The 456,041-nt window shown below is 37.0% G+C and carries 444 protein-coding genes, 1 tRNA gene, 12 pseudogenes and 6 riboswitches (1 of these 463 only partly in view); of the genes and pseudogenes, 356 read left to right on the top strand and 101 right to left on the bottom strand.

What is annotated here, in order from left to right; genetic code table 11:
* The first annotated feature begins 342 nt into the window (after positions 1 to 342).
* From ABC371_RS24590 to ABC371_RS24580, 3 genes are all read left to right on the top strand, one after another.
* A complete protein-coding gene (locus ABC371_RS24590; RefSeq protein WP_412899228.1) occupies positions 343 to 2,232 on the top strand; it encodes an FUSC family protein in 1,890 nt (629 codons plus the stop codon).
* Positions 2,233 to 2,429: 197 nt separating this feature from the next.
* Positions 2,430 to 4,406, top strand: coding sequence for a glycoside hydrolase family 3 protein (locus tag ABC371_RS24585; RefSeq protein WP_412899227.1), 1,977 nt, complete (start codon positions 2,430 to 2,432; stop codon positions 4,404 to 4,406).
* Between the two features lie 161 nt (positions 4,407 to 4,567).
* Complete coding sequence (locus tag ABC371_RS24580; RefSeq protein ID WP_412899226.1) at positions 4,568 to 5,212, top strand: GNAT family N-acetyltransferase; 645 nt, start codon at positions 4,568 to 4,570, stop codon at positions 5,210 to 5,212.
* Positions 5,213 to 5,684: 472 nt separating this feature from the next.
* Here ABC371_RS24580 and ABC371_RS24575 read toward each other — a convergent pair whose 3' ends face one another.
* On the bottom strand, positions 5,685 to 6,599 hold the full coding sequence (locus ABC371_RS24575) for a MurR/RpiR family transcriptional regulator (RefSeq protein WP_412899225.1): 915 nt from the start codon (positions 6,597 to 6,599) through the stop codon (positions 5,685 to 5,687).
* A gap of 207 nt (positions 6,600 to 6,806) precedes the next feature.
* Between ABC371_RS24575 and ABC371_RS24570 the strand changes: the two genes are divergently transcribed.
* From ABC371_RS24570 to ABC371_RS24555, 4 genes are all read left to right on the top strand, one after another.
* A complete protein-coding gene (locus ABC371_RS24570) occupies positions 6,807 to 7,883 on the top strand; it encodes an ornithine cyclodeaminase family protein (RefSeq protein WP_412899224.1) in 1,077 nt (358 codons plus the stop codon).
* 51 nt (positions 7,884 to 7,934) lie between these two features.
* The gene (gene pruA / locus ABC371_RS24565) at positions 7,935 to 9,482 is read left to right on the top strand and encodes an L-glutamate gamma-semialdehyde dehydrogenase (RefSeq protein WP_412899223.1); all 1,548 of its coding nucleotides are present in this window, start codon (positions 7,935 to 7,937) and stop codon (positions 9,480 to 9,482) included.
* 31 nt (positions 9,483 to 9,513) lie between these two features.
* Positions 9,514 to 10,704 carry an aromatic ring-hydroxylating oxygenase subunit alpha gene (locus tag ABC371_RS24560; RefSeq protein WP_412899222.1) on the top strand — a complete coding sequence of 397 codons (1,191 nt, stop codon included), beginning with the start codon at positions 9,514 to 9,516 and terminating at the stop codon, positions 10,702 to 10,704.
* 277 nt (positions 10,705 to 10,981) lie between these two features.
* Positions 10,982 to 12,505, top strand: a complete 1,524-nt coding sequence (locus ABC371_RS24555; RefSeq protein WP_412899221.1) for a BCCT family transporter — start codon at positions 10,982 to 10,984, stop codon at positions 12,503 to 12,505.
* A gap of 370 nt (positions 12,506 to 12,875) precedes the next feature.
* On the opposite strand, the gene ABC371_RS24550 is transcribed toward ABC371_RS24555, so the two are convergent.
* Positions 12,876 to 14,645 carry a sigma-54-dependent Fis family transcriptional regulator gene (locus tag ABC371_RS24550; RefSeq protein WP_412899220.1) on the bottom strand — a complete coding sequence of 590 codons (1,770 nt, stop codon included), beginning with the start codon at positions 14,643 to 14,645 and terminating at the stop codon, positions 12,876 to 12,878.
* A gap of 269 nt (positions 14,646 to 14,914) precedes the next feature.
* Between ABC371_RS24550 and fdhA the strand changes: the two genes are divergently transcribed.
* The 3 genes from fdhA (at position 14,915) to ABC371_RS24535 (ending at position 17,539) form a co-directional block, all read left to right on the top strand.
* Positions 14,915 to 16,129, top strand: a complete 1,215-nt coding sequence (gene fdhA / locus ABC371_RS24545) for a formaldehyde dehydrogenase, glutathione-independent (RefSeq protein WP_412899219.1) — start codon at positions 14,915 to 14,917, stop codon at positions 16,127 to 16,129.
* 12 nt (positions 16,130 to 16,141) lie between these two features.
* The gene (locus ABC371_RS24540; protein ID WP_412899218.1) at positions 16,142 to 16,906 is read left to right on the top strand and encodes an MIP/aquaporin family protein; all 765 of its coding nucleotides are present in this window, start codon (positions 16,142 to 16,144) and stop codon (positions 16,904 to 16,906) included.
* 405 nt (positions 16,907 to 17,311) lie between these two features.
* Entirely contained in the window at positions 17,312 to 17,539 is a 228-nt protein-coding gene (locus tag ABC371_RS24535) for an RpnC/YadD family protein (RefSeq protein WP_412899217.1), read from the top strand.
* 292 nt (positions 17,540 to 17,831) lie between these two features.
* Here ABC371_RS24535 and ABC371_RS24530 read toward each other — a convergent pair whose 3' ends face one another.
* Positions 17,832 to 18,674 carry an aldo/keto reductase gene (locus ABC371_RS24530; RefSeq protein WP_412899216.1) on the bottom strand — a complete coding sequence of 281 codons (843 nt, stop codon included), beginning with the start codon at positions 18,672 to 18,674 and terminating at the stop codon, positions 17,832 to 17,834.
* Between the two features lie 210 nt (positions 18,675 to 18,884).
* Positions 18,885 to 19,109 (bottom strand): hypothetical protein, encoded by a 225-nt coding sequence (locus ABC371_RS24525; protein ID WP_412899215.1) that lies wholly within the window; start codon positions 19,107 to 19,109, stop codon positions 18,885 to 18,887.
* Positions 19,110 to 19,471: 362 nt separating this feature from the next.
* On the opposite strand from ABC371_RS24525, the gene ABC371_RS24520 reads away from it, so the two are divergent.
* From ABC371_RS24520 to ABC371_RS24480, 9 genes and pseudogenes are all read left to right on the top strand, one after another.
* A complete protein-coding gene (locus ABC371_RS24520) occupies positions 19,472 to 20,956 on the top strand; it encodes an amidase family protein (protein ID WP_412899214.1) in 1,485 nt (494 codons plus the stop codon).
* Positions 20,957 to 21,505: 549 nt separating this feature from the next.
* The gene (locus ABC371_RS24515) at positions 21,506 to 22,702 is read left to right on the top strand and encodes an MFS transporter (protein WP_412899213.1); all 1,197 of its coding nucleotides are present in this window, start codon (positions 21,506 to 21,508) and stop codon (positions 22,700 to 22,702) included.
* A gap of 229 nt (positions 22,703 to 22,931) precedes the next feature.
* Positions 22,932 to 23,537 carry a YdcF family protein gene (locus ABC371_RS24510; RefSeq protein WP_412899212.1) on the top strand — a complete coding sequence of 202 codons (606 nt, stop codon included), beginning with the start codon at positions 22,932 to 22,934 and terminating at the stop codon, positions 23,535 to 23,537.
* A gap of 348 nt (positions 23,538 to 23,885) precedes the next feature.
* A complete protein-coding gene (locus tag ABC371_RS24505) occupies positions 23,886 to 25,178 on the top strand; it encodes a DEAD/DEAH box helicase (protein WP_412899211.1) in 1,293 nt (430 codons plus the stop codon).
* 89 nt (positions 25,179 to 25,267) lie between these two features.
* Positions 25,268 to 25,879: a branched-chain amino acid aminotransferase gene (locus tag ABC371_RS24500; RefSeq protein ID WP_412899210.1), complete on the top strand. Its 612-nt coding sequence runs from the start codon at positions 25,268 to 25,270 to the stop codon at positions 25,877 to 25,879.
* A gap of 70 nt (positions 25,880 to 25,949) precedes the next feature.
* A pseudogene (locus ABC371_RS24495) lies at positions 25,950 to 26,320 on the top strand (nucleotide excision repair endonuclease).
* 322 nt (positions 26,321 to 26,642) lie between these two features.
* Positions 26,643 to 27,335, top strand: coding sequence for a hypothetical protein (locus ABC371_RS24490; RefSeq protein ID WP_412899209.1), 693 nt, complete (start codon positions 26,643 to 26,645; stop codon positions 27,333 to 27,335).
* Positions 27,336 to 27,599: 264 nt separating this feature from the next.
* Complete coding sequence (locus ABC371_RS24485; protein WP_412899208.1) at positions 27,600 to 28,085, top strand: GyrI-like domain-containing protein; 486 nt, start codon at positions 27,600 to 27,602, stop codon at positions 28,083 to 28,085.
* Between the two features lie 76 nt (positions 28,086 to 28,161).
* On the top strand, positions 28,162 to 28,782 hold the full coding sequence (locus ABC371_RS24480) for a hypothetical protein (protein ID WP_412899207.1): 621 nt from the start codon (positions 28,162 to 28,164) through the stop codon (positions 28,780 to 28,782).
* Positions 28,783 to 28,929: 147 nt separating this feature from the next.
* Here ABC371_RS24480 and ABC371_RS24475 read toward each other — a convergent pair whose 3' ends face one another.
* Positions 28,930 to 29,262, bottom strand: a complete 333-nt coding sequence (locus ABC371_RS24475; protein WP_412899206.1) for a hypothetical protein — start codon at positions 29,260 to 29,262, stop codon at positions 28,930 to 28,932.
* Between the two features lie 99 nt (positions 29,263 to 29,361).
* Positions 29,362 to 29,464: riboswitch (SAM riboswitch) on the bottom strand.
* A 619-nt stretch (positions 29,465 to 30,083) separates the two neighbouring features.
* On the opposite strand from ABC371_RS24475, the gene ABC371_RS24470 reads away from it, so the two are divergent.
* The 3 genes from ABC371_RS24470 (at position 30,084) to ABC371_RS24460 (ending at position 32,849) form a co-directional block, all read left to right on the top strand.
* Positions 30,084 to 31,937, top strand: coding sequence for a DUF2075 domain-containing protein (locus ABC371_RS24470; RefSeq protein ID WP_412899205.1), 1,854 nt, complete (start codon positions 30,084 to 30,086; stop codon positions 31,935 to 31,937).
* A 60-nt stretch (positions 31,938 to 31,997) separates the two neighbouring features.
* On the top strand, positions 31,998 to 32,231 hold the full coding sequence (locus ABC371_RS24465; RefSeq protein WP_412899439.1) for a DNA/RNA helicase domain-containing protein: 234 nt from the start codon (positions 31,998 to 32,000) through the stop codon (positions 32,229 to 32,231).
* Between the two features lie 300 nt (positions 32,232 to 32,531).
* Positions 32,532 to 32,849 carry a nucleotide pyrophosphohydrolase gene (locus tag ABC371_RS24460; RefSeq protein WP_412899438.1) on the top strand — a complete coding sequence of 106 codons (318 nt, stop codon included), beginning with the start codon at positions 32,532 to 32,534 and terminating at the stop codon, positions 32,847 to 32,849.
* A 1,112-nt stretch (positions 32,850 to 33,961) separates the two neighbouring features.
* Here ABC371_RS24460 and ABC371_RS24455 read toward each other — a convergent pair.
* On the bottom strand, positions 33,962 to 35,785 hold the full coding sequence (locus ABC371_RS24455; protein WP_412899204.1) for a hypothetical protein: 1,824 nt from the start codon (positions 35,783 to 35,785) through the stop codon (positions 33,962 to 33,964).
* Positions 35,782 to 36,360 carry a hypothetical protein gene (locus ABC371_RS24450; RefSeq protein WP_412899203.1) on the bottom strand — a complete coding sequence of 193 codons (579 nt, stop codon included), beginning with the start codon at positions 36,358 to 36,360 and terminating at the stop codon, positions 35,782 to 35,784. Before ABC371_RS24450 ends, ABC371_RS24455 begins: the two co-directional genes overlap by 4 nt.
* A gap of 246 nt (positions 36,361 to 36,606) precedes the next feature.
* Between ABC371_RS24450 and ABC371_RS24445 the strand changes: the two genes are divergently transcribed.
* The 16 genes and pseudogenes from ABC371_RS24445 (at position 36,607) to ABC371_RS24370 (ending at position 52,713) form a co-directional block, all read left to right on the top strand.
* On the top strand, positions 36,607 to 37,689 hold the full coding sequence (locus tag ABC371_RS24445; RefSeq protein ID WP_412899202.1) for a DNA sulfur modification protein DndB: 1,083 nt from the start codon (positions 36,607 to 36,609) through the stop codon (positions 37,687 to 37,689).
* A 773-nt stretch (positions 37,690 to 38,462) separates the two neighbouring features.
* The gene (locus tag ABC371_RS24440) at positions 38,463 to 38,867 is read left to right on the top strand and encodes an OmpL47-type beta-barrel domain-containing protein (protein WP_412899437.1); all 405 of its coding nucleotides are present in this window, start codon (positions 38,463 to 38,465) and stop codon (positions 38,865 to 38,867) included.
* Between the two features lie 99 nt (positions 38,868 to 38,966).
* A complete protein-coding gene (locus ABC371_RS24435; RefSeq protein ID WP_412899201.1) occupies positions 38,967 to 39,374 on the top strand; it encodes an LPXTG cell wall anchor domain-containing protein in 408 nt (135 codons plus the stop codon).
* Positions 39,375 to 39,734: 360 nt separating this feature from the next.
* Positions 39,735 to 40,433, top strand: a complete 699-nt coding sequence (locus tag ABC371_RS24430) for a hypothetical protein (protein WP_412899200.1) — start codon at positions 39,735 to 39,737, stop codon at positions 40,431 to 40,433.
* Positions 40,434 to 40,632: 199 nt separating this feature from the next.
* A complete protein-coding gene (locus tag ABC371_RS24425) occupies positions 40,633 to 44,088 on the top strand; it encodes a DEAD/DEAH box helicase (protein WP_412899199.1) in 3,456 nt (1,151 codons plus the stop codon).
* 368 nt (positions 44,089 to 44,456) lie between these two features.
* Positions 44,457 to 45,032, top strand: coding sequence for a TetR/AcrR family transcriptional regulator (locus ABC371_RS24420; RefSeq protein ID WP_412899198.1), 576 nt, complete (start codon positions 44,457 to 44,459; stop codon positions 45,030 to 45,032).
* Positions 45,033 to 45,057: 25 nt separating this feature from the next.
* A complete protein-coding gene (locus ABC371_RS24415; protein WP_412899197.1) occupies positions 45,058 to 46,986 on the top strand; it encodes a serine hydrolase domain-containing protein in 1,929 nt (642 codons plus the stop codon).
* A gap of 205 nt (positions 46,987 to 47,191) precedes the next feature.
* Positions 47,192 to 47,503, top strand: coding sequence for a hypothetical protein (locus ABC371_RS24410; RefSeq protein ID WP_412899196.1), 312 nt, complete (start codon positions 47,192 to 47,194; stop codon positions 47,501 to 47,503).
* Positions 47,500 to 48,750, top strand: coding sequence for a pre-toxin TG domain-containing protein (locus ABC371_RS24405; RefSeq protein WP_412899195.1), 1,251 nt, complete (start codon positions 47,500 to 47,502; stop codon positions 48,748 to 48,750). The genes ABC371_RS24410 and ABC371_RS24405 overlap by 4 nt, the downstream gene beginning before the upstream one ends.
* Positions 48,751 to 48,763: 13 nt before the next feature.
* The gene (locus tag ABC371_RS24400) at positions 48,764 to 49,195 is read left to right on the top strand and encodes a YrhA family protein (protein ID WP_412899194.1); all 432 of its coding nucleotides are present in this window, start codon (positions 48,764 to 48,766) and stop codon (positions 49,193 to 49,195) included.
* A gap of 401 nt (positions 49,196 to 49,596) precedes the next feature.
* Positions 49,597 to 50,068, top strand: a pseudogene (locus tag ABC371_RS24395) (antitoxin YezG family protein).
* Positions 50,069 to 50,092: 24 nt separating this feature from the next.
* Positions 50,093 to 50,522: pseudogene (locus tag ABC371_RS24390) on the top strand (DUF4274 domain-containing protein).
* 273 nt (positions 50,523 to 50,795) lie between these two features.
* The gene (locus ABC371_RS24385; RefSeq protein WP_412899193.1) at positions 50,796 to 51,263 is read left to right on the top strand and encodes a DUF600 domain-containing protein; all 468 of its coding nucleotides are present in this window, start codon (positions 50,796 to 50,798) and stop codon (positions 51,261 to 51,263) included.
* Between the two features lie 118 nt (positions 51,264 to 51,381).
* A complete protein-coding gene (locus ABC371_RS24380; protein WP_412899436.1) occupies positions 51,382 to 51,510 on the top strand; it encodes an HNH/ENDO VII family nuclease in 129 nt (42 codons plus the stop codon).
* Between the two features lie 15 nt (positions 51,511 to 51,525).
* Positions 51,526 to 51,975, top strand: a complete 450-nt coding sequence (locus ABC371_RS24375) for an SMI1/KNR4 family protein (protein WP_412899192.1) — start codon at positions 51,526 to 51,528, stop codon at positions 51,973 to 51,975.
* A gap of 231 nt (positions 51,976 to 52,206) precedes the next feature.
* On the top strand, positions 52,207 to 52,713 hold the full coding sequence (locus tag ABC371_RS24370) for a type 1 glutamine amidotransferase domain-containing protein (protein WP_412899191.1): 507 nt from the start codon (positions 52,207 to 52,209) through the stop codon (positions 52,711 to 52,713).
* A 51-nt stretch (positions 52,714 to 52,764) separates the two neighbouring features.
* Here ABC371_RS24370 and ABC371_RS24365 read toward each other — a convergent pair whose 3' ends face one another.
* From ABC371_RS24365 to ABC371_RS24335, 7 genes are all read right to left on the bottom strand, one after another.
* Entirely contained in the window at positions 52,765 to 52,989 is a 225-nt protein-coding gene (locus ABC371_RS24365) for a hypothetical protein (protein WP_412899190.1), read from the bottom strand.
* Between the two features lie 227 nt (positions 52,990 to 53,216).
* Complete coding sequence (locus tag ABC371_RS24360) at positions 53,217 to 53,789, bottom strand: DUF2812 domain-containing protein (protein ID WP_412899189.1); 573 nt, start codon at positions 53,787 to 53,789, stop codon at positions 53,217 to 53,219.
* Positions 53,776 to 54,093, bottom strand: coding sequence for a PadR family transcriptional regulator (locus ABC371_RS24355; RefSeq protein WP_412899188.1), 318 nt, complete (start codon positions 54,091 to 54,093; stop codon positions 53,776 to 53,778). Before ABC371_RS24355 ends, ABC371_RS24360 begins: the two co-directional genes overlap by 14 nt.
* Positions 54,094 to 54,553: 460 nt before the next feature.
* Positions 54,554 to 55,672: a C40 family peptidase gene (locus ABC371_RS24350; protein WP_412899187.1), complete on the bottom strand. Its 1,119-nt coding sequence runs from the start codon at positions 55,670 to 55,672 to the stop codon at positions 54,554 to 54,556.
* A gap of 217 nt (positions 55,673 to 55,889) precedes the next feature.
* A complete protein-coding gene (locus tag ABC371_RS24345) occupies positions 55,890 to 56,093 on the bottom strand; it encodes a hypothetical protein (protein WP_412899186.1) in 204 nt (67 codons plus the stop codon).
* A 205-nt stretch (positions 56,094 to 56,298) separates the two neighbouring features.
* Positions 56,299 to 56,763 carry a phage tail protein gene (locus ABC371_RS24340; RefSeq protein ID WP_412899185.1) on the bottom strand — a complete coding sequence of 155 codons (465 nt, stop codon included), beginning with the start codon at positions 56,761 to 56,763 and terminating at the stop codon, positions 56,299 to 56,301.
* 14 nt (positions 56,764 to 56,777) lie between these two features.
* Positions 56,778 to 57,257, bottom strand: coding sequence for a GyrI-like domain-containing protein (locus ABC371_RS24335; RefSeq protein ID WP_412899184.1), 480 nt, complete (start codon positions 57,255 to 57,257; stop codon positions 56,778 to 56,780).
* 109 nt (positions 57,258 to 57,366) lie between these two features.
* On the opposite strand from ABC371_RS24335, the gene ABC371_RS24330 reads away from it, so the two are divergent.
* The 4 genes from ABC371_RS24330 (at position 57,367) to ABC371_RS24315 (ending at position 60,793) form a co-directional block, all read left to right on the top strand.
* The gene (locus tag ABC371_RS24330; protein WP_412899183.1) at positions 57,367 to 58,320 is read left to right on the top strand and encodes a helix-turn-helix transcriptional regulator; all 954 of its coding nucleotides are present in this window, start codon (positions 57,367 to 57,369) and stop codon (positions 58,318 to 58,320) included.
* A 168-nt stretch (positions 58,321 to 58,488) separates the two neighbouring features.
* Positions 58,489 to 59,064 carry a Crp/Fnr family transcriptional regulator gene (locus tag ABC371_RS24325; RefSeq protein ID WP_412899182.1) on the top strand — a complete coding sequence of 192 codons (576 nt, stop codon included), beginning with the start codon at positions 58,489 to 58,491 and terminating at the stop codon, positions 59,062 to 59,064.
* 77 nt (positions 59,065 to 59,141) lie between these two features.
* On the top strand, positions 59,142 to 60,110 hold the full coding sequence (locus ABC371_RS24320; RefSeq protein ID WP_412899181.1) for an NAD(P)-dependent alcohol dehydrogenase: 969 nt from the start codon (positions 59,142 to 59,144) through the stop codon (positions 60,108 to 60,110).
* Positions 60,111 to 60,322: 212 nt separating this feature from the next.
* A complete protein-coding gene (locus tag ABC371_RS24315; protein WP_412899180.1) occupies positions 60,323 to 60,793 on the top strand; it encodes a CcdC protein domain-containing protein in 471 nt (156 codons plus the stop codon).
* A gap of 291 nt (positions 60,794 to 61,084) precedes the next feature.
* Here ABC371_RS24315 and ABC371_RS24310 read toward each other — a convergent pair whose 3' ends face one another.
* From ABC371_RS24310 to ABC371_RS24300, 3 genes are all read right to left on the bottom strand, one after another.
* On the bottom strand, positions 61,085 to 61,450 hold the full coding sequence (locus ABC371_RS24310) for a hypothetical protein (RefSeq protein WP_412899179.1): 366 nt from the start codon (positions 61,448 to 61,450) through the stop codon (positions 61,085 to 61,087).
* A 143-nt stretch (positions 61,451 to 61,593) separates the two neighbouring features.
* Positions 61,594 to 61,911 carry a hypothetical protein gene (locus ABC371_RS24305; RefSeq protein WP_412899178.1) on the bottom strand — a complete coding sequence of 106 codons (318 nt, stop codon included), beginning with the start codon at positions 61,909 to 61,911 and terminating at the stop codon, positions 61,594 to 61,596.
* A complete protein-coding gene (locus tag ABC371_RS24300) occupies positions 61,908 to 62,114 on the bottom strand; it encodes a helix-turn-helix transcriptional regulator (RefSeq protein WP_412899177.1) in 207 nt (68 codons plus the stop codon). The genes ABC371_RS24305 and ABC371_RS24300 overlap by 4 nt, the downstream gene beginning before the upstream one ends.
* Positions 62,115 to 62,470: 356 nt before the next feature.
* On the opposite strand from ABC371_RS24300, the gene ABC371_RS24295 reads away from it, so the two are divergent.
* Together ABC371_RS24295 and ABC371_RS24290 are read left to right on the top strand one after the other, a co-directional pair.
* Positions 62,471 to 63,736, top strand: a complete 1,266-nt coding sequence (locus ABC371_RS24295; RefSeq protein WP_412899176.1) for an APC family permease — start codon at positions 62,471 to 62,473, stop codon at positions 63,734 to 63,736.
* Positions 63,737 to 63,836: 100 nt separating this feature from the next.
* Positions 63,837 to 64,415 carry a bifunctional transcriptional activator/DNA repair enzyme AdaA gene (locus tag ABC371_RS24290; RefSeq protein WP_412899175.1) on the top strand — a complete coding sequence of 193 codons (579 nt, stop codon included), beginning with the start codon at positions 63,837 to 63,839 and terminating at the stop codon, positions 64,413 to 64,415.
* 203 nt (positions 64,416 to 64,618) lie between these two features.
* On the opposite strand, the gene ABC371_RS24285 is transcribed toward ABC371_RS24290, so the two are convergent.
* Positions 64,619 to 65,485 (bottom strand): LysR family transcriptional regulator, encoded by an 867-nt coding sequence (locus tag ABC371_RS24285; RefSeq protein WP_412899174.1) that lies wholly within the window; start codon positions 65,483 to 65,485, stop codon positions 64,619 to 64,621.
* Positions 65,486 to 65,631: 146 nt separating this feature from the next.
* Between ABC371_RS24285 and ABC371_RS24280 the strand changes: the two genes are divergently transcribed.
* Both ABC371_RS24280 and ABC371_RS24275 read left to right on the top strand, forming a co-directional pair.
* Positions 65,632 to 66,924: an aconitase X gene (locus ABC371_RS24280; RefSeq protein ID WP_412899173.1), complete on the top strand. Its 1,293-nt coding sequence runs from the start codon at positions 65,632 to 65,634 to the stop codon at positions 66,922 to 66,924.
* A gap of 16 nt (positions 66,925 to 66,940) precedes the next feature.
* Entirely contained in the window at positions 66,941 to 67,402 is a 462-nt protein-coding gene (locus ABC371_RS24275) for an aconitase X swivel domain-containing protein (RefSeq protein WP_412899172.1), read from the top strand.
* A 122-nt stretch (positions 67,403 to 67,524) separates the two neighbouring features.
* Here the strand turns inward: ABC371_RS24275 and ABC371_RS24270 are convergent, their stop codons facing one another.
* The gene (locus ABC371_RS24270; protein WP_412899171.1) at positions 67,525 to 67,866 is read right to left on the bottom strand and encodes a hypothetical protein; all 342 of its coding nucleotides are present in this window, start codon (positions 67,864 to 67,866) and stop codon (positions 67,525 to 67,527) included.
* A 626-nt stretch (positions 67,867 to 68,492) separates the two neighbouring features.
* Between ABC371_RS24270 and ABC371_RS24265 the strand changes: the two genes are divergently transcribed.
* The 3 genes from ABC371_RS24265 to ABC371_RS24255 all read left to right on the top strand — a co-directional run bounded on the left by ABC371_RS24265 (position 68,493) and on the right by ABC371_RS24255 (position 69,881).
* Positions 68,493 to 68,681: a hypothetical protein gene (locus ABC371_RS24265; protein WP_412899170.1), complete on the top strand. Its 189-nt coding sequence runs from the start codon at positions 68,493 to 68,495 to the stop codon at positions 68,679 to 68,681.
* An 830-nt stretch (positions 68,682 to 69,511) separates the two neighbouring features.
* On the top strand, positions 69,512 to 69,703 hold the full coding sequence (locus tag ABC371_RS24260) for a spore coat protein D (protein ID WP_412899435.1): 192 nt from the start codon (positions 69,512 to 69,514) through the stop codon (positions 69,701 to 69,703).
* A 76-nt stretch (positions 69,704 to 69,779) separates the two neighbouring features.
* A complete protein-coding gene (locus ABC371_RS24255; RefSeq protein WP_412899169.1) occupies positions 69,780 to 69,881 on the top strand; it encodes a YjcZ family sporulation protein in 102 nt (33 codons plus the stop codon).
* 663 nt (positions 69,882 to 70,544) lie between these two features.
* Here the strand turns inward: ABC371_RS24255 and ABC371_RS24250 are convergent.
* The 3 genes from ABC371_RS24250 to ABC371_RS24240 all read right to left on the bottom strand — a co-directional run bounded on the left by ABC371_RS24250 (position 70,545) and on the right by ABC371_RS24240 (position 71,826).
* A complete protein-coding gene (locus ABC371_RS24250; RefSeq protein ID WP_412899168.1) occupies positions 70,545 to 70,781 on the bottom strand; it encodes a hypothetical protein in 237 nt (78 codons plus the stop codon).
* A 200-nt stretch (positions 70,782 to 70,981) separates the two neighbouring features.
* Positions 70,982 to 71,341: a hypothetical protein gene (locus tag ABC371_RS24245; protein WP_412899167.1), complete on the bottom strand. Its 360-nt coding sequence runs from the start codon at positions 71,339 to 71,341 to the stop codon at positions 70,982 to 70,984.
* A 23-nt stretch (positions 71,342 to 71,364) separates the two neighbouring features.
* Entirely contained in the window at positions 71,365 to 71,826 is a 462-nt protein-coding gene (locus ABC371_RS24240; RefSeq protein ID WP_412899166.1) for a hypothetical protein, read from the bottom strand.
* Positions 71,827 to 72,024: 198 nt separating this feature from the next.
* Between ABC371_RS24240 and ABC371_RS24235 the strand changes: the two genes are divergently transcribed.
* From ABC371_RS24235 to ABC371_RS24220, 4 genes are all read left to right on the top strand, one after another.
* Positions 72,025 to 72,330: a hypothetical protein gene (locus ABC371_RS24235; protein ID WP_412899165.1), complete on the top strand. Its 306-nt coding sequence runs from the start codon at positions 72,025 to 72,027 to the stop codon at positions 72,328 to 72,330.
* Between the two features lie 190 nt (positions 72,331 to 72,520).
* A complete protein-coding gene (locus ABC371_RS24230) occupies positions 72,521 to 73,051 on the top strand; it encodes an RNA polymerase sigma factor (protein ID WP_412899164.1) in 531 nt (176 codons plus the stop codon).
* Positions 73,011 to 73,931, top strand: a complete 921-nt coding sequence (locus ABC371_RS24225) for a DUF4367 domain-containing protein (protein WP_412899163.1) — start codon at positions 73,011 to 73,013, stop codon at positions 73,929 to 73,931. Before ABC371_RS24230 ends, ABC371_RS24225 begins: the two co-directional genes overlap by 41 nt.
* Positions 73,932 to 74,114: 183 nt before the next feature.
* Positions 74,115 to 74,987, top strand: coding sequence for an AraC family transcriptional regulator (locus ABC371_RS24220; protein ID WP_412899162.1), 873 nt, complete (start codon positions 74,115 to 74,117; stop codon positions 74,985 to 74,987).
* A 231-nt stretch (positions 74,988 to 75,218) separates the two neighbouring features.
* On the opposite strand, the gene ABC371_RS24215 is transcribed toward ABC371_RS24220, so the two are convergent.
* The gene (locus ABC371_RS24215; RefSeq protein WP_412899161.1) at positions 75,219 to 76,226 is read right to left on the bottom strand and encodes a DUF2268 domain-containing putative Zn-dependent protease; all 1,008 of its coding nucleotides are present in this window, start codon (positions 76,224 to 76,226) and stop codon (positions 75,219 to 75,221) included.
* A gap of 310 nt (positions 76,227 to 76,536) precedes the next feature.
* On the opposite strand from ABC371_RS24215, the gene ABC371_RS24210 reads away from it, so the two are divergent.
* From ABC371_RS24210 to ABC371_RS24155, 12 genes are all read left to right on the top strand, one after another.
* Positions 76,537 to 77,343, top strand: coding sequence for an aldo/keto reductase (locus ABC371_RS24210; RefSeq protein WP_412899160.1), 807 nt, complete (start codon positions 76,537 to 76,539; stop codon positions 77,341 to 77,343).
* A 183-nt stretch (positions 77,344 to 77,526) separates the two neighbouring features.
* Positions 77,527 to 77,715 carry a hypothetical protein gene (locus tag ABC371_RS24205; RefSeq protein ID WP_412899159.1) on the top strand — a complete coding sequence of 63 codons (189 nt, stop codon included), beginning with the start codon at positions 77,527 to 77,529 and terminating at the stop codon, positions 77,713 to 77,715.
* A gap of 56 nt (positions 77,716 to 77,771) precedes the next feature.
* Positions 77,772 to 78,032: a hypothetical protein gene (locus tag ABC371_RS24200; RefSeq protein ID WP_412899158.1), complete on the top strand. Its 261-nt coding sequence runs from the start codon at positions 77,772 to 77,774 to the stop codon at positions 78,030 to 78,032.
* A 1,089-nt stretch (positions 78,033 to 79,121) separates the two neighbouring features.
* On the top strand, positions 79,122 to 79,802 hold the full coding sequence (locus tag ABC371_RS24195) for a hypothetical protein (protein WP_412899157.1): 681 nt from the start codon (positions 79,122 to 79,124) through the stop codon (positions 79,800 to 79,802).
* A gap of 1,087 nt (positions 79,803 to 80,889) precedes the next feature.
* Positions 80,890 to 81,123, top strand: coding sequence for a DUF3953 domain-containing protein (locus ABC371_RS24190; protein WP_412899156.1), 234 nt, complete (start codon positions 80,890 to 80,892; stop codon positions 81,121 to 81,123).
* A gap of 361 nt (positions 81,124 to 81,484) precedes the next feature.
* Complete coding sequence (locus ABC371_RS24185; protein ID WP_412899155.1) at positions 81,485 to 81,694, top strand: hypothetical protein; 210 nt, start codon at positions 81,485 to 81,487, stop codon at positions 81,692 to 81,694.
* Between the two features lie 732 nt (positions 81,695 to 82,426).
* The gene (locus ABC371_RS24180; RefSeq protein WP_412899154.1) at positions 82,427 to 83,113 is read left to right on the top strand and encodes a YfjL-like protein; all 687 of its coding nucleotides are present in this window, start codon (positions 82,427 to 82,429) and stop codon (positions 83,111 to 83,113) included.
* Between the two features lie 454 nt (positions 83,114 to 83,567).
* The gene (locus tag ABC371_RS24175; protein WP_335422195.1) at positions 83,568 to 83,720 is read left to right on the top strand and encodes a hypothetical protein; all 153 of its coding nucleotides are present in this window, start codon (positions 83,568 to 83,570) and stop codon (positions 83,718 to 83,720) included.
* Between the two features lie 220 nt (positions 83,721 to 83,940).
* Positions 83,941 to 84,672 (top strand): dienelactone hydrolase family protein, encoded by a 732-nt coding sequence (locus tag ABC371_RS24170; RefSeq protein WP_412899153.1) that lies wholly within the window; start codon positions 83,941 to 83,943, stop codon positions 84,670 to 84,672.
* Between the two features lie 154 nt (positions 84,673 to 84,826).
* Positions 84,827 to 85,471: a hypothetical protein gene (locus ABC371_RS24165; RefSeq protein WP_412899152.1), complete on the top strand. Its 645-nt coding sequence runs from the start codon at positions 84,827 to 84,829 to the stop codon at positions 85,469 to 85,471.
* Between the two features lie 246 nt (positions 85,472 to 85,717).
* Positions 85,718 to 86,197, top strand: a complete 480-nt coding sequence (locus ABC371_RS24160) for a DUF2975 domain-containing protein (protein WP_412899151.1) — start codon at positions 85,718 to 85,720, stop codon at positions 86,195 to 86,197.
* Positions 86,198 to 86,207: 10 nt separating this feature from the next.
* Complete coding sequence (locus ABC371_RS24155) at positions 86,208 to 86,426, top strand: helix-turn-helix domain-containing protein (protein WP_412899150.1); 219 nt, start codon at positions 86,208 to 86,210, stop codon at positions 86,424 to 86,426.
* Positions 86,427 to 86,826: 400 nt separating this feature from the next.
* Here ABC371_RS24155 and ABC371_RS24150 read toward each other — a convergent pair whose 3' ends face one another.
* A complete protein-coding gene (locus ABC371_RS24150; protein ID WP_412899149.1) occupies positions 86,827 to 87,825 on the bottom strand; it encodes a DUF2268 domain-containing putative Zn-dependent protease in 999 nt (332 codons plus the stop codon).
* 318 nt (positions 87,826 to 88,143) lie between these two features.
* Between ABC371_RS24150 and ABC371_RS24145 the strand changes: the two genes are divergently transcribed.
* The 15 genes and pseudogenes from ABC371_RS24145 to ABC371_RS24075 all read left to right on the top strand — a co-directional run bounded on the left by ABC371_RS24145 (position 88,144) and on the right by ABC371_RS24075 (position 97,211).
* A complete protein-coding gene (locus tag ABC371_RS24145; RefSeq protein WP_412899148.1) occupies positions 88,144 to 88,611 on the top strand; it encodes a UPF0158 family protein in 468 nt (155 codons plus the stop codon).
* Between the two features lie 289 nt (positions 88,612 to 88,900).
* Complete coding sequence (locus ABC371_RS24140) at positions 88,901 to 89,386, top strand: GNAT family N-acetyltransferase (protein ID WP_412899147.1); 486 nt, start codon at positions 88,901 to 88,903, stop codon at positions 89,384 to 89,386.
* Between the two features lie 144 nt (positions 89,387 to 89,530).
* Positions 89,531 to 89,815, top strand: a complete 285-nt coding sequence (locus ABC371_RS24135; protein WP_412899146.1) for a hypothetical protein — start codon at positions 89,531 to 89,533, stop codon at positions 89,813 to 89,815.
* A 326-nt stretch (positions 89,816 to 90,141) separates the two neighbouring features.
* A complete protein-coding gene (locus tag ABC371_RS24130; protein ID WP_412899145.1) occupies positions 90,142 to 90,336 on the top strand; it encodes a nucleic acid-binding protein in 195 nt (64 codons plus the stop codon).
* A gap of 169 nt (positions 90,337 to 90,505) precedes the next feature.
* Complete coding sequence (locus ABC371_RS24125; protein ID WP_412899144.1) at positions 90,506 to 90,697, top strand: hypothetical protein; 192 nt, start codon at positions 90,506 to 90,508, stop codon at positions 90,695 to 90,697.
* 463 nt (positions 90,698 to 91,160) lie between these two features.
* Positions 91,161 to 91,604: a sensor histidine kinase gene (locus ABC371_RS24120; protein ID WP_412899143.1), complete on the top strand. Its 444-nt coding sequence runs from the start codon at positions 91,161 to 91,163 to the stop codon at positions 91,602 to 91,604.
* Between the two features lie 414 nt (positions 91,605 to 92,018).
* A complete protein-coding gene (locus ABC371_RS24115) occupies positions 92,019 to 92,576 on the top strand; it encodes a DUF5412 family protein (protein ID WP_412899142.1) in 558 nt (185 codons plus the stop codon).
* A gap of 269 nt (positions 92,577 to 92,845) precedes the next feature.
* A complete protein-coding gene (locus ABC371_RS24110; RefSeq protein WP_412899141.1) occupies positions 92,846 to 93,052 on the top strand; it encodes a hypothetical protein in 207 nt (68 codons plus the stop codon).
* A 411-nt stretch (positions 93,053 to 93,463) separates the two neighbouring features.
* A pseudogene (locus tag ABC371_RS24105) lies at positions 93,464 to 93,871 on the top strand (ABC transporter permease); the annotation flags it as partial.
* Positions 93,872 to 94,102: 231 nt separating this feature from the next.
* Positions 94,103 to 94,798: a DUF1361 domain-containing protein gene (locus ABC371_RS24100; RefSeq protein ID WP_412899140.1), complete on the top strand. Its 696-nt coding sequence runs from the start codon at positions 94,103 to 94,105 to the stop codon at positions 94,796 to 94,798.
* 227 nt (positions 94,799 to 95,025) lie between these two features.
* Positions 95,026 to 95,370, top strand: a complete 345-nt coding sequence (locus ABC371_RS24095) for a PadR family transcriptional regulator (RefSeq protein WP_412899139.1) — start codon at positions 95,026 to 95,028, stop codon at positions 95,368 to 95,370.
* Entirely contained in the window at positions 95,367 to 95,708 is a 342-nt protein-coding gene (locus ABC371_RS24090) for a DUF1048 domain-containing protein (protein WP_412899138.1), read from the top strand. The genes ABC371_RS24095 and ABC371_RS24090 overlap by 4 nt, the downstream gene beginning before the upstream one ends.
* Before the next feature lie 255 nt (positions 95,709 to 95,963).
* Entirely contained in the window at positions 95,964 to 96,167 is a 204-nt protein-coding gene (locus ABC371_RS24085; protein ID WP_412899137.1) for a hypothetical protein, read from the top strand.
* A gap of 181 nt (positions 96,168 to 96,348) precedes the next feature.
* The gene (locus ABC371_RS24080) at positions 96,349 to 96,891 is read left to right on the top strand and encodes a SurA N-terminal domain-containing protein (protein WP_412899136.1); all 543 of its coding nucleotides are present in this window, start codon (positions 96,349 to 96,351) and stop codon (positions 96,889 to 96,891) included.
* 89 nt (positions 96,892 to 96,980) lie between these two features.
* A complete protein-coding gene (locus ABC371_RS24075) occupies positions 96,981 to 97,211 on the top strand; it encodes a hypothetical protein (RefSeq protein ID WP_412899135.1) in 231 nt (76 codons plus the stop codon).
* A 91-nt stretch (positions 97,212 to 97,302) separates the two neighbouring features.
* On the opposite strand, the gene ABC371_RS24070 is transcribed toward ABC371_RS24075, so the two are convergent.
* Positions 97,303 to 97,638, bottom strand: coding sequence for a L,D-transpeptidase (locus ABC371_RS24070; protein WP_412899134.1), 336 nt, complete (start codon positions 97,636 to 97,638; stop codon positions 97,303 to 97,305).
* Positions 97,639 to 97,782: 144 nt separating this feature from the next.
* Between ABC371_RS24070 and ABC371_RS24065 the strand changes: the two genes are divergently transcribed.
* The 8 genes from ABC371_RS24065 to ABC371_RS24030 all read left to right on the top strand — a co-directional run bounded on the left by ABC371_RS24065 (position 97,783) and on the right by ABC371_RS24030 (position 103,870).
* Positions 97,783 to 97,977, top strand: a complete 195-nt coding sequence (locus tag ABC371_RS24065; protein WP_412899133.1) for a helix-turn-helix transcriptional regulator — start codon at positions 97,783 to 97,785, stop codon at positions 97,975 to 97,977.
* A gap of 2 nt (positions 97,978 to 97,979) precedes the next feature.
* On the top strand, positions 97,980 to 98,435 hold the full coding sequence (locus tag ABC371_RS24060) for a DUF3278 domain-containing protein (RefSeq protein WP_412899132.1): 456 nt from the start codon (positions 97,980 to 97,982) through the stop codon (positions 98,433 to 98,435).
* A gap of 559 nt (positions 98,436 to 98,994) precedes the next feature.
* Complete coding sequence (locus tag ABC371_RS24055) at positions 98,995 to 100,242, top strand: DUF4153 domain-containing protein (RefSeq protein WP_412899131.1); 1,248 nt, start codon at positions 98,995 to 98,997, stop codon at positions 100,240 to 100,242.
* 258 nt (positions 100,243 to 100,500) lie between these two features.
* Positions 100,501 to 100,956: an SRPBCC family protein gene (locus ABC371_RS24050; protein ID WP_412899130.1), complete on the top strand. Its 456-nt coding sequence runs from the start codon at positions 100,501 to 100,503 to the stop codon at positions 100,954 to 100,956.
* 136 nt (positions 100,957 to 101,092) lie between these two features.
* The gene (locus ABC371_RS24045) at positions 101,093 to 101,302 is read left to right on the top strand and encodes a hypothetical protein (RefSeq protein ID WP_412899129.1); all 210 of its coding nucleotides are present in this window, start codon (positions 101,093 to 101,095) and stop codon (positions 101,300 to 101,302) included.
* 266 nt (positions 101,303 to 101,568) lie between these two features.
* Positions 101,569 to 102,534: a quinone oxidoreductase family protein gene (locus ABC371_RS24040; protein ID WP_412899128.1), complete on the top strand. Its 966-nt coding sequence runs from the start codon at positions 101,569 to 101,571 to the stop codon at positions 102,532 to 102,534.
* A gap of 250 nt (positions 102,535 to 102,784) precedes the next feature.
* Positions 102,785 to 103,291 (top strand): NUDIX hydrolase, encoded by a 507-nt coding sequence (locus ABC371_RS24035; RefSeq protein WP_412899127.1) that lies wholly within the window; start codon positions 102,785 to 102,787, stop codon positions 103,289 to 103,291.
* Between the two features lie 147 nt (positions 103,292 to 103,438).
* Positions 103,439 to 103,870 (top strand): GNAT family N-acetyltransferase, encoded by a 432-nt coding sequence (locus ABC371_RS24030; RefSeq protein WP_412899126.1) that lies wholly within the window; start codon positions 103,439 to 103,441, stop codon positions 103,868 to 103,870.
* A gap of 255 nt (positions 103,871 to 104,125) precedes the next feature.
* Here the strand turns inward: ABC371_RS24030 and ABC371_RS24025 are convergent, their stop codons facing one another.
* A complete protein-coding gene (locus ABC371_RS24025) occupies positions 104,126 to 105,115 on the bottom strand; it encodes a YpdA family putative bacillithiol disulfide reductase (RefSeq protein WP_412899125.1) in 990 nt (329 codons plus the stop codon).
* A gap of 365 nt (positions 105,116 to 105,480) precedes the next feature.
* On the opposite strand from ABC371_RS24025, the gene ABC371_RS24020 reads away from it, so the two are divergent.
* The 6 genes from ABC371_RS24020 to ABC371_RS23995 all read left to right on the top strand — a co-directional run bounded on the left by ABC371_RS24020 (position 105,481) and on the right by ABC371_RS23995 (position 110,416).
* On the top strand, positions 105,481 to 105,942 hold the full coding sequence (locus ABC371_RS24020) for a hypothetical protein (RefSeq protein WP_412899124.1): 462 nt from the start codon (positions 105,481 to 105,483) through the stop codon (positions 105,940 to 105,942).
* A 182-nt stretch (positions 105,943 to 106,124) separates the two neighbouring features.
* On the top strand, positions 106,125 to 106,592 hold the full coding sequence (locus ABC371_RS24015) for a VOC family protein (RefSeq protein ID WP_412899123.1): 468 nt from the start codon (positions 106,125 to 106,127) through the stop codon (positions 106,590 to 106,592).
* Positions 106,593 to 106,943: 351 nt separating this feature from the next.
* The gene (locus ABC371_RS24010; RefSeq protein WP_412899122.1) at positions 106,944 to 107,267 is read left to right on the top strand and encodes an ABC transporter permease; all 324 of its coding nucleotides are present in this window, start codon (positions 106,944 to 106,946) and stop codon (positions 107,265 to 107,267) included.
* Between the two features lie 160 nt (positions 107,268 to 107,427).
* The gene (locus tag ABC371_RS24005) at positions 107,428 to 108,156 is read left to right on the top strand and encodes an MOSC domain-containing protein (RefSeq protein ID WP_412899121.1); all 729 of its coding nucleotides are present in this window, start codon (positions 107,428 to 107,430) and stop codon (positions 108,154 to 108,156) included.
* A 262-nt stretch (positions 108,157 to 108,418) separates the two neighbouring features.
* On the top strand, positions 108,419 to 109,621 hold the full coding sequence (locus ABC371_RS24000; RefSeq protein WP_412899120.1) for a macrolide family glycosyltransferase: 1,203 nt from the start codon (positions 108,419 to 108,421) through the stop codon (positions 109,619 to 109,621).
* Between the two features lie 183 nt (positions 109,622 to 109,804).
* Complete coding sequence (locus tag ABC371_RS23995) at positions 109,805 to 110,416, top strand: DJ-1/PfpI family protein (protein WP_412899119.1); 612 nt, start codon at positions 109,805 to 109,807, stop codon at positions 110,414 to 110,416.
* 430 nt (positions 110,417 to 110,846) lie between these two features.
* Here ABC371_RS23995 and ABC371_RS23990 read toward each other — a convergent pair whose 3' ends face one another.
* The gene (locus ABC371_RS23990) at positions 110,847 to 111,047 is read right to left on the bottom strand and encodes a hypothetical protein (RefSeq protein ID WP_412899118.1); all 201 of its coding nucleotides are present in this window, start codon (positions 111,045 to 111,047) and stop codon (positions 110,847 to 110,849) included.
* A gap of 562 nt (positions 111,048 to 111,609) precedes the next feature.
* On the opposite strand from ABC371_RS23990, the gene ABC371_RS23985 reads away from it, so the two are divergent.
* The 5 genes from ABC371_RS23985 (at position 111,610) to ABC371_RS23965 (ending at position 113,925) form a co-directional block, all read left to right on the top strand.
* On the top strand, positions 111,610 to 112,137 hold the full coding sequence (locus ABC371_RS23985; RefSeq protein ID WP_412899117.1) for a hypothetical protein: 528 nt from the start codon (positions 111,610 to 111,612) through the stop codon (positions 112,135 to 112,137).
* A gap of 293 nt (positions 112,138 to 112,430) precedes the next feature.
* Positions 112,431 to 112,694 (top strand): hypothetical protein, encoded by a 264-nt coding sequence (locus ABC371_RS23980; protein WP_412899116.1) that lies wholly within the window; start codon positions 112,431 to 112,433, stop codon positions 112,692 to 112,694.
* Positions 112,695 to 112,766: 72 nt separating this feature from the next.
* The gene (locus ABC371_RS23975) at positions 112,767 to 112,958 is read left to right on the top strand and encodes a hypothetical protein (RefSeq protein ID WP_412899115.1); all 192 of its coding nucleotides are present in this window, start codon (positions 112,767 to 112,769) and stop codon (positions 112,956 to 112,958) included.
* 189 nt (positions 112,959 to 113,147) lie between these two features.
* Positions 113,148 to 113,585, top strand: coding sequence for a VOC family protein (locus ABC371_RS23970; RefSeq protein ID WP_412899114.1), 438 nt, complete (start codon positions 113,148 to 113,150; stop codon positions 113,583 to 113,585).
* Between the two features lie 160 nt (positions 113,586 to 113,745).
* Positions 113,746 to 113,925, top strand: coding sequence for a hypothetical protein (locus ABC371_RS23965; RefSeq protein WP_412899113.1), 180 nt, complete (start codon positions 113,746 to 113,748; stop codon positions 113,923 to 113,925).
* Between the two features lie 126 nt (positions 113,926 to 114,051).
* Here ABC371_RS23965 and ABC371_RS23960 read toward each other — a convergent pair whose 3' ends face one another.
* Both ABC371_RS23960 and ABC371_RS23955 read right to left on the bottom strand, forming a co-directional pair.
* Positions 114,052 to 114,489, bottom strand: coding sequence for a MaoC family dehydratase (locus ABC371_RS23960; protein WP_412899112.1), 438 nt, complete (start codon positions 114,487 to 114,489; stop codon positions 114,052 to 114,054).
* 49 nt (positions 114,490 to 114,538) lie between these two features.
* The gene (locus ABC371_RS23955) at positions 114,539 to 115,813 is read right to left on the bottom strand and encodes an MFS transporter (protein WP_412899111.1); all 1,275 of its coding nucleotides are present in this window, start codon (positions 115,811 to 115,813) and stop codon (positions 114,539 to 114,541) included.
* Positions 115,814 to 115,953: 140 nt separating this feature from the next.
* Here ABC371_RS23955 and ABC371_RS23950 point away from each other — a divergent pair, with 140 nt between their 5' ends.
* The 5 genes and pseudogenes from ABC371_RS23950 to ABC371_RS23930 all read left to right on the top strand — a co-directional run bounded on the left by ABC371_RS23950 (position 115,954) and on the right by ABC371_RS23930 (position 121,755).
* Positions 115,954 to 116,868 (top strand): LysR family transcriptional regulator, encoded by a 915-nt coding sequence (locus ABC371_RS23950; RefSeq protein WP_412899110.1) that lies wholly within the window; start codon positions 115,954 to 115,956, stop codon positions 116,866 to 116,868.
* Positions 116,869 to 117,333: 465 nt separating this feature from the next.
* The gene (locus ABC371_RS23945) at positions 117,334 to 117,603 is read left to right on the top strand and encodes a CD3324 family protein (RefSeq protein WP_412899109.1); all 270 of its coding nucleotides are present in this window, start codon (positions 117,334 to 117,336) and stop codon (positions 117,601 to 117,603) included.
* A gap of 126 nt (positions 117,604 to 117,729) precedes the next feature.
* Positions 117,730 to 118,392: a FusB/FusC family EF-G-binding protein gene (locus ABC371_RS23940; protein ID WP_412899108.1), complete on the top strand. Its 663-nt coding sequence runs from the start codon at positions 117,730 to 117,732 to the stop codon at positions 118,390 to 118,392.
* 47 nt (positions 118,393 to 118,439) lie between these two features.
* Positions 118,440 to 119,351, top strand: a pseudogene (locus tag ABC371_RS23935) (NAD(P)H-quinone oxidoreductase); the annotation flags it as partial.
* A 583-nt stretch (positions 119,352 to 119,934) separates the two neighbouring features.
* Complete coding sequence (locus ABC371_RS23930; RefSeq protein ID WP_412899107.1) at positions 119,935 to 121,755, top strand: IS1182 family transposase; 1,821 nt, start codon at positions 119,935 to 119,937, stop codon at positions 121,753 to 121,755.
* Between the two features lie 170 nt (positions 121,756 to 121,925).
* Here ABC371_RS23930 and ABC371_RS23925 read toward each other — a convergent pair whose 3' ends face one another.
* Positions 121,926 to 122,816, bottom strand: a complete 891-nt coding sequence (locus tag ABC371_RS23925) for a LysR family transcriptional regulator (protein ID WP_412899106.1) — start codon at positions 122,814 to 122,816, stop codon at positions 121,926 to 121,928.
* 133 nt (positions 122,817 to 122,949) lie between these two features.
* On the opposite strand from ABC371_RS23925, the gene ABC371_RS23920 reads away from it, so the two are divergent.
* From ABC371_RS23920 to ABC371_RS23840, 17 genes and pseudogenes are all read left to right on the top strand, one after another.
* Complete coding sequence (locus ABC371_RS23920) at positions 122,950 to 123,417, top strand: lipocalin-like domain-containing protein (RefSeq protein ID WP_412899105.1); 468 nt, start codon at positions 122,950 to 122,952, stop codon at positions 123,415 to 123,417.
* Between the two features lie 61 nt (positions 123,418 to 123,478).
* A complete protein-coding gene (locus tag ABC371_RS23915; protein WP_412899104.1) occupies positions 123,479 to 124,231 on the top strand; it encodes a 3-hydroxybutyrate dehydrogenase in 753 nt (250 codons plus the stop codon).
* 576 nt (positions 124,232 to 124,807) lie between these two features.
* Positions 124,808 to 125,203, top strand: coding sequence for a hypothetical protein (locus ABC371_RS23910; protein WP_412899103.1), 396 nt, complete (start codon positions 124,808 to 124,810; stop codon positions 125,201 to 125,203).
* Between the two features lie 342 nt (positions 125,204 to 125,545).
* On the top strand, positions 125,546 to 126,760 hold the full coding sequence (locus ABC371_RS23905; protein WP_412899102.1) for an MFS transporter: 1,215 nt from the start codon (positions 125,546 to 125,548) through the stop codon (positions 126,758 to 126,760).
* A gap of 1 nt (position 126,761) precedes the next feature.
* Positions 126,762 to 127,322, top strand: a complete 561-nt coding sequence (locus ABC371_RS23900; protein ID WP_412899101.1) for a TetR/AcrR family transcriptional regulator — start codon at positions 126,762 to 126,764, stop codon at positions 127,320 to 127,322.
* Between the two features lie 677 nt (positions 127,323 to 127,999).
* Positions 128,000 to 128,101: riboswitch (purine riboswitch) on the top strand.
* A gap of 239 nt (positions 128,102 to 128,340) precedes the next feature.
* A complete protein-coding gene (locus ABC371_RS23895; RefSeq protein WP_412899100.1) occupies positions 128,341 to 129,273 on the top strand; it encodes a nucleoside hydrolase in 933 nt (310 codons plus the stop codon).
* Positions 129,274 to 129,289: 16 nt separating this feature from the next.
* Positions 129,290 to 129,601: pseudogene (locus ABC371_RS23890) on the top strand (nucleoside hydrolase); the annotation flags it as partial.
* Positions 129,602 to 129,840: 239 nt separating this feature from the next.
* Complete coding sequence (locus ABC371_RS23885) at positions 129,841 to 130,149, top strand: hypothetical protein (protein ID WP_412899099.1); 309 nt, start codon at positions 129,841 to 129,843, stop codon at positions 130,147 to 130,149.
* A 148-nt stretch (positions 130,150 to 130,297) separates the two neighbouring features.
* Positions 130,298 to 130,420 carry a hypothetical protein gene (locus tag ABC371_RS23880; protein WP_412899098.1) on the top strand — a complete coding sequence of 41 codons (123 nt, stop codon included), beginning with the start codon at positions 130,298 to 130,300 and terminating at the stop codon, positions 130,418 to 130,420.
* Positions 130,421 to 130,528: 108 nt separating this feature from the next.
* The gene (locus ABC371_RS23875) at positions 130,529 to 130,900 is read left to right on the top strand and encodes a DUF4181 domain-containing protein (RefSeq protein ID WP_412899097.1); all 372 of its coding nucleotides are present in this window, start codon (positions 130,529 to 130,531) and stop codon (positions 130,898 to 130,900) included.
* 307 nt (positions 130,901 to 131,207) lie between these two features.
* Positions 131,208 to 131,696 (top strand): hypothetical protein, encoded by a 489-nt coding sequence (locus ABC371_RS23870; RefSeq protein WP_412899096.1) that lies wholly within the window; start codon positions 131,208 to 131,210, stop codon positions 131,694 to 131,696.
* 154 nt (positions 131,697 to 131,850) lie between these two features.
* Complete coding sequence (locus tag ABC371_RS23865; protein WP_412899095.1) at positions 131,851 to 132,162, top strand: hypothetical protein; 312 nt, start codon at positions 131,851 to 131,853, stop codon at positions 132,160 to 132,162.
* A gap of 113 nt (positions 132,163 to 132,275) precedes the next feature.
* Positions 132,276 to 132,692, top strand: coding sequence for an HIT family protein (locus ABC371_RS23860; protein WP_412899094.1), 417 nt, complete (start codon positions 132,276 to 132,278; stop codon positions 132,690 to 132,692).
* A 198-nt stretch (positions 132,693 to 132,890) separates the two neighbouring features.
* The gene (locus ABC371_RS23855; RefSeq protein ID WP_412899093.1) at positions 132,891 to 133,394 is read left to right on the top strand and encodes a DinB family protein; all 504 of its coding nucleotides are present in this window, start codon (positions 132,891 to 132,893) and stop codon (positions 133,392 to 133,394) included.
* A gap of 165 nt (positions 133,395 to 133,559) precedes the next feature.
* Positions 133,560 to 133,931, top strand: a complete 372-nt coding sequence (locus tag ABC371_RS23850; protein ID WP_412899092.1) for a DUF5412 family protein — start codon at positions 133,560 to 133,562, stop codon at positions 133,929 to 133,931.
* A gap of 117 nt (positions 133,932 to 134,048) precedes the next feature.
* The gene (locus tag ABC371_RS23845; protein ID WP_412899091.1) at positions 134,049 to 134,570 is read left to right on the top strand and encodes a hypothetical protein; all 522 of its coding nucleotides are present in this window, start codon (positions 134,049 to 134,051) and stop codon (positions 134,568 to 134,570) included.
* Between the two features lie 170 nt (positions 134,571 to 134,740).
* Positions 134,741 to 134,944, top strand: coding sequence for a transcription initiation factor TFIIIB (locus ABC371_RS23840; RefSeq protein WP_412899090.1), 204 nt, complete (start codon positions 134,741 to 134,743; stop codon positions 134,942 to 134,944).
* A 715-nt stretch (positions 134,945 to 135,659) separates the two neighbouring features.
* Here the strand turns inward: ABC371_RS23840 and ABC371_RS23835 are convergent.
* Positions 135,660 to 136,502 carry a MurR/RpiR family transcriptional regulator gene (locus ABC371_RS23835; RefSeq protein WP_412899089.1) on the bottom strand — a complete coding sequence of 281 codons (843 nt, stop codon included), beginning with the start codon at positions 136,500 to 136,502 and terminating at the stop codon, positions 135,660 to 135,662.
* A 157-nt stretch (positions 136,503 to 136,659) separates the two neighbouring features.
* Here ABC371_RS23835 and ABC371_RS23830 point away from each other — a divergent pair, with 157 nt between their 5' ends.
* From ABC371_RS23830 to ABC371_RS23680, 31 genes are all read left to right on the top strand, one after another.
* Positions 136,660 to 137,535 (top strand): DUF8171 family membrane protein, encoded by an 876-nt coding sequence (locus tag ABC371_RS23830; RefSeq protein WP_412899088.1) that lies wholly within the window; start codon positions 136,660 to 136,662, stop codon positions 137,533 to 137,535.
* Positions 137,525 to 139,234 carry an ABC transporter ATP-binding protein gene (locus ABC371_RS23825; RefSeq protein WP_412899087.1) on the top strand — a complete coding sequence of 570 codons (1,710 nt, stop codon included), beginning with the start codon at positions 137,525 to 137,527 and terminating at the stop codon, positions 139,232 to 139,234. Before ABC371_RS23830 ends, ABC371_RS23825 begins: the two co-directional genes overlap by 11 nt.
* On the top strand, positions 139,221 to 140,039 hold the full coding sequence (locus tag ABC371_RS23820) for an energy-coupling factor transporter transmembrane component T family protein (protein WP_412899086.1): 819 nt from the start codon (positions 139,221 to 139,223) through the stop codon (positions 140,037 to 140,039). Before ABC371_RS23825 ends, ABC371_RS23820 begins: the two co-directional genes overlap by 14 nt.
* Positions 140,040 to 140,044: 5 nt before the next feature.
* Complete coding sequence (locus ABC371_RS23815; RefSeq protein WP_412899085.1) at positions 140,045 to 140,821, top strand: PHP-associated domain-containing protein; 777 nt, start codon at positions 140,045 to 140,047, stop codon at positions 140,819 to 140,821.
* Between the two features lie 349 nt (positions 140,822 to 141,170).
* Complete coding sequence (gene gucD / locus ABC371_RS23810; RefSeq protein WP_412899084.1) at positions 141,171 to 142,637, top strand: alpha-ketoglutaric semialdehyde dehydrogenase GucD; 1,467 nt, start codon at positions 141,171 to 141,173, stop codon at positions 142,635 to 142,637.
* Positions 142,638 to 142,731: 94 nt separating this feature from the next.
* Positions 142,732 to 143,682: a U32 family peptidase gene (locus ABC371_RS23805; protein WP_412899083.1), complete on the top strand. Its 951-nt coding sequence runs from the start codon at positions 142,732 to 142,734 to the stop codon at positions 143,680 to 143,682.
* Between the two features lie 32 nt (positions 143,683 to 143,714).
* Positions 143,715 to 144,626: a fumarylacetoacetate hydrolase family protein gene (locus ABC371_RS23800; RefSeq protein ID WP_412899082.1), complete on the top strand. Its 912-nt coding sequence runs from the start codon at positions 143,715 to 143,717 to the stop codon at positions 144,624 to 144,626.
* Between the two features lie 146 nt (positions 144,627 to 144,772).
* The gene (locus ABC371_RS23795; RefSeq protein WP_412899081.1) at positions 144,773 to 145,903 is read left to right on the top strand and encodes a 2-keto-3-deoxygluconate permease; all 1,131 of its coding nucleotides are present in this window, start codon (positions 144,773 to 144,775) and stop codon (positions 145,901 to 145,903) included.
* A gap of 42 nt (positions 145,904 to 145,945) precedes the next feature.
* Positions 145,946 to 147,070, top strand: a complete 1,125-nt coding sequence (locus ABC371_RS23790) for a UxaA family hydrolase (protein ID WP_412899080.1) — start codon at positions 145,946 to 145,948, stop codon at positions 147,068 to 147,070.
* Positions 147,071 to 147,087: 17 nt separating this feature from the next.
* Positions 147,088 to 147,402 (top strand): UxaA family hydrolase, encoded by a 315-nt coding sequence (locus ABC371_RS23785; RefSeq protein ID WP_412899079.1) that lies wholly within the window; start codon positions 147,088 to 147,090, stop codon positions 147,400 to 147,402.
* Positions 147,399 to 148,556, top strand: coding sequence for a UxaA family hydrolase (locus tag ABC371_RS23780; RefSeq protein WP_412899078.1), 1,158 nt, complete (start codon positions 147,399 to 147,401; stop codon positions 148,554 to 148,556). The genes ABC371_RS23785 and ABC371_RS23780 overlap by 4 nt, the downstream gene beginning before the upstream one ends.
* 142 nt (positions 148,557 to 148,698) lie before the next feature.
* Positions 148,699 to 149,367, top strand: a complete 669-nt coding sequence (locus ABC371_RS23775) for a bifunctional 4-hydroxy-2-oxoglutarate aldolase/2-dehydro-3-deoxy-phosphogluconate aldolase (RefSeq protein WP_412899077.1) — start codon at positions 148,699 to 148,701, stop codon at positions 149,365 to 149,367.
* Positions 149,368 to 149,613: 246 nt separating this feature from the next.
* Positions 149,614 to 150,648: a TRAP transporter substrate-binding protein gene (locus ABC371_RS23770; RefSeq protein WP_412899076.1), complete on the top strand. Its 1,035-nt coding sequence runs from the start codon at positions 149,614 to 149,616 to the stop codon at positions 150,646 to 150,648.
* Positions 150,649 to 150,663: 15 nt separating this feature from the next.
* Positions 150,664 to 151,182, top strand: a complete 519-nt coding sequence (locus tag ABC371_RS23765) for a TRAP transporter small permease (RefSeq protein ID WP_412899075.1) — start codon at positions 150,664 to 150,666, stop codon at positions 151,180 to 151,182.
* Positions 151,183 to 151,227: 45 nt separating this feature from the next.
* The gene (locus ABC371_RS23760) at positions 151,228 to 152,502 is read left to right on the top strand and encodes a TRAP transporter large permease (protein ID WP_412899074.1); all 1,275 of its coding nucleotides are present in this window, start codon (positions 151,228 to 151,230) and stop codon (positions 152,500 to 152,502) included.
* 19 nt (positions 152,503 to 152,521) lie between these two features.
* On the top strand, positions 152,522 to 153,559 hold the full coding sequence (locus ABC371_RS23755; protein ID WP_412899073.1) for a C-terminal binding protein: 1,038 nt from the start codon (positions 152,522 to 152,524) through the stop codon (positions 153,557 to 153,559).
* A gap of 13 nt (positions 153,560 to 153,572) precedes the next feature.
* Positions 153,573 to 154,622 carry a TRAP transporter substrate-binding protein gene (locus ABC371_RS23750; RefSeq protein WP_412899072.1) on the top strand — a complete coding sequence of 350 codons (1,050 nt, stop codon included), beginning with the start codon at positions 153,573 to 153,575 and terminating at the stop codon, positions 154,620 to 154,622.
* A gap of 28 nt (positions 154,623 to 154,650) precedes the next feature.
* Positions 154,651 to 155,919: a nickel pincer cofactor-dependent isomerase, group 22 gene (locus tag ABC371_RS23745; protein WP_412899071.1), complete on the top strand. Its 1,269-nt coding sequence runs from the start codon at positions 154,651 to 154,653 to the stop codon at positions 155,917 to 155,919.
* A gap of 74 nt (positions 155,920 to 155,993) precedes the next feature.
* Positions 155,994 to 157,142, top strand: a complete 1,149-nt coding sequence (gene dgoD, locus ABC371_RS23740; protein ID WP_412899434.1) for a galactonate dehydratase — start codon at positions 155,994 to 155,996, stop codon at positions 157,140 to 157,142.
* 16 nt (positions 157,143 to 157,158) lie between these two features.
* Positions 157,159 to 159,366, top strand: coding sequence for a dihydroxy-acid dehydratase domain-containing protein (locus ABC371_RS23735; protein WP_412899070.1), 2,208 nt, complete (start codon positions 157,159 to 157,161; stop codon positions 159,364 to 159,366).
* A 29-nt stretch (positions 159,367 to 159,395) separates the two neighbouring features.
* The gene (locus ABC371_RS23730) at positions 159,396 to 160,340 is read left to right on the top strand and encodes a sugar kinase (RefSeq protein ID WP_412899069.1); all 945 of its coding nucleotides are present in this window, start codon (positions 159,396 to 159,398) and stop codon (positions 160,338 to 160,340) included.
* 79 nt (positions 160,341 to 160,419) lie between these two features.
* On the top strand, positions 160,420 to 161,193 hold the full coding sequence (locus tag ABC371_RS23725) for an IclR family transcriptional regulator (protein ID WP_412899068.1): 774 nt from the start codon (positions 160,420 to 160,422) through the stop codon (positions 161,191 to 161,193).
* Between the two features lie 132 nt (positions 161,194 to 161,325).
* On the top strand, positions 161,326 to 162,225 hold the full coding sequence (locus ABC371_RS23720; protein ID WP_412899067.1) for a fumarylacetoacetate hydrolase family protein: 900 nt from the start codon (positions 161,326 to 161,328) through the stop codon (positions 162,223 to 162,225).
* A gap of 76 nt (positions 162,226 to 162,301) precedes the next feature.
* A complete protein-coding gene (locus ABC371_RS23715) occupies positions 162,302 to 163,210 on the top strand; it encodes a dihydrodipicolinate synthase family protein (protein ID WP_412899066.1) in 909 nt (302 codons plus the stop codon).
* A 253-nt stretch (positions 163,211 to 163,463) separates the two neighbouring features.
* Positions 163,464 to 163,616: riboswitch (cyclic di-AMP (ydaO/yuaA leader) on the top strand.
* Between the two features lie 118 nt (positions 163,617 to 163,734).
* A complete protein-coding gene (locus ABC371_RS23710) occupies positions 163,735 to 165,006 on the top strand; it encodes a cation:dicarboxylate symporter family transporter (protein WP_412899065.1) in 1,272 nt (423 codons plus the stop codon).
* 142 nt (positions 165,007 to 165,148) lie between these two features.
* Positions 165,149 to 165,394: a spore germination protein gene (locus ABC371_RS23705; RefSeq protein WP_412899064.1), complete on the top strand. Its 246-nt coding sequence runs from the start codon at positions 165,149 to 165,151 to the stop codon at positions 165,392 to 165,394.
* Between the two features lie 82 nt (positions 165,395 to 165,476).
* Positions 165,477 to 165,719, top strand: coding sequence for a spore germination protein (locus ABC371_RS23700; protein WP_116353807.1), 243 nt, complete (start codon positions 165,477 to 165,479; stop codon positions 165,717 to 165,719).
* 23 nt (positions 165,720 to 165,742) lie between these two features.
* Positions 165,743 to 166,252 (top strand): Hsp20/alpha crystallin family protein, encoded by a 510-nt coding sequence (locus tag ABC371_RS23695; protein WP_412899063.1) that lies wholly within the window; start codon positions 165,743 to 165,745, stop codon positions 166,250 to 166,252.
* A gap of 150 nt (positions 166,253 to 166,402) precedes the next feature.
* Complete coding sequence (locus tag ABC371_RS23690) at positions 166,403 to 166,876, top strand: Hsp20/alpha crystallin family protein (RefSeq protein ID WP_412899062.1); 474 nt, start codon at positions 166,403 to 166,405, stop codon at positions 166,874 to 166,876.
* A 48-nt stretch (positions 166,877 to 166,924) separates the two neighbouring features.
* The gene (locus tag ABC371_RS23685) at positions 166,925 to 167,680 is read left to right on the top strand and encodes a hypothetical protein (protein ID WP_412899061.1); all 756 of its coding nucleotides are present in this window, start codon (positions 166,925 to 166,927) and stop codon (positions 167,678 to 167,680) included.
* Positions 167,681 to 168,192: 512 nt separating this feature from the next.
* A complete protein-coding gene (locus tag ABC371_RS23680; RefSeq protein ID WP_412895298.1) occupies positions 168,193 to 169,392 on the top strand; it encodes an IS256 family transposase in 1,200 nt (399 codons plus the stop codon).
* A 250-nt stretch (positions 169,393 to 169,642) separates the two neighbouring features.
* On the opposite strand, the pseudogene ABC371_RS23675 reads toward ABC371_RS23680, so the two are convergent.
* Positions 169,643 to 169,825: pseudogene (locus ABC371_RS23675) on the bottom strand (hypothetical protein); the annotation flags it as partial.
* A 100-nt stretch (positions 169,826 to 169,925) separates the two neighbouring features.
* The gene (locus ABC371_RS23670) at positions 169,926 to 170,342 is read right to left on the bottom strand and encodes an HIT family protein (protein ID WP_412899060.1); all 417 of its coding nucleotides are present in this window, start codon (positions 170,340 to 170,342) and stop codon (positions 169,926 to 169,928) included.
* 216 nt (positions 170,343 to 170,558) lie between these two features.
* Here ABC371_RS23670 and ABC371_RS23665 point away from each other — a divergent pair, with 216 nt between their 5' ends.
* The 11 genes from ABC371_RS23665 to ABC371_RS23615 all read left to right on the top strand — a co-directional run bounded on the left by ABC371_RS23665 (position 170,559) and on the right by ABC371_RS23615 (position 182,342).
* Positions 170,559 to 171,713 carry a hypothetical protein gene (locus ABC371_RS23665; protein WP_412899059.1) on the top strand — a complete coding sequence of 385 codons (1,155 nt, stop codon included), beginning with the start codon at positions 170,559 to 170,561 and terminating at the stop codon, positions 171,711 to 171,713.
* Positions 171,714 to 172,394: 681 nt separating this feature from the next.
* Entirely contained in the window at positions 172,395 to 173,336 is a 942-nt protein-coding gene (locus ABC371_RS23660) for a carbohydrate ABC transporter permease (protein WP_412899058.1), read from the top strand.
* Positions 173,336 to 174,163, top strand: a complete 828-nt coding sequence (locus ABC371_RS23655) for a carbohydrate ABC transporter permease (RefSeq protein WP_412899057.1) — start codon at positions 173,336 to 173,338, stop codon at positions 174,161 to 174,163. Before ABC371_RS23660 ends, ABC371_RS23655 begins: the two co-directional genes overlap by 1 nt.
* A 57-nt stretch (positions 174,164 to 174,220) precedes the next feature.
* On the top strand, positions 174,221 to 175,507 hold the full coding sequence (locus ABC371_RS23650; protein ID WP_412899056.1) for an ABC transporter substrate-binding protein: 1,287 nt from the start codon (positions 174,221 to 174,223) through the stop codon (positions 175,505 to 175,507).
* 115 nt (positions 175,508 to 175,622) lie between these two features.
* Entirely contained in the window at positions 175,623 to 177,434 is a 1,812-nt protein-coding gene (locus ABC371_RS23645; protein ID WP_412899055.1) for a sensor histidine kinase, read from the top strand.
* On the top strand, positions 177,415 to 178,164 hold the full coding sequence (locus ABC371_RS23640) for a response regulator transcription factor (RefSeq protein WP_412899054.1): 750 nt from the start codon (positions 177,415 to 177,417) through the stop codon (positions 178,162 to 178,164). The genes ABC371_RS23645 and ABC371_RS23640 overlap by 20 nt, the downstream gene beginning before the upstream one ends.
* A gap of 20 nt (positions 178,165 to 178,184) precedes the next feature.
* Complete coding sequence (locus ABC371_RS23635) at positions 178,185 to 178,910, top strand: ThuA domain-containing protein (protein ID WP_412899053.1); 726 nt, start codon at positions 178,185 to 178,187, stop codon at positions 178,908 to 178,910.
* Positions 178,911 to 178,933: 23 nt separating this feature from the next.
* A complete protein-coding gene (locus ABC371_RS23630; RefSeq protein ID WP_412899052.1) occupies positions 178,934 to 179,962 on the top strand; it encodes a Gfo/Idh/MocA family protein in 1,029 nt (342 codons plus the stop codon).
* Positions 179,963 to 179,972: 10 nt separating this feature from the next.
* Entirely contained in the window at positions 179,973 to 181,010 is a 1,038-nt protein-coding gene (locus ABC371_RS23625) for a Gfo/Idh/MocA family protein (RefSeq protein ID WP_412899051.1), read from the top strand.
* A 17-nt stretch (positions 181,011 to 181,027) separates the two neighbouring features.
* Positions 181,028 to 181,996: a sugar phosphate isomerase/epimerase family protein gene (locus tag ABC371_RS23620; RefSeq protein ID WP_412899050.1), complete on the top strand. Its 969-nt coding sequence runs from the start codon at positions 181,028 to 181,030 to the stop codon at positions 181,994 to 181,996.
* Between the two features lie 172 nt (positions 181,997 to 182,168).
* The gene (locus tag ABC371_RS23615) at positions 182,169 to 182,342 is read left to right on the top strand and encodes a sigma factor-like helix-turn-helix DNA-binding protein (protein ID WP_412899433.1); all 174 of its coding nucleotides are present in this window, start codon (positions 182,169 to 182,171) and stop codon (positions 182,340 to 182,342) included.
* Positions 182,343 to 182,716: 374 nt separating this feature from the next.
* Here ABC371_RS23615 and ABC371_RS24740 read toward each other — a convergent pair whose 3' ends face one another.
* Complete coding sequence (locus ABC371_RS24740) at positions 182,717 to 183,061, bottom strand: hypothetical protein (protein WP_488192746.1); 345 nt, start codon at positions 183,059 to 183,061, stop codon at positions 182,717 to 182,719.
* On the opposite strand from ABC371_RS24740, the pseudogene ABC371_RS23610 reads away from it, so the two are divergent.
* From ABC371_RS23610 to ABC371_RS23590, 5 genes and pseudogenes are all read left to right on the top strand, one after another.
* Positions 183,026 to 183,163: pseudogene (locus tag ABC371_RS23610) on the top strand (sugar phosphate isomerase/epimerase); the annotation flags it as partial. The gene ABC371_RS24740 and the pseudogene ABC371_RS23610 sit on opposite strands and share 36 nt — an antisense overlap.
* Before the next feature lie 185 nt (positions 183,164 to 183,348).
* Positions 183,349 to 184,422 (top strand): Wadjet anti-phage system protein JetD domain-containing protein, encoded by a 1,074-nt coding sequence (locus tag ABC371_RS23605; protein ID WP_412899049.1) that lies wholly within the window; start codon positions 183,349 to 183,351, stop codon positions 184,420 to 184,422.
* Positions 184,413 to 185,924: a hypothetical protein gene (locus ABC371_RS23600; RefSeq protein ID WP_412899048.1), complete on the top strand. Its 1,512-nt coding sequence runs from the start codon at positions 184,413 to 184,415 to the stop codon at positions 185,922 to 185,924. Before ABC371_RS23605 ends, ABC371_RS23600 begins: the two co-directional genes overlap by 10 nt.
* Positions 185,925 to 186,671 (top strand): DUF6063 family protein, encoded by a 747-nt coding sequence (locus ABC371_RS23595; protein ID WP_412899047.1) that lies wholly within the window; start codon positions 185,925 to 185,927, stop codon positions 186,669 to 186,671.
* Positions 186,649 to 191,094 carry a hypothetical protein gene (locus ABC371_RS23590; protein WP_412899046.1) on the top strand — a complete coding sequence of 1,482 codons (4,446 nt, stop codon included), beginning with the start codon at positions 186,649 to 186,651 and terminating at the stop codon, positions 191,092 to 191,094. The genes ABC371_RS23595 and ABC371_RS23590 overlap by 23 nt, the downstream gene beginning before the upstream one ends.
* Positions 191,095 to 191,205: 111 nt before the next feature.
* Here ABC371_RS23590 and ABC371_RS23585 read toward each other — a convergent pair whose 3' ends face one another.
* Positions 191,206 to 192,090 (bottom strand): LysR family transcriptional regulator, encoded by an 885-nt coding sequence (locus ABC371_RS23585; RefSeq protein ID WP_412899045.1) that lies wholly within the window; start codon positions 192,088 to 192,090, stop codon positions 191,206 to 191,208.
* A 135-nt stretch (positions 192,091 to 192,225) separates the two neighbouring features.
* On the opposite strand from ABC371_RS23585, the gene ABC371_RS23580 reads away from it, so the two are divergent.
* Positions 192,226 to 193,197, top strand: coding sequence for a DMT family transporter (locus ABC371_RS23580; RefSeq protein WP_412899044.1), 972 nt, complete (start codon positions 192,226 to 192,228; stop codon positions 193,195 to 193,197).
* A 122-nt stretch (positions 193,198 to 193,319) separates the two neighbouring features.
* Here the strand turns inward: ABC371_RS23580 and ABC371_RS23575 are convergent, their stop codons facing one another.
* Complete coding sequence (locus tag ABC371_RS23575) at positions 193,320 to 195,017, bottom strand: M3 family oligoendopeptidase (RefSeq protein WP_412899043.1); 1,698 nt, start codon at positions 195,015 to 195,017, stop codon at positions 193,320 to 193,322.
* Positions 195,018 to 195,521: 504 nt separating this feature from the next.
* Here ABC371_RS23575 and ABC371_RS23570 point away from each other — a divergent pair.
* From ABC371_RS23570 to ABC371_RS23555, 4 genes are all read left to right on the top strand, one after another.
* Positions 195,522 to 196,226, top strand: a complete 705-nt coding sequence (locus ABC371_RS23570) for a hypothetical protein (protein WP_412899042.1) — start codon at positions 195,522 to 195,524, stop codon at positions 196,224 to 196,226.
* A 135-nt stretch (positions 196,227 to 196,361) separates the two neighbouring features.
* Positions 196,362 to 196,700 carry a hypothetical protein gene (locus ABC371_RS23565; protein ID WP_412899041.1) on the top strand — a complete coding sequence of 113 codons (339 nt, stop codon included), beginning with the start codon at positions 196,362 to 196,364 and terminating at the stop codon, positions 196,698 to 196,700.
* A gap of 73 nt (positions 196,701 to 196,773) precedes the next feature.
* On the top strand, positions 196,774 to 197,208 hold the full coding sequence (locus tag ABC371_RS23560; protein ID WP_412899040.1) for a hypothetical protein: 435 nt from the start codon (positions 196,774 to 196,776) through the stop codon (positions 197,206 to 197,208).
* A 125-nt stretch (positions 197,209 to 197,333) separates the two neighbouring features.
* Positions 197,334 to 197,864, top strand: coding sequence for a hypothetical protein (locus ABC371_RS23555; RefSeq protein ID WP_412899039.1), 531 nt, complete (start codon positions 197,334 to 197,336; stop codon positions 197,862 to 197,864).
* A 59-nt stretch (positions 197,865 to 197,923) separates the two neighbouring features.
* Here the strand turns inward: ABC371_RS23555 and ABC371_RS23550 are convergent, their stop codons facing one another.
* Together ABC371_RS23550 and ABC371_RS23545 are read right to left on the bottom strand one after the other, a co-directional pair.
* Positions 197,924 to 198,679: a DUF4367 domain-containing protein gene (locus ABC371_RS23550; RefSeq protein WP_412899038.1), complete on the bottom strand. Its 756-nt coding sequence runs from the start codon at positions 198,677 to 198,679 to the stop codon at positions 197,924 to 197,926.
* Positions 198,676 to 199,245 carry an RNA polymerase sigma factor gene (locus ABC371_RS23545; protein WP_412899037.1) on the bottom strand — a complete coding sequence of 190 codons (570 nt, stop codon included), beginning with the start codon at positions 199,243 to 199,245 and terminating at the stop codon, positions 198,676 to 198,678. The genes ABC371_RS23550 and ABC371_RS23545 overlap by 4 nt, the downstream gene beginning before the upstream one ends.
* A 302-nt stretch (positions 199,246 to 199,547) precedes the next feature.
* On the opposite strand from ABC371_RS23545, the gene ABC371_RS23540 reads away from it, so the two are divergent.
* From ABC371_RS23540 to ABC371_RS23530, 3 genes are all read left to right on the top strand, one after another.
* Positions 199,548 to 199,832, top strand: coding sequence for a hypothetical protein (locus ABC371_RS23540; RefSeq protein WP_412899036.1), 285 nt, complete (start codon positions 199,548 to 199,550; stop codon positions 199,830 to 199,832).
* 56 nt (positions 199,833 to 199,888) lie between these two features.
* Complete coding sequence (locus ABC371_RS23535) at positions 199,889 to 200,311, top strand: VOC family protein (protein ID WP_412899035.1); 423 nt, start codon at positions 199,889 to 199,891, stop codon at positions 200,309 to 200,311.
* 138 nt (positions 200,312 to 200,449) lie between these two features.
* Positions 200,450 to 200,638, top strand: a complete 189-nt coding sequence (locus tag ABC371_RS23530) for a hypothetical protein (RefSeq protein ID WP_412899034.1) — start codon at positions 200,450 to 200,452, stop codon at positions 200,636 to 200,638.
* A 145-nt stretch (positions 200,639 to 200,783) separates the two neighbouring features.
* Here the strand turns inward: ABC371_RS23530 and ABC371_RS23525 are convergent, their stop codons facing one another.
* Complete coding sequence (locus tag ABC371_RS23525; RefSeq protein ID WP_412899033.1) at positions 200,784 to 202,505, bottom strand: multicopper oxidase family protein; 1,722 nt, start codon at positions 202,503 to 202,505, stop codon at positions 200,784 to 200,786.
* A 405-nt stretch (positions 202,506 to 202,910) separates the two neighbouring features.
* On the opposite strand from ABC371_RS23525, the gene ABC371_RS23520 reads away from it, so the two are divergent.
* A complete protein-coding gene (locus tag ABC371_RS23520) occupies positions 202,911 to 203,777 on the top strand; it encodes a YitT family protein (protein WP_412899432.1) in 867 nt (288 codons plus the stop codon).
* Between the two features lie 147 nt (positions 203,778 to 203,924).
* Here the strand turns inward: ABC371_RS23520 and ABC371_RS23515 are convergent, their stop codons facing one another.
* On the bottom strand, positions 203,925 to 204,605 hold the full coding sequence (locus tag ABC371_RS23515) for a phosphoribosylaminoimidazolesuccinocarboxamide synthase (protein ID WP_412899032.1): 681 nt from the start codon (positions 204,603 to 204,605) through the stop codon (positions 203,925 to 203,927).
* A 231-nt stretch (positions 204,606 to 204,836) separates the two neighbouring features.
* Here ABC371_RS23515 and ABC371_RS23510 point away from each other — a divergent pair, with 231 nt between their 5' ends.
* Positions 204,837 to 206,561: a sulfate adenylyltransferase gene (locus ABC371_RS23510; protein ID WP_412899031.1), complete on the top strand. Its 1,725-nt coding sequence runs from the start codon at positions 204,837 to 204,839 to the stop codon at positions 206,559 to 206,561.
* A gap of 41 nt (positions 206,562 to 206,602) precedes the next feature.
* Here ABC371_RS23510 and ABC371_RS23505 read toward each other — a convergent pair whose 3' ends face one another.
* Both ABC371_RS23505 and ABC371_RS23500 read right to left on the bottom strand, forming a co-directional pair.
* Entirely contained in the window at positions 206,603 to 207,583 is a 981-nt protein-coding gene (locus ABC371_RS23505) for a diaminopimelate dehydrogenase (RefSeq protein ID WP_412899030.1), read from the bottom strand.
* 226 nt (positions 207,584 to 207,809) lie between these two features.
* Positions 207,810 to 208,547: an IclR family transcriptional regulator gene (locus ABC371_RS23500; protein ID WP_412899029.1), complete on the bottom strand. Its 738-nt coding sequence runs from the start codon at positions 208,545 to 208,547 to the stop codon at positions 207,810 to 207,812.
* Positions 208,548 to 208,793: 246 nt separating this feature from the next.
* On the opposite strand from ABC371_RS23500, the gene ABC371_RS23495 reads away from it, so the two are divergent.
* The 21 genes and pseudogenes from ABC371_RS23495 to ABC371_RS23395 all read left to right on the top strand — a co-directional run bounded on the left by ABC371_RS23495 (position 208,794) and on the right by ABC371_RS23395 (position 230,194).
* On the top strand, positions 208,794 to 209,738 hold the full coding sequence (locus ABC371_RS23495) for a fumarylacetoacetate hydrolase family protein (RefSeq protein ID WP_412899028.1): 945 nt from the start codon (positions 208,794 to 208,796) through the stop codon (positions 209,736 to 209,738).
* 4 nt (positions 209,739 to 209,742) lie between these two features.
* Complete coding sequence (locus ABC371_RS23490; RefSeq protein ID WP_412899027.1) at positions 209,743 to 210,240, top strand: DinB family protein; 498 nt, start codon at positions 209,743 to 209,745, stop codon at positions 210,238 to 210,240.
* A 24-nt stretch (positions 210,241 to 210,264) separates the two neighbouring features.
* Positions 210,265 to 211,377: a cupin domain-containing protein gene (locus ABC371_RS23485; protein ID WP_412899026.1), complete on the top strand. Its 1,113-nt coding sequence runs from the start codon at positions 210,265 to 210,267 to the stop codon at positions 211,375 to 211,377.
* A 67-nt stretch (positions 211,378 to 211,444) separates the two neighbouring features.
* A complete protein-coding gene (locus ABC371_RS23480) occupies positions 211,445 to 212,656 on the top strand; it encodes an FAD-dependent monooxygenase (protein WP_412899025.1) in 1,212 nt (403 codons plus the stop codon).
* A gap of 283 nt (positions 212,657 to 212,939) precedes the next feature.
* A complete protein-coding gene (locus tag ABC371_RS23475) occupies positions 212,940 to 213,752 on the top strand; it encodes a TrmB family transcriptional regulator (RefSeq protein WP_412899024.1) in 813 nt (270 codons plus the stop codon).
* 54 nt (positions 213,753 to 213,806) lie between these two features.
* Positions 213,807 to 214,661 (top strand): fumarylacetoacetate hydrolase family protein, encoded by an 855-nt coding sequence (locus ABC371_RS23470; RefSeq protein WP_412899023.1) that lies wholly within the window; start codon positions 213,807 to 213,809, stop codon positions 214,659 to 214,661.
* A gap of 265 nt (positions 214,662 to 214,926) precedes the next feature.
* Positions 214,927 to 216,471, top strand: coding sequence for a Na+/H+ antiporter NhaC family protein (locus ABC371_RS23465; RefSeq protein WP_412899022.1), 1,545 nt, complete (start codon positions 214,927 to 214,929; stop codon positions 216,469 to 216,471).
* Positions 216,472 to 216,619: 148 nt separating this feature from the next.
* The gene (gene dat, locus ABC371_RS23460; RefSeq protein WP_412899021.1) at positions 216,620 to 217,471 is read left to right on the top strand and encodes a D-amino-acid transaminase; all 852 of its coding nucleotides are present in this window, start codon (positions 216,620 to 216,622) and stop codon (positions 217,469 to 217,471) included.
* A gap of 101 nt (positions 217,472 to 217,572) precedes the next feature.
* Entirely contained in the window at positions 217,573 to 219,036 is a 1,464-nt protein-coding gene (locus tag ABC371_RS23455) for a Na+/H+ antiporter NhaC family protein (protein ID WP_412899020.1), read from the top strand.
* 163 nt (positions 219,037 to 219,199) lie between these two features.
* Entirely contained in the window at positions 219,200 to 219,463 is a 264-nt protein-coding gene (locus ABC371_RS23450; RefSeq protein WP_309535497.1) for a (2Fe-2S)-binding protein, read from the top strand.
* Positions 219,460 to 219,765, top strand: a pseudogene (locus tag ABC371_RS23445) ((2Fe-2S)-binding protein); the annotation flags it as partial. The gene ABC371_RS23450 and the pseudogene ABC371_RS23445, both read left to right, overlap by 4 nt.
* A gap of 94 nt (positions 219,766 to 219,859) precedes the next feature.
* On the top strand, positions 219,860 to 221,074 hold the full coding sequence (locus ABC371_RS23440; RefSeq protein ID WP_412899019.1) for an NAD(P)/FAD-dependent oxidoreductase: 1,215 nt from the start codon (positions 219,860 to 219,862) through the stop codon (positions 221,072 to 221,074).
* 54 nt (positions 221,075 to 221,128) lie between these two features.
* Positions 221,129 to 222,301: an NAD(P)/FAD-dependent oxidoreductase gene (locus ABC371_RS23435; protein ID WP_412899018.1), complete on the top strand. Its 1,173-nt coding sequence runs from the start codon at positions 221,129 to 221,131 to the stop codon at positions 222,299 to 222,301.
* Positions 222,302 to 222,518: 217 nt separating this feature from the next.
* Positions 222,519 to 223,235: a GntR family transcriptional regulator gene (locus tag ABC371_RS23430; RefSeq protein ID WP_412899017.1), complete on the top strand. Its 717-nt coding sequence runs from the start codon at positions 222,519 to 222,521 to the stop codon at positions 223,233 to 223,235.
* A 265-nt stretch (positions 223,236 to 223,500) separates the two neighbouring features.
* Complete coding sequence (locus ABC371_RS23425) at positions 223,501 to 224,541, top strand: ABC transporter substrate-binding protein (protein WP_488192753.1); 1,041 nt, start codon at positions 223,501 to 223,503, stop codon at positions 224,539 to 224,541.
* A 14-nt stretch (positions 224,542 to 224,555) separates the two neighbouring features.
* A complete protein-coding gene (locus ABC371_RS23420; protein ID WP_412899015.1) occupies positions 224,556 to 225,611 on the top strand; it encodes an ABC transporter ATP-binding protein in 1,056 nt (351 codons plus the stop codon).
* A 13-nt stretch (positions 225,612 to 225,624) separates the two neighbouring features.
* Complete coding sequence (locus tag ABC371_RS23415) at positions 225,625 to 226,545, top strand: ABC transporter permease (protein ID WP_412899014.1); 921 nt, start codon at positions 225,625 to 225,627, stop codon at positions 226,543 to 226,545.
* Positions 226,542 to 227,342, top strand: coding sequence for an ABC transporter permease (locus ABC371_RS23410; RefSeq protein WP_412899013.1), 801 nt, complete (start codon positions 226,542 to 226,544; stop codon positions 227,340 to 227,342). Before ABC371_RS23415 ends, ABC371_RS23410 begins: the two co-directional genes overlap by 4 nt.
* 63 nt (positions 227,343 to 227,405) lie before the next feature.
* Entirely contained in the window at positions 227,406 to 227,741 is a 336-nt protein-coding gene (locus ABC371_RS23405; protein WP_412899012.1) for a DUF1904 family protein, read from the top strand.
* Between the two features lie 63 nt (positions 227,742 to 227,804).
* Entirely contained in the window at positions 227,805 to 229,010 is a 1,206-nt protein-coding gene (locus ABC371_RS23400; protein WP_412899011.1) for an aminotransferase-like domain-containing protein, read from the top strand.
* Between the two features lie 56 nt (positions 229,011 to 229,066).
* Positions 229,067 to 230,194 carry an NAD(P)/FAD-dependent oxidoreductase gene (locus ABC371_RS23395; protein ID WP_412899010.1) on the top strand — a complete coding sequence of 376 codons (1,128 nt, stop codon included), beginning with the start codon at positions 229,067 to 229,069 and terminating at the stop codon, positions 230,192 to 230,194.
* Between the two features lie 158 nt (positions 230,195 to 230,352).
* Here the strand turns inward: ABC371_RS23395 and ABC371_RS23390 are convergent, their stop codons facing one another.
* Positions 230,353 to 231,597 carry an MFS transporter gene (locus ABC371_RS23390; protein WP_412899009.1) on the bottom strand — a complete coding sequence of 415 codons (1,245 nt, stop codon included), beginning with the start codon at positions 231,595 to 231,597 and terminating at the stop codon, positions 230,353 to 230,355.
* A gap of 725 nt (positions 231,598 to 232,322) precedes the next feature.
* On the opposite strand from ABC371_RS23390, the gene ABC371_RS23385 reads away from it, so the two are divergent.
* The 18 genes and pseudogenes from ABC371_RS23385 (at position 232,323) to ABC371_RS23300 (ending at position 251,344) form a co-directional block, all read left to right on the top strand.
* A complete protein-coding gene (locus tag ABC371_RS23385) occupies positions 232,323 to 233,357 on the top strand; it encodes a phosphotriesterase family protein (protein ID WP_412899008.1) in 1,035 nt (344 codons plus the stop codon).
* A 21-nt stretch (positions 233,358 to 233,378) separates the two neighbouring features.
* Positions 233,379 to 234,338, top strand: a complete 960-nt coding sequence (locus ABC371_RS23380) for a phosphotriesterase family protein (protein ID WP_412899007.1) — start codon at positions 233,379 to 233,381, stop codon at positions 234,336 to 234,338.
* 99 nt (positions 234,339 to 234,437) lie between these two features.
* On the top strand, positions 234,438 to 235,601 hold the full coding sequence (locus ABC371_RS23375) for a thiolase domain-containing protein (protein WP_412899006.1): 1,164 nt from the start codon (positions 234,438 to 234,440) through the stop codon (positions 235,599 to 235,601).
* Positions 235,602 to 236,012, top strand: a complete 411-nt coding sequence (locus ABC371_RS23370; protein WP_412899005.1) for a Zn-ribbon domain-containing OB-fold protein — start codon at positions 235,602 to 235,604, stop codon at positions 236,010 to 236,012.
* Positions 236,013 to 236,072: 60 nt separating this feature from the next.
* Entirely contained in the window at positions 236,073 to 237,770 is a 1,698-nt protein-coding gene (locus ABC371_RS23365; protein ID WP_412899004.1) for a CocE/NonD family hydrolase, read from the top strand.
* A gap of 25 nt (positions 237,771 to 237,795) precedes the next feature.
* A complete protein-coding gene (locus tag ABC371_RS23360; RefSeq protein WP_412899003.1) occupies positions 237,796 to 238,734 on the top strand; it encodes an MBL fold metallo-hydrolase in 939 nt (312 codons plus the stop codon).
* Positions 238,735 to 238,754: 20 nt separating this feature from the next.
* Positions 238,755 to 239,447: a CoA transferase subunit A gene (locus ABC371_RS23355; protein ID WP_412899431.1), complete on the top strand. Its 693-nt coding sequence runs from the start codon at positions 238,755 to 238,757 to the stop codon at positions 239,445 to 239,447.
* Entirely contained in the window at positions 239,440 to 240,132 is a 693-nt protein-coding gene (locus tag ABC371_RS23350) for a 3-oxoacid CoA-transferase subunit B (protein ID WP_412899002.1), read from the top strand. The genes ABC371_RS23355 and ABC371_RS23350 overlap by 8 nt, the downstream gene beginning before the upstream one ends.
* Positions 240,129 to 240,878: a GntR family transcriptional regulator gene (locus tag ABC371_RS23345; RefSeq protein ID WP_412899001.1), complete on the top strand. Its 750-nt coding sequence runs from the start codon at positions 240,129 to 240,131 to the stop codon at positions 240,876 to 240,878. Before ABC371_RS23350 ends, ABC371_RS23345 begins: the two co-directional genes overlap by 4 nt.
* A 255-nt stretch (positions 240,879 to 241,133) precedes the next feature.
* A complete protein-coding gene (locus tag ABC371_RS23340; RefSeq protein ID WP_412899000.1) occupies positions 241,134 to 242,234 on the top strand; it encodes an FAD-dependent oxidoreductase in 1,101 nt (366 codons plus the stop codon).
* Positions 242,235 to 242,318: 84 nt separating this feature from the next.
* Positions 242,319 to 243,251, top strand: a complete 933-nt coding sequence (locus tag ABC371_RS23335) for an alpha/beta hydrolase (protein WP_412898999.1) — start codon at positions 242,319 to 242,321, stop codon at positions 243,249 to 243,251.
* Between the two features lie 117 nt (positions 243,252 to 243,368).
* Positions 243,369 to 244,721 (top strand): MATE family efflux transporter, encoded by a 1,353-nt coding sequence (locus tag ABC371_RS23330; protein WP_412898998.1) that lies wholly within the window; start codon positions 243,369 to 243,371, stop codon positions 244,719 to 244,721.
* Between the two features lie 246 nt (positions 244,722 to 244,967).
* Positions 244,968 to 245,897 (top strand): pyrroloquinoline quinone biosynthesis protein PqqB, encoded by a 930-nt coding sequence (gene pqqB, locus ABC371_RS23325; protein ID WP_412898997.1) that lies wholly within the window; start codon positions 244,968 to 244,970, stop codon positions 245,895 to 245,897.
* Positions 245,898 to 245,899: 2 nt separating this feature from the next.
* The gene (gene pqqC / locus ABC371_RS23320; protein ID WP_412898996.1) at positions 245,900 to 246,628 is read left to right on the top strand and encodes a pyrroloquinoline-quinone synthase PqqC; all 729 of its coding nucleotides are present in this window, start codon (positions 245,900 to 245,902) and stop codon (positions 246,626 to 246,628) included.
* Between the two features lie 24 nt (positions 246,629 to 246,652).
* Entirely contained in the window at positions 246,653 to 246,955 is a 303-nt protein-coding gene (pqqD, locus tag ABC371_RS23315) for a pyrroloquinoline quinone biosynthesis peptide chaperone PqqD (RefSeq protein WP_412898995.1), read from the top strand.
* On the top strand, positions 246,933 to 248,042 hold the full coding sequence (gene pqqE / locus ABC371_RS23310; protein WP_412898994.1) for a pyrroloquinoline quinone biosynthesis protein PqqE: 1,110 nt from the start codon (positions 246,933 to 246,935) through the stop codon (positions 248,040 to 248,042). The genes pqqD and pqqE overlap by 23 nt, the downstream gene beginning before the upstream one ends.
* 789 nt (positions 248,043 to 248,831) lie before the next feature.
* The gene (locus tag ABC371_RS23305; protein WP_412898993.1) at positions 248,832 to 250,079 is read left to right on the top strand and encodes an MFS transporter; all 1,248 of its coding nucleotides are present in this window, start codon (positions 248,832 to 248,834) and stop codon (positions 250,077 to 250,079) included.
* A gap of 101 nt (positions 250,080 to 250,180) precedes the next feature.
* Positions 250,181 to 251,344: pseudogene (locus ABC371_RS23300) on the top strand (IS3 family transposase).
* Positions 251,345 to 251,398: 54 nt separating this feature from the next.
* On the opposite strand, the gene ABC371_RS23295 reads toward ABC371_RS23300, so the two are convergent.
* Together ABC371_RS23295 and ABC371_RS23290 are read right to left on the bottom strand one after the other, a co-directional pair.
* A complete protein-coding gene (locus tag ABC371_RS23295; protein WP_412898992.1) occupies positions 251,399 to 252,490 on the bottom strand; it encodes a DUF1648 domain-containing protein in 1,092 nt (363 codons plus the stop codon).
* A gap of 2 nt (positions 252,491 to 252,492) precedes the next feature.
* Positions 252,493 to 252,885: a GntR family transcriptional regulator gene (locus tag ABC371_RS23290; RefSeq protein ID WP_412898991.1), complete on the bottom strand. Its 393-nt coding sequence runs from the start codon at positions 252,883 to 252,885 to the stop codon at positions 252,493 to 252,495.
* 109 nt (positions 252,886 to 252,994) lie between these two features.
* A riboswitch (purine riboswitch) is annotated at positions 252,995 to 253,096 on the top strand.
* Between the two features lie 109 nt (positions 253,097 to 253,205).
* On the opposite strand from ABC371_RS23290, the gene ABC371_RS23285 reads away from it, so the two are divergent.
* From ABC371_RS23285 to ABC371_RS23250, 8 genes are all read left to right on the top strand, one after another.
* Positions 253,206 to 254,498: an NCS2 family permease gene (locus ABC371_RS23285; protein ID WP_412898990.1), complete on the top strand. Its 1,293-nt coding sequence runs from the start codon at positions 253,206 to 253,208 to the stop codon at positions 254,496 to 254,498.
* Positions 254,499 to 254,629: 131 nt separating this feature from the next.
* Positions 254,630 to 255,319 (top strand): response regulator transcription factor, encoded by a 690-nt coding sequence (locus ABC371_RS23280; RefSeq protein WP_412898989.1) that lies wholly within the window; start codon positions 254,630 to 254,632, stop codon positions 255,317 to 255,319.
* A gap of 1 nt (position 255,320) precedes the next feature.
* Positions 255,321 to 256,325, top strand: coding sequence for a sensor histidine kinase (locus ABC371_RS23275; protein WP_412898988.1), 1,005 nt, complete (start codon positions 255,321 to 255,323; stop codon positions 256,323 to 256,325).
* A gap of 108 nt (positions 256,326 to 256,433) precedes the next feature.
* Complete coding sequence (locus ABC371_RS23270) at positions 256,434 to 257,117, top strand: ABC transporter ATP-binding protein (protein ID WP_412898987.1); 684 nt, start codon at positions 256,434 to 256,436, stop codon at positions 257,115 to 257,117.
* A complete protein-coding gene (locus tag ABC371_RS23265) occupies positions 257,114 to 259,705 on the top strand; it encodes an FtsX-like permease family protein (RefSeq protein ID WP_412898986.1) in 2,592 nt (863 codons plus the stop codon). The genes ABC371_RS23270 and ABC371_RS23265 overlap by 4 nt, the downstream gene beginning before the upstream one ends.
* Positions 259,706 to 260,059: 354 nt before the next feature.
* A complete protein-coding gene (locus ABC371_RS23260) occupies positions 260,060 to 261,355 on the top strand; it encodes a mechanosensitive ion channel family protein (protein WP_412898985.1) in 1,296 nt (431 codons plus the stop codon).
* 312 nt (positions 261,356 to 261,667) lie between these two features.
* A complete protein-coding gene (locus ABC371_RS23255) occupies positions 261,668 to 262,846 on the top strand; it encodes a M20 metallopeptidase family protein (RefSeq protein ID WP_412898984.1) in 1,179 nt (392 codons plus the stop codon).
* A gap of 21 nt (positions 262,847 to 262,867) precedes the next feature.
* Complete coding sequence (locus ABC371_RS23250) at positions 262,868 to 264,394, top strand: AbgT family transporter (RefSeq protein ID WP_412898983.1); 1,527 nt, start codon at positions 262,868 to 262,870, stop codon at positions 264,392 to 264,394.
* Positions 264,395 to 264,486: 92 nt separating this feature from the next.
* Here the strand turns inward: ABC371_RS23250 and ABC371_RS23245 are convergent, their stop codons facing one another.
* Positions 264,487 to 264,993 carry a DUF3189 family protein gene (locus tag ABC371_RS23245; RefSeq protein WP_412898982.1) on the bottom strand — a complete coding sequence of 169 codons (507 nt, stop codon included), beginning with the start codon at positions 264,991 to 264,993 and terminating at the stop codon, positions 264,487 to 264,489.
* Positions 264,994 to 265,214: 221 nt separating this feature from the next.
* On the opposite strand from ABC371_RS23245, the gene ABC371_RS23240 reads away from it, so the two are divergent.
* From ABC371_RS23240 to ABC371_RS23225, 4 genes and pseudogenes are all read left to right on the top strand, one after another.
* The gene (locus tag ABC371_RS23240) at positions 265,215 to 266,093 is read left to right on the top strand and encodes a DMT family transporter (RefSeq protein WP_412898981.1); all 879 of its coding nucleotides are present in this window, start codon (positions 265,215 to 265,217) and stop codon (positions 266,091 to 266,093) included.
* Positions 266,094 to 266,214: 121 nt separating this feature from the next.
* Positions 266,215 to 266,316: riboswitch (SAM riboswitch) on the top strand.
* Between the two features lie 111 nt (positions 266,317 to 266,427).
* Positions 266,428 to 267,531, top strand: coding sequence for a 5-methyltetrahydropteroyltriglutamate--homocysteine S-methyltransferase (locus ABC371_RS23235; RefSeq protein WP_412898980.1), 1,104 nt, complete (start codon positions 266,428 to 266,430; stop codon positions 267,529 to 267,531).
* Positions 267,532 to 267,659: 128 nt separating this feature from the next.
* Positions 267,660 to 268,424 (top strand): SDR family NAD(P)-dependent oxidoreductase, encoded by a 765-nt coding sequence (locus ABC371_RS23230; RefSeq protein ID WP_412898979.1) that lies wholly within the window; start codon positions 267,660 to 267,662, stop codon positions 268,422 to 268,424.
* A 41-nt stretch (positions 268,425 to 268,465) separates the two neighbouring features.
* A pseudogene (locus ABC371_RS23225) lies at positions 268,466 to 269,781 on the top strand (Na+/H+ antiporter NhaC family protein).
* Between the two features lie 64 nt (positions 269,782 to 269,845).
* Here the strand turns inward: ABC371_RS23225 and clpP are convergent.
* Positions 269,846 to 270,448, bottom strand: coding sequence for an ATP-dependent Clp endopeptidase proteolytic subunit ClpP (clpP, locus tag ABC371_RS23220; protein ID WP_412898978.1), 603 nt, complete (start codon positions 270,446 to 270,448; stop codon positions 269,846 to 269,848).
* 4 nt (positions 270,449 to 270,452) lie between these two features.
* Positions 270,453 to 271,163 (bottom strand): sigma-70 family RNA polymerase sigma factor, encoded by a 711-nt coding sequence (locus ABC371_RS23215; RefSeq protein ID WP_412898977.1) that lies wholly within the window; start codon positions 271,161 to 271,163, stop codon positions 270,453 to 270,455.
* 326 nt (positions 271,164 to 271,489) lie between these two features.
* Here ABC371_RS23215 and ABC371_RS23210 point away from each other — a divergent pair, with 326 nt between their 5' ends.
* The 12 genes from ABC371_RS23210 (at position 271,490) to ABC371_RS23155 (ending at position 284,946) form a co-directional block, all read left to right on the top strand.
* The gene (locus ABC371_RS23210) at positions 271,490 to 272,347 is read left to right on the top strand and encodes a 3-hydroxyacyl-CoA dehydrogenase family protein (protein ID WP_412898976.1); all 858 of its coding nucleotides are present in this window, start codon (positions 271,490 to 271,492) and stop codon (positions 272,345 to 272,347) included.
* Positions 272,348 to 272,374: 27 nt separating this feature from the next.
* Entirely contained in the window at positions 272,375 to 273,151 is a 777-nt protein-coding gene (locus ABC371_RS23205; RefSeq protein WP_412898975.1) for an enoyl-CoA hydratase/isomerase family protein, read from the top strand.
* Positions 273,152 to 273,162: 11 nt separating this feature from the next.
* Positions 273,163 to 274,341 (top strand): acetyl-CoA C-acetyltransferase, encoded by a 1,179-nt coding sequence (locus ABC371_RS23200; protein WP_412898974.1) that lies wholly within the window; start codon positions 273,163 to 273,165, stop codon positions 274,339 to 274,341.
* Between the two features lie 63 nt (positions 274,342 to 274,404).
* The gene (locus ABC371_RS23195) at positions 274,405 to 275,988 is read left to right on the top strand and encodes an AMP-binding protein (protein WP_412898973.1); all 1,584 of its coding nucleotides are present in this window, start codon (positions 274,405 to 274,407) and stop codon (positions 275,986 to 275,988) included.
* A complete protein-coding gene (locus tag ABC371_RS23190; protein ID WP_412898972.1) occupies positions 275,985 to 277,172 on the top strand; it encodes an ABC transporter substrate-binding protein in 1,188 nt (395 codons plus the stop codon). The genes ABC371_RS23195 and ABC371_RS23190 overlap by 4 nt, the downstream gene beginning before the upstream one ends.
* Before the next feature lie 79 nt (positions 277,173 to 277,251).
* Entirely contained in the window at positions 277,252 to 278,124 is an 873-nt protein-coding gene (locus tag ABC371_RS23185) for a branched-chain amino acid ABC transporter permease (protein WP_412898971.1), read from the top strand.
* A gap of 12 nt (positions 278,125 to 278,136) precedes the next feature.
* Positions 278,137 to 279,171 carry a branched-chain amino acid ABC transporter permease gene (locus ABC371_RS23180; RefSeq protein WP_412898970.1) on the top strand — a complete coding sequence of 345 codons (1,035 nt, stop codon included), beginning with the start codon at positions 278,137 to 278,139 and terminating at the stop codon, positions 279,169 to 279,171.
* The gene (locus tag ABC371_RS23175; RefSeq protein ID WP_412898969.1) at positions 279,146 to 279,916 is read left to right on the top strand and encodes an ABC transporter ATP-binding protein; all 771 of its coding nucleotides are present in this window, start codon (positions 279,146 to 279,148) and stop codon (positions 279,914 to 279,916) included. Before ABC371_RS23180 ends, ABC371_RS23175 begins: the two co-directional genes overlap by 26 nt.
* Positions 279,913 to 280,644 (top strand): ABC transporter ATP-binding protein, encoded by a 732-nt coding sequence (locus tag ABC371_RS23170; RefSeq protein ID WP_412898968.1) that lies wholly within the window; start codon positions 279,913 to 279,915, stop codon positions 280,642 to 280,644. Before ABC371_RS23175 ends, ABC371_RS23170 begins: the two co-directional genes overlap by 4 nt.
* 13 nt (positions 280,645 to 280,657) lie before the next feature.
* Positions 280,658 to 281,782, top strand: a complete 1,125-nt coding sequence (locus ABC371_RS23165; protein WP_412898967.1) for an acyl-CoA dehydrogenase family protein — start codon at positions 280,658 to 280,660, stop codon at positions 281,780 to 281,782.
* 84 nt (positions 281,783 to 281,866) lie between these two features.
* A complete protein-coding gene (locus ABC371_RS23160) occupies positions 281,867 to 284,065 on the top strand; it encodes a helix-turn-helix domain-containing protein (protein WP_412898966.1) in 2,199 nt (732 codons plus the stop codon).
* Positions 284,066 to 284,208: 143 nt separating this feature from the next.
* Complete coding sequence (locus ABC371_RS23155; protein ID WP_412898965.1) at positions 284,209 to 284,946, top strand: pirin family protein; 738 nt, start codon at positions 284,209 to 284,211, stop codon at positions 284,944 to 284,946.
* Positions 284,947 to 285,021: 75 nt separating this feature from the next.
* Here ABC371_RS23155 and ABC371_RS23150 read toward each other — a convergent pair whose 3' ends face one another.
* Complete coding sequence (locus ABC371_RS23150) at positions 285,022 to 285,945, bottom strand: DsbA family protein (RefSeq protein ID WP_412898964.1); 924 nt, start codon at positions 285,943 to 285,945, stop codon at positions 285,022 to 285,024.
* Positions 285,946 to 286,132: 187 nt separating this feature from the next.
* On the opposite strand from ABC371_RS23150, the gene ABC371_RS23145 reads away from it, so the two are divergent.
* The 11 genes from ABC371_RS23145 to guaD all read left to right on the top strand — a co-directional run bounded on the left by ABC371_RS23145 (position 286,133) and on the right by guaD (position 300,828).
* Complete coding sequence (locus ABC371_RS23145) at positions 286,133 to 286,699, top strand: TetR/AcrR family transcriptional regulator (protein ID WP_412898963.1); 567 nt, start codon at positions 286,133 to 286,135, stop codon at positions 286,697 to 286,699.
* A gap of 80 nt (positions 286,700 to 286,779) precedes the next feature.
* Positions 286,780 to 287,004: a DUF378 domain-containing protein gene (locus ABC371_RS23140; protein ID WP_412898962.1), complete on the top strand. Its 225-nt coding sequence runs from the start codon at positions 286,780 to 286,782 to the stop codon at positions 287,002 to 287,004.
* A gap of 133 nt (positions 287,005 to 287,137) precedes the next feature.
* Positions 287,138 to 288,193: a C45 family autoproteolytic acyltransferase/hydrolase gene (locus ABC371_RS23135; RefSeq protein WP_412898961.1), complete on the top strand. Its 1,056-nt coding sequence runs from the start codon at positions 287,138 to 287,140 to the stop codon at positions 288,191 to 288,193.
* Positions 288,194 to 288,350: 157 nt separating this feature from the next.
* The gene (locus tag ABC371_RS23130; RefSeq protein ID WP_412898960.1) at positions 288,351 to 290,147 is read left to right on the top strand and encodes a helix-turn-helix domain-containing protein; all 1,797 of its coding nucleotides are present in this window, start codon (positions 288,351 to 288,353) and stop codon (positions 290,145 to 290,147) included.
* Between the two features lie 177 nt (positions 290,148 to 290,324).
* Complete coding sequence (locus tag ABC371_RS23125) at positions 290,325 to 291,644, top strand: phenylacetate--CoA ligase family protein (protein WP_412898959.1); 1,320 nt, start codon at positions 290,325 to 290,327, stop codon at positions 291,642 to 291,644.
* Positions 291,645 to 291,670: 26 nt separating this feature from the next.
* Positions 291,671 to 293,704, top strand: coding sequence for a hydantoinase/oxoprolinase family protein (locus tag ABC371_RS23120; RefSeq protein ID WP_412898958.1), 2,034 nt, complete (start codon positions 291,671 to 291,673; stop codon positions 293,702 to 293,704).
* A gap of 2 nt (positions 293,705 to 293,706) precedes the next feature.
* Positions 293,707 to 294,069 carry an acetone carboxylase subunit gamma gene (locus ABC371_RS23115; RefSeq protein ID WP_412898957.1) on the top strand — a complete coding sequence of 121 codons (363 nt, stop codon included), beginning with the start codon at positions 293,707 to 293,709 and terminating at the stop codon, positions 294,067 to 294,069.
* Positions 294,070 to 294,083: 14 nt separating this feature from the next.
* Complete coding sequence (locus ABC371_RS23110; protein WP_412898956.1) at positions 294,084 to 296,249, top strand: hydantoinase/oxoprolinase family protein; 2,166 nt, start codon at positions 294,084 to 294,086, stop codon at positions 296,247 to 296,249.
* Positions 296,246 to 298,297, top strand: a complete 2,052-nt coding sequence (locus tag ABC371_RS23105) for a hydantoinase B/oxoprolinase family protein (RefSeq protein ID WP_412898955.1) — start codon at positions 296,246 to 296,248, stop codon at positions 298,295 to 298,297. The genes ABC371_RS23110 and ABC371_RS23105 overlap by 4 nt, the downstream gene beginning before the upstream one ends.
* A 24-nt stretch (positions 298,298 to 298,321) precedes the next feature.
* Positions 298,322 to 299,263 (top strand): uroporphyrinogen decarboxylase family protein, encoded by a 942-nt coding sequence (locus ABC371_RS23100; protein ID WP_412898954.1) that lies wholly within the window; start codon positions 298,322 to 298,324, stop codon positions 299,261 to 299,263.
* 149 nt (positions 299,264 to 299,412) lie between these two features.
* A complete protein-coding gene (gene guaD, locus ABC371_RS23095) occupies positions 299,413 to 300,828 on the top strand; it encodes a guanine deaminase (protein WP_412898953.1) in 1,416 nt (471 codons plus the stop codon).
* Positions 300,829 to 300,836: 8 nt separating this feature from the next.
* On the opposite strand, the gene ABC371_RS23090 is transcribed toward guaD, so the two are convergent.
* On the bottom strand, positions 300,837 to 301,763 hold the full coding sequence (locus ABC371_RS23090) for an IS3 family transposase (protein WP_412899293.1): 927 nt from the start codon (positions 301,761 to 301,763) through the stop codon (positions 300,837 to 300,839).
* Complete coding sequence (locus ABC371_RS23085) at positions 301,664 to 302,209, bottom strand: helix-turn-helix domain-containing protein (protein ID WP_412896176.1); 546 nt, start codon at positions 302,207 to 302,209, stop codon at positions 301,664 to 301,666. The genes ABC371_RS23090 and ABC371_RS23085 overlap by 100 nt, the downstream gene beginning before the upstream one ends.
* 197 nt (positions 302,210 to 302,406) lie before the next feature.
* On the opposite strand from ABC371_RS23085, the gene ABC371_RS23080 reads away from it, so the two are divergent.
* The 11 genes from ABC371_RS23080 (at position 302,407) to ABC371_RS23030 (ending at position 313,361) form a co-directional block, all read left to right on the top strand.
* A complete protein-coding gene (locus ABC371_RS23080) occupies positions 302,407 to 302,955 on the top strand; it encodes an NADPH-dependent FMN reductase (protein ID WP_412898952.1) in 549 nt (182 codons plus the stop codon).
* A gap of 91 nt (positions 302,956 to 303,046) precedes the next feature.
* Complete coding sequence (locus ABC371_RS23075; RefSeq protein WP_412898951.1) at positions 303,047 to 304,042, top strand: LLM class flavin-dependent oxidoreductase; 996 nt, start codon at positions 303,047 to 303,049, stop codon at positions 304,040 to 304,042.
* A 185-nt stretch (positions 304,043 to 304,227) separates the two neighbouring features.
* Positions 304,228 to 305,199 carry a C-terminal binding protein gene (locus ABC371_RS23070; RefSeq protein WP_412898950.1) on the top strand — a complete coding sequence of 324 codons (972 nt, stop codon included), beginning with the start codon at positions 304,228 to 304,230 and terminating at the stop codon, positions 305,197 to 305,199.
* Between the two features lie 198 nt (positions 305,200 to 305,397).
* Positions 305,398 to 306,396, top strand: a complete 999-nt coding sequence (locus ABC371_RS23065) for a LacI family DNA-binding transcriptional regulator (RefSeq protein ID WP_412898949.1) — start codon at positions 305,398 to 305,400, stop codon at positions 306,394 to 306,396.
* A 139-nt stretch (positions 306,397 to 306,535) separates the two neighbouring features.
* The gene (locus ABC371_RS23060; protein ID WP_412898948.1) at positions 306,536 to 307,543 is read left to right on the top strand and encodes a TRAP transporter substrate-binding protein; all 1,008 of its coding nucleotides are present in this window, start codon (positions 306,536 to 306,538) and stop codon (positions 307,541 to 307,543) included.
* A gap of 150 nt (positions 307,544 to 307,693) precedes the next feature.
* Positions 307,694 to 308,191, top strand: a complete 498-nt coding sequence (locus ABC371_RS23055; RefSeq protein WP_412898947.1) for a TRAP transporter small permease — start codon at positions 307,694 to 307,696, stop codon at positions 308,189 to 308,191.
* Positions 308,188 to 309,462 (top strand): TRAP transporter large permease, encoded by a 1,275-nt coding sequence (locus ABC371_RS23050; RefSeq protein ID WP_412898946.1) that lies wholly within the window; start codon positions 308,188 to 308,190, stop codon positions 309,460 to 309,462. Before ABC371_RS23055 ends, ABC371_RS23050 begins: the two co-directional genes overlap by 4 nt.
* Positions 309,463 to 309,476: 14 nt before the next feature.
* Positions 309,477 to 310,496, top strand: a complete 1,020-nt coding sequence (locus tag ABC371_RS23045; RefSeq protein ID WP_412898945.1) for a zinc-binding alcohol dehydrogenase family protein — start codon at positions 309,477 to 309,479, stop codon at positions 310,494 to 310,496.
* A 139-nt stretch (positions 310,497 to 310,635) separates the two neighbouring features.
* The gene (gene uxuA / locus ABC371_RS23040) at positions 310,636 to 311,706 is read left to right on the top strand and encodes a mannonate dehydratase (protein WP_412898944.1); all 1,071 of its coding nucleotides are present in this window, start codon (positions 310,636 to 310,638) and stop codon (positions 311,704 to 311,706) included.
* A 2-nt stretch (positions 311,707 to 311,708) separates the two neighbouring features.
* Positions 311,709 to 312,545: an SDR family oxidoreductase gene (locus ABC371_RS23035; RefSeq protein ID WP_412898943.1), complete on the top strand. Its 837-nt coding sequence runs from the start codon at positions 311,709 to 311,711 to the stop codon at positions 312,543 to 312,545.
* 378 nt (positions 312,546 to 312,923) lie between these two features.
* Positions 312,924 to 313,361 carry a DUF2383 domain-containing protein gene (locus ABC371_RS23030; protein WP_412898942.1) on the top strand — a complete coding sequence of 146 codons (438 nt, stop codon included), beginning with the start codon at positions 312,924 to 312,926 and terminating at the stop codon, positions 313,359 to 313,361.
* Between the two features lie 72 nt (positions 313,362 to 313,433).
* Here ABC371_RS23030 and ABC371_RS23025 read toward each other — a convergent pair whose 3' ends face one another.
* The 4 genes from ABC371_RS23025 to ABC371_RS23010 all read right to left on the bottom strand — a co-directional run bounded on the left by ABC371_RS23025 (position 313,434) and on the right by ABC371_RS23010 (position 315,316).
* Positions 313,434 to 313,799, bottom strand: coding sequence for a carboxymuconolactone decarboxylase family protein (locus tag ABC371_RS23025; protein ID WP_412898941.1), 366 nt, complete (start codon positions 313,797 to 313,799; stop codon positions 313,434 to 313,436).
* Positions 313,800 to 313,819: 20 nt separating this feature from the next.
* Positions 313,820 to 313,954 carry a hypothetical protein gene (locus ABC371_RS23020; protein ID WP_412898940.1) on the bottom strand — a complete coding sequence of 45 codons (135 nt, stop codon included), beginning with the start codon at positions 313,952 to 313,954 and terminating at the stop codon, positions 313,820 to 313,822.
* Between the two features lie 91 nt (positions 313,955 to 314,045).
* Entirely contained in the window at positions 314,046 to 315,071 is a 1,026-nt protein-coding gene (gene splB / locus ABC371_RS23015) for a spore photoproduct lyase (protein WP_412898939.1), read from the bottom strand.
* The gene (locus ABC371_RS23010; RefSeq protein ID WP_116351404.1) at positions 315,068 to 315,316 is read right to left on the bottom strand and encodes a transcriptional regulator SplA domain-containing protein; all 249 of its coding nucleotides are present in this window, start codon (positions 315,314 to 315,316) and stop codon (positions 315,068 to 315,070) included. The genes splB and ABC371_RS23010 overlap by 4 nt, the downstream gene beginning before the upstream one ends.
* A gap of 173 nt (positions 315,317 to 315,489) precedes the next feature.
* On the opposite strand from ABC371_RS23010, the gene ABC371_RS23005 reads away from it, so the two are divergent.
* Positions 315,490 to 315,915, top strand: coding sequence for a YugN family protein (locus ABC371_RS23005; protein ID WP_116351403.1), 426 nt, complete (start codon positions 315,490 to 315,492; stop codon positions 315,913 to 315,915).
* Positions 315,916 to 315,978: 63 nt separating this feature from the next.
* On the opposite strand, the gene uvsE (ABC371_RS23000) is transcribed toward ABC371_RS23005, so the two are convergent.
* Positions 315,979 to 316,944 (bottom strand): UV DNA damage repair endonuclease UvsE, encoded by a 966-nt coding sequence (gene uvsE, locus ABC371_RS23000; protein ID WP_412898938.1) that lies wholly within the window; start codon positions 316,942 to 316,944, stop codon positions 315,979 to 315,981.
* 51 nt (positions 316,945 to 316,995) lie between these two features.
* On the bottom strand, positions 316,996 to 317,949 hold the full coding sequence (gene uvsE / locus ABC371_RS22995) for a UV DNA damage repair endonuclease UvsE (RefSeq protein ID WP_412898937.1): 954 nt from the start codon (positions 317,947 to 317,949) through the stop codon (positions 316,996 to 316,998).
* 192 nt (positions 317,950 to 318,141) lie between these two features.
* Between uvsE (ABC371_RS22995) and ABC371_RS22990 the strand changes: the two genes are divergently transcribed.
* Complete coding sequence (locus ABC371_RS22990) at positions 318,142 to 318,972, top strand: hypothetical protein (protein ID WP_412898936.1); 831 nt, start codon at positions 318,142 to 318,144, stop codon at positions 318,970 to 318,972.
* Positions 318,973 to 319,130: 158 nt separating this feature from the next.
* On the opposite strand, the gene ABC371_RS22985 is transcribed toward ABC371_RS22990, so the two are convergent.
* Positions 319,131 to 320,162 (bottom strand): YeiH family protein, encoded by a 1,032-nt coding sequence (locus tag ABC371_RS22985; RefSeq protein WP_412898935.1) that lies wholly within the window; start codon positions 320,160 to 320,162, stop codon positions 319,131 to 319,133.
* A 112-nt stretch (positions 320,163 to 320,274) separates the two neighbouring features.
* On the opposite strand from ABC371_RS22985, the pseudogene ABC371_RS22980 reads away from it, so the two are divergent.
* The 4 genes and pseudogenes from ABC371_RS22980 (at position 320,275) to aac(6') (ending at position 323,531) form a co-directional block, all read left to right on the top strand.
* Positions 320,275 to 321,197: pseudogene (locus ABC371_RS22980) on the top strand (selenium metabolism-associated LysR family transcriptional regulator).
* A gap of 140 nt (positions 321,198 to 321,337) precedes the next feature.
* Positions 321,338 to 322,348, top strand: a complete 1,011-nt coding sequence (locus ABC371_RS22975; RefSeq protein WP_412898934.1) for a macro domain-containing protein — start codon at positions 321,338 to 321,340, stop codon at positions 322,346 to 322,348.
* An 85-nt stretch (positions 322,349 to 322,433) separates the two neighbouring features.
* Positions 322,434 to 323,072, top strand: coding sequence for a vWA domain-containing protein (locus tag ABC371_RS22970; protein WP_412898933.1), 639 nt, complete (start codon positions 322,434 to 322,436; stop codon positions 323,070 to 323,072).
* A gap of 15 nt (positions 323,073 to 323,087) precedes the next feature.
* Positions 323,088 to 323,531 carry an aminoglycoside 6'-N-acetyltransferase gene (gene aac(6'), locus ABC371_RS22965; RefSeq protein WP_412898932.1) on the top strand — a complete coding sequence of 148 codons (444 nt, stop codon included), beginning with the start codon at positions 323,088 to 323,090 and terminating at the stop codon, positions 323,529 to 323,531.
* A 49-nt stretch (positions 323,532 to 323,580) separates the two neighbouring features.
* Here the strand turns inward: aac(6') and ABC371_RS22960 are convergent, their stop codons facing one another.
* Entirely contained in the window at positions 323,581 to 324,033 is a 453-nt protein-coding gene (locus ABC371_RS22960) for a nucleoside deaminase (RefSeq protein ID WP_412898931.1), read from the bottom strand.
* Between the two features lie 39 nt (positions 324,034 to 324,072).
* Entirely contained in the window at positions 324,073 to 324,903 is an 831-nt protein-coding gene (locus tag ABC371_RS22955) for a hypothetical protein (protein WP_412898930.1), read from the bottom strand.
* 165 nt (positions 324,904 to 325,068) lie between these two features.
* Between ABC371_RS22955 and ABC371_RS22950 the strand changes: the two genes are divergently transcribed.
* A complete protein-coding gene (locus ABC371_RS22950) occupies positions 325,069 to 325,605 on the top strand; it encodes a DUF6241 domain-containing protein (RefSeq protein ID WP_412898929.1) in 537 nt (178 codons plus the stop codon).
* 11 nt (positions 325,606 to 325,616) lie between these two features.
* On the opposite strand, the gene ABC371_RS22945 is transcribed toward ABC371_RS22950, so the two are convergent.
* Both ABC371_RS22945 and ABC371_RS22940 read right to left on the bottom strand, forming a co-directional pair.
* On the bottom strand, positions 325,617 to 325,961 hold the full coding sequence (locus ABC371_RS22945; protein WP_412898928.1) for an ArsR/SmtB family transcription factor: 345 nt from the start codon (positions 325,959 to 325,961) through the stop codon (positions 325,617 to 325,619).
* Between the two features lie 21 nt (positions 325,962 to 325,982).
* Positions 325,983 to 327,740 (bottom strand): SulP family inorganic anion transporter, encoded by a 1,758-nt coding sequence (locus tag ABC371_RS22940; RefSeq protein ID WP_412898927.1) that lies wholly within the window; start codon positions 327,738 to 327,740, stop codon positions 325,983 to 325,985.
* A 365-nt stretch (positions 327,741 to 328,105) separates the two neighbouring features.
* On the opposite strand from ABC371_RS22940, the gene ABC371_RS22935 reads away from it, so the two are divergent.
* Positions 328,106 to 328,179, top strand: a tRNA-Gly gene (locus ABC371_RS22935).
* Positions 328,180 to 328,250: 71 nt separating this feature from the next.
* On the opposite strand, the gene ABC371_RS22930 is transcribed toward ABC371_RS22935, so the two are convergent.
* The gene (locus ABC371_RS22930; protein ID WP_412899430.1) at positions 328,251 to 328,916 is read right to left on the bottom strand and encodes a B3/B4 domain-containing protein; all 666 of its coding nucleotides are present in this window, start codon (positions 328,914 to 328,916) and stop codon (positions 328,251 to 328,253) included.
* Positions 328,917 to 329,016: 100 nt separating this feature from the next.
* On the opposite strand from ABC371_RS22930, the gene queG reads away from it, so the two are divergent.
* The 12 genes from queG (at position 329,017) to ABC371_RS22870 (ending at position 342,878) form a co-directional block, all read left to right on the top strand.
* Positions 329,017 to 330,150 (top strand): tRNA epoxyqueuosine(34) reductase QueG, encoded by a 1,134-nt coding sequence (gene queG / locus ABC371_RS22925; protein ID WP_412898926.1) that lies wholly within the window; start codon positions 329,017 to 329,019, stop codon positions 330,148 to 330,150.
* A gap of 235 nt (positions 330,151 to 330,385) precedes the next feature.
* Complete coding sequence (locus ABC371_RS22920) at positions 330,386 to 331,270, top strand: amidase domain-containing protein (RefSeq protein WP_412898925.1); 885 nt, start codon at positions 330,386 to 330,388, stop codon at positions 331,268 to 331,270.
* A 40-nt stretch (positions 331,271 to 331,310) separates the two neighbouring features.
* Complete coding sequence (gene trmL / locus ABC371_RS22915) at positions 331,311 to 331,784, top strand: tRNA (uridine(34)/cytosine(34)/5-carboxymethylaminomethyluridine(34)-2'-O)-methyltransferase TrmL (RefSeq protein WP_412898924.1); 474 nt, start codon at positions 331,311 to 331,313, stop codon at positions 331,782 to 331,784.
* A 505-nt stretch (positions 331,785 to 332,289) separates the two neighbouring features.
* Positions 332,290 to 334,185 (top strand): PrkA family serine protein kinase, encoded by a 1,896-nt coding sequence (locus tag ABC371_RS22910; protein WP_412898923.1) that lies wholly within the window; start codon positions 332,290 to 332,292, stop codon positions 334,183 to 334,185.
* Positions 334,186 to 334,556: 371 nt separating this feature from the next.
* A complete protein-coding gene (gene yhbH, locus ABC371_RS22905) occupies positions 334,557 to 335,738 on the top strand; it encodes a sporulation protein YhbH (RefSeq protein WP_412898922.1) in 1,182 nt (393 codons plus the stop codon).
* A 293-nt stretch (positions 335,739 to 336,031) separates the two neighbouring features.
* Positions 336,032 to 336,841 (top strand): adenosylmethionine decarboxylase, encoded by an 810-nt coding sequence (gene speD, locus ABC371_RS22900; protein WP_412899429.1) that lies wholly within the window; start codon positions 336,032 to 336,034, stop codon positions 336,839 to 336,841.
* Positions 336,842 to 337,097: 256 nt separating this feature from the next.
* The gene (locus tag ABC371_RS22895; RefSeq protein WP_412898921.1) at positions 337,098 to 337,235 is read left to right on the top strand and encodes an FbpB family small basic protein; all 138 of its coding nucleotides are present in this window, start codon (positions 337,098 to 337,100) and stop codon (positions 337,233 to 337,235) included.
* A 70-nt stretch (positions 337,236 to 337,305) separates the two neighbouring features.
* Positions 337,306 to 338,013, top strand: coding sequence for a TerC family protein (locus tag ABC371_RS22890; protein WP_412898920.1), 708 nt, complete (start codon positions 337,306 to 337,308; stop codon positions 338,011 to 338,013).
* Positions 338,014 to 338,165: 152 nt separating this feature from the next.
* On the top strand, positions 338,166 to 338,747 hold the full coding sequence (locus ABC371_RS22885; RefSeq protein ID WP_412898919.1) for a TetR/AcrR family transcriptional regulator: 582 nt from the start codon (positions 338,166 to 338,168) through the stop codon (positions 338,745 to 338,747).
* Between the two features lie 81 nt (positions 338,748 to 338,828).
* Positions 338,829 to 339,764 (top strand): SDR family NAD(P)-dependent oxidoreductase, encoded by a 936-nt coding sequence (locus ABC371_RS22880; RefSeq protein ID WP_412898918.1) that lies wholly within the window; start codon positions 338,829 to 338,831, stop codon positions 339,762 to 339,764.
* A 180-nt stretch (positions 339,765 to 339,944) separates the two neighbouring features.
* On the top strand, positions 339,945 to 342,269 hold the full coding sequence (helD, locus tag ABC371_RS22875; protein WP_412898917.1) for an RNA polymerase recycling motor HelD: 2,325 nt from the start codon (positions 339,945 to 339,947) through the stop codon (positions 342,267 to 342,269).
* Positions 342,270 to 342,320: 51 nt separating this feature from the next.
* On the top strand, positions 342,321 to 342,878 hold the full coding sequence (locus tag ABC371_RS22870) for a DNA-3-methyladenine glycosylase I (protein WP_412898916.1): 558 nt from the start codon (positions 342,321 to 342,323) through the stop codon (positions 342,876 to 342,878).
* A gap of 37 nt (positions 342,879 to 342,915) precedes the next feature.
* Here the strand turns inward: ABC371_RS22870 and ABC371_RS22865 are convergent, their stop codons facing one another.
* Complete coding sequence (locus ABC371_RS22865; protein ID WP_412898915.1) at positions 342,916 to 343,053, bottom strand: hypothetical protein; 138 nt, start codon at positions 343,051 to 343,053, stop codon at positions 342,916 to 342,918.
* Positions 343,054 to 343,170: 117 nt separating this feature from the next.
* On the opposite strand from ABC371_RS22865, the gene proC reads away from it, so the two are divergent.
* From proC to ABC371_RS22850, 3 genes are all read left to right on the top strand, one after another.
* The gene (gene proC / locus ABC371_RS22860; protein ID WP_412898914.1) at positions 343,171 to 343,995 is read left to right on the top strand and encodes a pyrroline-5-carboxylate reductase; all 825 of its coding nucleotides are present in this window, start codon (positions 343,171 to 343,173) and stop codon (positions 343,993 to 343,995) included.
* Between the two features lie 366 nt (positions 343,996 to 344,361).
* A complete protein-coding gene (locus tag ABC371_RS22855; protein WP_412898913.1) occupies positions 344,362 to 345,288 on the top strand; it encodes a VanW family protein in 927 nt (308 codons plus the stop codon).
* A gap of 81 nt (positions 345,289 to 345,369) precedes the next feature.
* The gene (locus tag ABC371_RS22850; protein WP_412898912.1) at positions 345,370 to 346,287 is read left to right on the top strand and encodes a ketopantoate reductase family protein; all 918 of its coding nucleotides are present in this window, start codon (positions 345,370 to 345,372) and stop codon (positions 346,285 to 346,287) included.
* A gap of 140 nt (positions 346,288 to 346,427) precedes the next feature.
* Here the strand turns inward: ABC371_RS22850 and ABC371_RS22845 are convergent, their stop codons facing one another.
* The gene (locus ABC371_RS22845) at positions 346,428 to 346,868 is read right to left on the bottom strand and encodes an OsmC family protein (protein WP_412898911.1); all 441 of its coding nucleotides are present in this window, start codon (positions 346,866 to 346,868) and stop codon (positions 346,428 to 346,430) included.
* 156 nt (positions 346,869 to 347,024) lie between these two features.
* On the opposite strand from ABC371_RS22845, the gene ABC371_RS22840 reads away from it, so the two are divergent.
* A complete protein-coding gene (locus ABC371_RS22840; protein WP_412898910.1) occupies positions 347,025 to 347,990 on the top strand; it encodes an alpha/beta hydrolase in 966 nt (321 codons plus the stop codon).
* Between the two features lie 47 nt (positions 347,991 to 348,037).
* Here the strand turns inward: ABC371_RS22840 and ABC371_RS22835 are convergent, their stop codons facing one another.
* The 4 genes from ABC371_RS22835 to ABC371_RS22820 form a co-directional block, all read right to left on the bottom strand.
* Complete coding sequence (locus tag ABC371_RS22835) at positions 348,038 to 348,136, bottom strand: YjcZ family sporulation protein (protein ID WP_412898909.1); 99 nt, start codon at positions 348,134 to 348,136, stop codon at positions 348,038 to 348,040.
* A gap of 129 nt (positions 348,137 to 348,265) precedes the next feature.
* A complete protein-coding gene (gene pepV, locus ABC371_RS22830) occupies positions 348,266 to 349,672 on the bottom strand; it encodes a dipeptidase PepV (protein ID WP_412899428.1) in 1,407 nt (468 codons plus the stop codon).
* 79 nt (positions 349,673 to 349,751) lie between these two features.
* The gene (locus tag ABC371_RS22825; RefSeq protein WP_412898908.1) at positions 349,752 to 350,624 is read right to left on the bottom strand and encodes a sulfite exporter TauE/SafE family protein; all 873 of its coding nucleotides are present in this window, start codon (positions 350,622 to 350,624) and stop codon (positions 349,752 to 349,754) included.
* A gap of 90 nt (positions 350,625 to 350,714) precedes the next feature.
* On the bottom strand, positions 350,715 to 351,626 hold the full coding sequence (locus ABC371_RS22820; RefSeq protein ID WP_412898907.1) for an RluA family pseudouridine synthase: 912 nt from the start codon (positions 351,624 to 351,626) through the stop codon (positions 350,715 to 350,717).
* 493 nt (positions 351,627 to 352,119) lie between these two features.
* Between ABC371_RS22820 and ABC371_RS22815 the strand changes: the two genes are divergently transcribed.
* A complete protein-coding gene (locus ABC371_RS22815) occupies positions 352,120 to 352,521 on the top strand; it encodes a DUF5365 family protein (protein WP_412898906.1) in 402 nt (133 codons plus the stop codon).
* 68 nt (positions 352,522 to 352,589) lie between these two features.
* On the opposite strand, the gene ABC371_RS22810 is transcribed toward ABC371_RS22815, so the two are convergent.
* Together ABC371_RS22810 and ABC371_RS22805 are read right to left on the bottom strand one after the other, a co-directional pair.
* Positions 352,590 to 353,069, bottom strand: a complete 480-nt coding sequence (locus ABC371_RS22810; RefSeq protein WP_412898905.1) for a thioredoxin family protein — start codon at positions 353,067 to 353,069, stop codon at positions 352,590 to 352,592.
* A 2-nt stretch (positions 353,070 to 353,071) separates the two neighbouring features.
* On the bottom strand, positions 353,072 to 353,512 hold the full coding sequence (locus ABC371_RS22805; protein ID WP_412898904.1) for a disulfide oxidoreductase: 441 nt from the start codon (positions 353,510 to 353,512) through the stop codon (positions 353,072 to 353,074).
* 187 nt (positions 353,513 to 353,699) lie between these two features.
* On the opposite strand from ABC371_RS22805, the gene ABC371_RS22800 reads away from it, so the two are divergent.
* The 12 genes from ABC371_RS22800 to ABC371_RS22745 all read left to right on the top strand — a co-directional run bounded on the left by ABC371_RS22800 (position 353,700) and on the right by ABC371_RS22745 (position 366,817).
* The gene (locus tag ABC371_RS22800) at positions 353,700 to 354,359 is read left to right on the top strand and encodes an HAD family hydrolase (RefSeq protein WP_412898903.1); all 660 of its coding nucleotides are present in this window, start codon (positions 353,700 to 353,702) and stop codon (positions 354,357 to 354,359) included.
* A 457-nt stretch (positions 354,360 to 354,816) separates the two neighbouring features.
* Complete coding sequence (locus ABC371_RS22795; protein ID WP_412898902.1) at positions 354,817 to 356,058, top strand: ABC transporter substrate-binding protein; 1,242 nt, start codon at positions 354,817 to 354,819, stop codon at positions 356,056 to 356,058.
* 95 nt (positions 356,059 to 356,153) lie between these two features.
* Positions 356,154 to 357,083, top strand: a complete 930-nt coding sequence (locus ABC371_RS22790; protein WP_412899427.1) for a carbohydrate ABC transporter permease — start codon at positions 356,154 to 356,156, stop codon at positions 357,081 to 357,083.
* Between the two features lie 79 nt (positions 357,084 to 357,162).
* The gene (locus ABC371_RS22785) at positions 357,163 to 357,921 is read left to right on the top strand and encodes a carbohydrate ABC transporter permease (protein WP_412899426.1); all 759 of its coding nucleotides are present in this window, start codon (positions 357,163 to 357,165) and stop codon (positions 357,919 to 357,921) included.
* A 15-nt stretch (positions 357,922 to 357,936) separates the two neighbouring features.
* Positions 357,937 to 359,196, top strand: a complete 1,260-nt coding sequence (locus ABC371_RS22780) for a Gfo/Idh/MocA family protein (protein WP_412898901.1) — start codon at positions 357,937 to 357,939, stop codon at positions 359,194 to 359,196.
* Positions 359,197 to 359,253: 57 nt separating this feature from the next.
* On the top strand, positions 359,254 to 359,985 hold the full coding sequence (locus tag ABC371_RS22775; protein ID WP_412898900.1) for a GntR family transcriptional regulator: 732 nt from the start codon (positions 359,254 to 359,256) through the stop codon (positions 359,983 to 359,985).
* 107 nt (positions 359,986 to 360,092) lie between these two features.
* On the top strand, positions 360,093 to 360,971 hold the full coding sequence (locus ABC371_RS22770; RefSeq protein ID WP_412898899.1) for an ROK family protein: 879 nt from the start codon (positions 360,093 to 360,095) through the stop codon (positions 360,969 to 360,971).
* A gap of 174 nt (positions 360,972 to 361,145) precedes the next feature.
* The gene (locus ABC371_RS22765; RefSeq protein WP_412898898.1) at positions 361,146 to 362,294 is read left to right on the top strand and encodes an SIS domain-containing protein; all 1,149 of its coding nucleotides are present in this window, start codon (positions 361,146 to 361,148) and stop codon (positions 362,292 to 362,294) included.
* Between the two features lie 22 nt (positions 362,295 to 362,316).
* Positions 362,317 to 363,462 (top strand): N-acetylglucosamine-6-phosphate deacetylase, encoded by a 1,146-nt coding sequence (nagA, locus tag ABC371_RS22760; RefSeq protein WP_412898897.1) that lies wholly within the window; start codon positions 362,317 to 362,319, stop codon positions 363,460 to 363,462.
* A 59-nt stretch (positions 363,463 to 363,521) separates the two neighbouring features.
* Positions 363,522 to 364,397: a tagatose-bisphosphate aldolase subunit GatY gene (locus tag ABC371_RS22755; protein WP_412898896.1), complete on the top strand. Its 876-nt coding sequence runs from the start codon at positions 363,522 to 363,524 to the stop codon at positions 364,395 to 364,397.
* A gap of 97 nt (positions 364,398 to 364,494) precedes the next feature.
* On the top strand, positions 364,495 to 365,445 hold the full coding sequence (pfkB, locus tag ABC371_RS22750) for a 1-phosphofructokinase (protein ID WP_412898895.1): 951 nt from the start codon (positions 364,495 to 364,497) through the stop codon (positions 365,443 to 365,445).
* A 112-nt stretch (positions 365,446 to 365,557) separates the two neighbouring features.
* Complete coding sequence (locus ABC371_RS22745; RefSeq protein WP_412898894.1) at positions 365,558 to 366,817, top strand: anaerobic sulfatase maturase; 1,260 nt, start codon at positions 365,558 to 365,560, stop codon at positions 366,815 to 366,817.
* A gap of 245 nt (positions 366,818 to 367,062) precedes the next feature.
* Here ABC371_RS22745 and ABC371_RS22740 read toward each other — a convergent pair whose 3' ends face one another.
* Positions 367,063 to 367,698 (bottom strand): YesL family protein, encoded by a 636-nt coding sequence (locus tag ABC371_RS22740; protein WP_412898893.1) that lies wholly within the window; start codon positions 367,696 to 367,698, stop codon positions 367,063 to 367,065.
* Positions 367,699 to 367,870: 172 nt separating this feature from the next.
* Here ABC371_RS22740 and ABC371_RS22735 point away from each other — a divergent pair, with 172 nt between their 5' ends.
* The 8 genes from ABC371_RS22735 to ABC371_RS22700 all read left to right on the top strand — a co-directional run bounded on the left by ABC371_RS22735 (position 367,871) and on the right by ABC371_RS22700 (position 378,749).
* Complete coding sequence (locus ABC371_RS22735; protein WP_412898892.1) at positions 367,871 to 368,833, top strand: carbohydrate ABC transporter permease; 963 nt, start codon at positions 367,871 to 367,873, stop codon at positions 368,831 to 368,833.
* 27 nt (positions 368,834 to 368,860) lie between these two features.
* Entirely contained in the window at positions 368,861 to 369,706 is an 846-nt protein-coding gene (locus ABC371_RS22730) for a carbohydrate ABC transporter permease (RefSeq protein WP_412898891.1), read from the top strand.
* A gap of 35 nt (positions 369,707 to 369,741) precedes the next feature.
* The gene (locus ABC371_RS22725; protein ID WP_412898890.1) at positions 369,742 to 371,070 is read left to right on the top strand and encodes an ABC transporter substrate-binding protein; all 1,329 of its coding nucleotides are present in this window, start codon (positions 369,742 to 369,744) and stop codon (positions 371,068 to 371,070) included.
* Positions 371,071 to 371,164: 94 nt separating this feature from the next.
* On the top strand, positions 371,165 to 372,658 hold the full coding sequence (locus tag ABC371_RS22720; RefSeq protein WP_412898889.1) for a sulfatase-like hydrolase/transferase: 1,494 nt from the start codon (positions 371,165 to 371,167) through the stop codon (positions 372,656 to 372,658).
* A 211-nt stretch (positions 372,659 to 372,869) separates the two neighbouring features.
* Positions 372,870 to 374,684, top strand: a complete 1,815-nt coding sequence (locus ABC371_RS22715) for a sensor histidine kinase (protein ID WP_412898888.1) — start codon at positions 372,870 to 372,872, stop codon at positions 374,682 to 374,684.
* Positions 374,677 to 376,266, top strand: a complete 1,590-nt coding sequence (locus tag ABC371_RS22710) for a response regulator transcription factor (RefSeq protein WP_412898887.1) — start codon at positions 374,677 to 374,679, stop codon at positions 376,264 to 376,266. Before ABC371_RS22715 ends, ABC371_RS22710 begins: the two co-directional genes overlap by 8 nt.
* 778 nt (positions 376,267 to 377,044) lie before the next feature.
* On the top strand, positions 377,045 to 377,152 hold the full coding sequence (locus ABC371_RS22705) for a substrate-binding domain-containing protein (RefSeq protein WP_412899425.1): 108 nt from the start codon (positions 377,045 to 377,047) through the stop codon (positions 377,150 to 377,152).
* Between the two features lie 634 nt (positions 377,153 to 377,786).
* Positions 377,787 to 378,749, top strand: coding sequence for a formylglycine-generating enzyme family protein (locus ABC371_RS22700; protein ID WP_412898886.1), 963 nt, complete (start codon positions 377,787 to 377,789; stop codon positions 378,747 to 378,749).
* 63 nt (positions 378,750 to 378,812) lie between these two features.
* Here ABC371_RS22700 and ABC371_RS22695 read toward each other — a convergent pair whose 3' ends face one another.
* Positions 378,813 to 379,058 carry an HPr family phosphocarrier protein gene (locus ABC371_RS22695; protein WP_412898885.1) on the bottom strand — a complete coding sequence of 82 codons (246 nt, stop codon included), beginning with the start codon at positions 379,056 to 379,058 and terminating at the stop codon, positions 378,813 to 378,815.
* A 158-nt stretch (positions 379,059 to 379,216) separates the two neighbouring features.
* Between ABC371_RS22695 and glpK the strand changes: the two genes are divergently transcribed.
* The 3 genes from glpK to ABC371_RS22680 all read left to right on the top strand — a co-directional run bounded on the left by glpK (position 379,217) and on the right by ABC371_RS22680 (position 385,391).
* Positions 379,217 to 380,707: a glycerol kinase GlpK gene (glpK, locus tag ABC371_RS22690; protein WP_412898884.1), complete on the top strand. Its 1,491-nt coding sequence runs from the start codon at positions 379,217 to 379,219 to the stop codon at positions 380,705 to 380,707.
* Positions 380,708 to 380,835: 128 nt separating this feature from the next.
* Positions 380,836 to 382,509, top strand: a complete 1,674-nt coding sequence (locus tag ABC371_RS22685; protein ID WP_412898883.1) for a glycerol-3-phosphate dehydrogenase/oxidase — start codon at positions 380,836 to 380,838, stop codon at positions 382,507 to 382,509.
* A gap of 1,151 nt (positions 382,510 to 383,660) precedes the next feature.
* On the top strand, positions 383,661 to 385,391 hold the full coding sequence (locus tag ABC371_RS22680) for a phospho-sugar mutase (RefSeq protein WP_412898882.1): 1,731 nt from the start codon (positions 383,661 to 383,663) through the stop codon (positions 385,389 to 385,391).
* A 55-nt stretch (positions 385,392 to 385,446) separates the two neighbouring features.
* On the opposite strand, the gene ABC371_RS22675 is transcribed toward ABC371_RS22680, so the two are convergent.
* Positions 385,447 to 385,686: a YhdB family protein gene (locus ABC371_RS22675; protein ID WP_116351360.1), complete on the bottom strand. Its 240-nt coding sequence runs from the start codon at positions 385,684 to 385,686 to the stop codon at positions 385,447 to 385,449.
* Between the two features lie 199 nt (positions 385,687 to 385,885).
* Between ABC371_RS22675 and ABC371_RS22670 the strand changes: the two genes are divergently transcribed.
* From ABC371_RS22670 to ABC371_RS22650, 5 genes are all read left to right on the top strand, one after another.
* Positions 385,886 to 386,242, top strand: coding sequence for a DUF3889 domain-containing protein (locus ABC371_RS22670; protein WP_412898881.1), 357 nt, complete (start codon positions 385,886 to 385,888; stop codon positions 386,240 to 386,242).
* Positions 386,243 to 386,365: 123 nt separating this feature from the next.
* Positions 386,366 to 387,778 (top strand): SpoVR family protein, encoded by a 1,413-nt coding sequence (locus ABC371_RS22665; RefSeq protein WP_412898880.1) that lies wholly within the window; start codon positions 386,366 to 386,368, stop codon positions 387,776 to 387,778.
* A gap of 123 nt (positions 387,779 to 387,901) precedes the next feature.
* Entirely contained in the window at positions 387,902 to 388,258 is a 357-nt protein-coding gene (locus ABC371_RS22660) for a putative zinc-binding protein (RefSeq protein ID WP_412898879.1), read from the top strand.
* Between the two features lie 115 nt (positions 388,259 to 388,373).
* Positions 388,374 to 388,793: a universal stress protein gene (locus ABC371_RS22655; RefSeq protein ID WP_412898878.1), complete on the top strand. Its 420-nt coding sequence runs from the start codon at positions 388,374 to 388,376 to the stop codon at positions 388,791 to 388,793.
* Between the two features lie 273 nt (positions 388,794 to 389,066).
* The gene (locus tag ABC371_RS22650) at positions 389,067 to 390,545 is read left to right on the top strand and encodes a SulP family inorganic anion transporter (protein WP_412898877.1); all 1,479 of its coding nucleotides are present in this window, start codon (positions 389,067 to 389,069) and stop codon (positions 390,543 to 390,545) included.
* 83 nt (positions 390,546 to 390,628) lie between these two features.
* Here the strand turns inward: ABC371_RS22650 and ABC371_RS22645 are convergent, their stop codons facing one another.
* From ABC371_RS22645 to ABC371_RS22635, 3 genes are all read right to left on the bottom strand, one after another.
* Positions 390,629 to 391,096: a hypothetical protein gene (locus tag ABC371_RS22645; RefSeq protein ID WP_412898876.1), complete on the bottom strand. Its 468-nt coding sequence runs from the start codon at positions 391,094 to 391,096 to the stop codon at positions 390,629 to 390,631.
* A 110-nt stretch (positions 391,097 to 391,206) separates the two neighbouring features.
* The gene (locus ABC371_RS22640; protein WP_412898875.1) at positions 391,207 to 391,836 is read right to left on the bottom strand and encodes a hypothetical protein; all 630 of its coding nucleotides are present in this window, start codon (positions 391,834 to 391,836) and stop codon (positions 391,207 to 391,209) included.
* A gap of 100 nt (positions 391,837 to 391,936) precedes the next feature.
* A complete protein-coding gene (locus tag ABC371_RS22635; RefSeq protein WP_412898874.1) occupies positions 391,937 to 392,758 on the bottom strand; it encodes an EcsC family protein in 822 nt (273 codons plus the stop codon).
* 482 nt (positions 392,759 to 393,240) lie between these two features.
* On the opposite strand from ABC371_RS22635, the gene crcB (ABC371_RS22630) reads away from it, so the two are divergent.
* On the top strand, positions 393,241 to 393,624 hold the full coding sequence (gene crcB, locus ABC371_RS22630; RefSeq protein WP_412898873.1) for a fluoride efflux transporter CrcB: 384 nt from the start codon (positions 393,241 to 393,243) through the stop codon (positions 393,622 to 393,624).
* Positions 393,624 to 393,980 (top strand): fluoride efflux transporter CrcB, encoded by a 357-nt coding sequence (crcB, locus tag ABC371_RS22625; protein WP_412898872.1) that lies wholly within the window; start codon positions 393,624 to 393,626, stop codon positions 393,978 to 393,980. Before crcB (ABC371_RS22630) ends, crcB (ABC371_RS22625) begins: the two co-directional genes overlap by 1 nt.
* A gap of 43 nt (positions 393,981 to 394,023) precedes the next feature.
* On the opposite strand, the gene ABC371_RS22620 is transcribed toward crcB (ABC371_RS22625), so the two are convergent.
* The 3 genes from ABC371_RS22620 to ABC371_RS22610 all read right to left on the bottom strand — a co-directional run bounded on the left by ABC371_RS22620 (position 394,024) and on the right by ABC371_RS22610 (position 396,360).
* Positions 394,024 to 394,587, bottom strand: a complete 564-nt coding sequence (locus ABC371_RS22620) for an FAD-dependent oxidoreductase (protein WP_412898871.1) — start codon at positions 394,585 to 394,587, stop codon at positions 394,024 to 394,026.
* A gap of 112 nt (positions 394,588 to 394,699) precedes the next feature.
* Positions 394,700 to 395,923: an MFS transporter gene (locus ABC371_RS22615; RefSeq protein WP_412898870.1), complete on the bottom strand. Its 1,224-nt coding sequence runs from the start codon at positions 395,921 to 395,923 to the stop codon at positions 394,700 to 394,702.
* A 17-nt stretch (positions 395,924 to 395,940) separates the two neighbouring features.
* Complete coding sequence (locus ABC371_RS22610; RefSeq protein ID WP_412898869.1) at positions 395,941 to 396,360, bottom strand: MarR family winged helix-turn-helix transcriptional regulator; 420 nt, start codon at positions 396,358 to 396,360, stop codon at positions 395,941 to 395,943.
* Between the two features lie 168 nt (positions 396,361 to 396,528).
* Between ABC371_RS22610 and ABC371_RS22605 the strand changes: the two genes are divergently transcribed.
* On the top strand, positions 396,529 to 397,275 hold the full coding sequence (locus ABC371_RS22605) for a GTP cyclohydrolase II (RefSeq protein WP_412898868.1): 747 nt from the start codon (positions 396,529 to 396,531) through the stop codon (positions 397,273 to 397,275).
* 36 nt (positions 397,276 to 397,311) lie between these two features.
* On the opposite strand, the gene ABC371_RS22600 is transcribed toward ABC371_RS22605, so the two are convergent.
* From ABC371_RS22600 to ABC371_RS22585, 4 genes are all read right to left on the bottom strand, one after another.
* Positions 397,312 to 397,680: an ion channel gene (locus tag ABC371_RS22600; protein WP_412898867.1), complete on the bottom strand. Its 369-nt coding sequence runs from the start codon at positions 397,678 to 397,680 to the stop codon at positions 397,312 to 397,314.
* A gap of 133 nt (positions 397,681 to 397,813) precedes the next feature.
* Positions 397,814 to 398,896 (bottom strand): hypothetical protein, encoded by a 1,083-nt coding sequence (locus tag ABC371_RS22595; RefSeq protein WP_412898866.1) that lies wholly within the window; start codon positions 398,894 to 398,896, stop codon positions 397,814 to 397,816.
* Between the two features lie 72 nt (positions 398,897 to 398,968).
* Entirely contained in the window at positions 398,969 to 399,967 is a 999-nt protein-coding gene (locus ABC371_RS22590; RefSeq protein WP_412898865.1) for an inorganic phosphate transporter, read from the bottom strand.
* A 17-nt stretch (positions 399,968 to 399,984) separates the two neighbouring features.
* Complete coding sequence (locus tag ABC371_RS22585) at positions 399,985 to 400,605, bottom strand: DUF47 domain-containing protein (RefSeq protein ID WP_412898864.1); 621 nt, start codon at positions 400,603 to 400,605, stop codon at positions 399,985 to 399,987.
* Positions 400,606 to 400,863: 258 nt separating this feature from the next.
* Here ABC371_RS22585 and ABC371_RS22580 point away from each other — a divergent pair, with 258 nt between their 5' ends.
* From ABC371_RS22580 to ABC371_RS22515, 14 genes are all read left to right on the top strand, one after another.
* Positions 400,864 to 401,610: a hypothetical protein gene (locus tag ABC371_RS22580; RefSeq protein ID WP_412898863.1), complete on the top strand. Its 747-nt coding sequence runs from the start codon at positions 400,864 to 400,866 to the stop codon at positions 401,608 to 401,610.
* Positions 401,603 to 402,676 (top strand): DUF3419 family protein, encoded by a 1,074-nt coding sequence (locus ABC371_RS22575; RefSeq protein WP_412898862.1) that lies wholly within the window; start codon positions 401,603 to 401,605, stop codon positions 402,674 to 402,676. Before ABC371_RS22580 ends, ABC371_RS22575 begins: the two co-directional genes overlap by 8 nt.
* Positions 402,673 to 403,692, top strand: coding sequence for a GNAT family N-acetyltransferase (locus ABC371_RS22570; RefSeq protein ID WP_412898861.1), 1,020 nt, complete (start codon positions 402,673 to 402,675; stop codon positions 403,690 to 403,692). The genes ABC371_RS22575 and ABC371_RS22570 overlap by 4 nt, the downstream gene beginning before the upstream one ends.
* 12 nt (positions 403,693 to 403,704) lie before the next feature.
* Positions 403,705 to 404,382, top strand: a complete 678-nt coding sequence (locus tag ABC371_RS22565) for an iron-containing redox enzyme family protein (RefSeq protein WP_412898860.1) — start codon at positions 403,705 to 403,707, stop codon at positions 404,380 to 404,382.
* A gap of 152 nt (positions 404,383 to 404,534) precedes the next feature.
* Positions 404,535 to 405,971 carry a 4-hydroxyphenylacetate 3-monooxygenase, oxygenase component gene (gene hpaB, locus ABC371_RS22560; protein WP_412898859.1) on the top strand — a complete coding sequence of 479 codons (1,437 nt, stop codon included), beginning with the start codon at positions 404,535 to 404,537 and terminating at the stop codon, positions 405,969 to 405,971.
* 138 nt (positions 405,972 to 406,109) lie between these two features.
* Entirely contained in the window at positions 406,110 to 408,146 is a 2,037-nt protein-coding gene (locus ABC371_RS22555; protein WP_412898858.1) for a transglycosylase domain-containing protein, read from the top strand.
* A 235-nt stretch (positions 408,147 to 408,381) separates the two neighbouring features.
* Positions 408,382 to 408,927: an NfeD family protein gene (locus tag ABC371_RS22550; RefSeq protein WP_412898857.1), complete on the top strand. Its 546-nt coding sequence runs from the start codon at positions 408,382 to 408,384 to the stop codon at positions 408,925 to 408,927.
* Complete coding sequence (gene floT / locus ABC371_RS22545) at positions 408,924 to 410,459, top strand: flotillin lipid rafts scaffold protein FloT (RefSeq protein WP_412898856.1); 1,536 nt, start codon at positions 408,924 to 408,926, stop codon at positions 410,457 to 410,459. The genes ABC371_RS22550 and floT overlap by 4 nt, the downstream gene beginning before the upstream one ends.
* A 165-nt stretch (positions 410,460 to 410,624) precedes the next feature.
* On the top strand, positions 410,625 to 411,188 hold the full coding sequence (sigY, locus tag ABC371_RS22540; protein ID WP_412898855.1) for an RNA polymerase sigma factor SigY: 564 nt from the start codon (positions 410,625 to 410,627) through the stop codon (positions 411,186 to 411,188).
* Positions 411,142 to 411,492: a YxlC family protein gene (locus tag ABC371_RS22535; protein WP_412898854.1), complete on the top strand. Its 351-nt coding sequence runs from the start codon at positions 411,142 to 411,144 to the stop codon at positions 411,490 to 411,492. Before sigY ends, ABC371_RS22535 begins: the two co-directional genes overlap by 47 nt.
* A complete protein-coding gene (locus ABC371_RS22530) occupies positions 411,489 to 411,692 on the top strand; it encodes a sigmaY antisigma factor component (protein WP_412898853.1) in 204 nt (67 codons plus the stop codon). Before ABC371_RS22535 ends, ABC371_RS22530 begins: the two co-directional genes overlap by 4 nt.
* Positions 411,689 to 411,898: a hypothetical protein gene (locus ABC371_RS22525; RefSeq protein WP_412898852.1), complete on the top strand. Its 210-nt coding sequence runs from the start codon at positions 411,689 to 411,691 to the stop codon at positions 411,896 to 411,898. Before ABC371_RS22530 ends, ABC371_RS22525 begins: the two co-directional genes overlap by 4 nt.
* Positions 411,879 to 412,193, top strand: a complete 315-nt coding sequence (locus tag ABC371_RS22520; RefSeq protein WP_412898851.1) for a YbjQ family protein — start codon at positions 411,879 to 411,881, stop codon at positions 412,191 to 412,193. Before ABC371_RS22525 ends, ABC371_RS22520 begins: the two co-directional genes overlap by 20 nt.
* 107 nt (positions 412,194 to 412,300) lie before the next feature.
* Positions 412,301 to 413,320 (top strand): thiazole biosynthesis adenylyltransferase ThiF, encoded by a 1,020-nt coding sequence (locus ABC371_RS22515; protein WP_412898850.1) that lies wholly within the window; start codon positions 412,301 to 412,303, stop codon positions 413,318 to 413,320.
* A gap of 268 nt (positions 413,321 to 413,588) precedes the next feature.
* Here ABC371_RS22515 and ABC371_RS22510 read toward each other — a convergent pair whose 3' ends face one another.
* Positions 413,589 to 413,972 (bottom strand): globin domain-containing protein, encoded by a 384-nt coding sequence (locus tag ABC371_RS22510; RefSeq protein WP_412899424.1) that lies wholly within the window; start codon positions 413,970 to 413,972, stop codon positions 413,589 to 413,591.
* Between the two features lie 216 nt (positions 413,973 to 414,188).
* Here ABC371_RS22510 and ABC371_RS22505 point away from each other — a divergent pair, with 216 nt between their 5' ends.
* Positions 414,189 to 415,454, top strand: a complete 1,266-nt coding sequence (locus ABC371_RS22505) for a hemolysin family protein (protein WP_412898849.1) — start codon at positions 414,189 to 414,191, stop codon at positions 415,452 to 415,454.
* A gap of 70 nt (positions 415,455 to 415,524) precedes the next feature.
* Here ABC371_RS22505 and ABC371_RS22500 read toward each other — a convergent pair whose 3' ends face one another.
* From ABC371_RS22500 to ABC371_RS22490, 3 genes are all read right to left on the bottom strand, one after another.
* A complete protein-coding gene (locus ABC371_RS22500) occupies positions 415,525 to 415,914 on the bottom strand; it encodes a hypothetical protein (protein ID WP_412898848.1) in 390 nt (129 codons plus the stop codon).
* Between the two features lie 31 nt (positions 415,915 to 415,945).
* Entirely contained in the window at positions 415,946 to 416,167 is a 222-nt protein-coding gene (locus ABC371_RS22495) for a YozQ family protein (protein ID WP_412898847.1), read from the bottom strand.
* Positions 416,168 to 416,309: 142 nt separating this feature from the next.
* The gene (locus ABC371_RS22490) at positions 416,310 to 416,510 is read right to left on the bottom strand and encodes an alpha/beta-type small acid-soluble spore protein (RefSeq protein WP_412898846.1); all 201 of its coding nucleotides are present in this window, start codon (positions 416,508 to 416,510) and stop codon (positions 416,310 to 416,312) included.
* A gap of 285 nt (positions 416,511 to 416,795) precedes the next feature.
* Between ABC371_RS22490 and ABC371_RS22485 the strand changes: the two genes are divergently transcribed.
* Positions 416,796 to 417,038, top strand: a complete 243-nt coding sequence (locus ABC371_RS22485) for a hypothetical protein (protein ID WP_412898845.1) — start codon at positions 416,796 to 416,798, stop codon at positions 417,036 to 417,038.
* Between the two features lie 137 nt (positions 417,039 to 417,175).
* Here ABC371_RS22485 and ABC371_RS22480 read toward each other — a convergent pair whose 3' ends face one another.
* The 8 genes from ABC371_RS22480 to ABC371_RS22445 form a co-directional block, all read right to left on the bottom strand.
* Positions 417,176 to 418,273: an ABC transporter ATP-binding protein gene (locus ABC371_RS22480; RefSeq protein ID WP_412898844.1), complete on the bottom strand. Its 1,098-nt coding sequence runs from the start codon at positions 418,271 to 418,273 to the stop codon at positions 417,176 to 417,178.
* A gap of 117 nt (positions 418,274 to 418,390) precedes the next feature.
* Positions 418,391 to 419,290, bottom strand: a complete 900-nt coding sequence (locus tag ABC371_RS22475) for a PucR family transcriptional regulator (protein ID WP_412898843.1) — start codon at positions 419,288 to 419,290, stop codon at positions 418,391 to 418,393.
* An 83-nt stretch (positions 419,291 to 419,373) separates the two neighbouring features.
* Positions 419,374 to 419,559, bottom strand: coding sequence for a hypothetical protein (locus ABC371_RS22470; RefSeq protein ID WP_412898842.1), 186 nt, complete (start codon positions 419,557 to 419,559; stop codon positions 419,374 to 419,376).
* 52 nt (positions 419,560 to 419,611) lie between these two features.
* The gene (locus tag ABC371_RS22465; protein ID WP_412898841.1) at positions 419,612 to 419,821 is read right to left on the bottom strand and encodes a YheE family protein; all 210 of its coding nucleotides are present in this window, start codon (positions 419,819 to 419,821) and stop codon (positions 419,612 to 419,614) included.
* Positions 419,822 to 419,959: 138 nt separating this feature from the next.
* On the bottom strand, positions 419,960 to 421,144 hold the full coding sequence (locus tag ABC371_RS22460; RefSeq protein WP_412898840.1) for a YheC/YheD family endospore coat-associated protein: 1,185 nt from the start codon (positions 421,142 to 421,144) through the stop codon (positions 419,960 to 419,962).
* Positions 421,141 to 422,499 (bottom strand): YheC/YheD family endospore coat-associated protein, encoded by a 1,359-nt coding sequence (locus ABC371_RS22455; protein WP_412898839.1) that lies wholly within the window; start codon positions 422,497 to 422,499, stop codon positions 421,141 to 421,143. Before ABC371_RS22455 ends, ABC371_RS22460 begins: the two co-directional genes overlap by 4 nt.
* An 85-nt stretch (positions 422,500 to 422,584) precedes the next feature.
* Positions 422,585 to 423,655, bottom strand: a complete 1,071-nt coding sequence (locus ABC371_RS22450; protein ID WP_412898838.1) for a YheC/YheD family endospore coat-associated protein — start codon at positions 423,653 to 423,655, stop codon at positions 422,585 to 422,587.
* Positions 423,656 to 423,671: 16 nt separating this feature from the next.
* Positions 423,672 to 425,045, bottom strand: a complete 1,374-nt coding sequence (locus ABC371_RS22445; protein ID WP_412898837.1) for a YheC/YheD family endospore coat-associated protein — start codon at positions 425,043 to 425,045, stop codon at positions 423,672 to 423,674.
* Between the two features lie 171 nt (positions 425,046 to 425,216).
* Between ABC371_RS22445 and ABC371_RS22440 the strand changes: the two genes are divergently transcribed.
* The 7 genes from ABC371_RS22440 (at position 425,217) to ABC371_RS22410 (ending at position 433,528) form a co-directional block, all read left to right on the top strand.
* A complete protein-coding gene (locus ABC371_RS22440) occupies positions 425,217 to 426,350 on the top strand; it encodes a DUF445 domain-containing protein (RefSeq protein ID WP_412898836.1) in 1,134 nt (377 codons plus the stop codon).
* A gap of 146 nt (positions 426,351 to 426,496) precedes the next feature.
* The gene (locus ABC371_RS22435; RefSeq protein ID WP_412898835.1) at positions 426,497 to 426,850 is read left to right on the top strand and encodes a YlbF/YmcA family competence regulator; all 354 of its coding nucleotides are present in this window, start codon (positions 426,497 to 426,499) and stop codon (positions 426,848 to 426,850) included.
* Positions 426,851 to 426,988: 138 nt separating this feature from the next.
* Positions 426,989 to 427,852 (top strand): Cof-type HAD-IIB family hydrolase, encoded by an 864-nt coding sequence (locus ABC371_RS22430; RefSeq protein WP_412898834.1) that lies wholly within the window; start codon positions 426,989 to 426,991, stop codon positions 427,850 to 427,852.
* Positions 427,853 to 428,114: 262 nt separating this feature from the next.
* Positions 428,115 to 429,629 carry a coproporphyrinogen III oxidase gene (locus tag ABC371_RS22425; protein WP_412898833.1) on the top strand — a complete coding sequence of 505 codons (1,515 nt, stop codon included), beginning with the start codon at positions 428,115 to 428,117 and terminating at the stop codon, positions 429,627 to 429,629.
* Between the two features lie 208 nt (positions 429,630 to 429,837).
* Positions 429,838 to 430,977: an acyl-CoA dehydrogenase family protein gene (locus ABC371_RS22420; protein ID WP_412898832.1), complete on the top strand. Its 1,140-nt coding sequence runs from the start codon at positions 429,838 to 429,840 to the stop codon at positions 430,975 to 430,977.
* Positions 430,978 to 431,010: 33 nt separating this feature from the next.
* The gene (locus ABC371_RS22415) at positions 431,011 to 432,630 is read left to right on the top strand and encodes a long-chain fatty acid--CoA ligase (protein ID WP_412899423.1); all 1,620 of its coding nucleotides are present in this window, start codon (positions 431,011 to 431,013) and stop codon (positions 432,628 to 432,630) included.
* A gap of 109 nt (positions 432,631 to 432,739) precedes the next feature.
* Positions 432,740 to 433,528, top strand: a complete 789-nt coding sequence (locus ABC371_RS22410; RefSeq protein WP_412898831.1) for an enoyl-CoA hydratase — start codon at positions 432,740 to 432,742, stop codon at positions 433,526 to 433,528.
* Positions 433,529 to 433,597: 69 nt separating this feature from the next.
* Here ABC371_RS22410 and ABC371_RS22405 read toward each other — a convergent pair whose 3' ends face one another.
* Entirely contained in the window at positions 433,598 to 433,780 is a 183-nt protein-coding gene (locus ABC371_RS22405) for a YhzD family protein (RefSeq protein ID WP_412898830.1), read from the bottom strand.
* A 155-nt stretch (positions 433,781 to 433,935) separates the two neighbouring features.
* Here ABC371_RS22405 and ABC371_RS22400 point away from each other — a divergent pair, with 155 nt between their 5' ends.
* The 9 genes from ABC371_RS22400 to ABC371_RS22360 all read left to right on the top strand — a co-directional run bounded on the left by ABC371_RS22400 (position 433,936) and on the right by ABC371_RS22360 (position 448,673).
* Complete coding sequence (locus ABC371_RS22400; protein WP_412898829.1) at positions 433,936 to 434,835, top strand: ABC transporter ATP-binding protein; 900 nt, start codon at positions 433,936 to 433,938, stop codon at positions 434,833 to 434,835.
* Positions 434,828 to 436,081 carry an ABC transporter permease gene (locus ABC371_RS22395; RefSeq protein ID WP_412898828.1) on the top strand — a complete coding sequence of 418 codons (1,254 nt, stop codon included), beginning with the start codon at positions 434,828 to 434,830 and terminating at the stop codon, positions 436,079 to 436,081. The genes ABC371_RS22400 and ABC371_RS22395 overlap by 8 nt, the downstream gene beginning before the upstream one ends.
* Before the next feature lie 147 nt (positions 436,082 to 436,228).
* Positions 436,229 to 437,461, top strand: coding sequence for a metallophosphoesterase family protein (locus ABC371_RS22390; RefSeq protein ID WP_412898827.1), 1,233 nt, complete (start codon positions 436,229 to 436,231; stop codon positions 437,459 to 437,461).
* 4 nt (positions 437,462 to 437,465) lie between these two features.
* Positions 437,466 to 440,483 (top strand): AAA family ATPase, encoded by a 3,018-nt coding sequence (locus ABC371_RS22385; protein WP_412898826.1) that lies wholly within the window; start codon positions 437,466 to 437,468, stop codon positions 440,481 to 440,483.
* A 67-nt stretch (positions 440,484 to 440,550) separates the two neighbouring features.
* On the top strand, positions 440,551 to 441,402 hold the full coding sequence (locus tag ABC371_RS22380; protein WP_412898825.1) for an HD domain-containing protein: 852 nt from the start codon (positions 440,551 to 440,553) through the stop codon (positions 441,400 to 441,402).
* A 44-nt stretch (positions 441,403 to 441,446) separates the two neighbouring features.
* Complete coding sequence (locus ABC371_RS22375) at positions 441,447 to 442,820, top strand: site-specific integrase (protein ID WP_412898824.1); 1,374 nt, start codon at positions 441,447 to 441,449, stop codon at positions 442,818 to 442,820.
* A 1-nt stretch (position 442,821) separates the two neighbouring features.
* Positions 442,822 to 446,199 carry a hypothetical protein gene (locus ABC371_RS22370; protein ID WP_412898823.1) on the top strand — a complete coding sequence of 1,126 codons (3,378 nt, stop codon included), beginning with the start codon at positions 442,822 to 442,824 and terminating at the stop codon, positions 446,197 to 446,199.
* A gap of 15 nt (positions 446,200 to 446,214) precedes the next feature.
* Positions 446,215 to 448,023, top strand: a complete 1,809-nt coding sequence (locus ABC371_RS22365; protein WP_412898822.1) for a hypothetical protein — start codon at positions 446,215 to 446,217, stop codon at positions 448,021 to 448,023.
* On the top strand, positions 447,969 to 448,673 hold the full coding sequence (locus ABC371_RS22360; RefSeq protein WP_412898821.1) for a hypothetical protein: 705 nt from the start codon (positions 447,969 to 447,971) through the stop codon (positions 448,671 to 448,673). Before ABC371_RS22365 ends, ABC371_RS22360 begins: the two co-directional genes overlap by 55 nt.
* A 438-nt stretch (positions 448,674 to 449,111) precedes the next feature.
* On the opposite strand, the gene ABC371_RS22355 is transcribed toward ABC371_RS22360, so the two are convergent.
* From ABC371_RS22355 to ABC371_RS22340, 4 genes are all read right to left on the bottom strand, one after another.
* Positions 449,112 to 449,312, bottom strand: coding sequence for a helix-turn-helix transcriptional regulator (locus tag ABC371_RS22355; RefSeq protein WP_412898820.1), 201 nt, complete (start codon positions 449,310 to 449,312; stop codon positions 449,112 to 449,114).
* Between the two features lie 70 nt (positions 449,313 to 449,382).
* Positions 449,383 to 449,928 carry a PilZ domain-containing protein gene (locus tag ABC371_RS22350; RefSeq protein ID WP_412898819.1) on the bottom strand — a complete coding sequence of 182 codons (546 nt, stop codon included), beginning with the start codon at positions 449,926 to 449,928 and terminating at the stop codon, positions 449,383 to 449,385.
* 14 nt (positions 449,929 to 449,942) lie between these two features.
* Positions 449,943 to 450,653, bottom strand: a complete 711-nt coding sequence (locus tag ABC371_RS22345; RefSeq protein ID WP_412898818.1) for an EAL domain-containing protein — start codon at positions 450,651 to 450,653, stop codon at positions 449,943 to 449,945.
* A gap of 90 nt (positions 450,654 to 450,743) precedes the next feature.
* A riboswitch (cyclic di-GMP riboswitch) is annotated at positions 450,744 to 450,829 on the bottom strand.
* 1,115 nt (positions 450,830 to 451,944) lie between these two features.
* Positions 451,945 to 453,174, bottom strand: a complete 1,230-nt coding sequence (locus ABC371_RS22340) for an HD domain-containing protein (protein WP_412898817.1) — start codon at positions 453,172 to 453,174, stop codon at positions 451,945 to 451,947.
* Positions 453,175 to 453,602: 428 nt separating this feature from the next.
* Between ABC371_RS22340 and ABC371_RS22335 the strand changes: the two genes are divergently transcribed.
* The 5 genes from ABC371_RS22335 to ABC371_RS22315 form a co-directional block, all read left to right on the top strand.
* On the top strand, positions 453,603 to 454,112 hold the full coding sequence (locus ABC371_RS22335; protein WP_412898816.1) for an RNA polymerase sigma factor: 510 nt from the start codon (positions 453,603 to 453,605) through the stop codon (positions 454,110 to 454,112).
* Positions 454,102 to 454,503: a zf-HC2 domain-containing protein gene (locus tag ABC371_RS22330; RefSeq protein ID WP_412898815.1), complete on the top strand. Its 402-nt coding sequence runs from the start codon at positions 454,102 to 454,104 to the stop codon at positions 454,501 to 454,503. Before ABC371_RS22335 ends, ABC371_RS22330 begins: the two co-directional genes overlap by 11 nt.
* Entirely contained in the window at positions 454,496 to 454,810 is a 315-nt protein-coding gene (locus ABC371_RS22325) for a hypothetical protein (protein ID WP_412898814.1), read from the top strand. The genes ABC371_RS22330 and ABC371_RS22325 overlap by 8 nt, the downstream gene beginning before the upstream one ends.
* A 109-nt stretch (positions 454,811 to 454,919) precedes the next feature.
* A complete protein-coding gene (locus ABC371_RS22320) occupies positions 454,920 to 455,330 on the top strand; it encodes a hypothetical protein (protein ID WP_412898813.1) in 411 nt (136 codons plus the stop codon).
* Between the two features lie 282 nt (positions 455,331 to 455,612).
* Positions 455,613 to 456,041 carry the 5' portion of a lysozyme inhibitor LprI family protein gene (locus ABC371_RS22315; RefSeq protein ID WP_412898812.1) on the top strand. Its footprint extends 225 nt past the window's final position, so 429 of the gene's 654 nt are visible here — the first part of the coding sequence; the start codon lies at positions 455,613 to 455,615; its stop codon lies off the right edge, out of view.

The following is a 456,041-nucleotide window of genomic DNA, read 5'->3' as shown; positions in this document are numbered from 1 at the left end:
ACCCCGACCACCGGTATCATTTAGTTAAAATTTAGTTACGATTAATAACACAAACACCCGAAAATGTTGATTTTTCAACGTTCTCGGGTGTTTTTTGTATATCGCTATAAAATAGGATAAGAAACATCTGGCCTCCCATACTTCTCTGGCAAAGCGACATTAATAAATGTTACTTCCACTGTTAAGATCAAGCGTCTTTAGCATGATAAAAGCTTTATCCGACTATGGACTGGTGCCGAATTTCAGAATTTTTAGGTGGCCAAAAGAGAATAATGATAGAAAATGATAGTGTAAAGAAGGTTTATGATGAATCCCAAACAATCAAAAGGGTTAGCCCCTTCTATGATTAAGCAAGCACTTCAAGTAAATAAGAAACCCTTTCCTTGGTTAAAAGCATTTAGGGCGGGGTTAGCGGCTGCCTTGCCAGTTATAATAGGGTTAGCCCTTGGTAATTTGCAATATGGATTAATCGCTGGTCTGGGTGGCTTTACCTATTTGTATGTGTTTAATATTCCATATGCACAGCGAGCAAAGAAAATCTTTTCGGTCGTTCTCGGATTGACGTTTGTTACCTATTTGGGAACGATTAGTGCACCATATCCGCTAGCAGTTGCTATTCTGATGGGAATCATTGCAGCAGTAGTCATTTTCGTGTTCGGCGCCTTAAAAATAGCCGGCCCTTCCGCCATCTTTTTTGTATTAGTTTTTGCGATGACATCGGGAATGCCGATTAATCCAGATGAAGCATTTTTACGAGCTGGATTAGTCTTTCTTAGTGGTTGTTTATCATGGATGATTGCCATGACCGGGTGGTTTTTTAACCCTCATGGTCCGGAATCTAGTGTTGTAACTAGAGTTTATTTGCAATTAGCGGAACTGTTGGATTCTGTTGGAACTACTAAATTCAATGAAGCTACGCATAAAGTGATGGAGGTACTAAACGACTCCGAAGAGACTCTTTCAGCAAGTTATATTTCATGGCGGACCACTGACATGTTTAATCGATTGTATCTATTAAATATGTATGCAAATGAGTTGTTTATTTCAGTTGTGGAAAATTTCTCAAATGCATATGAGCCATTACCAAAAGAGCTAGGGCAATCTACTCGAATGCTTGCACATTCCTTAAACAAACGTGAAAAGCAAGAAAAGCCAAGAATATTACAGCCCGAGAAGTTAGAAGCACAGGTAAGCGAGCTGTTCACTACCATTTATAATGCAGATGCAATCCTTAATGAACCCATTAGTAAGATTAAAAAATCGATTCAATTTCATAGACCCTCTCTAAAAACGATTGTTTTGGGGGCGTTTGATAAAAATTCAATCGTATTTATTTCATCAGTACGACTTGGAGTAATTACGGCTATCGCTGCGATCATCGCCTATCAATTTGGATTTGAACGATCCTACTGGGTGCCGTTATCTTGCTTAGCGGTGATGTCGGGTGCAACAATTGTCGCAACCTTTCATCGTGCAATTCAACGATTTTTTGGTACAGTAATTGGAATTGTCATTGCAGGGTTTATTTTATCCTTTCATCCATCTGGTTTTGTAATTGCATTGTTTATATTAGTATTAACATTTATTACCGAGTTGTTTATCGTGAAAAATTATGGATTAGCAGCCCTTTTCTTTACGCCAAATGCACTGTTAATGGCTGAAACCACAAGTAACCAGTTGTTTAGTTTTTCCTATTTTGCACAGGCGAGATTTATTGACATTATCATCGGGAGTGCGATTGGTTTATTAGGGGTTTATCTCGTGGGTAGAAAATCTGCTTCGAGCCGAATTCCACATTTGCTGAGCAAAACACTTCGAAGTCAAGCACAGTTTTTAATGGTGCTTTTTTCAGATCAGGGTGAAGGATTTCATGCAAGACAGAGTAGAGAAAGATTGAAAATGAGAATAAATTTAAGTAATTTGCAAACCTTGTATACCACCGCATTAGGTGAGATTCCCTCTAATCGTATGGCGTTAGAATATTACTGGCCGATTCTTTTTTCAATAAGGCATTTAGGATACCTATTAGAAAATTGTTCAAAAGAATCTAATCGTCTGATCCTTTCCGATGAAAAATTAGCACAAATTTTATTTGTATTTGAAACAATGGCAAATGCTGCAGCACGAAATGTCTTGCCAAAACAGAAAGAAATCCCTGAAATAGAGGGCTATCCTAGTATACATAAGGAAATCCAATTTCTACAAAAAGAACTAGGTAGAACGCGTGGGTAAGGTAGGTTAGGGGCAGTGCTTTCTCCAGCTTTACCCATGTTTATCGAAATTGCGTTGAAACATGCAAGAGACTGGTCATGTGCAGGCAAATGATTGGCTTTCAACTTACATAAAGTACTCCTTAACAGTTGGATATTCTTCTCCCAAAGAAGGGATATTAATGAAGAATTATATCAACTTTAAATGGAGTGAAGAAGATGGATTTCCATTACATAAGGAAGGTAGTTTTATGTTCAATGGCGTTTGCGTTGGTAGTACCAATTGGGCTATTAGAGGTACAGGCCCAAAAAAACGTGCATGTTGAAACAAGAACAAAAGCGATCTTAAAAATGGAAGGAAAACGATTTAGAGATTTAAATGATAATGGAAAGCTTGACCCGTACGAAAATTGGGAGTTGTCTACCGAAAAACGGGTGGAGGATTTATTGTCTCAAATGACATTAGAAGAAAAAGTTGGGATACTTACGATTAATGAATTTCCAAAAAATAAAGATGGTACGTTAGTGTTACCCAATAAATTTCTTGACCAGCATACCCGTTATTTTATTTATAGGGAAATGCCGAGTGCAAATGTTATTGCAAACCATACAAACCAATTACAAGTAGCGGCGGAAGGCTCAAGACTAGGAATTCCTGCTGTAGTCATTTCTAATCCAAGAAATCATCCTTTAACGATCCCTGTAATTGAAGAGCCAGGACAGTTTTCTCATTGGCCTGATACTTTAGGGTTAGCGGCCTCACGTGATTCGGGTATGGTAAGAAGGTTTGGTGAGATAGCTGCGAAAGAGTGGAGAGCTGCAGGAATTCATAAGATGTACGGCTATTCAGCCGATGTCGCAACAGACCCATTATGGGCAAGAAATCAAGAAACGTTCGGGGAGCATCCAGAACTTGTATCAGGTATGGTTTACAATGTGATTAAAGGTTTTCAAGGTGATGTATTAAGTGAAAACAGTGTATCATTAACAACGAGACATTTCCCAGGTGGGGGAGATCGTGCAGAGGGAAGGGATCCTCATTTTAAAGAAGGACAATATAATATATATCCAACCCCTGGTAGCTTGTTAAAGTATCATATACCACCTTTTAAGGCAGCAATAGAAGCAGAGACAACCTCTATTATGCCTTATTATGCATACCCAAGTAACAAAAGTGCAGAACAAGGATTACCACCATTTAGTGCAAATCAACAGTTTGAAGAGGTTGCTTTTGCACTAAATGAACAATTCATTAATGGCTATTTGAGAGATGAATTGAATTTCTTAGGTTATGTTAATTCGGATACAAGTGCGGTGATTGATCGAGCGTGGGGTGCACAGAATTTATCGTTAGAACAGCGCTTTGCAAAAGCAATTAATGCAGGAACCAATATTTTTTCAGGGGTACCCAATCCAAAACCGATTTTAAATGCTGTAAATCAGGGCTTAGTGAAGGAAGCGCAAATTAATAGTTCAGTCACTTATGTCCTAACGGAAATGATGAAATTAGGGCTTTTTGAAAATCCATATGTGGATCCAGAACAGGCTTTAACTATTGCCAATAATCCAGAATCCCAAAAGGTTGCAGATGATGCGCATCGCAGATCGGCTGTACTCATGCGGAATGATAGAAATCTACTGCCATTAAAGGATGAGACTATATCCAATGTGAGACTATACGTTGAAATGTTCCCTGGAGGAGAAAACGGGCAAGAAACAGAGAAATTAAAGCAAAAAATAAGAAATCACGATAAATCTATTACGATCGTGGATAATATAAAAGATGCGACGCATGCCTTTGTTTGGGTCAAACCATTTCAAGACTTGTTTGCAAATAAACCTTCTGTAGTGATTGGTCCCGAAACGGGTGTAGAGCAAGTAAATCGAATCGTAGAAATTCAACAGACAGTTCCTACTGTAACAGTCATTAACTTTTCCAATCCATGGCTAATAAACAGGATTGAACCAAATGCAGCTGCCATAATAGGAACGTTTGGTACAAAAACAGAGGCAGTCGTAGAACTGATTCGTGGAAAATTTAATCCTGTAGGAAGACTTCCTATTACCATCCCTGCTAGTCAAGAAGCAGTGAATAAGGAAGCAGGTGATGTACCTGGATATGATGAGGATCCATCTTATACGTATCAGGATAAAGCAGGAAATAGGTATCAATATAATTTTGGACTTACTTATTGAGTGAAATGAATGGTAACAAATCCCACTAGCATTGGTAGATGTAGTGGGATTTTCTTTGTAAGAACACGACAAAATAACACCACTCTATTCATTTATGAAATTTGTATGGTATGCTAATTTAAAAGTTTACACAACGATGACTACGAACAGAGGGAATTCAATTGAAAAATAGAGCAATAATAAATAAACGAAATGTAGATAACAGTTTTGCGGAGGAATTGAAGATTAGAGGATCTGTGAAGAAGGATGCTAATAAAGTAGCTGAACTTATTCATATCGCCATTCACGATATTGCGGAGCAACTGACTGGTCAAACGAAGAAAGAAAAGATTCGTAAAACGCTGTCTCAATATTTTTGTGAAGAGAATAATCGTCTTAGCTATCAAAATATCATTATTGCCGATATTTTGGGAGAAGTAGCGGGGATTCTCATTATTTACCCAGGAGAAGATGCTCCTCGTTTGGACGAGCCTATCTTGAAACGATTAAAAAAGAAGAGTAGGAATGAGAAGATTTTTTTAGATAAAGAAGCCGACGAAGGGGATTATTATGTAGACACCATCTGTGTGGATGACCGGTTTCGAGGCTATGGAATCGGAACATTGCTCCTAAAAGAATCTGAGAAAATCGCATTAGAAAAGGGGTATTCAAGGGTTTCTTTAAATGTTGCACATGATAATCCAATTGCAAAGAAACTATACAAACGAATGGGCTATAAGGAACAAAAAGTCATCCAAATTAATCAACATCCCTATGATTATATGGTGAAGATTCTTAGAGATGAAGAATACATGCATTTTGCTTAGATAAAACTAGTTAAATAAAATGCCTTTTTCATCTCCTTTGTGTTGGATCTTATGATTAACCATCATATCAATCAGCGGGGTCGTACTAAAGAATACTAATAGTAGTGCCTGACCTACTGTGAAGGTTACAAATCCCTAATAATTCTTCAAATAAATCGCAAGAATGCTTTATTTTATATTTTTGCGTTATTTAATTTGTAGTTTTGTTGCAGGAAATCCTTGTATAAAGGTTCACTCTCGAGAACAATTGAATATTTTTTAAATAATATTCTGATTATGGAATTACTACATGTATTTATCCATCCAAGATATTAAAAAACGTAATCCACTGACTAGCATTTTACACGTATAAAAGCAGATAAAAAGGTATAAATCTCTTTAATTTTGAGATATTATACCTTTTTTGCTTTAGGGAACAAAGCTGAGTCTATGAAACTACACTATCAAAATGATAGATGGTCATTAACATTTATTATCTTTTTTTAGTGTCTTCGTCAAATGAAAAAGGAAGCGTGATTTTCTTTTTTTCCAGTATTTCGCTAAGTCGTTTCAAATTTGATATGGAACTGTTAGAATTTTTTCTGCCAATTTGGATAATGAGTGTTTCTAAAATGGTAAGTGTAGGTATGACAGAATATTGTTTTTTGCTAGCCTGCGTGCATAATGTTGCGGCAGAATAGGAAGCAGCAGGTGAAGAGAGGTGATCTGTAATAAGGATTACAGGGTGCCCCTCCTTATGGCAAAATTCTGCAGCTTCTACGCCAAGAGTTGTAAAGGGTGCGTTATCAATAAGTAATAAAACATCTCCTTTCTTGAAACGGATCAATCGGTCATATAAAAATTCAGTATCATGACTTAATTGTGACATTTTGGGATAAAACTCCTCTAACAAATAGCCGAAATACATCGCTAACGCTTTATTAGAACGAGCACCTAGAATATTCACCCGTTCCGCATTTAACATAATGCTGACTGCCTCATCAAAATTTGTAAGTAACGATGGCTTTAAAGTTTGATCTAAAATATCTTTAACCTCTGTAAATGTATCAATTAATATGTGTTCCCCTACTCCATTGTCTGTAAAGGACTCCTGTAAATGCCACCAGGCAGAGGGATTTAATTTCACAGATGCATCCAAAATTTCCTTTTTTAAATCCAAATAACTTTCATATCCCAAATTATTAATAAATCGCATAACCGTTGTGGTACCAACATTGGCATTTTTGGCTAATTCTGAGACGGTTAATAAACCAATTAATTGATGGTTTTCAATTAAGTAGTCACACAATTGGGCTTGTTTCTTAGGTAGGGTGCTTCTTAAATCAAGCAGACCTTGAAGCAGTTTATCGTAATTTTGAATTTCTGCTTTTAAATTCTCCTTGTTCATTGAATAGCTGAACTTCCTTTCTGTGTTTTTTCTTTCAATATTTAGTAAATTCTCCTTATTACTATCTTAAATGAACCTAACGCTATACAAAAGAGGAATATTTTTGATTATTTAAATAAATATGGTTGATTTTATTCCTTATATACACTATTATAATATTTGAAATAGAAAGAAAAATTAAATAATTTAAATTTGGAGGCTGAAATCATGTTAAATCAAGAAACTATTTTAGCTAATGAAAACGAAGTGTCTAGTAAGGAAGTTGTTGTAAGGTGGCTGTCCCAGGAAGAGTGTATTCAAGGTGGCGCTACAGATATGGAAATGATTTTGGAATATGTGGAAAAGGTGAATTTATGGCTTGCTGAGGGTAAAGTCGTGGAACCGGAACTACTCCACTTATTATGGGAAGAAGGTCAGTATTCCGGTAAACGTATTGGAGTTCATGCGGCGCTCATCCGTTCTGAAGAAATGCATGTTGCAGCTGTAAAGGGGATTCCAAGTAACCCAATGAATCCAGTTAGATACCAGACTCCTCGATCAAACGGAATGATCATTCTTTATAACGAGGATACAGGTTATCCGTTTGCAGTAATGGACGATACAATTGTAAGCGCATTACGAACAGGTGCATCGAGTGCATTAGGTGCTAAATATTGTGCTCGACCAGATTCTGAAATTTTAGGCTTAGTTGGCTGTGGTGTTATTCAAAATGCTCATATTGAAGCTACAAGTAAGGTCATGAAAAAAATAAAAACAGTGCGGTTATTCGATATGAATAAGGATAGAGCTCAAAGTTTTGCAGATAAATGGAAGCACTTGGGATATCGATTTGAAATCTGTAACGATGTGGAAGAGGCAGTTGCTCAGTCCGATATTGTTTATACGGCAACGAACGTTAACCTAGGCAATGAATATATCCCTAAAGAATGGATTAAGAAAGGATCATTCCATTCTGGAGTTTCTATGTGGGACCATAAGGATGAAGCGATTCTAGAAGGATTTAATAAATACTGTATGGATTACAAACTTCGTCTTAAGGATGATAAATATCCACTATCCGAATTAACAAAGTCTAAGAAACTAGATTCTAATCAAATTATTGAATTGGGTCAGGTCATTAAAGGAAATGCAATTGTCAGGGAAAATGATGACGACAGTGTGTTCTTCGTAACATTAGGAATTTGCGCAACGGATACGGCGAATAGTTACCGAATTTATCAAAACGCAAAAGAGAAGGAAATAGGAACCTTGGTAAAACTTTGGTCGAACCCAGCCATGTTCTAAGGCTGACTATCCAACAGGATTAAAATTCACATGTAATAGGAGGGTAGGAAGATGACAATAGCTCCTTTCAGGAATGAAAAAGAAATAAATTGGAAGTTGCCAGAGAATAGAGAAGAACTGATGCAGGAATTAACAAGGGTGACGGAGGAGTTCTCCAAACAGTATCCTTTGATTATCGATGGGGAAGAGATTCATACCGAGGATAAAATCGCCTCTATCAACCCGAGTCAACACGATCAAATACTAGGATATATGAGTCAAGCAAACCAAGAACACATTCAGGAGGCTATTACAGGAGCTTGTAAAGCGTTTAAAAGTTGGGGGAAAACCTCATCTAGAGAACGAGCATTATACCTGTTGAAAGCCGCAAATGTGTTTAGACGCAGAAAGACAGAGTTCATGGCATGGCTTATATATGAGTCCGGTAAGAATATCGTTGAAGCCGAGGGAGATGTAAATGAAGCGATTGACTTTTTAGAAATATATGCTCGTCATGCAATTGATTTGGGGAATCAAAAGGAGCTTATTTCTATTCCAAAGGTTGAAAATCGCATGCTGTACATCCCACTCGGAGTTGGGGTAGTTATTCCACCATGGAATTTCCCGCTAGCTATTCTTACAGGGTTAACTACATCAGCAATTGTAACAGGGAATACGGTGTTGGTAAAGCCAGCTGGAGTTACTCCAATGATTGCTGCGAAATTCATGGAAGTAATGAAGGAAATCGATCTCCCGGCAGGAGTAATTAATTTCGTGCCGGGAGCTTCGAGGGAAATAGGCGATTTCATGGTAGGGCATAAAGATATAAATTTCATATCCTTTACAGGTTCCAAAGAGGCCGGGGTGCACATTGATGAAGTGGCCCATCGCAGGATACCAAAACAGCGATGGATTAAAAGGGTTATATCGGAAATGGGCGGAAAAGATGGCATAGTTGTGGATGAAACAGCAGATATTGATTTAGCTGCTGATGGAATTGTGACGTCGGCCTTTGGCTTTCAAGGTCAAAAATGTTCCGCAGGATCAAGAGCGATCATCCATGAGGCAATCTACGATGAACTGGTTAAAAAGATTATTGATCGGGTAAAAGAACTAACAGTCGGCCCTGCTATTGAGAATCCAGATTTGGGACCAGTGATTGATGAGAATGCTTTTAATCAAATCAATGAATATATTGAAATTGGTAAACAGGAGGCTACCCTTGCTATCGGGGGTTCTTCAGATAAAAGTATAGGTTATTTTATTCAACCAACTGTTTTTATAGATGCACATCCACATTCACGAATTATGCAAGAAGAAATTTTTGGACCGGTATTAGCTATTAGTAAGGTTTCTGATTATAAAGAAGGCATTGAGGTTTATAACGATACTGAATACGGGCTAACGGGTTCATTCTATTCAAAGAAACGCGATCGGATTGAATATGCATCATTAAACATGGAGTGTGGAAATCTGTTCATTAACGGAAAATGCACGGGGGCAATTGTAGGTGTACAGCCATTTGGAGGGTACTATATGTCTGGAACGGGTTCTAAAACAGGCACAGTAGACTTCTTGATGAATTTTGTCCAAGCGAAAACCATTTCTGAAAATTTATAAACCTAGTTGTTTATCAAAAGGAGGTATTGAAATGACAGTTAAAACAACAATTGAAGGCGGATGGCCAGCCGACGCAAAATTTGAGCCAACATTTAAAAGTTATGAGTATTTTGATAACGCTTACTTTCAAAAAGAATTAGAAAATATCTGGTTTAAGACATGGTTATGTGCAGGACATGTGAGTGAGATCCCGAATGTTGGTGATTATTTTACGGTTGATATTGCAAAGGAAAATTTAATTGTCATGCGTGCAAAAGATGGTTCCATCCAAACGTACTATAATGTCTGTCGTCATCGAGGATCCAGATTATGTGAGGAACAAACGGGAAATTTCAAAAAGGGGTATGTGGTTTGTCCATATCACAGTTGGGTTTATGACGGACAAACCGGAAATTTAGTAGGGACCCCGAATATTCCAGCTAGGGATTGCAGTTTCGACAAGAGTGAATATCCACTTGTTAAGGCCAAAACAGAAGTATGGGATGGACTAATTTGGATAAACCTTGACGAAAATGCGCCTTCTTTGAAAGTTAGTTTTGCGTTGCCAGAATCATGGTCATTATATGAAAAGTGGGGCATGAAGAATTTAAAAATTGGGGCACAAAAGACCTATCAAGTAGATGCAAATTGGAAGTTAATTATGGAAAATGCATCAGAGTGTTACCATTGCGGTCCTATCCACCCTGGCTTAAGCACGTGTACTCCACCTGGTTCACCAAGGCAATATATTGATGAAAATATCCCAGGTAGTGAGGTTTTAAAACATGTCGGGGGAATGAAAGTAAGAGATGACTTCCAGAGAGCAAACTTAGATGGAAAGGCATACCGCCCTAACTTTCCAGGGCTAGATAACGAGGATGCTAGAGTTCTATATTATGTTCATTTTTACCCACATTCGTATATATGCTTAGCCTCAGATTATGTATTTATTGCGGCTATGTTCCCGATAAGTACGGATAAGTCGATTGTGAAAGGATTTTGGCTGTTCGAACCCGAAGTGTTGGAAGAAGAAAATCCAGCGATTCAAGATGCTATTGATATTTGGGCAATTACGTGTGAAGAAGATTGGAAAGCGTGTGAATGGGCTCATGCGGGTAATCAATCAAAGATCTATAAAGACGGAGGGGTTTTAACACCAATAGATTGGCGTGTTGCCAACTTTAAAAAATACGTTCAGGAAAAAGTGAAGGAAGCTCCAAATCCACAACTAGACCTACCATAATTTGAGTACACAATAAGGAACGGTTTCAATGACTAAGCAGCCGTTCCTTTCCTTTTTTGAAAGTGCCTCTCGTTCTGAAGTCAACAAAAGTAAACCCACTCATTAATTCAAAAAACGGATGTTTTGTATGGAAGTACAAACAGGTACTTTATTTAACAAAATAGCACATTATGAAAAAAGAACAATCTGTGTGAAGTCTTTAAAAATGAATCGTTCAAGATCAAAAGCTGCAGAAATCATGTTTTGCACATTTTAAAAGAAAAAAGGAGGATGAGTTTTGTTTAAAAATAAGGTTTTTATGGTTGCGCTACTGTTAAGTTTAGCATTTATCGTGGTAGGTACAATGTTTAAAGATGGATTGATGAATACCGCCACAAGTATTTTGAACTTCATTATTACTTATTTTGGGTGGTTTTATCTATCAACTGGTTCTCTATTTGTAATTGTGTGTTTGTATTTAATGTTTTCAAAGTACGGGAAAATAAAGCTTGGAGACCCTACAGATCAACCTGCGTATGGCACAAAGACATGGTTAGCAATGTTGTTTAGTACGGGAATGGGTGTAGGCTTAGTATTTTGGAGTATTGCTGAACCTGTAATGCATTACATGAACAACCCATTCACTGAGCCAGGTTCTGATGAATCTGCAGAATTCGCCTTGCAAAATACGTTCTTTCACTGGGGTATTCATCCTTGGGCAATATTCGGGCTCGTGGGATTAGGCATGGCTTACTTTCAATTCCGGAAAAAACTGCCTGCCTTAGTTAGTTCAATTTTCTATCCTATTTTAGGAGATAGAATATATGGTCCGATCGGGAAGACAATTGATACGTATTCCATTTTTGTTACGACTTTAGGTGTTGCAAGTACCCTGGGCTTAAGCTCTCTACAAATTGCGGGTGGTTTTAATGTTGTATGGGGGATTCCCAATACATTAACCTTACAGATTACAATCATTAGTTTTGCAACCATCATTTTTGTCATTTCTTCTATTACAGGAATTAACCGAGGAATTAAAATATTATCAAACATTAATATGGTTATTGCCGTGGGACTCATGCTTATGCTCCTTTTAATAGGACCCATGACAACCATTTTAAGTCTGTTTGTTAGTACAACGGCTAGTTATCTAAATGATATGATCAGTTTGAGTTTTAGATTGACCCCATTTAGCGAAGATAAACAAAGTTGGATTACGAATTGGCCGGTGTTTTATTGGGCTTGGTGGACAACTTGGGCTCCGTTTGTAGGCGCTTTTATCGCAAGAATCTCAAAGGGACGTACGATTCGAGAATACGTGCTGGGAGTGTTAATTGTTCCGTCTTTCGTTTCCTTTGTTTGGTTTTCCGTTTTAGGAGGTTCAGCGCTTCATCTCATTCATGATTTAGGGATTACTGCATTAGGAGAGAGTGTAAATGCTGATATCACTTCCGCCTTATTTCAGTTCTTTGAATACTTACCGCTTTCCACTCTATTAAGTGTTATTACGATGGCGTTAATCATCATCTTCTTTATAACATCTTCGGATTCTGCAACATTTGTGTTAGGAATGCTAAGCGATAAAGGTAATCTAAATCCTCCAAATAAATTAAAGGTCCTTTGGGGCGTAATCATTGCAGGCTCAGCAATCGTGTTTCTTTTAAATGGAGGTCTAGATGCAGTGAAAACTTTCTCAATTGTTGCTGCTGCTCCATTTACTTTGTTAATGATATTCATGTCCTATTCTATTTATAAGTCTGTGAAGGGAGAAATGAATGAGACGACTATTCAGACGACCCAAAAGGATAAAAGTGTATCTTGAACCATGTAGGTAAGGACCATAAGGGTTACAGATAATTAGATTAAAAGGCTAGTGAAATAAAACCTATAATTAAAACGGAAAGCGTTTACAATAAAGGTGGCTAGTCGATCGAAATGATGCACCTTACTAACATATATGGGAAGGAACTTTTTAACTTATTTACAGTAAGTCGCATGTATGAACTGAGAGAAGAAGATACTCTCTAAGGAAGAAAGAAAACAAATTGAATCGTAATCGTTGCTTGAGAAGTGTTCTATAGAAGAAAATAAAGTGGGTATACATCAAAAAGTGGGGAGTCCTTCATCCCCACTTTGTTTGTGTTGTATCATCTCCAAGCTACCCGCATCCTGAAAATCTATTAGAAACCTACCTACCTCTCCAATTTATATTTTTTTATTTTTAGATATAGTGTATTTCGACTGATTTGTAGGATGTTAGCGGCTTTCGTAATATTCCAGTCTACAGAATGTAAAGTATGTAAGATCGCCATTTTTTCAGTGTTCGTCAATGAAAGGGAAGTGTTTACTTCTGAACTTCCACGAGTAGGGTGACGCTCAAATTCATCTTCAAAATGTAAATCCTCACCGTGAATTATGTTATCTTCTGCAAAAAACGAGGCCTGCATAAGAACACTTTTTAGCTCCCGTACATTACCTGGCCAGTGATAGGAGATGAGTTTTTGCTTCGCATCCTCCGATAAAGTAATAGAGGGCGTATCTAGCTTGGTTATTAAATGTTCGGCTAGCTCGATAATGTCAGTTCGATTTCGTAGAGGAGGCAGTGTAATAAAAATCCCTCTCAACCGATAGTATAAATCCTCTCTAAATCTTCCTGCTTGTACTTCCTCGCGCAAATTTTTATTGGTTGCAGCGATAACTCTCGTATCAATGACTTTAACGGAATCTCCGCCAATTCGGGTTACCGTTTTTTCTTGTAATACGCGAAGTAAGGCGGCTTGTGCCTTCAAGGACATGTCGCCAATTTCATCTAAGAAGATCGTCCCGCCGTCAGCAAGTTCAAATTTGCCAGGAGCTCCTTCCCGCCTTGCACCTGTAAAAGCACCCCGTTCGTAACCAAATAATTCACTCTCAATCAAACTATCAGGGATGGCACTGCAATTAACTGCAACAAATGGTTTCATTTTCCGTGTTCCTGATGTATGTAAAGATTGTGCGATTAATTCCTTGCCCGTTCCGCTTTCTCCATAAATGATGATCGGGTACTCAGATAAGGCAGCTTTTTTAACAATTTTCCTTACTTTTTCTATTTTTGCACAGGAACCAATAATATCAGAGATGGTATAAAGCTTTTTGTCCTGGGAGGATTTAGTGCTATTTCTATGAAAGGAAACAACAGACCGAAAAACTTTATTTGAATAATCGTCTACGATATTGACCGAAGAGCCAGCTTTCATATGAAACTCCTGTCCAATACAATCATCGCCTAATAGTTGCTGGGCGGGTTTGTTTGCGCGAATAATTCTTCTTTCATGATTGAGTGTAAGATGTGGAGTTGAGCATACATTCGCTGTAATTTCCAATTCTTTTAAGGCCAGTAGCTTTTCTCGGTTGACATGGTCCATGAGCAATCGGTTTTGCACAGCTTCGACAATCATACTCGCTAAAGAAACCATCGAAGGATGAAATAACTCTTTCCTCGCACTTATATTAACTGCTCCGATAAATTGGCCACTTGGAGAAAAGATGGGGCTTGCCGCACAGGTGAGAAAGTGATTCTTCACATGGAAATGGTGTTCTGCGTGGGTGATGATGTTTTTTTTCTCATAAATGGCAAGTCCAATGGCATTTGTCCCTTTTACTTCCTCTGACCAATTTGAGCCAATCGAAAAATAGTCAATGGATTCATCGATATCGAGATTCCCTATTTTATGAATGATTGTCCCGTTACCGTCAGCGATTACTGTCACAATTCCACTTGAATGAATGGTAGGATAAAGCTTTTCTAAAATGGCAGTCGTATGGTTGATCAAATTCTCATTCTCTGTTAGAACCTCTTGTAATTTCTTGCCCGTAAATTTGATATCCTTAATTGGACCGGTGGGTGAAAGTCCAAACCTTTGACATCGTTTCCAAGAAAGATCAATAATGTTCCTTTGATTGAAAAGATCGACGGATGACATGAATATACCTATCCCCCTTAAATACTTTCCTTGCCCATTTATGTGCGAAAATCATATTTTACATCTATTATACTATTATTCCATTATTTTGAAAGTGATGAATATTTTGTCCGGTGTGTACTAAAATAGGACACAAGCTGTTCAAGTTCTGAGCAGCATTTTTATTAGCAATACTTAAAAAGTTCCATTTTAAAAGGAATTATGATTGGCACGATACTTGCAAGTATATAAGTTGTCTGACTCATATTCTTTTAATGGAGGGGAAAAAGATGGTAGGAAACAGAGCGGTAGCGTATATGGGACCTGGTAGAGTAGAGGTAATGGATATTGGTTATCCAGATTTAGTGTTAAGAGATGGACCTGGAGTAAATCCTCTAAACGTAGGACGCAAATGTGAACACGGGGTTATTTTGAAGGTAGTTACAACCAATATTTGTGGAAGTGACCAGCATATGGTAAGAGGGAGAACAACAGCTCCTGAAGGACTAGTGCTAGGGCATGAAATAACGGGAGAAGTCATTGAAGTTGGCGGTGATGTGGAATTTATTAAAAAAGGTGACCTAGTGTCGGTCCCATTTAATATTGCGTGTGGACGATGCCGGAGCTGTAAAGAGCAAAACACACATATTTGTGAAAATGTAAATCCTGATCGTCCTGGTTCAGCCTATGGGTATGTAGACATGGGTGGATGGGTAGGAGGTCAGTCTGAATATGTGATGGTACCTTATGCTGACTTCCAATTATTGAAATTTCCTGATAAAGATCAAGCGATGGAAAAAATTAAAGATTTAACGATGCTCTCTGACATTTTTCCAACAGGTTATCATGGGGCAGTGAGCGCAGGAGTTAAACCAGGCTCTACAGTTTATATTGCTGGAGCAGGTCCTGTTGGGCTAGCAGCTGCACATTCGGCACAACTTTTAGGGGCTTCTGTCGTGATTGTTGGAGACTTAAATGAAGAAAGACTTGCCCAAGCAAGAAGCTTTGGCTGTGAAACCGTAAATCTACGTAAACATCCTGATTTGGGAGAACAAATTGACCAAATTTTAGGTGTTTCTGAAGTTGACTGTGCGGTCGATTGCGTAGGATTTGAAGCATCTGCTCATGGTGCGAATGCGGTAGAAGCACCAGCAACTGTATTAAATTCAATAATGCAAGTCACACGTGCTGGGGGACGCCTTGGTATTCCAGGTCTTTATGTAACCGGAGATCCAGGTGGAGTTGATGAAGATGCGAAAATTGGTACATTGAGAGTTCGTCTAGGATTAGGATGGGCAAAAGCGCATACGTTCGTAACCGGACAAACACCAGTCATGAGATACCACCGTGACTTAATGCAAGCGATTTTAAGTGGAAGAGCACAGATTGCAAAAGCGGTTAATGCAACCGTTATTTCTTTAGAAGAAGCGCCACAGGGATATGCGGAATTTGATAAAGGTGCTTCAAGAAAATATGTAATTGACCCTCATGGACTTGTGAAGTAATGGTGGCTGCTGATGGAGACACCCAGCCTGTTCAAACGGTGTTTTGCTGAAGGGATCGGAACGGCTTTATTAGTACTTATTGGTCCTGGAACAGCTGCATTTAATGGAATTATTACAGCGAATAACAACGAGTCTACAACATTAGCAGATATTGGAGTTATTAGTTTTGCCTTTGCCATTGTTGTGATGGCAATGATTTATTCCATTGGTAGATTAACGGGTTGCCACATTAACCCAGCTGTTACAATCGCATTAGCCTCGACTGGTCATTTTCCATGGAAAGAAGTAGGACCATATCTCCTTGCACAATGTGTGGGTGGTACCATTGGGGCGTTTGGCATTGTAACGGTTTTAGGCATGGACGGAGTACTGTTAGGTAATTTAGGGGCTACTGTACTTGCACCAACTACTGGGTATTTTCAGGGAATTGTTATCGAAGCCATTGCAGCGTTTATTCTGATGTTCGTCATTATGGGAGTTGCCGTAGACTCCAAGGCTCCAAAGGATTGGGGAGGACTGGTTATAGGTTTAACAGTTGGAGGGATTATCATGATGACTGCCGGTGCTACGGGAGCCTCCTTTAATCCTGCACGAACCTTCGGACCTTATCTTGTAGATAGTCTGTTAGGTGGCAATATCAGCTGGATCCAATTCCCTGTTTATGTCATTGGTCCAGTCATTGGTGCCATTGCAGCTGCGGTCGTTTATACGTATATGACCAGTTCGAAAAAGCTACCGTTATCAAATGAAACTTCTCAACATGAAGTAGTTAAATAGAGTGATATAAAGGTGATAGTCTCTGCCGTAACCCAATGGGGAGGCGACTATCACCTTTTTTGGTTTTTATGGAGGTTAATATGAAGGAATATTGGAAGTGTCATTCAAAAACATGAATGTCTATTTCTTGAGCACGACTTTGATGGAGATGAAATTTTTAGTAAAATAAAGGAAAGTGTAATTAAAAATGAAGCATTTTCAAACATTGAAAAATTACAAATAATTCTATTACCAATGATGAAAACGAGAACGTCCACAAGCTCAATAAGAGCATATGAACTTACACATACTCTACAGAAATATCATGATGAAGACATAGCATTTTATTTGATTGGAGCAATGGTTGCGGTCAATTATAACAGAATTGAAGATCTAGAAAAGAAAAGAATATTGGAGGTGCTGGAAATGGCAAAGCCATTCGAAGAACTTTATAAAAAATTTGAGGATCGAGGATTTGAAAAAGGGATCGAAAAAGGAATTGAAAAAGGAAGACAAGTAGGGAAGCAAGAAGGAAAAAAGGAAGAAAAGATTGCAATTGCAAAGAAACTCTTAATAAAAGGTTTGGATCCTGAAGCAGTTGTGGATATAACAGGATTATCACTCCGCGAAATTGAAGAACTTCGTAAATCTTAATTCGGAGTATTGTGTCAAAGCACCAGTTTGTCTAATAAAAAGTAACATCACGGTATGTAATGAGGGTCAGGCTTCCGTTAATAGCCAGGTAACTATCAACGGAAGCCTGACTCCTAAATTTACTTGGAAAAGCTATAACAGCCAAAGTTTTGGAACAAGGCAGCTTTTCAAATGGAAAGCTATCTCGACGCCAATGACCTTTACTTAACTCCAACTATGGCACACCCTCCGTCAAAGTTAGGTGAAATCGATCAAACTTTTAGTAGCCTGCAACATGTGCTAGGTAATCGAATTAAAATTCCTCATAAACTGCAGGATCCTGATTGGCAATCCTTCCATCTGGCTGGCTTAATGCTGAAATCATAGCCATTTCTGCATCGTCTAGTGAGAAGTCAAAAATAGAAAGGTTTTCTACCTGGCGAACTGGTGATGCTGATTTAGGAATGGAAATCGCTCCAAGCTGATAATGCCAACGTAAAACGATTTGTGGAATCGTCTTCTTATGATGTGCAGCGATCGTTCGAAGTGTATCGTTCTCTAGGTCTTTAATTCCACGAGTGAATGGGCTCCAAGATTCTGTCGCAATATTTTTTTCTTCATGATATTTTCTTTGTTCAGCTTGGTTAAAGAACGGATGTAACTCAATTTGGTTAATGCTTGGTTTGACACCGGTCTCTTTTTCCAAACGATCTAAGTGTTCAGGTAAGAAATTACAAACCCCGATTGAACGAATAAGTCCCCATTTTTTAGCATCAATCAAAGCTTGCCAAGCTTCTACATATGTATCTTTGCTAGGGTTTGGCCAATGAATGAGGTATAGATCATAATAATCAAGATTCGCTCGATAAAGAGATTCTTGAATAGTTGCCTTTGCTTTGTCGTAATTGTGATAGCGACCAGGGAGTTTGGAAGTAATGAGTAATTCTTGTCTCGGTACAGAACTACGGCGAATTGCTTCTCCTACCGCTCCTTCGTTTTCGTAATTATAAGCTGAGTCAATCAGACGATAGCCATTATGAATCGCACTGACGATGGCATTTACTCCATCATTTCCTTTAAGCGGGTATGTACCAAAACCAATCACAGGAATATGTAAGCCATCATTTAACGTAACCTCAGGAATTCTAATTTCCATAAAACAACACTCCCCTCCATTAATATCGCAATAATATCACAATCTTGAAAATTACTCTATTTTGGAGGTTTGTAATAGAGGGAGGTGTCCACTATTATTGTTTCATTCGATCCCTTCTCCTAAAAACGCCGGAACCGTTCCCGCGTTTTAGGAGAAGAAGCTGTTAGTAAAGGATTTCTCAGTATAACAGCTTCCTAGATAACTAAATTATTAAAAAAACTTTAAAAGCCCTCCCATTTGTCTTAGCATATTAATTCCGGTTGTAACCTTTCCTACGTGTCCCATAACCGTTTGTAATCCTTGAAGTCTAGAAGCTGGTGCCTGTTGATTTTGAGTTGTAAAAAAAGAACGAGGCTGCCTTCTAATTCCATTTGGAGGTCCAAATCTTCCTGGAGGGAATGGTCTCCTTCCTGAGTTTGGAGGATAAAATGGCATATTTAATCACCTCCTGTTAGTTTCTCATCTCCAGTAACCTTCCTCACTAACATATGACAAGTATCTTTGAATTGATTAGACATTAAGATAAGTTGTCTACAAATAATACATATACCTACCATAACAATTAGCTATGTCCTTCAGCTCAACCATAAGAAAAGAGCCGAAATGATGCAGGTTGTTAACCACCACTTGCGTATTTTGGCTCTTTTTTACATACATAAAAGATTTCGTAAAAAAGTAGTTATTAAAATGATAGAATAATAGGTAAATAGTGGGAACTTGGTTGTGTTGGAACTAAATTTTGGGACTTCTGTGAGAAGAATATAAAACGTTTGCAAAACAAAAGGGGGCGATGGTTGGTGTTTGATTACAAGCAATATGACGGGTTGGGGTTAGCCGAGTTAATTCAAAAGAAAGAAGTGAAGGTAGAAGAAGTACGGGAGGCGGCGATTCGTGAAATTGAAAAGAAAAATGGTGTGCTTAATGCCGTTATTGATACATTTTACGATGATCTAAAGGAAGTTCCTCACGCCGAATCAACAGGAATTTTTGCGGGTGTTCCTTTCTTAACGAAAAGTATTAATCAGGAAGTAAATGGTCGTCCACTAGGAAGTGGTTCGAAACTCCTGAAAGAAATTCTTGCCGATCATGATAGTGAGTTTGTTCGTCAAATTCGGAATACGGGTGTCACGATTTTAGGACAGACGAATGTTCCAGAGTTTGCGTTAATGGGAATAACGGAGCCTGCATATTATGGACCTTCAAGGAATCCGTGGAATACGGATTATACACCAGGTGGTTCAAGTGGAGGATCAGCAGCAGCAGTCGCATCGGGAATGGTTCCAATTGCAGGTGCAAATGATGGCGGCGGTTCGATTCGGATTCCTGGTGCCTTTTGTGGATTATTTGGTTTAAAACCTACTCGTGGTCGCACACCAGTTGGTCCTGATAGAGGTCGGGTATGGCAGGGCGCATCAGTCGATCATATTTTAAGTCGCTCTGTTAGGGATAGTGCAGCCATGCTAGACCAGTATCAAATGGACCGGGCCAATGCGTTTATGGCGCCGCCTTTTAATGGGTCTTATTTAGAGGCATCGATGACGCCTATAACAACTCCGCTAAAAATAGCATTTGCAACAGAGTCTCCCTTAGGCACCACTGTTGATCAGGAGTGTAAGGAGGCCGTACATAAAACGATAAAGCTACTAGAAGAGATGGGACATACCGTTGTTGAAAAAGCAGCGCCAGTAGACGGTAAAAGATTAGCGAATAGCTATTTCATGTTGTATTTTGCAGAAGTGGCTACAACCTTGACTGCACTTGAAGATGTGATTGGACGGAAGGTCACATTTAACGATGTAGAGCCAGCAACTTGGATGCTGAATTTACTTGGAAAAGCTGTGTCTACAGAAGAGTTTTTAGCAAGCCTGAAGTTTTGGGACCAGGCGGCTCTCCAAATGGATAGCTTCCACGATGACTATGACCTTTACCTAACACCAACTACTGCCTACCCTCCATCAAGGATAGGTGAACTCGATCAAACACCTTTTGAAAAAGGACTGATCAAAATTGTAGGAGGTCTAAGGTTAGGAAGAATCTTGAAAAAGTCAGGCTTTGTTGAACAATTGGCAAACAAAAGCCTCGAGAGAACACCATTTACCCAGCTTGCAAACTTAACCGGCCAACCCGCAATGACTCTACCTATGCATCTTACAAAGGATGGTCTCCCATGTGGTGTTCAAGTTATGGCAAGGCGTGGCCGTGAAGACCTTCTGTTTCAGCTTGCAGGTGAACTTGAAAAGACAGATTCTTGGGTTCTGGTGAAAGAGTATCCTGGTTTTTAAAAAATGGTCTTTCGTCAGTACACTATTTGTTACGACAACAGGGGCTGCCCTCAGTTTTCAAGACAAACCAGAAAAAGCCATTACAATTCCTTCTTGTAATAGCTTCTGTTACAGTTGGTGGTTTTGGGGTATTTTAGTAGATTCCACCGTACGGAGGATTCACGGCCTATACTTTTATTACTCAAAGTAAAAACTCCTTTGTAGAAGACTTGTTTGTTTAGGGAACAAAACAAGGTCAACAACTTCTACAATAGGAGTTTTTTTCTTGTGTATAAATACTTTCTTTTGAAAATATGGAATTACTTTAAAGGTGTGCAAGGCCAGTGGGTCAGGCCCATTTTAAATAAATTCGAAAATCTTCGGGGCGTCACTGTGACAGAACTTTAAAACTATTCCTAATTTAGTTTTTCATATATACTTATTTTAAAAGGTTTATTAGAGGCAGATAGTAGTCAATTATGTCAATATGAGTAATTAAAAAAGGAGAAAGAAGTCTGATACCATTATTGCATCTATCATGAACATATCGCAGATTCGGAGGCAGGAAGGTTGAAACAATCAAAACTATGGACGAAAGACTTTATCATTATGTTTTTCACGTCCTTTTTCATTGCATTAGTCTATTTCTTATTAGTAACAACCATGGCTGTTTATGCCATTCAACAATTTAATGCTTCAGAAAGTATGGCTGGTCTTGCTGCTAGTATCTTTGTCATTGGAGCTGTCCTTTCTCGGGTTTTTACGGGGAGGTATCTCGATACAATTGGTCGAAAAAAAGTACTATTAGTAGGGGTTCTTTTGTTTTTTGTACCAACTCTGCTCTATTTTAACATCACCAATATGTATCTATTACTGTTGGTTCGCTTCATTCATGGAGTGGCATTCGGAATATCTACAACAGCTTTAGCCACTATCGTAATCGATATTATCCCAAAGGAACGCCGTGGGGAAGGAATTGGTTACTTTTTCTTGAACCATACATTAGCCACATCAATTGGCCCATTCCTTGGCCTATTTATTAACCAACACGCAGGCTTTACTATGATTTTTATCGTATGTACCCTTATGTCAATTGTTAGCTTAGTCATCCCATTATTTTTAAGGATCCCACGGTCAGTGATGACCGAGGAACAGCGTAATTCCTTGAAGGGGTTTAAACTTTCAAATTTCTTTGAAAAAAAGGCCGTCCCAATGTCATTAATGATTGCAATTATGGGATTTGTTTATTCAGGAATCTTGACTTTTATGACTCCTTATGCAACTGAAATCAACTTACTAGAAGCAGCAAGTTTCTTCTTTCTAGTCTATTCAATCGTTCTTTTGATCTCAAGGCCACTCACTGGTAAATTACTAGATAAAAAAGGAGATAACTTAGTTGTATATCCATCCATCATTTCATACGCTCTGGGTTTATTGATTCTTAGTCAATCGAACAATGGCTTCACCTTTCTCGTATCAAGTGTGTTTATTGCACTTGGATTTGGAACGATGCAATCTTGCTTTCAAGCCATTGCCATTAAAGAATCGCCCAAGCACCGAGTTGGACTCGCAACATCTACTTTTCTGATTTTTTGTGATTTTGGGGTTGGCATTGGCCCATTCTTATTAGGTGCCATTATTCCAATGTTAGGCTTTCGTGGATTGTATTTAACATTAGCCATTGTCATGTTTTTGTGTATCTTTTTATATTTTTCTCTGCATGGGAATAAAGCGGCCCATCAAAAAACGTATACAAAGGCTAGTTAGTAAAACACGGGGACTGTTCCGCTATTCCTCTACCTAATTCTGGTGCCTGACCCCCAGCGCGGTATTGCTTTACCGTGTTGGGGGTCAGGCCCTTTTTATGTGATACTTAAAAATTGAAATAGTCTATTTAATGGGATTGCTTTTTTTGATACATCTGTACATACTGCCAAACTTCCAAAATGTGGTATATTTTAGATAGCATAAATATGTAAAGGGGGGAAACATTTAAATGTATCTGTCTGAGTTAGAAGTTGAAAAACTCTCAGATGCCCAACTGACCAAGCTTTTATTTTCGGATATTGAAGATGATTTCGCGAACGGAGATTGTATATTGGTGGCAGGTAGCAGTAAAGCCGTTAAATATCGTGTACCAAAAGCAGTAGAATTATATAAGCAAGGCAGAGCCAGTAAATTATTGTTTTCAGGTGGTGTGAAGTGGAAGGGAAGTGATTACTCAGAAGCAGTTTCGATGAAAAAAGAAGCCATAGTGTTAGGTGTTTCCGAAAAAGATATACTTATAGAGGATCAGTCATTGCACACACTAGAAAATGTATTAGCCTCTCTATTCGTATTAAACAGAGAATTTCACCTATATAGGATAAAACGAATTTTGGTAGTAACGACATCTTACCATATGAAACGATTACATCTGACATTACAAACATATATGCCTAGTTGGATCACCTACACGTTATGTCCTGCTGATGATACTTTCACCAGTAAGGATAACTGGTTTTTAACCGAATTAGGAAGAAAACGTGTTCGAGATGAGTCTGCAAAACTAATAAAATACGTTAAACAAGGTGCATTGCGTGACATGAAAGTAGATTTGTAAAATCGCACACATAAAAGGTATAGAATAGAAGCAAGGGGAACTTTAATAATTGGAAGTTCCCTTTATTATGAGGAAATACAACAAACTTTATAAGTACAGCGAAAAAGATTATGCATAAGTAGGGAAAAGAAAAGCATTGAGCTAGAGCAGGCAATATTTGAAAAGTTTAGTGCTATTTATGGTGGGTCAAGGTACCTGTCCCTCTGAGCCATCGACAAAATTCGAGGCGTCACTGTGACAATAATAAATATTCCAATTCACTCTGTAAATACTAACCAATATGCTATAGTAGATAAGCCTTTGAACAAACAAACGGACATTAATATACGAAAAGAGAAGTGATTGGCCTTGCGAGATTTTTTACAACTCGGTATTCGAAAAGAGATTAACCATACATTAAAGTCATTAGGTATCGTGGAACCAACTCCCATACAAGAACGGACGATACCATCCGTACTTGAGGGGAAGGATGTGATTGCAAAAGCACAAACTGGAACAGGAAAGACGTTGGCTTTTGTTCTTCCCATTCTTGAAAAGATTGATGTACATAATTCGAATGTTCAAGCCCTAATTTTAACGCCAACAAGAGAATTGGCTCAGCAAATTACAAAAGAGATTAAGAAAATGAAGGAGAACCTAGAAGGTGTCAATGTGTTAGCTGTATATGGTGGTCAGGATGTTGAGCATCAATTAAAAAAGTTAAAAGGAGCTCAACATATTGTCGTTGCAACGCCTGGTCGGTTATTAGATCATATTCGCCGTGGAACAATTGATCTTTCAACGATTCAGATGCTTGTGATTGATGAAGCTGACCAAATGTTACTTATGGGATTTCTTCCAGAGGTAGATGACATCATTCAAGAAACATTCCCTTCTAGACAAACTATGCTGTTCTCTGCAACAATGCCGAAAGAAATTCAATCTCTTGCCAAAAAATATATGGTAGAGCCAGAGTTCATAGAAGTGAAAGCAAAAAAAGTCACGGTTGAAGAAATTAAACAAGTTGTGATTGAAACGACGGACCGGAGAAAACAAGCCACTTTATTGCATTTAATAGAAGAGCATCGCCCCTTTTTAGCGATTATCTTCTGTCGAACGAAAATACGAGCTAAAAAGCTTCATGATGCATTGGTTGCCAACGGGTATGAATCAGATGAACTGCATGGTGATTTACCACAGTCCAAACGTGAAAAAGCGATGAAACGATTTCGTGAAGCGAAAACGCAGTTTTTAGTTGCAACAGACGTTGCTGCACGGGGACTTGATGTAGAAGGGATAACACATGTCTATAACTATGATATTCCACAAGATGTTGAAAGCTATGTTCACCGGATTGGACGAACTGGCCGTGCAGGTGGCGATGGGGTTGCCATTACGTTAGTGGCACCTAAGGATCTGGAGTTCCTCCGAATGATTGAAAAAGGGATTCATCAAAAATTCGAAATTCAAGTGATTAAAGGAGTAAGTATCCCTGATAAGGAGGACTATCAGAAAGAAAGAAACGAGCAAATTAAAAAAACAAAGCGCCCTGAAGGTAATCGAAAAGACAGTAGCAATGGGTCTTCAAAGAGAAAACCGAATGATAGTCAAACAAAAAGAAATTCAAGCACTTCACCAAAAGGTAGAAGACGTTCTCGCTAAAGAGTAAATAATACATAATGGACTTCCTTACCTCTGGAATGACGCTTTAGTCTACCGGGGGAAGGCACCAAATTCAGGAGGCTACACCCATGTTACATAAACAATTGAAACAATACATTTCATCAGAGTTGGTGAGTAAAGAGCAACAAATCGCATTATATCAAGAGGAAAAAGAGTACATTGAAAAATATAAATTGATCTCAGATGACGTTACATTATTAGAAAAAGATCCGACTACACGTTTCCTTGAAGCATACATAGAAAGATGTGATAAAGAAACAGAAGAAACACTCTCTAAAGAATCATTCTCATTTTTAGAACACCCGATTGACTACCTTCAAAAACACAAGAATGAATTTCTATACTTTGAATCAAGTTGGTTGGAACTAATCGGAGTTGATGCAATTGCGTTTGAAGTGAATGATGTATTTGGAACATACGACGTCATGGTAGGATTGAAGCTGCAGAAAAAGTTTGAGGCCACTCTTAAAGAAAACCTAAGAAAAGATTTACTTGGAGATGAAGCAAAATTTGAATTGATGTTTAATCAAAATGATGGCTTATGGGACTTGAATTTCGCTTTGAATTACGTGAATGGGTTCAAAGAGGAGATGTCATTAGAGGAAGCATATCGGCTAATTTATCGATTCTTATTTAAATTGGTAGAGAGAACGGAAGAAAGAAGCATGGACGTAAGTTAACTGTTAAATCGCATTTCCATCCTATATATGATACCATTTACCTCTATACAGAAAAGGGACGTGATTGAACGTGATAAAAATTACCATACCTACTCCAGATCTTACGATTACAGAACGGAAACAAATTCCGAAAGAAAATGAACCAGTAATCAAGGATATTTACGGATTTATTGATTTCCATCTAATACCAAGAGATAAAGGTGGCATTTTCTTATTCTTTAATAAAAATGATGAGCTTCTTTTTGTTGGAAAAGCGCGAAACTGCGTCAAAGAATAAAAAAACATTTTGAAGATACGGTTTCTCCGATTAAAATGCACAGAGACGAAGTGCATAAAATTGATATTTGCATTGTAGAAGACCCAATGGAACGAGAAATTTATGAAACTTACATCATAAATAAACTCCGATCCAAATATAACGTTGATAAAGTCTTTTATTAAAAATATAGGTGCCAGTCCCCAGTGCGGTAGTCATTTACCGTTCGGGGGTCTGGTCCTTTTTTTTTAGGTATAAAAATATTAAAAATTCGACAATCTTCGGGTGGCCACTGTGACGGAACACGGAACTTTGACGCTTTTAAAAAAAATTAGGCGTTTTTCTCAATTTGGACGAAATGCTCACATCAGTACAATCCCCTTTTTCTTCCTTTTCATAAGTTAGTAATAAAGAAGAAAGGATGGATGTATGATAATGGGAAAGAAATGCAGTTGTAACTGTAACTGTAATTGCAATAACTTATGTAGTTGTTGTGATTGCATGATAATGTCATCAAAACCCGGACGGAAAGGTCCCCCTGGTGAAAGAGGACCAACGGGTCCACAAGGCCCCCAAGGGATTCAGGGTCCAACAGGTCCAACAGGCGATCGAGGTGCTACTGGACCACAAGGCGAACCCGGTCCACCAGGTATTCCTCCATTAATTAATTCTGATACTCCATGTCAGTGTTCTTCCATATTTACAATTAATCAGGAAATCACACTTGAATTTAGAACTTTCGGTGATGATGTGCCTCAGATTCAAAATCAAGTAGGGAGATTAACGTTTGCAGGTAATCTTTGCCCAAGTTGTACGAATGTGGGTAATAATTTTTCACTCATTTTTACAGACTCTGATTCTTCGGATGGCATAGCAAGCTTCTCCTTTATTCCTCTTTCTATAGAGGTAGTCCAATGTATAGAAAACTTCGTTGTTAGCGATAGGATACCAAGTACAACCTATCAACAAATAAGTGCATTTGGATTATACACCCCAACCATTGGATCACCTAGGTATGCTACATTTTTTCTTGTTTTCCTAGAAAACAACACCCCAGATGAACCCGACTTAATGTTCTTTTCTATAGAAACAATTATTGTTGGAACAACACTTCGAATAAATTCAGTAGGTGATCCAAATTGGGAGGGAGCAATTCCTATACCAGATAGTAGCTTATCTATAAATATGTGCTCAGAATAAAACAGAAAATATGTATTCTGGGGCCTGATCATCAACGCAGTAATGCTTTATGCGTTGGGGGTTAGGTCCTTTTTAATAGGTATAAAAAGAGGAACAGAGGGACGGTTTCAACGTTTCGCATTGAAACGCCGGAACTGCCCCCTCGTTTTACAATGTGTATTGGGTTATGGAAGATGATAAAATGAATATTAGAAGCGCTACCAAAGTTAATAAAACCTGTAAACTAGGAATCTACGACACTTTTATTGAGAAGGAGGAAATAAAGTGAGCTATGAAATTATCACATTACCTGGCTATCGGGCAGTGGGATTAAAGTGGGAAGGGACATTCTCTGAGATTGTACCGAATTTAAAAAACGTGATTGGGCAAATGGAAGAACGTGCCATTGAGTTAGATGACAAGCTGAACCCTCATGTTCAATTAGGTCTATCTTATCATGTAATTGAAAATGGTTTCGCGCATTATGCAGTATATGAAGTAAGTGATAGTCAGGAAATTCCTGATGGGATGATTGAAATAAAGGTTCCTCAATTGACTTATGTGAAAACAACACATCACAAAGGAGAGGATATACAAAAGACCTATACGGATCTACATGAATGGCTATTTGATAGTGATTATTCTGCATATAGGGAAACAGGTGTAGTTTACTATGATCCATATATGCCAATAAAACATGAACATTATCCATTGGATCGCGACCCTAGTGATCCGCACTTTGATATTTTTATACCGATTGTTAAAAAGTAAATCGACCCAACGTTCACCATGAAACGCGGTAACAGTCCCTCGTTTTTCCAAGACCTTTTCAGAGGAGAGTGAGATTGTGAAAGACAAAGAGATCATCGACGTCTTTGAACAGGCAGAAATAAATTTACTCGTAGAGCTGCGAATGGGAAATGGTTTCCAAGAAAAAGAATATGAAAAGTTAGTGAAGGCACTCACTGTCTGTGCAGATGAATGGGAGAGTCGTGCAAGTATACCGGGAGAAGTCGTCCATACTTTAGTTGGACTATACGATGAACTGTACAACTTTTCATTCATATATGGTGATGAAGAATCAGTCCGCATTAAGAAAGCAGCCGAAAATACCAAAAAGCTGATTCAAAGATGTACGAAAGATAAGGGGGAAATAGAACCCGAAAAAGCCAGAGTGATTGCCAAGGTAATTGAGAAAATCAACGAAAACGGAAATTTTTTTAAAAAACTTCAAAATGGCAAGGGACTGGATGAACAACAATTTGAAAGAATCTATCAGGAATTATATGAAATTATCGATGAGGTTTATTCGTGGGAGGAAATTCCAAAAGTTTTGGTAAATATTTTGATTGATTTTCGTGAATTAGATTTGTTTGTCGGTCAATATCAAGATGAGTTCAAACAACCAGAAGAGGCAAATAAAATATATGATGCGTATGAACGTATTTTTAGTTTAATTACCGGTTGAACCAGAGAGAGAGGAGAAACATAACAATTTGATATACAAATAGCTACATATGAGACCAGTGACACTATGTACAATGATGAGAGCCTGCCCTCTAGTGCATTAAAGCATTAATGTGCATGAGGTCAGGCCATAAATTCCCTAAATATCTTACCTTTCCATAAATACATATCCTAAATAATTTCCAGAACCTCGTATGATCTGAAGACCTTGTTGCTCTAAATCCCTCCAAATTTTTCTATCTAGGGCATACGGACCTCTTTGTTGAAGGGTTGTTAACTCTGTTTCAGTGATTGTAAGTTGGTAAGAGTCTAGTTTACCTAAAACAAACAATACATAGTTCTCGAGCCTCACGACAATCACTTTACCATCTGGATCCCATTCCTGCAGCTCTTGTTCAATGCAAGTCGCAACATGAATCAAAAATTTCTCTTCCTCCATATTTTTTGACATCATTCCTCTTAAAAATCCTGAAGTATTCATCTTTCTTCCTCCTAAACTTTAAAATCAATAAGGTACAAGAAGAAAACAATGAAAAAGGCTCTTCATTGCATATGAACACAACAAAGAGCCCTAAGCCGATCGTCATCATTCAAAGCAGTGCTTTGCTGGTTGGAGCACCTTACCAATTGGCAGGTTGCTGTGAAGTCATTGAGCCAGGACTCTAGTTCACTCTTGATAACCTTATTGAATTATATATAGTATAACTGCAACCATTATGTATCGTCAAATGAATAACTGTGATGTTCCATTAATATATATAAGATTTTCCACCATTAAGTTTAGGAACAAGGCAACTATCCAAATGGAAAGCTTTCACGATGACTTTGACCTTTACTTTACGCTAATTAAGGCACACCCTCCATCAGGGACACGTGAAATCAATCAAAGTATTGGTAGCCTGCAAAATGTGCTAGGAAATCTAATTAAAATTCCTCATAAATCGCAGGATCCTGATTGGCAATCCTCCCATCCAGGAGGTTTTGGGATATAGAAGTTGAGTTAAGGATGAGAGTGTTTTCTTAATGTAGTTCAACCGATTACCATTATTTTTAGGAGAAAATGAGTTAATTTAATAGCACTCACTAATGTTGAATTCTGGTGACTGTCCCCCAAGTGTGTCATGCTTTGCTGCACTTGGGGCTGGTCTTATTTCTTTAGATTAGATCGGTATTAAACAAGACCTTATTCAAGAAACTACACTTTAAAAGGTATTAAATGCTAAAATGATATGTAGATTACACTATTTTACATTTAAATGTTTTTAAAAATATAGAGTTCATTAAAAGTGAGGCATTATTGTAGTGATTATCTATAACGAAACGTCTAACAACTTTATCAACCATATCTATGAGAACAAAATTGGATACGTACTAAAAAAGAACTTATATAAGCGAATGAACAAGGTGGTCTCCGATAGCGAGCTTCGTTCATGGGAGAATTCTCTTCCACAGATGGCAAGAGTTATTAGGGATGCAGAACTAAAAGAGGATACTCATGTCTTACTAGAGTACAAGCTCCCATCTACTCAAAAGCGAATTGATTTTATAATCACTGGTCAGGATAAAAAAGGAAAGAAAAATGCAATGATAATTGAATTAAAGCAGTGGCAGAAGGCTAAAGTAGCTGAGGGAAATGGAATCGTAACAACTTTTCTTGGAGGAAGGGAACGTGAAACGGTCCATCCATCATATCAAGCTACTTCGTATAAGCGGTTTCTGCTTAATTTTAATGAATCACTGTACACTGATACTTCAATTCAGCTTTCTTCATGTGCATATTTGCATAATTATATTCAGAATCCAACTTACGAACCATTACTTGATCCAAGATACACGATGTATTTAAAAGAGTCTCCACTGTTTTTTCAGTTTAGTGATAGGGAATTAGCTAAAAGAATTAGAGAAACGGTTGCGGAAGGTAATGGTGCTGGGATTGCAGAAGCTATAGAGCATGGGAGGATTCGTCCTTCTAAAAAGCTCGTAGATACTGTGGGGTCACTAATAGAAGGAAATGAGGAATTTATTCTTTTAGATGAACAAAAGGTTGCATTCGAAAAAGTGGTTAGCATGTATAACAGGTTAAACAAATCAGAAGGTCAAAAGCATGCGATTATAATAAAAGGTGGACCTGGGACAGGGAAGTCAGTTATTGGACTCAACTTAATGAGTTATCTGTTAAAAACTAGAGCGTATGCTGAGTACATAACACCAAACCAATCTTTCCGTGAAATTCTTCGAAAGAAGTTAGTAGGTTCATCAGGTCATGTAGAGGTAAGAGATTTATTCAAAGGGTCGGCCGCCTATGTTCAAACACCTAAAGATTATTTTGACGTACTAATATGTGACGAGGCACACCGATTAAAGCAACAAGGGCACATGCAGAAGAAAATTGAAGGTGAAAACCAAGCAACACAAATTATTCGCTCCTCAAAGGTAAGTGTCTTTTTTGTTGATGATCAACAAATTATCTCTAAAAAGGATATTGGCAGTGCGAAACTAATAGAAGAAGAGGCCGCAAAGCTAGGTGCTGAAATTCATACAGTGGAACTAGAGTCCCAATACCGTTGCTCAGGATCTGGAAACTACATCGCATGGTTAGATAGTCTATTAGGGTATACAAATGAAAAAGTTGAACTTGAAGGTGAATTTGACTTTAAGGTTGTCTCAAACCCACATGACCTAACAAAAGAAATTGTAGAGAAACGAGGAGGAAGACTCCTTGCCGGTTATGCATGGGAGTGGAACACAAAAGGAAATCATAGAGAACTACCAAAAGATGTATATATTGAAGAACATGACTTTGCATTACCATGGAACGATCCAAAACGTATTGATTGGGCAATACATCCGGAGTGTGCTTACCAAATAGGCTGCATCCATACTGTTCAGGGGCTTGAAATGGATTATGTCGGAGTAGTTATTGGAAAAGATCTTGGATATGATCCAGGAACATCTTCACTTATTGTAAATAGAGATGAATTTAAGGACAAAGGTGCAAGACCAGCCAAGCCAAAGAAAGGACAACCAGACCCTCTATTTGACCTTGTAAGGAATACATATAAAACACTAATGACTAGAGGGATGAAGGGGTGTTATGTATACTGCTGTGATGAGGAGTTGGGAAGGTATATGAAGAGTTGTAGTAATAATATATAAAAATAATTTTGAGCTATAGAATGAAAAGCGGGTTTCTTTGGTAAGGAAGAATTCTCGTACCTGTTACTTTTTACAGATGCTCTTAGAGGTAAGGATGAATTTGATGATCCTGAGTATATTAAAGAAAAAATCATACTAAACTCGATTAATGTTTTATTAAAAAGAGGAATAAAGGGTCTATATATATTTGCAAGTAATCCGAATCTTAGAGCACGTTTATTAAAATTATATTGTAGCCTCGGACAAAATTATGGAAATATGAAGGTTGCAGAGGAAAAAGGGAATTATCATTAAAAAGTCCTTTTATTAAAACAGTTTTGAGAAAGCAAAGAAGGAGCGTTGATTTTGGAGTATTTGGATTCATTTAATATTGGAGATAGTAAGAGACTAGATAAAATAATGAAAGAACTAAAAGAAAACTATCCTGAAATCAATTGGCAAACACAATGGCACGACTATGAAGATATTAAAGGCAATCCAACTAGTTATATTTCATTGATTGTTCCTTCTTCCCAATATGAGGAAGCTGAACAAATTTATCAGGATTTAAAGGATGAAGGATTTGATTTTGAAACATCAGTCTTTGACCAATTAATTGAAGAAATTGTAGACTTCCGGGATGAAAGAGATTGGCAGAAATTCCACAATCCAAAGGATCTAGCTATATCACTTTCGTTAGAAGCAAGCGAGTTATTAGAAAACTTTCAATGGAAAACAAGCGAAGAAGCCGAAGAAGATAAAATGGATAATATTATCGATGAATTGGCAGATGTGGTTATTTATGCTTTATTAATGTCTAATGAGCTAGAAATAAATCTAGAACAGGCAATTAAAGAAAAGGTACGTAAAAACAAACAAAAATATCCGGTTGATAAGTCTTTTGGATCAAGTAAGAAATATATGGATTTATAAGGTTGAGTTACTATTTTTCATACTATGAAGTGAGCAATTATATATATTGTTGTATTTTTTTGATAAAAGGGCACGATTCCTAGTGCAATACGATACTGCTTTAGCACACTAGGGACTGGCTAAAAATATTAATTCGACCCCGACCACAGATATCTTTAGGTAAAATTGAGTTAAATTAAGAATAGATAGAACACCTACAAAATGTTTATTTCACCATTTGTAGGTGTTTTTTGTTTTGCGTAGAAAAGGATGAAAAAGGTTGGTTTTGAACTCATTTTACACATTTTTTATACAAGAGAATACCTTTGATTGACTTCGAAGTAACCATTCTATAATTTCATAGGCGGCTTATAATGCACAGTAGACCAGACCATTACTGTGCAACAAATCTTAAATTTAAAATTACTTTGTGAAAATATTTTTTATCAAGCAGGTTAACACGATAATAATAGAATTTGTAATGTAGAAAGAAAGGACTTTAATAGTTTTAAAAGTAAAGTACAATTAACAATAAATAGTATTGTTAATTAATTAAATTTTTAATTAATACTGAGTGAAAGGTTGCCTTCCCTTCAGTGCTTTAATGCAGAAGGGGATAGGCACCTTTTCTTTTTAAAGTATTGTTTTTCAAATTACACCTACTTTTTTTAAAGTAAAAATGATTATTGACGGTATTGGTGGATTGGATTAATTACTATAAATAGTGAAACTCATTAAGGTAAGGTGTGTTATGGAAAAAATTATCTTACTAGGAGGTACAAAAAGTGAAAAATCTTAATGTAGTATTAGTTGATGAAAGTGGAGAAGAATACGAAAGAGAATGTGGAGTACGAGCGGATGGAACTCCCATATGATGAGGACGCCGTTTATTATTTGACCACTGATAAATTTCTGGTTCATATAAAGGGAAAAGTTTGAGTGGGTAGGACGGAAAGGATATATGCTATTGATTCAGAGGATGCATCATTTGTCAATAGATGAGCAGGAGAGAGTGCTACTAGATGATATTGATGAACGGTTGAAGGAAGTGCCATATATACGATTATAGGGTTGAAGCTTTAGTGCAAACGAATAAGCACGTGCGAAATGCGCACGTGCATTCTTAATGATCATTACTCAGACGTAATCGAATTCAACATGTTCAATGTTGGAATAATAAACGGAGCATAAACGTCACAGACTTTTTCAGCATCTTCTACAGTGGAAAACCCCTTAGGATTGTCATCCTCTTCTTTTACTAGGGAATATGCAGCAAGTCCCAACATCGTCATTCCGTAGATAAACTTATTTTTAGTTAGCTCTTTATGGCTTTGACGAGCAGAAGTCACCTCTGATTTTAATACTTTGTTATCAGCATTGAACACGAAATTCAACGAGTCAGCAGTATCAATAATTTTAAGTACACTGTTCGCGCTAAAATCGTATTGATCCCATTTTTCCTTTGTTACAGTGGACATATTAGGGAGCTTTAGTTTACTTTTCGTAGTGTTTCCTGTCCCGCCAGTAGAGCCAGTATCATTACCGCCTTGACCGCCGCCACCGCCACTATTACCTCCAGACGAAGCGAACGGCTTAACAACGGTAACTTCAAATTCATTGCTAAAAATCTCGTCTACATCGTCACTTTTTACATCGAATCTACACCGTACTACATCATTTTCCTTATAGATACTAGGTAGATTGAATGATAGTGACGCTTTACCGTTCTTAAGGTTTAGGGAGCTGTCTAATGAAACAAGTTGCGATTGATTCTGTATGATAAATAATTGACTTTTCCAATCTGAACCATCTCGGCTAAAAATGTCATTGTTGGCATCCGTTTCGAATTTAATGCGAGATTTCTTTCCTTCTTGATTGTTTGCTTCCAATACATACCCATCTTGTTGACCATAAAATCGAAAGAAGGTTGGAATTTCTTTTCCGATGAATGTCTCGGAGCCATTGCTTCCTCCGTCATCATTGCCAGATCCTTTTTTCTCACCACTAGGAACATCAATTCCGAAGTCTAATAGCTGGTTTAAAACTTCTGTGTTCTTTACAACCTTCTTTAAAGCGTCTGCCAATGGCTTATTATCAGCCATGCTATTTTTAATCAATTCTTGAACGCGGGACTCATTTAATTTTCTAAGGCTTTCATCATATGCGAGAAAATCTTCCAGCTTTTTCTTTACATCTTCAGCAAATGGTGAGTCAACTAAACGGTCGCGACTGTTCATAAACAACTTCTCAATAGCGGCATTTGAGAGATGAGAGCAATCAACGATGGTTAATGTATCATCTTTGATTTCGTTAAGATTGAGCCGCTTACGTGCATAAATCGTCTTATCAAGCATTGCATGTGTCTGACCATTTAACGAAAAAATAACACCTGTGCCTCGTAAGAATTTAGAAAGCGATTTACGTTTAAATACATACGTGGAGCAGTTAAGAGTCTCTCCTTCTACCGTCATTGTACTGTGAGTAGGGAAACCGTCTTCTACATCTTTTTTACGAGAATCAGAAAAGTAGTTTAATAGTCCATCAGCATATACATTTTTTGAACCTTGTGCTTTAAAATTACGGAATTCACAAAAACGAACAGGTAATGTCATCTTCGGTAACCGCATCTTAATCGCATGGCCTAATCCGTTGTCTAAGAGAATACTAGTTTTATGGGAACCCACTTCATAATCAAATAATTTAATAAATGTTCCATACTCAACTTCCGTACCACATAAGGTTGTAGAATTTGGCATAATCGGAAATGTATCTGCGTCAAATCCTAAGACTAATCCTTTCTTCGGATATTTGTCCGCATCAATAGGAGCTAAATATTCGACGACTGAACTCCGCATTTCTCCAGTAGGGGGTCTACGTCTGACAACAGTAAAGGCCCATTGATTATCACGGGGATGTGTAGAATTGACGACAGCTGGATTTTTACGAGTAATGATCACTTGTAAATCGGTAAACTTTGCTCACCGCTTCCGCCCATGTTATGCTTGCCTTGAACAATCGGAATTCGAATTTTGTTACTTTTAGCTAATGATAGAATCGTATCTGGTAAACTATCAGGTGTTTGTCCTTCACCACGATCTGCAATAGTAACATTGGGATTATCGGGATTCTTTCCACCTGTTAATGAAATGGCGACTAATCGCGACATATCATCTTGGATTCTTTTTTCTTCAGTAGCTGTGCTAGTAGATTTTTGAATGTGTGCCATTATGTTTGCTTTCGTCTTAGCCGGGTCATAAATTTTGTATAAGTCAATTCCCATTTCTTTTGCAATGTTCATTATGATTGCATCAAATGCATTGACGATTTTTTCCACAATAGAGGAAACGGGATGGCTTTGCTGATTCCCAATGCTAGCATAGTTATTTTCGTTGTCACCTAAGTATCTCCACACGCTGTTATCATCCCAGTAGCCTTTCTTTGTAAGAAATGAAATAATTTCTTTACTTTTCTCAATATTACAAACTACTTTTACCTCATTCAATAAAAGACCCTTATTTACTGTTGTAATCATGAATATACCCCCTGTTTTTTTGTGAGCGGCTCACCTTTTTATAACATTAAACAACACATTGGAACATTTGTCAAACATTTTTTAAAAAACAAATAAAAAAAGTTGAAATATACCTAGCGGCTGAAATAAATGTTATTACCATTGTATTTGGGCGGCTGATTTATTATGAATGAAAAATGCAATTATATATTGTAATTGCTCAATAATAATGATAAATTTAGTTTATAACTAAGTAGAGGTGGTCAAATGTCAATAATGAATTCAATAAAAATCTCGTTTAAAGGGTCAAAAGGAAATCAATTTGGCAGAGATACTTATGTAACGATGATTCCTTTCAATAAGCTTGAAAGTTTCTTTAAGGTTTTTCCAGAAGTTCAACGTAGACTGAATAAACCACGTGTGAAATCCATTGCAAAGTATATTTTAGATGGTCTTGATAAAAAAAGAATGACCTTTTTAAGTGCTATTACAGTCACTTGTAAGGATGAAATTGATTATAACGAAGAAGAATCTACAATTGATGTAGATATTAGTACAGTTTTTTCGATTAATGATGGACAACATCGATCTGAGGCTATTAAGTTAGCCATTGCTACATTAAAAGAGAACATAGAAAACACAAGCAACCATAATGAAAGAGAAAAGCTTATAGAAAAGCTAAATAATTTAGAAAATATGACTATTCCAGTAGTGATTTTTACTGGAATTGACCAAAAAGGTGAGCAACAACTGTTCCATGATTTAAACCTACTAGCAGGAAAACCAAACAAGTCCATTGCCTTAAATTTTGATTCGAGTGATCAATATAATAAATTAGCAAAAGATTTAGCTAAAAATAACGAGCAATTGCTACGTTTAGGGGTTGAAACTCAAAAAACTCAAATACGTGGAAATAATAAACAAATTATGGTTCTCTCTACATTAAGAAACATGTTATGCTACATCATCACTGGTGCAAATAAGGATAAAGAGGGCTTATTAAACATCGAAACGTATAATGATTACTACAATACACTTGATGAAATCATTAATTTGCTTTTCGAAGTGTTACCAGAAGATGCAACCAATCGTGAAGAGTATCTTATAGGTACAGCCGCTACGATTCAAGGGGTTGGAAAGTACCTAAATGAAGTGATTTATAAACAAAATAGCATTGACTGGCAAAGTGAAATTAAAAAGTTAGGCACAATTAATTGGTCTCATAGCAGTCCAATATGGGAAGGCTATGGAGGAAGCTACATTCCAGAGAAGAAAAAGTTTGTCTTTACTGGTACAAGTGCAGGAATTAATGGCGTATATGAAGCACTAAAAAAAGAATTGGGTAAGTAACGAAATATCGAGTGGCTCGTAAACTTTTGAGCCGCTCGATGTTTTTTGGTTATGTTTAAATTATTGAGCCTCCTATAATAGTGGAACGCTATTTTGCAGTGTGACATCAGTTTTAGCACCATTTACACTTCAATAGTGGAGGAGTAACCCAAGTCTTATAATAACCGTAACCAATTTCAACTATGTGATAACACTATTTCGTACTTTAATTCTATATAAGAAGTTCCTTCATGTATTATTTTCAGTACGGATTCTCTTAGTTATCAAAACGACTATCGGTAATATAGGCTAGTTATCACTTATACCATCAAACAGCTAATCTATGTCAATAATAGTGACTTAGTTGTTTATTGGGAAAAGGATGATTTAGCAACAGAATTTTATCTTTATCAATTCATCAATGGGGATGAACAATCATAAGAAAAAAGACAGTAAATAACTATGAAGTTAGGTTAATGAAGGTGGAGTTTTTGTATTTAAAATCAGAACCTATTCGGATTGATTTGGCTTATCTCCAAAAGCATTTACTGTTACTTTAGATTCCGTTGAGCTAGTTTTACATGCGATGGAATTATCGTAAAAGTGGTTTAACGGACAGAAGGCTATTCTTGGTTGGAACAATGTTTGTTATGCTGATTCTTATGGTCTTTATGAAATTGTAGATGGAAAAGAAGAATTTGAACTATCTACAAGAGGGAATGAGTTACATTTGATGAACTATAAATAAGACTTCATCAATTTGTGGTTAGAGCTGTAAATGATACGACTGGAATCTGAGAGCTCGAATACGATTTCCTTCGACGTACTTTACTATATTAGAACTCCGACAACAACTGCTTCATGGACAAATTAAAGATGTAGCAGTTGAGTTTAATGCCAATGATGATAAGAGTGGAGTGGACAAAACATTTTATACACTTGGTAATGATGAAAATACCAAAACGTTCGAAGGAAATACGTTTACCGCTACTGAGGAAGGTATTCTAAATTATTCTTTTTACAGTGTTGATACTCAATGTGGAGAAGGTAATAAAGAGCCTGTGCAAAATGTTCAATTGAAAATTAATGGGGTAGAAAAGCCTGAAGACGAAGAAGTAGAGCAACTTCTAGACTTTATAGAACACGAACCTGTGAAAATGGAAGAGTTAGCTAACCTTGAAAAGTCATCCACTTCCTGAGTGGGTTTTAGCTAAAAAGAAAAGAACAACTGCCTCAAGTTGAAAAATTCCTAAATGAATTACAAGAAATTACAGGTGTTGAAGTGGCTACTTCCTTAAATGAAGGAACCTGTTACTTTTGAGGAGTTAATGGCTAAGGACAAGATAACTCCCGATGTAGTCATTAAGATTTCTGAACCTGATTGCGAAATGTTAGCTGATATAATACTGTCAGCTAAAGAATCAGCTAAAGAGACTCCGGTAGATGAGAAACCAACTGAACATTCTTCAAATGATCAACCAAGCCAAGCAGGATCAGAAGATAGTGTTGGTGTAGTTCGTGATGAGGAAACCACTGTAAAGCTTCAAAATAATGCATACATTTCAAAGACCGTAGATGGTGCAAAATTGCCAAACACAGCATCAAAAATGCCAATAAACATTTTATTAGGTTTTGTTATGATGTTGGTTGGTGCTTTGATTTTTATTAGAACTACAAAGAAATCTATATCAAGCCATTTAAAGTAGAAGGTCGGTCAGTAAATTGAAAAAATGGACGCTTCTAACTTTAGCGTTACTCCTAATAAGTGGCGGTGCTTACTTGGTAGTAGGAAATGTTTATGATTAATTCGCTAGGTATCACCAGTTGTAATTGTTGAGGTAGATTGAGTAACAGTTTCCTTTGTAAGTACAAACACTCCATTCTTAAAGAGATTAGCATATAAAAGGCATCGAATGAAATTTTAATTATTTCTTGATGCCTTTTTCTATTTTAAAGAAGTGTTGTATTTATTCGATAATACATTCATTTATCTATCTGAAACTTCTAATGTGGAAAAATAATGATATAATGGCATAAAGTATATAGTGGATTTTTCTGGAAGGGGGATGAAAAGATCAATGCCCAATATAAGTGAAATAACATTAAATAAAAAAATTGAAAACGCTGTTAAGGAATCTATAGAACATCTAAAGAAGATAATGAATTATGAGACATTTGAAGCAACTACACACAAAGCAATAATTGTTACTGGCTGGGACAGTGACAAAGATTGCTTAAAGGCAGTAGCGAAATACTTAGTGGGTTTAAGGGCTACAGCTTTGGATGTGGCTTTGAATATCTGTTCTGTATTATTTGATGACACGCCAGATGGGAAATTAGATATTCTAAATAGTGTATACGAAATTGTAGGTGAAACAAACGATAGTTTAAAGGATATACAGATACGAGACGAGAGAAATCCTTGGATAGCCGAAGGTCTATGGCATCTTTGTATGTTTTTATCTAAAGATCTAAAAGAGTGCCATCCCAGTGGTGAGATTATTGCTCTTGGCCCGGTTCACGTAAAAGCAAAGGATCATGGTCTGGACGGATTAGTTATATACGAAAAGGCTGATAATATAGGTTTGAGTTTAATAGAATCAAAAGCTTATAAGGATGATCCAAACAGGGCGATTAATAAAGCATTAGGTTTTTTTAAAGAAATTGATAGCGAGAAACACTCTACAAGGATAAGACAAGATATAAGTAATATACGAAGAAGCTTGCCTCTAGAGATACAAGATAAAGTTGTCGGAACATTTTGAAAAAGAGAACGTACTTATATTCCTAATCCTCATTATGATAGTTCTACAGCCATGGATTGGACGAACGAACGGAAATCTTTCGAAAGTTTATTAATTGGAAGAGATAATATCATAATTATGCCAAATATTATTTCTAATTTTGATTCGTTTTTCAATGAAATTTCAAATGAGATGAGAGATTTTGCAAGGAGCTTATAAAATGTATAACAAATATACACAAGAATTAATAGATAATATCCCTGAATTAGAGGAGTTTAACTCTGTTGCATGTCGCAGAGTTTTGACAAAAGCTTATGTATTTATAACACAATTCAAATTAGGGATTCAAACAAAGGATAATATTACCGACGAATTATTAGAAACTAAAAATATTTTAAGGAAACTGGCTGATACAATGGAAAGTATAGCCGTTTTTGATCGAATAAATGGATTAGAAGTACCAGAAGAAGTTGAAATAGCTTGTTCCTTTGTAGCTGCAGAAGCGTTATCATTACTAAATACTCTTGTAACTTTAGAGAAAGTTAGTGATTCGGAAGATAACGAAAAGGATTTTTTTGTTAATTATATAAATTACACTGCTTTTGAAGCCTCATTCTTATATATGATTTCTGGTTTTGATATTAACGCCAAAGCAATGATAGATTCATTAGAAAATATATCAATAGTTTCTATGGAAAATGAAGAGCTTGATTACATAAAGAGTTCCAAATTACTATACTACACTTTAAAAAAATTCATAAATGGTTATCTAGCTTTAGATGAATTTATTCCAATCAACATATCAAAAATCACATTTACGGAGAAGTATAGTGAATTAAATGAGAAAATAAGGGCTAATTTTTATTTGCTATTAACGACCGCCCTTAATAAATATATCTCTTGGCTAAAAGGTGACAATCAGGAAGACTTAACAAATAGTTTACACATTTTAAATAAAGTAAGAAATGCTTCTTCAGTAGAGATTAATAGGGATAATCTGTTCTACTCGGATATTTATCATTTTAGCTCACTTTTAATAGCTGCTATACAAAAGACACAACAGAGATCCTTAGTGAATACAGTGCCTTATCCAACAAGCGAAAACACAGACTATAGGAATGAATTTCATAATTATCTTAAGAGTAGGGCAAAAGGAACAGTGGACAAACCTGGAAGACCTTTTTTATGGCAATCAGCTTTAAATTACGTTAAACAGTGTTTACCTGGACCTAATAAAGATTGTGTAATTACCATGCCTACTGGTAGTGGAAAGAGTTTTATTGCTGAGTTAGCAATAGCGCAAGCGCTAAGTAGGGGGTGGGTTCTATATCTAGCTCCGACTAATGCACTGGTTCATCAAATCCGAAGAGATTTAAAAGCAGTTTTATCAGGATTTGAAGACGTCAATATTCGTTCTTTTGTTGGTGGTGAGGAGTATACAACTTTAGGTGAAGAAGTTGTTGAATTTCAAGAAAAGTTTATAGCTGTAATGACACCAGAAAAATGTTCACTAGCTTTAAGACTTTATCCAGAGCAATTTCAGGATTGTTCATTGTGCATATTTGATGAGTGTCATCTAATAAATGATTCTGGTAGGGGAGCTAATGCAGATATTTTGCTAACTAGGTTAATAGATTTGGCAGAGGAAATAAAGTTTTTATTAATGTCTGCGATGATAAGTAACGGTGATGACCTTTCAAATTGGCTAAAGAAAGTACATGATAATGGTGCGGTTTGTGAATCAATAAAGTGGCGTCCTACTCGGACATTAAGAACTATTGCAGGTCTAAATCGACAAGATATTTTAGATAAAATAGGGGGAGTTCAGCAGCAGGCAAATAAATTAACCGGAAGAAGGAAGAATTTATATTTTGATTGTTCTTTATTATCAATTTCCGGACTTTCCGGGCCTTGGACGTTAGATGGTGAAGCTGATTATAAAATTAATCAATTACCAATAACATTTCAAGTTAAGGTGACAAAAGGAGATCCAACACCGCATTTTGAAAGTTGGAAAAATACTGTTTCACGCAAAATATCTGAGGAATTTACAAGACATGGGTTACCGTCAATTAATTTTATACTTACTAGTAAACACCACGCTTTTAGCAGTGCTGGGAAAGTAGAAACAACTATAGCAGACGCGCCATCAAATATTGACAATTTACCAGAGTTGGTAAAATCTTATTTAATGATATCAGATAAAGAACTTGGCTTATCCACAGTACTTTGGGGACACTTAACTGATGGAATAGCTGTACATAGTAGCGCTATGTTACAAGTTGAGCAAGCTGCTTCTGAATATATGTTTTTAAATGGTCATGCTAAACTAATGTTTGCTACTGGAACACTAGCACAAGGGCTAAATTTACCTGCGGTAGCAGTTATAGTTGCTGGAACGAGTTTAGGGGATCCAAGGGATACTGACAATATATATGGTCTTGCTTCTGACAGAGAGAAGACGACAATTTTAAATGCTTTTGGAAGAGCAGGTAGACCTGGATTTGGAAATCAAGGAATTGCAATACTAGTTCCTGATAATCCACCAGTTATTAGTGTAGATAATAAAAGACCATTTATGGTAAATGGTGCACAAATTATGTCTGAATCAGATGCATCTGTAGAAGTGCATAGCCCAATTGAGAGGTTTTTAGATAACTTAATTGATGACGATTTTGATTGGGAATATTCATCAAAGGAAGAATTAACACTTACTTCATTGTTAGTTGAACTAGATATTGAAAATAATATAGATGACACACTAGGAAATACTTTTGGTGCGTTTAATAAATCTAATGTTTTAACAAAGGAAAAACTTAAAATTGCTCGCGACAGAATATTAAAGGTTAAAGAGGATTTCATAGCTGGCCCTGATGTACCGGATTGGTTAAACTTAGCAACGATGAAGGCAGGTACTGATTTATTTAGGTGTAAGGCTATGTGGGAAGCCTATAATAGTATTGGATTAATTCAACCTAAAGTATCAACTAATAAGGGAATACTGGATTGGTTATCAGTTTTAATTAAAGTAATGTCTCACATGCATCCAAGATTTATTAGCTTCCTACCTTCCGATGATATTAAAACAGAAACAGTTTTAACAAAAATGAGAGATTATATTAGTGGAAAGAGAGTTTTGGAAAAAGAGGAGTTTGAATCTACTTTAGAATGGGCATCTCTTTGGGGAGAACTAGAGGAACTTCTTAGGTTTTATATGACTGGCAAAAGCTACAAGCAAATTTCAGAAAAATTACTGGGAGTAGAAGTAAATAATAATGGGAGGAGTAGTGGCTCAAACCCAATTCCAACAATTTTTAAATTTATAAAGGAAGTGGTAGAATCTATCGCTATGGATGCAGGATGCTTTTTAGCAATAAATGAACTGGGTGTTTTTGCAGATGATGACAGTGGTGAGTTGCCTGAAGCGCTTAAAGGACTTCCATTAGCTATACGAAATGGTTGTGACAGTTTAAATACTCTTTCATGGTTTAGATTTGGTTACAGACAAAGAATATGTTCACATTATTTAAATGAAGTTTTTCCAGTACCTGATGAGGCAAAGGATGATAAAGAAAGAGCAAATTGGGTTAGAAGTAAAAGAAGACAGCTTTTGTCCACTCCAACAGAGGATCCCATGCTCGATTGTATTAGACATATATTATTACAAGAATCATAACTTTATATTTTGTATTGTATTAATTATATTTGTTAAAGTATTTTTGTTAGACTTCAAAAAAATAATTTATAACCTATTATACAAATTTTACACAATGCATATACAAAAGCTTGTAGAATAAATACTTTAAGGTCATTTTCGACCCCGACCACTAGTATAAAACTAAGGCTAAATCATTAAATATCATTATCTAAGAACCGAGACAAGGCCTAACCCTTGTCTCTTTTTGCACTATAAATAGGATATCCCTAACCCCTTTTTCTGAATTTTTCAGAAAAGGGGTTTACTATTTCCAAAATTATCATATAATCAATGATATATAACACATGTTTTATATCGTGCGATTTATAACGGGAAAGGAACGAACTATGGCACCAAAGAAAAAATTTTCTAAAGAACAAATAATTGACGCTACATTTGAAATCGCAAAGAAAGAGGGGATGTCCAATATTACAATTCGAAAAGTGGCGGAGTATTTGGGGAGCTCAATCGCGCCTATCTATGTCAATTTCAATACTATTGATGAGCTAACCGAAGCCGTCATGCAAAAAATCATTGAATTAAGTTATCAGCTGTTAGCGGAAGAGAATTCTGGGAAGCCCTTCCACGACATCGGAGTGGCTAGCCTCCGCTTTGCAAGAGAATATCCAGTTCTATTTCAGGATTTTGTCATGAATCAAAACAAATATACCCAAAACTATGACCAAAATATGGGGCAGGGGTTAATTGAGCAAATGAAAGGTGATGAAGATCTGGAAGGATTTTCGGATGAAGAGCTAATGGCCATTTTATTGAAGATGCGAATCATTACAACAGGTCTTTCTGTCATGGTTGCGAGTGGAATGCTTCCGGAAGAGTTTAACGAGGACATGGGAGTTGAGCTTTTAGATAGTATGGCTACCGATGTGATTACAACTGCTTATTTAAAAAAGAAAGAGACATAATCCAAAACAAGGGGGATATACCGGCTTGAAAATAATCAAGACATCCATTATTGCTTGTATGCTTTTGGTTTTCGTGTTGATTGACAGTCGTTTGTCTTTTGCAGAAAGTGCTACTGACTTATCAGATATTGAAACGTTTATGGATAAGTTTTTACAGAAAAAAGTGGACGAAGAACATATTCCGAATATGGCTGTTACGGTTGTAGCTGATGGGGAAGTCGTTTTTGAAAAAGGCTATGGTTTGGCCGATATCGAGGAGCAAGTAAAGGTAGATCCAAAAACCACGATGTTTCGAATCGGTTCCGTATCCAAGCTCTTCACGTGGACGGCAATCATGCAGCTTGTTGAGCAAGGACAACTTGATTTGAACACGGATATTAATCAATACTTAGATTTTGAAATCCCAGCAAGACTTGCAGTGGGACCGAATAAAGAACAACCAAAGCCAATTACTCTCATAGATTTAATGACGCATACACCTGGATTTGAGGATTATTCGAGTGCCATCTTTAGGCTGACCGCTGAAGAGATGCCTCCACTTGATCGATATGTACGTGAATACCGGCCAGAACGTGTTTTTCCTGCCGGTGAAGTGCTCGCCTATTCGAATTATGGTACGGCCTTAGCGGGGTATATTGTCGAACAGGTTTCGGGTACGCCTTATTCCGAATATGTAGAAGAGAATATTTTTAAGCCGCTTGGAATTAACCACAGTACGTTTCAACAACCGTTACCAACGGAACTTTCTACGAATCTAGCACAGGCCTACAGATATATCGATGGGGAATATAAAGAAGGCAGTTTCGAGTTTGTACCTGGACCTGCAGGGGGAATGAGTACCACGGCAAAAGATATGGCAAAGTTTATGCAAGCCTATCTTGCAGGTGGAAGTTTCAATGGAAAAAGGATTCTAGAAGAGGATACCGTTCAGCACATGTTCCAGCAACAATTTACCCATCATGACCAGTTAGATGGGATGGCTTTAGGGTTTATCGAAAAGACAATGAATGGCAAACGAATTCTCTTTCATGGTGGAAGTACTGCACTTTTTGATACGGGACTGTACTTATTACCACAAGAAAATATCGGTCTATTTATCTCGTATAGTGGAAATAACTTTCGTACGCATACAGAGCTTTTCGAGGCATTCATGGATCATTATTTTCCGTCAGACAAGAGTGTTACCGTCACGTCTATGAGCGGAGAGAGTTCACCCCAATATGTCGGTGAATATCATCAAAATCGGAAAAGCTTTACGAATGAGGATAAGATTAGCAGTCTAATAATAGGAATGATCCAAGTACAATTAGATGATACTGGAGATTTAGTAGTGACCCACAACGGAGAAACCAATCGATTTGTTGAAAACGAACCTGGTGTTTACAAGAATACGAGAGAAGGACCCTCGATTGATGCGTATGGTGAATTTCGAACAATCATCTTTCAAACAGATCCCCATGGGAAAATAATGCTTACAACTGATGGTCCAATGTCTTATTCGAAAGCGCCTTGGTATGCGTCGAGCGGCTTTACCTTTTTATCACTGATCCTAATTATCTTACTTTTTGTTGGAAGTCTTCTTTATTGGGGTATCAAAGCACTGATACGAAGAAAAAGGAAAAAATCTCAACCTAAGTTAGTGGTTTGGGGCAAGAGATTGACCATTGCGGCGGGACTTCTCCTGTTTTTTTTAGTGGCTGGAGTTGCGATATCTGGGGGAGTCGATCCCACCTACCAACTACCAAAAGAAGCCTTAGGGATTGTACCTGCTTGGAGCCCAATTTTAAATGTTATTCCTTTTCTTTTAACAATCTTGGCAATTGCCATGCTCATCTTCACGGTTCTCCTTTGGCGTGGAAGATATTGGCGCATCATTAGCCTTCTGCATTATTCCTTGTTAAGTCTTATGATGATGCATCTGATTTGGATTCTTTGGTATTGGAATTTGTATTAGAGTGGCATGGGGCTGGGTTTACCGTAATAGAAGACGGGATGCCTGTCCCCAGGGTTTCGAAAGATATTTAACTATTCTAACTGCCGAAAAATAGCCCTTTAGACCTTTGGTTTGTACCTCTGCGTTTGTGACTTTTGAATCATTAAAAATAACCTCCTAATTGGTAAAATTTACATGATATATATTTTTCCAAGAGGAGAGGAATATGGAGCTTATAGACGAAATCGAAAGAAAGGTGCAGCGTCGAAAATATTTAATGATGGTGGATATTTTAGAAGGGTATCGGTCCAATATTCACCAGGCATTGAGCAGAATGGGCAATAGTAAGCAGATTTACCGGTCTGCACATGGTCGTTATGCGTACCATTGGAAGGGGCAGACAAGGGATGCATACGAGGAAATTTCAGCGGAAATAAATAATACCGGGAATAAAATAAATCATCAAGGCGAGCTGTTGATCAAAGAAATCAACAAAGAGATTCGGAGATTACTAGCTAAAGCGGAGGCCTTGCGATGAGTGATATCAAGGTCAAAGCCGATGAACTAGAGGATTTTGCTTCCCAAATTGGAAAAGCGGAGCGGGAATGTAACGATGCATTAGATGCGATTAATTGGCATTTTTCTTCACTGCTTGCGAATTTCCCAGGAGTGGTACCAGGTTCAATACATAACTTAGAGGCGGATTTAAAGTATTCGATTAAAAAATACAAAAGCAAGCTCGATGATGCCCAACGATTAATTAAGATGACCGCTGCCAGTATGAAAAACGATGAACAAAAGATGTCAGGTAAAGTAGGCGAGTTTTTGCTCGAACTCGTTGGCTGGTATGACATTCAACGTGTATTTAGCGAGTATGATCCTATTACGGGTGAGAAGCTTTCAGCAGGAGATCGTGTCCTGGCTGTAGGATTTCTGGCTTTAACATTTGTCCCACCTGCAAAGGCAGTTGGTGTTGGAGGAAAAGCTGCGGTAACAGGCGTTAAAACGGATCTTCCTTCCCTTGCTAAAACACCAGAAGCATTCATGAAAATTCGAAACATCTTAGACCCAAAAAAGGTTCAACAAGCATTTCGCTCGGTATATAATGAAGTGGTAAAAGGTCCAATAGCCGCAACAAAAGTCTGGTTTGATAAAATCAAGAAAGGTATTGGAGACATTCCAATCCCACAAATCAGACAAGAGGCATTTGCAGGAGTAGGAGTTGTCAACAAAACCGTAAGAGATGCCTTCGGAGACGCCAAGGATTTTATCCAGCGAATTAAGAGTTCGCAGGTGGATGAGGTGGAGGTTAAGGGTGTTACTACGGTTACTGGTAAAGGTGCTGAACACGTGGGTAAATTGAAAGGTAATGAAGTTCCATTAAAGAACATCTTTGAAAAAGAAGTAACCTATATCAAACGTGATCGAGAAGAGTTTAAACAATTGAGAAATAAATTTAATAGTTCTGTTAGAAAAAACTTTCTACAAGAGATTGTAAGTGATGAGAAAAAATTAAAACAATTAATAAATGCAGGTTTGACGGAAATAGATATTAATAATCTAAAAAAAGGATTAGTTCCAGATGGCTATCAGGTTCACCATAAACTACCTTTAGACGATGGAGGAACAAATGATTTCAAAAATTTGATACTAATCAAAAACGATCCCTACCACAAAGCTCTTACTAATTCGCAAAAGGAATTAACTAAAGGACTTAAGGTTGGGGATTCAATTCAGATAAATTGGCCAATCCCAGAAGGATTTATTTATCCTGTAACTAAATAAAAGAGGTGTGAACATGGACTTAGAATTACTAGCTGAAATTGAGAATATTAAAAACCAAGATGGAAAGTCAATTATGCTACCTGCGAGTAACGAATATATTCAATTATTAAAAGAGTGGATATCAAAAAATATACGTGAAAATCTATGGATACCTGAGTATGAAGAATTATTAAAAAAAGTAAATGGTTTTGAATTTAACGGACTAGTTATTTACAATGCTCGACCAGATGATGATAACAATGGTTTTATTGGAGCAAACGAAATTTGGAGAGATAATGACTGGGAAAACAATTATTTGTTTTTTGGAGATTCGAACATTTCTTGGTATTGCTTGGATATAGACAATCACGTTTTCCTTGAACTAGATAAACCAAGTGGGGAGCAAATGGAGAAATATAGTAGTTTTGTAGAAATGATTAATGAAGCATTGAAAAGTGTATTGTAAAATCATTGGGAGAGAAGGAATTAATCATTATTTTTAAAAGTATCTGTCCGGATGTGATACAAACTAATAAGGGTCATTACTTTTAGTATAAGTCTTAATAACCATTACTTGAAGTTATTAAAGCTCAATGGTTTAAGTATAATTTCTATTATGAAATGGTTAAAAGTTGACTATAAAACACTTGACTGCCTATAGGCATCAGGTGTTTTGCTTTTTGTGGGAAATTTAAACTTTGGAAAAATGAATGATGTTTTACTGAATATCGTTGTACCATGATGAAGTGGTGTTGTAATACTTGGATATTGTGATACTCCCAGAAACTTTTACTATTAAATATAAAATTGCTGATGATGAATGGGAATTTAGAAGATTTGATAATGTACCTGGAGGGAGAAAGTTAGATGAATGAAGAACGGTTAGATAGATTATACCAACAGATAGCTGAGGTTGTTGTTGAAACTATTCCAGAAGAATGGTCTAAGGTCTATTTATACGGTGAAGTTGTTGAAGGATCTCAGACTGCTTATTTTTATTATTATCCTGAGGGTAGTGATAAACCTAAATACAGTCACGAGATAACTGAACTATTTACAGTAAGTGAACTTGAGTACTCAGAAAAATGGAACCGATTAGTTGATTTTATTCAAGACCTTTGGAGAGTGTTTAAAGATAATGGTCAAGAGCCTTGGACAAATTTTATTATGATTTTTGAAAAAAGTGGAAAGTTTAATATTGATTTTAATTATGAAGATCTTTCTAATATAGATCTTCATGAAAGAAAAACCATTTGGAAGTATAAGCATCTTGGCATTATACCCTAAAAGTAATTCTGGGAAAAAGCATTTAGAGAAATATCTCGCTACTCTAGAATAATTGGTAAGTTGAAGGTAAGTTCTAATGCTAAAGGAAGAAATAATATTACTTGAACAGTTACTTTATAATAATGATGAAAACTATATAATTAGTCAGTTAAAGAATATAAATAACTCTTTAACGCTTCACTACTTTGCTGCAAATTATAATTGGAATAGTGGATTTGATGTACCAACAGCTATTTTAGAAAATGAGGCTTGTGATTTCGGAACAGGTCTACTAATGTTTCATTACGCAGACGGATATCGTATGTTAGAAAAACCGGATGAATTTTCAAGTTCTTCCTTAGAGGACTGGAAAGCTTTTTTGGGTAAGATTTATAATAAACTTATAAACATAGAATTTAAATCTAAGAATATCTCCTTTGATCCTGAATTAACAAGAATTCAAAGATTTAAATTGAAAAAGAGTAATCCCCATTCCTGAGTACCTCATTACTAAATCGCCTGGATAAATGGCGGATATTCCTAGAATATAATATGTAATTGATTAAAACCTTGATTAGCTATATGCTTTTCAAGGTTTTTAGTAATTAAAAACTATTGGAAACATGGAGCTTTTAGACTAAAATGCAAGGAAAATCCAACGAAGAAAATATCTTTGATGGCTGATAAGGAGAACTACAAGATTTATTTTTAGAATTGATAGAAGAAAGAGATAGTAACAATTAAATTGGATTAGATGGCCGTGTGAGATTCATAAGTATAGAGAACTAGGGGTGAATTATGTGAAGGTATTTGAGGATTATTTTTCAGAAATACAAGCAGACATGGTGGCTATTTGTTTAGAGTATGTCGATAATAAAGCAGATGAAATCTTTATTTATTGTTCATATGAACCCGAAATGTATGTTTTTGATTTTTTCTACAGAATTAACGGAGTGATTGTCCATAAACATCAACTAAATGAGGCTACAAAAGAATTAGACAGTCAACACAATCAAGTTTATGATGTTTCGAGAGAAAGACAGAGAACTGCACTAAGAATGGGTAATCAAAATTTAAAGCTTATCCATAAAACATGTGAAGAGTTTAATAAAGACATGCCTACAGAAATGAAGTTATATTACAATGTAAAACAAAATAGTTTAAAAGGAAAGTATAGATTTGATTTAATTTATACGAATGATGACGAACTATTACCTGATGATATTTTTGATTTATGGTTCGAAGAAGTGAAAACAACTAATTTGTAGAATCAGACCTTGTTTGGCTATATGCCTTTCAAGGTTTTTAAATGCTTTAAACATTTTAATATTACATCAGCCAATATTTGAATCACATATTTCAGGGTAAAGTAGAAGTCCTTCTGAAATAGCCAGACATCCTACTATTAATGGTGGAAGCTTTAGAAACGACTCTGTGTTAAAAAAACAATACGATAACTTCAGGAGTAAATATTGGAGATGGAGAGCTAAGCAAGTAGAAAAAAGTGAATTGTAAAAGGAGGAACCTTGAATGGATAAAGAGGAATTAATAAATTTTATAAATGAACATAAGGAATCAGATGACTTTACAGGTGGAGTAGATGAAAGTCAAATCAATCTTGTCCAAAATGAGCTAGGGGTGGAATTACCAGAAAGTTTTAAGTGGTTTTTAACTACCTATGGTTCAGGTGGCTTATTTGGAGTTGGTATTTTAGGAGTGGCTAAGTCTAATAGCGCTCCTGTTGTTGTTAATACAAAGAGATATAGAGATTTAGGATTGGAAAAGGATTTAGTAGTTATCGAAAATGCTGGAGAATATGTTTATTGTCTTTATTCAAGCAAAATGGAGAATAATGAATGTCCAGTAATAGCTTGGAATAGACCAGATGGACTTGATGACTTCAACACAGCAAAGAATTTTTATGAGTTTTTATCACAAAGGTTATTGGATGCACAAGAAGCTTGGGAAGAAGATTTTTAAGATGGATAAATAGAAAGAACTTATTAAGATTAAAGCAAAAACTCTTGATGGTTTTACCGTAATGTTAAAACACATATGACATTCGCAAATTATCGGTTCGTACCTTTTTTATGATAAAGAATATACATGCACATGACCCAAAATGGATCAGTTGAGCATCACTTTGTTTGAACTAACCCCATGAATCCATTACTATATAATTGTATTCAAATTACATAGGAGGGGATTTAGATGGCAAATGTATGCTTTTTACTGGCAAATGGCTATGAAGATTCAGAAATGAAGAACCCTTATGATGCAATGAATGAAGCGGGGCACAAAACCGTTATTGTGGGAATTGAAAAAGGTGCTGAGCTTAAAGGAAAGAAAGGAACGGTATCATATACGTCTGAACTATCCATTAGTGAAGTAAAAGCTGATGATTATGATGCGGTGATTATTCCTGGCGGCGGAGCTCCAGAGGCACTTCGCGTCAATGATGAAGTCGTTCAATTTGTAAAGCAAGCAAATGAACAAGGTAAAGTGATTGCAGGTATTTGTCATGGCCCACAAGTAATGATGAGTGCAGATATCCTAAAAGGGGTAAAGGCCACTTCTTATATTGGAATCCGAGATGATTTGAAGAACGCTGGATCAACCTATTTAGACCAAGAGGTAGTGGTTGATGGAAATATTATCACATCTCGTACACCTAAGGACGAGCCAGCATTTATTAAAGAAATTTTAAATAAATTATAAGTTCGAGGTCTCTTCAAGTTTTTGAAGAGGCTTTTTATATTCGGTGCAGACCTATTCGTGGTTTTGATTCTGGTTTCCTTTCCCGTTGTTTTTCTTTCTCATATAGAGCACGTAAATCGCATTACCAGCCACCACTACTGCAAAAACGATCAAATAGCCTATCGCAAATGTTAAGTTCAGTTCCCGTTGGACGACAAAGATGGCAATAAAAGTCCCAAGAAGTGCCTGTAGCGTCATAACACTTACTTTCCACTCGGAATGTACAAGTTTTTTCAAATTTTTTATACTCCCTTCAATTATATTAGATTAAACTGTATGTCATCCCAAAAAGTGAGTTTTTCCACTGTCGTTTCTCTTTAGTGCAATACGTTCCTTTCCTAATTTTACCATAGAATACTCAAGAAAATGTTAACAGCAGTGTAATTTCTATTGTGAAATCCACTGCTGTCATAGTTTTTTAAATGTGAGTACCTCAAAAGAGTACGGCTTATAATTACAACGCATTATTTTTCTTTTAACATTGAATACTTTCGATAAGCTTTATAGTAACTGCTAGCAAAAATAACAACCAGAAGTACGGGAGACAACTTCAAAAGGGCAAATGGAGTTTCAAATAAAAATGCCTTCCAAAATAATGAACCCTCCATACTCCAAAGACCTTCATGAAATAATTCTGAATCCTTATCAGTCATAAAAGAAAAGACTAAAGACAGCATAATCGCCCCCAACCAAAATGAATAACCCATTAATCTTTTATAATAATTACTCCTTGATTGGCGATCCGAGAAGATTTCATTTTGATCATCAGCTTCTTTTTGCCAATATCGAATACCACTAAACCACGGGCCATTTATATAAATCCATCCGAAGTCTTCATAGATACCTTTGTAATCTTCGAGCTTTTTCTTTGATAAATAATCTTGATAATCCAGTCGGATCACATATCTTTTGTCTGTTTTTTCGAAAGTGTATATTCCCAATCCACTAATATTTGTGCAACGATAGCCTTTTTGTAATTGCTCGTTCAGCCATTGCTCCTCTTTTTCAATATAAAAAAATATCTTAAATTTCTTCATTCGATTCACTTCCTTCGTAGAGGGATAAAATATGCCTTAACCGGTCTTGTTCGATTTTCAAAATGGTTCTTCCTTCTGCAGTTATCATATAAACTTTTCTCCGACCTGACTCTCCAACAGGTTCAATCCAGCCATGCTTATTTAAGTTTTCAATCGCACCGTATAATGTACCAGCTGCTAAAATAACAGTACCGTTACTTATCTGTTCTATCTTCTGCATGACGGCATAACCATGGAGTGGCTCACGTAGAGCTAATAAAATATAATGCATGGTTTCTGACAACGGTAATAATTTATGTTTCATCTCTTCACCTTCTATTCAGTTCGACTATATAGTTCAACTTAATAATAAGATAATACAGTTCAACTGAATAGTCAACAACATTTTTCAAAGATAGCCAAGGAACTTAAAGTGAAAAACTTGATAACAAGGGGAAAATTAATTAAAAAAGGTCGCTTTCCTTACGTAAGGGAAAGCGACCTTTGGTGTAGTCTTATTCAATTAAATGGCCTGATTGTGGAAGATGATCTTTTTGAACAAAAAAAGAACCTTGATAGGTCCTGATAAAAGCATTATCATTTCTTTTTATTTTTCCCCAATAGAGCTGTTGCAATTGCTCCAAAAAAGTTACCTAACGCATCAAGCATTTGTAAATCAACTCCTTCGTTTACCATATATTACCACAAGTCTAGAAGAAGTCAATATGAGAAATTAAAAAGGAAGCCAATCCCAAAGGACTAACTTCCTTACCCATTACAATCTATTAATAAAATCTCTTAAACCCTTCAAAATGCTTTTTCCAATAAGAGTCATTTACATTCGAAACGATAACGCCATTATCTGAAGCATGCACGAATTCATTGTTTCCTAGGTAAATCCCAACATGAGAAATGCCAGGTTTATAGGTTCCTTGGAAGAAAACTAAGTCACCTACACTTGGTGTATTTACATAGTAGGAGCGCATATGGTAGCCTTCGCTTGAATAGCGATTGGTGTTTAAACCAGCTTCCTTATATGCGTAATATATGAATCCACTACAGTCAAAGCCATTAGGTGAAGATCCACCCCATGCGTAGCCTGCTCCTAGTTGGCTTTTCGCTACTTGAATCAACTGATCGACATTATAGCTAATCTCTTTTGGTGGGGTTTCCACTTTTGGAGCTTCTACCTTAGCGCCATCACCAATATTTAGCTTTTGACCAATATAGATCATATCTGATTTCAAGTTGTTCCAGCTTCTAAGGTTAGCAACTGTCACTTTATATTCTAGTGCAATTCGTGACAAGGTGTCGCCTGACTTTACTGTATACACAGTAGCCGATTGAACCTGTTCTTTTTGAGGCTTCTCCGTTTTTTCAGGAGTGGTGTTAACTGGTTGTTCTGTTTTCGGAGGTGTCGTATTGGTTGGCTTCTCCGTTGTTGTAGGTTGACTTACAACAAACACATTTCCTGGGAAGATCAGAGTCGAATTCAAGTTATTCCACTTCATTAAGTCAGTAAGTGAAATCTTATGTTTGACTGCAATTCCACTTAGTGTATCACCAGATTTTACCGTGTATGTAGTTGCCTTTGCTGGACTAGGACTTGGACTCGTATTTTGGTTTTCTTTTACATTCGTCGTTGGCGGATTGTTGCTTGGTGTATTGTTTGTAGCATTTATTTCTGTTTGTAGGACTTGATTTGGAAAAATCAGATCACTTGTTAACTTGTTTAAGGACTTCAATTGTGTAACAGTAATATTATGCTTTTGAGCAATCTTCCACAGTGAATCACCAGTCTGAACTTTGTATGTACTTGCTGCTTCAGTTTCACCCGCACCATATAGTGAAGCGGCAATGAATGCAGCCGTGGTCACGGACATATATATTTTTTTATTACCCAACTTTTGAACCTCCTCACAAAACTATCATTCTACTAAATCATTATACATTAGAATTGTCTAGGTTTGTAGATTAATGTGGAAATAGAGGAATAGATATCCATTATTTTAAAGCTACCGTCACCTGGTAGTGTCGAATCGATAAAAATATGTAAAAAATAGCTTGCCGTAAACTTAATTACAGCAAGCCATTGTTAATGAATGAATATATGCCAATCTATTAATAACCGTATTCCCAGTCAATGGTTTCCTCATACCATACGACTTTATCAAAGGGATCAAAGTGGATTTCTTTGTCATTAATGGTACATTGTATATTTTTAGAATCTCCGAGACTTATTAGATCTTCATACACATCATGTTCAACGTTTTCTAATACTGTAACAGAGTGATCCTTATTAATTAATAATGCTGTACCTTTCATTACCTTTGCACCTTCCTTGGAAGATATATTTTTAACTCAATTACAGTATATCTCCATTCGGCATTTTAAAGGTATATTTGTGAAAGGGTTCACAAATCCTTCATAATTATGTTTGAAAACTTGTAACAAACTAAATATTAGTTGTAGAGCTTCCAGCAAAAAACAGCACCCTCAACATGAAAGAGAGGTGCTGCATCAACTAACTTTAATATTCACCTTTAATGACAAAGTACGAGCCTCGAATCGTTCCAGCTAGTTTAGACTTTTGTCTGGCAAACTTAAACTTTCCTTCTAATTCCTTTGGAACTTCCATCCCCTCAGAAAGCTTAAAACCAACGGCACGCTTCTTAGGATCATCAATCGTATACAACACGTTGACCCCAAGACCATCTTCATAGAAGACATAGGTCCAATCGATATTTTCCACTTGAAAACGAGAAGTTTCTAAAGGTTTGGCCGCAAACTCAATGTCACGTTCTTCTTTCAACACCCGGTTCACATAGTCAAGAGTCTCCTGGCTTTCGCTAGCTGGTACAACGGTAAATACATGCTTATATTTGTTCATAAAGTAACGGGCTTCATGTGCTCGTAAACCAGCAAGTGCATCTGCTACAGGTGAAGACTCCAAACCCACTGTAGATACATTTTTAAAATCGACGATATAAGACAAGTTCATCACTCCACTTATTTCTTAACAACAGGAATCCACATTTCACCAAATACGTTGCCGTCGCGCTGACCCATCTCGACCGTCGTATTTGGCCCACCGACATAGGCATAATCGGTTGCTTCTGCCAAAGCTTGACCAAAGGCAATCCCAGTAAGTGTTTGACTTAACTCTTCAGACGTTTTCGCTTCACCTTTGACAACTACATATGGACCCTTTGGAAACTGGATGACTCTAGTTGCTTCAGGTAATGTTTCCTCTGTCATAACGCCAGCATAATGCATCATCTTGTTATTCACCGCTTCGTTTACCGCAAAAATGTAGTCATTTGTGGCGAGGGCTTTTAAAGCATCGAGTCTTCCATCTTGTGTAACAGCTTGCCAAAAATCTGCCTTTTCCTTGTTGATGCCAGCAAAGTCTCTGTAGTCGCTCTTGAGCTCCGTTCCAATCCCTAAAACGATAAAACTGTCTTTTTCTTCAATTGTATAATCTGCCATCTTCAAAACCTTCCTTTTCTAAAAGTAATTCAAATGATTTATCTTTTCACTTGATATGTTTATAATAGCCTTAAACCATGTCAAAAAATGATACTGTTTAGGAGTCGCGATGAAAAAAGTTGAACGAATTAATATCATCATGCGGTATATCAACAACCGCTCCCATTTTACCATTTCTGAAATCATGAGAGAATTTAACATCTCTCGTTCCACAGCCATTCGGGATATCAGAGAAATTGAGGCGATGGGGATGCCGCTTGTCGCTGAAGTAGGCAGGGATGGCGGCTATTTTGTCATGCATAACTCTGTCCTGCCCGAGGTTCGCTTTACCAATGATGAAGTGAAAGCTCTTTTTATCGCCTTTATGGCGACAAGAAATCAACAACTTCCCTATCTGAAGAGCCGTCAGTCTCTAGCTGAAAAATTACTAGGCCTCATCTCAGAAAGCCAGCAAGAAGACCTTATTTTGTTAAATCAAATTCTCCTATTTGAAGGAACCAACCCGAATAATCCTGACCTACTTGATCTATCCGACCTTCCACATCCGATGTTAGAAAAACTCATCCAAATCCTTCTTTTGGATAGATATTTAGCGATTTCCATCGAAAAGGAGAACGTGATGATTTATCTCTTGCACCTTTATCGTGAAAAAAGCGTGTGGCTCATTGAAGGATTTGATCTAAAGGAAGAGAAGAGAAAGATCATTCCTGTCGACCATCTCACAAATGTAAAACCATACACTCCCGAAGAAAGAGTAAGTGAGAAGAAAATTTTAGACAAACTAAGGACACAGGAAGAGGACATTAACTTTGTCCTTGAGCTAGGTCCAATGGCGATTGCCCAGCTCAAAAAATACCATCCTTTAAAATTTTCGATTTCCTTTACGGATCCTTATCAAACGACAGCCGTTCTTAAGGCTCATATCAATGTACAGCATACAGATGAATTAACCGAATTAACCAATTGGCTCCTTTTCCTGGGTGAAGATATCAAGGTCAGAGAAATGCCAAAAGAAGTCTTAGCGCGTTTACAAGAGAGACTTTCCCTATTTTACCCAAAATGAGTGTCAGATAAAATCTAAATGTTTTTGAGATGGGTCAGCTGCGAGCTACTCCTATTTTGGAGATGCTCTAGATTTTCCCGGTTAGCTCTTATAAATAAGGAATGTTGTGAATACATTGTAATGGTACTATTGTCATGAAGAGACCATAAAATGAACAGGAGGCAAGTCATGAAAGAGATCCTCGTGAAATATATGGATACATATACATCTCTAAGTGAAGCCGAGCAACAAGCTGTGCTTGACGCTATCATTATAGAGAAGTTTGAAAAGGGGACTACTCTCATCAAACAGGGAGATTCTCCATCAAAGAATTGTTATTTTGTATTGAAGGGCTGTGTCCGACAATATTATCTGGATTCTGATGGAAAAGAGGTTACGACTCATTTTTATACCGAAGATCAAGCGATTTTATTGTTTAATGTAGAAGACCCAGATCAAGAATCCACCTACACATTAACCTGTCAAGAAGACTGTGTATTGGTTGTAGGAGACCTAGAGTCTGAACAAGAAATGTATAAGCAATATACAGAGCTTGAAACCATGACCAGAAGGATGATGGAAAAATACCTTACTCAAATTCAAAATGAACATGCACTATTTATTCGTTCTTCCCCAGAAGACCGCTATAAAATGATTATCCAAAATCGACCAGATCTCCTCACACGTGTACCTCAACATCAATTGGCAAGCTACCTCGGGATGACACCAGAGTCATTAAGTCGAATTAAAAAACGAATTCAATAAACATCTTAACTTAAGTCAATGCCGCATCCACATTTTACGATTACAATCATTGAAAAAGGGGTAAAAGGAGGACGGAGATGAAAGCGATTATCTCTGAAAAATATGGATCACCCGATACACTGAAACTACGTGAGGTCGCGACACCCACACCTAAGGGAAATCAAGTGCTAGTAAGGGTTCATGCATCATCAATCAATTATAGTAATCTTGTTTTATTAAGAGGGAAACCACTGCCAGTCCGATTGGCATTTGGACTAAGGAAACCGAAATACCTGATTCCTGGCGGGGACATGGCTGGGATCGTAGAGGCGATAGGTGAGAATGTGACCCAATTTCAAGTGGGGGATGAAGTGTACGGAGACATATCAAGCAGCGGCTGGGGAACGTTTGCGGAATATGTAGCCGTTGATGAAAAGGCATTGGCTTTAAAGCCTAGTAATCTCTTATTTACCGAAGCAGCGGCCGTTCCCATGGCAGCCATGACTGCTTTACAAGCAATCAGAGACAAGGGTAAGGTAAGGGCTGGACAGGAAGTACTGCTTCATGGTGCGTCGGGTGGTGTTGGGACATTTGCGGTTCAAATTGCCAAAGCATATGGTGCTCAAACGACGGCCGTGGTGAGTACGAGAAACGTAGACATTGCAAAGTCTCTTAGTTCCGACCATGTGATTGATTACAAAAAAGAAGACATTAAGAACCTTGATAAGACCTATGATGTGATTCTCGGAGTGAATGGATCACAACCTATTTCTACTTATAAAAGATTGCTAAAAGAGAATGGTGTATTCATTCATGTAGGTGGCGCGGAAAGCCAAATGTATCAATCTATGATAATAGGATCCTGGTACTCGATGACTGGAAAAAAGAAATTCATTCCCTTTTTACAAAGGCCGAAGCAAGAAGATTTAGTAGTGATGAAAAAGCTGATTGAAGAGGGAAAGGTAAAGCCTGTTATTGATAGAAGTTATTCCTTACGTGACGTACCAAAAGCATTTGAGTATTTTGAAGAAGGACATTCACAGGGGAAGGTTGTTATCACAATCTAGTAAAAAAAATGTACAAAGGGGCATAGATCCAAACAGGAATTATGCCCATATTCATAGAATATTTAAACATGAAAATCAATAGAGGAAAATCTGGTTGATGGGAGTGTGAAAATAAAACTTCCTTTATGATGTCCTGTAAATTTACCCAAGTTATTTTCAATTATCAGTTTGTATGTTCGATTGAAGTATAAGGGATGGAGTGAACGCTACACATGCAATATGGAATGTTCGCAGTTTTGCTTGTTATTTTTGGATTGATACTTTGGAGGCGAACAAGAGCGATGGTCCGCCCGATTAAAGGTTCTGGCTTGCGAATTTTGCTACCGCTGCTCTATATGTCACCAGCTTTTTCAGTGGTTATACAACCTTCTGTTCACATGACACCAATAGAAATTGTCGTTTCTGTGATATTTGGCATTATTTTATCTATACCATTGATTTATACAACCGGTTACGAGATTCGAGAGGATGGGAAGATATATGCAAAAAAGAGCATTGGTTTTGTGATTGCGTTAATCTTAGTATTTGTTACTCGACGATTATCTGATTACTTTTTACCAGGCATTGATGCCCTAACGTTAAATGCGTTATCTATTATATCTCTGTTTGTATATGTTGGATTATGGAGAATCATCAGTTTTATGAAATTCAAAAAGGTATATAACTCACAAGTAGCCATGTAAGTCTTCGGAGTATTATAATTTACATTTTGATCACTGAGCTGTATTGGACAGCTCTTTTTTAATCTTGCCTCAGTTAAAGTTTAATGTTGATATGTATTAAAAAATTAGAACTTTCGATTATCTGGAAGTTCTAATTCTTAGTATAGTCTTCTTCAATGTAGTGTAGTGCTTTGTGAAAATTGTTGAACATGAACTAAAAAAAATTCTTCTTTTAATTAAAAAAGAAGGAATTTTTGACGATTTAGTAGACTTAAGGTATAAGTATTTTCTTCAAGTAACGCACCCTATAGTTTAAGAACCTTTTTTCTTTTCTTTACTCTTTGATGATATTCCAATTAACATCAAAAAAGTGCCTGATATTTGAATATAATATAAGTTTGGGTTTTTAATAATACCCATTGGATAAAATATGCCTAAAATAATCAGAATCAATCCGAGTCTTGATATTATTTCACCAATTGTATTTTTATTAAATTTCTCTATACCAATAAAAGCACTAATAAAGATTAAGAATACACCTATTAAATAAAATACACAAAAAATTATAACGGAAATATTTACGATAAAAATACTAAAAAAACTAATAATTAAACCTAATATAGCTAATTTAGTTCTTCTCGATAAACGACTAATAAATTTTCTTTTTTCTTTAAACAAATTCCCCACCTCACTAAATATTTCACTATGAGATTCCAATTCCCTAATTGAATTAATCTTTCCACGATAGTTAAATAAGTTCAACAAAATAAGCGATAATCCTTCTTGGACTATCGCACCCGTTAGTGGAAATAGAAAAAATATTAAGCACTCATTTTTTTGTTATTTATTACTAAGTAAATAAAGTAGCTCACAACCAAAATAATTAAATAGAAAAGTTCTGGAAAAACAAAGTTAATCTCAGACAAACGTTCATCTTGCAAATTAAATAAATCAAAAAGGAAATTTGTTAATAAGAATAGAAATATGGTAGCCCAGCTTTGAACGATGGATTTTTGTTTTATTAATTTTTTCCGTTCATCATCATTCGGACCCAATATGAATTCCTTACTCCCAGTAAAATACCCAATGATAATTATAAATATAAGGGGAACTATTACGAGCGTAATAATAAAATTCATTCTTTATCCTCCCTCCCTCCGAAAAATAATTCATCCACTGTAACATCTAAATTCCTTGCTAAATCAAAAGCTAATTGTAAAGTAGGGTCATATTTGTTGTTCTCAATAGCGTTAATTGTTTGCCTACTCACATTACATAATTCCGCTAATTTTCCTTGGGACAGAGTATTTTTTTCTCTGTACTCCTTAATTCTATTTTCCATCCAATATGCCTCCACATTTACAATGTGTAAAAAACTTTTTACACCCTAATGATAAAATAAGACAAAGGAGCTGTCAAATACTTTTTACATCTCTTTGTCTTATTCGTCTTTTTTACACTATTTGCTTCTTTTACTAAACTGCCCCGTTTGTTTAATAAGGTATTTAACAAACAAGGCCGTAAATCCTGCTGGATCAACGCACCCAATAGTTGAATAGTTATCCCAATGATTCTCGAGAAACTATTTGCCAATGGAAATAACAATTAATAAATTAACAATAGGAAATTAGAACGCAAGAAAAGAGAAGAAATTAACATCCTCGAAGTGTAATGTTTTAACTAATGGAGGAGATATTTGTGGAAAAACGTTCTATTGGTTTATATGAAGGTATAGCATTGTATATTGCTGCAATACTGGGATCAGGTGTTCTTTTTATTTCATCGGTTACAGCTTCTATTGCAGGACCTGCATCCATATTGTCTTGGATAATTGTAATTCTTGCTAATCTTCCACTTGCCTACACATTTGCTTGTCTAGCGCGGGAATATCCAGATGCCGGAGGTGCTGCAACTTTTGTACGGAAATCATTTGGATTTCATTCCGGAAATATAGTAGGTTGGTTTTACTTTGTCACTGCTGCAGTTGGACAATCGATTGTATCTTTAACAGGTGCATTTTACATTAGCCAAGCGTTTGGACTTTCTGACTTAGCAAGAACTTTAATTGCGTTCACCATTTTAGTTATTGCAGGTGTTGCCAATTATAAAGGAATTAAGGTCAGTGGTAACTTTGCACTAATCATAAGTGGCTGTTTACTATTACTGCTTACACTTACCATTATAATTTCAATACCGAGTATCGATTTGGAGAATTTTACACCCTTTGTTTCTAAAGGATGGTACTCAGTTGGAACAGCAATAACAGCAATATTTTGGGCGTTTTTTGGCTGGGAAGCTATTTGTAATCTTGCTAATCACTTTAAAAATCCCTATAAAAACATTGTTAATAGTACCATTATCAGCGTAATAATTATTGGGATATTATTTTTAGCACTAAGTTTTGTAACAATCGGAACCGGGACATACGGAAGTATAGAGAGTGATCTTTCACCAATTGGTGCTATAATGGGAGAAACACTAGGAGTAGGTGCACAAAATGTGACTGCAATATTGGCATTTTTCATATGTATAGGAACTTCTAATGCGTTTGTAGCAAGCCTAACGCAACTCGGATACTCTTTGAGTAGAGACGGTGCATTTCCAAAGCAATTATCACATATACATCCAACTAAGCAAATCCCAAGACGTATGGTTATTTTTGTAATTGGTTTTGCAGGTATCGGAGTTATTATTACAGAATACTTTGCAAAGACATTTAATGACATTTTATTTATTCCGACTTCGTTAGGAGTGTTAGTGTATATTTTTTCTATGGCCGCTGGTGTTAAACTTTTTAAAAATAAAACTTTACCCTGGTGGTCCTCTTTATTATCACTAATCTTTTGTATCCTTGTATTACCATTTTTTCAATTATATATTTTTGTCCCTATAATCGTTACTGCTTTATATGTTAGCTATATGACATTTCAAAAAAGGTTTCTATCTTTGAAGAAAGCTAGCTAGTCAATGAAAATTAGAGTTAACATAATTGTTTATTGAAGAGATGTAAAACCTACCTGGTATTAGCTGATAGAAACTTTATCATTTGGAGAGAGTTTAATCCATGAAATCAAATAATCTATTTTCATTCGAGGTAAAGTGGAAAGCAATAGTCAATTGTGACAAAAGATATGATGGTAAGTTTTTTTATGCCGTAAAGACAACTGGTATTTTTTGTCGACCATCTTGTAAATCCAAAACCCCGAACTATAATAATATATGTTTTTTTAAAAATGCTATGGAAGCTATACAACAAGGATTTCGACCATGTAAAAGATGTCGACCTGATCTTTTTATTGACATATATGATCCTCAACAAGAAATAGTCGAGAAAACAAAATTATGTTTAGAAAAGCACTATCAAGAGAGAATCACCTTAAACAATCTTGCTGTAAGAATAGGTGTAAGTCCCTATCATTTGAGTAGAATCTTCAAAGAAAACTTAAAAATCACGCCACACAAATACCTTGAAAACATAAGAATTCATAAAGCCAAGAGTTTGTTATTGAGTACTGAACACAACATCACGGAGATATGCTTTCGGGTAGGGTACAATAATCTTTCTATTTTCTACAAACACTTTAAAAAAATATGTGGCTGCTCACCTCACCAATTTAGAATTAACAATAAGAAGATAAATTAAGAGTATCATGTAGATATTTATATAAAGGAACAAATACTTTTGCTAGAAGAAAGTTATAGAATAAGGTAAGAGAGAAAAAAACTTACTCTCCAAATAAATCATTCTGGAGAGTTTTTTTATTGTTTTAAAGCACCCTATAGTTGAATAAGGACTCAACTCGTTATCAAAACTCTCAAGGAGGTGTCACAAAATTTTATGACAAGTTATTTATTTCTATAATACGTCCGGACAAACTCCTTAAACTCCTCTACGTTTTGTGAAAGAAATTTTTCTTTAGCCCATGATAATCCGACAGTAAATTTAGCCTTTGGATCGGAAATTTTTACATAGCTCAATCCATATTTCTCGCATAAGGTAATCGGAATTAACCCTACACATTTGTGGAGCTGAAACATTTCAATTAGTAAGTCATAGTCCACTTCAAAAAGGACTTTTGGATTGAAGCCTGCAGTTTCATACAGCTGATTTACAGTGTTCTTGTACTCATCATATCCTGCTAATGATATGAAAAATTCCGTAGATACTTCCTTTAGGTCGATAACTTTTCTGCTGGCAAGATGATGATGTTCAGGAATAACTAATACAATATCTTCTTCCATTAGGATACAGCTTTCTATCGCTTCATCTTTAATTGGTGGCCCCGCAATACCTAAATCAATTTCTCCTTTTTTTAGTTGGATACTAATAGATTCCCTTGTTCCAAGAGATTGCTGTATTGAAGCATCAGGATGTAGATTGAAATATTCCATCAACATGCCTGAAAGGAAACGGGGGTTAGAAATCGAAATGATGATTTTTTCATGCGCAATATCTTCCCTATTCTGTATCTCTCTTTTAGCATTTTCAATTTCAGCAAAAATTGTATCTACGTGTCTAAGTAGAATCCTTCCTGATTCGTTCAGTTGAATATTTCTCCCTTTACGATCAAATAATCGAGTTCCCATTTCGTCTTCCAATCGCTTAATCATCAGACTTAATGAGGGTTGCGCTATATTTAATTTTTTGGCTGCTTTAGAAATGTGTTCCATATATGCTACTGTCTGAAAATATTTCAATTGGAGTAGTTCCATCTTATTTGATTCACACCTTATATTTATTTAAAACTATATATTTATAGTTAATTATATATTAGATTGTATAGATTGTCAGGAGTACAATTGAATTCAGGAAGTCCTTTTTTTATCAAGTATTTACTAATATAGAGGGGAAGATAAGTATGAATAATTACAAGATGCAACTAACGCAAGAAGAAAAAGATATTCTTGATGGCAAACAAGGAGAAGTCATGCAAAAGGTTCTTAAATCCATTGTTCTTTTTGGAGAAGCATTTGGAGCAAAGCGTTTAGTTCCAATCGATGGTCCTATTCACGTTGTTACTTCCTTCGGGATGACAGGCTTTGACGCGGTATTCAACATGATGGATGAATTAATTGGTGCGGGTTTAAAAACAAAAGAACCTTTCACTGTTGACCCAAGACCGGTTGACTTTGAAAATATTGAAACTACAGAAGCCTCGAAAAAAGTTTCTTTAGATTTATATCAACACCAAGAACAATATGAAGAACAGTTGCAAAAATTAGGGCTGAAAGATAAAGATGCTTTCTCTTGCGCTGCTTATATGAAAGAAGTCGGAAATGTTCCTGAAAGAGGACAAGTTCTTTCTTGGGCAGAGTCTTCAGCCGTTGTATTTGCCAACTCGGTTATTGGTGCAAAATCAAATCGTAATTCAGGAATAATCGAATTACTATGCGGTATTTTAGGAAAAACTCCTGAGTTCGGTTTTTTAACAGAAGAAGGAAGAAAAGCTAAATGGTTAGTCGAAGTAAAAACGTCAAAAACTCCAAATCCGATGCTTCTTGGAAGTGCTATTGGCATGAAGGTAGTTGAAGATACTCCTTATATTACTGGTCTTGATAAATTATTAGGTAACGAGCTTAATAACACAATGAAAGACTTTTTGAAGGATATGGGTGCTGCCACTGCTTCCAATGGCGCTGTTGGACTCTACCACATTGAAAACGTGACTCCTGAAGCGGTTGATCAAGGAAGAGATCTATTAGTAGAAGGATATCAAACATATGTAATTGATGATGAAGAACTAAATAAAGTAATGGCTTCTTATCCAGTATTATGGGATGACATGAGCGCTGAACCTGCTTTTTGCTTTATCGGATGCCCTCACCTTTCATTAAATCAAATCTATACTTGGAACGACAATATCGACCTAACTTTGAAGAAAGCTGGTAAAGAGAAAGTATCCATTAGAACTATTTTAAGTGCAGCACCAGATGTCATTTCCAAATTCAAAGAAGACGAAAAAGCGTATGAAACGCTTATTAACAACGGGGTTAGCCTTTCATTTACTTGTCCGGTAATGTATATGAACAACCCAGAAAACTCCAAAAACCCGATCATTACGAATTCAAATAAGATGAGAACTTATTCAACAGCACGTTTCTTCTTGGATCAAGAAGTCTTGAATATCATCGTGAACGGTAAAAATTATTAAGGAGGAAGAAGAGAACATGAAAACTTTTACAGGAAGAGTAGTACTTGGAGGTAATTTAACAGGGGAGACTGTGGTAACTCGCCAAGGATTTAATACATTAGCAACGTTTTTTAGAGGATTAACGACTGGAAGTTCAATATGTAACGACCAAAACAACCCAGATTTATATAAGAAAGAAATAGGCGGAAAAATCGTTTGCTTACCTAAAACAATCGGTTCTACTACAGGAGGCATGATTCTCCAATGTGCAGCAGATGTTGGTATCGCCCCTGCAGCAATGCTTTACGCAGATCATATTGACTCTATTTCAGCTGCAGGAATCATCCTTGCAGAAGTATGGAACGGCAAAAAGATTGTAGCCATCGACCAGCTTGGTGACGAATTTTTGGAAGCAGTTCAAGAAGGTCAACAAATTGAAATTAAAGATGACGGGACAGTAATTGTTCTGGGATTTGAAGTGGAAGGACAAGCTCAATAAAATGCCTTTGCAAATCGTTTAGCTGATTTAGCTGAAAGCATAAGTTACAAAATCAAGCCTATTTTCTCAGAAGCTGTAGAGAAAATAGGCTTTTTTGTGTTTATTAAATTCAAAAAGTATTTTTAGAGATAGAAATTAAATTTTATATAAAGATGAGGAGAAACATCTCCCAAATTTATATCTATTACTTGTTCTCTTCTTATAGAGTAAAGTAAATTATACTGTTTTTCCTCTGTAAGTTCCTCCAACTCTTTCTCAGAATTAGGAATGGTATTAAAAGGAAAAACAAACCACTTTTTTGTATCAATGTTTATCCATAATAAATCAGGTTCATGATTTGAATAGTGCACAAAGTAAAGAAATGTTGTTGGAGAACTTAAACCAAATTTAATCCCATCGAATTGGCTTCCAATAAACATTTGTCGGAGTGCATTCACAGCAAATTGTCTATCTTCCAATTTCATAAAAACTACCTCTCTTAGAAGAAATTTTATATATATTTTAACGTTAATAGTAGTATCCTTATTGAACTAAACTGCCTCGTTAGTTCAATAATTTCAACAAAAAGGTACGTAATCCTTTTTGGATCAACGCACCCGTTACTTGAATAAGGAAATAAAGTTTATATACTTACAGGTACTGAATAAACAAATAATATTCCCAAAACAATTCCTATAATATATTTGGAGAAATGTTTAATTGTATCGCTTTCAAAAGTCTTAATTAACAAGTAAAAAAACGATTACCACGCCTATTCACCAAGCTTATAACACAAATCATTCTTACTAAATCCAGTGCTATTCGACTAAGAGAGAACCCTTCAGGGCGTTACCCCATCATTTGATTCTTCGGTATAATCCTTCAGTTCCAAAGGACTGTCTAGCCTTTACCTGAGTAATGTGACCATCCTCAATTTAAACTAGAAACATTTCGCACAGCTAACTTGCTCCATTAGTTCAACAATGAAAGTGTTTTTACTTCATAATTTATTCGAACTGTGAATTAATAAAATTCATTTTATGATTCAAATTCCAAAATTTATATGTTAACATTTTTATAGTTTAAGTTTACATATAAAGGAGGGCATAATATGAATCTTAACTGGCGAATTTTTCTACCCGTAGTTACTGCTCTTTTATTTGTAACCCTTGTCTTTATGAATTTCTTGGGTTATTGGACAGCTAACCCAGAAATTCAAATTCTTTTTTTCTTTATTATGGTAGTAACGGTCTTAAATGCGGGAACTCAAATCGGGAAAAATCTCAAAGAAAAGAGCTGATTGGAATTTTCCAATTGGCTTTTTTTAATGCGCTTTTTTGTTCAAAAACCTTTAGTTGACACAAACCCTTATAAATCAACATTTGTTTGCACTTATATATATTCATAGATTCAACTGCTACATATATTAATATTTACGGACTAAAGAAAAATTTGTCTATTAAAAGTAAAATCAGCATTAATAGTCCCATTATTACTAAGTTTGCCACAATACTTTTCAACAAAATATATTTGTCAAACCATTTTTTCTTATTGATAATAAACACCCTCCACTAAATAAACCTAAAGTTTGTATTACCAATATTTATTTAGAAAAACACTCATAATTAAGAGCACTTTTTCTGCAATCTGTATTCCTCAATTAATTTTTATTCCTCCGTATATATCGCAATTTCTTTCGACAACTTGTAAGAATTACTTACTAGTTCGTTTTTTCGAACTGCGCATCAATTTTTTTGAAAAAATCAATATTTGTCCGAGTCACTTGGTCATTTTCCGAATATACTATTATTGCTATCAGGACGCCATGATAGCATCTTTGTAGGGGATTTTACCTTGGAAAAGTATGATCTCCTACTCAATACCTCCTTTTTAGAGAATCCATTACCTTGGAAAAATAGTGGATTCCCACATTAATCACCGTGAAAATCCTCACATAAAGATTCCTTTAGACTATTACATTTGATGTAGTGGTCTTTTTTTTCGAAATTTGTATCTTGATTTTCTAATTACTAATTAAAAAAACTAATTTTAAAGTAAACTAATGAATTTGTCCGTTTCAATATGTATAAATTAATCATCTTATAAAAGGAAAAGGAGGTGTAATTGAAAATGTTTCGTCCAAGACCAATTGTTTGTCCTCCGAAATATCATGTTCGAAATCAATTTGTTAAACGAGTCCATCCAATCATCCACCCAATCGTCAATGTTAATCGAATAAATGTAATCGATGTCCCAAGACATATTATTAAACCAATTCGAAGAACCGAAGTTGTACACCATAGAAGAAGGTTTTTCTGTTAAAATTCCACGCTTGACCATGTCGAATCACACTTTTGATTCATAGTCTAAATTAATATAAGAAGAAGGAGGTGTTTCTATGAGCGGCGGATACGGTATGGGTGCAGGATTTGCATTAATTGTTGTACTTTTCATTCTGCTAGTCATTATTGGCACTGCATATGTGGGTGGTGGATACTAATCCCTCCTAATCTGTAACATTGGAATTAAACTTCTATCGAAAAGAAGCGTATTGTTGCGCTTCTTTTCTTATCTACGTTACTTTTTGTACTATTCCACTAATGTTCGTTTCAACAACCATTATTGTTGAATAATATGTTAGTGCAGTCACTGCAACATGATCATTATGAGATTCTAGCCAAATCTCACGATCAGCACCTCATTCATTAGGGCTATGCCTTAGGGGATAGTCCTTATATTTCGCTTTTTTCTTCTACTTCGACATAAAAGGAAAGTTTTTTCTTCTCCAACTATCATGCCCCATTAGTACGATAACTTCTCCAAAATGGTGTTACACTATTTGTACATTTAATCTAAATTTCAAATCAGTACATATGTAGCAAGATTTAGTAATAATTGAAAACAAAACAGATAAAACCCCTCACATATTTTGTAACGGGTTTACTTGTGAGGTGCAAACCGTTAAATCACATACCTAATCACACAGCAAATAACATAAATTGCACAACACAAATCACAGAATTTTTCACAGTCAAAAAGGCTTAGAGTTTTTTTTAACTCTAAGCCTTTTTTATATTAACTTATTTCGCTAAAGCTACCCGGTAGTATAAGAAGAGACTGCCAATGTTAAGCAATCACGCCCTATAATTTAGCTAATGTATTCTTACTTTTGAGGCATGGTGAATACCACAGAAATGCCGTTGCTTTCTTCGATCTTCATAAATATCTCGTTAAGGATTTCTAATGCTCTTTCATTCGATTCGTACTTCCCCAAAACCTTACTATCCAAAAGCCCATTACCAATAAAGCCTTCTATTTTTTTCCCGTTTACAGTAACTTCTTTTACATTTAACAAACTTTGTTTATTTTGTGTAGTAATCCACAGCATGGAAAAACTCATCCCCTTTGTTCAAATTTTTATCATTAATTTGTACCACAATCTGAACCGTTTTGTTGAACAAAATCTAAACAATTATCTGCCTGTATTTTACCATAAAAATAATTAACCTTCTTGCACTAAACTGCACCGTTAGTTCAATAACTTCAACAAAAAGGTGCATTACTCCTTCTTGGATCAACGCACCCGTTAGCTTAATAGACTTAATAAGATTTTATCTTCTTATCAAGTTTATCCCTTAATTTTTCAAAGTTTTTTACTGCATCTGGTAATGATAATTGCTTTGCTAATGTAGTTCCTTTTTGGATAGAATTTCTAGCCTTTTCATATAAATTTGCCTTTATTTGAGCATCTGCAAGTGTATACCAATAGAACCACGCATCTAATTTTGATATTTTATTGTCATAAAACTTTTCAATTGTAGGGTAGTAACTAGAGTATAATTCTTCATCTAGAACTAATTTTTCTCCATTCCATTTTAGAACATCAACAAAATAAGTGTCTGCAATGTATCTTTGCCAAACGGCTACACCAACTTTTTTATTACTTAATAGTTCCATCATATGATACGGAACTTCTGCTATCTTTATAAAGAATTATTATTCCATTTAAAAATCTCTATCTTATTTCCTATTGAATCACCAATTGTGACACCAAACAGATACTCTTTAATACCATCACCAGTAATATCAGCAAGACCAGAATAATCTAATCCTACCCCCTGTGTTTGGGTCTCCCAAGTCTTTTCCCATCTTTCATTTTCTTTTCTTAATACTATTACGCCAAATTGTGAAGGATTTGGTTGTTCTTTTGCTTTTATTTCAAAAGTAATAATAATCTCTTCTTGTCCATCTTGGTTTAAGTCATAAAACTGAACTGGTTTATTTGTTTTAGGTTCTTCTGGACTTACCAGTGTTGAGTTTGGTGGTAAAAACTCATTGATAATTTCTGTTAGTCCTTTAATAGGTTTTTCTTCAGCGTGAGGAAAAATTGGTGAAAAATTTAAAATGACTGAAGCAAATATGGTAATGAAAATAACTTTTTTCATCAATAATCTCCTTTATTTAGCGAATATTAGAGATTATTGTTCCCTGATGTTACCCTGAATATCTGTAACCCTTGTTCTGGGATGATTGCGAATGTTACATTTAAACTATTTATAAATGAGGAGACATTTGTTATAATTAGTGTAATATTACACTAATGAATAATGAATTACCTTATGGTTACTCTGGAGGAGTCGGCAGTGAATAAAGGTCATATTGTTATATGGATTTTAATGATAATTGCTACGGTATTAGGCATATACGGACAATCTTTAGCCTATTTTTTAGAAAACATAATCAATACCGATAATGTTGTATATTACTTAACTGCCATTACGGTTCTTAGTATCCTCATTTATTTAGTTACCCCTTTATTAGCATATTTGATGATCAAGTTTGAAAAGATTGATGATAGATTTATTCTTTTATACATATTAATTTTCGGTATGATAGGGATATTTGTATCCCTATGGTCAGTATTTGTCTGTGTGATGTGGTGGGGCTAATTTTTCTTACCTCTAATCTACCCCTTTCCGTGTTTACCATATTTTCCAATACGAAGTAAGCTATAATGAGGTTAAAGTTGGCTGCGAAATGATGGCAGCCTTTTTTATTTTAAAATATTGGAACCTTTCCTAAATAGAATACATCTTACTTGCGAAAGTCAAAAACAACAAATGATAGGGAGGGGAATTCTTGAATAAGAAGGAAGTTCTAGAAGTATGGATAGATGAGTATACGCATCGTCTTATTAGACTTGCCTATTCATACGTTAAAGATTGGCAAAAAGCAGAAGACCAAGTACAAGAAGCATTTATTAAAGCATTTAATTCAATGGACCAATTAAAGAATAAAGAAGATCCTTTTCCTTGGCTTGCAAGAATTGTTATTAATGAGTGTAAGAATTCATTTAGAAAATCGTGGCGAGAAGTCATATCAAACTTTATACCTGAAAGAAAACTAGAAAGCAGTGAAGAATCATATCTCCGAAGTGTTCGAGAAGAAGATGTTCATAACGCTGTCTATCATCTTCCGAAGCATTATAGTTTGCCTATTACACTCTTCTATTTTGAAGATTTGTCTATTCAACAAATATCACAAATCTTAAATCTTAAAAGTGGGACAGTTAAATCAAGACTTGCCCGTGGTCGTGAATTATTAAGTAAGAAAATTGAGGAGGATGGATATGGAGGAAAGAGAATTAAGGTCAGCAAAAACGTTCATTAAACATAAAGTAGATATTGAAAAGTTCAAAAAAGACACATTTGAGAAATTAGATAGAAATAATCATTACCAACAAACGGAAATAGAAAAAAAGAGAAAGGAAAGATATCAGAAGTGGATAATTGCTTCAGTGGCTTCAGTAATGATTATTGGTGCAACTTTCACTTTCGGTGGTACATACATTGCTGATGCTGCTGAAACATTAATCAACCAATTATTTGGTTCGAGAGAAAAATTAATGCAAGCTTATCCTGATGAGAGTAAAGCAGAGGTTGATTACTTTGAAGAAACCTTAGCAATAGCAAAAGAGAATTTAACAGAAGAAGAGTTCAACCATTTTAGTCAATTATTAAATGAACAGACCGAGATATTTAGTACGGTAGAAAAAGAAAATAGAGAATACCCTAATGAGGAAGAAGAAAAGAGATTAGACAAAATTCAAGCATCAATGCGAACGTACGAAGCTAAATTTATTCCAATACAAGCTCAACAACTGGCAAGTTTTCCTTTTACTAAACCAACATATATACCTGAAGGATATAAACAAGATTACGAAAACTACAATCTTGAAAATGTAGGAGAAGAACCAGTTGTTTCTTTAAATTATACTAATGGAACGTCTTTGTTTTGGACAAACCAGGAGAAAATAAATCAAAAAGATGTCATGGAAGAAATGTTAGAGACTGGTCCTTATGAAAAATCCGATACTTATACTTTAAATGGACTTCAGTTTGATTTTGTTTCCCCTAAAGATGGTGGAGCTAGTTTCAGCGCTGGTATGAGAGTTGCTGTGCCAGAAAAAGGTTACAAAATCGTTATATTTGCAGAAGCGTTGTCAAAAGAAGAAATGGAAAAAATATTGCTTTCTATGGTAGGAAAGTAATGGACTTTTCAATGAGAGGATATTCCTCGATCTGTTGCCTGACTCTCAATGCGGTAAAGTATTACCGTATCGGGGGTCAGGCACCATTATTGAAAGAAAGCATTAAACCGACAAATTGGTGCACATAAAGTCGGATGGACACAATCAACTCCTGGTATTCTATTGATGAAAGGAGGTCAAACAATGGATTTGCTTAAGAGTATGAATGATGCAATAAGGTATATCGAGGATAACCTTACGAACGAAATAGACTTCAAAGTGGTGGCGAGAATCGCACGTTGTTCTGAATATCATTTTAAAAGAATGTTTTCTTTTCTTGCAGGTATTACATTATCAGAATACATCCGCCGTAGACGACTTAGCATGGCAGCATTTGAGCTTACGAACAGTCATATAAAAATAATTGATGTTGCGATTAAATATGGGTACAGCTCACCGGACTCGTTTAATAGAGCTTTTCAAAATCTACATGGTGTTACACCATCAGAAGCAAGAAACACTGGACAGCCATTAAAAGCCCATCCACTAATGACCTTTCAATTATCAATTAGAGGTGGAGATGAAATGAATTACAGAATCGAACATAAAGAAGCATTTAACATAGTTGGTATCATGAAAAGAGTTCCGATTATTTTTGAAGGAGAAAACCCGGAAATTGCAGCAATGTGGAAATCGTTGACTATGGATAAAATAGCTCAATTAACAAAACTCTCTAATGTTGAGCCGAAAGGGATGATTCAAGCATCTACAAATTTTTCTGAAGGACGTATGGAAGAAAAAGGAGAGCTTGATCAGTATATTGGCGTAGCAACAACACAAGATTGCCCTGACAACTTTTCGAAACTTGAAGTTCCTGCGTTAACATGGGCGATATTTGAATCAACGGGGCCTTTTCCAGGTGCGCTACAGGAAACGTGGGGAAGGATTTATTCAGAATGGTTTCCATCTTCCAATTATCAGGTTACAGAAGGCCCTGAAATTTTGTCGATAAAAACCAAAGAATTAACTTCACCATCTGTGACAAGCGAAATCTGGATTCCAGTTATGAAAAATTAAATGTACATTTTAGATCACTGAGCTGTATATGGCAGCTCTTTTTTTTATTCGCAACAGATAGGATGATTGTGAATGTTTCCACTTAAACAGCATTAATGCTTATTCTTCTTCAAGTAAAGGGTAGGATAGTAGAAGAAGAAAAAAATAGCTTTATAATTAAGTAGACATAAAATGCAAAACAAAAAAGCAAAGGAAGAAATTCTTTTCCTTTGCAAGAATCTAAATAAACTTTTATTTTGAAATCCTATCTCCATATTTACTATTTGATAAAATCTCCTTCGCAGATAATAGTGTCCAGTCATGAACCGAGACGGAAGGGTTATTTTCCAAAAAGGAATTCATGATTTGGTATCCAATTTTGTAGTTGGTCCAAGTGGGGATTCCTTTGTTTGGATTTCCATTATGATAATCGTGATATAATGATCGGTCAAGGTCAATTGACCATAAATCTTCTTCCAAATCCTCCCATACCTCTTTTTCTTTTTGGGCTGAAAGTGGTTCAATCCACGGTATATTAATATCGGGGTAAAGACTTTTGGCAAAAGTGTCAGCTTTACCTTCAAGAATTATTGAATCTAATAAAGTGTTATTCCAGTTTACATTTCCGCTCTCCTTATAAATAGTATGATGATATTCATGCGCAACAGCATACTCCAAAAAATCCTCTTTAAATGAAGATGGTTCAATCTGTATTAAGATTACATCCTTACTGACTGCTATCCCAGCAGTGCCACCCATTAGATTGATACCATACATGTCATCCGGATTAGGAGGAAATAAATAAACAGTCTTATTCTCGCCTGGAAGGGTATTAGATGATTTAATCAAGGCTTGTTCTATTATTTTATTTATTTCATCTTGATTATTAATTAGAGAATATACAAATTCCTCCAAAGTTTTAATGTCTTTAGGAGTTGCAAAAGCCCAATGGTCCTTTATCCAAAACCCCTCTCCTTTACCTAAAGTATCTAATTGAAATGGTTCGACAACTTTTTGATAGTAATGTTCTTCCATCTTCTCGTGTTGATCAATTTCTGAAACGCTTTCTATGTAATCTAATATTTGACTATAAAAGGGTATAATTCTAAATTCCTGATTGCCATTCTTCACAATGAAGGGGTTCTTAATATTTAGATCTTTAGGTGATTCAACTTCAATTGTTTTATTAGAACAACCGATAAGTAATACAACAATAACGGAAAATATGAAAAAAGGAATTAGTCTTTTAATTTTAATCACCAACCTATTTTAAAACCTATTTTTAGTATACTCTAAATTTTCCTTTTCTTCCAATTATTTTACAAGTAGATTATTATTTTATCACCTACTTACATGCCTGTTACTTTTAACTCATTAGACCACCTTTACTGAAGAAAAGTGTAGACGGGTGGATAAAATTAGCCCATCACTGCATAATTTTTTTAAATTTTAACCTTTCCTGTTTACGTATCGGGGGTCAGGCACCTTTATTTATGAATATTTCTATAATTTGTTATAATGTACTTTGTTAGTAAAGTAATTAGAGTGTGCAGAGGGAGTGCTTAAAAATATGGAATACATAACACTTAATAATGGGCTAAAAATGCCAATCGTTGGTACAGGCACAAATACTTATGGAAAAGAAAATAACGATTATAACGGGGCGTTAACAAATGAAATTCCTGAACTAATATCAGCACTTGAGTTGGGTTACCGTTCAATAGACGCAGCCATCATTTATCGAAACGAAGAACTTGTCGGAAGAGTTTTAGCAGAAAGCACAGTGCCTCGAGAAGAGTTATTCATTACGACAAAAGTTCCAGGCAACGAAGAATATATTTCTTCAAAGGAAGCTACTCGAGCAGCTATCGATAACAGTCTAAAAAACTTCCAAACAGACTATCTAGACCTGCTACTTATTCACTTCCCTATCGAAGACAAAGTGCAACTTAAAAACACTTGGGAAGTCTTTGAAGAATATTACCAAGCGGGCAAAATAAAAGCAATCGGCGTTTCAAACTTTGGAAAAAATCATCTAGATGAATTGAAAGAATTTGCTAAAGTGAAGCCAGCCGTTAATCAAATACAAGTTAACTTAAAAGAACCTAACAAAGATCTCCTTGCCGTATTAAAAGACGAGGGCATTACACCTGTTGCATGGGGACCTATGAAAGCCGAAGCCCAACAAAAAGAAGTTTTGGATGAAATTGGTAAACTTTATAAAAAATCTGGCGCACAAGTCTTATTAAAATACCAAATTCAACGCGGTGTAATCGTTATTCCTAAATCTCACAACCGTGAAAATCAAGCATCTAATGTAGATCTTTTCGATTTCGTATTATCTGCAGAAGATATAGAAAAAATTGAAAGTTTATAATTGCTTAGTCCTTAATCCTAGTGATATTAATAATATCGCTAGGATTTTGATTTCTTCAAAACAATGAGAATGGAGTAGTAACGTTTTTTATTGAACTAAAGAAGCAGTTTAGTGGAATAAGGATGAAACTTTTAATGCTTATTATCGTAAATTAAGCAGTAGCGAATAAAGGGGGAAGAGGGGATGAATTTATTAGATACAATTGAAAAATGGTTATTATACATTGGTATTGTAACTTGTTGCTTAGGACTTATTTTTATATTAGGTTTTTCTGAACATATTGTTTTTAAATATGCATCTGGATTAGGTCTTATGATGATTTCCATTAGTGTAATATTAAGTGCCTTCTCTAAAAAACAAGGAGATAACTAGTAGTGCTTTAACCTTGTAAAATTAATGTTATTTAACTAAGGGCGGGAGGGAATAGTTTGAGTGAAGATAAAAAGGTTTCGTACATAAGTATGTTCTTTGGTGGAGTTGGAACAATTTTAGTTTTATTGGGAGCAGCTAGTCTTTTTAAAAATGGTGATTTGAAAGGGTTTTATCTTGTGATTTTTGGTTTTATACTATCTATTGGTTACATAAATTATTTAGAATCAAAAGCAGGTGTTAGTAGAAGAGTAACTTGGATTAGAGCTTTGCTTTCTATGATTGTCTTTTTTATTCTATCTTATTTTTTATATTATTAATTCTCTTATTAAAGTTAACGGGTTCGGTTTAGAGGGAGAAAATCACAAATAACATGGTTTTTAAAGGTGGAATTAGCATACTAATTAGCACCTTTTTTAGTACGCTAATTAGCAAGCTTTAATAATTTTTGTACACATGTTAAAAGGCGTGTTAAAACATCTGCTAATTGTTTTGTTTTTTTGTGCACGAAGATCTAAAGTGTATCCGAACCTAAGAAGGGGAAATGCCTTTTCTTATTGAAGTATAAAAACAAAAAAGTTCAATAAGCTATTAAAAGAACTTCTATTTTTTATGGAAGTTCTTTTTTCTGTATAGATTGATACTATTACAGCAATTTTTTTAGACAAATATATACAAAAGGTATAACAACTAAATTTGGTGACTGGTTTCTACTGATAAGAGCGGTATTTTATCGCTAGGAATCGCCATTCACTGTGAACAGAATTTATACTAAAGGTAGTTAAATGAGGCTGGGAGCGTGAGGAAATGGTGCGTTTGTTCAAAAGGAAAAGTGATAAGAGAAAACCAGTTTAAAAGTGCCACTGGATACTGTTTATGATAGGGTAAAAAGTCTCGAGCAAAACGCAAATGGTATGTCAGTAGATATGTTAACGATAGAAATTGAATTGCTAAGACGACAATTATGTTCAGTAGGGTGAGCGGCCGAGTATCCTCCGAGAGGAGGTAAGGCCCAAGTGAATACAGCAGACATAGCAAACGTCATTCTAGGATTCGGCATCTTCGTCTTAACACTAGTTAACGGGACGTAGGTGTTACAGCACCTGCGTCTTTGTTTTATTCTACCTTTTTGTAATATAAATATGTGTGAGAATCAAGAAATGAAAATAACTGCTAGTTTTTTACATGGACTTGAATTTCCATATTATTGCCAATAAGGTAAGAAATGCTAGGCCAATACTCAGCTTAACATGAAATCCGAGTCTCTTTCTTCAGGAAAAAGGGAGCAGAAATTGGTGGATTTTCCACCCTAAAAAACACCTGTTTTCCTAATATGAATCTGGAATTATATGGATTATAATTGTTAATAGATTCATATTTTTCCAAAAAATACAAAAGGAGATGATTTCGTGTCAAAGAAGTTAGCAGTATTGGTTTTGAGTTTCGCCTTATTGTTCACAGGGGTAGTAACCCCTAGCATTGCATCAGCAAATGGAGGTAATGCCAATAATAGTTATGCACTTACCGAAGTAGACGAAAACGTAAAAGCTATTGCCGATCCGTATATTGTTGCAAAAAACAATAAATTTACTATTGTCAATGAGAAGGAATTAAAGGCCGTTGTGTCGAAAGAAGAATACAAGGCTATTGATAATCAATTAAAAACAGTAAATGCTATGGTTCGTGATTTAGCAAAAGAAAGCAAAGTGGAAACAACGGATAGTAAAACTATTGTCGTAACCTCAGCAATAGAAGGGGACGAAGTAATAGTTGACGATTCTTCTGAATTTGAATTTTCTACTATGGCTCAATCATGGACAAATATTAAGAAATATGCAGGTCAAAATAAAATAATTTTTAACTGGTCTGATATAGACATATGGTTAGCTAAATGGGTAGTTGGTTCAATTTTAGTAGGAACTGTTACAGCTGGTGCGGCGCTTCTCGTTAAAGTATTTCCAGCACTATCTTATTCAGTTGCAGTTGCAGTTGCAACAGGCGTTTCAGTTTACCTTGCCGGAGAATTCGCTAGACCTGCGTATCTTAACTATACCTACGGTGGAAGGTTACTAATGGCTACCTGGCTTTAAAACCATCTAGGAAAGGAACGTGAATATGAAATCATCAACTTGGAAAGTCCCGATAATTACATCAATAGTAGTAACCATTATTGCAGTCCTATTCACTATATTTATGGAACATAGTATACTAAGAGCTGTTTTAGTAGCATTGACTGTTTTCGTAGTATCTACTGTTATTCATAAGATCTTTGGAACTCAAAGCAAAGACAAACAATGACCATATTTCCGTTCCTAACAGGATAATCAAGAAGCGAAAGTTCATCATATAATAAATGGAGCTGGGAAGGGTAAGTCACCAGCCCCTGAAGTTTGGATCGAGGAATTGCTCCTCGATCTTTTTTGTTTTTATCGTTAGACATATTTCTTCAAATTGTTTCTTTAAGGAAAGTTTGTTGCAATATATGCTTAAAACGATACAGGTGAATTTCACGAAGTAATATTAACTTACGATTAATGCACAGTTCGATTAATTGCTGATTTTAAGAAAAAAAGCGAAATATAGGAGGACTAATTTTGAGTTTAGATATTTGGTTAACTGAAAAAAGTCGAAACACAAGTTGTAAGTAAAAATATTACTCACAATCTTTCAAGGATGTGGAAAGAAGCTGAGCGCCCTTATTCGCTCTGAAATAAGCCGATCTACTTTGTCTGTGTTTATATTCCTGGGTTCAATAAACTTCATTTACATTATAAGCTCCTTCAAATCCTTGTTGTAAAAGCAGTATAACCACTTATCTGAATTTTTAACATAGGAATTAGCATACCAATTAGCAAGGGTACAAAAATTATTGTACGCTTGCTAAAGGGCGTGCTAAATAGGGTGTTAATTTGAATTTTAAAATCTCGATTTTGCCAAATAAACGTTGTTATATCAACGAAAAAAAGGTGCGAATTAGCGTGCTAATTCCACCTCCAAAAGCCATGTTATTTGTGATTTTCTCCCTTTCAACCGAACCCGTTATTATTAAAGTAACGGGTGCGTTGATCTAAGAAGGATTAACCACCTTTTTTGTTGAATTCCTTATTGAACAAACGGGGTAGGATAGTTTAACAATCAATTAGGATTATGTGTAACTTGGTTAAAGGGGGCTTCAAATTGTTAAAGTTTTTGCAAATTATTTTATCAATAATAGTTATTTCACTTGCAGGATATGGTTTGTTTACTAAGGATTTTAAGTTTCAACAATATATGATGTTGTTTTTAGGTTTAACAATGTTGGTAATGGGATTAAGACTCTTTCAAAAGGGAGACAAGTTCTACGGCTGGCTAAGTATTGTTGTATTTATATTTATTTTATTTGTATCAATCCAAAGTTTCTTATTGAACTAACGGTGCAGATATATACAGTATGATTTTAGACCGTATTTAACGTAAGTAATGAAACAAAAACGGCTATTTTCTAACATTGTTTACGGTGTTATATTCAGTAAGTAATTATAGTTATCAACGTAAACAACGACAGGACTTTACTTGGAGGGGTGGGTATGATAGGCTGGTTTGCCTGATGAAACACCTGCTTCAGCCTTTCAAGACCAATCATACCCACAGAGGCTCCAAGTCAAGTCCTTAACCACTATTTCATTGTTTACATATAAACAATGATAAAAGGTGCAACAGATCAATGTTATGAAATTGATACTGTATATAAGGGGCAGGTTAGTTTAATTATGTTTTTGAAAGGATGTGTCTTATGAAAAATAAGGATAACAGCAAACGTAATATTATTCAGTGGATTGCATTTGTAATAGTAATACTTGTTCCTATTACAAGAGTCGTGTTAGAGTTATCAGGCTTATCTCAGGATTTATCTTTAAGCACACTTAATGCCATAACTTGGACAGGGTTTACGATAGGTATTATTTTAATTTTGGTTTCTTACTTATTTCCAAAAAAGAAATGAACTCGCACTACGAATTTCAACTAACGAAGGCAGAATAGTTTAACAATGTTTTGGATATTTATGGTAAAGTTTTATTAAACTATGGGAGGTATATTTATGAACTTATTTTTCTTATTCAATATGTTTAAAAATATTATTTCTACCTTTTTTCAAAATGGGATTTGGGTAATCGGTTTTTTTTACTTGTTAATTAAGACTTTTGAAAGCGATAAACTTAAACATTTCTCCAAATATATTATAGGAATTGTTTTAGGAATATTATTTGTTTATTCAGTATTAGTAAGTAGATAAATTTTATTTCCTTATTCAAGTAACGGGCAGGTTACTTCAATAAGGTATTGTACCGCAATAAACTTTTAGAAAATTCCTATTATACGTTATTTTGCTTACACTAAATGGTATTATTAAAGGAGTGGAAAGAAAAGGATGAGTAAATGGGAAGTTGGAAGAATCCTACTCTTTTAATATCTGGAATGTTAACCCACAAGAACTAGAAGATTATATAGATATATTCGAAGATTTTAATATAAAACCTAAAGATGCAGGAATAAGTGACTACCATAATATTCTTTATGGATACATGAAAGCTGTTTTACAGGGGAGTAAAATTAATTTGTAAAACCAAAAAATAACACTATTTACCTAGAGGATTCGGATATTGGGGAGAAAACAGTAAATAACAGTGTAATTAGAGACACGATTCACATATGAACGACAAGGAGGGGATTTAGGATGAAAAAAATTATCATACTAGTTGTTTTGTTATTAATAGTAGCTTTTGTATTTTACCTATATGCTTCTTTCTACGGGCTTCCATGGAAAAAAACACAAGTTTCGAACGAACTAAAACAGTATGTTGAAGAAAAATACGACATTGAGGTTGCCATTGAAGAATCTTATTTTAATTTTAAATTTGATCATTACGGAACAATTTTCAAACTAAGAGATGATAAAGAATTTTCATTTAGCGCTGAGAAACGACGCGATAATGCAATACATGATTACTATCCAGAAGCAGTTTGGGAAAAAGAAGTAAAAGAGGACCTAACCCCATTAATAGATAGTTCTTTTGATTCTCTTTCTGTTGATCGTTATGGTGTATATCCTGTATACGGCATAGGAAACCTAGAAGATATACAAAAAGACGTACCGAGTTACAAAGATGTTCAAACAGGCATCAATAGTGTTATTCATTTCAAAGAGGAACATTCTAGCAAAACTGAAGAAGCACTGATTAAAGAAATTTTTTCTTTCATTCAAAAAGTAAACGAGAAAGGGATTAGAAATATCGAATTAACGTTTGATTTAAAAGAACAAGAAGAAGAAAAACCCAAAACATTTTACATTACAATTCCAAGTGATAAATTATACACCATTAAGACGGAAGATGATGTAAAAAAATATATTAAAGAATTTTAAAAATGAAAATAACAATAACGAAGAAGAACTAAGTACTTCATTCAAAAAAGTTTAGTAGATGAAAATAGAGTTATTCAGTTTTTTAACTACTGATGTAATAGTTGAAGATCAGAGCTGTCATAAGGGCAGCTGTTTTTTTGTTGTACTACCATGAAAATAAGCTTCTCTAACCTCGAAAAAAGACAATACCAAAGAGAACCCGTCTCATCTGTTTTAAAAAAATTGAGAGAGCTGTAAATCATTGCTATGGATTGGTTGACTGGATTAAGGTCAGTATCAGTATTGACACTTCCTAACCATTTTCATTCTCTGTGGTGAATCGCTGATCTTTGCGATTCATGGATGGCTAACGGGGCAGTTTAGTTCAATAAAATATTTCAGTTTCATCCAATAAAAGGGTAACCAATGTTAATATTAAAGTAGATATTGATAATACCTAATAGGAGGAATTTTAATGGTTGTCGGCTTAATTGTATTGGGAATTATTCTATTGATTTTAGGATTTTTAACACCTATTGCTTCGGGAACAACTATATTGATTTCTGTAATTTTATTTGTTTTAGCACTAGTGCTCTCATTTAAAAAAAGAAGGGTATCAAATAACTGATTATTAAGCTAACGGGTGCTTTCCTTAAAGAAGGAGAAGCATCCTTTTTTGTAGAAGTTATTATACTAACGGGGCAGAATAGTTTAACAAAAATAATACACACAATTAAATATTTGTATGATATTTATAAAATATAAACATATTTAAAGGGGGAAGATGTTGTTTTTGATTGATAAATAAATAGCTTCTGTATTTAATTCATAAAGAACGGTGATGTTAAATGCAAGAAACAGTAATGAAAAAGATAGATTTAGGTCATTTTAAGTTTAATTTGTATGAATCTACATCACATTCTGAAGGTAAGCCAAAAGTTCTTTTTTATCATGGCTGGGGAATGAATGTAGATCATTATCATGATGTTGGTAAGGAAATTGCAAAAGGTGGATATACGACCATCATTCCAGAACTTATTTATCATGATACAAGGACTCCGTTAAAAAATCCCTTTAATTATAAGAATATGCAAAACTATTTTTGGAAGACGATTTTTTATAGTATAGATGAATTTGATCAATTTATTGATACTGTAGGAATTCAAAATGACAAAATAATTCTCGTCGGAAGCTCAATGGGCGGTTTTATTGCCAGTGGAATTTTTTCTAAGAATATATATTTAAAAGGTCTGGCAAATATCAATGGCTCTGGTTCGTTTCTATTAACGGAAAAAATATTTAGACAGAAAGATGGGCGACAAAAAGTAACGAAAGATGAGGAACTAGTATTTGTGAAGTATGACCCGATTGGAAGAAATAATGGTGAAGGTCCTGTACTCCTTCTGAATGGGGATTCAGATGAAACGATTCCATTGGAAGGAAATAAAGATTATTATTATTTTTTAACTGAACAAGAACGTAAAAATAATGTAGAGTTTCGGGTCTATCCAAACATTAATCACCAGTTTACAGATGAAATGTTTAAAGATTTCCTTACTTGGTTGAATCAATTTAATTAATTTGGATTTGAGAAATGGGAATTGTGAAATATTGCACTTAAGTTAACGGGGTGCGTTGATCCAAGAAGGATTAATGCACTGTTTTGTTGAAGTTATTTAACTAACGATGTAAAAGAGTTTATAATAAAAAAATTATTTGTCAGGGGGTAAAGGAATGAAGTGGAAACTGTTTGTTCCTGTTTTTGTCTTCGGGACTTTGCTTTTAGGTGCCGGTTGTTCCTACACCCAAGACATCAAGTCAGAAGAAGAAATCACAGGCTCTATTAAACCGGTAGATAATGAGGTTGAACGTGTCGAGTTAACAAGCGAATTCCATAACGAATTAGGAAAAACCAATGCCACGCCCTCTGTGAAAAGATTGTTAAAAGAATATCCATACTTAATTAATCCATTTAAGGACATTCCATTAGAAGAGCAAGGGATAATAGCAGTCCCGGAACAAAGTCAAATTCCATTTGAATTCAAAGAGGTAAAGATTGAGTATAATCCATATAAACCTAACAATATTGATGTTGTTTATAAAGGTGGAGATAAATTAATTACTGTCTCAGTTTGGGAGTGGGATAAGCCACTATCCGACACAGGAGAAGAGATTCAATTAAATAGAGGCGTAACTGGAATGCTATACGATAATAACAAGTCTCTGAGTATCCACTGGAAATACTCCTCAGACAAAAGTGCGTTGACGTACGGAGTATCATTATTGACTATTAACCTTGATATGAGCCTGAAGAAAAATGAATTCTCCAGAGAAAATGCTATCAATGTAGCAAATTCAATCATTGATAACTACCGTTGAAAAATCTTCAGTCAATGGCATCAACAAATAAGACCTTATTGAAGTAACGGGCAGTTTAGTTGAACAAGTTGTAAATTTAACATTTAAAAGTAGGAGCATTTCTTTGTAATGAAAAACGCTCTTTATTTTTGTTGAATTAAAATCGTATAGCAATAAAAACACGATAGTAAACAATATTTATTTATTGTAAATCAATAAATAGTGTGATAAAGTTACTTTATCATTAAATCAGGTGAGGTGCTTTTTTTGAAAAAAGTAACGACATTCTTTTTAAAGTTAGCTGTTATTTTTATCGGAATCCCCGTTCTTGCATTTTGTATATTTTTGGCTCCTAAAATCGGGGATTTTGCTGGAGAATTATATCCAGATATTGCTTATCTAAAATCTCTCGTATTAATTTTGTTGTATGGAGCGGCTGTGCCTTTTTACTTTGCTCTCTATCAGGCTTTTAACCTTTTGCGATACATTGACGAGAACACAGCGTTCTCAGATTTATCTGTAAAAGCGTTAAAGAAAATAAAGTGTTGTGCAATTACAATAAGTGGTTGGTATGTATTAGGTATGCCACTCTTCCATTTTATAGGGAAGAAAGTTGACCCTCCTATCGGATTTGTGGGACTCATCATCATTTTTGGTTCGTTGGTTATCGGCGTTTTTGCAGCTGTTCTCCAAAGACTTTTACAAGAAGCGATTAATATAAAATCAGAAAATGATTTGACGGTCTGAGGTGGAGGATATGGCAATTATTATTAATATTGATGTGATGTTAGCAAAACGAAAAATGAGTGTAACGGAGCTTTCAGCGAGGGTTGGAATTACTATGGCGAATCTTTCCATTCTGAAAAATGGAAAAGCAAAAGCGGTTCGTTTTTCAACATTAGAAGCGATATGTAAGGCTTTGGATTGTCAGCCAGGCGATATTTTGGAGTACAAAAGCGACAAGGACACTCAATAAGAATTTACAACAAATTTTATTAAACTAGCATGAAAATTAACTTATCTGTCCTCGTAAAAAGACAATACCAAAGAGAACCCGTCTCATGTGTTTAAAAAAATTGAGAGAGCTGCAAATCATGCATATGGATTGGTTGACTGGATCAAGTTCAGTATCAGTATTGACACATCCTAACTATTTTCATTCTCTGTGGTGAAGTGCCGATTTTCGCGCTTCATGGATGGCTAACGGGTGCTAGAGTTTAATAAAGAGTCGTAGCTGCGGCTCTTTTTCTTCTTCCACTAACGAAGCAGGATAGTAGAAGAAGAAAAAAACAGCTTTATAATTAAGTAGACAGAAAATGCAAAACAAAAAAGCAAAGTCAGAATGTCTCTTCCTTTGCAAGAATCTAAATAAACTTTTATTTTGAAATCCTATCTCCATATTTACTATTTGATAAAATCTCCTCCGCAGATAATACTGTCCAGTCTCTGACCGGGGTGGTGGGATTCTTTTCTAAAAAGGAATTCACTATTTGGTATCCAATCTTGTAGTTGGTCCAACGGGGGATTCCTTTGTTTGGATTTTCAAAATAATCGCCTTTTATTGTTCGGTCCTTTGACATTAAATTCTCTTTTAAGTGCTCCCACACTTCCTCCTCTTTTTGATTTGATAGAGGTTCTATCCACGGTATATTAATATTGGGGTAAAGACTTTTGGCAAAAGTGTCAGCTTTTCCTTCGAGAATAATTGAATCTAATAAAGTGTTTTCCCAGTTTACATTTCCGCTCTCCATATAAATAGTGTGGTGATATTCATGTGCAACACTATACTCCAACAAATCCTCATTAAAAGAAGATGGATCAATCCGTATTATGAATGCATCCTTACTAACTGCTACCCCAGAAACGCCACCCATTAAATTGATACCATCCATGTTATCAGGATTAGGAGGAAATAAATACACTCTCTTATTCACGCCTGGAAGGGTATTAGATGATTTAATCAAGGCTTGTTCTATTATTTTATTTATTTCATCTTGATTATTAATTAGAGAATAAACAAATTCCTCTAAAGTTTTAATGTCTTTAGGAGTTGCAAAAGCAAAATGGTCCTTTATCCAATACCCCTCTCCTTTACCTAAAGTATCTAATTGAAATGGTTCGACAACTTTTTGATAGTAATGTTCTTCCATCTTCTCGTGTTGTTCAATTTCTGAAACGCTTTCTATGTAATCTAATATTTGACTATAAAAGGGTATAATTCTAAATTCCTGATTGCCATTCTTCATAATGGGAGGGTTCTTAATATTCAAATCTTTAGGTGATTCAACTTCAATTGTTTTATTAGAACAACCGATAAGTAATACAACAATAACGGAAAATATGAAAAAAGGAATTAGTCTTTTAATTTTAATCACCAACCTATTTTAAAACCTATTTTTAGTATACTCTAAATTTTCCTTTTCTTCCAATTATTTTACAATTAGATTATTATTTTATCGCCTACATACATGCCTGTTACTTTTAACTCATTAGACCACCTTTACTGAAGAAAAGTGTAGACGGGTGGATAAAATTAGCCCATCACTGCATAATTTTTTTTTCAATTTTATACTTTCCTGTTTATATTTAACTCACTGGAAAAGCAAATAATGGAAAAACGTGTTAAAGTTTGTGAAATAATGTACTTAAACCATTGGGTGCTTTAGTAAAAGATATCAAAAGGTGGTCTAATAATGAGTATAAAAGTCAAACTAAAAGATATTATTGAGGAAATGGAAATACAGTTTGAAGAATCACGTTCTTTACTAAATATTAAAACGGGTGAAATTGTGCTATTGACCTCGGATGACCTGAGGGCTGCTGAGGACGAACAACCATTTGATCATTTACCTGAATGGGAACGTGAAAATAGAATGCTGGCAATTGATGTGGTGGAAAACTTTGAAAAATATATAGATTTACCTACTAAGCATGATGTGAATGAATATGAGATAATTGAAAACTTTTGCCTAGCAGTGAGTGATCAACGAAAGCAGGATTCTTTATCTAAGGCAATTAAGGGAAAGGGTGCCTTTAGAAGATTTAAGGACAAAATTATAGATTATGGATTAGAAGACCAATGGTATTCATACCGAGACGAGTGTTATAAACAAATTGCGATTGAATGGTGCCGGGAAAATAAAATAGACTTTATTGAATAGAGTAAACAGAAGGTGATAATTAAAATAAATGGTAATCACCTTTTATTATTGAACTAAACGTGCAGTTTTGTTTAATAAGACCTTTGATTTTTAGTGTAGCTTTGAGAAGGGAGAATATATTTGAAATTTGAATATTTATTTTTAATTTTACTTCTAATAACTGTGTTTTTTGATTGGGGAAAATATAGAAAAAACGTTGAAGTTTAGTTAAACAACAATTTTACCTATTTATAGTCTATTTTTGCTATACTAGCAAAAATATAAAATTATTACAAAAGGGGAGATTTATGTGAATTTCTCTATTCGTAAGATGCACCACGAAGATACAAAACAAGTACAAGACGTGGCGAAAACAACTTGGAATGCTACATATGAGGGAATTATTCCTTTAGAGGTACAAAATAATTTCTTGAAATCAGCTTACAATGATGAAAGGATGAAGCAACGCTTAGAACGATCTTTTATTTTCGTAGCTGAAGTTGATGGTAGAGTTGTTGGTTTTGCCAATTTTTCTCCAGTAAGTGGAGATGGAAAAGTTGAATTGGGTTCTATTTATCTTTATCCAGAATACCAAGGTAAAGGAATTGGTTCAGCTTTGTTGCAACAAGGAATTAAAGATTTAGATGGTGTAAAAGAGATTTATATAAATGTAGAAAAGGATAATAAAATAGGAAAGACATTTTATGAAGCAAAAGAGTTCGAAATTGTTAAAGAGTTTGATGACGAATTCGATGGACATATTTTAAAAACTGTACGAATGGCTTTAAAAATTTAATTATTAAGCTAACGGGTGCTTCCCTTAAAGAAGGAGAAGCACCCTTTTTTGAAGAAGTAATTGTCCAAAGTAATGCAAAAAATTGAGATGAAGCACATTAGTTTTATTGCACGGTATAAATAAAAATATATGGAGGGAATAGTTATGTGGATAATATTTGGGGTTATTGCAATAATAACAACTTTTATAAATCTTTTTATGTATAAAGCAGGAAAGGATTATAAGCTTGCTATGGCGATGGCATTATCCTTTACAGCATTAACAATTTGTGCAGATTACAGTTATCTAGCTCGGTGGGTAAAAGTGGAAGATTGGGCGGCTTTATCGGATGTAATACCTGGTATGGCTAGGGCATTTTGGTTTTTGACAATTGTTTCTATCTTACTAAATATAGCACCTATATTTTTAGAACGAAAAGGTAAGAAATAATGACTTATTGTCACATCACTTAATATGTAACTATTGAGTAAGTCTTTCTATATAACTACCATGAAAATAAACTGCTCTAACCTCGAAAAAAGACAACTGTAAATATAATTACTGATCAAAAAACTATAATCGGGTATCAAGAGTTAAATAAGGTGATCTAAACGTGATCGCCTTTTTCTATGGCAAAAATCCAAATTTTATTTTTGGAATATTATGTTAGTATTTAGATAGAAAATACTAAGTTAACGGTGCAACTTTGTGCAACAGTTATGATCTAAGGCGAAACTAATAGTTTAAAGTATCAAAAAATGGTGGTGTAAAAGTGAATGAAATGTTACCAATGCAATGAAAAAATGGTTCTAGGTTGTAGTGTGAAGGTTGAAGGTGTAATGTATGGCATAAAAATAAGCAAAAAAGGGAAAGGGCTATTTAACAATATCTCGGCAAAGCCAAAAGCAGCCGTTTGTCCTAATTGTGGGTATGTTTCATTCTATATTGGTGATTATAAAAAATTTGTATAATGCTTTTCCAATTTCGACACCTGTTCAGCAAATACGTGTTTTGCATCAACAGGAAGGCAAGGCACTTTTCTTCAAGTAACGGGTGCATTGCTGTATCGAATAACCACTGTTCCCTTACGAGTTAACGGAAAATAAAAATATTGTAATCAATCAAGGAGGGATAATTTTTATGAAGTCATCAAAAATGAAAGTTACATTTATTTCAGCAATAATAACCGCTATTATCGCAGTACTAATAACGATTTATATGGATCATAGTATATTAAGAGCCATACTAATAGGCTTAGCAATATTAATAGTTTCTATTATTACAAAGAATCTATTTAATAAGAATGCACAAAATACTAATAAAAATAATTAATCTGTATTTTGTAAAAATTAGTATAGACGAATGCAATGATCTGGTGGAGAGTTTGCAATGGTTTTTACATCGTCCCAAAATGATTTGACATGGAGCCTCTGCCAACAGGGAGGCTACTATACGCACCACTTATGTCAAATCCAGGTCTAAACGACTTTGTATTTTTTGCTTGCAATTTTCGGCTAACTTCATCGCAAAACTCTGTAATTTTATTTTGCAATACACATAAACGAAATGGATGATAAGCTACTTATCTTAAGAGCGAGAAAGAAAGGGTAAAACCTATTAGCGAATGTTTATAAAAGTTAAACCCAAACATAATGATTTTTGTGGCATTGGTTTCTTCATATCTTTTGTTTGGGATTATCTTATATGCAACTCTGAATATTTAGATAATCTTTCTGTGATTGTAGATTTATTTTATGAACTCTCACAACTTGATTCATCGGACAAGAAGTTGACCATGGAAAAGCAGTTTCTAGATCAAATTGTTGTGGAAACAATGCTAATGTTCTATGAAGACTTTGAAAAAGAGCAATTAGAGGTCCAAATGGATGAAGGTACTGTGCCTGCTGTTCTTGCTGACAACAAAGCAACCGTTCGTATTGTAATCAACATCATTCAAAATGCGTTAGCTTATGCCAAAAGTTACTTGATAATTAGTTTTGTAGAAGAAGAAGAGTATATATGGTTTAGGGCAGTAAATGATGTTGAGAAGATGAATGCTACGAAACTCCAGCAGATTTTTAATCGAACTTTCAGGTTGGATTCTAGTCGAACGGGTACTCATCTTGGATTAGGACTACATATTGTTGATCAACTTGTTAACAAACAAGGTGGAAAAGCGGTAGCTAATGTCCATGAAAATGAATTTACCATTGAAGTGTCGTTTAGAAAATGGGATTAGCTAGGTTTTGATAAACAAGTCATATTTGATTTCTTTTTCAACCAAAGGTGCGATGATCCAAGAAGGATTATCGCCTATTTTTGTTGAAGTTATTAGCTAACGGTCAGGAAAGTTTACAGTGGGAGGTTTACTATGTTCGTGCTTAATATGCTATTAGCAATAACGGGAATGGCACTATTGATTTTTATTCTGATTTTCTTTATATACAAAATAGTACGAAACAAAAAGAACTTTTACTCATGGTTCACCTTGACAATAATTGTATTCTTTTTAGGAGTTGCCCTTTGGCAAGGTTTAAGTCGCTTCAAATAAGACTTTGATTCTTATTGAAGAAACGGAGGAGCAGAGTTGATGAAGAGTGTTGCAAATTTACCAGTATTGAGATGATGATTTTGAACGTAGAATGGGGGGCTTTTGATTTTAATTTTATACGGTCTATTACTATCTTTCATTACTTTTATATTATTTTTGATTTTATGTGTATGGATGATTATTTCTTTCATTAAAAAGAAACCTTTTCCTAAAAAGATGCTGATTGCAACGTTGTCTGGGATTGTTTTGGTTTCTTCAATCTATATATATGAAACGTATTTTTTTACTTTCAGTGAAATTGATAAAGAATTTACCCAAAAGGGACCTGGACCTGTAACTTCACCAACTGAAAAATTTACAGCAAATGCTTATTATGAACTATATGGTGGTGCAGCAGGCGGCGTTAATGTTTGGGTAGAAATCACATACAATAATGATAACAATAAAGTAAGGACTGTTTACTATGCCGATGCAAAAGATCAGTTTTCGATGGAATGGTTAGATGAGGACACCTTATATATTCTAAATGATAATCCTGATTTTCCAAATTCAGATAGAAGTATTAAATTAGAAATCGGTAAAGAGATATATCACGAAAATGGTCAGGCTTGCAAAAGTTTGTTAATGAAAGATAAATATGAGACTTGCTTTCAAAACTAATTTACCCTATTGCATAATATTAGAATTCTATCCAAAAAGGAATTACTTTAGCAAAGGAATTAACATTACTAGATGCAGTAAAAAACGTTGAAAAATGAAGAGATAAACTTGACAAAAAGATACAATTTTATTAAGTCTACTAAGCTAACAGGTGCGTTGATCTAAGGAGGATTAAGGCGCTTTTTTGTTGAAGTTATTAGATTAATTAGTGAAAGATAGTGGGAATTAAAGAGTAAAAAGATTTTATTATAATGTGAGGAGATGATTTTTTGGTTCGTTTACTGGAAAATATATTTCAATTATCAGCAATAATACTACTCCTATGTTCATTCTATTATTATAGACATTTTAAAAAAATGAAGAGAGAAAGAAAACTAACACCATTTGAACTTACAATTTATGTTATTACTCAAGTTGCAATTTATCTTTGTGCAGGTAGTTATCTACTTCTGTTCTTGGATAGAAATTTTGGGTAGAATTTAATGAACAATGAAATCCGATGGTCCAAGAAGGATTAATACACTTTTTGTTGAAGTTATTCGACTAACGGGTTATTGCTTGGAACTGGCTATGCAACTTCATTACTTGTAAAGGGAGTGATGGTTGTTGCTGTTATGCTTCCTGTAATTATCGTGGTCACTATAGGAACCTATTTATTAAAATTGGAATCAGGCGCTACATTAAAGCCAAATAAAAATGGAGTTATCTCCTCCAAAGCGTTACCTGCAACAGGTTCATATTATATCGTGTCAGATCATGATTACGAACAGCCCCCTATGCCAGTCGAAGTTCAGAGCTATTTTGCTTGGCAAGTGAAAGATGGCGAGGATGCTATTATGACTGCATCGGAAAAGCTATACGATCATATCGAGCGTTATAAAATCACGTCTGTCGATTACGAAATCTATGATATCATGAAATTTTACGGACCGTTTTTATTTGTTGGATTATTTATCGGCATTGTCTTTTTTGTCTCTGCCGGAAGTTTCCTTTACTTCCGATTATATATGGATTTAGATGAAGATAAGCAAAAATTCTCATCGATTGCGAAAATGGGTCTAACAGCAAAGGAGTTGAAGAAGGTATTAACCAGACAAACAGCTATTCTCTTCTTCACGCCAATCATTGTGGCACTTATCCATGGAGCAGTTGCGTTAACGGCATTATCAAATCTATTTGCCTTTAATCTATTTAAGGAATCCGTAATGGTGTTAGGGGTTTTCTCAGTCATTCAAATTATCTACTTTTTCATCGTCCGCCTTTTCTATACGAAGCAGATAAAAACTGTTATATAAAATTTACTGAGCGCGTAGGTTTCATAGGATCATGGAAAACGTGCTCATTTTTTGATAGGAAAGAATTAGAATCAATACATAAGTTAACGGGATTGGATGACTGAAAGAACGTTAACCTTCTTTCTTATTTTAGTAAAGGGGCAGTATTGTTCAACAAAGTTTTTCATTAGTTAGTTCACATTCGTAGTATAATGTTCAGTGATAAGAGAGTTCATATTAATTGGAGGTTCTATGGGGGAATTTTTCGAGAAATATAAAGGAATATTATTGTTCATGTTTGGGTATTGGTGTATCTGTTTTGTAATGCTTTTTAAGGAAGCTAGTTTCCTATATGTAATGCTATCGTGGAATGTCTTGTTAGCTGTATTACCATTATTTTTTGTTCATATAGCAGAAATGACTATGGAGCAGAGGAAGATTGGTTGGTCTATTTTTTGGGTGATTCTTTGGTTATTGTTCTTTCCAAATTCAGTTTATATGGTAACTGATTTCATTCATATATCAAATGATAAATTCATGTGGTTAATGGAAGTTGAAATGTACTCGCCAGATACAGGTGTTGTATACAGTAAGGAACTTATGGTTTGGGTAAAGTTGTTGGTTATTGGAATCGGGTTCTTTTTCGCCATATTAGCTGGTTTAGAGTCCTTCTATATTTTTGAACAGAACATAAGAAAGAAATATTCAAAGATTATTTGTTATTTAGCTATTTTAATAGTAGCTTTGCTAACAGGATTAGGTGTTTATATTGGAAGATTCTTACGATTCAATAGTTGGGATATACTTTTCAGCCCAATGCAATTGTTAAAACAAGTAGCAGGAATAGATGGATTTGCAACTCAGTTCATTCTTATTTTTACTATCTTCGTTATAGGCAGTTATACACTTTATAGAACCTTTAGAAAACAATCTGTGCTTAGAATTTAGACATAAAACCACGATTTACGGGTAGCTTTCCTTCAAGAAGGAGAAGTGCCCTTTTTTTATAAAAGCTTCTAATATATAACGAAGAAGGATTGTTCAAGAAGATCATGATGTTTTCACTATTGACAATCGATGCTACTCTGCGATACTATATACTCAGTAATAAGTAATACTGAATACCAGTGATACAGAATACTGAAGCATAAGCGAAATGCAATGGAGGAAAACATATGGAAAATATTACGGAAATGCTGAAAGGGGTGCTTGAGGGTTGTGTGCTTGAAATTATCAGCCGCGGCGAAACATATGGCTATGAAATTACGCAACAACTTAGAGAACTTGGCTTCACTGATGTAGTTGAAGGAACAGTTTACACGATTACCATGCGCCTTGAGAAAAACAATCTTGTGAATATCGAGAAAAAGCCATCGACTATGGGGCCTCCTAGAAAATTTTACACACTCAACGCAGCAGGTCAAGACAAACTCGAAAATTTTTGGAGGAAATGGGACTTTATCTCTAGTAAACTTAACGAACTCAAAACTAAAAAAATCAAAAAGGAGAATGTAAAATGAGTATTTTTGAAAAAATTATCGGAAGTCTGGATGACAAGCGGGAGTGGAAAGAGATGGAGGCACGTGCGAAGGCACTGCCAAGTGAATACTCAAACGCCTACAAAGCTATCCAAAAATATATGTGGACTGCTGGTGGTGGTCCCACTGACTGGAAGGACAGCAACCGTATTTTTTGCGGCATTCTCGACCTTTTTGAGGAAGGAGCAGCTGAAGGCAAGAAAGTCACTGACCTTACGGGCAAGGACGTGGCTGCATTCTGTGACGACCTAGTGAAAGACGAGAAAACATGGAGAGACAAATATCGTAAGAAGTTGAACGATACCATTGGTCGTGGCTAACGATAAAATCCTAGTGTTCGGTTCAAACTCCAAACCTACAAAAATTTGTGAAAACATAGTATTTAAGCTAGCGGGTGCGTTAATCTAAGAAGGATTAATGCACTTTTTTGTTGAATTTTTTTCTTGCAAACGGGGCAGGAGTTTCAAAAAACAATTGGTTATTTATGGTATAATATATCTAATGATACGGGTTTAAGTAAATTTATACATAAGTAATTTTGATAAACAATTTAAATAGTTAAAAGGGGTGTAAAGGTGACTTACTGGAGTTGGAGTTATAAAAGGAAATTTATTTGGAATTTAGGACTAATACCAATAGCAATAGTGGTTATTGTTTGGGGATTTTATTCTGTTCCCAAAAACGTAGCAATAATACAAACATTAATAATTTCTTTGATTGCAATTACAACTCAAATTTACACCTATACAAAATGGAAAAAGGAAGAGATTAAAGGATAAATATATATTGTGAAACATTACACTTAATGTAACGGGTGCTTTCCTTAAAGAAGGAGAAGCGCCCTTTTTTGAAGAAGTTATTGTACTGACGGGGCAGGTTAGTAAAAAATACGAAACTTTGTGTAAGGTTATTCGTAACTATTATTAGTCAGTTATGGTTCTGAAGAGAGGTGTGTAAGTTATGTATAAACCCTTTTGTTCAATCATTGTTATTTATTTAATTATCTTAACGGGATGCTCGGATTCTCCTAAGTATAATGATGAAGATGTTGCTGCAATAGTAAGAGGCGAAGAGATAACAATTGGTGAATTACGTTTTTTATATTCTGATGCAGAAATACTTACTATGATTGACGGGACCATAAAAGCTAAATTAGTAATACAAGAAGCAAAAAAAATGAACATCGATGTATCTAAAGAAGTAAAAGAAACGATTGAGGCGTTGGGTGATTATCCACCTGACCATATTGATACAGAGGCAGCTAATTCAATTCGTGAGTTTGCCGAACCACAAGCTAAAAAGCTAGGACTGGCTCCAGAGGTGTATTATAAAAAATACATTGAGAAGTCAACTGAAACAAGTGCGTATATAAATTCTTATATACAGGAAGTTTTAGGTGAACCAATGGATGATATAGAAAAATATAATCAACAAGCAAATAAGCAACTCAATGAATTAGTTGAAGAAAATGAAGATGAGATTAAGGTACTAATCAATCACTAATGGAATTGCTTCTTCAACTATTGAAGCAGGATAATTGAGTAAAGAAGATTGAAAGGAAAGTAATTCACAAAAAAAGGGAGGTATAAAAGGTGGACTTATTACTCTGGATAACTATTGGTTTCATAATAATCGGATTTGTTGTTCTCACTTCTATGAAAAAAGGTATGGAAAGTAAGATCGCATTTATAAAAGAAAATAAGGAAGACGAGGAAAGTTCAAAAAAAGCAAAATCCATCATTTGGTGGATAGTGAGTACTACAGCTTGGGGATTAGTGAGTATGTTTCTTGTTGTTTGGTGGTTTAATAATCACTTTGGATAACTGTTGGTTTCAAGTGTACCTAAACAAACGGGTGCGTTGATCTAAGGAGGATTATGCACCTTTACGTTGAAGTTATTAAACGAACGAAAAGTCATTTATGAATAACAACAGGAGTACCAATTGGAACTCTAGATGATAAATCTAGAACATCATGATTAAACATTCTAATACATCCATGTGAGACATTCTTACCAATTGAAGCCGGGTTATTTGTTCCGTGTATACCGTAATGAGGTTTTGACAAACCCATCCACAACACCCCAAACGGTCCTCCCGGATTAGGTTGTTTATTAATAATCGTGTATGTCCCAGTAGGCGTTGGTGCCAATATTTTTCCAATTGCAACTGGGTAAGCCTTGATCATCCTTTTTCCATCAAAAAGTGTTAATCGATGCTTTGATGTAGATACGTTAATCCATTTCGCCATGAAGATCAACTCCTTTTTTTGAATATTGTATGAAGTAACCCAGGTATTTGTTAATTAACGGAAATTAGTTGATTTTTTTTGTGAGTGATGTAATATATAAATAACATATGTAATATATATCTTGCATAAGGTAAAGGTAAATTAATGAAAAATAATGTAAAAATAACACGAATAAAGCAGGCGATGACTCAACAACAGCTAGCTAAAAGAGTGGGCGTTACTAGACAGACAATTGGACTGATTGAGAAAGGAGAATATAACCCTAGTCTCCAACTATGTGTTGCAATAGCAAAGGAGCTTAACAAAACATTAAATGATTTATTTTGGGAGGTGGAGTGATAATGAAATCATGGATATCTTTTTTATTGCCAAATGACGAATATAAGAAAAAACGAATGTTGTACTTCTTTTCTGAAGGTTCAATCATCCTTTTACTTACCCTTGTAGGAATGATTATCTTCAACAAGTATATTGATATAGGTACAGAAACTTCTCTATTGCTTTCTATTGCTATATTCCTATTTTATATCTCAGGAAGATATATAATGTCTGGTATTGAATATACAGATATTGCAACAGAAGGAGCTTATAGAAAAGAGTTAAAGCACATTTATGTAAGAACTGGTGGTTTTATAGGTGTTTTTATTCTGTTATATTTAGTTGTCACAGGTATACCTAATAACCAAAACGAATGGATTGAAATAATAGCATTATTATTTAGCGTGAGTTTGCTTTGGTTTATTACTAGTTTCATTTCTTTAAAACGTTCCTATAAAAAGAACAAGGAGTTGCTATAAAGTTAAAAGGTGCTGTGCTTTTTTTGTCGAAGTTAAATCTTGTGACACGGTACTGTCTTCCTCTGTTAATTTCTTTCGGGGGGATTGTAGGTTACACATGTGCCGGCTACGAAGTCATGTTTAAAGTTATAGAGCATTTCTTTAAATGAGGAATGCTTTTTATTTTTGCTTAAAACAAAAAAAGCAATAAAAATATTATTTAAATTAATAAAAAAATATTGAAAAACGATAAATAATAGATTAAAATCAGAATGAATAAGTAAGGTTCTTTTTATGGAAAAAGGTATAAAAATAGCTGTTAATTTTTAGGAGCCCCAGTTCTTGCTCAGTGGGTAGCAAAAAGGAAAATGAGCGTAACAGAACTACCGGAGTAGGTTGGAATAACAATGGCGATCCTTTCTATTTTGAAAATGGAAAGGAATAAGTGATTCGATTATCGACTTTAGAGGCAAAATGTAGGCTTTAGAATGTCGGCATGGAGATATTTTAGAATACAAAAAAAGACAGATAAACATTGTGGAGGAAACTAAATATAACAATTATTTGGGGAGGCAAAACTTTGGACATTAACAATTTGATTATTGAAAATATTGATAACCCTCATGAGCTGGAGAGAATATATCGAAAAGACCCGAAAGCTTTTAAAAGGTCATTCTCACACGCATGGGAACAAAATCCGGATTCTCAGGTTCTTGGTGTTTGGTATGAAAGATTGCATTTCAAGGAGAAGGCAAACACAGAAAAATCATCCTTGTTTCAAAAAAGTTTCTTAATCATGGGCATTTTAGCCATTCTGGCCGGGATTAGCACCAGGATCATTTTCCATTTTGTTGAACAGGGAGCAATTGCTCCAATTAACCTGGCTTTTGGTATAGTTCCTTTTATTGCTGCCTATTTTGTTTACAATAATACTCCGAAAAAACGTGTTATTTATTCCCTTGCAGCGTTGTTCCTCATTTCCGGGATTTATCTTAATATGTTACCATTAAATGATAAAGACAGTATTATCCTTGCTTATTTACACCTTCCTATATTCTTATGGGTATTGGTAGGACTTGCATTTACAGGAAATGAATACTCAAAAGGTAGTACAAGATTAGCCTATATTAAATTTAATCTGGAATATTGTATTCTCTACGCCAGCATGGCAGTTAGCGGAATGGTATTAGCCGCATTAACCATGCAGTTATTTAGTTTTGTTGGCTTGAATATAGAAGACTTTTATTTTAATAATGTCGTCTTATTTGGTGCTGCCGCTCTTGCTATTGTGGCTGCATACCTAGTATCACTGAATCTAAAACTTGCTAAGAATATTACACCATATATAGCTAAAATTTTTAGTCCTCTTGTCCTGCTCACTTTGTTGGTCTATCTTATAACGGTTATTTGGGTCGGAAAAAATCCATTCTTGGACCGCAATTTCCTGATAGCCTTCAATGGAATACTCCTTGGTGTATTGGTCGTTACCATATTTTCCATTACCGAGAGCGACTCAGATGAGAAAAAGAACATTTCAGATTATCTTAATTTTGCTTTAATTGTTCTTGCGCTTATCATTGACAGTGTGGCTTTGTCAGCCATGGTATTCAGACTATCTTCTTATGGGATAACGCCTAATAGACTTGCTGTTTTAGGAGTAAACATACTTATCTGGGCGAATCTAATTTGGATTATGCTCTCCTATATGCGTTTTCTACGAAACAATTCAGGACCTTCAAGTATTCAAGATGCCGTCACCAAGTATTTGCCAATCTACGGACTTTGGGCAGCCTTCGTTACATTTACTTTTCCTATCATTTTTAATTAGAAAGGATTGATAGTGTAACGAAAAGATAATCTTTTATAACGTATAAAATCCTTAGAGCCAATATTATGTAGCTTTTTATATAGAGTGGCATAGTTTTGGCTTATTTCATAACTAAAGTTAAAAAGAGGAGAAAGTTAATCGACTATTTCTTGTTTATGTAACGCCAATCATTGCACTTTTATTCTTTGTGAATTGCGTTTCTTTGGCAAAAAAGATAAAAAAAGTGATGAATTATTGTTCTTACAAAGGAGATAACAAATGCCTATAATTAAGCATAAGCAATTTATCCAAGCACCTGTGGATGTATGTTTTGACCTTGCAAGAAACGTAGATATACATATTGAAACTACTGCTAAAACTAAAGAAAAAGCTGTTGGTGGAGTTACGCAGGGGCTGTTAGAAAAGGGTGATACTGTTACTTGGGAAGCTACTCATTTTGGTATTAAACAAAGATTAACAGCAAAAGTAATTCATATGGTAAAGCCCATTGTGTTTGTTGATATTATGGTAAAAGGAGCTTTTACCTCTTTTACACATACTCATCAATTCAAAGAAGAAAAAGGTGGGACTATTATGATTGATACATTTGAGTATAAATCACCTTTTGGACCAATTGGAATTATTGCGGACAAATTATTTTTGGAAAAGTATATGACAGACTTTATAATTTCTCGTGCAAGTGGACTAAAAAGAATTGCAGAGAATGTAAAATAACTTATTCACCTAAAGGGTGCGATAATCCACCATTGTTGTGCAAGTATAGGCCATTTTGTTTGATAAATGTGGAGGTATAGTGAACAATTAATTAGTATAAAAAGGGAAAAATATAAAAGGAAAAGAGAGATTTAAATTGAACAAAAACAAACTTAAAATGTTTGCTGCAATAATCATAAGTGTCATTATAATAGCTGTGGGAAGTGTAGCGATTTTCCAAATTGGAAAAAATCATCAGGTAAATAAAATTATTATTGATAAATGTTTTGAGAATTTTAATAAAGAAGGAAAAGTCGTTGTAAAGAAAGATAGTTTTTGGTCACCAGTTTCTTGTGAAAAAGAATAAGTTCTTATCTTCCACTACCATGTAAGAACGATATTTTCTTACATCTCTGTGGTGAAGCGCTGATTTTTGCGCTTCATGGATGGCTAACGGATGCTTTACTTGAAGATCGCTGAGCTGCTGGACGGCTCTTTTTCATATTGAACTAAAGAGGCAGTTTTGATCAATTACCCGATCCTTCCAAAAGGAGAGAAACTAATTTGCATTTCCAATCGCAATTTAATTAAACTAAAATGTATCGAAAAAATATATAAGAGGAGGTCGTTCATTTGAAAGCACTTGTGTTTAATAAATTCGGAGGACCGGAAGTACTAGAATATCTTGAAATTGCGGATCCGGTTATCGGACCTGATGAAATATTAGTAAGGATGAAAGCAATTGGATTGAATTTTGCAGATATTTATAGAAGAAAAGGAAACTATCATCTTGCTGGAAATCCCCCGTATATTTTAGGGTATGAAGGGGCAGGAGTCGTTGAAAAAACGGGAGCAAATGTCCAAGGAATCAGTGTTGGCGATCCTGTTGCATTTGCCGATGTCCCATATGCTAACGCAGAACAAGTGGCAGTTCCGGTGGAAAAGGCAATTCCTCTTCCAGAGACCATTTCATTTGAAGAGGCGGCTTCAGTTTTGCTGCAAGGCTTGACTGCCCACTATCTAACAAAAGATAGTTATGCGGTTAAGGAGAATGATATAATTCTGGTTCATGCGGCAGCAGGGGGCGTTGGACAGCTGCTAGTCCAAATTGCAAAGCTTCTTGGTGGAAGGGTCATTGGTTTAACCTCCTCTATGGAGAAGGCGTCCGCAGCTAAGAAAGCAGGAGTGAATCAGGTTTTCTTGTACTCGGATGATTGGAAGATGAGGGTTCTAGAGGAAACAAACGGAAAAGGTGTGGATGTAGTCTATGACTCAGTAGGTTCCACGCTCGAAGACAGTTTTGAAGCAACTCGCATTGGGGGAACGGTTGTATTTTTTGGAATGGCAGGGGGAGACCCTGCTCCAGTTGATCCGAGAATGTTGATGGATACTTCAAAGACTTTGACTGGAGGCGATCTTTGGAATGTCCTTACTTCCCGTGAGGAAAGGGCAAATCGTTCGGCCGAGTTGTTCCGCTGGATAGAAGAGGGAAAAGTCACGGTATCTAAGCCAATGGTATTTGCACTGAGTGATGGCTCCAAAGCACATCGTTTTTTAGAAAGCCGCAAAAGCACGGGGAAAATCTTATTAAGACCATAAAATGATAAGCTGTGTTGGCGATAATAAGAAGTCGTCTTTTTACATGGACAAAACATTTAAGGGATTGAGTTTTGTAAGGCGTAAAAAAAATTGTGAAGTAATGTACTTAAAGTAAAGGGTGCGATGATCCAAGAAGGATTATCGCTTATTTTTGTTCAAGTTATTAAACAAACGAAGCAGGATTGTTTAATAACAATAGGTGATTACATCTTAGAGAATTAAGAAATAAATAACTCAAGGTGGTTAGAAAATGGGAATGTCGGATTATTATAAAAAACTGCGAGAAAAAGTGGGTAATGAGCTAATTTTTATGCCAAGTGTAGCAGGGATTGTTCGAAACGATTTGGGAGAAATTTTATTACAAAACAAAGGAAATGGCGAAAAGTGGAGTCTCCCTGCTGGTGCAATTGAACTTGGGGAAGCACCTGCCGAAGCAGTTGTTCGTGAAGTATGGGAAGAGACAGGATTATATGTAGTGCCCAAAAAGTTATTAGGCGTATTTGGTGGGAAAGACTTTCGTTACCAATATCCTAATGGTCATCAAGTGGAGTATAACATCTTTATGTTTGATTGCGTTACTCAAAGTGGAGAACTAAGCCCGATAGATAATGAGACAGCTGAACTTAAATATTTTAGTCCAAGTAATATGCCTGAACTTGCTTTACCTTACCCTAAAGATTTATTTTTACATAGTAAAAATAGTGATTTATATTTTCAATGGGATGAACAGTGGTTAAAAAATCTTTCTCAAATTTAATTTATTTTCTTAAACTAAGGGATGCTCTACTTTAAGATCTAGTTGCCAATTCAGGCGGCTTTTTCCTTCTTCGACTAAAGCAAATTGGTGGGAGAAGAAAAGTTATGGGTACATACCCAAAGATAAAAAATACAGGAGATTTGAAAAATGGAAATAAGAGAGGCAACAGTATATGATATTGAAGAATTAACATCACTAGTGGAACAACTCGGTTATCCTACTACAATAGAAAATATGAAAACAAGATTTAGTAATATTGAATCAAGTCCTGATTATCATACTTTAGTAGCTTCTTATGATGGCAAAATAGTTGGGATGATAGGAATAGTTAAGGGATATTATTATGAGTTGGATGGCTTCTATGTTCGTATTGTAGCCCTTGTTGTAGATTCTAATTATCGTAATAAAGGGATAGGGAAAAAACTTTTAGAAGAAGCTGAAAGTTGGGCAAGAATAATTGGGGCTACTGGAATCGGAATAAATAGCGGAAACCGACCAGAAAGAGTAAAGGCACATAGATTTTATAAAAATATGGGTTACGTAGAAAAAAGTATAGGATTTGCAAAAAGTCTAATCTAAATCAACTTTATGTTTTGGGTTAAAAAACGAGATTGTGAAATAATGTACTTAAACCAAAGGGTGCGATAGTCCAAGAAAGATTATCGCATTTTTTGTTGAAGTAATTAAACTAACGAAGCAGTTTAGTGGTGGAGTCCAGATTGAACTTAGTTAAGTAATCGGCCATTTTATTGAACAAATAGCTAAAAGGATCTTATAGTAGATGAAGATCCTTTTTTAATATTTATAACATTGAATTATGTTATTTAGATATAATCAAATTAAACGTTGTTCAATCTCTTCTGCAATTTTCAATCCATGAAAACGTCCATCTTCAATATAAACTTTATTCATAATCCCACCAGTTACAACACCTGCAAGAAAGACATTTTTAACATTTGTTTCATATGTATTTGGATTGAAACTAGGAATTAATGTGGAAGAATCAATTTGAATTCCAATACTTTGAAGCATCTTTGTATCAGGTTGATAACCGATTAATGAAAATACATAGTCATTTGGGATTATATCAATACCTTCAGGTGTATTTATAGAAACCGTTGTATCAGTAATTTCCTCAACACTAGAATTAGGATAGAACTTAATTTTTTCTTTTTCAACGAAATTACGAATATCCAATAGTAATGATGGTTTAATTCCGTGATAAACAGTCTCTCTACGATGAACTAATGAAACTTTTGCTCCATTACGATATAAATCGATGGCTGCTTCAATAGCTGAATTCTTACCACCTATGACTGTAACATTTTGGTCGTAATAAGGGTGCCCTTCTTTATAATAATGCATTACTTTCGGAGAATCTTCCCCTTTAATTCCCATACGTTTTGGATGATCAAAGTTTCCAGTAGCAATGACAATCATTTTAGCTTCATAATTAATAGTTAAACCATTACTATCCATGGCATTTACAGTAAAAGAATCTTTATTTTGCAAAATATGTTCTACCTTTTGATAGCACTTAATATTGATAGCCTGCCGTTCGGTTACAAGACGATAATACTTTAATAACTCTGTTCGATTTGGTCTTGCATCTTGAGATAGAAAGGGAATGTTACCTATTTCTAAACGATCTGAAGTGCTATAGAAACGCATATCTAGTGGACAATTAACAATAGAGTTTACAATTGCTTCTTTTTCTATAATCACATAATGTATTCCTTTTTCTTGAAGGGCTAGACCAGTTGCTAAACCGCAAGGGCCCCCGCCAATAATAACAACATCATACTTTTCTAAAACATGGTCCATTCGTTAAACTCTTCCTTTTTTATTTTACTTTTTTTCGTCGTAATTCTTAATCTGTTTATTATATCTGATTATGTAAAATAAACAAAATCAGGCATACGATAATCTTACTCCTTATTCGGGAGAGCAAAAACAGAGGAGATGTTTAATACACCTCCTAACATAAAGGGAACTAGATTTTGTTAAGACAAATAATGATTTTGAAGAAATACACTTAAACTAAGATAGGGTTCGATAGTCCAAGAAGGATTATCTCTTATATTGTTGAAATTATTAAGCTAACAAAGCAGGTTAGTGGTAGAAGGAACTTAATTGAAATAGGTAGAATTCTATTAGTTAGACAGTTAAATGGAGGGGTAATTAAGAGAATGACACAAATTACATTCTTAGCTTCATCTAGGCGCTTTAAGATACCTGATGAAATTGAAGAATACAATAATCGTATTGTATTTGAAAAAGAGGAGGATGCTATCTATTTCACAGTTCAAGAGGTCGATGATTATTGGAAGAAGAAATTGAAAGGGTTATTTTCAATGCCCTACCTTTATGAAGCACATGGAGTGGGGAATAAATTATTTCTAAGATACATTGAAAAGTATATGGAAGTTGGGGATGTATTTGAAATATATCATGCGCGAAGTCAAAACCAATTTGCTGAATTTAGAAGGAGGATGGAAGAATTTCCTGAACCAATAGAAATAAATGTAGGCGGTTATACATATCGGGATATTTATGGTACTTATCAATTCAATCCCAAAAAATGGTTAGATGAATTAAGTCATCGAAATTATATTTCTCACCATGGAATAACCACATTTGTTAAATATTGATTTAAGTTAAATGAAGCCTAGTTTGTGAAGGATTTAACTTAAACTAAAGGGTGCGATAGTCCAAGAAGGATTATCGCATATTTTGTTGAAGTAATTAAACTAACGGAGCAGGATTGTTGAAGAAGATATTCTTTTAACGTAAAGTTTAAAGTACAAAATTTCTATATATAGGGGATGGATAAATGATAAAGGGGCTTTATGAAGCACATTTACCTGTGAAAAATTTAGAAGTTTCGATTGAATTTTACCGAAAATTAGGTTTAAAATTTGCTTGGCGTGATGAAGATACTGCATTCTTTTGGATAGAAGAAGGGAAAAGTTGGTTGGGATTGTGGGAAGGAAATGAATACCAAACTCCATACCATCCTTCTATAAGGCATATTGCTTTTCGTGTCACATATCAGGATTTAAAAGAATCATTAAAATGGCTTGAATCCATACAAGTTGAACCTGTTCCATTTGGAAGGAGAATTTCAATTGATCCTTTTGTAAGACCAAATCAAGGAAATGCTTCGGTTTACTTTGATGACCCAGATGGAAATAGTTTAGAATTGATGTGTTATGTTGACGTTCCAAATGAATTAAAACATATCACAAAAAAGTTTTCATTTGAGGATTGGGAGAACTTAATTAATAGTAAACTAAAATAACCAAGCTCTCTTTTCCTCAAGATTGTGAAGAATTGTACTTAAACTATCGGGTGCAAAAGTTGAAGATCAATAGCTGTCAAATGGACAGCTTTTTCTTGTTGTACTAACGGTGCATTTAGTGCAATAAGAAAAACAATAAAATTGTAAAGGGAGATCATATTAGGTGCAAAAATGACGACACAACAGTTGGCGAAATGGCTGTTGAAAGTAACCTGTTCTAAACGGATGAGACCTTTGGTAAACTTAGATTATCAAATTTTTACCAAAGTGTTACCATAGCAATAACCCATCTAAGGGCAGTTTCACTGTAAAAAGGGGGTTATCCTAAAAATATCCGAAGGAGAAACTTATATGAGTGGCGATGGAGCAATTTGGGGCGTACTATTAATGAGTCTATTCCTTTTAAATTTCTTTGCTATAAATTTTTATAAGAAAGGAAAAATGCCATTATGGGGATCTGGTTTAATTATTGGGATTCTAGGACCGATAATTGCTTTTATATCAGGTTCTGTTTTCGTAAAAGTTGACCACAGTATGGGTGGAGATGGTGTAGGAGCAGCCTTTGGAGCAGCTTTTATAGGTTTGATTATCGTGGGCAATGGAATCCTCTATTTCATTATCGGTATTATTTTAGTGATTAAGAATTTCATAAAACAACGTAATTTAACCCAGTGATCCTAAATACTTCCTTGTTTTTTATGGGAACGTTTTTCAATTTTCGTGTGCGTTGATCCAAAAAGGATTAGTGCACTTTTTTGTTGAAGTTATTTAACTAACCAAGCAGAATAAATGAAAAATATATGATAAAGTAAACTGAAAAACTGGGGGGGATTTGATGCTAATCGGTCAAATCAAGGAGATTGTTCGTCATCCTGTGAAATCTTTTTATGGAGAGAGTGTACAGAAAACAAGATTAATGGAATATGGTTTGTACGGAGACCGTAGCCATGCTTTTTTAGATGAAACTAGACTAGGAAAGTTTCTTACAATAACACAGTTTCAAGAAATGGCTCGATATAAAGCTAGATTCGTAGGTAAAGAGTTGGTGAATGAATACCCTAAAGTCGAAATACTGACACCTGAAGGTAAGATTTTTGATTGGGGGGATGAAGAATTAACGAATGAAATTGAACACAAATCGAAACGGAAAATTTCTCTTGTTACATACCCTCCTACTCACGTACCTTTAGGAGCAATTGAAGAAGAACACATTCAACTTGTTACGGACGCTTCATTAGATAAATTGAAAGAACTATGGGGAAAATCAGAGATTGATTATAGACGTTTTCGCCCTAATTTACTTATATCATTAAAAGAAAAAATCCCCTTTATAGAAGAACAATGGTTTGGTAAACGAGTTAGGATAGGGAATAAAGTTGAAATTGAATTAAAAAGGCATTGTGAAAGATGTATGATTATTACCGTTAATCCTGAAAGCGCAGAAAGAGATGCGACTTTGCTAAAAACAGTTGTAAAAGAAAGAAGGAATTATTTTGGCGTATATGCTTCTGTTATAAAAACTGGTCAAATTCATGTGGGTGATGAAGTCCTTCTTCTTGAATGAAGTTTTGCTAGGACAAAGAATATATAAAATGAAAAATATTAAAGTAAGTGACGTTGCTTATATTAAGATTGCGAAATATTGCATTTACTAAAGGTTTGCTTTAGTGGAATAAGGGATGATTAGAATGGGCTGCTGTTTTTACATCATCATTTATTTCTCTAAAATTCTTCTAGTTACTTTCCACTTTCTCATTCTAAAAATAACAGGTAGAGCAGCGCACCTTAATCTTACAAAGTTTGGAATTACCAAAGGAGTGGTAGAAATGGCACGTGTTTTATTTATTAATATAGGTTCTGAAGGACATATCAATCCAACTATTGGAGTTGTCCAAGAGCTTATTTCACGCGGCGAAGAGGTAGTTTACTTTACGATAGAAGATTTTCGAGAGCGAATTGAGAAGACGGGAGCTACTGTACGCACATTAGACGGTCAAAAATTTATAAAAGCATTTATCTCGGGTGGAAGAAATTATTTACTTGAAAGAATTAATGGGCTTTTACTTACTGCAGATATTGTCATACCTAGCGTGCTTGAACAGATTGATGGAGAACATTTTGATTACATCATCCATGATTCTATGTTTGGTTGTGGACATTTACTTGCCCAAATTCTTAAGTTACCGGCAATCAATTCTTGTACTTCCTTTGCGCAGACAAAGGAATCATTCAATAAAATGTTGGAACGACTTTCTAAAAACATTCCTATAGAAGTGGTTAAAGAAATACACAATGAATTTCAAAGCATGACGGCAATGGTGAAGGAAAAGTATGGCGTCGAGATCCATTCGCATTACGAAGTTTTTTGTAATCCTGCACCACTTACAATCGTTTATACAATTAGGGAGTTGCAACCTTTTGAAGCAGCATTCGACCACACTTACAAATTTATAGGTCCATCCATCTCAACACGATTAATTCATGAAAACTTTGACCTTACAGCAATCAAGGGGAAAAGTTCGATATATATTTCACTTGGTACTGTCTTTAACCAAGCCATTGATTTTTATAAGCTTTGTTTTGAAGCATTTGGGAACACTGATCAAACCATAGTCATGTCGATTGGGGAAAAAACTCAAATATCTGATTTAGGAAAGATCCCAAAAAATTTCATTGTAAAAAATTATGTTCCACAAATGGAAGTGCTAAAATATACTAAATTATTTATCACACATGGTGGAATGAACAGTTTCCATGAAGGCCTCTATTGTGGGGTTCCACTCATTGTAATCCCACAAAGCGCGGATCAGCCGATCATTGCTGAGCAAGTTGCCAAAAGCGGTGCAGGTATTAAATTACAAATGCAAGGCTTGACTGCAAATCAACTACGTGAAGCTGCCGATTATGTGTTAAACGACCCATCTATCCATAAAGCTGCTTTAAATATGAGGGAATCCATTCAAGAATCGGGAGGATATCATCAAGCGGTTGATGAGATTTTTGAATTTAAAAGTCGATATGATCTATAAATATAAAAGTTTCTCAACTGCTATTATTGATGGCTGTTCTAAGTTGTTACGGCAATTCCTTTTTAATAATGGAACGGACTTTTAAAAAATATAGATTGTGAAATTATACACTTAAATAAACGGTGCGTTATCCAAAAGGATTATCGAATGTAAGTAGATTTATATTCAAAGGAGAGTATAAGAGTGAAGATACAAATTGTATTGTTTGATGGATTTGGGGAACTTGTCGCTTTGGCACCTTTTGAAGTATTAAAGCGGGGAATCGAGGCAGGAGCTCCATTCGAGATTGAATTAGTTGCAAGTTGTTCTCAAAAAGAAGTCGTCGCATCTTTTGGTGTTCAAGTAACGGTCCATGATTTTTTACGTTTAGACAACAGACCCGATTTGTTAATCATCCCTGGCGGTGGCTGGAACCATAAAGCCCAACATGGGGCCAGACAAGAGGCTGAGAAGAGAGAGTTAACGCAGATCATCTCGGCTATGCATGACGAAGGTACGATCGTATGCGGAGTTTGTACAGGTGGTATGTTGATGGCTGCCTCAGGTATTTTAAAAGACAAGAGAGTTGCTATGCATTATCTGGCGAAAGATGAACTACCTAGATATGGAGCTGATTACTTGGGATATCGAATTGTTGATGAAGGTAGTGTAATCACGGCTAGGGGAGTTACTTCAGGAATTGATCTAGGATTATGGATTATTGAGAGGTTTTCGGGAGCTGAGATAGCAGCTATAGTAGAACATCGAATGGAATATGAGCGAAGAGGAGTCGTTTGGAGAAACCCCGCAAATTAAGAAATTCCGTTTTTGTATGGAGTTAATATATTGTATGGGCAGTTAAAGCAACCATCGTGAGAGAGCTCTTGAATATTAGTCAGAGGTCAGGGCTTCGAATTGCGATTTATCCTTTCCACTTTCGGATTAAAACAGGAGAAGTGATGTTAAAATTAAAGCTGTTTGATGCTAATGGTGTATTGTTCAATGGTATATAGATATATGCCTCTAGAAAGGAATCGAAAATGATTGTTCCATTAAAGGTGCGATTCTTCCAAAGCAAAGGATGTTTTTTCCTTACTCAAGTAACGGAGCAGTTAGTTGAAGAAAAAATTTTTAACTTGTTCCACAATCGAGGCATTTAATAGAATGAGATTACATAAAAAGTCGATTTCCCAACGTAAAGGAAATCGACTTTTTTCTAAAAATCAAATATCAAGATTACTTTCTACTATTTTTCTTTATAATCTTCCTTTTTATTAATTGTATTCAATACAAAACAAACTATGGCTGTAATAGCTAGAGGAAGAAAAACCATATAAACCTCTGACAAAGCATCTCTCTTAGCGTAAAGTACTAATACAAAAATGGAAACAATAACATATGTTATTACTATAATGATATTCATTACAAATCTATGTTTATTTTTCATAGATGTTCTCCTCTACTTCCATAGCGCTATTAAGATTTAATACTTTCATTATAATTTATAAAGTGATGCAAGGTAAGGTAAAAACCGGATTGCTGTTTAATGAAATTTATTTTATATGAGCTTTTTGTTTATTCCAGAAACGGGTGCGATTGTGGAATAAGCGTCCTTTTCTTATTTAACTAACAGGTGCGATGATCAAAGAAGGATTATCGCTTATTTGTGTTGAAGTTATTACGCTACCGTGAAAATAAACTTCTCGTATTACAAAAAATAGACAACACCCAAGAAGACCCTTCTAATTCGTTAAAAAAAAGAGCTAAATTCATCGTTCTATGGATTGGTTGACTGGATTAAGAACCATTATAGACAACTTAGTATATTTTCATTCTCTGTGGTGAAGCGCTGATTTTTGCGCTTCATGGATGGCTAACGGGTAAGGATAGTTTAACAAGGATTATAATTTTTGTAGGTCAGATTATAGTACCGTAGTTGAGAGTATTACCTTTAAAAATTTTCATATGTTGATAAACTTTCGTAAATATAAGAATAAAGGGGAATTTATTTGGAACAGTACACTTATAGTTTAGAACGATATACTTTATGTTTTTCTTTTTATTCTGGAATCGATGAGGTAGATGACGGAACTCATTCATTATCCAAAAAGGACTTGGATGATTATTTCGGTATTCAAGGGTCCATCTGTTTTTTAAAGGGGGAGCCCAACTTATTTTTGTCACATGTGCCAAAACCAGTTCCACCAATCTATTCATTTTGGACGAAAGTATTAAAGCTTTCAGATGAAGAAATCAAAGCACATGAGATAAATGATGGACACATATACTTGAACCTACTCTTTGAAAAATTCAAAAATATACTAAGTACACACAACATCACAAGAGAAAAAGTAGCCTACATCGAAAAAACATTCGATATGGCTTGTACTGTTCAAATTTACAGCTATGGAGATATTATACCAGGCTATTATTTATTAAAAGAACAAATCCAGTTAATCGCATCTTTACAGGCAGGTATAGATATCTCTACCCTACCAAAAAATAGAATGTTTTTATTAAACGGAATAGATTATTAATTAACCAGTTTTTCTATCGCTGTTTTTCCATTCTTCATAAAAAGCCTTGAGATTATTTTCAGATTTAAGTATTATTGCTTTTTCCTCGGTACCAACATACGGTCTTTATCATAGATGTATTAATAACAATACAATATTGTGAAGTATTACACTTAAACTAAAGAGTGCGTTGATCTAAGAAGGATTAATGCACTTTTTTGTTGAATTCCTTATTGAACAAATGGAGCAGGATAGTTCAAGAAGCGTTAGGTTGTTATGCTAAGGTGTTTATATGAAGTATGGGGGAGAAAGATTTGAATAAAAACAAAGATAGAAAACTTTATTTAAATATGATTTTAGGTTCAATAGGTATTATTTTCATCACTTTGGGTATTTTTGAATTCCTAACAATAGTTGAGAGTACAGTAGCATATATTCTAACGATACTTGGTTTTGTAATAACCGTTCATTATATTTATCATTTAGAAAAGAAAGCAGGAATAAGTGATAAGATAATTTGGATTAGAGCATTCATTCTTATCATAATTGTAGTTAGTATTTATAATATTTTTTATTGAAAAGGTTCAATTGTTCTTCAGATATCGGGTGCGTTGTCCAAGAAGGATTATTAATTTTTTGGGGGTGATTGTATGAAAAATGATATATTGAAAGCATTCTTTATATTATGGGGGCTTATTTTATTTATTGAGCTATTCTGGTTTAGTTTGTTAAATAATAGACCTCATGACACTTCAGATGTTGTATTTGCTGTCACTGTGATTGCTGTAACCAGTGTATTTGGTTCGGTTGGAATGTATTTATTTAAAAGTTCGAGGAAATAAAAGTCTTATTTAACTAAAGGATAGCTTTACTTGAAGATCGTTGAGCTGCTGGACGGCTCTTTTTCATATTGAACTAAAGGGGCAGGTTTGTTCAATAAGGATATTTTCCTGTTTTAAGCGAATTAGAATTTCAAACAAACCTTACACGAACACAGGTTGGAAATAATAGCAACATAGGAGGTATGTGTTATGAAGATCAATAGAATAGATCATGTGAGTATAAATGTAAATGATCTTTCAGAGGCTAAAGCGTTTTTTCTTGATTTAGGACTTGAAGTGAAAGCGGAATGGGAATTGGATGGAGAACAATTGGACAGAATAGTTGGGCTTAATGATGTTAAAACGGCATGTGTAGGATTGGGGATGCCAGATGGTCAGGCATGGATAGAGCTAGTCAAATTTTATACGCCGTCAGATGAAAAAGATATTCAACAACCTTTTGCAAATACGCTGGGTATCCGACATATTTGCTTTGCTGTTGAAGATATTGAAGCTATTGTTTCAAAGTTGAAAAAGAAGGGCACGGAAATCTTTAGTGAGATACAGCAATATGAAGATAGTTATAAGTTATGCTACGTCCGTGGTCCAGAAGGAATCATTTTAGAGTTGGCGGAGAAAATCAGATAAATATTGAAATGGTCTTTAAATGATTTAGAGATATCTTCTTAACACTATTGGGTGCGATTGTTCATAAGAGCAGTCGCTTTTTTACTAACGAAACAGGATAGTTGAAGAAAAATAGGGGGATTTTTATTTTAGGTAAAGTCAAAAAGGAGTTTTTTATCAAATGGACTTTAAAATAGGTGAAACACTAAAATTTGAAGAAATTTGGGTTGAAGTAGTGGAAATTAAAGGAGATGCGATTGTATTTGAGATTTTATCCACGAGTTATGAAGAAGATGAAGGAGAACTGATGGAAGTGCCAAAGTGGTATATCCAATCCAATAAAGACCAAGTACCATTGTGAAGTATTTTTTTAACCCTTGTATTTAGGGAGTTTCCTTTTCATTGTACAGATAAGAAAAAAAGCTATCGATAAGAGCTTAAAACTGCCAAAAATCCCTCGATAGCTTTTATAGTGAATTTTTTAACCTTAACTCTTTCTAAAGCTTAAAAGTTTCGCTGTCAAACTTTGACAAACCTCATTGCGTTGATTTAAAGTTTCACACTCAACAAATAGAAGAGCTTGGTTCGATTTTGATTTAGAAAATTTGATTTCTTTAATTGTACTCTTTACATATAAAACATCATTTGGGCGAGTTGGCTGTGGCCAATTAATCTCCCCACCAACTCCAATAATTCCATGAGCAAAAGGTAAACTATCTGTCAATAGTTTCATAGTAATCGCTGCAGTATGCCAACCACTAGCAGCTAATCCTTTGAAAAAAGTATCTTCCGCTAGATTCTCATCACAATGAAAAACTTGGGGATCATACTCACTAGCAAATTCTTTTATTTTGTCTGCACTTACATGATATTTCTTACTGATAAAAGTATCACCCACTTTTAAATCATCAAGATAAAGTCTCATAGAATATCCTCCTCCTTCATACATATTTATCATAAAAAGTAAAACATTCCTATATTTTAATGGTAATTTTTTTAGTTAATTGATTTGATTCTGGTTTTTTAATGATAATTACAAATAGACTTGCAAATAAACAGAAGACACCTGCTAAAAAGAACGCCCAAGTGTAAGTGTCAAAAAATTTATAGATTAGCCCCCCTCCATAAGCTGCTGCTGCAGCACCTGCTTGATGAAAGGCAAAAATCCAACCATATATAATGCCACTTGTTTTTATACCGAAGATTTGTCTTGAGATGCTAATAGTTGGAGGTACTGTTGCAATCCAATCTAATCCGTAAAATACAGTAAAGATTGCGATTAAAGTAAATGAGCCTTCAAGTAATGCATAAGGTAGTAGTACCAGAGAAGCACCTCTTAAACTGTAATACCAAAATAATAGCCAGCGATTATCAAAACGATCTGACAGCCAACCTGATAATGTTGTTCCTACAAGGTTAAAGATTCCCATAAACGAGAGAAGCGATGCTGCTGTAATTAAAGGTACCCCAAAACTAATACAGTAAGAAATAAAATGTGTCCCAATTAAACCATTCGTTGAAAGCCCACAAATAAAGAAACTACCAGCTAACAACCAAAATTCCTTTACCCTCACAGATTTAGACAAACCATTGAAAGCTATTATAATAGGGTTTTCCTTTTGCACATCATTGCTCTCTTGTATTTCTTCTTCAAGTCCATAGGGAATAATGCCAATTTCCTTTGGTGTGTTTTTCATAAATAAAAGGATTATTATTAGCATAATGAAACTAAGAATCATAATTAAACCAATCGCTAACCGCCATGAATAATTATCGATTATTGTCGCTAATATAGGAAGTAGAATTAACTGACCTGTCGCGGTACTTGCCGTTAAAATTCCTACTGCAAGACCTCTTCTTTTCTCAAACCAATGATTCGCCACATATGGACTTACTACCGTTAAAAAAAGACTCGCTCCCAGTCCAATAATAACACCCCAAATAATGATCAGCTGCCATGACTGGTTCATAATTAGTGTAAGCATGAGACCTGAAAGCAAAGTTGCCATTGAACCAATCATCATTTTTTTTAACCCAATCACTTCTAATAAGGCAGCCATGAACGGGCCAGATATACCAAATAAAAAAAGACTAATTGCAAAAGCAAGTGCAATAATAGGTCGATCCCAACCAAATTCATTTTCGAAGGAATCAATGAAAACACCTGATGATGATATGACGATTCCAGCTACAATTATCGAGAAGAAGGTTATGGAAAGAATAATCCAGCTATAGTGAATACGTTTCAAAACTCAAAAACCCCCAAATATTATCCTACTTTTTCCATAATACTAACTCGTAACTGAATATTAGTAAAATTGAAATTTATGAAGTTATCCATTGATTTTTTTGATACTATAAAAGTAAGAGTAAAATAAAAGTGGGTGGAATGATGGAAATACGCCATTTTGTTACGTTTAATAAGGTCATTGAAACGGGTAGCTTCACACAAGCAGCAGAACAACTGGGTTACACTCAATCAACAGTGACTTCTCATATTCAGGCGCTTGAGGAGCATTTAGGCGCACCACTGTTTGACCGGATGGGTCGAAAGGTAAGGTTGACTGATATTGGCAAGAAGCTGTTAGCCTATACGCAAGAAATTATGGATACTTATGGGAAAATTGAAAGCATTACTAGTGAGGAAAAGGATATTAGAGGGACGATAAAGATTGCGGCTCCTGAATCTCTTACGGTATACCGCTTAGAACCGATATTAAGGGAATATCGAAAGAAATTTCCTCATGTAAGCATCCGTTTAAGTAATGCCACTTGCGGAGATAACAAGAAAGCAATACTTGATGGTAGTGCAGATATTGCGTTTGTCATGTTGCCACGGTTTGTCGATTCAGATTTAGTTATCCATCCGTTAATGAACGAACCGATTGTTCTCGTTGGAAGTCCTGACTGTTCACTGAACAGTTTAACTAAAAGTTACCAAAATCAAAGGCTTAGCGAGTGTTTGATTACTAACGAGAAAGAAGCCAGTTATCGAAGAATATTTGAAGAGTTCCTACGTGATAGAGAGATTGTACCTTCCAACATTATGGAACTTTGGAGTATTGAGGCGATAAAGAGATCTGTAATGAGTGAGCTTGGTATTGCTTATTTACCTTTAATAGCTGTACAGGATGAAGTCGAGGAAGGAAAGTTGAAAATTATTCCTTGTGAAGCTGATTTAAAACAAATATACTCTCAAGTCCTTTATCACAAAAATAAATGGGTTTCCCCTGCGTTATCAAGTTTTATAGATATTACCTTAAAACATGCAAGAGACTGGTCATTTGAGGAGACTACTTGTTGAGTTGAAATTGTGAAGTTTTTAAACTTAAACGAAAGGGTGCTTTCCTTAAAGAAGGAGAGGTGCCTTTTTTTATAAAAGCATCTAATAATAACGAAGCATGTCCATAGACTTAGCTCATTCAATTATTAAAAAATGGAGAGTGTTTTACTTTATGATCTATTGAAATGATATTATTGGAGGCTGGTGCTGCAACCAGAATAGGATTAACTACCATGTGTGCAAAAAACTCCAAAAAGACGCTTTAATCTAATAGTAAATTTCTCTATAATTCAGTTTAAAGGGGGTGCTTACAGTTGGATAATCACTTAAGAATATCTGGTACTTCTTCCACTCATGCAAAGCCTATTATTGGAAAGGCGATACTTTGCATGGGGCGAAACATTTATCTTTATCGCTAAACAAGCTTTTCTAATATTTTGGCTTTGCACCTTATTTTTAAAAAAACAAAATAAGGAGCGAGCAAAATTGAAATATATTAATGCAAACAACGTTTTACCCGAAAAGCTAATTGTGGAAATCCAAAAATATGTCCATGGGGAAACCATTTACATTCCAAAGCCGGAATCGGAGCATCTGAAATGGGGAACCTCAAGTGGTGGGAGACAGTTACTTGATCGCCGTAATGACATCATTAGAAGTTCTTTTATTCGTGGAAGCAGTATCCAGCAATTGGCTGAGGAACATTACCTTTCAACTGAAACCATTAAGAAAATGGTTTATTCACATAAAAAGTAGGCGAACAGCACTGTTGAAAATCTTTTAGCAGTGCTGTTCTTATTTAAAAAACGTTTCTAACTCATCTTTTCCATTTTGGGGTTTTGCTGCATTGTTTAAAATAAAAGAAAAAGAGACTGCAGCAAAATGATATACATGATGAATGAAAAATTTATTAAAAATGAACAGTTCAATTTTATAACAAAACAGATTGATTTAATTAACGATAGCATCAAAAAGAACGTTCCTCAAAACGTTTTGGCTGCTGTGATTGACTTAGCCAATGCCAAAATCTTGGATCTTTTTCCAAATGTATCATTGGAACAACAAGAAATGCTGGTTCTTTCCAGACTGAAAACAGAAAAAGAGTACGAGCAATATATTCAACATCTTTCTGACTATGTGCTACCCTTTCCAAAAATCACCGAGCAGCAACTGAAAAAAATGTTTCCAAAACAAAAAAAAATTAAACTACCTGATTTATCAAATATAGACCATAACCAGTGGACCTATTTAAGCTGGAATGACCTTGGATATAATAAAAAATTTATAGTTTATGAGCTTGAGGGAAAAATGGCCGGTATTGAATGTGAATTTACACCAACTAGTAAAAAAAATCTTTGTTCCTTCTGTAATAGTTTTGGTGAGGTTGCTTATTTTTCCACCGTAACAAAAGCGAAAAAATCTAAAAATCCGGATTATTTCAAGTCCATCGGCAATCTTATTTGTGTCGACAGCAGCAAATGCAATAAAAAAATAACGAATGTTGAATATTTATCTGGATTTTTTAAAGACTCACTAGGAATATGAAACCTTTAGATGGTAATACCTACTTTTAAGTTGGGGAACATGAAAAACCAATCCCAAAGGACGGAGAATTACTAATTAAAGTAGAGGCAGCAGCTGTTAATCGAACAGATATCGTTAATAGAGAAAGCAGTACTGGTTATTTGAGCAATCCGATTTTGGGTGTCGAAGTTGCTGGAGTTGTTGAAGAAGCGGGCGCGGGTGCAAAAACAGCAGTTGGCACACGCGTTATGGGACTTGTGAATGGTGGTGGTTATGCTGAATATGCTGTCATGCCGGATGAGTGGGCAATGGTGATCCCAGAGAATCTATCAATTGAAGAAGCTGCTGCTATTCCTGAAGTGTTTTTGAATGCTTATCAAACGTTGTTCTGGATAGGTCAATTACGTCCCAATGAAACCGTGTTAATTCATGCAGGTGGCAGTGGAGTCGGAACAGCGGCGATTCAGCTTGCCAAACAAGTCGGAAAAGCAAAGGTCATTACAACAGCCGGATCCAAAGAAAAGTTAGATTTTTGCGAGTCTCTAGGTGCTGATGTTTGTATCAATTATAAAGAGCAAAGTTTTGACGAGGAAGTATTGAATGCAACCAATAATCAAGGAGTCAATTTAATTCTTGATTTCATTGGAGCTTCCTATTGGAATAAAAACCTTGCCAGTATAAAAGTAGACGGTCGTTGGGTTTTGATCAGCATTTTAGGTGGCGCGGAAATAGAAGGATTCAATTTAATGGATGTTATCGGAAAACGGATTCAACTAACCGGAACCTTACTCACTCCAAGAGGTGACCAATACAAAACAGCACTCACAAGAGAATTTTACTCTAAAACTCTGGAACTTTTTGCTAATAACAAGCTTCGACCAATTGTTGATCGTGTAATCCCTTTAAATGAAGTCCAACAAGCACACGAACATATGGAGAACAACAAAAATATAGGAAAGATTATATTGAAGGTAAATTAATAGCTAATCATTTGCTTCATACAATCGGTTGTAGCATCGCTAGGACGACCGATCTATTGTAAGGTACATTGACTTTGTGACTCATAGCAGCAGCCCTGTCACTAGGCCTATCAAGATCTAGGTAACAATAAGTATATTTTTAATATGAGACTAGCCCACAGATTTGTCTTTTTACCCTAAATATGAATTAAGGTAATAGTGTCTCTGTTCTTACTTAACTATAGGGTGCTTATATTGAATAAGATTTCACCTTTTGGGGGCTGTCCGAAAAGTCATTGAAAAATGACATTTGAGGATAGCCCCTCATTTTTTGTTTTTGGATATATTTATTTATAAATGGTTGTTGATTTCCGCTGCAGGTACTCGCTTTCCGCGGGCGGTCCGGGAGCCTCCTCGTCGCAAGCTCCTGCGGGGTCTCCCCTGGACACGCTTTTCCCGCAGGAGTCTCGTACCTTCCGCTACAATCAACAAGTTTACAAAATTCAGGAGTATTAACACCAATTTTTTAAAAAACTACACAAAAAAATCATCCTTTTTAGTAAAATGAAGTTACCACACAACATTCCAGAAAGGATGATTTTTTATGAGCAATCAATTGATTACTAATGAAAATTATAACACGCAAACTTCCCTTTTTCCAGAGTTCGAAGAGGTGAAACTAGAAATTCAAAATGAGGAAAACCAAAAAAGTGAAAAACAAAAAGAACCTAATCCAAGGCGATTAGCTCCTACTTTCAAACCCTACGATAATCGACAAGTTCAAATAATTTATGATATCGAATCCCTTATTCCACAACATCACGAGGCCCGTGTAGTAGACGAAATGGTTGAAGCTATTCCTGATGAGAAACTGTTTTCTTACTATGTAGGTGGTGGCAGAAGTTCGTATCATCCTAAAATGATGCTTAAAATCATCCTTTATGGTTACTCCCAAAAGGTTTATTCCTGCCGTGGAATCGAAAAATTAGCAAATGAAAGTATCCCCGCCATGTGGTTGTCAGCGATGCAACTACCAGATTTCCGTACAATAAATGAGTTTCGTGGCGGACGCATGAAAGATTTTATGGATGAACTATTCGAAGCTATGATTCACAAGTTGATTGAAGAGAACTACATAACATTCGAAAATTACTTTTTGGATGGCACTAAGATTGAGGCCAACGCCAACAAGTATAGTTTTGTATGGAAACGAGCGACTTCAAATTTCGAAGAGAAATTAAAAGAAAAAATTAAGGACACCCTTCAGCATATCCATGAATTAACGCAGTCGGAAGCACAATCAAAACAAGAAATCACTGAACAAGAATTAGTAGAAGTTGCCGAAGAACTTGAGGAAAAAGTAGAGGCATTAACAGAGGTAATTGATAGCGAAACTGATAAAGACGTTCGAAAAGAAAAAAGGCAAAAACGTAGTCAATTAAAGAAATCAATCAAGCAAATCCGAGAGGATTTTATACCTAGAATGACTAAGTACAAAGAACAAAATGAAGTGTTTGGTGATCGGAATAGCTATTCGAAAACGGACAAAGACGCCACCTTCATGCGGATGAAAGAAGATCATATGAAAAATGGTCAACTTAAGCCGGGATATAACGTACAAATAGGAACTGAAAAACAGTTTATTCTTCACTATTCAATCCATCAACGCCCAACGGACACTCGCTGTTTTATTCCACACATGGAGAAACTAGCTAATTCTGCTCTACCAATGCCTAAAGTAGTGAGTGCAGATGCAGGATATGGTAGTGAAGAGAATTATGTATACGCTGTTGGAGATGAGAAAGAGCAACGATTTGAGTTTCTTATTCCTTACGGAAGTTATATACAGGAACAAACCCGCAAATATAAAAAGGACATCAAAAACGCGAAGAATTGGACTTATGTGGAAGAGGATGACTGTTTTATTTGCCCGAATGGAATGAAGGTTACGTTTAAAAAATACATGAACAAAAAGAATAAGTCTGGCTACGAGCAAAGTTTCAAAATATATGAATGTGAAGATTGTACAGATTGCCCACTTAAGGCACAATGTACAAAAGCAAAAGGTAATCGACAGATTCATTGGAACACAATCTTTGAAGAAATGAAAGCTAAAGCTAAATCAGCCCTTGAATGTGAAGAAAAGGCCGCTATCTACGCTCAACGTAAAGTTGAAGTAGAAAGTGTGTTCGGTCACATCAAGGGCAATAGGTCGTTCCGCAGATTTTCTCTGCGGGGGCTCGACAAAGTATATGTTGAGTTTGGAATTGTGGCATTAGCCCACAATATATTGAAAGTAGCAGGCTTACGCCAGCTACTTTCAGAGAAAAATCGAAAATCTCAAAAAGGCAAGGGAGAAAACAATTCGTTTTTCTCCCTTGCCTTAATTTTTAGGACTTATCGGACAGCCCCTTTATATTTTTAGTAGTGAAAAATAACTTAAAATAGTAGGTGAACTAACAATTGTACAATTTTAATTGTCTTCTGCACTCAAATGCTAATTGTCTTGCTTTTTTATGTGTTTTTATAGTTGTGGGTACTCCAAACGAGAACGGCTTAATAGTATGTGCCTCTCATTTTTCATGTTTCCAGTACTCACTCTTCTTGCGTCTTCTTTAAAAACTCTATCCAAGTCTTTGTGGCATAGGAGAGATATCTATCTTTTTTCCAAGCTATTCCTAATTGCCAGGTTACTTGAGGCTCCGTAAGAGGTGAGATACTTACCTGTAAATGCTGGTGATTGATTTCATTAAAATTACTTTCAGGAAGTATGGTTATTCCTTGATTCATAGAGACCAATTCTATCATGAAGTTCCATTGTGAGGTTTCACAGATAATGTCGGGCTCAAAACCGAGTCTTCTGCATTCCTTCAAAATGGTATCGTGTATGGCAAACCCTTCTCGAAAGATAATAAAGTTTTCATTGATCAATTCCCCCCATTTTACACTTTCCTTTTTTGCTAGCGGATGACTTTGATGAACAAGAATACGTAAATCTCCTTTTAAGAAGGGAAAGAATTCAAATACATCCTGATCAATAGGGTAGGGCATTACGACCAAATCCAGGTCTCCCTTCATCAAAGCTTTTTGTAGATTTGCAGCACTATTCTCCTCAAATCGAACACGAATTCCTGGGTATAGTTTGTGAAACTTAGCGATCATTTTAGAGAGAAGTTTTGTTCCAAGCATGGGGAAAATTCCAATTTTAACGTACCCCTTTTGACTATTCTTTGTATCATCCAATTCCTGGTAAAACTGTTTTACAATCTGATGCATTCGCTGCCCATATTGATATAAGAGCTTGCCTGCATCTGTCAGTTCTAGTTTTCGAGTTGTTCGTATCAACAGCTTTACGTCTAATTCCTCTTCTAAATCCCTAATCACATTACTGATAGTAGGTTGGGATGTATATAACACTTCTGCGGCTTTTGAAAAACTACCCTGATTCACGACTTCGGAAAAGTAGTGTAATTGTTTTAGTTCCATTGTCTAACTCCTATTTATAGTGATTTTAAATAAATTCTATAATATATATATATTTTACTTATAAGTATAAATAACATACTCTTAATAAGTAAAGCATACTAAGAGAGAGAATTTAGGGAGATGACATTCAACTATGAAACAAAATATAGCGGAGAAAAGGAAGAACACATTAAAAGAATTAGTAGTAGGAATTTGGAGCCTCGTTTCTTATGAAGTGGTAGATATAGATGGGAATATAACATATCCAATGGGAAAAGACGCAACAGGTTTTATTATGTATCATCCTGAAGGATTTATGTCTGCGCAAATGATGAGTTCTGGTCGTCCTACATATGCATCAGGTGCACTCCATACTGGGACGATAGAGGAAATGGCTGCAGCGGCAGAAGGATATCTTGCGTATGCGGGGCCATTTGAAGTGGATGAAGATAATCAGATTGTCACTCATCACATGTCTGTCAGTATGAATCCAACATGGCTGGGAGATACGCAGCCACGTTATGTCAAACTGAATGGTGACCTGCTTGAAATTACGAGCCCTCCGATTATTGTTGATGGACAAGAGCAAAATACGAAGTTGGTATGGAAAAAAGTAAAGTAGCACATGAATACGATCATGTAAACAAATGGTAAAAGAGAAGATCGAAACAGGGGGTATTATCTTGTCAGAACGAACAGTTATTGTAACCGGTGCGGCACAGGGAATCGGTTATGCAATTGCAGAAGCTTTCATAAATAATGGGGACTTTGTTGCCATTTTAGATTTAGATTTAGAGGCTGCTGAAAACGCTGCTGCTAAATTAGGAAATGCAAAGGGATATAAAGTCAATGTTGCAGATGAAGAAATGGTAAAGAGTGCGGTAGACCAAATCATTTCTGAGCGTGGAACGATTGATGTATTGGTAAACAATGCCGGACTACAGCATATTGCAAAAGTGGAAGAATTCCCATTAGAAAAATGGAATCTTTTACTTAGTGTGATATTGACTGGGACATTTCTAATGACTAAACATGTCATTCCAACAATGAAAAAACAACAAAAGGGACGAATTATTAACATTTCTTCCGCTCATGGAAGACTACCTGATGCTTATAAATCTGCTTATGTAGCTGGAAAGTTTGGTGTAGTTGGATTCACCCAAACAGTGGCACTTGAAACAGCTCAAGATGGTATAACGGTAAATGCAATTATGCCTGGTCCTGTTCGAACAGAATTAGTTGAAAAGCAGTTACCTAAATTGGCGGAAGAGGATGGTACCTCTGTTGAAGAAGCATTAAACCATCATATCTTAGGAAAACAATGGATGAAACGCCTACTAGAACCATCGGAAATTGGTGCGACGGCTGTTTTCTTAGCTTCCGATGGTGCAGCAGCCATTACAGGTGAAGGAATTGGTGTTACTGGTGGAATGTAAGTTCACACCTTGTTATAGCAATATGAGGATTCAGAAATGAAGTTTTTCGGGTTCGGTTTTTGAGTGCAAAATTAATATTGGTAACACATTTGGGGGAGCAATTCGCATATGAATTGGACTCCCTCTTTTTGTTGAAAAGAAATAAATCATGATAAGCAAGTCGTTGAAAATATATCGAAAGAGGCAGCTTTAAATGGTGAATCAAAAGAAAATGGTAATCGGGTTCAATTAAATCGTACAACGATGACGAAAAACTAGATATAGCTAGTAAAGTAGCTATTTGGGATTCCCCTATTAACGAATATGCAAGCATAGAAGAGAGAAAGGCTATGCCAATAGCTAAGTATATAGTATTGCAGGAGAATTAAGTTATTTTTTAGAATGTTATATAAGTAACGGGTGCGTTGATCTAAGAAGGATTAACTACCTTTTTTGTTGAAGTTATTAAACTAATGGAGCAGTTTAGTTTAAGAAGGAAAATTGAATTATGTATAGAATAATTAATGATAAAAGATACACGGGGAAGTAAGGAAACACAATGTTTTAGAATACGATAAATTCGAGGAGAGAGAATATATGAAAAAGCTATTAGTTGTTCCTTTTATATTTGTAGCTATGCTTTTGCAGAGTTGTTCAGCAGAAGATACTTTATCAACCTGGGAAGAAGTTAATAATCTTGCAACTGAATATCTAAAGGCTTACGAAAGTAAAGATATTAATAAAATAGTAAAAATAAGTGATGATATAAGATTTCCAGATAAGATTGAACAAAAGAAGCAATATGAAGATATTTCATCGAGTTCATTAGGAAAATTAGAAATTAAGGGACTGTTACAAAAAGGTGATAAAGAATTTGAAATTACATTTAATCACTCTGAGTCTTCAAATGAAACTCCAATTGAAAGTACACATTTAATTAAGTTAATCGATGGGGAATGGAGAATTATAGTAGGACAAGATAGTGAAGTGTAAGTTTTAATACTTCAGTAAAGTGAAGAAATGTACTTAAAGTAACGGGTGCATTGATCCAAGAAGGATTGATACACCTTTTTGTTGAAGATACTCAACTAACGGGGCAGGTTAGCGTAAGAGTTTGTAAAGAATATTTATTAATTAATTAAAAACTTGGTTACCTACCGACTCTATTTCCAAAATGAAAATAGAGTTTTTTTGGTTGAATCAAAATGAACAGATTTAAATTACAATAATAATATTTGTAATCTGACCAAGGTCAGATTACAATTGTAATTATAGTCTGACCTTGGTCAGATTACTTACACAAAAATCAATTTACTTTAAAGGGTGGTATTAACATTGAATGTTTTAACGGAACGGATGGGTAAAGGGGAATTATGGAATAGTTCATTTATCTTTTTATTAATAGCGAATGGCTTATTTTTTATGTCGTTTGAAATGCTGGTGCCTACACTGCCGCTATTTGTCGATCATATTGGAGGTCAAGCTTCCCAAGTTGGAATCGTTTCAGGGATTTTTGTTGTATCAGCGATTTTAATTCGACCATTTACGGGTGTTTTAGTGACTCGCTTTAACAAAAAGTATTTATTGTTAGCTGGTCTACTAGTTTGTGGCGTTGCTTCAAGTGCTTACTATTTGACTGATGTTATATGGCAATTGATTATTATACGAGTCCTGCATGGATTAGGGTTCGGACTTGTTACAATCTACTTTACCACGCTTTCGATTGATTATATTCCAAAAAATCGTCTTGGAGAAGGAGTAGGCTATTTTGGGGTCGGGGAAACCATTATGATGTCCGTTGGTCCCATGCTTGGTATCCTTTTATTAGATCTATTCCATTTTCATTATTTCTTTTACGCTGTTTCATTTATCGTATTACTAGCGATTGTATTAGCCACATTTGTAAGATATCGTCCAAAAACAGCAGGAAAATCAGAAAAAGAAACTGTCAAAGTACATTATAAGTTAATTGATAAAAGGCTTTCATTTCAGAGTATACTTGGCTGCTTAATGGGGATTGCGGCTGGGTCTATTATTTCATTCATTCCATTATTTGCGATTGAAAAATCATTTGAGCAGGTCGGTTTATTTTTCTTTGCAGTAGCGATTGCTGGGTTAGTAGTCCGCTTCTTTTCAGGGAAAATCTATGACCGTTTTGGACCATTGCCAGTCCTTATTCCAAGTGGGATTTTTGCCATTTTAGGTATTATTTTATTATTGATTGCTACGAATGAAACATTATTTTTAATAGCTGGTTTTATATATGGAGCCGGATTTGGGGCTGCTTTCCCTGCCGTTCAGACTTGGGCTGTTCAATTAGTAAATGAAAATGAGCATGAAATAGCCGTATCCTCCTTCTTCAATTCCTTTGATATTGGACTGGGAGCTGGAAGTATTTTATTAGGAGTAATCGCACAAGCTGCTGGATCTTATCAAAATATTTATTTTGTAGCAATAGGAGTATATATAATATTTCTTTTGAGCTTTCTTATTTATGCGAAAAGACTTACTTCTAATCCTGCTCATAATGTAAAAGAAAGGATGCTTTAATTTGAGTAAAGAGAAAATAAAAGAAGTAGCAGTTAAACATTATAACGAGTTTGGCTATAAGGGGACAAAGCTTTCTCAAATTGCAGAGGAAGTCGGCATTCGAAAACAATCACTTGCTTACCATTTTCCAAGTAAACAATCGTTATTTAAAGAAGTGTATAAGGAAGCTGTTGAAGATGAAATTCAATTTGTTCAGAAGTATTTTAAACAAAATGCAGAGAAATCGGTTGAGCAGCAATTGTATCAATTTCTAACTGAACATAAAGAACGGTTTATAACCAATCCAAGTACTAGATTCATGCTCATGATTCCTTTACTTGTACCGGATGAGCTTTACGAAGATATAGTTGGAAAACCGTACATTTATATAGATACTCTAACGGCTGCATTAGAAACTTGTTTCACCAAACAAACATTCCGTAAAAGCACGAAAGAATGTGCGTTAGCTTTTGTTACAGTGTTAGATGGTCTTGATATTCAATTAGTATATGAAGATAGTGAAAGATATGACCTATTGCAAAACATTATATGGGATATCTTTTGGACTGGAATTAAGAGGTAAAGTACTTTGAATAGTATCCGGCTCAAAAATAAAAAGGGCAGATATTTTAAGTGTCTGCCTTTTTGCCGTTTTTAAATTCTGTAGCTGTTGTTCCTTTAACATCCCTAAATACTTTGCAGAAATAATTATAGCTGCTACACCCTATATAGCTAACATCTGTAATGAAAGTTCGTTTCCAAAGAGGGTTATTGTTTCAAGTAATTTTATATCAATGTTTGATTCATCATCAAAATGATAACTTAAAATGAATCCAATAATTACTTGCCCAATACAGAGGGGGACTACTGATGCGGATACAATTTTAGAAGAAAATATATAATCACTTGTCATGAGTTTTATAAGTTCTATTCCAGTATATAATCTAGCCTTCTTATCTTTTAATAGAGGGATAAAACCTGGAGCAGTCTTGATACTTGCTCTCTCTTCACGAATATGAATAATACGTGATAATGAAATACCAATATTTTCGCGACGGACCAGATACTTACAATTTCGATTTTAACCTGTACTGATATAGCAGTTAAGGGATTTAGGCAGCCCCACATTGCAAAAGTGTGAAAGCAGTAAAGGGAGAATAACATTGTAAACGCTTCGGAACACGAATGATACCCTGGATATTAACAAAAAATGTTCGTGATTTATTTGACGGTACCCTAAATTATTGCTATTATAAATGCGGATTAAATGTAGAATTATGTCGTATAATATTGGGGATATGGCCCAAGAGTTTCTACCAAGCCGCCGTAAAGGGTTTGACTACGAGGTAAGTGTTAAAATGAAAAAGGATCAATTCTTCCTTTTGTATTTACATGCCCTAGTCAACGCTCCGGTAGCTATCGGAGCGTTTTTTATATTTTTAGATGTTTATAAGCTATCATGCGAAGCGGTACGTCAGGCAAATGTTGATGGCTCTTAGTATGGAACAAAGTGCGACGTTATTCAGTATTCCAACAAGAAACCAGTTGTGTGAATCCCCAAGCAATTTATAAAAATTCACCATGAAGGGCGAGAGAAAATAATGAAAAAGAAAATTTACTTTAATCATGATGGCGGAGTTGATGATCTTATTTCGCTATTTTTATTACTAAAAATGGACACGGTCGAACTCACAGGTGTTTCAGTCATTCCAGCAGATTGTTATTTAGAACCAGCAATGTTTGCGAGCCGAAAAATTATTGATCGCTTTGGTTATGGTGGTCTTGACGTAGCAGAGTCAAATTCTCGTGGGAAAAATCCTTTTCCAAAAGACTGGCGTATGCATGCATTTTATGTTGATGCCCTACCGATTTTAAATGAATCTGGAAAAGTTGTAACACCAGTGGCGGATAAACCAGCACATCTTCATTTAATAGATACGGTTTTAGCAACTGAAGAAAAAACAACTTTATTATTTACAGGCCCGCTAACTGATCTTGCTCGTGCATTAGATGAAGCTCCTGAAATTGAAGAGAAAATTGAAAGACTTGTTTGGATGGGTGGTACATTCCGTGAAACAGGAAACGTACATGAACCTGAACATGATGGAACAGCGGAATGGAACGTGTTTTGGGATCCTGAAGCAGCTGCTCGTGTATGGGAAACCGGCATAGAAATTGATTTAGTGGCACTTGAAAGTACAAACCAAGTACCGTTAACTTTAGATGTACGTGAGCGTTGGGCAAAAGAACGCCAAAATATTGGTGTGGATTTTCTTGGCCAATGTTATGCGATGGTACCACCACTTGTTCATTTTTCAACGAACTCCACATACTATTTGTGGGATGTGTTAACAACCGCATTTGTTGGCAATCGTGATCTTGTGAAAGTACAAACCATTAACAGCATTGTTCACACAGACGGTCCAAGCCAAGGCCGTACAGTTGAAACCGCTGATGGACGACCTGTGAATGTCGTTTATGATGTGAATCGCGATGCATTCTTCGATTATATGACTGAATTAGCTAAAAAGTAATAGAGGGGACTTTTAAATGTTAGACAAAAAACGAGTTAATATTGATACCGATACAGCTGGTGATGATACGATTGCCATATTAACAGCACTACATTATTTTGATGTAGAAGGCATTATGATTACCGGTGGAAATGTTCAATTTGATCAGCAAGTTGAAAATGCACTTCATACTGTTCAAGTCGCAGGAAAGAGTGGACAAGTTCCAGTTTATAAAGGGCATGAACGTCCATTAATGGGGCTTGGAGAAACCGAGCATCGTACTGTTGAAGATGTACATGGTAAGGATGGAATGGGGGACTCGCTTTTTGAAAAAGAGGTCCAATCTCCAGCAGAATGAATTAATACTAGCACTTAACGAACGGGGCAGGTAATGCTCTTGTTTATTGGGAAAACTAGCACATTGTGAAGGATTCTACTTAAACTATAGGGTGCGATAATCCAAGAAGATTATCGCCTATTTTTGTTGAAGCTATTTTACTAAAGAAGTATGTCTAATAATATGGTGTAATTTGGTATTTAGTTTTAAAATGTATTTATTGGTAAATATGTTGACTTGGGGGGTTAACAATGAAAAAGAAACGTATGATTATCTTCAGCCTATTTGTACTATTTATCATACTTCTAACTATAACAAAACCGTCATCTGCTTCTTTTACTAAGTGGTTATCAAATGAATACAGTATAGAGTGCCAGGCAAAAGAATGTGTTTTAGATTCCGACAATTATAAAGTTATTAATAGTGATATAGAAAATTATTTTTTGTTTAATAAGATTGGAGTCAAATTAGAAGGGAAATATGAAAGTTATCTACTTGTAGAAGGGATTGGAGTCCTTGGTGGATTTGTGCCATTTACATACAAAGCTCTATCTGAATAATAAATGAAATTCGTATCGGTTGTTATACTATCGGTGCCTTGATCCTAGAAGGATTAAATGCACTTTTTTGTTGAAGCTATTAAGCTAAAGAAGCAGATTAATAGAAAAAGCAAAGAGAAATTTCATGTGAAAAATGGGAGGGAGTATAATGTCCGAGGAAGAAAGAGAAAGGTTAAAAGCTAAAGAACAACGAAAAAAAACTGGAAGTGCTTTGAACAATGGTTGGGCTCAAGCCCATACGGGAACACCCAGAAGTGGGTGTTTATTGTAAGGTTTCAGATTATTTTAAATGTTTTTATAGAATGAACGAAGCATTTACTTTCTTTTTTTACCCATTAATAAATGTTTTCTTACTATGCGTTATTTTAAGGAGGATATTATGGGACTTTTGGTATTTATTATAATTCTTTTCATTTTGTTTTTTTTATTGGAAAAAATAGCGAATAAACTACTTGGAGTAAAAAGGCAAAAGATTTCAGAAACTCCAGGAAAAAAAATTGACCTTTGGGGAAGAGTAATTACCACAGTCATCCTTATTTGTATAGGTATTCCATATCTTGTTATAAATAATAATATTCTATGGAAGTGGTACTTTATACTTTTATTAATATTTACAATTGGTTTTCAGGTTATGTTGGAGTGGAAGTACATAAAAAATTCAAGGCAATATATCAGTACACTAATTATTTTGATAATAGGTCTAATCTTTATATTTAATATTGAGTTTTTTATTCGTGTTTTTAGTTGGTGAATTTCTATTAGACATTTAAGGGAAAAATGCACTTGAAGTAACGGGTTGCAATAGTTGAAAGATTTGAAAATAGAGTTTGCAGAAGGAAATAATGGTGGAATCGACGAATATACCGACTATAAGGAACAATTTGTAAAAGAAATTTACAGGAAAAGAACATAAGATCTGCTCAAAGATTGCGATAGGTCCAAGAAGGATTATCGCTTATTTTTTTGAAGTTATCGTACTAACGTGGCAGGATTGTTCAATAAGAAATCACAAAAGGAATGAGCATTTACTGTAAAATACGATTAGACGGAGGTTTGAGATGCGAAAAGTTTATCTAGATAGAACTGAAAGAACTGGAGCCATAGGTGTATTTTTAGAAGATACTGAGATTGAGATAATATCAGCAGGTACAACAATTTTTCCTATGAGTGTTTATCATAGAAATGAGGAGTATCAAAAATATGCTGACGATTATGATATTCAATTTATCTTTGACGATGATATTCCACATTTAGAATTTTATACGGTTCCATATGTAGATATTATGGCAAAAGATAGTAAAGGAGGATTTATCGGAACTGTTGGTCAACAATGTGACCTAGAAAGTGACGCACCAATTTGTTATATCAACAGGGACTTAGAGTGCTTTATAATTTCCGAGAATGGAGAAAGTTTTCTGAGTAATGTAGAATCGTGGCAAGACAACTTGAAGCCCTATGATAAAATTACCGTTTATCTTTCGAAAGCAGAAGCAGAAATAGAACTTGAATTTATCGATTTGTCTTCTGATAGTCCTCCACTATTATAAACTCATATTGCACTACCATGAAAATAAACTTCTCTAACCACGAAAAATACAATACCAAAGAGAACCCGTCTAAATGTATTAAAAGAATTGAGAGAGCTGCAAATCACTGCTATAGATTGGTAGACTGAACTTTGAATGAAAGGAGAATGAATTAATGGAGAGTAGATTAAGAAAATCAAGTATATATGGATTATTGTTTGGATTGGCTATCTCTATTTTGTTTGTTGATTATAAAGATGTTACACAGGTAGGCGATGGCGTTTATGAAACTACATATAAACCTGTAATTGAATACATAGTATCAATCTTACGTTTCGGTATTATAGGAATGTTTTTAGGTCTATTTATTGGTTGGAAGGATTATGAAAGAAAACATAAAACACAACAAGAAAAATCATACTACCTTCCATTCTTTTTTGTTGTTTTCCTCGTTTCAATTATTTTAATGGTCATTTTTAATTGGTAAGTATATTTCACTAACAGGTGTTTTGATCTAAGAAGGATTAAAGCACCCGTTTGTTGTAGATATGTGACTAAAGGTGCAGTTCAGCTCAAAAATAATATAGGGAGAGGTGTAGTATGGAGACTTGTATTTTTTGTGAGATAATCTGTAAAAACGAAGATGCTTATATAATTTATAAGGATGCTTATATTTGTTGTTTTTTAGACAAATACCCTATTAACAAGGGACATATATTAGTTGTTCCTAAAAAACATTATCAAGAATTTAGTGAAGTTGATAAAGACAGTTTGACACAAGTAATACTTGCGTCTCAAAAGGTTGCTACTCCTCTTGAAAAAATATTAAACACAGACGGAATTACTATAATGCAAAACAATGGGATATTTAAGGATGTTGAGCATTACCATATGCATATTATCCCACGGTTCGTGAATGATGGGTTTTCTTGGGTAGAACCAGAAATTGAAGTTACCAAAGATGAATTTTTTTCATTAAGTGCAAATTTAGAAAAAGTTCTAAATAGGAGTAGTTGAAGGAAAGGGTGCGTTGACCCAAGAAGTTATAATGACTCCCGAATAGAAAGAGTCGTTAATTAGTTAAGGCACTTTTTTGTTGAAGGAATTGAATTAACGATGCATATAGTTAATAAAGATGAAACAAGTTATTGGGTGAAAATATTGTTTTATAAACGAGAACATTAAGGTGTAGTACAACGGTAAAGGAGTGATTTAATGATTGCTTTAAAGCTGATTGAAACCTATAAAAGCGATTTGCATAACTATTCACTTGAGCAACTTAGATATATATCGGCTGAAGGGGTTTGGTCCATTGGTCAAATGTATGACCATGTGATTTTAGTCGCAATGGAGTACCTTGACAATGTGGAATCTTGTGCGAAATCAAAGGAAGAGCAAAAACTTGGAAAAACGGACTTTGGTGAGCATTTATATAAAATCGGAGGGTTCCCACCAATTAAAATCAAGTTGCCGGACGAACTAAATACACCCCCAAGCAATTCGGATAGTAAAGAAGATCTAATGAGTAGGTTAGATCAGGTGATGCAGAGGTTGGGACACTGGGAATCTAGAGTAGATGCTATAAATCCCAATTACAAAGTTAAACATGGAGGTTTTGGCTGGCTGAACGCAAGGGAGTGGTTCGATCTTGTCGGTATGCATTTTCGCCATCACTTACGCCAGAAGTGTGAACTAGAACAAAAAGTTAATCATTTATAAGTTTTACTACTTACTAAACTAGAATAATTAGATACTTTGGTAATCTAATATTCAACTATTGAAGAAGAGTTAGTGAAACAAAAAGAAGGATTTCATTCGTACAGAGTGGAATATATTTACATAATTGAAGTGGTTTTTTATATGTGAAGTTCAGGGGGGAAATGATTGGTAATTAAAATGAAACGTCCCTTTTCTATCTTGCTGTTTTTAATTCTTACTGTCTTTTGTATAAACTGGTTGTATTTTGATTATAGTCGCTTCAAAGAGGAATACCTATTTGAATCCACCTCTCCAAAAGGAACTTTCACAATAAAAATATATCGTTCTAAAACAGGTAAGGTCTCTCCTTATGTAGTGTTGGGGGAGTTAGTCATAAACAAAAAGAATAAAGAAACAAAATATATCTATTTTGATGAAGTAGACCATGCAAAAATTGAATGGCTTGATGATGATACAGTCCTTATAAATAACGTTCCGTTAGAACTTCCAGAAGAATACTGGCATATACGAGAAGGATTAAAAAAGGGTAGTTTATAAAATTATACAAATTACCTTCATTGATTGGACTTAGATGCACACTGGCGAAGTACTTATTTTTTCACGGAGTAGATTAGTATAATAATTGGCCATTTTTTGCTAAAGGGGAGTAGATGTATGAAATCAAAAGTTAATTTTGTCATACTATTGATTTCAGTTCTATTTATGCTAGTTGGGTGTTCTAAGCCTGAAGAAAAAATAGAATTTGAAATTTATAGTGGAAGATCACTACATATTGGGATTATTGGGGAAAAACCAAAGATTAGAGAAGATCATGTTAGATTTACACGTATAGATTTTACTGATTTGCAAAACGTGGATCACTATGATGCTATATTTATTACAAAGGAAAACTTAAAGGAAGCAGATAAGCCGCAATATGCAACTATTTATAATAACAGTCCTCGCCCATTCTTATTTATTGAAACACCCAAATCTTATGTACCTTTTATTTATGAAGATGCGAGTTTTGAAAATTTTCCAGATGTTGATTTAGGTGATTATGCTTATCTTTACGATAGCAAAAGTCAACATTATTGGGGATACGGCTTATATAATGACCAAGTAAATGAACAACATATTCAAGATGTCTATTCAAGAGTTTTTAAAACTATTGAAGAAATTTCAATGGAAGATTAACAAGTGTGAGTTGAATCTGTCAGGAGGACAGCTTTATTTTTGAGGTTGAAATCAATTTATTGCCCATTCGTAATGATAGTAAGAAAATCAGAAAAATGGCGAATCAATCATTTGAAAGCAAATGACATAAGGATTTTCTTTTATTGAAATTATTACAAGGAGGTCTTCACATGAACCATTCTACGAAAGCAACAGTATGTCCAAAATGTGGTGGAAAAGAATTGGGGAGAGGTAAACATAGTGGATACGCAACTATGTACCCGGAAAATAAGATGAGTCTTGGGTCAGTTATTGAATACATTATATGTACTGAATGTGGATTTATTATCGAAAGCTATGTGAAAAAGCCAGAGAAATTTAAGGGGACACTTTAGATGCTGAGGGGGGCCAATCAATTGGATGAAAGTGCACTAAAATTACTTACACTTTCAAAATGGACATACTGCATGTTGTATGCCCCTTTATTCGGCTATACAATAAATCAAGATTTATATTTCTTATGGGTGGCTATGTTGTTTATCGGGGGAGTCCTGCTACTATTCAAAAATCGCTTAATACGACAAGATATGAGAAATAAAATAGCGCTAATGGATGTCATCTCTACTTTGGGATTGGTCTATGTCGTTTTTTCCGAAATAAATTTAATGATTTTTTTCAGACAATTAATTTTTTTCGTAGTAGTGACAATTATCATTTATTGTTTTAACAAGTTACTATATGCAGGAAATTTAACGTAAAGGGATTTTAAGTCCTTCAGGTTAAATTGAGTAGTTCAGTTGTTGTGGAAAAACTAAAATAACAAAAATCATTTGAACTCACAGATTGAATAATCCTGTAAATAGCACACAAAAAAGCTTAGAGTTTATGACTCTACGTTTTTTTATGAGACAACCTTCTTTCATTAAAAGCCACAAACTTTACGAAAAGAGCCTTATTATAAAATCAGCAAGTCTATTCGCACTGAAATAGCAGAGTCAATTCAGATACGAATTTCTCTGTTATTTCAGTTGCTTTTATGTGATGCGGGTACTTCAAGCGAATGACTTAATCCAACAGAAACCTGTTTTTTACATATTCAGGATTTTCACTTTACCGTAATCGAGGCAGCTGATCCTTGTATGTTTTTCGTAATTCGCTAAGCTGTTCTAAGTTGCGTAAGGATTGTTCTTCTAGGTATTGACCAATGCCGAGAATGAAGCTTTCGATTAAGAATGTTGGAGCAATCATTGAGTGAAATTCCCAAAGTTCACCCCTGTTTGTGTAGAAGATATAATCTCCTTGGTCTTGAAAGTCAGAAATCAGTTGATCTGTGATGATGATTGTTTTATAGTTTTTCTTTTTCGCGTAGTCAAGAATGACATAGGCTTCTTTTGTCATGGAAACAAATCCGAATAAAAACACCACATCCGCTTTTTGAAAATGCAAAAGAGATTCAAATAATTCATGGCCACTCTTCGCTACAATTTCAATATCCAAGCCAAATCGCTTTAATCGGTGCTTCATTAAGATAGCGATACCTTCGGCAGAAGAAGGCGCATGAATATAAAGTCTCCGACAAGTAGACATCAGAGAAATGGCTTCTTTAAATCGATTTACATCGAGTTCCTCCAGTGTATGTTTGATTTGGAGGTCCATGATCGATAGCAAGTGCTCATGGATCTTTACCTGTTGTTTTTGGATTTGTGTTAATGAATGCTCTAGCTTTTTCTCGGGAGCTATTTGTTCATTTTGAATGATATCGGATTTAAAGGCTTTAAAATTTTCATAGCCGATTTTTTTCCAGAAACGAGAAATCGTTGCATTGCTTATCCTCAATTCCTTCGCAAGCTCTGTTTCAGAATAGTATAAAATACGATCTCCCATTTTCTTGATGAAGTCTGCAATTTTTATTTGATTTGTTGTTAGTTGTGATACATCACAAGAAAAATTCATTACAATCTCCTCCAGTACTAATGTAACATAATATGAAAAATTTTTTTCATTAAAATTATTTTGAAAATAAATTACAATTTCTATATGAATCCTTAATACTAGATTTACAATCATTACCTACAATGAAGTTGTTATAAAACATGGGGAGGGATTTATTATGGTAACGAAGCCATACGAATTAACGCAGTCTCAAAAAATGATGGTTTTTATTTTATCAATGTGTCTTTACGGGTTAAGTAACATGTTCACAGAGTTGGTTCCTTCAGTAAACCTAGGTCCAATTGAATTGTCCATTGACGCTTTTGCATTTATACCTTTAACATTATGTATTTTGTTCCATCCGCTTTATGCTGCGATTGGTGCATCAATAGGAGAAATCATATTTGGTGAACTTATGCTTGGCCAATTTGGTGGAATTGGGGAAATTGAAAAGTTTATTCTATTTTCACTAGGAATGGCAATCGGTGGAATGATTGTTCGCAATCCTAAAAATGCAGCACAGGTCGGATTTGCTGCGATTGCGGGTTACGGTATTTTTCTTGTGATCAGTACAGTGGTTGATATTTTAAAAGTTGTTATTGGGGTAGAGGATTTCGAAGCAGTCGAAGGTTTAGCAGAGAGTATTTTTGTGGTCGAAGGGGTTGAATTCCTAACTGATTTAATTTTTTCTGGAACATTATTTGTGTTACTTCCAACCATGTATTTAGTACCACGATTATACGGAAAAATTGAACCATTATTAGGGATGAAGCCTCGTACAAGTCAAGTTCGAGTTTCAGCTGGAAAAGTATTTACACCGAAGTTTGTGATTACGGCCGTTATTTTATCCGCTGTAGCTTTTGGTGTAGAAACACTAAGTGAAATGGATATTGAATTTGCGGTATGGGAGCCGGAGTTTGTTGAGTTATACGGGAATAAGGTGATTTGGATTGTGATTGGCGTTGCCGCTATTTGTTCATTGGCTATCATTCTATTTTTATTGAAAAAAGGTAAGGAAAACAAATCAGATGAGGACTTCAACCGTGCAGGCTAAACCATTAGTCGAAATTCAACATGTAAGCTTCCAATACCCTGGTAGTGATACAAAAGTTTTAAATGAAGCTTCCTTAACGATAGAGGAAGGAGAGTTTCTCGCGATTATCGGGGGAAATGGTTCAGGTAAATCAACTCTTTGTAAAACGATGAATGGACTTATACCCCGATTTTATGTGGGTGAATTTGCAGGGAAGGTTATTGTCGATGGATTAGATACGTCTGAGCACGATGTGGCAAAGCTTTCACAAGTAATTGGATATGTGTATCAGGACTTTGAAAATCAATTATTACGTCCTACGGTTATCGATGATGCATCTTTTGCACCGTTAAATTATGGGCTAGCTGATTTTAAAGAACGAGGCAAATGGGCATTAGAGGTAACCGGTCTTTCTGATGTAGCGAATGAGTTTACCTGGCAGTTAAGTGGTGGGAAAAAGCACTTACTCGCGTTGGCAGGCGCAATTGCGATGAAACCAAAACTATTAATTGTTGATGAGCCTGTCTCTCAGCTTGATCCTTATCATGCAAGGCAAATCTATGATGTCTTAAAAAAGCTAAATGAAACATATGGGGTCACGATTATCACGATTGAACATCATGCAGAATTTATTGCAGATTATTGTAGCAATGTCGTGTTAATGGATAAGGGGAAAGTAGTCTGGAAGAAACAGGTACGTGATGCCCTTTCGAGAGTAGATGAGTTAGTGTCTCGACAAATCTATCCACCACAGGTTACCTTAGCAGCTTATCATGTGAATAAAAATGGTGAATACCCGATTACAGTAGAAGAAGCTGTTGATTATTTTAGCGGGAGAATTCCTTTGGTTGATGAGATAGATATAAAGGATCAAGCGCAAAAGGACCCCATTCTTTCATTACGGGATATTGCGGTCCACTACCGTTCCATTCAAAAACAACCAAAGGCTGCGCTAAAAAACGTCTCGACAACATTTTTTAAGGGAGATAAGGTTGCTTTAGTTGGTAACAATGGTTCGGGTAAATCTACTCTTTTAAAAGTCATAAGTGGGATTGTGAAACGTACAGACGGAGATATTGAGTTTGCGAATCTTCCAATCACGAAGTTTACGCCTGAAGTCATGTCCAACCATGTCGCCTATATTTATCAAAATCCTGAGGAAATGTTTATTGATGATAGTGTTCGGAAGGAAATCGAATATTATTTAAAAGCGAGAAAAGTAGAGGATTATGCAGCAAAAGTTGATCAGATACTCGCTGATTTTGATTTGATTGACTTGCAAGATCGAGATGCGCGTTTATTAAGTGGTGGGCAACAACGACGTGTTTCATTGGCGATTGGTGTTGCAATGAGTCCTTCTATCATTATTTTAGATGAGCCTACTGCAAATCTGGATATTGCAACTAAAAATAAAGTAGTGTTAATGCTTAAGAAGCTTGAAGAACATGTCGATACAGTGATCATTGCTACTCATGATATGCAGCTTGTGGCGGAATGGGCGAATCGGATTCTCGTCATGCACAGTGGTCAACTTATTTATGACGGCCCAACGGAAGAGGTACTATCCCACGAAGACATTTTGAATCGTGCTGGTTTAATTGTTCCACAAATCGTTACGCTTAGTAAACAACTTCAGTTTCCAATTCATTTAACGGTCGATTCCTTTGTTGAATGCTGGAAACTCGCTAAAGAACGAGGTGAATTAGTTGGAACTGGCTAAATTTTTTCAAGATAAGCTTTCCTTAGAATATATAAAAAATGAGCTTGTGAGAACAGCCTACAGTGTGGAAGAGAACATGTTAACAAGGCTTGATCCGCGTGTCCTTCTCATTTGGTATTGTTATTTTGGCATCGTTCCATGGTTCATTTATAGCCATACGATCTTAATCGGCTATTTTATCTTTATGGTTTTTTTAACTTATAAAGCGAAGGTTAGCCCTCTTATTCTTACTGTTCTTATTTTGGGCTTAATAGGAGAGGTTGGTCTCTTATTTCTAATCTCTTTATTATTTGGCGGGAATATCGAGGCCATGCTTCCGATGTTTTGGTTGAGTATTAAATTAGCTAGCATCTCCTTAGCAAGCGTTTCTGTATTTTCGAGTTTGAATCCTGAAAAATTCAGCGATGCCCTACTGAGACTTGGCTTTCCAGATAAGCTTTCTTTTAGTATTGCCTATGGCTATCGTATTTTGCCTACTCTTTTCGAAGAGTTTCAACAAATCATATTATCCTATCGATTAAGAGGGAAATCCCCGTCACGGAGTGGACTGTTTTACTGGCGAAAGATTGTCTATTTATTACGAATCTTTATTCGGTCTTTTTATCCGTTGATGCTAAATACGGCAAAGCGTTCGCGTACAACGGTAGAAGCCTTAGAAACAAAAGGTTTTACATATGGAGCCAATAATCGCAAGCTCATCCAATTAAAAACAAGTTATTTAAAACTAACTTATTTGGATTATGCATTTATTTTCATTACATTTTTCTATTTACTGATTGTTCATAGTTTACATTTTGTTCTATAAAAGGAGTGCTCACATTGAAATTTGATTTTCATACACACGGAAAGCTAGCGAAGGCGTTTGACTTTTCGGTCGATTATTATCTACAAATGGCAAGCCAAGCTTTAGAAAGCGGGTTAGATGGTCTTGCCTTAACCGAACATTTTAATACAAAAAATTTTCATGACGTTTATGACACGTTAGATGAGCATTTTCCTTATCAGGATGGCTATTATAACATTTTAGGCTTGAAAGTCTTTCCTGGTATGGAAGTAGATATCAAAGAAGTGGGGCATATCCTCTGTATTGGTGATCGTTCAGAAATACGGACTTTACGTGATGATTTAGAAGGGTATACAGAAAAAGACGCTTTCGTCCCGTTTGCTAGACTATTAGAATTTGTATCTCGCTATGAGATGCTGGTAATCGGTGCACATCCATTTCGACCAAGTACCCCATTGAAAGATTTACACTCAGCTTTACTCGTTCAATTAGATGCATTTGATTTAAATGGTAAGGATCTGCATACACGTGGAATCGAGAAAAATCAAGAGGATGTCCATTCATTTGCGTTGGATCTTGGTAAACCAGTAGTGGGTGGAAGTGACACGCATCATTTCAGACAGTTTGGTGCCGTTTATACAGTTCTTGATAAAACATGTTCAACGGTCAAGGAATTAAAGGATGTCATTTCAAAACATGAGTTCACGATTGAAGTGGCAAATGATCTGCATGAACGAGTCTCGGAAGCGATTCGATTAAAAGCAATTGAAAAGGGTAAGTTGGAAATGGAAAACGTGAAGTAATCTAACGTGATTATTTAAAGGGAAAAGCCAGCGGGATTGACCGCTGGTTTTTTTAAAATTAAAACCTAAATTTTTTTGCATCTTTACCCCAAAAATAACATCCATTCGTATTCTAAAAACATCTCCGACTTTATCCAAACTTTTATGAAAAAAGGTGTTTGAAAATTTGAACAAGTGTGATAAAATTACTTTAGTTTAGAATACATAAACCCAGTTTTATAATGTAAAACAAAATCTCCATATTCTCCTTGTTAAAACCATACTCAAAGATCAAGCTCGAGGTAGTTCCCGCATGCATTAAAAAAGCAAAAACAAAGTGTTAAAAAACTCATAAAAGGAGTGTTCTCTCATGCAAACAGAAATGAAGGAAAAAACGTACAAAAACTTTATTAACAATCAGTGGGTTACGTCCGCAGCGGAGGAAACCATCAAAAGTTTAAACCCAGCAAATAAAGAAGAAATTGTCGGATATGTTCAAAGTTCCACTGTTGAGGACCTTGATCAAGCTGTGCAGGCTGCACACAAGGCGAAAAAGGTATGGCGGAAGCTAGGGCAGGCAGCTAGGGGTCAAATTCTCTACAAAGTGGCAAATATTCTTGAAGAAAACCTAGAAGAGATTGCTGAAACGATGACAAGAGAAATGGGTAAAACTCTTCCCGAGGCAAAAGGTGAAACGGCCCGTGGTGTTGCGATTCTTCGCTATTATGCTGGGGAAGGAATGCGGAAGGACGGCGATGTTATTCCATCATCTGATAAGGATGCGCTCATGTTTACTAAGCGTGCACCACTTGGAGTCGTTGGCGTAATTACACCTTGGAATTTTCCAGTAGCCATACCCATTTGGAAGATAGCACCCGCCCTTGTATATGGAAATACCGTCGTATTTAAACCGGCAACAGAAGCAGCAGTAACGGCAGCAAAAGTAGTTGACTGCTTTGCTAAAGCAGGACTTCCTGAAGGGGTAATCAATTTTATAACGGGTTCCGGCTCTGTCATTGGTCAGAAACTGATTGATCATCCGCTCTTAAATGCAATTACCTTTACAGGTTCTGAAACTGTAGGTGAAAGCGTAGCTAAATCTGCAGCAAGCCGAGGGATCAAGTTTCAGTTGGAGATGGGAGGCAAGAATCCGGTTATTGTTGCGAAGGATGCCAATTTAGATAGTGCCGTTGAGGCTGTTATTAGCGGTGCTTTTCGCTCTACTGGACAAAAATGTACGGCGTCAAGCCGTGTCATTGTTGAATCGGAGGTTTACGAAGCATTTAAAGAAAAGTTGATTCAAGAAACAGAGAAAATAACGGTTGGCTCTGGACTAGAAGAGGGAATCTGGATGGGACCGTGTGCGAGTGAAAGCCAGTTTCGTACTGTAATCAAGTATATTGAACAGGGAAAAGAAGAGGGAGCTTCTCTTATCTACGGTGGAGAACCACTAACGAGCGGTGAGCATGCGAAAGGATATTATGTCACACCAACGATTTTTGAAAACGTTACACCAGAAATGAGCATTGCGCAGGAGGAAATTTTTGGACCGGTCATTGCTCTGTTTAAGGTAGCTGATTTAGAAGAGGCGATTGACCTTGCTAATGAGACGAAGTACGGATTAAGTGCTTCAATCTTTACTACAAATATTGGTTCACTGCTTGAGTTTATTGATGAAATCGAGGCTGGCCTTGTCAGGATTAATGCAGAAAGTGCCGGTGTTGAACTTCAGGCACCTTTTGGAGGCATGAAGGCATCTAGCACAGGTTCACGAGAACAAGGAGAAGCAGCAAAAGAATTTTATACTTCTATTAAAACTGTATTTATTAAGGGGTAGTCAAAATGAATCCAAGGGGGATTCTAAGAACCCCCTTCTTTTAAATAGAACGATTCTCCCCTATAAAATAAAAAAGGAAAAGAGGGAATTTCAGATGAAGGAATCTAGAAAGTTATTAGAAAAACTTGGTTATCCATCCACTGATTTAACAGAACTCCCTACCTCAAATAAGAGATTTCCAGATGGGGCACAATATCGGATTGAGCTGCCAAGTGTGGAAGGTCCTGTGGCGCTAAGAGAAACGTTAAAGGAAATCGATCATTATGGGCTCACGATTCATCGCGTTTCACAAGGTAGTGGAATTATGCTGCAAACGGACGAGGAAATTAAGGAAATGTGCCAGTTGACTGCTGAAAAAGGAATGGAACTTAGCTTGTTTGTCGGTCCGAGGGGCACATGGGATATTAGTGCACAGCCATTCACGAGCGGTGGGAAATCGATAGGTTTGCGTCATGAAGGAGCCGATCAGCTTGTCTATGCGATGGAAGATTTAAAAAGAGGAGCTAAACTTGGACTAAGGAGTGCATTAATTGCAGATGAAGGTCTATTGCTGCTGACAAAGGAAATGAAAAAATCAGGTCAGCTACCCGAGGAATTTGTTGTAAAGGTGTCAGTGCAAATGGGCGCCGCCAATCCAGTTTCTGTTAAATTAATGCAGGACCTAGGGGCAGGAACGTATAATGTGCCAACTGCGCTTACGCTACATAAGTTAGCTTCCATTCGTCAGACCATTGATATTCCTATTGATATCTATGTTGAGGTACCTGATAATTTCGGAGGTTTTCTTCGCTATTATGAAATTCCAGAAATTATTCGGGTATTAGCTCCGGTTTATATTAAATTTGGTCTACGTAATCACCCTGAAGTCTATCCTTCTGGAAAGCAATGGGAAGGCACTAACATTTCACTAGTGAAAGAGCGTGTACGCCGTGCCGCGTTAGGAATTCAAATGATCGAGCGCTATTATCCAGATGCAGTAACATCCAAGCTCGGTGCTGAAGGACTAGGTATACCAAAAATTATTGCTGAGTCTGCAACGATATAAAAGACCAAGTAGCATATCAGGAGGAATTTAACATGAAGTTCGTGTCATATCGGTCACAATCTACTATTTATCTCGGTATTTTAGTAGAAGATCAGATTTTGAGTTTGAATCGTTTATATGATTTATACAAGGAACAGCTCCCACAAGATTGGCCTCTTCCAACTGACATGAAGGAGCTTATTGAGCAAAGTGAGGCTATTCTGCCAAATCTTGAATCACTCTTGAATTGTTACGAGGAAAGTGATCAGCTTTCCATTTCTTTATCGGAGGTGGAGGTGTTGGCACCTATAAACAATCCGGAAAAAATCATATGTGTGGGATTGAATTATCTTGATCATTGTAGAGAAACGAATATGGATCCTCCTTCATCTCCCGTTATTTTTTCAAAATATGCCAATGCCCTTATTGGTAATCAAGCATCTGTTATATTGCCGATTAACTCCAATCAAGTTGATTTTGAGGCTGAGCTAGCGGTTGTTATTGGCAAGGAAGCAAAAGGTATTTCTGAAGAGGAAGCAGAGGACTATATTTTCGGCTACACGATTATGAATGACGTGAGTGCAAGGGATATACAATTTGCTGACGGTCAATGGTCCCGTGGGAAATCAGCTGATACATTTGCGCCAATTGGTCCAGCTATTGTAACAAAAGAAGAAGTAGGGAACCCACATCAACTGGAAATTTCCTTACGATTAAATGATGAAATAATGCAGCACTCCAATACGGAAAATTTAATTTTTAAGATACCATACATTGTATCCTTCCTTTCACAGTCTATGACGTTAAAGCCCGGGGATATCATTGCCACAGGCACTCCTCCAGGAGTCGGTATGGGAAGGAACCCACAAGTATGGTTAAAAGAAGGCGACCAAATATCTATTACAATTGAAAAAATCGGAACCCTTCTAAATGATGTGAAAACATACAATTCTACCAATGGATAACTCTCATTAATCCTCATAGTACTTTAAATTAACTAGTAAATACACTTCTATTGATAACAACATTTCGATAATCTTATAATCATTTATTTTGCCATATAAATAGGTTTGATTCTTCAACTAAATTGAAAAATTTGGAGAGTGAACATATGAAAATAAAACAGACCATTGATAAAGTTCCTGGTGGCTTAATGGTTGTCCCTTTATTAGCAGGTGCCCTATTAAACACAATCGACCAACTTCATCTTCCTTTTATCATGAATTTCTTAAAGATGCTTGGTGTTGCCGCGAATCAAGATGGCTATTATGAATTCTTGAAAATCGGAGGATTTTCTCAGGCTTTGTTTAAGGATGGGGCTTTAACCTTATGCGCGCTATTTTTATTTTGTGCAGGAAGTCAAATGAATCTTCGTGTTGGAGGAAAGGCCCTAAAAAAAGGTGTGTTATTAACAACATCAAAATATTTAGCAGGATTTATCGTCGGGATGCTCTGGGGACTTTTGTCTGATCCAGTGAATGGCTTCCTTGGTTTATCAACCATGGCTATTATTGCTGCGATGACGAATGGAAACGGGGGAATGTTTGCTGCGTTAACCGGACAATACGGAAATCGTTCAGACGTAGGGGCGACGGCTGTTCTTTCTCTAAATGACGGTCCTTTTTTTACCTTAATGGCTCTCGGAATGATGGGTGCCAACTTTCCATTAATCGCCTTTATTGCAGTCTTATTACCTATTTTAATTGGAATGATTTTAGGAAATCTTGACAATGAAATCCGCTTATTTTTAGCTGCTGGAGAATCGTTAGTTATTCCTTTCTTTGCTTTTGCATTAGGTGCAGGGATGAATCTGGCAAGCTTCTTTAATCCGCAGGTAGTAGGCGCTGGGCTCGTTCTTGCTTTAATGACTGTTATTTTTTCCGGTTCTGCTATGGTGCTGACCTTCAAGATTTTCCGTGAGAAAAGTTATATTGCACCTATGGCAGAAGCTTCTACAGCTGGTAATGCCGTTGCGACACCTGCAGCCATAGCAGCAGCAGCCACTGTTGCAAGTGGGGCTGGATTAATGACCGCGGCCGAGGCTGAGGTATATCAAGGACTTGTTGCTGTAGCGTCCGCACAAATTTCAATTTCGACTATCACCACGGCATTGCTTGTGCCCGTTGCTGTTATACTCGTTGATAATTATCAACGGAAGCGTGGTATTGATGGGAAAGAAGAGTTTCATGGAAATCAGAAAAACACGGCAGGCACTACCGCTTTAGAAAAAACGATTGAGTAATTTATTCCACTATCTTAATAGAAATGGAAGGGGAGTTTTTAGTTGGACTATTCTTTTGAAGGTTATAAAAGAAGTGATGGCTCGGTAGGAATACGAAATCATATTGGAGTTATTTGTACTGTCGTATGTTCTAGTGTTGTCGCTAGGGAAATTTCTGAAAAGGTACCTGGTGTGATTCCTTTTGTTCATGGAAATGGATGTGCACAGCTCGGGGACGATTTTAAATTAACAAAAAATATGCTTATGGGAATTTCGTCAAATCCTAATCTTTATTCTGCCCTGCTTGTAGGACTTGGATGTGAAACGAACCAGGTCAGCGGATTGCTGAAGAGTATTCCGAAAACAAAACCAGTCAAAGGAATTGGAATTCAGCAGCTTGCTGGTGGAGAAAATACGATAAAAGCAGGTATCGAAATAACGGAACAGTGGTCAAAGGAAATGGTTGATCAAAAAAGGAAGCGCTTTCCTGCTTCTGCGTTGACTGTGGGTATTTTACCAGTAGATTTAGACGAAGCTGCATTAAATCAATTGGCTCCAGTGGTAGGTCGAGTAGTTGATAGATTAGTAGAAAGAAACGCTAAAGTCCTGTTTGGCCTATCACAAACTTTAGAACCTGCAGGAGAGCCATTATCAGAACGTGCTGGAAATGAAAAAGTAAGAAACAGACTAAAGGCGATCGGAGAGGGTTTACAGCGGAAACGATGGAAAGAAGTAACGAATGGGTCGATGGCTTATGCTGAATTTACACAAGAGGAGAAGGCACTAAGTCTTCTAGAAGCAAGGATGACTGGTACACATTCTATTAAAAGTGTGCTTGGATACAGTGAAACACCTGAAGAGGCCGGGCTTCATTTGATTACCGTTCCCAATAATATAGTTGAGGCCTTATCAAATATGGCTTCTAGCGGATGCAGTCTAGTGATTATTGTCAGCAACAGAGGAGTACTGACGGGATCCATTGCCCTTCCTTGCATGACGATAGCCCCAAAAAATCCAAATGAGGCGTTTGACGAACTGATTGACTATACCGTCACAACAGAAGAGGTTTCGATTCAAGCGGAAGCATTGTTAGCTACACTGCTTGAAATCTGTTCTGGTAAACAAACGAGCTTAGAACGATTGGAGCTTGGTGAATTTTCAATTCCGCACGTAGGAACGACTTTTTAATATTTGGAGGGATTGTTATGAGCAAAAAATTCAATGCGCTCAAACTGAATCAGAACGATAATGTAGCTGTGGCTCTTAGAAGCATTAAAGAAGGTGAATCGCTCTTCATCCAAGGGGTTGTGGAGAATATACAGGTCATGCAGAAGATTCCTTACGGACATAAAATCGCAACCTGTTTTATTCCGAAAGGTGGAAAAATCATTAAATACGGAGAATGCATGGGCATTGCAACAGAGGAAATTCAGACCGGTTACCATGTTCATGTCTTCAATGTCCGTGGATTAAAAGAAGAAGAACGAACAAGTACAAACCGAGAGGTGCAATTGCCATGAAAACATTTGAAGGGTACCGCAGACCCAATGGGAAAATAGGTGTTAGAAACCATGTGATTATAATGAATACGGTTGGTGAATTGGCCAGCCTTACAAAAAAGATAGCCCAGCTTGTCCCGGGGGTAATTCCGGTTGCACATCAGGGGGGAAAAGCACAATACCCGGAAGATTTAGCACAGACGATTCGAACACTCAAGGGGACAGCGGGTCATCCGAATGTAAGTGCTGCGCTTTTTCTAGGGATGGGTGAAGATGATCACGCTGATCAAATAGTGAGGGAACTACGGAAAGATGGCTGTTATGTTCATTCCGTTACGGTTCAGAAGGATAAATCGCTTACCGACGTTCTAAAAGAAGCAAGGAATTGGCTAAAACATGCAGTAGAGCGTAGTAAGGATCAAAGGAAAGAGACTGCTGATGTTACGGAATTGATCATCGGATTAGAGTGTGGCGGTTCTGATGCTTGGTCTGGAATCACTGCCAATCCAGCAATTGGAGCCTGTTCCGATGCAATTGTTAGAGATGGAGGAACCAGTATTTTAGCGGAGACAACGGAAGCAATTGGTGCGGAACATATTTTAGCTAATCGTGCGGTGAACCCGGAAGTCGGCGAAGCCTTCTTAAAAATAGTAAAGGAATATGAGGCAAGAATTCGAGACACAGGTGAGGATATCCGATCAGCCAATCCTACTCCTGGGAATATGGCAGGCGGGCTGACGACACTTGAGGAAAAATCGTTAGGCTGTATTAAAAAAGGTGGGAACTCTACGTTAATGGAAGTGATAGCCTATGCAGAAAAACCAACAGAGAAAGGGTTTATCTTTATGGATACACCGGGATATGATGTGGAATCGGTCGCAGGTCTTGCAGCTGGAGGAGCACAGATTGTCCTCTTTTCCACTGGCAAAGGATCGCCTACTGGTTCTCCGATTGTCCCTGTCATTAAAATTGGAACGAATCCAAGGCTTTATGAAATTATGGAGGAGCACATTGATGTAAATGCAGGAAAGATCATTGAAGGTATCAACACTATTGATGAAATTGGCGAAGAAATCTATGAATTGATTATGAAAACCGCAAACGGATCTTTGACGGCTGCCGAAAAACATAAAAATCAAGAATTTGCAATTTGGAGATTAGCCCAAACGATATAAATACGATGGAAGGAGGAATCCTGTTATCTTAAAGGACCACTCCTTTTCCTTACCATTCCACATTGAAGGTTTGCTAGATGAAATCTAATTTTAATCGAATATCAGAACCTATTAAAAACGTTAATATGAACGGAGGAATTCCATGAATCATAGTAACCTGGCTAACCTATTAGATTCAGGTGTTATTGCAGTTGTTCGGAAAGTTAGTCGGGAAAAAGTACCTCAAGTTGTATCATCCCTTATTGCAGGAGGAATTACCGGCATTGAAATCACAATTGATTCTGAGGATGCATTGGGGGCTATTCGGGAGGTTAAAGACATATTTGGAGAAAAGGCCGTAATTGGAGCTGGCACCGTGCTAAACTCTCAGTCCGCTGAAATGGCAATTGAGGCGGGGGCAGAATTTATTTTTGCACCCACCTTACATAAAGGAACGATTGAGGTAACCAAAGGATACAAGAAAATCGTAATCCCTGGCGTTTTTACACCAACTGAGATTTTGCAGGCGTATGAGTGGGGAGCAGATGTTGTGAAAGTTTTCCCAGCAAGTACTTTGGGGTCTGATTTTATTAAACAAATTCGCGGACCATTAGGTCAAATACCGATGATGCCAACTGGAGGAATCACCCTTAAAAATACAGAGGATTTCATCGCTGCGGGATCTGTTGCCGTGGGAGTTGGCGGTGCTCTACTAAGGAAGGATCTTATAGATAATGATCGGTGGGAACCATTAACCTCACTTGCGCAGCAGTTTGTTCAACATGTAAAGAAAGCTAGAAGAAACGAAGTTGTAATAGAAAAAAACGGATAAAAAGTCCTTGAAAATTATTGACAAGTCAGAAAATTTGAATTATATTACATTTATGTTAGTTTTATATAGTGGAATGTAGTTTTATATTATAAAACTAAAATTGCCCACTCTGTTTTTTCTTCAATATTTCATAACTAAGTATTATAATGTAAAACATTCGTGGAGGAGGTGTTTATTGGAGTTTTTGGTTATTGAACATTTTGGTATCGCTTACATTTTATCCTGAATAAAAAAGGAGCTGGTAAGATGATTAAAAAACTTTCAACTTTAGGGATTTCTATCCTCATTACATCATTGTTCCTCACCGCTTGTAGTGGTACAGAAAAATCCAATTCAGAACAAGCAACCGGTAACGAATCTCAAAAAACAATTAAAGTAGCTCATTATTTTGCAGAAGATCACCCACAAAACATAGCCCTCAAAGAAAAGTTCAAAAAAATTGTTGAAGAAGAATCAAAAGGAAGCCTGAAGGTTCAAATATTCCCGAATAGTACACTTGGCGCTGAAAAGGAGTTCTATGACGGAGTACGAAACGGCACGATTGAAATGGGGATTCCTGGTTTAATCATGCAAGCGGACATTCCTAAAATGGCTGTCCCTGAATGGCCATTCCTTTTTAAAGACTTTGAACACGTAAAATCCGTATTAAATGGTCCGATTGGCGAAGAATTAACGGCCGACCTTGAAAAAGAACATGGTGTAAAACCATTGGCCTGGAGTGCAAATGGCTTCAGAATGTTTTCATCAAATACACCGATTAAAAGCTTGGAGGATTTTGATGGTCTTCGCTTAAGAATGCCAAATATACCAAACTACATTACTCTTGGAAAATTACTTGGAGCAAATGTTACACCACTACCGATTTCAGAAGTATTTACTGCTTTAGAACAAAAGGTTGTGGATGGCCAAGACAATCCAATTGCAACCCTTAGAGCATCTGGGTGGTATGAAGTACAAAGTGATGTTTTGGAATCTAAGCATATGTTTAGCCCGAACATCTATATCATTAATAGTAAATTCTGGAACGGTTTATCCAAAGAACAGCAGCAAATTATCGTAAAAGCCTCAAAGACTGCTGCAGAGTATGAATTCGAATTACTGGAAAAAAGCTATGAAGAAGACAAGAAATTTCTCGAAGAACATGGGATCAAGTTTACTACTCCATCTGAAGAATTCATAGGTGATATGGAACAGGCCGCCCAACCTTTATACGATGAAATCTATCAAGAATACGAATGGGCCGAAGAGTTGGTTGAAAGGATCAAATCTGAAGCCAACTAAAGGAGGGATTAATTCATGCTACAAAAAATTAGCAAGATTTGTATAAAAATTCTCAATGTGAGTATTTCTTTCTCACTGGCATCGATGGCAATTCTAGTCTTTGGGAATGTTATCCTCCGTTACATTTTTAATTCGGGAATTACATGGTCGGAAGAAATGTCTAGATTTCTGTTTGTGTGGCTGGTGTTTCTTGGTGCAATTGCATGCCTGAAGGATAATATGCATCTTGGTGTCGATGTAGTTGTCAATGCTTTACCGCTAAAATTAAAGAAAATCGCATTTGTGATTAGTAATTTATTAGTGTTATATATTTTATGGCTTTTACTTATAGGAAGCTGGAAAATGACTGTGTTAAATATGAACAGTACCGCCCCGGCAACAGGGCTTCCACTTTCATTTCTTTATGGAATTGGCGTCATTACAAGTGTTTCAATGGCAATAATTATTATCGTCAGAATGATACAGGCATTTACATCAAAGTCCAATTCACAATTTAGCATCATTTCATCCACCGAGGAAGTTATAAAACAATAAAGCTACTAAACTAGTTGAGTATTAATTTCGAAAGGAGGCAAATATATGGTTGGTGTTTTTCTTGGCTCATTGTTTGGATCACTTGCGCTTGGGGTGCCCATCGCTTTTGCTTTAATATTTTGTGGTATTGCCATTATGTTTACCTTAGATATGATGGATGCGCAAATTGTAGCGCAAAACCTAATTAATGGAGCAAATAATTTTTCACTTATGGCTATCCCGTTTTTTGTGCTAGCAGGGGAACTGATGAACGCAGGAGGTATTTCTAAGCGAATTGTTGAATTTGCGATGTCCTTGGTCGGTCATATTAGAGGAGGACTGGGGTATGTAGCCATCCTTGCTAGCATTTTGTTTGCGGGTTTGTCCGGTTCAGCAGTGGCCGACACGGCGGCTCTTGGCGCCATTTTAATACCCATGATGATTGCCAGGGGTTACGACGTTAATCGCTCTACGGGATTAGTTTGTGCCTCAGGAATAATTGCTCCTGTTATTCCTCCTAGTATTCCAATGATTATCTATGGGGTAACCGCAGGTGTTTCAATCACTCAATTATTTATGGGTGGTATTATTCCGGGGATTATGATGGGACTCGGATTAATCATTGTATGGACATTTATAGCCCGGAAAGATAAAAGTGAGCTTCCAAAAAGACAATCATCAAAGGAAATATTTCAAGCATCTATAAAAGCGATTTGGGCATTGTTTCTTCCTGTTATCATCATTGGAGGTTTAAGGGGAGGTATCTTTACACCTACAGAAGCAGCTGTAGTAGCAGCATTCTATGCTTTATTTGTCGGAGTAGTTATTTACCGTGAGTTGCAATTAAAAGATTTACATAATGTCCTTGTTGCTGCAGCAAAGACGACCGCAGTGGTTATGTTCGTAGCAGCAGCTGCAATGGTATCAGCTTGGATGATTACCGTGGCGGATGTTCCTGGACAAATGGCGGCCCTGCTTGGTGGGCTGATTGATAATCCTTTAATGATGCTTTTATTAATTAATTTAATTTTACTAGCAATTGGTCTTGTCATGGATCTTACACCAGCGATCTTAATCTTTACACCGGTATTTTTGCCGCTTGTGAAGCTGGCTGGGATTGATCCTGTGTATTTCGGAATTATTATGGTAATTAACTTGTGTATTGGCTTAATAACTCCTCCAGTTGGAACGGTCTTATATGTGGGCTGTGGAGTCAGTAAAATCAATATCATTGAATTAACAAAAGGAATCTGGCCATTTGTCTTGGTTCATATTATTGTCCTTGTTCTTTTGATCTTGTTTCCTTCTATTATTATGGTTCCGCTTGATTTCTTAACGTAATTTTGTTGGAGGTGGAGTTTTGGATAAGTTCAAAGTAGTTGTAACAGACTGGGAGTTTGAAGATCTTCGATTTGAGGAAGCGGTGTTATACCAATCACCTGAAATTGAAGTAATCGCAGCCCAATGTCGTACGGAAGCTGAAGTCATTCATGCTTGCCGTAATGCAGACGGTATTATCAATCAGTATGCCCCACTAAGCAGACAAGTGATTGAATCGTTGACTAACTGTCAGGTGATCACACGTTATGGGGTTGGAGTCAATACGATTGATTTGGAAGCGGCTACAGAAAGAGGAATCTGTGTAGCGAATGTGCCTGATTACTGTATGGATGAAGTTTCAGATCATGCTTTGGCCTTGATTTTATCATGGGTAAGGAAAGTAGTGGTTGCCAATCAACAGGTAAAAAACGGAAATTGGGATTTTAAGGTGACACGACCGATTCATCGGCTGCGTAATCAAACACTGGGTCTTGTTGGTTTTGGCAGGATTCCTCAATCACTTGCCGAGAAAGCAAAGCCACTTGGGTTTACCATCATCGCTTCGGATCCTTATTTTCCAGCAGCAGAGGCAAAGAGAAAGGGTGTTACTCTCGTCTCTCTTGAAACGCTTGTAGAAGAGTCGGATATCATTTCTGTCCATGCTCCGCTAACTCCAGCTACAAAAGGGATGCTTGGAAAAGAACAATTTGCGAGGATGAAAAAGAAACCATTGATTATCAATACTTCGAGAGGCCCTGTTATTGATGAGGGTGCTCTAGTTGATGCGCTTGAGCGAGGACATGTAGTGGGAGCAGCTTTAGATGTAGTTGAAGAAGAGCCGATTGATGCACAGCACCCGTTTCTTTCGATGGATCAAGTGATCTTAACACCACATGTTGCCTGGTATTCGGAAGAAGCAGAGGCGGAAATGCGGACAAAGGCAGCGGTGGGGATCAAGGATGTACTGATTGAAAAGAAGTATCCGAAATACCTGGTTAATTTAGAAGTAAAAAATTATAAGGATTTGAGGGAACAAGTAGGTCAAGAGACCATTCCAAATATTAAAGGAACGAGATAAGGGGGAAGTGTAAATGAAAAGTTGGTTAAAAAAGTTGGGTGTTGGAATTATTATTCCAGGGATGTTACTGCTTAGTGCATGTAGTTCTTCATCAACCGACAGCAATGCTGGGGGGAATAAGACTGAAGGAATTCAAGAGAGAACGATCAAAGCGGGAATAGGGCTTAACGAAGACCATCCAGAGGGCCTAGGATTAAAAAAGTTTGGTGAAATTGTGGCTGAAAAGAGCGGTGGGAAATTAACAGTAAAACCATTTTACAGTGCGACACTAGGTGATGACCAAAAAATGACTGAGGCCCTTCAGGGAGGACTTCAAGAGATTACCATCCCGTCTACATCGCCATTAGTAGGAATGATTAAGGAATTTGGAATATTTGATTTCCCATTCCTGTTCAACACACCTGAAGAAGCTGATGCAGTGCTTGACGGGCCAGTTGGTCAAAAGCTACTTGAAAAACTCCCAGAACACGGGCTTATCGGACTGGGATACTGGGAAAATGGGTTCCGCCAATTGACAAACAGTAAACATCCTGTTGAAAAGGCGGAAGATTTCCAAGGGCTTAAGATTAGAACTATGCAAAATGAAGTCCATCTTGATGCATTTAAAGAGCTTGGGGCAAATCCAACACCAATGGCTTTTTCAGAAGTGTTCACCGCACTAGAGAGTAAAACAGTTGATGGTCAGGAAAATCCACTAGCAACTATTAAGTCGAATAAATTCAATGAGGTTCAGGATTATTTAAGTTTGACTGGGCATGTATATACGCCATTTGTATTTCTGGTTAGTAAGAAATTCTGGGATGGTCTCTCTGAGGAAGAGCAAACCATTTTACAAGATGCAGCAATTGAAGCAGGAAAGTATCAACGAGAGTTAAGCCGGGAAGAAGATGCCAAAGCGATTGAAGAATTAAAGGCCGCAGGAACAAAGGTAAACGAAGTATCAGCTGAAGAAAAACAAAAAATGAAAGAGGTCATTCAGCCTATTATTGATGACTACTCTGAAAAGTTTGGTCAGGACCTAGTAGACGAGATGATGAAGGAAATTGAAAAAGTACGCAAATAGGTAAGAGATTCCCGGGAGATGAGAGAACATGGAAATCATAAACGAACTCCTGCGTGACATAGAGATTCCACAAATGATAAAGATAAGGCAAACATTTCATGCTCCAGAAGTTGAGAATGTAAAAAAGGCCGTTTATGAAGCGATTCAAACGGCCGGGGTACTTAATAGAGTCGAATCTGGAGACAGAGTGGCCATCGCTGTTGGTTCAAGAGGAGTCGCCAAATTGCCGGAACTGGTTAGGGAGACTGTGAATGCTGTGAAAAGTGTTGGAGGGCATCCTTTCATCGTACCAGCGATGGGCAGCCATGGAGGGGCAACTGCCGCTGGGCAAGTGGATGTTCTTGAGCAGTTGGGGGTAACGGAAGATGCAATTGGCGCCCCCATTCTAGCTTCAATGGAAGTTGTAGAAATTGGAAAACTACCAAACGGTCTTCCAATCTATATGGATCATCATGCTTACAAGGCAGATAAAATCATTGTGATCAACAGGATTAAACCTCATACAGCCTTCCGCGGACCAGTAGAAAGCGGACTAATGAAGATGATTACCATTGGTCTTGGAAAGCAAAAAGGGGCGGAAGCTGCCCATGCCTACAGCTTCAAATACATGGCTGAGCATGTAGTGGAGATGGCGAAAATAGCTATCGAGCGTACGCCAATCATTTTTGGTCTCGGGTCGATAGAAAATGCCTATGATCGACCTGCTAAGATTGTTGCGATTCCGGCAGAGGAAATTATCCATCGTGAGCCGGAACTTTTAAAAGAAGCAAAATCACTAATGCCAAGAATCATGTTTGATCCAATCGATGTTCTTGTAGTGGATGAACTAGGGAAGGATATTTCGGGGGACGGAATGGATCCAAATATAACTGGACGATACGCTACACCTTATGCTAGTGGCGGTCCTCAGGTAACCAGAATTGCAGTTTTGGGATTAACAGAGAAAACACATGGGAACGCAAATGGAATCGGCATGGCCGATGTTTCTACCCAGAAGGTGATGGATCAAACCATTTTGGAAAAAGGATATGCTAATGCTTTGACAAGCACAGTCACACAGGTCGTCAAGCTACCGATGATTTTAGAAAATGAGGAATTGGCAGTAAAAGCAGCGATTAAAACCTGTAATGCTTTTGATTTAAGCAAAGTAAGGATCGTCCGAATCAAAAATACATTGGAAATCCAGGAGATATGGATATCAGAATCGATGTTGGAGGATGCGAGAAGCATAGATTCTATTGAAATAGTATCTGATCCAGCCCCGATGGATTTGTCGAGTTTGGACGTTAGTATTTAAGCAGTTTAATAGAAAAACAATTTCTTTGTAGTCTAAGGATGTTTACCTAAGTAGTTTAGTAGGGAGGGATTTTTATAAAAATCACAGCATTAACACTTTATAAAGTGCCTCCCCGTTGGCTATTCCTGAAGATTGATACAGACGAAGGGATTTCAGGATGGGGAGAACCAATTGTTGAAGGGCGAGCAGATACAGTAAGAGCTTGTGTGGAAGAAATCAGCGACTATCTTGTCGGAAAAGATCCCTTAATGATTGAGGACCACTGGCAGATGCTTTATAGAGGGGGATTTTACAGAGGCGGTCCGATTTTAATGAGCGCCATTTCCGGAATTGAACAGGCGCTCTGGGATATTAAAGGGAAGTACTATCACATTCCGGTATACGAAATGCTAGGTGGAAAGGCAAGGGAAAAAATCAGGGTCTATTCCTGGATTGGTGGAGATCGGCCAACAGATGTAGCACATGCAGCCAAGGAAAAGGCGGATGCCGGTTTTACAGCAGTCAAAATGAATGCAACAGAAGAAATGGATTATATTGATACCCATTCAAAGGTGGAGGCGACCGTTCAACGAATCGCTGCCGTTAGAGAAGCGGTGGGTAAAGAGTTTGGAATTGCCCTCGACTTTCATGGCAGGGTTCACAAGAGCATGGCGAAAATTCTCGTAAAGGAATTAGAACCTTTCCGCCCGATGTTTATCGAGGAACCCGTTTTACCGGAAAATAATGAGGCTTTAAGGGAGATTGCCCGGCATACTGTCTGCCCGATTGCTACAGGAGAACGTCAATATAGCCGTTGGGGCTTTAAACAGCTTCTAATAGATGGGTATGTGGACATTATTCAGCCGGACCTTTCTCACGCCGGTGGAATCCTTGAATGCAAAAAAATTGCTGCTATGGCAGAGGCTTTTGACGTTTCGGTTGCCCCACACTGTCCACTAGGACCGATTGCCCTAGCCTCCTCTTTTCAACTGGATGCCTGTACACCAAATGTGGTGATTCAAGAACAAAGTCTAGGTATTCATTACAATCAAGGCAGTGATTTACTTGACTATTTAACAAATCCATCCGTCTTTAAATATACAAATGGTTTTGTCGAGATTCCCGAAGGTCCTGGATTGGGCATTGATGTGAATGAAGATGCCGTTTTGGCTGCAGCTGAAAAGGGGCATGATTGGAAAAATCCAATTTGGAGAAACGAAGATGGCAGTGTAGCCGAATGGTAAAAAGGAGGTAGATTTGATGTCATTGAAATTCCCTTATATTGAGAATACAGTTAACCCATATCGGGATAATGTTCAAGGTAAAGCAAATGAACCAATTTGCGTCGCGGGATTGTTGGACCGGTCCAAACAAATCCTCCAAGCAGAATTGAAAGGGTACCAGCCCGATTGGTCGTTAGAAGCGATTTATGACCGGCTTCATCATAATGCTCCAAGGATTGCGATTATTGGAGGTTCACAGGATCATCCAGCCCATATCATGGACTTCCAAACGATTGCAAGGGCAGCCGTCCGGATTTGGCAGAACGGAGGCGTCCCTTTTCAATTTGCGACTCCTGTCATGTGTGATGGCACCGCACAGAGTAACCAGGGTATGAGCTATTCCTTACAAAGCCGGAATGCAGTTGCGCAAATGGTTGTGAACCAGCTGGAAGCGCACAGCTATCACGGGGCATTCGTGATTCAGGGCTGTGACAAACAGCCTCTTGGTGTCGTAAGTGCCTTGGCACATTTAGATCGAGTTCGCAAATTCCGACATGAGGCACCTTTTTTTGCTACTTTTGCTCCTGCTCATGTTCTGAAGGGAGGAACGATCCCAAGTGCGCTCTTTTCTGAGCTTGAAGAAGTAGCACTCCTTGCAGAAGCGAAAGGGGCCGAGGACATTGCTTTTGACTTACGTGACGCACTTTCGTATATTTTACAATGCTCCTCAAATACAGCGTTCCAAGGCGTACTTGAGCGCGCTCGGGAGCGGGGCATCATTACGAAGGATCAGCATGAGCTTTACGAAAAGAAATTGGCTGTCGCAACTTGTGATGGTCAGGGTGGTGTCTGTGCCTTTAACGGAACAGGAAACAGCTCCCGCCACCTAGTAGCGGGTATGGGGCTCGTACATCCTGCAGTTGAGCAACTGACAGCTCCGCCAACACAGGTAGAGGTAAATGAAGCAGTGGATTCACTTGCAGGGATGATAAATGATCCAGCTTTTGGAACTTCAAGCATTATGGCTGCCAATATTAGAAATGCGATCAGAATTCACAGCGCATCAGGGGGCTCCACCAATTTGATGATGCATATCGTTGCTGCGATGGTGTACGGCGGTTATAAATTTAACCTGTGGGATTATGACCAAATCCATCATGAGGTTCCTATTCCAGATTTGTTTAACTATAGCCTGACAGAGGGCAGAGACATTTTTGCACTTGCGATGCAATGCTGTAGTGGTCAGATTAAAGGGATGGAAACACTTATCTATGAGTTGATTGAAAATGGCGTCCCAATGGATATAGATGCACCGACAGTGACAGGGACAACATGGAGAGAGCGGCTCTCGAAAAAACAAGGTTTACCGGCAACTGGAGTAAAGGATAATCCTATTATTCTCTCAAAACCAAGAAGGTCATTCAGCGGAGTAGACGTGTTAACAGGGAACTTTTTTGAAAGTGCTGTGGTTAAGATAAGCGGAATGACGACAGCACAACTCGATAATTTTGATCACAAGGCGTCATTTGTCCTTTTCTATGATAATGAACATAGCGCCAATGAAAGATTGTTGGAAGAAAATTTATTAGAAAAATTAAAGCAGAACAGAAGTTTTGACTATTTAACGATGAAGGCAATGCTCAAACACAATGCACCTGATTTGTTTAAAAACGGTATGAATTTGGAGTATGATGAGCTATTTGACTTGATGGTTGCTGAAGGTGCTTTGAAAATTTCCGTGATTGTGTCCGGTCAGGGGCCGGAAGCATTCGGAATGCCAGAAATGTTTACCCCAATGCAACATATCAACGCGAACCGAAAGCTGAAAAGAGTAGCAACGTTAATCAGTGATGGCCGCTATTCTGGAGTAACCTACGGTGCTGCGATTGGGCACATGACTCCAGAAGCGAAGAATGGTGGAGGAATTCTTTACTTAAAGACAGGGGATGTGCTTTATCTACAGCTTCGTAACAAAAGAATTGATTATTTAGATGAAGAAGAATTCCAAAATGGAAATCTTGTATTTCAGTTTGATACTGCTAAAGAGGCTAGGAAAGAGCTGGGTGAAATAAGACTAAAAACGATTCGTCAACGCCAGCGTCTTATCGCCGCAAGCAATCGGATGGCGGGACATACGGATGCAGCCAATGGTGTTGTTCCGTTCGAGGTGGCAGAAGATGCTGTATACGACTATAAGGTGGATTTGGCTGCTTACTCAACCAATCTTTCAGAAAAAAAACATTGAATTCAATCGGGAGAATAGGGGGCTAATGAATGGATGTCATTACATTTGGTGAAACAATGGTTTTGTTTACCCCAATAACACCAGGCCCCTTACGGTTTAATAGCAGTTTTCAAAAGACAATTGGGGGAGCAGAATCGAATGTCGCAATCGCTCTTTCAAGACTCGGTCATCAAGTGGGATGGACGGGAAGACTTGGAATGGATGAGTTTGGCATTTACATTCGAAACTTTATTAGAGGAGAAGGCGTTGATACTTCGGGTGTTGTTTTTGACGAAAATAACCCTACCGCGGTATTTTTTAAGGAAATGCGACCTATGCAGGAACCGAATATTTTATATTACCGGAAAGGCTCTGCTGCCAGCAGGATGGTTCCAGCAGATTTAAATGAAGAGCAAATAAAAACGGCGACGTACCTTCATTTAACCGGCATTACTCCTGCATTAAGCTCTTCTTGCAGGCAAACCGTAATGCATGCCATTTCATTGGCGAAAAAGAATGGAGTGAAGGTAGTCTTTGACCCGAATATCCGTCTGAAGCTTTGGAGCAAAGAAGAGGCGCACGGGATTTTGAACGACATCGCCGTTCAATCTGATATCGTTCTTCCTGGACTTGAAGAAGGAACAATATTAACGGGAAAGAAACAACCAACGGATATTGCCGCCTGTTTTTTGGAAAAAGGTGTAGAAACAGTTGTGGTAAAGTTAGGTGATAAAGGTGCTTATTATGCAACGAAAGCAGCTGAAGGATTTGTTCCAGGTTATACCATAACTAGAATCGTTGATCCAATTGGTGCAGGAGATGGGTTTGCTGCTGGCTTTCTGTCTGGACTCTTACGAGGATGGTCATTGGAAGAAGCGGTACGCCTTGGAAATAGGGTGGGAGCATTTGCCCTGACTACTGCAGGCGATGTGGAAGGGTACCCGTTTTGGTCACAAATTCGTCAGGATAGAAGGGATACGGAAGTGCTTCGTTAACACCAAGAATACATATTACTAATCTACTTATTATGGTAAAATGTATTCATATATATAGGACTTTAGAAGGGTGAGAATAATGCTTATCATTCAATCAGTAGATCGTGCCCTCCGTATCCTCGATTTATTCGATGAATACGAACAGGAAATGAAAATCACTGAAATTAGTGAAAAAATGCAACTTCATAAAAGTACAGTACACTCTTTATTACAGACATTAAGGCAAAGAGGATATATTGAGCAAAATCCTGAAAACGGTAAATACCGACTTGGAATGAAACTATTCGAGCGTGGTAATGTTGTCATTCGAAGACTTGACCTTCGTACGATTGCCAAAAAGTATTTAATCGAGTTGTCGGTAAAGTCGGGAAATACAGTCCATCTTGTTATTCGTGATGGCAAAGAAGGGATTTATATTGATAAGGTAGAAGGTCCCTCCGCGACAGTACTGTACTCAAGAATTGGAAGAAGGATACCGTTGCACAGCAGTGCGGTCGGAAAATCGCTTATTGCAAATAAATCTAGTAATGAACTTCAAGAAATCCTTAAAGATTATGAATACGTTCAGCAGACGCCTAATACAATCACAGATGAAACACTGTTTTTGGCTGAACTTGAAAACGTAAGGGAAAACGGCTATTCGATGGATAAAGAAGAAAATGAACCAGGAATCACCTGCGTTGCAGTTCCAATCTGGGATCATACTGGAACAGTTGTAGCGGCGATGAGTATGTCTCAGCATTCTGCAAGTATCGACCAAGAAAAACTGCAGCGGACGGTTGAGATGCTAAAAGAAGCTGCGATGAAAATATCTAGAGAATTAGGATATGAAATGCATTTACCGATCAAATAGCGTCAAGGATTTTTATGACCTAAAACATAAAAATCCTTGGCCCTTATTCAACATGTTGCATCGTGATGTGGAGTCATTTTTTTGTTTAAATAACAAAACTTAGTTTTATATTATAAAACAGGAGGGTTTTACATGAGAATCATTCGTTTTGTAAATAATCATTCAGCTGTGGTGCTAGGTGCGTTAACAGATCAGGGAGACATTTATTCTTTGCCTCATTCGGATTTTATGGAATTGGTGAATCAAGCGGAATCTACTGGGGTTACAGCCCTTAAACTGATTGAAAACTCTATAGCCGGGACTGAACCAATTAAAGAGAGGCTAGACGAATTAGAATTACTAGTTCCGATTGTTGCCCCAGAGGTATGGGCTTCTGGAGTGACCTATGAGAAAAGTAGGGATGCAAGAAACTATGAAACTACAAATGGAAAAAACGACGAACAAACCTGTTATGACAAAGTCTATGATGCTGAGCGACCTGAGTTATTTTTAAAATCAACTGCAGCCAGAACTATTGGGCCGAATACTCCCGTATACTTACGAAATGATTCCAACTGGCAAATTCCTGAGCCTGAGGTGGGTGTTGTCATCACAAAAGATGGTCGGATTGTTGGATATACAATTGGTAATGATATGAGTTGCAGGGACATCGAGGGTGATAACCCCCTTTATTTACCACAAGCTAAGATATGGAAACATTCATGTGCTATTGGACCAGCTATTCGCCTTGCGGAAACGGTAGAAGACCCGTATAATTTTCAGCTTATCTGCCGAATTTTCAGAGGTGACCAACTGGTCGTTGAGGGGACTGCCAATACAGCTCAGTTAAAACGACGTTTTGAAGAATTAGTCTCATTCTTAGTTCGAGACAATGAAATTTTTGATGGTACAGTTCTGTTAACAGGCACCTCGATTGTACCGCCAAACGAATTTACTCTTAAAGAGAAGGACCATATTGAAATTGAGATTTCCTCTATCGGTGTATTAGCTAATCCTGTAAAAGTTCAGGTGCCTAGTGAGAAAGTCATGTAACTGGATTCGCGTTCTCTTCCAACGGGATGTGGAGGAGAGTTTTACAATGATAACTTCGGAAAAGGGGGATGAATAAGTGGAACGAGAATCACGTAAGTTTCATGGGGTAATCTCTCCGGTTGTCACCTTATTTAATGAGGATGGAGACTTTAACTGGGAAGCGAACAAACAGTTAACGGATTTTCTCATTAATAAAGGGGTACACGGGATCTTATATATGGGTAGTACTGGAGAGTTTTCTTCTTTATCCATTGAGATGCGTAAGCAATTCATTGCTGAAATGATTCCGTATGTGAATAATCGGGTACCCGTTTTGATTGGTACAGGGACTTCTTCATTAGCGGATACAATCGAATTGTCCCTTCATGCCCAAGAATGCGGTGCTGATGGGGTCCTTGTCGTAAGTCCGTACTATTGGAAATTTACAGAGGATCAACTTTATGATTATTTTACTAGTGTGTCCAAAAGTTTGAATATTTCTGTGTTAATATATAATATCCCGATGTTAACAGGTCAGAGTCTGTCACCACAACTCATTGCAAGACTTGCTGAAAACCGTGAGAATATTGTGGGTATTAAAGATACGATTGATAGCCTTGGGCATATTAGAAAACTTATTCTTGAGACAAAAAAGAAGAGAGAGGATTTTGCTGTTTTCGCAGCATTCGATGATTTAGTTCTCCCAGCGTTACAAATTGGAGCAGCAGGGTCGATTAATGGAACCTCCGTGTTTGCTCCCGAACAATCTGTTAATCTATATAATTGTTTTAAATCTGGGAAATTACAAGAGGCACTTACTTATCATCAAAAGATAAATTCCTTTATGTCCATTTATGAACTTAGCGATCCGCTTTTCATAGCAATCAAAGAAACGGTAAACCAAACAATTCTTGGTTACAAAACAGCCAATCTTCCACCTGCCTTGGCAGAGGAAACGACATTAAACCAAAAGGTAGAAACATTTATAAATACACATCTAAATTGATGCATAAGAACCGTCGAAATTAATTTACAAGCAAAAATAAATAAGAAGCGTTCCGCCAGTGGGTAGTAGTCCTTATAATATTTAGAGACTGCTCCCTTCTTTATTTTGGGAATAATTATTTAAGAATAATGTGTTTGCGCAAAGGTTTAAACAGAAAAAGATTTTAAAATGGTATGTGGAAGGTGTGATTTAGACTTTTACTGGAAATAAACAATAGTTTACTAATATAGTATTTTAATGATAAAATTCTTTTAGTTCATATGTGCTTAATCTTATTTTAAGAGCGGGGGACCCAATGATTTACACGGATATTTCCGTTATAGGTGAATTCTAATAAAGAAAGGGCTCAGTGTTTCCGATAGTCCTAACCTGAAAGCTAACCTCGTAAGCAATTTAGTGGAAACGAGAACGATAGAATCGTAAGTCGGCATTTGCCGTTTTTTTGTGAGAATTATCGTATTCATTTGTTTCCCTTGCCTAAGCAATACAGCTATATAAAAAACATCAAGAAGGTGAGGTAATTTATGAAAAAGTTTAAATTAAGTTTAGCCACTCAAATTTTTATCGGTCTTGTCTTAGGGATTATCGTCGGTGGGATTTTTTACGGAAGTGCAACAGCACAGAGTATCTTACAGCCGTTCGGTGATCTTTTTATCCGTTTAATTAAAATGATTGTAGTGCCAATTGTCCTTTCGAGTATCATCGTTGCGATTGCTGGTGTTGGTGATTTAAAATCGGTTGGAAAGTTAGGCGCTAAGTCTCTTACTTATTTTATAGGGATGACATTAGTCGCGATCGCGGTCGGTCTGATTGCTGCCAATGTTTTTCAGCCTGGTTCTGGTCTAAATATGGACAAGCTAGAGCAAAGTGATATTTCTGGTTATGTTCATACCTCAGAGGAACAAGAGGGAAAATCGATTACCGATACGCTGCTTCACATTGTTCCTACGAATCCAATCCAAGCGATGGTTGAAGGAGACATGCTCGCGATTATTTTCTTTGCCGTCGTATTCGGTTTAGGAATTGCTGCGATTGGTGAAAAAGGAAAACCAGTATTGCGTTTCTTTGAAGGTATGGCCAATGCCATGTTTTATGTAACGAACTTATTTATGAAGTATGCCCCAATCGGTGTATTTGCATTAATCGGGGTAACGATTTCGAAATATGGTTTTACATCCCTGATTCCATTAGGTAAGCTAGCCCTTACCGTTTATGGAACGATGATTTTCTTCGTGATTGTTGTTTTAGGCTTACTTGCTAAGTTCGTTGGGTTCAGTATTTTTAAATTACTGAAATTGATCAAGGAAGAGCTCATCTTAGCCTTTTCAACAGCAAGCTCGGAAACCGTCCTTCCGAAAATTATGGACAAGATGGAGCAAGCAGGAAGTCCAAAGCATATTGCGACTTTCGTTATTCCGACAGGTTATTCCTTTAATCTGGATGGATCTGTTTTATATCAAGCGATAGCTTCTTTATTTATTGCTCAAATGTACGGAATTGACCTAAGCATTGGTCAACAAATTACGCTTATGTTAGTGTTAATGGTAACTTCTAAAGGAATGGCAGGAGTGCCTGGAGTTTCCTTTGTTGTGTTATTAGCGACATTTAGTACAATTGGTTTACCTGCTGAAGGTTTAGCATTTATTGCGGGTATTGATCGTATTCTTGATATGGGACGTACTGCGGTTAACGTGGTAGGTAATTCATTAGCAGCTCTCGTTGTGGCGAAATGGGAAGGGAAATTTAACCCTCCTGTTGAAGTTGAAACCTTGAGAGAAACAGCTGAAGCTTCATAAAAATATTAGTCTTGTAAGCACATTTCTGTTGAACGGAAATGTGCTTATTTTTTTTCGTCAAAAGTAACAACTTCAAATTATGGATAACAGCCTGCATGCCTATTGCATAAGATATAAGAACATGAAGGGGGAGGTAATCAATATGCCAACTCATATCAATATTTATAGCATGAAAGTCAATAGCATTTCGAATAACGGTTCAGTGAATATTGGTGAATCCTTTCATAATGCTCACACAGCAAATTCTAAGTCCCAAGGGGAAAATTCATCCTATGGGGATCTTTCACCAACTACTTCGGGGATGGAAAATGTGTTTATTGACCCAGATTTTAATGATCAAGGAGATATTGGAAACCCAGCAGTTGTGAAAAATGTTGCTCAGGATTGATGATATACCATTTTTAGAAGAACTCCTTTACGCTTATGCGTATAAGATGAAGGATAATGTCAAAGAGAAAGGACTAAATAAGATGCCCTATATGATTAATATCTTTAATATAAAGACAAATAATATGAGTCAAAATGCGAATTTTGATATTGGGGGAACGGTTCATAATAGCCACACGGCCAATTCAAAAAATGTAGGTTTAAGCTTTTCTTTAGGTGATATCTCACCAAATTCATCTTGGATTGCAGAAGGTTATTTAGATACAGATGTTACAGATCAAGACCAAATCTTCAACCCATCTTTCCCTGTTTCTAATCAATTTTAGTTTGAGTATAAGGAGGTTATCAAATGTTCCCCTTTAAATCCCTCTTTCCATTTAATGATATCATGCAGCAGTTGATGAAACAGTCAACAGAGTCTTCGAGTATAGAAAAATTTGTTCAAGAGTCCATTTCGAAATCAATGTCAACTTCCATGGACTACTTTCAAAAAAATGCTTCTGTTTTAAATCGTTCGTTTCATGAGAACCAGGTGAGTGAAGATGGAGAGATTTCTTTACCCGAACAAAAAGAACAAAGTGAACTAACTCCTTCGATATTTGATTCTCTTGATCACGTGTATGTGAAGTTTAGAATAAAGGATCCGTCAAAATTACCGAACTTAAAAATTTTTCATACATCCAACCAAATTATCATTGAGGGGTACCCGAACGAAGAAAGTTATCATGTGTTCGCCCTGCCTGAGATTGTCAAGAAAAAAGGAGCTATTACCACCTATAAAGATGAATATCTTCAAATCAAACTACCTAAGGCAACCGATATGCAATATACACAAATAGACGTCCCTCCCATTGAATGAGCGGATGGGCGTCTTGTTCCTTAGATAATCGCAAAACAGGCATGCTGTAGCGAATTCACAGGAATGAAACGCTAATCGAACAATATGATTAATAGTAGAAAGCAATAACAATTTAGCTTATCCAATGAATTACGAGGGGAGGGAAGCATCGTGGATTTTGAAAAGCTTAAGCAGTGGATGGAGGTTGCCCAGAAATATCAAGCGGGTGATTTTTGGAACCAAGTATTTGATAAGGAATCTGCAAGGAAATTTATGCAGGACATGAAGGCAGAACAAAATGAACATCAAACAAGTCGTTCGGCAGAATCAATGGAATATCCTCCAATAGATATCTTCATGCTAGACTCTCAAATCGTCATCTTGATCGAAATCCCCGGGATTGATAAAAGAGACATTCAATTAAAAGTCATTGGATCGAAACTAACCATAAAAGGAATTTCAAGATTGCCATTTCAACCAGAAACAGCCTTAAAAAACGAGCGGGTATATGGCGAATTCGAACGCACGATTGAGCTTCCAGAACCAACAGATGGCAATCCGATAAGAGCCAGATTTAATCATGGACTCCTCGTGATCAGCTATCACAAAAAAATAGAGCCAGAGGAGTTTGTCATAATCGAATAGATGCTTATCCTAAATAAATTGATGGAAAAAAGTGTGGTGATGATAAAAATGCCCTTTAAAAGAAATTTTCATAAGGCAAATGGCCAGGAGGCTTTAGAGAAGAGAATCGCAACGCTTGAAATGGAATTTAAGAGAGTCAATACGCTGGAAGTGACAATGAAGCGGTTCTTGAAAATGGAAAGCCACTTTCTTGCCATTTCCACCATGAATGCATTAGAAGAGTCCGCAACAAAGGGAAAGAAGGAAAAGAAGTATCCTAGCATACCTGATGACCTTGAAGATAAAATCATTGCCACTTTGGAAAAAAGAATGAACGCTCAGTGGTTTCACGAAATGGACAAACTGAAGGAAAAGTTATATATCCTTACCCATGACATAACTAGCCTAAAGGAACGGATCCAACAATGTGAATCTGAAAATAAACAGATCCTCAAGGAATTTCATGAAATCAAGGAAGCATTGGGAAGTCAAACGAAATCAAACGATCTCCCTATTGTTTATCAGGATATAAAGGTTGAACGAATGCTGATTGATAAATATGAACTGAACAATAATATCGCTCACCTTGGAGTAAAAGATTTAAGTGGGAGCTTAAATGTTGGAGCTACATATGGAACGGGAATCATCCCGTCAGACTTAGCGGAGGATTTTTTATCGACCATGAATGATTTTAAAAAAGCAAAGAACGAGGAAAAGAATAGTGATGAACCAGCTGAACAGGCTGACACACATGATGAGGAAAACGGTGGAATGAAAGTCGACATGAACGAGGAGGGGACTGAGATAATTATAGAAGAAGACTAGTTATGCACCTTTAGAGGTCCCCCGGGAAATTCTAAGCCATTTTAACAGCTAAAATAAAAACATCTAAAATAGTAGAGGAATTCACATAAGAATTCGCTTTGCTATTTTGTTGATTTGATGGAGTTTTATTACAAGGTTCACATCATAACAAACATTATAAAGAGCAATGAATTTGACGAGCATAATATGATAATAAAAAAGACAGTTCTCTTGAAGGGGTTATTACAATTTTTTTAAAACAAAAGCTACCCGTTTGTTGAATAATCAAATCACAAAGAAGATATTTTATTACTTTCTTCTTTTTTGCTGTATATCTCATAAGCAAAATATCCAAATAATAAACCTATTCTGCTCCCAAACTTACTGTAGATAGTAAGGAAATTGAGAAAAAAATGCTAATAAGTACTCCAACAGCACAGACGGTGCGGAAAAAGTTGTGTAAATAGGTTTCAAATCAATCCTCCTTGGCAAGAATTAGGATAAATAATTTTTGCCAAGGAGGTTTTTTCTACATGAAATTACCAAAGGAATTAATCAGAGAAATTGTAAAGGAACAAAAATTCACTAGTACCAATCAAATCATGGAAACGATCAAAGAAATGTTTTCCGATGTATTGGAGGAAGTGCTCCAATGTGAAATTGATGAGCAACTGGGTTATGAAAAGCATCAACGTCGAAATGATGGACCTAATAATTATCGAAATGGTTCAACAAAACGGAAACTAAAAACACAATTTGGTGAAGTTGAAGTAAATGTTCCTAGAGACAGAAATGGCTCGTATGAGCCGCAAATTTTGGACAAATACCAAAGAAATGTGGACGGACTAGAAGAAAAGATTCTTTCCCTTTACGCTCATGGTATGTCTACAAGGGATATCAAGGAACAAGTCAAGGATCTCTATAATATTGAGATTTCCTCAGAGCTAGTTAGTAAGATTAGTGAAAAGATTATGCCACAAGTAAATGAGTGGCAGAGCCGTCCACTTGAAGCCTATTATCCTTTTATTTTTATGGATGCCATTCATTATAAAATTCGGGATAATCACCAAATTGTCTCGAAGGCAGCTTATGTTGTTTTGGGAATTAACAATGAAGGATATAAGGAAATATTGGGTATTTGGGTTGGTGGAAATGAAAGTAGTAAGTTTTGGTTAGGTGTGTTGAACGATTTGAAAACGAGAGGCGTTAAAACAGTTAATCTTTTCTGCGTAGATGGGCTTACAGGGTTTAGAGAGGCCATTCAAGCTGTGTATCCTTTCGCTAGTATTCAACGTTGTATCATTCACCAGATTCGTTCAAGTACAAAATACGTTTCTTATAAACATTTAAAAGAATTTGTCGCTGACTTAAAATTAATCTATACTTCCATCAACGAGGAATCGGGAATGGAAAGGCTCATAGAATTTAAAGAAAAATGGGGTAAAGAGTATCCATCTGCCGTAAAATCATGGGAAGAAAATTGGGATATTTTAGCTACCTTCTTTGCATATCCTCCAGAAATTAGGAGAATAATATATACTACGAATATTATCGAAGGACTACATCGTCAATTTAGGAAAGTGACAAAAACAAAGTCTATTTTTCCTAATGATGATAGTTTAAGAAAGATGCTTTATTTAGCATCTCAAAACATTACCAAAAAATGGACGATGCGTTACCGTAATTGGGACATGATCTTGAGCCAGCTTGAGATATTGAACCAAACATCATAATTGGGGACTCTGTCCCCAAACCCCTGAAGTTTAACGCATTTGTTTTCCCTAAAACGGACAAAAATAACGGACAGATCAAGTCCGTCCGTTTTAGTGTAAAAACCATAAAACCGCTCAGGTTGCACTTCTGCATTGCCCTATCCTGTTTTATGGTAAAAGGCAATTATAGTATTGCCAGGTTATATTTTTTCATACCTATTATTTCTTGCCTTGCGAAGATTGTTGAATATTACTTACACAAGATTTTACGCAGACCCACAGCACAACCAATTATCATGCCAAGTGGAATTAAACTATCCAACAAATTTTGAGCTTTTTTTGATTTTTTCTTACCCAGGGTGCCTTTCTTATATTTAGCTTTCATTCTTATAACTACAAATACAGCAATCACACCCACGGTTACAACAGGTAGTAAAATACGCACGATTTCCAAAGATAAGCCCTCCCTTATTTTGATTTTATATATTTTTACTTGTTAAAAATCTCATTATGCACTCTTTCACAAACCTTCTTGGTTCAACGCACCCCTTACTTCAACTACTCCTATTTAGAACTTTTTCTAAATTTGCACTTAATGAAATAAATTCATCTTTGGTAATCTCAATTTCTGGTTCTACCCAAGAAAACCCATCGTTCACAAACCGTGGGATAATATGCATATGGTAATGCTCAACATCCTTAAATATCCCATTGTTTTGCATTAAAGTAATTCCGTCTGTGTTTAATATTTTTTCAAGAGCAGTAGCAACCTTTTGAGATGCAAGTATTACTTGTGTCAAACTGTCTTTGTCAACTTCACTAAATTCTTGATAATGTTTTTTAGGAACAACTAATATATGTCCCTTGTTAATAGGGTGTTTGTCTAAAAAACAACATATATAATCATCTTCATAAATTATATAAGCATCTTCGTTTTTACAGATTATCTCACAAAAAATACAAGTCTCCATACTACACCTCTCCATATATTCTTTTTGAACTAAACTGTTCCGTTAGTACAATAACTTCAACAAAAAGGTGCATGAATCCTTCTTGGAACAATGCACCCGTTAGTAAAGTAACACTTATTTTAACCTAAAAAATAAATGACAAATTTACCAAGTTGCAAAATAATTATGTTAGACTAAAAAAAGGAAAAATTATGAAAGAAGGGGAATGTATAGAAAATGAAATCGAAAGCATTATTAGTATTGGGTGCGGTTGTTGTCGGAGGAAGTTTAGTCGTTGGATTCACGCACGTTGACGCACCATCGGAAGCAAAAGCGGAAACACCATCGGAAGTGAAAGTGAGTGCACCAACGCAGGAAGAAATCAATGAAATGATCGAAGATTATCCGAAGAATACACCCTTGACGCAAGAAATGTCCAACAAAGTAAGGAAATATCTTGAAACAGTCGAGAAGAACGAAGAACCAAGTTTCGAATCTATGAAGAACAACCCAACGGTCACGGCAGCGGTTTTGGCATATCAACAGGAAGACGAAGCATTGCAAAAGAAAATTCGTTTCAATCTTCCATCTAGTGAACTACTTCATTACACAACGTTTGAAAAAGGTTTCTATCCACAAGATCTTCTTGACCAATCAGTTGAACGGGATATTCCAATTTTAACATCCGTAAAATCAATGTCGGACAATGTAGCGTTTAATGGATTAATTGACGAAACTATTGAAGGTATAACCGAAGCACGGGCAAATGGAGACGCCGAAGGATATTTTAATTCGTGGGCGAAATTGGACGTATTCCGTGACATTATTGGAGAATTATCCCGTCCGAAGGAATGGAAGGACGTATCGACAAAGGGGGATTTGACGAAGCCCGACTTCCCGTTGAATGTGAAGGAATATATCCCAAATACGTTAAAACATTGGAACGGTGAACCTGACGAAAAACTAATGCAAGTGGGATATCCGCCTGAATACGATTATTATATGAAGGCATACGGTATCCTTGCGGTAGTGGGCGACCATATTCGGGTTGAAGGCGTTGACCTTGAAAAAGATTTCCACAAGTTGCGAATGCTTGCGGCGGTTATCCAAATCGAACACGACAATCGGGTGAAGCACATTAAAATTGACCCGACAAAAACGGATAAACAACCCCCAAGTGAAGTGGTTAAAAATTGGAAGCCTGCAAGTAAACGATATCACCAAGCAGTTGAATACATGGAGCAATTGTTGAACGATATCAACGTTGTGGTCAACAGGACGGGACAACCGTTCGGTGTGTCGGAACACTTGGACGGAGATAAGGTTGACGAATTGGATTCGTTTCTAAAAGTTGACGAAGCGAATATCAAAGAAATGTTGAAATACTTGTAAATCACAACGGCGGCGGGGCTTCCTGTCGTTTTTGTTTTATTACGGATAGTTTGTCCTTGACTTTATACTATTTTTTCTCTGGCATTTTCTTTCTACTTGAATAATATTGAAGGCTTTCTGGGTTGATATAATTGAAAAAACAATTAAAAGAGGGAAAACAATTAGTAGAGAAAATAAGTCAGTTATTTCATTCCAAGGTACAAAGTAAGTGAAAATTAAGTCATATATTTTAAAAAATAAAATGAAAAACAGTATTGCTTCAACCACCTGCCCTCCCTTTTTCTGAATATCAGCATAATTTCTTATTGAACTAAACCGCTTCTTTAGTTGAAGAGTAGCTACTTCAAAATATTAATAGAATTTCCTTATGACTGTTTGACAATTTTATCAAGGTATAGTTGATTTTATATATGTTTTTCATATACGAGTACCTCAAAAGAGAGTGTCTTAGTGGATTTCCGGAGCTCTTTCTTGTTTTGCCCATCTGCCCCCCTAATGCCCATTTCATGGTTTCCTCGGTTTTATCTCCACATGATTCACATCGAGAAATTTAGAAAATAGCTCAAATGACATAACGAGGTCAATTCAGTACCCCCTATCCGTCAATATTGTTTCCTGTATTCTCATTTTCGACCGGCTATAATAAAAGAAAACGGTTTCAAAAATAAGGGGGTGGTGTAAATGGAGGCTAAGACAGCAGTAAATGAAGGACAACTGAGCCGAAAACCAGAACTCGGGGCCAAACGAAAAATTAAATGGAAAAACGTGTTAACCTATGCTGCTTTTGTTGGACCTGCATTATTGTTTTTTGTGGTCATTCAAATTATCCCATTTTTAATGGGGATCTATTATTCATTTACATCCTGGAATGGAATTAGCGCAGCGGTGGACTGGGTTGGATTTGAGAACTATAAAAAGATATTTACCAACGATGCGAAGTTTTTCAATTCCTTCTGGTTTACAACAAGGTTTATGTTTGCAGCTGTTATCATTAGTAATTTGTTAGGATTCGGGCTAGCGTTATTGCTAAATGGGGCCCTAAAGACGAGGAATATTTTACGAACGGTCTTTTTTATGCCAAATGTCATTGGCGGACTTTTGCTCGGGTTTATCTGGCAGTTCATTTTTGTGAAGGGGTTCGCATCGGTAGGAAAGTATACCGATATTGGGATTTTTAACCTTGCATGGTTAGGTGATGAAGCTACTGCCTTTTGGGGAATTGTGATTGTATTCGCTTGGCAAACGGCTGGGTATATGATGGTCATTTATATCGCAGCTTTGCAAGGAGTCGATCAATCTTTAGTAGAGGCAGCTAGAATTGATGGGGCTTCGAATTGGAATGTATTAACTAAAATAATTATGCCGTTAATCTTGCCTGCGTTTACGATTTGTTTCTTTTTGACAATCTCAATGGCCTTTAAGATTTTCGACATTAATATCTCGTTGACGAACGGTGGACCGTTCAACTCAACAGAGTCTGTGGCTATTAATATTTATCGGGAAGCCTTTCAGTATAATAATTTAGGTTTAGGTACCGCTAAAGCGGTCTTGTTCTTTGTGATCGTGGCAGTCTTTACGACTGTTCAAGTTGTGATGACGAAGAAAAAGGAGGTTGAGGCGTAATGAACCAAAGATACACGAAGAGGACCTTACTTTTAGAGATATTCGGAATTGTGTTAGGGCTCATTTTTCTCATCCCATTTTACTTTGTCTTTATTAATTCTGTGAAAGCTTTTTCTGAGATATTAATTGATGCAGCGGCATGGCCAAAGGAAATTTTATTTACGAATTTTGTGAAGGTATGGGACATCATTCATTTTCCGAGAGCGTTTTGGAATTCATTGATTATTACGGTTGCCAGTAATATTGGCATTGTCGTAATTAGTTCGATGGCCGCATGGAAATTGGTCAGAACGGGTGGAAAGCTTAGTAGCTTCTTATTTATCTTTTTTGTTGCAGCAATGGTGATTCCCTTCCAATCTGTCATGATTCCGTTGATGAAGCTTGGCGGGATATTAGGAATCGTTAATAGTATTCCAGGTATTGTGATGATGTATTTTGGGTTTGGCGTACCTTTGTCCTTATTTCTTTTTCACGGATTTGTGAAGACGGTACCAATTGAAATTGAGGAATCAGCGAGAATAGATGGATGTTCACAGTTTGGCGTCTTTTGGCGAATTGTTTTTCCATTATTAAAACCCATTACCGTTACGGTGATTATTTTAAACACCTTATGGATTTGGAATGATTACTTACTGCCTCTCCTTGTTTTAACGGATGCAGAACTACGAACGATACCTTTAGCCACAAGCTCTTTCTTTGCTCAGTATACAAAACAATGGGATATGGGATTAGCAGCACTCGTTCTCGGGATCACACCAATCATCATCTTTTTCTTGTTTTTACAGAGACATATTATTAAGGGAATTGCTTCAGGATCGATTAAATAAGGGTTATACGTTTTTGTATAATATAAAAATGCAAATGATAAAGGGGGAAACAAGGTAATGAAACGCAAATTGCTTTTGTTCACAATGGTTTTGTTTTTAACTATCCTTGGCGCTTGTTCGGATAAGGAGAAAACATCTAGTGAAGGTACTGATAAGGGCAAAGGAGGATCCGATGGGGAGACCGTTACGCTAAACATGATGCAGTTCAAGGTTGAAATTGCCGATCAGCTCCAAGCGATGATTGATGAGTATGAGAAAGAACATCCAAACATCAAGATTAAGCTTGAAACTGTTGGTGGTGGTGCTGACTATGGTGCGGCATTAAAAGCGAAATTTGCTTCGGGCGATGAGCCAGATATTTTTAACAATGGTGGATTTAAGGAGTTAGAGCTTTGGAAAGAACGCTTAGCTGATCTTTCTGGTGAGCCGTGGGTAGAGCATGTGTTACCAATTGGTAAAGTTCCAATGACAGATACAGATGGTAAGCTATATGGGATGCCTGTTAACTTAGAAGGGTATGGATTTGTGTATAACAAGGATTTATTTGAAAAAGCTGGTATTACAGAAGCTCCAAAAACATTCTCAGAGCTAAAAGAAGCTGCTGAAAAACTTGAAGCAGCAGGGATTACTCCTTTCTCAGCTGGTTATGGAGAATGGTGGGTAATCGGTCAACACTTACTTAATATTCCGTTTGCACAACAGGATGACCCGGTGAAATTTATTGAAGGACTTTATGCTGGAACAGAAAAAATTGTGGGTAATCAGCATTTTAAAGATTTTAAGAATGTATTAGATTTAGAATTAAAATATGCAAATGATAATCCACTGACAACCGATTATAATACGCAAGTTACGTTATTTGGTTCTGGTGAAACAGCTATGCTCCAACAAGGAAACTGGACAGAAAACATGATTTATGAAATTAATCCTGAGATCAATATGGGCTTCCTTCCAATTGCAATGACCGATGATGAAGCGGCAGCGAATCGTCTGCCAGTAGGAGTTCCGAATAACTGGGTACTGAATAAAAATTCAAAGCATCTACAAGAAGCTAAGGATTTCTTGAATTGGATGGTGTCATCCGAAACTGGTAAGCGTTTTATTACCGAAGAGTTCGCGTTTATCCCGGCATTTGATAATATCGAACCGACTGGATTAGGTGATCTTGGTCTATCAATCTTGGAATATTCTAAGGAAGAGAAAACAATTCCTTGGACATGGTTCAGATGGCCAGATGGGGCAAACATGGAAAAAGCAGCGGCCATTCAAGAATATGCCGCAGGAAAAATTAATTACGATGAATTACTAACTCGTTTCCAAGAGACATGGGATAACCTGAAGTAATCAAATCCTAAAGAAGTCATTCAGTGATGACTCCCTTCTTGATAGAAAGCATGTCTATACTAGATATGCTTTCTATTTTATACTAAGAATGTATATATTTAGGAGGGAGAGCCCTTTGTTCAAAAAGAGTATTCGAAATAGGCTAATTGTTTTATTACTACTCACTACAATCGTGCCGTTTGGAACGTCTATTGCGATTACATATTTTCATATTAAAGAATCGTTGAAGGATCAAGTCGTTCAAGAGAATAAGAGTCTCTTATATCAAGGGAAGGAAAATCTTTCAAGCTATATCCGAGAGCTCAATGGATTATCGCTCTCACTCTATAATAATCCCGATATTGTGAGTTTTTTAAGGTCTCCACATAAGGAAAAGCATTATCAGATCTTGGATACTGTGAAGGATGTTCTGCAAACGATTTTATATGCGGAAGAAAATATTGAACGGGTCTATATTACGTTTGAAAAAGATGACCGAATCATCTCCATTTCAAAGCAATCAGCGGTCGTATTTGCAAATAAGGTAGAGAATAGTAACGAAGATGCCTTCGAAAAGGCAAAAAGTAGCCTAGGGAATATGTATATTGAACCGATTCATATCCAAAATGATTTGGACGATATTGTAAATGTTAAACGGCCAAAAACCGTATTATCGATTCACCGTTCTTTTATTAATTCACCATCTAATGACGTTCTTGCCTTTGTCACATTGGAAATTACACCAGATAAAATCATTGAATTAAGTGAAAATCTTTATAACAAAGAAAATGAGGAATTTTATATCGTTTCAGCTGAAGGGGACTTTATCTATCAATCTACACAAGGGAAAAAAGCAGATCACAAAGCGTGGATTGAGACAATCGTTCAAACGAATGATGAGCAGGGGACGATGGAATGGAGTGATGATTCCTTTCATGGGGTCATGGTTTATAATAAGCTTCCAGAGATTGCTGGGAACTGGGTGTTAGTCAAAAGAATTCCTTATACCACTCTCTATGAAAGTGTGAATAACGTAGCGATTATCAACATCTTGTTTGGGGTGATTGGATTAATCTTAGTTGTGCTGGCAACTTTATTTGTCTCATTTAAAATAACGTCTCCCATTCGAATCCTTCTCTACAATATCCGTCAGGTTGAGGAAGGAAACATGGATGTGAATTTTCAACCATTGGGTGAGGATGAAATTGGAGTGTTAGGAAATCGCTTTAAACAGATGATAGAAAAAATCAATCATCTCATAAATAAGGAATACAAGCTTGAAATAGAAAACAAAACCAATCAATTACGTGTACTTCAATCACAAATTAATCCGCATTTTTTATACAATGCACTTCAATCGATCGGTACACTTGCGTTAAAAAACAATGTCCCACAAATATATTCGTTGATTACTCAGCTTTCGAAGATTATGAGATACGGAATGAATATGGAAGAAGACATAATTCCACTGATTAAAGAAATAAATTATATAAAAGCGTTTCTGCTTTTACAGAAAGAAAGATTTGGAGAACAATTCGAATTCATCATTGATGTTGATGAAAATGCACAAGATGTGAAGGTCCCGAAAATGATTCTGCAGCCGATCATTGAGAACTATTTCAAGCATGGATTTGATGATCGGACCAAAGTTGGTAAGCTTACGCTAACATGTTCAATTGAACAAAAAGAACTATTCATTGCCGTAAAAGACAATGGAACGGGTGTTTCTGAAGAAAGGCTCCAAGAAATCGATTCGTATTTTCATAGTGGAACTAGTATGGGTGAGGGAACCAATATTGGACTCAAAAATGTATATGCAAGATTAAAGCTTTATTATCATGACCAAGCTACTTTACAACTTCAAAATAATGAGGAAGGCGGTCTTTTAGTGACGATGAGGCTTCCGATGGATGTGAAAGGTGCTGATTATGAAAGCGATCATTATTGATGATGAAAAGCATGTGCGCGACGGACTTCTTTTACTAGCAGACTGGAAAAGATTCGGAATCGATACGATTCTAGAGGCAAAAGATGGGGAAGAGGCTGTACACCTAATTACAGAGCATCAGCCTGCGATTATTTTTACAGATATGAGAATGCCAAAAAAAGATGGAATCAGTCTTTTGAAATGGATACACGCATCCGGGATTTTGAGTAAAACCATTGTCGTAAGCGGTTACGATGACTTTGAGTATATGAGGAATGCAATTTTTTATAAAAGCTTTGATTATTTATTAAAGCCGATTGAGCCGGACGTGCTTAATGAAACTTTAGAAAAAGCTATTGTCGAATGGAAGGAGGAAGCTCTTCAACAAAAGACATTGGTTCCGACACATAACTATCAACATGAGAAAACAGGCATCCACTTGATTGAAGAAATCGTAAGACAAAATTATCAGAATGAAATCAATCTACAAGAAATAGCAGATCGCTTCTTTTTTAGTAGGGAATATATTTCAAGGAAATTCAAGCAAGAGTTTGACGATACCATTACCGACTATGTGATGAAAATTCGGATGGAAAAAGCAAAAGAACTATTGGAGAACCCACATTTGAAGATCTACGAAGTTGCAAATTTGGTGGGCTATCAGAATGAGAAATACTTTAGCAAACTATTTAAGAAGTTAATTGGGGTAAGACCGAATGAATATCGAAATAGGAAAGTGAAGGTAAAATGAGTAGACTGGAGGACGTATCGATGCTACAAGTAACGGTTTGGAATGAAAATCGCCATGAGCAGAAGGATCCGATTGTGCGGGAGGTTTACCCAGAAGGTATTCATGGGGCGATTGCAGGCTTTTTAAAAGAGGAGAAATTCCAGGTTCGAACAGCCACCCTAGATGAGCCGGAACACGGTTTAACAGATGATGTTCTTGAACAAACAGATGTTTTAGTATGGTGGGGGCATCTTGCCCATCATGAGGTAAGTGATGAGATTGTTGAGAAGGTAAAGCAAAGAGTTCTTGATGGGATGGGGCTCATTGTGCTTCATTCAGGTCACTTCTCAAAAATATTTAAAGTCTTAATGGGAACATCTTGTGATTTAAAATGGCGAGAAGCGGATGAAAAAGAACGAATTTGGATTGTCGATCCAAGTCATCCGATTGTGGAAGGGCTGGGTGAATATATCGAGCTTGAAAAAGAAGAAATGTATGGGGAACATTTTGATATTCCCGCACCTGACAAGCTGATAATGGTGAGTTGGTTTGAAGGTGGAGAAGTATTTAGAAGTGGCTGTACATATCAAAGAGGGAAAGGGAAAATTTTTTACTTCCGACCAGGTCATGAAACATACCCAACCTACTATCATAAGGACATTCAACGTGTGATTCGCAATGCCGTCAAATGGGCTAAACCTACAATGCTACCAAAGCCTATTTATGGGAATGCCAAACCACTTGAAGAAATCAAAGCAAGTAAATAAATACATAGAGGAGGAAAAAACGGATGAGTACAGTAAAAATTGCTGTGATTGGTTGTGGGAGTATTGCCCAGCACCGTCATCTGCCTGAATATGCAATGAATGAGCAAGTAGAGATTGTGGCAGTGTGTGATATTGTCGAGGAACGGGTCCAAAAGGTGGCAAGTGAGTATGGTGTCATAGCTTATACAAACTATGAAGAACTACTTGCAGACCCAGAGATAGAAGCAGTAAGTGTTTGTACTCCGAACTACTTGCATGCACCTATCTCGATTGCTGCATTGGAAGCAGGAAAGCATGTACTTTGTGAAAAGCCAATGGCTACGTCTAGCGAAGAAGCGATGAATATGATTGAAGCGGCGAAAAAATCAAACAAGAAGCTGATGATTGGGCATAATCAGCGATTTGTCGCTTCCCATCAAAAGGCTCGAAAGCTGATTGAAGACGGTGAATTAGGAAAGATTTATAGTTTTCGTACCGCATTTGGTCATGGTGGACCGGAAGGATGGAGTGTGGACGGAAAGGAAAGTTGGTTTTTTAAGAAGAACGAGGCCTTTATTGGCGCAATGGGTGATCTTGGCGTCCATAAAACAGACCTGCTACGGTTTTTGTTAGGGGAAGAGTTTGTCGAGGTGGGGGCATTTATTGAAACTAGTGCCAAGGAAAACGCGGATGTAGATGATACAGCCGTTTGTATTTTACGAACAGAATCCGGCATTATCGGAACATTGGCTGCGAGCTGGTCCTACGTGTCAAAGGAGGATAACTCAACGATTATTTATGGAGAAAAGGCGATTCTACGTTTAGAGGATGATCCTGTTCATAATCTTGTTATTCAATATAAAAATGGTGAGGTTGTGAAATGTGAATTAGGCGGCATTCAAACAAATGAAGAGGGTGGGCAAACAACTTCTCACGTTATTTCTCATTTTGTTCAATCAATCGTTTCCGACACGATTCCACCTGTACCAGGGGAAGAAGGAATGAAATCACTACAGGTTATATTAGCAGCACTTGAATCAAAAGAGACAAACAAGATTATCACGATCAATTGAGGTGTAAAACGTGAGCAAACTGCGAATTGGAATAATAGGAGCTGGTGGAATTGCACAAGCACGACATATACCTGCATTCCAGCAATTAGCCGAGCAAGTCACAATTGAAGCCATTTGTGATGTGAATGAAGAAATCGTAAAGACTGTTGCAGAAAAATACCAGATTTCAAAGATCTATACGAACTATCAGGATATGTTTGCTGAAGTGGACGCTGTTGTTGTTTGTACCCCGAATAAGTTTCATGCTGATATTTCAATCGCAGCACTTGATGCGGGTGTCCATGTGTTATGTGAAAAACCAATGGCAATGTCAGCAGAAGAATGTCAGGCAATGATTGAGGCTGCTGAAAAATCAGGCAAAGTGTTGGCGATTGCCTATCATTATCGTTTTTTAAAAGATTCACAGGCTGCAAAAAGGCTCGTTTTAGAGGATGAAATTGGTGAACCCATCGTTGCAAGGGTAAAAGCATTAAGAAGACGTAAGGTCCCGGGGTGGGGTGTCTTTACTAATAAAGAACTGCAAGGTGGAGGAACCCTGATCGATTGGGGCTGTCATTTCTTAGATCTATCCTTATGGTTACTGGGAAATCCAGAGCCTGTTGAGGTAAGCGGCACAGCTTATAACCGCCTAAGTAAGATGCCGAGCCAAGTCAACCAATGGGGATGTTTTGATTCGGAATCCTTTGATGTGGATGATCATGTGACGGCGTATATTAAATTTCAAAACGGTGCTTCGATGCTTTTCGAAACGTCATGGTCAGCCAATATTCCGAAGGATGAGGAAGGAGTTAGCATTTCGGGGGATAAGGGTGGGATCGATCTATTCCCCCTTCAACTGAATCAAGCGAAGCATGGAATGTTATTAAATACGGTGGCGAACTGGGTACCTGGTGAAGAATCCCTAGATTTACCACAAGCTAGAAACTTTGTTGAAAGCTGTTTAGGAATCGATGAACTTATCGTGAAACCAGAGCAAGCTTTACAGGTTTCCAAAATCATCGATGCGATTTATAAAAGTAGTGAAACAGGAGAAAGCATTAAAATGTAGCGGGAGGGAAACGAGTAATGAAACTAGGTGTATTTACCGTTTTATTTTCAGAAAAGAGCTTTGAAGATATGCTTGATTATGTAGCAGTTTCTGGATTAAACGCAGTTGAAATTGGGACGGGTGGATATCCAGGAAATGCCCATTGTGATCTTGATGCCTTATTAGAAAGTGAAGAAAAACGTAACGAATATATGGAAAAAGTAACATCGCGCGGACTCCAAATAAGTGCGTTTAGCTGTCATGGAAATCCGATTTCGCCTGATCAAAAGTTTGCCGAGGAGTCTCACCAGGCTTTGGTGAAAACAATTAAGCTTGCTAGCTTACTAGGTGTTCCTGTTGTGAACTGTTTTTCGGGCACCGCTGGAGACCATGAAGGTGCGAAATTTCCAAACTGGCCGGTTGTTCCATGGCCAAATGAGTATGGTGATATTTTAAAATGGCAATGGGAGGAAAAATTAATCCCCTATTGGAAGGAATGGGGGCAATTTGCTAAGGAGCATAACGTGAAGATTGGGCTAGAGCTTCATGGTGGGTTTTTAGTTCATACTCCTTACACTCTCCTAAAACTACGAGAGGAAACATGTGATGCCATTGGTGCGAACCTTGACCCGAGTCATTTTTGGTGGCAAGGAATTGATCCTGTAGCGGCGATTAAGATCTTAGGTAAGGCAAATGCGATTCATCATTTCCATGCGAAGGATACATATATTGATCAAGATAACGTCAACATGTATGGGCTAACAGACATGCAGCCATATGGCGAGGTTCAAACGAGAGCATGGACATTCCGTTCTGTAGGCTGTGGCCATAGTTTACAAGAATGGTCAGATATGATGAGTGCCCTACGAACCTATGGATACGACTATGTGGTAAGTATTGAGCATGAGGACCCAATCATGTCCATTGAAGAAGGATTTACTCGTGCTGTCCGTAATTTAAAATCCGTCTTACTTGAAGAGCTGCCGGGGAATATGTGGTGGGTGTAAAAAAGTAGATTCTGGCGCCTGGCCCCTAGTACGGTAAAGTATTACCGTACCGGGGGTCAGGCCCTTTTTTCAATTTTTGTGTAGTGGCTAAAACCATTTTATTGATGAAAAAAGAAAAGGTAGAGAGAAAATTCAATTTAATGAGGAGCTTTATGGAGAAATAAATTAATCTATAGAATACTTCAGTTTAATTGAAATTTTTCTTGCTTCCTTACCTTTGAAACAAGCTATGCTCATTACCTTAAAGGATGTTTTCGGATACACCACAAAAGAGAAAGCATCAATGTTGAGAGTGAGTAATGAATCAATTAAGACAGCACTTCATCTTTCTAGGAAGAAGCTTTAATCAATCATAGATACTGATAGGGAGATTTCAACACCATACCACGAGAAAATTTTTGAACTTGCAAAAGCAATACAAGAAATGAAACCGGTGCATATATATTATTATTATAAATTAAAACAAGCCCTTCCGTTAAAAACATAGGAGAGGCTGTTTTTATACGATATTAATTTACGAAAAATATACCCTTACCAACAAACCTCTTATATCCCCAAAGGCTTAGCCAACCGTGAGATACACCGATTAAAGCTAAAATAATTCCGAGCTTAATATCGCCTGTTTGTGTTACCATGAACGCTCCAAATCCAAGAAACAATCCAGCTATCACGCAGTTAAGCGCCCAAAATATCCTCTTGCCTATTTGTAATCACCTCACTTTATCGAGAACAACCGTATGCAAATGCGTAAGAACAGATCGCAGCGCAAGCCATACCTGCGATCCCATTTACCAATGCCCACATGCCGCAGTGGTAAATATATACCCAAACGCCAGTGTGGACGCACGGGTTGAAGATCGACATCGTTGAAATTTGACCGTCCAATTCTGCTTTAGATACTACATTACCGAATCCATCTTCTAGTGTATACGTTTGCATTGATTCGAAACCGTCTTCACTTATATTGTAAAATATGTTGGCGTTAAGGTGCAATAGTTCATTAGTTTTACTATCCACAACTGCAACGGAACCTATGGATACGACTATGTGGTAAGTATTGAGCATGAGGACCCAATCATGTCCATTGAAGAAGGATTTTCACGTGCTGTTCATAATTTAAAATCCGTCCTACTTGAAGAACTACCAGGGAATATGTGGTGGGTGTAACGAGTTTATTATTTTAATTCTGGCGCCTGGCCCCTAGTACGGTAAAGTATTACCGTACCGGGGGTCAGACCCTTTTTCAATTAATTGTAAGAAAGATTTCATTTACCGCTAAGCACCGGACTAGTTTATAATAAAAAGAGTTAAAAATGGAGTAGATTCCTATGAATCTACGAATATGTAAGTAGGTGAGTTCCATCGATGTTATTGAAACACGGGTGAGAGGGTTTATTACAGATATTCAGCACCCTAAACAAAAAAAGAAGATTAATATAAATGAGTTAGACCTTCAGTTGCGAAGGATAATCGACAATTATTTTGAAATGGATGGGTATGCTCTATTTTATTCTGCCATTCAAAACCTACAAGCTGAAGGACAATTGACTCCAATTCAAAATAAACAATACAACGGAAGATCACCTGCACTGCCACTATTTTTTTGGGTAAATATAAAGGTTCAGGAGGATCAATGGGATCGTCTTGAGATGATGAAGATAAGTGATACATTTGACTTTTCCTTTTATGAACGTCATCCCGAATGGCAGACGAAAGAGGAATGGGCACGAATCCAGAAGCTATACCATTTTCTTCAATCCAGTCAGGAACGGGAAATCGTGTCAGTTGAAGAAAGAAGCCTTGAGCTCTTTGGCCATGAAAAATTCTTGCTAGATAGTGAAAGCTTTCCTGAAGGAAGTGGCTTTTTAGCTAGAATAGGAGTAGCAGAAGAACAGCTGAAAATGGTGCACTACGGTGAACCATTTGTGTTTTGGATGAAAAAAGGGGTAGAAATGAACGATATCCAGAGAGTCCTGATTGTCGAAAATCTATCATTCTTTCATACCTCCATACAGTTATTGGAGGCAGAGAAATTAGATTATGAGCCTGAGTTGATTATTTTTGGGGAAGGGACAAAAATTGAACGGAGTTTTTCTTATTTTTTCCGAATGTTTCCGACTAAAAACTATCTTTTCTACTACGCAGGAGATCTAGATGCTGCGGGATACGGAATTATTGTCAGATTGATTGAAAAATACCCAGATTGCAGTATTCAGCCTGCCTTAAAGATTTATCGCAAAATGCTTGAATGTGTGGATCAAAAGAATGCGCAAAAACGTGGACAAGCACAAAATATCACCTACCGTGATTCCTTTTTTCAATGGTTTACAGAGCCTGAGCAAGCAATACTTATGGATTTGTGGCAGGAAAATATGCGAATCCCGCAAGAAGTCTTAACAATCGAAACATGGAGGAGATGGATGTGAACGAATCATGGGAAGGGTTTGCCCAGCGCATGCAACGGTTAAATCCACTGTTTGAGCTTGGGAGGGGAATGGAAGTTGGAGAGTTAAAGCCTCATATCCAAACGATTCTCATGCATGTGTTAATCACCATCTTTTACCGAGAGTTAAATGATGATGATAATAGACGCAAATCAGATATTAAGTATATGGTTGATGATTCAATCAAACAAATGAAACTATTAGCAGACGAAAAGCAAATAGAACGGATTACAAGTGGGCTTTTGTACCAGGGAAAAGAAGAATTTAGCCAACCGTTTGAAGCCCTATATTATGATGAAATTAGGCAATCGTGGGAGACTCAAGTCTTTCGCTATGTCACAATGGATGAATTATATACGAATTTGGAGATGGGTGGCCAGGTTGTTTATAAACTGACCGACGTCGCTCAGGAAATGATTTTTATGAGCAGGGAAATGGCTGAGGAATTTTCGATCACGATTGAACAGCTCTATAGTATTCAGTTAATCAAAAACGGTAACTTCAGGAAAGCTACTCGAAACCTCGATCACCTCATTTCACGGGTTAACCGCTTAATGGCAAACGAATTCTCCTTTCAAAAGGAAATGATCAACAATCCAAAAATTTTATTGATTGAAGAGGAATGGCAAAGGGCTGACAATCGTGTTGAGATTGAAAAGCAATTTGAAGAAGAAAAAAATCACTTTCGCACCATCACGAGCATGATTGAAAAATCAAAACGAACCAATGATGAAGATGATTATATTCAAAAGGAATTGATTCTTCTTCAAGAAAAAATTGGTCATACAAGGCAGTTACATGATCGTTTTGCCAAGCTTGTGATCCAAAATATTTCATATGAGATGAAATTAAAGGTAGAGAACCCATCATTGTTTTGGGAAAATAGTTTGGTTTCATTTCGGGAACATTTTTATGAAGATTGGATTATGAAAGAAGGAGTTACTTCTTTTACAATGGTTGAACAGATATTGTCACCATTATTTTCACCGAAAAATGAATTTATTTTGCCCCTTGATTGGATTTGGGGAGAACAAGAATTCGAACGAATTGAATCAGATGATGAATTAATTGAAGATGAGGAAGAAGAAAATGTGACTCCGAAGCGGGTAACGGACTGGGATTCGGTTATTTCGGCATGGAGTTACGTGTTTCAATATTTACAAACATATGGAGAGTTTTCGTTAACTGATTTAAAGGACCTGCCACTTGAAGTACAGGATTTATGGTTTGAAGAGTCAGAAACGATTGATTTATGGATGATGTTTGATAAAAAACCGTTAAAGGTTCAAGTGCTTTATCGAAAAGAAGAAACCTTAAGTGATGAGAGGGAAATTCTTCTTTATAAATTAATGAAGGAATATCCTCAATTTCAAGTGTTTGAAGGATTGATGATCTATACAAAGTTTGATCATCGTGCCGAGCCTTTCCGATGGTATCAAATGAAAATTACCCCATTTAAAATCTGTGTAGAGGAGGGGAAGTAAATGGATGCAGAAATCGTCAAAAAGGCGTCCGCTGTTTATTTTACATTATTAAAAGAGAAGGTTATTGATGAAAACAGTGAGCACTTCCAAACGTATTTTGAGCCAGAAGTAAGACAGACCGTTCTCTTATTAGCAGACGAATCAGGTACCTATATCATTGAAGCACCGAAACGCATTCAGTTAGTGGTCCAGCCTACCGGTTCAGTGTTTGCAACAAATTTCACCCATATGAAAGACAAGCACAAGCAAATTGAAACGAAAAAACACTTTCATTTGATTAGTATTGTGATTATGGCATTTTTGGCAACAATTGACCGCAACCAGGCTGCTAAAATTCGTACAAAACGTGAAGGAATTAGCTTCTATGCATTAGAGCGGCAAGTGAATGATCTAATCGTGAATTGGGAGAGCATTCTAAAAACTAAGCCTACCTTCGGAGAAGAAGAACGAATTGATATGAAGGAAGTTGTGACCACATGGAAGTACATGGAGGTCGACACCGAGAATTACGGGCTGAAAAAGGGAAATCGCCGAACAAGAATCGGGTTAATTGCAAGTAGCATGCGTTTATTAGAAACAGAGGGGCTAATCGTCATTTTGGACCGTGATGATATACCAAAGGTGTTTCCAAAGAGTGAGCTTTTCGAGCGAATCGAATACCTGTATCACGATTACGATCGGTATGAAGTATTTAAGAAATTAATGACAGCTGAGGAGGATGAGCATGCCGAAAATCTTTTCGATTAGAATTGCGGGCCTGAAATATGATGGCATGCAAAAACAATATAAAGATACTACCTTCAATTTTCATAATGATGAGACCTCAACAAATGGTTTGATTGCGATGATGAATGGCGGCGGAAAAGGTGTGTTCCTGCAAACGATTTTCCAAATACTTAAGCCCGGAACGTCGTGGGGAAAACAAAACAATCGTTATTATCAACAATTCTTCTTTACTAATAAAGAGCAATTTATTCCTTATACCTTTCATGTCGCCATTCAATGGGAATTGGACGGTGCCGATCATCGTCATTTGATTACAGGTGGAATGTTCTCAGCCGAACAGCGAATCTCAATGAACGATGAAAGTGGAAATGAAAATAAAACACTGGAACAAGAAGCGAAAATATTGCCTGATATTACTTTTTATACAAGGGAATTTGACCGGAAAGAGGAAGCCGCCCTTGATCATATTCCACTTTATGAAAATGACGAGCTAGCCGAAACGGAGAGCCTGAAGGATTATTTAATGTGGAATGGATATGACGTCTACCGGGACACGAAGAAGCATTATCGCATCCTTGATACATACGGAATTAACCGTAAGGATTGGGATATTATGAAGGATATCAATAAGGATGAAGGCGGGGTTGGAAAATACTTTGAGGGAGCTGAGGATGATCATTCCCTGTTTCAAAAACGAATTATTCCGACTGTTAGTCAAGTTTTGCATCGTACCGAACATCAAAAAAACGATCTAGTGGAAATTTTTAAGAGCCAGGCGAGTATTGCGAAGGACCTTCCTGTTCTTTTAAAAAGAGAGCAAGCCCATAAAGAGTTTTTAGAAGACATCGTGCCATTTGAAGAGCATATTGCAATAGGGGTCGAACATAAAGAAATTGCGAATGCAAGTATCAAGATTGGAAGACAGCTACTTGGTGCGTTGGAGCACGTAAAGCAAATGGAAGAGGAAAAACAGCTTACATTAGTGGAAGAGTTGGAGAACCTAAAGATAAGGCAAGAAGAGTTACGCTTTCAAAAGGAAAATGTAGAGTATGCCAAAGCTCACCGAGAGGTCATAGAGTGGGAAACGAAATTAGCTGCGGAAAAAGAGAAGCACACTTCCCTTCAGGAAATCGTGAATGAGAAACAGGAGCGTAAGGAACAACTGACTTTTCAGCTCTTATTAAAAGAGTGGAGTGAAAACGAACAAAGCATTCGTGCACTGTCACAGCAAATTATGAAATTGGAACAAAACAGTGGCTTGGAGCAAGTGAATCAACGAATGGAAGAAATCAAACAGGAAGCTTTAAAGCAATGGGAATCCTCCTACCAATCACTCCAAGAAGCAGTTAAACAGTATGTTGGGTATCAAAAATTCCTGAAGAAAAAGGAAAAAGAACTCTCTCGACAGGATAAGAAACAGACACAGGAATTAGCGAAGCTTAGTACGGAGATCGATTTTCTTTATACGCAGATGCATAACTATGAGTCTAAGGAAGCTGAGCTTATTCAGGAATTTGGTGACCGTTTAACGTATGACTTTCAGGGCTTGTTGGGTCACATTTCTAAACAAATCGAAGACAAAAAGGCTAGATTAGAAGACTTGGAAGCAAAAGAGAAAGAATCGAATGAAACACAAAATCGTCTTGCCACTAAACATGGTACGTTTGTCCAAGCTATTTCATTTTCTGAAGAAAAATGTGACGCACTAAAATCATCAAAAGAAGAGCAAGCCCATAAAGAAGCAAAACTAGTAGATAAGCTTTATGGATTAATTGATGAAATCACGACACCTTTTACACATTCGCTATTATCCAAATATGCCAATCAAATAGAAGGATTACTTGACGAGAACCGAAAGCAAGCTGAACAAATTAAAAAAGAACTTTGGGAAACACAAATCGACCATTCATTAAATGATGAACCCTTCTGGATTCCGAATAAAGATGTGAAAGAATTAAAGGAATGGATTGATGATAAGACTGGTATTGATGTGTTTTACGGAACTCAATATCTCCAATCCTTAACGAAAGAGGAGATGGAAAGCATTGCTTTAACGTATCCGCTCCTGCCTTATGGTTTGGTCGTAAGTGGCCAGCAATGGCAAAAAATTAATACACAGGTCCTTTCAGGAAGAATGTATAAAAGCCCTGTTCCAATTTTTCTGCGTGAGGAAATGAGCAGCGAAAAACAACAAGTATCGTTTGTGGTCATTAACGGGACAGAGCAAGAGCTATTAACAGATAAAAATCAGTTTACCAAATGGAAAATTCAAATTGCCAAACAAATTGAAGACAAGAAAGACACCCTTGGTGAAATGGAAAAGACAGAAGGATCACTACGTCGCATTTTACAAGAAATCGATCGATTTATATCAGGGGAGCTTTCGAGTGATATAGCAAAAGCGCTCCAGCAAGAACAAAATGCTCTACTATCAAAGAAAACAAACTTACAGGAAGTCATCACACAAGAAGCAAAGGAAAAAGAACTCCAGCTTCAGCTAAAGGAACAGCTAGAAAAGACTACTGGAAAGATTGAAAAGCTTAGAAAAGATGTGGAAGTATTAGAGGAGTTTGAAAAGGAAAAATCTCTCTATCAAGAAAATAAACGGGTGAAAATAGAGAAAGAAAAACAAAAGGAAGCCTTAAAACTTGAGCAGCAAGAACTAGGTGACAAGCAACAACAGATCTCCCAGCTACAAACCAAGTGGAATCAAACATATGTAGAATGGAAGCTTACAACCGATCAAACAATTAAAGAAATCGCCACCTTTATTAGTGAAGCGGTGTTTCCAGCTGATGAGAAAGCGGAGGAATGCGAAGAGGTACCACGCTTATCACCACATTTGCTTGAAGATCTAAAAGGTAATATAGAAGAGCTTAAACAACTCCAGAAATCAAAAGAAGAACAGGCTCATGAATTACTCGTTATTCAAGCGACCAGAGAAGCCGAACAAAAGCAGCAAATGAAACTGGAGAAAAAACTAAATAGCCAGAATGAGGAGTGGAAACTAGCTCCAGAACCGGATGAACCATTAAGTATATTGGAAAATATGATGCAATCTGCACAAAAGGATGCAAAGACAGCGGAAAAAGCAGAGCGGGAACAAGGGACTGCTGTAACAGTTTCAGAAACATCCTTAAAGCACGCCAAAGAACAACGTGTCAAAGCAGGAAAAAAGGTCAAAAAGTATGATAAACAGCCTGAAGAATGGGAAGATCTTGATTTAGAAGTTAAGGAAATTGAAATCAATGATCAAACGAAAGTAACAATTGAGGAAATCAAGAAGGCCCTGAAACGTCAAAAAGATACAGAAACGCTAATTGCGGGTTATGAAGGAGATCTGTTAACTCTGACTGTTATCCTAAAAGAAGAAGCGGCCGTCTTCACGGATCAAGATGTGGAGAAAATCAGGACTCAAGGAAAAGCCTGTATCTTATCTTGGTGTGAAGAACATCAATCCATTCAAGAAGAAGGGCAGGAAAAGCATGCGAAAATCGACCAATCCTTAAGAAACTTAAAGCTGACTATTGAAGGAAAGGATTGGGAAATACGTTTTAAAAACGAAGTGTTAACAACACTCGACCATATGGACACAAGGCATTATGCCCATATCCAAAGCATCGTGAAAAACATGAAACGTTTTTCACAAAGTGGATTAGAGCAACTAGAACGCGATAAAGAACGTGCTGAAAAGGCTCAAAGCTTTTGGGCTAGCCGTGCCAGCATGAAGGTGATGAGCATTTCAGAGGCGATTCGCTCGATGATTGCGAAAATGAAACTGAAAAATGAACGAGGAACTTTTCCACTCGTCCAGTTAAAGGATGACATTTTACCTAAAAAGGCGGATGAGATTGAACCGCTTCTGAAGCAGCATTTTGTCGCAGCCATTAACAAAATTACAAAGAAATTTGATATTATCGATGACAATAATCGTGTGTTAGACCAAGAAATAAAGGAGCTTATAAGTGATGAGCAAATTTTATTTGTCTCACTTCGAAATCGATACCCCGAGCTCCTTGTCTATAATATGCGAACAGATAATGCTTTTATGTACGGGAAACCACAAAAGGAGCATTATTCAACCTGGCAAACTATTAATCAAGGTTCTAGAACGAAATCTGATGGTAGTGGAGGACAAAAATTATCAGCCAGAATGGTGATGATGATGATGTTATTATCTGTGAAAAGCGAAACAGATCAAAGCTGGGTGCCTTTGGTCTGTGATAATCCGTTTGGACAAGCAGCATCGGCACACGTCCTTGACCCAATCTTCGCCGTTGCTGAAAAACTAAAGTTCCAATTCATCGTTGTTACTCCGCCAGAACTGGTGAAGACGGAAATCAGCCAACGATTTGACGCCTATTATAAATTAGACTTCATTCGTGAAAAAGGAAAAGAAATTGTTTCTGATACCATTGTTCCAGCGTTTAGAATCTACCAATGAGTGGGACACTCGTCGTCATCCTGGGCCTGACCCCTGTTGCGGTAAAGTATTTATCGTAACTGGGTCAGGCTCCTTTTCTATTTTTTTTAATAAGAACAAGGAGAAAATAAGTTAAGAACCACAAGAACCGTCCCTATGGTTCTCCTGTTTACTAGATTCAATCGTCTCAATAAATTTTTCGATGGTGGGTGTTAGATAGGAGTCGGCTCTTCTTATGAAGACTGTTTTAATTTTACTATATTGCTCAGGAAGTTTATGAAATTGGATGAGTCCTTCTTTTTCCATTTGTTTCACTTCTGATTTCGGAACGAATGCAATGCCTAGTCCCATGGCCGTGCTGCGTAAGATGGTTTCTAATGTGCCGAATTCCATTATTTTTTTTGGTGTTATGTCTTGGTCCCGATACCATTCTGATAGACGTGCCCGGTATCCACAGCCTTTACTAAAGCATAAGATTGGTTCTTCGACTAACTCATCTAGACTGGAAACACGATGATCGGAAATGAGGACGAGCTCTTCTTGAAAAACTTCATGGGATACAAGGTCGGCATGAAAATCCGATTCCGTAATAAACGCACCATCTAGCTTATGATGTAATACATCCTCCACAAGTGTACTTGTTACCCCCGTAAATACAGACAAATCGACATCCTTATATTTTTTTACATAGCTAGACAAAATTTTAGGTAAATGAATGACGGTTTCGACTGTACCGATTTCTAATTTTCCTGATGGTTCCTCGTTGGTTTGAACCGCTTGTTTCATTTCTTCTGTTAAGGCTACTATTTTTTTACTATAGGTTAATAGTTTTTTCCCTTCAGGTGTTAAGCTCATCCCGCGTCGATGGCGATTAAATAACGGAGTGTTCAGTTCAGCCTCTAGTTTTCGAATTCGGGAAGTAATATTGGATTGCACGTATTTCAAGTCTTTTGCCGCTTCTGTAATGGTCCCTTTTTCTGCAACCAGTTGGAAAATCTCAAGGTCTTTAAATTCCATTTTTAACCCTCCAATCTCTATTATTCTATAGTTCTATGATATCACTAAAAATGATGGTAGTTAATCATTATTATTCATTTTACAAGATATCAAAATTGACGGATAATTTAATCTGTTACCATTTTAGGGAGGCAGATGAAAGTGAGAAATAATGTGTTATGGGGAGCTGTTTTATGTTTTGTTGCTGCAGTTTCTTGGGGTGCCATGTTTCCAGTAGCACATGCAGCCTTTAAGCATATTGATCCTTTTTATTTTACAATTATACGGTATGGGGCAGTTACCATTCTTTTGGTAGCGATGCTTTTATGGAAAGAAGGAAAACAGGCTTTTCGATTTGAAGGAAAAGGTCTGCAATTATGGTTTTTCGGGACAATGGCCTTTACGGTCTATAACCTGTTTATTTTCTGGGGAGAAGATTTATTGGGGGAACCAGGAGTCATGGTTGCATCCATTAATGAATCGCTCATGCCAATGATTTCGATTGTGATTGTCTGGATGTTATATAAAAAACGTCCTCACTCTTTTACATTGGCATGTGTAATTGTGGCATTAATTGGCGCGGTATTCGTGATTACAAAAGGGGATATTCAGTCATTTTTAAGTGCAACGGACAATTTGATTCCTTCTATTCTTATATTCCTAGCAGTTGTTGGATGGGTTATTTACACAATGGGAGGAAGTAAGTTTGGCAGTTGGTCTGTTTTGCGGTATTCCACATTAAGCTGTTTACTCGGAACGGTAACAGCAGGAGTGGTTGTAGCAGTAGCGACTCTAATTGGATATGTATCGGTCCCAACAGAAGAAGAGATTTCAGCAACAGCTCCGCATTTGCTGTTTATGATCGTTTTTCCAGGGTTGATTGCATTACTCGGTTGGAACATTGGAGTCAGTATTTTATCACCAATCAATGCCTTATTATTCATTAACTTCGTTCCCGTTACGACCCTTTTAGTTTCGATTTTTCAAGGCTACCATGTGACTATGTTTGATATCTTAGGCACTGTCTTTATCATTCTTTCACTTGTAGCAAATAATCTGTTTGTAAGACTACAAAAGAAAAAATATATACCAAGTGCTCAACCAAAGCTACGTCAACGTGCATCTTAACCGGTGCCTGGCCAGTGGTGCGCAAAAATTTTGCGAGCATGAGTAAAGTAAAGGCACCACTAGCTTAATTTCACTAGTGGTGCCTTTTTTGAACGTCGATTGTGTCCCAATGCCTACCTTCATTAATGAATGTCTTGAATAACTTTTTCTAAGAATTCGCCCATGCGTTTAACGGCTGGCTCTGAAAAATCAAAACTGACGCCAGTTTCATTATAAATTTCTGCGATGGTTTGATTATAGTCCGCACTTGCACCTTTTTTAAAGGATTCGATTGCTTTCTCTGGGTCTTTCTGATAATTCTCAAGCAATTGTAAAGCACCAAGCATCGAGATTGAGTATTCAATATTATAGAAAGGAACTTCGAAGAAATGAAGGGTTCCCGCCCAGCTCATTCCGATTTCTTCCTCAAGCCCAGAAGTATCAACAGGGTTTAATCCATAACGTTTTGAGATTTCAAAGAATTTTTCATCACGTTCTTTGGCAGTGTGAGTAGGATTTGTATACATCCAATGCTGGAAGAGATCTCCTGACAATGGTCCGTACAACATTGTAAATGCCCTTCTCAACTCTTCACGCTGTGCGCTCTTAAAATCTTCTTCATCTGAATAAAAACGATCCAGCTTATCCAACAAAAGCAATTCCATTCCATGAGAATACAGTTCTGCAACTTCCATTCGGTGCTGGTAATCTTCAGTAGGACCATGTTCAGAAAACTGTAGGTATCCATTTACCGCATGGCCCATTTCATGAATTAATGCGATCAGAGAGAAAAAGGATGGACTAAAGTTTGCAAAAACAAAGGTATCACCTGAAACAGGTAAGTCCGTACAGAACCCACCTGGGCTTTTTCCTTTCCGATCTCCAAGATCTAATAACCCATTCTCTCTCATGTAATCGAAACGGTCTGCAAAATATGGGTCGGTTTTCCCTAACATCTCAGAAACGCCATCCATAAGAGTAGACACCTCGGAATATGGTGGGCTCTTCATCAATTTAGCGGTGTTATCCCAAGGGCGATAGGTATCAACACCAAGTTTAGATTTAAAAACAGCCGCTAGTCGATTCCAAGCTGGAATAATATGTTTCTCTACATTTTCATGAAAGTCATAACAGTCTTGGACACTATACTCGCGATTTTTGACCACAAACATATAATCACGATAATTTTCAAAGCCTGCATTTAAAGCGATTTGATGTCGTAGTTGAACGAGTTCATCCATAATGGCATCCATATCAGACTTAATTTGACGAAAGGCGGAGCCCATCTTTTTATACGCTTTTTCTCGCACGCTTCGGTCTAGATTATCGAGTTGGGATTGTATAAACGGAAAAGGCTTTTCCTCCCCGTCCCATTCAACTGTTAACCCACCCATAATTTCACTATACTTTGTGCAGAGTTCTTGTTCTTTTACCATTAAAGGAATGTTTTCTTCTCTGAACAGTTTCACTTTGGACTCGCGAACTTGCCGCATTAAGCCGTACCGTTTTTTATCTAATTGATGTAAATAAGGAGACTCACAGAATTTCTCATTTAGTTTTGCTTCATATTTCATTAAAAGTGGTTGAATGACTTGCTGATCATGAAGATACGTCGACTTGATTTCTGCATCCTCAGTGTTCCGATAGAAGTCGACTTGGTGACCTGTCATCGCTTCCGAAATTTTAATCATAAAATTCTTTTCTTCTTTTAACCACTGCTCTAGGTCGGAAACGGATTCAATTGGAACATTCAGTAAACTTTGAATCTGAGTTTCTAGCGCTTCTACATCTTGTAAATCAATTAATTCTTTATAATATGTATGACGTACATCTTTTGTCATGGAAAATTCACCTACCCTTTTTTATTCTATTTTCATTATATTATAGAATCTTAGTTCTTACATCTAACTTTTTCCAAAAGCAAGCAAAAGACAATGCAAAAATACTTTTGGTTATTGAACTTAGAAGCTTTGTGCCAAGAATGGCTAAGGCTTCTTTTTGTTGGAGTTTCCCACTATGGTAGGTTAGTTCTACAAATGGTTGGGTATTTATGGTAATCTTATTTAAGGATAGTGTTTTTAAGGGGGCGATGATTTATTAAAAGAAGCATAGGAATGGCTTTATTTATAGTTTCATTTGTTGGATTAATTGAAAATAAATTATTACTTCAAAAAAATAACTAAAACTATAACAGAAATCATTTACTTGTGAAGAAGTTCCCCTAATAATGGCGATTTCATTAACGGAGTAGGGTTATTAAAAAAGTGGTATTTCTATAAAACTACTTAAGGAATTTTCACTTAATGTTAAGTTTTGGTATGGTTTTCAAGGCGGAGGATTTGAAAATGAAAAATAATAGAAAATTTTTAATGGTGATGTTTACAGTATTATTCGTTATATTGGCTGCTTGTGGAAACTCCTCTGATGAGTTAAACGCTAATGTAAACACCGATTCATCGAATAACAACTCAACTCATCGTACAGATGACGACCCATCAAATAAAGACTTAACAGATATAGAAACAGATACAACAGAAAACTCTAATAGCTCGACATCCACCCAAAAACAAGAGGACATGAAAAATAATTCAAATACTACTAAAAATAGTGGACTACATGTTGATGATAAGAACGACAAAGAGACACTATCCCGGTATTCAAGTGAACAAATCGAATATGCTCGTGTTTGGTTGCAACTTGGACCAAATCAAGATATTTCTGATCTAGTTGTTACACATATTCCAAAGGGCACTCCACTTAATCCTGGCGATGAAGCCGATGTTAGCTATCCAGAGGATGTTATCCAGTTAACAGGTTCTCGTATAGTAGATGGAATAGTAACATATAGTGGAAATGGGGATGGTACGATCAATGTATACAACGTTCCATTACGTTGGTATGGAGGATTGTCTCGTCCTGATAATGTAAGCGTAGACGAAATTCGTGAAGAAATGAAGGATATTATTAAAAATACGAAGCTAGTGTACGTTGAGACAGGTGACGAGGAGAAAGTCATAGAATTAATCAAATTGCTCAATGTGGATTATTAAGCAAAAGTTGCATTATCTAAACAGCGGTAATGCAACCTTCTTCTTCGAGTAAAGGTGCAGAATTACTTGAAGAAGATAATTCCAATAAATTGACCAGTATACAACGTTAAAGAAATGCTGTGATGGGGGTACCATATGTATGTTTTACCAAAAGGTTTATTTGAAGAACTATTTGCCCCAATAAAAAACGGCTTTTTTATTGGAATTGCAATAATCATTTTATTCCTTTTTTTTATGATGGTAAAAGGCAATAAAAAGCCTTATGTATTGCTAATTTTTCATTTTATATTTCTTGCAATTGCAGGATATTTATTTTTTGATGCGTTAAATCCGGCAGTAAATCCAGAATTACCACAGTCAGTAATATTTAATGAAGTTAAAATTCGTTTTACAATTACAGGAGTTGCTTGGATTATAAGCATGATTTTTTTAGTTATCGGTATTAAACAATTCAAAAGTAAAATAAAAGATTAGTAATTCAACGAAAGGGTGCTATTGCAAAACAAGAGCAGTCCCTTTTTTTTGCTAAATTGTAGGTGGTGAGAAGATGTTAAAAAAGTCAATTTTTCCTTTGGTTTATTTAGGTGAATGGTTTTTATTATATTATGTTCTTATCTTTGTTTTTATTTTCAATATGACTTATTTAGCCAATATGGTTTTTATAGATATGCCCTGGGATGAACCGAATACTCTCCCTTTTCTTAAGTCTCTGCTTATCATATTAGGAATAGGTATTATCTGTTTCTTGTATATTAAGTATTTAACAGGTAGAAGTACATATAAAAAAATCAAGGAAGTCATTTGGGGTATTTTGTTCGGAGCAAACACTTTAAGTTGCATTCTTTGGTTGGGGCTTAGTTTTTCGTTTGAATTGCCAAACGTTGACCGAATTTTACTATTAATAGTTATTTTTGTTAGTGCTTTTTTAACAGTTCAGGTTATCAAAAAATTCCGTAATGAAAATTATAAAGCCCCATATTAATTTTTTTTTAAAAAGATAGTTGAGTATTGATTTAAATGCGGTTTAATAAATTCATAGTTTTATGGAACATTTTTGGACTCTGGTACGCCTTTACTATAAAACAAAATAAAGGAGTAATTAGAACTATGAAAAAATGGTTGTACTTGTTAACATTCCTTTTTATTTTTTCTATTGTCTATCTTTTGAACGTTGATAAGGTGCAGGCGGAAAGAGGAGTTATAGACTTTGATAAAACCAACCTACCAGCGCTTGAACATATGCCGAAGTTACCACCTATCAGTGAACCATTAGTCCCCAATGATGGAGCAGCAGGAGAAATAATCATACAAGCAACAGACTATATCAAATCAGCACAAGTGTCCATCTATAATAACCGGAGTTCACTTAAAATTTCCGGACAAACTGATAGCTATACGAATGCTGATAAAATTACAACAACCTTGTATTTGCAAGTGTGGGATTCCTCAAGGTCTAGGTGGGTTGATTATAGTAGTGGGAAAGAATTTGTGAAATATGGTACCAATTATTTGTATAATTTTGTAGAATATATTGCCCCAAAGGGATATTATTATCGTACCAGGGGAGTTCATAAGGTTACAATGGGTAGCATAACGGAAACATTTAATAGTGTTTCAACCTCCATTTATTATTTTTAATAAGGAAATGAAAAAGCTAACTCCAATAGTTCTATGTGACTATTAAAGTTAGCTTTTTCTTATTGCATAGAGTCTGCTATCGAGATTAACTCTTCTCCGGGTAGACTTCCGCTAATTATTATTCTGGTCTTCAAATGATTAAAGATTAGCCTACTTGTATGATCCTTAAATGTTAAAAGGGTGGCTTTTTCGCCTTTAATTGTAATCGTTTCTACCTTGGTATCTTCATTATCAATTAGTAAAGTATTACCCATGTCCTCCGCTCCACCAATTTGTTGGATCATGAGTTGGTTGCCGTAATTTAATATAATATCATTACTTGTATCATTTTCCCCGTAAACAACAGTGACATCTAAAAGTTCGTATCCTTCTGGTAAAAAAGTGGGGGTTAATATGTGGAATTTGGCCACTTTTTGTGCTTCAGATAAACTCATTTTTTCTTCTTTTGTTAGAGTACCAATTTCTTGTAAAGAATTAGCAGAAGGGAGTGGGAGACTATTTGACTCGCCTGTACTAATTGAATCTTCTATTTGCGTAATAGTTCCATTATCCTTTTGAAAATATTTAGTGATCCAACCAAAGGCATTACCTTGGCTCTTTTCAAATGATAATGTCCCAACAATAAATGCTATTAATATGGAGGCTGCAACTAAGCCAGGTTTAAAAAACACTTTTTTCTTTTTATTTTCTTTTAATCCCTGCTGTATGTGTAACCATGTTTCCTCTTTCGAAGACGGGGGCAAGGGGGCATTTTTATATTCAGATTTCATTGATTCCCTCAGAATATCATGCTTTAAAGAATCGTCGTTTTTCATAATACTTCACCATCCATCTGCTGGGAAAAATTCTTGCCAATTAATATTTTTCTCAGCTCTTTTTTAGCGCGAAATATTCTAGATTTCACCGTACCTTCTTTAAGATTGAGTAACTCCGCTATTTCCTTCTCTTTTAATTCATGTATGTATTTTAATAGCAGTATCTCTCGATGCTCTACACTAATCTCAGAAAGAACTTCTCCTACTTCTTTTAACATGAGCTTTACTTCAACTTCCATTTCAACGGGATTGGAATGGTTATTTTTATCTTGTTCTAAATAGACGTCTTCTGTAGGGATTCCGTTCCATACTTTTTGTTTGCGAATTAAGTCAATAGCAGTCCTAGATGCAATAGTAGATAACCAAGCACCCATTTTTGATCTATCTCTTAAACTATCTAAATCTCTAAATGCTTTCATAAAAGTATCTTGAACAACATCCTGAGCTAAATATGGATCTCGAGTAATAAAATAAGCATCGTGGTAGACCCGATCATAAAATAAATCGTAAATTAGGCGGTATTCATCTTCTGAAGGTTCCTTCTTGGCGAAAAGCTTTTTTAACATGCAACCATACCTTCCTTACTATATATTCGTAAAAACATTGTAAAAATGGGTTTATTTTACTTTTTATAATAACATACCTCTAATGGAATTGAGGTATAAACGAAACCTTTTTTCTGTACTTTTATAAATAATAGGGGGTTAAGAACGCATTTTTTATCTATAAGAGTTAACAACGAACGCAAAAGGTTAAATCATAATTAAATAGATGAAACATTTTATAGTGTCTATCGTATATAAATTATGCTAGGTTACCATTTCAGAAAAAATGAAAAGTATATTCATTTTACAGCGGGGGATTGAGTATGGACATTATGACTGTATTAGGCGTAACGGTAATCACGGGAGTATTAAGTATTATGGCTTTCTACTTTTCATTTTCTAAGAAAGCAGAAGGGTTTTATGAGGAAACAAATGAAAGTTCAGATACAACAGGCTTTTTTCTAATAATTGGTTGGATTTTAATGGGGCTTCATAAACTATATAAAATAACTTTTGGGAGTCATCATATTTTAGCCTTAAGAATAACGTTGTTCATTTTCGGAGCTGCATTTATGGTGATGTGTGTAGGTATTTGGTTTTTGGTTTAATGAATTGATAACCCTATTTAATAAATTGAACGAATAAAATAGTTAGGAGATATGAGATGAAACCACGAATTTCAGTTATCACATTGGGTGTAGATGATTTGGAAAGGTCTTTGACATTCTACAGGGACGGACTTGGGCTACCAACAACAGGAATAGTTGGTCAGGAATTTGAGCACGGTGCTGTTGCATTTTTCGATTTGCAATCAGGATTGAAACTCGCCATTTGGAATCGGAAGGATATCGCTCATGACACAGGTATAGAACAGACTCCAATAAGTCCAACTGAATTCACGATTGGTCATAATGTGGGGAGTAAAGCAGAGGTCGATACTGTAATGGAACAGGCAAGGAAGGCTGGTGCAACTATTACAGTTCCAGCACACGAGACCTTTTGGGGAGGGTATTCTGGATACTTCCAAGACCCAGACGGACATTTGTGGGAAGTAGTTTGGAATCCAGAATGGGAATTTAGCGAGTAAAGTTGAAAATATGACGTTCTTCAACGAGTGCGATTGCTGACAAGGCAGTCGTTTTTTTATGTGAATGAAGCAGGAAATTCAATTGAATATATGGAATATTATGTTAAAAAGGATTGCGTATTGAGAGGGGAAAACTAGATGAATATTTTTATTATGTTACCCGCAATAGTACTAATGATAGGTTTATATTTCATTACAATCGGCTTGTGGGAACTAAGAGCAGGTGTAGATCGGAAAAAATACGTTACCTACATGTTTACAGGTTTAGTTTTAGTTTTGCTTGTTCCAACATTATTTGGTCCTCTTTTAATGATGTTTTCGAACTAGCATGGCTAACTTTTAATTCTGATGCATGGTAAAGCCCCACCGTATAAAGTGACGGATTTCGTTATCGATAAGAAATAGACTAGCTTTTTTGATATAAAGCTAGTCTTTTATATTCTCTTAGATTTTTGGGGTGGATGTGATGATTCTAATCTGAACATGAATCATCATCGTGTTTATCTTCACAACATTGAGTAAACGACTCATCTGGACACTCGCCTTGAATGGGAATGCATGGGTTAAAATTCAGATTATCGAGATTTTCGTATGGTCTCATCATCTCGTGATCTTCGTGTTCAAGGATGTGGCAGTGCCATGGGTAAATTCCTGTAAATGGCCCAAAACGTGCAATGATACGGGTAACCTCACCAGGATTGGCGCGAACGGTATCCTTCCATCCCGTTTCACTTGGATCCAGTGGTAGTGGCGTCGGGTCAATGGTCGGATTTTCTGGATTACCGGAAAAACTATGACAACTCAATATTTGGAAAGTAACAAGGTGCAAGTGAATCGGATGAGTGTCCAGTGTAGTATTGTAAAGCTCCCAAACTTCTATAGTCCCATTATATGGGGTTTCTGTTATTGGAGGTTGATCCCAATTCATTCCATTGGCGCGGTCTGGATATGCTGGATTCACCGATCCTAATAAAAGTTTTAGCCGTCCAAATTCATCCGTTGTTTCCACTAAAGTAGTTTTTCGTACCGTAACAGCTTTAGTTTGATCAAGTCTCTCAAAGCAGCTTAGCTTTTTTGGAACTTTACTTTTGTCAGGTTTGGATAGTTTTTGTTTGACGCGAAACTCCATAATCTGCGTAAGGTCTGGAGATGGTAGAGTGCCATTAGGGAACGGTGATGGTGCATCATTTGTTAAGATAATACGTTGGCCACTATGTCTTGAAAAATCAACAATAACATCCACACGTTCAGCTGGTGCAAGGGTGATATGGGACACGTTTTCTATCTTCTTTTCCAATAGTCCGCCATCCGTGCCAATTAAAGTGAACTTTAGATTTGAGGAACTAAAGTTAATGCCGTAAAAACGAGCATTGGAACCATTAAGGATGCGGAACCGGTATTTTCGTGGCTCAACTTCAAGGAAAGGCCACACTTTTCCATTGACTAGGATGGTATTACCAAAGAATTCAGGGACAACAGATGGATTTGGTATTGTCGTGTCTATTGGTAAAAGAGGCGGCTGTGGTGCAGGAGGCGGTTCCTGGCCAGGCTGGGATGGATAGAACAGCTCACCAAACTGTTCGCTGTTTGGATCAAGATTAAACGAGCGATCCTGAATGACCAATGGAATTTCAAATTTTCCACTAGGCAGGTGCAATTCTTCCTCTTCTTCATCTCGAAGGATATAAAAGCCAGCGAGCCCTGCATAAACGTTCAAACGAGTGATTCCAAGGGCGTGATCATGATACCAAAGCGTTGTAGCCCGTTGACAGTTTGGATAATGGTAGACTTCTTTCACGAATTTCAGACCTGTATTTTTAAAATCTCGTGTAAACCACGCTTCAGGATACCCATCATTTTCCGGTCGAACCCGACCTCCATGCAAGTGTACAACCGTCCTAACAGATGGGGTATCCGGATCTGAACCATGAAGAGTTCGATCAACAGGCAGCAGGTGTTCATAGGGTAACTCATTTTTCCACTTAACTAAAATAGGTTCATTTCTTCTTGCTTCGAATGTAGGTCCCGGATACAAACCGTTGTAACCCCAGACAGTAGTTGCTGGCAAATCACGATGTAACTTTTGTTTAACTTGTTTCATGGTTACTTCATAGAAAGGGATGTCATCAGATTTATCTTTTGGTTTTAAAATAGATGGAATAGGTAATGCATCTACAAACTTCCTTAAAGACATATAAATCTGCTCCTTTGAAAAAATAAAATAAACTTTCATACCTAGTATATGAATGTGATTAGGAAAAGCATGGACACCTGAAGGAAGGCAGGAGTGGAATTAAAATGTTGTACTCGGGTGCATGCCCATGGTACGTAAACATTACAGTATTGGGGATGACACCCTTTTTTTATGGTCAAAAATGCTTGGTATATAAATATACTGCTTACTTTTCTTTACTATGACACGTTGTCATATTTTTGTTGACAAATGACACGGTGTCATATAATGTTTTGTTGTGATGTGACACAGTGTCATGATGTTGGATCGGAGTTTTGTATTGGATATGATATAGATGAGATGGAAATAATGTACGTTAATAGAAAAAAAGAGATTAGTTGGGAAAGAGGACTCAAAATGGGTACAATGGCCAAGCAAAGAAGAAAGAATAGGCTTAAAAAGGTATTACGCGCAATAGCCGTTATAATCGGGGCATTTATAACAGCATATGGACTGGAGGCAATCTTAATTCCAAACAACGTCTCAGATGGCGGTGTGACTGGTCTAAGTATTGTGGGTTCAAAACTTATGGGAATACCTCTAGGAATCTTGATTGCTGTGCTAAATATCCCTTTCATATTTTTAGGATATAAACAAATAGGGAAAAGTTTTGCAATTTATTCTGTTATCGGCATTGCTTCATTAGCTTATGGGACAAGCATTATGCACCACATTCCAACCATTATACAAGGAGATACACTGTTGGTAACTGTTGTTGGTGGTATTATTATCGGTTTCGGTATGGGAGTCGCATTACGTAATGGTGGTGCATTAGATGGCATTGATATGTTAGCCGTATTACTATCCCGGAAATTACCTTTTGGAACAAGTGACCTGATTTTATTCTTAAACTTATTTGTTTTTATTGTAGTTTCAACCGTTTTTGGATTACAAGGGGCTTTCTTATCAGGAATTGCTTATTTTATAGCGTCTAAGGTGATTCATACTGTGGAGGAAGGTTTAAGTGGTTCTAAAACCTATAAAGTTATCACAAGTCAACCCGAATTAATGGTAGAAACAATACGTGATCGTTTAGGTCGAAGTGCAACCTACAATATAGTTGAAGGCGGTTATTCAAATGAGCAATTCAAAGAAATTACTTGTATTATTAACCGTTTAGAGGACAGTAAAATGAAAGAAATTATTTATGAAATAGACAAACAGGCCTTTGTTGTTGTATATGACGTTTCGGAAGTTAAGGGAGGTAGTTTTAAGAAAAGAGATATACATTAACAACAATTCTTTCTTTATCTTATTAGATCTACTATGTAATAAGGGTTAGTCCCCCGATGCTTTTACAAACGAGGACTAACTCTTTTTATTGTATGAAAAATGTAGTGTAGCCCCATTTGGGACGAGGGACCTGTCCCTCTGTCCCATTTATAAAAACATCTTTTCTAATTCGAGTGGTTCGACGTATTGGCCGTCTTTGTAGGCTCGCATGTTTCCGCCAGAGATTTCATCGATGAGAACGATTTGTCTGTTTTCGCCCGTACGTCCAAATTCGAATTTGATATCATATAGCTCAATACCCTTCTTCGCAAGCTCGTCCTTGACGATCCCTGCAATTTGTTGGGTAAGGCTTTTTAATACTTGATATTCTTCTTTAGACAAGATGCCCAGCATGTCCAAAGCGTCTTCACTGATTGGAGGATCTCCACGACCGTCATCTTTTAAGGTTACTTCCACAAAAGCATCCAAGGCTTGTCCTTCTTCAGCGTATAAGCCATATCGGCGTAGAAAGCTACCGACAGCACGGTATCTACAAATGACTTCAAGCCCTTTACCGAATACTTCAGCCGGTTTGACTGTCATAGTTGCTTGTTCGATATCAGCGTCAATATAGTGAGTTGGAATCCCTTTTTCATTTAAGCGTTCAAAAAAGTATTTTGTTAGTTTTAATCCAGCACGACCTGCACCTTCAATGGTTAAACCAACTGTATTTGCACCTGGATCAAAAACCCCATCAACGCCTGTGACATCGTCTTTAAATTGTAGTAAGTAATTTCCGTTCGGTAACTCATAGACATCTTTTGTTTTACCTGTGTACTTTAACTCCATGTCAATCCTCCTATGCGAATTCAATTACATAATAATCATAAATTTAAAATTATTATTGAACAAGAGTTAATTCCAAAGTGTAACGCTTACACAAAAAAATATGTTTGTCGATACATCCTTTGTCTATTTCTGTTGATTAATGTATAATTACCTGAATTTTCGAAAAAGATATTAAGTTTAAGAAGGATATAAAGGATATCGATAGAATATATGTGGTAAGGGGAGGGTGATATGATGAATCAATTTACAGATGTATTGGATGAAAAAACATTTGCAGGTTATCCACAGCAACCACATGGTGGCAAATTGGTGAATCGTGTTCTTGCGGGGAAAGAGCAAGAGGAAGCGATGGAAAGGGCCAAGCAGTTACCGATGATTATGGTGGATTTGGAGGCTGTCATAACACTTGAAATGATTGCAACTGGGGTATTGTCTCCTAACGAAGGCTTTATGGATGAGGAAGATTATAAGTCTGTTTTGACAAAAGGCCGCTTGAAAAGTGGGGTCGTATGGCCGGTGCCACTCAGCTTCGCACCAACTGGTGACCGGAACGCGCAGATTATTAAGACATTATCAGTAGGGGATGAGGTTGCTCTCGCTGATGAAACAAGAGTGCCTGTTGCCATACTTAAATTGACGGATATTTTTCACTATGATCGTGAATTCCGTGCAAACCATGTGTTCGGCACAACTGACCGTAACCACCCAGGTGTAGATTCAATCTATCGTCGAATGGGTGATACAGCCTTGGCTGGACCAATCACATTGCTCCGTCGAGCCCACTGGGGGCCATTTGAAGAGATTCGAATGGAGCCTAAGGATACTTGGAAGCTATTTTATGAGACGAAGAAGTTTAAGTCGGTTGGAGGATTTATTACAGGGGCCAATCCTTTACACCGCGGACACGAGTATATTCATCGAAATGCATTAGAAGAGTTAGAAGGTTTATTTGTTCAGCCACTTGTAGAAATGGCAAAGCGTGAATATACACGACATGAGTTCCGGGTATTGTCCTACCGCAGTGTGCTAGATACATATTATCCAAAGGAAAGGACAATTCTAGCACCATTACGTGTTACCTATATTTTTGCGGGACCACGTGAGGCTGTCCTTCATGCATTGATTATGAAAAACTACGGATGTACACATGCCCTAATTGGACGAGACCACGCCGGTATTGGTGATTATTATGACAAATATGCGAGCCATACAATTTTTGACGAATTTACACCAGCAGAATTAGGAATTGATATTCGTCTGTTTCACGAAGTGTTTTATTGTACACGTTGTAGTGCGCAAGCAACCGAACAAACATGTCCACATGATGAGCAGTATCGGATTAATATTTCGGGGACAGGCATTCGCGAGCTGTTGCGGTATGGTGTGTTACCACCAAAGGAAATTGTGAGACCAGAATCAGCTCGAATTGCGATGCAGGGCGTGCAGCCAAAGGGTGTAGATGAGAATCAAATGGCAATCTCACCAGTCGGGAAAACGATAAAAAGTATTTTCCCATATTATTTAACGAGGTCAGGAATCGGTGGTCCAAAACGTAGAACTCCTCTTGAGGTTGAGGAGCTTACGATTGAAGATTTAGAGAATGCTATCTTGGATGCCCGTGAAAATGCGGATAAGATTTATAAAGATATTTTCAAAGAGTTTAGTTATGTATCAGACACCCTTCGTACCGCACAGCCTGATTGGGTGGCATCTGCGAGGGAATCCATTCATCGACAACAAGAGATGGTGGTTGATTATTTAGAAGAAAAGGTGGATAAAGCACTGGATCAAGCTTCAGACGAATTCATGTACCAGGATAAGTCGGAAGCGGAGCGTGAACTAGAAGTGGCTAAGAAAATCTTTGATGATATTCCCGCACCACTACGTTCAGACGATCTAAAATACCGGATATGGAACCCACTGCCATACAAGCGATACAGAGGCAGTGACGAGTAATATAAAAAATCACTCACAATTTGTGAGTGATTTTTGCTTACTTATAAGTAATCTTTACGTAATTCCTCTGGTAACTTAGGAGAGATATAGCTTGGCGCTACATCAAATACTGTTTTTGCACCAAATTGTTTTTCTTGGCTAAGGCGGTAAGCAGCTCTTGCATATGCAACCAATACAGCCGAAGTAAACTCAGGATTACTATCTAGTTTTAAAGAGAACTCGTAAATTTGTTTAGTGCCTTCACTTGTTTCTCCACCGCGAATCACAAACCCACCATGTGGAGATTTAGAGTGGTCACGATTTAATTCGTCTTCAGAAATAAAGTTCACTTCTGTCTCATAATCCGCGAAGTAGTTTGGCATTGTTTTAATTTCATTTTCAATAGCAGCTTTGTCAGCACCTTCTTCTGCAACCACATAGCAAACACGACGGTGTTTTTCAGCAGTTGTTAGTTCTGGATTTGAACCACTGCGAACTTTTTCCATTGCATCCTCAGAAGGAATTGTATATTGGACACCGTTTTTAACACCTTCGACACGTCTAATTGCATCAGAGTGCCCTTGGCTTAGACCTTTGCCCCAGAATGTATAGTTTTCACCATTTGGTAAAATGGCATCCGCCATCACACGGTTGATTGAGAATAGACCTGGATCCCAACCTACTGAGATAATAGCTGTTGTATTTTTTGCAGCTTCATTTACAGATTGGTAAAATTCAGGAATCTTTGCGTGTGTATCAAAACTATCTACAGTATTGAACATGCTAGCAAATTGTGGAGTTTGTTCAGGTAGATCCGTAGCAGAACCACCACAAAGGAGCATGACATCAATTTTACCTTGATAATCACTTGCATTTGAAATATGTTCAGCTTTTACATTTGCATCCTCAAGCTTTAGGCTTTCTGGGGCTCTTCTAGTAAAAACAGCAACTAATTCCATGTCAGGAGATTGTTTAATAGCTTTAATTGCGCCTTTTCCAAGATTACCGTAACCTACGATACCTAGTCTAATTTTGTTGCTCATATACATTTCTCCTTTACTTCAATTACTCTCAAAAAAATACGGTCAAACCTAAAGTTCCCAATTTTTCGGGTCGCTCTTTTTAAGATTTTTTTGATAATACTTATAATAATAGAAACTGCTCCATATGCCAAATATTTTCTTCGTGCTTCGAAAAAGTTTTTTCATCGGTAAACAAGATCATTATGTTTCTATCTCGACTATTCATTAAGCCCTGACTAAATACTTTTTAAAAATTCTTTGATATTTCTTTTTGCATTTTTTGTAGGAATTTACTCTGTGGATCTTCAATTGTATCTGGAATGTCAGATGAAAAACCAACAAGTGTAATAATTCCAATTAGCTCATTGAGATAGTTCAGAATCGGTAGAGCAACGGAAGACACTTCAGAGATCAAAGGCTCCTTTGCAAAAGCGATTTTTTCCTCCCGAATGGTTTGGGCTTCATCTAGATCTTCCATGATGGTCGATTGGTAATTTTCTTTCCATTTCTTTGTTTTATGCTGTTCGGCAAAAAGGTTGAAAATCTTTCCGGCCGCAGAATAGGGTGGTAGTAAGGTTCCAATCTCTGCACCGATATTTAAGATTTGATTGGAGCGGGTGATTTTTGCTATTACAGGTCCATTAAAGGTTGGTACCGAAAATAGTGCCGTATTGTTTGTATGGTCACTAATCGATTGTAAATAAGGCGAAATGATCGCAAGGACATCTTGATTGCCCATCGCCGTCATTCCGTACTGGATTAATTTTGAACCTAAGTGGTACAATCCGCTATTTTGGTCGCGAAAAATTAAATCATCTTGGACAAGGGTATTGATGTATTTATATAAATTGCTTTTTGTTATGTTTGTCTCCTCTTGGATTTCGGTAATCTTCAACGGCCTCTTCGCTTTCGCTATTGCATCTAAGATTGAAATTCCAATGCTTAAGGATTGAATGGTGTCTCTACTTTTCTTTGTTGTTTCCATATTGATCTCCTTTAATTATCTGTTAAATTAGGTAATTTAAATAATTTAGACATTGACTTTATGAAAAATTCTGACATATAATTATTATATATAGTATAACCGATTATCACAATAGTGGAAAATATATTTTTGAAGTAGGTGGTTTTACTGTAAAACATGATGCTCATTTTTCAATATAAATAGTGTGGAAATGTTTATTCACGAAAAAGATCTACACCGAAAATATCAACGAAAAGGGAGAATACAATGAAACTAATCACTTTTACGGCAAGCGGTTTTACAAGAATTGGAGCACTGACAGATGACAATAAAGTCATCGATCTAAATTATGCCTATCAAGCACAATTACAAAGTGAAGGAAAGTATCGCTTTAAGGAAATTGCAGAGGCGTTTGTTCCGGCAGAAATGGAAGCGTTTTTACAAGGCGGTAAAGAAAGCATTGAAATTGCAAAGAAAGCCGTTAATTATGCATTAGAGAATCCAACTACATATAGACATCAACTCATTTTTAATAAGGAAGACGTTAAAATCGAAGCACCATTGAATAGACCTGGGAAAATCTTTGCGGTTGGGCATAACTATCGTGAACATATTTTAGAGATGGGTCGTCAAATTCCAACACACCCAGTGTTGTTTGCAAAGTTTGCAAATACCATTATTGGCCCACAAGATGATATTCCATTCCAGCCGGTTTCAGAACAGCTGGATTATGAAGCGGAATTCGCATTTGTGATTGGAAAACGTGCGAAAAATGTTTCGGAAGAGGATGCTCTCGATTATGTAGCAGGGTATACCGTTGCAAATGATGTGACATATCGCGATATTCAACGACGCACCCTACAATGGCTTCAAGGTAAAACAGTAGATGGAAGTTTACCACTTGGTCCATGGTTAGTGACGGCAGATGAAATCAAAGATCCTCAACGTTTGGAAATGGTTTTAACCGTTAATGGTGAAGAGCGACAACGAACAAACACAGCAAACCAAGTTTTTACTGTAAAACGGTTAGTTTCCTTTTTATCACAATTAGTAACATTAGAGCCGGGTGATCTTGTGATTACTGGAACTCCTGGTGGTGTCGTTCAAGCAATGGAACCTCAAGTTTGGTTGAAGGACGGCGATGTTGTCCGCGTCGAAATTGAGCAAGTCGGCGTGTTAGAAAACACTGTTAGGAAAACGAGGGAGGAATAGGAACATGACGAAAAAAAATATCACTTCTGTGAATGAATCGATTGATAGAATCATAGAAACAGTGAAAGGTTTATCAGAAGAAACCATTCGTTGGCACCCAACAAAAGATGAATGGTCGATTATGCAGATCATGGCCCATATTGTTGAAGCCTTACCTTATTGGATCGAAGAAATTGAACTGCTTGTCGAAACACCAGGAAAAAAATGGGGTAGAAACCATCTCCATGAGGGGCGTTTAGAAGCGGTAAAGCCTGAAACAGTTGAGGCCATTTCTGTAGACGAAATGGTGAAGGAGCTTGAAAAGGTTAAACAAACAGTTCAGGCCGGAATCGAACATTTAACAGAAGAACAGCTCTCGGCAGAAGCAACAAGCGTAAATCCAAACTTCGGAACGAAACCATTGTCATTTATTATTGAACATTTGATTGACCAGCATGTGAACAAACATGAAGGTCAAATTAATCGTAATCTTTCCAAGTTAAGTAGTAAAAGTTCAAAATAAAAATGAATAGAGGAGAGGTTAAACATGGCTGAAAAAGCAAGTTATCTGAAGGATCAAGATGTAAAGGATTTTACGAAGGATATACAGCAGTACAATCTTGGCCCATTATGGGAAGCAATTCCGGAAGTAATGAATAAAACTCCAGAACCTCATGCACAAGCTTACTTATGGACAGGAGAATTGCTAGAAAAGAAGCTAATGGAAGCTGCTGAAATCTTTACTCCAGAACGTGGTGGGGAACGACGAGCTATTTATTTTCAAAACCCTGGGTTAACCTACCGTCAGCCTTGGGGACATGTTTCAACGACTCAAACCTTATATGCGGCCGTTCAGCTTTTATTACCTGGGGAACAAGCACCGTCACATCGCCATACACAAAGTGCGCTTCGTTTTATTACAGAAGGGGAGGGCGCTTATACGATTGTTCAAGGGGAACGAATTTTTATGGAAGAAGGGGACTTCCTCATCACGCCAAAAAATCTTTGGCATGGACACGGCCATCTTGGTAGTAAACGTATGATCTGGATGGATGCGTTAGATATTCCGACGATTTACAATCTTGGTGGTACATTCTTTGAGCCATATGCAGATGGTTTACAACAACCGAATGTTCCGGATAACTTCTCAGAGAAACGATATAGAGGCGGAATGGTACGTCCTGTTGGCGATGAAAAATATGATGTTGCACCACTTGCAAACTATAAATGGAGTCGTACCGTTGATGCGATAAAAGGGTTAATGGAATTTGATCCAAATCCAAACCATGGCTTTGCTGTCGACTATATTAACCCAACCACTGGAAAGTCAGCCAATCCAACGATGGGTACACGAATGCAGTTCCTTCCAAAAGGATTCAACACAAAATCACTTCGTCATACGCATTCGACCATTTATCATGCTTATAAAGGTTCTGGCTATACGATTATTAATGGCGTCCGCTTTGATTGGAAGGCAGGCGACTATTTCGTTGTTCCAAACTGGGCATGGTATGAACATGTTTCTGCTGAGGATTCTTACCTCTTCTCAGTTAATGATCTTCCAATTATGGATCGCTTTGAATTAGAAAGAGAAGAACAATATGAGAAAAACAATGGACATCAAACAGTTACAGGAGAATTCAAACCGGATTTTAGATAAGGATGTTATAAAGGGGAAACAGCTTTGTTGTTTCCCTACTTATTTCACTAGTGAGGAGAGGACAAATATGACAAACAGCAAACAAAATCCAATTATCGTCGTTGGTGGAGGAATAGGCGGGTTGGCAACAGCACTTGGACTTGCTCAAGCCGATAAATATGTGAAAGTGTTAGAACAAGCTCCAGAATTTGGGGAAGTAGGGGCTGGAATTCAGCTTGCTGCAAATGCAACGAATGTACTACAAAAACTAGGTGTAATGGATAGAATCAGTGAGTATGCTGTTTTTCCAAAACGTTTAGTATTAATGGATGCGTTTACAGGTGAAGAGTTATCTGCACTTGACATCGATCAAGTCTATCGTGAAAGATATGGTGCACCTTATATTGTCTTGCATCGGACGGACCTTCAAAAGGCTCTCCTTGATGCATGTGTTGCACATCCTAATGTAGAACTTCTTACAAATCAAGAAATCAAAACGGCAGCTGATAATGGTAACTCTGTAGAAGTATTTACGGCTGCTGGAGAATCCTTTACAGGTTCAGCCGTAATTGGTGCAGATGGGATTTGGTCGAAGACACGTAAATTATTTGTCGTGGATGAACCGATTTGCTCTGAATATGTAGCCTATCGTGGAGCGATTCCGATGGAAGAAGTAGCAAGTGCAAATGTAGGAGACCCAGAAGATGTGTATATGTTTATTGGACCAAACATGCACGTTGTCCAATATCCGGTAAGACGCGGAGAACTATACAACCAGGTCGTTGTATTTAAAAGTAACCAGTATCGAAAAGAAATTGAACATACAGACCAGTGGGGTACTCCAGAAGAAATGGACGAGGTATTCAAAGATACATGTGACCGAGTGAAGACAGCGATTTCGTACATCTCAAGACAAAGAAGATGGCCAATGTATGACCGTAATCCAATTGAAAACTGGACACAAGGCAACATTACCCTGATGGGGGATGCAGCCCATCCAATGCTTCAATACCTAGCGCAAGGGGCTTGTCAAGCATTAGAGGATGCAGGATACTTAGCTGATATGGTCAGAAAACACGGTGATAATTATCATCAAGCGTTTTTAGAATATCAAAAAGAACGTTTACCGCGCACTACCTATGTACAAACAAGTGCGAGAAACTGGGGAGAAATTATCCATACCACGAACCCTATCACAACATTGCTCCGCAACAAGATTCTAGAAAATCGTACAGACAAGGATTATAAGTACATTGATCAATACCATGGGTACAAGAAGGTTCTTGAAGAGGTTAATTAACAGGGACAAGGGGACAGGTACGTCGTCCCAAAACGAATAGTAAAGCAAAGATCCTCACAGTGTGTGAGGATTTTTTACTTTTCATCTTGGTTAATGGAGAAAGTCAAGATAGCGACTAATTCCTGACATGGGGAGTGTCGTTATTTTTGCTAAAAGGCGAAAAGATCAAGTTGGAATAGGCTAAAAAAATACAGTGGTTTTTCCAACATTTTAAAAGTAATAATATTACTTATTGACACTTTTACTACAAAGGTAGTAAAATCTATTCAAGGAGATGAATTGATTGAAAATTAATGAAATTTCAAATAGTTTAAAAGAACTTGGATTTACGGAATACGAGGCAAAAGTTTATATCGCTCTTTTGCGTTCTCATCCATCAAACGGCAATATCATTGCTACATTGTCAGGTGTGCCAGCTCCAAAGGTGTATGAGACACTTAGAAAAATGCAGGAACGTGAAATTGTTAGTAGTGTTTCAGGGGGGAACAAAGGAAACAAAATCGGATACATACCAATCTCTTATCAAGATTTACTTGACCAAAAAAGGAAAGCGTTCTTAGAAAATGTGAACTTTCTTGAAAAAGCTCTTGAAGAAATCTCCACCACAAGTGATACGAATTGGACAGAGCTTTTTACGATACATGGTTACTCAGCATCCATAGATGCGATCCATTCTGCAATAGAAAGTTCCAAAACCCAAATTCTTTTGAATGGTTGGATGAAAGAATTAAAAATTCTGATGGAGCCTTTATTAGCTGCGTTTAACCGAGATGTTGAAATTGTTACTCTCACATTCGATCAAGAAGATTTGAAGGTACCATGGAAAAATTTTACCCACTATCAAATTAATAATGCGTTACGCCGTCATACAGGCGAACTTTGTATAGTTATTGACAATGAAAAATCCATTATATTCAAAACGTTAAATGAAGGAGTCGGTGCCCATGCTGTAATTTCAAGCCATCCATCCACTGTGATGACCACTAGTAACTATATTCGACACGACATTCTAGTGAATCGAATGACCTTTGAATTTAAGGAAGAATTAGAGAAACGATATGGGAAAGATTTCGACAAGCATATTAATGATATTTAAACAAGATCCTTGTAGCTGGAAAGCTATAAAATTTTACAGATAAGGAGAAAGAATATGAAACTATTAAATTTTAAACAAGATGGAGAAATTCGCTTAGGAATTAAAACGGAAGAAGGAATCATTGATACTACCACTGTATTTGACAGCCTTATTACGATGGAAGAAGTTATTTCTCAAGGAACTGAAGGTTTAACAGAGCTTCAAGATGCTATACAAAATGCGTCTGTTTCCTACGTGGATGAATCCACTCTTACTTATGCTCCAGTTGTTACAAGTCCTGAGAAGATTATTTGCGTAGGTTTGAATTATGCAAAACATGCAGCAGAGGCGAATTTGCCAATTCCTACTTCTCCTGTGCTGTTTAGTAAATTTAATAATGCACTTGCTGCACACCAAGAAATCATTGAGCTCCCGAAAAATGGGGAGAAATTCGATTATGAAGCGGAACTAGTAATTGTGATAGGTAAATCAGCGAAAAATGTAAGTGAGGAAGATGCACTAGATTATGTGTTTGGCTTCAGTGTTGGAAATGATTTTAGCGAACGTGGTTTTCAATTTCGTACGAGTCAGTGGTTATTAGGAAAATCAGGTGATAAGTACGCCCCTGTAGGTCCTTACGTTGTTACAGCCGATGAAATCGAGGATGTGCAAAATTTGAAGGTTGAATGTAAAGTAAACGGCGTTACCCGCCAATCAGAGAATACTAGGGACATGGTTTTTAATTGCGCTGAGATCGTAAGTTATGCTTCACAATACATGACACTAAAGCCTGGTGACCTCATTTACACTGGTACTCCATCTGGGGTTATTGTTGGTTATCCTGAAGAAGAACAAATCTGGTTAAAATCAGGGGATGAAATCACAATTTCAATCGAAAAAATAGGATCTCTTACGAATGTGCTTGAATAATTAACAGCAACCGAGAGAGTTTCTCTTCATCAAAGATGGAAAACAACTAGAATGTGTGGATAGGCTTGACATAGGTGAGGGTGTCCGCACATTCTTTTTAAATGTAAAGTCTGTAAAAATGTATATTATTTTTAGTCTGTATGTTCAATAGAATGTGATCGTTTTTGAGTGAGGGGGGATGCCAGAATATATTTGCTCCTAGATGTTAGATTGTGGATAAAGTAGAGTCTGTGAATTTTTTAAGTACAGAAACGGAGGTTAATTTATGGAAGGAACTATCATTTCTCTGCTACCATCGGTTATCACAATCGCTTTAATTATTTTCACCCGTAGAATTTTCTTATCGTTGGGAACAGGTATCGTTTTAGGCGCAATACTCATTGAACAGTGGAATGTTTTTGCAAGTGTTGTTACTATTTTAGAGATTATGAAGGGTGTACTTCTAGGAGATAGCAAAATACTTATCTTTGTTTTATTAATCGGAATGATGACTTCACTTATCTATCTTTCAGGTGGGATATTAGCCTTTTCAGAATGGGCCATTAATAAGGTCAAAACAAAATTTCAGGCGAAAATGGTTACTCTTTTATTAGGCTTTGTCATATTCTTCGATGATGCTTGTAGTTGTTTGCTTCGTGGAAACGTTGTAAGACCCATCACTGATAATTATCGAATTTCACGCTCAAAATTATCGTATTTAGTTCACTCAACTTCTGCACCTATCATTCTAATAATACCGTTATCAGGCATGGCAGCTGCAGTTGCCGCTATTATGGGTGGGTTATTATCCGACAATGGGATAACTAGCTATGGAGCTTTTGAAGCTTTTATTCTCACAATACCGTCCAATTATTATGCAATTACATGTCTTCTAATGGCATTTATGGTCGCTTATTTTGGAATTAATCTTGGACAGATGCGCCGTGATGAAAAGCGTGCAGTCGAAGAAGGCGTTTTATTTGATACTTCAAGAGGAGTCGTACCAGGACAAAGTGACAATAAACTACCGGCTAGAAAAGATGGAAAGGTTATTGATTTAATGCTCCCTGTGATATCTCTTGTTGTTGCAACGATCGCGGTTGCCCTTTGGATCGGTATCTCGAATATTGATGGGCCAATCACAGGTAGTGGGATTTTAACAAACATGGATGTTACGACTGGCTTGGTGTACGGAAGTTTACTAGCTTGTCTTGTTTCCTTAATAAAATTATTTTTTAAGAAGACAGAGGCAAAAGATATTACAACAGCAATCTTTTCAGGTCTGAAAACTACTTTACCAAGTGTACTCATATTATTTCTGGCACTTATAACAGCTGAAATTATTGGAGAATTAGGTGTTGGCACATATTTAGCAAAATTATTTAGTGACTCAACATCGATTTCATGGTTTTCCGTTATTTTCTTTGTATTAGCAGCTATTATGTCATTTTCGACGGGAAGTACATTTGGTACCTTAATATTAATGTTACCTATCGGTGCTGAGATCATTGCCATCATAGACCCTACATTTGTTATACCAGTATTCGGCGCTGTTCTTGCAGGTTGTATATTTGGTGAACATAGTTCTCCGTTATCAGACACATCTATTCTCTCTTCTATTGGAAGCGGTGTACACGCTATTGATCACATCATGTCGCAATTGCCTTATGCATTAATTTGTGGAATTGTATCTATTTTTGGTTACCTGATTCTTGGCTTCACTAACAGTGTGATCATTGGTCTTTTATCTACAATACTATTACTTGTTTTGGTTGTATTTATTCTTAAAAATAAATTTTCTACTATCAGCACCTATGAATTAGATGCTTAAATTTTACAAAGTGTTTATACCTTCAGAGTGAATAGTAAATGTGTAAAATAAATAGTTTTAATATTCTTCGTATTTATAATAGCTAGATTAATAATAGGCGAATTGTCTTAAAGTGGTGAATAAATTTGATTGAAGGAGTTGTTATAAGATGAGTTATGTTCTTGATAATGACCAGATTGTTCTAAGGGAAAATGTGAAAATTGACTTCTTAGACAGAGCTTATGTATTTGGAGACGGTGTTTATGAAGTGATTGGGGTCTATAATGGAACACCCTTTAAATTGGAGAAACATTTAGCGAGACTTCAGTACAGTGCTGATCAGATTGAACTAAATATTCCATACGAATTAGAGGAATTAAATAAAAAGTTAATGGAACTTATTGAAAAGAATCAGCTATTTACTGGCTTTATTTATTTGCAAATAAGCCGAGGCGTAGCTCCAAGAACACATCACTTTCCGCAAATAGAGGTATCACCTAAACTAATAGCGTTTACGACACAAACAACTAGATTACCAGAAGACTTCTATACAAATGGTGTAAAAACAATGCTTGTAGAAGATACTAGATGGCTTAGATGCAACATAAAGAGTTTAAATTTGTTACCTAATGTGTTAGCAAAAGAAACAGCCATTAAAAACGATTGTTTTGAAGCTATATTGCATAGAGGTGAAACGATAACAGAAGGTAGTTCATCCAATGTTTTTGTGAGAAAAGGGAATAAACTGTACACTCATCCAGCAGATAACTTTATTTTAAACGGTATCACTAGACAAACAGTGTTAGAAATCTGTGAAAAAAATGATATTGAAGTGGTTGAAGAGCCTTTTACTAAGGATTTTATATTACATGCAGATGAGGCATTTTTATCTGTAACCTTTTTAGGCATTTTACCCATCCAGAAAGTCGATGAAACAGCAATTGAAGTAGGTGAAATCACAAAAAAAATCCAAGATGAATTATACCAACTTACACATAAAAGCGGGATTGCTTCTCTATAAAGAAGATATCACTGTTTATTTACAAATTAAATTATGAGTATGGACACATCTTGAAGAGACAGACTTGATACATGTATATAAAAAATCGGGGGAGCAAAATAATGAATAATGAAATTTCAAATGTGCAATTTTATGGCGGTCGGTTGGTCTCCTTAATACCTTTTGGTCTATTTATAATAATAGCGATCCTAATTTCTGTCCTTAAGGCACCAGACCTAAGAGGCATGTGGGCTGCAGCCTTAATTGGAATTATGGTTACCTACTTTTTAAGCAAAGATAAAGAAAAATATGCTCAGGCAGTGATTGAAGGTATGGCTGATAAAATAGCGGTTATACCAGTCGTTTGTTGGATTTTTGCTGGAGTATTTGCCCAAGTATTAAAAGACTCAGGATTAGTAGACGGAATTCTTTGGGCTGCCTATCATGTAGGCGCTACTGGTACATTATTTGTCATTATTGCCTTTGTAGCCAGTGCACTTTTTGCGACTGCAACAGGAACATCATTTGGAACCATTATCGCAGGGATATCCGTTTTATATCCGGCAGGTATACTATTAGGCGCCGATCCGATTGTATTAGCAGGAGCCATTGTTGGCGGCGCTGCATTTGGTGATAATATTGCACCTATTTCAGATACAACCATTTCGTCTGCAGCAAGTCAAGGTGCAGATGTTGGTGGTGTAGTAAAATCGAGGATTCGTTATGTAATCCCTGCAAGTATTATCACAATCATTCTACTTGCTATTTTTGGTGGTGGTGGTTCAGCACAGGAAGCACTCCCCTACGATCAATTAAGTCAACATATGAACCCAACTGGGTTAGTGATGCTTATTCCAGCAATCATAACCATCATCTTTGCAGTTAAAGGTGCGCATTTAATTAGTGCAACTACGATTGGAACAGTTGTGGGAATTATTATTGCCCAACTATTTAATTTAAATAGTTTTTCCAATTTAATATATATCGAGGATGGGGCTGCCCAAGGTGTGTTTGTAAATGGAATCGGCGGGATGGTTGATATCTGTATTTTTGCTTTATTAATCATGGCATGTGTCAATATTATGAGAGTCGGAAATGGTGATAAAGCATTAATGGGCATTGCTGAAAGGTTTATATCCACTGTTAGGGGGGCGGAGGCATCTATTGCTGGACTTACATTAGGTTTGACTTCTGTGATGGGGCTTAATGCTCCGCCAATACTTGCAATCGGAATATCGTATGCAAGGCCGATTGGAGAAAAATACAAAATCCATAAATATCGAGTTGCCAATATACTAGATGCTTTTGCAAATACGTTGTGCTTTGCCTTGCCTTGGTCACCCGCGCTGTTTTTAGTAGTCTCATTAACGGCTGAAGCCAACAGTGTATATGGTGAAATAGTTCCAGTCCTATCGACCGGACAACTAGGGATTTGGATTATATATTGTTGGGCATTGTTAGCTGTTATGATTTTTTCTGTAATAACTGGCTGGGGAAGAACTTATGTGGGGAGAAATGGAGAACCAATTAAATCCCTAACTTTATCGGGAGACAATAAAGATCATAAAACGAATATAGGGGTTTAATTTTTATTAAATCATAGTATGATAGAGTGGAAGAAAGCGCTTGCTTTTCTTCTGCTTATTCTTGTTTTACGGATTATTTTAATGGGGGATTATGGTCTTGGATGACAAACCCTAGATGATTTTCAACCATACCACTACTTGGGAAAAGGAGGATTTCAAGCCAATGAATAACCTGATTATTTGCAGATGTGAAGAAGTGACTTTAGAAGATATCAATAATACAGTTATGAAGTATGAATGCTCTGCACGTGAAGTGAAATTGCGCACGAGAGCGGGAATGGGGTATTGTGGCGGACGCGTATGCCGGACTGCAGTTGATGCCGTTTTACATGAGATAAAAGGGGAAAAGCCTGGTAATGAAATTCCATTAAATATTAAACCACCCGTCCGACCAGTATCTCTTTCAGCATTAGGAGGTCAATCATGAATCAAAACCGTATCATAAAGCATCCCGTTTTAGGTGATTTAGAAAACAAAAAAACAATCACTTTTACATATGATCAAAAAGTTCTCCAAGGATATGAAGGAGATACAATCGCTTCGGCACTTCTTGCGAATGGTATTCGTCTTTTACGTGTGCATGAACAAAGTGGAGCACCACGTGGGATTTATTGTAATATTGGCCATTGTTTTGAATGTCGTTTGACTGTCAATGAAACGTCAGGTGTGCGTGCCTGTTTGACGGAGCTAAAGGAAGATATGATTATTGAAAGCGGAAAAATACAGCCGCTCCCATTTTCGAAAACAACAAGTGCAGATGATTTGCCTCGTACATATGCAGAATTCACTACAAAATGCAAAAGTCATAAGGAGGAAAGTACACATGTATGATGCTATTGTCATTGGTGCGGGTCCGGCAGGCTTGTCAGCAGCTATCGCTTGCCGCGAATGGGATTTGCACGTCCTGATCATTGATGAGTACCCTAAACCAGGTGGCAGATTACTTGGCCAACTTTATCAAGACTCCAATGGAGAATGGTGGAATGGATTGGAAGAGGCAAAAAAATTGTTACAAAGGGCAACTGAATTAGAAACTGATATAAGATGTAACATTTCAGTTCACCATATTGAAAAAATTAGTACTGGCTTTTGTGTCCATACAAACAAAGGTAGATTTAATGCAGCAAACCTTCTACTTGCCACTGGTGCTGCAGAAACCCCTGCTCCAATTCCAGGGTGGACTCTACCTGGGGTCATGTCAATCGGTGCAGCGCAAGTCATGACAAATGTACAGCGGGTTCGTGTAGGGAAAAAAGGGATTATCGCGGGGATTAATGTTTTGTCAGTAGCTATCGCACGAGAACTTCAATTAGCAGGAATTGAGCTCCATAGCATGGTATTACCCGCTGTAAATTCGGTAACGAAGCAAGCAGGGATTCCAAAGCAGGTAATGGATGGATTAATCCGTGTAGCACATCTTGCTCCGTCTGCCTTTCTGCGTTTTGGAAGTATATTTGCAAAAGCCACTTGGGTACGTGATTTAGCTGTGAAATTTTATCCGAGAAATGGTATGGAGATGTGGGGGATGCCTATTCATATACGTAAAGCAATCGTACAAATAAACGGTACCGACCAAGTGGAATCTGTAACACTATGCAATCTTAATCCCGATGGGGATCGCATACAAGGCAGTGAAGAAATCATTGATGTTGATTTTGTTTGTATAGCTGGTGGACTCTATCCACTTGCAGAACTTGCTTCTGTTATCGGTTGTCCATTCCAATATATTGAAGAACTTGGTGGACATGTTCCTGTTCACAATGAACAAATGAAAACTCCGATTGAAGGTTTATTTGTCGCTGGAAACATTACAGGAATCGAAGGTGCAAAAGTAGCTGGTGCACAAGGAACACTCGCGGGACTTTCTATCGCTAAGCGACAATTGAAGGACGTTGCTGATATAAGCGATAAAGTGGTTCAAGCAATGGAAAAGGTGAAAGCGACCAGGAGAGACGCAGCTATTCAATTCCATCCCGGAATCAATGAGGGACGAGCTAAAATAGAAAGAGCTTTTCAAGCCTATGATCAGGTAATGTGAACTTTGTCCAAGATGTTTTTCTTGGGGGAATAACTACAGGGGGAGGTCCGAGATATGAGTAATCGTACAGAGGTAGCCATAATCGGAGGCGGAATTGTTGGTTGCGCGATTGCGTATTATGTTTCAAAAGCTGGAATAGATTGTACCTTAATCGAAAAAGGGGATCTCGTGAGTGGCACATCTTCCAGGTGTGATGGAAATGTCACAATCGTTGATAAGGATCCGGGTTTTGATAGCCAAATGTCATGGGTGAGTCAGGAGCTAATTGTCGATCTACATAAGGAACTTGATATAGCATTTGAATTCCGTGCACTTGGAAGTATTCTCGTTTGTGATAATGAAGAAGAAATGGAAGCTGCGAAGAAATGGGTAGAAACGCAACGAAAAGCGGGATTGAAGTTTAATGTTTTAGATTCGTCTGATATACGTCAGGAATCCCCTTTTTTTGCTGATGATATTCCAGGAGGATTGGAGTGCGAAACCGATTCACTCATTAATCCATATTTATTTTGCTATTCCTTAATTGATAAAGCAAAGCAATATGGACTAAAAACTCGTACACATTCGGAAGTTACGGCTATTTCAAAACAAGAAGATTTTAAAATCGAAACAACTAACGGAACAATTATTGCAAAAAAAGTAGTGAATGCTGCTGGTGTATGGGCTCCTTTTATCGGTAAAATGCTAGATATTGAGATACCAATTATTCCAAGAAAAGGACATATTCTAGTAGGAGCAAGGCAGCAACCAATTATGATGCGAAATGTGATGGAGTTTGGCTATTTAATGAATAAATTTGGTCGTGAACGCCAAGTCGACCCACAAACAAAGGAGCATGGAGTCGCATTAGTGTTAGAACCTACAGAAAGTCAAAACTTCTTATTGGGTAGTAGTCGTCAATTTGTGGGGTATGATGGTAGTGTTGATATTAATGTTGTGGAAACCATGGCCAAAAGAGCACTCCGATTTTTCCCGAAAATAAATGATTTTAAAATGATTCGAACATATACGGGTTTTAGACCTTGGACAGAAGACCATTTACCAATTATCTCAGCTGTTGAGAAAGTACCTGGATTTTTTATTGCTGCGGGACATGAAGGGGATGGGATCAGTTTAGCAACTGTCACCGGAAAGTTGATAGAGGAGTTAATTTTGGAAAAAGAAGATACAATCATTCCAGTAGATCCTTTGCGTTATGACCGTTTTGTTAAAGTACCTGTTACTTGATATGTGTTTAGCGAAACCAAAAATATAAAAAGGAATAGAGTTGTGTTACTACTCTATTCTTTTTTAAAAAAATTCAGTAAATTTACAAAAATGATGTTGACAACATGTTACAAACAAAGTAAATTATGTATTAATAGTGGAAATAGTAATAATATTGAAAATCTTGTAATAGTATTTACAGTATAAAGTTATAATATTATAAATTAGGTGAGATGCTATGAGGATTGATAAAAATAATCATGTACCTCTATATCGTCAAGTAGAAGAGGTATTGGAAGAAAAAATTACTTCTAAACAGTGGGAATATGGCTATCAGCTGCCTACTGAACAGGAATTAGCTGACCACTTCGGTGTTAGTACAATTACTGTTAAACGTGCTGTTCTTGAGTTAGTGAACAAAGGATACCTTTACCGAAGAAGCGGAAAGGGGACTTTTGTAGCAGGAAACACCAATGAAAAAGATATTAATAAATTGATGTCATTAACTGGTGTAGAGGGGGAGCATCCACATGAATTAATTAGTTTTTTAATTGAAAATGGGGATGACGAAGTAGCAAGTAAATTTGAAATAAAAACGAATGAAAAGCTCATTAAAATCAAGCGTTTGAAAATTGAAAATGACATACCAATGGCTATGGAATATACATATCTGCCTTTTGATAAATGCCCTGATTTGACAGCCAACGATATTAATAATGAGTTGATTTACAGCATATTAAAAAATAAATACCATATTCCATTAGGAAGGGCACGGTCGGTTGTTAAGCCATATATTGCTATTGGTGAAATGGCAGAAAGACTTCAAATTGAACCAGGAACGCCTGTGTTTGAGTGGGAGAGGTTTACTTACACCAAGCAGGGAAAAGTAATAGAGTACTCAAAGTTTTACATACGTCCTGACAAAGTTACCTATTATGCAGAGGTTATTTTTTAATCAATTCCGGTAAGCGCTTTCAGATGATAATAAGAATATAACGTTATAACATTATAGGTTAAAAGATTATAATGTTATATTTTTAAATTCCATTATCTGAAAATTCAAATATTATTTCCGTATAAAAAAACCTAATAATTGAACGAGGAATGGAGGGTGTAGTATTCGTTTCGTCCATATTAAAAAAATATTTTATAAGGGAGGAATAATTTTGAAAAAAAGAAGTTTGTCTTTAATCCTATTAATTTGTCTTGTTCTTGGTTTCATGGCTGCTTGCAGTGGCAACGAGACGGGGAATTCTTCTACAACTGAAAAATCAGGAGAAGAAGGCGAGAAAACATTAGTATTGGCAGCATACGGTGGAAGCTATGAAAAAAAGCTGAAAGAAACAGTGATTCCAAAGTTCGAAAAGGAGTACGGAGTGAAAGTAACGTATATTACGGGAAGCTCTGTTGATACCGTGTCAAAGCTTCAGGCACAAAAGGATAACCCGCAAATAGATGTCGCTGTTTTGGATGATGGACCGCAGGCGCAGGCAAAAGCTTTTGGATTGCTTGCCCCATTAGATGAGAGCATTGTCACCAACCTGAAGGACGTATACGATATCGCCAAGGATAAGGACAATATCGGTGTTGGTACTGGGATTGTATCAACGGGCTTGGCTTACAACAAAGAGGTCTTTGAACAAAATGGATGGGAGCCGATTAAATCATGGAATGACCTAGCAGATCCTAAATTTAAGGATAAGATTGTTTTACCATCCATAGCCACTACGTTTGGACTGCATATGCTCATCATGGCTGCCACTTCAAACGGTGGAAGTACTGATGATATTGAACCAGGATTTGAAAAAATGAAGGAAATTGCAAAAAATGCGGTGACTTTTGATAAAACGGCTGATTTATCTAACTTCTTCTTACAGGGCCAAACTGTTGCATCTTCTTGGAGTGATGCCCGGGTTCACATTTTACAAGACAGCGGATTCCCAATCGAGTTCGTGATTCCTGAGGAAGGCGCGCCTGCTTTAATTTCAACCATTAGTGTGGTAAAAGACGCACCGCATGCAGAGCTTGCACAAAAATTTGTTAATTTTGCTTTAAGCGAAGAAGCACAGGTGGAATTTGCACATGGAGTATTTTCAGGGCCAGTCAATAAAAACACGAAACTTGACGGGGATATAGCTAAAAAAGTGATTTATGGGGAAGATCAAATTGCGAAGCTTGTAAAAGTAGATTGGGAATATGTCAATGAAAAAAGAGCTGAGTGGACTGAGCGAGCTAATAAAGAAATTGAAGTAGCCCACTAAAAGAGGTGAAAAAAATGAGCTATTTATGCCTTGAAAATGTAGTAAAAACCTTTAATAAAACAGAAGTCGTGAAAAAGATGAACCTAGAAATAAAACAGGGGGAGCTTGTTTCTTTTCTAGGGCCTTCAGGTTGTGGAAAAACAACTACCTTAAACATGATTGCCGGGTTCCTTGAAGTAGACGGAGGGAAAATCGTGGTGGACGGGAAGCCTGTCCACCTGCTTCCCCCGAGTAAAAGAGAAATGGGCATGGTTTTTCAAAACTATGCTCTCTTTCCCCACATGACTGTGTTTGACAATGTCGCATATGGTTTAAAGCTCCGAAAGGTTAGTAAAAGTGAGATTAACACTCGTGTAGCTGAAGTACTGGAGATGGTTAGGCTTACGGGCTATGAAAAAAGGTATCCGAAGGAACTTTCTGGTGGGCAGCAGCAGCGTGTTTCCTTGGCGAGGGCACTTGTAATTAAACCGAAAGTGTTATTGCTTGATGAACCGTTAAGTAACTTGGATGCGAAGCTGCGTCAAGAAATGCGTGAAGAAATAGTGGAAATCCAAAAAAAGGTTGGAATTACGACTATTTTTGTTACCCATGACCAGGAGGAGGCACTTGCCATTTCAGATCGGATCGCCGTTATGTATGAAGGAAAAATTGAACAGCTTGATACGCCTGTCTCTATCTATAACAATCCTCAGACTGACTTTGTTTCCAGGTTTATTGGGGAAGTCAACCATATTCAAGGCCAGGTTGTAAAGACCATTAGTAATAAGGAAAATGTAGTATCTTTTTATGGATATGAACAGGTTCTAACTGGCGATTTTTGGGATGATGTGATTGATTTTTATATTCGGCCTGAAAAAATCGAAATCTCCTCAGAGACGAACGAAGGCCTTGAAGTAAAAGTGGAAAGAAAAATGTTTCTAGGGGCAAAAACGCGCTACATTTTACAAAACAAGGACCAACATATTATTGCTGATATTTCGAATATGACTTTAAATCCCGATCAGGTCCAAGAAGGAAAAAATGTGTTCATTAAATGGAACCAAGAGGATTTATTAGCAACCAAAAGGTGAGGTGACAACTTACATGCAAGCTGAAACCACATATCAAGAACAGGAATTGCTAATCAAGCAGAAGAAAAAGAATTTAACTAAGAAAAAGCTTGATTATATGCTCTTATTGCTTCCAACCCTAGGTATCTTTCTATTCTTCTTTTTGCTTCCGCTGTTCTTCCTTTTCATCACGAGTTTTAAGACATTTGATGCTTCAAGTGGGATAGGAAATGACTGGACTCTTCAAAACTATATTAAGTTTCTTTCTGAAAAATCGTATCTTGTGGTGATTTGGCGGACAATAAAAATAGCTCTCTTGACCACCTTAGTGGCCATTGTTATATCGTTTCCAGTTGCCTATCAAATTTCAAAAGCAAAAGGTAGAATCAAAAATTATTTAACCTTGCTAGTTTTGTCGCCACTGTTAATTAGTATGGTTATACGCTGTTATGGCTGGGTTATTCTGTTAAACAACAATGGTGTGATTAACAATACATTACAACATTTTGGGTTAATTGATAGACCTTTAACTTTGTTATATACAGAGTTTAGTGTGATTATCGGAATGGTACACGTTCTATTTCCTTATATGGTTTTAAGTATTATGGGGTCTTTGGAAAGAATTGATCCATCTGTTATTCGAGCTTCACAGAATCTAGGTGCTAGTCCGTTACGAACATTCTTCTCCATTGTCTTACCGTTAACATTGCCTGGTATCTTTGCTGGTTCCGTTATGGTATTTAGCTTAGGTGTAAGTTCGTTCGTTACTCCATCGATTCTTGGGGGTCCACAGGTAAAGGTGATGTCGTATCTTACATATGAACAGGTCGCCGTCATGTTAAATTGGCCTTACGGATCTGCGATTGGGTTCTTACTTATTTTAATCGCTACTATTACAATCATCATTTATAGCAAATTGTTAATGAATTCAAAGAAGGGAGTGGCCATTCAATGAGGAAATTGTTGCCTAAAATCGGCTTAAATTTCGTTTGTTTGATCGTTTATATCTTTTTGGCCGCTCCTATCGTTGTTGTTATATTATCATCGTTTACAACTACTGAGTATATCGTGTTTCCACCTAAAGGCTTCACATTAAGGTGGTATACCGAATTAGTAAATCATCCGGAGTTTATTCAGTCGTTCATGCTCAGTGTATGGGTTGCTTTTGGTACTGCCCTTGTTGCCACAGTGATTGGAACAATGGCGTCAATTGCTGTTGTTAGATATCAATTTAGAGGGAAAACAGCAATAATGCAGCTAGTGGGCTCACCTCTTTTGATCCCATCTGTCGTCTTTGGCGTAGCATTGTTACAGTTTTATTCTTGGATTGGTTTGGCAGCGAGCCCAATGGCTTTAGTAATTGGTCATATTATCTTAACCATCCCGTTTGTTATGCGCTTGGTGGTTGCCAGTTTAGTAGGTTTTGATCGGACTGTCGAGCAAGCAGCGATGAATCTGGGGGCGGGAAGCATGAGGGTGTTTTTTCAAATAACGCTTCCAATTATTAAATCAGGTGTAATTGCCGGAGCCATTTTTGCCTTCATTACTTCGTTTGATGACTTAACTGTTGCACTTTTTATCGTTAGTACGGATGTCGTTACATTGCCAGTACGTATTTTCACTTACATGCAATACCAGTACGACCCAGTTATTACTTCCGTATCTAGTATCGTGATTTTTTTGACTTTCGTTTTAATGATTGTTATCGAAAGGGTACTAGGGATAGGAAAAGTATTTGGTTCGAAAGACTAGTATTTTACGTTATACATCCCCCTTCCATAGGGAAAGTTTGAAAATGTAAGAGGAGGGATATAAATGCCACATTTATTGATTAGAGGGGTTTCAGTTGTACAAGTTAAAAAGATTAGTACCACACTTGTACAAGAATTGGCGGATTTATGTGTTTGTGGAACGGACAATTTTACTCTAGAAGTTCTCCATTCTACCTATGTATCTGATGGCATTGAAGTACCAGGATATCCATTTATTGAAGTAAAGTGGTTTGAACGTGGGGAGGAAATTAGAAATCAATTTGCTGCTATTGTCACCACACATATTCAAGTACTTGGAATTCCCGAGGTAGAGGTTGCGTTTAGTTCATTTTTGGAATCTGCGTATTATTTGAATGGTAAGAGTTTTGCTACTTTTTAAAGGCTATAAATATATAGCATTACCATTTGGACAAAAATTGATATTGAAGGGAGGCTCATCTATATGAGCAATCGCTTTGCGGAACGAACGAAGATGTTTAAGTCTTCTCCTATTCGTGAAATAGCCGGTCTAATTCAAAAAAAAGGAAGTGAGGTCATTTCGTTTGCTGGAGGAAATCCATATGAACCTTATTTTCCTTCAGCAGCTATCAAAAAAGCATTTGATAAAGTTTTTGAATCTGGGAACAGAAGTTTGCAATATGGAATGACTCCGGGGTTTATGCCTTTAAGAGAGCTTATAAGTCAGCGTGTATTAAATAAAGGAATACAAACAAATCCAGAAAATATCCTATTAACAACTGGAGCTCAACAAGCGATTGATTTATTCAGCCGTATTATGATATCGCCAGGTGATGTCGTCCTCACTGAAAATCCCACGTTTTTTGCGGCTGTACAATCATTTGAATCGTATGAAGCGAATGTAGTTGGAGTAAATGGTGATGAAGATGGAATGTATCTTGATGAGTTGGAATCGAAAGTAATTCAATACCAACCGAAATTTATCTATGTTGTCCCAACATTTTCAAATCCAGAGGGTAGAGTGTGGAGTAAAGAACGCCGTAAAGCATTATTGGAACTCGCTTATAAATATAATACGCTCATTTTAGAAGATGATCCGTATGGAGATATTCAATTCAATGAGGATGATCAGTTTATCCCTATTGCAGCCATGGATGATCAGAAATCACATGTTGTATATACAGGCACTTTTTCAAAGACAGTGGTTCCTTCTTTGCGTATAGGTTGGGTGACAGGACCTGAAGATGTCCTAAAATATTTATCGCAAATTAAAGAGGCAGCAGATCTTATGTCTAGCCCACTTAACCAACAAGCACTGTATTACTTAATGAAAGATATGGACCTAGACGCACATATCCGTATGTTGAGAAAAAATTACAATCATCATATGAACACGATGCAAGACTATTTAAAAACATTAGATGCTAATTTTGTAAATTGGGTTGAACCAAAAGGCGGAATGTTTATCTGGGTTAAAGTCCATGAGAGTATAAACACACTAGACTTATTATCAGAGGTACTAGAACATGGTGTCGCATATGTACCAGGAAGTCCATTCTATGTTGAAAATCCGCAGCAAAATACGTTACGCCTTAATTTTACCCATTCAAGCCCAGAACAAATTAGTCTAGGTATGGAACGATTAGTATCTGTATTTAAGAAATCCGTTATGCAAGTAAATAGAGAATAGGTTTTTGATAGAGTGGTATAGAAATGTGGTAGTAATTATGTAGAGGGAGTGAGTAAATGAAAATTATTGTAATAGGAACGGGAATTGTAGGTGCAAGTGCCGCCTATCACTTGGCCAAAAATAATCTAGATGTCATCATGATTGACAAAAAACAAGAAGGTAAGGCAACTTCTGCAGGAGCGGGGATTGTCTGTCCCTGGTTGAAAGAGATAGAAAACGAAACTTGGTATAGCCTTGCTAAGAACAGTTTTGGTTTCTACCAAACGTTAATCTCTACCTTGCAAGAAGAAGGCGAAGATGAAGTTGGCTATAAAAAAGTAGGGGCATTATGTGTATCCTCGGACCCTATTAAGTTGGATGAAATTGAAGAGAGAGTGAAAAACAAACGGGTTGATGCACCTGAAATAGGTGATATTCTTCGTCTCAATGGAGAACAGGCTCGAGAGTTCTTTCCACCACTTAATAAAGACTTGGAAGGCTTATATGTTTCAGGAGGGGCACGAGTCGATGGAGCTTTACTACGAGATGCTCTAAAACGTGCTGCGCAACGTAACGGTGCTGAGTTTGTCGAAGGTGAAGCAGAACTAGTCCATGAGAACAGGAAGGTCATAGGTGTTACCGTAGATAATAAAACGATTTTTGCAGATCGAGTCCTTATTACTACAGGTGCATGGGCTCCGAAATTATTGGAGCCATTTGGTATCCATTTAAACGTTAAACCACAACGTGGTCAGATTGGGCACATAAAATTACTTGGAAAGGATACTTCTGATTGGCCAATTATTATACCACAGTCCACTCATTATATTGTCCCATTTGACGCTGGTAAGATCGTAGCAGGGGCGACAAGAGAAACAGAATCAGGTTTTGATTATCGATTGACTGCCGGTGGGGTGAATGAGGTACTTACCGAAGCTCTGGAAGTTGCGCCTGGTCTAGAAGATGGAACTTTGGAAGAGGTTCGAATCGGATTTCGACCAATGGGACCAGATATTTTACCAATACTAGGAACAGTAGATACTCTCGAAGGAGTTTTACTTGCTACTGGATTAGGGGCATCCGGGCTTACTATGGGTCCGTATGTTGGTCGTTTGGCAGCTTCGATGATTCAGGATGAAGAGATTGAACTGGATCTTACACCATGTCGCCCTGGTCGTGCGATTGAGATGAAAAGATATGTTTGAGAGAAAAGCAGGCAAAGTCACCCGGTAGGTACATCGTACCAAAAAACAAAAATCCTCACAGTGTTGAAGTGACCCCCTTAAGTTGGACTAAACATCCAACTTAGGGGGTTTTTAGTTTTTAATAGTTTGTTATTTTTTCAACGTGATTAACGTAAAAATCATGCATGAATCTGTTTATTCACGTCTTGTGCTGGTTTTACTTTTACCTTAGATGGAGCGGATTCAATAAGTAAGAATGAAACTAATAATATACATAATCCTGCACCGGCACTAATGAATAACGGTGCCTGAAGACCTAATTTGTCCGCTGCTATACCTGTAATAATTGGACTTAAGAACCCGCCAAAAAATTCTCCTAATCCTGTAACAATCCCAATCGCAGCACCTGCTAGTTTAAATGAAACAGACTCAGCAGGAATGGTAGACATGAAAATTGAACCCAAGCTGAAGCCTGCTGGTAAAAAGAAAACGACAAGCATAAGTGCTGGTAAAGCCGTTAAATTTGCGATTAAAAGTGGCATCGCAATGATGAGCAAAGAGAATAATGCAATCACTGGTTTACGTCCAAAACGGTCAGAAAGAGCAGGAATGACCATACCGAAAATTGCGTAACCAAGACCAAATGAAGCCATTATGATACTCATTGTACTTGGCGTAAATCCTCTAAATCCAACCAAGAAGGACGGTGTGTAAATTTGAAATGCCATTAAGGATGTCATGTATAAACTGAATAGAATAACGCCAATCCAAATATTACGTGTTTTAAGTACTTGTTTAAAACTAACTTTTTCCTGCGCTTGCGTCGCTGTGTTCTGATAATCTGGTTTGTTTTTCATTGTCTTAAGGATGAAGATGGCTAACACAATCCCAGGGATAATCGTTAAATAAAATGCCATATGCCAGTCAAAGCGTTCCGCCAATGCAACAACGATGATCGGTGCTAACAAACCTCCTAGAATGGCATTACTCGTGTTCATTGTGATCCCCGTGTTAAATCCTCGACGTTTTTCCGAAGATTCAATCGCCATAACTGACTGTGCAATTGGAATGATTGGTCCTTCTGCAATCCCCATCATCAAACGTAAAAAGAACAGCATCCCGACTGTTGCAATAAAACCATGTAATAAAGAAACTGTTGAAAATAAAAGAACGATAACTGCTAATAGGAGCTTTTGATTTTTGACTTTGTCAGATAAATATCCTCCAAGAGGACTCGCAACCGACCATGTTAATGCGAGTGCTCCACTTGCGATCCCAATTTCTGTATTCGAAATTGCAAAGTCTCCTTGCATAAATGGGTATAAATAGTTAATCGCGAGTCTATCAAAAAATACAAACCCAATTGCAAAGAAGAAGATAACCGTTAATTGATTCTCGTAACTCCAAAACTTTCTTTTTTCCATTTTGAATAACACATCCTTTTTTTATGTTCTTAAAACCGAAGAGACAAGGAACAAAAAATAGGTTATTTGATGTGTTATCAACTCCCTTAAAAGTTATTTTAAGGGCATCTATTAAGTTTCTTTGAAGTCGTTTACACTTTAAGGTTTGGTTGTTAGGACTAATATACCAAAGAATCTGAATAATATGAAACTTATTTTTTAAAATAAGCGATTAAATTTTCGACAAAAGTTCCGTTGTATAACTGAAATGGGTCAACTTTTATCCAAAAGGCTAAGGCAAAAGAACATTTCAAAAAAATATTTTGCTTTTTATTAAATAATGTAAATGTGATTTATTTAAAAGTGTTTTAATCTATTAAATTTCCTTAATTGTCTTTCGAGAGTGCATGGTTCTTGAAAAAACTACCTTTTTGCGTGAGAAAGGGAGAGTTGATAAAAATATATCCAAATAATAACGATATAATTCTAGTATTCTTTTTATTGGGAATTATTAAAAAATTAGTTTGACTTTGGTATAACAATATTATAATGTTTAAATATCAACATGAGAGTTGGCAGAAGGCGGGGCATTTATTTTATAGAAAGCGATTACAAATAGGAGTTTCCGCTTATTTTGTGGGTAGACTCTCCTATCCTTTAAGGGTTGGTTGTGTTGGTAGATTTACGGTAAATAATCATTGTTTTCAATTTTTTTGAAGAACAATTTAAATGGTGGGAGGCTCATTATGGCACATAAAGAAAATAAGTCAGGCGTTGTTCGTACTGTTCTTGGATTGGTACCAGCTGATGAATTAGGTGTTGTACTCATCCATGAATCACTTCTTTCAGTGGTACCAGGTGCAGAATTCGCGCCAGAAATTAAAATGGACAAAAGTGAAATTTTTGAAACGATAAAAAGTAAACTAATCGAGTTTCGCCGACTAGGTGGTAAAACCATCGTTGATCGAAGTGGCATGTTCCACGGTCGTGATATAAAGCTCTATGAAACTCTTTCTAAATCAACTGGGGTACATATTATTGCTTCAACAGGCTTAGGTCCTGAACCAATGTTAAGTGGATACTTTGTTACACCACAAAAGAATCCACCAACTCCTTGGTCTGCTGAACAATTTTCTGGTTTGTTTACAAAAGAAGTGACAGAAGGGATTGTTGTGCCACGTGTTGAACGTTCAAGTTCGGCTGGCTTAGTGACTTCCATCGCTAGTCAAACTGGGATTACGGAAAAAGAAACGAATCTATTCCGCGGCTCAGCACAAACAGCTCTTGTAACAGGAGTTCCCGTATCCGTGCAATATGGTGCAGATGCTGTAAAGGAATTAGAAATTCTATTAGATGAAGGAGTTTCTTCCAGCCGTGTCATTATCGGAGGACTTGACCGTCTAGATGCGGTTGAACAGAGAGAAGCATTCGCTGTTGCCAGCCGTGGAGCTTACGTTGCGTTAGACCATGTTGGTTGGTCCTCGGAAGAAGGGTTTATTAACGATACAAGACGGGCGGAGTTAATCCTAGAATTGTTCGAAGAAGGTTATGGAGACCGTGTCCTTATTTCAACGAATGCGGTTGGAGTTGCCAAGGGCCATCTGGCGAAAGATCATTCATATGAATACTTATTATTTACATTTCTACCAATCTTGCAAAAAGCAGGTGCGACAAAAGAACAAATTCGCACTTTGTTAGAAGAAAATCCACAACGTGTACTTACGGTCCACGCTCCAGTGAATACAGAAAAAGAAGCAATTGTCCAAACAAAGCAAAACTAAGGGTGAGGAGTGAATCAGTTAATGGGGAAGGTTAATACAGTTTTAGGTACAATCCCGACAGAAGATTTAGGGATCGTCGCCATGCATGAGCATATTGGATTTGGTCTACCAGGCTGTGACTTAGATACTCAATGGTGGAAAGCGCCTGAGGAAGCATTTGAAGTGACTGTTCAGAAGCTACGTCGCTTTCGTGAACATGGTGGTAAAACATTTGTCGACTGCACAGGGATTGGGAATGGGCGTGACCTTGAATATTTCCAAGTCCTTTCACGAAAAACGGGCGTACATATTGTTGCAGTTACCGGCTTTGTAGCGGGGGACTCCGCTTTACCATATTTTCGTAACAAATCCATCGAGTATCTAACGGATTTGTTCATTCATGAAGTAACAGTTGGTATTGATGGTACGAGCGCAAAGGCAGGCGCTATCAAAGTAGGTGTAAGCCGAGGCGGTAAATTAAGCGAACTTGATAAACGAATTTATCGTGCAGCAGCTCGAGCAGCATTAAAAACGGGTGTTCCGATTATTACACATTTATGCGTAGATGCTGAAACCGCAATCGCCATTTTTAATGAAGAAGGCTTACCTCTTGATCGCGTCCTAATGGGGCATGCAGATGATGGCGGTTACCTTGATGAAGACCGCGATAGTTTGATTGCAGAGCTTGGTGGCTGGGTTGGCTTCGATACAATCGGCTATGACAGTGAGATGGAAGGTGCCCCCTATTGGTCACGTCCTCGAAAAGAACGTGTTGAACATTTCCTTCGTTTCCTAGGAAAAGGTTTTGTAGGTAGGGCTCTCATTTCAGCTGATGCAAACTGCTGTGCTCTTGGATGGCCAGGATTGAAAGGACATTCAGTCAACTATCTGTTTGAAGAATTTTTACCGGACCTTCGTAAAGCGGGTGTAGGTGAAGAAGTATTTGAACAGCTTCTAGTCCATAATCCTGCAAAAATTTTAACGATGCAAGATCCTCGTTAATCAAGAAAAGAAAGTTTTTAATAGTTTCAGCAACAGTTTTTTCTACAAATGAATGTAATCCATAAATGGTTTTTACTAGATTAGCGGAGGTTACTGAAAATGAGTATTAAAGGCATGGCCTATATTGTCGGGGCATTCGAGCATCCGACACGCAAGGCACCTGATAAATCTGTTGCAGCTTTACACGCTGAATGTGCAAAAGGAGCATTAGAGGATGCAGGACTTTCATTTGCAGATGTGGATGGCTACTTTTGTGCGGGGGACGCCCCTGGTGGCGCCTTGTCTATGGCTGAATATTTAGGACTTAATGTACGCCATATAGATTCTACAGAAATAGGCGGGTCATCCTATATTGCTCATGTTTCCCATGCTGCCGAGGCCATCGCTGCAGGTAAATGCAATGTTGCATTGATTACGATGGCAGGGCGTCCACGTTCAGAAGGCAGAAGTGGTGTGAAGCAAAAAGTGGTCGGTGCAAATGTTCCAGATGCGCCGTTTGAACTCCCTTATGGACCAACAGCCGTGAACGAATACGCAATGGCGGCGATGCGACACATGTATGAATACGGAACGACGAGTGAACAGTTAGCATGGGTTAAGGTCGCTGCGTCACATCATGCCCAATATAATCCAAATGCAATGCTTCGAGATGTCGTATCTGTTGCGGATGTTCTCGAATCACCGATGATTGCCGATCCCTTACACCGATTAGACTGCTGTGTTGTTAGTGATGGTGGTGGTGCTTTAGTTGTCGTGAAGCCCGAAATTGCGAAAAGTTTAAAACGTCCTCTTATTCGCGTAATGGGCAGTGGTGAGTCACCTAAAGGGTTAAATGGAGGCAAAGTAGATCTTACCTATTCTGGCGCAGTATGGTCTGGACCAAAAGCGTTCGAGGAGGCAGGTATTACACCTGGAGATATCAAGTATGCATCCATTTATGACAGCTTTACCATTACGGTGTTGATGCAGCTTGAGGATTTAGGTTTCTGTAAAAAAGGCGAAGGTGGTAAGTTTGTTGCTGATGGAAACCTAATTTCAGGAGTCGGCAAGCTTCCGATTAATACCGACGGAGGCGGATTGAATAACAATCATCCAGCGGGTAGAGGCGGAATCGTGAAAGTGTTAGAGGCTGTACGTCAGCTACGAAGTGAAGCACATCCAAAAGTTCAGGTGGGAAATTGTGATATTGCATTAGTTCATGGCACTGGTGGCGGACTTGCAAGTCGTCACGGTAGTGCAACACTTATCTTAGAGAGGGTGTAGATGATGGCGACGATGTATCAATCTAGAACAATGGCGATTCCTGAGATTCAACCGGAACTTAACGAATTTTGGGATGCCACTTCAGAAGGAAAACTCTTAATTAAACTTTGTGACGAATGCAAGGAATATCATTTTTATCCACGTTTAGTATGTCCTTATTGTCAAAGTGAAAAAACAACCTGGAAAGAAGCGAAAGGGACTGGAACCATTTATACATACAGTGTCATGCGCAGAGGTGTTCCGTATGCTATCGGCTTCGTTGAACTGGATGAAGGTCCAAGAGTTATGACCAATTTTGTGGATTGCGACTTAGATTCACTTCAGATTAATCAACGGGTAAAAGTTGTGTTCAAACAAAGTGGAGACGACGCTCATCCAGGACCATTTGTTCCATGTTTTACTCCTGTTTAAAAACCTAACAATCTAGTAAAAATTTATATTACTAAAAAAACGTAAGGGGAGAGAATGAACATGATAATTAATAAGAATGTACGTATTCCCATGCGTGATGGTGTACATATTGCAGCGGATATTTACCTTCCGGATGGTGTAGAAAAAGTACCTGCGTTACTTGCTCTTAGCCCATATGGAAAAGAACTTCAGGCACAAGCGTTGACATTACCTCCTCAAGCACGTCCAAGTCATCTATGGAATGGCGCAATCGAGGCAGGAGATATCCGAGTTGTTGTTGAAAATGGTTATGCACATATTATCGCTGACGTTCGTGGTACTGGTCACTCTGAAGGTGAAATGTGTGGGAACTACAATTCTGGTGGTCATGGTGACGGAAAAGATATATATGACATTGTAGAATGGATGGCCGAGCAAGATTGGTGTGATGGCAATGTTGGGATGATTGGTATTTCCTATTTTGCGTCTGTTCAAATTTTAGGTGCAGCCGAAAAGCCACCACACTTAAAGGCCATATTTGTCAATGGTGGCCACTTCGATCTCTATGAGCTTTGCTATCACGGTGGAATTATGTGGTTAATGCCACGCGCATCTCGTGAAGGACGCGGAGGTGACAGTGGAAATGCGTTCAATCATGTATCGAGTAAGAGCTCAAAAGTATATTCACCAGAAGAGCTACAGCGCATGACCGAAGAGCGCTTAAAGGATCCAGATATTGCACACTGGTCGGATTTTGTTCACCTTTTACATTACCAAGACCGACATGAGTTGTGGATGGATTATTTATTAAATCCATTGGATGGTCCATTCTGGCAAAAAGATAGCGCAATTGATGTGGCCCATAAAGTAGATATACCTGTTTACTTCCAAGCAAAATGGGGACGCGGCTGGAATGTGGAGGGAACAATCGAATGCTTCCACCGTGTACAAGGCGTGAAAAAGCTAGACATTCAAGCACTTCCACCAATGTTAGAAAGACCATTCCATGAATGTCATGACGAAATGTTCCGATGGTACGATTATTGGTTAAAAGGAATTGATACAGGTATCATGGACGAACCAACTGTCCAATTCTCAGTAGAAGGTTCTTATAAATGGCGCAAAGAGAAACAATGGCCATTACCAAATATAGAACATAAAGATTTCTACTTGCGTCCTCGTCATAAAATTAGTGAGAAACGCGAACCATTAACATCTGAGTATGCACATCCTGATGGTTTCTATCAAGCACCTTTAACGGTAACAACAAAATCACAAAATCTGAAATGGTCAACGGATAAATTCCGTGAAGCGGTCGAAATGACTGGTACAGGTGCATTATATCTTTTTGCAGAAATTGATACGGACGATACGAACTTTATTGCGAAGCTTTATGATGTTGACCCAAATGGTAAACGTACCCTAATGACATCAGGTTATTTAAAGGCATCTCATCGCGAATTAGATGAAGACAAATCAACATACGGTGAACCGTGGCATCCACATACTCGAGCAATTCCTGTACCACCGGGTGAAATTATTGAGTATGCGATTCGTCTATATCCATTCTCATTTTTAATTAAGCCAGGACATCGAGTGGAATTGGAGCTTGCATGTAACGAACCACTTGATGGAGAGGATGCAAAATTATTACCACCTGATAGCTACCACTTACCGAGTGGACGTGCAACCATGCATAAAATCTATCGGGATGCAGATCATCCATCACGACTTGTTTTACCAGTAATCCCTAAAAATTTTGACATTACGAATCAATAAAAATACTGATTTCAGGGGTGGGAAAATGGTAAAAATTATTCCAATTGAATGTAAATTTGGTCCCATTGCCGCTTTTGCCTATTATATTGATGCCCCAGAACCTGCCTTAGTTGATACGGGCGTCGCTTCATCGGCTGTTCATGCGATTGAACCAGCGTTAGCAGAACATGGAGTGAAGATGGAAGATATCCGGTGGATTCTTTTAACCCATGGACATGTAGATCATCTAGGTGGAGCAAGGGCGGTTTGGGAAAAGACAGGCCAGCGGGCAGAAGTGGTTATTCCGAAAAAGGATGCTGACCTCCTGCGCAATCGTACTACACATATAACAGATTACAAACAGCTTCAAGGTAAATATGTTGATCAAGAATTGCATGAAAAGCATATCTCGATGATGTTGAATGATATTGGCGAAGATTTGGAACCCACACTTGAAGTGGTTGATGGCGATAAAATTTCTCTAGGTGGGAACGTATCGATTACTGTAGTTGAAACACCAGGGCATTCACTCGGTTCCGTTACCTATGTTCTAGATGGACTTGATTGTGCTTTTGCTGCGGATGCAGTCCAAATGTTCGGTGGGGAACGAAGTGGGATTCCTACTATCGAAAATCCAGTGCTTTATCGAAAAAGTGTACAGCATCTTCTTCATGTGGTTCGTCCTAAGCGTTTGTATTTAGGGCATCCGTTCAGAAATAAAAAAAGCGAGGTTGTCAGTGCGCAACTTGAAGGAGAGGCAGTTACCATTGCGCTACATGAAAGCCTCGAAATGGATGCGAAGTTAGCAGAAATCGTAAAGCGTCATCTATTGGAAAATAAAAAGAAACCTACAAATAGTGATGGGTTATATGGACCATTCGGGTCAATTGCGGAGGAAATTGGGTATACCGGTGACCCACGAAATCTGCCATGTGCGTTTTTTGTGACGATGATTGGCTATCAGAAAGAACTAACTGAGAACTAGAAAGGGGGAAATTCTAAATGATCCAGAAAAAGTTTGACACTTTTAAGCAAGCGGTTGCCGATATCCATGATGGAGCAACCTTGCTTGTTGGGGGATTTGGTGGAAGTGGACTTCCATCACAGCTCATCGCAGCACTTGTTGAACAGGGCGCAAAAAATCTTACGGTTGTGTCTAATAATATTGGAGCCGTTAGTGACGGGGTTGCAGCACTCATCAGTAATAATCAAGTGAAAAAGATTATATGCTCCTTCCCAGTAGGTCCACATGCGGATGACCTCATTAAACGCCTTGAAAAAGGAGAAATCGAGTTAGAAATCGCTCCACAGGGTACCTTGGCTGAGCGAATCCGTGCAGGTGGAGCTGGTATCCCAGCCTTCTACACTGCAACAGCAGTGAACACTGAACTAGGTGAAGGTAAACCAACACAGGATTTTGATGGCCGTTTGTATGTAATGGAGCGTGCGATAAAAGGCGATTTTGCCTTTATTAAAGGTGACAAAGCAGACCGTTGGGGTAACCTGATTTACCGTAAAACACAACGTAACTTTAACCCAGTAATGGCAACAGCAGCAAAAATCACGATCGCTGAAGTGAACGAAATTGTAGAAGTAGGCGAAATCGATCCGGAAGCAATTGTAACTCCGAGTGTTTTTGTCCATCGCTTAGTCCAAGTTGAATCGCAACATGAGGGGAGGGTACTAGTGAATGAGTAATGATAAAAAAGTCGGATGGTCGATGCCAGAACTGGCTGCTCGCGTAGCTCTGGACCTTGAAGATGGTTGGTTTGTAAACCTGGGGATTGGATTACCTACTTTAGTAGCGGATTATATTCCAGAAGGTCGTGAAATCATTTTACACAGTGAGAATGGGCTTCTTGGATTAGGACCGAAACCTTTACCTGGCGAAGAAGATATGGATCTTGTAAATGCAGGTAAGGAACCTATTACTCTTATGCCAGGTGGTTCGTATTTTTCACAAGCAGATTCATTTGCCATGATTCGTGGTGGCCATCTTGATGCAGCTGTTCTTGGTGCCTTCCAAGTTTCCCAATATGGGGATCTCGCAAGTTGGAAACTTCCAAAAGATCCACTTGGTCGTGTTGGGGGAGCAATGGACTTAACCGTTGGTAGTAAGCGAGTTTTCCTTTTTATGCAGCATACGACAAATAAAGGTGAGCCAAAAATTGTAGAGGATTGTACGTATCCACTTACAGCGATCAATTGTGTGAATCGTATTTATACAAATCTAGCAATCATTGATGTGACGGAGCAGGGACTTGTCGTAAAAGAACTGGCGCCTGACGTAACTTTTGAATATGTTCAAAAAAATACCGCAGCACCACTCAAACTGTCAGAGTCCTATCAAGAAGAAACTACTATTCTAGGAGTACAAGAATGAGAAAAGTAATGAAAAGAAACGTAATTGATCGGAATTCACCCATTCCACTATACAAACAGATTAAAGAAATCCTAATTGATGAGCTACAGGATAGTGAGGTTGGAAGTCCTTTTATTACAGAGGGAGAACTTGTTCGCCGATTTCATGTGAGTCGGGCTCCAGTACGTCAAGCGTTAAAAGAGCTTGCAGATGAGGGGTATGTCTATCGAGAACGTTCTAAAGGAACTTTTCCTGTTCAAGAATTACCGGTTCATCCACCAAATTTACAATTAGGAGGTTTGGTTAGCTACCTTCGTCAGCAAGGTGCGGATGTTCGTTCAAAAATTTTAGGAATTGACAGAGTGGTACCGACTGAAGATTTATGCGAAATCCTCCGTCTAAATGGAGATGAGAAAGTTTTACGAGTCTCACGTTTGATCCTTTTAGACAAGCGACCTCTTGCTTGGACACAAACCTATTTGGATGTTCCAGAAGATTTTAATCCAACGATTCGGGAACTCAAACAAGTGGAAAGTGTTTTCGAATTACTCGAAAGTGAGCTAGGTATCTCAATCTCTCGCGGTGATCATCAAATTTATGCATCCGCAGCGAAAGAAGAAGCGGCCAAAATCTTAGGGTTTGACACTGGAGATCCTGTTCTAGTAATGGAAACGAAATTATACACCCGAAATAATCAACTTGTTGGCTGGAGGAAAGCTGTAAATATAGCTGACGACTACAAGTTTTCTTTTACAGTGAATCGTTAAAAAATGGCTATAAATTAAGTGTTGCCAATAGACATCATTGCTTTTATTTTCTATTAATCTATTGGCACATTTTCACTTACTACAAACTCAACAGAAACGATGTTGTTACTAAACGAAAAATTTAACCGCTTACATAATGAATTTGTAATGATACTCGTAACTCAATTTATATTTCCATCAAGATAGCGGTGTCTTTTCGTTTATCGCATAAAACTTTTTAGTGGAAAAATTATTCGGAAATAGGAGGGAATTTATATGAAATCAAAATCTGAATTACGAGTAGTCATTATTGGAGGCGGTATCGGTGGTGCAGCGGCTGCAGTTGCCTTACAAAAAGAAGGAATTCGTGCCGATGTATATGAGCAAGCACCAGAGCTAAAAGAGGTTGGTGCCGGTATCGGATTACGCCCACCAACAATCAATTATTTCAAAGAATGGGGAGCATATGAGGATCTTGAAAAAGTAACAACACATAGTGACTATATGGAAATTTTAACTGGTGCAGGTGAAACACATAGTAAGGAAAGATGGCCAGCGATGTCAGAAAATCAAAATGAACGATATACACGATTCGTTCATCGTGCGGACCTTTTAGATACATTAATTGCCCAATTACCGTCTGAACAGGTTCATTTGAGACATCGTTGTTCATCGATTATTCACCATGAGGATCATGTTGAAGTTCATTTCGAAAATGGTCATTCTGTTGAAGCAGACTTAGTCATTGGTGCAGATGGGATCCGTTCGGTTGTTCGAGATAAAATTTTTGGTGAAAGTAAGCCTGTTTATTCTGGCTATCATGCCTATCGTCTACTAGTCAGTGAAGAACAAACCTTTGGTTGGGTTTCAAAAGATAATAACCTTCGGATTGCGATTGAAGGCGATGTCCAAGTTTATTTCTTGCCTTTACAGCTTCGTAAACAAGTATCCCTTGATATAACGGCACCATCAACAGATTCTAGTCCAAAACCTGTTGTAACAAAACAACAAATACTAGATTCGGTAAAGAATTTTAGTCCAGCAATGATTCAAATTGTGGAAAACCTAACTCTCGAAGATTTCACGTGTCGTGCGTTATATGATATTGAGCCACTTGAACGCTGGAGTACAAATTGTGTAACACTAATTGGGGATGCAGCACATGCGATGCTTCACAATATTGGGCAAGGTGCAAATGCTGCACTACAAGATGCAGGTGCATTAGCTGTCGCCATTCGTGAATCAGAAACGATTCCGGAAGCATTGCAAAAATATGAGGCTCAAAGAAAGCCGCTTACAACGATTTATCAACAGTTATCTCGCGTATTCCCGAAACTAGAAATGGAAAGCGTGTTAACAGAGAAAGATTACTATTAAACCAATTTGGTTGAGAGGTTGATTGGAACGCGGCCTCTCAACACGATTAGAATCTAGAATGTTAGAAATAAGGAGGCTTATACGATGCCGGTACATCCAGAGATTAAAAAAGTGTTAGATTCAATACCTGTTTCTAATGAGAAACATAAAATCATTCCAGAGGAGCATCGAAAGATTTTTGATGCACCCATATTGCCAATTGAAAAACGTGTCCAAGTATATGAAGTTGAAGATCGGACAATACCAACTCCCGAAGCAGACATTTCCGTTAGGATATATACACCTCGTGAATGGGATTCATTACCAATTTTAATGTATTTCCATGGAGGCGCCTTTTTCTCGGGAAGTATTGAGAGTCATGATGAAGTTGTGCGACCGATTTGTATGGAATCTGGTTATAAAGTCATATCTGTTGGGTATCGCCTTGCGCCTGAGCATCCGTTTCCTGCTGGATTAGAAGATTGCTATCAAGTTACGAAATGGGCAACCGAGCATCAGGAAGAATTGAAATGGGATGGGAAAAACCTTGCTATTGCTGGCGATAGCTCGGGTGGCAACTTAGTTGCGGCTGTTTCATATCTTGCACGTGATAAAAAGGAATTTACAATTACAAAGCAAGTATTATTTTATCCATCATTAGATCTTGATTTCAGTGAATTCCGTTATCCATCCTTGATTGAAAACGGCAGGGGCTATTTCGTTGAAAGTGATAGTTTAGCAGAACATAACTCCTTTTATTTAGTCGGTGGGGTAGATACAGATAATCCGCTTGTTTCACCCATTCGAGAAGAAAATTTAGAAAACCTCCCTTCTGCATTTGTGATCACAGCCGAATACGATCCATTCCGTGACGAAGGTGAGCTATTTGCAGCCAATCTAAAAAAATGTGGAGTGGCTGTTGAATTAAAAAGATATGAAGGCGTAACCCACGGCTTCCTAGGTAAGTTTACACATCTGGATGAATATAAGGGTGTTTATAAGCGAACAGGTGAATTTCTAAAATCAAATTTACGATAAGACAAGGGGTTGTTCCTTGTCTTTTTTCATTTCAAAGGTTAAAGGAAATCAGACAGTTTTAAAAAGGTATGATATCCTATAGAGCATAAGAATGGGAAAATAAGGAGTGTTTATGTTTTGACACAACAGGATTTCACGCAAGGGTCAATCCGAAGGCAATTAATTTCCTTTGCAGGTCCGATCATGTTATCCAATCTGCTTCAAGTATCCTATCAATTCATCGATAGTTTGTGGGTTGGGAATTTACTAGGAGCGAATGCTCTCGGAGCGGTTACGATTTCATCGACAGTTGTCGTCACGGTATTGGCGTTCATTATTGGAATTAACAACGCCACATTGACGATTCTATCCCAACAAAAAGGGATGCATGATGAAGCAGGATTAAAAAGATATGTAAATGCATTTATAGTCTTATTATCTACTCTTTCTATTTTGGTGGGTTTGTTTGGTTACTTTTTTGCAGAGCCGCTATTACTCTTTTTGAATACACCAGCGGAGATGTTGGATGAGGCAAAAGCCTATTTAGAAATAAATTTTATTGGTATTTTGTTTATCATGGGATATAACTTTATCGGCACTGTGCTTAGGGCATTGGGGGATAGTAAAACTCCATTGCGATTTGTGTTTATAGCCGTTGTGTTGAATGCCATTTTAGACCCATTATTCATTTCTATTTTTAAGTGGGGAATTCACGGAGCTGCATGGGCAACTGTGTTAGCGCAAGGAATTTCATTTTTATTGGCATTAGCATATACATTTCGACGCCAGCTTGTTCCATATTCAATCCCGTATTTACCAAGCAAAGAGGACGTTTGGTTAATTTTAAAATTAGGAATTCCTGCCGGGCTACAAATGATGGTAATTTTCGCAGGGGTTACGGCAATTTTATCGGTGGTCAATTCATTCGATGGCGCTGTGGTAGCGGGCTTTGGTGTTTCACAACGAATTGATAGTTTAATAACCATTCCTGCGATGGCACTAGGCACGGCTGTAAATAGTATGGCAGGTCAAAATATTGGAGCTAATCAATGGGAGCGGGTTCAACAGATTGCGGTGTACGGCACCATTTTTAACGTAATCATCATGCTGTCAATTGCATCCATTGTATTTTTGTTCGCAGAAGGATTTACGAAAATGTTTATTCAGGAAAAAGAAGCGGTCACCTTTGGTACAGATTATTTAAAAATTATTGCGTTCTTTTATCCGTTCATTGGCATTAATTTTATCTTGAATGGAATTGTAAGAGGAGCGGGTGCCATGTATCAAGTATTGGTCCTGAATATCCTATCTTTTTGGCTTCTTCGTTATCCACTTACCTACTTCTGCTCAAGTCTTATCGGACAGAACGGAATTGCATTAGGAATTGGAATTAGTTTTATCATCAGCAGCATCTTTGCCTTTTCTTATTTTAAATGGGGAGGATGGCAGAAAAAGGACTTGTTTCGTTCAGAAACGAGTTTGGAACAGTAAACAATGCTCATTCGTTTTTATGGGCATTGTTTTTTATTTTGCCAAATTGGACAACTTTCTGTCGAAATTCATGGTTATTTTGCGAGGCTTATCAACATAAGAATAGCTTGAAAGGGCAAAAGTTATTTTCCTATGTTACTAAAGGGGGTGTAGAGCGTGTGGATCATTCCAGAGTATGAAGTGATTAATACCGCTGCGGAGGTAACGATGTATTCCTACATCCGCGATTAAGTATTCACAATTAAGATGAATAGAAGGGATGGAAGCAAAATTCGAATCAGGGTCTTAGGAGTAGCAGCGGGTGGAGGTTTTCCACAATGGAATTGTGCATGTCCCAATTGCTGCGGTGTTCGAGCTGGGGATGCTGCGTTAAAACCGATGTTACAATCTTCCCTTGCCATAACTGCAAATGAAAAGGACTGGTATCTTATCAATGCAGGCCCGGATGTAAGCAGACAGATTGAAACCTTTGCTGCCCTTCATGCGGGTCCTGGAATTAGAGAAACACCACTTGCTGGTGTGATTTTAACCGATGCGGAGCTTGATCACTCAATCGGTTTATTGTCGTTAAGGGAAGGTTCCCATTTAACGATTTATGGTACGGAAACAGTGAGAATATGTTTGCACACTTCTTTTCCGGTCATCCCCATGTTGAAAAACTATTGTTCGTGGGAGTGGCAGTCACTTACTCCGGATGGTAAGGAACAACTTGGTGATGGTGTCCTCATTGAAACAATTCCTGTTTCTACGAAGCCACCACTTTATGTCCAGTCAAATCATGATGGTCATGAAGAGATTTGGGAGGTTGGTTTACTTTTACAAAATGAAAGTTCAGGAAAATGTGTGGCTTATTTTCCGACATTGGATACGATGACCCCGGAAATTAAGTCTGCTTTACATAAAGCAGATATTTTATTAGTAGACGGCACGTTTTGGTCTGAGGATGAATTGGTTTCATTAGGAGCGACGAAGCGAAATGCAAGAGATATGGGGCACCTCCCAATTTGTGGTCCGTCAGGCATAATTGAGAACTTAGCATCTTTTTCAGCAGAACGGAAAATTTTAACCCATATAAACAATAGTAATCCGATCCTGAAAAAAGGTTCAAAGGAAGCAGAAATCTTAAAACAGCATGGTATTGAGATTGCCTATGAAGGTATGGAATTGGAGGTTTAAGTATGCCAAAAGGAGGGTTAGCAAGAGTATCTCATGAAGCTGGAAAACCATGGTCTCGTGAGGAATTTAAAGAAAGATTAATAGATGTCGGGCGTTCATCCTATCATGACAAACACCCCTTTCATGTGGCAATGCATGAAGGAACATTAAGTCGACAGCAAATCCAGGGTTGGGTAGCCAATCGGTATTACTATCAAAAGTCGGTCCCAATCAAGGATGCGGTTATCTTATCCAAACTTCCGACAAGAGAGTTCAGACGAGAATGGATTCAGCGCATTATCGACCATGACGGGAATGATCAACAAGAGGGCGGAATTGAGGCATGGCTAAGGCTCGGGGAAGTTGTCGGGCTATCGCGCGAAGAGGTATTAAGTGAAGAACATGTAGTACCAGCTGTTCGTTTTTCAGTAGATGCTTATGTGAACTTCGCGAAGGAAAAACCGTGGCTCGAGGCTGTTGCTTCTTCGTTGACGGAACTGTTCTCCCCGATATTGATTTCGGAGCGGATTAAAATCCTTGAACGGCTGTATCCGTGGATTGACCATTCCGGACTCGGGTATTTTAGAAATCGATTAACACAAGCACCGCGTGATACGAAATTTGCTTTACATGTCGTACTGGACCATTGCGAAACAATAAAGGAACAACAGCTTGCCGTGGAGGCATTACAGTTTAAATGTGATGTACTTTGGGCACAGCTTGATGCGATTGAAAAAGCTTTCCTTAATTAAGTTCGATGATTGGTGGTGGGGATTTTGACTAGTGGTTTTCCAAAACTCGCACAAAAGGGGCGACTTAAATTTGATAAGGTGAGAGAAAAGCATCTCCTTTTGTTACCCGAAAAGGTGGTGGTTTTGAATGAAACTGCCGCATCAATTCTTGCTTTTTGTGACGGAAATGAATCCATTCACACCATCACCGAAAAAATGAGAAGTTCGCTAGAGTCAGAGAAATTGCCGGATTTTGAAATCATGAAGGCGGATATCACAACGTTTATTTTGAAAATGGTGGACGAAGGATGGGTGGTGATGCAAGATGCTAGAGTCAAAGAAATATAGAGTACAGCCTCCATTTTCGCTACTAGCGGAGCTCACGCATCGTTGTCCATTGCATTGTCCATATTGCTCCAACCCTGTCGAAATGACATTAAAAGAAATGGAATTATCCACAGATGATTGGTGTCGAGTGTTAACGGAAGCGGCAGAACTCGGCGTGGTCGAAGTTCATTTTTCAGGCGGTGAGCCACTTTTATTGCAAGATTTAGATGAGTTGATTGAACATGCAAGCTCATTAGAAATGTACACAAATCTAATTACGAGCGCGATTGGATTGACTGAGGAAAAAGCTATGAGGCTGAAGGAAGCCGGGTTAGCCAATGTTCAGATCAGCTTTCAAGCAGGGGAAGAAGAACTATCTGATCAAATTGGTGGCTTCAAGGCGTTTAAAAAGAAACGGCAGGCCGTTGAAGCAGTAAAACGGACGGGTATGCATTTATCGTTAAATGTTGTGTTGCACCGGTTAAATATTGATACATTGGATGAAATCATTACGTTTGCTCACGAATTGGGAGCAGAACGTTTGGAATTGGCAAATACCCAGTTTTATAACTGGGCATTGCTTAACAGAGAACAACTCCTGCCAAGTAAAGAGCAGATAGAGCGGGCAAGTGAGACTTACGAGATTGCGAGAGAACGCCTCGGTAAAGAAATGGAAATCATTTGGGTTATACCTGATTATTATGAGTCAACGCCCAAGCCATGTATGGGCGGTTGGGGAGCAATTGCACTTACTGTAGCACCAAATGGAGATGCGTTGCCATGCCCAACGGCTGGGATGATTGAAGGAATCTCTTTTGAAAATGTACGTAAGCGATCGTTGAAAGAAATTTGGTATGAATCGGATTCGTTTAATCGATTTCGAGGGGATGAATGGTTACCAGAAACGTGTCGGTCATGCGATATGCTGCACCAAGACGGGGGCGGCTGCCGCTGCCAGGCGTTTGCTCTGACTGGGGACGCGAAAGCAACGGATCCCGTCTGTCATATGGCACCAGATCATCATATCGTTGAAACAGCAGTGCAGGCGGCGAATAGTGGGACGTTAGAGGAACGGGAACCATTGATTTATCGAAAAATGAAGTTCTGACGAAGATGCTAGGGGTAATTTTTCAAATTGCCTTTAGTATCTTTTTTTGGAAAAATGGGTAAACAGCAAGATCTGGGTTGTGAAGGGGAAAATGAGGTTTGGTTTCCGGCCAAATCCTCTTCATCGTGGGAATGAAGGGGAAAACACAGTTTGGTTGCCATCTAAGTACTCTTCATCTACGTCATGAAGAGGAAATTGTGATTAGGTCCCCCGGTGAAATCCTCTTCATTGTGGTTATGAAGTGGAAAACACAGTTTGCATTCCTGCCAAATCCTCTTCATCGTTGTTATGAAAGGGAAAACGAGGTTTGGCACCTGTTCAAGTCCTCTTCATCAAAGTGATGAAGTCCCAAACGCATCCAGTTCCTCATCGGAATGTCCTTCATCGGATTAATGAAGTCCCGAACGCAGCAGGAACTTTATCGTAAAGTCCTTCATTGGCTTGATGAAGTCCCAAACGCATCCAGTTCCTCATCGGAAAGTCCTTCATCTGATTAATGAAATCCCGAACGCAGCAGGAACGCTATCGTAAAGTCCTTCATTGGCTTGATGAAGTCCCGAACGCATCCAGTTCCTCATCGTAAAGTCCTTCATCGGGTTAATGAAGTCCCGAACGCAGCAGGAACGCTATCGGAAAGTCCTTCATCGGGTTATAAAGTCCCAAACCAAACCCAGCCCCTACTCAAAAAGTTCTTCACTCAAAAATGCTCCCAATATCCCCTGTGAATAATTACCATCCCTAAATGGAAGGCTTTTACTATCAAAGTCCCATACATAAAGTGGTGAAAAGATGCTAATCAAAGAAGACAACACAACTGAAATACATCCAGTGGTTAAAAAGCTGATGTTGGTCAATACGATACGAAGCATAGGACAAGGCATGATGGTTGTAGTTCTCGCTTTATACCTTGATACCATAGGGTGGAGCGCTATACAAATCGGAACTGTGCTAGCGGCGGGAGGGCTACTTGGGGTTTTCCTTGCACCACTAATCGGAATGTATAGTGACCGAATCGGCAGGAAGCCTTTCATTCTTTTTTCTGAGCTATTAACAGCCGCATGTGCATTGATCGGAATCATGACAACCAACCCGATTTTATTATTCATCGCCATCGCATTTTCCGGTTTTGGCAAAGCAGACGCTGGTTCGGCAAGTCCGTTTGCTCCAGCCGAACAGGCTTGGCTGGCAGCCTTTATCAAACCGTCTGAGCGTGGAAAAATCTACAGCTTGAACAATGCGCTTAGTTTTTTCGGCATGGCGACAGGTGCGATGCTCGTTGGCACAATGAGCGTTAGTTCTGGACCATCCTCCTACCAACTTGCTTTTTATGTTACATTTGCCTTCTCACTTGTGACGGCCTCGATTATTTTAACGACAAAAGGGGGCACACAGGTCAAGCAGAGGCAGACACCAGACAAGAAACAAACCATTGAAGAAACACAAATGAAAAAAGAAGAAAATGTGGCAATTTTAAAATTAGCTGGAATCAACGTGTTGAATGGAATTGCAATTGGATTGACAGGTCCGATGATGGCTTATTGGTTCTCAGTGAAATTTGGGGTGAGCAGTGGCCAAATTGGTAGCACGTTAGCTCTCACTTTTTTTGCAACTGGGATGACATCAATCTTTCAGGCAAGAATTTCTCACAAGTACGGCAATGTTCATTCGATTGTCATGGTCCGTTACATCGCGTGTCTCCTTTTAATATTAATGCCGTTAATATCCTCATATGCGCTTGTTTCAATTATATATATCTTGCGAACAGCCTTAAATCGAGGATCGCAAGGAGCTCAGCAGGCACTGAGTGTGAGCCTAACTCGAGGTCATCGTAGCGGCTTTGCATCAAGCATCAATCTTCTTTCAATGCGACTCCCCATGTCTATCGGTCCATACCTAGCAGGACACCTTTTTGGATTGGGTGCGTTAGCCTTACCTTTTTATCTTGCTGGAGGTTTACAAGGCAGTTTTGCTTATTTTTACGGTAAATTATTCCGAGCTTATGATACAAAAATGAAACTAAATCCTTCATCAAACTAAAAAAACGACAAGCCGATGGAGAGACCTAATTAAATGAGACAAAGGAAAAAACACCCCTCAAGTCGTATTTATAAATATGACATGTAGGAGGTGTTTTTCTTATGGGGAGAACTAAGAATTTTTACTCATATGAGACAAAAATGAAAGCAATTGAAATGAAAATGTCAGGACAATATTCGAATCGTGAAATTATGGAGGAATTGGGTATTGTAAATGACTCTCAGATAAGGATATGGATGATGTGGTACAGAAAAGGGGAAATGTATCGCTTTTCACAACCAATCGGCAAACAGTATAGCTTTGGGAAAGGCCCAGAGGAATTAACCGAAATGGAGCAGCTAAGAAGAGAAAACCAGCATTTGCAGATTCACCTCGAAATTTTAAAAAAGTACAAGGAGATCGAAAGGAGTTGGTACCAGAGGTTGTTTTAGAACTTGTGGAGGAATTAAAAAGTAAATATACCATTTCTACCATTTGTGATTATATAGGCGTTCCACGTGCCACCTATTACCGCTGGAAAAAACAAGGAGCCCGTAAAATCAGAGAATTAGATCTTAATCATAGAAATTTGTAATAATCATAAGTTTCGAGTTAGATATCGAACTGTTAAAGCTTGGCTTAAAAAAGATTATAATGTAAAAGTTAACCGAAATACTGTACAAAGAATAATGCAGAAATATAATCTCCAATGTAGAGTAAAACCAAAGAGAAAAGTAAAGTTTGCAGGTGAAAGCAACATAGTTGTTCCTAATCGTTTGGAGCGTGATTTTAAAGCATCTAAGCCGAATGAAAAATGGGTGACAGATATAACATATCTTCCATTTGGACAATCAATGATGTACCTTTCGAGCATCATGGACCTTTACAACAATGAGATAATTGCTTACCGAATTAGTTTGAACCAAGATGTAACCCTTGTACTAGACACTTTAAGAGACGCTGTTAAAAATCAGAACGTAGAAGGAGTAATACTACATAGTGATCAAGGGGCACAGTATACGTCCTATGCATTTCAGAATTTAGCCAAAGAAAAAGGCATTATCACAAGCATGTCTCGGAAAGGCAACTGCTTGGATAACGCCGTCATTGAATCCTTCCATTCCACATTAAAGTCGGAAGAATTCTACTCTCAGCCACGAGAGTACCTTACAAATCCTATTGTAGTGGAAAAAGTAGAGAATTTCATCTATTATTACAATCAAATCCGACTTCAGGCAAAATTAAACTACCTGTCCCCAATTGAATATAGGAAACAGGTAGCTTAGGTGTTTTTTCTGTTGTCTCAAATCACTAGGTCAGTTCACGAAGCTTGTCGTTTTTTATAGAGTACTGAACAGGATGATGAGTGCAAGTGGGATTAAGATAATAAAATATCCGATTGGGTTCCCGAAGTTGATGGTCCACCCAACGCCAAAGCGTTTTTCAACAAAGATGGACGGATCCTGTCTGTTGACATAAAAGAGCCCACCGACCCAATGTGCATCGTCATCATAATCTCTTATACTTGCATTCGTTTCACCAATATTTATTTTATCTGAACGCCCCACTTTTATCGCAAAAGCAATGGTAGCGACTAAAGTCACAATGAGAAAAATGAGTGGAACTGCCATTACAACTGTGCCATCGACGATATCAGGGTGAATGGTTCTTAATTGAAAGAAGCTAAACATTCCTGTCAATAAAATAGTTGTTAGGAACATGAGCCAGCTTGTATATTTGCGTAACGTGAGTTGTCTAACTCGTGAAGCATTAGTTGCGCTTGCACTTAGTTTAATGCCTGATTTTTTTGTGCTTATAATAATCGTTAAGAACATAGCCTGCATCACTAACAGCATGAGTAGCGATGAAATCGCTGAAACTGGTGTTTTTTCAGTAAAGGCATCTGCTTCCCCATTAGTTCCCCAGTGAGTTGGAATCTGGTCTGGAAGAAGATTGTATTGCGCAATAGTGTAACCAATCAACCCCACTGTGATAACCATCGGTACTAAAAAGATATACCATGGTAGCATTTCATCCTTAGCACGAGCAGATAAGTCTGCGATTTTTACCTGTGTCGCATTTTCTCCCCATTTCATTTCCTTTTTTATCTGAAGTGTTTTCCCATGAAAATAAAAGTAGAGAGTAAAACTGAACAGGATTATCGCAAATTGAATAATGGTTCCGATCAGAACCGTTTGTCCCTCAGAAGGACTGTTGCCAAGCACCCAAGCTACGTAACTTCCCAAAGCTATAATTGATAATAGGGAAACCAATAGGGCATATTTCTTTTTGTAAGAGGAAAGTTTTTCATCTTTGATATGTTTTTCTGGCACCGTAACCCCAAAGATAACCGTGCGCTTCACAATAAAAGGAACAGCGGTTTGAATACCGGCTAGAATGACCGCGATCACAAGAAAGATAGCTAAAGTCATAATTAAACCTCCTTATTTATTGGGCTTTTAAAACTTTGAATAATTGAAGAAACTAATTCTTGAATTTGTTCATTAGACATACCGACAACAAGTGATTCCGCGATGAGTAATTTATAATCACTTTTTAATCGTTCAAGAGTGGATTGATTAAAATCTTGAGGGGAAGAGATCACTGCACCAGACTTGGGCATGATTCGTATGATTCCCTTTTTCTCTAACTGGTGATAGCTTTTGTTGACTGTGTGCATGTTGATGCCAAGGTCTGCAGCAAAAGTTCTCACGGAAGGTAGGGAATCACCTGGCTGAATTGCTCCTCTAGCAATACCTTCGATGATTTGATTCGTAATCTGTTGGTAAATGGGAATTTCGGATTCAGGTTCAATTTGAATCATCATTTTTGATCCCTCCAATCTGTTCTATTTATATTATAACAAATCTGTTCTATTATGTCTATAACAACTTAAAAAATCTTGACGCAATAGAATATCACTGTTAAACTTTCTTAATTATATTAATATAGTAACTTGTATATGTTCGGGAATATGGCCCGATTGTTTCTACCAAGCTACCGTAAAAAGCTTGACTACAAATGGTTGTTAAGGATATTTAAATATCCTTTTGACATTCATTCATTTGTACGTGCTTTGGTAGGTTACTCTATCAAGGTTTTTTTGTTTTTAAAAATAATTCACATCAAAATGGGGAATATAGAAATATGAAAAATTATTTTGATTTCAGTACACGCCAAACTACATATAAACAGGAATTTATTGGTGGACTCACAACATTTCTATCGATGGCTTACATCCTTGTGGTCAATCCGATCGTCCTAGGCGAATCAGGGATGGACAAAGGTGCCGTCTTTACCGCAACCGCGATAACCATTATTCTTGGTTCATTGCTTATCGGTATCCTTTCTAATTATCCAATTGGGATTGCTCCTAGTATGGGTCTTAATTCATTTTTTACGTATTCCGTTGTCATCGGGATGGGAATCCCTTGGCAGACAGCATTAACGGGCGTATTTGTCGCAGGTATTTTATTTGTGATTTTAAGTGTGTTAAAAGTACGTGAAAAAATTATTAATGTGATTCCACAGGATTTGAAGTATGCGATTGCGGGTGGGATTGGTTTCTTTGTTGCTTTTATCGGATTAAAAAATGCAAAAATCATTGTAGGGAACGAAGCTACATTTGTATCACTTGGAGACTTTACATCAGGAGCGACTGTGCTTGCTTTATTCGGATTCATCATTACCTCCATCATGTTAGTAAGAGGAATTCGTGGTGGTATTTTCTACGGAATGGTTATTTCTTCAATTGTAGGGATGTTCTTCGGGATCATCGATAAGCCGACAGCTATCATTGGTAACATACCAAGTCTTGAACCAACATTTGGTGTTGTTTTTTCTGAGCTTCCAAATGTATTTACACCAGATTTAATTATTGTTATTTTTACATTTTTATTTGTTGGATTTTTTGATACAGCAGGTACATTGATTGCAGTTGCAAGTCAGGCTGGAATTTTAAAGGATAATAAAATTCCAAACGCGGGACCAGCCTTATTATCGGATGCTTCCGCTACTGTTATCGGTTCTGTTCTAGGGACGTCTCCGACTGCATCCCTGATTGAATCAACGGCTGGTATTGCAGCAGGTGCACGTACTGGTTTTTCGTCGATTGTCATCTCAGGTTTTTTCTTTTTAGCTCTCTTTTTCTCGCCATTGCTATCAGTTGTTACGTCTGAAATAACAGCCCCAGCCCTCATTATCGTAGGTGCAATGATGGTGGCAGAAGTTCGACATATCGATTGGACGAAACTCGATATTGCGATTCCGGCATTTACAACGATTATTATGATGCCATTAACATTTAGTGTCGCAACAGGGATTGCCCTAGGATTCATCATGTATCCTGTTACGATGCTTGCTTTGGGAAGACATAAAGAAGTACATCCGATTATGTATGTTCTCTTTGTTACGTTTATTGCTTATTTTATCTATCTGTAAATTTACGCCCCTGGAAATGTCTAATCACATATCCAGGGGCTTTTATTTTTGTTAAAATATTCAAGTGAAGTTTTTAATAAAAACAATGGGAGGTGTTGGGACGAGGGATCTGTCCCTTTGCCTGAGTCACTATGAAAATATTACTTGTTGAAGATGATAAGACCATTGCAACGGGATTGAATTATTCGTTGACGCAGGATGGGTATGAGACTGTTATTTGCCATAATGCAGAGGATGCTAAAAAAATAATAAACGAAAAATTAAATGGAATAGACCTATGTCTCTTTGATTTATCCTTGCCGGACGGAAGTGGCTATGAATTATGTGAACTAGTTAAAAAACAAATGGATAAGCCGGTTATTTTTTTAACGGCACTGGATGATGAAGTGAATGTGGTAATGGGACTGGATCTGGGTGCGGACGATTATATTACCAAGCCTTTTCGCATTCGTGAGCTTCTTTCCCGTATTAAATCTGTACTTCGTCGGTATAACAAGCAAACAATAGCTCAGCCCAAAACGATAATAGATATAGGGAATATCCGGATCAACACCTTGGAGGGAAAGGTGTATAAGAATAGAGAGGAGGTACTCCTAACCGCTTTAGAGTACCGTCTATTTTTGATATTCGCAAATCATATTGGTCAAGTCCTTACGAGAACACAGTTGTTAGATCGAATCTGGGATGTAGCAGGGGACTTTGTGAACGATAATACACTGACTGTCTATATCAAGAGATTGCGTGAAAAACTTGAAGATGAGCCACAAAGTCCAAAAATCATTAAGACAGTCCGCGGAATGGGCTATAAGGTTGGTGACTGATATGGTCCGTAACCGTGAAATACAGTTCTTGTTAGTTGTGGTAGTAACGATTTCATTCGTTTCACTCCTAATCGCTTATTTTCTATTCTCTGGGCAGGTTGCGCTACTTGTACTCATTACATCTGTCTTATTGATTGGGTGCTGTTTGGCCTTTACGAAGTGGAGATACCGTGAAATTGAAAAACTTTCAGGTTATTTACGGAAGATAACGAGTGGTGATTATAGTTTAGACATTAGAGATAACCACGAGGGTGAACTAAGTATATTAAAAAGTGATATTTATAAAGTGACATTAAAACTCTCAGAGCATAGTTCACTTTTGCAACAGGATAAACTGAAATTAACGAATGCGATTTCAGATATCTCCCATCAATTAAAAACACCACTCACTTCCATGATGGTCATGGCTGATTTATTGGGTGAAGCAAAACTTGATACCGCAAAGCGAATCGAATTTACCAATAACATACGCGTTCAGTTAGAAAGAATAGAATGGCTTGTGTCGTCATTGTTAAAACTCTCGAAAATTGATGCGGGGACCGTTCCTTTTAAAAAGGATACGGTGTATGTTTCTGAATTAGTAGAACGTGCTGTTCATCCGGTTTTAGTACCAATGGATGTAAAACAGCAATCGCTAATTGTTGAAGGAGATCAAGAGGTTTCTATTATAGGGGATTTCAATTGGACGGCGGAGGGACTTATCAATATTTTGAAAAACTGTGTCGAACATACACAGGAGGGTGGAAACATCTCAATTCTATTCTCCGAAAATGCCTTATATACCGAAATCATCATTTCAGATAATGGAAAAGGCATAGCTAAAGAAGATCTCCCCTATATTTTTAAACGTTTTTACAAGGGGAAAAATGCCGGCGAGGATAGTATAGGAATTGGTCTTGCAATGGCATATAGCATTATTAAGAGTCAGCAGGGGGATATCGAAGTAAAAAGTGCAGAGGGAAGAGGGACAACCTTTATTATAAAATTCTATAAACAGGTAATCTAGCTGGTCCGACTATTTAGAAAGTGAATAAATTGTCACATTAGAAGTCACTTTAGAGTCATCTTAGATAGATATACTGAACCCAGGAATTGAAATTATGGAGGTTTTGGAATGAATATTTTACAAATCGAAAATCTGTCTAAGGTATACGGAAAAGGTGAAACAGCAGTTAAGGCGCTTGATAATGTGTCATTTACAGTGAAAAAGGGAGAGTTTGTAGCTATCATCGGACCATCGGGTTCAGGAAAATCAACACTTTTACATTTGCTCGGTGGGGTTGATCGTCCGACTAGTGGAAAGGTTCTCATTGATAACACCGATATTTATGATTTAAATGAAACTCAATTGGCGATTTTTAGAAGAAGACAAATCGGATTAATCTATCAGTTTTATAACTTAATTCCAATTTTAACGGTAGAAGAAAACATCACTTTACCAATGCTGTTGGATGAGCATAAGGTTGATCCGAAGCAATTAGCAGATGTCGTGAAAATCCTTGGTCTTGAGAAACGCTTGAACCATCTTCCAAATCAACTCTCAGGTGGTCAGCAGCAGCGGGTTTCGATTGGTCGTGCCTTGATAAGTAACCCAGCTATTATGCTAGCAGATGAGCCGACTGGTAACTTGGATAGTAAGAACAGTGGAGAAATCATTGAACTGTTAAAAATGTTTAATAAAACATATAATCAAACCCTACTTGTGATTACCCATGATGAGCGAATTGCCCTTCAAGCAGACCGCGTCATTTCCATTGAAGATGGGAGGATTGCAAATGATGAGGTGATTCGTCCATGAACATCATCAACAAATTGACGATTCGCCACTTGAAAGAAAATAAACGAAGAACGCTAGTTACAATCATTGGTGTAATTATCTCGGTAGCCATGATATCAGCGGTTGCCACACTCGGCGTTTCGTTTTTAAACTTAATGATTCGAGATCATATTGCTACAAATGGAGAATGGCATGTTAAATATAATGCCGTTAATGAAGAACAAATACAGGCAATTGAAAATGACGATCAAACCAAAAAGTTGATTCTCTCAAATGATCTTGGCTATGCCAAGCTTGAAGGGTCAGAAAATAAAGGGAAACCCTATTTGTTTTTTAAAGAATACAACACAGCTGGATTTAAGCAATTTCCAATAGAGTTAGCAGACGGACGACTACCATTCTCTGATAATGAAATTGTCATATCCGAAGAAATAGCAAAGAACGCGAAAGTGGCATATAAAATTGGCGACAAACTAACAGTGGATATCGGTCAAAGGATGCTAGCTGGAGAAGAGAAGCCACTCGACCAGAGTTACTCCTTGCAATCAGATGAAAATGGGACCACGGAAAATCTTAAGATTGGTACTAATGCTACATTTACAATCGTAGGGACAATCAAACGGCCAACTTGGGAGCCAACTTGGTCCCCAGGGTATACGGTGATTAAATATGTGGACGAAAAAAGTATGAGCTCTAATCGTACATTAGATGCGCTGGTTGTGTTAGAAAAAGTGAAAGGTTCATTGTATAAACACTCAGAAGAAATGGCTAAAAAAAATGGGATCAAATTTGTTTCTTATAACGATGATTTATTACGCTTTTATGGAGTAACAGATAATGATAGCCTCCGCCTCACATTATTTTCGTTGGCTGGAATTATCATGACAGTGATTATTATTGGATCGGTTGCGTTAATTTACAATGCTTTTGCAATTAGTGTGTCTGAACGTTCTAGACATTTAGGGATGCTATCAAGTGTAGGGGCAACAAAAAAACAAAAGCGGAATTCTGTCTTTTTTGAAGGAGCAGTGATTGGTGCAATTAGTATTCCCATTGGTATTCTTTCAGGTCTAGCAGGAATAGGAGTAACCTTCTCATTTATTAACTCTTATCTTGAAGGGGCGCTTAATGTTTCTGAAAAACTAAAGCTAATCGTCACACCCGCCTCACTGTTAGTGGCGTGTGTCATTTCGATAGTGACGATTTTTATTTCAACCTATATACCCGCGAAGAGGGCCTCCAAGGTATCGGCGATTGATGCCATCCGGCAAACGCAGGATATCAAATTATCTGGAAAAACAGTAAAGACGTCAAAAATGGTTCGCAAGCTGTTTGGAATGGAAGCTGAAATTGGTTTAAAGAACTTGAAAAGAAATAAAAAGAGATATCAAGCAACCGTTTTCTCCCTAGTGATAAGTATTGTTCTCTTTTTAACCGTTTCGTTTTTTACTGATAATCTCAAAAAGTCCCTTGAACTATCCCAAGTGGACATAAATTTTGATATTCAACTGATAAATGATCAAATGGACAAAGATGATTTAGTGCAGTTTACAAATCTTGATCATGTAACAGACTCGACTATTGTTCAAACAGCGTATTTAAGTGCTTGGATAGAGAAGGACCAACTTCCAATTGAACTGCAAAACCACGTAGAAAACAACCCGTCTTTGCTAGAAGATGGTAAATTTCAGTATTACGTAAGGTTATATGGTTTAGATAAGGAAAGTTTCAAGGACTACGCTGCAAAAGTGACATCGAATGCTACGCAATTAGAAAATACAGATACACCAGCCGCCATACTTATCGAGAACATTACCTACGAGGATGGAGAGACGGGAAAATTTGTTGAAACTAAATCAATCCAGACAAACGTAGGGAATCAGATTGATTTATATAAGATGAGCTATGAAGAAGGCGAAGTAGAACAATTCGTAAATAAAATAGAAATTGCTGCATTAACCGACCAGCTTCCAATGGGGGTTAATACGAGTGGACCAGGTGGATTAGATATCATTGTTTCAGAGGATGTACTAACTAAAATTGTATCAAATAATGAGAAGGTAAAAACTGAAATCCGGGCTGAATTATACATGAATAGCTCAGATCCAATGGCGACACAAGACAAACTGGATAAAATGACTGACTCCGGTACGCATGTGTATAACGTTTATCAAAGAAGACAAGAACAAGAGCAAATGGTTGTAATGATGTCAATCTTTACGTATGGGTTTATCGCCTTGATTTCATTAATTTCGATTGCAAATATCTTTAATACCATCTCAACTAGCATTTCACTTCGTAAACGAGAATTTGCGATGCTGCGCTCAGTGGGAATGACGCCAAAAGGTTTCAACAAAATGATCAATTATGAGAGTATATTTTATGGTGTGAAGGCTTTACTATATGGACTTCCGATTAGCCTGGCGGTCATGTATCTCATCTATTGGTCACTTCGAAATACCTTTGAATATGGATTTAATCTTCCTTGGATGAGCATCTTATTTGTTGTTATCATTATTTTTGTGATTGTGGGTGCAGCCATGCTGTATTCCATCCAAAAAGTTAAAAAAGAAAATATAATAGATGGATTGAAACAGGAGAGTATTTAAAGGATAGATACGTACTCTCCCACCAAATTGGACCTAACCATCGCTGTGGTTAGGTCTCTTTTTAATTACGAAGCATAACCGTGCGTGTAGATGTAAATCCTTTGGATACGACGCAAAAAAAATTGGGTCGTCGCAAAAATTCGTGAGTTGACGCAAATTTTGTAGGTAGACGCAAATTCTTGGCAACCAACGCATTTCCACGCAATACAGCGAAATTCTCCAAACAAATACGCGTTTCTTTCGACCAAACGTAATGTATTAGTAAAGGAGAAGACCCATTCATTCTGTTATAATAGTAAATATCTCACTACACGCGTATGGAGACAGACATATTACATACCATGGAGGGGAAATATGAAGTTTATTGAGAAGCAACTTTTAGAATACGACATGAATCCAACATGGGCACATTACCTTTCGGGAGTATTGATGATTCTATTTATTGCGCTCATCTGTATAGTGGCGAATTTTATCACAAAAAAAGTGATCATTAATATCATCGCTCGAGTCGTAACCAAAACCAAATATCAATGGGATAATATGCTTCTAGAGAGAAAGGTATTTCGAAGACTCTCCCATATTGTTCCGGCGATTATCATTAACCGCTTTTCTACAACCTTTCCAAAGTATGAGCATTTGATTCAAATGGGTGCCAATACATATATCATCATCGTCGGATTAATGGTTCTTAGTGGCATATTAAACGCCATTAATGATATGTATCAAACCTATGAGATATCTAAGACTCGACCGATAAAAGGATATATTCAGGTTGTTAAAATTATTGTCATCACCTTTGGGATTATTTTGATTATCGCGAATCTAATGGGGAAGAGTCCACTTCTTTTGTTAAGTGGAATTGGTGCTTTATCGGCTGTCCTTATGTTGATTTTTAAAGATTCTTTATTGGGACTTGTTGCAGGGGTGCAATTGACATCCAATGATATGGTTCGAGTTGGTGATTGGATTGAAATGCCTAAGTATGGGGCAGATGGGGATGTAATTGATATCTCACTAGTCACAGTTAAAGTGCAAAATTTTGATAAAACGATCACGACGATACCGAGCTATGCCATGATTTCGGATTCATTTATCAATTGGAGAGGAATGCAGTCCTCAGGTGGGCGGAGAATCAAGCGCTCTTTATTTATCGATACAAATAGTATTTCATTTTGTACCGAGGAAATGATTGAGAGATTTAAACAGATCCAACTCATATCGAATTACATCACAAATAGAGAACATGAAATTGAAGAATACAACATCAAGCATGAGATTAACCGCAACAATCCTGTCAACGGAAGAGCTCTAACGAATATCGGGGTATTCCGAGCATATATTAGCAATTACCTTCAACAGCATTCAGGTATAAATCAGAACATGACATTGATGGTTAGACAACTTGCTCCAACTGAGCATGGGTTGCCACTTGAAATATATGCATTTACGAACGATGTAAGGTGGGCTGTGTACGAAACAACCCAAGCTAATATTTTTGACCATCTGTTTGCTGTTGCTCAGGAATTTGGGCTCCGCTTATTCCAAAATCCATCTGGACATGATGTGAAAACAATGTTGACTGAAACGAAAGAGGATGGAATAGCTAGCGAAGAGGAAAAGTTAAAAATTAACAAAACATACGAAAATTGATGAGATTTTTATAGGTATAGTTATTTAAAGGTAATATCCATTAGGATATTGCCTTTTGCGTTTTTTAAAAGTTTTTTATGAAAATTTTATAATCCCTAATAACTTGGGATATTAGTAACTGTGCTCGATGGAATGCTGTTATAACAGGAATATTGAATGTAATACATTGAATTCTGAAAAATATTAATATAATTTTCCATTGAAATATTCTCTAAATTTATATATCATATTAACGTACTAAAGTATTTGTGTAATTACTTTTTAACTGATTAATCAACAATAAGAAACGAAAAGGGAGATGTTACTTTAAAAATGAATGATATTCTTCTACAAATAGATCGTGTTTATCAAGAGGTAATCGAATGGCGTCGATTCTTACATCAACATCCAGAACTCTCTTTTCAAGAGGAACATACATCTAATTTTGTATATGACCTGCTTGAAAGCTTTGGTGGCTTTGAATTATCACGTCCAACAAAAACAAGTGTAGTAGCCCGCTTAAAGGGAGCTAAGCAAGGAAAAGTTATTGCTCTACGTGCAGATATGGACGCATTGCCTATTGTTGAAGAAACGGGGCTTCCGTTTGCATCAACAACGAGTGGTGTGATGCATGCATGTGGACACGATGGTCATACGTCGATGTTACTAGGAGCGGCTAAGATTTTGACAGCACATAAAGAAGATTTAGCTGGTGAAATCGTCTTTATTTTCCAACATGCTGAAGAACTGCCACCTGGTGGTGCTCAAGAAATGGTTGCGGCTGGAGTACTTGATGGAGTTGATGAAGTAGTCGGTGTCCACTTATTCTCGACGGTTCCATTTGGAACGATAAACATCCGCTACGGGGCTGTTACCGCAGCAAGTGATGTATTTGAAATCACTGTTCAAGGAAAAGGCGGACATGCTTCAACGCCTCACTTAACAATTGATCCTCTTGCGACTGGTGCACAAATTGTTACAGGTCTTAATCACATTGTTTCACGTTCAATAGATCCTTTAGAGCCAAGCGTCGTGTCTGTGACTAAATTCCAAGCGGGTGGGCTAGCGTTGAATGTCATTCCAGATACCGTTGAAATTGGTGGATCCGTTCGTACGTTGAGTTCTGAAGTACGTGAACTTGTTAAAAATCGAATCATTGAAGTTGCTGAAGGGATTGCGAAAGCAAACGGCGTTGAAGTAAAGGTCAACTATACGTATGGCTATAGTTCTGTGATCAATGACAAGAAAGTGACAGATCAAGTTGTCCATGTACTAGAAGAATTTTTGCCTGACCGAACACTAGAGTGGGTTGACCCTCTTCTTGGTGGAGAAGATTTTTCAGCATTCAGTGATGAGAAACCAGGTTGTTTTGTCATTATAGGTGCAGGAAACGAAGAGAAGGGTATCACATATCCACACCATCATCCGAAATTTGATTTTGAAGAAGAAGCGTTAAAAGATGGATTGCGATTCCATGTCTTTACAGCGCTAACTTTAACCAACACTAATTAAACATTTTGAAGGGAGTTATTTATGTCTCAAAAAACGACGAAAAGGAATAAAACATTTTTTAATCGAATGCTAGATTCAATTGAGTACGCAGGGAATAAGCTACCAGATCCAATTGTATTATTTATTATTCTTTGTGTTATTACCTTGATTTCATCCTATATCACATCGTTATTCCATGTATCCGTAACACATCCCATTACAGGGGAAGAGGTAGTGGCAACTAATCTCTTAACTGGAGATGGTCTAGTTTCCATTCTATTAAATTCAGTGACGAACTTTACCTCATTTGCTCCACTTGGTATGGTTCTTGTTATGATGATCGGGATTGGAATGGCAGAAAATAGTGGCTTCTTCTCGACCATTATGAAGCGTGCTGTCATAACGACTCCTAAAAAGCTAATTATTCCTATCATTATTTTAATTGCAATTGTTGGGAATGCAGCTGGTGATGCTGGTCCAATCGTCTTGCCGCCACTTGCAGCAAGTGTATTGTTGGCTTTTGGTTATCATCCACTTGTAGGTCTAGTTATGGCCTATGCCTCCACGCTAGGAGCGTTTGCAGCGAATTTCATTATCGGGATGTCTGATACACTTGTTGCAGGCTTCACCGGTCCTGCTGCTCAGACAGTAGACCCAAATTATGCAGCGAATCCGGCAATGAACTATTATTTTATAGTGGTATCGGCCATTATCCTTTTATTTGTTTCTCTATGGGTTACACATAAATTTACTATTCCGCGATTTGGTAAATATACAGGTGAAATTGAGGCAATAGAATCGATTTCATTAGAGGAGAGCCGCGGTCTAAAATGGGCAGGAATTTCTACGGCGCTATTTTTAATAGTCTTATTGGCGCTTATTATTCCTGAGAATGGCATTTTACGTAATCCAGAAACGGGTTCGATTATTGATGGATCTCCATTAATTTCAGGGATTGTCCCCATCCTAACAATCTTCTTCTTTATTCCTGGATTCTTTTATGGACTTGGTGCTAAAACGATTACTAGTTCAAAAGATTTTGGAGAGATGCTTGGAAAGTCTATGAGTACAATGGGACCTTACATTGTTTTAGTGTTCTTTGCTGCACAATTACTTTCATTCTTCAGTGCGAGTAATCTAGGTCCAATCATTGCGATAAAAGGGGCTAATTTCCTAAATGATATTGGAATAACAGGTGTACCTTTAATCATTATGTTCATTCTATTTGTTGCATTTGTAAATTTACTAATTGGCAGTGCGTCTGCAAAATGGGCGATTCTTGCTCCAATCTTTGTGCCAATGTTTATGTATTTGGATTACCATCCAGCCTTTACCCAAGCGATTTATCGAGTTGGGGATTCAATTACAAATCCAATTACACCGATGCTCCCATATTTAGTACTTCTATTATCTTTTGCAAAGAAATACGATAAAAATATCGGGCTAGGAACATTGATTTCTGCGCTATTTCCGTACACAGTATTCTTCGGGATATTCTGGATCATAATTGCCGTAGTTTGGTACTTAGTCGGTCTTCCAGTTGGACCACAAGGCCCCATTCATTTTTAACGAGATCTAGGATTAAAACGCATGAGATCGGCGTGACATTGTTTGAATTAGGACACTCACAATGGCTATTTAAAGCTTTTGTGAGTGCTTTTTTATTTGAAATTTTTATTATCTAATACCACAATTTCCTCAGTCGAGGACTTGGCTGTTTGCTTTGTATGTTCAACTAAATGCTGAATCGTACCACAGGCTTGCTTTGCACCTAGTACAAGAAGAGGAACACCGATGAAATCAATATGAATGCCTCTTGAGAAAAAGCCACCCATTGTCATGGCAAACGGAACCGTTGGAGATGTATTGGAGAAAATGATTTTTTCTTCCTGTCCATATCTTTCTTGTAGGATTGTACTCAATTGTTTAAGAGCGGGGACGACTAATTTACTCCTCTTGCGACCAATCGAATAGACAGGATGACCATCCTCATCAATCCCGTGGAAGATCATTTTTCCAAAGTCCTTCTTAGTTAGTTTATTAAAATAATCTACATGCAAAATTTCTTCTTTCGTTAGCTTTCGATCAGTAGGAAGCTTATTTAAGTGGTAGGCTGCCGCTATTGCTGTACTATGTGTCCCAGCATAGTCGTTATAGATGTATATCATTGTGGTCCTCCTTATGCGATTCCCTTTTATTATCTCCAAAAATTTACAACCTAATGCTCAATTAGCATTTAAAGCTCCTTTTTTAAAATTCATATTTTAAACCGTTTCACTTGAAGTTGAGGACTTCTTTTTTTTGCATTAAAATGGGACAGAGGGACAGGTTCACTGTCCCAAATTTTGGGACAATGAACCTGTTCCCATGACCCACTAGGAGAAGGAATATGAAGGCAAAGTTTATTTTTATTATCGTGATGCTGATTTTTGGTAGCATTGGTTTGTTTGTGAAGAATATTAATTTGTCATCTAGCGAAATTGCATTGTTCAGGGGAGCATTTGGTTGCTTATTTTTAATTGGTGCTAGTTTTCTAGTCAAGAAGAAGTTTTCATTCAAAACGTCAAAGAAGAATCTAGTCTTACTCCTTTTATCGGGCGCAGCATTGGGGTTTAATTGGATTTTTTTATTCGAGTCTTATCGTTATACAACGATTGCGAACGCCACTCTTAGTTATTATTTTGCCCCGGTGTTTGTGATGATTTTGGCCCCTTTTATACTGAAGGAAAAGTGGAATTGGATGAAGGGGCTAGGTATTACACTTGCATTTATAGGGTTCCTTTTGGTTGTTAATCCAGGCGGGGAAGCGGCTGGAGGGGCTAAGAACCATTCTATGGGTATTATGTATGGATTATTGGCCGCGGCTTTCTACACAAGTATGATTCTCCTTAATAAATTTATTAAAGACCTTTCAGATTTTGAGACTACTATTATGCAGCTTTTGACGGCTTCAATTGTCTTGTTTCCATATGTCCTAGGAACGCAAAATTTAAATTACTCAGATTTGGAACTTCAATCTATCAGTCTGTTATTAATTGTGGGAATTGTCCATACTGGGGTCGCGTACCTCATCTATTTTTCAGTTTTAAAGAAATTAAAAGGGCAAACAATCGCAGTATTAAGCTATCTCGATCCCATTTCTGCCGTGATCATGGCGGCTATCATATTGAATGAAAGTATGAATGTTGTCCAAATGGTAGGGGGAATCTTAATATTGGGGTCTACTTTTATCAGTGAGATGAATTGGAAAAAGGGACGGAAATCATAAATGGGACTGAGGGACAGGTTCCTCGTCCCAGCTTTTCATTATTTTGATTTGATTGAAAATTACGTATTGACAATTTACTTTTTTGAGGTAAAGTTAAATCATAATTAAATATTTCAAATTTTTCTTATCCAGAGAGGTGGAGGGACTGGCCCTTTGAAGCCTCGGCAACAGACTAGTTAAAGTACTGTGCCAATTCCAGTAGCAAGAAGCTTGAAGATAAGAAGAGCGGCACTTCATTTGTCTTTTCAACCCTCTTCTTATTTTTAGAAGAGGGTTTTTGTTATGGAACGAAAAGGCAAGTCGTAAAAAATGAAAAAGGTAGGAGAAGATAAAAATGACAACAACGTTAGTAAAAGCACCATTTCGAGCAGATCATGTAGGAAGTTTATTACGTCCAGAAAGAATTCATCAGGCTAGAAAGGATTTTCAAGCAGGAGATATTACAGCACAGGAACTTCATGAAATTGAAACAGAAGAAATTAAAAAGATTGTTGATAAACAAATTGAAATTGGCTTACAAGCTGTTACAGATGGTGAATTTCGCCGCAGATTTTGGCATACAGATTTCTTAGAGTGTTTAAACGGAGTAGAGGGCTACGTTCCAGAACATGGATTTAAATTCAAGGGTGAAGAAACAGAAGCCTATGACGTGCGTGTTATCGGGAAAATTTCATTTAACCCTGATCACCCACATGTGAAAGACTTTATTGAATTCAAGGAAATCGTGGGTGACCGTTCGATTGCAAAACAAACGATTCCAAGTCCAAATCAACTTTTTAACGCTGGGATTCGCAACAAGGAAATCTATCCGAACCTTGAAGAGTACGCAAATGATATTATTCAAACCTATCGTGATGCAATCAAAGCATTTTACGAGGCTGGCTGCCGTTACCTACAACTAGATGATGTGTACATTGCAGGTCTGAATGCACCGGAAATTCCTTTTAATGATAGTGGTTCTACTCGTGAAGAATTAATTGAATTAGCGTTAAAAGTAGCCAATGGCGTACTAGAAGGCAAGCCGGAAGATTTAACAATCACAACTCACCTTTGCCGTGGAAATTACCGCTCTAACTGGGCATTCGAAGGTAGCTATGCAAAAATTGCTCCTACCCTGTTTGCGAAAGAAAAAGTAGATGGCTTTTTCCTAGAGTATGATGATGATCGTTCAGGGGACTTCACGCCATTGGAGCATATCCCAAATGACGGTCCTCGCGTTGTTCTAGGTGTATTCACATCAAAACGTGGAGAATTAGAATCTAAAGAAAATATCATCGAGCGTGTAAAAGAAGCATCACAATTTGTACCAATCGAAAAATTATGTATCAGCCCACAATGTGGTTTTGCATCCACTCACCACGGAAATATTTTAACGGAAGATGAGCAATGGGCAAAACTGAAGTACATTGTAGATATTTCAAAAGAGATTTGGGGATAAGGGCGAAGATTCCTTGTTCAATTCATTTTAAAAGTAGGGACAGTGGACCTGTCCCTACGTCCCTTTTAAAAATAAAACCAAGTAATTAGATAGGAATACTTGAACGTTAAGGTATGGGGGAAAACAGTATGTATTGTATGGATTTAACAGGAAAAGTAGCAATTGTAACTGGCGGTGCCCAAGGAATTGGAAAGGCGATTGTGGACGCTTTTTTGGACTGTGGGGCAAAAGTAGCTGTTGTCGATAAGGAAGTAATCACGAAAAATACCAATGAACAGCTTGTTTACTTCCAGGCAGATGTTACAAAAAGCGCACAGGTTGAAAAAGCAGTTCAAGAAGTAGTAAAGCATTTTGGACGTTTGGATATTTTAGTAAATAACGCAGGAATTTCAAAAATGGATTATGCCATTGATATAAAAGAAGAAGACTGGGACCTTGTAATGGATGTGAATGCAAAAGGAGTATACCTGTTCAGTAAAGCTGTAGCAAGAATCCTGAAGGAACAAGGGCAAGGTGGGAAAATTATCAATATTTCCTCACAAGCGGGTAAAAATGGGTACCGCTTAATGGGAAGCTATGTTGCTTCCAAACATGCTGTGCTAGGTCTTACTAAAACAATGGCCATTGAATTGGCTCAGGACGGAATCAATGTGAACGCAGTTTGTCCTGGTATTGTAGAAACCGACATGAAGCGTAAAGAACGAGTAATAGGTGGAGAATTAAGAGGACTTACGGCCGAGTTAATCAGGCAGGAGGACTATTCTCAGGTTCCGCTTGGCAGAACGGCTGAACCTCAGGATATCGCAAATGTTGTCGTGTTTTTAGCTTCAAACTACTCAGATTATATGACAGGTCAAGGGATTAATGTTACAGGTGGAATGACGATGCACTGATATTATTTTTTAGGATTATAAAATGAAAGGGGTAGATCGAAATGAATGATGTCAAAAAAGGAAGCCTCTCTGCGCTGTTTCCATTATTAATTTTTGTATTATTATTTGTCGGCACAGGAGCTATTTCCGGTGATTTTTCAAATATGCCATTAAACGTTGCGATTATTATTGCTTCGGCAATTGCATTAGGGATGAATAGAAAAGAAAAATTATCAACAAAAATTGATATTTTTACAAAAGGTGCTGGACACCCCAACATTATGCTATTGGCGGTTATCTTTATTTTAGCCGGTGCATTTGCTGAAACGGCAAGAGGCATGGGGGCTGTGGAGTCAACCGTCAATATGGGCTTAACCTTTATTCCTAGTAATCTATTAATGGTTGGATTGTTTATTGTCGGTTGTTTCATTTCTTTATCAATGGGGACATCTATGGGTACGGTTGCTGCACTTGCTCCAATAGGCATTGGCATTGCCGAGCAAACTGGAATACCAATGGCATTAGCAATGGGAACGGTCATTGGTGGAGCGATGTTTGGTGACAACCTCTCGATGATTTCTGATACGACAATTGCAGCGGTTCGAACACAACAAACGAAAATGAGTGATAAATTTAAAACCAATTTTCTAATTGTTTTACCTGCAGTTATTGTTTCTGCGGTCATTCTTTGGAGTGTCACTGCTGGTAATCGTGTCGAAACTTTGGGAGAGTACTCATATGAGTTTATAAAAGTAGTTCCATACCTTGCCGTTCTAATTGTTGCATTATTAGGGGTTAATGTGTTAATTGTTCTCCTAGGTGGGACCATTTTTGCAGGGATTATTGGTTTAATGGATGGTTCTTACACACTGTCTGGATTTATAAAGGCGGTTTCCCAAGGTGTTATTAATATGGAGGATTTAGCGATTGTTGCGATTTTAATCGGTGGTATGATTGGCATCATCCAGCATAATGGTGGGATCCAATGGCTTTTAAACTTTGTAACGAGTAAAATTAAAACGAAAAAAGGGGCGGAGTTTGGAATTGCTGGGTTGGTTAGTGTAACAGATTTAGCTACCGCCAACAATACAATTTCTATTATTATCACTGGTCCAATAGCGAAAAACATTGCGGATGAGTACCAAATTGATCTACGAAAATCTGCAAGTATTCTTGATATCTTTTCTAGTAGCTGGCAAGGTCTTGTTCCATATGGCGGACAAATGCTGGTCGCATCAGGGTTAGCAGCCATTTCGCCGATTAGCATTTTGCCATATTCCTATTATCCTATTGCGATTTTGATATGTGTATTATTGCCATTCTAATAGGGTTTCCAAGATTTAAACGAAATAAAACTGAAAAAGAAAAGGCTGCATAACAAACATAATAAAGTAAAAAGCGAGTACCATTTGAGAAGGTATTCGCTTTTTTAATAAAGACGGTTATTTAATAATTTCATCTATAATCCCGTATGCCTTCGCTTCTTCTGCACTCATATAATAGTCTCGATCGGTATCTTTGGCTACCTTCTCAACAGGTTGACCGGTACGATCTGCAATGATTTGATTGGTATGCTCTCGAAGCTTAAGGATGCGCTTAGCGGAAATTTCAATCTCAGTTGCTTGACCTCGCACCCCACCTAAGGGCTGATGGATCATGATTTCACTATTTGGGAGGGCGAATCTTTTCCCTTTTGTTCCGGCTAGCAAAAGCATGGCACCAAAGGATGCAGCCATACCTGTACAAATCGTTCTAATATCTGGTTTGATATATTGCATCGTATCAAAAATGGCAAAACCAGCAGATGTGGAGCCTCCGGGACTGTTGATATAAAGAGAAATATCTTTTTCAGGATCTTCCGCTGCTAAAAACAATAGCTGTGCAACTATACTATTGGCAACAGCATCATTTATTTCGTCGCCAATCAAAATAATACGATCTTTTAATAACCTCGAGTAAATATCATACGACCGTTCCCCACGACTCGATTGTTCAATTACATATGGTATCGTATTCATATTCTTTTCCTCCTTATTCGCTTGCATCTTATTATGCAGCCATAGAGACAATGCTTGAAGGAAAGTTGTAGAGACGTGATTTTTGCATAGAGCAAGTTGGATTTGTATGTTTCGATAAAGAACGGATAGAAGGTATCGTCCTGATTAATATGGATGGATCTTGAGTGTTTAAAGATTCATGTAATACTTGTTGGATTTGTTCACGATCTTCCTCTGTCCAATATTGCTCGATAGTTGGAATTCGTTCTTTCTTCGCCATTTTTTGTTTTGCACGATAAATGGTGGCTTTAACAGCAGTTTCATTTGTATTTAATAGTTCAGCTATTTCAGATAGTTGAAACTGAAACCCTTCTTTTAAAACAAAGATCACAGCTTGCTTCGGTGTTAGCTTTTTAATCAACTCTTGTACAGCCTCAAAGCGCTCTTCAATTTGCCTGGATTCATCATACCCATCATCACTAATACCTTCAAGAGACTCTTTGCTTCGTTTTCGCACCGTGTCTACCCATACATTTTTGGCAATTTTATTTATTAAAGCTGTAGAGATTGTAGGGTGGTGCCTATAATGCTTCCATGCCTTCATCAAAGATTCCTGGACGAGATCTTCTCCATCCCAGCTGTTTTGGGATATAAACTGGCAATATCGTCGAAGCACCGGATAGAGTTCATGAAGTTGTTCCTCAGTAAAAAATTCCTGCTGTTCTCTATAATCCTCTGATTCATTCCAAAGCTTATTATGCAAAACAATCACTCCTTCAGCGCGTCTCTACTTTATAAACGAATAAAAGGGTATGAAAAGATACGGGGGTAATAAATATTTTTAAGGGTTACTTAGTTTCCATTATATGCAAGGTAAAGGTCTTGAACAAGAAACCATTTGTTGGTTTTGTAAAATTATCATAAGCGTCATAAACCATTCCAAGCCTTCTTTTCCTCAAATTTAAGAAATTGAAGTCTTTCGATTCCTCAGATTTTAGGTAAAAACTTTACAATAAAAGCACTATAATTAATATGAAAATTGTAAAAATTGTGATTAATATCAAAAACATACATAACGGAGGGTATAAGATGGAATTTAACCAAATTGGTGTAATTGGTTCAGGAACGATGGGTGGTGCAATTGCCCATCAAGCTGCAATATGTGGATTTGATGTCGTACTCGTAGACGTCGATCAAAAATTTCTAGATCTTGCACAAGCACGTATCGAAAAATTAATGGATAGATCGATAAGCAAAGGAAAACTAACGCATGATGAAAAATCAGCGATTCTTTCCAGAATAAAACTAACAACCAACATGGCGGATGTGGGAGATTGTGAGGCTGTCATCGAAGCAATCATTGAAGATTTAGATGCGAAAAAAGAAATTTTTCAGCAGTTAGATGAAATATTAAAACCGGGTGCTTTAATTGCATCCAATACTTCATCAATGTCGATTACTATACTTGCAAGTGCAACAAACAGACCTGAACAGGTTGCAGGGATGCATTTTTTCAATCCCCCACAGGTAATGAAGTTAGTAGAAGTCATTAGGGGCTACAAAACGAGCGATGAAACTGTAAACGCATTCAAAGGGTTGGCAATCGCGATGAAAAAAGAGCCAATTGAAGTAAAGAAAGATGTTCCGGGATTTATTGTCAATAGAATCATGATTCCTCAATTTATTGAAGCAATCCGTTTAGTGGAAGAAGGAGTTGCTACTCCAGAAGACATTGATAGGGCAGTTACTTTAGGACTGAATTATCCGATGGGACCATTTACTCTACAAGACTATGCAGGAGTCGATATTGGGCTTCATGTTATGGATTATTTTTACGAAGAATTCAAGGATCAACGATTTGCCGCACCCCTTACATTGCGTAATTTAGTTCGCGCAGGCCGAGTTGGTAAGAAAGCAGGAGCAGGCTGGTACGACTATAAAAATTAATAAACAGAAAGGTTGTGTTACGTAATAATGGATACAATTCAATACCTTACAAATGATCAACATATCGGGATTGTCTATTTAAATCGACCTCCATATAACCCGTTAAGTAGCCAAGTTTATAAAGAATTATTCACTTTATTCGAAGAACTAGAAAAGGATTCAGAGGTTCGCGCCATCATTCTTACAGGAAAAGGTGACCGCGCCTTTGCAGCAGGTGCAGATATCAATGAAATGGTCAATTTAGATGGAGCCGACATGATGGAGATGTCAAGAATCTCTCGTCTTGCCTATGACAAAATTGAATCCATTTCAAAGCCAGTAATTGCCGCAGTTAACGGGCTTGCTTTAGGTGGTGGATGTGAATTAGCACTTGCGTGTGATTTCCGAATCGGCTCACCAACGACAAAGTTTGGATTGCCTGAAATTAATTTAGGCATTATCCCTGGTGGCGGTGGCACGCAACGTCTTCCACGTTTAATCGGTCAAGCGAAAGCAAAAGAATTGCTCTATTTTGGTGAAATGATAGATGCTGAAAAAGCACTTGAAGTGGGCTTAGTCAATAAGGTGGTAGAGTCAGAGCGCGTACTTGAAGAAGCGGTTGAATGGGCGGAAAAATTAGCACAAAAACCAAGGATTGCTATGAAAATGCTAAAGACTTCTATTAACCGAGGGACAGAGGTGGATTTACAGGCGGCCTTAGACCTTGAAACTGCTTGTTTTGGAAATGCATTTGCGAGTAAGGACCGTGTAGAAGGCATGAAGTCTTTTGTAGAAAAGAGAAAGCCACAATTTGTTGGAAGGTAAGGTGAAGTACATTGAGTAAAGAAATTGTTGTTATTGATGGTGCACGTACTGCATTTACAGAATTCGGTGGATCATTTCGTGATGTATCTGCGATTGACCTCGCTGTACATACAACGAAGGAAGCAATGCGCAGGTCATCTATCCAGCCGGAAGAAGTGGATCAAGTAGTAATCGGAAATGTTATTCAATCCAGTACTGACGCAATTTATATGGCAAGGCATGTCGGGTTAAAGTCAGGCATTCCTGAGCATGTGCCTGGATTAACCGTCAATCGACTTTGTGGCTCAGGCTTACAAGCCATCGTTAATGCTGCGCAATCTATTAAACTAGGAGAATCCAATGTTAGCATTGCGGGTGGTACAGAAAATATGAGCCAGGTTCCACATGTCGTTCGTGGTGCCCGATGGGGCTTACCTCTCGGAAAAGCGCCAATGGAGGATTACCTCTGGGAAGCTCTCTATGATCCTTATGGGAAATGCTCAATGGCCATTACAGCGGAAAACCTTGCCGAAAAATATGAGATTTCAAGAGAACAAATTGATGAGTTTGCCTCACAAAGTCACAAGCGTGCATTAGCAGCACAAGAAAATGGTATTTTTGCAAAGGAAATTGTACCAGTAACGGTGAAAGTAAGAAAAAGTGAAAAAGTAATCGATCAGGACGAACATCCACGTGATACCCCAGTTGATGTTCTAAATCGATTATCAGCTAGATTTAAAGAAAACGGTGTAGTTACGGCTGGGAATGCAAGTGGCATAAATGATGGCGCAGCGACGATGGTCGTCACTTCTAGTGAGTATGCTCAAAAACGAGATCTAAAACCATTAGCAAGATTGGTTTCATGGGGGATTGTTGGCGTTGAGCCAAAGTACATGGGAATCGGACCTGCCCCAGCCATTCGACAGGCATTAGAACGTGCCAATATGAGAGTAGAAGATTTAGATTTAATCGAAATCAATGAAGCTTTTGCTGCTCAATACCTAGCTTGCCAAAAGGAACTAGGCTTTGACCCGAGCATTGGGAATGTCAATGGTGGTGCGGTTGCATTAGGTCATCCACTTGGAGCAAGTGGTGCAAGAATTAGCTTATCGCTCATATACGAGCTTAAGAGAAGAAATAAAAAATACGGCGCATCTGCATTATGTATTGGTGGAGGCCAAGGAATCGCTGCGATTTGGGAAGTCTTGTAGTTTTCATCAGTTGGGGCTTAGCCCTGACTGATTAAGGAAATTCTTGTTATTGGGGTGAATTACATGAAAAAAGAATTAAGCAAACTTAGTGTTTCGGAGCTTTTGGAAAACGTTTGCAAAAAGGATCCTCATCATGAAGTTTCATACGATGGTTACACACGGCTGTCCTATCAGGAATTATGGGAGAAATCTCTTAATCTTGCAGCTTCACTACAAGAAATCGGCATTATAAAGGGAGATAAAATTGCGGTTTGCTTACCAAACTGGAATGAATTTGTCGTGATTTATATGGCTGTTTCACATCTAGGCGGTGTGATCGTTCCTTTCAATACTCGTTACCGACAAGATGAAGTTGAGTACATTTTACGTAATTCTGAGGCTAAGATTGCTTTTTTTACCGAAGAATTTGGTGGAGTCAAACATTATGAACAATTCAGGTTAGCAATTGAGCGTGTTAAAAGTCTTGAAAGACTCATTACAGTTCGGTGCGTGAAAGATGGCCATATGAGTTACGAACAATTACTAGAAAGAGTCGACGATCAACTCTTCTCCCCTATCAGAATCGATTCGGAAAATGATATTTTCTGTATCTTGTATACTTCAGGTTCTACAGGTGCACCAAAAGGGGCGATGCTTACCCACAGTAATTTCGTGAACACCGCGATCATTACTGCTGAAGAGATGAAGTGTACCGAAGATGATGTCTTTTATGTAGCTGTACCACTATTCCACGTATTTGGTATGGTACCAAGCATTCTAAGTACGATTGCCGTAGGGGCTCGGATGGTCTTGGCAGAAAAATATAATGCTAAAGAAGCATTGGAAACCACACAAAACGAAAGAATCACGGTTAAGCATGGCGTACCAACGATGTTTATTTTAGAGCTGAATCATGCTGAGTTTAAAAATTATGATCTGACTTCACTAAGAACTGGTATTATCGCAGCGGCCCCATGTCCTGTTGAAATTGTGAAGCGAATCCGTACAGATATGGGCTGTGACATTGTCGTTTGCTACGGTTTAAGCGAGACATCACCAACCCTTACCATGACGGCATTTGAGGATGATGACCAAATTCGTGCCGAAACAGTTGGAAAGGTACTACCAGGTGCTGAAGTGAAAATTGTTAACGAATTTAAGGAAGATGTTGGTCTTAATGAGGTTGGAGAAATAGCTTGTCGTGGGTTCGGTATCATGAAGGGTTACTACAATATGCCTGAGAAAACGAGAGAAGCATTAGATAAGGATGGCTGGTTTTATTCCGGAGACCTTGGCACATTAGACGAGCAAGGAAACTTAAGAATTGTTGGTCGTAAAAAAGAAATGATCATTCGAGGTGGCTACAATATCTACCCAAGAGAAATAGAAGAAGTCTTCTATACACACCCAGATGTAATGGAAGTGGCAATAGTTGGACTGCCTGACACTGTTTTAGGTGAAATCTCTTGTGCTTGCGTAAAAATCAAGCCAAATACTTCACCAAGTGTCGAAGAGCTTTTGGAGTTCGTAAGAGCAAAAGTTGCAGACTATAAAGTCCCAGATAAATTGCTGATCATGGATGAATTTCCGATGACAGCCAGTGGGAAAATTAGAAAAATATCACTTCAGGAACAATTAAAAGAAAAATTGGGGGCAGAATTACGATGAGAAAAAAATCTTGGGTCTGGTCATTTCTGGTCATTTGTTTAAGTGTATTTGTTATTGCAGGCTGTAGCGGGGGGGCACAACAAACAGATGGAGAAAACAGTGGAGGCGATGCTAAGCCAAGTGGGGAATCCTCAGATACAATTAAAATCGGTGTTATCGTTGCGGATACTGGTCCAGCATCTGCGTTAGGTAAACCTGAAGCAGACGTTGCGCGATTATTAAACAAACAACTTAAAGACAAAGATTTTAATGGGAAAAAGATAGAGCTTATCATCGAGGATTATGAAACAGACGATACAAATGCAGTCGTGCTTATGAAAAAAATGATTTCAGAACATAATGTAACGGCTGTAGTTGGTGGAACTCAAACAAGTACGAGTGTGGCACTTATGGGTGTGGCTGCTGAAAATAAAATTCCACTCGTTGCATTAGGTGTACTGAATGATGACCAATTTAATGAATACACAGTTCAAGCTCCACAAAGTAACGAAACAGTTCTTCAAAATGTGATTGATTATTTAAAAGATAACAATATTGATAGTGTTGCTTGGATCAATGCAAGGGATGGTTTTGGTCAAACTGGACTTCCTGTTTTTGAAGGAATGGCAAAAGAAAATGGTATTGAAATTGTAGCAAAAGAAGACTTTGATGCTGAAGCTACTGATATGACTGTCCAATTAACGAAAATTAAGCCGAAAAATCCAGGTGCCATCATTATTTGGTCACGTCCTCCTGGAGCAGGAATTATTGCGAAAAACTACTCCCAATTAGGGATTGATGTTCCAATGATCCAAAGCCATGCTGTAAGTAATCAAGGATTCTTAGATCAAGTTGGAGCAGATGGGGTAGGGGTACTGGTTCTTGGAAGTAAATTAAATGTTCTTGATTCATTAGATGACAATGAACAAACTCAGCTCTTTAAAGACTTTGCTGAACCATTTATGAAAGAGTACGATTATAACCCAGGCCCATTCGGTGGCTACGCGTATGATGGCATTCAAATGGTGCTTCAAGCTATTTCTGAAGGTAACACGGATTCCGATTCCATTAAGAAATATTTAGAAACAATCTCCTATAAAGGTGTTACAGGAACGTATAATCTATCACCAGATAATCGTAATGGGGTTGAAGGTGATGGTATGGCCATCCTTAAGGTTGGGGAGAACGGTTGGGAATTAGAATAGTTTCGTAGATAGTCAATTGAAGCATGTATGATGTGAGTCATGCATGCTTTCTGAGTTCTTTCGTTAAAGGAGGGTTACAATGGATGCCGTTATTCAATATTTGATTACAGGCTTAACTACCGGAAGTATCTATGCATTAATCGCGATAGGGTTCGTGACGATTTACAATGTGACAGGCATTATTAACTTTGCCCAAGGTGAATTCGCGATGCTTGGCGCGATGTTTTGCATCACTTTTTCCAGTCTTGGATTACCGATATATGTTGCTATTTTACTAGCCGTGTTATGTACTGCATTGATCGGATTTGGTATTGAGAAACTTGCAATCGCACCAACGAAAAATGCAAGTTTTATCAACTTAATTATCATTACAGTTGGATTATCGATGGTTCTTAAAGCAATTGGATTATTTGCTTGGGGGACGTATCCGAAGTCTCTTCCTGCTTTTTCAGCCAATAACCCAATTCAAATTATGGGAGCCGTATTAATGCCACAGAGCATTTGGGTCATATGTACTCTATTTTTCTTACTCGCACTTCTTTACTTCTTCTTTGAAAAAACAATTACTGGATCGGCGTTAAAAGCATGTGTTGTTAATCCAGTAGCTGCTAGGCTAATGGGCATCAATACCTCATCCATGTCTACATTAGCATTTGTCTTAAGTGCAGCCGTAGGAGCTATTGCTGGGATTGTAATTGCCCCTGTAACAGGTGCAACCTATGATATGGGATTAATGCTTGGATTAAAAGGCTTTATGGCTATGATTATTGGAGGGATGACAAAAGTTCCTGCTGTAGTAGTTGCAGGCTTTTTAATTGGAATTATTGAATCTTTTTCAGCAGGATATATTTCCACTTCATACAGTGATGCGATAAGTTTTGGAATTCTATTACTTGTTCTATTTGTTGCACCAAATGGAATTATGTCAAAAGTTATTGGGAATCGCGTGTGAGGAGAGGGGTGAATGAACATGTTGTATCCTAGTCGAACGAAACCACTGATTGTCATGTTTATCACGATAATCGTTCTTCCATTATTATTCAATAATTCTTATATGCTAAGTCTATTTATCTTAATTGGAATTTATAGCATGGTCACAATTGGATTAAGTCTTCTAATGGGGTATGCAGGACAAATATCGCTTGGGCATGCAGCATTCTTTGGATTAGGTGCTTATATTACAGGAGTTTTAACGACAAGTTATCAAGTGTCTTCATGGATTGCACTCATTGTTGGTGTACTAGTAACTGGCCTGTTAGCCTTTATAATCGGAATTCCTATATTAAAATTGAAAGAACATTTCTTAGCATTTGCAACTATTGGTGTCAATGTCATTGTATTTATTTTATTACTAGGACTTACCGATATTACCAAAGGAGCTGCTGGCTTATCGGGAATCCCAAAATTGAATCTTTTTGGGCTCGTTTTACAACAAGAGTTGAGCTTCTACTATTTTATTTGGGGGATTGTCGTGTTAATCGTAATATTTTCCCTGAATATTGTACATTCACATGTTGGAAGGGTGTTAAGAGGCATTCATGATAGTGAGGTGGCAACAAGGTCTTTAGGAATCAATGTTGCAAAGTTTAAACTTCATATTTTTGTATTAAGTGCCATTTTTGCGGCAGTTGCAGGAAGTATGTACGCTCATTTTATGAACTTTATTACACCTTCTACCTTTCACATATTAGTCTCTATTCAATTTTTAGTAATGGTTGTAGTAGGTGGGTCTCAATCCATTTGGGGAGCAATAGCAGGCGCCTTTTTAATGACGATGCTTGGTGAATGGGTAAAGGATTACCTTCCATTGCTATTCAATGTAAGTGGAGAAGTTGAAATCATTGTGTATGGTCTTGTCCTAATCCTTGTCGTTATGTTTATGCCAAAAGGACTTATCCCAACAGGTGCCACCCTTTATGAACGGGTTAAAGATAAAGTTCGTCCGGTAACAAGAAAGGAGGACGTTGTCGTAAATGAAAACAACCATCCTGCAGATTAAGCATTTAACGAAACGATTCGGGGGAATTGTAGCAGTAAACGATGTCTCTTTCACAATGAATCAAGGAGAAATACTTGCTGTTATTGGTCCGAATGGTGCTGGGAAAACGACGTTATTTAATATGATTTCCTCTGTTCTACCAAGTACTAGTGGTGAGGTTTGGTTTATGGAGGAAAAGCTTAATGGAACGCCGGTTCATAGTTTAGCTTCTAAAGGGATTAATCGTACGTTTCAAAACCTTCAAATCTTTGATAATATGACCGTTCTTGAGAATGTAATGCTCGGTGTTCATCCGCAAATGAAAACGAATGTTTTTCTTGCCGCATTAAGAACAAATGCGGTAAAAAAGGATGATAAAATGGCAAAACAGCTTGCTGAGGAAGCTTTGGATAAGGTCGGAATCCTTGACCAAGCAGACCAAATTGCAGGAAACCTACCATATGGACTGCAAAAGCTTTTAGAAATTGCACGGGCAATCGTTTCGAAACCAAAACTTGTTTTACTTGATGAGCCAATGGCTGGGCTGAATGATGGAGAAGCCTCAAAGGTTGCCGATATCCTTCTCGAGATGAAGCAAGAAGGTTATTCATTTCTATTTGTGGAGCATGACATGAATACAGTCATGAAAATAGCAGATAAGATTGTTGTAATTGACTTTGGAAACAAGATTGCAGAAGGGACACCAGATGAGATCAAGAAAAATCCAAAGGTGATTGCTGCTTATTTAGGGGAGGAAGTACTATGACACTCCGCACAACCAATCTTACAACCTATCATGGTAGAGTTAAAGGAATAGATGGAATCAATCTAGTTGTGAATCCTAGCGAAATTATTTCGATTATCGGGGCGAATGGAGCGGGAAAAAGCACTTTACTCGGAACGATTTCGGGTATCTACAAGCCAACGGAAGGTGAAGTCTTTTATAATGATACATCTTTAACGAGAGTGAAGTCTCATAAAGTAGTCGAACAAGGAATTTCTCTTGTTCCTGAAGGACGTCAAATCTTTTCGAATCTAACAGTTAAGGAAAATCTGATTCTAGGAATGTATTTTAAATACCGAAAAGAAAAACAGATTGTTGCCACCAAAATAGACAGAATGATTGAGATGTTTCCGGGTTTACAGAAGCATATGAATAGCGTTGCAGGAACATTAAGTGGAGGAGAGCAGCAAATGCTGGCCATTGCAAGGGCATTGATGTCTGATCCAAAAGTGATCCTTCTAGATGAGCCTTCAATGGGATTAGCGCCATTAATTGTAAAAGAGATCCTTGATATTATGAAGCAAATTAGGGATGAGTTTGGAGCAATGGTGATCCTAGTTGAACAAAATGTAAAAGCAGCCTTGAGTGTTGCTAATCGAGCATATGTTATGGACCGGGGCAAATTTGTCCTTGAAGGCAGAGCAGATGAATTAATTCAAAATCCACTAGTTCAATCCACATACTTAGGCTATACGGAGAATGTCATATAGAAGGGTGATATAAGTGAGTTTTATCGTAACAGACGAACAGCAAACAATAAGGAGCTTTGCACGTGACATCGCAAAGAATGAAATTACACCGTTTGCACGACAGTATGATGAGGAAGAAGAATTTCCGTTAGAAATCATAAGAAGATTACATGAAGTAGGTTTATCGAACCTAGCAATACCTGAAGAATATGGTGGTCCAGGAATCGATAAGCTCTCTCACGCTTTGATCGTTGAAGAAATTGCACGAGCATGTGCGAGTGTTGCAACAAGTATCGAAGCGAACTCTCTTTCCTCATATCCTATCCTTGTAGGGGGAAGTGAAGAGCTTAAGAAAAAATATCTTCCGCCACTAACAAGAGAAGGGAAGTTTGCTTCTTTTGCCCTGACTGAACCAGGTGCTGGTAGTGATGTTAGTTCCTTAAAAACGTCTGCAATCAGAAGTGGTGAAGAGTACATATTAAATGGAGAAAAATGCTTTATTACAAATGCAAGCTATGCTGACTTTTTTGTTGTGTTAACCCATGTTAAAGATAGTGGTTTTACTGCTTTTGTTGTAGAGCGAGATTCAGAAGGGCTACAGGTGGGGGGCAAGGAGAAAAAGCTTGGCTTACGTGCCTCTAATACTGCATCTGTTATTTTCGAAGACGTTCGAGTCCCAGCTTCAAACCGTATTGGTGCGGAAGGTGAAGGCTTAAAAATCTTTTTACAAGGCCTAATGAATGCAAGACCTATGGTCGGGGCTCAAGCGGTAGGAATCGCCCAAGCTGCCTATGAGGACGCGCTTGCTTACTCAAAAGAAAGAACCCAATTTGGAAAAACGATATCTAATCTTCAAGCCATCCAATTCATGCTTGCTGATATGGCGATGAATATTGAGGCTGCGAGGCTCCTTGTTCATCAAGCCGTCCATTTATTACAATCGAATACACCATCCATCAAGCATGCTTCCTTTGCCAAATGCTTTGCATCTGATACGGCGATGAAGGTAGCAACAGATGCCGTGCAAATTTTTGGAGGCTATGGATTTATTCGTGATTACCCGGTAGAGAAGTATTTTAGAGATGCAAAAATCATGCAAATTTATGAAGGAACTAATCAGATTCAACGAGTTGTAATTGCCAAAGAAATCCTTAAATAGTTGTTTTTATATATGATGAAGAAGGAATTTAAAGCATAGAGTGGAATTAATATAGAAAATAGGGGTAGAAGGTGGCGATATATTTTGGAATTAACTCAAAAACGAGAGAAGTTAATGAAAAAAATAGATAATCATTTACGTGCGATGGCACGCCACCTTGTTACATTTGATACGATTGAAGAAACGCTAGATTACTTATTAGAAGGATTTTATAAGGAATATGCATGTGATTTAGTAGGAGTTGTCCTTTATGAAAAAGGAAGACTCGTCCCCAAGGTTTGGAAGGGAGATCAGTTCACAATCGACCAAACACTCCACTTAGATGTCAGGGACTGCTCTCCTAAACTTCTGAAAAACGCAATTTGGTGGCAGAAGGATAAACGTGAAGAAACGAACTGTGCTTTTCATACTGCCATTAAGAATGAAAATCTATCAACATGGTTTACAGTCCCCCTGCATAATCTTCACGAAAGCTTTGGACTTTGCGTAATTGGCTTTCGTGAATTTATTCCATTAATTATTGAAGCCGAACAAATTTTTACAGAGTTCGGGCATGATGTTGCATCATCATTGGTCCTTGCTCGAGAAAAGGAAAGTCAAAAAAGAAAAATGAAGGGGATTGAATGGATTAAAGAGAATATCCTCCCGAACTCTTCAATTAATCATATTATCGAGAAGGTCGTCGAACGAGCCTGTAAAGGGACTCAAGCAAGTGGTGCCTGTGTTTACTTATATGATGAAGAAAATACATGCTTTGATCTCCACCCCCCATGGTATGGGCCAGTTGGACATCCAATTAAGATAAAAATAAATTCAAATAAATCATTGGATTCCTATTTTCCATATGTTGAGGTTTCAGGAGGAACTGAACTCACAGTTCCTTTACTTGTTAATTTAAAGACAATTGGAGTTATTTATGTAACGACCGGTGGAGAAGGGTATTTTACCGAAGAGGACCTGGAATTTCTGAAATTTGTTTCGGACTTTGTTTCCATGCAAATCGAAAACGCAAGACTTTATAAGTTTGAATACGAAAGTAAAAAAAGTCTTGAAACCATTTTAGAGCATCAACAGGAATTAGTGAAAAAGACAGTAAAAGGTGCGGATTTGGTTGAGATTACAAATACAATAAGCGCCATGATTGATAGTACAGTATTTTTATATGATAGGTTTATGAATCCGATCACCTCAAAGGTAAAAGGAGAGGAAAGACATCTTCAAAACGGATACCAACATGAAATCAAGAAGATGAAAAACGAAATCACAAAGCTTAGAGCTGAGAATTTGACAATTACAGTGAATGACACAGACTTGCATGTACTCCCCATTTTACAGGGAACTCAGGCTCTGGGGTATATGATCGTAAGTCTATACCAGAAAAAAATGCACCGTCTCATTCGCCTAACGATTGACTATGTTTTAAATGTGTACGCAATTGAATTTATTAAACAAAAACTCGTTCTGGATACAAAAGAACAAATTCAGGAAGGTTTCATCAATCAATTGTTCACTAAGACGATTGAAAACCCAGAGAAAATCATACAATATGCGACTCTAACCAATTGGGATATACTTGAACCCCATACAGTTGTAGTATGCTCCTACTTAACAGAAGATGATGATAATATCGTGTTGATTGAAGCGAAAAAATCAAGGGTTTGGGATCAAATAAAGTCTGATTTATCCTTTCATTATAAAAACATCATTTTTAGCCGTAAAAGTGATGATTTTATCATCATTGTTCAAACACCGAACGAGCAAAACTTCTGGGAACGACTCTATGCAAGTATGTCTGAAGTTATTAATAAAGTGGAACCTACGCTCAATCTTTATGTAGGAATTGGCGGCAATATATCAAAACTAGATGACTACTACGATAGTTACATGAAAGCCTCAAAAGCAAAGAATGTCATTATGAACCGCAATCCGAATGGTGGCTATGCCATATATGATAACCTTGGGACCTATACCATTTTAAGTAATACAAGTGATGCGCAATCGGCCAGATTATTTATCAAGAAAAACCTAGGCACATTAATACAGTATTCAGATAAAAATAATGTTGATCTTTTCAGGACATTAAAGGTTTTTCTACTTCATAATGGAAACGTAAGGGAAGCCTCTAATGCATTATTTATTCACCGAAGCACGCTCGAATATCGGATTGATCGCATCGCAGAGCTATTAAATGTAGATTTAAATGATGCAGAAGTACGTTTTGAGCTCTTAATGGCTTATAAACTATACCATCTCTTTGACTTCAATTCATCTGAACTGATGTAAGTATTTTTGGATTTTTTTAGATTGAAAATTGACATATAGTGCAAAGGATTCAATAACATAAATTATTTAAAAACTATTGATATGGAGATAGTTATTTTATCCAAGTGCTATAGTATAAAAAACAAAACAAAAGGTGGCCAACCATGTTACAAAAACTTTCTGCACAAAAGCATTGGCAACCATACAAGGGGCCATTTACAATCACACGTATACAGCCGGGTGATATTTTAGTGGAGAATGAAGATTTTGCGTTCGGCCCATTAAGTATTATCGATCATGCTGTGATGAAAAAAGGACTAACGATAAAGATGCATGAGCATGTGAACGATGAGATTCTGAGCTATGTATGGCGTGGTACGATGCATCATAAGGATTCAACTGGTATAGAGGTGCCGATAACGCCTGGACACTTAATGATGATGAACGCAGGTCGGAGCTTTTGGCATGAGGAAAAGGTGAAAAATGATCAAGTCGAAATGCTGCAAATTTTTGTTCGACCTCATGAAACCGATCTTGAACCAACTATTCAATTTCATGAAAAGCCAATTCGCAATCGGGACTGGTATTTGATGGTGGGACCTGAAGAAAGTCAGGCGCGACTGAAAGTTAGACAAAATGTCTATATTCTTGATGCACATCCGAAGCAAGGAGATCAATTAGATATCCCTGTCTATCAAGGGTTGCAACCATTTTTATATGTCTTGGATGGTGAGTTAAGTATCGGGGACATTCAGATTCAAAAAATGGAAGCTGTTACGGATTTAGTAGAGCCTCTACCTCCAATAACTGCAGTAGAAGATACAACTGTATTGCTATTCTTTGTCGACATGAATGCACCAGTGTCGATGGAGGGAACGATTAGTGGGAAAAGAGCATATTAGTGGGACGCGGGGACAGGTCCCGCGTCCCAAAATTCTCATGAAAACAAGGGACAGTGTATCTGTCCCTATGTCCCATTATTTTTTCATAAAATATTTTTCACCAAGAAGTTCTTTTTCTTCATAAGTCTCTGTGTTTAATTGCTCCTCAACAAAAGCCTGAAGCTCTGACGGTTCCAAGTCATACATCACTTCAATTTCTTTCGCAAAAAGAAGTTCTTTTTCAAGTAACTTAGATAACGCAGGTTGCTGCTTTGCTTGTGGTTCTTCTTCACCTATCATTTTAGATAGTCCAGATACATAGTAGTCCAATGAACGGCTGCCCACAATTTTAACTCCTTTATTTTCCTCGTTCACCATGATAATGGTTGGAAATCCTCTAGCACCAAGTTTTGCTGCGAGAGCAAAGTCTTCGTTTAATAGTTGTTGGCCCGCTTCAGTTTCTGCTTCATTTACGATTGCTTCTCCGTCTAGCCCTAAGTTATTGACATTTTTAATCATCACAGACTTTTCGGCAATATTTTGATTGAAGGCAAAGAGTTCTTCTCTAGCATGGCGTAAATATTCATTTGCTTTGTCATCACCATGATTTTTTTGGATCACTTTGTATACCCGAGATGGTGGGAAGGAAGATTGAACAGGATTGTCAATCATTAATGATCCATCAATTGGCATACGTGAATATTCGCCAACTTCTCTCCAGTGCCCAGCTACGTCTGCAGGTCCAAAGATCCCATTTGCCGGATCAACCGGTCCACCATGCCATTTTTCAAGTAAACCGCCTAAAACAGTGTGGAAATTGAAATAATGTCCATACTGTTCTTTGAACCGGCGGAAGGTAGGTTCAAGTGCCCAGCAATGGGAGCAAATTGGGTCAGTTACATAGTAAAGATCGATTGTCTTTGTAGGTTCGTTCAAATCAATTATCTCCATCTCTTCATCTCCTGCTACTCCACATACTCCTGTTTCTAAATCGCACATTAAATTGTTGTTGCTTGTCATTTGAAATCCCTCACTTTTCAATTTTTAGTGGTGGGACAAGGAACCTGTCGCGTCCCATAAGCATTCTGTTTGCTTTGTACTTTCATTTTAGTGGATAATGGATAGCATACATACCAATAGATTAGGTAATATGTTGGATATCCAACATATTTGAGAAATTGTTGAAAAAGTAGGAGGGACGAACGAAATGACAGAAGAAAAAACTGACCCCCGAGTACTGCGAACACGAAAACTTATTATGGATTCCTTTATTGAACTTTCTAGTAAAAAAGAATTTAAGGACATTACGATTAAAGATATTACGACCGAAGCAATGATCAATCGGGCAACATTTTATTATCACTTTGAAGATATTTATGATTTGCTCGATAAAGTTTTATCCGAGGTTCTGTTAATCAATTTGGATAGCGAGTCCTTCCAACAAAGCGAATTGAAGGAAGAAACTTTTATAGGTATCTTTAAAGCCATTACGAACTTTCAGCTTTCCTTATCAAATCGATGCCATCGCGGATATGAGGATACAATTGCCCGTATTATTCGGGACCAGCTTGAAGTCATTTTTTATAAAATGTTACAAGAACAGCGTCCTACAGATGATGATAATTCTCTAAAAGTAACAGCTATTATGCTGAGTTGGGGAATGTACGGGGCTTCCGTCGAATGGAGAAGAAATCCGGATTCGATTAGCCCAGAGGAAATGATAAAATCAGCCATTCCTTTTATTAAAAATGGAATTAATTTTGGGGTAAAATGAACAAATCTGAGCTCTTGCATGTATATTTTAAATTTTAATGGTAAAACCTAAAATTACTAAATATAAGAGGAGCGATAAATATGAGTGGATTACAACGTTTTGCACTTGCTTTAGTAATTATTGGGGCAATTAATTGGGGGCTTATCGGTTTCTTTCAATTTGATCTGGTAGCCGCAATCTTCGGAGGTCAGGATTCGATTTTGTCCAGGATTGTTTATAGTTTAGTGGGCTTAAGTGGTTTATACTGTCTAAGTCTTCTATTCAAACCTGATCGAGAAGTTGTTCCTGAAACAAGCAGAACTTAATAAGTATTTCTACGAATAGATCAAGCCTTATGGTTTGGTCTATTTTACGTTTAGTGAGAAAAATGAGAAGATATCTATGGTAGCAATGGAAAAAAGGACAAGGAACCTGTCACTAAGTCCCGAGGAGGATTTTATGAAGAGGATATTTGCTGATGTGATTCAGTTTCGGGGAAGTCATTATGATCTTGGTCATATGCAGGGAACGCTTCTTAGTGATTCTTTTTTGGTGAAGAATCGGGAGCAGCAATGGAAGGTAAGGAGACCTTTATTTCGAATCGATCCTGATGAGACGAAACAGGTATTTGCACGATTAGCTCCGTTTATGTGGGAAGAGTTTTTGGGGCTGCAGGATGCTTTGGGATGGTCGATGGAAAAAGTATTGATGGAATTCGGCGGGTATAGGGTTAATATTAAGCCTTCAGGGTGTTCGATTTTAGTAGGCGAGAATTACATGATACGGAATTATGATTATCATCCAAAAACCTATGATGGACGCTTGGTTGTTTTTCAACCGTCAGATGGAGGGAATGCAACCCTCGGTTTAACTCAAAAGATTACCGGACGGTCTGATGGTATGAACAATAAGGGGCTATCGATGGGATATACTTTTATGAACCGGAAGCGCCCGGGGAACGGATTCATTTGTCATATGATCGGAAGACTTATACTTGAACTATGCGCAAATGTTGAGGAAGCTGTTGAGTTGTTGAAGGACATTCCACATCGGGGTTCTTTTAGCTATGTTTTATTTGATTCCAGCTGTGAGATGCCATTTATCGTGGAAACTTCGCCAAGAAGAGTAGAGGTTAGGCAAGGATATACTTGCACCAATCATTTTAAAATTTTAACTGAAGAAAATCGTCGAGTCCTTGATGATTCGAATAAAAGACTACAGGCTATTGAAGAAAAAATGCATGTAAATGGGCTTGAGGCGTTTCGACTATTAAATGATACAGATAAAGGAGTTTTTTCTAAGCTTTATGGAAGTTGGGCAGGCACCATTCATACCTCTGCCTATTTTCCTGATAAGCTAGAAGCTTGGTGTGCACTTGGTGGAGACCAGGAGCCCACTATTTTTAATTTAGGTGAATGGGTAAATGGGACTGACTTCCCGATGACAAAAATCGAAGGGGAAGTAGACACGGATATCCCATTTGTAAATATGGAGAAGGCGGATTGGTTTAAATGAGGGATAGAGGGAAAACCACCCCTCTGTCCCAATCAATAATATATTGACAAGTTTTCTGAATTGTGTTTATATTAATAATTAACGTGATTTTATGTGACACCTCGTACAAATCTGTTTAGGCTGATAAAGAATTTGCCGGGAGGTGGTTTTTTATTCAATGAAAAATAGTTCACTAAATGAAAATCAGATTGAATTACTTCAAAAAGGAATTGAAAGTCTTCACAGTATCCAAGAATGGAAGCCATTAACTGAAGCCATAGTGTTAGAGGGAATCAAATTAGTTGGTGGTGGAAAAGGGATCTTCTTTGTTTTTGATCAAAGTTTAAAACAATTAATCCCTCAATCAAGTCAGAATCTGGAGAAATCGGAGAGAAAAGAACTAATTGAACGAACACAACAAAAATTTCAGCAAATTGATCTTCAAACTCAAAGATACTTACATGAGGATGCTACCTATTTTTTCCCCCTTACTAGACAAAAGGTTTTTACTGGAGTCTTAATCATTATTCCACAACAAGAAGAGGAACTATCAGAGAAACAGATAAATATTGTCAATTTCTTTATGCAATCAGTTCCAATTATCCTTGAAAACTCTCGCCTATTTTTGATTATGCAAAGGAAATCAGAAAGTCTCAACTTTATGACTCAACTACAAAGACTTGTTAACCAATATTCTTTCCAAGAAATTTTGGCAGAAATTGTTCAAAAGGTGGGAGAACTGTTGAATTCAGAAATGGCAGGAATCATGTTGTATGATCCTATCCATAATGAATTAAGATTGCAAAAACCAGCTTTTGGATCATGGCAAGATACAATAATTGAACAGTATCGTGTTACTTTAACCGAAAAAAGCAATGCACGAGATGTCTTTTTAACAGGAATTCCGTATATCACATCTGATGCTCAGTCAGATGAACGCTTTAATCAAAATTACGTGAAACTATTTAAAGCTACATCTATCATTACCGTCCCTTTGTTGGTCGACAATAACAGAATTGGGATTCTTCATGCCATCAATAAAAATGACGGATATTTTACACAGGATGATTTACATTTACTCATGGATCTTTCTGAGCAATTAGGACTTACGATAAACGCAGCACTTGAGATGTCTGATACAAAAACTCCTAAAAATAAACGTTTAGAAATTGAAAGATACCTTATTCAGCAGCTTTTTGATTGTTTACTATTTAGTAATAGGGAAAAAGTAGATGAAGCCTATAGCATCCTGAAAACTTTAGAAATTACTTTAAAACCCCGGATTACTATTTTGAGAATTGGTGCTTACGATAATGGTGAATGGTTCAACTTAAATTCTAATAATGAACCTAAAGGAATCCGCTCGAAAATGGAAGAATTATTAGGGAACCCATGTATAATTTACAAGGATGGAGCAATGATTGCTCTTGTTTCGCATGATTCAGAAAGTGAGATACTGGATTTAAGCTACAAGCTTCATGGTGTATTACTAAAAAAAATGAGTGTACATGCTAAGAACCGAAAACTAGAGATTTTTATTGGTGTGGGTGAATCTGTGGGGACAATCGATTTAATCGACCATTCCTATCAACAAGCAAGTCAAATTCTAAATGCTCTTCCTAAAATTAGACATCTTGGGAATGTTGGTTATTATCCAGCGTGTGGAAGCTGGACATTGCTTTCGAGTATGATCCTGTTTGATGAAAGGAACGTAAGCGCATACACTAATCTATACTTAAAAAAAATAAATCAATTGAAAAACTCTAAAGAAATTAAAGAAACTTTAGAGGTCTATTTAAAGCATAATGGTCAAATTAAGAAAGCGGCAGAGGAATTATTTGTCCATCAAAATACACTGAAGTACCGTATCGAAAAAATAACGGATATGACCGGGTTTGATTTAGGGGATTCTGAAGTAAGACTTAGTCTATCTTTAGCGTTGCGGTTAGAGCATTTAATGTATAGTAAGGTTTAGAAAAATGACTATTTCAAAAATGGTCATTTTTTTTGTTACTAGAAGACAAAGTTTAGAAAAAAAAGTTTGCTATTTTTGTAGGTAAACAACGTGGTTATAGTGTTTTGTATCCTATACAATTAATACATAATATTCGAAATTATTAAAAATTCGAATAGAAGAGAGAGGAGGCTAATCTTGTTCGCATATCAGAAGTCAGTTGAGGAACAAATATCACCAGAGAAACTTAAGCTTTTACAGGAAGAAAAGTTAAGAAAACAAGTTCAGTATATGTATCAAAATTCCCCCTTTTATGCTACAAAATTGGATCAAGCAGGAATCCACCCTATGGAAATTGAGACACTTGATGATTTGCAAAAGCTCCCTTTTACGGAAAAATTTGAAATTCGTAAAAGCCAAGAAGACACCTCTGATTTAGGTTCACACCAATGTATTGATTCAGATAAGATTATAAGAATTCACTCATCATCTGGTACAACAGGAAGGCCTACATATGTAGGAATCACCAAAAAGGATAGTGCTGTGTGGACAGATATTGTATCTAGAGTATATTACACAGCAGGTGTAAGACCACATCATAAAGTTATTTTTGCAATGGGTTTGTCATTCTTTGTGGGAGGGCTCCCGTTAAAAGATGGGATTGAGAATTTAGGTGCTACTTTTATTCCTATTGGAACAGGTGCTTCTGAGAGACTCGTTACAACATCCCTGCATCTAAAACCGGATGTGCTTTTATGTACTCCATCTTACGCTAATTATCTAGCAGACTATATTCGTTCAATTGGCATGAATCCTAAAGATTTAGGATTTAAGTTAATTGGTACAGGTGGTGAACCAGGAGGTGGTTTACCAGAGGTTAAGCAGAGGATTGAACAGGACTGGGGTGCAAGGGTTTTTGAAGCAATGGGAAATGCTGATATGGCACCCGTTCTTTTCTCAGAATGCCCAGCAGGAGATGGCATGCATTTTGTAGCACCAGACTATGTAATCTGCGAACTAATTGATCCAGACACTGGTAAGGTTAAGCCTTTTGAGAATGGAAATGAAGGAGAATTAGTTTATACCGCGATTGATAGAGAATGTGTACCACTTTTAAGATTTCGGACAAGAGATTTGATCTCAGTTAAAACCGGTAAATGTTCATGTGGCAGCACTAGTTTTCGAATTCGATGCATTGGTCGAACAGACGATATGTTAATTATTCGGGGCGTGAACGTTTTTCCATCGGCAATAAAAGATGTAGTAAGTAGTTTCTATCCAAGAACAACAGGTGATATCCAAATTCTCCTAGAAAAACCAGGACCTGCGGTGGAACCACCATTGCAAATTAAAGTGGAGCTTGATATAAGCCGAGAAAAAGATTTACCAAAGTTGAAAAAAGAGCTAGAAGAAACGTTAAGAGCAAAGCTCATGTTTCGGGCAAATGTTGAATTAGTTCCTGAGGGAACCTTACCACGCTTTGAAATGAAAACAAAGTATGTAAAAGAAATCTACTAAACTATAAAAAATAGGGAGGGTTTTACATGACACAATACACTGTAGATATTGATACAGGCGGAACTTTTACGGATGGGTTCTTTTCCTATGGGGATCGCTTTGAAGTGGTAAAAGTAGAAACGACACCGCATGATTTAACTGTTTGTTTTAACAATTGTATTCAGGAAGGTGCTAAAAGATTCGGTCATGAAAATGTAAGCGATTTCCTAAAGGGTACGAAGACAATAAGACTTTCTACAACTGTGGGAACTAACTCTATTATCCAAAGAACTGGACCAAAGCTAGGGTTAATTGTGACAAAAGGGTACGAAGATTCACTGTACCAAGATGGTAAAAACCCGATATTGAATTTTTTAATTCAGAAAGATTTGATTGTTTCCATTGATGAAAAAGTATCTGAAGATGGGGAAGTTATTAAATCAGTGGACGAAGGTGAAATAAGACGAGTAACAAAAAAGTTATTAGAACTAGGTACAAGGGTAATCGTTGTAAGTCTAAAAAATGCTCATGCGAACAATCAAAATGAGAAACTAGTTCGAAAGATTATCCAAGAAGATTTTCCAAAGCATTATCTAGGTACAAAACCAATTCAACTCGGCAGTGATATTAGTTCACGATCTGATAATGGGGTTCGAACAAATGCAGCTGTGGTTAATGCTTATCTTCATCGTGATATGGTGAAGTATTTATATAAAGCAGATGAGGGTTTAAGACAAAAGGGATATACAAAGCCATTGTTAATAGCTCATGCCAATGGTGGTGTTGCGCGTGTCGCAAAAACAAAGGCATTGGACACGTATAATTCTGGTCCTGCAGCAGGGTTAATGGGAACGAGATACATCGGTGAAATGTATGGTCTCGATAATATCATGTCTGTTGACGTGGGAGGCACTAGTACAGATGTAGGATTAATTTCTAATGGAGAGCTTACATTTGATACAGAATCAAGTATTGCAGAAATTCCAGTCCATGCCCCCTTAATTCATGTTCTATCAGTCGGCGGTGGAGGTGGAACCATTGCTAAAGTAACTCCAGATGGAGAACTTCAATTAGGACCGGAAAGTGCAGGGGCAGTACCTGGACCAGCATGTTTTGGGCTAGGTGGAACAAAACCAACAGTAACGGATGCTTGTGTCGTTCTTGGTATCGTTGACCCAGATTACTTCTTAGGTGGAACAAAGAAAATATTGAAGGAAAAAGCAATCGATACTATTCAAAAATGGATTGCCACACCGTTAAATATATCAAATGAAGAAGCGGCAGCACTTATTGTTGATAAAATTGAACAAATTGGTGCTGACACACTAAAACAGCTTTCGAACGAAAGAGGAAAAAATATAAAGGATTTCCAACTCTTTTCATTTGGTGGAGGTGGAGGACTATTTTCTGCTGGGATGGCTAAGAAAAGTGGAATCAGTAAAATTTTCACATTCCCTTTTAGCTCTGTGTTTAGCGCATTCGGTCTTTCAACAGCCGATATTTCCCATACGTATCAAGAACGAGTCGATTTCCAATTTGGACCTCATAAAGAGATAGGTGAATTTCTTATTAATGCAAATGTCAGCATTGAAAAGATGAAAAAACTCTCTCATCGTGATATGCGTGGAGAAGGGTTTACTCCAGAATCTATACGATATGAAGCTTCCATAGAGGTCGCTTCAAATGACGAAAAGGTTCGAGATATTTTCTTTTTACCGAGTGATGTTTTTCATAGCACAAATGAACAGTATTTGAGAGAGGAATTGCAATCTATTTCTAAGCAATTAGGTTCAGACAAAATCGTAATTGAGTTTATTCGATTAAATAGTTATGTAAGCGCTTCTCATTTTGCGTTACCATCCTTAGAGCTAGTTGATTCTATTCCAGAACCGAAATCGATAAGACCCATTTACTGGAAAGGAAATGTAATCAATACAAATATTTATGACATTGAGGGGTTAAAGCCAGGTCATAAAATTGATGGACCTGCGGTTTTAGAAAGCTCAAATACTACGATCGTTGTTCCACTTGATGCAAAGTTTAGAATGGACCAACATTTAAACGGGATTATGGAGGTGTAGGGATGAGAAGAAGAATAACTGAGTATATTGCTGTAGATTTACAGAAGGAAGTTTGGGTATGTGATAAATGTGATCATGAATTGAATTCAGCACATGAGAATTATAAGAAAGGTTGCCTCATTTATGATCGTGATCCAAGTGAAATACATCAACCACATGTAGAAGGGGAATACACATTTTCTCCTGATGCGAATTGGGTTCGTTTAGTTGAATTTTATTGTCCTGGCTGCGGTACGTTGATCGAAACCGAAGTTTTAGCACCTGGACATCCGATTACACATGACATTGAAATAGACCTGGAATCATTAAAACAAAGAGCTATCGAAGAGGAAAGACAACAGAAGAAAGTATTTAAGAATGTGTAAAGGAGGAAAATTAAATGACAACAAAAATTAGGGCGACAATCGATATTGATATCGGTGGAACATTCACAGATTGCTTTATTCGATACGGAGACAAATCTGTTATTTCTAAGAGTCCAACAACAGGATATGATTTATCAGTCGGTTTTATTAAAGCTATTGAAAACGGAGCGGAACTTCTTGACTTAGATCTTGACGAACTATTGGAAGAAACGGACATGATTCGTTACTCTACTACAGTTGCGATGAATAAGCTTATCGAACGAAAAGGGCCAAAGCTTGGCTTTATTACAACCGAGGGATATGAAGATATGCTTTATATAGGAAAGGGAAGCCAATGGCAAGATGGAATTAGTTCATTAGATAGTAGGAAAATTGCTGAGGTAAGCAAGCCGATTCCGTTAATTCCGAGAGAAAACGTAGTGGGTGTAAAAGAGCGAATTGATTATACAGGGGAAGTAATTCGTCCACTTGATGAAGAAGATTTTAAAGATAAACTGCAATATTTAGTTGATCAAGGGGTAATGGGCTTTGTTGTATCTACTTTATGGTCGTTTAAAAATCCTGTTCATGAAAAAAGAATTAAGGAGCTCATTGAAGAGGAATATCCAGAGTATTACCTCGGGAATATGCCAGTTGTTCTTTCAAGCGAGGTTATGCCTAAGAGATATGAGTATACTCGGTCGAATATGGCGATTTTAAACGCTTATCTCCACCAGGCGATGGCAGAAGAATTATCGAACATTGGAGATGAACTACGCGATCTAGGGTACAGGAATCCACTTTTGATGGTTCATAATACAGGAGGAATGGCAGAAGTTTTCCGTACATCGGCAGTTAATACGTATAATGGCGGGCCTGTTGCTGGAATCATTGGCAGTAATCAAATTGGTAAGTTATATGATTACCCCAATATCGTTGTTACGGATATGGGGGGCACGAGCTTTGATATTGGGCTTGTAGTGGACGGAGAGACAAACAATTATCAATTTAAACCAGTTATTGATCGTTGGCTAGTTGATATGACAATGCTAGAAAGTAAATCAATTGGAACAGGTGGAGGCTCAATAGCATGGATTAACGATGTACTGGGTGGTCGACTAGAGGTGGGTCCTCGAAGTGCAGGTAGTTTTCCAGGCCCAGTAGCCTATGATCAAGGTGGAACGGAGCCAACGGTGACAGACGCTGACCTTGTATTAGGTTATCTAAATCCAGATTATTTTCATGGCGGGAACTTAACGTTAAATATTGAAAAAGCAAAACAAGTGATTGAAGAAAAAATTGCAAAGCCACTAGGCGTAGATGTCTATGAAGCTGCTTACCTCATTAAAAAAGTTTGTGATGGAAATATGGCAAATATTATCCAGAAAGAAACCTCACTTCAAGGAAATGACCCAAAAGATTTCGTGTTGTTTGCTTTAGGAGGCGGCGGTCCTGTACATGGTGCTGGTTTTGGATTTGAAGCAGATATTCCCAAAACAATCGTTTTACAACAATCACCTGTATTCTGTGCCTTTTCATCTTCTATGATGGACATCATGCACATTTATGAACAATCCAAACACATCATTCTATTAGAACCTGGAACAAAGAAATTCTTAACAGACTATGAATCCCTTAATTCAGTCGTACGTAATCTACAGGAAAAAGCCATCCGAGATATAACGGGTGAAGGATTCAATCCTGAGGATATTCAATATCAATTAGAACTCGATATGAAATATGGTGGTCAGCTCAATATTAAGAGGGCCGTATCGCCTAGCCTTTTTATAAACAGTCCTGAGGATGTTCAAAATCTATGGGATAGTTTTACAGAAGAATATTCAAATGCATACAGCTCAATCGCAGTTTATCCTGAAGGTGGAGTCGAAATCGAAAATGTTGTATTAAAAGCAACCGTTCCACAGGAGAAATTTCATTTTATTCAAAATGAAGCTTCAGGTGAAGACGCAAGCCATGCCATTAAAGGATCTCGGAAAGCATACTGGCCGGAACTTGGTGGGTTTGTAGATACAAACATCTATCAGCTAGAGGATTTAAGCAGCGGTAATAAAATTGAAGGTCCAGCTTTAATCGAATCACCACATACAACGGTTGTATTACCACCTAATGTTGTTTATACAGTTGATCAATATTTAAATGGTTTAATCGAAAAGAAAACAGTTGAGGGGGTAACGGCATGATTGATTTCGGTATTAATGAACGAATCCATCCAGAACCAATTGATGAATTTGAACAAACGGCCCTTGATGGTTTAAAGCCTGGCGAATATGAGATTTATAGTGAAAAGTTAAACCAATTAGTGCTAGAGGCAAAAGAAGTCTTAACGAAAATCGGAGTTTCCTCCATGCTTCACTCAGGGGATATAGTCGTGGGCTTGTATACAGCAAAAGGTGACCTTGTTGCGGCCTATTGTGGTGTATATTTACATGCTGTTACAACCCAAATTGGAATTAAATACATTCTTAAGCATTATAAGGATGATCCTACAATTGGGATAAATGAAGGTGATATTTTCTATGCGAATGAGGCCCTTTATGGTGGGGTTCATAATCCGGACCAAGTCGCGGTTATGCCAATTTTCCATAAAGGTGAGCTTGTCGCATGGGCTGCAGCAGCGGTACATCAGCCTGAAACAGGTGCAATTGAACCTGGTGGCATGCCACTAACTGCAAAGTCGCGTGCAGATGAAGGGATGAAATTGCCACCAATTAAAATTGGTGAAAACTATCAAATTCGAAATGACATGTTAAATATGATGGCAAACATGGTTTCAAGGGCTCCAAGAATGCAGATTATTGATACAAAAGCTCGTGTTGCTGCGTGTGATCGTTTACGTGTTCGTGTCCAACAACTAATTGAGAAGAAAGGCGTAGAACTTGTTGTTGGCGTAATGAGGAAAATGTTAATTGTAGCAGAGGAGGGGGCGCGAAAACGTATTTCAAGCTGGCAGGATGGTGTATATCGTTCGGTTTCTTTCATGGATACAATGGGAACAAACGACTCATTGATGCGTTGTGCTCTGACCTTAACAAAGGAGGGAGACTCCCTTACATTTGATTTCACAGGTTCATCACCTGAAAATGATGGATCATTTAATAGTTTTATGCACATCGTTCGTGCCCATATCGCAATCTATTTATTTGGAGTACCTTTTGCAGATTTGCCAACATCATCTGGTATTTTTTCTTCAATCAAGGTAATTGTTCCACAAGGTACATTTTTAAACGCAAATGTGGATGCTTCAGTAGCAAACTCACCGATAACAAATAGTTGTGTGCTATCTACAACGTCTAATGCGTTTGCAAAAATGCTATATGCAAGTGGAGTAAAAGAGCTTTCAACAAGTGGTTACGGGGCAGGTGGTTGTGCAGTTGTCATCGCTGGTCAAAACCAATGGGGTGTTCCTTTTGCTGATATGCTAGCAAACGTACTAAATAGTGAAGGTAGTGGGGCCAGAACACATCGTGATGGAGATAATTCTTTTGGTTTTCCTTGGGGCTGGTGGGGGAAAGCTCCAGATGTAGAAGATATGGAGAATGAACAGCCTCATGTCCATTTATATTTTAAGCATTGGAAGGATTCAGGAGGATTTGGTAAATATCGTGGTGGTGCAGGAACAAATGTCGCATGGGCTGTAAAAGGTGTTCCATTCTTAGTTTACCAATCTATTATTAAGCATCATAAAGTTCCTATCACACAAGGATTATTTGGTGGCTACCCACCACCGTCACATCCTGGTATTAAGATTGTAAATGCCAATTACTTTGAGAAAATGAAAAATGGGGATGCAGATATTCCTGTCGACACGGCAGAACTTGTAAAAAACCGTTCCATTGAAGGAGATTACGTAGTTGAGCGTGCACCACGTCCAGCCGCACCTGTTATGGATGGTGATATTTATGTAGCGAATTCAACCGGTGGTGGTGGCTACGGTGATGTGCTTGATCGTGAACCAGAAAATGTAATAAAAGACTTAAAGGATGAACTCATTTCAGATTGGGTAGCCCAAAATATCTACAAAGTGTCCTATGACCCTGAAACGCTAACTTTAGATGAGGAAAAAACCGAAAAGCTAAGAGAGTTGGAAAGAAAGAATCGATTAGGACGAGGAAAAAGCTATGATGAATTTATGGTGGAATGGTCCACAAAGCAACCAGCTGAAGAAGCACTTGTCTATTATGGCAGCTGGCCGAATGCAGAGCCATTACGACAAATTGTCCGTATGTAACTTTTCATAATAAGGAGTTGTTCCATGGATAAAAAAGAATTAGTTCAAAAATTTTTTAAAGGTCGGGCTGTCACTCGACCTCCTTTTCTCCCATTGGTAGGTACTTATTTAACAAAAGTAGATCAAGTTTCAATTCCTTCGATTTTACAAGATGCGAATACTTTTTACTCGGCATTATTGAATACTCAAAAACTTCTAGGCTATGATGCTGTTATTTTACCATTGGACCCTTCTTTAGAGGCAGAGGCCCTCGGTGGAATGGTTGAATGGAAGGATCAAGAAATGCCTAGTGTAAAAGAAATACCAATTACTCAGGAATTATTATCATCGGATTTTTTGGAAAGAGGTAGAGTGCCGGTTGTAAAAGAGGTTGCCACGCGATTGGTAAAGGTTCAAGGTAAAGAACTACCGATAATTGCATCTATAACTGGACCAGTCACTATTCTCAAAACTCTTTATGGAGCAGAATGCAATTCAGATTTAGGATTAATGAGAAAGAGGGCTGAAGAAATCACACAAATCATGATAGGACTCTGTAAGGCTTTTGGCGATGCAAAGGTAGACGGAATCCTCATTAATGAAGATTTGTTAGATTCTACTTTATGGGAAGAATGTAAAAACGTTTATAAACCTTTGTTCAACGTTATTAAATATTATAATATTTTTGGCATCTTGCGCCTATCGCCTGAGGCTGATGTCTTTGAATCAACAAATCATTTTCCGGAAATTGTATTAGCTTCAGAGGAATTTATTACAAATGCAACTTCTGTGAAAACAAAAGGCATCGCATTATCAACTTCAATTTGGGAAGAAAATTTGGAACTTACTGAGCTAGCTTCATTGTGGAAAGAAAACAAAAAAAGAAGACTGTTTTTATCATCCAGCCATCCACTTGATATAGAAATAAATTTAAACAATCTTCAGGAAAAAATTACAATGATTTGTAATGAAGAAAGTTGGCTTTAATCAAAAGGAACTCACCTTTATAACGGAAGGTGGGTTCCTTTTGTAATATACAGACTTCAATGTTTTTCGACAAAATTTGAGAAATGACAGAAAGTACATGTGGTTCTGTGTGTTATAATAACGGAAAAATAATCGTGTAGGTGACTTCGATGACAGAATTTGCAAAAGTGTTTCATGGAACAGCTTTTACAAGCCGTACGCCTAAGGAAGTTGAGGTTTTGAAGGATCATCTTTTTTGTGTGAATGAAGATGGGATGATTGAAAAGGTAATAGGTCCAGAACATAGTGAGTATCAACCACTTTTAGATGAGTATCAACGCACAAGCAACTATCACCGGTTAACCGAAGGACAGTATTTTTTACCCGGGTTTATTGATTTGCATGTTCATGCACCACAATGGGCACAAGCGGGGACGGCATTGGATATTCCGCTGTATGATTGGTTGAATACATATACATTTCCGATTGAAGCAAAATTTGAGGATATCGACTTTGCGAAAAAGGTGTATAACGAAGTGGTTCAAACTCTGCTCGCGAATGGTACGACAACGGCCCTTTATTTTGCGACAGTACATAAGGAAGCTAGTTTCCTTTTGGCTCAAATTTGTGCAGAAAAAGGTCAGCGTGGGTTAGTAGGAAAAGTGGTGATGGATAATCCTGACCAAACGGAGAATTTTTATAGTGACCATGATACAAAGACAGCACTAACTGAAACGGAAGACTTTATTTTAGCTGTTAGGGAATTAGCAAAATCAACAAAGCAGGGAGTCTATCCAGTGGTTACCCCTCGATTTATCCCGAGCTGTACGGATGAAGCGCTACAAGGCTTAGGGGAATTAGCAGCAAAATATGATACACATATACAGTCCCATTGTAGCGAAAGTGATTGGGAACATGGTTATGTGAAGGAACGCTTCGGTAAGAACGATGCTTTTGCACTTAATGATTTCGGGCTATTGCGTGAAAAGTCGGTCATGGCGCATTGTAACTTTTTATCAGACAATGACGCATATTTATTTGTTGAAAAAGGGACTGCCGTTTGTCATTGCCCCATCTCTAATGCCTATTTTGCTAACAGTGTAATCCCGATTGCACGCCTTCAATCACAAGGAGTAGAAATTGGTTTGGGATCTGATATTTCAGGAGGTTTTTCACCAAGCCTTTTTGATAATGTTAAACAGGCTGTGATCTCTTCTAGAATGCTAGAGGATGGCGTGGATTCGACATTACCAGCGAGTGAGCGCGGTGTACCTGAGTCACGAATAACACTCGATGAAGCATTTTATTTTGCCACTGCTGGAGGTGGGGAAAGCTTGAGCTTACCTATTGGTCGCCTTGCCGAAAACTATGTGTGGGATGCACAAATCATTGATACAACCGTAGATACAGCAATGCTCCCACTTTACGATCCAGAAGAAAAATTACATGATATTTTTCAAAAAATCATCTATCTCGCCCGACCAGAAAACATTCGACAAGTATGGGTGCAAGGGGAGAAAGTATGGGATAGGGATTCAGCGTCCTGGGACAGAGGGACAGGTTCTGATGTGACCCCCAAAAGTTAGAGTTTTTATTATGCAGCTAATTGACTGGTATGGAGTCGGTATTGTACTGGGCTCATACCCGTCAATTTTTGCTTAATACGCTTATTATTGTAGTATTCTATATAACTATCAATTTTCTCACTTAATTCCTCAAACGAACACAACGCTTCTCCATAATACATCTCTTGTTTTAGTAAGCCAAAAAAGTTTTCCATCGGTGAATTATCCAAACAGTTTCCTTTTCGAGACATGCTTTGGAAAATCTTATTTTCCTTAAGTGTTTTTACCCACTTTTTATGTTGGTATTGCCATCCTTGATCAGAGTGAATCGTTGTTCGATACTTTGAGTCTTTTACAATTTCAATTGCTTCCTTAAGTGGTCCGATCGTAAGATCCAAAGTTGGGCTTATACCCACTCCAAAAGAAAGAATTTCACCATTAAATAAGTCCATAATTGGACTAAGGTACAGTTTTACACCGTTTGAACACTTAAATTCTGTGATATCAGTTGTTAACTTTTGATGGCACACATTAGTTTGGAAACGACGATTAATAAGGTTCTTCGCGACCTTACCTATATTTCCCTTGTAAGAATTATATTTACGTGTTTTTCTATTAAATTTAATTCCTTTAAGACCGAGCTTATTCATAATTCGATGCACAGCCTTATGGTTCACTTTAAGCCCTCTATTACGCAACTCTAAATGTACTCGACGGTATCCGTAATTACCGTTATGTTCGTTAAATATAGATTGGATACAATCCTCTAGTTCTTGTTTTGGATTCGATTTTTTCATCAATTTTATATGATAATGATAGGTAGATTCAGGAATTCCAACTCTTTTTAATACGTCTTTCAGTTTGAACTTTTCTTTGAGTTCGTATGATAACGCTGCTTGTGCTTTTCGAGATAGCCCTCCGGATCCATCTGAAAAGCTCGCAACTTTTTTAAGTATTCTACCTCCAAACGAAGGAGTTCGTTTTCTCTTTCTAGTTTTTGTTCATTTGTCATTTCTTTATCAGACTTCTTATTTTTAGACATAGTAGGCCATCCTTTAATTTTATTCAGGCCTTCAAGTCTACCCTTAAGAAAATCCTGCTTCCACCCTGCTATTGTAGTAGGATTTGTTATTCCAAAATGAAGGGCGGCATCTGTTTCAGAAGAACCTGTTCTCTTTATAAAGCTTAATACATCTAGCTTAAATTGAACAGAATAAGGTTTGTTTATCCCCTTCCTTTTTAATCCTTCAGCACCAAATTTCTCGTAAACTTTTATCCACCTTTCAACCATTGATTTTGACTTTATCCCATGCTTCCTAGCTAGTGGTCTAATTCCTAGCTTTCCTTCTTGATACTCGTTAACCACCATTAACTTTAAATCATCACTATATTTCTTTGTCAAAATATACACACCCCAAATAATTAGATTTTACTCCAACTTTTGGGGTGCAATATATTCGTCGTCCCACTAGATTTATCAAAGGATTGCTTTCTACAAAAAATATTTTTATGTTCTTCAAGCAACCTGTTTGAAAAATGGAACAATTTCCTATAATGTGTAGGTATTAATGATTTTTAACTCACATGGGAGGCAAAAGTATGAACATCGTAACACTCGTAGGCAGTTTAAGAAAAAATTCATTTAATATGCAAGTGGCTAAGACTATGCAGGAAAGATACAGTGATAAACTCAACATGCAAATCCCTGATATCGGTGCTTTACCTCATTTTAATCAAGATGATGAATTGGATCCACCACAGGTTGTAAAGGATTTCAAAGCAGCGATTGCCAATGCAGACGGTGTTATCATTATTACACCTGAATACAACTGGTCGGTTCCAGGTGTATTAAAAAATGCGTTAGATTGGACATCGCGCGTGGAGCAAGTATTCATTGGCAAGCCTGTCATGACTCTTGGTGCAACTCCTGGAATGATGGGAACGATTCGTGCTCAACTTCATTTACGTGAGATTTTAGTGGCACCAGGTATTCAGGCGAAGGTTCTACCTCCAGGTGCAAATGAGATATTGATAAACTTTGCAAGTCAAAAAATCGATGAACAAACAGGTCAATTGGTTGATGAAACAACACTAAACTTTTTAGATAGTAAAGTGGATGCATTTATTGATTTTGTGAAGACAAAGTAGGGACAGTGGGACAGGTACACTGTCCCATCATTTTTTTACAGGGACACTGTACCTGTCCATGTGTCCCAATGCGAAAGGAGTATGGTGGAAAATGAGATTAAGTGTACTTGATCAAGCGCCAATTACGAAAGGAAATTCTCCGGCGGGTGCATTAAAAAAAGCGGAGGAACTTGCTATCTTGGCAGATGAATTAGGCTATCATCGCATGTGGATGGCTGAGCATCATGGAACTGGTTCTTATGCAAGTTCCGCTCCTGAGATCTCAGTAGCCCATTTGGCAGCCAAAACGAAGCGAATTCGAATCGGTACAGGTGGAGTTATGATGATGCATTACTCTCCATTAAAGCTTGCAGAGGTGTTTAAAACACTAAGTTCATATTCTCCAGGAAGAATTGATTTTGGAGTCGGCCGAGCACCTGGTGGAGACCAATATGCAACCTATGCTTTATCTGAAGGGCGCCAACCCATGGTAAATAATATGTACGAGAAATTCGATCTGGCCTTACAAATGTTGAAGGACGAGATACCCGATCATCCACTCTATAAACATACAATCGCAACACCATCTCAAGTTTTGTTGCCAGAAGCATGGTTGCTCGGTTCAACCGGCAATAGTGCTGTAATGGCAGGGCGAATGGGGGTAGGCTACTCCTTCGCACAATTTTTCAACGGCGAAATGACAAAGGATATTTTAGAATTATATAAAGAGCAATTTAAGGCAACTGTCTTTATGGAAAAACCGGAGATTACTGTTTCCTATATGGTTACCGCTGCAGAGACGGATGAGGAAGCTGAATTTGAAGCATTGCCACATGACATAGCGCGTCTATGGCTCATGAAAGGAAAGCTTGGGCAGGTGTTAACTCCAGAGGAAGCACAAAACTATCCATTAACCGAAGTGGAACGAATGAACATCCAAGAAAATCGGAAAAAGCTTCACCTAGTCGGATCGTCTAAAGCAATTGCCGAAAAACTGCAACAGGAGCAGGAAGATTATGGTTTTGATGAAGCGATGATTTGTAGCATCCCACATTCACAGGAAAAACGACTGAATGTATACAGATTGTTGGCTAAGGAATTATTATAGAAAGTTAATTTTAATTAAGCGCCTGTCCTCTTGATTCAAAGAGGGCAGGCGCTCTCTATTTTCATTCGCAACTTTAGAGTGATGACAGTGAGAGGGAATTTTTCAAAAATCTGCTTTTAAAATTTTGAATGATCTATTATTGTAAGATAAGGTTTAAAATATATGAAACTGGAGTGGATGAGTGAATGAGTAAATTTAAGGTAGTTGTCACCGATTTTGAATATGCCAGTTTAGCAATTGAAGAAGAAGTGTTAGAAAAAGCAGGGGCTAAGTTAATTAAGAAGCAATGTAAAACAGAACAGGAAGTAATTGAGGCTTGTAAAGATGCGGATGGAATCATTAACCAGTATGCACCAATTACTCGTAAAGTGATAGAAAACCTTCCAACTGTTAAAGTGATTGCAAGATATGGAGTTGGTGTGAATACAATTGATGTAGATGCAGCGACAAAACATGGTGTATTTGTAGCCAACGTTCCTGATTATTGTATGGAAGAGGTAGCTGATCACGCATTAAGTCTACTTTTTGCATGTGCACGTAAAATAGTTCAATTAAATCAATCTGTCAAAAGCGGTGTATGGGATTATAAAGTAGGAACTCCTATTTTTCGTATGAATGGTCGTGTACTAGGACTTATTGGATTTGGGAGAATACCACAAAATTTGGCAACAAAAGCAAGAGTACTAGGGTTAGAGCTTGTCGTATATGATCCTTTCGTTTCGGAACAGGTTGTAAAGGAATATAACGCAAAACTAGTTTCATTGAATGAGTTAGTGGAAAAATCTGATTTTATATCTGTTCATACACCTTTAACAAAAGCAACTCAGGGATTAATCAGTGATGAACAATTTACATTGGCGAAAAAGGAAGCGTTTATCATTAACACATCTAGAGGACCTGTTATTGATGAACAAGCATTAATCCGTGCTCTTCAAGAAGGGAAAATTGCGGGTGCAGGTCTTGATGTCATTGAACAGGAGCCAATTGATCCAACTAGTCCGTTACTAAAAATGGATAATGTCATTTTAACTCCACATGTTGCGTGGTATTCAGAGGAATCACAAGTTGAATTAAAACGGAAAACGGCACAAAATGTTGCAGATGTATTATTGGGAAATAATCCAACATATCTAGTTAACCAGCAGCTAAAAAAGTAAAGAAAACCAGTTGTTATAACATTCATTTTTATTACAAAAGAGTATCTATTAATAATAAAGATTTTTAGAGGTTCTTTGTGCAGCTTCTTAAAATTAGTATTATTAAAATATTTATAAAAATAGCATTGAATATGAAAAGGTTTTCATTTATAATTTACCTAAACCGATTTACTAAATCGGTTTAGGAGTGTGAAAAATATGAGAATACAAGATGTTGCGGATAAAGCGGGTGTCTCAAAAAGCACAGTTTCTCAATATCTGAATAATCGATACGAATATATGGCTCCAGCAACAAAAGAGAAAATTGAAAATGCGGTGAAAGAGCTAGGATATATTCCAAATTATGTAGCAAAAAGTTTGAGGCAAAAGAAAACGTCCACGATTGGAGTTATTGTTGCCAATATTCTGCATTCATTTACAAACGAGATTGTTCGGGTTATTGAAGATACTTGTAAGGTTAATAATTTTCATATATTTGTATGTAATACTGATGATGATCCAGAAAAAGAAAAAAGCTATATTGAAATGCTAATGGCCAAACAAGTGGATGGATTGATCATATTTCCGACAAGTGGGAATGCAGAGTTGTACAAACAGTTAAAAAAAGCTCGATTTCCAATAGTTTTTATTGATAGAAAAATCGAACCTGTTATTTATCCAACAATTTTGCTAGATAATGAGAAAGCCTCTGAATTAGTTGTAGAACATATTCTACAAAAAGGAAGAACAAAAATGGCCTTAGTAAGTGCTCCTATTAAGGATGGAATTACACCTCGGATTGAACGAATCGAAGGGTTTAAAAAAGCGCTAAGAAAACATGGGCTACCTGTAAATGAAAAATGGATTATCACTGCAGAACTTCATGAAATAAGCAATCAATTGCGCTCCATTTGGGAGGATGAAAAGAGTCGACCAAATGCCTTTTTTGCAATCAATGGGATGTCAGCAATTGAACTATTAAAATTTTTAAAAGAGCAAAATGTCAGCATACCAGGTAATGTAAGCGTTGTTACTATGGATGACTCACCGTTTTTAGCTGCCACTACCCCTGCTATAACCGTTGTAGCCCTACCAACGTATGAGATGGGTATAGAAACAGCCAATACTATGCTTAAGTTAATTTCTAATTTGAAACTTGAAGAGGAATATAAGGTTCTTCGGTATGATGCAAAATTAATAGAACGTGAATCAGTATAAAAGATTTTGATGAAATCTCCTTTATTTCTGGGAATGAAAATCTATTTTTCTATTATTCACGTTTTTTTGAAGGGGGGGATACATGTTCAAACAAATCGATATCCAAAATGAAGAATGAATACAAAAGGGGGAATTTTTAATGAGGAAAATTAGTTTACTGGCAGTAAGTTTAGTGTTCGTATTGCTATTGGGGGCTTGCAGTTCTGGTACTTCTAATAGTTCGGGTGACGGCAAAGAAGAAGGTAAAGTTGTAAAATGGAAACTTGGTCATTTAGCGGATGAAAATCATATTTGGCACAAAACTTCTGTGAAATTTGCTGATCTAGTGAAAGAAAAAACAGATGGACAAATCGAAATCGAAGTTTATCCGAACAACTCTTTAGGCGGCGAAACTGATACGATTAATGCGATTTCTGCTGGTACAGCAGACCTAGTTATTTCTGGTGAAACGTTGCAAAACTGGGCTCCAAAAGCTGCATTACTTGCAGTTCCTTATGCGTTTACTGGTTTAGACCACGTGAAAAAAGTGGTTGATGGTGAGGTTGGAGATGAAATCAAAGCCGAAATTAAAGAAAAAGCAAATTTAACACCATTATTTTATATGACTCGTGCACCACGTAACTTAACTTCAAGCAAGCCTATTGAAACACCAGCTGATTTAGAAGGCTTTAAAATGCGTGTGCCAAACGTGCCTCTATTCTTAAAGGTTTGGGAAGCAGCAGGTGCAAAGCCACAAGTAATGGACTTTAACGAAGTATTTACTGGCATCCAGCAAGGGGTAATTGATGGACAAGAAAACCCTGTTGACTTAATCCAAAGTGGTGGACTTTATGAAGTGCAAAAATATGTAAACCGCACAGAGCATGTATATTCTTGGATTTATGTTTTGGTAGGAAATAAGCAATTTGATGCATTAACAGACGAACAAAAAACAGCTGTACAAGAGGCTGCAGCAGAAGCGCAAGAGTATGGCGCTAAGTTATTTGACGAAGAAATCAATAAAATTGAGGAACAGTTGAAAGAAGAAGGAATGGAATTTGTTGATTCTGATAAGGATGCCTTCAGTGAAGCGATGGTTCCAGCTGTAAAAGCTTCACTTTCTGAAGAACAATTAGCAGTATATGAAAAAATCCTAAATGCGAAGTAATAATGAAGATAGGCGCGGTTGACCATTCTTGGTCGACAGTGCCTTTCCGTTAGTTAAGAGTAAAAATGGTTTTTTAGAGTAAGAGTTAGACTTTGGAGCGATTACTAAAAAAACTTGCCCACCAGATGATTCCGAAAGGGAGTGAAACCAATGTCAAGCATCCTAAAATGGCTGACACGAATATTAGGCTTTCTGTCCGTTGTATGTTTTACCGGTATTATTATCATTGTTACCATGCAAATTCTCTCTCGTTATTTTCCATATTCCTATATTTGGACTGAAGAGTTGACGCGTTATTTATTCCTATTTGGAATAGCTACCGGAGCACCGATTGCACTGCTTCGAAACGAATATATTGCAGTTGATATCATAATTGCCAGATTTCCTAAAAGGGTAAGAAAGGTATTTGATATTTGCATTATGATATCCCTATTACTTATAAGTGTCATTATGATTAAAGAATCTCTTTCATTTGTACAAATAGGCACGGCTCAGTTGTCGGCAACAATGCCAATTAAAATGTCATGGATCCATGGTTCCATGCTCATTTTGAGTACTTTCTTATCCCTTTTCGCTTTAGTAAGAATAGGATATTTATTTGGAAATAAGAAAAATCCATATGAAGTAGAAGGAGGTGGGGAATTATGACGGCCCTCCTATTGTTTGTTTCATTCCTTGTATTAATCTTTCTTGGTGTACCGGTGGCATTCAGCTTAGGACTTTCATCCCTTATTTATTTGATAGCTGTTGACATCCCACTAAATATTATCCCACAAAAGATGTTTGCAGGTCTAAACTCTTTTGTTTTGCTTTGTATTCCAGGCTTCATTCTTGCAGGTAATTTAATGAATGTTGGTGGTATTACAGATAGAATCATAGGTTTTGCGAACAATATTCTTGGGCGCATCCGCGGAGGTCTTGGTCTAGCAAACGTTGGGGCTTCAATGGGGTTTGCTGGTATTTCAGGTACAGCTCTTGCAGATACAGCCAGCATTGGTGCCATTCTGATTCCTGCTATGAAAAAGGAAGGCTATGGCGCAGCATTTTCTTCAGCTGTTACGGCTTCTTCATCCATTGTAGGACCGATTATTCCACCATCTCTGCCAATGATCATCGTAGGAACGCTTGCTTCTCTTTCTATTGGTGATTTATTTATGGCTGGTGCTGTTCCAGGGGTTTTAATAGGATTAGGATTAATGATTCCGACCTATATCATTTCTGTCAAACGAAATTATCCAAAAGGAGACAAGAAAACATTAAAAGAAGTATGGAAAAGCTTTCTTGGCGCATTTTGGGCGATTTTAATGACCGTCATTATATTATATGGTATTTTAGGCGGGCTTTTCACTCCGACGGAAGCTTCTATTGTCGCTGTTATTTATGCATTAATAATTGGATTATTTGTTTACAAAGAGCTACCGATTAAAAAAATACCGGAAATCATGCTGTCAACCATGACTTCAACTGCCGCCATTATGTTATTAGTTGGATTTGCTAACCTATTTGGCTGGATTTTAGTCAGTGAACGTATTCCGCAAATGGTTGCTGATCTTATACTGGGGATTTCTACAAATCCTGTGATTGTTATTTTATTAATTATTGCTTTAATGCTTTTTGTAGGTACATTTATGGAAACAATTGCAGGCCTTGTTATCCTATTCCCAGTTTTATTGCCTGTTGCCAATACAATTGGTATGGATCCGATTCAATTCGGTGTTCTGATGGTTTTATCAATGGTTATCGGATTGGTTACACCGCCTGTAGGGGTATGCTTATTCGTTGCCTCGCAAATTGGAAATGTGTCAATGGGAAAGGTAACACGAGAATTAATTCCATTCATAGGTGTCATGTTTGTTGTCTTGCTTCTTGTTGCCTTTGTCCCTCAGGTCACATTATTCCTACCAAGCTTATTTGAATAAGGAGATGTAATAGAATGAAAGCTGTACAAATTACAAAACCACATGAAATGATTTCTTTAGAGGTAGAAAAACCAGAGATCAAAAATCCAGATGATGTTCTTGTAAAGGTAAAGCGTGTAGGAATTTGCGGTTCTGATATGCATATTTTTCATGGAACAAATCCTTTAGCTACCTATCCACGCGTAGTTGGCCATGAAGTAGCTGGAGAAGTTGTTGCTGTGGGTGAAAACGTATCATTGCTAAAGGCCGGAGATCATGTAGTAGTTGAACCTATTAGTTATTGCGGCGAATGCTATGCCTGCCGAAAAGGACGTCCGAATGTTTGTGAGAAGCTTTCAGTTTTCGGTGTACATGAAGATGGCGGCATGCGCGAATTTTTCGTTCTGCCAGAAAATCAGCTTCATGCCCTTGACCCATCATTAGATTGGGATGAAATTGTACTTGCTGAACCATACACCATTGGTGCTCAGGCAAACTGGCGAGGAAATGTAGACAAAGGTGATACCGTTCTTATCCAAGGTGCTGGTCCGATTGGAATTTGTGTTTTAAAAATGGCAAAGCATGCAGGTGCGAAGGTAATGGTATCTGATCTTAAAGATGAGCGTTTAGCTTTTGCCAAGGAAAATGGCGCAGATTGGGTAATAAATCCGGGGAATGAATCTGTTGAAGAGAAGGTAATGGAATATACCAATGGCGAGGGGGCAAATGTTGTAATTGATGCAGTCTGTCTTCCACAAACGTTTGAATTAGGTCCAAAGGTTACCTCTATTGCAGGAACAGTTGTCTGCTTAGGGTTTGATGAGCGTCCAGCATCTATTTCACAGCTTCCTATTACTAAAAAAGAAATAACAATTGTTGGTTCCCGCTTACAGACAAACCAATTTAAGAAAGTTGTACAATTATTAAACGATAATAAATTGCAATCAAATGGGTTAATTACGCATAAGTTCCCAATTGAACAAGTACAAGAGGCTTTCAAATTTGTCGAAGAAAATCAGGACATTGTCAGAAAAGCATTAATTATTTTTGAATAAAAGGTATTTGTGTCTTGATGCGGGTGCAGATGCAACTGGGCAGTAATTCAGCATAAGCTTATCGATACTTCGGGAAGATGCTGTTATTAAACATTATCACAAGTAAATAGAAGTCGTAAATAAAAGTAAGGTGAATTCTATGAATATGACATTTCGCTGGTATGGTAGAGGCAACGACACGGTTACCCTTGATCAAATTAAGCAAATACCAAGTGTAAAAGGTATTGTGTGGGCACTACATGAAAAGCCTGTTGGTGATGTATGGATGAAAGAAGAAATTAAGGAAGAGGTTGAATATATCCAGTCTTATGGATTCCATGCAGAGGTTGTAGAAAGTGTAAATATTCATGAGTCTATTAAATTGGGCAATCATGAGCGTAATCAATATATAGAAAATTATAAGCAGACAATCCGTCATTTAGGAGAATTTGGTGTAAAAGTTATCTGCTATAATTTTATGCCTGTCTTTGACTGGATCCGGACAGACCTGTATCATCCGCTTCCAGATGGATCGACAGCCTTATTTTATGAAAAGCAAAAATTAGACTCTATCGGACCAAATGAGTTGATTGATATTTTTTCGTCTGCCTCAACAATGACACTTCCAGGTTGGGAGCCAGAGAAATTGGGACGAATTCAGGAATTGTTTGAAGCTTACAAAGAGATTGATGAAGAAAAGCTTTGGGAGAACCTTGGCTATTTCTTAAATGAAGTTTTACCAGTTTGTGAGGAAGCTGGAATACAAATGGCGATTCATCCTGATGACCCGCCATGGTCACTTTTCGGCCTTCCTAGGATTCTGACAAGTGAGGAAGGGCTAAAAAGATTATTAACCATTTCTGATTCACCTGCTAACGGGATTACCTTTTGTACTGGTTCATTAGGATCTAATCCTAGGAATGATATGGAAGCGATCGCTTGCAAGTTTGCGAATAGGTCACCGTTCGCCCACATCCGCAATGTAAAAATATATGAAAACGGAGATTTTATTGAGACATCCCATCTTACATCAGATGGTTCGATCAACCTTATCGGTGTGGTAAAGTCTCTGGCTGAACAAAATTATTCAGGCTATGTCAGACCAGATCACGGCCGCCATATTTGGAAGGAACAATGCCGTCCAGGCTACGGGCTTTATGATCGTGCCCTTGGTATCATGTATTTGAACGGTCTCTGGGATGCTTTTACATCTATAAACAAGGAGGGTTAAGGATGCTTCCTATTCATGAAAATTTATCTGGAAAAGTAGCTGTCGTTACTGGAGGAAGCGGTGTGTTGTGCTCTGAAATGTGCCGTGAGCTTGCTCGTCAGGGGGTAAAGGTTGCTATTTTAAATAGGACAGTTGAAAAAGGTGAAGAAGTCGCCGAAGAAATTCGCTCAAAAGGCGGAACAGCTGTTGCTTTTGCAGCAAACGTGCTTGATAAGGCTTCTTTAGAAAATGTTCGCGAAGAAATCATCAAAGAGTTTGGATATGTAGATATTTTAATTAATGGCGCAGGGGGAAACCATCCTGATGCCATTACAGCACCTGAAACATATGGCGAAGAAATTGAGGGGAAGACCTTCTTTGACCTAGATGAAAAAGGTTTTTCACAGGTTTTTGCAACAAACTTCACTGGATCATTTATAGCAAGCCAAGTATTTGGAGAAAGCCTACTTGAACAGAATTCACCCGTGATTATTAATATTTCATCCATGAGCGCTTATTCGCCAATGACAAAAGTGCCAGCGTATAGCGCAGCAAAAGCGTCTATTAATAACTTTACCATGTGGATGGCTACCCATTTTGGTGAAACAGGACTAAGGGTAAATGCGATTGCTCCTGGCTTTTTCTTAACGAAACAAAATCGTAATTTATTATTAAACGAAGATGGATCACTTACAACTAGATCAAATAAAATTTTGACACATACTCCGATGAAACGATTTGGGACACCTGAAGATCTTCTCGGTACACTCATTTGGCTAGTGGACGAGTCATGTTCAGGCTTTGTTACGGGAATTACGGTGCCTGTTGATGGTGGATTTATGGCATATTCGGGTGTGTAAGACTTTAGTTTAATTAACATTAAATCTTAAATTAGCCTTTTTAGGCTAATTTATTTTTTTGTGCGCCCCGAATGGGCTATTACTTGGACGGAGGGGTAGGTTAGCGTAGGTCCAGTGACCCAGTTTCATTTTACCAAGACCCAGAACTCAATCCCGATTTTTTTAGAATAAAAAACACTTTTCTATGCATTCTATTAAGGAAAACGAGTTCACAGTTATGTATCAAAAGTCTAACCCAAGGTTCAAGTGACCAGATGTATCAGTAAGGAGATAACAAATAGGTAAGCCTAAATCATTTCGTGATTTGGGCTTTTCTTTAGATTTTGCCTCCGGGGCTATTTTTAAATCATGTACAATGGAAAGGATGTGAGTTTTTCTTTGAAGGACAAAGAGATTGTAATTGAAGAACTTAATACATTATTAAGAGGAACATACATGGGGATTCGTGCTTTTGAACACCATATTCAGAATCTGGATGAGCCAGAATTAAAGCGAAAATTTCAAGAGATTCAACAGGAAACAAAGATGAATGCGCAAGAGCTTGCAGAACGTATACAAAATTTAAATGGTGTACCTGCGGACAGTGAAGGGGTAACAGGTACGATGCATGGTTTTATGCATAAAGTTATGCTTCCAGATCAACCAAAAGAAATTTTAAAGGATGCTTTAAAAGGATTAGAAAAATATGGTGTTGAATATTCAGAGGAGCTTGTTAAGGGTGACCTTGATCCGGAAAGTAAAAAGGTTGCGGAAGATGTAATCGATACAAGTCGTCGGCATGCGGACGAGATTAGACATTTATTAGAGGAAATCTAAACGAAAACACACTTATAAAAAGTGTGTTTTTTGAATGAAAAAGACAGTCTACTCAAAGACTGTCTCACTGCATTACTGCTTCAATTGTTTCAATTCATCGATACTATCTTGAACAAGAGTTACGGCTTGACTCATAGCTGCTCCGCCGCCAAATGCCGCAGTCACACCGATGGCTTCAAGGATTTCGTCCTCAGAACAACCTTGATCTAAACAGCCTTTTGTATGGTAGATAATGCAATATTCATCTTGTGAATATAAACTAATTCCTAAAGCAATAAGTTGTTTTTGCTTTTGTGATAAGACGCCCTCTTTAAAGCATTCTTCAGTAAACGCATTGTATAGCTCAGCTAGCTTTGGCATTTTTTTAGTAAAAGTACCTATTCCGGTTTTATAATCAAGAAGCGCAGCCTCTGTTGCATTTCTAACTTCATATTCCATAATCATGTCACCTCGTTTTTCTATTTAGCATTTTTTGCGTTAGGATCTCTGCTATTAGCTCCGTAATCTGGTACATGGCTCGCATGCTCTTCATGGTATCTTGAACCTGAGCCGACTTCGCTGTTTCGTTTGTTGTTCTTATTTTGCTTTGCCATTTTTTTTCACCTCTGTCATATTGATTTGGGACAAGGAACCTTTCCCTCTGTCCCAAAAGGAACTTATGTCCCACCGTATTGTTACCTTGATTTATGTGAAGTATTCTAGTTTTGCGTGTGGGAAGAATTTTTCCATGTACGCGTAAAGGTGTTTTTTGATATCCTCTTCTTCGTCCTTTTGATAAATATATTTTCCGATTCCGTATTTACCCCATTTGTATCTTCTTTTTTCTTCATCTAATTCTAGTTTGGTCATTGGGTAGTTTTTTTCGATTACTCGTTTTGCTGGTTTTGTAAACCGGTGTTGAATGAATTCAAAGGTTAGGTCCTTTTTTGCTTCTTCAGGTAGCTCTGCATCTAATCGTTCAAACATGTGATAGTATCCCTCTTCCCAGCCTTCATGAAGATAGATAGGCGCTACGATAAACCCAAGAGGATATCCGGCTCTCGCAACTTTGCCTGCAGCTTCAATTCGTTTGGCTAGCGGGGATGTTCCAGGCTCAAAATTTTTTACAATATAATCCGCATTCACACTAAAGCGAAATCGTGTTTTTCCATTATGCTTGGCGTCCAGCAAGTGATCGACATGATGAAATTTCGTCACAAATCGTAACTTTCCGTATTCTGATTTGCCGAAGTGTTCAATCGCTCGTTTAAGAGTGTGTGTTAAATGGTCGATTCCTACAATGTCCGATGTACAAGATGCCTCAAACCTTGTGATTTCTGGGGCACGTTCCTCCATATACTTATCAGCGGCACCAAGAATTTCATCCACATTTACATATGTACGAATATATGGTTTCGATCCCATCGTTGTTTGTAAATAGCAATAATGACAATGACCCATACACCCCGTGGCAAAGGGAATGGCGTACTCTGCTGAAGGTTTTGATGTGTCAAATTTAAGCGTTTTTCTTACTCCCACAACAAGTGTTGATTTCGCGACTCGATATTTTTGGAAATCATTATCACCTGGTAAGTTTCTAACTTGGTTGTGTGAAGTCGTATATCGGATCTCAACATCCATTTTTTCAAATTTTTCAAGGAGTTGTTTTCCTAGCGGATAATCTAACGCTTGTGGTTCAAAATAGATGAGCTTTGGATTAAACGGCTTCATTCCATTGTCCCCTCAGTTACTTCGCCATAGTAATACTGATAGGCTTGGTTTGCTTCTTCCTCAGAGGAATAAACGGCGACCTCGTCTGATAGCGGATAATACGTTTCATAAAGAAACAAGGCTAACTCATTTGGCTTCTCAGGGTGATTGACAACAGCTGCTGCCTGTATATTGGCTACATCCTGAGTATGGGGATTTCGATAAAATACATAGACAACATCTCCAGCCTGATACATTTGTTCCATGACATCACCTCTTCCATTATTAATAAAAAGCGTTAAACTCCTTATTACTCATTTTTTCAATTCGTCTTTAAAGTTATGTCTACTTGTTTATGGAAAATTGGGATCCATGTATGTTAGATCGATTTTTTGAAAATAATACCAATAGTAACTATGTTGATATGAGGTGAATAGGTGTGATTACGTTAAATTCAGTAATTGATGGGAAAAAGGCTAATTTTGGTGCTGTTCGAGATATTTTTGATTCTCACGGATGTAGTTTTTGCAGTAATTTTGAATATGATCAAGGTAAGTTTGATGCCGTGTTAAATCGGGAAAATGGAGAAACGATTTACTTACGGGTCCCTTTTTTTGTAGTGGAAGGGATGTTGGACCATTCAAGTGCTCTCATTCAATTTGGGACACCATATGTCATTAAGCATATCGTGAATTACGGGTTAGACTATGACCAAAACTCTTTTGTTACAGCAACGACTGGACTTGATCAATTCCAAACACCACTCGATAAGGACGGACAAATATCAGATAAAAGCCGGTGGGAACAAGCGGGTGTTGAAGTAGTAGAACGTATTTACAACTCCATGAGAGACTTAGTATCGTAAAAGGGACGGAGGATTGTCTAAGGGTCAAGGCCATTTCGTCCCGTTTTTTACGTTGGGTCCAAGTTATTTTAAGTAAAATGATGAGCCGTCAATGATTTCCACATCATTCCTCATTTTGATTTCTTCCATTAGATTAAAGAGTGCTGCGTCTTTTTTCTTTGCTTCAATCATGCAGTCGATTTGTGGAACACTTCCTTTGATTTCTTTTAAAAATGTAAAAAACATCTCAATGTCAACATAGTCCGAATGATGACGAAAGGCTTCCTGGCTTTTTGGACTTGAAATATGCATTTTGATCGGGAGTGGGGAATGCTTCCATGTCTGGACCACTCTGTCCCAGTGATTTTCCCAATTCGGGTTTTGATGATGGGCTAAGTGGTGGTGATAATCAAAAACGAGTGGAATATTTAATTTTTCACATAGGTAAAGTGTATCTTCCAGAGTAAAAGATGTATCATCATTCTCTAGCATAATCATGTTTTGAATCTTTGCCGGCACCTCCATCCAATTGGTTACAAACCGTTCAAGTGAGATATCGGTTTCTTTATAATTGCCCCCGACATGCATCACACAGCGATGGATCGGTTTAATCCCCATGCCTTTTAATAGGAGATAATGAAGCTTTAAGGTACGTATTGAATTTTTTAAGATTTCCACTTGCGGAGAATTGATTAGAACAAAGTGATCCGGATGGAAATCGATCCGAATGCCATGCTCTCGTGCAAAGTCCCCAATTTCATGAAGATTCTCTTTTAATGGTTTCATATAATTCCAATCAAGAAGCTCTTCATGATTGGCTAATGGGATAAGACGTGAGGTTAGCCGGTAAAAATGAATCTCAGACGCAGCATTATGCTTTAACAGCCTTAGGGTATTGTGTAGATTGGTTAAAGCAATACGTTCCAATTTCCGAATCGCTGCTTCACGGTCTTCTATTTTTTGAAATTGAGCGAATGTCATTGTTTTTGAAGGTGAAGCATTCTTTAGTTCCATACTCATTGCCACATAGCCAAGACGTACCATTGTCACCAGGGGTCACCTCACTTTTAATTCTGGGACAGTGGACCTGTCCCTTCGTCCCTACCACTCGACTGTTGAACTTGATATTCGTTTTATTCCTCTTATTGACGAGATGTCTTCCACAAGTTTGTGCATCGCAAGATTCTTTTGTTTTGCTTCAATCATGATGTCAAAGTCCTGATTGAGGTCTTTTGCCAGTTTTAAAAAAGGCATGATAAAGTCTAAGGACACAAAATCTGCATGAGAACGGTAGGCTTTATCTGATTTTGGTGATGATATATGTACTTTAGGTACAGTTGATTTGTCATCCCACGTTTGAATAATACGTTCTAAATAGAGTGTAAGATCAACACCTTCTTTGTTTGCCATATGGTGATGATAATCAAGTATCATCGGGATGTTTTCCTTTTCACAGGCAAGCAGTGTTTCCTTCACATTGTAGGTTTTATCATCATTTTCTAGTGTCATTTGTTTCTTGATTTCGTTTGGTAGTTTTTTTAGATTTTGGTGGAAGCGTTTGATCGATTTTTCTTTATCTCCATAGGCACCGCCAATATGTATATTTAGGATTCCTTTTTCAAGAGCATTTAGTGCTTTCAGCATTTTGTAATGGAATTCCATGTCGATTACTGCATTGGTCGTGACTTCATCCCTTGGACTTGTGAAAAGGGTGAACTGATTCGGGTGAAAGCTAACCCTCATTTGATATTGATTGATGAGTTGTGCAAGCTCGTCCCATTCTTTTTTAAAAGGGGTTATGAAGTCCCACATCACTTCAGGATGGGTGGCTAAAGGGACGAGTGAACTTGAAAGCCGATAGACCTCAATTTCATGTGCAATATTATAATGGAGAATCCTTTTTGTGTGATGTAAATTTTGTTCCGTCACGAATGTAAGCTTTTCCATCCGTTCATCCTTAGGAAGTGCAGCATACCTTGTAAATGTTAATGATTTTGATGGACTTGCATCCCACAAGCCTAATGCATTAGCAACATAACCAAAACGAATTTTCATTTTAACCCTCTTTAGGAACGGTTTCCCCGCCTTATTTTTTGGGACATTGTGCCTGTCCTCTGACCCATAGTTTTGTTATATTTAATGTAAGGAGAATATGCTGTTATTATACAGATTTTTTATGGGGAGATGATGGGGATCGATAGGTACTTCAGGATTATAGTAGTGGTGGCTTTGGTGGGGAGTTTAGTTTTGAATTTTACGTTATTATCAAAGATGGATCATTTAGAGGAACAGGTGAGGGTTATTTCTGGTTCACAACAAGATATTTCATTTCGAATCGATGATCAAGTGAGTCAAGTGTACACTGCGTTAGAAGATTTTAAAAATGAACAAAGTTGGATGAGTCAGGTAAGCATGGAGATTGATAACAAAGGATTTAATAAGGATGAAGCGATTGCGCTTTTTAATTGGCAGGTGAAGGAGCTTCAGAAAGATGCAAAGGTTGAGTATCATTATTCGTTTGATGAAAATGAGGAATTTACATCAGTTTCTGCCAAGGAACTTCAGAACGGTCTTTTTCAGGTAAAGGTCCCATTTACATTTGAAAAAGAGCCACAATGGCAGGTTGGTCTCATTACTTCAGATTCCTATCACAGTGAAGAAGCTTCTGAAAAAGAAGCAATCGAACAGCTTCAAGACACCATTAATTTTTATGTAACTGTTTCTTATGATGATTTAGTGAAAAGCAGTGAAATCCAACAAGAATTTTTAGGGGATTTGAAGTCCAACTATTATGGAGTTATCCAGACCGATGTTCATGTTTTTAAATCAAAATTAGATATTACGTTAATCAATTATTTAATGGACGGGGAATCGAAGTACGTGGAAAAAGCAACCCTTCTAAAATATAAAGGAACTACTCTCATCGGGGAAGAAGAGCTTCAACGGGTTAAAGAAAACTCCCCAGACTCCGCGGAGCGTTTCTTCCATCTCAATCAAGTCGACAAATACGAAAATATCAGACTAGTGATGAAAGTCGAATACAACAACGGCGACACATTTGAAAAAGAGATTTATTGAACCAGAGGGACGGTTCTACTGGCTCCTTTTGGAGATTTTAGGGAATTTCAAAAGGTCACCACGGGAACGGGAGTGTGGGATAGCACCAATTTGAGAAATGAATTGCACTCGCGTGGTCTCGATGGAGCCACAAGAACCGTCCCTGCGGTCCCGCCCACTTAAACAATCAAGAAAACGATAATAGATAGTGCTATAGAGGTTAATGTCATGGCTACAAGAGGCCGAAATGCTTTTGTCCGTAATTCTTTTATGTTAACATTCAACCCAAGTCCGACCATCGCTGCTGTTAACAGCCAAGTTGTTAATGAAAAGAGTCCATCCATTACAGAATCCGGTACAGAAATTGAATGGCCGAATACATAGCTTCCTAGGATACTAAATAGAATAAATCCTATTAGAAACCAAGGGAATTCAATTTTCGAGCCTGCAGTATTTCTATTTTTATATTTCATGATACCGATTAATATAAAGCATAATGGTATTAATAAAAAGACACGACCTAATTTAGCAAGCATACCGATTGCGATTGCATCGTTTCCAGCTGGGGCTGTTGCTAATGCTACATGAGCAACTTCGTGGAGACTAGTTCCTGACCACACCCCATATTGAAGAGCGTCTAACGGTAAGAATGGGCGAAGAATGATATAAATGATAGAAAATACAGTTCCCACTAATGCTATGATACCGACACTAATTGCTGTATCTTCATCTTTTGATTTTACAATTGGGGCAACTGCAGCAATGGCTGCGGCACCACAAACTCCAGTTCCAACTCCTAATAATAAAGAAATCTTTTTATCAGCTTTAAATAATTTCGCAAGTCCGATCGTAGTTAAAATAGCAAAAATAATAACTCCGGCATCACGAAGTAAGAGCCAGAATCCATCCTGTAATACAATCGCAATGTTTAATTTTAATCCATATAAAATAATCGCTGCCCGCAGTAAATGTTTTGACGAAAAGGCAATTCCGGATCTTATAGCTTTGGGATAGCCAAAGAATTGTCGATACACAACTGCGATGATAATTGCGCATGCTAATTGTCCGACATGATTAAATCCGGGTAACAATGCCAATAGATATCCAGAAAGGGCAATAAGAAATGTAAAAGCAATCCCGGCGCTCCAAGAAGTCTTGGTACCAAATTTATTATGGATTTTTTCCCTTGTGTTTAGTTTAGGTAACCCCATTACAAACACCTCCTACTTTTACTTTAAGGGGAATCAAAGTATAAGGAAAATAATTATATGTAATGCTTACAATAAGTGAAATGTTATAATAGGACAAAGGAGGAATAGAAGGATGGATCAGCAGTTAGAGGTTTTTCTTTCAGTTGTGGATAACAAGAATTTCTCACGAGCAGCAAATGAGTTACATATGACCCAACCCGCAGTAAGTCAATATATCCGAACATTAGAAGAAAAACTGGGAGTCAGACTTTTAGACCGAACCAACAATATGTACGTGTGACCAAAGCAGGCGAGGTTGTTTACCATCATGCGAAGGAAATTGTCGGCTTATATACTAAAATGGGGAGCCTGCTTGATGACCTAACAAATCAAGTAAGAGGACCGCTCTCGATTGGGGCAAGCTATACATTTGGTGAATATGTGCTTCCCCATTTAATGGCAAGGATGAAAAATCAATACCCCGACATCCAGCCCTCTGTGACAATTGGAAATACTGTAAAAATCGCAGAACTAGTGAAAAGTCATCAAATAGATATTGGGATTATTGAGGGTGAGTTAAAAAAAGAAAAACAAATGGAAATCCGAGATTTTGCCGAGGACCATATGGTAATCATTGCATCATTAAACCATCCATTGGTACGAAAAAATGGAGAAGTAACCATAACTGACCTTGTAGACGAAGCATGGATACTGCGAGAAGAAGGCTCTGGCACTCGGGAAGCAAGCGAAAGTGTTTTTAAGCAAATGCATATTTCTCCAAAAAACATCATGACTTTCGGAAGTACACAGGCAATAAAGGAAGCCGTTGAGGCAGGTCTAGGAATCAGCATATTGTCTCAGCTTGCTGTTCAAAAGGAAATACAACATGGGACATTAAAAATCGTGGAGCTTCCCGGACTACCGTACATAAGGAAATTCTCATTCATTACAAATTCCCCATTCCAAACCAAAGCACTCCAAGAATTTATTACACTTCTAGGAACCAGAGGGACGGTTCCACTGGCCCCTTTGGGGATTCATGAAAATAAAAATTAAAAGGGTATCGCCAGAAAAAAACGGGTTGCTCGCCAATTTGCGAAAGGAATCAGAATCGCTTGGTCTCGATGTGCAACCACCGGGAGCCACAAGAACCGTCCCTGTGGCCCGTGGTCCCTTTGGAAGGAGAGGAAATTGTTATGCCTTTAGAGATTGTTCGGAACGATATTACACAGATGAAGGTGGATGCGGTTGTGAATGCCGCGAACACGGAGTTGAAGATGGGTGGCGGGGTGTGTGGAGCGATTTTTCGGGCTGCAGGCGCTGAAGAACTCCAAGCGGCATGTGATGAAATTGGTAGCTGTGCGGTTGGAGATGCAGTAATCACGGATGCTTTTAACCTCTCTTCAAAATACATCATACATACTCCCGGTCCGATTTGGCAGGGTGGTACTAAGAATGAAGCTAAACTGTTACAATCCTCTTATTTTCATTCATTAGAGCTTGCTAACTTCCATAAATGTGAATCCATTGCCTTTCCGCTCATTTCAACTGGAATCTATGGGTTTCCAAAAGAGGAAGCCCTACAAATTGCCGTTTCTACGATTAGCTCTTTTTTAATGGAGCACGATATGGTTATCTATCTGGTTGTATTTGATAAAGCATCCTTTGGAGTCAGTAAGAAGTTGTTTACCTCGATTCATCAGTATATAGACGAACATTACGTAGATGAATTTGAATCGACATTCAGGCGCGTTCGAAACATTGAACTTAATCATGCTGAACCTATACTGGACGCCCAGGAAGAACTGTACAAAATTGAAGATAACCAACAAGTCAAAAACAATTTAGTCGAGCTTGTCAACCAGCTAGATGAATCATTTTCTGATAGACTTCTCCGGTTAATCGATGAAAGAGGAATGACCGATGTAGAGACCTATAAAAGAGCAAATATTGACCGTCGTTTGTTTTCAAAAATCCGCAATGAAGCGGGGTACACTCCTAAAAAGAAAACGGCAATCGCTTTTGCAATTGCCTTACAATTAAATGTCGATGAAACGATTCATTTATTGTCTGCCGCAGGATACACACTAACCCATAGCAGCAAATTTGATGTCATCATAAAATATTTCATTGACCAAGAAAATTACAATATCCATGAAATCAATGAAGCTTTATTTATGTTCGACCAACCATTATTAGGCGCTTAAAAAATGTCGCTTTTGAAGCGACCCATACTCTTTTAAATCTTGTTATCCTAATCTTGTAAATAAAACCCGGACGGAGGATAACAAGATGAATACAGAATTAGTGTTTATTTTAGATAAAAGTGGGTCAATGGCTGGGCTTGAAGCTGACACGATTGGTGGCTTTAATTCAATGCTCAAAAAACAAAAGAAGGTAGAAGGGGAAGCCCGTATTACCACAGTTTTATTCAATCACCATTATGAGATTTTGCATGATCGCATCAATGTAAAAGGGATTTCGCCCATTACTGAAGAAGATTATGAGGTTAGTGGAACGACTGCCTTATTAGATGCAATCGGTTTTACGATTCAAAAAATAAACAATGTCCAAAAACATACTAGTAAAGCTGAACGAGCTGAAAAAGTGATGTTTGTGATTACAACAGACGGATTGGAAAATGCAAGTCGTGAATTTTCAGCAGCAAAAATTAAAAAGATGGTACAACATCAAAAAGAGAAATACGGTTGGGAATTCATGTTTCTAGGAGCAAATATTGATGCCGTTTCAACTGCTGCCGAATTTGGTATAGATGAAGACTTCGCCGTGGATTACCACGCTGACGAAGAAGGCACCCAATTGAATTATCAAATGGTCAGTGAGGCTGTCACCAATTTGCGCAGTGGAAAGAAAATTGACCGAAGCTGGAAGGAAGAAATCGAGCAGGACTATAATCGACGATCAAAATAATAGCAGGAGGGTTTTATGGAAATTGTAAAAGCCACCGTTAAAGATATACGAGTAATTGTGAGTTTAGCATTGCAGTTATGGCCAGAGAATGATGAAAGTGTATTTACAAAGGAGTTTACCGAATTAATTCATGATGAAAAAGCTGTAATCTTCCTAGCAAAAGAAAAAGAAGAGAATGAAGCCATTGGTTTTGCCCAGTGTCAGCTACGTGTAGACTATGTTGAAGGAACTGAAAGTAGTCCAGTAGGATACCTTGAAGGGATTTTTGTAAGAGAAGAGTACAGGAGAAAAGGTGTTGCTAAACAGCTTTTATCCTCTTGCGAAAAGTGGGCGAAAAGTAAGGGATGTTTAGAATTTGCAAGCGATGTTGAACTTGAGAATGACGAAAGTTTGAAATTTCATTTAAAAAATGGATTTCAAGAGGCGAATCGAATTATTTGTTTAACTAAAAAACTCTAAAAAATAGGCCTGTCCTCCTTAACTAGAATAAGGGGACAGGCGCATCTAGTTACTGTTTTTGTTTCCAGATTTGCATCGGATCTTCTTGCCCTTCGACCAATTTCATTTGGGTCATTTGAAGAGTACGATCGTCTCGGTTCTTTTTTAGTTCATGATAAATAAACGTAGATTTCCCTAAACCTACGGCTGCTGCATCCTCAATAGACTGGCAAAAATATAGCTTATCAATTCCTGCAAAATACATGGCGGTCAAACACATGGAGCATGGCTCGCCACTGGCATACATCGTATAGCCCGATAATTCATTTGTTTCACATTTTTCCTGTGCTCTTCGAATGGCAAGCATTTCGGCATGACCGCTGACATCATGTTTTTTATGCAATTCATTTACACCTTCAGAAACAATCTGGTTGTCTTTTACAAGGACAGCACCAAATGGTTGCCCGCCTTCATTTACATTTTGTAAAGCTAATTCAACCGCTCTCTTCATGAATGAATCCATTCTCATCTCTCCAAGTCCTTTTCATTCTATTGTAATAGATCATGTCTTATTTACAAGGACTTTGATTGTGCGGTCGGCATACCTGACAAAGAGATAGCCAAGGTAGAAGGTGAGAAAGCTTGCTAGCGAATCGAGCACCGTATGCTCAGCTTGTACAACACCGATATATTTCAGCACGATATCATAAGCGATATAACCAACCATGATAAAAAGAAACCAGCGATACCTTGCATTCACGATACTTAAATAGGCAAGAATGATAGCAAAAATAAGACCAGTAATCGTAGTAATCGCCGAACTACCAGTTTGTAATTGCTCGATCCATTCTACATGGTAGGTTCTCATTTTAAAAACAGCATGGTGCAAGAAATGGCTGGGGATAAAAATCCCGTAAAACGATAAAAGTAACGAACCGAAGTGAATCCACTTCTTACTTAAATGATTCCACCATAATCTTGCTACTGGAAAGTAAATCATCAGGCCAATTGTTGTATACCCAGGTTTCCACCAATAGGTTTCAAAAATCCCCCATTTTGTAAAAATGAGTTCAATAAGTGTGAAAAATAGGGCCAACGGAATGCTCCAGTACCACTTGCACCTCATCATGACAAATAAAACAGCAAACGAAGGAAGAACAAGACCATTTACCATTGCACCTAAATGTGAATCTAATTCCTTATCTAACAAATCAAGTTTATAAACGTAAGCGTCAGCCCAAAGATAGACAAAGTAATCGAATAAAAGGGTAACCCCTGTAACGGTAAAATACAGAATAAAGATTCGGAACGACCGAATTTTCCAATATGAAAGACATAAAACGACTATTCCTACTATCATTAAAATTAAATAAGCCCACGCGCCAAGACTCAATCAAATATACCTCCATTTTATTTATAGGTATTTTCGCCTATTTTTGGTCGTTCAATACTTATCTAAAACGAAAGAGACCATATAATGACGTATTTTATGCTAAGATTAAAAATGGATACATAATACTAAAAAGTAAGAATATGGGGAATTGTTAGGGAGGAAGTTATGAAAACCTGGATCTGGATTATTGTTTTTGTGATTCTAATAGGTGCCACGACTGGACTTGTGTTTAGTGTATATAAAATGTTTGACAGTGATGGTGGTCAAAAAAATGTCTCTTCGTCAAAGCAAGCTTCTAATAAAGTGGATGAATTTAAGGAGCAAACAAAGAAAATTGGTGGGGTCACATATGACTTGAAGTTAAGTCAATCACCTGAAGAGAGTGAGGTTATTGAGGTGATGCATCATATGACCCATCAAAAGGTGAAGGCAGACAAAAAATGGGGTGCAAAACCAATGATTCCAGAAACTATCAACGAAATTTATGAGGTCGTTTCAAAAAGTGATTTTGCTAGAAAAGAAGATCTTTTGGATATTTTGAAACGCTGGAAAAATGGAGACTTCAGTCAAGCCGATAAAGACCATAATTATTTTTGGGATTATCAAAACGGAACCGTTGGAGCTGCATATGGTATTATGAGTGAAGCCGAAGAAAAAAGATTCATTTTAAATAATTTTGGAGAAGAATTTTTACCAGAATAACAAAGGATAGTTCAATGGGAACTATCCTTTTCTACTTCCCCCATTTTATCAAGAAGGGAAATCGTATCAACAAGATGGTTGTTAAAAATTTGCTTTGCCACCGAAAGAAGCTCGACAATCATAGGGTCTCTAAGAGAGTAGATGACCCGATTACCATCCTTTGTTCCATATACAATATTTTTAGCACGTAGTACAGTTAATTGCTGGGACACGGCTGACCCTTCACTGCCAATTAGTGTTTGTATCTCATTCACATTTTTATCGCCCTCAGCTAAAAGCTCTAAGATCCGAATCCGTAAAGGATGTGCGAGAGCTTTAAAAAAGTCAGCCTTGAATTTCTGCATTTCTAGATTCACTACCTTACCTCACTTTCTACATTAACTTAAGGAAACACTTCTCTTTTTGACCGCTTTTTCTTCGACACCGGAAAGAGCCTGACATTCTTTAAACGCAAAATGTCTACAGCCCAAACATTTATGGTGATTAATTTGGCTTAGTGCATAATCAATAGCATCACCGGTATGCTCAAAAAAGTTTTCCTCCCCGATTAACTCATATAAACCAGTTTTTTGAAGAACACTTTTAGGCTGTGGTTTAATTCCTGCTATCAACACAATTCCATGCTTTGAAAAATCCTTAAAAATACTAGCTAAACGCGCTTCGCCTGTTGTATCCATAAAAGGAACTCTGCTTAACCGCAAAAGTAGAACCTTTGGTCTGTAATTGATTGATTTCATAATTTGTTGTTCAAAGGCCTGAGCAGCTCCGAAAAATAACGGCCCTTCTACATTATAAATACTAATTTGTGGACAATCATGTGAATCAGTGACAATCTGAGTATCCATTTTTTCATGCTTTGTTTCCGGGTTCGGTAACGCTTTTTCTGTCACTATTATATCACTCATTCGCTTCGTAAAAAGAACTACTGCTAAAATGAGCCCAACTTCAACCGCAACGGTTAAATTCATAAACACTGTTAATAAAAATGTGACAACCAATACAAGTGAGTCTTCTGTTTTTGTTTTTAAAACATGATAAAATACGCGTCGTTCACTCATGTTCCACGCTACAAGCATAATAATCGGTGCCATACTTGCTAACGGAATTTTTGACGCATATGGAGCAAATAAAACTAAGACAAGCAGAACAACTACTCCGTGTATCACACCTGAAAAAGGTGAAACGGCCCCTGTTTTAATATTGGTTGCCGTTCTTGCAATCGCTCCAGTTGCAGGAATCCCCCCAAACAAAGGGGTTACCATATTCGCAAGACCTTGACCGACCAATTCCCGGTTCGAATTGTGCTTGCTGTTCGTCATTCCGTCAGCGACAACAGCTGAAAGAAGGGACTCAATTGCTCCTAACATCGCGATCACAAACGCTGGTTGAATAAGTTGTTTAATTCGTTCCAATGTGATGTCAGGGAAATGAAAGCTTGGTAGTTTACTAGGTATATCACCAAAGGTTGACCCGATTGTCGCTACCTGGGTTGGGTAAAAAATAGTCGCAATACCAGTTGATATCAGTAAGGCAATTAATGAACCCGGTACTTTTGGGAAGAACTTAGGGGTTAATAGGAGTACCACTAAACAAATGGTAGCAGTTAAAAGACTATAAATATTGATTTCACTAATATGCATAACAATTTCTCTCATATTATCTAAAAATAATTCATGCTTCTCAATTTGATCAAGTCCAAGAAAATTAGGTATTTGTCCGACAAAAATAATGATCGCAATACCGGTTGTAAACCCAATGGTAACTGGACGTGGAATAAATTTGATTAAAGAGCCCAGTTTGAAAACTCCCATTAAAAATAGGATAATCCCCGCCATAAAACCTGCAATTAATAGATTTTCAAATCCATAGGTTGCCACAATTCCAAACAGAATCGGAATAAAGGCACCAGTCGGTCCCCCGATTTGATATTTAGAGCCTCCAAAGAGTGAAATAAGAATACCCGCGATGATGGTCGTGTAGATCCCATATTCAGGCTTGACTCCTGAAGCAATCGCAAACGCCATCCCGAGAGGAATCGCAATAATTCCAACCACAACGCCAGAAATAAGATCCTTTTGAAAAGATTGAACCGAATACCCTTTAAATCTCCCTGAAAAAGCCGACTTTTGTAGCATTTTTATCCTTCCTTCTGAATAATAGAATATCTGATTATTTGAATATACATATATAGAATCTACTCCTATTAACTTAGAAAGTCAAAATAATTTTATGAAGATTAAAAGGGACTCCCTAGCGAAAACATGCAGTCCCAAAAATATATTATTATTTAAAAAAAGATATGTGTTGTATTAACTATGTAAACAACATGTAAACATTTTTAAATTTAACTATTGCAATATAGCATACAGATGTGTATAATAACTCAAGTATCCAGATGAAATAATTATCGACAAAAAGTTACAAAACCTCTTGCATTACATTTACAAACTTGTTATAATATTAACATAATTATTCTTTGAACTTAATAAATTAATAATGTGCGGGTGTAGTTTAATGGTAAAACCTCAGCCTTCCAAGCTGATGTCGTGAGTTCGATTCTCATCACCCGCTCCATACATATATAACGCAGTGTTTCGTTTCTTAGATAAACGAAGTGTTGCGTTTTTTCCTTTTTATACAGCCTTTTACTCCACGATAAAAGACTGTACTGACCCACCATGAACCTGCGTAAACATTGCTCCGAGTGATGTAATTAATTTCTCACAACTCTCTTTTTGTAACGAAGGCTTCAAATAGACAATCTGAATGGCATTTTTCGTTTCGACTGTCACGGCTGTTCTCTCGGAATCGACATATGGGCTGCCAAACGCTCCTGTATAATCACTGGATAATATCTTATCTTTCATCGTAATGACTCTTCCGTTTATCCCCATGTATTCATCTTCTTGTTGACCAACTCGAATTTCAATATCACCGTTGATTGTATCAGCATCATAGATTCCAATTGGAATTTCATATTGAATCGAAAAGAAATTATTAAGGTCTGCCGCGGAATGAATGGAATTTAAGAAGTTTTGCTTTTTGATCCGACGATAGATGGCTTCCACGGATGGACGGTAGCGATTTGGGTCTGTTCCGACCTTTTTAAAAATGTCTCTCCATTCAGTTATCCCTTCTACATCAGACACAGGTTTGTCCTCTAAATCAAAAAAGAGTGACTCCTGAAATGTTTGCAATCTACCACGTATCATTTGTGGAGAATCGCCCACTTCGATATGATCGTATTGAATAATTCCCACCTTGAAATTAGGGACAAATTCCTTTAATTGTGGCGAAATTCGAATTTCCATCATTTTTCCCTCCAAAAATTATTGTAAATAGTGTACCATAATTCCTAGCGCATCAATAAATAGTTCGGCTTACAAATTTGAAGAAAGGAGGTTTTTAGACGTGGATATTGTAGAGTTTCAACAAGAGTTAATCGACTATAGTAAAACGATTGGAATCGATAAAATTGGTTTTGCAAGTGCTTCCCCGTTTGAAGAGTTAAAATCACGACTATTACGGCAACAGGAGTTAGGTTACCAATCAGGATTTGAGCCAAAGGATATTGAAAAAAGAACAAATCCGGAGCTCCTCTTGCCTGGTGCAAAATCAATTATTGCAATTGCGTTGGCCTATCCGGCAAAGCTTAAGGATGCACCGAAAAGTACACGAAGCGAGCGACGCGGGATGTTTGCACGTGCCTCTTGGGGAGAGGACTACCACCATATTTTACGAGACCGACTCCAAAAGCTTGAATCGTATATTTTAGAAAAACTGCCCGATGCTAGGCTTCGATCAATGGTAGATACCGGTGAATTATCTGACCGCGCGGTAGCGGAACGGGCTGGTATTGGCTGGAGCGGAAAAAACTGTGCAATTATTACACCAGAGTTCGGTTCATATGTGTATTTAGGAGAAATGATCACGAATATCCCATTTGCACCCGATACGCCAATTGAGGACCAATGTGGTTCTTGCCGAGCATGTCTTGATGCATGTCCGACGGGAGCTTTAGTGCAGGGGGGACAAATAAATGCACAACGATGTGTCAGCTTTTTAACGCAAACAAAGGACTTTTTACCAGATGAATTCAGAACGAAAATTGGGAACAGACTGTATGGATGTGATTCCTGTCAGACAGCTTGTCCGAAAAACAAAGGAATCGACTTTCATTTCCATGAAGAAATGGAGCCAAATCCAGAGGTTGTGAAACCATTGTTAAAGCCGATTTTATCGATTAGCAATCGGGATTTTAAAGAAACGTTTGGAGAGCTATCTGGTTCTTGGAGAGGCAAGAAGCCCATTCAGCGGAACGCCATTATTGCTCTTGCTCATTTTAAGGATAGCAGTGCGATTCCTGAGTTGAAGCAAGTGCTAAAGGAGGATCCCAGACCCGTGCTACGAGGAACGGCTGCATGGGCGCTTGGAAGAATTGGCGACGAGAGTGCGATTGATATTTTAAAAGAAGCAAGTTTAAAAGAAAAGGACGAGCACGTTCTAGACGAAATCGAAAAAGGATTGAATATGTTGGGGAACTAAAAGGGTGTGATGGAGCATCCTTTTTTTTATGGGCTTTTTGAGGACTTAATTTGGAAGAGGATGCAAATTAATCTAGGGAAACACAATTAATGGAAAAAAGTCACAAAACCCGTCCGGTCACCCGGTAAACGCAACTATCAATAAGAATAAGCAATTCAACATATTAAATATTTCTACTTAAACCCCATATTCATTCATATTGTGTAATATCACAGCTTGAAGGTGGGGTTGGTTGATGAAGTCGACGCTAGTAAAGCTAATTGAGGAAAAAGCTCAATTACTCGTTGGAAATACACGAAGTGCATCTTCTGTAAATTTATCGGAGCAGGACCTTATATTTATTCAGCGAAAAAAAGAGTTGCTCGGAAAACGTTCAGCGGAAATCGTCAAATGTAAAACAAATGCACAAATTACCGGCAAAAACGAATTAGATGGAAAAACACACATCGATTATCACGTGCATTACCAATATTTAATTCGGCAAAATAAAAACCTGTACATCGAGGAGCAGTGTGAAGAAAGAAAAGCCATTTTTACCTCAAATAAATTAATAAGCGATTGTGAGGTCCCGATAGAAATAGAGACTCATTATGAAACGATGAATCGGGAAGCTTCAGTGGAAGAAGCCAGAGATTTTAAATATAACCGTCTTGCTGCGGTCCGGTACGCAGAACGGTGGTGGAATGACTACAACCCTAAATATAAAAAATTCACAGATAATTGTACGAACTTTATTTCACAATGTCTCCACGCCGGGGAAGCGCCGATGCATGGGTATCCAAATCGCAGTAAAGGCTGGTGGATGCAAAATAATAATTGGAGCTATAGCTGGTCTGTTGCAAATGCATTGAAATGGTATTTAGCTGGATCACAACGAGGTCTTCAAGCAGAGGAGGTATCGTCCCCGAAGGAGCTATTATTGGGAGATTTGATTTGCTATGACTTTGAGGGGGATGGACGATTTAATCATAATACGATTGTTGTAGCAAAGGACTATGAAGGCTATCCATTGGTCAATGCCCAGACGCAAAACAGCAGGATGAGATATTGGTCATACTACGATTCAACAGCGTATACCCCAAATATAAAATACAAGTTTTTTCATATCATTAATAACTAACTTCTCCTTTTTGGTATAATAACGATTGAGGTGAAAGAAAGTGGGACTTCATGTCGTATTATACCAGCCAGAATTACCTGCAAATACTGGGAATATCGCACGGACTTGTGCAGCAACAGATACAACCTTGCATTTAATTCGGCCACTTGGCTTTTCAACAGATGACAAAAGGCTTAAGCGTGCAGGATTGGATTATTGGGAGTTTGTCAATATTCATTCTTATGATTCTTTAGAGGAGCTTTTTTCAACTTATCGTGATGGGGAGTTTTACTTTATTACGAAGTTCGGGAAAAAAGCACATTCATCTATAAATTATGGGGATTTACAAAAAGACTATTTCCTTATATTTGGAAGGGAAACTACTGGGCTACCTCAGGAACTTATTCAAAACAACCTGGACCGAGCTTTGCGTCTTCCAATGACAGAAAAAGTAGGTTCCCTAAACTTATCCAATACCGCAGCGATACTCATATACGAGGTGTTAAGACAACAAAATTACCCTAGCCTTACGTAAATTAAAAATGACCTCTACCATTGGTAGGGGTCATTTTTACTTATTTTTTGTTTACAGTTGGCTTATCTTGATAGCCAGATGTAAAGATTGCAGCTAAAAAGGTAATACATACACCTAAAATTAAGGCTAATTTCATGTGCTTTTTCCTCCTTTATGTATGAAGCTCAAAAGATAAAGAACCTTTAAGTTTATTTCCTAAAAAAACACATCTACGTGTATTATAACCCAATTTTATTTTCGTGTGAATGTTATCTATGGACAAATTGTAAACATTTTCGCACCTTTGATTACCAGGCACATACATTAGAAGGAAGCCTTTAACATTGTATGCCCTTATTTACTCAAAAAAATTTCGATTTGTCCACTTGGGAAAGCGCATCTTATTTTTTTACTATTCTGACTAGGACATGTTGAATTTTGTAAGATTAAAGCATGTTAAAGGACATCCTCGCATACATTTTAATAAACCGTGCAAGAGGACATCAAAGATGGAGGAGGCCCCTTAATGGATATTCTAAAGAAAATAGAGAGGTTTCGTGAAGATGAACAACGTTTAAAGTGGGAAGGTACCTTCGCTGAATATTTGGAGATTTTAAAGGAAAAGCCATGGGTTGCTCAGTCTGCTCATTCAAGAGTTTATAATATGATCAAAGATGCAGGTGTAGAAGAGATAGATGGAAAGCGCAAGTATAAATTTTTCGATCATCAATTGTTTGGTCTTGAAGAGGCCCTTGAGCGTTTAGTAGAAGAATATTTTCATCCAGCTGCAAAACGACTCGATGTACGAAAGCGAATTTTATTATTAATGGGTCCTGTTAGTGGAGGTAAATCAACACTCGTTTCCATGTTAAAGCGAGGATTAGAATCGTACTCACATACGGAGCGTGGCGCGGTTTATGCTATTAAAGGCTGTCCGATGCATGAAGATCCACTGCACCTTATTCCACATCATTTAAGAGAAGACTTTTTTGATGAGTATGGCATTCGAATTGAAGGTAATTTGTCGCCTTTAAATATGATGAGATTGCAGGAAGAATATGGTGGGCGGATTGAGGATGTTAGAGTTGAGCGCATATTTTTCTCAGAGGATAAGCGTGTCGGAATTGGAACATTTAGCCCATCTGATCCAAAATCCCAGGACATTGCTGATTTAACTGGAAGTATTGATTTTTCAACGATTGCTGAATTTGGCTCAGAATCAGACCCGCGTGCCTATCGTTTCGATGGGGAATTAAATAAAGCAAACCGTGGAATGATGGAGTTCCAAGAGATGTTAAAATGTGATGAAAAATTCCTCTGGCATTTACTCTCCTTAACTCAAGAGGGGAATTTTAAAGCAGGTCGATTTGCTTTAATTAGTGCTGATGAGCTCATCGTTGCTCACACGAACGAAACGGAGTACCGTTCATTTATAGCAAATAAGAAAAATGAAGCGTTACATTCACGTATTATCGTGATGCCTGTTCCTTATAATCTTCGAGTTTCTGAGGAAGAGCGGATCTATGAAAAAATGATTAAAGAAAGTGATGTTCGCGATGTGCATATTGCACCACATACGTTTAGAGTGGCGGCAATGTTTACAATTTTAACAAGATTAAAAGCGCCTAAAAAGGGCGATGTCGATATTATTAAAAAGATGAGATTGTATGATGGAGAAAGTGTGGAAGGCTTCAATGCAGTTGATGTGGAGGAGCTTCGGAAGGAGTATCAGGATGAAGGGATGAGTGGAATTGACCCACGATATGTCATAAATCGGATCTCCTCTACCATCATTCGAAAGGAAAATCCATCAATCAATGCCTTAGATGTACTACGTTCTTTAAAGGATGGTCTTGAGCATCATCCATCGATTTCGAATGAAGACCGTGAACGATATCTAAACTTCATCTCAATAGCTAGACGTGAGTATGATGATATAGCGAAAAAAGAAGTTCAAAAGGCGTTTGTTTATTCGTACGAAGAGTCTGCGAAGACATTAATGGATAACTATTTAGACAATGTTGAAGCATACTGTAATAAAAACAAGCTTCGTGATCCATTGACTGGTGAAGAGATGAGTCCAGATGAAAAGCTAATGCGTTCAATTGAGGAGCAAATCGGAATCTCTGAAAATGCAAAAAAAGCATTCAGAGAGGAAATCCTCATCCGTATCTCGGCATATGCAAGAAAAGGTAGAAGATTTGATTACAATTCACACGAGCGTTTGCGTGAGGCGATTCAAAAGAAATTATTTGCTGACCTAAAAGACGTTGTGAAAATCACTACCTCCTCAAAAACACCGGATGAACAACAGCTTAAGAAGGTAAACGAGGTTGTCGCAAGATTGATTGATGAGTATGGCTATAATTCTACATCAGCCAATGAATTACTTCGTTACGTTGGTAGCTTACTGAACCGATAAATTAAAATAGGGGGTTAGACCAAATGCTTGGTCTAATCCCTTGTTTTTCAATAAGACCTTCGTGTTAATGGTTGTCCATTTTTAAGATAAAAAAATGGTGGGAACTTGTCTATTTTTAAGACATAATGCCTAATTCGCGAAATCTTTTGTCAATAATACGATATTTTTGCATAGTATAGAGTAATCTACTATTGCTCGATTTTGCTTCAAGAGCGGTAGAAGTTAGTCTCTTTTTTATTTTCAAACAAGTTGCTATTTGTTACCGTTTTTTCGTTTAACGAAATTCTTTCGCAAACCGTCAAGATAATGTATGAGAGTCCTTATAAAAATGTGAATGGTTTTCAAAAAAATAATTTAGGAGGGGAAAGTTTATGTCGAATGGTAATTCAAAGAATTTTGTCATTTCCCAAGAAGATTGGTCCCTCCATCGCAAAGGCCATGATGATCAAACGAGACACCAGGAAAAGGTTCAGGATGCCATAAAGAATAATTTGCCTGATTTGATAACGGAAGAAAGTATTATTATGTCAAACGGAAAAGATGTTGTTAAGATTCCAATTCGATCATTGGACGAATATAAAATCCGTTATAACTATGACAAAAATAAACACGTTGGCCAAGGGGATGGAGATAGCCAGGTAGGTGACGTCATTGCAAGAGATGGTTCAGGACAAAGCGGGGGGCAGGCAGGTCCTGGAAAAGGGCAAGGTGCAGGCGATCAAGCAGGTGAAGATTATTATGAGGCTGAAGTTTCCCTCATGGAGCTTGAAGAAGCCTTGTTTAAAGAGTTAGAGCTTCCAAATCTGAAACGGAAAGAACAGGATCAAAACATTGTAGAAAATATTGAATTTAATGATATCCGTCGCACAGGTTTAATGGGGAATATTGATAAGAAGCGGACTATGATGTCAGCTTATAAACGAAATGCGATGGCAGGGAAACCAAGCTTTCATCCAATCTATCGTGAGGATTTGAAATTTAAAACATGGAATGAAGTTGTAAAACCAGATTCAAAGGCTGTAGTGCTCGCGATGATGGATACGAGTGGTTCGATGGGGATTTGGGAAAAGTATATGGCAAGGAGCTTTTTCTTCTGGATGACTCGATTCCTACGGACAAAATATGAAACAGTCGAAATTGAATTCATTGCACACCATACAGAAGCAAAGGTTGTATCCGAGGAGGACTTCTTCTCAAAAGGTGAAAGTGGAGGCACCATTTGTTCATCTGTTTACCGCAAGGCATTAGAAATCATCGATGATAAATACCCACAAACACGTTATAATATTTATCCATTTCATTTCTCAGATGGGGATAATTTAACATCTGATAATGCAAGATGTGTGAAATTAGTGAGCGAGTTAATGAAGGTTTCCAATATGTTCGGCTACGGTGAAGTCAACCAGTATAACCGTCATTCGACCCTCATGTCAGCTTATAAAAATATTGAGGATGAGCGCTTCAAGTACTATATTTTAAAACAAAAAGCAGACGTATTCCATGCGATGAAGAGCTTTTTTAAGAAGGAAGAAGAAAATAAGGCGTATGCGTGAAAAAAGAGAGGGGGACCCTCTCTTCTATTAAAAGAATTTTCAGGATACATGATTTAATAGAAACTTAATTCTTTATTCATAGTTTGTTCATATTTAGCGGGTACTATAAAGACATGGAAAAGATAAGCTTTTTCATACCCCCCTTTTAAATGATCTTTATATAATATCCGGCCCATTGGGTCGGATATTTTTTTGATCATTAATAAAAATAAATAAAATGAATAGAATCCGGTGTTTCAACCAACATAAAAATATGGAATTAATATAAAAAAGGGGACAATTACATGAAACATATGGAGATGAGTCCGAACCAGATAACAGAACTACATGGTTTCAATAATTTGACGAAATCCTTAAGCTTTAACATGTACGATATCTGTTATACAAGATCACAGGAAGAACGTGATGCGTATTTAGAATATATAGATGATGTGTATAATGCAGATCGTTTAACTGAAATCTTAACCAATGTGGCGGATATTATCGGGGCAAATATTTTAAATGTCGCCAAGCAAGACTACGTTCCTCAAGGTGCAAGTGTTACGATTTTAGTTTCTGAGGGGCCTGTGGATGAATCCCCTGATGAAGCATTTGAAGAGTCCCCAGGACCCATTCCAGGCTCTGTTGTTGCCCAAATGGATAAAAGTCATATTACCGTTCATACCTATCCGGAATCACATCCTGATGATGGGATTAGCACGTTTCGAGCAGATATAGATGTGTCAACTTGCGGGGAAATATCTCCTTTAAAGGCATTAAATTATATGATCCAATCATTTGAGACAGATGTGATGACGATAGATTATCGCGTACGTGGATTCACAAGAGACGTTACAGGACATAAACTGTTTATTGATCATGAAATAAATTCTATCCAAAACTACATACCTGAAGACATTCAGGAAATGTATCACATGATTGATGTGAATGTGTATCAGGAAAATATTTTTCATACAAAATGTAAGCTAAAAGAATTTGACCTTGAGCATTATTTGTTTTTTAGCAATACAAAAGAGAAACTTACACCCGATGAGGAACTAATGATTGCGGAAAAGTTAATAACAGAAATGGATGAAATTTTTTACGGGAAGAATATTATTTAAAAAAAGGTTGACATTCGCATAAACTCTATGTAAAATTGATTATATAATAATATTGTGAATATTGTTCTCCTAAAGGGGAGTAGCTTTTACAGCAAAGTCGTCATTTCAGAGTGAGACCCACTCTCGGCTTTGTTGGCAACTTACACGTTGTTAGCAAGACCTTTACCAGTTTTCGGTAGAGGTCTTTATTTATGACCTTTACCACTTGAGGTAAAGGTCATTTTTGTTTTATTAAAAGAAAGAGGTGAGAAGAGGTATGCTAAAACGAAAGATAGAAACATCATCATTTGATGAATTAATTAAAAAGAACAAAGAAGAGATTTTAAAGGACAAAGAAGAGCTTGAAAAGATTGAAAAACGATTAGATGAAAAATATTTGGCATCATTGAAGTAGTTTATTCTAGTGAAAGGCATTCATGTTTTTCCTAATTTTATAGAATGAAAGAATTGAAGGGAGATCTTTGATGGAATTTTTTAGCGTAGAGTTTTTAACAGCACTTTTAGTTATTATTGGGATTGATTTGGTGTTAGCAGGAGATAATGCTATTGTTATCGGATTGGCAGCAAGAAAGTTGCCTAAGGAACAACAAAAGAAAGCAATTATCTGGGGAACTGTAGGGGCAATTGCCATTAGGATTGCAGCAACCCTAGCAGTTGTATGGCTTCTCGAAATTACAGGATTACGCCTTATCGGTGGTATCCTTCTAATATGGATTGCTTATAATCTATTATCCGATGACAAAGGTCATGAAATAAAAGCAGTCGGAAGCTTCTGGGCAGCGATTCGAACCATTATTATTGCAGACGCATTGATGGGTCTAGATAATGTATTAGCGGTTGCTGGAGCTGCACAAGGTAATTTCTTACTCGTTGTATTAGGACTTATTATTTCAGTTCCGATTATGATTTGGGGAAGTACATTGTTCATTAAGTTAGTCGAACGTTTCCCAATCATCATTACAATTGGTGCAGCGATTTTGGCTTGGACTGCGTCGAAGATGATCGTTGCAGAACCATTCCTAAGCTCTGTATTTAGTAATGGATTTGTGAAATATGGATTTGAGATCCTTGTCGTTGCTGCCATTGTAGGAATTGGCTACATGAAGCAAAAGAAAGTAGCGAATGAAGCTGAAGAGCAACAAGAACAACAAGTATTAAGCAAAGCTGAATAATAATGAAATCAAGGCGGACTCGTGTAGGGGTCCGCTTTTACTGTTATATTGTATTGTTTATTTTTAAAAATGTGCATGAAGCAGTTGACATTTGGTTTAATCTGGAATACATTATTATTGAACAGTGGTTAATAAAAGGAGATTTAGACTAAATGTCACCAAGAAAACAGGTTCAAGAGGAATTATCACGTGAAAAAATAATGGATGTTGCCCATGAACTCTTTGTACAGAAAGGCTATCAGCATGTTTCCATGCGCCAGATTGCAAAGGAATTAAAGTATAGCCATGGCGCCATCTATTATCATTTTAACAATAAAGCTGATTTATTTTATGCAATGGTTGTTCAGGACTTTGGTCTGCTAAACCAGGTTTTACATCAAATCATCACTCAAGACATACCGCCAGATGAAAAATTGAAAAAAATTTTGTTAGGGTATATTGAATTCGGGCTTACACATAAAAGCCAATATGAATTAATGTTTTTAATCAATGATGAGGAAGTAAAGAGTTATATTCAACAGGAGCCAAATGAAAGCTATGAAATGTTTGCAAATGTAATATTGACTTTAAGCAACCGAAAAGCTAGTATTCAGGATATTTGGTCAATTTTCTTATCAATTCATGGTTTTGTCACACATTATTGTAGAAGCAATCAGCCCTATGACGATGTGGAAAATTTGGCGCGATCTCATGTTGAATATATTTTAAAGCCGATCTTAGACGGGAAAGTGTAACAGACTTTCCCGAACCGATTTGAAATTATTTTTTGTATTATATTGACCACCGGTTAATAAATAAAAAAGGGAGCTGATTTTATGAAAAAGGCTTTAGTATTAGGTGCTTCAGGTGGAATGGGTTATGCAATTGTTGAAGAATTAGTAGAAAGAGGTATTGAGGCAACGGCTTTTGCAAGAACTAAAGAAAAATTAGAGCAGCTTTTTAGAAACAGAGAAAGAGTCCAAATTGTCGCTGGAGATGTATTTAATCAGCTAGATTTAATAAATGCTGCCAGAGGAGTGGATGTTATTTTTCATGCGATCAATATTCCGTATAGTGAATGGTATGAAAAACAGCCAACTTTAATGAAAAATGTCGTGCAAGCAGCTGAATCAGCAAACTGTAAGCTTGCAATTGTTGATAATATTTATTCTTACGGTCGTGGAAACGGAAGCAAAGTAAATGAAAAGTATCCAAAAAATCCGCATACAAAGAAGGGGAAAATTCGGGTGGAACTGGGGAAAATAGCTTTTCAGGCAAATATCCCCGTACTTATTGCGCATTTTCCTGATTTTTATGGACCCAATGCAGCTAATGCGATGCTAACGTACACATTTGATAAGGTAATTCAAAATAAAAAGGCGATGTTCGTAGGAAATCAACAAAATGAAAGGGAATATATTTATACACCTGATGGGGCAAAAGCAATTGTAGAGCTTGCCTTATATGAAAAGGCTTATGGCCAAAGTTGGAATATTCCAGCTGCAGGAGTGATTTCGGGAGAGAAGATTATAAATATAGTACGCAGTCATTTACAATACCAAAAGTCCGTTTCGAAAGTAACAAAGGGAATGATTCGATTTTTAGGCATTTTTGATAAACAAATGAGAGAGGTTGTAGAAATGCTGTACTTAACGGAGGATCCGGTTGTTTTAGATGGATCAAAATATGAGCAGGAAATCGGTCCTTTACCTGCAACACCTTATGAGGAGGGAATAAAAAGAACTTTGGACTATATGGTGAAAAATAGCTAAAAAACATTGAAAAAGACAGAACGACATGGTAAGATGTCATTGTTCTGTCTTTTTTTTTTGAATGTGTTCATAAATGCGTTCAAATTTCCCTATTATAATTATATAACTAAATTTTGTGGTTGTCAACTATTCATTTCAAGGGAAGAGACGAAAAGTTCACGTATACGAGGAGTGGTGTTCATGGAGAAACAAAATGCAGACTGGATTCAGGAACAAGACAGACTTGAAGATGTGTTGAAGGTCATTGAAAGTAAGAAAGCTGCCATCGAATCGAAGGTAGGAAACGTAAAAAGTGAAATTATCGATCTTCGAAATGCATTTTGGGAAGATGTAACGGTCAATCTTGACGAACCTGATGACGTCATTGAAACATTTCAAAGTATAAAACAACAATCCGAACTATTAGGTGAACGTGAAAGAAACCATCGGCAGATTTATAAACAGATTAAAATTCTTGAAAGATTGAAGGATTCACCTTATTTTGGCCGATTTGATTTTGCTGAAAAGGGCGAGACGAATGAACAAACAATTTACATTGGAATTGCCTCATTACTGGATGAAGCTGAAGATGATTTTTTAATTTTTGACTGGAGAGCACCGATTTCTAGTATGTATTATGATTATTATCCAGGTCAGGCTCAGTATGAAACCCAGTTTGAGACAATCGAAGGGGAAATGACATTAAAACGGCAATTTATCATAAAAAATGGTAGTCTGAAAACGATGTTTGATACAGGGGTTACAATCGGGGACGAAATGCTACAAGAGGTACTTGGCAATAAGGCCAACACACAAATGAAGAGCATTGTTGCGACGATTCAATTAGAGCAGAATAAAATTATTCGAAATGAAAAAAGTCGGTATTTAATTGTTCAGGGTGTAGCTGGTTCGGGGAAAACGTCAGCTGCCCTACAGCGTGTTGCCTATTTGCTTTATCGTTATCGTGAACAGCTTAGCTCAAATAATATTATGCTATTTTCACCGAATCCATTGTTTAATAGCTACGTTGCTACCGTTTTACCTGAGCTTGGAGAAGAAAATATGCAACAATCCACTTTTCAGGAATACGCCCGACATCGATTAGGTAGTCTTTTTGATGTGGAAGATCCATTTTCACAAATGGAATATTTACTAACAGAAATGGAAACCCCTGATTATGATGTAAGACTCCAAGCGATCCACTACAAAGCGAGCCTTGAATTTAAGGCACTTATTGATTCATATGTAAAAGAACTTGAAGAACGAGGTCTCCCTTTTAAAGACATAAAGTTTAAAAAGAAAATAATTGTTTCTAAAGAATCGATTGCGGAGTATTTCTACTCACTGGATCCGTCCATTTCGATTCCAAATCGACTTGTGATCGTCACAGAGTGGTTGATGAAAGAAGTGATTAAGTACGAGCGAAAAGAACGTAAAAAAGATTGGGTCCTTCAGGAAGCTGAACTGATGGAGAAGGAGGACCATCTTGAAATCTTTAAACAATTACAGAAAAAACAGGAGTTCTCCGAGGAGACCTTTGATGATTATGAACGTGAGGAAAAACTAATTGCGAAGGAAATTGTCAGGAAGTATTTTAAACCGATAAAAGCAGCGATTAAAAAGCTTGCATATCTTGATCGAAAAGCAGTCTATAAGCAATTATTTACACATGCGAAAGAGCAAAAGGTAACGCAACATTGGAGTGAAATCTGTTCGTATACCATTGAAAAACTTGAGCAAAATCATTTGAATTATGAGGATACTACTCCATTTATATATTTACAGGATTTAATTGAGGGGAAAAAGTCAAATACAGGTATCCGTCACTTGTTCATCGATGAAGCTCAGGATTATTCACCATTTCAATTTGAATATTTGAAACAGTTGTTCCCGAATTGTCGCATGACCATACTTGGGGACTATAATCAAGCGATCTATGCACACTCTATGAATGCACCAACATTATTATCTCCTGAGCTTTATGAGGAAGAAAATTATGAAGTCATTGAACTGAAGAAAAGCTATCGTTCTACAAAAGAAATTGTTGAATTTTCAAAAGGAATTGTGGTAGGTGGTAATGAAATTCAAGCCTTTACCCGCTCTGGGTCACTTCCACAATTCAAAGAAGTGGAGACGAAAGAAGAACTTCACAAAGAAGTCCTTTCGAAAATAAAGGACCTTCAAGATAAGGGACATGAAACGATTGCAGTGATTTGTAAAACTGAAGCAGAAAGCAAGGAAGCCTTTGAAATGTTGAAGAATGAAGTCCCTGTGCGTTTAATGAATCAGGAAACTTATCATTTTGATAAAGGAATTCTCGTGTTGCCAACCTATTTAGCAAAAGGAATTGAATTTGATGCGGTTATTATTTATAATGCATCCAATCAAGTGTACGGAAGAGAATATGAACGAAAGCTTTTTTATACGGCATGTACACGTGCTATGCATGAACTTCAGCTTTTCTCAATAGGCCAACGAAGCTTTTTCTTTGATGAGATTGATCAGGATAAATATTTGGAAGTATAAAAAAAGAGTCAGCTCTGCTGGCTCCATTTTCTTGAAAAAGGTGGGAGAGTTTTGAAACGATGTGGCTGGGTGAATGAGGATCCTCTTTATATGAACTATCATGATCATGAATGGGGTGTCCCTGTATACGATGACCGTTTGCTCTTTGAATATTTGAATTTAGAGGGGGCACAAGCTGGTTTAAGCTGGTACACCATTTTAAAAAAACGAGAAAATTATCGCAAGGCCTTTGAGCATTTTGAACCAGCAAAAATCGTGAAATATGATGAGAAGAAAATCGAAGAACTCTTATCAAATCAAGGAATCGTTCGAAATCGGCTAAAAGTCAACGCGGTTGTCACAAATGCCAAAGCATTCTTTCGTGTCGTAGAGGAATTTGGAAGCTTTCATACATATATTTGGTCATTTGTAGATGGAAAACCGATTAAAAATCATTTTACGACATTAGAAGAAGTACCCGCGACAACGGAAATTAGTGATCGGTTAAGCAAAGATTTAAAAAAGCGTGGTTTTAAATTTGTGGGTTCGACAATTTGCTACGCATTTATGCAGGCAACCGGAATGGTAAATGACCATATTGTTAGCTGTCATTGTTATAACCGTACATAAAAAAAGGGGCTTCCATAATTGGAAAGCCCCTTACTACTTAGATGATTGGTTCGTTATCATCTTCCTCTTCATACAAATACCCCAGTTCTTGTTCTCTAGATGGCAGCGTGTTTGTGAGGTCATGCCAGCCGGTATAACCAAACACCGTGTCAAGGAGTCTTTCAAATCGTTGCATTGTTCTTCACCTCTTTTTTGGAATAGTTTGTCCATTCTTTTAAATAGTATGTATTGTATATTGGAGTTTCGCATTATCACGATAACTTCTCTATAATAGAAGTGGAGGAGGTTTAACATGAATAAATCTATTGGTTTTATTGGTTGTGGAAAAATGGCTCAAGCAATGATTCAGGGGATGATTGCTTCCGAGGTCACAACTCCACAGCAATTGATCGTGAGTGCCAAAACAGAAGAAACCCTACAATTAGTGGGGAAAACATATGGAATACGAACAACACGTAACAACAAAGAAGTAGCGGAAAATGCTGATTATTTATTTTTAGCAGTTCAACCAGATATGTATGGTGAAGTAATCAATGAGGTTAAAGCAGTTGTGAAAAATGAAACCATCATTATTACAATTGCCGCTGGAATAACCCTTGAGTTTATCGAAAAGCAGTTTGAACGTCCTATGAAGGCTGTTCGCTCAATGCCAAATACCCCGTCATTAGTCGGAGAAGGGATGAGTGCACTGTGTGGTAACTCATATATGACGAATGAAGATTTGGCTGAAGTTGTACGTCTGTTTGAAGGGTTTGGAAAGGCTGAGGTTATCGAAGAACAACACATGGATGCCATCCCTGCAGTGAGTGGTTCGTCTCCTGCTTACGCATATATGTTTATCGAAGCATTAGCTGATGGAGCAGTTATGCAAGGGATACCTAGGAAACAAGCGTACAAGCTCGCTTCACAAGCTCTACTAGGTGCAGCCAAAATGGTCCTAGAAACAGAAAGACATCCCGGCGAACTAAAAGACGATGTCTGCACCCCAGGAGGCTCGACTATCCAAGCAGTCGCAACCCTCGAAAAACGCGGCTTCCGCTCCGCTATAATCGCAGCCATGGAAAGCTGCACACAAAAATCAAGGGACCATAGGGACGGTTCTTGTGGCTCCAATTAACTTTTAATTCTGCAATCAAATTTCTCGATTGCAGATTTTTTGATTGATTTGTTCTTTATAAAGAATGTATAATGAAAATATGACAAATATTACAAATTTTTGTAACAAATTCAAATGATCCAACGTCTAATAAGGTGAAAAAGATTACCTTCTTCTTTCGCAAAACTTCTACTTTCACTACAGTTTCACTTCTTATTCTCCAATCATCCTAGTCTATTTCCCATACATGAGAAGGCAATGAAGAACTTGCAGCAAATAGGAATATATTCTTTTTTCATTAATAAAATTCCTATGTAAGTCTTTTGTTAATCCTTTTTAATATTTGTAACATTGTCCACAAAAAGAAAAAACATGGGAGAGAGTAATTTGAAGAAAACAACATTGCCATTATTATTAGGTGTTTTATTGTTAAGTGGATGCAGTCTCATCGAGAAAAAAGAACCAGTGAGTGTGGAGCTACATCAAGTTTCACCTGTGGAAACAATTGAAACAAAGCAAGTCATCGACACACGTGAAATTTCCATAATCGATCCACGTGATAATAGTGTCGTTGAAGTACTGAACAAAGATGAGTTCCAAACCGAAGAAGAATTAAAAGCGAAAGCAGTTCAACTTGCAAGTGATTTAGCTGCCACGATTGACCGCCCTATGAAACCAGTTAAACTTAGTGCTGGTGGGGAATTGCAACGTGGGCAAAGCCAAATGATTTTAAAAGAAAGTGAGCTTGTCACTAGAATACTAGATAATTCCGTTTTTAATAAACAAGTCGTCCTTCCGATTGAAGAAACGAATCCAAATGTTACACAGGAACAGGTACAAGGCATTAGTGAAGTGGTTCTTGGAAGCTTTACAACTTATTTCAATCCATCTGTAACTGGGAGAAATTTTAATATCGAAAAGTCTGCAGATGAAGTGAACGATGTTGTGTTAGGACCTGGCGATCGTTTTTCTTTTAACTATGTGGTCGGAAATGGATCTAAGGAAAATGGATATGCGCTAGCCACCGTTATTATCAATAAGGAATTTGTCCCAGGGTATGGTGGAGGCATATGCCAAACGTCGAGTACTCTTTATAATGCTGTTGCAAAAGCGGGCCTTGAAATCACTGAGCTTCACCACCATTCAAAACCTGTCGGATATGTTCCACTTGGGCATGATGCAACAGTTGCTTACCCTTATTTGGACTTTAAGTTTGCCAATAATCGTCCATATCCAGTTGTTTTGAAAACGACTGTAAACGCCAGTTCAATAACAGTCGAAGTTCGCTCCGCAGCAAATTATGTTTCTAACTAAAAAGTAGGGAAGGAGGTCAGCGTTGCTGGCCTTTTTTCTGTTATAATATTGATAGTTTCATATTGAAAGGGGTTGCAGATTTTGAGAATACTAGTTGTAGGAGCAGGGGCAATTGGCGGTTATTTTGGAGGGCGACTACTTGAAAAAGGGGAAGACGTAACCTTCTTAGTCCGTGAAAAAAGACAAAAACAACTACAGGAGCATGGACTACAAATTGAAAGCATCCATGGAAATGTGACACTTCAACCGAAGACAATCCAATCAGGTGAAGAAGCGGGTCCATTCGATGTGATCATTTTATCAACAAAACAATATCACCTTGAAGGTGCATTACATAGTATTGAACCATATGTGGGCGAAGACACGATGATTCTACCACTATTAAATGGCTACAGTCATGTGGATATTTTAAAGTCTACGTTTAATTCAGAAAATGTAATAGGTGGATTATGTTTTATCGAGTCAACCTTGGATGCTGAAGGTAAAATCGTTCAGACAAGCCCGAACCATCGCGCGTTATTTGGAGAATTTTCCGGGGAACGAACAGGGCGTATTTCAAAATTAGCAGAAGTTATGTCTGGAACAAAAACAAATATTGAATTAAGTGACAATATTATTCGGGAAATGTGGCATAAATACATGTTTATCACTGGATTTTCAGGTGTTACAACGTTAATGAGATCACCGATTGGTCCGATTCGTGAAGAGCAAAATGGTCAAAAGCTAATTTTAAACCTATTTAAAGAAATCGGTTCTGTGATGCGAGCGATCGGTGCACCAATCGATGATGATATTGAGGAAAAACACGTAAAAACAACAAATCAAATGACATTCGATATGAAGTCGTCGATGCAGCGAGATATGGAAAAAGGTTTGGATATTGAGGGTGATCAATTACAAGGCTATTTATATAAAATTGCCCAGGAAAAAGGCATTGAAACACCTTTATTAGAGGTCATTTATTCTAACTTAAAGGTTTATGAAGTACAAAGAGGATAAGGTGAGACGAAGGCAGTGTGTAGATGCACTGCCTTTTCATCTTTTAATAGGATCATAGTCTATAATACTGCCACTATTTGAGAAATACTGCCACTAATTCAAAAATACTGCCACTAGCTGATTACAACAAAAAAATCTTTTTACCCAACCACTTTTACAACAGGTTCAACACTAACTTCAACATTGCCTTTTAGTGTTTGCGAGATGAAGCAAGCTTTTTCAGCTCGATGCGCAAGTTGAATTAATTTTTCTTGAAGTTCAACATCGGCTTGTTTTACAAAAATAAGTGGTTTATGAACAATTTTTTCGAAGATTAAGCGCTTGCCGTCCTTACCAACTGTACCTTCCGTCTCAACCTCCAGATGGGTGTATTCAATATCACGATTTGACAGGATAGCAGCAAGGGTAAGCATATAGCAATTTGTAGCGGCAGCAATTAGCAATTCCTCAGGATTTGCGCCAATTCCTGGACCATCCAGTTGCTTTGGAGCAGACACGGCAGTTTGAAATCCATCTGTGGTAATCGTGCCCTCTCCATTTCGATCTCCGTTCCAAATACCTTTCACTATAAAAGAACTCATGTTGTTCATTCCCCTCTATTTTTCTAGTAACCTGCTTTTATTATATGCACAAAAAATGGAAACACGAAAGGGATTTATCAGAAAATAAAGAATACCTACTTTATATCTAACATCCAATTTTCAGAATATAATAGACATAAAAAGGAGGATAAGGTGATGACATGTACAGATTTTACATTTTTATCTGAAGATGGTGTCACGATTTACTGTAAAAAGTGGGAAAGCTCCGATGTAACTCCGAAAGGAATCGTCCAACTTGCCCATGGGATGGCAGAGCATATTGAACGCTACGATTTATTTGCAAAGTCACTCACTAAAGAAGGTTATATTGTATATGGAAATGACCATCGCGGCCACGGAAAAACAGGCACAAATGCAAAACTAATGGGATTTTTTGCAGACGAAAATGGGTTTGATCTTGTGGTCGAGGATATGCTTCAGCTAACTGATATCATTAAAAGGAATCATCCAAACGTACCTATTTTTCTGTTCGGACATAGCATGGGTTCCTTTTTATCACGGAGATACATACAAACACATGGTGACGAGTTAGCGGGTGTTATTCTTTCAGGAACAGGAGGAGACCCAGGTTTTATTGGCAAAGTCGGAATTGGGATAGCCAAGTTTGAAATGAAACGAAAAGGAAAGAAAACCAAGAGTCCTCTTATGAACAAGCTTACGTTTGGAAGCTACAACAAATCTTTCCGTCCGAATCGAACAGAATTTGATTGGCTTTCAAGGGATGATCAAGAAGTTGACAAGTATAACGCTGATCCTCTTTGTGGTGGAATTTTCACGGCAGGCTTCTTCTATGACCTTGTTAGTGGTGTAGAAAAAGTAAATAACCACAGTGAAAATCAACATATTCCGAAAGAATTACCGATATACTTTATGGCTGGAGATAAGGACCCTGTAGGAAACTATTCAAAAGGAGTTCTCGAAGCGGCAAATATGTATAAAAACGTAGAAATGAAGGATATAACGGTCCAACTATATGAAAATAGTCGACATGAAATCTTAAATGAACTCAATAAAGAGGAAGTTTACAAAGATGTGATCAATTGGTTAGATATGCACATAAAAAAGGTGCCCCAAAGGACTGCCTCTGGAACACCTAAATGAGGAGATATTATGGGATACGCGGTGGATACGCCCAAAAACCTAAACGACTAGTAGCTCATAAAAGAAGCTCCTACAATGACTAATAGGATAAATAGAACTACAATTAACGTAAAGCTGTTGTTATAACCGCCTCCGCCATAGCTCATATACAGCACCTCCTTTTCTCAGAGTCACTATATACTATGGGGGAGCAGCAAATGTGAAATGGACAAACATGGAGAAATCGAAAAAGAGGTTTCAACCTATATAAATAGGGAAGAACCTCTTTTTATGAATCATAAATTTCCTAATCGATAGATTGCATGTGCGTAAATGGCAGTTGCTTTTAATAAGTCATCAATTTCGATATATTCGTTCTTTTGGTGAGCGGTCATAGGTTTACCTGGGAAAACGGCCCCAAAGGCAACCCCATTTTTCATAAAACGTGCATATGTGGCTCCGCCAGTTGTTAATAGGGTAGGTTCGTCACCTGTTTCTGCTTCATAAACCTCTTGAAGGGCTTTAATCAATGGTGAATCCTTCGGAACATGATGGGGTTCCTTAGAAGCAAGGGATGTGATTTTAAAATGATATGATTCGACTGTTATTGTTAATTTTTCGATTGTATCTTCATAATTCGTTTCTACCGGGCATCGAATATTTAAGTGTATCTCAGCAATTTCGTCTTTCTTGAATGTGAAAATACCTGCATTCACAGTCAGTGGGCCGGTAATCTCATCTAAAAAATCAATCCCTAACCCTTCACCTTTGAATTGGTTATAGAGCGTTTCGTATATGAATTGTATGTAGTTATTGGCGCTTTCTTCAAACGAATACTGCTGTAGGAATGAAGCTAATAGTAGTGCAGCATTAACCCCTTTATGAGGTTCCATCCCATGAGCTGAAGTCCCAACCAACTTAAGCATGGTTTGGTCTCCATCTTGTGAATAGGAATATACGACCCCTTTTTCCTTACAATACTTCAAAAAGTTCGGAACGAGTGTATCGTTCTGTCCGATCATTTTGGCTTCGGCTACATCTGGCACCATATTCCCTTTTTCACCTGCAACAAAGGAGAAGAGAGATAAATCTCCCTTTTCACTAGTTGATACATTTTGAAGTCCAAGCTTAACATTGATTTGTCCTTTTTCAGCATGGATGATCGGAAAGTCCGCATCAGGTGCAAAGCCAGCTAATGGTGCTTTTTCAACTTCAACATATTTTTTCATGCAGCTCATGCCACTTTCTTCATCGGTTCCAAAGATTAAGCGAATATTATGTTTTAAAGGAAGCCCAAGTTCTTTTACAATTTTGAGTCCATAATAGGCAGCAATCGTTGGACCTTTATCATCAATGGCACCTCTTGCATATAGTTTTCCATCTCGAATCGTAGGCTCAAATGGTGGGGATACCCAATCCCCCGTTGCAGGGACAACATCTAAGTGACAAAGGATTCCAATGTAATCTTCAGCTTGAACAGGGCTATATTCGGAATATCCCACCATTCCCTCAATATTGGTTGTTTTGAATCCAGCAAACTCTGTAATGGAAAGCATGGTTTCCAACGCCTCACCAATTTTATCACCCATCGGACGTTTTTTAGTTGCGCTTTCAAGATCCTTAACACTTTCAATCCGTAAAATCGATTCTAAATCCCTAATTAGATCATCTTTTCTCTTCAATACTTCCTCATAAAAGTTCATCATGTCACCTCAAACAGATTTTCATTAGTTTAATTATATACTAAAAAACACCATCCTTTACATAGTAGGGATGGTGTTGTTAACCAACTTCTTTTTCCTTAAGACGAATTTTAAGAGTGTGAAGGACAAAATGTATAAGCATATATAAGCAGTAAATCAATAGAAAGAGCAGACCAACAAAGTCTAAATGAAACAGTTTAAATATGAGACTCACTCCGGTTGCGATATATAGACCCGCGAGGAAATAGCGTACCTGTTTATCTTCATATACATTCGTAACCATTGCGCCAAGCTGACCACCAATAAGTGCACCTATAATGAGGCTTACGATTACGCCATAATCAAGTTCAACGGTTGACGCATAGGTTGCAAAACCAGCGACAACAATCATGAATACACTAAGCAGGCTTGTACCCACTGCATATTTTGGTTGGAACGATAACACGCTCATTAACAATGGTACGATAATAAAGCCACCGCCCACACCTAATGCTGTTGAAATAAAGCCGGCGAATAGCCCGATTAACACAATTTTTCCATATGCAAATTTCGTTTTTTCAGCTACTTGTTCCTTGCTAGGAGATTTACTAACAAGTATGGATATTGAAAAATACAAGATGAGCGCTAAATACATCAATGGAATAACAGTGTTTTCTAATTGATACTTTCCAAGGAATATAACAAATGGGTGTGCAAACTGGGTGGCGATAACTCCACTTAGTCCAATAATAATGGAAGTTTCCCATTTAATATGTTTGAGTCGAAAATGTGCAACTACACCGGAAAGGGAGGTAGCAACGGTATACAATAAGCTTGTAGCAATTGCGATCACTGGAGAAAATCCCATTAGGATAAGCGTTGGTGTAAGAATAAAACCACCGCCAATTCCAAAAAAACCGGACATTACTCCTATAGAAAGACCTAATATGACGTAAATAAGTAAGTCCTGCAATGGCAAACTCCTTTCCTTATTCCACTTCTCTATCTAAGTATATAGAAAAAATGCATTTTCCGCATGTGTACAGACCTAGTATTTGTAAAATTAGTCTACGATCTTTTCGAAAATAGGCGGGCTATCTAAGAAAGGCGCCTCACACATGATTTTTTCATTTGTAAACGGATGTTCTAAACGTATCCGTGCTGCATGGAGGGCTTGCCTTTGAACAATTGGTTGTCCACCATATAATGTATCCCCTACAAGCGGGTAACCTAAATAGCTCATATGTACACGTATTTGATGGGTACGGCCTGTTAAAAGCTCTAGCTCTACTAAGGTCATTTTTTTATTTGGCAATGTTTGAAGGACTTGAAATTTCGTAATCGCCTTTTGCCCTGTTGGTGACACTCTTCTGCGAGTTGGATGATGACGATCTCGCCCGATAGCAGCCTCGATTGTTCCCTTTTTTTGTTTGATGATTCCATGTACCAAAGCGAGATAGGTTCGTTTGATTTCACGTTTTTCGAGTCGGCGATCTAAAATGGCCGAAGCAAGTTTATGCTTAGCAAATATGACGGCCCCGGTTGTATCATGATCGAGTCGATGAATATGCCGGATTTTTGTTTGAATACCGTTCATTTGAAAATGATAGGCAACCGCATTAGCAAGTGTCCCAAGCTGTCCATCTTCGTTAGGGTGTGTATCCATACCAGGCGGTTTGTTGACAATTAAAAGATGGTCATCCTCGAATAAAACGTGTAGGTCTGGAACATATTCCGGCTCGACGCCAAATTCCTCTTTTATAAAAAGATGGACCTGCAGTTTGTCGTTATGTGTGAGAGTTGTGCTCCATGGCTTGGCTTCACCTTTAAGCTTCACGCCTTTTTCCATACGTAATTGATAAAGCATTTGCTTTGGCATCGACCAAACGTTTTTTAACACTTCCTCGATGGTCAGGCCCTTCCAGTCCTTTGGAACCTGGATTTCAAACCATTCTCCTACTCTTTTTGTTAACATATGATAACCTCTTTTACTAGAAATATTGTATCGGGTGTTTCGATGAAAAGGACATTGAATGAAAATCGTGCTTAAAATCCTCTTCATAGTGTGAATGAAGGGGAAATTGGGTGTGAAATTCAAGTGTATCCCTCTTCATAGCGTGAATGAAAGGTAATCTGAATGAAAATCGTGCGCGAAATCCTCTTCATAGTGTGAATGAAGGGGAATTTGGGTGGGAATTTCAAGTATATCCCTCTTCATAGCCTGAATGAAAGGTAATCTGAATGAAAATCGTGCTTAAAATCCTCTTCATAGCGAGTATGAAGAGCACTTTAATAAAGAACCGAGCAAGATATCCTCTTCATAAAATGTTCATGTTAAAAAGTATATCCAATCCACGAAATGAATGAAAGAGAAAGTGGATATGGAGGAAAGACTTACCGTACCATAAGTAAGGAATCCTATGTTATTCTATACTTATTATTATGGAGATATAAGGGTGGGTTTTACATTGAAAATTGTAGTAGCATCAACTCCGGAGCAGGAACATCACATTACGGAGCTAATCGATTACATGTATTCTTCCATCTTTCCAATCTATTTCGAAGATGAGTATATTGGAAAGTTTGAAAAATGGAATGTATTAGAACCGAAAGAGGAAGACGTTTACTATAACCGAACATTGGACAAGGCTTTTAAAGTTATATCAAGCCTTCAAGCTCTGATTGCAGTACTGGAAACGATTCAAGAAGAGGGCTACCAGGAATACTATGAAGAATTATTTGCAAAGAATGTGCAAATTTTAAATGAGTACGGTTATTTATTTCCGTTTACGATTGAAGAATTTCAAAGTGTGAACAATCCGGAAGGTTTAAGTAAATATTCAAAGCCAGCAAATAAATATTTGGCTTAATACATAAGGCATCATGAGCCTTAACGTACAAAAAATCCCTGCTCAATTTAGTGAGCAGGGATTTCCTTTTATTTTGAACTTGCCATTGCACTTTCGAACCACGTTTTATAATCATTATGGTCCTCGTGATAACCAACAAGACGTGAAACTTCCTCACCATTTTCAAAGTGAATAAGTGTAGGTGTAGAATCTATGCCATATTTGTTCCATTGATCTTTAAATTCAAGTAGATTTAATTTTTTCAAATCAAGTCCCATTTCATCAACCATTGGCATGATTACTGGAGTGGTATTTTGACAGTGTACACATGTTGGACTGTAAAAATACACAGTCATGGTTTCGCCATTTTTCAATTTTGTCTCTAACTCATCAGGCAGAATTTGATTTTGGTAGTTTGGATCATCGAGCTGTTTAACTGTCGCAGGATCAAGTTTTTCTTTTCCGTAAGGATTTCCTTCGGATTTTTGCTTGTTTTGAGTTGTTGTTATAAAGGCAAGTCCTCCAAACAGAACAACGATAACGGCTGTAAAAATGATAATTTTTTTCAAATCTATTTCCCTTCTTTCAACGTTTTTAATGTGATAAAGCTAGTAATTGCAATGATTGTAAAACCTATTAAAGCTAAAAAAGGAATTGTTACAAAGCCAAACCAGTTTATATATTGACCGGTACAAGGTACAACTCCACAAGCAAGTGAGTTTTCACCAACAGCAGGAACTTTTTGAACAAGGTAATGGTAGATCGAGAAGGAGCCACCAATAAGAGAAAGAATAAATGTATAGAGTGCGATGGAGTAGTTCTTTTTACCAATAGCAATTCCCAAAATGATTACGAGAGGGTACATAAAAATTCGCTGGTACCAGCATAATTCACATGGGACAAATTTTTGGATTTCAGAAAAATAGAGACTTCCAAGTGTGGATATTAATGCGGCGGCAAAGGCAATAAATAAATACGTCTCCAGCATTTTTTCGTTTATTTTAGAGTTCATCGAATCCCTCATTCCACATAAGTATACTCAAAATTATAGTATCACAGCTAGTGATTGTAAAATGTAAAATCTTGAAGTTAAGATGTTGTTGTGAACAAAATGTGACAAAGCTGACTAAGGAGAAAATGGACTTTACTCTATCTTTCCTTATAATAGAAGGTGGATTACAAGGATAGGAGATGATTTTTTGATAAAAGCAGTTATTTTTGATTTTGACGGACTTATATATGATACAGAAACAAATGAATACAATGTGTTAAATGAAATCTTTCAAGAGCATGGCTCAGAGCTACCAATGTCCGTATGGGGGAAGGTCATTGGAACGCAGGCGGGTTTCAATGCCCTTACATATTTAGAAGAGCAAATTGGGAAGAAGATTGACCATGAGGAATTAACCAAGCTAAGACGGGACCGGTTTAATGAGAGAATGAAAAACGAAGGCCCCTTGCCAGGTGTCGAAGAGTATCTATCCGCTGCCAAGAAAGCAGGCTTAAAAGTCGGTCTAGCATCGAGCTCAGATTATGAGTGGGTTTCTTCTCATTTAAAAAATCTTTGCTTGTTTGATTACTTTGAATGTATTCGGACCTCAGACGACGTTGAAAAGGTAAAGCCCGACCCGACCCTATATTTAGAGGCAGCTAAATGCTTAGGTGTGAAACCAGAGGAGTGTCTAGTCTTTGAAGACTCCGCAAATGGAGCACTAGCAGCAAAGCGTGCCGGAATGTACTGTGTAATTGTCCCGAACGAAGTTACGAAGGATTTGGACTTCTGTGAAGTTGATCATCGATTGGAGTCGATGGCGGCGGTTCAATTAAAACAATTGCTTGAACGGATTGAAAAAAATTAAGTTCTAGTTTTATCTAGTAAGTAGTATGTTTATTGAATGCGGATGGCTTTTAATAGCCACCCGCTTTAATTTAGGCGATATTATTAATAATGTCTTTCACTTCATGTTCATTTAATAATTTTACAACTTCTTTCGTATTTCGTTTATTAAATTTCTTTAAAATACTATTTACTTGTTTTTTGATCGTGTCTATTTCTACGGAGCGCAATTTGGCTAATTCTTTCCTAGTATAGTTATTACATAAAAGCTTTAGTACGATTAATTCGGAAGGAGTTAGGCTAGTGTAAGAGAATTTACTACAAAATTTTTAAAAAAAGTAATTGAAAGCGTTTTATATTCGTGATATATTAATCACGAACCAACTGGTAATGACATCATTACTTCTTTATTTTAACCTAACTGGTAATGACATCATTACAACACTACACAAAAAGTTATAAACAAGGGAGGAATTATTATGAAAAAAATTATGGGACTATTGGTAATACTTATTTCCATGATGGTGTTAGCAGCATGTGGTAGTTCAGGTGGAGAAAAAAGTGCAGGGGATAACGTTACTCTAAAATATGGGATGTGGAATAAGGACCAAGTACCAGCAGTTGAAAAAATTATTGAAAATTTCGAGAAAGAAAACCCAACCATTAAAGTAGAAATCGAATTAACTCCTCGTGAGCAATATTTTCAAAAACTTGAAACCGCTGCCAATGGTGGGGCCATGCCTGATGTGTTTTGGATGAATGGTCCGAATGTGGCTCGCTTTGCGAATGGTAAAGTACTATTGCCATTAACTGACCTTGTTGAACAAGATGAAGTTGACTTGTCCAATTATCCAGAAACGTTGACATCTTTATACACAATTAATGAAGAGGTTTATGGAATACCAAAAGATTTTGATACAACAGGATTATTTTATAATAAAAAAATATTTGACGAAGCAGGTGTTCCCTATCCTGATGAAACATGGACTTGGGAAGATTTAAAACAAGCAGCCGAAAAACTAACAAATAAAGAAAAAGGAATTCATGGTATTGCAGCAGACTTAAAGAACCAAGGATCTTACTATGATTTGATTTGGCAAAATGGTGGGGAAATCATTACTGATAACGGTAAAAACACAGGTTTTGCTGAGCCAGAAGCGATTGAAGCCCTAGAGTATTGGTACAGTTTTATAGATGAAGGATTATCACCTACATATGTACAGTTAACAGAATCCTGGTCTGTTGACATGTTTATGTCTGGTAAATTGGCAATGATTTTTGATGGTTCTTGGAGGGTACCTATTTTTAAAGACAATCCAGATTTAGATGTTGCAGCATTACCACAAGGAAAAGAGCGTGCCGTTACGATTCACGGATTAGCGAATGTTATTGCAGCAAAAACAAAAAACAAAGAAGCTGCATGGGAATTTGTCAAATACCTTGGTTCAGAGGATGCTGCGCAAGTATTTGCTGAAACCGGTACGGTTATTCCTGCATTGAATGGTATGCAAGATGCGTGGATAAAATCAGTACCTACGATGAACTTACAGGTCTTTTTAGACGCAGTAGAATATTCTCATCCTTTACCAAATATTGAACAAACTAGTGCATTATGGTCATCTGAAACAAATATTTTGAAGAGAGCATGGAGTGGAGAAATAAGCGTAGAGGATGCAGCGAAGGAATTAGCAGCAGAAGCTGAAGGGATTTTGAACAAATAGTAAGTATGCAAGGGAGGTTAAGTGAATTTTACTTAGCCTTCTAAGTTCATTAAAGGGGTGACAAAATGAGCAAATCTATTACTGAAGTTGAAAAAATGAGGACAATAAATAATCCAAAAAAAATTAAAACAACATCTTATGCAAAATCCCAAAAACGTTCAGATTATTTTTGGGGATATCTCATGATTTTCCCTCTAATGATTGGATTAACTGTTTTTTACTTTTGGCCAATTCTTCAAAATACGTATTTTAGTTTTACAGAAAGAAGTGCTTTTGGAGTCTCTGAATGGATTGGGTTAGACAACTATGTCCGTATGTTTTCAGACGGCCAGTTAGGACAGTCCTTCCAAAATACATTTGTTTATATTTTATTTACAGTACCGATTGGGATATTTCTTGCCATTCTTGTAGCGGTATTGCTGAATCAAAAGATAAAAGGAAAATCCATTTATCGTACGATTTATTTCTTGCCAGTTGTTACGATGCCTGCAGCCATTGGAATGGTTTGGAAATGGTTGTATAACGGAGACTATGGATTAATTAATTTCCTCTTATCCAAAATGGGTATACAAGGACCAAACTGGGTATCTGATCCGAACTTTGCTCTTTACGCAGTTATTGTTGTTGCAATTTGGAGTGGTATTGGTTACAACATGATTATCTTTTTGTCTGGTTTGCAGGGAATTTCAAAAACGTATTATGAAGCTGCATTAATTGATGGTGCAGGTCCCTACCGAACCTTTTTCCAAATTACGTTGCCATTACTTTCGCCAATTATCTTCTTTGTATCCATTATTTCATTTATACACGCATTTCAAGTGTTTGATTTAATATTTATGATTGTCAGTGATAAGAGTATTGCTATTGATAAAACTCAATCGATTGTATATCTCTTCTATCAACATGCATTCGTGTTAGGTGATAAGGGTTATGCGTCAGCGATTACGACATTATTACTTGTGATTATTCTTTTGATTACAGCGGTACAAATGAAGTTACAAAAGAAATGGGTTCATTACGACTGAGGAGGGAAATAAAGTGGAAATTGGGACTAATAAAGGGAAACCGCTCGTCCATCTATTATTGCTAGTGGGTTCGATATCAATGCTTGGGCCTTTTGTATGGATGATCTTAACAACATTTAAGACATATGCTGAATCAATTCAAGTACCTCCATTGTTGTTTCCGACATCCTTTAATTGGAGTAATTATGTAGAAGTATTTGAATTACTACCATTTGTTACATTCATGAAGAATACCTTTATTGTTACGATAGTAATCGTTATTGGACAATTGATATTCTGTTCATTAGCTGCTTATGCATTTGCTCGGATTGAGTTTCCTGGCAGGAATGTTTTATTTTTACTCGTACTTTCCGTATTAATGGTACCTAGCCAGGTCTTTTTATTACCTCAGTATGAAATTATAGCGAATTTAGGATTACTCAATACATTGACAGCGGTTATTTTACCTAGCTTGTTTAGTGCATTTGGGACTTTCCTTTTGCGCCAATTCTTTATGGGATTACCAAAAGAATTAGAAGAAGCCGCACGATTAGATGGCTGTAACCATATTCAGATTTTCTGGAAAATTATGCTTCCACTTGCTAAACCGGGTCTAATTGCACTTGGAATCTATACCACCCTTTTTGCTTGGAACAATTTAATGTGGCCGTTAATTGTGAATAGCTCTACAGAAAGTATGGTTTTATCAGTCGGTTTAGCTTCATTACAAGGACAATATTCGACAAACTATCCAGTACTAATGGCAGGTTCATTTTTAGCAATGATTCCGATGGTAGTATTGTTTGTATTCTTACAAAAGCAGTTTATTGAAGGAATTGCACTAACAGGAGGGAAATAAGGAGGTTTTTTTAAAATGATAACAGCAGCACTTATTGGAGCAGGTGGTAGAGGATATTATTCATACGGAACATATGCATTAAAATATCCGAACGAAATTTCGTTTGTAGCAGTAGCTGATACAGATGAAAAAAAGCGAAACAAGTTTGCTAAAGCTCACAGCATCGAAGAAAATCAACGGTATAGTGACTGGAAAGAATTGCTAGACCAAGATAAATTCTGTGATGCGATTCTAATTTGTACGCCCGATCAATTACATTATGAACCAGTGATGGAGGCGATTAATAAGGGATACAACATCCTTTTAGAAAAACCAATGTCTCCTAATCCAAGCGAAGTACTGGAGATTACGGAAGCAGCTGAAGCGAAGGGTGTTTTACTCAGCGTTTGTCACGTGTTACGATATGCCCCATTTTATCAGGAGTTGAAGCAGGTTTTAGATCAAAAAGTAATTGGAGATATTATGTCTATCCAATGGATTGAAAATGTTGGCTATTATCGCCAAGCTCATAGCTTTGTTCGTGGTAATTGGGGAAAAGAAGAAACTTCTAGCTCAATGTTATTACAGAAATCTTGTCATGATATGGATATGCTTCAGTGGTTGATTGGTGAGAGATGTAAAAAAGTATCATCTTTCGGTCAATTATCCTATTTCAAGGAAGAAAATGCTCCAGAAGGTTCGGGAGAACGATGCTTAGATTGTGCCATAGAAAAACAATGTCCATTTTCTGCGGTTAAATGGTATCTACATGATCGTGACGAATGGCCAGCAAATACAATTACAGCTAATTCGGACATCGAGAGTCGTCTAAAAGTAATTCAAGAAGGTCCATACGGTCGTTGTGTATGGCGCTCTGATAATGATGTAGTCGACCATCAAACAGTGAATTTACTTTTTGATAAAGATATCACTGTAGCATTTACAATGTCTGGATTTACGGCAAACAATTGTCGCCAGTTCAAAATAATGGGGACAAAAGGGACCATCGAGGGCGATGATACGAAAAATGAAATTATTGTTTCTTACTACAATGGAAAATCAGAAGTAATAACTCCTATGACAATGGATGGAGGTCATATGGGAGCGGATACAAGTATCATGGAAGACTTTGTTTACCGTGTAGCAAATGGGATAACAGAAAGTTTAACTTCCCCAACTGTATCAAGGGATAGCCATTTAATTGTATTTGCAGCAGAAGAATCCAGAAAAACTGGAAAAACAATTGATTTTGATGAATATGTAAAAAATAATCAGATGTCTGTTTCACTAACTTAAATTGATTAATCCCACGTGAAATGGAATTTCGATTAAATAAGAGAGGTTTTCGTAGATATGATGTCAAATGTCCAATTGCCATTATATTATCAATTAATGGAAAAATTGGTAAAAAAAATAGAGGATAATACCTGGCCGGAGCACCATAAGTTACCATCTGAAAGAGAGCTATGTGAACAGTATCAAATGAGCCGTACCACTGTTCGAAAGGCAATGGAATTATTAGAACAAAATGGCTATATTACTACGAAGCATGGCAAAGGAAGCTTTGTTTCCCCAATGGTATATGACCAAAGTCTTGTGAATTTTTATAGCTTTACAAATGAAATGAAGAAACTAGGCAAAACCCCATCGTCACAAGTACTTGATTTTCAAAAGCTGCCTTGTAATTCGGAAGTTGCGGCAAAATTAAAGATTGAAGAGGGTGATGAAGTTTATGAAATCACACGCCTTCGTCTCGCAGATCTTAAACCAATGATGTACGAAACGTCTTTTTTACCAGTAAGTAGATTTGAAAATTTAACAAAAGAACGATTAGAAGAATTACCTATGTATGAGATTTTTAGTAAAGACTACAGAGTGCAAATCACTAATGCACACGAACGATTCCACGCTGTATTGTTAGAAAAAGAAATTAGAGATATTTTTGGTATTTCAGAATCCGTGCCGAGCCTAAGGATTGAAAGGACAACGTTTGAAAATCAGTTAGTTGTTGAATACACCGTATCCTATGCGCGTGGAGATAAATTTTCGTATTCTATTGAATTAAATCCAGGAAATAAATCTTAGTTCCGACAAATGGTATCTCAGAATAAGAATCGCCCTATCCAGGGGGTACTTATTTAAAAGGTTTTCTATACATTGAGGTAATAGTTTTTTGGGTGAGGTGAGAATAAATGAAACGTGCATTAGGAGTGGATATCGGTGGTACAAAGATTGCCGCGGCAATCATTGATGAAGATATGAACATTTATCACCGTTCAGAAATACCAAGTGACCCATACGACAAAGAAAAGATGTTTCAGCAAGTTGTAAAAGTAATCAATAATGTTCTGAACGAATCTCATTTGACCATTCAACAACTTGAGGGAATCGGAGTGGGGGTACCAGGAATTTTAGATAGAGAATCAGGCATTGCTCTTTTTCAAAATAATTTACCCTGGAAGGATTTTCCGATAGCGCAGCGAATAAAAGATACTTTTTCTTTAGATAAAGTCGTAATAGATAACGACGTTTATATGGCAACCTTAGCTGAATGGAGTCTAAATGGAGCAAACCCAAATGAAACCTTTGTATATTTTACAATCAGTACAGGCATTGCGGTTTCAATCATTCACAATGGAGATTTTATTCGCGGAATGGGTTTTGCTGGTGAACTAGGCCTATTGCCAGTTATATCTGGAAAAGGCCACGAAAGACTTGAGCAAGCGGCATCAGGCCCATCTATCCAAAGATTAACGAACGGCAGTATGACAGCCAAAGAAATTTTTGAGAAGTACCAACAAAATGATGATTATGCAAAGTCTGTGATTTCACAAGTTGTTGAGTCACTCGCTCATGGTAGTTATTCGATTACATGTTTATTGGATCCTCAAAAAATTGTATTTGGTGGGGGAGTTAGTAATAACAATCCTTTTCTCTTACCATTAATAAAACAAAAAATGGAAGAGTACTGTATTCCAGAACAAAAATCTGCTATAAACCGCATGTATTTGAGTAAGTCAAAGGGAAATGCAGGTGTACTAGGAGCAGGACTTAAAGTGTTTTATTCGTAAGCAGTGAATAAAAATGTCGCTTATAGATTACTAGTGATTAAAGGATTTTAGTCATGATTGGCATTAAATTCTAAGACCTTAACACCAAACCTTTGGGGTATTGAAAGGTCTTAGCCACGAATTTCACAATAATAAAAGAATCATAGAAAAATATAAAAGTGAGGATATGTATTTATGTTGAAGTTAGAAGGAGCCACTCATACAAGTACTGAAATATTCCAACAACCAAATGTTTGGGAGAAGTCAATTTCACTTTTTTTACAAAAAAAGGATGAATATAAAGGTTTTCTACAGACAATATACTCAAAACATGAAGTTGTTAAAGTTATTTTTACAGGGGCAGGAACATCAGCTTTTATCGGTGATATTCTCGCACCAATCTTTAAACAAGAAGCTAAAAATAAAGTCTTCTTCGAAGCTGTGGCAACAACAGAAATTGTATCTAATCCAAGTGAATATTTAGTTTCAGATATTCCAACCATTCTTGTTTCATTTGCACGTTCTGGGAATAGTCCAGAAAGTGTAGCAACTGTTAATCTTGGGCAACAGTTAGTCAAAGATTTTTATCAGGTAGTAATTACTTGTAACAAAGAGGGACAGCTTGCCAAAAACGTAAAGGATGATGAGGATAGTCTAGTTATCCTACTACCTGAAGAGGCGAATGATAAATCGTTAGCAATGACAAGTAGTTTTTCTTGCATGCTGTTAATGGCATACGCATTTTTTACAAACAATCCGTCTTTTGAACAAGAGATGGACCTAGTGATTGATAATGGAAAGCAATTGATTCATACAGTGGAAGCATTGGTAGACGATGTGTTGGAATATGATTTTAACCGTATCATCTATCTAGGTTCAGGATTACTTGGCCAATTAGCTCATGAAGCTTCTTTAAAGATGCTGGAGCTAACTGCTGGAAATGTAGTCGCAACATTTGAATCTTCATTAGGTTTTCGTCACGGTCCAAAATCAATTCTTAATGATCAATCTGTTGTTGCATTATTCCTATCAAGTGACTCTTATACAAGAAAATATGATCTTGATATTCTTAAAGAAGTTTCAGGAATTCAAGGAGTTAAAGTCATCACATTAACAGAAAAAGTAGATGAAACAGTAGAGGAATATGCAGATTGGAAGTTCTCTGTGAATCCATCTGTAGAATTACTGAAAAACGACTTTTACTTAGCCTTATTATATATTGTTTTTGCTCAAACATTAGCAATGAAAAAGTCTATCAATCTAGGCATTTCACCAGATAATCCAAGTCCAAATGGTGTCATTAGCCGAGTCGTTCAGGGCGTAACAATCTACGATTATGAATGAGAACAAAAAAGGATGAATGACAATGTCATATTATTTGAAGGCTGAAAAGTACCTACTTGAAAATGAGGAAAAAATCGGTGGCTACTTGTTGGTTGAAGATGGGAGATTTGGCTCGTTTGTGAGCCAAGTCCAAGAAGACGCGGAAGTCATTGATTACAGCGGTTACACGATTGCTCCAGGACTTTTTGATACACATATTCACGGCATAAAAGGCAATGACATTATGGATGGTGAGGTTGAAGCGGTTCAAGAAATATCTAACATGCTTGTATCTCTTGGTGTGACGCGCTTCTTACCTACCACTTTAACGTCTTCAAAGGATGACTTAGATCGTGCAATCATCGCAATTCGGGAAGCGGTAAAAGAAGGTCTTCCAGGTGCACAATCGGAAGGAATTTTCTTAGAAGGTCCATACTTTACAGATCTTCACAAAGGTGCGCAGAACGCTAGCTATTTCAGGGATCCTGATATTGAAGAATTCCAACATTGGCAACGATTAGCTCACGGTACTATTAAAAAAATCGCAATTGCACCTGAAAGAGAAGGTTCTTTTGAATTTATTCAAAAAGTTAGTATCGAAGGTGTGTTAGTGAGTATTGCTCATACTGATGCACAGTATGAATGCTGTAAAGAGGCAGTGGATGCAGGGGCGAGAAACTATGTCCATTTATTTAATGGAATGACTGGACTGCATCATAGAGAGCCAGGTGTTGTTGGGGCAGCATTGATGGACGACAGGGCCTATGCTGAACTAATTTGCGATAGTTTCCACGTGCATCCTGATGTTTCCGCGCTAGCATTACGCATTAAAGGAGACAAATTACAACTGATTACAGACTGTATGCAAGCTGGATTAATGCCCGATGGCAATTACCAACTTGGTGAATTTCCAGTTGTTATGAAAGATGGAATTGCTCAATTAAAAAGTGGTTCTCTTGCAGGAAGTACCTTAAAACTAATTGATGGAGTAAAAAACTTACAAGAGTGGAGTTCAGAACCATTATATAAAATCTGGCATCTAGGCTCACTTACACCAGCAGCTAGTTTAGGAATGGGTTTGTATTTTGGTAGCATTTCACCAGGTAAGATTGCTGATTATGTCGTCTTGGATGAACAACTAGATATTCAGGCAACAGCAGTTGCTGGAGAAATTAAGTATATAAAGTAATAAAGAAAAGTGAAACGTGTATGTTTGTTCATAAAAATTCTATATGAGGATGATGCAAAGTGGTATCTGTTCAACAAACTAGTTATATTCAAAATACGAAAGAAATGCTGTTAAAAGCCAGTCGTGAGGGCTATGCTGTACCAGCATTTAATATTCATAACCTTGAAACGATTCAAACGGTTGTTGAAGCAGCTGTGGAAATGAAGTCTCCTATCATTCTAGCAGCAACTCCAGGGACAATGAAATACGCAGGACGTTCCTATATCCAAGCGATTGTGGAAGTAGCAGCAAGAGAAAATGATATCCCTATCGCGCTACATCTTGATCACCATGAAACATATGAATCCATTGTAGAGTCTTTAGAATTAGGAACAAAATCTGTGATGATTGATGGCTCTCATTTATCATTTGAAGAAAATATTGCTCTTGCTAAAAAAGTTGCTGACAAGGCACATGAATATGGAGCAACAGTAGAAGCTGAACTTGGAAAATTAGTAGGTCAAGAAGACGACCTAATTGTAGAAGCGAAAGATGCAGCTTATACAGATCCAGATACTGTTGAGGAATTTGTAGCACGAACAGGTATTGATTCGCTTGCAGTTGCCATTGGAACAGGTCATGGATTATATGAAACAACACCGAATCTTGACTTTGCTCGTCTAGCCAAAATCAAAAGTTTAATCGATGTACCAATCGTGTTACATGGTGCATCAGGAATTTCTAAAGAAGATGTTCAAAAATGTATTTCTTTAGGCTGTGCTAAGGTAAATATATCAACTGAACTAAAAATTCCTTTCTCAGTTGGATTGCGAGAACATTTAATTGAAAACCCCCAAGAAACAGATCCAAGAAAATATTTTGGACCGGCAAAATCAAAAATGAAAGAAGCAGTAATTGAAAAAATCTTAATCTGCATGAGTAACGGAAAAGCATAATCTTGTTTAGGTGGGGAATTAAAACCTATGTGTGTTTACACACACAAGGAATAGATCCTCACCTTTTTTACATAACGAAGAATTGAGGTGTCATTAAATGATATTAACCATTACATTAAATCCTTCTGTCGATATCAATTATAAGTTGGAAGAGTTTAGTTTAGATAGGGTAAATAGAGTCAATAGTACAAGCAAAACAGCAGGTGGGAAAGGACTAAATGTAGCAAGTGTACTAAGGCAATTAGAGGAAGAGACAGCAGCGTCTGGATTTCTAGGTGGGAATTTGGGAGATTCTATTAGAAAAGAATTAGACATTAAGGGTATTATAGATTATTTTGTTGAAATTGAAGGTAATACAAGGAATTGTATTGCAATCATTCATGATGGCAGGCAGACTGAAATATTGGAAGACGGTCCTACCATCAGTGAAAAAGAATCAAACGATTTCTTAAAACAATACTCAGAAGCAGTACAGCAGTCAGATTATATTACCATCTCAGGAAGTACTCCACAGGGAATCAAAGACGGATATTACAGCAAGTTAATCGAAATCGCACATCAGTTTCAAAAACCTGTTTTATTGGATACGAAGGGTTCATTACTAAAAGCAACATTGCGAAGTAATAAAAAACCTTTTTTAATTAAACCAAATCAAGATGAATTAGGAGATTTGATCGGAAAAGCGGTAATGAGCGAAAAGGAAATTTTAACAGCATTGCAAGAGGATATTTTACAAGGAGTAGAATGGGTAATGGTCACTCTAGGCGGAAAAGGTGCGATTGTTAAGCATAAGGAGACTATATACCGTGTACGAATACCAAAAGTAGAAGTTGTAAATCCTGTTGGCTCTGGAGACTCAGTTATCGCTGGTTTTGCAGCGGGGTTATCACGCGGGTTAAAGGATGAGGAGTTTATAAAATTTGGTCTTGCTATGGGAACGTTAAATGCATTAGAGGAGAAGACAGGGAGTGTTGATGTCAATAAGATTAATTGGTGTTTAGGAGAAGTGAATGTAGAAAAAGTTGTATATGAATATAATGAGTCCTAGACTTATATGTCCTACAATGTCTTTTAATTTTTTCAGAAGTGATTAGATTCACATATCTTTTTTGAATTTTTTAATAACATGGAGATAAAAGACATGAAGGTAGGGGATATAGGTGAGTACGTGTGGGGTAACGACAACAAATGTAACGGGAGTTCTTTGGAAAACGGTATCAGAGGCTTGTAATCTAGCGTGTGAATATTGTTACTATAGCAAATGTAAAGGGAAAATTGATAAATTAAATAGAATCGAAGATGAAGTACTGGAAAAATTCATAAAAGAATATATGGCTATGTCGAATGGTATAGCCTCTTTCGTTTGGCAAGGAGGAGAACCACTGTTAGCAGGGTTAGATTTCTTTAAGAAGGTTGTCTCTCTTCAAGCTAAATATGCCAAACGAAATACGATGATTAGCAATTCAATTCAAACAAATGGAACGTTGATTACACCAGAATGGGCCCGTTTTTTTAAAAGTTATAATTTTTTAGTCGGCGTTAGTCTTGACGGCCCAAAACATCTTAATGATGCAAAGCGGGTCACGGGCTCAGGAGGTGGCAGTTTTTATTCGATTATGAAAGGAATCCAGTATTTAAGAGATGAGAATGTCGATTTTAATATCTTAACTGTCATCCATGAGAGGAATGTTACAAAAGGAAAAGAATTAATGGAATTCTATCTGAACGAGCAATTCACATTTGTTCAATTCATTCCTTGTATGGATTTTAAATCACAGGAAGTTGACCAATTAGGAAGGTACACCATTACACCAGAGCAATATGGTGATTTTTTATGTCAAGTATTTGATATCTGGTACAATGACGGAAATCCAATTATCTCGGAGCGATTTTTTGATAATATGCTTGCCGTCTATCTTCACCAAGAGGCTGAAATATGTATTCACAGAAAAACGTGTCCAAAAACTTTAATTTTGGAACAAAATGGGGATGCCTATCCTTGTGATTTCTACATCCATGAGGACTATTATTTAGGCAATGTAGGCAAGGAGCCACTCATTGATATTATTAAACATAAGAAGTTTAATGAATTTACTAGTTTAAAAGAAGATTTGTCGGAGCAGTGTTTGAGTTGTGAATTTCTAAATTTATGTCACGGAGGATGTCCGAGGGCTCGCAGTTGGGATTCGCAGAAACAAACCTCCAATGTTGAATATTTTTGCCAGAGTTATAAACAAATTTATCGATATGCACACGAGAGAATGGAAATAGTAGCAGATAAAGTGAAGGAAAGAAGATTGATAGAGTATATCCAAAAAGGAGGAAGGCTTCCCGAAAGAAACGAACTTTGCATATGCGGAAGTGGAAAAAAGTATAAGAAGTGTTGTGGGAAATATAAAACGCTGTATGACATAACATAATCTACATTAATAAGCTCTTGGCTATCATGCCAGCCCCTCTATATTAAGCGAATTTAGTGGAGGTATAAAAACAAAAAAATTTGGTGATTCATTTTATTTTGTTATTTTGCTTACTTTTCGAGTTGTCCTTTTTGAATATACAAGCCTTTAAATGTCCCAAGTGAATAATCCACACTTGGGACGCGATTAAGTTACATTAGTTATTTTGTTCCTCACTTAGATTTTAGTGGGAAAGCAAAAAAAAATCATCTGATATTTTTATATTTAATCTTTTTTTGTTCTATTTTTTGAAATGAACTATTTGCAATAGAAGTTATGAAGAAAGCTAAAATACTGCCACTAAAAAATAACAACGTTGCCGGTAAAATCATTGTTAATACGACAACAAATGTTACGCTTGAAATCATGGCAATCGTAGCTATCGGATTTGCTATCATTATTAAAAAGGCATTCTTAAGTATTTGTGCGATTTTCAATTGATAGTGCGTATATATTGGAAAAACATACAAAACACAAATATAAAAAATAAAATTCAAGATTACCAAAGGGTAAAATAGTACTTGAAATAGTTGATTACTAGTCCTTTGAACAAAATACAAATCCAGATAAAAAATGGTTCCAATTACTATCAGTATCATTCCCATAATATTTCCCTTTATAAACTCTTTTTTATAAATTACACAAAAAGTTTTAAAAATAGGAAACTCTTCTTTTTTTCTTAGTTTACTTATTACATCGAACATAGCAATTGTAGCTGGGAATAAACCAAATAAACCCAGGCCACAGATGGTTAGTAGAACCCAAAATAGATTAATCATTGCAAATTTCATTAACCAATCTGACGTGTTATAAACTACTCCAGTAAAACCTCTATTATCCAAAGTTATCACCTCTAAATTAAAAATTGTAATAGTTTAATAATAAACGTAAATACTTTGAGTATTCAAATGTTTCTTACAAAATGTAAAAATATTCTCCAATTCGGTAAAGATATTGGATTGTTTATTAAAAGTTTTCCGAATATAATGAACACAAGATAAAGGGGGGAAGAAAATGTTGGAAGAAACTGAAGTAAAGGAGATAAAACGATCTGTATTGAAAGCGCAATCAGTAAATAAAAGCCAACAAAAACCAATCTTCAAAGGGTGGAAAGATACTTTAATTGGTTATACCTTTATTTCACCGATGTTAATAGGGACAACTACTTTAGTAATCTTTCCAATTTTAGCAACCATATTTTTAAGCTTCACAGATTGGAATTTTGTGACGGGTGTTGGTGGTTTTAATTTTATTGGTATAGAAAACTTCGAGAAATTATTTAATGATGAAATCTTTATAAAATCGTTAATAAATAACTTTCTACTACTTTTAGTAGTGCCGATTGGATTAATGATATCTTTAAGTATTGCCGTAATGATCAACAATCATGTTTATTTTAAGGACTTCTTCAAAGTTGTTTACTTTATGCCTTACATTTCAAGTGTTGTAGCAGTTGCTATTGTGTTTCAGGTGTTATTTCATCCAACTCAAGGTCCAATTAATCGACTATTAATGGAATTAGGAATAGAAAATCCTCCTGGATGGATAGCTGATATTAATTTTGCGCTTATTTCTGTAATGCTTATTTTAATTTGGACAAATATTGGTTTTCAACTGATTATTTATCTAGCTGGCCTTCAAAATATTCCTAAAGAATTGTATGAAGCTGCGGAAATGGATGGAGCAACATCATGGTATAAGTTCAGAAAAATTACAGTTCCACTCGTTTCACCTACAACTTTTTTATTGTTAGTGACAGGGTTAATCAGCACATTCAAAGTATTTGACCTCATTATTGTGTTAACCGATGGTGGTCCAGCAAATTCTACTACTGTACCAGTGTTCTACTTATATGAACAAGCTTTCGTAGAATTACGTTCTGGATATGCTTCTGCAATAGCTGTCGTAATTTTAGGGTTAGTCTTAACTGTTACACTATTACAGTGGATTGGTCAGAAAAAATGGGTTAATTATTAAAGGGTAGGTTGGGAAGGAGGTATAGTTATGCAAAGCATAATGAGTAAAATTGATATAAAAAAGGTCATATTAACTTTACTTATGGCAGTTTGTGGAATCATCTTTATTTCACCTTTTATTTGGATGATCTCGGCATCATTTAAACCAGAAGAAGATGTACTTCGATTTCCAATTGAGTGGATTCCAACTACATGGCAAGCGATAGAAAATTATTCGCAAGTATGGTTAAGTAATGACAAATCTTTCCTCATGTACTACTGGAATTCTATTAAAGTTACTTTGTTAACAACACTCACATCTGTAACAGTTTCTAGTTTAGCAGCTTATGGATTTGCTAAGGTGAAATTTAAAGGTAGTGGCGTTGTCTTTATTTTAGTACTTGCCACTTACATGATTCCGCCACAATCGTTACTTGTTCCACAATTTATTCTTTATACTTGGGTTGATTTATTTGATAGTCATCTAGGATTAATACTACTTAGTAGTTTCAGTGTGTTTGGTACTTTTATGTTAAGACAGTTCTTTATTGGAATTAATGATGAAATAATAGAATCTGCGAAAATTGATGGTGCTGGACATTTTCGAACTTTCTTTTATATCGCACTACCATTAGTACGTCCTGCAATTGCAACATACGCAATACTTCGATTTATTTGGACTTGGAATGATTATCAACATCCACTAATTTTCCTAAGATCTGAGTCGTTGTATACGTTGCAATTAGGTATATACCAGTTTGCAGATGCTCATGGGCAAATTTATTCCCTCATGATGGCAGGAGCTGTATCTGCAATTATTCCACTACTTATTATCTTTATTATTGGTCAAAAGCAGGTAATAGAGGGAATACAGCTAGGTGGAGTTAAAGGATAGAAAGTGTCAAATGAAAAATAATGGGGGGATAAGGAATGAAAAAGAATGGATTACTAACACTATTAAGTATTTTTACTCTTTCTCTTTTGCTGATTGGTTGTGGAAATGATGAAAGTGAAAAGGCTAGTAGTAGTCAAGATGGAGATAAAGTAACATTGAAGTTTCATACGTGGATAAATGAGAATACTGGTAACTGGGAAAAGGTTATTGAAGAATTTGAAAAAGCACACCCTGACATTAAGATTGAAACAGAAGTATTAGTTGAGAATGCAGATTCTCGTGAATACTTAAAGAAGTTGGATTTACTTGCTTCTTCAGGTGAACAATTAGATGTCTTTATGTTTTCATCACCTACTGACTATGTCAAACGTGTTGACTCAGGATTAATTGAACCATTAGATAGTTATCTAGAAGCAAGTGGTTTAGATGTAACAAAAGAATATAACACTCCGTATCCAGCAATTGATGGATCCTATTATGGTCTACCAGCAAAATTAAATACGCAATTGGTATTGCTTAATAAAGACCATTTGGACGAGGCAGGATTAGAAGTACCGGAAAACTGGACATGGGATGATTATAGAGAATATGCGAAAGCATTAACAAAAGAAGAGAATGGAAAGAAACGTTATGGATCATATTTCCATACATGGCCAGATACGTATCACATTTTGAAATTACTTTCTAAGCCAGAGGAAAATTCTGTATTAAAACAGGATGGTTCCTCTAATATGGATGATCCTTTAGTGAAAGCATCATTAGAATATCGTTATCTACTAGAAAACGAGGATGGTTCTTCAGTACCATTGCAGGAAACACTATCTCAAAAACTCAACTATAGACAACAATTTTTCTCAGGATCAGTTAGTATGATTCCTACAGGTAGTTTCTTAATTACACAGTGGGGGGAATTTAAACCTGATTTTGAAATGGTATGGGCACCTTGGCCAAAAATTGATGATACAGATGCAAATTATTATAATCCATCTGGTGACATTATGAGTATCGCTAAAAAATCGAAACATAAGGAAGAGGCTTTTGAATTTATTCGTTGGATGACAACAGAGGGTATGGTTGTTCAAGAAAGATTTATTCCAAGCTGGAAAAATGCAGATATTGAACAGTTAATCGATAAGTTGGTCGCAAGTACAGCAAATCCAGAAGCTGTTGATGTTGAATCACTATTATATACATTGGAAAATTCAGTAGCTGCTGAACCAGTAGTTCCTAAACCTTATATTTCAGAAGTATATGATGCATATAATACAGAAGCAGAATTGTATTTATTAGGCTCGCAAGATTTAGATACTTCAATCTCTAAGGCAATTGAAAAAATTGAACAAATTGTATACTCAAATAAATAATAAGAGATGGATAAAACACTATTAGGGGAGATTTTCTCCCCTAGTAATCTTTAGTCTTTTTTCACTTACAGATATTTTGTAATGGAGGTATCTTATGAATCAACCTAATATCGTTTTTATTACAGTAGACCAATTACGTGACGATTTTATTGGGGTTTCAGGAAATGAAATTGTTCAAACTCCTGGTATTGACTATCTAGCAAGAAGGGGAATTCGTTTTACTCATGCTTTCTCAAGCCATCCGGTATGTATCCCAGCTAGAGCATCCATCATGACAGGAATGGAAGGGCATAAATTAGGATTAACTGAATATCAAGAGGGGTATGAATTACCTACCAATGAAACAATACCTCAACTTTTAAAAGACAGTCAATACCAAACGAAGGTTGTAGGGAAAATGCACATGTATCCAGAGAGACGTCATTATGGCTTTGAATCTATGCTTTTATGTGAAGAGGGTAGACGTTTTGGACAAGCCAATAATGAATTTCTAGGATATGACGATTATGAAATGTGGCTTGCAGAACAAGGTTATTATGGTCAAGCTTTTACACATGGTATGCCTAATAATGGATATTCTGTAACACCTTGGCATTTACCGGATTATTTGCATCCAACAGATTGGATTGGTACAGAGTCATGTAAAGCAATAAAAACAAGAGATTGGACAAGACCATTATTTTTGTGGGCCTCATTTACTGCCCCACATCCACCTTTAACTCCACTACAAAGAGACTTATCATTATATGATGAAAATGAAATGCCTGAGCCTGTAATGGGAAATTGGTTAGAGAAACATCCAAATTTTCACCATACCATTCTAGGATCAACGAATGGAGAAAATAAAACGAAAAAAGAAATTGCACTAAGTTATAAGGCGTATTGTGCACTTATTACACAAGTCGATAGACAAATAAATCGAATTATAGGAACCTTACGTGAGGAAGGATTATTAGAGAATACGTGGTTTATTTTTACTTCAGATCATGGTGAAAATCTCGGGGATCATCAGTTATGGGGCAAAAGGAACTTTTTACGTGGATCATGTCAAGTTCCATTTATTATTACACCACCGATAAGAGGAAATTTAGATAAAATATTTGATGAAAACTGGGCACCTGGAATGGTGAGTGATTCAGTAATAGGTCTTCAAGATATTTTACCAACATGTCTAGATATAGCGGGTGTTGCAGCTCCGCTCAATGTTGACGGAAGAAGCTTACTTCCAATCGTAAAAGATCAGAACATAGATGTACGGGATATACTTTTAGGAGAAATCGGTGTTCCTGGGCATCGTTCATTAATGGTAACAGATGGGAATTGGAAATATATATGGTATGAGGAAGATGGGTGCGAACTTTTATTCAATATTAGTTCTGATCCATATGAATTACATGATTTAACAAGTATTGAGTTATCAGAAGTTGTAAAATGGCGCCATATGTTAGTAGATATATTAGCAGACAGAGATAATGATAGAGCAATAGTAGAAATGAAATTAAATCCTCTTAACTCAGGAAAAAAGATAAGTTCCGTAAAAAAAGCTAGATTAGCAAGTGATGGCAATTTAAGAGGTATACATTTATAAAAAATATCTACATCAAAAAAATCTTTTTTGTAATTTCATTAGAGATTTTTTTGCGATTCCTTCTAATTGTACTAAGTAAAATAAAAGCCGTGTATTTGATAATTCTCATTTCTAAATATAGTATACTAGGTTATTATTATAGTATATTGTCAGACAAATTAATTTTTTTCAGGATACAATATAGTCTGATGGAAAAAAGGGGTTAAGAGTAATGAAACGTCTTTCGTTGAATCGGGATTCCATAACTTTTAGACAAAGTATTATTTTTTCTGTAATATTGTGTATTCTTATACCTACCGTCAGTACGATTATTTATTTTCAATTTGTCAAGAAAGGTGAATTAGAAAGCAAGGCTGTTGCACAAATAGAAGAAGAATTGAGATTATTGGACTTAAGTTTTACTGACTATTTTGATGATCTCATATATTTAGCTAATTATCTCCAGTTCGATGAAGATATTAAGCATGTTTTAAGAAATAATCTGTATCAAAAGAGCTCGAATTTGAAAAACATAGATGCATTGACAACAGTCCAAATTTCTAACAGTTTAGAAAGCACGATTCAATTATTACCGCCGTTTTATTTTACGTTGTTATTGGATAATGGTTATTCCTATACGAACTATTCTACATTAGATTTTAATCCGAGTAATCTTTTTCAATTATTTAATTTAGAGAATATGACTGAAATAAATTTTTATGAAAATAGATGGTTTGGTATCCATCCTACTTACTTCTTATCTCAAAAGGAAAACAATCCTTTTTTAATTTCCTTTGCAAGAAAGTTGAAGCTGAATGATTACCATAGTGCATATATGCTTATTAGTATTAATGAATCACAGATAAGCAAAAGAATATTCGAGGAATTCTACCAAAATAAACAGGAAATAATGTTAGTTGATTCGAAAGGAATCATTATTACAAGTACAAATGAGAAAGAAGTATCAAAGGAATTCAGGTTTAAACAAAAGGTTAACTATAGTACGTCCAATCATTCGGTTGTTACTTATAATGATGAAACTTACCTTTTAGTAAGTTATCCACTATCATTTGATGGTTATTCCATCGTAAGTCTTGTACCTTATAAAGAAATAATTGGTGATGTTAGTAAATTTACGAGAAATGTATTATTAATCCAGTATTGTTTTTTTGCTATCTTCTTAATTTTACTAATTATACTGATCAGAAGACTTACAAAGCCAATTGTGAAATTGACTTATATAACAAAAGAAGTTGAAAAGGGAAACTTAAAAGTCCGCTCCAAGTTTAAAGGGAAAGGTGATATTCAGTTTTTAGGTTATTCATTCGATGAGATGCTTGATCAAATAGAAGAAATGATTTTTCAAATTAAGAGAGAGGAAAAAGAAAAAAGAAAAGCTGAACTTGAGATGCTCCAAGCGCAAATTAATCCACATTTTTTATTTAATATATTAAATTCAATTCGCTTAAATAATATATTAAACGGCGATAATGAGACTGCTAACTTAATTCATTCTTTATCATTGTTATTACGTATGACTATTACCCGAAATAACGAGTTTATTTCGTTAAGAGAAGAAGTAGATATTGTTAACCATTATATTAAATTAATGAATTTTCGATATAAAGGTAGAGTTGAAGTGGTTAATGATCTATCATCCCATTCTTTATTAGAGGAAGTACCAAGGTTTTTTCTTCAGCCTATTATTGAAAACGCAATCATTCATGGTTTTGGCACAAAAGGAGGGATTATTCATATAACTTCCTATTTTTCAAATCACCATCTTATTATTGTCATAAGAGATAATGGGCGGGGGATAGACGAGGTGAAACTGAAAGATATACGTAATATTCTATTGAACAATGATATAAAAGATAAGAAAAAAAATAAATCGTCCTTCACAGGAATTGGATTGGGAAATGTATATCAACGACTTTTTATCATTTATGGTAGGGCATTCCAAATGGAAATAGATAGTCAAATTCAAAAAGGGACAGAGATTAATATTTATATTCCAAGGGAGTCAGGGGTGTTAAAAAGTGTATAGTGTCATTCTTGTAGATGATGATTATTTAGTCTTAGAATATTTAAAAAAAATGATACCTTGGGAGGATTTGGGCTTTTTTATTGTAGGTGTATTTCAAGAGAGTGAAGAGGCGCTAAATTATTTAAAGGTAGAAAAAGTAGACTTAATTATTACTGACATAGGGATGCCAATCTTGAATGGAATCGAACTCGTCCGTAAAAGTAAGGAAATACATCCTGAGTGTCATTCTATAATTATATCTTGTCATGAGGAATTTGATTTTGCAAAGCAAGCGTTAAGGTTAAATGTTTTTGAATATATTTTAAAAGAGTCAATGGTGGTCGATGAAATTGCTGAAATTCTTAAAAGAATAAAAGAAAAAATGGATGAAGATAGTAGCGTAAGGCATAGGATGGAAATAATAAAACAGGAAAGTCGGAAAGCATTTCAAGGCGAATTTATTAAATCTTTATTAGAAGGCAAAAAGGATATTAATCAAACGTGGAAGGAAATGCAAAGGGAACTAGGGATTAATCCCAACTCCTCTTTTACTGCTCCTATCATCTGTTTTGTTAATGAACCTCAGAACATATTAATAGACAATCATTCATTCGATTTATTAACAGGGAAGATAGAAAACGTTGTAAATCAGTTACTTAGACCTTATGGGAAATGCATTTGTATTTTATTTAAAGAAGTCCTTTTTCTCTTTTTAGTATCGGACGATTTAAACGCAATCAAAAGTAATAACGTAATGGATTTGATGGCATTAGTCCAGAATGAATTAAAAAAAGAATTAGAGGTATCCATTAGTTGTTTAATAGGAAATAATAGTGTTTCTCCTGATGGTATTAGAGAACATATTAAGAGTTTAGAAGATATTGAGCTTGAGCGATTTTATTTACCAAAAGACTCAATTAAAGAAATGACAGAAACCAATTTTTCCTCAGAAAATATATTTTCATATTATATGAAAATATTGGAGGAATTAAAAACAAATGTTTTAAACGAAGATAAAGAGCAATTGGGTAAAACCATAAATTATTGGATTTTCTTTATTATCAAGGAACGATATCATCCTGATATAGTGAAGGAAATGGCTACAAAGTTAATATTGGATATGAAATCTATTTTAAATTCCATCCAACAATTTACACCTGAACATTTTAACTCGAATCATTCCGTTACAAGGTCTCAAACCATTTATGATATTCAGAGGTTATTAGTTGATAGCTTAAATGAGTTAGTAGACCTTGTAAAAAATGTTGTAGAAATGCCAAAAAGGAATGAAATTGCAAAGGCGCAGAAATATGTATTGATGAATTTGGACAAGAAAATTACGTTGCAAGGGGTAGCAGATTATCTTCATTTAAATCCAAGCTATTTTAGTAGACTTTATAAAAAGAGTACCCATGAAAATTTCATTGACTTTGTTAATAAAACTAAAATGGCAAAAGCAATTGAATTATTAAATGAATCAAATGAGTCTGTTGTACGAATATCAGAAATGCTAGGGTTTGATTCAAAAAGTTACTTTTTTAAAACATTTAAAAAATATGTGGGGATGTCTCCGTCTGAGTACATTTCATTTAAAGGTGGTTAGATTTTTCTAGGTTCACCATATATGTAAATGAATGGTGTTTTATAAAAAAGGTTGGCCTATAGATTATTCTAATAACAAGGAATAGTAGTGGGCTTATGACCTGCCAAAAGGAACTAGATTGTTGGTCAGGGGTAAATGATGACGGTTACTACATGGTTATTAGTATTGGATTTTTTTAACTTTGTGTTGGGTGAGACAATGGAATTCCTTATTGCTTGGAAAAATAGGAAGGCAATGATATATCGTTGGATTAATAGAATGCCTCCCTTTTTAAATTGTCTATCATTTGTTGAATATTTCTTTTAATAGAACCACCTTCTCGGGCAAAATTAGCACCTATCACGGAAAAATAGAGTATCGAAAAATTAATACATAAAAAATATATTGATGATTGCCAAACACAATCCTTCTATATCAGTTAATATGGTATCTATTGATGACTTTAAAGTCGGATATTTGGCTATCAATCACCTTATATCTTTGGGACATACAAATATCGGTTCGATGAAAATGTCCGTATCAGTAATTTGCGAATCCACGGATACCGGGATGCCTATCAGGATCAGGGATTAAAGGTTATAGAAGAGTATATTTTACGAGCAGAAGCGTCTGTTAGAACGGACGTAAACTTGCAAATGAGTTATTAAATTGTAGTAAACGACCAACCGCGATATTTTTGGTCAATGACTTGTTAACAGTGGGTGGGTGCATTCCAGACTATCCGTGAGCAAGGCCTAAGGATACCTGGAGATATTTCAATCGTTAGTTTGACAATACTATTCTCCTACTAATCACGGTCCCAGCATTAACATCGATTGCTCAACCAGTCGAAGAAATGGGAAAAAAGATAATTAACCTTCTCGTTGAGGAAATTAACAATCATTAAAACAATATAGAACAGATATTATTTATCCCAGAATTAATTGTAAGAGGTCGTCCGGTGTAAAGACAATAAAACAGCAATTGTAAAATAAAAACGCATACAACTGATAATGTGCACGGCCCCAATGTTAGATATTCTGTCAATTAGTTCAGTTTATATAGCTACTTATAAAGAAATCCAAATTGCTTTACGTTTTCTAGTGCTGAAAAAATTTATATGGCACGGCATGTCGGTCATACGGTTGATGGACATCCACTAGTAAATAATTAAAGCAATATGTCACATACGATAGGGTTCCTATTTTATAAAAGTGATATAAATCAGAATATTTACTTTAATTTTTAAGGAAGTGTATGGCTAAAAAATAATGAGTAAAGTATAGGTACTGGTTCCGTTTAAGTTGAAGATTCGATGTATTAAGATAAGCCTAGTAAACCCATTTTGAATTATGAAACGAACTCACTTTATTGAAGAAGAAAGGCAAAAGTCTAAGAAAAAAATACATATCGTGCTGTTAGAGGAAGAATAAAGGTGAATAAACAAATTATATAATAGAACTCTTGTAAATATTGTAGATTTTTTTAAGAGGAAGATTGTCGAGAGTATCGAACTCTTAAAGGTAGGAGTGTGAACAAGCATGAGTAATGAAACAAAATCTTGTTGTTCAGCAAGCAGAACAGCAATTGAAATTCAAGAGAAAAAAGCTTCTATAGAACCTATGAAAAGGTCAATTAACCAGTCATCAACCGATGGGATGGTATATATCCCAGGTGGAGAATTTTTAATGGGAACTGACTTGAAAGAGGGTTTCCCTGCGGATGGTGAAGGCCCAATTCGTAATGTAAAAGTAAATCCATTTTATATGGACACTTGTGCTGTTACCAATTCTCAGTTTGCAGAGTTTGTGAATGATACAGGATATAAAACAGAAGCAGAAATATTTGGATGGTCCTTTGTGTTCTATAAGTTAGTTTCAAAGGAAGTAGCAAAAATCGTTAAAAATCAGGTTGAATCAACACCATGGTGGTGGGTAGTAGAAGGTGCATATTGGGAAAAGCCTGAAGGTCCTGATTCTACAATAGAGGATAGAATGGATCACCCTGTCATTCATATATCATGGAATGATGCAATGAGATATTGTAAATGGGCTGGGAAGCGTTTGCCAACAGAGGCAGAGTGGGAGTTTGCTGCGAGGGGTGGCCTAGAGCAAAAAATTTATCCTTGGGGAGATGAATTAAATCCAAGCGGTGAACATCTGTGTAATATTTGGCAAGGTGATTTTCCAAATGTAAATACGAAAGTAGACGGATATTTATCGACTGCACCTGTTAATGCATTTCCTCCAAACGGCTATGGGCTAAAGAATATTGTCGGAAATGTGTGGGAATGGTGCTCGGATTGGTTTAGCCCAAATTTCCATATGTATAGTAAACAAGATAATCCAAAAGGTCCTGCTACTGGAAAAACAAAAGTAACACGAGGCGGATCTTACCTTTGTCATCAATCATATTGTAATCGTTACCGTGTTGCAGCAAGAAGCTCAAATACACCTGATAGTTCAACAGGAAATCTTGGGTTTCGGTGTGTGAAGGATGCATAACCTAAAAAACCACGATCATCAATATCACCAAAAGATATCGATCGTGGTTTTTTATTTTAAGTGTTAGATGAATGTCTCAATCCACTTAAATGCTTCCTCTTCATCCGGGCCGTCAACTCGAACCGTTATGACCTGCCCTTCTCGGATAGCAGCTCCCATTAGACCTAACAGACTTTTAGCATTATAGGATTTATTTTTCAAAAGAAATTCTACATCACTTGTGAATCTGCTTAAATTCTGTACCAATTCTCCAGCTGGCTTCGCATGTAGTCCTTCCTTAATGGTTACGGTAACCTCTTTTTCAATCAAAGCATTCCACTCCTTACAAGAGTAATTTTGAAACGACCATTACTACATTTATTCTGAGAAACTATTTTTAGACCTAAAAATCTTGCCTCCCAAGGTAGCCAAAACCATGTAAGCGTGTTAATTTTATCTTAGAAAAAGTTTTAGGGAGGGCGAATCAGGTGGAGCAATACATACTTTCATTAGACCAAGGTACCACAAGTTCACGGGCCATTTTGTTTAATCAAAATGGAGAAATCGTTCATGTGGCACAAAAAGAGTTTACACAAATTTTTCCAAAACCAGGCTGGGTAGAGCATAATGCAAATGAAATTTGGGGATCAATTTTATCAGTTGTAGCATCTGTTTTATCGGAAGCGAATGTAAAGCCAGAGCAAATTGCAGGAATTGGGATTACCAACCAACGTGAAACCACGGTAGTTTGGGATATAGAAACGGGTCAGCCTGTATACAATGCGATTGTTTGGCAATCTCGTCAAACAGCTGAAATTTGCGAGGAGCTAAAAGCAAAAGGGCTAAGTGATACATTTCAAAATAAGACAGGTCTACTTATTGATGCTTATTTTTCAGGCACAAAGGTAAAATGGATTTTAGATAATGTAGAAGGTGCACGAGAAAAGGCAGAAGCGGGTAAGCTTCTATTTGGGACGATTGACACATGGTTAATTTGGAAGCTCTCCGGCGGAAAAGCTCATGTTACGGACTATTCAAATGCCTCCAGAACATTGATGTACAATATTTATGAGTTAAAATGGGACGATGAGTTATTAGTGCACTTAACTGTTCCAAAGTCGATGCTTCCAGAAGTTCGTCCATCATCGGATATTTATGCTACGACAGCGCCATTCCACTTCTTTGGTCAAGAGGTACCGATTGCGGGTGCAGCGGGAGACCAACAGGCAGCTCTTTTCGGGCAAGCTTGCTATGAAAAAGGCATGGTGAAAAACACATATGGTACAGGCTGCTTCATGCTAATGAATACGGGTGAAAAAGCAGTACCGTCTAAACATGGATTATTGACAACAATCGCATGGGGAATTAACGGTAAAGTTGAATACGCTTTAGAAGGAAGTATATTTGTCGCAGGTTCAGCGATTCAGTGGCTTCGTGATGGACTCCGTATGTTTAAAGACGCAAAAGATAGTGAAAGATATGCCCAGAAAGTTGAATCAACTGATGGGGTCTATGTTGTTCCTGCATTTGTAGGACTTGGGGCACCATACTGGGATAGTGATGTTCGTGGAGCTGTATTTGGTCTGACACGTGGGACCTCAAAGGAGCATTTTATTCGTGCAACCTTGGAATCATTGGCATACCAAACAAAGGATGTCTTAACTGCGATGGAAGCCGATTCAGGCATTTCTTTGAAGAAACTACGTGTCGATGGTGGGGCCGTTAAAAACAATTTCCTCATGGAATTTCAATGTGGCATTCTAGGCGTGCCGGTGGAACGACCAGTCATAAATGAAACAACTGCATTGGGTGCTGCTTATTTAGCAGGTCTAGCAGTCGGCTATTGGAAGGATCAGTCTGAAATTTCAAGTCAATGGGCAATTGACCAAACCTTCGAACCAAAAATGAGTGAAAATCAGCGTGATGAATTATATAACGGCTGGAAAAAAGCAGTACATGCGGCTGTTGTCTTTAAATAAAGATATGCTATAATAAAGATAAGTTAATCATTCGGTAGGAGATTGGGAGAGACCGCAGAAGCATTGTCACTGTTGTGCAATGTCTTTTGTGGTCTCTTTTTTTCTACCTCTTTCAAGGAGTGGAAATCATGACGAAGTTCTCAGGTTTAGATAGAAGTTCTATTTTAGCGGAGATGGCAAAAGAGGTTCAAGACTTATTCATTATTGGTGGAGGAATCACAGGTGCCGGAATTGAACTTGATGCTTCAACCCGTGGACTTAAAACGGCCCTTGTTGAAATGCAGGACTTTGCAGCCGGAACATCAAGCCGTTCCACAAAGCTTGTGCATGGTGGTCTTCGCTATTTAAAACAGTTTGAAGTCGGTTTAGTAGCTGAGGTAGGTAAAGAAAGAGCAATTGTGTATGAAAATGGTCCACATGTAACAACACCTGAGTGGATGCTGTTGCCACTCCATAAGGGAGGCACATTTGGAAAATTTTCAACATCCATTGGGCTCCGGGTTTACGATTTTTTAGCAGGAGTAAAGAGGTCAGAAAGAAGATCAATGTTAAATGCAGAGGAAACACTAGCAAAGGAACCTCTCATTAAGAAGGATGAACTAAAAGGTGGCGGCTATTATGTTGAGTATCGAACAGATGATGCACGACTAACCATTGAGGTCATGAAAAAGGCTATTGAAAAAGGGGCAAAAGCAGTTAATTATGCCAAGGTGGAATCCTTTATTTATGAAAATAAAAAAGTAAAAGGTGTAAACGTAGTCGACCAATTGACTGGTAAAGAATATAAAATTTTCGCAAAGAAAATTGTAAATGCAACTGGCCCATGGGTAGATACAATGCGTGAAGCGGATAATTCTAAAAATGGCAAAGTCTTAAGGCTTACCAAAGGTGTCCATATCGTCATTGACCAATCCAAGTTTCCGTTAAAGCAAGCCGTTTACTACGATACTCCAGACGGACGGATGGTGTTCGCAATCCCACGTGACGGAAAGACATACGTCGGAACAACGGATACATTTTATGATAAAGATACAGCTCACCCGACAGTAACTGCAGGGGACCGTACGTATTTAATTAACACCATTAACTACATGTTCCCGACTGTAAAAGTAAAGGATTCTGATATCGAATCAAGTTGGGCTGGAGTACGTCCACTGATTTATGAAGAAGGAAAGGATCCTTCTGAAATCTCACGTAAAGATGAAATCTGGGTTTCCGATTCTGGTTTAATCACAATCGCAGGTGGGAAATTAACCGGTTACCGCAAAATGGCTGAAACCGTGGTAGATAAAGTAGGAAAGCTTTTAGCGGAAGAAGGTTATACTGCGGGGCTTAAACCTTGTCATACAAAGGATATTCCTATATCTGGAGGGAATATTGGCGGTTCTAAAAATTATCCAGGGTTTGTTGCTGAAAAAGTAGAGCAGTTAGTAAAAGATTTCCAGATCTCTCATGAGGAAGCAGATAAACTAACACGATTATATGGTTCGAATATTGATACTGTGATAAGGATTATGAAGGAATCTAAGGATAAAGCAAACGAAATAGGACTACCTCTTTCAATCCTTGCATCCCTTGAATATAGCCTGCAGTATGAAATGGTCACTAAACCAATCGATTTCCTCATTCGCCGAACAGGTGCCATGTTCTTCAATATTGATTGGGTCAACCAATGGAAAAAACAGATTGTGGCATACATGGCGGATCGGTTTAACTGGACTGAAGATGAAAAACAAGGCTACGAAGTTGAGGTCGAGTTCTATATAAAAGATGCAACCGAGCCAAGTGGAGAGGATATGTAACAGACGGAGAAATCCGTCTGTTTTTTTACGGACGGGGCTAGTGAATCGGATATCAATCATTTGGCAGACTGACGGAAAAGGGTTTACCGGTATATCAGTTGATGAAAAAATAGTTGGCGATATACCGCAAAAGGGTTTACCGGTATATCAGTTGATGAAAAAGTAATTGGTGATATACCGCAAAAGTGTTTACCGGTATATCAGCTCCAAGAAAAGTACTTGGCGATATACCGCAAAAGGGTTCACCGGTATATCAGATCCAAGAAAAGTAATTGGTGATATACCGCAAAAGGGTTTATCGGTATATCAGAGTAGGAAAAAGTAGTTGGCGATATACCGCAAAAGGGTTCACCGGTATATCAGATCCAAGAAAAGTACTTGGCGATATACCGCAAAAGGGTTTATCGGTATATCAGAGTAGGAAAAAGTACGTGGTGATATACCGCAAAAGGGTTTACCGGTATATCAGATCCAAGAAAAGTACTTGGTGATATACCGCAAAAGCGTTTAGCGGTATATCAGCTCCAAGAAAAGTAGCTGGCGATATACCGCAAAAGGGTTCACTGGTATATCAGATCCAAGAAAAGTACTTGGCGATATACCGCAAAAGGGTTTATCGGTATATCAGAGTAGGAAAAAGTACTTGGTGATATACCGCAAAAGGGTTTATCGGTATATCAGAGTAGGAAAAAGTACTTGGTGATATACCGCAAAAGGGCTTACCGGTATATCAGCTTCAAGAAAAGTACTTGGTGATATACCGCAAAAGTGTTTACCGGTATATCAGCTTCAAGAAAAGTACTTGGTGATATACCGCAAAAGTGTTTACCGGTATATCAGCTCCAAGAAAAGTAGCTGGCGATATACCGCAAAAGTGTTTACCGGTATATCAGCTCCAAGAATAGTAGTTGGCGATATAACGCAAAAGGGTTTATCAGTATACCAGACCACAAAAAAGATTCCGTGATATACCGTAACAGATTATTTCAAAATGTAAATCTGTCCGTAAAAACTAGTCTTTTTCCTCATTTTTATTTAAAATTGTACAATCTGTGATAAAATGAATTGGAAATGAACAGGATTTTATATAGAATAAATAGAAGATAAAACCAACATTAAGTTTACAATTGAAAACGGGAGGTTCATTGTATATGAGCTGGATGGAAAAATATAACCAATGGCTGAACATGCCGGGGTTAGATCAAGAAATCAAGAATGCATTACTTGAAAAGAAGGACAATCAAAAAGAACTTGAAGATTGCTTTTATAAAAATCTCGAGTTTGGAACTGGTGGAATGCGTGGAGAAATCGGACCAGGGACAAACCGGATGAACCTATATACAGTAAGGAAGGCTTCAGCAGGGCTTGCAGCTTTTATCGAATCTTACGGAGAAGAAGCAAAACGTCGTGGGGTTGCAATTGCATTTGACTCCCGTCATAAATCACCTGAATTTGCAATGGAGGCAGCAAAGACCCTCGCTACTCATGGAATTCAAACGTATGTCTTTGACGAACTCCGACCAACACCAGAACTTTCTTATGCCGTTCGTCATCTAAATGCTTTTTCTGGAATCGTAGTGACAGCGAGTCACAATCCACCAGAATATAATGGCTATAAGGTATACGGTTCTGATGGTGGACAACTACCGCCTGAAGCTGCTGATATGGTGATTGAAAAAGTAAATGCCATCGAAAATGAGCTTGAGTTAAAGGTAGACAGCGAGAAAGAATTAAAGGCTTCTGGACTTATTCAAATCATTGGTACAGAAATCGATAATGCTTATACTGAAAAACTAAAGACAATCTCGCTTAACCCTGAACTTTCACAGGTTGGCGTAAAAGTTGTGTTTACACCACTTCATGGAACAGCGAACAAACCAGTTCGTAACGGTCTAAAAGCATTTGGCTACGAAAATGTGACAGTCGTAAAAGAACAAGAGCTTCCGGATCCAAATTTCTCAACTGTGAAATCACCTAACCCTGAAGAACATGCAGCGTTTGAACTAGCGATTAAAGAGGGAAACAACATTGGTGCTGACATTTTAATCGGAACTGACCCTGATGCAGACCGTTTAGGGGTTGCTGTAAAAGATGATAAAGGTGAATATGTCGTCTTGACGGGGAACCAAACAGGAGCTATTTTCCTTCACTACATTTTGTCTGAAAAGAAAAAGCAAGGAATCCTTCCTGAAAATGGAGTGGTTCTAAAGACAATCGTAACATCTGAAATTGGACGTGAAATTGCTAAATCATTTGATCTTGATACAGTAGATACACTTACAGGTTTTAAATTTATCGGTGAAAAAATCAAAGAGTACGAAAAAACTGGAGAATATAAATTCCAATTTGGTTATGAAGAAAGCTATGGCTACCTAATTGGAGATTTTGTTCGTGATAAGGATGCTGTCCAAGCTGCTTTATTAGCGGTTGAAGTTTGTGCTTATTATAAAAACCAAGGGATGACGATGTACGAAGGCTTAATGGCGATTTTTGAGAAATATGGCTATTATCGTGAAGGCCTTGAATCCTTAACATTAAAAGGAAAAGAAGGTGCAGAGCAGATCAACGATCTCCTTGCAAGCTTCCGTAGTGAACCACCAACAGTTGTTGCGAGTCGTAAGGTAATCCGCATTGAGGACTATAAGGAAAGTGTTCGCACAAATGTGGAAGAAGGTCAAAAAGAGGAAATTAAGCTTCCTAAATCAAATGTGTTAAAATACTTCCTCGAAGATGGCTCATGGTTCTGCTTACGTCCATCTGGAACAGAGCCAAAAGTGAAATTTTACTTTGGTGTTAAAGGAAATTCATTAACAGACAGCCAAAATGTGTTAAATGATATTTCTTCTGATGTCATGGAACAAGTCCATAACATATTAAAATAAAAACAAGGCCCTCGGGTCTTGTTTTTTTATGTAATGAGTGAGGGATTTTCCCCCACTACATATGAGCAGCTAATTCTTCCATGCTTTCTGAGGATGCATGGTCAATATAGCGGAGTAAAGAATATAACTGTCGTTCGATGATCGAGTAGTCTTTTTCAAAATTATAAGCATGTAAAAAGTGTTCGATTTTTTTCGAAAGGAAATCATCCTTTGTTCGAACCATTAAAATAAGAAGGTTGTCCCACTGAGAACGATGTGTGTAGTATAGTGCTTTGTCGTAGTCTACGGTATTCACTGCTTTCCCTCCTCTTTAGGAGTTGATTTTAGTTTGTGGAGAAAACAAGATTTTTCTCGGTGTAAATCTTGGACAAGAAGCCAAAACAATTATGAATACATAAATCAGAGTGCTTTTTATCATTAGAAAAAATAAAATGACTAATTTCTCCTATAAAAGCGCAAAATACAATTGATTTTTACATAGGAGGTCAAGTTCAGTGATAAAAAAAATATGGATTTCAACTCTCTGTAGTATCTTTCTTTTAGTAGGTGGCAGCTTCGTAAGTGCGCAACAGAAACCACCTCAAAAACCACCACAACAAGAACAACCAATGCCATCTGACTATGAAAAATGGGGTAAGATTGCAGTTGAATTGGCAAAATTAAATTATCCGGACAGCAGGATTAGTGATTATCAATATAAAGGGCGAGAAGAAATCACGGATAAGCAATCAAAAGATACGTTTGAATTAAGAATCCAAACAAAAGAGCGTACGTTTACAGCGAAGGTCATGATCTTGTTTAATCCGCAAACAGAATCTCTTTTATCCTTAAGTATTGAGGAAGTGAAGTAGAAGAATCGGCCGCATTTTTTGTGGCCTATTTCCGTTAAAAACATATAACATTAAAATCCCCCATTCATCATTTTGACCAATTCCTCATAAATTGTGATAAGGACGAAAAGGGGGAGATCAACTGTGAGAGATTCGGACCGTCAGGCGCTCGAGTATGCAATTGATGAAATTACAGAAATTGCAGAAGGATTTGGGCTTGATTTTTATCCAATGAGATACGAAATTTGTCCTGCTGATATCATTTATACATTCGGTGCTTACGGAATGCCAACGCGCTTTTCCCATTGGAGTTTTGGAAAGCAATTTTATCGAATGAAGCTACAGTATGATTTAGGTTTAAGTAAAATTTACGAACTCGTTATCAATTCTGACCCATGTTATGCGTTTTTGCTTGATTCCAATTCCCTCATTCAAAACAAATTAATTGTCGCTCACGTACTTGCTCACTGTGATTTTTTCAAAAATAATTTTCGTTTTAGCAATACTAAACGAGATATGGTCGAAAGCATGGCTGCAACAGCTGAGCGAGTAAAACATTATGAGCATTTATACGGAAAACTTGAGGTGGAGAACTTTTTAGATGCTGTATTGGCGATCCAAGAACATATCGACCCATCCCTAATGAGACCAAAGCTTGCATGGAGTCTGGAGGATGAGGAAGAGGAAGAAGTGAAACGAAAGTCATCGCCTTATGATGATTTATGGAACTTGGATAAAAAGCCAACAGATGAGAAGCAGATTACTCGAAAGAAAAAGAAATTCCCACCGCAGCCTGAAAAAGATCTTCTTCTATTCATTGAACAGTACAGTCGCGAGCTTGAGGATTGGCAACGCGATATTTTAACGATGATGCGTGAGGAAATGCTTTATTTCTGGCCACAGCTTGAAACAAAGATCATGAACGAAGGCTGGGCTTCGTATTGGCACCAGCGCATTCTCAGAGAAATGGAGCTTACTTCTGATGAAGCAATTGAGTTTGCTAAGCTCAATGCAGGCGTTGTTCAGCCATCAAAAACAAGCATTAATCCATATTATTTAGGTTTAAAAATCTTTGAGGATATTGAGGAACGCTATAATAATCCAACAAAAGAAATGCTAGAGCGCGGTGTAAAACCAGGATCAGGTCGTGAAAAAATCTTTGAAGTCCGTGAAGTTGAGTCCGATATTTCATTCATTCGAAATTATTTAACAAAGGATTTAGTGTTACGTGAAGATATGTATCTGTTCCAAAAACAAGGTCGTGATTATAAAATTATTGATAAGCAGTGGGAACAGGTCCGCGATCAGCTTGTAAATATGAGGGTGAATGGAGGGTTTCCATATATCACCGTTAATGAGGGCGATTATCTAAAAAGTGGTGAGCTCTACCTAAAACACTGGTATGAGGATATTGAGTTAGACTTGAAATATCTTGAAAAAGTACTGCCTTACATTTACCAGCTGTGGGGCAGACCTGTCCAAATGGAAACCATACTCGAGAATAAAACCGTTGTGTTTACGTATGATGGAAAAACGGTGCATAGGAAGTATATCTAAGAACGATGAAGCTGCCTTTAGGTGGCTTTTTTTATGTGGGAAATTCTGAAAAAGGTGACCTTCATCACAGAATTAAAAGGGAAAATAAACTACAATAGAATGAAAATCGGGAGGGGAATAAAATTGGAAAGAGAAAATTTACCATTAGTATATTCATGTTCTGGTTGTTCATCGGCTGCACAAACTGCAAACACAATCGCGATAAAAATGGACCGCGACAATGTTGCAGAAATGTCCTGCATTGCAGGAGTTGGTGGTGATGTCAAACCCCTAGTTAAAACGGCAAAATCAGGACGTGATATCATAGCAATTGATGGGTGTCCGCTTGCATGCTGTAAGCATATTTTAGCAAGACATGATATCGAAGCAAAGCATCATTTCATACTCACAAATTTTGATGTTCCAAAAAGACAACATGAAGATCCAGACCCTCAACTTACGCTACGTACATACAATCAGATTTTGGAGATAACGATATAATTCTATCTTGGATTGCCTCATTTTGATGGAGCTAAAATTACATAAGGTAAGTGAAGAAATTTGAGTACCTGTTATAGAATGTAATTAGTAGGCTCTACTTATCAGGGAGGTCATTATGTATAGGAAAATTCTTTTAGCAGCAGATGGATCCCAGCATTCGAAACGGGCAGCTGAAAATGCAATTCTGCTTGCAGATGGCAATCCATATGCAAAAATTGAAATTGTTTATGTGGTTGACCATAATAAAGTAAAATCCGATGTATTAGAAAATTGGAATGTCCCTGATATTGGTGACAGTCGGAGGTTTCGTTTAAGAGAAATAGAAAAACGAGTGAGAGATTCAGGGATTGTCTATGAACTCATATTTCTCCACGGTGATCCAGGACCAACAATTGTTAGTTATGCCAATAAAAATCAATTTGATATTGTGATCATTGGAAGTAGAGGATTAAATGTCTTGCAAGAGTTTGTCCTAGGTAGTGTAAGTCACAAAGTGGCAAAGCGTGCCAATTGTCCAGTGTTGATTGTAAAATGAAAATAGAGGCAGTTAGACTTTTCAAGGAAAAGGACTAACTGCCTTTTGTTTTGAGCAGGAATCTAAAAACTACCATAAAGGATTTACGTTAATTATAATGCTGTGGTGAAAATGAGAGAAACAAAGAGGATTGAGAAGATAATATAACTTGTTCGCGTTTACATAGGTGTTTCACAGAAAGGCGCCAATCAGTTATACTATGTTTTGTTCACGACGGACCCGACTTTTATGAGAGTTAAAAGTCAATATAATAAAATAGAAAGAGGTGCTGATTTGAATAAATCAACATTTAAAACTGAATGGTTTGGGAATATACGAGGAGATATTCTAGCAGGGATCGTTGTTGCACTTGCACTCATCCCAGAGGCAATTGCCTTTTCACTGATTGCAGGAGTTGACCCAATGATTGGGTTATATGCGTCGTTCTGTATTGCAGTTACAATTGCGTTCGTTGGAGGAAGACCTGGTATGATTTCTGCAGCAACCGGCGCAACTGCGTTGTTAATGGTAACATTGGTTGCCGATTATGGCCTCCAATATTTACTGGCTGCAACAATTTTAACGGGGATTATCCAAATTATCATGGGTGTGCTAAAGCTGGGAAGACTCATGAAATTTGTTCCACGTTCCGTTATGACAGGTTTCGTGAATTCACTTGCGATTCTTATTTTTGCTGCTCAATTGCCGCATTTTGCAGGTGAATCATGGCAAATGTATGCAATGGTAGCTGGAGCATTAGCGATTATTTATATCTTCCCACGTTTTACAAAAGCATTACCATCACCATTAGTTGCGATCGTAGTTATGACGATTGTAGCAGTCATGACAAATAGTGGAGTACGTACGATTGGGGATATGGGTGAACTCCCATCAACATTACCGATCTTTCTATTGCCTGATATTCCACTGAATTTTGAAACATTAAAAATTATTTTTCCTTACTCTCTATCAATCGCCATTGTGGGATTAGTTGAATCCTTATTAACGGCTTCTATTGTTGACGATATGACAGATACGGAAAGTGATAAAAATAAAGAAGCACGTGGGCAAGGGATTGCGAATATTGTCTCAGGTTTCTTTGGAGGAATGGCTGGTTGCGCGATGATCGGTCAATCTGTAATCAACGTAAAATCAGGTGGCCGTGGAAGACTTTCTGCGTTTGTTGCCGGTACGTTCTTGATGGTCTTAATTTTAGTATTAAAGGACTTCTTAGTCCAAATTCCAATGGCAGCCCTTGTAGGGGTTATGTTCATGGTTTCGATTGGAACATTTGACTGGTCTTCATTACGCAACCTGCATAAGGTTCCAATTACGGACACGATTGTAATGATTGTAACAGTCATTACCGTATTACAAACTCACGACCTTTCAAAAGGTGTTTTAGTTGGGATTATTTTAAGTGCCATTTTCTTTGCTTCTAAAATTTCAAAAGTAACGGTTACAAGTCTATCATCAAAGAATTCACATAAAAAGGTGTACCACGTTTCAGGACAATTGTTCTTTGCATCCGTTACTGATTTTGTAAATGGCTTTGATTACAAAGAAGATGTGCAAGAAATTGAATTAGACCTATCAAATGCCCATCTTTGGGATGACTCAGCGGTAGGTGCAATTGATAAGATCGTTTTTAAATACCATCAAAATGGTGTAAAAGTAAACATTAAAGGCTTAAATACAGAAAGTAATAAATTAGTAGAGAAACTCGCTGTTTATAAGACGCCAGGCGCTCTTGATAAAGTGGCAAATCAATAAGGTTGAAGACACGCTGATCATTGATAGTGAGTGTTAAATGATAAAGGTTGCTTTTTACATAAAGCAACCTTTTGTTTATGTATTTACGCCAAAGCGTCTTCTTTACCTAAGGTTAGAATAATCTTTCTTATGAGTAATCCAAGCACAATCCCCGGAATAACACAAATCATTGGGAAAAAGACTGGCCCAAATGTGATTCCAAAAAAGACTGCTTTCGGTGCGACCATTAATCCGACTGTCACACAATAAGCACAGAAGGCAAATGGCAAAAAGGAATAGGGTGCTTTTCCACCACCAGCTTCCTTAAAAGCATCCCACATGGCGAAGAAGTATAGACAGGGATAAAACATGAGCCACCCATAATCAATTGATCTTAGTGCTTGTTGGGTTTCACCTAAGAAGCTAAGCATGATAGCCTCATTAAAATTTGCACAGGAATTGACCAAGAACTCTAAGAAAATAAAGGTGAGTCCTTTCACATATTGTTTATTTAATAATTGTCCGAACCCCGGTAATGCAATACTCCAAAAAATACGTTCTACAGCCTTCACATTCGTTTTATCCACCACACTTCAATTTCTATATACATATTTTCTTATATTTCCCAGTTAATTATTCATCGAATTTTCCTTGAGAAAAAGCACCTGTATTTTTAGGTGCTTCACATATACTCATTTGGTGGAGCCGGCATCCCATGAATATTGGTTCTATCAAAGGTATTGTTTTCAGGTGGTTGCTCTTGAAATGATGGTTCTGCATGTTGATTAACCGGTGCATTCACTTCAGATTGAACGTGTGTGGGGTCGACTTCTTGTGAATAGACATCATCGTTTTGATTAGAATAGTCTTGCTGGTTATTCGGCGGAGCCTGGTAGCCTTGATACTCATTTTGATCACTGTGTGCTGGGTTGAAGTAATCCTGTTGTACATTTTGATGTTGTTGTGGTTGGTTGATACTTATTTGTTGCTGAGTGTATCCTTGAGATGGCTGAGCATGGCCTGGTTCTTGATTTTGTGTGGGCATACTTTGTTGGCGTGTAGTTGGCTCATTTTGATTTTGTAATTGTTTAGCAACTTCTGTAAGAGCTTCTGCTGGTGTATCTGGGATCTTGTCAAAAAATCCTCTACCTTTATCTGGATTAGAAATAATCCCAAGTGCGGCAAGAAAACCGATAATGGCTGTCACATACGTTTCCCATGTCGTTAAATCTATTTGCATTCCTAAATCTTTTAACACCATATATAAAATTGATGCAAGAGAGACCCATAATCCGTAATTTTTCCATTTCATATGCTAATAACTCCTTTAAATAGTCTCCTTGCATCTTATTCGGATTTTCAAAAAAACGTGCACAATGCGGATCAGGTTGTACTACTAACAAAAAAAGCCCCTAAAAATGGGGCGTCAACGTTGCTGATTCATCTTGCAATCTTTCTAATATTCTTCTTTTACGGTATAACATATTACCAGTCTCGGTTAGATCCTGGATCATGGACCGATTGGAGATGGCTCCAAAAATAATCCCTGCGATTGGTATCATTTGAAGAAGCTTCTTCCAACCAAATTGGTCGCGGTACGTATATACAACCTCACGCCATCCTTGTAGCTGCGACATCATTTCATTTGAAGAACTTCGACTGTGATAAAAAGTGGAAAGTTCCTTTAAGATTGCCTGTTTTCCAACAACATCTGCAGAAGAAAACTGTAGGCATTTTATAATAAAGATTCGTTCATTTTTTTCATTAGGATCATAACCGTGAATGATGGCTATTTCTTGAAGTGTTTTTAATGACATCCCAAGCAAGGCGGGGATATCAACTGCAAGTGTAAAAATTCCACCGATTCCTGTTGTTGCTCCTTGAAGTGTTGCCAGCTTTGTCCATTTTTCGGCATGCTCATGACTCGCTTCGATCATGACTTGAAGTGGAAGTTTCTCAATATCTGTGATACTTTCAACTTGAGTATTTGCTTTCTTTTCAACAAGATTTAAAATCGCTTTTTCTTGAATGAGATATTTGCCACCGGTTTGAATATAGCTGCCAATTTCATCGAGGAGTAGACCTATTTTTTCGTGGATAAATTTTGGAGTCAGCTTATCAAGTATTTTAAAAGGGATTCTACCGATTCGTTCCCAAAACCATAATCCACTTTGGCTTTTTTCCCAAGCTTCTATTTTCGTTAATTCATCTTCAAGCAGTTGTTTGGATTCCATTTACATACCTCTTTCATTTTTAATCGCTATTCTGTATTACGTATTTATGTAAAAATGGTTTCAAAGTTTAAATAGGACTTGATTATGTTTGACCAGACTACTGTTAGTTTTCCACAAAATGGAATAAAGTGGCGTTCTAGGTGGATTCGAGTACCATCAACCTCCTAAAAACAGGAAACCGGTGGTGCTCCAGATGGTTTCGAGTACCGTCAACCTCCTAGAAACAGGAAACTGATGACACTCCAAGTGGATTCGAGTACCAACAACCTACTAGAAACAGGAAACTGATGACACTCCAGGTGGATTCGAGTACCGTCAACCTCCTAGAAACAGGAAACTGATGACACTCCAGGTGGATTCGAACACCGTCAACCTCCTCAAAACAGGAAACTGCTGCCACCTCAGGCATCCATTCCAATCCAAATACAAAACACTCAATAATAATGGTATAATATTTTTTACCAGAATAAGGGTGTGATTGGATGAATGTACTTTTTGTCATGATCGGTGGATTTCTTGGGGCGATTTGCCGTTATTTACTTGGTGAATGGGTACCTGCTCCAAATGGTTTTCCGATGGGTACCTTAACCGTCAATTTAATGGGTTGTTTATGTTTAGGATGGTTATTAACCTTTGTAGCTACTCGTAAAAATGTAAATCCGAAAATATCTCTGTTGTTCGGAACAGGGTTTATCGGATCATTCACAACATTTTCTACTTTTTCAGTTGAAATGGTCCACTTATTGGAAAACGGAAATGTAGGAATAGCTTTATTATATGTTGTATTAAGTCTCTTTGTAGGACTATTCCTATCATATGTAGGCTATCGTTTGGCTAAATTGCGCAAAATGGGTGAGGAATCTTGATGATACTAGTCGGCATCGGAGGGGCAGTGGGGGCTGCAAGTAGATATTTGGCGGGCATATGGATTGGAAAGAAAACCGGAAATGCGTTCCCATATCCTACCCTATTCATAAATATCGTGGGATCATTTTTATTAGGAATACTAACAGGTATGCATCAAATCCAAATCATTCCTCAGTGGTGTTGGTTATTGCTGGGAGTAGGTTTTTGTGGAGCTTTTACAACGTTTTCGACATTTGGATATGAAGCAATTCAATTATTTTTAGCTAAACAATCAACGAAAGCGTATCTATACATATTGGCATCGACCATTATATGTACCATTTCTGCCTATATCGGAATTCTACTTATAACGTAAAAAAGCCAGGTGTATCGCAACACCTGGCTTTTTTAATATACGTTTATTTTTTTAACACGTCATGGTCAACATAGCGTTCGCCATTCATTTCACTGATTACATTAATTGCTACCTTAGCACCGTCACCAGCTGTAATAATGGTGTGAACACTTACACCGGCACATGTACCTGCAGCCCAAATGCCATCGATATTCGTTTTACCAGATGCATCCACATCAAGAACGGTTTTAATACGAGGCTCAGTACCTTCTTTAGTCGCAACACCTGCTGCAGCAGCAACATCAGTTAAAGCGCCAGTTGCAAAAATAACGTATTTTCCTTCGTAATCCCCATTTTCAGTGACAACCTTAAAACCGTTTTCAGTTTTTTCGACAGATGTAACGGCCTGTTGAACAACTTCAGCACCAAATTTTGCTGCTTGTTTTTGCCCAGTTTCCACTAGATCTGGACCTTCAATTTCCATAACGCCATAATGGTTTTCCACCCATGCACGTTTGGTCATACCTTTATCACTATCTAAAAGTAATGTTTTCTTTCCAGCTTTTGCTGTAAATAAAGCTGCACTCGCACCAGCAGGGCCAGCTCCGACAATCACAATATCAAACATCGTACAAGCACTCCTTTATGTAAAATAGTATTCAATGATAATTATAACCATTTCCAGCATGCCAATCTAATTTTTTGCTTAAAAAAGGGATAAAAAGGAATCCCTTTTATCCCTACATTGTTTCTGAAGTTTGGTTATAGGTTTGCTTTGTTTGAACCACCAATTTCGTGCTTCGATCATGAAGAAAATAATAAAGCACTATACCTAATAGAACATAAAAGCCACTAAAGAAATAAAACGTCCCAAGCCCGATTTTCGCACTAAGAAGGCCAACAACGGATGATCCTAAACCGATTCCTGTGTCATAAATGGATAAGAAAGTAGCAGTCGCTGTACCTCTGCGTCTTGGTGCCGCAGCTTGAACAGCAATTGTTTGGAAGCTTGGAAATAACGTTCCCCATCCTAAGCCGATTAAGGCAGCTGCTACTAGAAATGTAAAGGAAGTTGATGAAGTTCCAAGGAATAGCATTCCAATTGCAAAGACCACAATCGACGGATAGATAATTTTATTTGCGCCATATTGGTCAAACCATCTTCCAGTGAAAGGTCTAGAAAGGATAAGTACGACCGCATATACCATGAAAAAGAAACTTGAAACCTCTAATAGTCCAATTTCCTGTGCATATACAGAAACGAAAGATAAAAGGGAAGAGTACACAATCCCTAATAATCCACCGACAATTGAGATTTTTATGGCAGGAACCTCGAAGAGATCTCCAAAAGATAATTTTGTTTTCACTGACTTTTGAACTGTTGCTTTTTCTTGTGCTCTTGCAGGTACTTTAACAAAATAACCTGTCACTAATGCAAGGATGGCACAAATTGCACCAACGATAAATACGCTATCCATTCCTGATTGATTCATTAACGTTAAGCCTAAAAATGGACCAATGACCATTGCTAGGTTGTTTGACATGATAAAGTATCCCATTCCTTCACCTTTACGTGTATCTGGGATAATGTCGGCGATGATTCCACCAGCAGCTGTTGTTGCCATTCCAAATCCAATTCCATGAAACAAACGTAAAAGTAAAACGGAATAAATGGATGGAGTGAAAAAGTAAAAAAGTGATGAAATCATGAAAATAAGTAAGGAAAGAGAAAGGACTTTCTTTCTTCCGATGGTATTAAGCCATTTTCCCGCAAATGGACGGATGATGATTGCGGAGAATAAAAATACTGTAATCATGAGTCCTGCTTCTAACTCATTTCCACCTAGATCATTTAATGTGTAAATTGGTAATGTAACCAATAAATAATAAAACGTCAAAAAAACAAAGAAATTACTTAAAGATAGATTGAGAAAATCTTTCGTCCAAAGCTTTTGTTTCTCCATGCTGTCTCCTCCTGTTGTTATTTGGTAATCTGATGGAACCATTGGTTTAAAAGCTCCTGTAGTTGGTCCTGTTTTTCTTTTGGAAAATTTTCGACTAACCTTTGATTCATTTTAATCATGGCTTGTTCCCAATTTGGAAACTCAGCTAATGCCTTTTCCGTTAGTTCAATTTGTTTCGTGCGTTTGTCTGTTCCCTGGATTTGCCGTACATATCCAAGCTTAACAAGCTTTTGAATGTTTCTTGTCATTGGTGGTGCTTCAACAGTTAAATAGTCACATAGCTCAGATTGTGTTGAGGTCCCTTTTGTTTTTAAAACAAATAAAACGGACCATTGTGCGCTAAATAGTCCGAAGGGTTCCAACGTTTCATTCACATGTTTTGTAAGCTGACGTGACAACTGATGCACTGAGTGAAACAGCTCATGACCAGTCTGCATAAAATCTCCTCAATTCATAGACTTTCACAAATTAGTTACCTAGGTAACTATATCATCTATTTTGTTATAAAAGCAAGTGGGTAGCTTAAAACAATTTTATTGAATAGGATATTTCACATACAAAAATCAAAAACTACTCTTAACGAATTGAATTAGGGGGACTATTACGTGATATCTAAAGAAATTATTTCCATCTTACAAGAGAAAATCCAACTGATTGAAAGAGAAGATAAAGCCATATATCTTGTTGGACCCATCAAACTTCCCGTAAATTTAGATGGGGAGACTGTCCTTTTCAACTGGTATTGTTGGCTTCTATGTGATGAAGTAACACTTGATGCAAATCGAATCATTGAAAAACTTTCGTCAACAAATTTAGCTGAAAGGCAACAATCGAGTGTTTTGGTATATGGAGATTTCGAAAATGCCGATGAGGCTTTAATTCGGATGCACAGTATATGCCACACAGGTGATATTTTTGGAAGTAAACGGTGTGATTGTGGATATCAATTAAAACAATCGATGAGAATCATTGCTGATCACGGGGCAGGGGCTTTGTTTTACCTAGCTAATCATGAGGGGCGTGGGATTGGATTATTTAGTAAGGCGATGGCCTATATCTTGCAGGAGAATGGCTTGGATACAGTTGAAGCCAATATTCAACTGGGGTTTAAGGATGATGCAAGAAATTATGATGATGCGATACGCGTATTGAAAACATTAAGGACTAAACCCGTTTCATTAATAACCAATAATCCGAGAAAAATGAACGCTTTAAAGGATGCCGGAATGAATGTTTCTGAGCGAATGCCGATATGGGGAGATGTCTCCGATTATAATCGGAAATATTTGAGGACGAAAATAGAAAAAGCCGGACACTTAATCGAAATGGCCCAAGATGAACAGCCATTCTAAAGTAATATGAGCTAACCTGAAAAGGCTAGCTCATTTTTAATCATACGGAAAATTTTCCCCTTCTGTATTTCGGAAAGGTGGAAGAAATTGAATGACAATAACTACAGGTAATAAATACCCTATCAGTGCCTCAACAATTGCGACAGCCCGCGAAATCCCGAATGGGGTTACATCCCCGTACCCAACTGATAAAAGCGTTATGGCACTAAAATACAACGAGCGAGTTACGACATCAAGTGATTGCTCCTGATGAGAAGCAGATGCGTAATGGTCATGCACCGCACCAAGATCAAGTAAGTCCAACAAAATATATAGAATGGCGAATGTTAATAATGTATTTAGATACACAACAATAAAGATCAACGCTCGATACAAGGTCTTCCGTCGATGAATGAACGACTTCATCCTACTCACATCCTTAAAGACAGCCTTTCTACATGTATATTAAAAAAACAGTAGAATAGACTAGCCTCAAGGATCCGTCTCCTGTTAAAAAATAAAACCCGACAAATTTAGCCGAGTCGGGTTTAGGTGTTGCTTATTCATGGTTAGGTTTATTCTCTTCAAGATAGCGATCAATAACCTGTAAAAATGCCTCTTTGTCATCAACCGTTACATAAAGTTTTGTCATTTCCTTCTTTATTCCAAAAGGGAGATTGGCTAAAGCCGGTTCTGTTAATTCGATTTCGAATTGTGGATCCTCTTCAAAAACGTTTGGTAATGTAATCGCAAAGCTTTGTTTTTCTCGAGCTCTTTCCTTTTTACCCGTAATCGTTGGTTGTATCGATTTAATGGTTCTTAAATCAACGACTATTTCACGTCTAATTCCAACCTGGGCAAGTAGTTTATGATCTTTGATAACAAGTGGTGAAAGACGAACAGCCTGAAAATCTGCAATAATCCAAAGCAACGCATATAAATCTAATGCAGTAAATATCCAAGCTGCGGTTGGACTCCAGAAATGTGCAATTAAAAAGTGAATCCCAATGACCTCTATTACCATCGCATGAACGAGCATGATAAACAGACCAAAATAACCTGAGTTGGTGTGGATCGTAAATGTATGAATATGTTTTCTGGCTTCCCATTTTTTCTTCCAGGAAAAGAAGCCATAATAAAAGATTGAAAAATCATATACGAGAATATCAATTAATTTTCTCTGTCCAAACGTTTTATTCATCGCCATACGCATTGTAGTAGGGTAATAATAATCGATTTCTTTTTGCCTTTTATAATTTTTATATAATGTAGGAATCTTACGGAATAAAATTGCTGCAAGAAACAGCTCAATGGCAATAAAGAGACCTTCAAGTGCAAATATTCCATATTTTACATATTCAAAGATGACTATATCATGATGGGGGACAATGAAGTAGGCAAACCAAAAGCCAGCAATCACAACCGGGAGAAGTGTGATGGTAGAAAGACGGCTTCGAACAACAAATAAATAAAAAAATAGCGGTAACACAATAGTCAAATCAAACAGGGATGCGAGTATCAAAGTATCCGTTACAGGCTCGAAAGGCTGAATGACCATTATCGTGTAGTTTGAACCAAGGACTAAAAGAGCAAGGATTAGAAAAATATAAATGGATCTGTTCTTCTTTAGTGAATATGCCATAGGATTGCCTCCCAACATTATTTGCTTACAAATTAAGTATAACAAATACAAAAAGGTGGCAGTAGCCACCTTTTAAAAAAATATGTTAATAATTTGGTAAATAAGGGCCGCCAAAGCCGCTGAAATGGGGAGTGTAATAATCCATGTAAGGACAATTTTTCGAGCTACTCCCCATTTCACACCTTTTACACGTTGGGCTGAACCAACGCCCATAATCGCTGACGAAATGACATGGGTCGTACTAACTGGTAAATGAATATACGTTGCGCCAAAAATAATCAGGGCAGAAGATAAATCCGCTGCAGCTCCATTGATTGGACGGATCTTCATAATTTTTCCCCCGACCGTTTTAATTATTTTCCAGCCACCAATCGATGTACCAATCCCCATTGCCGTCGCTGCGGCAATTCTGACCCATAACGGAATATCAGTTGAGGTCGTAAATCCCCCCGCAATCAATGCCATCGTGATAATCCCCATCGCCTTTTGAGCGTCATTTGTTCCATGGGTAAAGGATTGAAGGGCGGCTGTGAAAATTTGAAAGGTTCGAAACCCCTTATTTGTTTTATAAAGATTTGAATTTCGAAAAAGGACCTTAAACAGGTTCATCATTAGAAAACCTACTACTAATGCAAGAAACGGTGAAAAAATGAGTGCTTCTAGTATTTTTATAAAACCACTGTAGTTTAAAATGCCAAAACCCGCAGCAGAAATGGCTGTACCTGCAATCGAGCCAATTAGCGCATGTGATGAACTACTTGGAATTCCGAAATACCAAGTAATTAAATTCCATGCAATTGCAGAAAGAAGTGCTGCAAGAATAACAATTGATCCATTTTCAATGGCAAATGGATCGACAATATCTTTCGTGATGGTTTTAGCCACACCTGTAAAGGTAATAGCACCAATAAAGTTCATTGATGCCGCCATTACAATGGCTATTTTTGGTGGAAGTGCCTTCGTTGATACACTTGTAGCAATGGCATTAGCTGTATCATGAAATCCATTAATAAAATCAAATGCTAATGCAAAGAAAACAATTAATATTGTGAGTAAAAGTAAGCTATCCATGTTAATAAGATTCTCCTTTATGCATTTCTCATAATGATGGTTTCTAGCGTATCCGCAACATCTTCACAGAAGTCCGAAATGCCTTCAAGAATCTCATAAATCTCCTTTACCTGGATAATCTTAATTGGGTCTTTTTCCGTTTGGAAAAGCTGCTTGATTGAAACTCGTAAGATTTCATCACATTGTGATTCATAATCATTAATTTTAATGGCGTGTTTACGCATATCTAATAGTTTCTTGTTCGAAAGAAGTTCGATTGCATGATAAATTTCAATTGTGCTTTTATGAATGAAATCAGCATAAGAAGTCATATATTCGTCCGTATCTGTAAATGAATACATCTCAAAACGAGCAGCACATTGCTCCATTCCATCTAACACATCATCCATTTTCATTGCTAACTGAAGAATATCCTCACGCTCAATCGGAGTGATGAATGATTTATTGAGTTCCGTAATTAATCCGTGAATGACATCATCGCCTTTTTTTTCGTAATTTTTCATTTCAATCGAAAACTCTTTAAGATCACTTACATTTTTAATTTTAAATTGTACAAAATAGTCCGCGGCTTCCTTTACATTAGCCGAGATGGATGTAAGCGCGTCAAAGAATACATCTTTTTTCTTGCTTCCGAACATGATATTGTTCCTCCAATATGAGATTGATATGCACACAAAGAATATTTTTATCCTATTTTGTCGAATTTACAATAAAAGTGTACTAGGTGTTTCTCTGAAAAACACATATGTATTTAACAGACACAACAATAGACATGATTATCTTATTATCTATAGAAAATTAAGGAAATATACTTGAAATTTATCTAAAATGGTGTAAAATTACACTAAATATAATTGGTGTAATTTTACACATTGAGAATTGGTTGGTGAAGTTGTGTGGCACAAGTAATCATTATGGAAAGGCTCGATACAAAGGATTTACTTATAAAACAGAAAGAAGAAATGATAACGCTATCGAAGCGGGTATGTAAAGTGGGGGAAGAATACCTTCTTTCGAGATTTAGGATATACGATCAAGTCATTTGCTTAAGACTTAATCAGAAACTTTTTGCCTTTCAATTTGTTCAAAACATTGAACAGAGTGATGAAAAGTTTATATACTTTGGACCCTTATTTTCGAGAATGAGTTGTTTTCTGGACCTATTTTTGACTTACCTACAAGTGGTAATGGAAGAGAATCAAGACAGGAAGATTCACCTCCTTGCTGAAATTGAGAATCCAGAGGTGTTATTTCTTTTTAAAGCATTGTTTGAGGATTATGCTTATCCAAAATTTCACGATGTTCAGGTTCCGGAAGAGATCAAGAATAATGTTCGACTTTATGCCAAAAAACTTTCTCATATTCATAACCTTGATGTTGAAAGGATGACCACTCATTCAAAGGAATCACTTTATCAATATCGGCCTACACATTCAACACTAGAGAAGTGGCTCCATTCTAGAAAAATAGATTTATCACATGGAATGAATATTGTTTTATATTCTTTTGTACCAGCCGAACCAAAGGAACGTGAAGATTTTAAACTTCAACTAGAACAAGGAATAAAACGGATGACCAATTGGAAGGAAGGAAAAAGAGAAATGTTAACTTTATTTGAAGGAGGGATTACGAGCGATGTCTAAACTCTATTTTTCGCAAATTCGAGAGGATAGTGTAGTAGAAAGAGAGATTTCAAAAATAGCAAAACCGAGGAAAATACTAGTGATTGGGTCAGGAGGATGTACGGCATTTTCCATCCTAAATGATTCGGTTCATCAAGTTCTCTGTGTCGATATAAATCCAGCCCAGTGCGCGTTAATTGAGCTCAAAAAAGCTGCCATACACAATTTTTCGTTGAAGGAGTTTCTAGCTTTTATTGGAGAAACCTCATGTCAAAACCGTGTTCAAATGTATGAAGCAATAGAGAAGGATTTACCTGCTTATGCGAGAGAATATTGGCAGCAGCAATCTCAAGAAATTGAAAAAGGAATCAATCATTGTGGTGTAAATGAACGCTTTTATAGATTCATAGGGGAAAATATTTGTCGGAATATCTATGATGAATCCGTTTGGAATGAGTTATTCTCAGCAAAAAATCTAGTGGAACAACAAGAGTTTTTCGAAACATACTTGACTACATCTGAATGGCGAACTGCTGCGAAAATATTATTAAGTAAAACAACACACATCCAATTCTTTCCGAGCTTTATGTTTGCCAATGCAAGTGAACATGATTTTGCTGAATTCTTTCTGACTCAGTTTGAAAAAGAAGTGAAAACGAAGCCCATTCACACTAATTACTTTTTATCTCAGATTTTGTTTTCTTCCTATTTGTATGAGGAAGACGAGGGAGTGCCGTTTTATTTAACTGAAGATGGTTATGAAGCTACAAATAGAAATATTGATAAACTTTCCATTCATCCTGTAAGTATTCAAGAGATTTTACGTAAGGAGCAATCGATTGATACATTTTATTTGTCCAATGTATTTGATTGGGCGGATGTAAAGGGAAGGGAACTGATTTGCAATGGAATTTTACAGGCGAAATCAGATAAAGCAATCGTAATGTACCGAAATATGCTCAGTACGAGTCAATTGCCTGAAGATTTTATGAAGCAATTTATTTGTGATGAGGAACTGTCAAAGCGTTGTGAAGAATTAGAACGTTCGATGCTATATCAAAAAATAACAGTGGGGTACTGTGTATGACCTATGAATTTAGGGAGTTAGATGATTCCCATCACCATCAATTACTACAATTATCGAAAGAGACAAATACGGGAAGCGATCTTTTCTATGTTGACAGGTCTCCTTACTTTTTCAGCTTATCAGAGGAATTTGGAGCGACAAGGCACTTCGGGTTGTTTCGGGAACAAGAGTTAATCGGTTGTGTTGCGGTTAGTGAGCAAAAGCGGGTACTCAATCAAAGGTGTCAAAAAGTGTATTACATCAATGACCTTAGAATTCATCCAGACTATCACCGAACCTTTGCTTTTTATCGTTTAGCTGAATATTTATTGTCCTATTATCGAAACGAAGGAACCGTGAAATGGATGTTCTCTACTGTTCTTGATAGCAACACAAATAAAGGATCAATGACAAAAGGAAATGGCCTCCTTCCAGGTGGAGTTGAAATGGGTAGAACCATTCATATTGGCGTACCGATGTTTCTGAAATATCCAAATGGCCGTCTACATATAAGCGAAATTAACGGGGAAGAAGCATGGGGGATTTATAAAAAATTGGCAAGGATACAGCCGTTTGCTCCGTGTGGAAAACAAATGTTTTTAAGAGAAAACGGAGTGTTTTTAGTGCTAAAAGATGATAACAAGGAGTGCCTAGCTATTTGCAAGCTCGTGGACCAATCCGATGCAAGAAAGCTCAGATTGTCCAGGAATCTTCCTTTTTCGTTCAGAATCGTGAATTTGTTTTGTAGAATCGCCAATTGTCCACCCTTACCAGATCAAGATGAGGCATTTCGACATGGGTATATAGCCTTTTTCGCTGCGAAGGAAAAGCGACAAGACTATCAAAAGGAATTTATCTCTTATATTCAAAAAAAGTTTAAACAAAAGTTCAGCTATTTGTTTTTTGGAGTATCGGCTGAGGAAGCTCAATATTTTAGAAACAATCCATTTTATATAAAACTTTCATCAACAACGTTTGCGTATGGAGATATTCCAGCAAACCTTTCAATGGATTTTCATGAATTAACACTTATTTAGGGGGAATTGATCATGGAGAAATTTGTAGAGTTAAAGAAAGTGACAGATCGTATGTTTCAAGAAAAGAAAATTGAAGAGCATCCGTTGTTTGTGGCTTTAAACAACGGGGAATTCTCTGAAGAACAACGAAAGGAAATTGCACTTCAAATCTATCACGTTGTTCTTTACTTTCCACGTTTTTTATCCGCAATTTTAACAAATATGTCAGATTACCGGATGAGAATGCCGCTAGTTGAAAACTTGTTTGAAGAGCATGGAAAAATGAATGAAAAATATGTGCATAGCGAGACGTATAAGGAATTTTTAGAAGGGATTGGTGTTTCAGAGGAAGAAATAATGGAAAGCGAACCAAGCATCCCGGTCATTGCCTATAATCGTGGATTGACTGACTTATGTCTTCATTACCACTATTTAGAGGGACTTGCGGCACTGGGTGTGATTGAAGAAATTGTTGCTAGAGTGTCTCCATTGGTTGGTCAATTTGCAAAAAGTAATTATGGAAGTGAAAACAAATCGCTTATTCATTTTACTGACCATGAAGTGCTTGATGTTCAGCATGCGAACGAAATTTATGAAGTCGTTGCTTTAAGCTATGAAGGAGACCAAAAGCAAATGATTGAACGTGGTTTACAATTTGGTATGTACTACCATTCTCGAATGTACACAGACATCTTAGAATACGTTCGCTAATCCGCTGTACCTCAATACGGTGCACTTAGCCATTACTACTAGATACTTATCCGACGCCCCAAAATTCCACAGTTTGCTGATTAAAAATGGTCTCACATGACGATAGGACTGAGCATATTTTAGGTTAGTAACCTGTGGAGGTGTTGGAAAATATGGCGATATCTGGTAAAGAGTATATTAATAGAATTAATCAACTTCAGTCTGATATATGGATTGAGGGGGAGAAGGTGAAGGGGAATATTTCTGAACATCCTGCTTTTCGTGGAGTAATGGAGAGTCAGGCAAATCTCTATGACCTGCAATGTGATCCATCAATCCAAGACATCATGACTTTTACCTCTTCTAAAACAGGTAATCAAATTGGTACTTCCTATTTAGAACCAAAGACGAAAGAAGATTTAGAAAAAAGACGTCTGATGATTCAAACGTGGGCAAAAAGCACACTTGGAATGATGGGACGTTCCCCTGATTATATGAATACGACCTTAATGGCGATTAGTGCAGCAGCAGATTTATTTTCTTCTAATAATCCGGAGTTTGTGAAAAATCTCCGCAGGTTTTATGAGGAAGCGTGTGAGAAGGATTATTCATTTACTCACACTTTTATAAATCCACAAACAAACCGTTCTCTTTACCATACAGATGACGATGATAATATTATAGCTGCCAAGGTTATAGATAAAAAAGAAGATGGGATTGTTATACATGGTGCAAGATTGCTAGCAACACAAGGTGGCATTACAGATGAATTAATCGTCTTTCCATCAGGTGGTCATTTATTTAATGAGGACTATGCTTTTGCTTTTTCGATACCGAGTAACACAGAGGGATTGACTTTTCTTTGCAGAGAATCATTTTCCTATCGAGAGTCAACCTTTGATCATCCACTTAGCTCAAGGTTTGAGGAAATGGATACAATCATTGTTTTCAATCATGTTCATGTTCCCCGCGAACGGATCTTTATGAATGGATGTATTGATTGTGCCAATAAAATGTATGCGGAAACAAGCTTTTTTCCCTTAGTCCTACATCAGGTAATTTCTAGACAGGTTGTAAAAACGGAAAGCCTGCTAGGCGTCGCTCAAGCTTTGGTTGATACAATTGACATTGGTGGATATCAGCACGTTCAAGAAAAAATCAGTGAAATTATCATTGGGCTAGAGACGATGAAAGCATTATTGTTAACATCGGAAATTCAAGCGAAAATGGATAAATGGGGTACAATGGCCCCTGCAATTAACCCTCTATACAGTGCAATTAATTTATACCCTCGTCTATACCCGCGTTTTACTGAGATTTTACAGCTATTAGGTGCAAGTGGCCTAGTTTCCATTCCAACTGAAAAAGACTTTGCAAGTGAGAGAAGAGCTGATCTTGACCAATATTTGCAGGCTGCTAACGCGAATGCATATGATCGAGTAAAACTTTTTAGACTTGCATGGGATCTTTGCATCAGTGCATTCGGTTCTAGACAAACCCTTTACGAGCGCTTTTTCTTCGGTGACCCAATTCGTCTTGCAAGTAATCTATACCGCACCTATGACAGAACCGAATTAAAAAATCGAATCAATGAATTCTTAAAAAACTAATTCGACAAAGTTCTTGCCGTACAACATCGGTGAAATATATTCCGTTTGTATGCTCATAAAATTTTTTCCTGTTCGTATTAATATATGTAGCGCTATTTTTGCGATATTTTTGTAATTGCACATCTGGAGGGCATTTGAATGGGAAAAAATTTCATCAAGACGTTGTCTGAGGTGGGAAGAGTAAAAATCACCCTACTTGTAGGGCTCCTTTTTATTCTTTTCGTTGCTATTGGACTTAACATGTATATCAATTCTCGGGATGTTAGTGCTTTAAATAATCCATTACCGGAACCGACCATTATTTATGACAAAAATGGCGAGATCGCAAGTAAGGTCCCCGGACCTAAAATTGAAGGTGTTAGATATGAAACCATTCCACCACATGTGATTCATGCTGTTATCGCCACCGAAGACCGTAGATTTTACAAACATCCTGGTGTCGATTATGTCGGGATATTTCGAGCACTTTTTCGGAATTTAAAAGCGGGTGAGATCGTCGAAGGTGGGAGTACGATTACCCAGCAATTAACGAAGAATGTATTTCTAACTCATGAACAATCATTAAAGCGAAAAATAGAAGAATTCTTCCTTGCTCAAAAAATTGAACGTACATTTTCAAAAGAGAAAATCATGGAAATGTATTTGAATCAAATTTATTTTGGTGAAGGGGCATGGGGAATTAAAAACGCAGCAAGAACCTATTTTGGCAAAGAGGCTAAGGACTTAACGGTGAGTGAAGGAGCGATTCTTGCAGGTTTAATCAAATCTCCTTCTAAGATGAATCCGTTAATTGATCAAGAAAAATCTTTAGACAGAAGAGATCTTGTCCTTTCATTAATGGAGGAGCAGGGATACCTTACCTCTAATCAAGTCAACGAAGCGAAAGCGCAAGAGATGGTGTTTAAGGGACGCCAGCTTGATCCATATGAGGGAAAGTATCCATATTATATTGATCATATTATCGATGAAGCGATTGAAAAATATGGTCTCACCCAAAATGAAGTCATGTCAGGGGGCTTAGAGATTTATACCGAGCTTGATCCTCACATGCAGACATCCATAGAAAATGTCTATAAAAATGACAGCTTATTTCCTGCTAGTCCTGAAGACCAATTACTTCAAAGTGGAGCTATATTGGTAGATCCGAAGACTGGCGGTATCAGCGCATTAGTGGGTGGGCGCGGTGAGCATGTGTTTCGAGGTTTCAATCATGCGACCCAATTAAGAAGGCAGCCAGGTTCGACGATAAAACCACTTGCCGTATATACGCCAGCGCTCGAACATGGCTACAGCATTTATGATGTATTACCGGATAAACCGATGAGTTTCAACGGTTATCAACCATCAAATGTTTCCGGTAAATTTAAAGGCAGCGTGACCATGTACGATGCGGTAAGGGACTCAGATAATGTTCCAGCGGTATGGCTTTTAAATAAAATTGGACTAAAAACGGGTATTGATTCTGTAAAGGAGTTTGGACTTCCGATTACCGAAAATGATCAAAATTTAAGTTTGGCTCTTGGTGGACTTCATGAAGGGGTCGCTCCCCTTCACATGGCCGAAGCCTTTACAACCTTTCCAAGTGAAGGAAAAAAGACGGAGGCACATGCCATTTCGAAAATTGTCGATGCCAATGGTGAAATCATTGCCGAGTGGAAAGGAGAACCTGTACAAATTACTACCCCAGAAGTTGCCAAGCGAATGACATTTATGTTGAAGGGTGTAGTTGAAAGCGGGTCTGGTCGTCATGCTAACATTGAAGGAAGAGAAGTGGCAGGAAAGACTGGTTCTACCCAGGTACCTTTCGAAGGTATTAATGGCGTGAAGGACATTTGGATGGTCGGATATACACCAGAGCTCGTTGGTGCAGTCTGGCTTGGATATGACAAGACCGATAAGAATCATTATTTAACCAATTCAAGTGCTACGGCAGCCACGATATTTAGAGAAATCATCCAGCAGTCATTAAGTAATGTACCACCAAGCTCTTTCAATCTGCCAGCCTACCAGCCTCCTGTTAAGAAGAAGGAGAGCGAGTGGAAGGAAAACAAGGGGCAGGAAAACAAAAACGATCAGTGGAAAGAGGAAAAAAAGAAGAAGAAGGATGAAGAGAAGAAGAGGAAAAAAGAAGAGAAGAAACGGAAAAAGGATGAAAAAAAGAAAGACAAAGATTAAAAATCCAAGCAAGTTCCCTAGGGGGCTTGCTTTTTTTTTATGAAAATCCTATAAAAAAATATGTATTTAGGACCTTTTGTAGAGTATTGTAAGATTAGGAATAATTTGTATGCGACAAATTTTTACAAAGGTTTGAAAAAAATTCATAAAAAAATGAAACCTTTTATAAACGTGATTCGTAAATGAGAATGTAAAGAAAATTACAAAAGTATTTGTAAATTTTGGAGGTGAAGCTATGGAACTATTTGGGTATGATATTCAAACCATTTATCTTATTGGCTTAATCATAAGTGGAATCGGTACCCTACTTTTTATTCTATTTGGTGACTTTCTAGAGGGGATCTTTCCAGACAGTTTTTTGAGCCCAACACTCATTTTTTCATTCCTCACATTTTTAAGCGCATCAGGTTACATCTTTGAAAAACTGCTTTCCTTTCATAGTTTCTTAATTTTTGTTATTTCACTCGTATTAGCACTTATTTTAGTCACATTATTGAATATTTTCGTATTGATCCCATTGTCTTCTGCAGAAGAATCGATGGTCTACAGGGAAGAGGATTTGAAAGGACGAATTGGCAAGGTCATCACCTCCATCCCAATTGATGGTTTTGGTGAAGTAGTCATTGAAGGAATCAGTGGTACCATTGCTAAATCCGCAAAAAGCTTTAATAATGAACCTATCCCATATGATGAAAAGGTTCTTATTATAGATATTAAGGAAGGCGTTGTATATGTCTTGCCGTACCAAAATATGAAGATAAAAGGGGGAAATGAACTATGACAACAGGAATTTGGATTGTCATTGGAGTTGTCGCATTTTTACTACTTGCACTTATTGGAGTATTTGTTTCAAAGTACAAAACAGCTGGTCCTGATGAAGCCCTAATTGTAACAGGGAGTTACTTAGGTGGGAAAAATGTTCATGTGGATGAGGCAGGAAACCGCATTAAAATTGTTCGTGGTGGCGGTACGTTCGTACTTCCGGTCTTCCAACAAGCTGAACCGTTAAGTCTCCTATCGAGTAAACTAGATGTTCAAACACCTGAAGTATATACAGAGCAAGGTGTACCTGTTATGGCAGATGGTACGGCAATTATTAAAATCGGCGGTTCTATATCAGAAATTGCTACAGCAGCTGAACAATTTTTAGGAAAACGTAAAGAAGACAGAGAAAATGAAGCAAGAGAAGTATTAGAGGGTCATCTACGTTCAATCCTTGGTTCAATGACTGTTGAAGAAATCTATAAAAATCGTGATAAGTTCTCACAAGAAGTGCAGAGGGTAGCATCACAGGATTTAGCAAAAATGGGTCTAATGATTGTGTCATTTACAATCAAGGATGTACGAGATAAGAATGGGTACCTCGATTCTTTAGGTAAACCAAGAATTGCTCAAGTAAAGCGCGATGCTGATATTGCAACGGCAGAGGCTGAAAAAGAAACAAGAATTAAACGTGCTGAAGCTGAGAAAGAAGCGCAGAAGTCTGAGCTAGAGCGTGCTACAGAGGTTGCGGAAGCAGAAAAAATCAATCAGTTGAAAATTGCTGAATTCCGTAGAGAACAAGACATTGCAAAAGCGCGTGCTGACCAAGCCTATCACCTAGAAGAAGCGAGAGCCAAACAAGAAGTTACAGAGCAGCAAATGCAAATTCAGATCATTGAAAGACAGAAGCAAATCGAGCTCGAAGAAAAAGAAATTTTACGTCGTGAAAAGCAATATGATTCAGAGGTTAAGAAGAAGGCGGATGCTGACCGTTACTCAGTTGTTCAAGCGGCTGAGGCAGAAAAAGCGAAGCAATTAGCTGAAGCGGATGCAAATAAGTATCGAATCGAAGCAATGGCCAAAGCAGAAGCTGAGAAGATCCGCATCGATGGTCTTGCAAAGGCAGAAGCCCAGCGTGCACAAGGGGAATCTGAAGCTGATATTATCCGCCTAAAAGGTCTTGCCGAAGCGGAAGCAAAACAAAAAATCGCAGAAGCATTCGAACAGTATGGAAAAGCGGCCATCCTCGATATGGTTATTAAAATGCTTCCACAATATGCGAAAGAAGTGGCTGCACCACTATCCAATATTGATAAAATTACTGTTGTCGATACTGGTAGCAATGGCGAGAATAGCGGTGCCAACAAGGTAACCGGCTATGCCACAAACTTAATGTCTACCCTACAGGAATCGTTGAAGGCATCCTCTGGTATCGATGTAAAAGAAATCATCGAAAATCTGTCAGGAAAAGGGAATGTCAGAAACAGCATCGACAATTTAACAGATGAATTAGCTCAATCAAGAAAAACGGCACCAACAGATAACGAATAATTGAGTAAGGAGAAGCCAAACCTAGTTACGGTTCTGGCTTCTTTTATTGGTTAAACTAGTAAAAAACAAAAAAAATTTTTGATGAAGTGAACTTTTTACCAACCTCATTCGTATTATTAACGATAAATAAAGATAACCAAATCTTCATGGGGGAGAATTCAATGCATGGATGAAAAGGAACTAATTCGCAGTGCAAAGCGTGGTGACTCACTCGCGTTTGCAATGCTTTTTAAGGAGCATTATCCTTTTTTAGTAAAATATTTAATAAAAGTTACAATGAAGCCTGATATTGCCGAAGACCTGGCACAGGAAGCAATGATGAAAAGTATGGAAAAAATCAAAATGTATAACGGTAAAGCAAAATTCTCCTCATGGCTCATCACAATTGCGACGAACTTATACATTGACGATCTGCGAAAAAAGAAACGCGAGCATAACTATCAGCAACAGGAACAAGCCTTGCGCAAAATGAAGTGGCAATTTGATAACCAGTCAGAAGATTGGAATGATGTTCTTAACGCACTAGGTAGGCTTTCTGATGAAATTCGAATTCCAATTATTCTCAAACATTACTATGGGTATTCGTATGAAGAAATAGCGGATATGCTTCATATTGCCATCGGAACTGTTAAATCAAGAATACATAACGGAATTCAAACAGTAAGAAAGGAGCTGAGACCCAATGAAGAAAAACAAGCTAGTCCTACTAAAGAACGAACCACGACATGAAGAAGACGTAGAAACGATTCAGGAAATCAATGAAGCACTTACTAAAATAGATCAGCATTATTCGGTTTTCACTCCTGATTTACAAGTATTCGAACAAATAGTTGCAGCCGAACAACAGAAACAAAAGAAAAAATTCAGACGAGATCTAATCGCCTTTATATTAGTCGCATTATTCATGATGACAGCATTAATCACAGCATTTTTCCAATTGCCACTTGCGTATATTCTCATTCAAGGTATCGCAACAATTAGCTTCCCGGTTTATAGCTTCTATCGTTATCGAAAACGGGTGATGCGTACATGAACACGCTTGATATCAAAATTTGGATATTAATCGTCATTATTTTACTCATTCAAAGTTTTTGGTTGTTTTTAGACGCAAGGAAGCGGGGGCATAATTATTGGTTTTGGGGAATTTGGGGACTAATTCAATCTCCCATGCCAATCGTTTTTTATCTTATTTTTGCAAGAAAAATTTATCGACACAAAGCAGGTAGGGAATGATGGGGAATATAGCGAAATATATTGTATTGTTGATAGCCGTTATAGGACAAATCGTAGGAATTGTATTTTTGTTTATTGATATTTCAAAGGCACTGACGTTTTATGCATTTTATATAGTTGCCATTGTTTTATTATTTGCTTTATTAGTATGGGAACGAAAACGTGAGAAAGAGGAGGATGACGAGAATGATTATCGTGACTACTGATTTTGTACCAGGAAAAGAAGTGAAAGAACTAAAGGGATTTGTTAGAGGGGGTACGGTTCAGTCAAAGCATATCGGTAAAGATATTATGGCAGGGTTGAAAACAATTGTTGGTGGAGAAATTTCCGATTACACGGAAATGCTAGAAGAAGCACGTCAAAAAGCAATTGGTCGAATGGTAGATGATGCGAAGGCAAAAGGAGCAAATGCTGTTATCGGAATGCGTCTACAAACCTCAGCCGTTATGCAAAATGCATCCGAGATTATTGCGTATGGTACGGCTGTATATGTTGAATAATCACTTTTTAGCTAGGATAGACTTTCTATTCTGGCTTTTTCTTTTATTTACAAGTCTTTCCTATGGTACTATAGCAACAGAACTACATTGGAAGGAAGGAATTTGAGGTGAACGAACGATACTCACGGCAAGAGTTATTTACTCCAATTGGATTGGAAGGACAAAAGAAGATAAGAAGCAAACACGTTCTGATAATCGGTGCGGGTGCGTTAGGTACTGGAAGTGCTGAGGGACTTGTTCGGGCTGGAATCGGAAGGCTGACAATTGTGGACCGTGACTATGTAGAATGGACGAATTTACAAAGACAGCAATTATATAGTGAAGAAGATGCAGCCGATCGTTTACCAAAAGCGGTAGCGGCAAAACAACGTTTGGAAAAAATCAATTCCGAGGTTGATATTCAGGCTCATGTCATTGATGTTTCCATTCAAGAAATTGAAAATATTATTGATAATGTTGATTTAATCATCGATGCAACCGACAATTTTGACATAAGAATGCTTTTAAATGATGCATCACAAAAATATAACATCCCATGGATTTATGGGGCATGTGTTGGGAGCTATGGGATTAGTTATGTCATCTTGCCAGGAAAGACACCTTGTCTCCATTGTCTCCTAGAAACCATACCAATGGGGGGACTGACATGTGATACGGTTGGAATTATTAGCCCAGCTGTTCAAATGGTGGTGGCCTACCAGGTAACGGAAGCACTTAAAATATTGGTTGAAGATTTCGATGCGCTACGAAATAAATTAGTTTCATTTGATTTATGGAAAAATCAACATACTGAGATAAAAGTTGATCGTGTAAAAAAAGAGGGCTGTCTTTCTTGTGGAACAAATCCAACCTATCCATTTTTATCCTATGAGAATCAGACAAAATCAGCTGTTTTATGTGGAAGGGACTCCGTTCAAATACGACCAAGTAAGCGAATGGAAAGAGATTTAGATTCTCTTGCAGAACGTTTAACTGCTCAAGGTGGCAAGGTCGAAACAAACCCATTCTTACTATCGTTTACACAAGGTACACATAGAATGGTTGTTTTCAAGGACGGTCGTGTTCTCATTCATGGAACAAAAGACCTGTCTGAAGCAAAGAGTCTGTATCATCGGTATTTAGGATGATTATAAAACAGGGGGAATTTCGATTCACAAAAAGTTCATCTCTTTGACAAAAAACTGCCTTAAAAACGCACCTAATTTTTCCACATTTGATGATACTCTAAAACCATAAAATAGATAATGGGGGAGTAACTTTGGACGAATTATCAATAACATTTAATATTGCGGCAGCGTTAGTATTACTATTTTTTATTGGAACCATTATTATTGAATCATAAAAAAATCCACGAAGTTTTCGTGGGTTTTTTTGTCTTGTTTTTTTTCCGCCCCTTTAATCAGGGGTATTAACCATGATTCCTGCTACTTGTTGTAAACGAGCATAAAAGGCTTCGGCTGCATCACCGGTTAAATCCGTTTCCTCGAAAGCTTCTTTCATACAACGTAGCCAAGCTCTGGCACGTGTGGGTGTAACCTCAAAAGGCATATGACGATAGCGCATTGCCGGTGGTCCGAATTCATTACTGTATAATGTCGGGCCTCCTGTAAATTGCGTTAAGAACATATATTGTTTTCTTTTAATTTCTTCTATATCTCCTTCGAACAGAGGAGCTAAATCAGGATCGGCATATACTTTTGGATAAAATGTGTTTACTAAATTTTGAATGGCATCTGCTCCACCGATTTCTTCATATAAGGTATTAAGTTTAAAGTCCATCATATCACCGCCGCTTCATTTTTCTTATAAGTACTATATCAATACTAAAAATAATGTAGTGTGATTTAAATCACATCCAATAGATAATCATTCCCATATAAGAGAATGTTTGCTATTATAAAAATAATCGTTATGTTTAAGAATTTGACTTTATCCTTATTGTTTTCATCATAAACAAAAATAAAGTCAATTACAATTTAGGAGTGTGAAATTTTCGTGGACGATTTGCCACTGAGTACCATCTTTTTGTTAGTCGTATTAATATTGTTATCAGCGTTTTTTTCTGCTAGTGAAACAGCCTATTCAAGTGTTAATCGAATTCGGCTGAAAAATTATGTGGATGAAAAACGACGTGGAAGTAAGAAGGCATTTTATATTACGGAGCATTTTGATAACGCCCTTTCGGCTATTCTTGTTGGAAACAATATTGTAAATATTGCTGCAGCATCTATCGCATCAAAGCTGGCTTCAGATCTTCTTGGAGGAAATACTGGACTTGTCGTTAGTACGTTTGTCATGACGTTACTCATTTTAGTATTTGGAGAGGTCCTTCCGAAATCATTCGCAAAAGAAAATGCGGAAAATTTCTCATTACGGGTCTCTGGAGTATTATATATATTAATGAAAATACTCACACCAGTTACCTACCTATTTGGATTACTAAAAGCATTAGCAGCCAAGCTTATTAACAGTAATAATGATACTCCATCCTTTACCGAGGAAGAAATCAAAGTAATGGTTGATTTGAGTGAAGAAGAAGGAGTTATTGATAATAAAGAAAAAGAATTAGTACACCGTTCCCTTGATTTCAACGATATATTAGTGGGGGAAATTTTAACTCCACGCATTGATATGGTTGCTGTTGAGGTGAATGATCCTATAGAAAAAATACGAGATATGTTCTTAGAGGAACGTTACTCACGTGTGCCAGTGTATGAAGACAATACCGACAATATCATTGGCATTTTATCTGAACGTGAATTTTTAAGTCTTCTCGTTCAACAAAAGAAAATAAATGTTCGTTCAATAATCCGCAAACCATTTTTTGTAGTGGAGTCGATGAAAATATCAACCTTACTGCCAGAACTTCAAAAAAGCAAAACACATTTGGCAATCGTAGTTGATGAATTTGGCGGAACTTCAGGTTTAATTACATTAGAGGATATTATCGAGGAAATTGTCGGTGAGATTTGGGATGAACATGATGAAAAGATCAAATATATTACACAATTAGATGAAAATACATATGAAATAAATGCCGATATGCCACTTGACGATTTTGCTGAAATCATTGGAATTGAAGAACCGGAAAGCTCACATCATTCTGTTGGGGGTTGGATTTTTGAATCGTTTGAGAAAATTCCAGTAACCGGAGACACCTTTGATTACTTACATCTCAGCTTAACTGTCACGGAAGTGGAAAACCGCCGAATCAGAAAAGTAAATGTAGAAGTAAACCAACAAATATTAGAAATTGAATAATAAGGATCCAGAGGGACGGTTCTCATGGTTTTCAAAAAAATGGAAAACCAATGGAACCGTCCCTTTGGATTTACTGGATGATGCTGGCCAAAGCTGCGGGGATAGGGACTTTTTCATCGGCTCCATATTTCTTTTCGAAAGAATGGTATTCAAAAAGGGTACCTTCAGGTGAACACACAGACAGGTCTAGAATGTAGTCACCATGATCACCCTTTGTTTCGAGATAAAAGATTAATTCCGATACTTTAAGGTGGTAAAAATGATACTGAAAACCAAGGAATTCTTTTGTATCGAAACTCGTATCTGGGTGGGTTGAAATATACTGGGCAAGGTCATCTATCGTTGCCATAGGCTTCTGCAAAACGATATTAATTTTTTCTTTTACAATTTGGGATGTATTCGATAATGTATCTTTTGCCTTCGTTGTTATACCCCGAATAAATTGCTGTACTTCACTCAATTCGAATCTCTCCTAAAAGGGAATTCATATCTTACGAATAGTAATCCTGGTAACCTTCATTTGAAGATTCTACATTTTTTGTTTTCGTATTATTATTAAAAGGGGCTGCAATTTCGCCTTCCATATAAGAATCACTTACTTGTTCATGGGTTGTAGCAAGTCCTGAGGATAATTGATCGTCCTTTTCGTAATCTCCAGGCTGGTAATGTCTTGCAGCTAATTCCTCTGTGCTGTTTTGTAGTTTATCCTTCAAAGCAATCCCTCCTATAATAGTATGATCTAACTTAGTATTCCAATAATATTCTGTAATAAATCAAGTCAAAAGTTGGGAAGAATGAGAAAAACAAGAGACACCCTTTAAGGGTGTCTCTCTAGCCATTAATATTTAATTGTTATTAAGCTCTTCCACCCATAGATTGTTGAGCAAAAGATACTAAACGCTTTGTAATTTCTCCACCAACTGATCCGTTTGCGCGAGATGTAGTGTCAGCACCTAAGTTAACACCAAATTCTTGAGCAATTTCATACTTCATTTGGTCGATAGCTTGTTCTGCACCTGGTACTAATAATTGGTTACTGCTGTTGTTGTTTGCCATTTTCCTTCATCTCCTTAAACTGACTTTTTTTGGTGGGTCACTCTGGAATTGCACCAGATATAAGGGTTTCCTTAGCCTCTAGGCTAACCCGTGTGTATTTAACCTGTTTATGTTGCTTGGTGAGTTGTGTGTTGCTGTGTTTGTACTAAGTATTATGTGACGAAGAAAAGATTATATTCGAAAATAACCTTGCCAATTAATTCCTACAGAAAAGAAAGCATAACAGCTTTGTTTCATCGAAAAACTAGTGATAACTAAATATGAAAATGAGTAGGAGAAAAGATCATGCCGATTTGTCCATTATGTAATGGCCTTAACAAAGCAAGTTTCTCATGTGCACAATGTGGGAAGTCTTTAGAGGATTCAGGACGTATTATTGATTATTTTGATGACTATAGTGCATATATGCAAATTGATGACATGAAAAAAATAGATGGCATCCAAACAACCTTCCAAAACAATAAATGTGCCCATCTATTCTATTGTACAAACTGCCACAACCAAGAAATAAAATTAATCAAAGAATAAGGACGGAGCCAGGGGAGCCACGGGTCCCAGGGGGCACGGAGACGGTTCTTGTGGCTCCTTTTGGAACCACAAGAACCGTCCCTCTGGTCCCAACAAAAAAAGTCGCCCAAAAAGCGGGCGACTTTTTTCTTTTATGATTAACGGATTCTCTTTTCAGTTTCTGCGTCAAAGAAATGGCATTTGTTCATGTCAAATGCAAGTTCGACTGTTTCACCTGGTTTTGCTTGAGTACGTGAGTCAACACGTGCAACAAAGTCAGTACCAGCAAGCTGTGAATATAGCATTGTTTCAGCACCAGTTAATTCAGATACTTCAATCTGTGCATTGATTTTAGAACCTTGAGCAGATTCAATGAATACAGGCTCGTCATGAATATCCTCTGGACGAATACCAAGGATAACTTCTTTGTTTACATAGCCTTGTTCGCGAAGAACCTTCATTTTTCCTTCTGGAACAGCGACTTTTACATCACCAATTGTGAATGTACCATCCTGTAATGTACCAGGGAAGAAGTTCATCGCTGGAGATCCGATGAAACCAGCAACGAATACGTTTTCCGGATTGTCATAAACGTCTTTTGGTGCACCAACCTGTTGGATAATGCCATCTTTCATAACAACAAGACGTGTAGCCATTGTCATCGCTTCTGTTTGGTCATGCGTTACGTAAATAGTAGTTGTTTGTAGGCGTTGGTGAAGCTTAGAAATTTCTGCACGCATTTGTACACGAAGCTTTGCATCAAGGTTTGATAAAGGTTCGTCCATTAAGAATACCTTTGCATCACGAACGATTGCACGTCCTAATGCAACACGCTGACGTTGACCACCTGATAATGCTTTCGGCTTACGAGTTAAATATTCTTCTAGACCAAGAATTTTTGCAGCTTCTTTCACACGACGATCAATTTCATCTTTCGGGAATTTACGAAGCTTTAATCCGAATGCCATGTTATCATAAACACTCATATGTGGGTATAGTGCATAGTTTTGGAATACCATCGCGATGTCACGATCTTTTGGAGCAACATCATTTACGCGTTTTTCATCAATGTAGAAATCCCCTTGAGAAATTTCTTCTAATCCAGCAATCATACGTAATGTAGTTGACTTACCACAACCAGATGGACCTACGAATACGATGAATTCTTTATCTTTAATATGAAGGTTAAAATCTTCTACTGCAGTTACTTTATTGTCGTATACTTTGTAAATGTGATCTAAAACTAATTCAGCCATTTTTTCTCCTCCTAGTGTAAACGTTTTCTATAGCTAAAGTTTACTTTAAAGAGAAAAATGCGTAAATGTGTAAATTGCACAAAACGTTGAAAGGGTTTTCGTGCATGTCTACCAATTCTAAAAATGCTCAAGGTCTAGAATGGCTAAATAGGTTGTTACCGCACCGTGGAAATGCTTAATATCAATTCCCGTCTTTTCAATGAATTTCTCGATTCGGTACTGCAGGCTATTTCGGTGCATATACAATCGCTTCGCTGCATTTGAAACATTCAAATCACTTTCAAAGAAAACCTTTATCGTTTCTAGTAACTCATGATCAGTTTGAAGTTCTTCCGGAATTACATTTTTCAGTTGGTTCCGAAAATCTTCATCCATTCCTTCAAGTAATAAAAATGGCAGAATATCATGTAATCGATAAACCTTTTGTTTGTGTAAAAAGAGGATACCCTTTTGAAACCATTCTTTTTCAGTATGAAAAAGAGATCCAAGATTGTCAGAAAGGGGATGGGTTTGTCCAATAAACAAACGCATGTCTGTGTAAAAATCACTTGTTAATGTCACGGTGATTTCATCATAAAAGACATCCTCAATTATTTCCTCGTTTCTTGTTTCTATTAGAACACCGCTTGAATCATTTTCCCAAAGAAAGATAGTATCTCTTGGTAAAAGTGCCTGAATGGCCTCCTGGAATTCAACATGGTCGGTAATCGGTTGGTCAGCATAAAATTGAATGAAACGACACTGCGAAAAAGAAAATTGATCAGGTGATAGGGTCCCTTGTTGTAAAAACAAGAGGTTATACCAAAATGCCTGTGTATCGTTCATATCATTGACATGCGTGCCATATGGTGTGAATAGGGAAGATAAAAGGGAGGTCTCTTTTGTAGAAAGACGTTCCTTTTTAATCCCAAAAAAGGTTCCAGTATCTGTCAAAAACCATGAATATAAATCTGTTTTATATGGTGATTCTCCTGTTATAAAAGCATCCTTATAATGCTTCATCAAATTTTCAATCATGTAAAATGCTCCTTTAATTCAATCAAATAACCGTAAAAAAGTCTCCTTCTATTATAACAGAAGGAGACTAAGTCGCTAACTTGTTATTCAATTACATTCGGTGGCTCTTCTTTCTCAAATTCGCGTGCTTCCTCGATATTTGTTTTATCATGGTAACGGTAGACGGTACCCCCTGCCATTCCTTCGTTGATGAAGCGATCCACGTCCATGAATACTTCGTCTTTCCCTTCATATTGAAGGTCTTCACGCTCTTTTCCTTTTTTAGCCATAAAAAAACCTCCTTTTTGTGTTTAGTATGTGAAGGAGGTGAAAAAAGATTCCTTATTCGTAAACATGGAAGAGCATCAATTCATGAATTTGTTTGGTAATGTCATTAATGATTTTTAAATCCGGGTGGTTGCCTTGCCAATCAATGCTTCCATCCTTATTGTAAATGCCATGATACTTTGTTCCTTGGAAGTAAAAAGAAAAGCTCCAACCGGGAATTTTGCTGCTTTTATATAAAGGCTTCCATTGAAAATGTGAAATCATCGTAAGCTCCCCTTAGGTCTTATTTGACATCCAGCTTAAACGCCTAGCCCCTCGAGGTCACAAGCCAATCCATCAAGAAGGTCAAAGAGCGACCTTCATGCTGGCTCGTCTTGTGCTTGTCGGGGCTGAACAAGGCGCTTAAGCTTTTGCTGCTTTCATTATAAGGAGTTTGGTTAAATTTTCAAGTCCTTTTTGATGAATATCTACCTCATCAAAAACCATTGGCTTTGAATTGATTTCATAAATGAAGATTGCACCATTTTTAGAACGCCCGAGATCAATGGAGAACTCTCCAATAAACTTTCCCGTTTCGTCCATAAGCGTTCTTCCAATTTTAAACACAAGCTTTTGCAAAATGACTTCATCAAATCGATCACGTACGATATGATAGGGAATTATCGAGCCCCCATTTGGGACATGTGTCGTCACACCATTTTCACCAGCAACTCTTACCCCGATACCGCTTATAAAATGTCCGTTATCACGATAATGACATAAAATTCTCAAATCATAACGCTTGCCGTCATAGGTGTCTGCCTGTATAGCTTCTTGAAGTAAATAGTTATTGTTCGTAAAGTCAACCTGATTTTTCTCCCAAAATGAGGTGATGGATGAGTAGATTTGTTTTCTATGGGCTGTTTCTACAATCATTCCATTTTGCTGTATTTTCAGTCTGTAAAGGCCAATTCCTTTATGTCCGGTTGAACTTTTTATATAAAGGATTGTATGTTTTGTAAACATTTTTTTAAGGTCCCTTAGATTTTTGAGAAGAGTGGTTTCGGGAAGAAATCGCTGAACAAAATCATTCCTCTTTAAAATTTGATAAACCTCCCACTTAGAAAAAAAGTGAGGATTAAAAAATGGGATCTCCTTCATTTTAAAGAATGAAACAATGTCAATGAAATCCTTCTTTTCCTCCATGTGACGATAAGGAATACGATTATACACAGCATTTGGAAGAGGCGTTTGTAATTTGATCCATTTCTGCAAAGGTTGGTAGAAGGTAAAAGCTTCCATAAAATGTCCCTGTATTGAATTTGGGGTAACGACGACTCCTAGCGCACCATATTCCTGTATGGACAATAAAATTCTTTTTAAGACCTTAAGATTTCCAATAAAAGTGTTGTCTTTTGAGTTACCGGTTAGAATCCCAATGAGAGGGCCAACATGATTTCCATCTTTATTAACAGGAAAAGGGAGCGAATGCTCTGGGCAGCTCCCTACATAAGGTATCATAGTGTTTGTCTTTCCAAAGAAAAGCCCGTTTTTTTCCTCACATTGATACCATTGCTTTTTTTCAATATGATAATAAATAGTACTCATTTGTAAACTTCCTCTGGCTTCTTAATGGTTGTTTCAGTTAGATAGAGAGCATATTGAAGAGGAAGTCTGCTTGAGAGTTTATCATATTTTCTTAGCTTTGGATGCGAAAAAATGGAACGACCTGGCTTAGAGTTTGCCTCGAACAGCCAAACACTGCCATTTTTATCGATTCCTAAATCAAATCCAAGTTCCCCAATATGCCCTTTTTGTCTAGAATCAATTGCTTCACTTAAAGATAGTGCTGCCTGTTTAAGAGAATCCGTTACTTTCTTACATTCTTCTATATCTGGAAAAATTTCTGTGAGTGTACGAACGACGCCCCCGTTGTTTAGATGTGTTGTCACGCTACCACGTCCAGCGATTTTTCCTGCCATCACGCTGACCTGCCATTTGCCTTTTTCATCCTTATTTGTATGGATTCTAAAATCAATTGTTTTATGATCATTTCGGAGCAAATGAATTCCTTGTTGGACGATATAATGCTCCAATTGTTTTTTGCGGAAGTGCGTGTTGATAAATGATTCAATGGAAGAAAAACGCTGAAGACGATTTTTCCCGTCCTGATCACGATAGCGACAATAATAATTTCCAGCTTCGCGGTCAAATAAAACTTGATAAATACCTAAACCAAGACTACCGTTTGCAGGTTTAATGTAAACATGCTGATATTTCGATAGCATACGTTCAATTAAAGTAAAGGTCGGACTTTTATGGGTTTCGGGTAAATAAGTTGAAACACGATGGTCTCCTTCTAATAACTGATGAATTTCCCATTTATCAAAAAAGCCAGGATTAAACCAGGGAATTAAGTACTCATGTTGCATTCGTTGTTTGATTTCACGTAAGGCTTTATGTTTTTCAGTTCGGCGGTTTGGAAGGCGGTCATAGACCACATTAGGAAATGGAACTTCAACCGTTTCCCAGCCATTATGATTATGGAATAGGCCATGAATTGTCCCTTTTTCCCAATCAATATGCTTCGCACCAAAAATAAATACATAAGCTCCAACTGCTTTTTCTTGAGCTAAAAGTTTTGCAAAGAATAGGGTTCTCTCTCCAATTGGACGAATCATTGACTCACTAAAACCTGCAGTGAAAATTCCAATAAGAGGACCCATGTAAAGATGATCTTCAAGGATAAAAATTTGTGTTGTACTTGTGTATGGAATCTTTAAGGCTACAAATATATCTTCTGACAATTTGATTTCCTGTTTATCGACTTGGATAACCTCACAATCACAGGAGGACGTTCCAAACAGAATATGTTTAATAGGTGTTTTTAATTGAATGGTAGAAGGAATATACACTTTTCCTGTTTCCTCCTGCGTTATTTTAAGTGACAGCGGTGTGCGCATTTTTTCAGCTCCTTTTTAAGTGTGTCTAGCTCTAAGCGCCATCGTCTACCGAACATAAGCAAATATCCGAGCACTTTGCGCTTTTCTAAGTAGTTTGTTTTGAATGAAGATGGAGGCAATATTGTAATGGTGTTTTGTACAGGGCATCCTCTTGTGATGGATTTGTTTCTAAAAGAACCTTTCTACCTGGCTTTGAATTGGTATCTAAAATCCAGATGGCCCCCTCACTTGTAAGACCTAAATCAACGCCGATTTCAAACAGAGGTTCAAATTGCTCTTCTAATAATTCTGGTAGCCTATTATTAATTGTATGAATATTTTCCGAAAGTAATTGTTTCTGATGAAAAGACATATTATCTGTCCAGCTTTCATAAGAGCGAGTTTCTCCGCCACCACCCAAATTAGAAATAAGATGATCTGGCATTCCAAGGCGAATCCCGCGACCTTGTTCCATCCATTTTCCTTGGCTGTCTTTTTGAAGTAAAATGCGAATATCAAAAGGACGGTTCTCTTCATTGTGGAGCGGCAAATACGGTTGTAATAAGTACGGTTGATTGCTAATTATGGAGTCAAGCCACGTTTTTAAATCTCTTCTTGTTGTAAATTGGTTCTTTTTTAGAAGTTTTTCATCTTTATAGAGAACCTCTACATAATTACGATGGAGAAAAAGACCAATAATTCCTTTTCCCATTGACCCTTTCTCTGGTTTTAGGATGATTTGATGCTTTTTCGTTAAAGCTCGTAGGATAGCAGAAGAGGAGAGAGCTTGCTGGGTAGAAGGGACATAGGGAGATAATTCCTTATCTAGACGTAAGGTTTTGTATATTTCCCATTTGTTTGGTAACCCGTGCCCTAAAAAAACATTTGCTGGACGTAACTTTAACCAGTTCATTATTGGCTGACTTTTTTTAGAGACTTCATCATTTGAATAAAAACAGCGGTCATATAAAAACATTGGAATTTCAAAACTGCTTTGTTCCCACTTATTAGTCTTGTGATTATATGTTTCTCCATGAACTAATTCAGAGGTGGGTTCAATTGATGTTGGAGTAAAGCGGTACAGTTGTATCCCGAATTCAGGAGCCCGTTTGGCGAGTTCCGTCGCATAGCCGCGTTCCTGGTTTGGATAAAGCGTAACAAAACCCAGTGAAATCATAAGACCCTCTCCTTTCTTACATACCGTTTATTAAACTATGCTGTACTAAATAAACACAATGCTGTAAAATTGCTTTTGCACTTGGGCGAATTTTGCTTGATAATTGATCCTGTTCTTGGTTTTTGGATGGCTTTGTATTGACCTCAATAATTGTTGGTTTCCCATTTTCATCAAGTGCAAGATCGATTCCTAACTCTGCAAATATTCCGTCGTCCGTTCCATCAATGATGGCAGCAACCTCCAGTGCTAACTCTTTCATTAACTTTTTAATATGAGGAATTTGTTTTACATCAAAGTTTTCGATAAGAACTTTATGGACCTTTTCCATTTCTCCACCTCTTGCAAGGTTTGAAACAAATTGATCCTTTGATGATACTCGTGCAATCACAGAAGTTAGTTGCCACTTGTCACTTGATTGCTTTTGACATAGCACCCGAAAGTCCAATGGTTTTTCCTTATATAGTAGTAGTGAAATACATTCCTGAACAATAAATGTATGTTGTTTTAACCTTGAGAATAGGGATTGAAACAGGGACGCAAAGCTATAATGGACAGTCTCAATGTCACCTGAGAAGGTTGTATAATCTAATAAATATTTATCTTCGTCTGTTTTATGAATTCGAAAAATATTTCTACCTTGACTTCCATGGACTGGTTTTACAAAAACACATGGATATTTCTCTAGCATTTCAAAGAGAACATCTCGACTTGTTAACAGCGCGGTTTCAGGGATATATGAATGAAGATGCTCATTTTCTTTTAATATTTCATGGACTTCCCATTTATTTAAAAAATGATCATTGAAATATGGAACATGGTTCATCTGTAATTCATTTGTAAAATCGATAAACCTTCGGGATTGTTCCCGTTTACGGGAGTGAATCCGATTGTGAACCACCTGAGGGTATGGAACAATGGACCTTTTCCACGTTCCATCAAAGTAGATATACCCACTATGCTTATAAAAGCTATTTAAAGAGAATACATAAAAAAATACCCCGATTTCGTTAGCGTAAAGTGATATTTCTTGGCAAAACTCTTCGATTGAGCCGAGTGATATTTGATTGTGTTTGTCGTTTACCTCTGTTAAAAGTCCAACCACTGGACCGATTTCAAGCTTGGCATTTGCTCGTTTTAAAAGAGTAATCGAAAAATTCTCAGGAGGAAGCTGCAGTTCCTGCAAAATGAAGTCACTACATTGAATCACAGGCTCACTCTCATTAATAGATACGATTTCGACAATGACACTATTCCTGCTGCACGATAATTCAATTTTCTGTAGGTTTTGTAACCCAAATTCTTGAAAAATCTTGTCACTCATTTGTATTTGCAAAGGGGAAACCTGCTTGTTAGAAACAGGAATCACCTCAATCAGAATTTTTTCCGTCATCTTGATAACCCCATTTGCTAAAACTTACGTTCAAACACTATAATTGATAAGGTGGTACTTCAATCGAGAAAACGGTTCAGCCATAAAACTAGGCGAATGTCTTGTAACGTATCGTATGAAAAAATAAGTAAAACTGTTACTTAATAAAGTTCAATTATAGAAGGTGATTGTATGAATGTATTTTTAATGATCGTATTTATGATGGTGATTGGAGCCATTATTGGGGGAGTAACGAATTCTCTGGCAATCAAAATGTTGTTTCGACCATATAATGCCATCTACATTGGTAAAAAGCGAGTTCCATTTACACCAGGATTAATTCCGAAACGAAGGGATGAGCTTGCAAGACAGATGGGAAGAACCGTAGTAGAACATCTTTTAACACCTGAAAGCCTAAAGAAAAAATTAAAGGACGAAAGCTTTGTCCGTACAATCGAAGGCTGGGCGAAGGAAGAGGTTGGCAAACTCCTTGACACAGATAAAAATTTTAACGAGCTTGCGAAACATCTAGGAATACATAATCTTGATGAAGTGGCAGAGGAAAAGTTAATTACCTTGGTTGAAAAGAAATATGTGAATCTTTTAGATGAGATGGGCACAAGGGAAATCGGTCATGTCATTCCGGAATCGCTTCTTTCAAAAATAGAATTAAAGTTTCCAGAAGTAGTGGAATATATCACGGTAAAAGGCGTCGAGTATTTTGAAAGTGAAGAAGGAAAACTTCGTCTAAAAAGAATGATCGATGATTTTCTTTCCACCCGAGGGATGCTTGGGAATATGGTGCAAATGTTTCTAGGAAACACAAGCTTAATTGATAAAATCCAACCAGAAATCATAAGATTCCTAAGAAGCCCAGGAACAAATGAGCTTTTACAATCATTAATTGAAAAAGAGTGGAATAAGGTGAAGGCTTTGGAGGTTAATAAAGTAATCGAACAAGTGGGTTCAGAAAAAATTCTTACCTTCTTAAAGGAACAGACACTACACATCTTCCCTGTTAAGAAATATCTTGCAACCCCTGCAAATGTGGTATTACGACCATATAAAGACCGAATCCTCGAGACTTTTGTTCCTAAAGGAATTGAAATGTCGGGCGAATTTGTGGTAAACCGCATTGATAATTTGATGAAAAGCCTCAAGCTAGAGGAAATTGTTAGAGACCAGGTTGGAACGTTTTCTGTGGAGCGTTTGGAGGAAATGGTGTTAGGGATATCAAAACGTGAATTTAAAATGATTACGTATCTAGGAGCACTGCTTGGTGGAATGATTGGTATTTTTCAAGGGATCATTGCCCAGTTTTTTTAACAATAGGTATTGGCAAAATGGGTGATGAAGAATATGAATAAATAGTACCCTGATTTTACAGATAGAGATGAATTAGTTGGGAATGTTTGTTATAGTGGAAAAGAACCATTTTCCTCGCAGTAAAACTGGAAAAGGAGGTAGGTAAAATGGGTGTAAATTTATATGATGTTGCATATGGTGTTGAAAAGGCAATTCGTGAGAGCGATGAGTTTAAACAGCTAAAGCAATTATACGATCAAGTCAACAATGACCCAGGTGCAAAGAAATTGTTTGAAAGCTTCCGAAACATACAATTATCCCTTCAGCAAAAACAAATGATGGGTGAAGATATCTCACAAGCAGAAGTAGAGCAAGCTCAACGACAAGTAGCGCTTGTTCAACAGCATCCTACTATTGCAAGACTTATGGAAGCTGAGCAACGCATGAGCGTTGTCATCGGAGAACTAAATCAAATCATGTTAAAACCACTTGAAGAAATATATGGCAGCATGCAACAATAAGGCTTAATGAACCCTACGCGAATTGGCGGGGGTTCTTTTTGTTTTCGTTCGTTCATGTGAAAGCTAATGTTCTAATCAACTTCATTTTTTCATAACCATAAATATAGGGACAGCAACACCGAGAAGGAGGACCTGCATATGTATAGGTTACTTGCAATAAATGTTGATGGAACATTACTGCGTTCGAATGGTCGGCTACAAAGTGGAACTAAAGAAGCTATAGATTATGTTCGAGCAAAGGAAGTTTATGTGACTCTTGTAACAAGGCGTCATTTCGCATCGACGAAAAAAATAGCCAAAGCTTTAAAGCTTGACTCATTTTTAATTACGCATAATGGAGGGTTCATTAGCACAAATCTAGACGATCCCCTTTATGTAAAACGGATATCTGAAGAGAAGACTTTTAACATTGTCCAAGTATTAGAAAACTTTAAGTGTAGTATTCGCCTCCAACATGAAAAATTTTCGATTGGTAACCGGATTAGATTTCCTGGTAACCTTATCGCAAAAGCGATGTTTGGCTCAGGCGATCCACTTTTTTATCCTATGCAGTTCGTCGATTCACTTGGTGACTATTTAACAGACAATCCTGTTGCACCACCTAAAATTGAGGTCTATTCACAAAGTGAGGATGAATTGGGAACGATCAAGGAAACGATCAATGAACACTTCCAGGATATCCAAGTCGATTTAACCGAACCACATAAGCTAGAAATCACACCATTAGGAGTTTCTAAGCTTAATGGATTAAAAGTTTTAGCCAATCATCTAGAAATACCATTACATGAAACAGTCGTCATTGGTGATTCAAGTGATGATATTGAAATGATTCAATCCGCTGGGTTAGGGGTAGCGATGTGGAATGCCCCGAAGGAAGTTAAATTTGCAGCTGACTGGGTAACGCGTTCGAATAATATGAATGGTGTCTCCTACATGATCAAAGAGCATTTCCGAAAGCAGCAAAGAATTGAGTTTTTAAAACAGATTAAGGTTGAAAAATAAAGTTGTTTTGAACACCTCCACAGATTGTGGGGGTTTTTATATAGGTAAAACGGCTAACGTCGATAGAAATGGATTATCGTCGATAGAAATAAATTAACGCCGATAGAATCCGTATAACATCGATAGAACGAGATTATCGCCGATAGAGCATGAATGCCAACTACTGTCCAACTCAACATCCAACCAATATTCTCATATTGATTAAAAAACGTACATTCTGTACACTAATAGGAGCTAATTTTTTGAAAAGGTGAGGCAAACTATGCGTATTTTGTTCAAGGGGCTTGAGGATGAGCGATTTATTCGTCCACTTCAGCTGATCACAAACTTATTTTTCGAGGAAAGTGAAATTTCCATTACAGAACTAGAAAATCCTGATCTATTAGTAGATTTTCAATATGAATATAACAATCCTTTTATTACCTCAAAAGCAAAACTTATTGATCTGAAGTCTGGTAATGATTACGAGGGAAACTATAGTAAAGAATTTCCTCCATTTGAGAATGAAAAAGAGCTTTTTAAAAAGATTAAACAAGCAGTCTCACATGTCTATGTCATGGTAATGCAAGATTCCACAGGTATAACTCAGCCATGGGGAATGCTTACCGGTGTACGCCCCACCAAGCTGTTACACAAAAAAATTCAAGAAGGTGTGACACCGGAGACGGCTCACAAACAATTAAAAGAAGATTATTTAATTACCGATGAAAAAATCGAATTAATGCGGCAAATCGTGGACCGTCAACTCACGATGGTTCCAGATCTATATCAACTACAAAATGAAGTGAGTATTTATATTGGGATTCCTTTCTGTCCAACTAAATGTGCCTATTGCACATTCCCAGCGTATGCAATCAATGGTAGACAAGGTTCAGTGAATTCTTTCCTTGGTGGTCTCCATTATGAGATGCGCGAAATAGGGCGTTGGTTAAAAGAGAATAATATAAAAATAACTACCGTTTATTACGGTGGTGGAACCCCAACAAGTATTACAGCTGAAGAGATGGACATGCTTTATGAAGAAATGTATCAGTCCTTCCCAGATGTTCAACACATTCGTGAAATCACGGTTGAAGCGGGACGTCCTGACACGATTACACCAGATAAACTCGACGTACTTAAAAAGTGGAATATTGATAGAATTAGTATTAATCCACAGTCCTATATTCAAGAAACATTAAAAGCGATTGGCCGTCACCACACAGTGGAAGAAACCATTGAAAAATTCCATCTCGCAAGAAACATGGGAATGAATAATATTAATATGGACTTAATCATTGGTCTGCCTGGTGAAGGAGTGGAAGAGTTCAACTATACACTTTCTGAAACAGAAAAGCTGATGCCGGAGTCATTAACTGTCCATACATTATCTTTTAAGCGTGCATCCGAAATGACACGAAACAAGAATAAATATAAGGTTGCAGGTCGTGAAGAAATTACAGAGATGATGAACAATGCTTCTACATGGACAAAGGAACATGGCTATGTACCTTACTATTTATATCGAATGAAAAACATTCTTGGTAACCTAGAAAATGTTGGCTATTCAATTCCAGGTCAAGAGAGCATCTATAATATTATGATCATGGAAGAAATGCAAACGATCATTGGCCTAGGTTGTGGTGCAGCAAGTAAATTTGTGGACCCAGTAACAGGAAAAATTACGCAGTTTGCAAACCCAAAGGATCCAAAATCCTACAATGACAATTTTATGGAATATACGAATAAGAAAATCACAATTTTAGACGAGCTATTTGGAGTGGCTAAAGGGGTATAGGAAACTATACCTCTACTTTTTTTGATGAAAAAGAGGATTTTTCACTTTAATGAGGAATTAATCATGTATTGGACCTCATAAAGATTAACAAACTCCTTTTTATAAAATGTAAACGCTTACCTTGCGTTGCTACCTTATAAGACTTCGAGTACCTATTAAGATTTTTACCCACTATTATGAGTAAACCCCTAAATTAGGAGGGATAGCGATGACTACACGTTATTTGCAAGAAGAGCATCATATTTTTCGAAACGCTTTTCGGAAGTTCCTTGAAAAAGAAGCCTTCCCCTTTTATGACGATTGGGAAAAGAACAGGATGATTCCAAGGTCCTTTTGGACAAAAATGGGAGAGAATGGTTTCCTATGCCCGTGGGTCGATGAAAGGTATGGAGGTTTTAACACTGATTTTGCCTATTCAGTTGTTATAAATGAAGAGCTTGAACGAGTGGGGTCAAGTATGATTGGGATTGGTCTTCATAGTGACATTGTGGTTCCTTATTTACATGAATATGGAACAGAAGACCAAAAGCAAAAATGGCTGTCAAAATGTATTTCAGGTGAAATCATAACAGCGATTGCCATGACAGAGCCGGGTGCTGGGTCTGATTTAGCGGGGATTAAAACAACTGCTATAAAGAAAGGTGACCATTATATTGTCAATGGTCAGAAAACATTTATCACCAACGGCATTCACGCCGATTTGGTCGTTGTAGTGTGTAAAACAGATCCAAAAGCAAAACATAAAGGAATTAGTTTGTTAGTAGTCGAAAGGGATACACCTGGATTTTCAAGAGGGAGAAAGCTTGATAAGGTCGGGCTTCATGCCCAAGATACGGCAGAACTTATTTTTGAAGATGTAAAAGTTCCTGTTGAGAACCTCATTGGAATGGAAGGAAAGGGTTTTTATTATTTGATGGAAAAGCTGCAGCAGGAACGTCTGATTGTTGCAATATCAGCCCAAATTGCAGCGGAGACAATGCTAAAGCTAACCTTGAAATATGTAAAAGATCGTGAAGCATTCGGTAAATCGATTAGTAAATTTCAACATATTCAATTTAGACTTGCCGAAATGGCGACTGAAATTGAGATTGGCAGAACATTTTTAGATGATTTAATTGAACAACATATTGCTGGAAAGGATGTGGTGACAAAGGTTTCAATGGCAAAGTGGTGGTTAACGGATATGGCAAAAAAGGTTGCAGCTGAATGTATGCATCTTCATGGTGGTTATGGATATATGGAAGAGTACGAGATTGCAAGAAGATATCGGGACACGCCGGTATCGGCCATTTATGCGGGTACAAATGAAATTATGAAAACCATCATTGTAAAAAATATGGGGCTATAATTTCAAAAATATATTAAAGTGGGGGAATGTATGATGATGATTATACCATTGCTAGTTTCTTCAATGCTCGAGCGCGCAGAAAGATATTTTCCAAAGAAAACTGTTATATCGAGAACTTCATCTGGAATTGTAACCCATACGTATAAGGAAATAGGCGAGCGCACTAGAAGATTATCAAGCTCCCTAGAAAAAATAGGTGTGAAGAAAGGAGAGCGTGTTGGAACACTAGCATGGAATCATCATCGACATCTTGAAGCATATTTTGCTATACCTGGTATTGGCGCAGTCTTGCATACCATTAATATTCGTCTTTCGCCTGCTCATATTGTCTATATTATCAATCATGGCGAGGACAAGGTTTTACTTTTTGATGAAGACTTGCTGCCTTTATTAGAAAAAGTAAAGGACCAATTAAAAACGGTTGAAGCTTATGTCCTTATGACAGATAAAGACGAACTTCCAGAATCAAGCCTAGAGCCTCTTTTTCATTATGAAAAACTTATTAGTGAAGGAGACCCTTCCTTTGAGTTTAAGAAAGATTTAGATGAAAATGATCCAGTTGGAATGTGTTATACATCTGCAACAACTGGAAATCCAAAAGGGGTTGTTTATTCTCACCGTGGAGTCGTGTTGCATAGTATGGCACTCGGTCTCGCAGATAACGCTGGCTTATCCGAAAGTGATATTGCGATGCCGGTTGTTCCGATGTTCCATGTAAATGCCTGGGGCTTGCCATTTGCTTCGGTGTGGTTTGGAACAACACTTGTGATGCCAGGACCATATTTCACCCCGAAAATTTTAGCTGAATTAATTGACTCCGAGAAGGTAACAATGACTGCTGGAGTTCCTACAATCTGGCTTGGACTTCTTAATGAATTAGAGCAAGGAAATTACGACACGAGCAGCTTGACCCGCATCCTATGTGGTGGTTCGGCCGCACCAAAAGGGCTCATTAAAGCATTTGAATCAAAATATAAAATCCCGTTTATCCATGCATATGGGATGACAGAAACCACACCTCTTGTTGTTTTATCACGTCTAAAAAGCTACCAAAATGATTTGCCTGAAGAAGAGAAATTAGAGATTCGCTCAAAACAAGGGTCTCTCGTACCGTTAGTAGAAATGAAAATCGTTGGAGCAAACGGGGAGGTTGCCAATGATGGAAAAGAAATGGGAGAGCTTTTATTAAGAGGAAATTGGATTGCCGATGAATATTACAAGGATGAACGAACAAATGAAGCATTTCGTGATGGATGGCTCTATACTGGGGATGTTGTAACAGTCGATGAAGAAGGCGTTGTGAAGATTGTTGACAGAACAAAAGATTTAATCAAGAGCGGCGGGGAATGGATTTCCTCTGTCGATATTGAAAATGCACTTATGGCCCATGATGCTGTATTTGAAGCGGCGGTTATCGCAGTTCCCCATGAAAGATGGCAAGAACGGCCGGTGGCATGTGTTGTGTTAAAGGATGCCGCAAAAGAGCACACAACGAAAGAAGAACTATACGAGTTTCTAAAGCCCCAATTTGCAAAATGGTGGTTACCAGATGATATTATCTTTATGGATGAAATTCCGAAAACATCGGTAGGAAAGTTCTTAAAGAGAGCTCTTAGGGACCAACTGAAAGAGCATTTATCACAAGTGAAATAATAACTCAAGGCCATCCAAGAAACTTTGGATGGTTTAATTTTTGAAAACGGTTTCTTTTATATTGATATAATTGTATAATAGGAGAAACACCATCTAAGGGGGCATATTAATGGCAACTGAACAAGTTGAAAAAGTATTTCTACATATGGAAGAGCGAGTAGCATACCTTACTCTTAATCGCCCAGATGCATTAAATTCAATGGATTTTGATATGTTAAATGAGATTTTACATAGTTTAAAGGCTGTAGCTGCTAATGATGAACTGGATATCCTTGTTTTAGCAGGAAGTGGACGCGCGTTTTCGGCTGGCGGAGATATAAAAACAATGTTAAGTTCTACAGATGATGATGCTTTTGAGCATGTGATGGAACTTATTTCTGAAATCATGAAAACACTTTACTTATTACCTAAACTCGTTATCAGTGCAATCCATGGACCAGCAGCAGGGCTTGGGTTAAGCTTTGCATTAGGAGCTGACTATGTTATTGCTGATCGACTTTCAAGTATAGCCATGAATTTCATCCGTATTGGTCTGATTCCAGATGGAGGCGCACATTTCTTCCTTGAAAAAAGACTTGGTGAAGCAAAAGCTAAACATGTGATTTGGGAAGGAAAGCAATTGTCACCTGGGGAAGCTTTGCATATTGGGTTAATTGATGAGGTTGCAGAGGAAGAATTGCAAACAGCTGTGATTCATAAGGTGAAAAAGTGGAAAAAGAGACCAATACTAGCCATGATTCAAACCAAATCCATATACAATCAAATGCACTTGCCAGAGCTTGAAAAAATACTAGAATTAGAAAAACAAGGTCAGCAAGCAATGAGAAATACAAAGGACCACCGCGAAGGCATTCAAGCTTTTTTAGAAAAAAGAAAACCAATGTTTACTGGTGAATAATAAAGAAGTCCCGCTGAAAGATCAGCGGGGCTTTCTTTATTAAAAAGGCACCCTACCTGGAAAACCTGACTAACGATGGAATAACACTAATTTACCAGCGGAGCTTGTGCACCGATGGGTGGTTTCTAAATAATTTTTTTCTTTAAGGATCTTTTCTCCCGTTTCCTTCGCTTCTTTTTCAGTAGCCGCTTCAAATGTTTCTTCAAGTAATTTTTCTCCCGTTTTATCAAACACAGTTAACACATAATTCATGTAAGATTCCCCTTTTGCAAAAATTCTGATATGTAAAGTGTAGTAGATTGCTAATTTTCATGCAACAAATAATAAGAAAACAATTATGGTATGATTATTTGATGAAACTTTTTTCCTACATAATCGTAGATACTACTGGAAAAGGAGGAGTATAGATGGCATTACAACTAGAACATGTGACGAAACGATTCGGTAGCTTCACTGCCGTTGACGATTTGTCAATTGAAATTCCAGAGAGCGAAATGTTCGGATTTTTAGGTGCGAATGGTGCTGGAAAGACGACAACATTCCGGATGATCTTAGGATTATTGGATGTCAGTGAAGGACGAATAAGTTGGGATGGGAAGAAAATTAATTATGATACAAGCCATATGATTGGTTACCTGCCAGAAGAGAGAGGTCTATACCCGAAAATGAAGGTACGTGATCAGCTTGTCTATTTAGCACGTCTGCGTGGAATGCAGAAGCAAGATATTTTAAAACAAATTGATTATTGGCTAGAGCGATTTAAGGTTCCTGAGTATGCAACCAAAAAGGTTGAGGAACTTTCAAAAGGAAACCAGCAAAAAATCCAATTTATCGCTTCTGTCATTCATAAGCCAAAGCTTCTGATTCTTGATGAGCCCTTTAGTGGACTCGACCCAGTTAATGTTGAGATTTTAAAGGAAGCGGTTGTAGATTTGAAAAATGCTGGAACATCAATTGTGTTTTCCAGTCACCGTATGGAGCACGTTGAGGAATTATGTGAGCATTTATGCATCATGCACCATGGAAAACCAGTAGTCCATGGGTCATTAAAGGAAATCAAGCGTTCCTTTGGAAAGAAAAACGTTATTGTACATGCTGATTTCGATATTAGTCATTTGAAAACATTAGCAGGCGTTACAAAGGCAAAGGAAACAGCGGAGGGACTTCATTTACAAGTTGAAAGTGAAGAGATTTCACAAAAAATCCTTGCTTCAATTACAGGAAGAGGTTTTGTTCGAAAGTTTGTATTGGAAGAGCCTTCCTTAAATGATATTTTTATCGAGAAGGTAGGTGCTTCGTATGAGTAAGTTTTGGATTATTCTTTTTCACACATATGTGAGTAAATTAAAAACGAAATCTTTTATTATTACTACGTTAATAACGGCGCTCATTATTTTTGGTCTTGCTAACATTCAAACGATCATTGAGAAATTCGATAAAGATGAAACAAGTCATGTTGCGGTTTTAACGGAGTCAAACGAACTCTATCAGGCGTATGAACAGACGTTAACACCTATGACGAGTGACGTTATTATAGAAAAAATGGACGGAACTGAGGCGGAAGCAAAAGAGCTGGTAGCATCTGAAGAAATTACAGGTTATCTCCTATTGACAGAGACGCCTGATGGACTTCCTCAAGGAATCTATAAAGCTCCATCAATTACTGACTCAGAAATTACTGGGCAACTTGAACAAGCTCTTCAGCAATTGAAGGTGACAATCGCAACGACAAAAGCAGGATTATCGCCTGAGCAGATCAATGAGCTATATGCGCCTGTTCAATTTAAAAAACAAGCACTTGAAGAAAATGCAAAATCTGAGGAAGAACTTAATCAAGCACGAGGATTAGTTTATGTCCTTTTATTTGTCATCTACTTTGCAGTCATCATGTACGCAAATATGATTGCGATGGAGGTTGCGACTGAAAAATCTTCCCGTGTGATGGAAATACTCATTTCAAGTGTTTCTCCGATTAAGCAAATGTTCGGGAAAATTCTGGGGATTGCCCTTCTAAGCTTAACTCAATTTGCAGTTATTTTGGCGGTTGGGTACGGTTCCTTAAAGCAAAGCATGGGTGGAATGGAAGGCGGATTTTTTGAAGTGTTTGGCTTTGGTGACCTGCCGATTTCAACCTTTGTTTACGCTGGAGTCTTCTTTATTTTAGGATATTTCCTATTTGCAACACTTGCTGCCTTTTTAGGTTCATTGGTAAGTCGTATTGAAGATGTTCAACAAATGATCACCCCAATGACCTTATTGATTGTAGCTGCTTTTATGATTGCGATGTTTGGTCTAACAAAACCGGAATCATCCGTGATTACGATTACCTCATTTATTCCGTTTTTTGCACCAATGATCATGTTCCTTCGAGTTGGAATGCTAACACTGCCAGCTTGGGAAATCGCATTATCAATCGGAATCCTAGTGCTCACCATCACATTATTAGCCATTTTCGGAGCACGAGTCTACCGTGGAGGAGTCCTCATGTACGGCAAATCATCCTCCTTCAAAGACATTAAGAAAGCCCTGCAACTAACAAAAAATGATAAATAAGGACCAGAGGGACGGTTCTTCTGGCTCCGAACTAAAACGAGGGGATATTTCCCCTCGTTTTTTATATGAAAAGTTCATAAAATAAGAACGTGCATTCGCATCTTGGTGGTGGTAAAATAAAGACAATAGAACAAAGGGAGCGTTGAAATGAATACGATCACTTTTTTACATATCGCGGATTTGCATTTGGACAGTCCGTTTTCTGGGTTAGCAAACCTACCATCAGAACTATTTAGGCGTGTGCAAGAAAGTACCTTTACATCCTTGACAAGATTAATCAACATTGCGATTGAGAAAAACGTAGATTTCGTCGTGATTGCTGGTGATTTATTTGACGGAGAAGACAGAAGTCTTCGGGCGCAGTCCCGATTTCGAAAGGAAATGGAGCGTCTACAGGAACATAATATTGAAGCCTTTATCATCCATGGAAATCACGACCATCTTGGCGGAAACTGGCCACATTTTGAATGGCCAAGTAATGTCCATTTGTTTCAAAATGAAAATGTCGAAGTAAAGCCTTTTATAAAAAATGGGGAAACACTTGCGAACATCTACGGTTTTAGTTATACAAAGAGAGCTGTGCTTGAAAACAAAACCTCTTCCTATGAAAAAAGAGAAGATGCACCATTTCATATAGGTATCTTACATGGAAGTAGAGAAGGGGAAAGTGCTCATAGCCGCTATGCGCCATTTCTACTTTCGGAACTCCAGCAAAAAGGTTTTGATTATTGGGCTCTTGGACATATTCACACTCGGGAGATCCTTTCCGAGGACCCACTAATTATCTATCCCGGCAATATCCAAGGAAGACATAAAAAAGAAACAGGCGAAAAAGGCGGTTATCTTGTAAGCCTTTCGAAAACTGGAGCGGAGTACCTATTTTTTCCAACCTCAGACCTTATCTGGGAGGATACGACCATCGATATTTCAGAGGTTTCCAGTTTTGACCAACTTGTAGATCAAACATTCGCCCATATAGATACTCTTCGGAAAGAAAATCAAGGTTTATTTTTAACGATTGAGTACACAGGAACAGGACCACTTCATGATCGCCTTCAAGAAAAAGGAATGCAAGAAGATCTAGTATCACTTTTAAACGATGATATAACAGGAAAGAACGTTGTTTATGTAGTGGAAGTAAAACAACACACACGACTTGAAATTGATCGAGAAAAATTAAGGCAGGATTCTCATTTCATTGGTGATTTGTTAGAAAACATGGAGACCTATCAGGATTTCAATCAAGCACTACTACCTTTACGAAACCACCAAAGCTTTCGCAGGTATGTCGACAATTTTACAAGTGAAGAACTACAGGAAGTACTTCAGGACGCCGAAAATTTTATTCTTCGGGAACTGTACCACTCAAACAGGAGGTGATGATATGAGAATTATTGGCATTCAGATTTATGGATATGGAAAACTGGAAAATGTAGAAATCGGAAATTTATCACCTACTCTTCAAGTTTTTTATGGTCAAAATGAAGCCGGAAAATCGACGCTTATGTCTTTTATTCATAGCATTTTATTTGGATTTCCAACAAAACAACAAAATGAACAACGCTATATTCCGAAAAACGGATCAAAATATGGGGGAAAGCTATTGCTTCAAACCGATGAACATGGAACGGTTATGATTGAAAGACTCCCTGGTAAAGCGGCAGGGGATGTATCCGTCTATTTACCGGATGGAACGGTCAAAGGAGAGGATTTTATTTCTGAACTCTTCCAGGGAATGGATAAAAACCTTTACCAGAATGTATATTCTTTCAATATCCATGGGCTTCAAGGTGTACATAGCCTAAAAAGTGAGGATGTTGGAAGATTTCTATTTTCAGCTGGAACAGTTGGAACAGACGCCTTGCTTGAATTACAAAATAAACTAACAAAAGAAATGGATCTTCTATATAAACCAAAAGGGAAGAATCCTCCTCTTAATATGGAATTACATCGGCTAAAGGAGGAATATGCAAAAGTTTCGAAGTGGCAAGAAAAAAACAATGAATACGAAGGATTGCTAGAAGAACAGCAGCGAATTGAAAATGAATTAAGTAACCTAGAGGCAAAAAAACAATTCCTAAGGGACAAAATTCGGGAGTCGGAAAAACTGCAATCGATTCAGCCGATAGTAGATGAATATCAAACCTTAGAATATCATTTGACGGGTTTACCTGTGTTTGAGCCCTACCCAGAGGATGGATCGAAGCGTTTTGAACAACTGCAGGCGCTGATTAAACCATATGAAGCACAATTAAAGACGTTACAAACAAAGTCAATTGAATTGGACAAGGAAAAAAGCTCAATTCAAGTGTCCACACAATATCTTGAGAATGAACAGCAAATCGTAGAATTAGTCGAACATAAGAGCCTGTTTTTTGAAAAACAAAACAGGTTACAGCTCGTATCGAAAGAACTCCAACAAATTGAAGAAGAAACGAAACAACTAAAAAGTAGACTCAATTTAGCGATGTCAGAAGACAAAGTTCAGGAACTCGACCTAAGTATAGCAGCAAAGGATTTGTTTTCAGAAATTGTTTCCGAGACAGCGCGTCATAAACAGCAGAAGCAATTCCTAGATGATCACTTTTCTAAAGCAAAGGATGAATTAGAAAATAGTGAACATAAACTTAAGGAACTTAATCAGCGTATCCTATCTGATGAGGAAAGAGAGGTCCTAGAGAATAAGAAGAAACAATTTACAGAGATCGATAGCCTGGCGAAAGAAAAAAGCTTAATTGAAGATGAGGTAAATAGAATCAATCAACAAATTCAAAGAGTGACAGTTAAAGAAGCTGAGAGTAAGACGAAGCTAACTCGTATATTCTATGGAATTGGTGTAGTGCTCCTTCTCTCAGCGGTCTATTTTTATATCTCACAAGAATGGCTAACGGGTGGAATTTTAACTATTTTAGCTCTTCTCATGCTACCTATCGGAAAAACGGTCACCTCGCAGATGTCTTCCTCCATCATTCCTGCGCTTAAGGATGATCGAGAAAGTCTATTGAAAAAGCTGAATGCTGTCCAAGAAAAGCTTAAAAACTACAATCCATTAAATAATGAGGATAATACGGCAAGGCTTCTCCAAGATCAGCAGGTTAAACAGCAAATTGAAATTGAAAAGGTTACTCTACATCAAAATGAACGTGCTTATGAAAAGGTACTTGCGGAGTTTGAAGAATGGGAGAAAGTAGGATTTTCGATTGATGAAAAAGCTTCTAACATAAAGAACAAATACGGACTTCCGCAACAAATAACAAATGAACGATTAATGGATGCTTTTCAAATCCTCGAAGCAATTCGGGACAAGGTTTTAAGTAAAAGAAAGTTATTAGAACAAAAAGATGAACTTCAAAAAGAAATTTCTAGCTTCCATCAAAAAATAAATGTTGTGGCAAAACAGTTACAAATTCTTGACCAGGATTCAATCAAGATCGATCAATTGGCAATCCAATTACAGGAAGAAAAAAGAAAGCATGAACACCTTTTACAGATTGAAACAAAATTAAAGGATACAAATGACCAGATATCCGAGCTTACTTTAGAATTGGACCACCTTCAAAAGGAATGTCGTGTTTTGTGGGATATGGCTGAAGTGTCAAACGAAGAAAATTTTCGGGCAAAGGGACAAGTAAATGATCAGGCTAAGGAAATAAAGGAACGAATGAACATTCTTAAATCTCAGCTCGAACGGTTTGGAGAGTTAGTCCACTGTTGTAATGTAGATACAAATTATAAAAAACGAGTTGAAGAACTGTCAGCTGAAACCAGCCAACTTCACATGCTTGAAAAAGAGGCGCAACGGCAGTTGTCTGCTATTCATCATCGTGTGCAAGAACTTGAAGAAGGTGGAACCTATGCAGAGTTTCTACATTCCTATGAGGCAAGTAAATCAATGGTCAAGGAACATGCGAAAAAATGGGCAACTCTTGCCGTAGCTAAGGATATTCTATCTAAAACAATTGATCAATATCGTAAATTACGGCTTCCTAAGGTTATTGAAAAGGCGGAGCATTATTTTTCAATATTAACAGAGAAAAGATACAAAAAAATCTATCTGGATAATGATATAGATGGTTTTATTGTTGAGGATGAAAACGGTCTTCGTTTTAAACCAAATGAACTCAGCCAGGCAACATCAGAGCAATTATATATTGCGCTTCGATTTTCACTTGCGAGTACGATGCATCCAAATCAATCCTTTCCTTTTATAATTGATGATAGTTTTGTAAATTTTGATTCAAATCGACTTTCAAGTGCTATTCACTTAATCAATGAGCTATCACAGGACAATCAGGTTCTTTTATTTACATGCCATCAACATGTCATGGAAGAATTTACAGGAGTTGAACCTATCAAATTAGGTACTGAAGTAATCAGGGACAACCATAAAAGTGTGCTATAATTTTGATAGAAATAAAGATTTCCATTGGGGAAATTTTAGATGAAAATGACAAGCAGGGGGAGAATTTATGGTAAAAGGCATTGTTCATTATGATGTTGGACAGCAGGTTGATGTATTTTTATTTATTAAATCGTCAACAAAAGGTATTGCAAGTAATGGAAAACCATTCTTAACTCTACTATTTCAAGATAAAAGCGGGGAAATCGAAGCAAAGCTTTGGGATGCAACACCTGAAGATGAGGTTAACTATGCAGCTCAAAAAATTGTAAGACTTGCAGGGGAAATTAATAGTTATCGTGGTCGAAACCAATTGAAAATCCGAAATATTCGTCCTGTAACGGATTTAGACGGGGTTACAATTTCAGATTTCCTTGAAGTTGCACCAGTGCCACAGGATGAAATGGCTTCAAAAATTACACAATACATTTTTGAAATGAAGAATTCAAATATCCAGAGAATTACGAGACATCTGTTGAAAAAACATCAAGCGGCCTTTTATGAATATCCAGCTGCAACTAAAAATCATCATGAATTCGTGTCTGGCTTAGCCTATCATGTTGTCTCAATGCTCGATTTAGCAAAGGCGATTGCCACCCTCTATCCTTCTCTTGATACGGATCTATTATATGCAGGAATTATTTTACATGACTTAGGTAAAGTGACAGAGCTATCGGGTCCTATTTCAACAACATACACTATTGAAGGAAATTTATTAGGGCATATATCCATTATGGTGAATGAAGTAGGACAGGCGGCAAAAGAGCTTGGTATCGAAGGAGAAGAAGTGACCATACTTCAACATATTATTCTAAGCCTTATCTATATGCGAGTGAGAAGAAAAATGATAGATACATATAAAAGTACGTTTAGAACCCTTATATATAAGGGTTTTTTTGTTTGCTCACGTAATGAAATGTGAGATATAATTAAATGTAATAATTGGAAAGTTATGGGGGGGCTAAAGTGTATATACCTCTTGATGAAAAATTTAAATGGCTACCAAGGGAAGTAATAGTTGAAAGTGATAGGGTAGGAGGAAAATTAGAAAGTAGCAATATAGTGCTAATTGGTTTAAAAAATAATCTAACTGAACATATTCTTCCACATCCTATTTCTAATTTCATTATTAAGTGCTATAAAAATAAACAGTTAGAGCCAAGTACTCAACTTAGGGCTGCAAGAATAATTAGCAAGTTTCTAAACTACATATATACACAGATTGAGGATGAAGAAATCGAGGGATACAGTCTGTTAGAGGAAAAAGGAATAAGGGCATTAGAGCTACAACACGGTGCAGATTTTATAACATACGGGACATATTTGGGGAGAAATTCACAGACTATATCATATTGGGAAACTACCCTTACAAGATTCTATAACTTTTTAAAAGAACAGGACTTAATTGATCAAGATCCCAAGATAATAAAAACTTCTAATAAAAAAGGGGATGAAATATTAATATCCCCATTTGGAGATTCTGTTTTGGATATAGAGAGGCCAAATAAAAAGCAAGATGCTAACATGACAACTTTAAAGGATTTTGGAGAAAACAGATATGACTTGGTAAAGTTATTAATTGAAATAGCAAAGATGGAAGCACCTGAAATAGCATTAGGAATATACTTTCAGTTCTTTGGGGGATTACGTGTAGGTGGGGTTGTAAATCTTACAGTGAGTGCGTTAAAGCCAAAAGGATATAGAGGAACCGATAACAGATCATTTTTTGTTGATATAGATGATCGTCAAAAACAGTTATTTCCTAACCTGATTAATAACAAATACAATCAAGTAAAAAGGCCAAGGATTCAATATATTATTTATTCAACTCTACTCAAACAATTGTATGAGGCCCATATGACCAAATTGGAAGATTTAAAACTGAAAAAAAAGTTGAAGATCGAAGATTCATTATTTGTATCATATAGAACAGGTGTACCGATAAGTGGACCAAACTATGCAAATAAGTTCAAACGTGTTAAGGAGAAATTCTTAGATAGATTGAGAGAAGAAAGATATTATGAGGATCTCGAATTCCTTGAATCCTTACCTTGGAGTACTCATATTGGTAGAGCAGTGTTTACCAATTTTTTAATAGATCAAGGTTTGGGGATTGAGGAAATTAGAGATTCACGTGGGGATAGGAGTTTTTTGTCAGCTATTAGTTATTTAGAAAGAAGGATAACAAGAAAAAAAGTTAAGGAAATGATGGACAAAATAGCAAAGAAATATGGTGGCACTCAAGATCAAGAAGATGAAATGGATTCAAATTATTCATTAAAGCGTGACCAAAATATTGAGTTATACAATAAGGTTATGAGCAGGTGGAGAGATTATTAAAATGTTGGTTAAAATTAATGAACTATGCAACAAAAACAGTCCTTATTACCAATTGGGAGTTCGGTGGAATGGGATCGAAACTATAGAAAAACATGGTATTCTGGAGATTGTTGACATTAATAGTGTGAAGTATGTTGAGCTAGAGAAATTATTAAAACATATAGAGTGGGAGAAAAAATTCCTAAAAGAACATTTAATTGATCTTGAAGTTTGGGAAGTACTTGGGTCAAGTGCTAACAAGGATACTTTACGAACTTCTGGAATTAAAAGATTAATTTCAATGTCTGAACAAGGTCTTATAGAAATGGTTGAGTTAAATTACCAACTTCTTTCAATTAGAGATAACAAATATAAAAATATAAAACGGTTTTTTAGGAAGGCAAGTGTAGAGAAATTTTTATATGATTATATAAAACTAAATGAAGCTATGAATTTAATGGAGAAAAAAGATCTTGGATACACATTAAAAATCTTAGTGAGTAAAAATATACCAATTGTAAAGCTTTCTAAAAAGTATGATATGACCTTTGCAAAAAGGAAAGATGTAGAACAGTTAGTTAGAAACGGAGAAAATAAGCTGTCAAATGAAGAGGTAAGAGAGAAAACAATACATACTGATTTGCCTGAATTTTTAAATAAAACTCAAGTGAAAATTTTACTTGGGTTAAATAAAAAATTAAAATTACTTCTTGAACTTGGTGTTATGAATGTAGAAACCAAAATAATAAATAACAAAGTTTATTACAATAAATCACAATTAATAAACTTTCGACAAAAACAAGAAGCTTGGGAGAAAACATTCCTTAAAGGGCATTTAATAGATTTAGAGGTTTGGGAATTATTTGGTTCGAAATCATCAAGAGATACACTAAGATCAAATGGAATTTCGAAATTAATTGAACTTGCAGAGCAGGGCAAATTTGAATATGTGCAATTGAATTATCCACTTATTTTTAATAGTGAGAAGAAATATGAAAATATTAAGAGGTTTTTTAGAAAAGAGAGTGTAGAGATCTTTTTAAATACCCACTACAAGCTGAACCAAGCAATGGAAATACTGGGACGGAAAAGTAGTAGTGAATTTCTAAAATTTTTAAAATCTAAGGGAATTGAAATAATTAAAGTTACTTCAAAGTTAGATATGATGTTTGTAAGTAAGTTAGATATTCATCAATTAATAGAAAACAAAAATGAAAGAATATCAGAGGAAGAAAAATTAAAAAGGGATTTAGAAAATGCTAAGTTTTTAAACAGGAAACAAATAATGAGTTATTTAAACATAACTACAAAGAGATTAAACCAAATGCTTGATAAAGGACTAATACAAGTAGAAAAGAAGATTTCAAATAATTTAACCCTTTATCGCAAAGAAAGGGTAATTAAACTAAAGGAACAGCAGGAAAAATTACTAAAGATATTACAGGATAAGTGGTATACACGTAATGAGGTTTTAGAAAAATTTAATTATGATCCCGACGGATATGATATTAGAAAAATTAAAATTCCCGTCTTAGTAGCAAGTCATGATAATTATATAAATAAAAGAATTGTTTACTTAAAAAGTTCAGTTAAAGAGATATATGAAAATATTAAATATAATCAACATTATTATACAGATGTTGGCACAATTTATGATAATGTCCAACACCGTCTACAAATGGATAATTTGACTTTCCCAAAAAGCTTATGTGAAACGGAGCATCTTTGGGATATATATGTAAAAGCCAAATCTAAAAAATGGAACCCTCATAACTATGATGACAAAATGCAGAGGATAAATATTATTGTGACCTTAACAAAAGAATTAAGTTCTTCATTAACTAAAGAAATATTTAATTGTAGCTCCAAAGAACTTAATTTTTTATTCTTCAATAAGATTGTTTCATTACATTTACAAAAATATTTATTTAGTTTTCTTCAAGCCATTCATTTGTCTCAAAAAATGCAAAATAAGGTAACATTTAAAATAACTCAATTAAATAATCCATATGATCGTGAACAGAAGAGGATAACAAAAGATTTGTATTCCCCTAAAGAGTATAGGGGTTTTTTTGAGTACATTTCAATTCCCAAAAATGTTAGTTTGCATAAAAGAAAAGCCATAGAAAGTATTAAAATGGCAGTGCAAGCAAATGAAGAAAAAAAGAATATTAATAATGTTTATGATCGTTATGATTCCGCATGGTTATTCGTTATTCTTCATTTAACAAATATTTGGAGAACGCCTGACTATACTAATTTTCCTAGAGTATCATTTAAAGATACATCAATAGAACCGACAATTGAATGGATTGAGAATAATAAAATTAGTAAACCAGATGCTGAAAGGCTATTACGAAGGCTTCAAATTAAAACCTATAAATTTTCTAAGAATAATTTGGACAGATATCTATTTATTCCCGATAAATTGCTAATGGCTTTTGCATATGCTATTACTCTTTGTGAAATAAGGACAAGATTATTGAATGATAATGATCAATCTATAATTAATTTTATGACCTCAGATAATAGATTTAAAAATAAGCCAAAGGACAGTTTTTTTAAAGCTTTTAAAAGCAATGTATCGTTTGAAACATTAAAAATGAACCGAACATTATACTCATTCACACTTACTATTTCAAAGGAGGAAAATGGGCCTCACGAATTAGAAATTCTTAAACAATTTCGAGGACATAAGAATATTGAAACTACAAATATTTATTTACTCTTTACTCAGGAGGAAATTAACTTTCTTACTTCACAACTTTTCTCTAGAAATGATCATTTTGGATTTATTGCAGATACTTTTACCAATATTTTATTTGGAGAAACAACATCCCTTGAAGAAAAGACGAAACTAAATAATGATCTTATAGATTCTTTCGGAGATATATTTAAACTTGAGGCATTGGCAAACTTTCTTTTAACTTCTACTAATGATGAAGAAATATTAAAAGAGATCATTTTAGAAATGGACTCACAAGAGATCCAACAAAAATATGAAGAAATACTTTTTATGCAATTACCTAGTAAACAAAAAGATGTTCAATGCCTAATTGGACATGTTAATTGTCCTTATCCGGGTAGAAACTGTCTAGGAGGATGCCATTATTCAATACCTCATTTTTATGCTATATCTGAGCTTTCAAGGCAGTTATGGAATGATTTCGAGTTTATTTTAAATGAGTTTTCAACACTTAAATACAAAGGAGATAAGGAAAGATTTTTAATTAACTTTGCTGGCCGTCTAAAATTATTTAAAAGGGCTGGGCTTAAATATGGAGAAGTTGTGTACGAGTTTTTAAAATTAGACAAAGAAAAGTGGAGAATGCTGTTAAGTAACTTACCAGAAGAATGGCAACAATTTGTTAGTTATAATAAGGTTCTAATAAAGAATTAGAATAGGGGTGTTACATTGAATGCCTTATTAAACTATGAATTTACTATCGATGAAGCCAGTAATGAGAAATTTGATCTTGAATTTAGCATTGAGACTGCAAAAGATAATATTGAAAGTTATCTAGATAGTATAACCATTGATTATTTTAGAGACTTTTCATATGAAGATAATGTTTGGTATGTCTATCAAGAGAGTCAAGATATTATTTTGACAATCGATTATTTTAAATATAGAGATTATGAAAATGAAAATATGCTTAATGTATTAAAATGTTGGGTTTCCACTTTATTAGAGTATTCAGGTGGTACAATACAAAACCATTTCCGGTATCTAGTTAGGGTCTTAAATATTACTGATACTTTTAATAGATCTAAATTAGGTGAACTAGAGGATTATTTACAAACTGAGATTACTGATCAAGTAAAATTTTCAACGACTACATCTATATTAAACTTTTTAGACTTTTATGATGAATTAGATACAACAGATGAGTATTCGTGGGTAATTAGTGAATTTCATAAAACATATGAATCCCAAACTAGACCGATACCCTCCAGTCGTGATTGCTTAATGTTTTTATTGGTGTTAAATGAGTTTTTTTCCAGTGTTCCTCAAGGTGACTGGAGATACTTATATTTTTCTCCAATAAGAATCTGGTGGATATTAACAACTAAAATCCCAATGAGAATTGGTGAGTTTCTGAGAATTAAAAGAGATTCCTTAATTATAGAAAATAATCGATACTTTTTATTGCTGCCCAGATCGAAAGAAAAAAAGAATAAAAAAAGGGTACAGGTAATTGATAAAATCGAATTAGATGATAAATTCTTTAAGATAATTAATAATTATATTGTTGAATCTCATAAGTTTGGGGAATCCGACACGCTAATATCATTTAAAGCATACAGAAAAATGAGAGATAAATTAGTGGGCTTTAGTTCCAATAAGAAAAGGAACGACAAAAGAATTAGTAAAGATGCTTTTTCAAATATGTTATACGACTTTTATGAAATCATAATAAAGAATCCGCCATATAATTTCACAGTAAGAGATATTGGTGATGATGACCTAGAAACAATATCTAAAAGTAGAGAAGAGGGTATTACTTTTGATATAGAGAGACGATTGAGATCGAATGATACTAGGCATCTAGCATTTATGTTTTTAAAACTTCAAGGCCTTCATCCTGTAGAAATTGCTAGATTAGGTGGACATTTATCTCTAAGTTCGCAAACTCATTATTTTAAACATCGAGAGTTTGAAACGGATTCTTCAACCTTTCAACTGCTGCGATTGTTTGATATTGAAGGACAATATTTCAAGTCAAAATTTTTTACGACAATTAAAGAGCCTACGACTAGTTCAAAAATTGATGATGAGTTTAGACGCAGATTCATCCTAAAGAATCAGGAACCTGATGAGGAAAAGTGGGATAAGTTGGATATTGGCTGGTGTACAGCAACTACCAAAAGATGTAGACCGCATTGTTTTGTATGTAAAGAATATTGGAAAATAGAGTATGAAGAATTTAAGGAAAAATACCATGAGATTGTTATGTGGATGAATTCTGTAGAAAATGATGCAATAAAAGTCTATAATGCTTTGGGGCAATTGCACGAACAAATATTGAGTAATAAGTTAGAACAAATCGATTTGAATATAAGGATTAAACAGGTATTGAATACTAAATCAAAGGAATTAAAAGATTTATTAGAAAGTATTGGAGTTTGTGTGGATCATATTAATGAACAGACGGGGGTGAATCTAGAATGGCCAACAAGTATCCAAAAGACAAAATCGACGAGTTACTTGACAGATATGTAGAAGAAAATAAGGTCAAAATTATAAATAAAAGACCATTTGCTGAATTTGTTACGGAATTGTTTAAAAAGGGAGAAATTGACTGGCTAAATAAACCAATCCCTGAATATTACTGGAGAAAAGCTGCATATGAAGGTTTCCATCAAATAGAAAGATATAATGAAACAGTTAATACTCCAATTCTCATGGAAAATGAGAATCCGGTCATTAAGCTCCCTAGTATAAAGGATTCAATTGCAAAGTTAGGTAATGATCCCGAAAAACTCTTAAAAACATTAGAGCCGTATGAAAAAGAAATAAAATTACTACTAAAAAAAGAAAAGAAAAATGAGAAAAAGATAAAAGAATTAAACCAGAGATTAATTGAACAAAAGAAAAAAAATAATGAATTGATGGATTTAAATAAAGAAGCTCAATCTACTATTTATAAGCTTTTTTATTATAGTAAGGAAAGAAAAGAGAATAATCTAGTAAACCTACTAACTACAACAAAAAACTCAACAAAACCTGTAAAAAGAGCCTTGGAAAATTTATTTAATCATGATGCATTCGAATTTCTTGAAGTAGAGGAGGTAAAAAAGGATTCAAAGGTTATTCACATAAAGGAACATAAAAAAGAATCGGCAAGCTTGGATCTTTGGAATGATCTTTAATAAGTGAATACAGCAAATATGGTTTAGCCATCTCGAATATATTGTTTCTTGCTTAATTAAAATACTTTTGAAGGTAAATTTGAAAATGAACAATCGGAATATTTCTAATTGGATAATCTTACTAACTTATCTAATTATCGATGTAGTGTATTAAACTATTTAACCCTCTTTGTGCTGAGCTAACGGTGCAGTTTTAGTGAATAAGAGAATGAGAAAGAAAACGCAATATAAATTATGTTCAGTGCGAAAATTAGAAAGCTCCTCGATCAAGAATTTGATTATTTGAGATATTCTTAATTATGTAGGTTTCTAACTTATATAAACAAAAGAAAGACAATGTTCGACATTTATTAAGGATCTTATTTATATTGGATACGAACCAATAATTAAAGAAATATCAACAGCGTTAATCACGTGATCTAGTCACGGCAAGATATACTATACAACTCTTATCTTTGAAACAGGTACTTCATAAGATTCAGCAAACATATTGAGTAATTCTTCTTTTGGTGTTGTTTTGTCATTCTCGTATCTACTTATGGATTTTTCACTGATTCCAATACTTTGAGCAACTTGTAATTGTGTTAAGTTTTTTTTAAGTCTTAATATTCTGAGACTATGACCTATTGAATGCTTCAAATTTTATCCCCTTTTTTCTATACTGTAATTATAATGCCCTATCTCGAACGAAGATAGGGCTTTTTGTATGTTAGCTTATCTTATTCCGTTGTTTTACTTGGTAATTGTGTAGTGCTATGTTTAATCTTTTAATGTCATTTACAGATAAATCTACAAACTGTACGCCGTATGAAACCGTTTTTCCCTTAAAATGATCTTCTCTTCGGATAATTTTTCCTTTTAATTCGAATACTTCACCGTGGAAAATAAAGTTTATTTTCATTAATATATTGTGCTTAACGGGAAATTCATAAGAAGAATGAAATTTTAGCCCGCCAATACTGATATCATGAATCATTTCATTAAAAGACTTATTCTTTAAAACTCTTAAAGAATTGTTACCAAAATCTATTAGAGTAAAAGTGCCTTCTATTCCGGGTAGTTTAATTCTATAGGAATTTCTCTTTTCTAAAGGCTGGAATTTATTAAATTTTCTTAGTTGACTTTTTAATGAACTGTTATCCTTATGTAAAGTTTTAATCAACTGAATTTGCTTTACTAGTTTACGTTCATCTTTAATAAATAAAATTAACAAAAAAAACAATATTATAGTTTGTGCTAAAACTATGTAGCTCAAAAATTTCACCTCAATTAAACAACTTTAAAGGCTTTAGGTCTACCTAATATAAAGCCTTGACCATATTTAACACCAATTGCCTTTGCAACTGCTAAATCCATTTCGGTTTCAATTCCTTCTAGTACTAAATTAATATTATGATTATTAGTATAATAAAGAATTGTTTTGATTATTTCTTGTTTTTTAGGTTCTTTATACAAGTTGTTGGAAAAATATTTATCCAACTTAATAAAATTTGGGTCTAATTCTATTATTGATTTTAGATTAGAGTTTCCCTTTCCCACATCATCAATAGCAAATTTAATACCATCTGATTTAAGTCTGGCAATATTCTCTTTTAAACTTGAAAAATCAGTAATGGTTTCCATTTCACTAATTTCAAAGATGACTTGTTGACTAAAGTAGTTGTTATCGGTGATAATTCTCTTTATAAAGGGCAGAAAATTTGTGTTTGTAAGGGTAGATGGAAATACATTCAAAAACAAATGACCGTCCTTTTTTGAAAATCCTGCCGAATGGTAGGTAAATGCAGCTTTATGAATAGACCGCGAATCTAATTCATAGAGCTGTTTTTCTGTTTTTGCAAGGTTAAAAGTTTCTTCTGGATTTACATCATGAGAGGTTCTTAGGAGTCCTTCAAATCCAATCCTTGTCCATGTCTGAATATCAATAATGGGCTGGAAAAAGTGTGAAAATAATTCATTTTGAATCAAATTTCGAATCATATTAAGTAATCACCCCCTTCATTCTAATTTTCAGAATAAAAAAAAGACGACTACACCGAAAAAAACGGGAGCCATCTTTTCTCCGCTAATTTCGGTAACTCGACTACCATTGCAATGATTGCTTTAGGTTCGTAGCTTTGCGTCCTTATCTTTCGATAAGTTTGCCTTTATCGTATAGCTTATACATTTGTATTACCTTTTCCTTTAATATAATATGACAAAAGTCTTATAAATTCAACATAATTTGACAGTAATTACAAAATATCTATTTATGGTATAGCCAATCATATCTTTATAATGTCGAATTTTGATTTATTTCTGCTAACTTTTAATAGGAAAAGAAGTTTAATTAAATAATGGTTTGTTATCTCAGTAATGATTAAACTTTTTTATTTGAACCCCTTTTATTATGGTTGGGAAATTTAGGGAAAAGATTTGTCATTTGAATTTTGCTCTTTGTACTTTTCAAACAGAAATTGGAGTCCATAAAATAGAAATACCTTTGTAAAGAAATAAAAGAAGAACTGTAAATGATTTAGACGTACCAATGAGAAATACTTGATTTTTCTCGCGAATTTGGCAAATGGGTAGGCAAATAGAACATTTCCGATGGCATTAAGAAACACGAACTTTGTAAATTTTCCATATGACCACCTCATTAACCAAATTGAAAATACCGAGAAAAAACCAATATTAAAAGGGAATTCATTAAATAAATATGGATTTGGTTTATTATAAAAAACCCACCATCTACGTTTTTTTTCCTATTAGTGCCGTGGTCGCCTCTATACATCCGATAAGAATGGAAATAGGTAAGAATCTCTTTAAATTTTGCAACCCAATAAAAGGTACAGTTGAAAATGCAATTATAACCATAGAAAAATTTAATATCTTTTGGATTTTTATTGACATAACATTAAACATCCTTTTTTATAAGCTAACTTTTCCTATTATTATTTTATGGTATCCGAAAATTAAATTTATATGTAATAACTGATAGAGTTAAGAGTTGATGGAAAAAGGTGAATTAGAGTCCGCGTTTAATGTTAGTTTTTTTTCGATAACGTTATGTAAAAAGAGTGTAATTTATTAGAGAAACATAAAAACCCTAAGCTTGTAATAAGTAGTCTACATGCTTAGGGTATTTTGGGTAGTCATTTGACAAAAATGCAGAATGATTCATGCAATCTAAATTACCATCAATGTCATGATTTTGTGTCACTAAAGTTTAAATAGTGTACCAATGAAGACTAATTGCGATTTTCTACAATGCTTATCTTGGTCCTTTTACTTATTTCAATTCTTCAGTATTTTCATATCTACTATCCAAAAAGTCTACTATATGAATAATATATCCTTCAATAGTTTGTGGATTTCTAATACAGGAACCCCATTCAGGAAGACCATGATGACACAAAATACAATGTGATATCTGGTGAATATCCTCTAAAGAAACAATAATATTTTCACTTTCAATTATTTTGGACAGGATAAGTACTCCATAAGGAATGTGTCCGATCATTACACCTAACTCATCCATTGTAATTCCTGTCTGTTTACGGTTATCAAGGTTTGAGTGATCGGCTGATGGGAATAGAAACTTAAACTCTTCATATTTTTTTCCTGCATGATCATATTCAAGTAACTTACCGATATCGTGGAATAATATACTTGTCAAAACTACGTTATAATTTGGAATAGTATCTTTGTGTTCCATCATTCCGTAAAACATTGTATATAAATGATCAATAGTATCTTTCCATACCAATTGTTGAGGGTTCACGGATGATTGCATTTGCGCCCATATGTCACTTTTGTGTGCTTTCTCAACCCGATTAATAAGTTTTAGTGTTGCTTGGTAGTGATTTTTTTCATGTCTTAAAATATATCTTGCAAACCTCATTAAACCGACTGTATGTTTTAACAGCCCACCCAAATAGTTATGATGAAACCCCTTTGCAGCAGGCCTTATGCAAAACTGATCCCAGAAACGACGCATAGCTGCAAATGAAATTTCTTTATAAGGTGACTCAAGCTCATCAAGATAAGAAAATAGTTCAACCGCCAACTCTTCGATGTTTTGTTTAGTGTACGCCAGTAAACTGAAAGGATTAATATCTTCTTCACAAGGTTTAAGTTTGTTAATTGTTAATGATTTATGCCCACGGTAATCGTCAACTCTAGCCTCAACATCAAACACAGAATATGTTTCTAATAGTGATTTATTTATCTCTACAGAGCCTTCGTTATCCCACAATTTTGCATTTATTGTTCCAGCATTATTACTGAATCTGATTTTCATGTATTGTTTATTTGTTTTTGTTGTTTCAATGCTAAATTCGTTTAGGAGGAATCGGACACGAACAATATTCCCTTTTTCTTCATTCTGTATGTTAAAAGTTTCTTCCCCGGTTGGTAAGACTGGTAGTGGGAAATCTCTCAGTATTTCTTCTCGCTTTATATCAGAGGTCCCATAGATAACGGGGATAAAATCATAGAAATATGATTTCGGTTCATTCATTTTCATCACTCCCATTAAAGTGGTTAAGCCTATAAAAATAGCTTAGGAAATTTTAAGCATTCTCTTCTTTTCATTTTACAATATATATTAGTCTATGAATAAGAAAATTAACTTTTACCAAAAAGGTTGTATTGAATTTGTTAAATTTGTGTACTAATAGAAATGAACTAAGAGGGTTTTGTTCTATGAGGACGATAGAAAATTAATATTTAACTAGTGTAAGAACATAAGCAGCTCCTGATTTAACCATTGAGCAGATTATTTTTAAATAAACAAACTTCTTTGATTTGATTAATCAGACTTTAGTAGAATACTAATTGGAGGGAGATAGGGAATCCTATCTCTTATTTAAATTTTTTATAAAAACTTGAAACGTTTTATTTTATAAAGACTCTTATATATTGAACTCTTTGAATGGAGGTAAATAATTGGATGAGTTTAGACATTTGTATAATAAATATGAAAAACAAATTTATAAATATTTGATTTATTTATCAGAAGACAAATTCATTGCTGAGGAATTGACACAAGAAACATTTTTAAAAGCCTTTAAGTCCATTTATAGTTTTAAAGGACAAAGTAAAGTATCTACTTGGCTATTTCAAATTGCCAAATATACTTTTTATAGTTATTTGAGAAAAAATAAGAATGATGAACAGGTTGCTGATATCTCTACTTTTAAAAATGAAATTACAAATAAGGAAACACCTGAAGATATTTATTTAGAAAAAGAAGAATCGCTAGGTTTGTTAACAGCTATTAAAAATCTAAAGCAACCGCAGCAAGAGATTGTTATTCTGCGTATTTACAATGAATTGAGTTTTAAAGAAATTGGGGAAATATTTAATCAGTCTGATAGATGGGCAAGGGTAAACTTTTATAGAGCTAAAAGTAGACTTGTTTCAATTATTAACGGAGGTGAAGAAGATGAAAAATAATTGTGGCATCGTAAAAGATTTAATCCCTATGTATGTAGAAAAACTCACAAGTGAAGAAAGTAATCAATTTATTGAGGAACATCTTCACTCTTGTAAGGATTGCGCGAACTTTCTCGAAAGTGCTGTTAGTGATTTATCAAATGAAGATTTATTTTATGCTGATGTGGATATAGATGATGAAATGCTAATGAAAGGTATTAAACGCCGACTAAATAATTTGATGTTTATTACTATATTAATTGGTGTTCTTATTGGGCTTGGTATTTCCTTGCTGTTCTTTCCTCTAGCATTAGTAGGGTTCGTGACATTTCTTTTATTAATCGTTGCTCTGATATATCTATTGAACAATAATCAAGGAAGAAAAATTCAAAGGGGGAATAGGGATGATTAGTTTGCTTAATCTTGGAAGTTTAATTCTTGGGCTGATTGCTTGGATACTTCCTATTATAAGTCTTATTTTATATAAAAATCATGGGCATAGGAATTGGTTTACTTTTTCCGTTATAAGCCTTAGTGCTTGTGCTATTTCACTATGTTTTCAAATTTTTTATAATCATCATTTGGTGAAAATTGAGGATTGGTCTGCTCTTCTTGACACCACAGGTGCTGTAGCGTTCGTCTCTGCAGTTCTTCTCATTGTTACGGTTGTATTAAATGGAATAACACTTATCTTATATCGTGGCAGAACTGTAAAGTAAGGGTGCAACTTACTCCAAAAGTGATTGTAAAAAAGAAATAATTTAGTTGAAAGTAAGTCAAATTATTTGAAGTAATAGAACATTTGCAGAGGGGATAGTGGAAAGGTACATGAGAAAAATTATAGTTCCTATAATAGTCGTGATAATCGGAGCTTTAGGGTTTGCAACTTTTAAGCTTGCACAAGATGGATTTGATATTACTGTAGAAAATAACACCAAAAAGGAAGTATCAGGTTTATATTTAACCTACGACGATATAAAATCGGATATTAAAATACCATCCGTCCCGTCAGGTGAAAAATATACAATTAATGTTGATCCAAACGAGGATTCCAATAATAACTTTAGTGAAGCTGCGTTAAAATTAGAATATAAAGATAACAAAGGTAAATTACATACAGAATATGTTATTGGATATTTTGAAAAAGGTTATTCTGGGAAGGCTGACATAAATATAAAATCTATTGATGAAAATGGAAAACTTAAAGTAGAGATTATAGACAATATATCTTTGTATTAAAAAACTGTTGTTCCTTAATTCAAATACTATGAAAGAACGTAATTAACTTCATTCTTTGTGGTGAAGGTCCGCTTTATGAATGGCTACAGACTTCAGGTGCTTATCTTCAATAACAATTTACAGCATTGGGTAGGGGAGGAAAACAGATACAGAAACAATTCAAATAGTACATATTTGTAAAGAATTATAGTCCAATAGGAAATATATGTTAAAGTAGTAACGTGTACCTATTTTTATTATTGGTGTATTTGAAGAAAATTTTATTATAAAAAGGAGATAAGGATGGAAAATAATAAAAAATTTGTAATAACAATTATTACTATATTATTAGTTTTATTGGCTGCTTGTAGTAACTCAAAAGATGAGGTAAGTGAAAAACCAGACACCGAGTTAATCAAGACAGCTTCTACTCAGACCGCAAAGGATGATTCCTCAAATCCGGGTTCTGCAGATAATGCTGCAAATCCCGACAACACTGAGACAGACACCAACGATAAAGAAACTAATTCATACAAAAAAGTGGATACATCAAACAATGCATCTGCAAAAGATGAGGAAATTTCTACTAATTCCCGTTCAGTGAGTACGAAGGACGAGTATCTCAAAAAGTTAAATAACACTAAAAAAGAAGCGGATCGAATGGAAGCAACAGATACATCAACATTCGCCCTTAAAAAGTTAGAAAACGATAGATGGGAGATTTGGGATGGT

Source organism: Bacillus jepli (assembly GCF_047238305.1).
Lineage (GTDB): Bacteria > Bacillota > Bacilli > Bacillales > Bacillaceae_L > Ferdinandcohnia.
This window is presented reverse-complemented; position numbering and strand designations above follow the sequence as displayed.

Excerpts from the sequence above, each read along its gene's own strand:
- ABC371_RS24090 (WP_412899138.1), top strand. The coding sequence starts at position 95,367 with ATGAGTATTTTTGAAAAAATTATCGGAAGTCTGGATGACAAGCGGGAG.
- ABC371_RS24305 (WP_412899178.1), bottom strand. The coding sequence starts at position 61,911 with ATGAATTTTATTATTACGCTCGTAATAGTTCCCCTTATATTTATAATT.
- ABC371_RS23185 (WP_412898971.1), top strand. The coding sequence starts at position 277,252 with ATGGATGCCGTTATTCAATATTTGATTACAGGCTTAACTACCGGAAGT.
- ABC371_RS22360 (WP_412898821.1), top strand. The coding sequence starts at position 447,969 with ATGGCCAACAAGTATCCAAAAGACAAAATCGACGAGTTACTTGACAGA.
- ABC371_RS24220 (WP_412899162.1), top strand. The coding sequence starts at position 74,115 with ATGGATTTGCTTAAGAGTATGAATGATGCAATAAGGTATATCGAGGAT.
- ABC371_RS23240 (WP_412898981.1), top strand. The coding sequence starts at position 265,215 with ATGAAGGCAAAGTTTATTTTTATTATCGTGATGCTGATTTTTGGTAGC.
- ABC371_RS23495 (WP_412899028.1), top strand. The coding sequence starts at position 208,794 with ATGAAACTAATCACTTTTACGGCAAGCGGTTTTACAAGAATTGGAGCA.
- ABC371_RS23470 (WP_412899023.1), top strand. The coding sequence starts at position 213,807 with ATGAAACTATTAAATTTTAAACAAGATGGAGAAATTCGCTTAGGAATT.
- ABC371_RS22730 (WP_412898891.1), top strand. The coding sequence starts at position 368,861 with ATGCAAAGCATAATGAGTAAAATTGATATAAAAAAGGTCATATTAACT.
- ABC371_RS22525 (WP_412898852.1), top strand. The coding sequence starts at position 411,689 with ATGATGGGGAATATAGCGAAATATATTGTATTGTTGATAGCCGTTATA.
- ABC371_RS22595 (WP_412898866.1), bottom strand. The coding sequence starts at position 398,896 with ATGGCATATTCACTAAAGAAGAACAGATCCATTTATATTTTTCTAATC.
- ABC371_RS22415 (WP_412899423.1), top strand. The coding sequence starts at position 431,011 with ATGATGATTATACCATTGCTAGTTTCTTCAATGCTCGAGCGCGCAGAA.
- ABC371_RS23210 (WP_412898976.1), top strand. The coding sequence starts at position 271,490 with ATGGAATTTAACCAAATTGGTGTAATTGGTTCAGGAACGATGGGTGGT.
- ABC371_RS24005 (WP_412899121.1), top strand. The coding sequence starts at position 107,428 with ATGCTAATCGGTCAAATCAAGGAGATTGTTCGTCATCCTGTGAAATCT.
- ABC371_RS23670 (WP_412899060.1), bottom strand. The coding sequence starts at position 170,342 with ATGGAGACTTGTATTTTTTGTGAGATAATCTGTAAAAACGAAGATGCT.
- ABC371_RS22845 (WP_412898911.1), bottom strand. The coding sequence starts at position 346,868 with ATGAGTTCTTTTATAGTGAAAGGTATTTGGAACGGAGATCGAAATGGA.
- ABC371_RS22470 (WP_412898842.1), bottom strand. The coding sequence starts at position 419,559 with ATGGCTAAAAAAGGAAAAGAGCGTGAAGACCTTCAATATGAAGGGAAA.
- ABC371_RS22790 (WP_412899427.1), top strand. The coding sequence starts at position 356,154 with ATGAGGACAATAAATAATCCAAAAAAAATTAAAACAACATCTTATGCA.
- clpP (WP_412898978.1), bottom strand. The coding sequence starts at position 270,448 with ATGCAAGCGAATAAGGAGGAAAAGAATATGAATACGATACCATATGTA.
- ABC371_RS22780 (WP_412898901.1), top strand. The coding sequence starts at position 357,937 with ATGATAACAGCAGCACTTATTGGAGCAGGTGGTAGAGGATATTATTCA.
- ABC371_RS24315 (WP_412899180.1), top strand. The coding sequence starts at position 60,323 with ATGCAATATGGAATGTTCGCAGTTTTGCTTGTTATTTTTGGATTGATA.
- ABC371_RS24410 (WP_412899196.1), top strand. The coding sequence starts at position 47,192 with ATGGAGCTTATAGACGAAATCGAAAGAAAGGTGCAGCGTCGAAAATAT.
- ABC371_RS24540 (WP_412899218.1), top strand. The coding sequence starts at position 16,142 with ATGGAGACACCCAGCCTGTTCAAACGGTGTTTTGCTGAAGGGATCGGA.
- ABC371_RS23405 (WP_412899012.1), top strand. The coding sequence starts at position 227,406 with ATGCCACATTTATTGATTAGAGGGGTTTCAGTTGTACAAGTTAAAAAG.
- ABC371_RS22885 (WP_412898919.1), top strand. The coding sequence starts at position 338,166 with ATGTCACCAAGAAAACAGGTTCAAGAGGAATTATCACGTGAAAAAATA.
- ABC371_RS23045 (WP_412898945.1), top strand. The coding sequence starts at position 309,477 with ATGAAAGCTGTACAAATTACAAAACCACATGAAATGATTTCTTTAGAG.
- ABC371_RS23750 (WP_412899072.1), top strand. The coding sequence starts at position 153,573 with ATGAAAAGTTGGTTAAAAAAGTTGGGTGTTGGAATTATTATTCCAGGG.
- ABC371_RS23660 (WP_412899058.1), top strand. The coding sequence starts at position 172,395 with ATGGAGGCTAAGACAGCAGTAAATGAAGGACAACTGAGCCGAAAACCA.
- ABC371_RS22460 (WP_412898840.1), bottom strand. The coding sequence starts at position 421,144 with ATGAGTACTATTTATTATCATATTGAAAAAAAGCAATGGTATCAATGT.
- ABC371_RS24260 (WP_412899435.1), top strand. The coding sequence starts at position 69,512 with ATGTTTCGTCCAAGACCAATTGTTTGTCCTCCGAAATATCATGTTCGA.
- ABC371_RS22600 (WP_412898867.1), bottom strand. The coding sequence starts at position 397,680 with ATGAAGTCGTTCATTCATCGACGGAAGACCTTGTATCGAGCGTTGATC.
- ABC371_RS23940 (WP_412899108.1), top strand. The coding sequence starts at position 117,730 with ATGATATACATGATGAATGAAAAATTTATTAAAAATGAACAGTTCAAT.
- ABC371_RS22620 (WP_412898871.1), bottom strand. The coding sequence starts at position 394,587 with ATGTTTGATATTGTGATTGTCGGAGCTGGCCCTGCTGGTGCGAGTGCA.
- crcB (WP_412898872.1), top strand. The coding sequence starts at position 393,624 with ATGATACTAGTCGGCATCGGAGGGGCAGTGGGGGCTGCAAGTAGATAT.
- ABC371_RS24335 (WP_412899184.1), bottom strand. The coding sequence starts at position 57,257 with ATGGCAGATTATACAATTGAAGAAAAAGACAGTTTTATCGTTTTAGGG.
- ABC371_RS23065 (WP_412898949.1), top strand. The coding sequence starts at position 305,398 with ATGAGAATACAAGATGTTGCGGATAAAGCGGGTGTCTCAAAAAGCACA.
- ABC371_RS23840 (WP_412899090.1), top strand. The coding sequence starts at position 134,741 with ATGAACCATTCTACGAAAGCAACAGTATGTCCAAAATGTGGTGGAAAA.
- ABC371_RS22795 (WP_412898902.1), top strand. The coding sequence starts at position 354,817 with ATGAAAAAAATTATGGGACTATTGGTAATACTTATTTCCATGATGGTG.
- ABC371_RS22555 (WP_412898858.1), top strand. The coding sequence starts at position 406,110 with ATGGGAAAAAATTTCATCAAGACGTTGTCTGAGGTGGGAAGAGTAAAA.
- ABC371_RS24125 (WP_412899144.1), top strand. The coding sequence starts at position 90,506 with ATGAAGTCATCAAAAATGAAAGTTACATTTATTTCAGCAATAATAACC.
- ABC371_RS22700 (WP_412898886.1), top strand. The coding sequence starts at position 377,787 with ATGAGTAATGAAACAAAATCTTGTTGTTCAGCAAGCAGAACAGCAATT.
- splB (WP_412898939.1), bottom strand. The coding sequence starts at position 315,071 with ATGAAGCCGTTTAATCCAAAGCTCATCTATTTTGAACCACAAGCGTTA.
- ABC371_RS23140 (WP_412898962.1), top strand. The coding sequence starts at position 286,780 with ATGAGTGGATTACAACGTTTTGCACTTGCTTTAGTAATTATTGGGGCA.
- ABC371_RS24375 (WP_412899192.1), top strand. The coding sequence starts at position 51,526 with ATGGATAAAGAGGAATTAATAAATTTTATAAATGAACATAAGGAATCA.
- ABC371_RS23705 (WP_412899064.1), top strand. The coding sequence starts at position 165,149 with ATGCCAACTCATATCAATATTTATAGCATGAAAGTCAATAGCATTTCG.
- ABC371_RS23145 (WP_412898963.1), top strand. The coding sequence starts at position 286,133 with ATGACAGAAGAAAAAACTGACCCCCGAGTACTGCGAACACGAAAACTT.
- ABC371_RS24500 (WP_412899210.1), top strand. The coding sequence starts at position 25,268 with ATGTTACATAAACAATTGAAACAATACATTTCATCAGAGTTGGTGAGT.
- ABC371_RS24265 (WP_412899170.1), top strand. The coding sequence starts at position 68,493 with ATGAATCTTAACTGGCGAATTTTTCTACCCGTAGTTACTGCTCTTTTA.
- ABC371_RS22535 (WP_412898854.1), top strand. The coding sequence starts at position 411,142 with ATGAAGAAAAACAAGCTAGTCCTACTAAAGAACGAACCACGACATGAA.
- ABC371_RS24370 (WP_412899191.1), top strand. The coding sequence starts at position 52,207 with ATGGCAAATGTATGCTTTTTACTGGCAAATGGCTATGAAGATTCAGAA.
- ABC371_RS23505 (WP_412899030.1), bottom strand. The coding sequence starts at position 207,583 with ATGAGCAACAAAATTAGACTAGGTATCGTAGGTTACGGTAATCTTGGA.
- crcB (WP_412898873.1), top strand. The coding sequence starts at position 393,241 with ATGAATGTACTTTTTGTCATGATCGGTGGATTTCTTGGGGCGATTTGC.
- ABC371_RS24355 (WP_412899188.1), bottom strand. The coding sequence starts at position 54,093 with ATGAAACATAAATTATTACCGTTGTCAGAAACCATGCATTATATTTTA.
- nagA (WP_412898897.1), top strand. The coding sequence starts at position 362,317 with ATGTCATATTATTTGAAGGCTGAAAAGTACCTACTTGAAAATGAGGAA.
- ABC371_RS24420 (WP_412899198.1), top strand. The coding sequence starts at position 44,457 with ATGGCACCAAAGAAAAAATTTTCTAAAGAACAAATAATTGACGCTACA.
- ABC371_RS23500 (WP_412899029.1), bottom strand. The coding sequence starts at position 208,547 with ATGGAAACAACAAAGAAAAGTAGAGACACCATTCAATCCTTAAGCATT.
- ABC371_RS24560 (WP_412899222.1), top strand. The coding sequence starts at position 9,514 with ATGACAGTTAAAACAACAATTGAAGGCGGATGGCCAGCCGACGCAAAA.
- ABC371_RS22575 (WP_412898862.1), top strand. The coding sequence starts at position 401,603 with ATGTCTAAACTCTATTTTTCGCAAATTCGAGAGGATAGTGTAGTAGAA.
- ABC371_RS23735 (WP_412899070.1), top strand. The coding sequence starts at position 157,159 with ATGTCATTGAAATTCCCTTATATTGAGAATACAGTTAACCCATATCGG.
- ABC371_RS23280 (WP_412898989.1), top strand. The coding sequence starts at position 254,630 with ATGAAAATATTACTTGTTGAAGATGATAAGACCATTGCAACGGGATTG.
- ABC371_RS24285 (WP_412899174.1), bottom strand. The coding sequence starts at position 65,485 with ATGGAACTACTCCAATTGAAATATTTTCAGACAGTAGCATATATGGAA.
- ABC371_RS24180 (WP_412899154.1), top strand. The coding sequence starts at position 82,427 with ATGAAAAAAATTATCATACTAGTTGTTTTGTTATTAATAGTAGCTTTT.
- ABC371_RS23865 (WP_412899095.1), top strand. The coding sequence starts at position 131,851 with ATGGAGAGTAGATTAAGAAAATCAAGTATATATGGATTATTGTTTGGA.
- ABC371_RS22890 (WP_412898920.1), top strand. The coding sequence starts at position 337,306 with ATGGAATTTTTTAGCGTAGAGTTTTTAACAGCACTTTTAGTTATTATT.
- ABC371_RS22565 (WP_412898860.1), top strand. The coding sequence starts at position 403,705 with ATGGAGAAATTTGTAGAGTTAAAGAAAGTGACAGATCGTATGTTTCAA.
- ABC371_RS22655 (WP_412898878.1), top strand. The coding sequence starts at position 388,374 with ATGTATAGGAAAATTCTTTTAGCAGCAGATGGATCCCAGCATTCGAAA.
- ABC371_RS22485 (WP_412898845.1), top strand. The coding sequence starts at position 416,796 with ATGCCGATTTGTCCATTATGTAATGGCCTTAACAAAGCAAGTTTCTCA.
- ABC371_RS23640 (WP_412899054.1), top strand. The coding sequence starts at position 177,415 with ATGAAAGCGATCATTATTGATGATGAAAAGCATGTGCGCGACGGACTT.
- ABC371_RS23135 (WP_412898961.1), top strand. The coding sequence starts at position 287,138 with ATGAAGAGGATATTTGCTGATGTGATTCAGTTTCGGGGAAGTCATTAT.
- ABC371_RS23110 (WP_412898956.1), top strand. The coding sequence starts at position 294,084 with ATGACAACAAAAATTAGGGCGACAATCGATATTGATATCGGTGGAACA.
- ABC371_RS23180 (WP_412898970.1), top strand. The coding sequence starts at position 278,137 with ATGAACATGTTGTATCCTAGTCGAACGAAACCACTGATTGTCATGTTT.
- ABC371_RS22435 (WP_412898835.1), top strand. The coding sequence starts at position 426,497 with ATGGGTGTAAATTTATATGATGTTGCATATGGTGTTGAAAAGGCAATT.
- ABC371_RS23050 (WP_412898946.1), top strand. The coding sequence starts at position 308,188 with ATGACGGCCCTCCTATTGTTTGTTTCATTCCTTGTATTAATCTTTCTT.
- ABC371_RS23455 (WP_412899020.1), top strand. The coding sequence starts at position 217,573 with ATGAATAATGAAATTTCAAATGTGCAATTTTATGGCGGTCGGTTGGTC.
- ABC371_RS22385 (WP_412898826.1), top strand. The coding sequence starts at position 437,466 with ATGAGAATTATTGGCATTCAGATTTATGGATATGGAAAACTGGAAAAT.
- ABC371_RS24015 (WP_412899123.1), top strand. The coding sequence starts at position 106,125 with ATGATAAAGGGGCTTTATGAAGCACATTTACCTGTGAAAAATTTAGAA.
- ABC371_RS23990 (WP_412899118.1), bottom strand. The coding sequence starts at position 111,047 with ATGAAAAATAAACATAGATTTGTAATGAATATCATTATAGTAATAACA.
- ABC371_RS24255 (WP_412899169.1), top strand. The coding sequence starts at position 69,780 with ATGAGCGGCGGATACGGTATGGGTGCAGGATTTGCATTAATTGTTGTA.
- ABC371_RS22465 (WP_412898841.1), bottom strand. The coding sequence starts at position 419,821 with ATGATTTCACATTTTCAATGGAAGCCTTTATATAAAAGCAGCAAAATT.
- ABC371_RS23765 (WP_412899075.1), top strand. The coding sequence starts at position 150,664 with ATGCTACAAAAAATTAGCAAGATTTGTATAAAAATTCTCAATGTGAGT.
- ABC371_RS22370 (WP_412898823.1), top strand. The coding sequence starts at position 442,822 with ATGTTGGTTAAAATTAATGAACTATGCAACAAAAACAGTCCTTATTAC.
- ABC371_RS23590 (WP_412899046.1), top strand. The coding sequence starts at position 186,649 with ATGCCGAAAATCTTTTCGATTAGAATTGCGGGCCTGAAATATGATGGC.
- ABC371_RS23680 (WP_412895298.1), top strand. The coding sequence starts at position 168,193 with ATGAAATTACCAAAGGAATTAATCAGAGAAATTGTAAAGGAACAAAAA.
- ABC371_RS23760 (WP_412899074.1), top strand. The coding sequence starts at position 151,228 with ATGGTTGGTGTTTTTCTTGGCTCATTGTTTGGATCACTTGCGCTTGGG.
- ABC371_RS24530 (WP_412899216.1), bottom strand. The coding sequence starts at position 18,674 with ATGGAAATTAGAATTCCTGAGGTTACGTTAAATGATGGCTTACATATT.
- ABC371_RS23975 (WP_412899115.1), top strand. The coding sequence starts at position 112,767 with ATGAAAAATGATATATTGAAAGCATTCTTTATATTATGGGGGCTTATT.
- ABC371_RS23425 (WP_488192753.1), top strand. The coding sequence starts at position 223,501 with ATGGCTGCTTGCAGTGGCAACGAGACGGGGAATTCTTCTACAACTGAA.
- ABC371_RS23650 (WP_412899056.1), top strand. The coding sequence starts at position 174,221 with ATGAAACGCAAATTGCTTTTGTTCACAATGGTTTTGTTTTTAACTATC.
- ABC371_RS23875 (WP_412899097.1), top strand. The coding sequence starts at position 130,529 with ATGGGACTTTTGGTATTTATTATAATTCTTTTCATTTTGTTTTTTTTA.
- ABC371_RS22570 (WP_412898861.1), top strand. The coding sequence starts at position 402,673 with ATGACCTATGAATTTAGGGAGTTAGATGATTCCCATCACCATCAATTA.
- ABC371_RS22635 (WP_412898874.1), bottom strand. The coding sequence starts at position 392,758 with ATGGAATCCAAACAACTGCTTGAAGATGAATTAACGAAAATAGAAGCT.
- ABC371_RS23020 (WP_412898940.1), bottom strand. The coding sequence starts at position 313,954 with ATGGCAAAGCAAAATAAGAACAACAAACGAAACAGCGAAGTCGGCTCA.
- ABC371_RS24590 (WP_412899228.1), top strand. The coding sequence starts at position 343 with ATGATTAAGCAAGCACTTCAAGTAAATAAGAAACCCTTTCCTTGGTTA.
- ABC371_RS23620 (WP_412899050.1), top strand. The coding sequence starts at position 181,028 with ATGAAACTAGGTGTATTTACCGTTTTATTTTCAGAAAAGAGCTTTGAA.
- ABC371_RS23965 (WP_412899113.1), top strand. The coding sequence starts at position 113,746 with ATGGACTTTAAAATAGGTGAAACACTAAAATTTGAAGAAATTTGGGTT.
- ABC371_RS22320 (WP_412898813.1), top strand. The coding sequence starts at position 454,920 with ATGAGAAAAATTATAGTTCCTATAATAGTCGTGATAATCGGAGCTTTA.
- ABC371_RS22390 (WP_412898827.1), top strand. The coding sequence starts at position 436,229 with ATGAATACGATCACTTTTTTACATATCGCGGATTTGCATTTGGACAGT.
- ABC371_RS22340 (WP_412898817.1), bottom strand. The coding sequence starts at position 453,174 with ATGAATGAACCGAAATCATATTTCTATGATTTTATCCCCGTTATCTAT.
- ABC371_RS24245 (WP_412899167.1), bottom strand. The coding sequence starts at position 71,341 with ATGATGGAACTATTAAGTAATAAAAAAGTTGGTGTAGCCGTTTGGCAA.
- ABC371_RS23720 (WP_412899067.1), top strand. The coding sequence starts at position 161,326 with ATGAGAATCATTCGTTTTGTAAATAATCATTCAGCTGTGGTGCTAGGT.
- ABC371_RS23970 (WP_412899114.1), top strand. The coding sequence starts at position 113,148 with ATGAAGATCAATAGAATAGATCATGTGAGTATAAATGTAAATGATCTT.
- ABC371_RS23575 (WP_412899043.1), bottom strand. The coding sequence starts at position 195,017 with ATGACAAAAGATGTACGTCATACATATTATAAAGAATTAATTGATTTA.
- ABC371_RS24330 (WP_412899183.1), top strand. The coding sequence starts at position 57,367 with ATGAAAAAAGTTGAACGAATTAATATCATCATGCGGTATATCAACAAC.
- yhbH (WP_412898922.1), top strand. The coding sequence starts at position 334,557 with ATGTCGAATGGTAATTCAAAGAATTTTGTCATTTCCCAAGAAGATTGG.
- ABC371_RS24320 (WP_412899181.1), top strand. The coding sequence starts at position 59,142 with ATGAAAGCGATTATCTCTGAAAAATATGGATCACCCGATACACTGAAA.
- ABC371_RS23070 (WP_412898950.1), top strand. The coding sequence starts at position 304,228 with ATGAGTAAATTTAAGGTAGTTGTCACCGATTTTGAATATGCCAGTTTA.
- ABC371_RS23930 (WP_412899107.1), top strand. The coding sequence starts at position 119,935 with ATGAGCAATCAATTGATTACTAATGAAAATTATAACACGCAAACTTCC.
- pruA (WP_412899223.1), top strand. The coding sequence starts at position 7,935 with ATGACAATAGCTCCTTTCAGGAATGAAAAAGAAATAAATTGGAAGTTG.
- ABC371_RS24165 (WP_412899152.1), top strand. The coding sequence starts at position 84,827 with ATGAAGTGGAAACTGTTTGTTCCTGTTTTTGTCTTCGGGACTTTGCTT.
- ABC371_RS24510 (WP_412899212.1), top strand. The coding sequence starts at position 22,932 with ATGTATCTGTCTGAGTTAGAAGTTGAAAAACTCTCAGATGCCCAACTG.
- ABC371_RS22880 (WP_412898918.1), top strand. The coding sequence starts at position 338,829 with ATGAAAAAGGCTTTAGTATTAGGTGCTTCAGGTGGAATGGGTTATGCA.
- ABC371_RS23035 (WP_412898943.1), top strand. The coding sequence starts at position 311,709 with ATGCTTCCTATTCATGAAAATTTATCTGGAAAAGTAGCTGTCGTTACT.
- ABC371_RS23595 (WP_412899047.1), top strand. The coding sequence starts at position 185,925 with ATGGATGCAGAAATCGTCAAAAAGGCGTCCGCTGTTTATTTTACATTA.
- ABC371_RS23130 (WP_412898960.1), top strand. The coding sequence starts at position 288,351 with ATGAAAAATAGTTCACTAAATGAAAATCAGATTGAATTACTTCAAAAA.
- ABC371_RS23400 (WP_412899011.1), top strand. The coding sequence starts at position 227,805 with ATGAGCAATCGCTTTGCGGAACGAACGAAGATGTTTAAGTCTTCTCCT.
- gucD (WP_412899084.1), top strand. The coding sequence starts at position 141,171 with ATGCAAACAGAAATGAAGGAAAAAACGTACAAAAACTTTATTAACAAT.
- ABC371_RS23205 (WP_412898975.1), top strand. The coding sequence starts at position 272,375 with ATGGATACAATTCAATACCTTACAAATGATCAACATATCGGGATTGTC.
- ABC371_RS23410 (WP_412899013.1), top strand. The coding sequence starts at position 226,542 with ATGAGGAAATTGTTGCCTAAAATCGGCTTAAATTTCGTTTGTTTGATC.
- ABC371_RS23370 (WP_412899005.1), top strand. The coding sequence starts at position 235,602 with ATGATGGCGACGATGTATCAATCTAGAACAATGGCGATTCCTGAGATT.
- ABC371_RS23245 (WP_412898982.1), bottom strand. The coding sequence starts at position 264,993 with ATGATATACATCTATAACGACTATGCTGGGACACATAGTACAGCAATA.
- ABC371_RS24030 (WP_412899126.1), top strand. The coding sequence starts at position 103,439 with ATGGAAATAAGAGAGGCAACAGTATATGATATTGAAGAATTAACATCA.
- ABC371_RS23345 (WP_412899001.1), top strand. The coding sequence starts at position 240,129 with ATGAGAAAAGTAATGAAAAGAAACGTAATTGATCGGAATTCACCCATT.
- ABC371_RS22585 (WP_412898864.1), bottom strand. The coding sequence starts at position 400,605 with ATGTTCGGAAGCAAGAAAAAAGATGTATTCTTTGACGCGCTTACATCC.
- ABC371_RS23255 (WP_412898984.1), top strand. The coding sequence starts at position 261,668 with ATGAATGATATTCTTCTACAAATAGATCGTGTTTATCAAGAGGTAATC.
- ABC371_RS22325 (WP_412898814.1), top strand. The coding sequence starts at position 454,496 with ATGATTAGTTTGCTTAATCTTGGAAGTTTAATTCTTGGGCTGATTGCT.
- ABC371_RS23150 (WP_412898964.1), bottom strand. The coding sequence starts at position 285,945 with ATGACAAGCAACAACAATTTAATGTGCGATTTAGAAACAGGAGTATGT.
- ABC371_RS24205 (WP_412899159.1), top strand. The coding sequence starts at position 77,527 with ATGAATTTATTAGATACAATTGAAAAATGGTTATTATACATTGGTATT.
- ABC371_RS23785 (WP_412899079.1), top strand. The coding sequence starts at position 147,088 with ATGAGCAAAAAATTCAATGCGCTCAAACTGAATCAGAACGATAATGTA.
- ABC371_RS22455 (WP_412898839.1), bottom strand. The coding sequence starts at position 422,499 with ATGCGCACACCGCTGTCACTTAAAATAACGCAGGAGGAAACAGGAAAA.
- fdhA (WP_412899219.1), top strand. The coding sequence starts at position 14,915 with ATGGTAGGAAACAGAGCGGTAGCGTATATGGGACCTGGTAGAGTAGAG.
- ABC371_RS24535 (WP_412899217.1), top strand. The coding sequence starts at position 17,312 with ATGGCAAAGCCATTCGAAGAACTTTATAAAAAATTTGAGGATCGAGGA.
- ABC371_RS23845 (WP_412899091.1), top strand. The coding sequence starts at position 134,049 with ATGAAATCAAAAGTTAATTTTGTCATACTATTGATTTCAGTTCTATTT.
- ABC371_RS23450 (WP_309535497.1), top strand. The coding sequence starts at position 219,200 with ATGAATAACCTGATTATTTGCAGATGTGAAGAAGTGACTTTAGAAGAT.
- ABC371_RS24345 (WP_412899186.1), bottom strand. The coding sequence starts at position 56,093 with ATGAAAGGTACAGCATTATTAATTAATAAGGATCACTCTGTTACAGTA.
- ABC371_RS23120 (WP_412898958.1), top strand. The coding sequence starts at position 291,671 with ATGACACAATACACTGTAGATATTGATACAGGCGGAACTTTTACGGAT.
- ABC371_RS24120 (WP_412899143.1), top strand. The coding sequence starts at position 91,161 with ATGGAAAAGCAGTTTCTAGATCAAATTGTTGTGGAAACAATGCTAATG.
- ABC371_RS24170 (WP_412899153.1), top strand. The coding sequence starts at position 83,941 with ATGCAAGAAACAGTAATGAAAAAGATAGATTTAGGTCATTTTAAGTTT.
- ABC371_RS23950 (WP_412899110.1), top strand. The coding sequence starts at position 115,954 with ATGATGGAAATACGCCATTTTGTTACGTTTAATAAGGTCATTGAAACG.
- ABC371_RS22440 (WP_412898836.1), top strand. The coding sequence starts at position 425,217 with ATGAATGTATTTTTAATGATCGTATTTATGATGGTGATTGGAGCCATT.
- ABC371_RS23230 (WP_412898979.1), top strand. The coding sequence starts at position 267,660 with ATGTATTGTATGGATTTAACAGGAAAAGTAGCAATTGTAACTGGCGGT.
- ABC371_RS22490 (WP_412898846.1), bottom strand. The coding sequence starts at position 416,510 with ATGGCAAACAACAACAGCAGTAACCAATTATTAGTACCAGGTGCAGAA.
- ABC371_RS24740 (WP_488192746.1), bottom strand. The coding sequence starts at position 183,061 with ATGCTCAATACTTACCACATAGTCGTATCCATAGGTTCCGTTGCAGTT.
- ABC371_RS24175 (WP_335422195.1), top strand. The coding sequence starts at position 83,568 with ATGGTTGTCGGCTTAATTGTATTGGGAATTATTCTATTGATTTTAGGA.
- ABC371_RS23600 (WP_412899048.1), top strand. The coding sequence starts at position 184,413 with ATGGATGTGAACGAATCATGGGAAGGGTTTGCCCAGCGCATGCAACGG.
- ABC371_RS23800 (WP_412899082.1), top strand. The coding sequence starts at position 143,715 with ATGAAGTTCGTGTCATATCGGTCACAATCTACTATTTATCTCGGTATT.
- ABC371_RS23285 (WP_412898990.1), top strand. The coding sequence starts at position 253,206 with ATGAAAAATTATTTTGATTTCAGTACACGCCAAACTACATATAAACAG.
- ABC371_RS23195 (WP_412898973.1), top strand. The coding sequence starts at position 274,405 with ATGAAAAAAGAATTAAGCAAACTTAGTGTTTCGGAGCTTTTGGAAAAC.
- ABC371_RS23555 (WP_412899039.1), top strand. The coding sequence starts at position 197,334 with ATGAAAAAATGGTTGTACTTGTTAACATTCCTTTTTATTTTTTCTATT.
- ABC371_RS22985 (WP_412898935.1), bottom strand. The coding sequence starts at position 320,162 with ATGGGGTTACCTAAACTAAACACAAGGGAAAAAATCCATAATAAATTT.
- ABC371_RS22895 (WP_412898921.1), top strand. The coding sequence starts at position 337,098 with ATGCTAAAACGAAAGATAGAAACATCATCATTTGATGAATTAATTAAA.
- ABC371_RS23390 (WP_412899009.1), bottom strand. The coding sequence starts at position 231,597 with ATGGAAAAAAGAAAGTTTTGGAGTTACGAGAATCAATTAACGGTTATC.
- ABC371_RS22970 (WP_412898933.1), top strand. The coding sequence starts at position 322,434 with ATGAATACAGAATTAGTGTTTATTTTAGATAAAAGTGGGTCAATGGCT.
- sigY (WP_412898855.1), top strand. The coding sequence starts at position 410,625 with ATGGATGAAAAGGAACTAATTCGCAGTGCAAAGCGTGGTGACTCACTC.
- ABC371_RS23055 (WP_412898947.1), top strand. The coding sequence starts at position 307,694 with ATGTCAAGCATCCTAAAATGGCTGACACGAATATTAGGCTTTCTGTCC.
- ABC371_RS24065 (WP_412899133.1), top strand. The coding sequence starts at position 97,783 with ATGAAAAATAATGTAAAAATAACACGAATAAAGCAGGCGATGACTCAA.
- ABC371_RS23665 (WP_412899059.1), top strand. The coding sequence starts at position 170,559 with ATGAAATCGAAAGCATTATTAGTATTGGGTGCGGTTGTTGTCGGAGGA.
- ABC371_RS24135 (WP_412899146.1), top strand. The coding sequence starts at position 89,531 with ATGTGGATAATATTTGGGGTTATTGCAATAATAACAACTTTTATAAAT.
- ABC371_RS24250 (WP_412899168.1), bottom strand. The coding sequence starts at position 70,781 with ATGAGTTTTTCCATGCTGTGGATTACTACACAAAATAAACAAAGTTTG.
- pqqE (WP_412898994.1), top strand. The coding sequence starts at position 246,933 with ATGCTAGAGTCAAAGAAATATAGAGTACAGCCTCCATTTTCGCTACTA.
- ABC371_RS23770 (WP_412899076.1), top strand. The coding sequence starts at position 149,614 with ATGATTAAAAAACTTTCAACTTTAGGGATTTCTATCCTCATTACATCA.
- ABC371_RS23465 (WP_412899022.1), top strand. The coding sequence starts at position 214,927 with ATGGAAGGAACTATCATTTCTCTGCTACCATCGGTTATCACAATCGCT.
- ABC371_RS22685 (WP_412898883.1), top strand. The coding sequence starts at position 380,836 with ATGACGAAGTTCTCAGGTTTAGATAGAAGTTCTATTTTAGCGGAGATG.
- ABC371_RS23585 (WP_412899045.1), bottom strand. The coding sequence starts at position 192,090 with ATGGAATTTAAAGACCTTGAGATTTTCCAACTGGTTGCAGAAAAAGGG.
- ABC371_RS23415 (WP_412899014.1), top strand. The coding sequence starts at position 225,625 with ATGCAAGCTGAAACCACATATCAAGAACAGGAATTGCTAATCAAGCAG.
- ABC371_RS23295 (WP_412898992.1), bottom strand. The coding sequence starts at position 252,490 with ATGACTTTAGCTATCTTTCTTGTGATCGCGGTCATTCTAGCCGGTATT.
- ABC371_RS23510 (WP_412899031.1), top strand. The coding sequence starts at position 204,837 with ATGATGAATCAATTTACAGATGTATTGGATGAAAAAACATTTGCAGGT.
- ABC371_RS23725 (WP_412899068.1), top strand. The coding sequence starts at position 160,420 with ATGCTTATCATTCAATCAGTAGATCGTGCCCTCCGTATCCTCGATTTA.
- ABC371_RS23570 (WP_412899042.1), top strand. The coding sequence starts at position 195,522 with ATGAAAAATAATAGAAAATTTTTAATGGTGATGTTTACAGTATTATTC.
- pqqB (WP_412898997.1), top strand. The coding sequence starts at position 244,968 with ATGAATAGAAGGGATGGAAGCAAAATTCGAATCAGGGTCTTAGGAGTA.
- ABC371_RS23395 (WP_412899010.1), top strand. The coding sequence starts at position 229,067 with ATGAAAATTATTGTAATAGGAACGGGAATTGTAGGTGCAAGTGCCGCC.
- hpaB (WP_412898859.1), top strand. The coding sequence starts at position 404,535 with ATGGCGATATCTGGTAAAGAGTATATTAATAGAATTAATCAACTTCAG.
- ABC371_RS23525 (WP_412899033.1), bottom strand. The coding sequence starts at position 202,505 with ATGTCTTTAAGGAAGTTTGTAGATGCATTACCTATTCCATCTATTTTA.
- ABC371_RS22940 (WP_412898927.1), bottom strand. The coding sequence starts at position 327,740 with ATGCTACAAAAGTCGGCTTTTTCAGGGAGATTTAAAGGGTATTCGGTT.
- ABC371_RS22920 (WP_412898925.1), top strand. The coding sequence starts at position 330,386 with ATGAAGTCGACGCTAGTAAAGCTAATTGAGGAAAAAGCTCAATTACTC.
- pfkB (WP_412898895.1), top strand. The coding sequence starts at position 364,495 with ATGATATTAACCATTACATTAAATCCTTCTGTCGATATCAATTATAAG.
- floT (WP_412898856.1), top strand. The coding sequence starts at position 408,924 with ATGACAACAGGAATTTGGATTGTCATTGGAGTTGTCGCATTTTTACTA.
- ABC371_RS23780 (WP_412899078.1), top strand. The coding sequence starts at position 147,399 with ATGAAAACATTTGAAGGGTACCGCAGACCCAATGGGAAAATAGGTGTT.
- ABC371_RS23420 (WP_412899015.1), top strand. The coding sequence starts at position 224,556 with ATGAGCTATTTATGCCTTGAAAATGTAGTAAAAACCTTTAATAAAACA.
- ABC371_RS23435 (WP_412899018.1), top strand. The coding sequence starts at position 221,129 with ATGAGTAATCGTACAGAGGTAGCCATAATCGGAGGCGGAATTGTTGGT.
- ABC371_RS24450 (WP_412899203.1), bottom strand. The coding sequence starts at position 36,360 with ATGATTACAACAGTAAATAAGGGTCTTTTATTGAATGAGGTAAAAGTA.
- ABC371_RS24060 (WP_412899132.1), top strand. The coding sequence starts at position 97,980 with ATGAAATCATGGATATCTTTTTTATTGCCAAATGACGAATATAAGAAA.
- ABC371_RS22380 (WP_412898825.1), top strand. The coding sequence starts at position 440,551 with ATGGTAAAAGGCATTGTTCATTATGATGTTGGACAGCAGGTTGATGTA.
- ABC371_RS23290 (WP_412898991.1), bottom strand. The coding sequence starts at position 252,885 with ATGATGATTCAAATTGAACCTGAATCCGAAATTCCCATTTACCAACAG.
- ABC371_RS24025 (WP_412899125.1), bottom strand. The coding sequence starts at position 105,115 with ATGGACCATGTTTTAGAAAAGTATGATGTTGTTATTATTGGCGGGGGC.
- ABC371_RS24425 (WP_412899199.1), top strand. The coding sequence starts at position 40,633 with ATGTATAACAAATATACACAAGAATTAATAGATAATATCCCTGAATTA.
- ABC371_RS24035 (WP_412899127.1), top strand. The coding sequence starts at position 102,785 with ATGGGAATGTCGGATTATTATAAAAAACTGCGAGAAAAAGTGGGTAAT.
- ABC371_RS22550 (WP_412898857.1), top strand. The coding sequence starts at position 408,382 with ATGGAACTATTTGGGTATGATATTCAAACCATTTATCTTATTGGCTTA.
- ABC371_RS22430 (WP_412898834.1), top strand. The coding sequence starts at position 426,989 with ATGTATAGGTTACTTGCAATAAATGTTGATGGAACATTACTGCGTTCG.
- ABC371_RS22805 (WP_412898904.1), bottom strand. The coding sequence starts at position 353,512 with ATGAACTCTAAAATAAACGAAAAAATGCTGGAGACGTATTTATTTATT.
- ABC371_RS23080 (WP_412898952.1), top strand. The coding sequence starts at position 302,407 with ATGAACATCGTAACACTCGTAGGCAGTTTAAGAAAAAATTCATTTAAT.
- ABC371_RS24145 (WP_412899148.1), top strand. The coding sequence starts at position 88,144 with ATGAGTATAAAAGTCAAACTAAAAGATATTATTGAGGAAATGGAAATA.
- ABC371_RS24525 (WP_412899215.1), bottom strand. The coding sequence starts at position 19,109 with ATGCCATTTTATCCTCCAAACTCAGGAAGGAGACCATTCCCTCCAGGA.
- ABC371_RS23545 (WP_412899037.1), bottom strand. The coding sequence starts at position 199,245 with ATGTTAAAAAAGCTTTTCGCCAAGAAGGAACCTTCAGAAGATGAATAC.
- ABC371_RS23480 (WP_412899025.1), top strand. The coding sequence starts at position 211,445 with ATGACAAACAGCAAACAAAATCCAATTATCGTCGTTGGTGGAGGAATA.
- ABC371_RS23655 (WP_412899057.1), top strand. The coding sequence starts at position 173,336 with ATGAACCAAAGATACACGAAGAGGACCTTACTTTTAGAGATATTCGGA.
- ABC371_RS24550 (WP_412899220.1), bottom strand. The coding sequence starts at position 14,645 with ATGTCATCCGTCGATCTTTTCAATCAAAGGAACATTATTGATCTTTCT.
- ABC371_RS22610 (WP_412898869.1), bottom strand. The coding sequence starts at position 396,360 with ATGCAGACTGGTCATGAGCTGTTTCACTCAGTGCATCAGTTGTCACGT.
- ABC371_RS23275 (WP_412898988.1), top strand. The coding sequence starts at position 255,321 with ATGGTCCGTAACCGTGAAATACAGTTCTTGTTAGTTGTGGTAGTAACG.
- ABC371_RS23010 (WP_116351404.1), bottom strand. The coding sequence starts at position 315,316 with ATGGAACAAATGTATCAGGCTGGAGATGTTGTCTATGTATTTTATCGA.
- ABC371_RS22330 (WP_412898815.1), top strand. The coding sequence starts at position 454,102 with ATGAAAAATAATTGTGGCATCGTAAAAGATTTAATCCCTATGTATGTA.
- ABC371_RS23535 (WP_412899035.1), top strand. The coding sequence starts at position 199,889 with ATGAAACCACGAATTTCAGTTATCACATTGGGTGTAGATGATTTGGAA.
- ABC371_RS22975 (WP_412898934.1), top strand. The coding sequence starts at position 321,338 with ATGCCTTTAGAGATTGTTCGGAACGATATTACACAGATGAAGGTGGAT.
- ABC371_RS22770 (WP_412898899.1), top strand. The coding sequence starts at position 360,093 with ATGAAACGTGCATTAGGAGTGGATATCGGTGGTACAAAGATTGCCGCG.
- ABC371_RS23105 (WP_412898955.1), top strand. The coding sequence starts at position 296,246 with ATGATTGATTTCGGTATTAATGAACGAATCCATCCAGAACCAATTGAT.
- ABC371_RS22615 (WP_412898870.1), bottom strand. The coding sequence starts at position 395,923 with ATGGAGAAACAAAAGCTTTGGACGAAAGATTTTCTCAATCTATCTTTA.
- ABC371_RS22405 (WP_412898830.1), bottom strand. The coding sequence starts at position 433,780 with ATGAATTATGTGTTAACTGTGTTTGATAAAACGGGAGAAAAATTACTT.
- ABC371_RS23870 (WP_412899096.1), top strand. The coding sequence starts at position 131,208 with ATGCGAAAAGTTTATCTAGATAGAACTGAAAGAACTGGAGCCATAGGT.
- ABC371_RS23170 (WP_412898968.1), top strand. The coding sequence starts at position 279,913 with ATGACACTCCGCACAACCAATCTTACAACCTATCATGGTAGAGTTAAA.
- ABC371_RS23440 (WP_412899019.1), top strand. The coding sequence starts at position 219,860 with ATGTATGATGCTATTGTCATTGGTGCGGGTCCGGCAGGCTTGTCAGCA.
- dat (WP_412899021.1), top strand. The coding sequence starts at position 216,620 with ATGAGTTATGTTCTTGATAATGACCAGATTGTTCTAAGGGAAAATGTG.
- ABC371_RS23685 (WP_412899061.1), top strand. The coding sequence starts at position 166,925 with ATGCCCTTTAAAAGAAATTTTCATAAGGCAAATGGCCAGGAGGCTTTA.
- ABC371_RS23560 (WP_412899040.1), top strand. The coding sequence starts at position 196,774 with ATGTTAAAAAAGTCAATTTTTCCTTTGGTTTATTTAGGTGAATGGTTT.
- ABC371_RS22865 (WP_412898915.1), bottom strand. The coding sequence starts at position 343,053 with ATGCAACGATTTGAAAGACTCCTTGACACGGTGTTTGGTTATACCGGC.
- ABC371_RS22765 (WP_412898898.1), top strand. The coding sequence starts at position 361,146 with ATGTTGAAGTTAGAAGGAGCCACTCATACAAGTACTGAAATATTCCAA.
- ABC371_RS24130 (WP_412899145.1), top strand. The coding sequence starts at position 90,142 with ATGAAATGTTACCAATGCAATGAAAAAATGGTTCTAGGTTGTAGTGTG.
- ABC371_RS22910 (WP_412898923.1), top strand. The coding sequence starts at position 332,290 with ATGGATATTCTAAAGAAAATAGAGAGGTTTCGTGAAGATGAACAACGT.
- ABC371_RS24070 (WP_412899134.1), bottom strand. The coding sequence starts at position 97,638 with ATGGCGAAATGGATTAACGTATCTACATCAAAGCATCGATTAACACTT.
- ABC371_RS22345 (WP_412898818.1), bottom strand. The coding sequence starts at position 450,653 with ATGATTCGAAATTTGATTCAAAATGAATTATTTTCACACTTTTTCCAG.
- ABC371_RS23700 (WP_116353807.1), top strand. The coding sequence starts at position 165,477 with ATGCCCTATATGATTAATATCTTTAATATAAAGACAAATAATATGAGT.
- ABC371_RS23730 (WP_412899069.1), top strand. The coding sequence starts at position 159,396 with ATGGATGTCATTACATTTGGTGAAACAATGGTTTTGTTTACCCCAATA.
- ABC371_RS23430 (WP_412899017.1), top strand. The coding sequence starts at position 222,519 with ATGAGGATTGATAAAAATAATCATGTACCTCTATATCGTCAAGTAGAA.
- ABC371_RS23855 (WP_412899093.1), top strand. The coding sequence starts at position 132,891 with ATGATTGCTTTAAAGCTGATTGAAACCTATAAAAGCGATTTGCATAAC.
- ABC371_RS22930 (WP_412899430.1), bottom strand. The coding sequence starts at position 328,916 with ATGGAAATTCGAATTTCGCCACAATTAAAGGAATTTGTCCCTAATTTC.
- ABC371_RS22590 (WP_412898865.1), bottom strand. The coding sequence starts at position 399,967 with ATGGATAGCTTACTTTTACTCACAATATTAATTGTTTTCTTTGCATTA.
- ABC371_RS23270 (WP_412898987.1), top strand. The coding sequence starts at position 256,434 with ATGAATATTTTACAAATCGAAAATCTGTCTAAGGTATACGGAAAAGGT.
- ABC371_RS24575 (WP_412899225.1), bottom strand. The coding sequence starts at position 6,599 with ATGAACAAGGAGAATTTAAAAGCAGAAATTCAAAATTACGATAAACTG.
- ABC371_RS23920 (WP_412899105.1), top strand. The coding sequence starts at position 122,950 with ATGAAACAAAATATAGCGGAGAAAAGGAAGAACACATTAAAAGAATTA.
- ABC371_RS22715 (WP_412898888.1), top strand. The coding sequence starts at position 372,870 with ATGAAACGTCTTTCGTTGAATCGGGATTCCATAACTTTTAGACAAAGT.
- ABC371_RS24490 (WP_412899209.1), top strand. The coding sequence starts at position 26,643 with ATGTCATCAAAACCCGGACGGAAAGGTCCCCCTGGTGAAAGAGGACCA.
- ABC371_RS23360 (WP_412899003.1), top strand. The coding sequence starts at position 237,796 with ATGGTAAAAATTATTCCAATTGAATGTAAATTTGGTCCCATTGCCGCT.
- ABC371_RS24435 (WP_412899201.1), top strand. The coding sequence starts at position 38,967 with ATGAAGGAACCTGTTACTTTTGAGGAGTTAATGGCTAAGGACAAGATA.
- ABC371_RS22410 (WP_412898831.1), top strand. The coding sequence starts at position 432,740 with ATGGCAACTGAACAAGTTGAAAAAGTATTTCTACATATGGAAGAGCGA.
- ABC371_RS23925 (WP_412899106.1), bottom strand. The coding sequence starts at position 122,816 with ATGGAACTAAAACAATTACACTACTTTTCCGAAGTCGTGAATCAGGGT.
- ABC371_RS23895 (WP_412899100.1), top strand. The coding sequence starts at position 128,341 with ATGAAAAAGAAAATTTACTTTAATCATGATGGCGGAGTTGATGATCTT.
- ABC371_RS23580 (WP_412899044.1), top strand. The coding sequence starts at position 192,226 with ATGAAAGTGAGAAATAATGTGTTATGGGGAGCTGTTTTATGTTTTGTT.
- ABC371_RS23115 (WP_412898957.1), top strand. The coding sequence starts at position 293,707 with ATGAGAAGAAGAATAACTGAGTATATTGCTGTAGATTTACAGAAGGAA.
- pepV (WP_412899428.1), bottom strand. The coding sequence starts at position 349,672 with ATGAACTTTTATGAGGAAGTATTGAAGAGAAAAGATGATCTAATTAGG.
- ABC371_RS22775 (WP_412898900.1), top strand. The coding sequence starts at position 359,254 with ATGATGTCAAATGTCCAATTGCCATTATATTATCAATTAATGGAAAAA.
- ABC371_RS24280 (WP_412899173.1), top strand. The coding sequence starts at position 65,632 with ATGAATAATTACAAGATGCAACTAACGCAAGAAGAAAAAGATATTCTT.
- ABC371_RS23190 (WP_412898972.1), top strand. The coding sequence starts at position 275,985 with ATGAGAAAAAAATCTTGGGTCTGGTCATTTCTGGTCATTTGTTTAAGT.
- proC (WP_412898914.1), top strand. The coding sequence starts at position 343,171 with ATGAATAAATCTATTGGTTTTATTGGTTGTGGAAAAATGGCTCAAGCA.
- ABC371_RS23805 (WP_412899083.1), top strand. The coding sequence starts at position 142,732 with ATGAAGGAATCTAGAAAGTTATTAGAAAAACTTGGTTATCCATCCACT.
- ABC371_RS22475 (WP_412898843.1), bottom strand. The coding sequence starts at position 419,290 with ATGATTGAAAATTTGATGAAGCATTATAAGGATGCTTTTATAACAGGA.
- uvsE (WP_412898937.1), bottom strand. The coding sequence starts at position 317,949 with ATGAAAATTCGTTTTGGTTATGTTGCTAATGCATTAGGCTTGTGGGAT.
- ABC371_RS24400 (WP_412899194.1), top strand. The coding sequence starts at position 48,764 with ATGGACTTAGAATTACTAGCTGAAATTGAGAATATTAAAAACCAAGAT.
- ABC371_RS23775 (WP_412899077.1), top strand. The coding sequence starts at position 148,699 with ATGAATCATAGTAACCTGGCTAACCTATTAGATTCAGGTGTTATTGCA.
- ABC371_RS22840 (WP_412898910.1), top strand. The coding sequence starts at position 347,025 with ATGACATGTACAGATTTTACATTTTTATCTGAAGATGGTGTCACGATT.
- ABC371_RS24405 (WP_412899195.1), top strand. The coding sequence starts at position 47,500 with ATGAGTGATATCAAGGTCAAAGCCGATGAACTAGAGGATTTTGCTTCC.
- helD (WP_412898917.1), top strand. The coding sequence starts at position 339,945 with ATGGAGAAACAAAATGCAGACTGGATTCAGGAACAAGACAGACTTGAA.
- ABC371_RS23530 (WP_412899034.1), top strand. The coding sequence starts at position 200,450 with ATGAATATTTTTATTATGTTACCCGCAATAGTACTAATGATAGGTTTA.
- ABC371_RS22785 (WP_412899426.1), top strand. The coding sequence starts at position 357,163 with ATGCTTGGGCCTTTTGTATGGATGATCTTAACAACATTTAAGACATAT.
- ABC371_RS23025 (WP_412898941.1), bottom strand. The coding sequence starts at position 313,799 with ATGGAATATGAAGTTAGAAATGCAACAGAGGCTGCGCTTCTTGATTAT.
- ABC371_RS24445 (WP_412899202.1), top strand. The coding sequence starts at position 36,607 with ATGTCAATAATGAATTCAATAAAAATCTCGTTTAAAGGGTCAAAAGGA.
- ABC371_RS23910 (WP_412899103.1), top strand. The coding sequence starts at position 124,808 with ATGAAAAAGCTATTAGTTGTTCCTTTTATATTTGTAGCTATGCTTTTG.
- ABC371_RS22640 (WP_412898875.1), bottom strand. The coding sequence starts at position 391,836 with ATGAAATGGAAAAATTACGGATTATGGGTCTCTCTTGCATCAATTTTA.
- ABC371_RS22530 (WP_412898853.1), top strand. The coding sequence starts at position 411,489 with ATGAACACGCTTGATATCAAAATTTGGATATTAATCGTCATTATTTTA.
- ABC371_RS23540 (WP_412899036.1), top strand. The coding sequence starts at position 199,548 with ATGGACATTATGACTGTATTAGGCGTAACGGTAATCACGGGAGTATTA.
- ABC371_RS23380 (WP_412899007.1), top strand. The coding sequence starts at position 233,379 with ATGGGGAAGGTTAATACAGTTTTAGGTACAATCCCGACAGAAGATTTA.
- ABC371_RS24240 (WP_412899166.1), bottom strand. The coding sequence starts at position 71,826 with ATGAAAAAAGTTATTTTCATTACCATATTTGCTTCAGTCATTTTAAAT.
- ABC371_RS24100 (WP_412899140.1), top strand. The coding sequence starts at position 94,103 with ATGGGGGAATTTTTCGAGAAATATAAAGGAATATTATTGTTCATGTTT.
- ABC371_RS22425 (WP_412898833.1), top strand. The coding sequence starts at position 428,115 with ATGCGTATTTTGTTCAAGGGGCTTGAGGATGAGCGATTTATTCGTCCA.
- ABC371_RS23155 (WP_412898965.1), top strand. The coding sequence starts at position 284,209 with ATGTTACAAAAACTTTCTGCACAAAAGCATTGGCAACCATACAAGGGG.
- ABC371_RS22480 (WP_412898844.1), bottom strand. The coding sequence starts at position 418,273 with ATGGCTGAATTAGTTTTAGATCACATTTACAAAGTATACGACAATAAA.
- ABC371_RS23835 (WP_412899089.1), bottom strand. The coding sequence starts at position 136,502 with ATGAATTTTTCTTGTGATGTATCACAACTAACAACAAATCAAATAAAA.
- ABC371_RS23175 (WP_412898969.1), top strand. The coding sequence starts at position 279,146 with ATGAAAACAACCATCCTGCAGATTAAGCATTTAACGAAACGATTCGGG.
- ABC371_RS24210 (WP_412899160.1), top strand. The coding sequence starts at position 76,537 with ATGGAATACATAACACTTAATAATGGGCTAAAAATGCCAATCGTTGGT.
- ABC371_RS24155 (WP_412899150.1), top strand. The coding sequence starts at position 86,208 with ATGGCAATTATTATTAATATTGATGTGATGTTAGCAAAACGAAAAATG.
- ABC371_RS22400 (WP_412898829.1), top strand. The coding sequence starts at position 433,936 with ATGGCATTACAACTAGAACATGTGACGAAACGATTCGGTAGCTTCACT.
- ABC371_RS23335 (WP_412898999.1), top strand. The coding sequence starts at position 242,319 with ATGCCGGTACATCCAGAGATTAAAAAAGTGTTAGATTCAATACCTGTT.
- speD (WP_412899429.1), top strand. The coding sequence starts at position 336,032 with ATGGAGATGAGTCCGAACCAGATAACAGAACTACATGGTTTCAATAAT.
- ABC371_RS24080 (WP_412899136.1), top strand. The coding sequence starts at position 96,349 with ATGTATAAACCCTTTTGTTCAATCATTGTTATTTATTTAATTATCTTA.
- ABC371_RS24225 (WP_412899163.1), top strand. The coding sequence starts at position 73,011 with ATGGAGGAAAGAGAATTAAGGTCAGCAAAAACGTTCATTAAACATAAA.
- ABC371_RS23100 (WP_412898954.1), top strand. The coding sequence starts at position 298,322 with ATGGATAAAAAAGAATTAGTTCAAAAATTTTTTAAAGGTCGGGCTGTC.
- ABC371_RS23745 (WP_412899071.1), top strand. The coding sequence starts at position 154,651 with ATGGAAATCATAAACGAACTCCTGCGTGACATAGAGATTCCACAAATG.
- ABC371_RS23960 (WP_412899112.1), bottom strand. The coding sequence starts at position 114,489 with ATGAGACTTTATCTTGATGATTTAAAAGTGGGTGATACTTTTATCAGT.
- pqqC (WP_412898996.1), top strand. The coding sequence starts at position 245,900 with ATGCCAAAAGGAGGGTTAGCAAGAGTATCTCATGAAGCTGGAAAACCA.
- ABC371_RS23520 (WP_412899432.1), top strand. The coding sequence starts at position 202,911 with ATGGCCAAGCAAAGAAGAAAGAATAGGCTTAAAAAGGTATTACGCGCA.
- ABC371_RS22450 (WP_412898838.1), bottom strand. The coding sequence starts at position 423,655 with ATGATTTCACTGGGTTTTGTTACGCTTTATCCAAACCAGGAACGCGGC.
- ABC371_RS23630 (WP_412899052.1), top strand. The coding sequence starts at position 178,934 with ATGAGTACAGTAAAAATTGCTGTGATTGGTTGTGGGAGTATTGCCCAG.
- ABC371_RS23880 (WP_412899098.1), top strand. The coding sequence starts at position 130,298 with ATGTCCGAGGAAGAAAGAGAAAGGTTAAAAGCTAAAGAACAACGAAAA.
- ABC371_RS23250 (WP_412898983.1), top strand. The coding sequence starts at position 262,868 with ATGTCTCAAAAAACGACGAAAAGGAATAAAACATTTTTTAATCGAATG.
- ABC371_RS23340 (WP_412899000.1), top strand. The coding sequence starts at position 241,134 with ATGAAATCAAAATCTGAATTACGAGTAGTCATTATTGGAGGCGGTATC.
- ABC371_RS23485 (WP_412899026.1), top strand. The coding sequence starts at position 210,265 with ATGGCTGAAAAAGCAAGTTATCTGAAGGATCAAGATGTAAAGGATTTT.
- ABC371_RS24000 (WP_412899120.1), top strand. The coding sequence starts at position 108,419 with ATGGCACGTGTTTTATTTATTAATATAGGTTCTGAAGGACATATCAAT.
- ABC371_RS24430 (WP_412899200.1), top strand. The coding sequence starts at position 39,735 with ATGAAAAGATCAATGCCCAATATAAGTGAAATAACATTAAATAAAAAA.
- ABC371_RS23885 (WP_412899099.1), top strand. The coding sequence starts at position 129,841 with ATGAAAAAGAAACGTATGATTATCTTCAGCCTATTTGTACTATTTATC.
- ABC371_RS24020 (WP_412899124.1), top strand. The coding sequence starts at position 105,481 with ATGACACAAATTACATTCTTAGCTTCATCTAGGCGCTTTAAGATACCT.
- ABC371_RS22680 (WP_412898882.1), top strand. The coding sequence starts at position 383,661 with ATGAGCTGGATGGAAAAATATAACCAATGGCTGAACATGCCGGGGTTA.
- ABC371_RS22725 (WP_412898890.1), top strand. The coding sequence starts at position 369,742 with ATGAAAAAGAATGGATTACTAACACTATTAAGTATTTTTACTCTTTCT.
- ABC371_RS24570 (WP_412899224.1), top strand. The coding sequence starts at position 6,807 with ATGTTAAATCAAGAAACTATTTTAGCTAATGAAAACGAAGTGTCTAGT.
- ABC371_RS23565 (WP_412899041.1), top strand. The coding sequence starts at position 196,362 with ATGTATGTTTTACCAAAAGGTTTATTTGAAGAACTATTTGCCCCAATA.
- ABC371_RS23490 (WP_412899027.1), top strand. The coding sequence starts at position 209,743 with ATGACGAAAAAAAATATCACTTCTGTGAATGAATCGATTGATAGAATC.
- guaD (WP_412898953.1), top strand. The coding sequence starts at position 299,413 with ATGACAGAATTTGCAAAAGTGTTTCATGGAACAGCTTTTACAAGCCGT.
- ABC371_RS23375 (WP_412899006.1), top strand. The coding sequence starts at position 234,438 with ATGAGTATTAAAGGCATGGCCTATATTGTCGGGGCATTCGAGCATCCG.
- ABC371_RS23695 (WP_412899063.1), top strand. The coding sequence starts at position 165,743 with ATGTTCCCCTTTAAATCCCTCTTTCCATTTAATGATATCATGCAGCAG.
- ABC371_RS23710 (WP_412899065.1), top strand. The coding sequence starts at position 163,735 with ATGAAAAAGTTTAAATTAAGTTTAGCCACTCAAATTTTTATCGGTCTT.
- ABC371_RS22950 (WP_412898929.1), top strand. The coding sequence starts at position 325,069 with ATGAAAACCTGGATCTGGATTATTGTTTTTGTGATTCTAATAGGTGCC.
- ABC371_RS23075 (WP_412898951.1), top strand. The coding sequence starts at position 303,047 with ATGAGATTAAGTGTACTTGATCAAGCGCCAATTACGAAAGGAAATTCT.
- ABC371_RS24585 (WP_412899227.1), top strand. The coding sequence starts at position 2,430 with ATGGATTTCCATTACATAAGGAAGGTAGTTTTATGTTCAATGGCGTTT.
- ABC371_RS24290 (WP_412899175.1), top strand. The coding sequence starts at position 63,837 with ATGAAATCAAATAATCTATTTTCATTCGAGGTAAAGTGGAAAGCAATA.
- ABC371_RS24050 (WP_412899130.1), top strand. The coding sequence starts at position 100,501 with ATGCCTATAATTAAGCATAAGCAATTTATCCAAGCACCTGTGGATGTA.
- ABC371_RS22720 (WP_412898889.1), top strand. The coding sequence starts at position 371,165 with ATGAATCAACCTAATATCGTTTTTATTACAGTAGACCAATTACGTGAC.
- ABC371_RS23265 (WP_412898986.1), top strand. The coding sequence starts at position 257,114 with ATGAACATCATCAACAAATTGACGATTCGCCACTTGAAAGAAAATAAA.
- uxuA (WP_412898944.1), top strand. The coding sequence starts at position 310,636 with ATGAATATGACATTTCGCTGGTATGGTAGAGGCAACGACACGGTTACC.
- ABC371_RS22420 (WP_412898832.1), top strand. The coding sequence starts at position 429,838 with ATGACTACACGTTATTTGCAAGAAGAGCATCATATTTTTCGAAACGCT.
- ABC371_RS22735 (WP_412898892.1), top strand. The coding sequence starts at position 367,871 with ATGTTGGAAGAAACTGAAGTAAAGGAGATAAAACGATCTGTATTGAAA.
- ABC371_RS22960 (WP_412898931.1), bottom strand. The coding sequence starts at position 324,033 with ATGGATTCATTCATGAAGAGAGCGGTTGAATTAGCTTTACAAAATGTA.
- ABC371_RS24325 (WP_412899182.1), top strand. The coding sequence starts at position 58,489 with ATGAAAGAGATCCTCGTGAAATATATGGATACATATACATCTCTAAGT.
- ABC371_RS24095 (WP_412899139.1), top strand. The coding sequence starts at position 95,026 with ATGGAAAATATTACGGAAATGCTGAAAGGGGTGCTTGAGGGTTGTGTG.
- ABC371_RS23385 (WP_412899008.1), top strand. The coding sequence starts at position 232,323 with ATGGCACATAAAGAAAATAAGTCAGGCGTTGTTCGTACTGTTCTTGGA.
- ABC371_RS23305 (WP_412898993.1), top strand. The coding sequence starts at position 248,832 with ATGCTAATCAAAGAAGACAACACAACTGAAATACATCCAGTGGTTAAA.
- ABC371_RS22835 (WP_412898909.1), bottom strand. The coding sequence starts at position 348,136 with ATGAGCTATGGCGGAGGCGGTTATAACAACAGCTTTACGTTAATTGTA.
- ABC371_RS22395 (WP_412898828.1), top strand. The coding sequence starts at position 434,828 with ATGAGTAAGTTTTGGATTATTCTTTTTCACACATATGTGAGTAAATTA.
- ABC371_RS23515 (WP_412899032.1), bottom strand. The coding sequence starts at position 204,605 with ATGGAGTTAAAGTACACAGGTAAAACAAAAGATGTCTATGAGTTACCG.
- ABC371_RS23795 (WP_412899081.1), top strand. The coding sequence starts at position 144,773 with ATGAAAATAAAACAGACCATTGATAAAGTTCCTGGTGGCTTAATGGTT.
- ABC371_RS23365 (WP_412899004.1), top strand. The coding sequence starts at position 236,073 with ATGATAATTAATAAGAATGTACGTATTCCCATGCGTGATGGTGTACAT.
- ABC371_RS23060 (WP_412898948.1), top strand. The coding sequence starts at position 306,536 with ATGAGGAAAATTAGTTTACTGGCAGTAAGTTTAGTGTTCGTATTGCTA.
- ABC371_RS22520 (WP_412898851.1), top strand. The coding sequence starts at position 411,879 with ATGATTATCGTGACTACTGATTTTGTACCAGGAAAAGAAGTGAAAGAA.
- ABC371_RS23635 (WP_412899053.1), top strand. The coding sequence starts at position 178,185 with ATGCTACAAGTAACGGTTTGGAATGAAAATCGCCATGAGCAGAAGGAT.
- ABC371_RS23235 (WP_412898980.1), top strand. The coding sequence starts at position 266,428 with ATGACAACAACGTTAGTAAAAGCACCATTTCGAGCAGATCATGTAGGA.
- ABC371_RS23550 (WP_412899038.1), bottom strand. The coding sequence starts at position 198,679 with ATGAAAAACGACGATTCTTTAAAGCATGATATTCTGAGGGAATCAATG.
- ABC371_RS23260 (WP_412898985.1), top strand. The coding sequence starts at position 260,060 with ATGAAGTTTATTGAGAAGCAACTTTTAGAATACGACATGAATCCAACA.
- ABC371_RS24010 (WP_412899122.1), top strand. The coding sequence starts at position 106,944 with ATGAGTGGCGATGGAGCAATTTGGGGCGTACTATTAATGAGTCTATTC.
- ABC371_RS23350 (WP_412899002.1), top strand. The coding sequence starts at position 239,440 with ATGAGTAATGATAAAAAAGTCGGATGGTCGATGCCAGAACTGGCTGCT.
- ABC371_RS24360 (WP_412899189.1), bottom strand. The coding sequence starts at position 53,789 with ATGAAGAAATTTAAGATATTTTTTTATATTGAAAAAGAGGAGCAATGG.
- ABC371_RS22510 (WP_412899424.1), bottom strand. The coding sequence starts at position 413,972 with ATGGACTTTAAACTTAATACCTTATATGAAGAAATCGGTGGAGCAGAT.
- ABC371_RS22445 (WP_412898837.1), bottom strand. The coding sequence starts at position 425,045 with ATGACGGAAAAAATTCTGATTGAGGTGATTCCTGTTTCTAACAAGCAG.
- ABC371_RS24300 (WP_412899177.1), bottom strand. The coding sequence starts at position 62,114 with ATGGAAAATAGAATTAAGGAGTACAGAGAAAAAAATACTCTGTCCCAA.
- ABC371_RS24475 (WP_412899206.1), bottom strand. The coding sequence starts at position 29,262 with ATGAATACTTCAGGATTTTTAAGAGGAATGATGTCAAAAAATATGGAG.
- ABC371_RS22820 (WP_412898907.1), bottom strand. The coding sequence starts at position 351,626 with ATGTTAACAAAAAGAGTAGGAGAATGGTTTGAAATCCAGGTTCCAAAG.
- ABC371_RS23860 (WP_412899094.1), top strand. The coding sequence starts at position 132,276 with ATGGAGACTTGTATTTTTTGTGAGATAATCTGTAAAAACGAAGATGCT.
- ABC371_RS23830 (WP_412899088.1), top strand. The coding sequence starts at position 136,660 with ATGGTAACGAAGCCATACGAATTAACGCAGTCTCAAAAAATGATGGTT.
- ABC371_RS24185 (WP_412899155.1), top strand. The coding sequence starts at position 81,485 with ATGAAAAATAAGGATAACAGCAAACGTAATATTATTCAGTGGATTGCA.
- ABC371_RS24275 (WP_412899172.1), top strand. The coding sequence starts at position 66,941 with ATGAAAACTTTTACAGGAAGAGTAGTACTTGGAGGTAATTTAACAGGG.
- ABC371_RS24270 (WP_412899171.1), bottom strand. The coding sequence starts at position 67,866 with ATGAAATTGGAAGATAGACAATTTGCTGTGAATGCACTCCGACAAATG.